Origin of the sequence: Brucella sp. RRSP16 (assembly GCF_052246815.1) — a bacterium.
GTDB classification, from domain to species: domain Bacteria; phylum Pseudomonadota; class Alphaproteobacteria; order Rhizobiales; family Rhizobiaceae; genus Brucella; species Brucella intermedia.
In genome coordinates, this window is the sequence record NZ_JBQQAM010000001.1 from 57,672 (window position 1) to 505,617 (window position 447,946).

Genomic DNA, 447,946 nt, shown 5'->3' on the forward strand with positions numbered 1-447,946 from the left:
CTTATGAGCGTGGCGTGAAGCTGATTGGCGCGACCGCGCATTATGTGACGGCTGATCTTGATGAAGGCCCGATCATCGAGCAGGATGTGGCGCGCATCACGCACGCACAGAGCGCCGCCGACTACGTGTCGATTGGCCGTGACGTGGAAGCGCAGGTTCTGGCGCGAGCCGTTCACGCCCATATCCATCACCGCTCATTCCTCAACGGCAACCGCACAGTTGTATTCCCTGCTTCTCCGGGCTCCTTCGCCTCCGAACGCATGGGGTGATCGACCAGTCGATATTTACGCACTGACGGTCTGCAAATGGTGCCTCTCTGCGCTTCCGGTGCTCATGTACCTTAAAGTACACTCCGCTCCGGTTCTCGAGAGGTCACCATTTTCGCCGCGTCATTGCAAAAACCTCAACCGGTCGATGCGTTGTGCCAATTCAAATATTAAGCCAATAAAAAACCCCGCCGAATGAACTGCCCCCATAAAGTTGGACGGTTGAAGGGCTGGGATGATTTAGGGGCTGGGTCCTGTATTGCACAGGGCTCAGCCCTTTGAGTTTCATGCGGATACGATCGTTGTTGTAGTAGTGGATGTAGTCCTCGACGCCCTGACGCAGGCTGTCAATGCTGTCGAAGCGGTTGGGATAGAAGAACTCGGACTTGAGCGTGGCGAAGAAGCTCTCCATTGCGGCGTTGTCGAAGCAGTTTCCCTTGCGCGACATGCTTGCTGCGATATTGCGGCTTTCGAGCATCCGGCTCCATTGCGGCATCTGATACTGCCAGCCCTGGTCGGAATGCAGGATCGGCCTGTCCTCGTCATTGAGGCGGCTCACTGCTTTGTCGAGCATGTCCTTGACCAGCTTGAAGATGGGTCGCCTCGCGGTCTCGAAGGCGATGATCTCGCCGTTGTGCAGGTCCATGACCGGCGACAGGAACAGCTTTTCGCCGGCGACATTGAACTCGGTGACATCGGTCGCCCACTTCTGGTTCATGCGCTTCGCCCAGAACTGACGTTGCAGCAGGTCGGGTGCCACACGGCCAGCCTGACCCTTGTAGGACCGGTACTTCTTGGGTCGGACCAGCGACTTCAGTCCCATCTCAACCATCAGCCGCTGGACGGTCTTGTGGTTGACCGCGCCTCCACGTCCACGGATCGCCGCCGTCACCCGGCGATAGCCGTAGCGGCCCTTGTGTTCGTCGAAGACCGAGCGGATCGTTGACTTCAAAGCCTTATGCCGGTCGCCCGACGACAGCACCTTGAGTTGATAATAGAACGTGCTGCGCGCCAGGCCGGAAAGCGCCAGCAGGCCGTCGAGTGGATGGAGCGGCCTTAACGCCTGGACTGCTTGCGTCCGCTCAGTGCGCGACGCGCCTGCGTTAAGGCCTCCAGTTTTTTTAGGTAGGCATTCTCCATGCGCAGATAGGCCAGTTCAGCCAGCAACTCCTCGCGGCTCCTGGCTTCATCACTTGGTGGTCCATCCCCGCCGGTGTTCGTAACCGGGGGTGGAGCGACAGGTGGTTTGGCCATGGATCGGGACCCGCCTCTTCGGCGCGGAACCAAGGCTTCAAGCCCGCCGCGCTCATATTGCCTCTCCCAGACCGAGAGGCAGCCAACGTTGCGAATGTCGAACAGCGCTGCCGCCTGCCGACGCGACAGGCCATCCTTCCACATCCGTTCGAGGACCGATAGCCTGAACTGAGCCCTGAACTGGGCATCGTAATGGCTGTGCTTCCGAGATAAGCCAGCCACGCCATGGGCCGCGTGACTGGCGACCCACCTGCGGACCATGGAATGGTCGAGCCCGAAACGCAAACCAACCTCTCGGTAGCTGTGCTTGCCGTCGCCGTGATACGACACGACCTCCTGCTTGAATGTGCTGCTGTATTTGGACATGCAAAACCCCCGAAGTTGGGTGTCCAACTTTCGGGGGTCAGTTCACGAAGCGGGGTTTTCTTTTGATCCTGAACCAGACCGATCAGTCGATGTCGAAGGAAACGCCCTGTGCCAGCGGCAGAGCCTTCGAGTAGTTGATGGTGTTGGTTGCGCGGCGCATATAAGCCTTCCACGCGTCCGAACCCGATTCACGACCGCCGCCGGTTTCCTTTTCGCCGCCGAATGCGCCGCCGATTTCAGCACCAGAAGTGCCGATGTTGACGTTGGCGATGCCGCAATCCGAACCTTCAGCCGAAAGGAAGCGCTCTGCTTCCTGCAGGTTGAGCGTAAAGATCGAGGACGACAGGCCTGCGCCGACAGCATTGTGGCTCGCCAGAACATCGTCAAAGTCGGAATACTTCATGACGTAGAGGATCGGGGCGAAGGTTTCTTCGAGAACCGGGCCTTCCTGCTTCGGCATTTCGACAATGGCCGGACGCACATAGTAAGCGTTTTCATGGCCAGCATCGACGCGTTCGCCGCCCTGTACCTTGCCGCCGTGAGCTGCTGCTTCCTTGAGCGCCTTCTGCATGTTGTCGAAAGCAACCTTGTCGATCAGCGGACCGACCAGAGCGCTGGTTTCAAGCGGGGAACCAACGGTGACGCTGGCATATGCCTTCTGGAGACGCGGGACGAGAGCGTCGTAAACGCTTTCATGCACGAAGAGACGGCGCAGCGTGGTGCAGCGCTGGCCAGCGGTGCCCATTGCGCCGAAAGCGATTGCGCGCAGCGCCATGTCGAGATCGGCCGACGGGCAGACGATGCCGGCATTGTTGCCGCCCAGTTCGAGAATTGCGCGAGCAAAACGCTTGGCAAGGCGCGGACCGACTTCGCGGCCCATGCGGGTCGAGCCGGTTGCCGAAACGACCGGGACCTTTGGGCTGTCGACGAGGACTTCACCGATTTCACGATCACCGAGCAGAAGCTGCGAGATACCTTCCGGCGCATCGCCGAAACGCTTCAGGGCACGCTTGAAGATCGCATCGCAGGCAAGAGCGGTCAGAAGGGTCTTTTCAGATGGCTTCCAGACGACCGAGTTGCCGCAGACGATTGCAAGAGCGGCGTTCCACGACCAGACGGCGACGGGGAAGTTGAAGGCAGAGATAACGCCGACGACGCCGAGCGGATGCCAGGTTTCCATCATGCGATGGCCAGCGCGTTCGGTTGCGATGGTGAGACCGTAGAGCTGGCGGGACAGGCCGACCGCGAAATCGCAGATGTCGATCATTTCCTGCACTTCGCCGAGGCCTTCCGAAGGAATCTTGCCAGCTTCGAGCGAAACGAGACGGCCAAGATCTTCCTTGGAAGCACGCAGCTCTTCACCGAGCAGGCGGATCAGCTCGCCGCGCTTTGGGGCTGGAACGTTGCGCCAGGCGCGGAAGGCTTCGTCGGCCTTGTCGATGATCTTGACGGCATCTTCCTTGCTGTGGGTCTTGACCGCAGCAATCTGTTCGCCCGAAACAGGGCTGAAACCGGCAAGGTTGCCACCGGTATAGGCGGATGCATCCACGCCGAGTTTGGAAAGCAGATCGGCGGCTTCCTTCTTCACGTCGATTTTTCTAACAGCGGTGTTCATGGCTTTCCTCTCTGTATGAGTTGTTTGCGCATAATCCTGTCCGAGAAGTTCGCAACTTTTCGGGGTTATGCGTTTATTCCGCCGCTTCGAGGCCCTTCAGGCCTGCTCGAACGGCTTCGATGGATTCGCGTTCGATGCGGGCATAGTGCTCGAATTCATTAAGCACTTTCGCGCCCAGATCATCCTCGAAACGCTTCTGGTTGGGGCTTTCAACAAAATCCTGCGTTTCGTCGTCGCCCAGATTGGACTGGAATATACCGGCAGCGCTGACCGGCAGGAAGTCTTCATAGATGATCGGGTCGAACTGAACTGCGCCTGCTTCAATCAGAGCCTCGATATCGGTATCCGGCTTGAAAGCTGCAAGACGTGCCGCATCCTTGACCGAATAGGCGAAGTAGCCGAGGCCTTCCTCACGCACGCCAGCCCATGTATCGGGGAAGGCCGCGAAAGTATCGCTCAGCGCCTTCACATATTCAGCCGCATTCGAGCCGTCCGGGGCAGGGCGGGCAATAGCGCGGGTGTCGTTGAGAAGCTTGTCGTAAAGCGCACGGCCCTTTGGCGTGAGCGCCACGCCGCGCTGTTCGATCTCGCCGAAACGGGCGGTATGCGAGCCCGGTGTCCAGGTTCCGTCCGGGTTGACGAAAGATACTTCTTCTTCCAGCGCCTTGAAAGAGGTCTGGCGCAGGAGGATCGGGCACTTGCGGGTTGGCGGGCCTTCAACAACGGCTTTCGGGTTGATGCCGCGTTCCGGCATCTGGGCCTGCACGGCGTCGATGTCGAGCGTGCGCGGCGTCAGATGGTTGATATGCGGACCCTTGAAGGAAACGACATCAGCGATCAGGCGATGTGCGTCATGCAGGCGATGATAAAGTTCGGCGCTGACATTGGCGTGATCGTGCCAGCGGAAGGTTTCCAGCACTTCAGCCACAAAGGCTTTAGCATCTTCATCGTTGAGGCCGCCTTCAGCTTCCGCCTTTTCGACGAGCGCGATGGCGCCAGCGGTGAAGATGTTGCGCTTGGAGAGAACTTCCTCCGATTCAGCGCGCAGCTTTTCATCGGCGATGAGGTCAAGGCGCAGAAGCGAGGTGAAGACGCGGAACGGGTTGTGTTTCAGCGCTGCATCGGCGACCGGGCGGAAGGCTGTCGAATGGACCGGAACGCCAGCGGCGCTCAGATCGTAATAGCCGACCGGGAACATGCCCATGACCGCGAACACACGGCGCATCATGGAAAGCTCGGCAGCAGTGCCGAGACGGATTGCGCCGTGGCGCTCTTCCGAGATGCGCTCAAGCGAATCTGTTTCCGTCAGGCGTTCATGCAGGTGGCTGTCATCCGCCAGCACCTTGGCGTTCACATCGGCAACGAGTTCCATCAATGTGCCATAAGCAGGCACTTCCTGCTTGTACATGGCAGACATCGCAGCCGAGAAGGCGGAACGAATGGCGTCCGGCGAAACGAATTTCTGGTCTTTCATGGCGAAAATTTCCGTCGAGTGGGGCATCTTCGGGTGGCGCATGTCTTGTTTGGGAGGATCATGCATGGATTATGATGAAAATGTATCATATAGACCGTTTTGCGGTTATGCTTGCGACGAAAGCAACTATGTTAATGCGAGAATGGAATGAAGCTGAGCAGAAGACTGATCCCGGACATCGCCACGCTGCAAGCCTTTGAATGTGCTGCCCGTCACGGAAGTTTCACCCAGGCTGCGCATGAGCTCAATCTCACCCAAAGCGCTGTCAGCCGTCAGATCAAGGATCTCGAAAGCCAGCTCGGCGTGCTGCTGTTCGAGCGTATTCGCCAGCGCATTCTGCTTTCCGATGCCGGTCGCAAGTTTCTGCCGGAGGTGCGGCGTCTTCTCAACCAGACAGAGGATACGATGTTGCGCGCCATGGCTTCGGCGCAGTCCACCTCTTCTTTCAGTGTGGCGACCCTGCCGACATTCGGCACGCGCTGGCTGATGCCGCGCATTCCCGATTTCGTCGAGAAGCATCCGGGGATCGCGTTGAATGTGGCGTCGCGTTCCGGCGTTTTCGATTTCGAGGAACAGCCCTTCGATCTGGCCATTCATTACGGACAGCCAGTCTGGGCTCACGCCACCTGCACTTTCCTGTGTAGTGAGGTTATTGTGCCGGTTGCTTGTCCAAGCCTGTTGAAGGCACGTCATCCGTCCGCGCCGGAAGAACTTGAAAACGAACCTTTGCTGCATCTTGCGACACGACCCAAAATGTGGGCGCAATGGTTTGAAAGCTGCGGCGTTGAAGGACAGACGGCCTATCGCGGCCACCGTTTCGACCAGTTCTCGATGGTTATAGGTGCCGCATTGGCTGGGCTGGGTTTCGCGCTTCTGCCGCTTTATCTGATCGAGCAGGAATTGCGCAGCGGTGAACTGGTCATGCTTTTCGAGAAGCCGATGCGGACCGAGAATGAATATTATCTCGTTGTCCCGGAAGGAAAACTGGAAAACCCGCTGACGCAGGTCTTCTGTCAGTGGATTGCCGGGCAGGTTGGAAATACGGATTATTCGATGCTGGTTCATTCCAAACCGGAATGAATTGTTGCGCAAATAACGCTGTCCAAGCGGCTTTCGCGGCGTGAAATAGAAACAACCGGGCAGTGCGCCCGTATTCCACGAGAGCGGTCGATCATGAAAAAGACCGGGAACCGCTCTAACTGTTTGTTTTTACGCATTTCCGAACGCAAAACCGCTTCACACTTTTGCTGGAAATGCTCGGTATGAATTGGTTGTCTCAATGCTGAACGATCCGCGCTCCCATGGTCTTTGGGAAAAGACCGCCCCTGCTGCTCCCAAGACGACTGCGCTGCAAGGTGATCTGACTGCGGACGTGGTGATCGTGGGCGGCGGCTTCACCGGCCTGTCGACGGCCTTGCATCTGGCCGAAAAAGGCACGCGGGCCATCGTGCTTGAAGGCATCGAGATCGGATATGGCGGTTCGGGACGCAATGTCGGTCTGGTGAACGCGGGCATGTGGGTCATGCCGGATGATCTGCCCGGCGTGCTTGGCCAGAAATATGGCGACCGTCTGCTCGATGTCCTCGGCAATGCGCCGAAGCTGGTTTTTGAGATTATCGAGAAACACAAGATTGCCTGTGAAGTCGAGAAGCAGGGCACGCTTCATTGCGCCGTCGGCAAGAAGGGTCTGAAAGAACTTGAAGATCGTTATGAGCAGTGGGCGCGCCGTGGCGCGAATGTAAAGCTGCTCGATGCGAGAGAAACCGAAGCCAAGGTCGGCACGAAAGCCTATGCCGGGTCGCTGCTCGATCTGCGCGCCGGTACGATCCAGCCGCTGGCCTATGTGCGCGGGCTTGCCCATGCCGCCGTTGCCGCTGGCGCGACCATCTTTACCGGAAGCCCCGTGACCGGCGCTGAGGAAAAGAACGGCAAGTGGGTGGTCAAGACCGCCAAGGGTTCCGTGACGGCCAACTGGGTCGTGGTGGCAACCAACGCCTATACCAATGCGCCGTGGGCGGAAGTTCGCGCCGAACTGGTTCATCTGCCATATTTCAACATGGCTACGAAGCCGCTGTCGGACAATCTCAAGAAGAGCATTCTGCCGGAGCGTCAGGGTGTATGGGATACGAAGGAAGTGCTTTCGTCCTTCCGTTTTGACAGCCAAGGCCGCCTGGTGTTCGGCAGCGTCGGTGCGCTGCGCAACACGGGTGCTGCCGTGCACAAGGCATGGGCCAAGAAGTCGTTGAAGCGACTGTTCCCGCAAATCGGCGAAGTCGAGTTCGAAGCCGAATGGTATGGCAAGATCGGCATGACCGATGACAGCCTGCCGAAATTCCATCGCCTGGCGCGCAATGTCGTCGGGTTCTCCGGTTATAATGGCCGCGGCATCGCGCCGGGTACTGTCTTCGGAAAACTGCTTTCGCAACTCGTTTCAGGCGAGATCAAGGAAGACGACCTGCCGCTGCCGGTCAGCGATCCGAAGGAACAGAATTTCCGTGGTCTGCGCGAAGCCTATTACGAGGCTGGCGCACAGATTGCGCATGTCGCCGAGATCGTTATCTGATCTGCCGACCGGTTCGCCGGGGATAGGTTTGCGGCTGTCATAAAACCGCAGTGCAATTCCTCTAATGCCATCCGCATCTCTCCAAATCAGGAGAAACGGATGGCTGTTCGGCAACTGCCTCAATGCCTTACAAGCCTTCCGATGGAATGATTCCGCCGGAAGGCTTTTGCTTTTCCGGTTTCACGTTGCAGGATGTTTGACAGGTGCACCATGAATGGAAATGATCGTGCCTATCGCCATGGCAGTATCTGCGCGTTATCACTTCGCACGCGTCAGGATCGCACCGGCATCGCTGGTCATGCTGGCGAACATTACACAGAAATTCGAGGAGCGAATCCCATGAACAAGATGCTGAAGCGGGCCGCTGTCGTACCTGCGCTTCTTGCTCTTTCCATCGCCGTGGCGCAGGCCGATACGCTGACGCTTTATACCTCGCAGCCGGAAGCGGATGCGACCAAAACGGTTGAAGCGTTCCGCAAGGCCAATCCCGATACGGATGTGCAGATTTTCCGCTCGGGCACGAGCGAACTCCTCACCAAGCTTGCTGCCGAATTTGCGGCTGGCGCACCGCAGCCCGACGTTCTTCTCATTGCGGATGCGGTGACGATGGAAGGCCTCAAGAAGGACAAGCGCTTGCTTGCTTATCCAGAGGCCAAGGTCGATGGTTTCGCCGCAGATAGCTACGATGCCGACAAGACTTATTTCGGTTCCAAACTGATCACCACGGGCATCGCCTACAATACGGGTGCCGCGCAGAAGCCTGAACATTGGGCCGATCTTGCCAAGGCCGACTACAAGGGTCAGGTTGTCATGCCGAGCCCGCTTTACTCCGGCGCTGCCGCCTATCTGCTGAGTGGCTTCGCGCTCAACAAGGATCTGGGCTGGGATTACTTCAAGAACCTCAAGGCCAATGAGCTGGCAAGCGTCAAAGGCAATGGCGCTGTGCTGAAGTCGGTTGCGAGTGGCGAAAAGCCATACGGTATCCTGGTGGACTTCATGGCGCTCAACGCCAAGGCCAAGGGTTCGCCGATCGAGTTCGTATTCCCGTCGGAAGGCGTGCCCGCGGTGACTGAACCGGTCGCGATCATGGCAACCGCCAAGAATGTCGATGGCGCCAAGAAGTTCGTGGATTTCATCCTGTCGGATGACGGCCAGAAGCTGGCGCTCGAGCAGGGTTATCTGCCTGCCAAGGACGGCGTTGGCCGTCCTGCCTGGCTGCCGGAAGGCACCAAGATCAACATCATGTCTATCGACACCCAGAAGGTTCTCGATCAGACTGATGCCGACAAGAAGCAGTTCTCCGAGCTGTTTGGCGGATAAGGCATCTCATGCGCATCATGAGAGACCTTCAGGGCCGCGATGCGGCCCTGATTGCTGGCATAACACTGATCGTGGCGGTTCTGTCGCTTCTGCCGATGGGCAGGCTGCTGGTCGAACTGGTCGCGCCGCAGGGGCAGCTTTCGACTTCGGCGCTGGTGGAGACACTCGGAAGCCAGTCGACCTGGGTTGCGACATGGCATTCGTTGCAGATCGGCATTGGCGGGACCCTGCTGGCGCTGGTGTTCGGCATTGTCGCGGCATTGCTCGTCGGGCTGACAAACATGCGCGGCCGCAATGTCTTCGTGCTTTTCTATGTCACTCCACTTTTGATCGCTCCGCAGGTAACGGCGCTGGCTTGGCTCCAGCTTTTCGGGCCATCAAGCCAGTTCCTCAAGATTGTGGGGATCGCGCCGCCGCTTGGCAGCCGCAACCCGCTCTATTCCGTCTGGGGCATCATCTTTTTGCTGGGCGTTCAATACGGCCCGCTGGTTTTCCTGATCGTGCGCGCAGGTTTGCGCAAACTGCCACGCGAACTGGTGGAAGCGGGACTTAGCGCCGGTGCCGGAAAATGGACCGTGTTACGCACCATCATCCTGCCGCTGATGACGCCGTCGATTATCGGTGCTGCCGCGCTGGCCTTCGTTTCCTGCGTGGGGAATTTCGGCATTCCGGCATTTCTCGGCATACCGTCGAATTATCTGGTTTTGCCGACGCTGATTTATCAGCGTCTTGCGGGCGGCGGACCGTCTGTGCTTTCGGGCGTCGCCGTGTTGTCCGTGCTGATCGGCCTCATTGCCATGGCTGGTATTGCTGCGCAGGAATATGCGTCCCGCAGACGTGATTTCCGCATTGTCTCGACGTCTCTGCCAGCCGCTCCCTTTGCGCTTGGCCGCTGGCGCGTGCCGGTGGAAGTCTCGGCCTGGCTGCTGATCGTGGTCGTACTCTTCCTGCCGCTGATCGGGCTCACGCTTTCCGCTCTGGTTCCGGCTTACGGCGTGCCGCTGACCTTTGCGACCGCGACAGTCGAAAATTTCCGCTTCGTCCTTATGGAACATGCCGGTGCCGCGCGCGCGTTTCGCAATAGCGTGGTCCTGTCACTCTCGGCAGCGTTCTTCGCTGTCCTGATCGCCGTTCCGCTCGCCTATATGCTGGCATGGCGCAAGCGTCGCTGGACGCCGATCCTCAATTTTGCAGCCGAAATGCCGTATGCCCTGCCAGGCGTGGTGCTGGCGATTGCCTGTCTGCTTCTGTTTTTGAAACCGCTGCCGGTGATTGGCGTCAGTCTTTACAACACGCTCTGGATCATCCTGTTTGCCTATCTTGCGCGCTTCTTCGTGCTGGCTCTGCGGCCGACTGTCGCCGGGTTGCATCAGATCGACCGTGCGATGGAGGAGGCCGCGCGTGTTGCAGGCGCGGGGCTTTTCTATCGCCTGCGCACCATTATATTTCCCCTCGTCGCACCGGCGACGCTTTCGGGCGGCGTGCTCATCTTCATGACCGCTTTCTGTGAGTTGACGGTTTCAGCGCTTCTCTGGGCGTCGGGATCGGAAACGCTGGGGGTGGTGATGTTTTCTTTCGAACAGGCGGGCGATTCCGCCTATGCAGCAGCCATCTCCATGCTGGCTGTTGCGGTGACATTCATGCTGATGCTTGCAACCAATCTGTTTGCGCGGCGTCTTCCAAACGGAGTGCTGCCATGGCGCGACTGAAAATCGCTTCTGTTTCCAAGGCCTTCAATGAGTTTCAGGCCTTGTCCGGCGTGTCTCTCGATGTGAAGGATGGCGAGTTTGTTGCCATCCTCGGACCATCGGGCTGCGGCAAGACCACGCTTCTTCGCATGATCGCGGGATTTGAAGATGTCGATGGCGGTGAAATCCACATTGGTGACAGCCGCGTTTCTCATATTGGTGGCAGCGTGCCGCCCGAAAAGCGGCAGGTCGGTATCGTATTTCAGAATTATGCGCTCTGGCCGCATATGACCGTGGCCGAGAATGTCGGTTACAGTCTGCGGGTGGCAAAGGTTGCCAGGGCCGAGCGCGAACGCCGCGTGAACGAGGCGCTGGCGCTCGTTGATCTCGCCGGTTTCGGTGATCGACGCCCAGGTAATCTTTCGGGCGGTCAGCGGCAACGTGTTGCGCTGGCTCGCTGTCTGGTGGCTGCACCGTCTCTCGTCCTTTTCGACGAACCCCTCGCCAATCTCGACGTGCATCTGCGTGCTTCGATGGAAGACGAGTTCGCGGCGTTTCACAAGCGCACGGGTACCACGATCATTTACATCACTCACGATCAGGCTGAGGCCATGGCGCTCGCCGACCGGATTGCGGTGCTGGACCATGGCAGGCTTCAGCAGTTCGACACGCCCCGCAAGCTCTATGAGGAGCCGGCGAGCGCAATGGTCGCGTCCTTCATCGCCCACGGCATGGTATTACCTGCGGAGGTGCTTTCTTTTGCCGAACGTGGCCATTGCGAAGCGCTGGTGTTGGGCAGCCGCGCACAGGTGCGTTGTTCAGGCACGGAAATGCCACGCGCCAATGCGCAGCTCTGCGTTCGGGCAGAGGACCTGACATTGACCGAAACCGGCGGCATTCCGGTGCGGGTCAAGCGCTCGGTTTATCGGGGCGGCGGTTCGCGCATTGAGGCATCGCCGGTCGCAAAGCCGGATATTCATCTGCATTTCGAGGTGCGCGATCTCGTGCGGCTGGAAGAGGGCGATGAGGTACGCGTCGCCATCCGCAACGGCTGGATCATTCCCACCGCTGACATGCCGGTGAGAAAAGCCTCAACCGGCTTTCCGATAGGTAACAAGATTTAGGATATTCAACTTGTAGTGTAAAATATACTGATATATGCCAGATACGATGTTTCGTGTGGGGGCTCTGGAGAAACATGGGGGCAGCGCGGTTTTCCAATATCGATGGCTTGCGTGCAATCGCGGCTATATCAGTTTTGTTTCATCACATTCTTGGCGACTTTCTCCGAGAGGCGTCAAATCTGAATACGACCCTGATTGGTTCTCTTAACTCAATAATTTCCAGTTTCGATTTTGGCCGTTTTGACGTTGTATTGTTTTTCCTGATCAGCGGTTTTGTGGTGCCTTTCAGTATCAAGAGCGACCAGCTCCAGCCGATCAGACGATTTGCAATCGGACGTTTTTTCCGTCTTTACCCGGCGTTCTGGCTGTCTTTGATTTTCATGTATGGTTATCTGGTGTTTACGGGCGGTGCCCCTGAACTGAAAACGCTGCTAGCCAATGCGACAATGGCGGCGAATGCATTCGGACAGCCTTGGCTTTCTGGCGTTTACTGGACGCTTTTTATCGAACTAATCTTCTATATCTTGATCGCCGTGGCCTTCATGGCTGGAATTTTGCGCCAACCGATGCTGATCTTGGCTGCCGGATTATTGTTGGCGCTTTCAACGGGTGGGCCGATTGTGCTACGTTCTCTCGGCATCAATCTGCCCGTTATCTATATCGGGCTTCATCTATCGTTCCTGTTTTGCGGATTGTTGCTTCGTCTTACCGTCATTGAGAAAGAAAGGGGCACCTTATCGGCGGCTCTGGTGCTGATTATTGTACAAATGGGCATCATTGTCTTGATTGGAGACTTTTCCCTTGCTCGAAACGACACGTTTTTCATCGTGGGAAAATTGCCTGTCATTGCATCTTATCTTGCTGCTTATTCCGTCTTTCTTCTGTCACTCTGGACGATGAGACCGCAATCCAAGCTTTTATCCTCAACCGGTGAGATAAGTTATTCGATCTATCTGTTTCACGTTCCGGTCTGCTGGACGATCTACCTGTTCCTGCCGCCGACAGGCGCTATAAGCGATCTCATAACAATGGCATTGTGCGTGATTGCATCCTTCGCGGTTTCGATCTTAACGTATCGCTATGTGGAAAAGCCGATGATTGCCGTTGGTCGAAGGATTTCAGGGCAAATCCATCGCCCCTTGCAACCAGCAGCAAGCTGACGGCTTTTACATAAGTTCGTAAAAGCCGTTCGCTGTCTCTATTTCTTCTTCATCGCTTCGAGCAATGCTGCGCCGAAGCCGCCGGTCGATGGCTGCTCCTGTTTGCGTTGCGGTGTGAAGTTCTTGGCGGGTCGCTGATCTCGGCCTGCATTCCCGCGTGGGGCAGGGGCTTCGCCGCCGTCCTTTCTCATCGTCAGGCCGATGCGCTTGCGAGGCACATCCACTTCAGTCACGCGCACCTTCACCACATCGCCAGCCTTGACTACTTCATGCGGGTCTTTGACGAAACGGTCCGCAAGCTGCGAAACATGGACAAGTCCGTCCTGATGCACGCCGATATCAACGAATGCACCGAAGGCCGCGACATTGGTCACCGTTCCTTCAAGCAGCATGCCGGGCTTCAGGTCCTTGATGTCATCAATGCCATCGGCAAAGGTCGCGGTCTTGAACTCCGGGCGCGGATCGCGACCCGGCTTGTCAAGTTCGGCAATGATGTCCCGCACGGTCGGCAGGCCGAAGCGCTCATCGACAAAAAGACGGGGGTCGAGCGCCTTGAGAGTTGCGCTGTCGCCCATCAGGCTGCGCACATCGCGACCGCAAGCGGCGACGATTTTCTTGGCGACGCCATAGGCTTCCGGGTGAACGGAGGAGGCATCGAGCGGCTCTGTGCCGTTGGAAATGCGCAGGAAGCCCGCGCATTGTTCGAAAGCGCGGTTGCCGAGCCGTGCGACTTTCAAAAGCTCCTTGCGGTTCTTGAAGGCTCCGGCTTCATCGCGGTGCGCCACGATTGCTTCGGCGAGCGACTTTCCTAGACCCGAAACACGCGCCAGCAATGAAGCGGAAGCCGTATTGAGATCGACGCCGACCGCGTTCACAGCATCTTCGACCACTGCATCGAGCGAACGCGCCAGGCGGGATTGATCGACATCGTGCTGATACTGGCCGACGCCGATGGATTTCGGCTCGATCTTCACCAGTTCGGCCAGCGGGTCCTGGAGACGCCGCGCAATGGAAACGGCGCCGCGCAACGACACGTCGAGCTGCGGGAATTCGGCGGCTGCGGTTTCGGATGCTGAATAGACCGATGCGCCTGCTTCCGACACGATGACTTTCAGCGGTTTTGGCGCTGGCATGTCGGAAAGCATGTCGATGACAAGCCGTTCGGTTTCGCGGCTGCCGGTGCCGTTGCCAATGGCGATCAATTCGACCTTATGCTTGCGGATCAGGCTTGCAAGTTCGGCTTGTGTGCCGCGCACGTCGTTCTTTGGCGGAAAAGGGTAGACCGTCGTCGTGTCGAGCAACTTGCCCGTACCATCGACCACCGCTACCTTGACCCCGGTGCGGATGCCCGGATCGAGCCCCATCGTGGCGCGCGAACCGGCAGGTGCTGCGAGCAGCAGATCCTTGAGGTTGCGGGCGAAGACGTTGATGGCTTCTTCTTCGGCACGCTCGCGCAGGTCGCGCATCAGGTCGAGAGACAGCGACAGCGAAAGTTTCACGCGCCATGCCCAGCCTGCAACTTCCATCAGCCAGCGGTCGCCGGGAAGCGTTCCGCCGATATTATAGGCGGCGGCGATCTTGCGTTCGACCGGCTTCACAGGCGAGGTATCGTCGGCGTCGATCTCGATGTCGAGCGACAGAAAGTCCTCGTTGCGCCCGCGCAGCATGGCGAGGGCCCGGTGGCCCGCAACATTTGCCCAACGTTCGGAATGGTCGAAATAGTCGGAGAACTTCGCGCCAGCGGCCTCTTTGCCATCGACAACCCGGGAGCGGAGAACTGCGCGCTCCTTGAGATAGTTGCGCAGATTGCCGATCAGCTCGGCGTTTTCCGCAAAGCCTTCGGCAATGATGTCGCGCGCGCCATCGAGCGCTGCCTTTACGTCGGGAACATCGGCGGTGATGTATTGCGCCGCGATTTCGACAGGCACAAGCTTGCGGTCCGTCAGAATGGCCTCGGCAAGCGGACCGAGGCCGCGCTCACGGGCGATTTCCGCCTTGGTGCGGCGCTTCGGCTTATAGGGCAGATAAAGATCTTCAAGCTCGGCCTTGGTTGCCACACCTGCGATCTTCAGCTCCAGCTCAGGCGTCAGTTTTCCCTGACCGCCAATCGATTCCAGGATCGAAGCGCGACGGGCTTCCAGTTCGCGCAGATAGGCGAGGCGTTCGGAAAGCTGGCGCAACTGCGTATCGTCAAGGCCGCCGGTGACTTCCTTACGGTAGCGGGCGACGAAAGGCACGGTCGCGCCTTCGTCCAGCAGGCCGATGGCGGCGAGCGCCTGATCCGGCTTTGCGTTGATTTCCGCCGCGATGATCCCGGCAATGCGCTTGGTAATATCGGCCATGTAACTTCCATTTCTTAATAGTCACGCCGAACATAGTCGGATGCCGGTTCGGCGCAATCAAGGCAGTATCGATGTTCCACAGGAAAGGCGTCAGCGTTCGTGTTCACGGCGATGTGAACTGCCTGCATCTTTTTAAATCGGATTTTAGCAATACTTATATCGGGTAATGACGATACGCATTGGAAGATCAGCGAGGTGACTGCGATGTCGGATGTTCAGCCTATACCTCTGGACGAGATATTAAAAGCGCTCGCCAATCCTGTGCGTCTCGACATTTTGAGCTGGCTCAAGGAGCCGGAGAATCATTTCTCCGGCCAGCACATGCCTCTGGAGATGGGCGTGTGCGCGGGCCAGTTCGAACGGTGCGGCCTCTCCCAGTCGTCCGTTTCCGCCCATTTGTCCGTATTGACCAAAGCGGGGCTAATCACGCCCCACCGCGTCGGGCAATGGACTTTCTACAAGCGAGACGAGGAGGCGATAGCCGCCTTCGTCAAAGCCCTTTCCGATCTTTAATCCATCCTGAACCCGACCTCTCCCACTTGCCCAATCTTTCCCACTTGAAGGAAATGTATCCATGGCTTCATTGTTCGATCCCGTTACCGTAGGCGATCTCAAGCTTGCAAACCGCATCGTCATGGCTCCCCTGACGCGCAATCGTTCGCCGCGCGCCGTGCCAAACGACCTCAACGTCACCTATTACGAACAGCGCGCGAGTGCCGGCCTCATCATCACCGAGGCAACGCCGATCAGCCATCAGGGACAGGGCTATGCCGATGTTCCGGGTCTCTATTCCGCTGAACAGCTCGCTGGCTGGAGGCGCGTGACCGACGCTGTGCACAGCGCAGGCGGCAAGATCGTCGTGCAGATGTGGCATGTGGGCCGTATTTCACACACCACATTGCAGCCGAATGGTGGCCAGCCGGTCGCGCCTTCCGCGATCACGGCCAAGTCGAAGACCTATCTTGTTCAGCCTGACGGCACGGGCGGCTTCGCGCCGACCTCCGAACCGCGCGCCCTGGACAAGAGCGAACTGCCGGAAATCGTCGCCACCTACGGCAAGGCTGCGAGGGATGCGATTGAAGTGGCGGGGTTCGATGGTGTGGAAATCCATGCGGCCAACGGTTACCTGATCGACCAGTTCCTCCGTTCGGGCAGCAATCACCGTACCGATGAATATGGCGGCTCGATCGAAAATCGCGCCCGTTTCCTGTTTGAAGTCGTCGACGCCGTGACGAAGGCGGCCGGTGCAGGCAAAGTCGGTATACGTCTTTCGCCGGTCACGCCAGCCAATGATGCCTCCGATCCCGATCCGCAGCCGCTGTTCGATTATGTGGTCGAGAAACTGGCGGGATACGGTCTGGCCTATATCCATATCATTGAAGGCGCGACGGGTGGTCCGCGCGATTTCCAGCAGGGACCGCAGCCCTTCGATTATGCGCGTCTCAAGCAGGTCTATCGCGATGCGGGGGGCAAGGCGGCGTGGATGGTCAATAATGGTTACGACCGCGCGCTTGCCGAAGAGGAAGTCGAAAGCGGTCGCGCTGACGTCGTGGCTTTCGGCAAGCCCTTCATTGCCAATCCGGACCTCGTGCGTCGCCTTAAGGACAATGCGCCGCTGAACGAACTCGACCAGCAGCATATGTATGGCGGTGGCGCCAAGGGTTATACGGATTATCCCGTGCTTGCCTGATCACGAGAATACAAAACCCGGCGAAAATGCCGGGTTTTTGTTATCAGAGCCTTGCACGTGTGGAGCGCGGTGTGGCCAGCAGCAGATTGGTTTCGCTGGCCTTGATGCCCGGCACCAGCCTGATGCGGCGCAGGACAGCGTCGAAATCGGTGAGCGTGGCAGCACCCAGTTCCACCACCAGATCGAAGCGGCCATTGGTGGTATGGATTGCCGATATTTCCGAAAAGCCGCCAAGCGCCTTGACCACACGGTCGGCCACATGGCCTTCGATTTCGATCATCATGATGCCGCGCACCGGCAGATCGACAGCATCCGAGCGCAGGATTACGGTATAGCCGATGATATCGCCGGAATTTTCCAGCCGCTCCATGCGAGCCCGCACGGTTGCCCGCGAAACACCGAGATCGATAGCAATATCCGAAATGCTGCGTCGCCCGTTATGGCGCAAAAGCGTAATCAGCTTTTCATCCAGATCGTCCATGCTTTCTCCATTTTGAAAAGCCAAACCGACATTCTGATAAACCAAACCGATAAAATTGCCAATCCGGTTGCTTCACATCGCCAAGCGTAAATGGTGAATCTTGATCTGGATATTCAGAAGGACCCCACTTTATGCATTGCAAGATTCTGGGACTGCCCGTTCAGGAAGGTACCGGCCGCGTGGGCTGCAATATGGGCCCCGATTCCTATCGTGCCGCGGGCATTGCTTCGGCTATCGAGGAACTCGGCCATGAGTTTACCGATCTCGGCAATCTCGCACCGGCCGTCCAGCGGCCGCTGGAGCATCCGAACCCAGCAATCAAGGCATTGCCCCATGCCGTTGCCTGGATCGAGGCAATCAGCGAAGCCGCCTATCGCGAAAGTGCGGATGGTTTCCCGATCTTCCTCGGTGGCGATCACCTTCTTGCCGCCGGTACCGTTCCGGGCATTGCGCGCCGTGCGGCTGAAAAGGGACGCAAGCAGTTCGTGCTCTGGCTCGATGCCCACACGGATTTTCACACGCTGGAAACGACAACCAGCGGCAATCTGCACGGAACGCCCGTTGCCTATTACACCGGCCAGAAAGGCTTCGAAGGCTATTTCCCGAAGCTCGCCGCACCGGTTGACCCTGCCAATGTCTGCATGCTCGGCATTCGCAGCGTCGATCCGGCGGAACGGGAAGCAATCAAGAAAACCGAAGTCGCCGTCTATGATATGCGCCTGATCGATGAGCACGGCGTTGCGGCCTTGCTGCGCCGCTTCCTTGAGCGCGTGAAAGCCGAAGACGGCCTTCTTCATGTCAGTCTCGACGTCGATTTCCTCGACCCGTCCATCGCGCCTGCCGTCGGCACCACGGTCCCGGGCGGCGCAACCTTCCGCGAAGCGCATCTCATCATGGAAATGCTGCACGACAGCGGGCTGGTGACGAGCCTCGATCTCGTCGAACTCAATCCCTTTCTCGATGAACGCGGACGTACCGCCACCGTCATGGTGGACCTGATGGCGAGCCTGCTTGGCCGCAGTGTCATGGACCGCCCGACGATTAGTTATTGAAACATGCTCAAGGAGCAATGATGACCCAACCGAACCTCAATATCGTCCCCTTCGTCAGCGTCGATCATATGATGAAGCTGGTGCTGTCCGTCGGCGTGGAAACCTTCCTCAAGGAACTTGCCGACTATGTCGAAGAAGATTTCCGTCGCTGGGAAAACTTCGACAAGACGCCGCGCGTGGCGTCGCACTCGAAGGAAGGCGTGATTGAGCTGATGCCGACGAGCGATGGTACGCTTTACGGCTTCAAATATGTGAACGGCCATCCGAAAAACACGCGTGAAGGTCTCCAGACCGTCACCGCCTTCGGCGTGCTGGCCGATGTGGGCAGCGGCTATCCGATGCTGCTGACCGAAATGACCATCCTGACCGCGCTGCGCACGGCTGCGACTTCGGCGGTCGCTGCAAAGCATCTGGCGCGTGAGAACTCGCGCACGATGGCCATTATCGGCAATGGCGCGCAGAGCGAATTCCAGGCTCTGGCATTCAAGGCGCTGCTCGGCGTCGACAAGCTTCGTCTTTACGATCTCGATCCGGAAGCCACCGCCAAGTGCATTCGCAACCTGCGGGGTGCCGGTTTCGACATCGTCGCCTGCAAGACGATCGAAGAGGTTGTCGAAGGCGCGGATATCATCACCACTGTCACCGCTGACAAGGCCAATGCGACGATCCTGACCGACAACATGGTCGGCGCTGGCGTACACATCAATGCGGTTGGCGGCGATTGTCCCGGCAAGACGGAACTGCACGGCGATATCCTGCGCCGTTCCGACATCTTTGTCGAATATCCGCCGCAGACCCGCATCGAAGGCGAAATCCAGCAATTGCCGGAAGATTATCCGGTCAATGAGCTTTGGGAAGTCATCACCGGCAAGATCACCGGTCGCAAGGATGCCCGACAGATCACGCTGTTCGACTCCGTTGGTTTCGCCACGGAAGATTTTTCGGCATTGCGCTATGTGCGCGACAAGCTGAAGGATACCGGCCTCTATGAGCAGCTGGACCTGCTTGCAGACCCCGACGAGCCGCGCGATCTCTACGGCATGCTGCTGCGCCACGAGAAACTGCTGGAAGGCGAAAAGACCAAGCCTGCGGCCTGATCTTTCTCATTTCTAGGAGCGATTTTACTCAGCTTCACCTGTTGCAACCCTGCCGCGCTCGACGTGCGGTGGGGTTATGTTTTTCAATCAGTGCGATAAATCCTTGTGCCGGGCACGATTTCCATTATTGCAGAGGGTACTTCTGAGATTGGGGATGCATCGGGCATGGATGACAGGGTGGAAAACGCAACATCCTTCAGGCAATCGGCAAATACCATCCGGTCTGCCGCCAGCCCTCTCGTCTTCAGCGATACGCTCGGGCTTTATCAGCGGCCCATTGGTGAAGCTCTGGATACGGTCGTCTTGTTTGCAAGCCCCTGGGGGCTGGAGGAACTCTGTACGACGCGGAAGTTCTGGCGCATCATCGCGGACAGACTTGCAGCGCAGGGCATAAGTTCCTTCCGTTTCGACTGGCCGGGCACCGGCGACGGGCGCGACGACATCGATTTTTCCAAAGGTTTGGGTCTCTGGCGCGATACGCTGGTCGAGGCCGCCCGGAAAGCGCGCGCCCTGTCGGGGGCAAGCCGTGTCGTTATCATCGGGCAAAGCCTCGGAGGAGCCGTTGCTGCCGAAACGGCATCGCAGATCGACGGTGTTGCGGCCCTGGCGCTTCTGGCACCGGTTATCTCCGGGCGGTTCTACACCCGTGAACTGGCAGTCTGGTCGAGCATGGTCGATGCCGATCTCGGACTGACGGACGAGCAAAGGATCAGGAACGGCGTTTCCATCGCCTCCCTGACGATGCAGCCGGAAGTAGCCGCCGATGTGAAGAAGATCAATCTCCTGTCGCTGGAAGCAAAACCTTCGCCCCGGTGTCTGTTATTGGCGCGCACGGATCGCCCCAACGATGCAGAACTGGCCGCCCATCTGGAAAAGCTTGGCAGCGACGTGACGGTTGAGGCCTTCGCCGATTACGACAAGCTGATCTCCAACCCCGTCATCTCGCGCCTGCCGCTGGAGGTTGCGAGCCGGCTTGTCGATTGGGTGGCCGGGCTGGCAGGTTCTACGCCCGCGCAAAATACGCCGGACGAAAGCGCTCTGGGCGGCACATTACGGGGCGACGGTTTTATCGAAACGCCTGTTTCTTTCGGTTCCGAAAACCGTCTTTCAGGTGTTCTCTGTGCCCCTTCTGGCGAACAGCAGGGCAGGACGGTCATGTTCCTTTCCTCATCCTACGACCGTCGCGTTGGATGGGGACGCACGACCGTCGATATGGCGCGCAAGCTCGCACGGGAAGGCGTCGCTTCGCTGCGCTTCGATATTGCAAATGCGGGCGACAGCCCACCGAACCCCGGCATGCCGGAACAGGTGCTTTACACCCACAGCCCCGAGGCCGATGTTGCAGAAGCTCTCGACTATCTCGACGCGCTCGGCTGGGGGCGTCCGGTTGTTGCCGGGCGATGCAGCGGCGCGTTCCTGGGATTTAACACGGCCCTTAAGGACGAGCGCATTTGCGGCGCGGTTCTGGTCAATCCCGTCACCTTCTACTGGGCGCCGGGACGCTCGATCGACGAGGCTCTTCGCGAAGGCAATCGTACGCTGGAGGATTACGGCAGCCGCGCCTTGCGCGCCGAAACGTTCCAGCGCCTGCTCCGTGGCGAACTGGATATCCGCGCCATACTGCGCAACCTCACACGCGGGGTGGCCGGGCGCATTCGCGGCCTGGCACGCAAGCTTTTGCGCAGCCGCACAGCGGAAGGGCGGGCGGTCTACTCGGCTTTTGACGAACTGAAACAGCGTGAGGTGCCGCTGGCGCTGGTCTATGCCGAAAAGGACCCCGGGCGCGAGCATTTCAATTTCTATTTCGATCAGGCAGGCAGCGGCGTGCAAGGCTTCGACAATGTGTCGGTCGCCATCATTCCCGATGCCGATCACAATCTGACACCGGAACATTCACGCAAGATCTATATCGACGCGATCCGTTCCCTGGCCCTGAAATAGTCAGAACCAGACGATCCGGGACGAACCAGCGATACGAATTTCGCCGGACGGTTTTTCCGGTGTTTCGTGGCGCGGGATAAGCGTGATGCGTTTCGTCTCGTTAGGGGCGAGGTGAAACCAGTTGTCGGCTGGGCGCCAGTCGCCCGCGTCGATGCTGACGGATTGGGCCAGAACCGGTGTTTTGAGATCAAGGAACCAGTTCCCGTTCTCTTCCACAATTAGGGCTTCGATGGCGGCGTCGTGAAAGGCCTTCGTCCGTCCGAGCGGAAAGTGAAACGCCTCGGCGATGGTAATATCATTACGTTTCAGTCGCGCCACCGTCACGTCATGCGCCGGAGGGCCGAAACGATAGGCGTAAGCGACATCGAAGAAGGCGCCGAACAGGTCAGTTGCCGGAATGGTGATCGCTGAACGACCTCCTATCGAAAGATCGCGGCGACCGGAAACCACCGGCTGCGAACCAGCGCGCAGGCAAGCTAATTCAAGCGAAAGATCAGCGGATTCTGCCTGTTCGTTCAGAATATGAATCGCAAGGCCGTTGACGCCTTCGTCGGTCAAGACAAGCTGTTGCGGACGAAAGGCACGCTTGAGGCCGTGCCAGGACGGCTTGGGTTCGCCGGTCGCATCGATCATGCCCCACCCGGCACCGGGCAGAAGGTCCTGAAACATCCAGACAAGCCCGCCGAAACAGGTGCTTCCCGGACGTCTCCATTCGGCAAAAGTCGCTTCCATCACTTCCGCCGTGACGGCGCGGGAAAGGTGGAGATATTGTTCAACATCCTCGCGTCGCAACCGCGCCGGATCGTAACCGTATAACATCTCCAGATAGCTATCCCGCACATCCTCGAAATCCCAGGATACGCCGCGATCGCGTGGCACGCGTGCCTTCCAGCGCGGATCGTGCACAGGCGGCACATCAAGATGGGTTTTCAGCGTGCGTGCTTCCGGCACGTTGGCGAAGGCCAGACATTCGGTTGCAAAGCGCACTTCCGCCCGGCGCGCATCGTCCAGCGGGCGGCAATAGGCGCTGACGCCGTAATAATGGCTGACGCCTTCATTGCTGATGAAGGGCAGGGCGCCATCGCAGGGCGAATTCGGCACATAGGGAATGTCGGGGCAAATCTTGCCTGCGATAGCCGGCAGGATTTCCTCGGTAAGCGGGCCTTTCCATGTCGTCTCCGGCAGGCCCATCATAGCGCCCTGCTGGTAGGTTTCGCTGCCGCCGCAAAGCACGGTCAGCGATGGCGCCGGTCCGATGGCAGCAAGAAGCTGCGACGCTTCTGCCTGCACCTTCGTGACAAATGCCTCGTCTTTCACCGGATAATCGAAATTGGCGAACATGAAGTCCTGCCACACCATGATGCCAAGCTCGTCGCAAAGCGCGTAGAAATCCGGCGTCTCATAGGCGGTGATGCCGCTTAACCGCAGCATGTTCATGCCGGCTTCCTGCGCGAGCATCAGCCACGATTGGTAATCGCTGCGTTTGCCGGGAAGGCGGATGATATCCGCAGAACTCCATACGGCACCGCGACAGAAAACCTTTTCGCCGTTGAGCTTGAGTGCAAATCCCTTGCCGTCCGGCCCGCGGTCGACCTCGATCCGGCGAAAGCCCGCGCGCCCCAGCAGGCGCATTTCGCCGTCGAGCGAAAGTTCAACATCGTAAAGCGCCGGATTACCATGCGTATGCGGCCACCATGGTTCAACATTGGGGAGCGTCAGCTTCGCAGTCCACTCGCCGCTGGTCTGGCGCTCGCAAAGGGCCTGTTGCCCTGCGCAATGGAGGGTTAGCGTTCCGGCGCCGCCGCTATAGGTAAAACTGGCTTCAAGTTCCCCATTGCCGCTTTCGGTCAAACTTGCCCGAATGGCGATGCCTGAAATGGCTTCGGTATGGGCGCGGCTGATTGTGACGGGACGCCATGGTCCCACCGCTTGGACTTCCGGGCACCAGCCCGGCATATAGCCAAGCGCGGTCGTGCGGATGAGGCGCAAACCTTGCGTGTTCATCAGCTGCGTGCGCCAGTGGGCACGCGGGCCTTTTTGATTGAGACGGGGTGCGAGCGCGCGAAAACACAGCGCAAGTTCCTCCTTGCCGGTCAGTGGGACGGGCAGATCATGTTTGAGAAACATGCTGTCGGTTTGCAGCAGCAGTTCGTCGTTGAGAAAGACATCGCAGATGGTGGCAAGCCCGCTCAAATGCAGCATGGCAGGGCCGGGTGTCTCGTCTAGGTCGAGGAAATACCAGGCATCCTGATTGTCGAGCGGAAGGGGATTGTTTCGGTCGAAGCGCCCCGCTTTTTCCAGAGCTTCCGCCACCGTGCCGGGTACCGGTGCGTCCTTGATCACCTCACCGGACCTGACGTCATGCGGCGTTTGCGCCGCATCCGGACCGGTGAGAACGAGCCGCCAGCCGGTCGAGAGCGGGCGGGTCGTCGGATTGAATTCAAGCGGCATCGCGACCCAGTTCCGTTGCAAGCGCTGCCATCAGCCGATCCCAGGCATCTGCTGCCGGTTGAAGCGTTCCGCCCAGTGCATCGAACTTCTTGCGCATGACGGCACGGGCAAGCTGGAACTGAACCGCCTTTGCCGTTTCCGCAATCTGCAAGGCATCGGCGGAGGCCGTTGCAAAGCTCTGGCCTTGTCCGAGCCACTCCAGATGGCTTGCCGCAAGTTCGAAATTGGCGCCGAGCTGGCGCAGCGTGTTGAACGCATATTTATGGAAGAAGCCGAACGGGCGTTCCGCGATTGTTTCCACCTGAGCGGGGAACACGCTTGCAAAGGCACGGATCGGGTTGTCCTTCGGCCTGCGCGCAAAATGGCGTGGCAGAAGGATCGCAGCCACGCGTCGCTGATGGGCTTCGTCCGGCGCGTGCTTCGGAAACTTGGCGAATTCCGTATAGGGCAGGAAGGGCAGGTCGGCATCCGTCAGATGACGCTGGAAAACGCCATCGAAATCCTCGCCTTCGAGATGGTAGAAACCGCCATTGTGGAAATAATCGAGCTGGCGGTTTTCAACATCCATGCGGTTGATGGCGATGGTGGTCTTGCCATGTTCAGTACGATAGCTGACACCATGCGTATCCGGCATGAAATAGCTGTCCATTTCGACCATGCAGAGGCGTCCGCGCGCGATCTGCTCGGCGACATGGCTTTCCACACGGTCGAAAATTGCAAGCTCCGTCGCCCGCACGCCGTAAAGGGCTTCGAGGTCTTCCAGAGGCACCTTGAAGAAGGTGAACTGGTCGCCCTCGAAATCCTGCGTGAGCGTGAAGCCGAGCATGGCTTCCGGGGCGACGCCCAATGTTGCCAGCACTTCGATCCAAAGATCGACATAGCAGTTGGTTTCCGGCCAGATACGCGTCTGGGCATGCAAGGCGTGCGGCGTGTAACGGTCGGGCGCGATGTTCGGAAAAACAGCCTGCATGAGTGCGATCAGCCCCACAATTCCTTGCGTATGTTTTCCGGCCAGATTTCGACATCCAGACCGTGGTGATGGAAGAGCGCCAGTGCGATGCGTTCCAGCCCGAAGCCGACACAGGCCGTGTGGGCCACCGAACCGTCGTCGAGCGAGAGACCCCACTTCACGCCAAACTGATCCTGATGATAATTGAAGCTCATGCAGGCGGTCGGCTTTTCCACGCTCGTGATCGGGATCAGCAGTTCGAATTTCAGGTTCTGGTCGCGCTGGTTGTTGACCAGCATCTTGCCTGCACGGCCAAAGAACGGGTCGTTGGCGACGTCGATTTCAACCGGCAGCCCGACCTTCTTCATCATTTCCGTGCCACGATCGATCCAGAGCTGGCGGAACGCCATCACATCGGCTTCAGTGCCCATGCGCACATATTCGCGCATGCGGAAAAGCTGCTGGCGGGCGGGGTCCACCGATGGCTCGTGACGGAAGCAATAGGATTGCAGGTCGTAAAGCCCGCCGCCCTGCGGCAGCGGCCCGCGCTTGGCGACGGTGGGATAAAGCGGATAGCAGGCTGCCGGCGTCAGAACGATATCCGTTGCCTTCTGCTCCAGCGTCCAGTCCTTGCCTTCATCCATGCATTTGATGAGGTTGACGTGGTCAAGCTCGCAGCCGCAGAAGCTGTGCACGGTGCCTGCCAGTTGCGGGAAGCTTTTCATGTAGCCGCTTTTTTCGAAGAAAGCGCGGTTCATGCCCGGCGGGAAGCGGATTGCCTCGGCACCGTCATCGCCTCCGGTACGGTCGATCAGGCGTTCAAATGCCTGGATGACATCTTCAAACTGGCCGGAGCGTCCGTAAAGACCTTCCACGCCGGTGTCGATCAGGAGACCGGAATCGAAAAGCCGGTCGAGAAATGATCTCTGAGCATCCATGGCGGTTATCCCAAAAGGCTTGTGTTCTGTTTGTGGATGAGCAGCATGGTGGCGGTATTGCCGAGGATGCGCTCGTTTGAAATCATCAGCTGCGCGGAATGCGCGTCACGCAGATGGCGTCCGAGGCTGAAGGGCGTATCGTTCTTGTAGCCCATGATGCCGCAGACCAGCATGGCGTGATTGATGATCTGCAAGATCATCTGCGAAGCGGCAATCTTGAGATTGTTCATCGCAATCGCAAAACCCATCGAGGCCAGCTTGTCGGGATGATGCCTGGCTTCGCGATAGGTCTTCAGGCAGGCAACGATTTCGGATTTGAGCATCTGCAGCATGTTGGACGCTTCGGCGACACGCAATGCACCCGGCTGCGGCGCGCCCGGATTGCGCTTTGCGGCGGCGCGCACGAATGCCTGCGCCCGGTTGACCGCGTCGACAGCGATCCCGTACCAGAGCGAGCTCCACAGCGTATGCGATTGCGCCAGCATGGACTGCGCTGCGATTTCCGCGAAAGGATGCGGCAGGATCTGCACCTTGTCGGCCTCTCCACGGAACACAAACCCTTCCGAGCAGGTGCCGCGCATGCCGAGCGTGTCCCAGTCATGCGTCTTTTCGAGCGTGTATTGGTCTTTCAGAAACACCGTCATCACCTGATCCGACGATGCGGCGTCCTTATGGGAGCGCGATGTGATCAGGATGGCATCAGCATAGGTGCCGTAGGAAATGACGGTGGCGTTCTTTTCCAGACGACACTTGTCTCCTTGGACTTCGATAGCGCAGATCGAATTGCGCAGATCGCCGCCAATGCCGCCTTCGGTGGTAGCCGATGCAAGCAGCAGCTGATCCTTTGCGATTTTGCGCATGAAGTCCCGGTGCCATTCGACCGTCTGGCCGTGTTCCACCAGGCTTGAAAGCTTGATGTGATGCATGGCGAAGATCATCGCGCTCGATGCGCAGGACTGACCGAGAATGCAGCACAATTCCGCAATCTGGTCGATTTCCGCGCTTTCGCCGCCCAGTTCGCTCGGCACCTGAATGCCAAGCAGACCCTCGGCCTTCATCGCATCGATTGCTTCACGCGGGAAGCGGCCTTCCTTATCGACGCTATCGGAAAATTTACCCGCTATGGCCGCTACGCGGCCTGCGCGCTCTGAAAGACTGTTTCCCGCCCCGGCATTCATTATGCGGCCTCTTTGTCCTTGAGAATCTGGGTGATCGTCTGTTCGATGGCCTTGATGCTCGCGAAAGACTTGCGGTTCAGATACTGGTCCGGAAATTCGATATCGAACTTGTCTTCCAGACCGAGCATGAGCTGAACCGAGGCAAAGGAGGACAGGCCTGCGCTGTAAAGATCGGCATCATCGGCAATGTCCGTCACCGGTCCCGGCAGACCGCCGACCTTGGCCAAAAGTTCGCGAATGGATTCATTCATAATCTAACTCCCTGCTTATTCGCTCGAGTCGAAGGTTCGCGTCTGGGTTGATGCGACGGCACGATCTCTCAAGCCTCTCGAAAAGCTGCGGCAACTGTTCGAAATTCTGTCTCTTTATGCAAGTGATATGTTGCGAATGTTAGCAACATCGCAAACACATCAGTATGCGTCCGGCTTTTTCTGCTCCCGCAAGCCTTTATTTTCTGTTGACGCAGAGGCATTGCGGCCCGCCTGTTCTGAAGACGTGCTTATATAGTTAAATATTCAATGACAAGATATGTGGCATTGCCCGCAAGAGTTGCGTGCTCTTTTGGTTAAAGGGGACGGCGCGAATGCCGCGGCGCGGCGATCTGTCCCGTATTTGTAGCGATTGCCATTTCAAAACTGTCGGCAATTCGGCGAGCCCTGTCGATGAAGATGATTGCAGCTTCCGGCGGAAAGATTTCGCGCGTAGTCTTCTCGAAAAGGTCGAGCCAGCGGTCGAAATGTTCGTTCTTCAGTCCCAGTTTCAGATGCGGGGCCATGGGGCGGCCTTCGTAATTGCCGGTCTTGAGAATGACCGACGACCAGAACGCGGCGATCTGCGCGATGTGGTGATCCCAATCATCGACCGCATCGGCAAAGATCGGCCCGATGACTGCATCTTCGCGCGCGCGTCCATAGAACGTCGTCACCAGTCTTTCGATTGAAGCCGGGTCGATGGATGGGTGAGGCTGATTGATGAGAACGGTCATGTCGCCTGTTGATATCTTTTCGCCGGGAAAACGGGCTCTGGCGCGGATATAGTCGCTGCACCGGCCACAATCCAGTGAAGTGTTGCCGCATGGGCATCAACTTCCCGTTGGCGAAGCAGTTGCGACGATCTAATAGTACGATGGTTGAACACGGTTGAAGGAGGAATGAATGCGGGTGTTTCTGTTTGCGGGTCTGTTGACCCTTGCCACCGGCGGAGTGGGCTTTGCGGCTTCGTGCGAACAGAATTTCAAATCCGATGGCGTTCCGCTGGTAACATCCGTGAGCTATCGCTCGACACAGAGCTTTACCGGCGTGAAGTCTTCGGCCGCCTTGCAGCGTCTGGCGCAAGCCATTGCCGCCGAAGGATTTTCGGGCATCAAGGTGAACAAGCAACTCGCTTCTATCGAGGCTTTTCAGGAAACGACCGGATCGGGCCGAATCCAGACCTTGCGCGTCACTGCCCGGGCGCAGGGCAAGAGCACGCGCGTCGATGCGATCTTCACCATTCAGGCGGGACAGGCGACCAGCAAGTCCGTCGTACGCGAAGGGCTGTGCCGCATCATTGCTTCTGCTGCCAATTGAGTTTGTCGTTCGATGGTCAGGGTTCGAACGATGTGTTCCAAGCGCAAAACCCACCGTTAACCGGGATGCCGCCAAACTCGGATTATCGCTGGAGAAAGAGAATGGTAGCGGAGGAGGGATTCGAACCCCCGACACAAGGATTATGATTCCTCTGCTCTAACCTACTGAGCTACTCCGCCACGCGTCGCTTTACAGAGACAACTTCATGATCGCCGTTTCCGGTGGGACAAATCGTTGTTCCTGCAAGGAATGGCGGCGGTATATGTGCGGAATGAAAAGCTGTCAAGCACTCTTCGCATAGCTTTCGTCTTGTTTTCTATCATTGCACCGATAAGGAACTTGGCATCAGCAAAGGCATGGTTTTATGGCACCTCGTATTGCGGTTTTGGGTTGCGGCTATTGGGGCGGCAATCACATTCGTACCCTGAAGAGCCTCGGTGCCCTTCAGGCAGTTTCCGACGCAAGAATAGAACAGGCAGAACGCTTCGCGGCGGAGTTCAATGTTCCCAACATTCCCGTCGATGAATTGTTCACGCGTCCAGACATTGACGGCATCGTTCTGGCATTGCCGGCACAGTTCCATTCACAATACGCCATTCAGGCAGTGAAGTGCGGCAAGGACGTACTGGTCGAAAAGCCGATCGCGCTCGACATTCCGGCTGCGGAAGCCGAAGTCGAGGCCGCCCGTGAAAACGGTCGCGTGTTCATGGTCGGCCATGTGCTGCGTTTCCACCCGGCTTTCGAGAAGCTGCTCGACATGGTGAAAAGCGGCGAGCTTGGCGATATTCGCTATGTGCATTCGCATCGCGTCGGTTTCGGCAAGTTCCACAATACGTTCGATGCATTGTGGGATCTTGCGCCGCACGATCTTTCGATGATCCTGGCTATTACCGGAGAAGAGCCGAGCGCGGTACGGGGAGAAGGCGTGGCGACGCTCGATCACCTTACCGATATAGCCCATCTTCATCTCGATTTTCCCAATGGCATCCGCGGCCATCTGTTTGCGTCGCGCCTGAATGCCTATCGCGAACGCCGCCTGACGGTCACCGGCACGAAAAGCATGGCGGTGTTCGACGATGGCGAGCCGTGGGATCGCAAGCTTGCGCTCTACAATCATGAAGTCTGGCGGGAAAACGACCAGTGGTCTTTCAAATCCGTCGAGCCGGTCTACATCCCGGTTGAAGAAGGCATGCCGCTGACACGCGAATTGCAGCATTTCATGCATTGCATCGAGACGCGCGAAAATCCGCGCACCGACGGCAAGGAAGCAATCAGCGTGCTGCGCATTCTCACGGAAGGTACTGTCAGGCACCCGCAATAAAAATGTGGGGTGTGCGGGCCCGGTAACCTGCGTCAAGCGGTGTTACAGGAATCGCAAAACTTTGAACGCTCTGGCCATAGCGGGGCAGGGCGCAAGCGAATAAACAGGTTGCCGAGGATTCGCATATCGACTTGTGCGGGCCAGATATATTGGAGCCAACATGCAGTTTATTGATCTTGGAGCGCAGCGCGCGCGTATCGAAGACCGTCTCAATGCCGCCATTTCCAAGGTTGTTGCGGAAGGCCGTTATATTCTTGGACCGGAAGTAGCCGAGTTTGAAAAGAAGCTTGGCGAATATCTGGGCGTGGAACACGTCATCGCCTGCGCCAATGGCACCGATGCCTTGCAGATGCCTTTGATGGCGCGCGGCATCGGACCGGGCGACGCCGTTTTCGTTCCGTCCTTCACCTTCGCTGCCACGGCGGAAGTTGTTGCACTGGTGGGCGCCGAGCCGGTCTTCATCGACGTGGATGCGCAAAGCTACAATCTGAATGTCGAGCAGCTCGAAGCTGCCATCGCCGCCATCCGCAAGGAAGGCCGCCTGCAGCCAAAGGCGATCATCCCGGTCGATCTGTTCGGCCTGGCTGCCGACTATAACCGCATCAGCGCCATCGCGGATCGCGAAGACCTGTTCGTCATCGAAGACGCTGCGCAGTCGATCGGCGGCAAGCGCGATAACGTCATGTGCGGTGCTTTCGGCCATGTCGGCGCGACGAGCTTCTATCCCGCCAAACCGCTCGGCTGCTATGGCGACGGCGGCGCGATGTTCACCAACGATGCCGAACTGGCCGACACGCTGCGTTCGGTCCTGTTCCACGGCAAGGGCGAAACCCAGTACGACAACGTTCGTATCGGGCTCAATTCGCGTCTGGACACCATTCAGGCCGCCGTTCTTCTGGAAAAGCTTGCAATCCTCGAAGACGAAATGGAAGCACGTGACCGCATCGCCAAGCGCTACAACGAAGCGCTGAAGGACGTCGTCAAGGTTCCGGCGCTCCCGGCTGGCAATCGCTCGGCATGGGCACAGTATTCCATCGAGAGCGATAACCGCGACGGCCTGAAGGCGCATCTTCAGACGGAAGGCGTTCCTTCGGTCATTTATTATGTGAAGCCGCTGCACCAGCAGACCGCATACAAGCACTATCCGGTTGCGCCGGGCGGTCTTCCAGTTTCGGAAAGCCTGCCGAACCGCATTCTGAGCCTGCCGATGCACCCCTATCTGTCGGAAGCTGATCAGGACAAGATCATTGGCGCCATCCGTGGGTTCCACGGCAAAAAGGCTTGATCGTTCTTGTCTGTCTAACGAAAAACCCGGCGAAAGCCGGGTTTTTTTTTATGTTTCAGGCCTGCAAGTTCAGTTGCCAGGAAACACCGTATTTATCCTTGATCCAGGCGAAAAGCTTGCTGAAACCATAATTGTCAAGCGGCATCAATGTCTCGCCGCCTTCCGAAAGCTTCTCGAAAACGCCGGTCAGGCTTTCCTCATCATGAAAGTCGACGAACAGCGATACGGACGGATTGAAATCGAACTGATGCGGGATGGGGCTGTCGATCACGATCAGCCGGTGTTCGGCAAAGGTCACGCGGGCAATCTGCACCTTGCCGGGGCTGCCGCTTGCTTCGTCATAGGTTTTGATCGACTCGATCAGGAAGTCCGGAAAGATCGAACGATATGTTTCCAGCGCCGCGCCTGCACTGCCCTGAAACATGAGATGGGTGCAAACCTGTGTCATGGCGGAAACGTAACACGGCCTCGCTATTTTCGGCAATCGGGCTGCCAGGGCATTTGCGTCGTGAAATGCCTGAAACCGGTAAGAGCGGTCCTGACCATACCGGGGGAAAACAGGAGCCGCTTTAAAGGTTCTTTTTCTTCAACCGCTTGTCGATGCGCGCGGCCACGAAGCGGGCGAGGGCCGGACCTGCCAGAAGCACGATGAAGAAGCGGCTTGTCTGCATCGCAATGATGAAAGGCAGGTCGACATTGCTCGATGCTGCGATGATTGCAACCGTATCCGCACCACCGGGACTGGTAGCGAGATAGGCTGTCAACGGATCGAGGCCCAGCACAAGGCCGAGCGCCATGCCGAACAGCCCGCAGACGGCGATGAGGAGCAACGTGGATGTCAGCACCGCCGGAAACGCGCGCGCCGCATGGGCGATGATGGCGCGCGAGAAGCCGAGGCCGATGCGCCAGCCGATAAGCAGATAGCTGACCGCGAGCAGCCATGGCGGCAGGTCGATGGTGATGAAGCCGGTGTCTTGAAGCAACGCGCCCAGTATGAGCGGCACGAGCATCGCACCGGTCGGAATGCGGAGGAGTTCGCCGAGGAACGCGCCGAAAACGATCAGCAGCAGTGTCGGGCCGAGGGTGGACCAATCGACAGGTGGAAACCATATGATTTCGGCAGGTGCAACGGTTTCCACGCCTGTGCTGAGACGCAGGACCAGCGAAGCGGCTGTGGCCACCAGCACCACGCGCAGATATTGCATGAAGGCGACGAGGCGGGCATCCGCGCCGTGGGATTCCGCCATCAGTGTCATTGCCGTGGCCGCCCCGGGGGAAGCCCCCCATACGGCGGTTGTTCCTGGCAGAATGCGAAACCGCGCCAGCAGATAGCCGATGAAGGTACTGGCAAAAAGCACGTAACCCACGGATAGAAGGATGACGGGCAGGTGCTGCCCCATGCTGGTGAAGAACTCGGCAGTGATCGAACGGGCGATGAGGCAGCCGACGACGCCCTGTGCTGCGAGCGACAGCCAGCGGTGGACCCGCAACGTGCTTTCGCCCGCAGCCATCAGGATTGCGCCAAGCATAGCGCCCAGAAGCATCGCGGCAGGCAGTTGCAGCTTTTCCCCTGCAAAGATCAGGATGGCGGAAAAAACGACCAGAAGACCCAACTGGGCTGGTATCGGCAAGGTCCTGACGCTGAATTTTCTGGAGGCCGAATTCGGCCCGGAGGGGGAGGATTTCTGCATTATGTCTTTTCACTACATCCGGCCCGGGAGCGATGCAAACCAAGATTTGCACGGCTTTGCCCAAATCTCCACGCTCCTTCCAGCTCACTGCAAAAGATTTTGGCAATTGTCGCATTTGATCGGAAGAAACGGATGGTTCGTCAGCTTCTCCATCGGCAGTTTGAGAGGCGGCGCGTGAAGCATGGGCGGCCCTGTCCATGCGGCGTTCACGCCAATTGCCAGTCAACGGAGAGAAGGGTGATGAAACTAAAGTATCTTCCAATGCCGAGCGACGCGGTGCGTGCTTTGCAAGCCGGTGGCAAGGATGCTTATGGCTGTGCGCCGGAGCGAACGGTTTCCGACGGAGACGGCAACCCCTGCCGCCATTGCCTTGACTTCGTACCAAAGGGAGCGGGCATGCTCATTCTCGCCTATCGCCCTTTTCCCGATGTTCAGCCCTATGCTGAAACCGGGCCGGTCTTTTTGTGTGCCGACCCCTGCGAGGTCTGGACTGGAGAAGGTGTTCCGCCCATTTTGGAATCGAGCAAGGATTATCTGCTGAAAGGCTATACCGAAAACCACCGCATCAAATATGGAACGGGGAAAGTCGTCGAGCGCGATGATCTGGCAGATTATGCCGCCGACCTGCTGGGTCGCCCGGAAATCAGTTTCGTCGACGTCCGATCTGCGCGCAACAACTGTTTCCAGTTGCGGATCAAGCGCGCAAGCTGATTTGACCGGAGGCCGGTTTGATCGGGAGAACACGAAAACACCGCCTGCGAGGCGGTGTTTTTCATCGTTGGGCAAGGTTGAGAAACGAAACGTTGATCAACCGATCATGGCGCGGCGCTGGTTGACCGGGCGCTCGATCACTTCCCTCGGAGCCTTGCCGCCGTCGCGTTCTTCAAGCGCTTCGGCTTTCGTCAGTTCGGTTTCCGCCGCCGACAATTCGGCTTCGGCCGCTTCCTTCTGGGACATCAGGTCGCGAATCGATACGAAGAGGTTATCGCGCCGCTGGCGAGCCGCCTTGGCGAAGGTCGGATAAGCGAAATGATTAATGTCAGTGATGCCAGCTTTTTTCTCTTCCGATAGAATCTGGGCGTCGAGTTCTCCGGCCATCCGTTCGAACTCGCCGATCATCAGGTCGAGCTGGCCCAGTTGACGGCGTTTTTCCTTCACCTGGAACAGTTTCAGCCTGACTAGGCTTTCACGTGGCTTCATACGCAATACTCCTTGAACACCAACCAGCTTTCATGTGTTGGGGCGTTCCCCCCGACTTTATTAACAGGTGTGAACGAGCAAAACGCACCCGGCCTGCACCCGAATCTCCTTGCGAATTCAAGCCCCTGAAGGGGAAATCATCGCAACCGTTCTTCCGAAATGGCTCAATAAGCGAAACAAAAAGTTAAGAATTCGCTCGTTTGGTAACCATTCCTTTACCGGCGAAGTTAATCATACGCGTTAGGACTTAAGGCTCGGTAAACCTCGTGTGGTTTTTCGGCAACAGGCGAAAGCTAGAGTCAGATGAATCGCTTAGCGAAGATTCTTAATGCGATGCTTTAGAGTCGTGAGGAAGAGAATGTCTTTATGATTCAGGCGCGTAAGAGAATTTTCTAAACAGGGCAGAAATATGCTTGCCAAGCAGAATCATATTTTGTTAACCATTTGCTGGCACCTTCATGCAAAGGCAACGATAGTTCCGTGTGCTGCCGTGAGGGACATCGGGTCGGCTGCGGAAAGGGGATAAGAGATGCGCGTCCTTTTGATTGAAGACGACAGTGCTATCGCACAGAGCATTGAGTTGATGCTCAAGTCCGAGAGTTTCAATGTCTACACGACCGATCTGGGCGAAGAAGGCATCGATCTCGGCAAGCTATATGATTACGACATCATCCTGCTGGACCTGAACCTGCCGGATATGTCTGGTTATGAAGTTCTTCGCACCTTGCGTCTGTCCAAGGTGAAGACGCCGATCCTTATCCTTTCCGGCATGGCCGGCATCGAGGACAAGGTTCGCGGTCTGGGCTTCGGTGCCGACGACTACATGACCAAGCCGTTCCACAAGGACGAGCTGATCGCACGTATTCATGCGATCGTGCGCCGTTCGAAGGGTCATGCGCAGTCGGTAATCACGACGGGCGACCTCGTGGTCAATCTGGATGCGAAGACGGTGGAAGTCGCCGGCCAGCGCGTTCACCTGACCGGCAAGGAATACCAGATGCTGGAGCTTCTTTCGCTCCGCAAGGGCACGACGCTCACCAAGGAAATGTTCCTCAACCATCTTTATGGTGGCATGGACGAGCCGGAACTGAAGATCATCGACGTCTTCATCTGCAAGCTGCGCAAGAAGCTCGATGCTGTTTCCGGTAGCCAGAGCTACATCGAGACGGTCTGGGGTCGCGGTTATGTGCTGCGTGAGCCGGATGCGGAAATGCGCGAAAGCGCCTGACCGCAACAGGCTTCGAAATGTAAAAAGCTCCGCTTCCGCGGAGCTTTTGCTTTTTGGAGTGACCGTTTGCCCCGGCTTTCAGGCGGACAGAACGCCTGCAAACTGTTCGGTGAGATAGGCGCGGTCGAATGGCTTGAGAATATAGCCGTTGGCGCCTGCGCGCTTCGCCCGCATGATGCGGGTGACGTCGAGTTCATAAAGACAGAGGATGATCCGCAGCTTGTCGCCGCCCGGCATGGCGCGCAGTTCGGTCACGACTTCCAATGCCGTCATGTCCGGCAGGTCGTAGTCGAGCAGCATGACGTCGGGCATGCGCGAAAAACAGGTTTCGAGCGCTTCCCGGCCGGTCGAGGCTTCAGCAAATTCGGCTATGGTTTCGGAAAGGATGCGGCGGGCGACCTTGCGAATGACCGATGAGTCATCCACCAGCAGGCAATAAGCTGCCATTGGTTCATTCGCCATTCAGACCCCCCTTGCAGATATGTGATGATCGCCGCGCCTTCGACGACATTTGAGGCAAATCCTCATCGGAAATGCATGTTTGTCTGATAGAGGGTTTTATGATGGTTTGCCAGTGCGAGCGCGGGCTGGTCCCGCGCTCGCAAACGCTTATTCAGCAGAAAATACGATGTCTTCCGCGGTTGCGTGGATTGAAATCTTCATGCCGGCCTCTTCGGCCAGCAGAAGGGTATAGTAAGGCTGGACGGAATGGGCGTCGATCGGCTCTTCCGGAGCTGCGCCGGAGTGAAGCTCAAGGAATTTGGGCGGAACGCGCAGCATGCGGCCCTTCACGGTGATGACGAAGCGCGGCTCGGTGTCGCCGCCTTCAAGGCGCGCGGCTAGCGAACCGCCGCGTGGAATGGCCGCGTTGCCGATCAGCAGCATGTTGAGGAGCAGCTTGACCTTGTTCTTGGGCAGAAGGACCCGGGTGCCTTCCCAGGTGAATTCCGGCTTTTCATTCTTGAAATATTCGGTGGCAACGTTCTGCGCGTCGCCGGTGTCGATCTGTACGCCAGCCGAGCCTGCCGCGCCGAAAGCGATGCGGGCAAACTGAAGCCGGGCGGAGGCGTTGCGGGCGCTCGACTTGATGAGCGCCATTGCGTCTTCTTCGGCTCCGCCTTCTTCCAGCAGTTCCAGACCATTGTTGATCGCGCCGACCGGCGAAATAATGTCATGACAGATCCTGCTGCACAGAAGCGCACCGAGGTCGAGTGCGGAAAGGGTAACGGGCATTGGCATGGCGTTTTCTCCGGAACGCGGATTGATCCCGGCCTCCGAGCGGGTCGGATAACAGGATCGTTATCGGTTAACGAGACAGCCCGCAAAGCCAGAGTTTGCGCGCTGCATGAAGATGGGCGAATCGCCCTGAATATCGATTTAACTGGATACACGCGCCATCGGACCGCCGCAACAAAGCTCTCTTTTTGATCCGTCGGGCTACCTCCACAGCTTCACACCATGGGAGAAATTCCGTGCCTTCGTAAAGTCAATTTCAGTGCTTAAAGGTTTGGACAATAAATTCGGGTCTAAAATAGGCGCGATTCGACCAAAATGTCCGTAAGAGACGTGGTCTGGCTTTTTAACAGGGCCGTCAGACAGAGGAGCGGAGAGCCAAAAGGAATTTTACATGGCCACACAATCCCTGTCGCAAATCAGGTTCCGCAATGCGGCGTGCTTCGTTGCGTTTTTTGCGGCGCTGTTTGTTTCTTTCATCGCCCTGCCAAATCAGGCCAGGGCACAGAACACATACACTGCCGAGGAAATCGTCGAATCTGGTCACAGGTTCTTCGGGTCGGCTTCGGGTGGAATCGCAAGCGCGGTCGAGAAGGCGTTCCAGAGTTTTGGTCTGCCCAACGGCTATATTCTTGGTGAGGAAGGTTCCGGCGCCTTCATCGGGGGCCTGACCTATGGCGAAGGCACGCTCTATACCAAGAATGCGGGCGACCATAAGACGTTCTGGCAGGGCCCCTCGCTTGGCTGGGATTTCGGCGGGCAGGGTTCTCGCGTGATGATGCTCGTCTATAACCTCGACGACATCCAGAACCTTTACGGTCGTTACGCCGGTGTTGCAGGCTCCGCCTATGTCGTTGCCGGTGTCGGCTTCAACGTCCTCAAGCGCGAGAACATCATGCTTGTGCCGATCCGTACCGGCGTGGGCGCGAGGCTGGGCGTGAATATCGGTTACCTGAAGCTGTCTGGTGCTCCCACCTGGAACCCGTTCTAGGGCCTGGTTGCCAATGAATGCCTTTTCAGCCGGTGATTGTTTTGCTGGCTGGAAAGACGGTCGGCTGCGCACTATGAATAGTAAATGCTTGTCTGAAACCGCTCGGGCCCATGTGAAACCGTGATCCAGTCCGCTCTCTTTTTCATATTCGGCGTTCTTGTGACGGTTTTCGTCGTGGTGCTGCTCGGCCCTTCGGTCTGGCGGCGTGCCTTCTTTCTGGCGCGGCGGCAGGTCCAGGCGGAACTGCCGATCACACTCGCCGAGATTCGCGCCGATCGTGACGGGTTGCGCGCAGAATATGCCGTTGCGGTCAGCAGGCAGGAACAATTGCTGAAGCTTGAACGCCAGAAGAATGCCGAGCAGAAGGTGTTGCTCGCCCGGCAATATGAAGAGATGAAACGCATTCCGTTGCTTGAGGCAAGTCAGGCTGATATCGAGAAGCAGCTTGCAGAACACGAGCGGATGGCGGAAGAAGCCGGGAGCGCGCGCGATACAGCGCTGGAAAAGGCGCAAATCCTCCAGGCTGAACTGGAACGGATGCAAAGCCATTACGCCGCGCTTGAGGGATTGGCCGATACATTGCGTATCGAGATAAGTGGAAGCGAGACGGAATACAGCCGTCTGACAAACGAGATGACCGAAATGCGTCGAGATCGCAAGGAAGCCGCAGCCCGTTACAACGAAGTTTCCACCCAGTTGACCTCGGCGCAGACGGAGCTGAAAAGCGAGAAGCGGCGCAACAGCGAGTTGCAGCAGAAGCTTGAGAAGCTGATTTCCGAGCTTTCCGATGCACAGGAAAAAATCGAGCGCTACAGCCGCCGGAAAGCTGGCGTGGATGACAGTCCCGATTTGGCGGAAATCGAGCGCGAGAATGCAGTCCTTCGCGAAGAAATGGCTGCACTTGCCGCCCGCATGGTAGCGGCGACCGCCGAAAAGGAAGGACCGGGCTCGCCGATCCATTCAATTCTCGAGGCAGCCGAAAAGGCGGATGCAGGAAAAGGCAGGAAGGCCGGCCCCAAGAGCCTGGCGCGCCGCATCCGCGACCTGCAATAGGCCATCGTTCAGCGACTATTCCTTGCCCAGAACATCCGACCAATCGGGATGGCGCATCGCCTGCGCATGCATGAAGCTGCAACGCGGGATGATCTTCCATCCGCTTCGCCGGGCGTCCAGAACAGCGTTCTTGGCAAGCGCCTGCGCGACGCCTTTACCGCGCATCGAGTCCGGCACGAAAGTATGGTCGATGGATATCAGCGAGGGGCCAAGCTTCGTATAGGTCATTTCGGCTTCACTGCCGTCGAGAACAGCCGCATAGCGCCCGCCGTCGGAACTGTCTTCCTTGCGAATCTCAATCGTCCCGCTCATGCCATCCTCCTGAACATTGTGTGTCTGGATCAACGCGCCAAGTTCACAACATAGGAACGGAATGTGCAAATAAAAACCGGCCACGAGGGCCGGTTTTCGATTTGTCGATCAATGCCCCTTTCACGGAAGACTTGTTCCGCCGGAGGCCCGATCCTCGCCCTTCCAAAACCGGTCCCGGTTTCGAAGGGCGGTTTTAGTGACGATACTGTTGAATTCTGGTGGTCCTGAGGCCGGCGAGACCATGCTCATCGATTGAGGATTGCCAGGAAAGGAATTCCTCCACCGTCAATGTGTAACGCTGGCATGCCTCCTCAAGGCTCAAAAGTCCGCCCCGCACCGCGGCGACGACTTCAGCCTTGCGGCGAATGACCCAGCGCCTTGTATTGGCGGGGGGGAGGTCCGCGATGGTCAGCGGGCTGCCATCAGGACCGATAACATATTTTATACGCGGTCTTACCAGATCGGTCATTGTACTCTCTACACAACACTCAAGGACCTAATCGAGTAGGAGACTAACGCGACAGCTTTAAAAATTACCTAAGCAGCTGGTAACTCTCTGGTAAGACTTGAAAAAATACTCGTTATGGCGCTTTTGCGGGCATTTTTGGGGCATAGGATGGGAAAACTTCACGGTGAAGTGTCCGCTGCCTGTCGCAATCCGGACAATGATTGTTCCCTGACCCTTGGCAAATTGCCGCAGTTTAGCCTATATAGGGCGCAGAAACCTAAATTTTGAGAAGCAGGGCAATTGCCCGGAAGCTGGAATCAATCATGAGCCTGAACAGCCTCGATCTGCCGGGAAAGCCGGAAGACACGCGCGTTGTCGTCGCCATGTCGGGCGGCGTCGATTCATCTGTTGTGGCCGGGATTCTCAAACGTGAAGGTTACGATGTCGTTGGCGTGACGCTGCAGCTTTATGATCATGGCGCAGCCGTTCATCGCGCCGGTTCCTGCTGCGCGGGACAGGACATCGAAGATGCCCGCCGCGTTTCGGAGAGTCTCGGCATTCCGCATTATGTCCTCGATTACGAAGCGCGCTTCCGCGAGGCCGTGATCGATCCTTTTGCGAATTCCTATGTCAGCGGCGAAACGCCCATTCCGTGCGTTTCGTGCAATCAGACGGTAAAGTTCGCCGATCTTCTGCAAACTGCGCGTGATCTCGGCGCCGATGCACTGGCGACAGGGCACTATATCCGCAGCCGCGCCAATGGTGCGCATCGCGCGCTCTATCGTCCGGTCGATACGGATCGCGACCAGAGCTATTTCCTCTTTGCCACCACGCAGGAGCAGATCGACTATCTGCGGTTCCCGCTCGGTCATCTGCCAAAGGCGCAGGTGCGCGAGATTGCTGAGGAAATGGGCCTGACTGTCGCCAAGAAACAGGACAGCCAGGACATCTGCTTCGTGCCGCAGGGCAAATATTCCGACATTATCTCCAAATTGAAGCCGGAAGCGGCCAATCCGGGCGATATTGTCCATATCGACGGGCGCACGCTCGGCCGCCATGACGGCATCGTGCATTACACGGTCGGCCAGCGGCGCGGTATCGGCGTCGCCACGGGCGAGCCGCTCTATGTCGTTCATCTCGATGCCGCCAATGCGCGGGTTATCGTCGGCCCGCGTGAAGCGCTGGAAACGCATAAAGTTTTCCTGCGCGACATCAACTGGCTGGGCGATGCCCCGATTGGCGATCTGCCTGAAGGTGGAATGGAAGTGTTCGCCAAGGTCCGCTCGACGCGCCCACCGCGCCCCGCCGTGTTGCGTCATGCCGATGGCCAGACCTGGGTCGAGCTGGTCGATGGCGAAAGCGGCATCGCTCCGGGGCAGGCCTGCGTGCTCTATTCGGATGAAAGCAATACGGCGCGCGTCTTTGGCGGCGGCTTTATTGGCCGTTCGGAGCGTGAACCGCAGGCGGAAGAAATGCTGCGCCGTCTTGTTGCCAATACGGCAAGCGCCTCGGCAGCCTGATAGTACTTTCCAGCTGCATCAAAAACCTCCGGTTCGAAGCCGGAGGTTTTTTGTTGAGAGCATTTCCAGCAAAAGTGCGAAGCGTCTACGCGGGGAAATCAGTTCACTGGACTGATTTCTTATCCCGCTTCGATGCGTTGGATAATGCGGCAATACGAATAGTTAGAGCGGTTCCGCCGTTTCCGTTTTAATCGGAAGCGCCGTGGAGCATGTCGCCCCGAAGCGGGAACCGGCCAGGGCAATTTCCGGTGATCCAATCAAAACAGGAATTGCTCGGAAGCCGCTCAAGTAAATTTGCTGAAACGCGAGAGGGCGATGCCCGATGCGGTTGCGACATTCAGGCTGTCGAACGTTGTGGACATGGGAATCCGCGCCGTCTGAAGCTTCTTCAGTAACCTTGGTGGCAATCCTTCCCCTTCGGTCCCGAGCAGGAGTGCGTGACGGTCTTGCTTCGTCGCATCATAGATGCTGAGGGCTGATGACGGGCTGAGCGCAAGCAGATTGAAGTTGGCATCGCCGAGCGCGGTGATGATTTCATCAATGTTGCCGCCGTGGAAATAGGGGACTTTCAGCGTCGCGCCGACCGATACACGGATGGCCTTGCGATAAAGCGGATCGCAGCAGGTTTCATCCATCAGCACGCAGTCTGCCTCGAAGGCTGCGGCATTGCGAAAAATCGAGCCGACATTGTCGTGATTGGAAATGCCGCACAATACCACGACGAGCGATCTGGCGGGGAGGGCTCCGAGCATTGCCTCCAGACCGGGCTGTGGTTTGCGACGGCCGACAGCGAGAATGCCCCGGTGAACATGAAATCCCGCAACTGCATCCATGACAGCCTGCGGCACGGAATAGACGGGAACATCGGGTGGGAGTTGCCCCAGTTGTTCTCCGAGACCTGCGAGCCGGTTTTCCAGAACGAGCAGCGATTCCGTTTCGAATCGTGCGGAAGAGGAAAACAGGACGTTCAGAACCACCTTGCCTTCAGCGATGAAACGCTGCTGGCGCCCCACGAGGTCTTTCTCGCGAATGCTGCGATAAGGGGAAAGGCGTATGTCGTCCGGATCGTCAATTGGATGGACGCAAGGATGGACGCAGCCGTGCGAATGAGAACTTTCTTTCATCGCACGGCTGTGACCTCATGATGTTATGCGTGAGCGACTGCCGCCAGATTATGTCTGCGCGGTGTTGGACTCATATACAGACTCGAGAGTGTCGACAACATCAACTCGATATGCGGCGAAGAGACCATGTAGTAGATGGTCTGCGCGTCGCGCCGGGTTGAAACGAGATCAAGAGCTCGTAGTTTTGCCAGGTGCTGAGACAAAGCGGATTGGCTAAGGTCAATCGCCTTGGCAAGCGCACCGACGGACATTTCGTTATGAAGCAACTTACACAAAATTAGTAATCGCTTATTGTTAGCAAGTGCCGAAAGGAAATCGGCGGCCTGGTCTACATTTTCAATCAAATCAAAGAAAGTATCTTGGTTGCTCATTTGCCGTCATACCCCCGTAAGACTGGACAAAGTTAAAAATATACATGCGAATTTCCATAAGCATGCATATTCAAAATAGTGCTATAAGCTGCTTTTGAAAAGCCCTTGCTTATATTCAATCCAGTATAAAGACGTGCAATTTCGTCCCAAAAAAAATGCGGTTTTGTTTCAGGGGGCTTTATTTTACCGTTTTGACAGTGTTGTAACAGCTTCCCCCAGAGAATCGGGCTGCGCCGAAAATACGTGACGAAGAACCAGATCGCCACTGGTAATATCGGCACCATCGGGGTCGATACCCACAATTTTGAACTGTTCCCGAAGGGCGTCTGATTTCGAAAGCCCGCGCGCAATATGTGCGATTTCCAACGCGTGATTTTCATTCAGATCGTCAAGCGCCTTCTGTTCGCCTTCGGCAAAGTTGGCGCTAACGGAAGCTGCGCATAGCAAATCGTCCCGCGTCAGATTGAATGCCTTGCCGAAGCCGCCGTTGAGGCTGGCGCTTTCCAGTTCGAGGCGGAAGAAGGCGAAATCTCCAAGATCCACATAGAGCGACCCCTTTGGATTATGATTGAGATAGCGCCTGCGGATGCGCGGATAGTCGGCGTCCGTTCTTTCGACTTTTCGCGCCTGGCAGTGGAGGGTGACGCGGGCATGGGCGAGGGGGTCTCCCTTGCCGACCTCGCCGAGCAGAAGCGAGCAGGCAGGGTTTGCCAGCAGGCCCGGCGTATGCGCCGCCAGTCCCGAGACCAGTATGAGCGGTGTGCCATCCACGTCTGTCGCAACGGCAACGCGGCTTGCCAGCGGCCTGCCGGTCGCCGCGTCGAAAACGGCAATTGCACCGTAGCGCGACGTGCGCAGCAACGTCTTGGCAAGCTGGATGGCTTCGGGCGTGGTCGGACGAATAGGATTGGCTTCGGGCATGATTTGCACGACTCAAATATGACTTTTATTGTCCACTTAATACGACGCCTTTTCCCAAAGCGCCAGTCAATTCGGCGGTGGCCTGACAGGGCTGATGCGGGAAACACTTTCAGTTGATCGATTTATGGATCCCGCGCCTCGAGTCGGTGATGCGCAGCTTGCATTACCCCATGCAAAATGCGTGCGAATAATATTATAATTCAGTGTGCTTTAGCGCAATTTTCCGAAATCACACCCTTTCATAGAATAAAAATCTAACGATTGGTCCCATAATCGGTTGAGAATATGAAGTGGTTCTAAAAATTGCGCTTGCAAAGTGACGATCCACACGTTTCGATAAGCGCAAGCTGCGGGCAATGGGGTGCGCGCGGCATGCTTTTTCGTGGAGGCGGACAATAATGAAATTCTACCAAAAACTCCTGGCAGCAACCGCGCTGGTGGCTCTGATGAGCGGTGCTGCATCGGCGAAGACCTTTGTGTATTGCTCGCCGGCTTCGCCGGAAGGCTTCGATCCGGCTGCCTATACCGGCGGCGATACGTTCGACGCCTCGGCCCATCCGGTTTACAACCGCCTTGCCGAATTCGAAAACGGAACGACGAAAGTCGTGCCCGGTCTCGCAGAAAGCTGGGACGTTACCGACGACGGTCTGGAATACACCTTCCACCTGCGCAAGGGCGTCAAGTTCCATTCGAACGACTATTTCACGCCGACCCGTGATTTCAACGCCGACGACGTGATCTTCTCCTATGATCGCATGCGCAACAAGGACAATCCTTGGCACCAGTACACCGCTGGCATCACCTACGAATATTTCGACAGCATGGAAATGGGTGCGCTGATCAAGGACATCGTCAAGGTTGACGATTACACCGTCAAGTTTGTGCTGAACCGTCCGGAAGCGCCGTTCCTCGCAAATATCTCGATGCCTTTCGCTTCGATCATTTCGAAGGAATACACGGACAAGCTCGCCGCTGATGGCAAGAAGGACGACCTGAACCAGGTTCCGGTCGGCACCGGCCCGTTCCAGTTCGTCGCCTACCAGAAGGACGCCGTCGTCCGCTTCAAGGCCAACGAAAACTATTGGGGCGGCAAGCCGAAGATCGACGATCTCGTCTTCGCGATCACGACCGATCCGGCTGTTCGCGCACAGAAGCTGAAGGCTGGCGAATGTCACCTGATGTCCTATCCTGCTCCGGCAGACATCAAGGGCCTCCAGGCCGATTCCAACCTCAAGGTCGACGAACAGGCTGGCCTCAACGTCGCCTACTTCGCGTACAACACGCTGAAGGCGCCTTATGACAAGCCGGAAGTCCGCAAGGCGCTGAACCAGGCCGTCAACAAGCAGGCCATCGTCGATGCCGTGTTCCAGGGTCAGGGCCAGGTTGCCAAGAACCCGATCCCGCCGACGATGTGGGGCTATAACGACAAGGTCGAGGACGACAAGTACGATCCGGAAGCCGCCAAGAAGGCTCTTGAAGCCGCTGGCGTGAAGGATCTGAAGATGAAGCTGTGGGCGATGCCTGTCAGCCGTCCTTACATGCCGAATGCCCGCCGTACCGCCGAACTCATGCAGTCCGATCTGGCCAAGGTCGGCGTCAACGCCGAAATCGTTTCGATGGAATGGGGTGAATACCTCAAGAAGTCGTCCGACAAGGACCGTGACGGCGCCGTGATCCTCGGCTGGACCGGTGACAATGGCGATCCGGACAACTTCCTCGGCACGCTTCTCGGCTGCGCCGGCGTCGGTTCCAACAACCGCGCCCAGTGGTGCTACAAGCCGTTCGAAGACCTGATCCAGAAGGCCAAGGTCTCGACCAGACAGGAAGAGCGCACCAAGCTTTACGAAGACGCACAGGTGATCTTCAAGGAACAGGCTCCTTGGAACACCATTGCTCACTCGACGGTCTTCGTGCCGATGTCGGCCAAGGTCACGGGCTTCAAGCAGAGCCCGCTCGGCGACTATCGCTTCGAAGACGTTGATATCTCCGAGTAAAATCTGACAACACGAGCGGCCGGGTGTAGGGTGATCCCCTGCACCCGGTCGGAGTTTTTGTATGTTCCGCTTCATATTGAACAAACTCGTCTATCTGGTTCCGACCTTCATAGGCATCACAATCGTGGCTTTTGCCTTCGTCCGGGTTCTTCCGGGCGATCCCGTGCTGTTGATGGCCGGCGAACGCGGCGTAAGCCCCGAGCGCCATGCCGAACTGATGGCGCAACTGGGCTTCGACCGCCCGATCTGGCAGCAATATCTCGACTATGTCTGGAACCTGCTGCACGGCGATTTCGGTCAGTCCCTGGTGACCAAAAAGCCTGTTCTCGTCGAATTCTTCGCGCTGTTTCCCGCAACTGTCGAGTTGTCCATCTGCGCGATCATCGTGGCTATTCTCCTCGGCATCCCTGCCGGCGTCATCGCGGCTGTCAAGCGCGGCTCATGGTTCGATCAGGGCCTGATGGGCATTTCGCTGGTCGGTTATTCGATGCCGATCTTCTGGTGGGCGCTCCTGCTCATCATCCTGTTCTCAGGCGTGCTGCAATGGACGCCGGTATCCGGTCGCATCTCGCTGCTCTATTTCTTCCCGCCCGTCACCGGTTTCATGCTGATCGACAGCCTGATGTCGGACCAGAAGGGCGCTTTCGCCTCCGCGGTCTCGCATCTCATCCTGCCGACCATCGTGCTTGCGACCATTCCGCTCGCCGTTATCGCCCGCCAGACGCGCTCTGCGATGCTGGAAGTCCTGGGTGAAGATTATGTGCGCACCGCGCGCGCCAAGGGCCTGCCGGTTCGTCGCGTCGTCGGTCTGCATGCGCTTCGCAATGCGATGATACCCGTTATCACGACGATCGGCCTGCAGGTCGGCGTTCTGATGGCCGGTGCGATCCTCACGGAGACGATCTTCTCATGGCCCGGTATTGGCAAATGGATGCTCGATTCCATTTTCCGTCGCGACTATCCGGTCGTGCAAAGCGGATTGCTGCTGATCGCATTCATCATCATGCTGGTGAATCTGGTCGTCGATCTGCTGTACGGCCTCATCAATCCGCGTATCCGGCACAAGTGAGGGTATCATGACACACTCAGCTATTCAGCCGGAAGCCGTGAACGACGTTGGCAAGATGCGCGCGTTGAGGGATTTCTGGTTCTATTTCAGCGTCAATCGCGGCGCTGTGATCGGTCTTTTCGTATTTCTCGCGATCATTCTGGTCGCAATCCTTGCTCCGCTTATTGCGCCGCATGGACCTACGGATCAGTTCCGTGAATTCCTAAAGACTCCGCCGTTCTGGGAAGATGGTGGCACGACGCAGTTTCTTCTCGGTACTGACGAAGTTGGGCGGGACATTCTTTCCCGCCTGATCTACGGTGCGCAATATTCGCTGCTTGTCGGCTTCGTCATCGTCATCATCTCGATGTGCCTCGGCATCACGATTGGCCTTATCACCGGCTATTTTGGTGGCGGCGTCGATACGGTGTTCATGCGCATCATGGACGTTATCCTGGCATTCCCGTCGCTGCTGCTGGCGCTGGTTCTGGTGGCGATCCTTGGGCCCGGCCTGATCAATGCCGTTCTGGCGATCACGCTGGTCCTGCTGCCGCACTTCTCGCGTCTTACCCGCGCTGCCGTGATGGCGGAAAAGGAACGCGAATATGTGACCGCGGCCAAGCTTGCCGGTGCAAGCAAGCTGCGCCTCATGTTCAAGACCATTTTGCCGAACTGTCTTGCCCCGCTCGTGGTGCAGGCGACGATGTCGTTCTCCAACGCCATTCTCGACGTTGCAGCTCTGGGCTTTCTGGGCATGGGCGCGCAGCCGCCCACACCCGAATGGGGCACGATGCTTGCATCCGCACGTGAGTTTATCACGAGCGCCTGGTGGATCGTCACGTTCCCCGGCCTTGCGATCCTGATTACTGTTCTCGCCATCAATCTGATCGGCGACGGTCTGCGCGATGCGCTTGACCCGAAGCTCAAGAGGAGCTGACCGATGGCGCTGTTAGAAATCAAGAATCTATCGGTTTCTTTCGACACCTCGACCGGTCCCTTCAAGGCGGTCGATGGGATCGACATTACGGTGGACAAGGGCGAAGTGCTGGCGATTGTCGGTGAATCAGGTTCGGGCAAGTCTGTCGGAATGCTCGCCGTCATGGGCCTCCTGCCCAAGTCAGCGACCGTTACCGCAGATGTCATGACCTTCGTCGGCCAAGACTTGCAGGCGATGTCCGACAAGGAACGCCGGAAGATCATCGGCCGCGACATTTCGATGATTTTCCAGGAACCTGTCGCAAGCCTCAATCCCTGCTTCACGGTCGGGTATCAGCTTGAGGAAGTGCTGAAGCAGCATATGGGCATGAACGGCTCGTCAAGCCGTGCCCGCGCCATCGAGCTTCTGGAACTCGTCGGCATTCGCGATGCGGCGGAACGCCTGAAAAGCTTCCCGCATCAGATGTCGGGCGGCCAGTGCCAGCGCGTCATGATCGCGATTGCGATTGCATGCAATCCCAAGCTCCTCATCGCAGACGAACCGACGACGGCTCTCGACGTGACGATCCAGAAGCAGATTCTCGATCTGCTGATGCGGCTTCAGGTGGAGCACGGCATGGGTCTGATCATGATCACCCACGACATGGGTGTGGTTGCCGAAACGGCGGACCGCGTGATCGTGCAGTACAAGGGCCACAAGATGGAGGATGCCGACGTGCTGTCGCTGTTCTCCGCGCCCAAGCATCCTTATACCCGTGCGCTGCTGTCGGCCCTGCCGGAGAATGCGACCGGCGACCGTCTTCCGACGGTGTCAGATTTCGTCTTTGAAAATAATGGTGCGGGAGAAGCGTGATGAGCGAGATTGTTCTCGAGGCGCGCGATATCAAGCGCGATTATCATGTCGGCGGCGGGCTGTTCGGTAAGCCAAAAGTGGTTCATGCCGTCAAGGGCGTGAGCTTCAAGGTGGAGAAGGGCAAGACGCTGGCGATCGTCGGTGAATCGGGTTGCGGCAAGTCCACGCTGGCCCGCATTCTCACCATGATCGATCCACAGACCTCCGGCGAACTGAAGATCGGCGGCAAGGATGTGAACATCGCTCGCGATGGCCTGACGCCCGAAATGCGCCAGAAGGTGCAGATCGTGTTCCAGAACCCCTATGGTTCGCTCAATCCGCGCCAGAAGATCGGCGACGTTCTGGCTGAACCGCTGTTGCTGAACACCAATATGTCTGCGGAAGAGCGCCGTTCCAAGGCCATGCAGATGCTGTTGAAGGTCGGCCTCGGTCGTGAGCACTTCAATCGCTATCCGCATATGTTCTCCGGTGGCCAGCGCCAGCGTATCGCCATTGCGCGCGCGCTGATGCTCAACCCGAAACTGCTCATTCTGGATGAGCCGGTTTCCGCACTCGATCTTTCGGTGCAGGCACAGGTCCTCAACCTGCTGGCCGATCTGCAGGAAGAGTTCGGCCTTACCTATGTCTTCATCAGCCATGACCTTTCGGTCGTGCGCTATATCGCCGATGAGGTGATGGTGATGTATTTCGGTGAGGTGGTTGAATACGGCTCGCGCGACGACGTGTTCAACAATCCGCAGCACGATTATACGAAGAAGCTCTTCGCCGCGACGCCGCGTGCGGATGTGGATGCTATCAAGGCGCGCGTGGAAGCGCGCGCTGCTGCAAGACAGGCCGCCCATAGCTGACGCGCATCCTGCGCAGCCTGAAATTCGAAAGCCGCACATGAGAATGTGCGGCTTTTTTGTTCACGAAGAGGTTCCGCGCTGCTGATGCCAGGCCAGCGCACGCACAATGTCGTCTGCCGCAATCTTGCCGACCACGGCGCCGTTCTCGACGATGCCGACATCGCCGCTGCTGTCCGCTACGGCATTCATCAGTTCGCGCACCAGCGTTTCGCGCCGTGCGGTAGCCGCAAAAGGACGCGGTGCCGCATTGCGATCGAAAGGCACCATGATGTCTCCGGCGCGAAGCACGCCGAGCGGGTTCATATGCGCAACGAAGTCGGCGACATATGCATCGGCAGGCTGCAGGAGAATTTCCTGCGGCGTGCCGCACTGGACGATACGCCCGCCTTCCATGATGGCGATGCGATTGCCGATTTTCATGGCTTCATCGAGATCGTGGCTGACGAAGACGATGGTCTTTTTCAGGCGCGACTGGAAAGCCAGCAATTCGTCCTGCAACCGCGTGCGGATCAGCGGATCGAGGGCCGAGAACGGCTCGTCCATCAGCAGGATCGGTGCGCCGGTCGCAAAGGCGCGGGCAAGCCCGACGCGCTGCTGCATGCCGCCGGAAAGCTCCCCGACCTTGCGCTTGGCCCAGTCCTGCAGGCCCACGAGCTCGAGCTGGTCGCGGGCCTTGGCGAGGCGCTCTTCCTTGCCCATCCCGGAAATTTCCAGTCCGAAGGCGACGTTTTCCTCGACCGTGCGCCATGGCAGCAGGCCGAACTGCTGGAACACCATGGAAACCAGCTCGGTGCGCAGATGGCGGAGTGTCGCCCGGTCAGCCTTGCCGACATCGATGGCACGGTCGCCTTCACGCACGAGAACGCGACCGCGCGAAATCGGATTAAGCCGGTTGATTGCGCGAAGAAGGGTCGATTTGCCCGAGCCGGATAGCCCCATGAGAACGAGGATTTCGCCTTCCTCGATGTTGAGCGTGCAATTGTGGACGCCCAGGACGAGATTGGTTTCCGCCTGGATCTGCGAGCGGGTTGCGCCGCGATCCGCCAGCGCCAGCGCGTCGCCGACATTGCTGCCGAAAATGATGCAGACGTCTTCGAGTGCGATGATGGTCATCCGCTTGTTCCTATTTCTCGTTCCCAGCGCGGAAGATGCGATCAAGTATGATTGCAACCACGACGATGATAAAACCTGCTTCGAAGCCGAGAGAAATGTTGACGGAGTTCAGCCCGCGCACCACCGGCACGCCGAGGCCGTCGGCGCCGACAAGCGCGGCGATGACCACCATCGAAAGCGAAAGCATGATCGTCTGGGTCAGGCCCGCGAGGATTTGCGGCATCGCATAGGGCAGCTCGACCTTCCAGAGAAGTTGCGAGCGTGACGCGCCAAAGGCTTCACCCGCTTCTATGAGCGAGGACGGTGTGGAGGAAATGCCGAGCTGCGTCAGGCGGATGGGGGCGGGGATCACAAAGATGACGGTCGCAAGCAGGCCCGGCACCATGCCGATGCCGAAGAAGACGATCGCCGGGATCAGGTAGACGAATGTCGGCAAGGTCTGCATCAGGTCGAGAACCGGACGCATCGCGGCGTAAAGCGCCGGACGATGGGCCGCAGCAATGCCGAGCGGCACGCCGATCGCCATGCAGACAAAACACGATGACAGGACGAGTGTCAGTGTCTTGAGGGTCGGTTCCCAGTAGCCCTGATTGATGATGAAGAGGAAACCCAGAACGGTGAGCAGGACGACTGAGATACGACGCTGGATCAGCCATGCAATGATTGCGAAGATGGCGATCAGAAGCAGTGGATGCGGCAGTTGCAAGAGATACAACAAGCCGTCAATCAGGCCCTGCATGATCGCCGCCAAAGTGTCGAAGAAAAGCCCCAGATGGGTCGTCAGCCAGTCCACCACAGATTTGGCGGTTGGTCCGACAGGAATCTTGTAGTCCGTCAGCCAGTTCAACGATCAAGTCTCCTGCTGCGTGCTTGTGATGAAGGTGCTGGAATGTGCCGGGCCGCGTTTGTCGCAGCCCGGCGGCATAGGAGAATCAAAGGCCGAGCGCCGCCTTGACGGCCGGCAGGCCTTCCTTGCCGTCGACGGTCGTCACGCCTGCGAGCCACTGGTCGAGAACGCCGGGATTGGCCTTGAGCCAGTCCTGTGCGGCTTTCGACGGTTCCTGGCCGTCATCGAGAATCTTGCCCATGATCTCGTTTTCGATATCGAGCTTGAATTCCAGATTGGTGAGGAACTTGCCGACGTTCGGGCATTCCTGCGTGTAGCCGGTGCGCACATTGGTTTCGACCTTGGCGCCGCCGAGATTGGGGCCGAAGAAATCGTCGCCGCCGGTGAGGTAGGCGATTTCGAAACGCTTGTTCATGGGATGCGGCTCCCATGCCAGGAACACGACCGGGTCCTTGCTCTTGATGCTGCGCGCGACCTGCGCCAGCATTCCCTGCTCGGAGGATTCCGCCAGTTCGAAGGACTTGAGACCGAAGGCGTCCTTGTTGATCATGTCGAGGATCAGGCGGTTGCCGTCATTGCCCGGTTCGATGCCGTAGATCTTGCCGCCCAGCTTGTCCTTGAACTTTGCGATGTCCTTGAAGTCCTTGAGGCCTTCGTCATAGGCGTATTTCGGCACCGCGAGGGTGTATTTCGCGCCCGTCAGATTGGTGCGCAGCGTCTCGACGGTCTTGTCGTCCAGATAGGGCTGGAGGTCGGCGCTCATGGACGGGTTCCAGTAGCCGAGGAAGACGTCGATGTCCTTCTTGCTCAGCGACGCATAGGTCACCGGCACGGAGAGAACCTTGATGTCGGTCTTGTAGCCGAGACCTTTGAGGATTTCCGTCGCCACCGCCGTCGTGGAGGTGATGTCGGTCCAGCCGACATCCGAGAAGCGGACGGTCGAGCAGCTTTCGGGTTCGGCGGCGACGGCGTTTGCAGGGGCGCTCAGCATTGCCGTTCCCGTGGCAAGCCCACCCAAGGCAAGCGTAAGCATAAGGGTCGATACGGACTTCATTGTTCTCTCCATTTACCGGGCCGTTTTTACGGATTGATTGTTTTTCCGGTTCCAGCTTTAGCAAACACCAAAGATTTCGCCATTCAAGTACCATAGCGGCGAAAATGTTCTTGATTGCGACGTTGACCGCAGTTTCCGGCGAAAAACCGTTTCGCACCTGATTTGAAACCGCCTTGAAGCTGTTGTCGCTCATCATTTCCGGAACCGTCGGCCAGGGGAGGCGGGCAGGATTGCCACGCACTTGGCCGAAGCGGGTTGGCGCCATGTTACGGATCGGCTCCCGGGATTCAACCCTGTCAGCGGAAAATGACGGATAAAATCAGTTGGATGAGCGTTCGAGTGGATTGAATTTGACGTTTGATATCCGTCCGATATAAATCTCGTTTCAAACGTCAAATTCGAAAATCCACGCGATTCATAAAGTTACCAGTGGTCTGATTCCGACATTTGCTCAGCGTTCATATCCGCGGGATGCAAATGTCGGAATCAGACCATTGGGTTGTCGAAAAGATGAGCACACTCTATTTGAGAACCAGTGGCTTTTTCAGGCCTGGCTGCTTGCGAACGGGACTTGCGATGCATAGGTCCGCGTGCGGTGCAGACGCGGTGCGAAGCCCCGGATTATGGGGCAAAAGGAAGGATATTTTACAGTGTGGAATGCAGTAAAGGGCGTTTTTTCCTTCCTCGGACGTTTCATCGCGGCGCTTGCCCGCCTGATTGCCATTCCGCTTGGCGGTTTGTGGCGGCTTTTCCTGCGGCTCGGAATTTTGTGGAAAGTTGTAAGCGCGGTCCTCGTGATCGGTCTTGGCGGGCTTAACCTCTATTTCATCTGGCAGACTCAAGCCTGGACGAATTTCGATCCCGACTATCCGGCCAAGTACAGCTATCAGAACGCGACGACGCCCGGCGAAGAGGTGAAAGCGGAGGCCGCGCCAGCCGAGGTTCCGTCCACTGCCGCACCGGCAGAACAGCCCGCTACCGCGCCATCAACCGGCCAGAACAGCGATGCCGCAACGGCGAATCAACCGGTTCAGGCGGCGCAATTGCCGTCGTCGGCGCGCAAATGTTCGCGTTCGGCCATTGCTGAAGTTGCTGCCGATCTCACCGATTTCAACGTCAACCAGAATGCATGGATTTCCTCCATGCTGCTCTACAAGCTCGGCTTTTTCGGGCTGGATTGGGACCGCACACCGTTCCTCGACAACAAGGCTTCGTTCCAGCGCGGCGTCAATGCAGCCGTGCGCCGCACGGCGATTGAACTCGTTGATAATATCGGACGCCTCAGAGGTACATCGCAGATCGATGGCGATCTGCAAAAGGCGCGCGGCAATCTGCAGTTTGCCGAAGATTCCTGGTATTTCGGCCTGAGCCCTTTCGGTCCGAAGACGCCGACGCCAAGCTATTACCGTTCGGCAATCAAGGATCTGCGCGCCTTCAACGGGCGGCTGGAAAACTGTCAGGCAACATTCGATGCCCGCGCCGACAATCTGATCCAGTTCGTGGACCGTATCGCGAGCGACCTCGGTTCGACTTCGGCCATCCTCAAGGACCGTGCCGAGAATTATCATGCCGGCTGGTTCGACACGCGCGCGGATGATCGTTTCTGGTTCGCCTATGGCCAGCTTTATGCCTATTACGGCCTGCTGCGTGCAGCACATTCCGATTTCCGCGGCGTTCTAGCGGAAAAGCACCTCGATGGTGTGTGGGACGAGATGGAAAAGCAGATGCGCGCCGCGCTCGACATGCAGCCTTTCATCGTTTCCAACGGCAGCCCCGATGCCTGGTTCACGCCGTCGCACCTGACCACGATGGGCTTCTACATCCTGCGTGTCCGTTCGAACCTCGTCGATGTGAAGCAGGTTCTGGAGCGCTGACGGGCAATGGAACTGCCAGCTTCCTTGCGACAGGCGGTGGATGCCGCGCTTGAGGGCGTGGCTCTGGCCGACCTGAAGCGCGCATCCGAAATGCTTTCGCGCCGTTACCGGGCCGAGACGCGCGACGGGCGCATGCATATTTCCGACGATCTTGCCGCGAAAGCCTATCTGGCGGCGCGCCTGCCTGCGACCTATGCGGCGGTTCGCGCCAGTATGGACAGTGCAGCCGAGGTCTGTCCCGATTTCGCGCCGCAATCCATGCTGGATGTGGGCGCAGGGCCGGGAACGGCGCTTTGGGCGGCAAAGCAGTGCTGGCCCATGCTCCAATCGGCAACGATGATCGAGGCAAGCCCTGCAATCCGTGCCGTGGGAAGCGGCCTTTCGCAAAATAGCGGATTGCCCGATCTCGATTGGCGGGCAGGGGATGTGGTGCGGGAAAAGCTCGATTTTCCGCAGGCCGATCTCGTGACCATTGCCTATGTGCTGGACGAGCTTGCGCCTGAAAAGCGGCAGACGCTGATCTCGCGCCTGTGGGCAGCGGCAACGCAGATGCTGGTGATCGTGGAGCCGGGTACACCGGCGGGCTGGCAGCGCATTCTCGATGCACGCCGCACGCTCATCGCCCAAGGCGCAATCATTGCGGCGCCCTGTCCGCACCAGCTCGATTGCCCGCTGGTCGCGCCCGACTGGTGCCATTTCTCGCGCCGGGTCGCGCGCTCACGCATTCATCGTCTGACCAAGGATGCGGAAGTGCCGTGGGAGGATGAGAAATTCATCTATCTTGCTGCGGTGCGCGAGACGGTCAATGATGTGAAGGCGCGGGTCATCGCGCCGACACGGGTTGGCGGCGGCAAGGTTTCGGTTAAACTGTGCAGGGACGACGGCAGGGCCGAAGAACGTCTCCTGACCAAGCGCGAGGGTGATCTGTTCCGTTGGGCGCGCCGCGCCGACTGGGGCGATGCTTTGATTGAAGAGTGAGCCGGAACCAAAACGATGAAGATCAGTCTGGTCCAGTTGCGTCTGCTTGAAGCTGTTGCGGAGACCGGCAGCGTCGGTGCCGCCGCGCGCCGCCTGCGCCTGACGCAATCGGGCGCAAGCCAGGCGATTGCGACACTGGAAAAGATACTCGGGGTCGAGGTGCTGGCGCGAAAGCGCGACGGGGCTGCCCTGACGGCGTTCGGACAATCGATCCTTGCCGACGCCAAGGCGGCGCTTCAGGCCATCGACCGGATAGAGGTGCAGGCACGGTGCCGTGCTTCGGGCGCGCCTGAACGGCTGCGCGTTGCGGCAATCCCGAGCCAGCTCCAATATGTCCTGCCCGGTCTGCGAAAGACGTTTCAGCGGCTTTATCCCGGCATCGAGTTCAGCGCTTTCGAGGGTGGGCACGATGATGTCAGCCTGTGGGTGCGGGACGGCATTGCTGATCTCGGCATCACCTCGCTGCCCACGCCTGAGCTTGAGGCTCGCGAGGTTGGCCGCGAAGAACTGGTCGTGGTGGGCAGGCGGGACGATCCCTTCATGCGCAACGACACCGTTGCCGCGGAGGAACTGCGCAACCGCCAGCTGATCGCGGCTGCGGGCTGCGAAATGATCATCGACCGGATTATCCATGGCGATGGCGAAACGCGCAGCGAGCAGGTGCGCACGCGGGACGTCGCCACGGTGCTGGAAATGGTGCGGCATGGCATCGGCACCACGCTTCTGTCGGAAATCAGCCTGCCGGACGCCGATCTGCATGGATTGCGCGCGCGCCGCCTCAACCCGCCGACGTTCCGCACGGTCTATATCGTCTTTCGGGCCGACAGCCCGGTCAGGCATCTGATCGATCGGTTCTGCGATGTGGCCCTGCAAGCCAGAACCCGGGCGGCATAAGAAATTCTAATATCTCATATCTCGCTTATCCGTGGCGCTCGTCGCGGCCAGGAATGCAATAGTCCGGCGCTATTCCTTTTTCCTGCTGCGAGTGAAAATGACGGCCATCACCGACACCCATCCGACGAGTTCGACTTCCAATACCATACGCGGTCTTGCCTGGGGGCTGTCCGGGGTGCTGGTGTGGTCCGGTTCCTTCGTCCTGACCCGGTTCGGTTTCAAGACCGCCTTGACGCCATTCGACATCATTGCCCTGCGCTTCGGCGTGGCAGGGCTGGTGCTGTTGCCGGTCGTTCTGATGAAAGGGTTTGGCCTTCGCCAGCTTGGTCCGCTCGGCTTCGTGCTTCTGGCTTCCGGCGCAGGCGTTCCCTATGCGCTGCTGACCACCTGCGGCCTGCAATATGCCCCGGCGTCCCATGCGGCGGCGCTCATTCCGGGGCTGATGACGGCGATGGTCGCCATTATGGGAATGGCGCTTCTGAAGGAACATCTTGCACCGTCGCGGTGGTCCGGGGTCGTTCTGATCGTGATCGGGGCCATGCTGATCGCCGGTCTGTCGCAATTGGGCGGGCCGGAAATGCTCGGGCACCTGTTCTTTTTCGTCGCGGCACTGGTTTGGGCGATCTATGTCATGGTGTTTCGCAAGAAGGGGATGGACGGGCTGCATGCGACCGCCATCGCCGCCGTCACCTCGGCAATCGTCTATCTGCCGATCTACATGATCTTCCTGCCCAAGGGGATGGACGCGACACCCTGGGGCGATATTGCCCTGCAGGGGTTTTATCAGGGCGTTCTGACCTCGGCTTTCGGCGTATTCGCCTTCAACCGTGCCGTTGTCCTGCTGGGAACGGCTGCGGGGGCAGCGCTGTCGGCGCTGATCCCCGTCATTACTCTGGTTCTGGCGCTTGTCCTGCTTGGCGAAGTGCCGGGCTGGACCGACACGCTCGCCGCCTTCCTGATCAGCCTCGGCGTGCTGGCCCTGAACAGGAAGGGCAAGAAACCTGCCGCCTCATGATGCCTGCAAGGCAGGTCTTGCGGCAGGGCGGTTGATGATGAAGACCATGGCAGCGGCGGCAAAGCACATGGCACCGGCAAGGATCAGGGCTGGAGTGTAGCTGTCATAGTCGGTGCGCACGAGCCCCGCGAAGGCGGCTGCGGCCGCTGCACCGATCTGGTGGCCGGTGAACACCCAGCCAAAGACCAGTCCGGCTTTTTCCGGGCCGAAACGTTCGGCGGCAAGCTTGACCGTCGGCGGCACGGTCGCCACCCAGTCCAGCCCGTAGAAAACGGCGAACAATGCCAGTTCGTAGACGGTGAAATCGGTAAAGGTCAGGTAGATCAGCGACAGGCCGCGCAGCGCATAGAACCAGAACAGAAGCCAGCGATTGTCGAACCGGTCGGAGAGCCAGCCGGACATGATCGTGCCGATGAGGTCGAAGGCGCCGATCACGGCAAGGATGCCCGCAGCCCCCACCGGAGCGATGCCGAAATCGCCGCAAAGCGTGATCCAGTGCGTCTGGATCAGGCCGTTGGTGGAAAAGCCGCAGACGAAGAAGGTCAGGAACAGGACCCAGAAGGTCGCGGTCGACGATGCTTCGCGCAAGGTGACGAGCGGGGAGGCCAGCATGGCGCCGAAGCTCTTGCGGGGTTCAGGCGCTGGCAGCGGCGCGGTGCGGCCGAACGGTTTCAGGCCGATATCCGCCGGATGATCGCGCATCAGGGCGAGAACCAGCACAAGGGCCGCAACAAGGAAATAGATGACGATGGTGAGCGATGTGCGCCAGCCGATCGTCTGGCTGACGCTGGCAAGGATCGGCATGAAGACCAGCTGGCCGGTGGCGTTGCTGGCGGTCATGAGGCCGACGACGAGGCCGCGCCGCTTTTCGAACCAGCGGGCCGCGACGGTTGCGCCAAGCACAAGCGCGGTCATGCCGGTGCCAAGGCCGATTACGATGCCCCAGAGCCCCACCATCTGCCATTCCTCGGTCATGAAAATCGAGCCGACAAGCCCCAGCGAAATCATGATGAGAGCAGCGGCAACCACCCGGCGCAGGCCGAACTGGTTCATGAAAGCAGCGGCGAATGGCCCCATGAGGCCGAAAAGAACGAGGCGAAGCGCCATTGCGAAGGAGATATTCGCGTTGGTCCAGCCGAATTCACGCTGGAGCGGTTCGATCAATATGCCCGCCGATCCCATGGCGGCAGCCGTTGCCAGCATGGTCAGGAAGGTGATGGCGGCGACGATCCATCCGTAATGGATGTTTCTCTGGGCGAGAAAGCTGGCAAGGCGGGCAGAAATCATCTTTGGCGCTTTCGGGTTCAAGCTGGCTCTCGACCAGCCTTGCGTTTGATGGCGAAGCCAATCGCCCTGATCTTTGGTTTCCACGCATCGTGCTTTGCGAAAATCGTCACCGATTTCGGGCCGATGCTGTAGCGGGCGCATGGCTTCAGGTCATTGTTTTCAGTCAAAGGCGTTTGGTTTTCAGTCAAAAGGCGTTTGGCTTAGCCGAGCGCGCGGAGCAGATGCTGCAATTGCTCCACGCCGTCCTCTCCCAGCCGGGTTTCGATTTCCTCCTGCGCCTGATCCCAGAGCGGGCCGCCGCGCTCAACCAGATCGCGGCCATCAGCCGTGAGCGTGACGCTGGTCTCGCGATGGTCGTCGCTGGCGGCGGGCTCGATCAGGCCCATTCGCTGCAGAACCTTCACATTGCGGCCCATGGTCGAACGGTCCAGCTCCGACAGATGGGCGAGTTCCGTCACCGAGATGGAGCCCGCGCGCCGGATTTTCCGCAGCGTGCTGAACTGGGCGACATTGATGCCAAGCGGAGCCAGCGCGTTGTCGTAGACGCTCGACGTCTTGCGGGCTGCCTGGCGCAGAAGAATGCAGAAACACGGATGTGACATGTTGCGGGTATATACCCGTAAATAATTGCGCGCAAGTTCGAAGTGCAGAACAGGGCATTCGTTGCTGCCATGCTGCTGACAGCAACGACGTGTTCAGGAAGGGCTTGTCGCCTGCTCAGACGGCGATATAGGCGGTTTCCTTCACTTCCTCCATCACGGCATAGGTGTGCGATTCCCGCACGCCGGGGAGGGAAAGAAGCGCTTCCGAAAGGAAACGCCGGTAGTGATCCATATCGGATACGCGGGCCTTGACGAGATAGTCGAAGCCACCCGCAACCATGTGGCATTCCAGAATGTCCGGATTGTTGCGGGTGAAGGTCGAGAAGGTTTCAAAGACTTCCGGCGTGGTGCGGTCGAGCTTGATCTCGATGAAGACCAGCATGGCCCGGTCGAGCATCTTGGGCGAAAGCCGCGCCGAATAGCCTAGAATATACCCTTCGCGGGTCAGTCGCTTGACGCGTTCGGCGGTGGCCGTCTGCGAGAGATTTATGCGATCAGCCAGTTCGGTATTGGTCAGGCGTCCATTCTCCTGAAGGGCGCGCAAAATACTCCTGTCCATCGCATCGAGATTCTTCATCAGTTGTCCCCAATGGCCGTTTATGTGTGACGGCTCTATTCTTGATTTTTGCATATGTGTTTGAGTTGCCACGGAAATGAATCCGAAATCGATCCCCGACGCAAGACGAAACTTGTTGGGTGGTCCTACAAATTTTCGAACTGTTTCGGTGAATTGGCCTCAAATGTAAGCATACGTGCAAATAACAATCACAGGTTGCATAATAATCGCGGCCTGTGATAAGGATAAATGTGCATACTGAAAGTCATATTGCACCTGGAAATTTTGGCATGGGGTAAGGGGGGGCCGGATTGGGGGAATCGTCGCTTTCCTTCCGTCCCGTTCATCCCCGGTTCTGAGGAAGTCCGGACAGCCCCAAACTGTCCGGATTTCTTTGTGGTGATTGCGGAACGTGCCGAAGGCCCTGTCGGCGGCGAGCTGGACGGCGCTTTGCGGCCCGGATTGCGCGCCCGAATTTTCCGGTTGCAAGGAAACGGATTGAACGCTAACAGTAGCTCCATGAACATTTCGCGCAATATCGTCATCAACGGTTGGTGGTGGGCCCGCTAAAAGCGGCCACGCAGGCGTTTGTGCATTTGCGTTCAGGAAACAGGCCGCTGGGATTATCCGGGCGGCCTTTTTGTTTGGCTGTTTGTATAAGACCGGCGGGAGAAACCGGTTTCCGGGAATGTTTGGGAACAGTTGGAGCATGTCCCCGGAAGCGGGAGTCGTTTTTTGGGATCGAGACATGCGTCAAAAACAAATAGATAGAGCATTTTAAACCGGAAATGCTCTCGTTTTGGGATAGCCGATCATGAATGCGAAGATTGCGGATAGCGAGATATTCCAGCACGAGACGGCAGGCGGCATCGTCGTCGAGCGCGTGCGCCACCTCACAGCCTATAAGGGCGCGATCGAGACCTATATCGATGCGCTGAACGAACGGCGCGGTGCGGTGTTCTCGTCCAACTACGAATATCCGGGCCGCTATACGCGATGGGATACGGCCATCGTCGATCCTCCGGTGGTCATCACCTCGCGCGCCCGCACCATGCGCATCGAAGCACTGAATGCCCGTGGCGTCATTCTGCTTCGTCCCATTCTGGACACGGTAAAGGCGCTGGCCGAAGTGACGGTCGACAGAGCGGAAGAAAGCCGGATCGAGCTGACGATTGCCGAACCGAGCGGCACCTTCACCGAGGAAGAGCGCTCGCGCATGCCTTCGGTCTTCACGGTCCTGCGCGCCATTGTCGGCCTGTTCTTTTCCGAGGAAGACGCCAATCTCGGTCTTTACGGCGCCTTCGGTTACGATCTGGCGTTCCAGTTCGATCCGATCCAGTACAAGCTGAAGCGCCCCGACGATCAGCGCGATCTGGTGCTGTTCATCCCGGACGAAATCTTCGTGGCCGATCATTATGCGGCACGCGCCTGGGTGGATCGTTACGAATTCACCTGCGGCGGTTCTTCCACGCACGGTCTCGCACGTGCGACGCCTGCACGCGCCTTCAAGCCATCGGACGCCAAGCTTGCGCGGGGCGACCACAATCCGGGCGAATATGCGAAGCTGGTCGAGCGCGCCAAGGAGAGCTTCAAGCGCGGCGACCTGTTTGAAGTGGTCCCGGGGCAGACCTTCTATGAGCGCTGCCACACTGCGCCATCGGAGATTTTCCGTCGGTTGAAGACGATCAACCCGTCGCCCTATTCCTTCTTCATCAATCTGGGCGAGAATGAATATCTGGTCGGCGCGTCGCCGGAAATGTTCGTGCGGGTGAACGGCAGGCGCATCGAAACCTGCCCGATTTCAGGCACGATCAAGCGCGGCGAAGATGCGATTTCGGATTCGGAACAGATCCTGAAACTGCTGAACTCCAAGAAGGACGAGTCCGAGCTGACCATGTGCTCGGATGTGGATCGCAACGACAAGAGCCGCGTCTGCGAGCCGGGATCGGTGCGCGTCATCGGCCGCCGCCAGATCGAGATGTATTCGCGCCTGATCCACACGGTCGATCACATCGAAGGACGGCTTCGCGACGGCATGGATGCCTTTGACGGTTTCCTCAGCCATGCATGGGCCGTGACCGTGACCGGCGCGCCGAAGCTGTGGGCGATGCGCTTTCTGGAGGAAAACGAACGCAGCCCGCGCGCATGGTATGGCGGCGCGATCGGCATGATGCACTTCAACGGCGACATGAATACCGGCCTGACGCTGCGCACCATCCGTGTGAAGGATGGCGTGGCGGAAATCCGCGCCGGTGCAACGCTTCTGTTCGATTCCAATCCGGAAGAGGAAGAGGCCGAAACCGAATTGAAGGCTTCGGCCATGATCGCTGCGGTGCGCGAGGCGCAGAAGAGCAATCATGTCGCCGAGGAGCGCGTAGCGGCGAAGGTGGGAGAGGGCATCTCCATCCTGCTCGTGGATCACGAGGATTCCTTCGTGCACACGCTCGCCAACTATTTCCGCCAGACGGGGGCGACGGTTTCCACCGTGCGCTCGCCAGTGGCGGAAGAGGTGTTCGACAGGATCAAGCCGGACCTCGTGGTCCTGTCGCCCGGACCGGGCACGCCGCAGGACTTCGATTGCAAGGCCACCATCACCAAGGCGCGCAAGCGCGAACTGCCGATCTTTGGTGTCTGCCTTGGTTTGCAGGCGCTCGCCGAAGCCTATGGCGGCACGCTGCGCCAGTTGCGCATTCCGATGCACGGCAAGCCGTCGCGCATCCGCGTGTCGAAGCCGGAGCGGATATTCTCTGGCCTGCCGAAGGAGGTGACGGTTGGGCGCTATCATTCGATCTTCGCCGATCCGGAGCGTCTGCCGGATGATTTTCTGGTGACGGCGGAAACGGAAGATGGTGTCATCATGGCTTTCGAGCACAAGCACGAGCCGGTTGCCGCCGTTCAGTTCCATCCGGAATCGATCATGACGCTTGGCCACAATGCCGGAATGCGCATGATCGAGAATGTGGTGACGCATCTGGCGGGCAAGAACAAGGCGCGCCGCACCAACTACTGACCGAACGCTTGGCGTCGTGATTTCAAGCCAGCCGCGGCCCGCACCGCGGCTGGTTTTTTATGACCTGCCGGCGCTTGCTCATTGCCTGCTCTGGCAACTCATTTGCAACTGTAATGCCTTGCATTTGCAGGAGAAAATTAAATGCCGGAACTGAAAAAACAGGGTACGAAGATTTGCTTTTCTGGGGTATAGAGCGGCGGTGAATTGCTGCCGCATATGCCAGAGGCGTTGTGGATGTGTCCCGGCGCTGGCGCGCATCCGAAAAGTGTGAAACGGTTTCGGATAAGATGTGCGGTTCATGACAAGCAGTTGGAGCGCCGGTCTGTTTCAACCGGATCGAACCGCGCTCCAAGAGTTTTATAGTCGCATTATCCTACGCAAAGCCGCTTCGCACTTTTGCTGGAAATGCTCTGGATCAAGATAATCAAAGGTTCATCATGGACGCGAGTGCAAAGGTTCGGCGGCTTGCCGCTTGGTCTATTCCCATTGCTTTCGGTGTGATGGGCCTGAAATATCTGGCCTATGCGCTGACCGGTTCCGTGGCGCTTTATTCGGATGCACTGGAATCCATCGTCAATGTGATTGCGGCCATCGGCGCATGGTGGGCAATCCGCATGAGCTACAAGCCCGCGGATGGCAATCACCCTTTCGGGCATCACAAGGCCGAATATATTTCGGCTGTCGTGGAAGGCGTCCTGATTACCGTCGCCGCACTCCTGATCTTCCGCGAGGCGTGGTTTGCGCTGGAAACCCCGCGCAAGCTCGATGAACCCTGGCTTGGCCTTGCTATCAACACCGCTGCGGCCGTCATAAACGGCCTGTGGGCGACCTTGCTGATTCGCACCGGCCGCAAGTTCCGCTCGCCCGCGCTGGAAGCCGACGGCAAGCACATCATGACCGATGTTTTCACCTCGGCTGGCGTTCTGGTCGGCCTTGTCGGCGCGGTGGTGACGGGCTGGGCCATACTCGATCCGCTGCTTGCCATACTGGTCGCCATCAACATTCTCTGGCAGGGCTGGCATGTCATCAATTCCTCGGTGCAGGGGCTGATGGATATCGCCGTCGAACCGACCGAGGAAATGCGCATCCGCGACGTGATTTCCGCCAATGCGGGGGGCGCCATCGAAGTTCACGACCTCAAGACGCGCATTGCCGGCCGGGTCACCTTCATCGAGTTTCACCTGGTCGTTGCCGCCGATATGAGCGTCGGCGATGCCCATGTGATTTGCGACCGTATCGAAGATGCCCTGAAGAAGGAGATCGACAGCGCGCGCGTGGTGATCCATGTGGAGCCGGAGGACGAGGCAAAGCTGCCGCCGGGAACCAGCGCTGTGCCATTTGCCTGACTGAAATACTGTCTTGCATGGCGGATAGTGCGCGTGTAAAAGCTTTCCCCATGACGATCAAAAACGCAACATCCATGGAACATTCCGCAGCCGCCTTCGGCGCGCGCGTTGATGTTTGCGTTCTAAACTCGCTTCTTACCCTCGGCCTTAGCGGCGATCGCCGGGCTCGCTGAAAGGAGCGTCCGGCGGTCGATCCCCGGTCGCAGGCCTGTGCTCCTTTCCAGAAAACCCTTATAATTGATCAGTATTATCCGTGCTTGACGGCTTGAATCCGTCGACAGCCGGGAGGAAACGAACATGAATCAATCCGTCACCACGCCGCAATCGAAGTCCGTCTCCGAGCGCAAAGGCATGCCGATTGCAGGCAGCAAATATTCACCTTTCCCGGTTCCGCAGCTCGATGACCGCACCTGGCCATCCAGGCGCATCGAAAAGGCGCCGATCTGGTGTTCGGTCGACCTGCGCGACGGCAATCAGGCCTTGATCGACCCGATGGGCCACGACCGCAAGGAGCGCATGTTCCGCCTGCTGGTCGATATGGGTTTTCCGGAAATCGAAATCGGCTTTCCGTCCGCTTCGCAGACTGATTTCGACTTCTGCCGCTGGGCCATCGAGCATGGCAATGTGCCGGACGAAGTGGACTTGCAGGTGCTGGTGCAGTGCCGTCCCGAACTGATCACGCGGACTTTCGAGGCGCTGGAAGGCGCGAAGTCGCCGATCATCCATTTCTACAATTCCACCAGTGAATTGCAGCGCCGCGTGGTCTTCGCCAAGGATGTAGGCGGTATCAAGCAGATCGCGACCGACGCCGCCAAGATGATCATGGACATGGCTGCCAAGGCAGCCAATTCTACAGATGGCGGTTATCGCTTCCAGTATTCACCGGAAAGCTTCACCGGCACCGAGCTGGATGTGGCGCTGGAAATCTGCAATGCCGTCATCGAGATCGTGAAGCCGACGGTGGACAACAAGCTGATCGTCAATCTGCCCTCGACCGTGGAGATGAACACGCCGAACGTCTATGCCGACCAGATCGAATGGATGTGTCGCAATCTCGACAATCGCGAGAACCTGATCGTCTCGCTGCACCCGCATAATGATCGCGGCACGGGCATCGCCGCCACGGAACTCGGCCTGATGGCGGGCGCCGACCGCGTTGAAGGCACGCTGTTCGGCAATGGCGAACGCACCGGCAATGTGGATGTGGTGACGCTGGCGCTGAACATGTACACGCAGGGCGTGGACCCGGAACTGGACTGCACCGACATCAACCGGATGAAGGAAGTCTATGAATATTCGAACCAGTTGAAGATCGCCGAGCGCCACCCTTATGTCGGCGAACTGGTCTATACGGCTTTCTCAGGCTCGCATCAGGATGCGATCAACAAGGGCATGAAGGCGCGCCGTTCGGCCAATTCGCCTATCTGGGAAGTGCCTTATCTGCCGATCGATCCGCAGGATGTGGGCCGCTCCTACGAAGCGATCATCCGCATCAATTCGCAGTCGGGCAAGGGCGGCATCGCCTATATCCTGCAAGCGGATTACGGCCTGAACCTGCCGCGCAACCTGCAGGTCGAATTCCGCGAGATCATCCAGAACATTACCGATGAAGAAGGCAAGGAACTGCCGTCGAAGCGCATTCACGACGAGTTCCAGAAGCTCTACGTCACGCAGCCCGGCGCACGCATCAAGTTCGTGGATCATCACACCATGCCCGATCCCGAGCAGAAGGGCCGTCGCATTCTCACCGCCGAAATCACCGATAACGGCGTGACCAGGAATATCGAGGGCAAGGGAACCGGCCCCATCGACGGTTTTGTCGATGCGCTGTCCAAATATCTCGGCGTAAAGATGTCGGTCGTCGACTATTCCGAACATTCGCTACAGCAGGGTTCGGACGCTTCGGCCATCTCCTACGTTGAAATGGCTCATCCGGGCGGCAAGCTGTTCGGCGCCGGTATCAACGACAATATCGTCAGTGCTTCACTGGAAGCAATCGTCTCGGCGGCCAACCGGGTGATTGGCCGTTAAGCGAAAACACATAGATTAGAGCGCCGGTCTGATTCAATCAGATGGGCGCTCTATCTCTTTGTTTCGACGCGCATCTTTTCCGATCGAAGCAGAATCAGAAATCAGTCCAGCGGACTGATTTCCCTGCGTAGGCGTTTCAGACTTTTCGGGATGTGCTCCAAACGGCGCCAAGGCGCCGTTTTGTTTTGAAATCAATAAAGAACGCGCTCGTTGAGCTTCGTTATTTTCTCGCTGGCATCGGAAACGCCGTGTTCTTCCATGAGGCAGGACCAGCCGCCCTCAGGCCGCCTGTCGATGCTGAATATGTTGTAGCGGGCGGCGGGTTTGTGACCGCCGAAGTTCTGGCTTGCAGACGGCACGCTGACGACGGGGACCTTGCCGTTCGGTCCGTCTATCTCGTAATGCGTGACAAGATGCGTGTGGCCGTGGAGAACCAGTTCCGCACCATACTTGCGTATGATCTTCTGGAAACGGCGGATGCCGTAAAGACGTTTGTGCGCGGGCGTCGCGCCATGGATCGGCGGGTGATGGATCATCACGATGCGAAAGAGCCCGCGTGCTCCGGCTTCGTCCAGCATCGCCGCCAGACGCTTGCCTTGCGCAGACCGGAAATCGCCGCTTGCCATGAAAGGGGCCGTCGCACGCGCCGAGGAAACACCGATCAGCGCCACCGGGCCGCGCACGCGCAGATAGGGAAATTGCGGGCGGTTGCCGCTGTTGTCGATGCCGTCGCCGCGCATCCACGGTTCCCATTTCCGGCATGACTTGTCGAGCGCGCCGGGAACATAGGCGTCATGATTGCCGGGGACGACCGAGACATCGTTCGGGTTGCCCAGCCTGGTGAGCCAGTCATGGGCAATATCGATTTCGAGATTGAGCGCCAGATTGACGAGATCGCCCGTCACCGCAATATGATCCGGGGATTGCGCCTGCATGTCGGCAATGAGACTGTCGAGTACGGTTCCGTGCATCGCATTTTTGCGATTGCGCAGCCAGTTTATGTAACCGGTAATGCGCTTCGATGCCAATTCGCGGTATCGCACGCGCGGCAGCGGTGAAAGGTGAATATCGGATATGTGGGCGAGACGGAACATAAGGCCCCGTTTACTGGATAATGTTTAAAATCAAAACCTGTTTAGCGACTTTTTGTTGATGACATTGATGCATTAATACGAAGTAGATTGCTTCGCGGAGAGACGGCATGCGCTTTCGACATTTTATATTTCATACATATTTTTTATTAAGACGCCCAATGACATTAGGAGTAAGGGCCATTGTTTTTGATGAAAAAAAGAATTCGGTTTTCCTGGTAAAACATACCTATGTGCCCGGATGGCAGTTGCCGGGCGGAGGCGTCGAGCGCGGCGAGACTTTTATCGAGACGCTGGAAAAGGAACTGCGCGAGGAATGCAATATCGTGCTGAAAGGCTCCCCCCGGCTTTTCGCGCTTTACAAGAACGCCCATGCATCGCCGCGCGATCATGTGGCACTCTATGTGTGCAGGCAATTCGAGCAGACAGCGCCGCGTTTGCCTGACCGCGAAATTGCCGAATGCGGGTTTTTTCCGCTCGACAATCTGCCGGAGGGAACCACGCCCTCGACGAAACGGCGCCTGCAGGAAGCACTTCACGACCTGGAGCCGCTGCCGATCTGGTGAAGGTGCATCCGCCGCACCCTCACCGTGGCGTGTGGAGTTTTAGAAGCGGTAGGTGATACCCGTGCCGATCAGCCATGGATTGAGCTTGGCCTTGCCGGTCACTTCCGTGCCGCCGATCAGGGTAGCGTCGAATTTCGGCTCCAGGAACAGCTTCTTGACGTCGAAGTTCACGCCCCAATGCTCGTTGAGCATGTAGTCGAAGCCGATCTGCAACGCGCCGCCGAATGCGTTCTTGACCTTCAGATATTCGACGCCGGTCGCATCCTGATTGTAGAACACGGTATAGTTCACGCCTGCACCGACATAAGGCTTGAAGGCGCCGAAATTGGTGAAGTGATATTGCAGCGTTAGCGTGGGCGGCAGAATCCAGGCCTTGCCGATCTTGCCCAGCCCGTCGATCGAACCGGCGCCGTTGATATTGGCATAGGTCGTGCCGAGAATGAGTTCGGCGGCGAAATTGTCGGTGAAGTAGTAGGTGATGTCGAGTTCGGGCGTGATCGACTTGGAATAGTCGAGATCCGAACCTGAAACGCCATTCACATAGCCGGAATTCTGCGGAACGACGCCGAGTGCGCGCACACGAATCTGCCATGGCGACAGGGCTTCCGGCACGGCCTGAATTTCGGACGCGGGCTGGGCTACGATGGCATCTGCGGCAAACGCCGCCGGTGCGGCCAGGGTAAGGGCGATAGCGGCCAGCAATCCTCTTGCGAAGCGGTTCATCTCTCTCTCCTTAAGTCGTGGTCAGTCTTTGAAGTCCTGGGGGAGGTAGTAGTGATGCGTGCAATCTGGACCGCGCAACGAAACGCCCCATTGATCGAAATCAATGGGGCGCGAGAGATTTAAGAGATTGCTGATGTTCTCCCCGGCACTGTTGCAGGAAAAGCGCAGTTGGTCCGGTCGGGCTTTAAAGCCGCTTCACGCTCTTGCTGGAAGTGCTGAGGGGAAGCGATCCCGGTCATGCGGGGCAGCGAAGTCGATTTCCGGTCCAAGCGGCACAACGCCGGTCGGATTGATCGTCTTGTGGCTGCGATAATAATGGCCCTTGATGTGTTCCATGTTCACGGTCGGGGCGACGCCCGGCACCTGATAAAGCTCGCGCGTGTAGTTCCAGAGGTTTGGATAATCGGCAAGGCGACGCAGATTGCACTTGAAATGGCCAACATAGACCGGATCGAAACGCAACAGCGTCGTGAACAGCCGCCAGTCGGCTTCCGTCAGGCGGTCGCCGGTCAGATAGCGCTGGCGGGAAAGTCGTTCCTCAAGCGCATCCAGTGCGGCGAAGAGCTGCCCGAACGCTTCCTCATAGGCTTCCTGCGTGGTGGCGAAACCGGCGCGATAAACCCCGTTGTTGATGTTGGGGTAGATGAAATCGTTGAGCGCATCGATCTCGCCGCGCAGCGCTTCCGGGTAGAAGTCGAGCGAGGCATCGCCGAATTCGTTGAAGGCGGTGTTCAGCATGCGGATGATTTCCGACGATTCGTTGGAGACGATCGTCTGGCGCTCTTTGTCCCACAGGACCGGCACGGTGACGCGGCCGGAATAGTTCGGATCGGCGCGGGTGTAGATCTCGTAAAGACGCTTCGCGCCATAGAGCGCGTCGCCGGTGCTGCCGGTGGCGCCGTGGAAGGTCCAGCCTTCTTCGGCCATCAGAAAATCCACCACGGAAACCGAAATCACGTCTTCCAGCCGTTTCAGCGCGCGGAAAATCAGTGTGCGATGCGCCCATGGGCAGGCATAGGAAACATAGAGGTGATAACGGCCCGGTTCGGCCTTGAAGCCGCCTTCGCCGGTCGGGCCGGCGCTGCCGTCAGCGATCACCCAGTTGCGGAATTGCGATTTTGAACGTTCAAAGCGGCCTTTCGTGCTCTCGGTGTCATACCAGACATCATGCCACTTGCCATCGACCAGAAGTCCCATGCGATTTCTCCTTTTGGCAAGAGAATAGGGCGACAGCCGCCATTTTGCAGCATTACAAGCCGTGAACAGTGCGTAACGGTTCCAAAAAGAACAGTCGAAGCCGCCATTTTGAAAAAAATGGTTTTACCTCTGTCCATTTTGGTGTAATGCAATTTCCAAATTGCGGTCATCCCAATTCCGGCCGCACAGGAGAACGATGTAATGGAAATGCTTTTCATCCGACGATGAAACTTGGACCGCGCCCAAGCGCGGAGTGCATTCCATTGACCTGACGGTCCCCGACTTCTCCTATTGCGATCTTAAGCCCATGCAGCAGCTTGAACTGACCTATGCGCAGGAATGCCCGGCGCACGACATTGAAATCGAAGCCATCAATGCCGAAGCTTTCGGACCGGGACGTTTCACACGTGCCGCGCATTTCATCCGCGAGGGTGGTCCGCACGCGCTCGATCTTTCCTTCGTGGCGCTGATGGGCGGCATCGTGGTCGGCTCGGTGCGGCAGACGCCGGTTGTCGTCGGCAAGACGCCCGCGCTCCTGCTCGGACCGCTTGCCGTCAGGCCTGAATGGAAGAAGCGGGGCATCGGCGGCAGGCTGATGCGCATGTCGCTGGAAGCCGCCGAAAAGGCAGGCCACAAGCTCGTCATTCTCGTCGGCGATGAGCCTTACTACGGTCCGTTCGGCTTCAAGATGGTCGCGCCGGGCTCCATGATCATGCCGGCACCGGTCGATCCGCGCCGGATGCTCGCCTGCGAACTCGCGCCGGGCGCCGTGAATGGCGTCGGCGGCATCGTGCGCCACGCCAACCGGGTGAAATAGAGCATTTCATTAGAAATGCTCTATCTGCTTGTTTTATCGCATGTCTTTAACCCGAAACCGGTTCCCACTTTCGGGAAACATGCTCTAGTTAAAAAGAGGGGAAAGCGAGGGGCGGTTTACCGCCCTTCGCGATACCACATGCTGCCGAAGACCAGAAGCAGGGCAGACAGCGCCAGGAAGCCGGAGAACAGCGGCAGGCGATTGACGCTTTTCAATTGCGTGTCCGAAGTCTCACGCAGGCCGATCCAGTCATTGCCGCTGGCGGCGCGGTTGCCGCTGATGGCCGTGATCGCGGGCACACGGACTGCACTGTCTCCGCTTGCATGGACGCGATGGACCGAGCCGCCCGTTGCCTCGGCAAGCGGTTTCAGGCGATCCGCCGTCGAAATGCTGTCGGCAAATTCCGGCGCATCGATGGGTCCCACATGGGCCAGCGCTTCCAGATCGCCATTCTTCACCCGGAAAATCCCGATCTCTTCCGTCTGCAACGAGCCTTCGAACAGGCCCGGCTTGCTTTGCGCAAGATTGACCTGCAATTCCTTGCCGGAAGGGGTTGTAACGGTTGCCGCACCCGGATTGTCGCCCATGGTCTGGCGACGGATGGAAAGGGCGCGCCCGTTGCCGGAAGCTGTCAGCGCTTCTTCTTCCAGTTCGGGCTCCTGCATCAGCCAGTGGGCGATGCGGCGGTAGAGCGAGGCATAGGGGCCGCCGCCCTCGAAACCGCGCGCCCAAAGCCAGCCCTGATCGGAGAGGAACATGCCGACGCGGCCCTTTCCGACGCGGCTCAACACCAGCAGTGGCTTGTTGTCCGCGCCGCTCATCACCGTTTCGCCCTGCGGCGCGGTAATGTCGATGGTGCGGAACCAGCGGCTCCAGTGCGGCGGCTCCTGATCGCTGCCGTCGAGGCCGCGCGTGACCGGGTGGCGTTTGCCGAGGTCGGTGAGGCGGGGATAGAAGGCCTTTTCCGTCACCGCGCCGGTCGGCATGGCGGGCAGGGCGCTATAGAGCGGCGTGCGGGCAATGGACATTTCGCCTGCATATTCCGGCCCGGCGGCCACCAGAAGCGCGCCGCCATTCTCCACATATTGCGCGATATAATCGTAATAGAGGAGCGGCAGCACATCGCGGTGCTGGTAGCGGTCGAGAATGATGAGATCGAACTCGTTGACCTTGTCCACGAAGAGTTCGCGCGTCGGGAAAGCGATCAGCGACAATTCGTTGATCGGCGTGCCGTCCTGCTTTTCAGGCGGGCGCAGAATGGTGAAGTGGACGAGATCGACGGCGGCATCGGATTTGAGCAGGTTGCGCCATGTGCGCTCGCCATTGTGCGGCTCGCCGGAGACGAGCAGCACGCGCAGGTTTTCGCGAACGCCGTCCACGGTTGCGACGGCGCGATTGTTGGCGTCGGTCACTTCACCGGGAAGGGCTGGCGTGGCGATTTCGACAATGTTCACACCGGCGCGCGGCAGGGTGATGGTCACGGGCGTTTCCTGCCCGACCCGCGCTTCCTCCTCGCTGACGGTTTCGCCATTGACGCGGACCTGAACCGGCGCGGGGCTGCCGAGGCTCTTGCCCTCATCGATCACCGTGAACGACATTTCCAGCGGCTTGCCGCTGATGCCATAGCGCGGCGCCTTGTTGAAGCGGATGCGGCGGTCGAACTCGTCCGGCTTGCCGGTCACAAGCCCATGCAGCGGCGCATCGAAGCCGAGCGCATTCTTGTTGGCGGGAATATCATGCACCTGACCGTCGGTAATCAGAACAGCGCCCGCGACGCGGGAAGGCGGCACGTCGAGAAGCGAACGCGCCAGCGGCCCGAAAAGCCGGGTGGCGTAACCGTCTTCATTCTCGCCGGGCTTGCCCGCCTCCACCACGCGGGTTTCAAACTGCGGCATGGCTGCAAGCTGGTCCTGCACCGCCTTCAAGGCCGCATCCGTGTCGGCACGGCGGCTGCCGAGTTCCTGGCTCTGGCTGCGATCCACCACCACCGAAACCACGCTTTTCAGCGGTTCGCGTTCTTCATTGATAATGACGGGATTGAAAAGAGCGAGTGCAAGCGCTGCCGCAGCCAGAAGGCGGATCAGCCCGCCACGCATCCGCAACGCAATCGTGGCCAGAACCAGCAACGCCAGCGGCACGAGAACGGCAATCAGCCAGGGCGTGGAGAGAAACGGTTCGAATTCGATGTTCATTCTCACCTCCTACCGCCGTTCGCGTTCACGATCAGGGGAAAAGAGAAGCGGGATTGGGCGATGACGTGGCTGCAAAGCATTATGCTAGTTTCCCAGCCGCTCAATGAGGTCCTTGGCGTGGACCTGATCGGACTTGTAGTTGCCGGTCAGCATATACATCACGATGTTCACACCGCCGCGAATGGCATAGATGCGCTGCATCGGGTCGTTCGGCACGGTCGGCAGAAGCGGATTGCCTTGCTCGTCCACGGCCCATGCACCTGCGAAATCATTGGCGGTGATCATGATCGGCGTCACGCCGTCGCCGGTGCGCACGGGGCGCTCGCGGGGCGAGGCATTCGGTGTCGAGGCCTCGACCCAGAGCGGGCTGCCTTCATAGCGACCGGGGAAATCCGGCATGATGAAGAAGGATTTGGTCAGCACATGATCGTCCGGCACGGGCTCCAGCGGCGGCACATTCATGCCGTCGAGAATGGCGCGCAAGCGCTGGTTGGCGGGTGAGGCGGACGCGTCGAGGCTGGCTCCGGCCTGCAACTGGTCGCGCGTGTCGAAAAGCACGGTGCCGCCCTGCTGCATATAGGCATCAACCTTGGCAATCGCTTCCGGGCTGGGCATCGGCGCTTGTGCGTCGATAGGCCAGTAGATCAGCGGATAAAAGGCCAGTTCATCCTTGGCCGGATCGACGCCGACAGGGTCGCCCGGTTCAAGCGCGGTCTTGTCCATCAGCGCGAAGCTTAAACCGCGCAGCCCGGCCTTGCTGATGTCGTCGGTCTGGGCGCTGCCGGTGATGACATAGGCAAGATGCGTCTGCGAGACCGAGTTGACGATCGCCTCGTCTCCCGGCTTGCTGTCGTCATGCACCTGTTGCTGTGTCTTGGACTGGGATTGAGATTGAGATGGGGTCTGGGCTTGTGCTTCCCCCATTCCGGACGGAAGAAGGTTGAAGGCAAGCGAACCAGCCAGCAGCACGGCGATGCCTGCTGCCTTGGCGCGCACTTTCATGCGGCGACGGAAGGCACCGCGCAGCCACAGCATCAAAAGCGTATCAAGCGCGAGAAGCATCGCGGCGACCGCAAAGAACGGTCCCGCCAGTGAAATCGACTGGTCGGAGGTGTAGGAAGCGGGCACTATTCCGACGGAAAATGCGGGTTGTGCTATCGGTTGCAGCTTGATGTCGGCACCTTCAAAGATGTTGAGCGCTTTCAATCCGTCCTCATTGCCATAGAAACCGGGCGGCGTGTTGATGCTGACGCTCGCCTGCCTGTTCTTCTCGACGATCAGCGGCTTGGCCTCGGATGTGGGCGGGGTCAGCGCGCCGGAAGCCGACAGGAGCTGGTATGGCGGAAGCGAGACCGAGGCCTGCGTGTCCTGCGCGCCGGTTCTCTGTGACAGCGAGACGATGCGGCGCAGCATTTCCACGAATGAACCCGAAATGGGCAGGCTCGACCAGCTTGCATCGGGCGAAATGTGGAACAGGACGATATTGCCGCGCCCGCGCTGTTCACCGGTTACAAGCGGCGTTCCATCCTGAAGAACGGCGTAAGCCTTGTCGTTGAGATCGAATGACGGTTCGGCAAGAACCTGCCTTGTGACGGTCACGTCATCGGGGACGGCAAGACCGGCAAAAGGCCCCTTGTCAGGGAAAGCGCGCAATTTCTGCGGCTCCGACCAGGACAGCGTGCCGCCCAGTGCGCGTTCGCCCTTGCGCAGTTTCACCGGCAGAAGCGGGTCGTTGTCGCTGGCGCCGGCAAGGCGCGGGCCTGCGAACCGCACCAGCGTGCCGCCATCCTCGATCCACTTGGAAAGCTGTTCGGTGACTGGCTGCGGCAGCGTGCCGATATCGGCCATGATGAGGATCGACGGCTTTGCATCCAGCACTTCCGGCACGGATTGCAGCAGGTCCGCCGAGCGTGGTTCGATCAGATTGACATAGGGCGAAAGCGCCCGGGAAATATAATGCAGCGGCGAGAGCAGCGGCTGCGCCAGATCGCCGTCGCCGCTGGCGATCAGGCCGACAGTGCGCCGTTCAGATCCCGCATCGATCAGCCTTGTCGCGCCTGCCTGTTCGATGCCATCGACACGGATCAGGCGGAAATCGTTGCGAAGCTCCACCGGCAGGTTGAACCGCGCCGTGCCTTCCGCGCTTCCAGGCGTGAAGGAAAGCGGCGCTTCGGCGATGCGGCGTCCCTTGTCGTCATAGGCGGCTGCGGTGAGCGTGCGCGGAGCCGAAACGCCTTGCGGGCGGATGGCGATCGCTTCCAGACTGTCAGCCTTGTTGTCGATGCCGGTCAGCGCGAAAATGCGGCTGAGGCCCGCACCATACCAGAGAACGGAAGCGAGATGGCCGGACTTGTCCAGTTCCGCGAAGGTTTGCACATCGTTCGGCGTAGCCAGCCCGTCGCTCATGAAGGCAAGGCGAAGTTTTGCACCGGCAGGCACGGTTGATGAGAGCCGCTCCAGCGCTGCCTTGCGGTCGACGGGAATAGGGCGCGGTTCCAGCGCCTGCAGGCGTTCTGCGGCGCGCTTGCCGTCATAGGGGCCGATTTCCGCATTGGCCGACTCCGCCGTGCCTGCGATATAGATCGGCGCGTCGTTGCCTTCCGCATCGGAAATGAGATTTTCGGCGGCATTGACGCGCTGCTGCCAGTCCTCGGCGGAAGCCCAGCCATTATCGATGACGATGGCGAGCGGCTCATTGCCCGCAAGCGCTACCGGACGCGGATTCCAGACCGGCGAGGCAAGCGCGAGAATGACGAGCGCGGCGATGAGCAGCCGCAGCAGCGTCATCCACCATGGGCTTTTCGACGGTACTTCCTCGCGCTTGAAGACCTGCGCCAGAATGCGCAGCGGCGGAAAGGTTTCTTCCTGCGGGCGCGGCGGCGTCATGCGCAAAAGCCACCAGATGACCGGCAGGGCGATCAATCCTGCGAGGATGAGCGGCGAACCGAAGGCGAGCGGCAGGAAATTCATGTGCTGCTCCCTGTAGCGCTGCTCCCCGTTGCGCTCAGCGCATCGTGAAGACGCGCCAGCGCCTCGGCTGTCGGCCTGTCGGTGCGGTGAACCGTATAGCTCCAGCCAAGCCGCTTGCAGTAATCGATGAGGGTTTCGCGCCGCGCGGTATAGAGGCGGCGATAGTCCTCCGCATAGGTTTCGGCCCGACCGGCGACGAGCGTCGCGCCGGTTTCGGGATCACGGAACTCGGTGCGGCCGGAATAGGGAAATGTCTCTTCCGCCGGATCGGCCACTTCCACCAGATGGGCGCGGACGCCGCGTCTGGCGAGGCGGTCGAGAAGGTCGCTCAGTTCATCGAATGGATGCAGGAAGTCTGAGACCAGCACGACTTCCGAAAAGCGGCGTATCTGGCCGATATCCGGCAGCGCCGAAGCGGGCGCGTCGTGCATCAGCGCCGCTGCAAGCCTCTCGGCCCCGTTGCGGGCCGAAAAGGGTTGGATCAGCTCCGGAAAGGCGATGCGTTCGCCCGAACGCGACAGAAGTTCGGCAAGCGCCAGCGTCAGCACCAGCGAACGCGCTTCCTTGGAAACCGGCGCCATCTGCGAGCGATAGAGCATCGAAGGCGAAAAATCGCACCACAGCCAGACAGTGTGAGCGGATTCCCATTCGCGGTCGCGGACATAGGTATGGTCGTCGCGGGCTGAGCGCCGCCAGTCGATGCGGGCGAGGGATTCGCCCTCGACATAGGGACGGAACTGCCAGAAATTTTCACCCGGGCCGCGTTTGCGCCGTCCGTGCCAGCCATTCATGACGGTATTGACCACGCGCTGCGCTTCCACCAGCAGATCGGGGATAGCAGCGGCCCGCGCGCGGGCGCGGGCAAGCGTCTCCTTGCGATCTGCGGTGGAAACTTCTGCGCCGATGACCATCAGACAGCAGCCTTTACCAGATTGGCGATGACGTCACGAATATGCATGCCATCGGCGCGCGCGGCGAAATTGAGCGCCATGCGGTGCTGAAGAACCGGCTCGGCCAGCGCCTTCACGTCGTCAACCGAGGGGGCGAGGCGGCCTTCATAAAGCGCGCGCGCCCTTGCACAGAGCATCAGCGCCTGGCTGGCGCGGGGGCCGGGACCCCAGGCGATATGCTTCTTCGCATGGTCGTTATCGGCGTCAGGTCTTGCGGAGCGCACCAGCTTGAGGATTGCTTCCACGACGCTTTCCGACACGGGCATGCGCCGCACCAGGGTCTGCATTTCGATCAGCCGCTCGGCATTGATGATTTCATAGGCCCTGGCCTCGGAAACGCCGGTCGTCTCCAGGAGAATGCGGCGTTCCGCATCCAGTTCGGGATAGAGAATGTCGACCTGCATCAGGAAGCGGTCGAGCTGGGCTTCCGGCAGCGGATAGGTGCCTTCCTGCTCCAGAGGGTTCTGCGTCGCCAGAACGTGGAATGGCGCTGGCAGGTCGTAGCGCTGGCCCGCGACCGTCACATGATATTCCTGCATGGCCTGCAAAAGGGCGGACTGCGTGCGGGGCGAGGCGCGGTTGATTTCATCGGCCATCAGAAGCTGTGCGAAGATCGGCCCCTTGAGATAGCGGAAGGAGCGGCGTCCGTCGGCATCCTGTTCCATGACTTCCGAACCGATGATGTCGGAAGGCATCAGGTCGGGCGTGAACTGGATGCGCTGGCCGGAAAGGCCAAGCACGGTTCCAAGCGTTTCGACCAGCTTGGTCTTGGCGAGGCCCGGCACGCCGACGAGGAGCGCATGGCCACCGGCAAGCACGGCGACGAGGGTGCGCTCGATCACGTTTTCCTGACCGAAGATCACGGTGCCGACACTTGCCTTGATGCGGGCGATATCTGCGAGCGCCCGTTCGGCCTCCGCGACGATTTGTTCGGGATTGGCGGTTTCAGGCGTAACGGCAACGCTCATATGGACCTCGCAATGCTCTGGCGGAACTGCTTCTTAAATCGCTATATAATACTGACAAGCCGCGAAAGGGTGACTATTTCATGGCTTTGGGTCTATTTGCGCAGGAATAACCGAGTCGGATGATAAAAAGCACCCCTGAAGGCAAAGACGCGCCGCAAGAATCCATGCGGAACACCGGGACCGCCGGCGGGCTGGAAGCCCTGATCGCGCGCGCCCATGCCGATGCGCAGAGCGGTCCTTCCACCAGGGAGCGCGGAATCCCGCCGGTCGAGCGGTGGAATCCGGAATTCTGCGGCGATCTCGACATGGAAATAAAGGCGGACGGCACATGGTTCTACATGGGCACGCCGATTGGCCGCAAACAGCTCGTCAGGCTGTTCTCGACCGTGCTGCGCAAGGATGAGGACGGAAAGACCTATCTGGTCACGCCGGTGGAAAAGGTCGGTATCCGCGTCGAGGACGCGCATTTCATTGCCGTCGAGATGGAGGTTTCCGGCGAAGGAGCGACGCAGGCGCTCACCTTCCGCACCAATGTCGGCGATGTGGTGACAGCCGATGCGCAGCATCCCTTACGCTTCGTGGTCGAGCCGGAAAGCGGCGGCCTCAAGCCTTATGTGCTGGTTCGCGGACGGCTGGAGGCGCTGATTGCCCGTTCGGTCATGTATGATCTGGTGGCGCTGGGCGAGGAAATCGAAATCGACGGGGTGCAGACATTTGCGGTCCGCTCCGGCGGCGTGGTCTTTCCGATCATGGCGGTGGATGCGCTGGAGGCAGCATTGCAATGAACGGCTTTCCTGACTTTTCAGCCGGTGATTTTGCCGAGCGGGTCCGGCAGTGGCACCCGGACCACGATGCGGTAACGGGCGATCATTCGCTCAATCCCGATTTCACGCAATCCATGGTGACGGCGAAGATGCGCGACGCGGCCGTGCTGGTGCCGGTGGTGGATCGCGGATCGGAAGCCACGCTGCTTTTGACGCAGCGCACCGACACATTGCGCAAGCATTCGGGCCAGATCGCCTTTCCGGGCGGGGCAATCGACCCGGAAGACGGCACGGCGGAACGGGCGGCACTGCGCGAGGCCAATGAAGAAATCGGGCTTGCGGCGGATCGCGCCGAGATCATCGGCAATCTGCCGCGTTATCTCACCGGCAGCGGCTTTTCGATCACGCCTATCCTGGCGGTGGTGAAAACGCCGTTCGACGTGCATCCCAATCCGGACGAAGTGGCCGATATTTTCGAGGTGCCGCTTTCCTTCCTGATGGATCCGCAGAACCACCGGCGGGAAAGCAGGATGTTCAACGGCAAGGAACGCTTTTATTACGCCATGCCCTATCACGAGCGATTCATCTGGGGGGCAACCGCCGGGATCATTCGCGGACTTTATGAAAGGCTCTACGTTTGAGTATCAATATTTCCGGCAAGGCGGACTGGCTTAAGACAAAGCCGTTGCAGGCCCTTTTCAAGGCGCTGAACCGTGATGGCGGCGAGGTGCGCGTCGTCGGCGGCGCAGTGCGCAACACGCTGCTTGGCACCGGGGTGAGCGATGTGGATCTGGCGACGACGCATGTGCCGGACGAGACTGTCAGGCTGGCGACCGAGGCCGGTTTCAAGCCGGTGCCGACCGGCATCGAGCACGGCACGATAACCGTTGTCGTGCAAGGGCATCCGTTCGAGGTGACGACGCTGCGGCAGGACATCGAAACCGATGGCCGTCACGCCAAGGTTGCGTTTGGAACCGACTGGAAGGCCGATGCCGAGCGGCGCGACTTCACCATCAACGCGCTCTATGCGACCGCTGACGGCACGATCATCGATGATGTCGGCGGCCTTGCCGACATAGAGAGCCGGACGCTGCGCTTCATCGGCGATGCGGAGCAGCGCATTCGCGAGGATTACCTGCGCATCCTGCGCTTCTTCCGCTTCTTCGCCTGGTACGGTTCAGGTCGGCCCGAGGCTGAAGGATTGCGCGCCAGCGCGCGGCTGAAGGACGGGCTTTCGCAGCTTTCCGCCGAACGGGTCTGGTCGGAACTGAAGAAGCTTCTGTCTGCTCCCGATCCCTCGCGCGCGCTGTTGTGGATGCGACAGGGCGGCGTGCTGAACCTCATTTTGCCGGAAAGCGAGAAATGGGGCATCGACGCCATTCACGGCCTGGTGCGCACCGAAGCCGATCTTGGCTGGCAGGCCGATCCGCTGCTGCGGCTTGAAAGCATCATCCCGCCCGACAGCGTGCGGATGGAAGAGATGGGCAAGCGGCTGAAAATGTCCAATGCCGAAAGGGCGCGGCTTGAAGCCTGGGCGCGCGCCGATGCAGTCAAGCCGGAACTTTCCGAACAGGCGTTGAAGAAGACCATCTATCGCGGCAGCAAGCAGGCCGTGCTCGACCGCATTCGTCTGGCCTATGCCGCGGCGCGGGCCGAGGCCGCAGGCAGCGACGAAGCGATGGTCCGCGCCGGTGGTTTCGCCCGTCTTCTCGAAACTGCCGAACGTTACGATGCGCCGGTCTTTCCCGTTACGGGGAGCGATCTTCTGGCCCTCGGCATCCAGAAAGGGCCGGGACTGGGCGAGGCCTTGCGGTCGCTTGAAACTTTCTGGATTGACTCCGGTTTTAGCCTTGACCGCACCGCGCTTCTGGACAAACTTGATCGTAGTTAGGGTGCTTCTGCCCTGACTATTCTTTCTGCGGCATTTCCGAACACAAAACCGTGTCTCACTTTTGTTGGAAATGCCGCGAAAATGAACAGCTGACCTCTTGTCGGCAAATTTTCGCTATAGTTTCATTCATTTATGGCTGGGAAGTTTTCAGCGTCATTCTGAAAGAGCGTGAGATGTCCAATCCCGATACATCGATACAAGACAAGGCAGCGGCCGATCCGAAGCAGAAGTTTGGCACCGAGGGCATCGCCGCCATGGACCGGCCGAGCCGCATCACCCGTTTCTTCATGGGGATCGTATCCTGGGCCGAAGGTCTCAACCTGAAATATGCCAGGCTTGGCAATCCGCCGGTCTATGACAACGCGACCTTTCCGTGGGCTGCGGAGATCGAGAAGGAATGGCCGGCCATCCGCAAGGAACTGGACACGATTCTCCTGCGCCAGAGCGAACTGCCTTCCTTTCAGGATATTTCGACCGACGTGAAGACGATCTCGACCGACAATCGCTGGAAGACGTTCTTCCTGCTCGGTTTCGGCGTGAAGTCGGAACAGAACATCAAGGCCTGCCCGGAAACCTGGCGCATCGTCAACAAGATCCCGGGTCTCACGACGGCGATGTTCTCCATCTTCGAGCCGGGCAAGCACCTGCCGCCGCATCGCGGCCCTTATAATGGCGTGCTGCGCCTGCATCTCGGCCTCATCGTGCCGGAGCCGAACGACAAGCTTGCCATCCGCGTGGACAAACAGGTCTGTCACTGGCAGGAAGGCAAGGTGCTGATTTTCGACGATGCCTATGAGCATGAGGCATGGAACCACACGGACAAGACGCGGGTCGTGCTGTTCGTCGATTTCGTGAAGCCGCTGAAGTTCCCGGCCCGCTTCGTCAACTGGTGCCTGATGAATCTCGCCATCTTCACACCCTTCATCAAGGAAGGGCTCGATAACCACAATGAGTGGGAAAAGAAGTTCTACGCGGAAGCCGAAAAGCTTCGCAACCAGCCCAATACCAAGTCTCGTTGAGTCTAACTCATCGGGAATTGGTTAAGTCCGTGGGGCGATTGAGCATTTTCACGGCGCGATGCGTCGGCATGCCGGTGCCTGCCAAGAAGCCCGAACGGTTTGACACCGGCGCGCGACGCTTATAAATGCGCAGGAGGGGCTATTGCCCTCCTGTCCTTTGGGCCTCTGGAAGAGGAATTGTTGATGCTGGAGATTGTCGGAAGCCTTTGAGCGTTCCGGACGAAACTGCAAGTGACGGGTGCTGAAAGCGCCTGACATGCAGGTCCAGGAGCGGAAACGGCATTGGCCGTGGATGGTTCACCATCCGCGAAGGCTGATGCTTGTCATGGTTTCCATCCAGGCATTAACGACAATGAATATCTCTCGCATGGAACAGCGCGTGTTGCACGTGCTGGCGCAGGGCGGCTATATCCGCCATCTGCGCGAAGACGGACGTATCTGCGATATCGAATGCTATACCCGGGAAGGCTATCTGCTTTCCGACTGCACGATGGCGATTTTTCAGCAATTGCGCCGCAAGCGGCTGATCGAATCGCGCATGGGCAGTCCTTATCGCATCTCCTTGAAGGGGCGCGAGAATGTCCGCGCCCAGGCAAACAACCGGTGAAGGAGAGGGACATGCATATTCGCAACGAAACGCCCCAAGACGCCGCGGAAATCCGTCGCCTGACGGATGAGGCATTCCGCAACGCTGCCCATAGCAGCGGGAAGGAAGGGGAAATCATCGATGCGCTGCGCGCCGCAGATGCGCTCACCCTGTCGCTGGTTGCGAAAGAGGACGGGCAGGTTCTGGGTCACGTCGCTTTCTCGCCGGTTCTGGTCGGCGGCGAGGACAAGGGCTGGCATGGGCTTGGTCCGGTTTCGGTCCGCCCGGACCGGCAGGGCGAGGGGATCGGCGGCAAGCTTATCCGCGAGGGCCTCGCGCAGTTGCGCAGCCTCGGCGCTGAAGGCTGCGTCCTTCTGGGTGATCCCGGCTATTACGGGCGCTTCGGCTTCAAGGCCGATGAGCGGCTGAAACTGCCGGGCGTGCCGGCGGAATATTTCCAGTGTCTGGCCTTCGGGCCGGATATTCCGGAGGGCGACGTCGCCTATCATTCCGCATTTGCAATATGATTGAAGGGGCCGGGAAACCGGCCCTTTTTCAATGCCTCACGGCCACTTCACCACGGGCGGCATGGAAGACAGGATGGAATTCACATTGCCGCCGGTCTTGAGGCCGAAGATCGTGCCGCGATCATAAAGCAGGTTGAACTCGACATAGCGGCCCCGGCGGATGAGCTGTTCGTTGCGGTCCGCGTCGGTCCAGTCCTTGTTGAAGTTCTGGCGGACCAGATGCGGATAGACGACCGAAAAGCCGCGTCCCACATCGCGCGTATAGGCAAAATCCGCATCCCAGCCGCCTTTTTCTTCCGGCGAATGCAGCCAGTCGTAGAATATGCCGCCAATGCCGCGCGCCTCGTTGCGATGCGGCAGGAAGAAATATTCGTCGCACCACTCCTTCACGCGCTGGTAGTCGACAATGTCCTTGTGCTTGTCGCAGATGAAGCGGAAGGCCTTGTGGAAGGCAAGCGTGTCCGGGTCGTCCTGCGTGCGGCGGCGGTCGAGCACCGGCGTCAGGTCGGCGCCGCCGCCGAACCACTGGCGCGTGGTCACCACCATGCGGGTGTTCATGTGGACGGCAGGCACATTCGGGTTTTGCGGATGCGCGATCAGCGAAATGCCGCTTGCCCAGTAACGCGGGTCTTCCTCGGCGCCCGGAATCTGCTTGCGGAATTCCGGCGAGAACTCGCCATAGACCGTGGAGACATGGACGCCGACCTTTTCGAAGACGCGGCCATGCATGATCGACATGACCCCGCCGCCGCCGCGGCCTTCATCCTTCTGCCATGGCGTGCGGACGAAGCGTCCGGGTTCGCGATCCGAAAGCGGGCCCTGCAATTCATCTTCAAGTTGTTCATAGCTTGCGCAGATACGGTCGCGCAGTTCCTCGAACCAGCGCTGTGCCGCCTGCTTCTTCTCTTCGATGTCTGCCGGGATGATGGCCGGAATCTCGTCGCGTTGCATTTTCGTGTCCTTCCGGCGCGGCCTGGTGGTGTTTGAAGACCTCGCGCAGCCAGGGTTGGAGCGCATCCCGAAAAGTGCGTGACGTTTTCGGACAAGATGCGCGGTTCAAAATGAATATCTAGAGCGCCGATCCGATTCAGTCAGATCGAAGCGCGCTCTAAATGGATGAACTATTATCGCTTGGCTTAGCAAAGTCCGCCTTCACCGCAAAGCGTGAAGCGCGTGATCGCAAGGCAGTACGGACCCTCTCCCCAAGAAAAGACTCGTCTTTGGGGTATCGCTAACCTATCTTTCTCTACTCAGGGTTTGAAAGGCATTCATTTCCGGGTTCGCCGGGAGGCAAACGCATGGCAGCAACACCGCCCCGTCCACCGCTTGAAGGCCTGCGCAAGCAGCTTGAGAAAAGCCGCGCCCAGAAAAGCGCCAAGCAAAGCACGAAAAGCCGGATGCCGCGCGATGGTTTCGTCCGCGAGACGTTTACCCTGCCGAGGCTGGCGGCGCGCGAAAAGGCGCGCGAGTGGTTCGAGACATTCCCGAAAGCCGCCTACTGGACCGAGATCGAAAGCTGGTGCGAGAGGCCGGACGATGTGATTGAGTTTACCATGCGCCGTCTGGCGACCGCGGATTGAGCAGCGCTTCAATCGCGGCGGTCAAGCCATTGAAACGCGATTCAGATTAGCAGGCAGAAAAGGCGCCCCGAAGGGCGCCTTCGCTTTTTGAATCGTTATTACGTTACGGCTTGGAGTTTCGATCCGATCGGATCGGATTGCGCTTCATCCGAAAGCCGTTTCACACCTTTCGCGATGCGTTCTACTTGCCTGCTGTCTGCGGGGCCTTTTCCCATGCGTTCCAGTTCCGGATGATGCTTTCGGCATAGGCCTTGCCGACGCGATAGGCGTTGGTCGTGGCAAGCGGGAAGCCGCCGGAATTGGCGGCAAGCGATTCCGCCGCAGTCTGGTCCTTGCCCTGGCGGTCGAAATTCGACGCGGTGCGCAGCAGCGCGATGCGGTCGAAATCGAGCTTGCCAGCTTCAGCGGCGCGTTTCAGCGCGGTCAGCGTGGCGTTGTCTTCCATCTGCGAGGTGCAATAATCGGCCTTGCCGTCGGTCAGAAGCTTCGACCATTCGGCCATGGCTTCGCCGAGCTTTGCGCCGTGCCAGTAGGTATCGCCCGAGGCCGTATCGCAGATCGTGACCTTTGGCGCGCCGGTCGCGGCCTCTTCCGTGTAATGCTTGCGATATTCCTTCGCCGCGTCGCTATCCAGAAGTTCGACGCCCCTGGTCGTTGCCAGAGCATAATCGGCAAGCTTGCCGTTCAGTTCGAAGACTTCCGTGCCTGCGGCCCATTTCGGCTTTTCGCCGGGCTTTGCCGCGCCGAGGCCGAAGAAGTCCGTGGGCGAGCCTTCCGGCGCTTCCCGAATGTCGATGCGGTGGTTCAGATTGGCGTCGACCGAGTATTTCGCCCAATGCGCCGATCCGAGCGTGCCGTGCTTCGGGTCGACACCGGCGATGCCCGCGATCACGAAATAGGTGTGGCTCAGATCGAACCTGTCGCTCAGCGCCATGGCTGCCGTCGCGCTTGCGGCATTGGCGAAGCCCATGGCTGTCGTCATGTGGCACAGGCCTTCGGCGGTGCAGTCGACTGTCGGATATTCCGGGTTGAGGCCCGGCAGCTTGATCTTCTGGGTGAACTTCTCGCCTTCAAGCCATGGCTTGGCTTCTTCGCCGAACATGGTGATGACCATCACCTTCGGCGCGATGGGGGTAGCTTCCTTGGCAAAGGCCGGGGCGCTTGCCAGCAGGGAGGCGGCGGAAGCGGCGAGAGCGAGGGTGGACAGGTTCATGGAAGAAGCGAGCCTTTCAGACCGGAGGGGGAGATGCTGCCTTGCGAATCCGGTCATTTCGCGAGGTTTTTCCTTTGCCGCAGAGCTTCGCCTGCGGTCATCGCAACCGAAATCGCAAGATTTAGCGAGCGCGCGCCCGGCATCATCGGGATCAGAAGCCGGGCATCGGCGGCATCGTGCACGGTGTCGGGAACGCCCGACGACTCACGCCCGAAGAGCAGGATGTCATTTTCCTGAAACTGGTAATCCGTATAGGGAACCGCCGCCCTGGTGGAGAGCAACACGATGCGGCGTCCAGCCTCGCGGCGCCAGTCCTCGAAGTGGCGCCAGTCCGCATGGCGGGTGAGGGCGGCCTGCTCCAGATAATCCATGCCTGCACGCTTCAGCGAGCGGTCCGAAACATCGAATCCGGCAGGCTCGATCAGGTCGACCGCGAAGCCGAGGCAGGCGGCCATTCGCAGGATGGTTCCCGTATTGCCGGGAATGTCGGGCTGGTAAAGTGCGACGCGCAGTTCCATATGATGCGGGTAGCCCACAAATCCGGTGGCTGCAAGGGTCGAGAACGGTTCCCGCCTCCCGCATCAACATATCCGTTGGCGAGGGAGTGTCCGCAGGATGGGGATCGTTCTGCATCACGAAAATATTCCTGTTTTGTTCCTATTCCGTCTTGGAAATTCTGCAAGGTGCCCGTAAAAGGATCGCCATGTTCAGATGGTTTGAAAAACGACTCGAAGCTTATCCCGAAGAACCGCCGCGCGAACCCCCGCGCGGACTGGTAGCCTTTTGCCTTTATTATACGCGCGGCGCATGGCCGTGGATCATCGGCATGGCGATCTTCACCACGCTCATCGCCGTGATCGAAGTGTCGCTCTTTGCCTTCATGGGCAACATTGTCGACTGGCTGTCGCACCAGTCGCGCGAGACTTTCCTCAGCAATGAAGGCTGGCGGCTTGCGCTGATTGCCGGTGTGGTCCTGATCGGCCTGCCGGGTGTGGTGCTGATCCATTCGCTGCTGATCCACCAGACATTGCTCGGCAATTATCCGATGCGCATTCGCTGGCTGATGCACCGTTACCTGATCCGCCAGTCGATGTCGTTCTTCCAGGACGAATTCGCCGGACGCATCTCCACCAAGCTGATGCAGACTGCTCTTGCCGTTCGCGAAACGGTGATGAAGCTTCTGGACGTGCTCAACTATGTCATCGTCTATTTCGCTGGCACGCTGTTCATTGCGGCGTCTGCGGATCTGGTTCTGATGATCCCGTTTGCCGTCTGGCTGGTCGCCTACATCCTGCTGCTGCGCTTCTTCATTCCGCGCCTGCGGGTGGTTTCGGAACAGCAGGCCGATGCGCGCTCGCTGATGACGGGCCGCATCGTCGACAGCTATACCAATATCGCGACCGTGAAGCTTTTCTCGCATTCGAGCCGCGAGGAATCCTATGTGCGTGAGAGCCTCGACGGCTTCCTCGGCACCGTGCATCGGCAGATGCGGCTCATCACGATGTTCCATTTCACCCTCTATATGGCGAACTGCATCCTGCTGTTTGCGGTGGGCGCAATCGGTATCCAGCTCTGGATGAACGAAGCGATTACCGTGGGCGCCGTTGCCGTCGGCATCGGTCTGGTGCTGCGCCTCAACGGCATGTCGCAGTGGATCATGTGGGAAATGTCGGCCCTGTTCGAGAATATCGGCACGGTGGAAGACGGCATCACCACGATTGCGCGTTCCCATGAAGTCGTGGACGTTCCCAATGCGCCGGCGCTGCAGGTGACCAGAGGCGAGCTCGACTTCGACCGGATCGGCTTCCACTACGGCAAGGGCAAGGGTGTCATCGACAACCTCACCCTCACCATTCAGCCGGGCCAGAAAGTGGGATTGGTCGGACGTTCCGGCGCTGGTAAATCCACGCTGGTCAATCTGCTGCTGCGCTTCTACGATCTGGAGAAGGGCCGCATCCTGATCGACGGGCAGGACATTTCCAGGGTCACGCAGGATTCGCTGCGCGCCAATATCGGCATGGTGACGCAGGATACCTCGCTTCTGCATCGCTCGGTCCGCGAGAACATCATGTATGGGCGGCCGGATGCCACGGAGGAGATGCTCCAGCAGGCGATCCGCCTCGCGCAGGCCGACCAGTTCATTCCGCTGCTGACCGATCCCAAGGGGCGGCAGGGGCTGGATGCGCATGTCGGCGAACGTGGCGTCAAGCTTTCCGGCGGGCAGCGCCAGCGCATCGCCATTGCGCGTGTGATGCTGAAGGACGCGCCGATCCTCATTCTGGACGAGGCCACCTCGGCACTCGATTCGGAGGTGGAGGCAGCCATTCAGGACAGCCTCAATACGCTGATGGAAGGCAAGACCGTGATCGCCATCGCGCACCGCCTTTCCACCATTGCGGCGCTGGACCGTCTCGTGGTGATGGACAAGGGGCGCATCGTGGAAGACGGCACGCATGAGGAACTTGTCGCGCTCGGCGGCATTTATGCAAGTCTGTGGGCCCGCCAGTCGGGCGGCTTCCTCGGCTTCGATGAAAATACCGAGGATACGCTGGTCAAATAAGGACACAAGCCATTGATGAAAGCGGTTTACAGCCTGTTCGAACGTTGGGTCGATCCCTTTCGTGAACCGGACAGGCTGAGACCGCCTTCAACGACCCTCGGCTTTCTGTGGCATTATGCGCGACAGGCGAAATGGCCGCTGGCGGCTTCCCTTGTCGTCGGCGGATTGCTGCCGCTGGTCGAGGCAGGTCTGTTCTATTTCACGGGCAGGCTGGTCGATATTCTCGATCAGGCGGGCAAGGGCGGGGTCGAGCGAAGCTGGTCGGCGCTTTTGCAGGTGGCAGGGCCCGACCTGCTTTTCATGGGGGTCACTGTCCTTGTGATCCGCCTCGTGGTGACGGCAATCAACACGCTGCTGGAAGAGCAGGTGATGGGCCCCAATTTCTATAACCTGATCCGGTGGCAGGCCAATTCATATGTGCTGCAGCAATCCTACGGGTTTTTCCAGAATGACTTTGCGGGGCGCATAGCGACAAAAGTCTGGCAGGCCGGGCAGGCGGCGGGCGACTTCATCCAGAGCCTGATCCAGGTGGTCTGGTTCATGCTCATATACAGCATCAGCACATTGTTCCTTATAGGGCGGCTGGATTGGACGCTCGCGGCGGTCGTGCTGGCATGGATTGCTGTTTTCGTGTTGATTGCACGTCATTATCTTCCGCAGATCCGCCGTCAGGCCGAGGCTTCCGCCGAAGCGGGGTCGCTGATAAACGGGCGGCTGGTCGACAGCTATTCCAATATCCAGACGATCAAGCTGAACACCGTCAATGATGATGTTCAGTATTTGCGGGAAGGTTTCAAAGGATACATTGCCGCGCTTCTCCCGTTCATGCGTTCGCTCACCGGCGTCCGCGTTTCGCTCACGGCGCTCTCCGGCCTGATGATCGTGACGGTTGCGGCGATAGCCATCGATCTGTGGACGCGCAATGCCATCACGGTCGGGCAGGTGTCGTTCACGCTCGGTCTGGTGCTGCGCCTCAACATGCTGCTTGGCCGTCTCATGATGCAGCTCAATGGCATGCTGCGTCAGCTCGGGCTGATCGAAAATTCCATGCGGCTGGTTTCCGCCCCACTCGGTCTGGAAGACCGGCCCGATGCCAGACCCTTGCAGGTGACGGAGGCGCGCATCGATGTCCGCAACGTCACCTTTCACTATGGCAAGGCCGCGGGCGTTCTCGACAATATCAACCTGACTGTTCGCGGCGGTGAAAGGGTCGGTCTCGTCGGCCATTCCGGCGCGGGCAAGTCCACGCTCGTGAACCTCATCCTGCGTCTCTACGATGTCGAGAAGGGTTCTATCCTTGTCGATGGGCAGGATGTTCGCGATGTCACACAGACCTCGCTGCGCCGGGCCGTTGCGGTCGTCAGTCAGGAAACCGCGTTGCTGCACAGGTCGCTGCGCGACAATATCATGCTGGCGCGAGACGATGCGACCGACGAGGAACTGCTGCAGGCGGCGCGTCAGGCCGAGGCCGACGGGTTCATCGCCAATCTGGAGGATTTTCAGGGGCGGCGCTCCTTCGATGCCTTCGTGGGGGAGCGCGGCGTCAAGCTTTCCGGCGGGCAGCGGCAGCGCATCGCCATCGCGCGCGCCATCCTCAAGGACGCGCCGATCCTGATCCTCGATGAAGCGACATCGGCACTCGATTCGGAGGTGGAAGCTTCCATTCAGGAGAATCTGAAGCGCCTGATGGAGGGGAAGACGGTTATCGCGATCGCCCACCGGCTTTCCACCATCGCGGCGCTGGACAGGCTGGTGGTGATGGACCAGGGCCGCATTGTGGAGGAGGGGACGCATGACGAACTTATCGCCCGCGGCGGCATCTATGCGGGACTTTGGGCCCGCCAGTCGGGCGGGTTCATAGGGCGGAACAGGGAAAGTTGAAAGCTTTCGGCTGCTGCGGCCTTGCCGTGCTTTCCCTGAATTCAGCAGGCAAATCCACCTGCGACATCGTGCCGTCATAAGGGGTTGGTGTCTGGACAAGCGTTTTTTACACGCATAAACCGGATAGTGAAATGGAGGGAATTTCGTCCTGTGAGCACTTGCGGGACTACTTTTGCGCAAGTGCAAAAGAGGACGAGGGGAGAGTTCAATTGAACATGCAGGTTGAAAAGGAATTGGCACGTGAGCGCACACGACACGGCTGAGCCGACACGGCGTGATTTTTTGTATATTGCGACGGGAATGGCCGGTGTCGTCGGAGTTGCCGGACTGGCCTGGCCGTTTATCGACCAGATGCGTCCGGACGCTTCGACACTCGCGGCTGCGTCCATCGAGGTTGATGTTTCGTCCCTGACGGAAGGAGCATCATTAACTGTTAAATGGCGTGGTAAGCCGGTTTTCATTCGTAACCGCTCCGCCAAGGAAGTCGAGGATGCCAAGACAACCGCTCTTGGTGATCTCAAGGATCCGATCGCGCGTAACGCCAACCTTGCTTCGGACGCGCAGGCGACCGATCTCGCCCGCTCGGCAGGCGAGGGTAAGGAAAACTGGCTGGTGATGATCGGCGTCTGCACCCATCTGGGTTGCGTGCCGCTCGGTGAATCCGGTTCTTTCGGTGGCTGGTTCTGCCCATGCCATGGCTCGACCTATGACACGGCCGGTCGTATCCGCAGCGGTCCGGCGCCGAAAACATGCACATCCCGCAATATGCGTTCACTTCCGATACGGTCATCAGGATCGGCTAACAGGTCTTGGGGAGAGAAGACATGAGTGGTGGACACTCCACATACACGCCGAAGACCGGCATCGAAAAATGGGTGGACGAACGGCTTCCCTTGCCGCGTCTCGTCTATGATTCTTTCGTGGCCTATCCGACGCCGCGTAACCTGAACTACATGTACACCTTCGGTGGCATTCTGAGCTTCATGCTCATTTCGCAGATCGTTACCGGCATCGTGCTGGCAATGCATTATGCTGCGGATACGGGCATTGCGTTCAATTCCGTCGAAAAGATCATGCGCGACGTCAACTCCGGTTGGCTGCTGCGCTACATGCACTCCAACGGCGCATCCTTCTTCTTCATCGCCGTTTATCTCCATATCGCTCGCGGCCTCTATTACGGTTCCTACAAGGCGCCGCGCGAGTTGCTGTGGATCCTGGGCGTGGTGATCTTCCTTCTCATGATGGCGACCGCCTTCATGGGCTACGTGCTGCCATGGGGCCAGATGTCCTTCTGGGGCGCAACCGTCATCACGGGCTTCTTCACGGCCTTCCCGATCATCGGCGAGCCGATCCAGCAGCTTCTGCTCGGCGGCTTTGCGGTCGACAATCCGACGCTCAACCGCTTCTTCTCGCTGCATTATCTGCTGCCGTTCATGATCGCCGGCGTCGTCATCCTGCACGTCTGGGCGCTGCATGTGACGGGCCAGACCAACCCGACCGGCATTGAAGTCAAGTCCAAGACCGATACGCTGCCGTTCACGCCATATGCGACCATCAAGGACGCTTTCGGCGCGCTCGTCTTCTTCGTGTTCTTCGCCTACTTCATCTTCTACATGCCGAACTTCCTCGGCCATCCGGATAACTACATCCCGGCCGATTCCCTGAAGACGCCTGCCCACATCGTTCCGGAATGGTACTTCCTGCCGTTCTACGCGATGCTGCGCGCCATCACCTTCAATATCGGCCCGATCGATTCGAAGCTCGGCGGCGTTCTGACCATGTTCGGTTCGATCGCAATCCTCTTCGTCGTGCCCTGGCTCGATACTTCGAAGGTTCGTTCGGCTGTCTATCGTCCCTGGTTCAAGCTGTTCTTCTGGCTGTTCGTGATCAACGCCATCTTCCTCGGCTGGCTCGGTTCGCGTCCTGCGGAAGGTTCCTACGTCTTCATGGCGCAGCTGGGTACGCTCTACTACTTTGCCTTCTTCATCATCATCATGCCGGTCATCGGCCTGATCGAAACGCCCAAGCGTTTGCCGAACTCGATCACCGAGGCGGTTCTGGAGAAGAGCGGCAAGGCCGAGATTACCCCAGTGGAAATCCCTGTAGAAACTCGGGGCTGAACCAGCGAGAGAGATGAAGGACGTAACAATGAAAAACATCCTCAAGAATTTCGCTGCCTTCGGTATTGTTCCGCTGGTCGCGCTTGGTATCGCCTTCGCCAGTACGGTGGGTGGTGCCTCGGCTGAGGAAGGCGGTAATGCCGCGGAGCCGGAACATTTTCCGATCCACCATCCCAAGCAGGAAAAGTGGAGCTTCGCCGGCCCGTTCGGAACCTATGACAAGGGCCAGCTGCAGCGCGGCCTGAAGGTCTACAAGGAAGTCTGCTCGGCCTGCCATTCGATGAACCTGGTCGCCTTCCGCACGCTGGAAGGCCTCGGTTACTCGCCTGAACAGGTCAAGGCGCTTGCCGCTGAATATGAAGTGCAGGACGGCCCGAACGCGGATGGCGAAATGTTCACCCGCAAGGCGCTTCCGACCGACCACTTCCCGTCGCCATACCCGAACGCGGCTGCGGCTGCGGCGGCAAACAACGGTGCGGCTCCGCCGGACTTTTCGCTGATCGCCAAGGCGCGCGCAGTGGAGCGTGGGTTCCCGCAGTTCATCTTCGATATATTCACGCAATATGCCGAAGGTGGCCCGGATTATATCCATTCCCTGTTGACCGGTTTCGACGAACAGCCGCCGGCAGGCATGCAGATCGCCGAAGGTACGCATTACAATCCGTACTTCATTTCGGCCAAGGCGCTCGCCATGGCGAAGCCGCTCAGCGATGACCAGGTCACCTATGACGATGGTTCGCCGCAGACGGTGGACCAGTATGCACGCGACGTTTCGGCTTTCCTGATGTGGGCTGCCGAGCCGCATCTGGAAGAACGCAAGCGGACCGGCTTCCGGGTCATGGTGTTCCTGATCCTCTTTGCGGGTCTGGTCTATGTCGCCAAGCGTTCGATCTGGTCGGATGTGAAGCACTGACAGGTCGGTCAAAGTTGAAAAATGGGCGCCACGGGCGCCCATTTTTTGCGCTGCAGCCAGCCGGAATTTGGCCGTGGATACGAGCACTGGCTGCTTTGCCACAATTAAGCCATGAAAATGTCCGTGCTTCGCCGCAATATTCCTGGCTAAAACAGGCGGTTTCTTTTGCATTTTGCTCGTTTGCGGGTGTAAAGGAGCTTTGCCCCGACTTTGCCTTGATTAGTTTTACCGGCCTGCAGGCCGCCTGAAAGGATGGAAAATGGAATCCGGATTTAAAGCCAGCCTGAAGGATGCGATCCGCACCATTCCGGACTATCCGAAGCCGGGCGTCCAGTTCCGCGACGTGACGACCCTCATGGGCGACGCGCAGGCATTCCGCCGCTCGGTCGATGAACTGGTCTATCCCTATGCAGGCAACAAGGTCGACAAGGTAGCCGGTATCGAGGCGCGAGGCTTCATTCTGGGCGGCGCAATCGCGCACCAGCTTTCCGCCGGTTTCGTGCCGATCCGCAAGAAGGGCAAGCTGCCGCGCGATACGGTGCGCATCGCCTACAGCCTCGAATACGGCATCGACGAAATGGAAATGCATCGCGACGCGATTGAAAAGGGCGAGCGGATCATTCTGGTGGACGACCTGATCGCCACGGGCGGAACCGCGGAAGCGGCGGCGAAGCTCCTGCTTCAGATGGGCGCGGAAATCGTCGCAGCCTGCTTCATCATCGATCTGCCGGATCTGGGTGGCCGCAAGAAGCTGGAAGCGCTCGGCGTTCCGGTGCGCACGCTCGTCGCCTTCGAGGGCGACTGAGAAAATGAAAAAGCCCGGATCGCTCCGGGCTTTGTTGTTTCAGAGGTCTGCTTTTGGTGGCAGTTTCACCATTGCCGCATTGTCGAACGACAGGACTTCCTCGCCATTCTGGTTATGGGCGTTCGTCGTCATCGTCAGCATCGACCAGCCCGGGCGGGAAGCGAGCGGCCTGATGGTGTGGACCACGCGCTTATAGGTGATCGTATCCCCGGCATAGACCGGCTTCGGCCATTTCAGGTTCTCAAAGCCGGGCGAGGGGCCGAATGTCGGCGGTGTCTCGCCGCGTTTCAGAGCGTCCTTCGTTGCCTTCACGATGGAGGCGACGTTGAGCTTCATGAACACTGCCGTCGTGTGCCAGCCGGAAGCGCACAGCCCGCCGAAGACGCTCTTCTTTGCCGCTTCGCTATCGAGATGAAACGGCTGCGGATCGTACTTCCGCGCGAAATCGATGATTTCCTCGGCCGTAAACGTATAGCTGCCAATAACGACGGCGTGTCCGAGATTGTCTTCCAGAAAACTCATGACGCATCTCCCGCAGCCGCATCGTAGTCACGGCGCAACATCATGCATGGATGCTGCATTTCACAGACGCTTTCGCCGCGCTGATTGAACAGTTCATGATGGAACGTCACGAGCCCGATTGCCGGGCGCGACCTGGAAATGCGCTTGTCCTTGATGGTCGTCACGCCGTTCAGCGTATCGCCTGCGAGCACGGGACGCTTCCACCGCGTAAATTCCACGCCGGGACCGCCTTGCGAGGTGGAATCAGTCAGATAGGCATCGCAGACCAGCCGCATGATGAGGGAAACGGTGTGCCATCCCGATGCGGCAAGCCCGCCCAGCACGCTGGCCTTGCCCGCTTCCTCGTCCAGATGGAAGGGCTGCGGATCGAACGCGCTGGCAAATTCGATGATTTCTTCCTTGCTGATCGTACGAGGACCGAAGGGAAGGGTCATTCCCGGTTCCATATCCTCGTAGGCATATTTCGGCAGAGGCTTGCTCACCCTCGATCTCCTCCATACTCATAAAGTGCGATGCACTCACACTGAATCGTACCACGATTTTCCCTCATCCTGACGAGGCTCGCGAGCTTGCAAGGGAGCCGTCTCGAAGGAAGAGGGCAGGCACTGTGCGTTTTCCCTCAGCCCTTCGAGACGCCGTTTTCAACGGCTCCTCAGGGTGAGGGAAAGAAAGGCGTCGAGAGTATAGGTGACACCTCCCGGAATCAAAAACTCTCCCACATCACTACACATTATCCAGACGCGAAATCAGTTCACACTTTTGGGAGGCGCGCTTCATAACAGAGCGGTTCCTGTTCTGACAGAAAAGCCGGAACCGCTCTAACTATTTGTTTTATCGCATTATCCAAGGCATCGAAGCGGGATAAGAAATCAGTCCGGTGAACTGATTTCCCCGCGTAGACGTTTCACACTTTTGCTGGAAATGCTCTAGATCTAGTTGAGCTTGACTCATCGAGATCTAGTTGAGCCCGTGCGGTGATTGAGCATTTTCAGGGCGTGATGCGCTAGCATTTCAGCGCCCTGCTATCAGGTATTGAAGCGGAACAGCATCACATCGCCGTCATGGACGATGTATTCCTTGCCTTCGTCCCTCGCTTTTCCAGCTTCCTTCGCGCCGACTTCGCCGTTGTATTTGACGTAGTCTTCATAGGCGATGGTCTGGGCGCGGATGAAGCCGCGCTCGAAATCGGTGTGGATGACACCGGCTGCGGCTGGAGCCTTGGTGCCGCGCTTGATGGTCCAGGCGCGGGTTTCCTTGGGGCCAGCGGTGAAATAGGTGATAAGGTCGAGCAGCTTGTAACCGGCGCGGATCAGGCGGTCGAGGCCCGGCTCCTCAAGGTCCATGCTTTCCAGATATTCCCTGGCTTCCTCATCGGGAAGCTGCGCGACTTCCGCCTCGATCGCAGCCGAAATGATGACCGTCTGGGCACCCTGTTCCTCGGCCATCTTGCCAACGGCGGCGCTGTATTCGTTGCCCTTCGCAGCATCGCCTTCCGCGACGTTGCAGACATAGAGCACAGGCTTCGAGGTCAGGAGGTTCAGGCCCTTCAGCGTCAGCAGGTCCTCGGGAGAAATGTCCTTCAGCATCAGGCGGACAGGCTGGCCGTTCTGGAGCAGTTCAAGAGCGGCTTCCATCACCGGCAGGACGGTGAGCGCTTCCTTGTCCTTGCCCGTCGCCCGCTTGCGGATCTGCACGATGCGGCGCTCGATGCTTTCGAGGTCCGACAGCATCAGCTCCGTTTCCACCGTCTGGGCATCCGATACGGGATCGATGCGGCCTTCGACGTGGGTAATGTCGTCATCTTCGAAGCAGCGCAGAACATGCACGATGGCATCGACTTCGCGAATATTGGCGAGGAACTGGTTGCCGAGGCCTTCGCCCTTCGATGCGCCACGCACGAGGCCCGCAATATCGACGAAGTTGATGCGGGTCGGGATGATTTCCTTCGAACCGGCGATCCTGGCGATTTCGTTCTGGCGCGGGTCCGGAACGGCCACTTCGCCGGTATTCGGCTCGATGGTGCAGAATGGATAGTTCGCGGCCTGTGCGGCGGCCGTTTTGGTCAGCGCGTTGAAAAGCGTCGACTTGCCAACGTTTGGCAGGCCAACGATGCCGCATTTGAAACCCATGATCGTACCTATCAGACTAGAATTTTCTTGGTGTGGCTATGCGTCATAGGACGGCACAGCGTCAATCCTTTTTCCCGAAAAGCCGCTTGAGCATGTCGGCCATCGGGCCGCTTTCGGGAATATTCGGCTTTTTCTGGTTTGGCCGCGCCTGACGGATATGGCTCTGCGCCTTTGCCTTTGCTTCAGGCGGGGCTTTTTCAAGCTGCGCGGGGTCGGCCTTGAAACCGTTTGGGCGCTGATTGCCGTCGCCCATGGCGAGCGCAACGCGGTTCATGAAACTGTTGTCCTCGCCGCGGGCGAGCATGGCGACATTATCGGCGACAGCGCCCAGAAGCGTATCCAGCCATTCATTGTCGGCCTTGGCGAAATCGCCGAGAACATAGTTATGCACGAGTTCCTTCGCGCCGGGATGGCCGATGCCAAGCCGCATGCGGCGATAATTCTGGCCGCCGGGGAAGGATTGCATATGGGAGTCGATGGACTTGATGCCGTTATGGCCACCGGAGCCGCCGCCGGTCTTGATGCGCAGCTTGCCGGGATTGAGATCGAGTTCGTCATAGATCACGACGAGATCGGCAGGCGTAAGCTTGTAGAAGCGCATGGCCTCGCCGACAGACTGGCCGGAAAGGTTCATGAAGGTCTGCGGCTTGATGAGCAGCACCTTTTCGCCATCGATCACGCCATCGGCGATCTCGGCCTGAAACTTCTTCTGCCAGTTGGAAAAGCGATGGCGGCGGAATATTTCATCCGCCGCCATGAAACCGATATTGTGCCGGTTATGCGCATATTTGGGGCCCGGATTGCCAAGACCTGCAATGAGCAGCATGGTTTGAGCCCCTAAATAATTACTCGGCGTCCTTGGCTTCTTCCGCAGCGCCTTCCGAGGCAGCTTCTTCCGACTTCAGGCCGGCAGGAGCAGCAATCGTGGCGATGGTGAAGTCGCGATCCTGGATGGCAGGCGTTACGCCCTTCGGCAGCTTGATTGCCGAAATGTGGACGGAGTCGCCGATTTCGAGGCCGGTCAGGTCGACATCGAGTGCTTCCGGAATTGCATTGGCCGGAACGATCAGTTCAACGTCGTGACGAACGATGTTGAGAACGCCGCCGCGCTTGATGCCCGGAGCTGCTTCTTCGTTCTTGAAGTGGACCGGAACATTCACATGGACGACCGACTTCGCGGAAACGCGCAGGAAGTCGACATGCTGCGGGAAGTCACGGACCGGATCCAGCTGGTAGTCCTTCGGGAGGACCTGAATCTTCTTGCCGTCCACTTCGATCGTGGCAACAGTGGTCTTAAAGCCACCGCCATGAATCTTGTAGAAGATCTCCTTGTAGGAGACGGCGATTGCGAGGGGTTCCTGCTTGTCGCCATAGATGACTGCAGGAATCTGGCCGTTGCGACGCAGTTCGCGGGAGGACCCCTTACCAACCCGGGTACGCAGATCGGCCTTGAGCACGTAAGTCTCGCTCATGGCATTTCCTTTCGATGTTACTGGAGTGTCGCCCGCTGTATAATTTGCGCATGATCTTGTCCGAAAACCGGTTTCCACTTTTCGGGACCATGCTTCAACAAACGACATGAAACAGCCCGTATCGTCTGTCACAAGGTGAAAGACCGGACCGCTCCATTCCGCGTTGCCTCCAAGGGTGTCTACGCGGATGGCGGTGCTATAGAGCATAGCGCGCGGCGGTGCAAGTTTTTTGGGTTTGCCTCCCACGGAGGCTGACGGGCGATAGTTGAAAAAGTGATCCCGATGGCCTATATTCGGATCGGTAGCTGAAGCGCTAACTCCAGCTACCGTGTTCTTAGATAAAGAATTGTGCCCGCACTGTGGCTTGCCAGCCAGTGCGGGTTTTCTTTATTCTAAGCGTGAATCTGATGGGTATTAACCACATTCAATTCACCTCCGAATAGAGAGCAAAGCCTTTGCCACGGTCGAGGTGGCTCATCCTCCCCGACGCGCCCGCTGGCTGGACGCTTGCTGCTTTTGCCCCCTGACAGGATTGCTATCAAAACTTCAGGTTGAAATCTACTGCCCGGCATCTGTGGGCATTTGTCTTAACGGGTGGCAATGACAGCCGCAAAAGTGTTAAGCGGGTGCCTGATCGACTGGCGGGTTTTCTGCGCGAGTCGTCTGTTCCCGCAATGTTGAAACAAGGAGGCGAGATGCAGGTCGGTATCGACATGGGTTCTGTTGCTGGAAGCGGTTCTGCCTCGGCAGCGGCGCTTGGCGGCGGCAAGCAGGCCATGCTTGATCTTGAAGAGCTTCTCGCCACGCGCCTGCTCGTGCAGGGCAATTCCGGTTCCGGCAAATCGCATCTCCTGCGCCGCCTGCTCGAACAGAGCGCGCAATGGGTGCAGCAATGCATCGTCGATCCGGAAGGCGATTTCGTCACGCTCGCCGATCTCTACGGTCATGTCGTCGTGGATGCGGCGCGCCCGGAAGCCGAACTGACCCGTATCGCCGGGCGCATCCGCCAGCATCGCGTGTCGGTGGTGCTCAATCTCGAAGGGCTGGACGTCGAGCAGCAGATGCGCGCGGCGGCGGCTTTTCTGGGCGGGCTTTTCGATGCCGAACGCGACTACTGGTATCCGATGCTGGTGGTGGTGGACGAGGCGCAGCTTTTCGCGCCCGCTGCCGCAGGCGAAGTGTCGGACGAAGCGCGCAAGCTGTCGCTCGGCGCGATGACCAATCTCATGTGCCGGGGCCGCAAGCGCGGGCTTGCGGGCGTCATCGCCACGCAGCGGCTGGCGAAGCTTGCCAAGAACGTGGCGGCGGAAGCCTCCAACTTCCTGATGGGCCGCACATTTCTCGATATCGACATGGCGCGCGCCGCCGATCTTCTCGGCATGGAGCGCAAGCAGGCCGAAATGTTCCGCGATCTGGAGCGCGGGCATTTCGTGGCGCTGGGGCCGGCCTTGTCGCGGCGTCCGCTGCCGATCCGCATCGGCAATGTGGAAACCTCGGCGCGCTCGTCCTCGCCGAAACTGATGCCATTGCCCGACGCGCCGGAAGACGCGCGCGACCTGATCTTCACGCCCGCGCCGGAGGAAATCCGCACCGTGATACGCCGGACGCCGCCTCCACCGCCGCCGCCGTCCACGGCGGAAATTCTGGCGCAGGTGGCGAAGCCGAAGGCGGAAGCCGAGCCGGTCGAAGCGCCTTTGTTTCCCGGCATCGCGGAAGCCGAACGCGAGGCGCTTCTGGAAAAGGTCATGCGCGAGATCGTGGACGACCCGGAAGCCTCGTTCCGCTCGGTCGCCGTGCTTTATCAGGATTTTCTGGTGCGCTGCCGCATCCATCGCGTTCCGGGCGAACCGCTGGCGCTGCCCGCGTTCCGCCGCAGGCTGGCGGTGGCGCAGGCCAGCATGGAAAGCGATGTCGCCAGCGGCGAAACGTGGCAGAAGGCGCTTGCCCTGTCGGAAAGCCTGACCGACGATGTGCAGGGCGTGTTCCTGATCGTGGCGCAGGCCGCCGTGACGGCTGCGCCTTGCCCGTCCGACGCGGCGCTGGCGCGGGCCTATGGCACGCATTCGTTCAGCCGTGCGCGGCGTCTCCTGACCTATTTCGAAGAGCGCGGGCTTCTGGTCGTGCGCAACGACTTCAAGGGTATGCGCATCGTCAATTTCCCCGATCTTGGCTGTGAGACCGCGCCGGGCGATCCGAATGCGCCGGATGATCTGGCCGAAGAAGGTGCCGCAGCCGAGTAAGCCTGTGAAAACCGTCATGAACCTGTAATGATTGTCAGCAAGAGCTTGGTCGGATCATTCAGGATGACAGCGTGACACAGCCAATAAAGCAGCCGGATTTCAAAGAACTTTTCGCGACATTCGGCAAGATCGGGCTTTTGTCCTTCGGCGGGCCGGCAGCGCAGATCGCCATGTTGCAGCGCGTTCTCGTGGATGAGAAGAAATGGATGGATCAGGAGCGGCTGATCCATGCGCTCAATTTCTGCATGTTGCTGCCCGGGCCGGAAGCCATGCAGCTTGCGACCTATTCCGGCTGGGCGGTGAAAGGCTGGCGCGGCGGCTTGCTGGCCGGGCTTTTGTTCGTGCTGCCCGGTGCTGTCGTCATGCTGGCATTGTCGGCGCTTTACGTCGCCTTCGGGCATGTCGATGTTGTGGCGGGATTGCTGTTCGGCCTCAAGGCTGCGGTGCTGGCCGTGGTCTTTGAGGCGCTCTATCGGATGGCCAGACGGACATTGGCGTCGGGTTTTTCCTATTGCGTAGCGGTCACTGCATTCATTGCGATAGCGCTTTTGAAACTGCCGTTTCCGCTCGTCGTGCTGCTGGCGGCTGTCGCCGGCGGCCTGCGCCATGCCATTCAGGGAAATAGTGCAGCAACAGTTCTGGGGCAGGCGACACCCGGTGCGCTGCGGGAATTCACGCAGCAGACATTCATCTGGGGCGGGCTATGGCTTTTGCCGCTGATCGGGCTCTTCCTCGCCTTTGGCGGCGGGCATGTCTTCGTGCAGGAAGCCGCCTTCTTCTCGAAGCTTGCGGCGGTAACGTTCGGTGGCGCTTATGCGGCCCTTTCCTATACGGCGCAGCAGGCGGTCGAGCATTTCGGCTGGATGAAGCCCGGCGAGATGCTGACCGGGCTCGGCCTTGCCGAAACCACGCCGGGACCGCTGATCCTCGTGCTGGTATTCGTTGGCTTCGTGGGGGCGGCGAACCTTTCGGGCCTGCCGCCGCTGCTCGGCGGCTTTTTCGGCGGATTGATCGCGCTGTGGTTTACCTTCGTGCCCTGCTTTCTATGGATACTGGCAGGCGCGCCATTCGTGGAGCGGCTGCGTCAGGTGCGCTGGCTGTCGGCGATGCTGGGCGGCATTACCGCTGCGGTCGTGGGCGTGATTGCCAATCTGGCGCTGTGGTTCTCGCTGCATGTCCTGTTTTCACAGGTCGTGGAGAAGGCGGTCGGTCCCTTCACGCTGCCGCTTCCGGTCTGGAGCACAACAGACAATGCCGCCGTCCTGATCGCAGGCGCGGCGGCATTGTTGCTTGTCGTCTTCAGGATGAACATGCCGCTCGTGCTGTTGCTGGCGGCATGTTTCGGGATCGCCCTCAGGCTGTTGTTTTAGTCGAACAGGCTCGAAACCGACTCTTCCGCTGCCGTGCGGGCAATGGCTTCGCCGATGAGGTCCGAGATCGACAGCACGCGGATGTTCGGCGCGTCGTTGATGGCGGTTGTCGGCTGGATGGAATCGGTGATGACCAGTTCCTTCAGCTTGGACGAGGCGATACGCGCAACCGCGCCGCCGGACAGAACGCCGTGCGTGATATAGGCGGTGACGCTGTTGGCGCCCTTGTTGAGCAGGGCTTCGGCTGCATTGCAGAGCGTGCCGCCGGAATCGACGATATCGTCGAACAGCAGGCAGTCCTTGCCGGAAACATCGCCGATGACGTTCATGACTTCCGATTCACCCGGGCGCTCACGACGCTTGTCGACGATGGCGAGCTGCGCGTCGATGCGCTTTGCGAGCGAACGGGCGCGCACCACGCCGCCGACGTCCGGCGATACGACCATGCAGTTGCCGGTGGCATAATGGGCCTTCACATCGCGGGCGATGACCGGAACGGCGTAGAGGTTGTCGGTCGGGATATCGAAGAAGCCCTGGATCTGACCGGCGTGAAGGTCAAGCGTCAGGACGCGGTTGGCGCCGGCTTCGGTGATGAGGTTGGCGACGAGCTTGGCCGAGATCGGCGTGCGCGGGCCGGGTTTGCGATCCTGGCGGGCATAGCCGAAATAGGGCAGGACTGCGGTGATGCGACGGGCCGAGGAACGGCGGAAGGCATCGATCATGATGAGCAGTTCCATCAGGTGATCGTTTGCCGGGTAGGAGGTCGATTGCAGAACGAATACGTCTTCGCCGCGCACGTTTTCCTGAATCTCTACGAAGATTTCCTGATCGGCGAAGCGACGGACGCTGGCCTTACCGAGCGGAATGTTGAGATATTGAGCAACGGATTCGGCAAGAACCCGGTTGGAGTTGCCTGCGAAAAGTTTCATTCTTTTGCCTCTGACGCCGATGCGGTCGCGGTTTGCAGTCTGGTTGTCGCAAAAGTCCGCCGTAACGGACAATCTCAAAAATTTTAAAGCTGCGTACTTATCTGACGGGATCAAGTACAGCAGCTTGCAAGGTTCTTTCGGATGCGGGGGCTATTGCAAAGAGTCACAGTTATTGCAAGGCCCGAAGGGACACAATTGCTGCAAAAAGGCCGGTATTGCGGCTTTCCCACAGTATGACAGACCGATTCAGCAAAAGATTTCAGTCTTTTGCTGCCGAAGCAAGTTTCTATGCGCGATTTGCCGCAAGCCAGGTCGAATATTCCTGCATGGTGCGGTCGGCGATTGCCTGCATTGCGGAAGCCGGAACGACGCTCCATGAGTCTGCCGCAGCGCCCGGAACTTTCTCCTGACCCTGTATGCGGTGAAGGCGGTTGCCGGACGCATCGAGAACATCCCAGACGTAGAGAACCGTGGTCTGGTTATCTTCCGAAAGAACGGAGAAATATCCCTTCATCACATAGGCCGCGCCCGTGTCATTATTGCCCGCAAGCTCGATGCCCTTTGCCTTGGCGTCATCGTTGATGCGATGGGTCAGCGGCGTCACCACATTGACCGGCGCGCCGACGATGGGGGCGATATGCAGCTTGCCCGGCTTGAGGCCTGCACTGCGCGGCGGCGTCGCTGGCGCGGTGGTTGCGGGCGCGGTGCCGGTTGCGGTTGTTCCGGCGGGTTGCGCGGCGCCCGTCGCCGGGGTGCCGGGCGTCGTGGCCGGTGCAACGGTTTGGCCCGAACTCTGACCAGAGCCTTGGCCCGGACCCTGATTGCTGCCTTGCACGTTCAGCGCGGATTCAGTGCTGTTGCAGGCAGCGAGGACGCTTGTCAGCATCCCGGCCAGAAACAGCATCGTTGAAAGATGTGCCTTGTTCATGTTCGGCTTCATGCTCCTGAAGGCGCAGGTTCCCTGCGATAGGGCATTTCAGTTCATTCCGTCGACTTTTCCCGACGTGCCGTTTTATCGCCGATTGCGCCTCATTTGACAATCATATCAAGAGAATGGCGGGATAATGGCTGAGCAGCCCCATTTGTTGTGAGATATGTCTGTCCCAGCGTCATGGCGGTCTGCGTATCGGAATCCATGATGATCATATGCGCGAAAAGCGTCATGTCCGGCTGGATGCTTTCCGGATTTCCCGCATAGAACATCTGCGGGTCCATCCATGACGGCGTGAAGCGCGCGCCCACCGAATAGCCGCAGGCATTGAGGCGGTGGCGGGTGAGGCCATGCGCCTCCATGGTCCGCGCATGGGCATCGAACACGTCGCCGAATGTCGAGGCGGGCGTCATCGCCGCTTCCACGGCTTCCAGCGCCTCGCGCGCGGCGGCGTAAAGCTCCTGATGATGCGTGGTCGGCTTGCCGACGATCAGCGTGCGCATCATCGGCGCATGGTAATGCCGGAAGACGCCCGACCATTCGAGCGTGAGCTGGTCGTTCTTGTTCAGCTTGCGCCGGCCGGATTTATAGCGGCAGAGCAGGGCGTCGTCGCCCGAGCCGATGATATATTCGTTCGCCGGATAATCGCCGTCGCCCGCGAAATTGGCGCTCATCATCGCAGCCAGAATATCGGCTTCGCTCGCGCCGCCTTTGGTCAGCTTGATCGCCGCATCAAGCGCATCGTCGCTCAGTTCCGCGGCGCGCTTGGCATAGGCGATTTCGGCAGGGCTTTTCAGCAGGCGCAGGCGATCCACCATGCCGGACGCATCGTAAAGCTTGGCAAAGCTCTGCAACTGTTCGTCCAGCTTGCGGGCATTGGCCCCGGTGAGGCCGTGCGTCTGGTATTCGATGCCGATCCGGGTGCCGAGAAGGTCCAGTTCCGTCAGGATATTGCGCAGGTCCGAGGCCGGATTGGCATTGTCGCGGTCGGTCCAGACCACGATATTCTCGATATTCGACGTATGACGCGCCTGCCGGAGATCGGCGGAGCGCGTCATCAGCACCATGGACCCGTCGGCTTTCACGACGAGGCACTGGAAGAAGCAGAAGCCGAACGTGTCATAGCCGGTCAGCCAGTACATGCTCTCCTGTGCGAACAGCAGAAGGGCATCCAGCTTCTCCTCCTCCATCTTCAAGGTCAGACGGTCGCGACGTGCGGCGAATTCTTCCGGCTCGAAGTGAAGGGCCATGCGGTTCTCCTAATCTTCCTGGGTGGCGGTGTCTTCTATGATGGCAATGGCTGCGATCTGACGCCCGTAATCGGGTTCATTGCGATGGGTGGTGCGCCGGTAGGAATAGAACTGGTCCTCATCGGCATAGGTGCACTGGCGCAGCGATTCCGCCTGCACACCTGCCTTCGTCAGGCGGTCGGTGATGAATGTCCACAGGTCGAACAGCTTGTGGTCCGCCTTGTCGGATGGGCGGAAATAGGCGGTATAGGCCGGGTCCCTGCCGATGAATTCGGCATAGAATTCCGGTCCGACCTCATAATTGTCGGGGCCGATGGTGGGGCCGAGAACAGCCACGATATTCTCGCGCTTCGCGCCGAGCCCGATCATGGCTTCGATGGTGTTTTCCAGCACGCCGCCAAAAGCGCCGCGCCATCCCGCATGAGCAGAGCCGATGATTCCCGCTTCGTGATCGGCAAACAGCACCGGCCCGCAATCGGCGGAAAGCGCACCGATGGCGATGCCGGGAACATTGGTCACCATGGCGTCGGCCTTCGGGCGCGGGCTGCCGAACGGTTCGGTGACGTGGAGGACATCGGGCGAATGAACCTGATGGACGGTCATGAGATGATCCGGCGCAACGCCGAGGCTTTCGGCTACGCGGCGACGATTCTCGGCGACCTTTTCCGGTACATCGTTCGATCCGCTTCCGACGTTGAGGCCCGTATAGATGCCATCGGAAACGCCGCCCTTGCGGGTGAAGAAGCCGTGCGCAATCCGCTTCCCGTTCTGTCCGACGGGCTTTTCAAGGAGAGGCGAACGGAGCGGTTGCGGCATGTCGGTCATGGCATTCTTTCGTTAAACGGCGGGATGGTGGGGGAGGTCGGTTGGCTTGTCAATCGAAGCTTTCGCTAACATGGGACTGCAAATGGAATGAGCTTTGTGTCGGAATCGCTGATGGCCAGCACCTTGAACAAGGTTCCCATCTGGTCGGGAGCGGCCAGTCTTTCGACATCCTGCCGGATTTTCTCCTGAAATGCCGCATCCTTGCCCGCGCCCAGCCGTCCGGCGCGATCAAGCAGGCCCATTGCGAGCAGAAACTCGCCCTGCGTCATCGTTCCGGTCTTGCAGTTGCTGGCCCGTGCCGCCTTCTCCAGCATGTCGAAATCGACATGGCTGGTAAGATCGGCTTCCCCCGGATGGGCGAACACATCGTCAAAGCTGTGTTTCAGCATGGCTTGCAGCGTATCGCCGAAACCGGATTCCAGATGGCCGTAATCGATGTTGAGCGCCGCGCCGCGCGTTGTGGCGATCCGGCTGGCGATTTCCTGCATCAGGGCCGTGCGCGCCGGGGCCGCTTCAAAGATGGCGCCTTCTTCCGCCGTGGCGTGATCTTGCGGAAGGAGAGCCGGATCTATGCCGCCCAGACCGCTGACGAAGTGAAATTCGTCCTTGTCGTTGAGCGCGATCATCCGTTCCACAAAACGGCCACCCACCTTGACGAACTGGCGGAAAGGAATGGCGTCGAAGAGTTCATTGGTGACGAGGATCAGCGGTCCGTCAGCTATGTCGGAAAAGCGCTCGAACCAGTCCATTTTTACGCCTGCACCGGCCAGCTTTTCCTTTTGCCTTTCGACAAGGCGCGGGCTGGTTTCGACCATGGCGATGCGGGCAGCGCCAAGCATTTGCGGGGCAAGCCTGCCGATGGTGCGCAGCATGTCGCTCATCAGCGTGCCGCGACCGGGGCCGATCTCGCACAGCACCACATTGTCCGGACGGCCCAGCGCATCCCATTCGCTGACGCACCAGATGCCGATCAGCTCGCCGAACATCTGGCTCACTTCCGGCGCGGTGATGAAATCGCCGTCACGTCCGAAAGGTTCTCGCGTGGTGTAATAGCCAGCCTCGCGGTCGCCGAGGCAGGCGGCCATGTAATCGGCGACGCTGATCGGCCCGGAGGCGGCGATCAGGTGTTTCAGCCGGTCTTTCAGCGATGACTCAGGCATCTTTGGCTGCTGCGCGGTTGGCGCGCCACATGGCCCAGAGCCCGATCAGCACCATCGGCACCGAAAGCACCATGCCCATGGTGAGCCAGCCGCCGAGGAGATAGCCGAGCTGGGCATCCGGCTCGCGGAAGAATTCCACCACGATGCGGCTGAGGCCGTAGCCGGTGACGAATGCGCCTGCGATGAAGCCGGGTTTCTTCAGCTTGCGTCCGACCCAGACGAGCAGGAACAGCACGAAGAAGAGCACGAGACCCTCAAGCAAGGCTTCGTAAAGCTGGCTTGGATGGCGCGGCAACGGGCCGCCATTGGGGAAATAGACCGCCCATGGCACATCGCTGACCCGGCCCCAGAGTTCCGAATTGATGAAATTGGCGACGCGCACGACGCCGAGGCCGACCGGCACGCCAGCGGCAATCGTGTCGAACATGCTCCACACCCTGATGCCGCGTGAGCGGGCAAACAGGATCATGGCGAGCGTGGTGCCCAGAATGCCGCCATGGAACGACATGCCGCCATCCCAGACCGCCGGAATGGCGAGCGGGTTGGAGATGTAGAAGGAGAAATTATAGAAGAGCACATAGCCGATGCGTCCGCCAAGCACGACGCCGAGCGCGGCCCAGATGACGAAGTCGTCGAGCGCTTCCGGGGCCATGGGCGGCTGGTTGTTCGCCCACAGGCGATGGCTTCGCAGGAGCTTCTTGCCATACCACCAGGCGAACATGATGCCGACCACATAGCCGAGGCCGTACCAGTGCACTGCCAGCGGCCCGATCCGGAAAATCACCGGATCGATATTGGGGAAGGCGAGCGCCGATACGGGCAGCAACGTCTCAATCATGAAATCACTCCGTTTTGTGAGGGAACATGCTGGACCAACCCTTGCCGGTCAAGCCGTTCCCGCCGTGCTGCAAATCGCGTTTTGCGGCGCCTGCGGTGCTCATTTACCCTTAAGGCAGCCTTAAGTACATTCGCCTCGGGTTTCCCAATCCCGCAGGAGCCCCTGATTTTGCTTTCGTCGCGGCGAAGCCGATCACTTTCCTTAGCCGAGCTTGCATCGGACCCGAGACGGCCCTATTTCAAATTTATGTTTTCAACAGGTCTCTCCTGGAAATAAGGAATGATTGCCATGACCAGCGGACAGAACCGGGTTCTCGATGAACTCGCCAAGCTTGTGACGGATGCGGCAGGCGCTGCGCAGGGCGTGCGCCGCGAAGTGGAAACGGCGTTGCGTTCACAGGGCGAACGGGTGCTGAACACGCTCGACGTGGTGCAGCGCGAAGACTTCGAAGCCGTTCGTGAAATGGCGATCAAGGCGCGCGCCGAAAACAGCGCCCTGCTGGCAAGAATCGAAGCTCTCGAAGCGCGTCTTGCGAAATTCGAAGTCGATTCCGATGCCAAATCGGCAAAATCGGCTTCAACTTCGGCTAAATCCAAAAATAATCCCTGAATATTTATTAACAGGCCGCAAGTGGCAAAAACCCTTGTCTTAGAGTCGGTTAAGGCAAGGGGTGCGGCCCGCCCTTCATATATTTCCACATGCTTTCATGTCTCTTTTTTGAAAAGGGGCTGGCGTTCAGATTCAGCATCAATAGACTGAAAACACTACATGATTCGTAATGTGGTCATGTAGGCGGCGGCGAGGGGCTGTGTGTCAGGTTTCGCGTCTTTCAGGCTGCTTTCCAGTATCAGTTGCGTATGTGCGTGTGCCATTGGGGCGCTTGCATGCCACCGTGCATGCCGGTTCCTCGACCGATCAATTCGTGCCTGTTTTCCTGCGCTTGTTCTTGCGCGGTGACCGGCGCGGGCGGGCAGTTATCTGCACGCCGGGAATTAGGAAACATCTGGGGGCAGATGGTTCCCAGAACAGGAAACGGACATGAGCCTTCTTGAGCTTGAATTCGCACGTGAGGCGCATCCGGTGGATGTGATCGAACAGGTCGCGCATTCAAACGACTGGACGTTCGAGCGGACTGGCGACGACGAAATCGCAATCTCGGTTGCGGGCAACTGGACTGACTATCACATCTCGTTTTCCTGGATGGAGGATTTCGAGGCACTGCATCTGGCCTGCGCATTCGACATCAAGGTGGCCGAGCCGCGCGTCAACGAAGTGATGCGCCTGCTTTCGCTCATCAACGAAAAACTGCTGATGGGCCATTTCGACCTCTGGCAGCAGGAAGGCGCGATCATGTATCGCCAGTCGCTGTTGCTGGCGGGCGGCGCGGAACCGACGAGCCGTCAGGTGGAAGTGCTGCTGTCGGCGGCGCTGGAAGCCTGCGAGGCCTATTTCCAAGCTTTCCAGTTCGTGGTCTGGTCGGGCGTCACGGCCCGCGAGGCGCTGGAAAGTGTGGTGTTCGAGACAGTCGGTCGCGCCTGACTATAAATCAGTTTAATTTTGGCCCGGCGCTCGCGCCGGGTTTTCTGCGAGGCCGGGAGCGCGGGCCGGGGAGTGAAAGAATGAGCGAAGCAACCACCATCAGCTGGGCAGATTTCGAAAAGGTCGATATCCGCAGCGGAACCATCGTGGAAGCCGTGCCATTTCCCGAAGCGCGCAAGCCCGCCTTCAAGCTGAAGATCGATTTCGGCGAAAAGATCGGCGTCAGGAAGTCGTCGGCCCAGATCACGAAGCACTACACGCCCGAGCAACTCATCGGCAAGCAGGTCATGGCTGTGGTGAATTTCCCGCCGCGGCAGATCGGCCCCTTCATGTCGGAAGTGCTGACGCTCGGCATGCCGGACGAGGACGGCGAAGTGGTTCTCGCGGCAATCGACAAGCCGGTGCCGAACGGCGGCAAGCTTTATTGAGAGCACGATGATTTCGCGTTGAGCAACCGCGTCGATCCCTCATCCTGAGGAGGCTTCTGAGCAAGCTCAGGAACCTTTTCAGAATGGAGGCAGAGAGGTAGTTATTGCGTTACGCTATCGATTGAGAAGATGCACTGATTCTGGAACGTGTCCTGCGGTTTCCAGATTTTATCTGCAAGAACAATATTATGAATATTGAGCTGTTTCATCGCTTTCAGCGAATAGGTCCAGCCCTTGCAGTCTTTATATTCGTGATCGAGGCGATCCAGGCCGTATAGGGGCATCATGGGCTCCACGCCCAATGACGAATAGAAACTGAATTCACGGGCTCGTTCTTCGGTTAATGCGCGGTACAGCTTGGCCTTATCAGCGGCTGGCGCTTTTTCAAGCACGTCCGACACTATTTGAAATGCACTGCCATGCCATCCGAGCTGGCTGTCCTTGTCCAGATATTTGATCTTTCCTGCCGGAAAGACATAATTGGCGCAAGAAGAGAAGCAGTGTCGCTTGATATGAACATCCATACCCTTTTTATGGATAAACTCCCCGAGATCCATGCCCGTGTCTACCGGTCCACCTCTGCTGTCGATAACCAGCGTCGTGATCGAAGGATCGTAGAGCTTTTTTAGTTTTTCAAATGAAGCTTGGTTTAGCCAGCCGGTATAATGAATTTCCTTCCCTTGTTTAATGACAGTGGCAGTCGATGAGGTGCCGGAATTGTCGGTCGTCATGGCAGCTGTCGAGAACGATGATGAAGTATAAATTACAAAAAACAAAATTATTTCTTTTTTCAACGGTGAATCCTTGCAGATTAATATTAAATGAAGTCGAATTTTATGAATTACATCAAATATAACGTCTATTCTTGTATAAGAATTACATTAAACTTAGGCCGGAATATGGATGATGGCGCGTAGGCCGCCCAGAGGCGAATCTTCCAGCGAAATGTCGCCGCCGTGGCTGCGCGCGATGTCGCGTGCAATGGCAAGCCCCAGCCCGCCCGTGCCGCCTGAATCCTGCGTTCGCGCTTCATCCAGCCGGACGAATGGCTTGAAGACATCTTCCCGCCGGTCTTCCGGAATGCCCGGTCCGTCATCGTCCACGACGACTTTCAGCCAGCCTTCGACATGCGAAATTGACAGCTCGACATTTTGCGCGTGACGGAAGGCGTTCGATACGAGATTGCTCACCAGACGCGAGAAGGCGTTCGGGCGCACATGAACCTCGCTGTCGCCCTCGACATGATATTTGAAGCCGCGTTCGCGCAGCCGCGCCTCGTTCTCCAGCTTCTCGCAGAGTTTGGTGACATCATAGCTTGCCGTTTCTTCCGAACCTTCGCCGCGCGCAAAGGCAAGATAGCCTTCGAGCATCGTCTGCATGTCGGCGATATCCTGATTGAGCGGCTCGGTGTCGATGGAATGGCCAGCCAGCGCCAGTTGCAGCTTGAAGCGGGTGAGGATGGTGCGCAGGTCGTGGCTGACGCCCGACAGCATGGCCGTGCGCTGCTCGATCTGGCGCTCGATGCGCGAGCGCATCTGGATGAAGGCAATGCCGGCGCGCCGTACTTCCTCGGCCCCGCGCGGATGGAAGCCCTCCGGCATGGGGCGCCCCTTGCCGAAACTTTCCGCCGCCTCGGCAAGCTGCTGGATCGGCTTGATCTGGTTGCGCAGGAAAGCGATGGCGATGATGAGCAGAACGAGCGCGGTGCCGACCATCCAGGTCAGGAAGATGCCCGTATTGGACGCATAGGCCTGGCTGCGCCTTGCAAAGACGCGCAACACCTTGTCCTCGAGCTTGATGCGGATTTCGATGAGATCGGAATCGCCCACCGTATCCACCCAGAAGGGCCGGTTGATCTGGCGGGTGATTTCCTCGCTCAGGAAGTAATCGAGAATGGCGAAGAACGGCTTCGGTCCGGGCGGCGGCAGCGGATCGGGCGGCAGGATCGAAATGTTCAGCGCCAACCGCTGCTGCGAGATGCGGATCAGATTATCGTAGCCCGGTTCCTGCGGATAGGTTTCCAGAATATCGATGATGCCTGCAATATCACGGACGACGGCGGTGGACAGACGTTCCGTCACCATCTGCCAGTGACGCTCCATGAACACATAGGCGATCACGGATTGCAGCAGCACCATCGGTGCGATGATGATGATGAGCGACCGCGCATAAAGCCCCTTGGGCATGGTGCGGGCCAACCAGCGGGAGAATTTTCTCAAGGGCGATTTCATCGTGTCAGGCCCACACTGGCTGCGGCACAAGGGGGGTATTCGGGTCGGTATTCGGGGCGGTGATCGCGCTTCGCGACGGCCTTCGCGGCGTCTGGCGCAGCCGAAAAGTTCTTTTCAGGCTGCGCTTCGCGTTTTGTGAGAATACCATTTCCGATCGCACTATCCCGGCTCTGCCGAATGCTACTCGATGCTCAGCTTGTAGCCGATGCCGCGCACGGTCTGGAGCCAGACCGGATTGGCCGGGTCCTGCTCGATCTTGCGGCGAAGGCGATTGATCTGGACGTCGATCGTGCGCTCGCCGACATCGCCGTCCTGACCGGTCAGCTCGTGACGGGGGATCGTTTCACCGGCGCGCTCCGCGAAGATCGCCATGATGTCCTGTTCGCGATCCGTCAGCTTGATCGTTTCGGAACCCTTCTTCAATTCGCGGCGCGGGATGAAGAAAGTGTAGGGGCCGAACACGATCTGTTCGATCTTCGGCTGCGCCGGAGGCGCGCCGCGCCGTAGGATATTGTTGATGCGAAGCGTCAGCTCGCGGGGATCGAAGGGCTTGGGCAGATAGTCATCGGCGCCAGCGGACAGCCCGTCGATGCGGCTGTCGGTTTCCGACAATGCCGTCAGCATGAGAATGGGAACATTCTTCTGCTCGCGCAGCGAGCGCGTCAGCGAAACGCCGGTTTCGCCCGGCATCATGACGTCGAGGATGAGCAGATCGAAGTCGATGCCTTCCAGCTTGCGGCGCGCTTCAGCGGCGCTGCCAGCCATGGTGACACGGAAACCGCTATTCGTCAGATATTGCGAAAGAAGGCTGCGGATGCGCGTATCGTCATCAACGACGAGGAGATGCGGCGCGTCATCCGAAAGCGTTTTTTCTTCTTCTGCTGCCATGGCGTGTTTCGATCCCGTTCCGATAATTTGACTTCAGCATCCCGGCATCATGCCCGATGCTTTGGCACGCATATTACCGACAGGAATGCGGCACGTCCATTCACTGCCTGCATGCGCCTGTTTTTATGCAATCATTCAGTGTCTGGTCCAAAGCCGCCATGCCCTGCTGCAAATAGCGGCTTTCTGCGCTGCCGAGGCGCATATACTTCAAGTATTGCTCAAGCTGAGCTTGTCGAAACCCGTCATTTTCGCGACGGCCTGACGCTTCTTATTCAGACACTTTCTGCAACGATGCGTAACACTTCGCCTCAGACCTGCCGGGACGACGGATCATCGGCAGAAAACTCGTCGATCTGCGCACGCCGTTCGGGATTGACCATATTATAGAGAAAGCGTTCGATCACCGCGCGGTCCTGCGGGGCGCAATCCTCCAGCGCGCGCGCAATGCGCCGCGACTGCGGAAGGGCCAGCGCCAGCGTCAGCTCGCGGCCGCTCCTTGTCGGATAGAGCTTGCGGTGGCGGCGGTCATGCAGGCCGGTGGCCTGAACGACATGGCCGGTATCGATGAGCTGCTTGAGCACCCGCGACAGGCTTTGCTTCGTTATGCGCAAAACCTCCAGCAGTTCCGCAACCGTCATGCCGGGCTTGCGGTTGATGAAATAGAGGACGCGGTGATGCGCCCGTCCGAATCCGATCTTTTCCAGAATGAGATCAGGGTCGGCGGTGAAATCGCGATAGGAAAAAAACAGAAGTTCGATCACGTTGAGATCGGCCGCCTCCTCAGCCGTCAACGGATTGCTTATATAATTCAGATCGTTCGTCGAATTCACATCTGTGCTCCGTTCTGCCGCGTTAAATATGTCAGCATTATTGACATAATTCAATCGCCCAGATAATTTTCGATAAGCGTGAGCTGGCTTTTTTGGAATAATGTTTGCGCTGACGCGTGCATGAAGGAGGAATAATTGCGCTGGCCTCTTTGCCGCCGTTCGTCTGAACGCGGACGGTGAGAAGAGTACCCGCAATATTCCATCCCGGTGGAGGATTTATTTTCTTTCCATGCATGCTCCGGCTGGATTTCGCGCAATATGTTTGCGTGACCTCAAAGCATTTTGAACAAAAAGGCCAGCAGTTACGCAGAAAAAGGTGGCCGTCTCACCATTTATATCGATTTAACTGGGGAAGACGGGTCGCGGAGAAGTTTGTCCGGTCTGAAATCGGCCTGTAACCGTGTCGAGACAGCGCCGCGAGGAAAGTCAAGGAGCAAGAAAATGGCTGCGATTCCATTCGATCAACGGGACGGATTCATCTGGCTGGACGGAAAATTCGTCGACTGGAAAGATGCGAAAGTCCATGTGCTGACCCATGGCCTGCATTATGCGAGCGCCGTGTTTGAGGGCGAGCGCGCCTATGGCGGCGAGATATTCAAGCTGAACGAGCATACCGAACGCCTGCATGAATCCGCGCGCATTCTCGGTTTCGAGATTCCTTTCAGCGTCGCGGAAATCAATGATGCCTGCCGCGAGCTTCTCGAGAAGCAGGGTTTCGAGGACGCCTATGTGCGCCCGATCGCCTGGCGCGGCTCGGATTCGCTGGGCGTGTCGGCGCAGAACAACCGCATTCATCTGGCCATCGCCATCTGGCAGTGGCCGAGCTATTTCTCGCCGGAAGAAAAGATGAAGGGCATTCGGCTCGACATCGCCGAATATTGCCGTCCGGACCCGCGCACCGCGCCGTCGCGCTCCAAGGCCGCCGGTCTTTACATGATCTGCACGATCTCCAAACATGCCGCCGAAGCCAAGGGCTATGCCGATGCCTTGATGCTCGACTGGCGCGGACAGGTCGCGGAAGCGACCGGCGCGAACGTCTTCTTCGTCAAGGACGGAGCGCTGCACACGCCGAAGCCCGACTGCTTCCTCGACGGCATCACGCGCCGCACGATCATCGATCTTGCCAAGCGTCGCGGCATCGAAGTCATCGAACGGGCAATCATGCCGGAAGAACTTGCCGGTTTCTCCGAATGCTTCCTGTGCGGAACGGCTGCGGAAGTGACGCCGGTTTCGGAAATCGGACAATACCGGTTCAAGCCTTCCGAAATTACAAATGTTCTAATGAATGACTATTCAGCGGAAGTTCAGCCGAAGCGCGCAGCGGCGGAGTAACTGGGTTTTAAACAGAAAAAGAGCGGCCTTCGGGCCGCTTTTTTGTTTTTCCGTCGGTTATTGTTTGACATTGGCAAGTTTCGGCACATGATTTTTTTGCCGGAGTCGCGCTATTCCGGTTTAAAACTCAGATGGGGTGACGATTATGGAAGCTCTACTACCTCTCATTCTTCAGCTGGTCGCTGGCGCGGTTGGCGGCAACATCGCAGGCGCAGTCAAGAATATCAGTCTGGGAACCACGGGTAACACGGTGGCGGGCGGCATCGGTGGTGTCATCCTCGGTCAGCTGCTTCCGATGCTATCCGGCGGCGGTCTCGATTCCGTTCTCAACGGCGTTGTCGGTCAGCTGGCTGGCGGCGGTGTCGGCGGTATCGTACTCACGGCCATTGTCGGCCTGATCAAGAACGCGATGGCCGCCAAGGCCTGATGCACCGCAGAACGTAAGGTTGTGGGGACAACCGGCAAGACGAACTGTCGGGGCGCGTCCCGAAAACCGTGAAGCGGCTTTCGGGGAAGCGTCCCGGTCAAATCCTGGAGAGGGAAAACGGGCGGCGACCAGCCGCCCGTATCTGTTTGGAGCGGTTCCGGTCGAGACGTTCTGTTTGAAGCACAATCTTATCGATCCCCGGGGCGAATTATGTTCTATAGCTTCACCGGACAGGCGGGGCTCTAAGTATTTGTTTTGTCGCATTATCCTACGCATCGAAGGGGGTTAAGAAATCAGTCCAGTGAACTGATTTCCCCGCGTAGACGCTTCGCACTTTTGCTGGAAATGTTCTAGTGTGGGACAGAAAGCGTTTTCCAGACCGTCATTTATGCGGGACGCGCCATAAAGTGGAGTAAGACCAATGGGGCAATTGCAGGCCATCATCGTTCCCGTCACGCCGTTCCAGCAGAACTGCACCATACTGTTCGACAGCGAGACCAAGAAGGGTGTGGTGATCGATCCGGGTGGCGACCTAGACCGCATCCTGGATGCGATTGGATCCCAGGGGGTCGAGGTCGAGGCCATCTGGATCACGCATGGCCATATCGATCACGCCGGGGCTGCGCTCGATCTCAAGGAAGCGCTGGATGTGGACATTATCGGCCCGCACAAGGATGACAAATTCCTGCTCGACAATCTGGCGACGACCGGCCTGAAATACGGCCTTACCGAAGGCGTGCGCAACGTGACGCCGGACCGCTGGCTGAACGAGGGCGACAAGGTTTCCGTTGCCGGACACGAGTTCGAGGTCTTCCACACGCCGGGCCACGCACCGGGGCATGTCGTGTTCTTCAACCCGGAGGCGCGATTCGCCATTGTGGGCGACGTGCTTTTCAACGGCTCGGTCGGGCGCACCGATTTGCCGGGCGGCGATCATGGGGCGCTGATTCGCTCCATCAAGGAAAAGCTGCTGCCGCTTGGCGACGATATCGGCTTCATCTGCGGGCATGGTCCGGGCGGGCGGTTCGGCGAGGAGCGGCGCTCCAATCCGTTCCTGAACGACATCGGCTACGCATAACAGAAAAACCGCAAACAAGAACGGCTACCCTGAGATCAGGGTAGCCGTTCTTCTTATTTTTAGTGGCATTATCTGCGCATCGAAGCGGGACAGGAGACCAGTCCGGTGGACTGGCCAGCTTCAATTCGCGGAGCAGAAGTGATCGCGCCCGTCGTAACCGCGATAGGTGCCGGTGTTCGGATTGAACGACCGGTAACGGTCGGAGCAATACTGATACCAGCCGCGGCTCCATGGCTCATAGCCCGCGCGGTAATAGGTTACCTGGCGCGCCGGGGCTGCCGGATAATAGGCAGGCGGCGGCGGAGGCGGCGCATAGACCGGGGCCGGCTGCACATAGGTCGGCTGCGGCTGGCTCAGCGCGCTGCCGATGAGGGCGCCGGCTGCAAGGCCGATCACGCCTGCGGCAACCGCGTCGCCATGGCCGCGATGCCGGTCGCGGTAGTAGGGACGATCCCAGCCACCACGATTCCAACCATGGCGACCCCAGGAATCTGCCGATGCCGTTGCAAGCGGCGCGGCAACTGCCGCGAGGGATGCCGCTGCCAGAATGGCTGTTTTCGCAAATCGGTTCATTGTTCGCTCCTTCAGAAGCTCGACTGCAATGTCTGCGATACGTTGGCCGAAGGGGCACGTATCGTTTGTGAATAAGTGATTAACTCTTTCGACATGAATGGAGGCTGAACAATGGTGAAGGGCTGCGGAAAACGCCCGTTTTCCGGTAAATTACGCGCAGTATCTGTAATATTTCGCGCTTGAACGAATACCTCTAAGAAACCAGACGGGGCGCCGCGCAGGCAATAAAAAACCCCGGCAGAAGCCGGGGCAAGTGGTAGGTTCTTTAATGAACGATCAACCGGTAACGGTGATGTTCACGGCCTTCGGGCCCTTGCCGCGACGATCCGGTTCCGTCTCGTAGGAAACCTTCTGATTGTCTGCGAGGCCTGTGAGGCCAGAAGCCTGTACCGCGGAGATGTGTACGAAGATATCTGCGCCACCGTCGTCCGGCTTGATGAAACCGAAACCTTTTTCGGTATTGAAGAATTTGACCTGTCCGGTCTGTGCCATGGGATCCGTTCCTTTTCCTTGGCGCCACCGCTCCTGTGGAGACGGTGGTATTACTATTTCTGCCAAGCGCACCACACACCCGGCAGAGGGTTATGCAGGCAGTTCTCGACATTGGGAAGGAACCGATCATTGCCGAAGGGGAGCCTTCGACCCGGAACTTATAGCGGCCCCGGCACGCCGTTCTTCCAGTCTTCCATTTGTTCGCTAAATGCCCGAACAGATGGAGACTGATCTATGAAGCGGTATTTGGCAAGCAAATTCTTTGGGGTCGACATGATTGGTTATCTTCGAACCGGTATCGTTTGATTTTTTTACGATTGTTTCAAGAAAATCCTCGGTTGAATCCCAAAACAGAACAGGGTTTCCCTAATATATCGCTGATTTAGCAGGTACTGACCGTGTTTTTCTCATCGGTTGCGTAAAACTATGCATGCGCCGCCGGCGGCGCGAAGTTTTGTGCAAATGCCATCGGCTTCCCCGCGGCTGTCGGCGCCGATGCGCACTGCATAGATGCCGCGACGTCCCATTGGCGTGCGTATGCGGCTGACGACCGGCTCGTGGCCTGAAAGCACGGCGCTGAACTGCCTGCGCAGGCGGGTCCATTGATTGACGGCGGCGCTGCGGCGGAAATTGCCCGCAACCTGTATGCCCCAGGGTTTTGGCTTGACGCGCGACATCGGAATGGTGGCGCTGCGGACGATCGGCAGGCGCTTGCAGGCGTCGTGAAAGGCGAGCTTGGGATCGAGCGGCCGGTTCATGATCTCCTTGCCGGCGGCGAAGTCGTCGGCAGGGGCGCCGGTAATGTCCAGCACGTAATTTTCGGTCTCGAGCGGCAGAAAGCCGCCGGACCGCATCCAGCTGGAAACGCGCCCCGCGCCTGCATTATAGGCGGCGGCTGCAAGGCCCCAATTGCCGAACGCGCCTTTCAGGTCGCGCAGGAAGCTCGCCGAGGCGGGAATGGCCTGCTCGATATCGAATGGATCGGCGAGCCCCCGCTCCCTGGCGGTATAGGGCATGAATTGCGCAATGCCTTCGGCGCCGACCGGGCTCACCGCTTTGTGGTCGAACCGGCTTTCCTTCCAGATCAGCCGCGCGAAGAAGTCACGCGGGATTCCGTGGGCGTCTGCATTGGCGCCGATGAGCTGGCAGATGCGGCCCACGGTCGGCGTCTTCTTCTCCGGGGGCAGGGGCGGCGCATAGACCGGCGGGGTCGGCTCACTGGCTGCATGGGAGGAAATGACGCCGAGAGGCAGGCTGAAAAGCTGCGAAACGAGGATAACCGCTATGCTGTGCCTGTAACGATTCATGCTGCCTGTTCCGCCCCTCAACTTCGGCCAAGGTAACCTATATGGGCGGGTTGTCGATATGGTCCGCAAGGTTTTGCACTTTCGCGAAAGGACTTGCCCTTATTGAAGGCTGCGCCATCTTAGGGGGCGGGACAAAGGGAGAGGAAAATGCAATTTCATCGTTTCAGAAAACTGTCCGTGCTCGCGGGCCTGCTGCTTCTTGCCGGTTGCGTTGCGGAAGGCGGGGTGGATCATCGTCCGCCGCTGCGCCCCGGACCGTCACAGCCGCCGCGAATCTGCCCGATGAACTATGCGCCGGTCTGCGCGCAGCGCGGATCGTCGCGTCAAACCTTCAGCAATTCGTGCCAGGCGCGTGCAGAGGGCTATCGCGTCATTTCGAACGGTCGCTGCTCATCGAGGCCGGGGCCGGGCTGGGGCGGCGCAGGCGGAATGCATCCGCCGCACCAGGGCAACAGGCCGGGCAGGCCGGGAGCAGGCGCATGCACGCGGGAGTTCATGCCGGTTTGCGCGCAACGCGGCAATGACAGGCGAACCTTCCCGAACCGTTGCGAAGCCGACCGCGCAGGCTATCGCATCATGAGCAGCGGGCAGTGTAGGTAACGACTGGCTCAATGGAAGGGGCGGCAGGTGCCGCCCTTTTTACGCCGCTTCCTGAACAGAGGACGCTGATTCCTTCACCGGCTTGCCAAACCGGTCGATATTGGCGTCGCCCCATTTCTTCAATGCGAGCAGGATCGGCTCGATGCTGCGGCCGAGCGGAGAAAGGCTGTATTCCACCTTCGGCGGCACCTGCGCATAGACCTTGCGCTCGATAAGCCCGTCTTCTTCCAGTTCGCGCAGCTGGTTGGTCAACATGCGCTGGGTGACGCTCGGTATCTGTCGCCTCAACTCGTTGAACCGAAGCGTGCCGCCCATGAGATGAAAGAGCACGACGCTCTTCCATTTTCCGTCGATCAGGCTGATGGCGGCTTCCACCGCACAGCCGGGACTGCAGTCGAAGCGGGAATGCCGGGCTTTGGCCATTCCGGTATCCTTTTTATACCAAGTGTAAATATCGACACTATAGGCGATATTTGTGCGTATTTCTAAATTGGGAACGTAGTCTAATATTTGGTCCATAGCAAATGGAGCAAAGACGATGAAAACTGTTGCCTATCAGAACGCCGGTGAACTGGATCGCACCGATTCGCTTGTCGACGTGACATTGGACAAGCCGGTTGCCGCCGGGCGCGATCTGCTGGTTCAGGTGGAGGCGATTTCCGTGAACCCGGTCGATTACAAGATCCGTAGCGGCGTTTCACCGGACGCCGGCCAATGGAAGGTGCTTGGCTGGGATGCTGTCGGCACCGTCGTCGAAACCGGCGATCAGGTTCGGGATTTCAAGCCCGGCGACAGGGTATGGTATGCAGGCTCCCTGACCCGTCCGGGGGCCAATAGCGAATTCCATCTGGTCGATGAACGCATCGCCGGGCGCAAACCGGCATCGCTGTCCAACGGCGAAGCCGCCGCCCTGCCGCTGACCTCCATTACCGCATGGGAAATGCTGTTCGACAGGCTGGACGTGCGCAGGCCGGTCGCCGGTGCGGCGAATGCAATCCTCATCATCGGCGGCGCGGGCGGCGTGGGCTCGATCGCGATCCAGCTGGCGCGCGCACTGACTGACCTGACGGTGATAGCGACCGCATCGCGGCCCGAAACGCAAGACTGGGTCAGGCAGCTTGGCGCGCATCACGTCATCGACCACCGCAAGCCGCTGGCCGAACAGGTTGAAGCTCTGGGGATTGGCGCACCGGCCTTCGTCTTTTCGACGACGCAGACGCTGGATCATCTTTCCGAAATCGTCAGGCTCATAGCTCCGCAGGGCCGTTTCGGGCTGATCGACGATCCGGACAAGCTCGACATCATGCCCTTCAAGCGCAAGTCCGTGTCGGTGCACTGGGAACTGATGTTCACGCGCCCGATCTATCAGACCGCAGATATGGCGGAGCAGGGCAGACTGCTGAACGAAGTCGCGAAACTGGTCGATGAAGGCAAGATCAGGACAACGCTGACGGAAGTCCTTTCCCCGATCAGTGCCGCCAATCTCAAGGCGGCGCATGGGGTGCTGGAAAGCGGCAAGGCAAAGGGCAAGATCGTGCTGGAAGGCTGGTGAGCCTTCCGGCACATTATCGATCCTCGTTCACTCGGGTCGGATTATGCTCTAACGCCCCGGTCGGCCTGTCTTGCCGGGGCGGCGCTTCTTGCGCGCTGTTTCTGCCGGGTCTTCGTAAGACCCGATGCCCGCGCGCTCACGGCGGATCGCCGCATCGTTGCCGCCAGATGGCACTTCCGTCCGCTTCACGGTCATCTCGTCGAGCGTGTTCTTGCGGAATAGCGGTTTTGCCATGTCCGTGCCCGGTCCCATATCGTCAAGCGACGGCTTCTGGAACAGGGACGGCTTGCCAAGCGGGCGCGTCGTATCGGCGCCCATTTCATCGAGCGTCGGCTTGCGGAAGCGCGAATTGCCGGTGGGCTTGCCCTTGTTGCGGCTCGCCCCCGCGTCGCCCGCCTCGAACTCGCGTGCCAGCGGATCGTCGGCGATGGCCAGTTCCGTCTCGCGCAGGCGCTTGATCTCGTCGCGCAGGCGCGCGGCCTTTTCGAAGTCGAGATCGGCGGCGGCGTCGCGCATCTGCTTTTCCAGATGCTCCAGATGGGCGGCAAGGTTGTTGCCCATCATCGCGCCTTCTTCCGCAAAGCCCGAAATATCCGCGCGGACATGATCGCGCTCGTAAACCGAGCCGAGGATATCCGAGATATTCTTCTTCACCGAAGCAGGCGTGATGCCGTGCTCTTCATTATAGGCGACCTGCTTTTCGCGGCGGCGGCTGGTTTCATCCATCGCGCGCTGCATGGAGCCGGTAATATTGTCGGCATAGAGAATGACCTTGCCGTCAACGTTACGCGCCGCACGGCCGATGGTCTGGATGAGCGAGGTTTCCGAACGCAGGAAACCTTCCTTGTCGGCGTCGAGGATGGCGACGAAGCCGCATTCGGGAATGTCGAGACCTTCGCGCAGCAGGTTGATGCCGACCAGCACGTCGAAGGCGCCAAGCCGCAGGTCGCGGATGATCTCGATGCGCTCCAGCGTGTCGATGTCGGAGTGCATGTAGCGCACGCGCACGCCCTGTTCATGCAGATATTCGGTCAGGTCTTCCGCCATGCGCTTGGTCAGCACGGTGACCAGCGTGCGATAGCCCTTCTGCGCGGTTTCGCGGATTTCGCCCAGCACGTCGTCGACCTGCGTCTTGGCAGGACGGATTTCGACCGGCGGATCGATCAGCCCGGTCGGGCGGATGACCTGTTCTGCGAACACGCCGCCCGCTTCTTCCATTTCCCAGTTGCCCGGCGTTGCCGAAACGGCAATGGTCTGCGGGCGCATGGCGTCCCACTCCTCGAAGCGGAGCGGGCGGTTGTCCATGCAGGAGGGCAGGCGAAAGCCATATTCGGCAAGCGTCGCCTTGCGGCGGAAGTCGCCGCGATACATGCCGCCGATTTGCGGAACCGTGACGTGGCTTTCATCGATGAAAACCAGCGCATTGTCGGGAATATATTCAAACAGCGTCGGCGGCGGCTCGCCGGGATTACGGCCCGTGAGATAGCGCGAATAGTTTTCGATGCCCGCGCAGGAGCCGGTCGCTTCCAGCATTTCGAGGTCGAATGTCGTGCGCTGGTCGAGGCGCTGCGCTTCCAGCAGGCGACCGGCGCGGGTCAGTTCGTCAAGGCGGTGCTTCAGCTCCTCCTTGATCGACTTGATCGCCTGATTGAGCGTCGGGCGCGGCGTCACATAGTGCGAGTTCGCGTAGATCTTCACCGATTTCAGGTCGCCGGTCTTCTGGCCGGTCAGCGGGTCGAACTCGGTGATGGACTCGATCTCGTCGCCGAAAAGGGAAATGCGCCAGGCGCGATCTTCCAGGTGGGCCGGGAATAGTTCGATCGTGTCGCCGCGCACGCGGAACGAGCCGCGCACGAAATTGATGTCCTGCCGCTTGTATTGCTGGGCCACGAGATCGGCGAGCAGCTGGCGCTGGTCGAGCCGGTCACCGATCTTCATCTCGAAGGTCATGGCCGTATAGGTTTCGACCGAACCGATACCGTAGATGCACGACACGGAGGCGACGATGATCACGTCGTCACGCTCAAGCAGCGCACGGGTGGCCGAGTGGCGCATCCGGTCGATCTGCTCGTTGATGGAGGATTCCTTCTCGATATAGGTATCCGAGCGCGGCACATAGGCTTCCGGCTGGTAATAATCGTAGTAGGAAACGAAATATTCGACGGCGTTGTTCGGGAAGAAGCTCTTGAACTCGCCGTAAAGCTGCGCGGCCAGGGTCTTGTTGGGCGCGAGGATCAGGGCAGGGCGCTGTGTCCGCTGGATGACCTGCGCCATGGTGAAGGTCTTGCCCGAGCCGGTGACGCCGAGCAGAACCTGCGTGCGGTCGTTGTTTTCCAGCCCTTCCACCAGATCGCGGATTGCAGTCGGCTGGTCGCCGGACGGCTCGAAGCTGGTTTCCATCTCGATGGCGATGCCGCCTTCGGATTTTTCCGGGCGGGCGGGGCGGTGCGGGGTCCACAGCTCGCCATTCTTGAACAGCGGATTGCCGGAGGCGATCAGGTCCGACAGGGCCTGAACCGTGGCGGTCGCGCCGGATGGGTTCAGACCGGCTGCGTCTTCAAGGCTGATGTCGAGACCGGCAACAGGGTTGAGGCCCGCCGCCGCGCGTTCCTTCGCCGAAGCCGCGCCGCCCATCGACGTGCCGCGGCCTGTGCGCGACGCTTCCTTGCTGCGCTCGGGAATCTTCTTGGGTTGTTTTGGATTTTTTGCGCGCGGCTTGGCCGCCTCGTCGCCGATCTCCTTCGCCCAATCAGCAATTGAACCGGATAGGGGCGCGTCGGAAAACCCGGCCTGTGGCGCTTCACCGAAGCCGCCAGCCTTGTCTTGCGAATCCTGGGAATGTTTGTCTTTTGAGGAAGCCATGACCCTATATTGTTACCGCATGTCTTAAGCGGAAAACCGGTTTCCACTTTTCTGCGACATGCTTCCAATATGGAATTTCAGCGTCCAAATGAAAAGGGCGCCGAGGCGAAATCCTCGGCGCCCTCAACATATCCGGCCAAGGCTCCTGACAGAAGGCTGTCAGGAGGCGACCATTTTGCGGATGGCTTTACAGCCTGCCGCCCATGCGTATGCGCGGGCCGGGACCGAAGCCGCGACCGAAACCGGGATGATAGCCCGGATGGTCGTTCCAGCCCGGACGATCCGTCCAGTGCGGACGCGGCGGACCCCAGTTCGACTGGCAATTGCGACCGATGCAGCCATTATAGATGTTGCCGCCGCCGCCCCAGCCGCGATAGGGGCCAGGACCCCAATAGCGGTCGTTGTTGGCCGACAGTGCCGACCCGATGGCGATGCCTGCGATGAGCGGTATGCCCACGGCTGCGGCGGTCGATCCGAAATTGTCGTTGGTCGTGTAGCCGTTGCCCGTCTGGATGGCGATATAGCTTGATGCCGCCCAGCCGGTCACGCCGCCGTAACTCACCTGACACCAGCCATAGCCGCTGGTGCAGCCCCCGACGGTAACTCCAACGCCGTTCGGGATCGTCCCGATGGTTCCATACTGGGTGCCGGGACCGGTGCGCAGATTAACTGTCGAGGTGACGATGGCCGATGATGCATAAGCATTTGCTGAAACAAGGAATGCTAGTGTAAATATGGAAGCTTTCACCGATAGGTTCATTTATCGTTCCTCTAATATACTTTCCATCATTACTTATAGCATGACCGATACTATTCCGGATCATCACGGATAATCAATTTCAATTCATGATTAATTATTGCCAACCTTTTAGGTTCATCCTGATTCTAACGGTTTAGAGCGTATTGCGCGGTACTTTTCTTCCGGGCGGCCTTGTCTCATATTAGCGGCCGACTCTCTCAAGCACTCAAGGAACGACATTGATGAATACTGACAATGAGCCGAACGGCACGCTGACCATCCGCGTTTCCGCCATGCCGAAGGACGCCAATTCGGCCTATGATATTTTCGGCGGCTGGGTGATGGCGCAGATGGACATGGCTGCGGGCATCCGTTCCGCCGAGCGCGCCAAGGGCCGCACGGTCACTGCGGCGGTGCGCGAAATGGCGTTCGCCCGGCCGGTAAAGATCGGCGACACGCTCTGTGTATATACGGATATAACGCGGGTAGGCCGCACGTCCATCACGCTCAGGGTCGAGGCGTGGGCGAAGCGCTATCTCAGCGACAGGCGCGATCTCGTCACCCATGCCGAGTTCGTGATGGTTTCGCTGGACGAGAACGGCAAGCCGACGCCAGTTCCGCCGGAAGAATGAACCGATGATGAAAGGAAGCCCGGCGCAGGCCATGCCTGTAAGGCCGGGCTTTTTCTATTTGCAGGCGCGATAGCCGCTGCGGCGCTGCATCAGGTCGAAATGGAAGTGATCGGCATGTTCCGGGTTGTAGCCGGGGCCGAGAACCGTCGTGAAATAGCCGCAGGCATCGGAGCGGACGCTGTTGAGCAGGCCTTTTTCGCGGAAGGCGAAGAAGCCGGGCTTGCGCACCATGATGTTCTTGCCGTTGTTCAGCACGATCTTGGTGACGTCGATAGCGTTGCCGCGTGAATGTTCCGACATTTTCGCGCCGCGACGATGGTTCATCGTGCGGCAGGAATAGCCTCCGGCATTGTAGATCGTGCTCACGCCTGACAGGTATCGCAGGCGCGAGGCGGGTTGCAGGTCGCCCTTGATCCAGCGGGCGAAGGCCTCCGTCACCTGGCAGTTCAGCGTCGCCGCCGGCTTGAACGCGATGGAGCCGCTGTTGAAACCCGATACTTCGATGGGGTTTTCGATATGGCAGGAGCTGCTGCGATAGATGGTAGGCTTTTCCCTGAAGACGACGCCCAGCCTTTTCAGGCGTGTGCGGCAGGCGGCTTCCGCATTGGACATCGTATAGATGTTTTCGGCAGCCGTGACCGGGTTTTGAACGGGGGCCGTGAAGCCGTAGTCGCCGGAATATTGCGGCCGGTTCTGCGGCGCGGATTGCGCGACGTGGTTTTCCTCCTCTTCGGCAAGCCCGACGACGCGCTCTTCCTGCGGTTGCTGCATGACAGGCGCAGCCATGACCGGGGCGGCACTCGCCACCGGGGCTTCGGGCACCATTACGTCGGAATTGCCGACGCTGGCCTGCGGACGCGGCGCGCTTTCGCCGGAGCAGCCTGCGACAAGGGCCAGCAGCATGATCGATAAAGAGGGGGCCAGACCTCGCAACCGGGAGCGCTGGCGGCTGACTGGAGCGGTGGCGGACAACGCAGAACTCATGTCCATACCTTTTCTTCAGGAGACCAGACCGATGGCGTTCCCTGAATATTAGCCTGCAAGCGTAAAGGAAGAGTCAGCGCCCGCGTTAAGGGCTGTGGCGTAAACGGGGCAGGCGCAAACGGCAGGATTGGCAAAATGCCGCCGTTGTTTTATCACCGTGCGGCGGTTTCGGGCCATGCCGCAGACAACATCCTCCCGGTCCCTGAAGTCATTTCCATGTCAGCACTGATTTCGCCAAGCGTCCTGCCGATCCTGCTTCTCATCGGCTCCAACGTTTTCATGACATTCGCCTGGTACGGGCATCTGAAATTCACCAGCACGCCGCTCATCACCGTCATCTTCATCAGCTGGGGTATCGCGCTGATCGAATATTGCATGGCGGTCCCGGCCAACCGCATCGGGCATGAGGTCTATTCGGCGGCACAGCTCAAGACCATACAGGAGGTCATCACGCTGGTGATCTTCAGCCTGTTCTCGGTGTTCTACCTCAAGGAAGCCTTTACCTGGCACCATCTGCTGGGCTTTGCGCTCATCGCAGGCGGGGCGGCTCTGATTTTCAAGGCCTGATGGAAATCACTCGGCGGCAGCAAGCGCGGGCTTGCGCTTCCAGAACATGGGAATGAGTTCGACGGCCATCATGGCGGAGAAGATCAGTCCGCAGCCGATAAGGCCGATGAAGGTCACTCGTTCGCCGAGGAAGAGGGCGCCGAACAGGGCCGCGAAGAGCGCTTCCGAGGCGAGGAAGATCGCTGCCTGCGCCGAGGTGGTATAGCGCTGCCCGATGGCCTGCAAGGTGAAGGCGACGCCGGACGAGAAAACGCCGGTGAAGAGGATTTCCTTCCAGGTGAGCGCGATGGCGGTCCAGTTGAGGTCTTCAACCATGGAAGCGATGGCAAGCCCTGCAACGGCGCTGGTTGCGAACTGGACGCAGCTCAGCGTTATCGGCCGCGCGGCGCGGTTTGCCTTGCCGATTAAAACCACCTGCAATGCCCAGAACACGGCGCCGCCGATGACCAGCAGGTCACCCTGCTTGAGCGCCGTCAGCGTGCCGCCGGAAAGCAGGAAGATGCCTGCAAGGCAGGCCGCCGCACTGGGCCAGACGACGGGATGCGGCCATGTGCGAAACAGGATGACGCCAAGTACCGGCACCATCACGACATAAAGCCCGGTCAGAAAACCGGCATTGGTGACGGATGTGGTGATGAGCCCGATCTGCTGGAGGACGAGCCCGATGAACAGGCTCAGGCCGATGACCATGAAGAAGAGATAATCCGACCGGCGGAGGGCGATCTTCGCGCGGCGTCCTTCCGCCACGGCCCAGGGCAGGACGGTGAGCGAGGCGATTGCCGAGCGGATGCCGATGAACAGAAACGGTCCGATGCTGGCCATTGCCGTCGATTGCGCGACGAAACCCATGCCCCAGATGGCGCCCGCCAGAAGCAGCAGCATGTTGGCCTGTACGCGCGTCATTCTTACCTCGGTTCGATCTTTTTCAGCCGACATGCTATAGGCAATATTGTGGGCAGGCGGCAAGGGAACTTCCGATTCTGCGACATTCATGCATGATCTGATTCTGCTCAGTGCGCTTTCCATCGGCGGAGGTCTTATGCTTTCCTTCTATCGTGAATCCTCTGTTGGTACCGCTGTCGTGGCGTCGGCTGCCGCAACGATGCTGTTTGTGGCAGGCGGGGAATCGCAGGCGGCTTTCAAGACGGTTCGGGACACGCAGGTTCTGTGTGATTTCGCGCAGAACTGCACATTGAGCCTGACGCCGGTCGCAAGCGAGGGAGCGCCGGGGCTTGGCATCTTTCGCAGCAGCCAGCCGGGGTCGAAACCGGTCTTGCGGCTTTCCTATGTCGATCCGTCCCGGAAAGCCGGCAAGCTGGAGATTTCCGTCGACGGCCAGCCGCTGCTCGGCGTCGATGTCTCGGCCCTGAAGGCAGAGGACGAACAGCTTGATTATGCGGGCGATATTGCCAAAGCGCTTGAAGGAATGAAGAACGGCCAGAAGTTGCAGCTGAAACTGGCCGGAAAGACGTTCACCTATTCGCTTTCCGGGCTTGTCGGCGGGCTGATCTATGTGGATGAGCAGCAATCGCGCGATGGCACGGTAGAGGCATTGCAGGTCAAGGGCAGCAAGCCCGCGCCCGTGCCGCCGGTGCTCAAGCTGATTGAAACGGTTGGCCAGATACCGGCTGAAATCCGCAAGGATTTTTCCGATGAAGCCGCGGTTTGCGGTGGCGCAAGCCCGGAGACGTTCCGCAGCGCGGGCGGTTTCGAGACGAAGATTGCCGATGGGCTCGATCTGATCGGCCTGCCATGCGGATCGTCGGGCGCCTATAATCAGCCCTACGCCTTCTACAGCCGCCATGAAAACAGGATCGTGCCGATTTCCCTGCCAACCATTTCCGACGACGGCCCGACAGTGACCGATACGGCATGGAACATCGACTGGAACCAGAAATCATTGACGCTGACGGCTTTCTTCAAAGGCCGGGGACTTGGTGATTGCGGCATTTACGATGTCTGGAAAGCCACCGACAGCGGCGAGGGCCGGGTGCGTTTCGTGCTGGTGCAGGAGCGCTCAAAAGGCGATTGCGATGGTAATTATGCGGGAGGCCCGGAGAAATGGCCGGCGAGCTGGCCAGTCAAGCCGAAATAGCGCACGCGAGAAAGCGTCGCTTTTGCAGAGAGTTGACAGGGACATATTTTTCCGCGTGAAATGATTGATGGAAATGCTATAGTTCTGTGAATGGTTATTCGAACGGTTCCGAGGCGGATGTTTCGGTGACCGTTTTCTTTTTGTGTCTCGGAGGTTGGAAGCCTCCGAAAAGCGCCTCGCACTATCCAAGCATTGCGCGAGGTGAGGCGGGCAAATCAAACTGCCGGTGCGTGCAGGGCCTCGGGGAGAGGCGAAGCGCCGGATGAAGGAAAGGACTGGGTATGGAAAAGTTCCCTATGACCCCTGGCGGTTTCGAAAAGCTCAAGGAAGAGCTGCGCTGGCGCCAGCAATCGGAGCGCCCTCGGATTATTGAGGCAATTGCCGAAGCGCGTGCGCATGGCGACCTGTCCGAAAACGCCGAATATCATGCTGCGAAAGAAGCCCAGAGCCTGAATGAAGGCCGTATCAACGAGCTGGAAGATCTGGTTGCGCGCGCGGAAGTCATCGACGTTTCCAAGCTGTCGGGCGACCGCATCAAGTTCGGCGCGACCGTCACCATGATCGACGAAGATACGGAAGAAGAGAAAATCTACCAGATCGTCGGCGATCAGGAAGCCGATGTGAAGGAAGGTCGCATTTCCATTTCATCGCCGATTGCGCGCGCGCTGATCGGCAAGGGCGAAGGCGATACCATCGAAGTCAACGCACCCGGCGGTTCGCGCTCCTACGAAATCGTCGGCCTGAAGTTCGTCTGATTTTCATGAAAGTCCCGGTTCAGGATGTCGAGGTGGTGGCGCCCAATTTCAAGCGCCGCCTATCCGGGGTCACATCGACGATCGTTCAGCTCATCCCCTTGCAGCGTGCAAAGGGCCTGAACATCGCGACGATGGGGCCGGGCCTGCCCGACACGCTCCCGCATCTTGGCTGGGGCGCGTTGTTATCCTTCTGGTCGAAGCCGCGAACGAAGCCGTTTCGCATCTGGCACGCGCGGCGCAATATCGAAATGCTCGCCGGGATTTTCATGCGCGATGTGCTGCGCATGAAACTGCGGCTGATCTTCACCTCGGCCGCACAGCGGGACCACAAGCCTTTCACCAAATGGCTCATCCGCCGCATGAATGCGGTGATTGCAACGAGTGGCCGCTCGGGAAGCTTTCTCCAGGTGCCGCACGATGTCATCATGCACGGCGTGGATTTGCAGCGGTTTCATCCGCCGGTTGGCGATGACGATAGTTTCGCGGCGTCCGGCCTGCCCGGAAAATATGCCGTCGGCTGCTTCGGTCGCGTGCGTTCCTCCAAGGGAACAGACCTTTTTGTCGATGCGATGGTTGCGCTCCTGCCGAAATATCCGGACTGGACGGCGATCATTACCGGGCGAACGACCGCTGAGCACCAGTCTTTCGAAGACGCACTGAAGGCGAAGATCGCGGCTGCGGGTTTGCAGGACCGTATCCTCATCCTGGGCGAAGTGCCCGACATTCGGGTCTGGTATCGCCGGTTGACGCTTTATGTTGCGCCTTCGCGCAATGAGGGTTTCGGGCTGACGCCGCTCGAAGCCATGGCCTCGCAAACGGCAGTGGTTGCCAGCGATGCAGGAGCCTATGCGGAAATGATCGTGGAAGGCACTGGAACATCGGTTGCAGCCGGCGACGGGGAAGCCCTGCGCAAGGCTATCGAGCCGTATCTGGCCGATCCGGCATTGGCCGAACGCGACGGCGAAAATGCTCTCAGGCATGTTCGCGCCACGTTTCCGCTCGAAAAGGAAGCCGCTGCAATCAGCGGTGTTTACGAGCGCGTATTCGCCGGGAAATAATCTCGAGCCTGTTCCAGAAGTCGTCCTGTGTGGCTGCAAATGGCGCTTTTCTGCGTTCCGGTGCTTATGTACGTTCAGTACATTGCGCTCCGGTACTCGAAAATCACCATTTTCGCACACACATGCCGCTTTTTGTTTCAGGCTCTTAGAGAATCATCAGCGGTTCGTCCTTGACCGGACGAATGGTCAGCGCGGTACGCACGGAATCCACGTTGGGAGCCGCGGTCAGTTCCTCGATCACGAAGGTCTGGAACGTGTTGAGATCACGCGCGACGCAATGGAGCAGAAAGTCAGATTCGCCCGAAACCATCCAGGCGCGGCGTACCAGCGGCCATTGCTTGGTTTTTTCGGCAAATGCCTTGAGGTCGGCATCGGCCTGGCGATGAAGGCCGACCGAGCAGAACGCAACGAGGTCCTGTCCTAGCGAATTGCCGTTGAGAATGGCGCGATAACCCCGGATGACGCCGCTTTCTTCAAGCTTGCGCACGCGGCGAAGGCAGGGCGGGGCCGAAATGCCGACGCGTTCGGCCAGCTCGACATTGGTGATGCGCCCGTTGTTCTGGAGCTCCCGAAGGATTTTCCAATCGATTTCATCCAGATCGGCCTTGATCGGCATGCGTAACTCCGCGCGCAAGGAAATTTCATTCCGGGGTAATTATAGAACATTCGTCGCCATCGTGGCGCAATCTAATCCTGCTCATATCAAATGAAACAGGCGGATGTAAACCGCTTAACGCTCGGTCAACGCACCCAGAAAGCGCGTGTGAACAGGATATACACCGTCACCAGCTCCAGACGTCCGACCAGCATCAGGAATGAAAGCACCCACAGCGCCGGATCGTGAATGGTGGAAAAGTTGCCGACGGGACCGATCGTGTCGCCGAAACCGGGTCCGACATTGGAAAGCGCCGTCAGCGCCCCGGTGAAGGCCGAGACGAAATCGAGGCCCAACGAGGCGAGCAGCACCGCGCCGATGACGAGCGACGCACAATAGAGGAACAGGTAGAGCAGCACGTTCTGCGCGATATCGCCGGAAATCTCCGAGGTGCCGTAGCGGATCTTGATGACCGCATGCGGCATGATGAGCCGGGCGAGATTGGCCTGTGTCAGGCTCCACAGGATGATGAGGCGGTTCATCTTGATGCCGCCGGAGGTGGAACCGGCACAACCGCCGAGGAACGAAGCGAGAAAGAAAATTCCGATCGCAGGCGGTCCCCAGAGCGAATAATCTTCGGTGGCATAGCCTGTCGTGGTCATGACGACACGAAGTGGAACGAAGCGGAAATCAGCGCATCGCCGAACGGCACATCGGAGCCGAGCCGCAGCACCACCGCAAGCGCAAAGCTGAAACCGATGGCGATTGCGAAGAACAGTTTTACCTGCGGATCGGCGAGCGATTCCATGCGGCGCGGCATGAAGGCCTTGATGTAAAGCACGAAGGGGAGGGCCGAGAGCGCCATGAAGATGGTGGAGACGACCAGCAGCAGCCGGTTTCCCTCATAGAAACCGATCGAGCTGTCATGCGTGGAAAAACCTGCTGTCGCCACGGTCGTCAGGCCATGATTGATGGCGTCGAAAACGGTCATGCCGACTGCGAAATAGGCGATGATGCAGGCCGCAGTCAGGCTGAGATAGGCGAGTATGATGCCGAGCGCTATCTGGTTCATGCGGGGGAGAATTTTTTCCGACTTGTCGGAATTCTCCATATGAAAGAGCGCAAGTCCGCCCGCCCGCAGCGAGGGCAGCAACAGAAGGGCGAGGCCGATAAAGCCGACGCCTCCGATCCAGCAGAGGATCGAGCGCCACAGGAGAATGCCGCGCTGCATGTTGTCGAGGCCGGTGAGCGCCGTCGCGCCCGTGGACGTGACGCCCGACATGGCCTCGAAGAAGGCGGTGGCGTAGCTGATCGGCAGGTGCGAAAAATAAAGGGGGATCGAGCCGAGGAAGCTTGCGGTGAGCCAGAGGCTGGCCGTCAGCAGAAAACCGAGGCGCGGCGTGAAGCGCATGGTCTGGTTCTGGGTGGCCAGCAGAAACAGCGCAGACAATGCGCCTGTAGCCGCAGCCGAGCGGACGAAGATCAGCCAGTCGTCGCTTCCGTCGCGCAGGTCGATCGCCGCAGGCAGAAGCATGGCCGCCGCCATGATGAGGCCGAAACGCGCGCAGATATTGGCGACTGTCTTGTAAATGGCGGCCGGCTCCGGGTTTGGGCGAATTATTCCTATATCAAGCTTGTTTAGCGTGAGATCGATCCACCCGCAACGTGCTGGCGTGAAAGGGTTTGCTCAAAAGGTCACAAGCTGTGGCTAAAGCTCGGCAAATCCCTGTGGAAGCTTGCAAACATCCGGGGGCAGACCTACCTTGGCCATAATATCGGGGCATTGGCCGGACAGGATTGCGGAAGCGATTCTGGTGGGCCGGAAACCCACCGCTTTAAATCGATTTTAAAGTGCGCCCAAAAATGTGGAACAGTTTGGGTGCGCGTGAAAACCAACATGAGGAGCGCCGGTCCCGCTTGAAGGCCGCAGCGCTCCGGGACCGGAGAGAACTTCATGTCACAGCGTCATGCGCCAGTCATTGTAATCGGCTCGGGTCCTGCTGGTTATACTGCGGCGATTTATGCCGCCCGCGCCATGCTGAAGCCAATCGTGATTGCCGGGCTGCAGCAGGGCGGTCAGCTGATGATCACCACCGACGTGGAAAACTATCCGGGCTATGCCGATCCGGTGCAGGGACCATGGATGATGGACCAGATGGCGACGCAGGCGCAGAATGTCGGCGCGGAGATCGTCCACGACATCATCACCGAGGTCGAAACGACGGTGCGTCCTTTCCGCCTGAAAGGTGATTCCGGCACGGTCTATACCTGCGACGCCCTGATTATTGCGACGGGCGCACAGGCCAAGTGGCTTGGCCTCGACAGCGAGCAGACCTTCATGGGCGGCGGTGTTTCGGCCTGCGCGACCTGCGACGGTTTCTTCTATCGCGGCAAGGATGTGGTCGTCGTCGGCGGCGGCAATACCGCGGTCGAGGAAGCGCTTTACCTTTCGCATATCGCCAAGAGCGTGACGGTCGTGCATCGCCGCGACGGGTTCCGGGCGGAGAAGATCATGCAGGACCGGCTGCTTTCGCGCCAGAACGTCTCGGTCGTCTGGAACAGCGTGATCGACGAAATCCTCGGCACGGAGGCAAAGCCGCCCATGGGCGCGACCGTGACCGGCGTGCGCCTCAAGAATGTCGTGACCGGCGAAACGCAGGAACTCGATACGCATGGCGTTTTTGTCGCCATCGGCCACGCACCGGCGGTTTCTTTGTTCGAGGGCAAACTCAAGCAGAAGCCGAACGGCTATCTATGGACCGCGCCCGATTCGATGGCTACCGACGTTCCGGGCATTTTCGCTGCGGGCGACGTCACCGACGATATCTATCGTCAGGCCGTGACAGCCGCCGGCATGGGTTGCATGGCAGCTCTTGAAGCCGAGCGCTGGCTCGCCGCACAGGAACCGCTGCACGAAGCGGCGGAATAGGGCTTTCCACGCCAAAAGCGGGAGGCGGTCTTGCCTAAGCTGAATGCGGTCAAAACAATGAGAGGGGATAATCGTGGTCGCTCCGCTCGACTGGGATAAACTGCGCATTTTTCATGCTGCGGCTGAAGCGGGGTCGTTCACCCACGCAGCCCAGACATTGCATCTGTCGCAATCGGCTATTTCGCGTCAGGTCAGCGCGCTTGAGCAGGATGTCGGCGTCCCGCTGTTTCATCGTCATGCGCGCGGTCTGATCCTGACCGAGCAGGGCGAAACGCTCTATCGCACGGCGCATGACGTGCTGATGAAGCTCGAAAACGTTCGCTCGAAGCTTGCCGAGAGCAAGGAAAAGCCGACAGGCCGCCTGCGCGTCACGACGACCGTTGGTCTTGGTTCCGGCTGGCTGATCGAGCGCATTCAGGAATTTGTCGAGCTTTACCCCGATATCCAGCTCCAGCTGATCCTCGACAATGAGGAACTGGACCTGACGATGCGTCATGCGGATTGCGCCATCCGGTTGCGGCAGCCGCAGCAGCCCGACCTGATCCAGCGTCGGCTGTTCACGGTGCATATGCATGTCTATGCGTCGGCGGGCTATGTCTCGAAATATGGCAAGCTCAACTCCATAGACGAGATCGACCAGCACCGCGTCGTGACCTTCGGTGAACCGGCGCCGAGCTATCTGACGGGCCTCAACTGGCTGGAGATCGCCGGACGCACTGACGGCAGCTCCCGCATCCCGGCATTGCAGGTCAACAATCTGCTGTCGATTCGCCGCGCCGTGCAGCGGGGCGTCGGCATCGCTGTCCTGCCCGACTATATGGCGGACAAGGAATCCGGCCTGGTGCAGCTTCTGCCCGAACTGGAAGAAATACCGTCCTTCGATACGTTCTTCTGCTATCCGGAAGCCTTGAAGAACTCCGCGAAACTGCACGCCTTCCGCGACTTCCTGTTCTCGAAGGCCCGCAACTGGACCTATTGATTGCAGCTTGTGATTCAAAAAAGGCCGCGCTGGCAATCAGCGCGGCCTTTTGTTTTTTGGTGATGGCCGATTACTTGCGCGGCAGCAGGCGCTGGACTTCCTTTGAGGCGTCGGCAAGGGCGTCTTCCGGGGGGGCGGACTGTTCGACGACGCGAGAAAGATTGTCCACGATGGTCTGCGTCACCTTCACGCCGTTGGAACCGGGGAATGCATACCACGGGATCATCAGCGACATCTGGCTCAGACCAGCCTTGAAGAGCGGATTTTCCTCATAGAACTTGCCGAGATATTCGTCGGACTTCGCGGCCAGCTCGTTGTTCGGCACGTAGCCGGTGCCGGGAACGACGACGGACGCGCCATAGGGCCCGGCGGCAAACTTGGCGAATTTCCACGCCGCATCCTGCTTGCCCTGATCTTCGGTCAGGATGACGACCGCATTGCCGCCGGTTGGCAGGCGACCCTTTTCGGCGTTGATGAGCGGGATCTTCGCCGTGCGAAGATCGAACTTGTCGCCGACATTCTTGATCGTGTTGCGCAGCGCGCCGGTGGTCTGGAACGAGAAGCCGACCTTGCCAGCCGCGAAAGCCTGCTCGCCCGCCGCCTTTGTCAGAACCGGCATGCCGCCTTCCTTCACCATGCGGTCGATGAGCTTGAAGGCTTCGAGCCCCTCCGGTCCGTTGAAGGCGACCTTCTTCTCGTCTTCGGTCAGCATGGTGCCGCCCGCGCCGAACAGCAGCGCGGAGAACATCCAGTCGTCGCCCTGCCAGCGGAAATCGATGCCCTCATTACCGTTGCCGAGCGCCTTGATCTTGCCGCCCAGTTCAATCACTTCGTCCCAGGTGGTGGGGGGATTGTCGGGATTGCCGCCTGCCGCCTTCAGAAGATCGGCATTGTAATACATGATCGGATTGGAGGTTGCGAAAGCAAGACCGACCTGACGGTCGCCGACGCGGGCGAGGCTCAGCAGGTGATCTGTGAAGCCCTGCGCTTCCATATCAGTTTCTTTTTCGACCAGCGGCTTCATGTCTACGCCGATATTGCGCTCCGCCAGCACGCGCAGGCGGTTCAGACCGGTGAAGGTGATATCCGGCATTTCCGACGTTCCGGCCTGACGCATGATCGTCTGGATGCCTTCTTCGTAGGTTGCCGACGGGCTGACGAAGTTGATCTTGATGTCCGGATTTTCTTCCATGAACTTCTTGGAGATGTCGGCCATGACATCCTTGAAGAAACCCGGCATCGGGTAGTGTACGTTCAGCGTCGTGTCGGCAAGGGCGGGCGAGCCGAAGGCCGTTGCCATGGCCAGAGCGGCGAGGGCGCCGGAAAAGCGTTTCATGTTTGAACTCCTGTGGAGGATTGTGGGAAGAATTCAGCCCTTGAGGCCGGTTAGGGTGATGCCTTCGATGAAGCGGCGCTGGGCGGCGAGAAATGCCAGCAGCAGCGGCAGGGTGATGATGAGGGTTGCCGCCATCAGCGCCCCGTAATCGTCGCCCGCTTCCGCAGCGCGGAAATAAAGGAGGCCGAGCGGCGGCGTGGCGCGTTCCATGCCGTTGACGACGATCAGCGGCCAGAACAGGTCGTTCCAGTGGGCGACAACGGAGAAGATCGAGAAGGCCGTAATCGCAGGCCATGCATTGGGCACGATCACCCGCATGACGATGCCGGCTTCCGACATGCCGTCGAGACGAGCGGCGCTGATGAGATCGTCCGGCATGGCGCGGAAGAACTGCAGAAACAGGAATATGCCGAAGACCGAGATGAAGAACGGTGCGCTGAGGGCAAAGTAGCTGTTGAGCACGCCGAGCTGATTGAAGCCGACATAGAAGGGCAGTGCCGTGGCATGGATCGGCACCAGCAGGCCGAGCATGACCATCATCATCATGATGCGCTGGCCGCGGAAGTTGAGCTTTGCCATGGCGTAGGCGCAGGGGATGGCGACCACGACCTGGATGACCAGCACGAGCGCGCAGACAACCACGCCGTTGAACAGCAGAAGCCCCATCGGCACGCGGCTCATCGCCTTGGCGAGATTGTCCCAGAGCGCCCAGTTGTGCGGTATCAGCGACAGCGAGGACGAGAATATGTCCTGCTGCGATTTTGCTGCCGTGGACAGCATGAAGATATAGGGCGCGAGGAAAAGCAGTGCACCCAGCGACAGAAGTCCAAGACGGAAAGAACGAGCCAATGTCATCCGGGTATCCTCAATAATGGGTGCGGCGGTCCAGCACGCGGAATTGCAGCATCATCAGGATCACGAGGACCGCGAGAAAGATCACCGTCATGGCGGAGGCATAGCCGACGCGCAGATAGACGAAACCTTCCTGATAGATGGTCCAGAGCAGGACTTCCGAAGCCTTGTTCGGGCCGCCTTCGGTCAGCGTCTTGACCGTCTCGAAGACCTTCACGGCGTTGATGATGCTGATCGTCGTGACGAAAAGCGTGGTGGGGCCGAGCAGGGGCCATGTGACCAGCCGGAAGCGCTCCCAGCCGTTTTTCACGCCGTCCACTTCGGCCGCCGAATAGAGTTCTCGCGGGATGGCGGTGAGACCGGCCAGAAACAGCACCATGTTGAAGCCGACGCTTTGCCAGATGCCGATAAGCGCGAGGCTGAACAGAACCGTATCGCTGGAACCGAGCCAGTTGGGACCGGCAATGCCGATCATGCCCAGCATGGCGTTGACGGGGCCGAGCGTCGGGTGCAGCAGATACTGCCAGACGGTTGCCATGGCGACGAGCAGCGAGGCGACCGGCAGGAAATAGACGGTGCGGAAGAAGGATTTGCCGCGAACTTCGCCTTCGATGAGGAGCGCCACGCCGAGGCCGAGGAAAACGGAAGCGGGTGCCACGATGGCGGTATAGATGGCAGTGTTCTTCAGCGAGATCAGAAATGTCCGGTCGCTGAACAGTTCGGCGTAGTTTTCCAGCCCGATGAATTCGAAACCGTCATAACCAAGCTCGAAATTGGTAAGGCTCCAGAAGATGACGGCGGCAGTCGGCAGGAGAATGAGCAGCACCGTCAAGATGATCGCCGGAGCCGCAAGTTTCCAGGCAAGCCGTTCTTCACGGCGGCGGGCTTCCTCAGCCGCCGTCCGTGCGCTGGTGGCCGCGGGAGCGGAGATCGCGACATCAGACATGGGCCGCAGCCTTTTCCGGCGATGCCGTCTTGACGATATTTCCGGCGGGTTGGCGCAGGCGCAGGCCATCTTCCCCGAAGAGATAGGCGTGGCTGGCATCGAAATGCAGGCCGACCGGGAGGCCAACGACGATATCGCGGGCTTCTTCGGGCGCAAGCTTCACGGTGAGGTCCTGCGGGGAGCCGGGAGCCTTGAGGTAGACGAGCACTTCCGAGCCGAGAAACTCGATCCGCGAGACCGTGCCGGCAATGCCCGTCTTGTCGTGCGGCTTGAGCTGGAAATGTTCGGGACGAATGCCGATGCGGATAGTGGTGCCGGAATGGGCGGCGACATCCTGCAGGATGGCGCGACCGGCAAAATGCACCATGCCGTTATCGCTGACCAAGGCTTCCAGAATATTGATGCGCGGCGTGCCGATGAATTGCGCGACCTCGATATGGCGGGGATCGTTATAGATCGCGGTCGGCGTGTCGATCTGCAGCAGCTTGCCGCCCATCATCACCGCAACGCGGTCGGCCATGCTGAGCGCTTCGGCCTGATCGTGGGTCACATAGATGGTGGGAACACCGGCGCGGCGATGCAGTTCGACGATTTCGGCCCGGGTGTGGACGCGCAGATTGGCGTCGAGGTTCGACAGCGGCTCATCCATCAGGAATGCGCCCGGCTGGCGCACGAGCGCCCGGGCAAGGGCGACGCGCTGGCGCTGGCCGCCCGACATCTGGCCCGGCTTGCGGTCGAGCAGATGGTCGATCCTGAGGCTGGTCGCGGTTGCCTTGACCTGTTTCTGGATGGCGGCGCGTTTGCGCCGCTGGCCGGGCAGGAAGCTGCCTACCATCGGCAGGCGTTCCACGGCGGTCAGGTCACGCATGGCAAGCGGCACCGCAATGTTCTGTGCCGCCGTCAGATGGGGATAGAGCGCATAGGACTGGAAAACCATGGCGATGTTCCGGTCGGCGGGATGCGCGCCGGTTATGTTGCGTCCCGCAAGCTCGACGCTTCCCTCATCCGCATGGTCGAGACCGGCGAGAATGCGCAAAAGCGTGCTCTTGCCGCAACCCGAAGGGCCGACAAGGGCGATGAATTCGCCTTCTGCCGCTTCGATGGAAATACCATCGACAATGCGATTGCCTCCGTAGGATTTGCCGATGTCGCGAAGGACGAGCGTGCTCACTGGCTTGCCTCCTCGGTGACCTTCTCGCCGTCGCCCGTGTGGTGCGGATAGACTTCGTGCACCACATCGTCGATGACATAGGGGGTCAGCTCGTCGATGCGGACAATGCTGCTCGTGGCGACTTCATCGAGGTCGTGAATTGCAGCGCCGAGTATGCGCTCGCCGGGCAGGTCGCGCTCCATCGGGCCGACGATGAAGGCGGCGGCAGGCGCCCAGACATAGTTCGTGCCGAAGGCGTCGCCCGACCAGGCGCGGTGCAGGTGGCCGCTGGCGTGAAGCTGCACATTGTACTGCGCGAAGAGATCATAGAGGCGCTGGCGCGGGGCAGGGCGGATGCCCCAATAACCGCTGTCGCCCTCATCCGGATCGTCTACAAAGAGCGGCTTGTGGGCGAAGACGGCGACCGGCTTGCCGTCGCTGTTCTTCAATTCGTCCTCGAGCCACTGGAACTGTTCGGCTTCTTCGGCTTCACCGGAACCGATGACGAGGCTGTTGAGGCCGATAATGCGCCAGTTTCCGAAATTTTCCGCCCAGCGGTCCGGGCCGATATGTCGGCGCCAGCGCATCAGGCGCTGCGCATTGACGGGCTGGTGGCTTTCGGGAAGATGACCGATGTCGTGATTGCCCGGAAGGGTGAGGACACGCGCGGGAAGTTCGTTGAGGCAGGCGCGGCAGAACAGAAGGTCGGCCTCCACGTCAGCACCATCGACCGTCAGGTCGCCGGTGTGGATGATGAGATCGGGCTTCTGCTGGTCGATCCAGGCAACGAGCGGTTCCCAGTTGCGGTTGAAGTGCGGCTTGATGGGGCTGAGGTGAGTGTCTGTAATCTGAACGATCCGCACGGGTACGCTCCTTCTGGGGTCTGTCTGTGGGGGCAGCGCTTTTTCACGCGCCGCACATGCGCCAGGCGCGTCATGCGCGGCGTCTTGCCGGGGCTTTTAGGCTCGTTATGTGACAGGCCCGCTGCATTGCAGTGACAGTTGCGTGACATCTGCTTCGGGCGACTCAAAAAGGGTGATTTGCCAAATTTGCGGGCATTGCCATGTCGCCGATGCCCATGCTTTAGGCGGTTGATTTGCCCATTATAATATTACGAAGTAATTCTGTTCGGATTAACCAGATGATTTCAAAGGATTTTCTTGCCTGGTCAAGACATGCGTAAAACGCATAGCTGCATTGCGCTAAAGTCTCATTGCAAAAACAATGGGCAACAGGCATATAAAGGTCATCTCAGCGCTGCGTTTCCTCCTCCCATTTGCGCGGGCTGAGTGTTCCCCTCTGGAGGTTTGCCTCGAAGGCACCTTCAAAACTCAAAGCCAGACATTTGTCTGGCTTTTTTTTTGGCTTTTCGCCGGGCCGGGTGACGCATTGCAACGATAGCCAGATGTTTTTCGCGCTCAACTGTCGCTTTCGACAGGTCCGGGAAGCCGGGCGCGCCGCCACGGCATGTCTCAAATTGCGGATATGAAAAAGGGGCCTTTCGGCCCCTTGGTATGCTTTGCTCTGACTGTTTGTTCTGTCGCATTATCCTACGCAAAACCGCTACGCACTTTTGCTGGAAATGCTCTAGCGCAGGCTGGCGCAGAAGCGCTGGATGCGGGTGCAGGCTTCTTCAAGCAGCGCATCCGACGTCGCATAGGAAATGCGGAAGTTCGGTCCGAGGCCGAATGCCGAACCGTGCACGACGGCGACGCCTTCGGCTTCCAGCAATTCGGTGACGAAATCTTCGTCGGTCTCGATGACCTTGCCAGCTTCCGTCTTCTTGCCGATCAGGTCAGCGCAGGACGGATAGACGTAGAACGCACCTTCAGGTGTAGGGCACTTGATGCCCTTGGCCTGGTTGAGCATCGAGACGACCAGATCGCGGCGGGCCTGGAAGATCTTCTTGTTTTCCGGGATGAAGTCCTGGGTGCCGTTGAGGGCCTCGACTGCGGCCCACTGTGCGATAGAGCAGGCGCCGGAGGTCTGCTGGCCCTGAACCATGTCCATGGCCTTGATGAGCTGCAGCGGTCCGGCTGCGTAGCCGATGCGCCAGCCGGTCATGGCATAGGCCTTCGACACGCCGTTCATGGTGAGCGTGCGGTCGTAGAGCGAAGGCTCGACCTGAGCAGGCGTGGTGAAGACGAAATCGCCATAGACCAGATGCTCATACATGTCGTCGGTCAGAATCCAGACATGCGGATGACGAACCAGAACCTCGGTCAGGGACTTCAGTTCTGCTTCCGTATAAGCCGCGCCGGTCGGGTTCGACGGCGAGTTGAAGATGAGCCACTTGGTCTTCGGCGTGATCGCCTTTTCCAGATCGGCTGCGGTCAGCTTGAAATTGTCTTCGATCTTCGTGTTGATGAAAACCGGGTTGCCGCCGTTGATCGCCACCATTTCAGGATAGCTGACCCAGTAGGGGGCAGGGATGATGACTTCATCGCCGGGGTTCAGCGTCGCCATGAAGGCGTTGAACAGGATCTGCTTGCCACCGGTGCCGACGATCGTCTGTTCCGGCTTGTAGTCGAGGCCGTTTTCGCGCTTGAACTTGGCAACGATGGCCTGACGCAGCTCGGGGATACCGGCTACAGGCGTGTACTTTGTTTCGCCGCGATTGATGGCGTCGATAGCCGCCTGCTTGATATTTTCCGGCGTGTCGAAGTCGGGCTCGCCCGCACCGAGACCAATCACGTCCTTGCCCTTGGCTTTCAGTTCACGTGCTTTCTGGCTGACCGCGATGGTCGCAGAAGGCTTAACACGGGAAAGGGCGTCGGCGAGAAATGCCATGATAGATCTCCATAAATGGCAGGCTCTGTTAACCGGCACCGGGCGCGGTCCGGTTTTGCGGATTTTCTATGTCCCATCGGCGCGGGAAGCGCAACAGATGGATTGAGAATTCGTCCGCAATTGCCGGATTTCGCGCAAATGTGTTGCCGAAACGAACAGATCCATCAGCAATGCTGACATATTAGCGCAAAGAAACTGATTGGACAGGAAGCTGGCGGGCAGGAATATTGCGGCAAAACAGGAGACGACCATGCTGACGCTTTATGAACACGCCGATTCCGGCAATTGCTACAAGCCTCGCCTGCTTCTGGCGAAGATCGGCAAGCCCTTTCGGCACGTCGCGGTTTCCTCGCTTGATGGATCGACGCGGACGCCGGAATATCTGGCCAGGAACCCGAACGGCAAGGTTCCGCTGCTGGAACTGGAAGACGGTCGTTTCCTCGCGGAATCGAACGCCATTCTCCTGCATCTGGCGGAGGGGACGCCCCTGTTGCCGCAAGACCCCTATGAGCGCGCTCTGGTCTATCAATGGCTGTTCTTCGAGCAATACAGCCATGAGCCTTATATCGCGGTGCGCCGTGCCTTGATGGTCTATCCGCAGCGGTCACGTGATGCGACGCCGGAGCGTCTCGCTTCCACGCTGGCTGGCGGCGAAAAGGCGCTGACCGTGATGGAAACCCAGTTGGAGAAAACGCCGTTCATCGCCGGTCACACTTATACGGTGGCCGATATCGCGCTCTATGCCTATACGCACGAAGCGCATCGGGGCGGTTTCGACATGCAGCGATATCCCGCCGTGCGCGCATGGTTGGAGCGTGTCGCCAGCGACAAGGGCCATGTGCCGCTCGAGTGGCTGCCTTAAGATCCTATCCTGCCATCAGGTCGCGCAGGCTGCGCGTGGCCATCAACTTGTAAGCCGCTATCAGCGCATCGCATTCGCTTTCCGAAACCTCGACGGCGATGCGCATGGTGGATTCGCCGAAATGCATCAGCAGGAACGCGGTTTCGTCCAGTTGAGGCGGCAGCTTGCCGGGGGCGATCCGGCGGATCGTATCGGCCAGCAGCTGGCCGTTCTGCCTGCTCTCAGCAATTTCCAGCTTTGACAGGGACTTGTCTGTCTGCGTGGCCGACCAGATGTCGCGCATTGCCGGTTCCAGCCGCATCAGGCCCAGATATTCATCGATCAATCCATTGAAGGCGACGATCAGCTCTTCTGCCGAATTGGCGGTCGCGAGCCCTTCGGCGATACACTGGCGCGATTGCGCATTGGAGCTTTCAAACAGGTAGCGGATCAGGGCGCTCTTGTCGGGGAAATACTGATAGAGCGCGCCAATGGAAATACCGGCCTGCTGAGCGATCTCACTCATCCTCAGACTGTCGCTGCCTTTGGCGGCGATCAGCGCCGTGGCGCATTCTGCGATGCGACGGATCTTTTCCTGCGCGCGGCTCTGGCTGGGCGTGCGGCGGAGGACAGGGGCGCTGGTGGCCTCTGCTTGCCCGGCGGAATTCTGCTTCATGACCGACTCACATATTTCGCTCTTGACAGAATATGAGGATTACTCACATATTGCAAATATGAGGGTTACTCATATTCTGAGGGCTGGAAGGTGAACAGGTATCGTGCGGATAAAGCTGCCGCCGAAGACAGAGGGAGGACAGTCATGACGACGGGTTTTCAGTTGCTGGTTCTGCTGGCGGCATGGGGCAGCGCCATTACAGGCGGCATTTTCTATGCGTTCTCAAGTTTTGTGATGGCCGCGCTGGCGCGCATTCCGGCGAGCGCGGGCATGATGGCGATGCAGTCAATCAACATCACCGTGCTCAACGGCACGTTCTTCGCCGCCTTTTTCGGCACCGCATTGCTGTGCCTCGCGATTATCGTACTGGGATTGATGGGCTTCGGGGGCCTGTCGACGTGGGCGATGACCGGCGCTGCCGTCTATCTCGTCGGCACTATCGGCGTCACGATGGTTCTCAACGTGCCGCTGAACAACCAGCTTGCCGTGATGGACGTCAATGCCGCTGCGTCCGCCGACGCCTGGCTCGCTTATGTGCGCGACTGGACCTTGTGGAATCACGTCCGCACCATTGCCGCGCTGGTCGCAGCGCTCATTCTTGGCGCAAGCGCGATGGGGCGGGGCTGAACGGAACGGCGGACAAACAAAAAAGGCGGGCCCGAGGACCCGCCTTTTTCGTTATATTCTGACGATCAGGCTGCGACGAGGTTGTCTGCAGACGAACGGCCGGAACGGCGGTCCTGAACGATTTCGTAAGAAACCTTCTGACCTTCGTCGAGCGTGGCAAGGCCAGCGCGCTGAACGGCGGAGATGTGAACGAATACGTCCGTGCCGCCCTGGTCAGGCTGGATGAAGCCGAAGCCCTTGGTCGTGTTGAACCACTTAACTGTTCCCGTAGCCATGGGAATGTCCTTTGTAACATAGTAATTTTTAAGTCCGTATGCTTCGCACACGTGCCCGTGAATCGAATTTATGGACAGGAGATCGTCAGGAAGCACGGCGGGCCGCACGGGTCGCAAAGTCACTCGACCGAAAAATCGATGCGCTAACTATATGCGACAAATTTGACCAATACAAGATAGATAGAATGCGAGCTAGAAACTGATTTTACTGATGCTTTCAGCCATTCCGAGGCCCAGCCGGTTTTGCGCGCTCCTGCGGTCGAGCCAGAACAGCCGAAACAGGATCGGGGCGCCGCCGTCACACGGCGACATTTCGTAGTGATCCCAGGTTTCAGGCATCGGGGTGTTCAATTTCAGGTGGAAGCAATGGCGGCGGTGCAACCCCCTGGAGCCCCTTTCCGGATAGTCGTAATCGACGGTTTCGAGGCGGATCATGCCATCGCTGTGGAGAAGCCCCGTTTCTTCGGCGAATTCGCGATAGGCGGCGGCGAGAATATCTTCTCCCGCGTCGACCGTGCCGCCCGGCACCTGTAGCGGCGTTTCGGGAAAATCCGGTTCTTCAAATACCAGAAGGCGGTCGTTCCAGGTCGCATAAATGAGCACTTTGTCGATGGGCTTGATCGTGACAGCCATGGATTGCTTTCCGGCAGGGGTCGGGGTCCGGCCATCATTGCAGCGAAAGCCTGCCGGTAAAACCCGCATATTGTTGTGAGATGTATCCGCTCTCCTGCGCAAAAAAATTTGCCGATCTCCAATCTTTGACTTCCGCGTGAAGCCGGAATCGCCAGAACCGCTCTATGTATTTGTGGTGACGCATTTCCCAACGCAAAACCGGTTCCCACTTTTGCTGGAAATGCTCTAATGAGTATCTGCAAATTCGAGCGGGCCACGGGTAGCGAGGCAGGAAATGACGTCTGAACCAGACAAGGACAAGACGAAGCAGAGCGCACCCGGGAAGGAGCGCCGCCGCAAGAAGCCCAGACGCAGCGTCACGGAACGCCTGCGCAAAAGTTCCGCCAAGCTGATCGGCGGCACGCCGTCGCGCGATGGGACCGATCTTTTTTCACAGATTTCGATGATGGTCGGGGCTTTTCTGGTCTCGCCGGTGCGCAACACGCTGATTGCGCTCGGGGCCGGGATTTTCGCTCTTGTCGTGCTGATCGCCATCGGACAGGTGGCCATCAATCGCTGGAACGAACCGTTCTACGATGCCCTTGCCCGTCGGGATTTACAGGCTTTCTTCCATCAATTGATGGTGTTCTTCGGGATTGCAGGCGCTCTTCTGCTTCTCAACGTATCGCAGACCTGGCTCAACCAGATGTTCAAGCTCAAGATGCGCGAGGGGCTGGCGCGCGATCTGGTAGGGCAATGGCTGGCGCCGGGCAGGGCCTTCCGCCTCGCCAATGCGGGCGAGATCGGCATCAACCCGGATCAGCGCCTGCATGAAGATGCGCGGCACTTTGCGGAAATGTCGTGCGATCTGGGGATTAACCTGCTCCAGTCGACCGTCATTCTGGTGAGTTTCGTCGGCGTTCTGTGGTCGCTGTCGAGCGGTTTCGTGTTTCATGTCGCGGGCTACAGTTTCTCCATCCCCGGCTACATGGTCTGGGCCGTCATCCTTTATGCGGCTTCCGCCTCCTGGCTCACGTGGATCGTGGGACGCAGCCTGGTGAACATCAACGCCAACCGCTATGCGCGCGAGGCGGATTTCCGTGCATCGCTGATGCGGGTCAATGAACATCTGGACGCCATCACCCTGTCCCGCGGCGAGGGGGATGAGAGACGCCGCCTCGATCTGGACATCGATGCGGTTCTGGGCGCGATCCGCAAGATCGTCTATGCAACCACGCGGCTGACTTGGGTGACGGCAGGTTATGGCTGGCTGACGATCGTGGCGCCGATCCTCGTTGCAGCACCGGTCTATTTCGGTGGCGGGCTCACGTTCGGCGGGCTGATGATGGCGGTCGGCGCATTCACGCAGGTGCATAATGCGCTGCGCTGGTTCGTCGACAATTTCGGTGCGATTGCCGACTGGCGGGCGACGCTGCTTCGCGTCGCGAGTTTTCGTCAGGCGGTGCTGCACATGGATGCGCTTGGCCATCTGGACCGGCAGATCGACCTTGCAACGAATGACGATGACAGGCTGACGCTGGACAATGTTTCCATCGCCGCGCCCGACCAGTGCCTGAAGCTTTCCCGCAAGGCCTTTTCGGTCAAGCCCGGCGAGCGGGTGCTGGTGACTGGCGGGACCGAGACACAGAGAACGCTCCTCTTCCGCGCATTGGGCGGGCTTTGGCCATGGGGCGAGGGGAGGATCGGCATGCCGGCTGGCGACGGCGTGGCCTTCATGCCGCGCGCGCCCTACTTCCCGCCGGGCAATCTCAAAGGCGTCATCGTCTATCCGCTCGATATCAAGAAGTTTTCCGAACAGGATCTGGAGAACGTTCTGCGGCGGGCCGGGCTTGAGCGTCTGGCCACCAGTCTTGACCACGCTGCACGCTGGGATCGCGTCCTGACGGACGATGAGCGCCAGTGTATAGCTTTCGCCCGCCTGATCCTGCAGAAACCGCAGTGGATTGTCATCGATGGCGCGCTCGATGGCCTCGATGCCGAAGCCTACGACCGGATTCGCGACATGCTGAATACCGAGCTGAAAGATGCAGCCGTCATTCATCTTGGCAAGCCGCATCTGCATGACGGGCTTTTTACCCAGCAGATCAGTCTGGAAGACGACCCTTCGGGAAAGCCTCTCGAGGTGCGGGCCGTGAAAACGGCATGAAAAGCCGCCGGTCGCCCGGCGGCTTTTCAACTTTCATGAGTTAGAACGGTTCCGGTTAAAACGGAGTCGTTGAAACTGCTCTAACTATTTGTTTTGTCGCATTTGCCTCACGCAAAACCGCTTCGCACTTTTGCTGGAAATGCTCTATGCGGTCAGCGGAAGTAATCCTGAAGCGGACGAACTTCCAGCGAGCCTGCCTTGAGGGCTGCGATGGCTTCGGCAGCGGCTTCCGCTCCGGCCATCGTCGTATAGTAAGGCAGCTTCTGCATCAGCGTTGCGCGGCGGATCGACTTGGAGTCGGAAACGGCACTTGCGCTGTCCGTCGTGTTGAAGACCAGATGAATCTGGCGATTGCGGATCGCGTCTTCCACATGCGGACGGCCTTCGATGACCTTGTTGATCTTGGTCGATTCGACGCCGTTTGCTTCGAGGAACTTTTGCGTTCCGCCGGTCGCCATGACCTTGAAGCCGATGCTTGCCAGCAGGCGAACGGGGCCGAGCACGCGTTCCTTGTCCTCATCGCGGACCGATACGAAGACCGTGCCTTCACGCGGCAGTTCCACGCCGGCACCAAGCTGTGCCTTTGCGAAGGCCAGAGCATAGTCGTAGTCGAGACCCATGACTTCGCCGGTCGAGCGCATTTCAGGTCCGAGCAGCGTGTCGACGCCGGGGAAGCGAGCAAACGGGAACACGGCTTCCTTGACCGCGATATGCGGACGGGAAGGCGTCTTCGGCTTGCCGCCATAGGCGCCGAGTGCTGCCTCGAGGCTTTCACCAGCCATGATGCGGGCTGCGACCTTGGCAATCGGCGTGCCGACCGTCTTGGCGACGAAGGGAACCGTGCGCGATGCACGCGGATTGACTTCGAGAATGAAGATTTCGCCGTCCTTGATGGCGAACTGCACATTCATCAGCCCGCCCACATGAAGCGCCTTGGCAAGCGCTGCCGTCTGGCGTTCCAGTTCGGCGACGATTTCAGCCGAAAGCGTGTGCACCGGCAGCGAGCAGGCGCTGTCGCCCGAGTGGATGCCGGCTTCCTCGATATGCTCCATGATGCCGGCGACAAAGCTGTCCTTGCCGTCGCAGAGGCAATCGACGTCTACTTCGATGGCTTCGGTCAGATAGGTGTCGAACAGGAGCGGGTTCTTGCCGAGCAACGTGTTGATCTGGCCGGTCTTGTCGTTCGGGTACTTGGCCTTGATGTCTTCGGGCACCAGTTCCGGCACAGTATCGAGCAGATAGTTCTGCAACGAACGCTCATCATGGATGATCTGCATGGCGCGGCCACCCAGAACATAGGACGGGCGCACGACAAGCGGGAAGCCGAGATCGGCGGCGACGAGGCGGGCCTGTTCGACCGAATAGGCGATGCCGTTCTTCGGCTGATTGAGATCGAGCTTGATCAGCAGCTTCTGGAAGCGGTCGCGGTCTTCGGCAAGGTCGATGGCGTCCGGCGAGGTGCCGAGGATCGGAATGCCTGCCTTTTCAAGCGCATTGGCGAGTTTCAGCGGGGTCTGACCGCCAAACTGAACGATGACGCCGTGGAGCGTGCCCTTTTCCTGCTCGACGCGCAGGATTTCCAGCACGTCTTCCGCGGTCAGCGGTTCGAAATAGAGACGGTCCGAGGTGTCGTAGTCGGTCGAAACCGTTTCCGGGTTGCAGTTGACCATGATGGCTTCGTAATCGGCATCGCCGAGCGCGAAGGCTGCATGGCAGCAGCAATAATCGAACTCGATGCCCTGACCGATACGGTTCGGACCGCCGCCGAGAATGACGACCTTCTTGCGATCCGACACTTCGGCTTCGCAGCGCGGCTGGCCGACGAAAGGCGTTTCGTAGGTCGAGTACATATAGGCGGTCGGCGAGGCGAATTCGGCGGCGCAGGTGTCGATGCGCTTGTAGACCGGATGCACGTCGAGATCGGCGCGCAGCTTGGCCACGTCTTCGGCGTCCTTGCCGGTCAGGCTTGCAAGGCGCGCATCGGAGAAGCCCATGGCCTTCAGCATGCGCAGGTTTTCAGCGTCCTGCGGCAGGCCATGCTCGCGAATGCGCTCTTCGGTCTTTACGATGGCTTCGATCTGTTCGAGGAACCATGGATCGATCTTCGATGCGTCATGCACCTGTTCGGTGGTGAGGCCAAGGCGCATTGCCTGCGCCACCATGCGCAGACGATCCGGCGTCGGCGTGCCGATAGCGGCGCGGATGGCGTTCTTTTCGTCGCCTTCCTCGATATTGGGAATGGCGATTTCATCGAGACCCGTCAGGCCGGTTTCGAGGCCGCGCAGTGCCTTCTGCAAGCTTTCCTGGAAGGTACGGCCAATGGCCATCACTTCACCGACCGACTTCATGGCGGTGGTCAGGATCGGCGAGGAACCGGGGAATTTCTCGAAGGCGAAACGCGGGATCTTGGTAACGACATAGTCGATCGACGGCTCGAAGGAGGCTGGCGTTGCACCGCCGGTAATGTCGTTGTCGAGTTCATCGAGCGTGTAGCCGACGGCAAGCTTGGCTGCGACCTTGGCGATCGGGAAGCCGGTTGCCTTGGAAGCCAGCGCCGAAGAACGCGACACGCGCGGGTTCATTTCGATGACGATCATGCGGCCATTGGCCGGATTGATCGCGAACTGGACGTTGGAGCCGCCGGTTTCGACGCCGATCTCGCGCAGCACCGCAATCGAGGCGTTGCGCATGATCTGGTATTCCTTGTCGGTCAAGGTCAGCGCAGGCGCAACCGTGATCGAGTCGCCCGTGTGGACGCCCATCGGATCGAGGTTTTCAATCGAGCAGATGATGATGCAGTTATCCGCCTTGTCGCGGACGACTTCCATTTCATATTCTTTCCAGCCCAGAACCGACTCTTCGATCAGAACTTCGGTCGTCGGCGAGGCATCCAGGCCGCGTTCGATGATTTCAAAGAATTCCTGGCGGTTATAGGCAATGCCGCCGCCGGTGCCGCCGAGCGTGAAGCTCGGGCGGATGATGGCGGGAAGGCCGACCACGTCGAGTGCCTGCGCTGCCTTTGCAAGCGCATGGCTCATATAGCGCTGCTTGCGTTCCACTTCGCCGAGCTGCCATTCGGTTTCCAGCTTGTCGAGCGCCTTGTCGAGATCGTCGCCGGAGAACTGCGCCTTCACTTCGGCGCGCTTGGCTTCGTGGCGCTTGCGGTCCTCGTCCTTGATTTCGGTCGCGTTGGCGAGCATCGAGCCCGGCGTGTCGAGGCCGATCTTCTGCATCGCCTCGCGGAAGAGCGCGCGATCTTCCGCCTTGTCGATGGCTTCCGCATTGGCGCCGATCATCTCAACGTTATAACGTTCAAGAACACCCATGCGGCGCAGCGACAATGCGGTGTTGAGCGCGGTCTGGCCGCCCATGGTGGGCAGGATCGCGTCCGGGCGTTCCTTGGCGATGATCTTGGCCACGACTTCCGGCGTGATCGGCTCGATATAGGTCGCATCGGCCAGATCGGGATCGGTCATGATCGTGGCGGGGTTGGAGTTGACGAGGATGATGCGGTAGCCTTCCTCTTTCAACGCCTTGCAGGCCTGCGTGCCGGAATAGTCGAACTCGCAAGCCTGGCCGATGACAATGGGGCCCGCGCCGATAATCAGGATCGATTTGATATCTGTACGTTTCGGCATGAGCTCATCCTATCTTCTTCGCGCGCATGATCTTGTCCCGAAACCGGTTCCCACTTTCGAGAGACATGCTTCTTAGCCTGCCAGAAAAGCCCGCACGGTTTTCCGGCGGGTTGGCAGCTTATGAATTCTGTGGGCTAAGCGGGCCTTATAGGCAATCATTTCGATAAGCGGAACCCCACAAATCGTTTTATTTCAAAGAAAGTGGGGGCATTCACGAAAATTCTGCTTTCTCCGTGGATGTTATAACTGAACCAAAGCGTTCGCGCGCTGATTTCCCGCTCGCGCGGCTGACCGGCAGCAGCGTGCCGTCCTTCGTCAGCAGGCTGAGACCGCCATTGGCCTTGCGCAATTCTGCAACGTGCCGGTCGGCAACCCAGTGCGAGCGATGAATCTGAAGCCCGCTCGTATTGCCGACCTCATTCACGGCATCGGAAAAGCGGAGAAGGAGAAGTTCTTCTCCCCGGCTGGTGACGATCCTTGTGTAGTGATCTTCCGCGGAAAGACGCAGAATCGCGCCGCGATTGCCGGGTTTCAGCCGGGCGAGCAATGGCGGCGGCGTGTCGGCAATATTTCTCGGGACGGATTCCAGCTCACGGCGCAGCGTCATGTAGGCGAGAATGCAGAAAAGGGCGCTGAGGGGCAAGGCGACCGAGGCGTTGGCGAGAACCGCACTCGCCGTGGGCGTTCTGCCCGAAAAGCCCCAGTCGATAAACCCGATCCAGAGTCCGATCGGGAGGGCTGCCACGACAGCGCCGGCCATCATGCGGGCAAAGGCATGCTTGAAAAATGGTTCAAGAAAAGCATCTGCCAGAACAGAAAAGGCGATTGCGGTTGACCAACCGATAAACTGCACCGAGAGCCAGTAAAAGAAGCGAACCGCAACCGGCATGGACTGGTCCGTCCCGAAGGGGCCGGTAACGGTGAAGATCAGCACGACGACGAAGAAGGTGCCCCACAGGCGCGGCGCACGAATGATGGTCGACAATTCGCGAAGCGCGAATTGCAACAAGCCTCCGGTCACGTAGTTTTCCTGCATTTGACGCCGTTTCGATTGAGGTGAGCGCAGTCTTGTTGAAAGCGACAGGAAATTCAACAGGAACGCTGCGATGAACTTCGAACCGCTTCTTCATGCACCGCTTGCCATTCAGATCCATGTCGCGACTGTCGTGCCCGCCGCCATCATCGGCCTTGTCATCTTCATGCGCCGCAAGGGTACGAGACTGCACAAGGCGCTGGGGCGCCTTTGGGTGACGCTGATGGTCGCAACAGCGATCTCCAGCTTTTTCATTCACCAGATCAATCTCATAGGCGGCTTCAGCCCGATACATCTTCTTTCGATACTGGTGCTGTCGGGGTGCGCACGCGCCGTCATTGCTGCCCGGACAGGACAGATAGAGGCACATCGCAGGATCATGAGAAGCGTCTATCTCGGCGGAATTCCCGGAGCAGGGTTCTTTGCGTTCATGCCCGGACGCATCATGAACGAGGTTGCGTTTCCTTATGGATGGAGGTCGCCATTTCTTTTGGCCTGCCTTCTGCTGGCTCTCCTTGCGGCGGGTTTCGCCTATCGAAGCCGAACGGGTTTTCTTGTGAGCAAACTATTGCGAAAGAGTCTTCGTTTGTGATTGACGCTGCCATTTACTTTTTATGTTGCCGTGCCAACTCTTTATGCGACAATTACAGGTATAGTTTGGTGCCGCTTCGTTAAGGGCGGCACGGTGCACGGGAGTTGGTCAATGCGCTGGCAAGGCCGTAGGCAAAGCGACAATGTTGAAGATCTGCGCGGAGAGCAGGGCGGTGGTGCAGGCGGCGGCTTCGGTCGCGGCGGGGGCCTCGGCGGTCCGGGATTTCGAATCGTCCGTGGCGGCGGGATTTCAGGCATCCTCATTCTGGTGGTGATGTTCTTCGTGCTGCGCGCAGTGGGCATCGATCCGCTGCCAATCCTGTTCGGTGACGGCAGCATGGGGCCGAGCGTGACGCAGCAGGCCGACCAGTCGGGACGGACGGTTGCCGAAGGCGGCAATGTTGCCAATGACGAGACGACGCAGTTTGCCCGCACCATCCTTGCCGAGACGGAAGACGTGTGGAGCGGCATTTTCCAATCGCGCGGCCAGACCTATACCAAGCCGACGATGGTGCTGTTTTCGGGACAGGTTCGTTCGGCCTGCGGTTTTGCATCTGCGGCTTCAGGGCCGTTTTACTGCCCCGGCGACCGCAAGCTCTACATCGATCTGAGCTTCTATAACGAATTGGCCAACCGCTTCGGGGCTTCCGGCGATTTTGCGCGTGCCTATGTTCTGGCGCATGAGGTCGGGCACCATGTGCAGAACCTGCTCGGCATCCTGCCGAAGTTCAACCAGATGCGCCAGCAGATGAGCGAAGCACAGGCAAACCAGATGTCGGTTCGCGTCGAGCTTCAGGCCGATTGCTTCGCCGGTGTGTGGGGCTACTACACGGAGCAGAAGGGCATTCTGGAGTCGGGCGACCTGGAAAGTGCGCTCAATGCGGCCCACCAGATCGGCGACGATACGCTGCAACGCCGCAGTCAGGGTTATGTCGTGCCTGAAAGCTTCAACCACGGCACCTCGGCCCAGCGTGCCAAATGGTTCCAGCGCGGTTTCGACAGCGGAAAGCTGGAATCATGCGATACGTTCAGCGGTGACGTTTAAGATCGTTTCGATATTGCGGAAAAGGCGGTTTCGGCCGCCTTTTTCTTTATCCGGCCGAATTCCATTTTCTTTTTGTCGAAACCGGGGAATATTCGCCTTGTCGTGAAATAATTTTCCAGATAAATGCTTTTCGACCGGCGCGGCCCTTTTCCCGATTTGCAAGCGTGACGCTCAGTTTTGAGCGGCGATGGCGCGCGAGTTCTCCAATCAACACAATTTATGACTGTTCCACCTCGTGCGTCGTGGAGCATATTTCAGGTGTCCCATGCATGATCCCCAGTTTGTACGGCGGGGCTTGTTACTCGTCTTTATGACATTGTTTCTCGACATTATCGGCATTGCGATCATCATGCCGGTTCTGCCGACTTTTCTCGAAGAGCTGACCGGCGCGGATATCAGCACCGCTGCCGTCGATGGCGGCTGGCTCCTGCTGGTCTATGCCGGAATGCAATTCCTGTTCGCCCCGATGATCGGGAATCTGAGCGACCGTTTCGGGCGGCGCCCGGTGCTGCTCGCCTCGATCTTCACCTTCGCGCTCGACAATCTGATCTGCGCGCTCGCAACCACCTACTGGATGCTGTTTGTCGGCCGTATTCTGGCGGGTATCAGCGGAGCGAGCTTCGCGACGGCTTCGGCCTACATCGCCGATGTGAGCGATGACAGCAATCGCGCGCGCAATTTCGGCCTGATCGGCATTGCCTTCGGTGTCGGCTTTGCGCTCGGTCCGGTTCTGGGCGGCCTGCTGGGCGAGTTCGGCCCGCGCGTTCCGTTCTACGGTGCGGCGTTCCTGTCGTTCATCAACTTCATTCTGGCTTATTTCCTTTTGCCGGAAACGTTGAAGCGTGAAAACCGGCGCTCGTTCCAATTCGCCCGCGCCAATCCGCTGGGAGCACTCAAGCAGATGCGGAACTATCCGGGCATCGGCTGGGTCGTGCTGGTGTTCTTCCTGTTCTGGCTGGCCCATGCCGTCTATCCGTCCGTCTGGGCGTTTGTCGGTGCTTATCGCTATAACTGGAGCGAAGCGCAGATCGGCTTTTCGCTCGGGCTTTTCGGCATTGGCGCGGCATTCGTCATGGCGCTGGTTCTGCCACGGGTCCTGCCGATACTGGGTGAAAAGCGCACGGCGATGACCGGTGTGCTGTTCTCCTGTCTGGGGCTGATCGGCTACGCCATCGCATGGGAGGGATGGATGGTTTATGCCGTCATCTTCCTGACGGCGCTGGAAGGTCTGGCCGATCCGCCGCTGCGCAGCATCGCGGCAGGCAAGGTTCCGCCTTCGGCGCAAGGCGAATTGCAGGGCGCACTGACAAGCGTGTCGAGCATTACGACCATCATCGGCCCGCTCATCTTCACGCAGTTGTTCGCGATTTTCACCGGCAAGAATGCGCCGTTCGTTTTCGCGGGCATGCCCTATGCCGTGGGCGCCGGGCTGGTCTTTCTGGCGCTGGTCATCGTGGTGGCGCGGGTGCGGCCTACCGCACCGGCCAGACTGTCGGAGGTCTGATTGATACAAAAAGAAAGGCCGGAGTTTTGCTCCGGCCTTTTCGTTTGATGGTTCATGCGCAGCGTTCAAGCCGCCTGTTCGCGTTCCGGAAGCGGCGCCTGGCCCTTCTTTTCGCGGATCAGATTGATGAAACGGCGGAACAGATAGTGCGAATCCTGCGGGCCGGGCGATGCTTCCGGATGGTGCTGCACCGAGAAGACCGGCTTGCCGACAACGCGCAGGCCGCAATTGGTGCCGTCGAAGAGCGAGACGTGCGTCTCCTCGACATTTTCCGGCAGCGAGTCGGAATCGACCGCGAAACCGTGGTTCATCGAGACGATCTCGACCTTGCCGGTCGTGTAGTCCTTCACCGGATGGTTGGCGCCGTGATGGCCCTGATGCATCTTTTCGGTGCGTCCGCCAAGCGCGAGCGCCAGCATCTGGTGACCGAGGCAGATGCCGAAGACTGGAAGTTCGGTTTCGACAAGCTTCTTGATGGTCGGCACGGCATATTCGCCGGTCGCTGCCGGGTCGCCGGGGCCGTTGGAGAGAAAGACGCCATCCGGATTGTGGGCCAGAACGTCCTCAGCCGTCGCGGTCGCAGGCAGAACGGTGACTTTTGCGCCGAGGCCGGTGAGCAGGCGCAGGATGTTGCGCTTCACGCCGAAATCGAGCGCCACCACGTGATATTCCGGGGCTTCCTGTTCGCCGTAGCCATCTGCGAGCGTCCATGGCGTTTCCTTCCATGTGAGGCTCTGGCCAACCGTGACGTCCTTGGCGAGATCGAGGTTTTCGAGGCCGCTCCACGCGGCAGCGCGCGCCTTGAGTGCATCAAGGTCGAAATTGCCGCTCGGGTCATGCGCGATGACCGCGTTCTGGGCACCGCGCTCGCGAATGAGCGAAGTCAGCGCGCGGGTGTCGATGCCGGCGAGCGCGATGATGCCGCGATGCTTCAGCCAGGCGTCGAGATCTTCTTTTGCGCGGAAATTTGACGGCGAGGTGATGTCGGCCTTGAAGATTGCGCCGACCGCGCCGTGCCGGTTGGCGGGCGTCAGGTCTTCGACGTCTTCGGCATTGGTGCCGACATTGCCGATATGCGGGAAGGTGAAGGTGACGATCTGTCCGGCATAGGATGGATCGGTCAGGATTTCCTCGTAACCGGTCAGCGCCGTGTTGAACACGACTTCGGCTTCGACCGCGCCAACTGCGCCGAGGCCCTTGCCTTCGATCACGGTTCCGTCCGCAAGAACCAGGATGGCGGTTCGCTTCTCGACAGTCCAGGGTGCTGTTTTCGGTGTCGTTTCTGTCATGGTCTGCACTCCTGTTTGTTAGCCGCACGCCAGCGTGTGCTGTTATTTCGTTACCAGTTAGTGCACCGGACTGATGGAATCAAATCGAGGCTCTAACTGTTTGTTTGCATGCATGTCTTTGCCCCAAAACCGGTTCCCGCCTTTGGGCGACATGCATTAGCGGCACGCGTTCGCGTTTCACCCCGCCACCGGTAAGGTAGCTTGAAAGATGAAGCGTCAAGGGTCATATATGCGCCAAAAGGCAGCGGGGATTTCAAACCTCCCGCCGCGAGCACGTGCCGATGTCCTGCTAAGCCTTGAGCAATAGAGAAACTTGAAGGCCGGGTCAATCGTCCGAAGCGGGGCTTTCCCGAAATAATGACGATAATCGTCGCATTATTTCTCGGGATGCCGGTTCGGACAGCTCGGCGTTTCTGCTCGCTTGCTGTATAGATGCACGAAACGAACAACACAGAACAAACACCGTCAGGAGAGACGTTATGCTTCGCCAGGAGATTTCCCAGGCCCTCACGACCGCGCTGAAAGCACAGGAAAAGCGCCGCATGTCGACGCTGCGGCTGATCCTGGCTGCGGTAAAGGACCGAGACATCGCCAATCGCACCGCTGGCAAGGACCCTGTCGGGGACGAAGAATTGCTGGGCATCCTCGGCAAGATGGTCAAGCAGCGTGAAGAATCCGCCCGCATCTACGAGGAAGGCAGCCGTATCGAGCTGGCCGAAGCAGAGCGTGAGGAAATCGCGATCATTTCCGAGTTCCTGCCGCAGCAGATGTCGGACGACGAGATCAAGCAGGCCTGTGCAGATGTAATTGCTGAAATCGGCGCGCAGGGCCTGCGCGACATGGGCAAGTGCATGGCGGTCCTGAAGGAGCGTTATGCCGGCAAGATGGATTTCACCAAGGCCAGCGCCATCGTGAAATCGCTTTTGCAGTGAAAGCGTAAGGCCTGAAGGCTTTCGGCTTTTGATTCAGCCCTCGCTCTGGCGAGGGCTTTTCTTTGTGCTATGCATGGCGAAGGCCAACCAATCACCGGATGCTGACTGATGAAAACAGCTTTGCTTGTCATAGATGTTCAAAACGACATTGTGGCCGGGATGGGCACGCCGGAACGGCAGCCCGCTATCGACCGGGCCCTTGATGAGATCGTCATGCGGCTGCGCGGCTTGCAGGAGAAGGCGCGGCAGGCCGGAATTCCGGTCGTCATGGTTCAGCATGACGGCGGCCCGGGGGACGAGCTGGAAGAAGGCACGGCGGGATGGGAAATCCGCAAGGAGCTTTCCTTGCAACCGGGCGACGTTCTCGTCGAAAAGCGGAGTTGCAATTCTTTCCACGAAACGGACCTTCAAACCGTTCTGGAACAGCGGAATATCTCGCATCTCGTCGTCGGCGGCTGCCAGACGCAATATTGCGTCGACACCACCGTCCGGCGCGCCGTTTCTCTCGGTTACGACGTCACGTTGATCGGGGATGCGCACACGACCGGCGACACCGCCAGCCTGCAATTCGCGGATATCGTTGCGCATCACAATGAAACATTGAGCGGTTTCAGGGCGGGAAATGCTCGCGTGCGGGTGCGTACGGCTGCGGATATTTCCTTTTGAGGCTTGACGCCATGCGGCAGCAGGCATGACCTGCCGCCGCTGGACCGGTGGTCAGCTCTGCTTGGCGGTCTTGAGGCGCGTATCGCTGAGCAGCCCCTGTTCCTCAAGCACGGGGTAGGCCATCGACGCCAGAAGCGAGTTGATCTGCTTGAGGTCGCGGATCGTGTCGAGATGGATGGAGCTCGTCTCGATGCTGCGGGTCGCGCCTTCGCGCAGGCGCGTGAAGTGCCGCATGCTCGTCTGCTTTTCCAGTTCGCGCAACTGGTCCTTTTCCTGCACAAGCTGGCGGGCGGTGCGGCCATCGCGTGAAACGATGACGTTGAATGCCATATGAGCATTGGCCAGAACCATGGCGTGGAAATGGCTGAGTTCCTTCCAGCCTTCCTCGGTGAATTCCAGCTGGTGGTCCATCTTCTTCTGGACATGCGCCAGCATGTTGCGGACGATGATGTCGCCCACCTGTTCGAGCTTTACGCAGGCTCCCAGCAGTTCCTGCATCCGCAGGGACTCGAAATCCGACAGTTCATGGGTTGCGAGCCTGGTCAGGTAGAGCTTGATCGCGGCGTGCTTCTTGTCCACCCGGTCGTCCAGCGCCGCGAGTTCGTTGATCCGCGCCTGATCGGGCTTTTCGTAAAGCTCGATAATGCGGCGCAGCATGACCTCGATCGTGTCGCAGACACCCACCACCTCGCGGGTTGCATTGGCGAGCGCCTGTGAAGGCCGGTCGAGCACGGCGGCGTCGAGCGCGCTGTATTCCTCGGTCGCCAGCGGCTGAGCAGGCGCATTGCTGTCGGCGTTGAGGTGCACAAGCGCTTCGGTCGCCCGCAGCACGAGGCCGGAAAGCGGGATGCCTGCAATCATTACGATGACGTTGAACAGGATATGCGCATTGACCACCTGCGACACCGGATCGGCGCCGAGGAAGGCGACCGATGGCTTGAAGGTCTGGTAGAGCACCAGCATGACGAGCGATCCGGCACCGCGCATCAGGAGATTGCCGAGCGGTACGACGCGGGTTTCAGGCGGGGCATGACGGGTCAGGATCGGCGCGATGATCGACGAACCCAGATTGACGCCGAGAACCATCACCACGGCAAGTTCTGGCTGGATCAGCCCGCGTGACGCGAACGTGGTGAGGAGGATGACGGCGGCAACGCTTGAATGAAACAGCCATGTCATCAGCGCTGCAAGCAGATAGGCGGTGATCGGATCGCCGGATAGATAATCGACGATGACCGGCAGCAATTCGCTTTGCCGCAGCGGTTCCGTGGCCTGTCCGGTCATTTCCAGCGACATGATGAGAAGGCCGATGCCGACCAGAATACGTCCGATCTGCCGCCAGTCGCGGCGCTCGGTCGTCATGAAGATGCCGGTGCCGATGACGAGGCAGAGGGGCACTAGGAGCGTGAGGTCGTAGCTCAGAATCTTGACGACGAGGGCGGAACCAAGCTCTCCGCCGCGCACGGCCATGAGGCCCGCGATGCCGCTGACAAAACCTGACCCGACAAAAGAACCGACGAGAAGCGTAACCGCAGTCGAGCTTTGCAGCGCGACAGCAAGGGCCAGGCCAAAGGCAACGGAAAGCAGCGGATTCTGCATCTGGTTGCGCAGGCGTCTGCGCAGCCGGTCGCCATAGGCGCGTTCCACCCCGGTCCGCACCATGCGTGTCGCCCATAGCAGGAGGGCAACTGCACCGGCCAGATGCAAAAGGACTACAGAACCATTCACGGCAAAATCCCTTCGGGTTGGAGGTGAATATCTGTGATTAAGCTAACGCAACAAATGAAGAAAAAATATGTTCCGGCTAATCAAATTTCCAAGAGATATGGGCTTGTTCGCAATAAAAAGCAATCCATTCCCACAGCGTCATGACGAATATATGACAGTTTTGTGACAATGCGCCTGCCCGCTGGCGGCATGTGATTAGCGGGGAGGGACGCGCCTGCGCGATGGACTGTGGAAGCGGGCGGGCCTATATACTCTTTAGAATGCACCGGTTGCCCGAATGGCCTGCCTGTATGAACCGAAAGTGAAATCTGTAATGCGTTTTCCGCCCTCCTTTCTCGATGAGATCAGAGACCGCGTCCCGATCTCGACGCTGATAGGGACGCGCGCTTCGTTCGACCGCAAGAAAAGCAATCCGCCAAAGGGCGATTTCTGGGCCTGCTGTCCGTTCCATGGCGAGAAGACGCCGAGCTTTCACTGTGAAGACCGCAAGGGCCGCTATCATTGTTTCGGTTGCGGCGTGACCGGCGATCACTTCAAGTTTCTGACCGATCTCGAGGGGCTGAGTTTCCCCGAAGCTGTCGAACGCGTCGCCGATATGGCAGGCGTGCCGATGCCGGCGCGCGATCCGGAAATGGAAAAGCGCGAGGCGCAGCGCGCCACGCTCTATGATGTCATGGAACTGGCTGCGCAGTTTTTTGAAAGCCAGTTGCAAAATGCGGTTGGCGCCAAGGCGCGCGCCTATCTGCGCGACCGCGGCCTTTCGACCGCGACACAGCAAGCATTCCGTATCGGCTACGCGCCGGAATCGCGCAACGCGTTGAAGGAATTTCTGGCAGGCAAGGGCGTGTCGCGCGAGCAGATCGAGGCGTGCGGCCTTGTCGTGCACGGCGAGGGAATTGCGGTTTCCTATGACCGTTTTCGCGATCGCGTCATGTTCCCGATCGAGGATCTGCGCGGGCGCATCATCGCCTTCGGTGGCCGTGCGCTTTCTGCCGATGCCCCGGCAAAATATCTGAACTCGCCGGAAACCGAACTGTTTCACAAGGGGCGGGTGCTCTATAACGGATTGCGGGCGCGCAAGGCCTGCCAGCCGCAAGGCGGCGAGCCTGCCAAATCCATCATTGCCGTCGAAGGCTATATGGATGTGATCGCGCTGGCGCAGGCCGGTATCCATCAGGTGGTGGCTCCGCTTGGCACGGCGCTGACCGAAGAGCAGCTCGACCTGCTCTGGCGCATCAGCCCCGAACCCGTATTGTGTTTCGACGGCGACGGGGCGGGCCTTCGCGCCGCCTATCGCGCCGTCGATCTGGGGCTGCCTGCCTTGCAGCCCGGTAAGTCGCTGCGTTTCGCGCTTCTGCCGGAGGGGCAGGACCCGGACGATCTCGTCAAGGCGGAAGGGTCGGCTGCGTTCCATGCGGTCCTGCGCGATGCCAGGCCGCTGGTCGATATGGTGTGGACGCGGGAAACGGCAGGCGGTGTGTTCGATACGCCAGAGCGCCGGGCCGAGCTTGAAGCGCGGCTGCGGGAGATTACCAGCCGCATCGCCAATGAAGATATTCGCCGCCACTATAGCCAGGATATGCGCGACCGGGCGCAGGCTTTCTTTGGTCAGGGACGACAGGGGTATCAGGGTGGAGGGCAGCGCAATTCATCTTTCAACCGCAGGAACGAAGGCGGGCGCGGGCGCGGCGGACCGGCTGGCGGCAGCGGGCGACTTGCGATTTCCGACAGCCTGGTGCGTTCCACCCTGGTAAAGGGCGGCAGGCCGGGCGCTGGTTCGCACGCCCCCTTGCGTGAAACGGCAATCGTGCTGACGCTTCTCAACCATCCGCGTCTGATCGAAGAGGATTTCGAGACGCTGGCCGCGCTCGATCTGGGACATGAAGCCTTGAGGTCGCTACATCTGGCCATGCTGGACGTGCTGGCTGCCGGTCACATGGAAGATGGCCATGCGATGCGGCGGGCGCTGGTCAATGCCGGGCATGGCGAACAGATCGAAATGCTCGAACTTGTGGTGAAGGGCGCGAAGCTCTGGACCGCGACGGCGCTGGCCGCAGAAGACGATGCGCGGGAAGCGCTTCGGCAGGCGCTTCACTTGCATCAGCGGGCGCGCACACTACATAAGGAGCTGCGAGCCGTTGAGGCCGCGCTTGAAACAGATGAAACGGGCGAGCTGTTCGCACGTCTCAGAGATATACAAAATCAGATTTTGAAAGCTGATGCGACAGAAGCGCTGATCGATGGTTTCGGCCTGTCTTCGGGGCGTCCGCCCGGCGGCTTCTGATTCGGATTTCACGAATCAGGCTTGCTACTACAGCCGGAAATGCGGGGTTGCGATCCCGCAAACGCGCTCTATCTGGCCGACGGAGAGGCCGCGACAACAAAATGATTCGCTTTTTAAGCGCGAATCAGGTGAGTCGCTCTTGACGTATGGCGTAAATGACGGAATCACGACAGTTCGAACAAGGAAAAGAACAGAAACCGGTGATATCCGAGGCTGCAAGGCGGCAAGCTGGGTACGGGCCGGAAAAGTGGCCCGGAAAGTGGCGTTGTCCGGTTGACCGCCCATCTGCCCACAAGAAATCGGAGATGAAGAAGCCCGATACCGATGGCAAGGTTAATCCGCCATTAACAGGAAATCGGCTACTCGCAGAATCAACTGACGGATTGCGACCTCGCAAAACTGTCCGAGAACTCTATATATCTTAGAAGCGACCGGGGTCGCCTGGAGAAGAACATATGGCAACGAAGGTTAAGGAAAACGAAGAAGCCGAAGTCGAGCGCGAAGGTGCTGCCGACGGTCCGCTTCTCGACCTTTCTGACGATGCTGTCAAGAAGATGATCAAACTCGCGAAGAAGCGCGGCTACGTCACGATGGACGAGCTGAACGCCGTGCTGCCTTCCGAGGAAGTGACATCCGAACAGATCGAAGACACGATGTCGATGCTTTCAGACATGGGCATCAACGTCGTTGAAGACGACGAGCAGGACAACGACCGCGAAGACAACAGCGACGACGACTCGGAAGAGGGCGGCGATCTGGTCGAATCCGGCGGCACGGCTGTTGCCACCACCACGACCAAGAAAGAGCCGACCGACCGTACCGACGATCCGGTGCGCATGTATCTGCGCGAAATGGGATCGGTCGAGCTTCTGTCGCGTGAAGGCGAAATCGCCATTGCAAAGCGCATCGAGGCCGGTCGCGAAACCATGATCGCCGGGCTGTGCGAAAGCCCGCTGACCTTTCAGGCGATCATCATCTGGCGCGACCAGCTGAACGATTCCAACATCCTGCTGCGCGAAATCATCGACCTCGAAACCACCTATGCCGGTCCGGAAGCCAAGCAGGCCCCGGTGATCGAGCGGGTGGAAGAGGAAAAGCCGCGCGATGACAAGCCTCAGCGCCGCTCGCGTGACGACGACGACATCACCAATGTCGGCGGCGACATGCCGGTTGAAGAGGAAGAAGAAGACGAGGACGAAGCCAACCTGTCGCTGGCGGCCATGGAAGCCGAATTGCGCCCGCAGGTCATGGAAACGCTCGATCTCATCGCCGACACCTACAAGAAGCTGCGCAAGCTGCAGGACCAGCAGGTCGAGGGCCGTCTGGCCGCGACGGGCGAACTGTCGTCCAGCCAGGAGCGTCGCTACAAGGAACTCAAGGATCAGCTCATCAAGGCAGTGAAGTCGCTGTCGCTGAACCAGAACCGTATCGAACAGCTTGTCGAACAGCTTTACGACATCAACAAGCGTCTGGTGCAGAATGAAGGCAAGCTCCTGCGTCTGGCCGAATCCTTCGGCGTGCGCCGCGAGGAGTTCCTGAAGGAATATCAGGGCCACGAACTGGACCCTAAATGGGTCGAGCGCGTGAGCACGCTTTCGGCGCGCGGCTGGAAGGAATTCGCCGCCAAGGAAGAACGCACCATCGACCGGCTGCGTTCGGAAATCCAGATGCTGGCAACCGAAACCGCGATTTCGATCGGCGAATTCCGCCGTATCGTCAATCAGGTGCAGAAGGGTGAACGCGAGGCGACCATCGCCAAGAAGGAAATGGTGGAAGCCAACCTTCGTCTCGTTATCTCGATTGCCAAGAAGTACACGAACCGTGGCTTGCAGTTCCTCGATCTCATTCAGGAAGGCAATATCGGCCTGATGAAGGCGGTCGACAAGTTCGAGTATCGCCGCGGTTACAAGTTCTCGACCTATGCGACCTGGTGGATTCGTCAGGCGATCACCCGTTCGATTGCCGATCAGGCGCGCACCATCCGCATTCCGGTGCATATGATCGAAACGATCAACAAGATCGTTCGCACGTCGCGCCAGATGCTGCATGAAATCGGCCGTGAACCAACGCCGGAAGAACTGGCCGAAAAGCTCGCCATGCCGCTGGAAAAAGTGCGCAAGGTGCTGAAGATCGCCAAGGAACCGATCTCGCTCGAAACCCCGGTCGGTGACGAGGAAGATTCACACTTAGGCGATTTCATCGAGGACAAGAACGCGCTTCTGCCAATCGATGCAGCCATTCAGGCCAATCTGCGCGATACGACGACCCGTGTCCTTGCTTCGCTGACTCCGCGTGAAGAACGTGTTCTGCGCATGCGTTTCGGCATCGGCATGAACACCGATCACACGCTGGAAGAAGTCGGCCAGCAGTTCTCGGTTACCCGCGAACGTATCCGCCAGATCGAAGCGAAGGCGCTGCGCAAGCTGAAGCACCCGAGCCGGTCGCGCAAGCTGCGTTCGTTCCTGGACAGCTAAACCGGCCTGGATAGCCAAGCAGAACAAAACATACGGGAAGGGGAGGCGATATGTCTTTTTTGAAGCGTCTTTTCGGTGGAGGCTCTGCCTCCGAAACACCGGCAGAGCCGAAAGAGGCTGGTCGCCTTGAGCACAAGGACTTTCTGATCATTGCCACGCCCTATAGCGAGGGCGGGCAGTATCAGGTCTGCGGCGTCATTTCCAAGTCGATAGGCGGCGAAGTGAAGGAATATCGCTTCGTTCGCGCCGACCGTTGCCCCGGCATCGAAGATGCCGCCAGCATTGCGCTGAACAAGGGCCGGCAGATCGTGGATGAACAGGGCGAAGCCATTTTCCGCTGAACCATCCGCAAGAAGATTGGAAAAGCCGCGCATCAAGGTGCGCGGCTTTTATTTTTAAAGCTAATGTGGCTCGCACAGCATGGCGACCATTCTGCGCACGATGGGCAGAATGGCGAGGAGCACCGGAAACGCGACCACCCATGAAAGAGCCCAGGCGCCCATCCAGCTCGATGCGAGTTCGGGATGGGTAAAGCCAAGGCTCTTGGCGGTTGCAATTAGCGACACGATGAATGTCATCATGATCGATAGGATGAAAGGCATGACGATAGATGCATAGCGGGCGGGCAGTTTCCTGCGGCGTGCGCATTCAAACCGAGACATGTGTATTCCTGAATATTATGCGGGAAAGGCGCAACGAAAACATCAATGCGAATTGCCGTTCCCGGCGGATTGATGCGTTGCCTGACGTAAGACGCTTACGGTCATCGTGATGACGCCGCTTGATTAACCTGTCCGGGAACCGATTTCAACTGTTCTGAGTGGCGGCGATTTGTCCATGCCATTCCGGACACAATTCCAGTATACGCTGCATCATGAACGACAAACCTTTCTGGCGCACCAAGACCCTGAACCAGCTTACCCGCAGCGAGTGGGAGAGCCTGTGTGACGGTTGCGGCCAATGTTGCCTGCACAAGTTGCAGGACGAGGACACCGACGAAATCTATTGGACGAGTGTCGCCTGCACGCTGCTCAATGCCGAAACCTGCCAATGCCGCGATTATCCCAACCGCAAGAAGACGGTGCCGGACTGTGTGTTCCTGACGCCGGAAATCGTCGATGAAGTGGACTGGCTGCCGGTGACATGCGCCTATCGTCTGGTTGCGGAAGGTTCGGACCTGTACTGGTGGCACCCGCTTGTTTCCGGTTCGCCCGAAACCGTGCATGAAGCAGGCATTTCCGTTCGTGGCAAGGTGACGGCCTTTGATCACGATATGGAAGACGACGACGATTATCTGGACCATATGGTGATGCCGGGCGACCGGTGACCGCTGACCAGCGGTTTTCAAACATTGCGTAAATTTAATCTGTGGCCGGAACAGAACGGTACAGAGTTTCATTCATCATAAGCATTTGAATTTATTCTATTTATGGTGGTGTGGCGCAGATATGCCTTGCGCTTCACGGAAAGCTGAACGGTACATGAATGATGGTTTTTCATTCTGTTCATCTATTGCGGGCTACTTCTCGGATGTCTCAGGCAAGACCTGGAAACAAATCGAAAGAGGTTCAAAGATGTCTGCTATTTCGCTCAAGTCGTTCGTCGTAACCGCCGCTCTTGGTGTTGCCGCCATCTTCACGACGGCTGCCACGGCCAGCGCTGCATCGCCAGTTGCCGTTCCGGCTGTCAGCACGTCGGCAGGTTCTGCCATCGTGAACGTAGACTATCGCGGTCATCGCCATGGCCGCCCGGTTTATCGCGGTCCTGCATGCTCGGTCGAAGGCGCCAAGATGAAGGCCAACCGCATGGGCATTCGCAATGCGCGTGTGGTCTATCGCGGCAAGTCGGTTCAGGTTCGCGGCTTCCGCCACGGTCGCCCTGCCGGTGTCGTATTTGCGAATGTACGCGGCTGCCCGATCATTCGCTAAACCCGGATTGAATTTCAAAAGCCCCGGCCTGCGCAATCAGGCCGGGGCTTTTCGTTGTCGGCAGGCAAAGAAAAGGGGCGCTGGTGCGCCCCCTTCCTGTTTGGTCCTCAACTGGACGTTATTCCTTGATCTCGAAAACGACGTTGACCGAGACATTATAGCTGTTCTCGCCGGCTTCAACCGGAACGGAGCCCTGCGGTGCCGCGTCAGCCATGGTCTTGAACTGCGCGCGGGCGATTGGCATCGGCATGGGTGGACGGCTCTGCTCGTTGATCTCGACGAGGCGGCCAATACCGACACCGGCTGCGTCGGCAAGCGTCTTGGCCTTGGCGATAGCGTCGGCAACGGCGCGCTTGCGCGCTTCGTTGATCGTTGCGGCGGGATTGTCGTTCACGAAGTTCAGGTCGCCGCCCTGATTGATGCCGAGGGTGACCGATTCGTCGAGCACGTTTCCGACCTTGGCCAGATCGCGCACACGCACCGTCAGGCTGTTTGAAACCGTGTAACCGGTGATGCTCGGTTCCTTCAGGCCATTCTTGTCGTCAGGATAGACGTAGCGCGGCTGGATGCTGATGCCGCCGGTCTGAAGATCACGGTCTTCAATACCCGCCTTCTTCATGGCTTCGAGCACCTTTGCCATGGCTTCATTGTTGGCCGTCATGGCTTCGCGAGCGGTCTTCGCCTCGCGCAATACGGAGAGATTGAGGATAGCCATATCGGGCGAGGCGGTCATGGTGCCTTCGCCGGTGACGGCGATACGCGCAGGCTGCTTCGTCATCTGATTCTCCTGTGCCAGAGCCGGCAGCGTCAGCGCGCCTGCGAGCATGATTGCAGAAAAGGAGGTTGCAAGAAGAGTGGTAGCGCGGTTGTTCATAAAATCTCCTGTAGAGAAAGTTGAGGTAGCTTTGGCAGGGCAGGCCGTGCCGGAATGGCTGGCCGCCTTGTCTTTGAAATCATTTATTTCTTAAGTTCCCTCTCGTGCATGGAGCAGACGATATCAGATTCGAATTGCGCGCCAAATGCAACCTCCGGTTAAAATGAGAAGCGGGTGTTTCCAGTTTAAGCGGAGCCGCTGGAAGCGCTCTAAGTATTTGTTTCGTCGCATTATCCCACAAAACAGCTGCGCACTTCTGCGGGAAGTGCTCCCGGTTGCATGCTTCGCAACTGAATATGTGCGCATTAGGGCAACTGATGCATTTGACAGCTTGTGTCCCGGCTTTCTTTAGGGTAGGGCAAGGATGCGTGGGGCCTGTAGCTCAATTGGTTAGAGCTGGCGGCTCATAACCGCTTGGTTGGGGGTTCGAGTCCCTCCGGGCCCACCATTTTTCCTTCAGACAGTTTTGTTGCCATAGCAAAATTCGGGCCGGAACCTCCGCTTGTCCGTGGGACGCCCCGTTTCAAAAACTCGATCTCCGATAGGCTGGTTTCGACAGGATTGGCGCTGCCGATATCGCGTGTTGAAGCCGCCGCCTGCTTCAACAGGTCGGTGGGGCCAGCCATCATCACAAAGTTTCAACAAATTTTAGCGGTTCGTTAAGAAAATAGTAACGCAATGAAACAATTTTTTAAGTGACGTGAACTGGCAACAAATTGGAGGTTTTGGGCGATGAGAAAAAATGCAACCACCGTTGCGCTGGCACTGGCGGGGTTGGTGGCGAGTTCTCTCGCGGCTTCAGCGAAGACGAGTTATCTGGGTGAATTCAGGGATTGGGGTGTTTATCAGAACACCGAACTTGCAGGAAACAAGTGCTATGCTTTGACCGTTCCGGTTAATTTCCATCCAGCCGGTGTGCGGCACGGCGATAATTTCGTGATTATTTCCAAAGCGGACGGACAATACAGCCCGCAACTGGTGATGGGATATCAATTGAAGGCCGATAGTTCGGTCAATGTGATGGTGGACGGCGCACGGTTCCCGTTTTTCAGCGAGGGTAATCGCGCCTGGGCGGAAAATGTCGCCGATGAAGCCAAGCTGATACGCGCGATGCGCGCAGGCAAGACGCTCAATGTCCAGGCCACATCGGCCCGTGGCACACAGACCCGCTATACATTTTCCTTGATGGGGCTCTCAGCCTCGTTGCAGCGGGTGGATAGCTGCCGGTAGCATAAGAAAAAGCCCTGCCGGATGGCAGGGCTTCGACTTGAAATTTCCGGCCTCAGGAAAGCCAGGTCTGACGATTGTACCAATCGTCCAGTTCGGAACGCACACGGTCCTTCTCGATGCCGTAGCGCTCCTGAATCTTGCCTTCCAACTGTTCGCGCCGGCCATTGATCTGGTCAAGGTCGTCATCGGTGAGTTTGCCCCACTGTTCCTTGATCTTGCCCTTGGCCTGTTTCCAGTTTCCTTCAACGCGATTCCAGTCCATTGGTAGTCCTCCGTTCTGGGTTGGTTATGGTTAACTAACGCGACGGAACAGGATTGGTTCAGCAAAAAATTCAGAATTTTTTGGAAAGCTTCACAGAGCCGCAGGTTAGCGGGCTCGGCGAAGAGTTCATGCCTCTGCGCGGCGGGGCGCGTTCCAGATTGCAGGGCTCGCAATCAGCGTTCTCCCATGTATCCGCGCCGTTTCCATTGCTGCAACGGCATGATGTCCGGCGGTCCTCCGCCCGCCTCGTACCAGGAATCGACGGCCCAACGCTGGCCCTGCCTGTCTTCGATAACCGCTGTCCAGTGCGGGTAGCGGCCGTCAAAGAAGGCCCCGCGGGAAGCGCGCCGCGCGACGGAGTGATGCTTCAACCAGCCTCGTGATTGCAGATAATGCAGGAAGGTGTCGGTATTGGTCGATTCATCGATGCAATCCATCTGGCCCCTGATGCGGGCCTTGCCGAACTGCATTTTCGGCTTGTCGCGGACGCCGATGGTCGCGGTGCTGCGCTGTTCGAAGATCGCAACTGCGGCCCGCAACGCCTTCCGTTCGCCATCCGCGCTTCGACCGCCCGCTTGCAGAAGGCCGCGGATACGCTGTTCTTCCTTCGAGGTCAGCGTAACCTTGGACCGGTAATAACATTCGTAACCGTGGCAGACACTGAAGGTCTGTGCCGAAGCCAGCCCGACCGGGAACACCAAACCCATGAGGACGCCTGTACCCAGCAGTTTTATCAAATGGCCGCTCCGCATTCGATTGAACGAATTTCCGTGCAATTTCAGTAAGATAAATAGACCGAATCTCCAGCTATTCTAGCGGTGCTTGTGGCTTGTGAAAAGCAGGGACGGCTCCAGACGCTCCAGCCCCTGATAGGGATTTGCGTGAATAGCCAGAATCCAGAGGCAGAACGAGGCTGTCAGGGAGTAGATGACGAGCGCTTTCACGCCAGCCCGGACGCGATCGGCGTGGGTAGCGGCGATGGTTATCGCGGTCAGGAATGTCAGGGAAAGCACGAGATACCATTTGTAATAGTCGATGGAGGTCGAACCGACGGCCAGGCGGGTATTGCGTGCGTCCTGCAATTCATCGAAGTCGTTGATGAGCTGCGAGATTACCGGCGAGGGGACGTCGGTGCGGGCCAGATTGATGATCTCGCGCCTTATGTTCTGTAGCGCGGTTTCGACGGAACCTGCCGGCTCGACATTGATCTTCTCGCGCCATTCATCATCGATGACGGCAAGGCGATAGCCGGTGAGGGCGGTTGAGAGCGCAGGCGCGGCCAATATCTCCGCATTGGAAGTTCCGATGAGGCGGGAAATCGCCGAGCGCTCTTCGCTGACGGCCTGATCGGCGCGGGAATTGACGCTCCATATATCCGCCGCGACGAAGCCGAGCGACAAAGCCCAGGCGGTTGCGATGGTGCCGATGAATGCGCCGATCGGAATCGAAAGAACATCGCTGGCTGCGTGTTTTGAAAGCATGTCCAGCGCAAAACGCCCGACCGCATAGAACACAATTCCGAGTATGATGAAGGCACCAAACGACAGATAGATCGGCAGCTCGAAGATAAAGGCCATTTATTCCCCCCTTGTAGCGCTTCCAGTCAATCGGAGCTGCTCCAGCGCATTGTTCTGGCGGATATATTTTCCGAGAGCCGCTTTCTGCTGCGCTTCGATATCCGGCATAGTATCCGCTAATATTAGGGAGAAGTGGTTGAATTTTACTTAGGCCGATGGCCTGTCAATCCGGAGCCTGTTCATTTCCCGTCTTGGGCAGGCATATTGCCAATCGAAACGGGGCGTATAGCAAAACCCGCCGGTCGGGCCGGCGGGTCGAACGAGTGAGATCAAATCTAACGCGATCAGAACGAGACGGAGAAGCCGACGACCGGCCCGTGCTGGGTCACGTCATACTTGAACTTCGCAATCGTATCGTTGTCCTTGTAATCCTGGTAGAGGGCCCGATAACCGACGCGGAACGTCGTGGGAACGTCGAAAACCATCGTGCGGTAACCCAGATAGATCTGGCCGTTGGCACTGAGCTTGGTGCCGGCGCCAAAACCGCCAATGTCGGCTTCCGCGAAAATGTTCCAGCGGTCGTTGATATCATAGAAGACGCGCGTTCCCACGAACGGGTCTGTCCATTCCACCTTGCTCGTTTCGCTGAAGCGGCCAACCTGCAATCCTGCTTCAAGCTTTGTCCAGCGAACGCCGACCGTCGGTTCGATCGCGAAGACGCGCTGGTTTCCGAATAGTGTCGTTCCTTCGAGCTGCTGCTCATAGACGCGATAGTAAGCGCCAGCCGACAGGCTCGCTGTCTTGATGTCGAGAGCAAGCTCATTGTCGCGGAGGCTTTCGTCCTGGCTGGTCTTGACGTACTGCCCGTCAATGAAAAAGCCGAACGTGCCGTTGGTGATATCGACATTGCCCATCACGCCCATATCGAGATTGTCGAAAATCTCGCTGAACGGCATATTCACGTCTGTGCTGCGGCCAAGCAATCCGGCGCTACCATTGAGTGACGCGCCCCAGAGATAAGGGCTGACAATCACCTGCCAGCGCTGCTGGTCCTGAATTTCTGGTTGTGCTGTTACGGCATCGGCCGCGAGCGATGCCGTTGATGTTCCAATTAAAACAGACGATGCTAATATAATACTTCTGTAAAATTTTAACAGTAAATTCCCGTTCTGGTTACGTAATTTTCCGTCTTTCACTGAAAAAACCCCCTCAATTATGTATTAGCATTCCTGATAATACATCGGAATCAAATCTTTCTCCATATATATGTTAATCGATTTTGGAAATAAAATGAAAATTCTTACTTGTACTGGTGTTTGTTCTGTGGATTTTAAACGGGCGTTGCAATTTATTGGTGGGCAGCGCTGCACGGCGCTCTTCTGCCGTTGCTGCCTGAGAGCCAGTCTATCAGCGCAAATGCGCATCTTTCTCGCCAATTGTCGCAAGCTAGTGATGACTGGAATTGCTGCCATTTTTTCCTGCGCTGTTGATAATGATTTCGAGCAGCCAGGGCCTGTGGTCGATGATTTCGGTCAGTTCCTGCAGACCGATCTGCGAACCGGCTTCCTTCAGCAGCGCGTTGGCGTCGGAGGCCGATCCGTTCTTGCCTTCGAGCGCCACGCGGTGTGCCCGGCGGATAAGCAGTTCGGGCTGTGTAAAACTGCTCTCGGCAAGTCTTTTCTCAATTCGGCGCTGCAGTTCTTCCGGAGCAATCATCTGCTGAGTTCCTTCATTCCTGTAAAAGTGCGCAGCCATTGCTGACCGTGATCCGCACCCGGAATCTATGTTGAGATTAAGTTTTTACCACGTGACAATTCGTACAAAGCGATCATGTGGAGAGGATTTTACTGCCGGGAGCGAGGCAGGAGACGGCGGGTGGGTTCGACTTTAGTATCACGGAATAGTAACGAAATATTTCAGCACATCAAATCCGCAAAATTGCCAATTTATTGCCACGCTTTCTCTTGTTTGCATCTCACATGCTACTTACATAGCCGATACGCCTTGGCGGGAAGAGCAGTGGTCAGGTAGAACGGATGCGGGAAGCGGGCTTCGCTTCGCGGGTTCGTTGCGCGGTGTCCATTGCCTGTTTCCGTTTGATAACAATAATAATCCGATGGTTTGCAATGGCCACTCTTCGCTATTTTATCTGGCCCATGGTTTTTACCGTATTGGGTCTCGCAGGTGCCGTCTGGCTCGGTTACGAAATGACCGGCACTTTTGGGGGAATGGTCTCCGTCTTCATCATCTGTGCGGTTCTCAGCGTTCTGGAAATATCGCTTTCCTTTGATAACGCCATCGTCAATGCGCGCATCCTGCGCGACATGACGCCGGAATGGCAGCACCGGTTTCTGACCTGGGGCATTATCATTGCCGTTTTCGGCATGCGCATCATCTTCCCGCTCGCCATCGTCGCGGTTGCCATGTGGACCGATCCGATCTCGGCGCTGAAACTCGCCATCTGGCAGCCCGATGAATATGCCCGCGTGATCTCGGAATCGCACACCGGCATCGCCGCCTTCGGCGGCACGTTCCTGCTGATGGTCGGCATGAAGTACTTCTTCGATGTCGAAAAGGATGTGCACTGGATCAAGGCCATCGAAAGCCGCATGTCGAAGTTCGCTTCCGTGCAGGGAGTGGAAATCGGGGTCGCAATCGCGCTGATCATCTTCTTCTCCTACCAGCTGGATGCCGAACATTCGCACACATTCCTGATTGCGGCGCTGTTCGGCCTTCTGACCTTTCTGGCTGTCGAAGGGCTGGGCGAGGTGCTGGATGCGACGCAGGAACAGATGGACATGGTCCATCGCGGCGGTCTTGGCGCCTTCATCTATCTGGAAGTTCTGGATGCCAGCTTCTCGTTCGACGGTGTTATCGGTGCCTTCGCGCTCACCACGAACCTGTTCATTATCGCCATCGGCCTCGGCATCGGCGCCTTCTATGTGCGTTCGCTCACCATCATGCTTGTCGAGCGCAAGACGCTTGGCCAGTACCGCTATCTCGAGCATGGCGCTTTCTATGCAATCCTGGTTCTGGCGGTCATCATGTATGTCCAGACACTGGTGCATATTCCGGAAGTCATCACCGGCCTTATCGGTGCGGCCCTGATCGGTCTCTCGTTCATGTCTTCGCTGCGCTACAACCGGCTCAATCCGAACTGGCAGGAAGAAGCCGAAGAGGTCACAGGGCATTAGAGCGGTTCCTGTTCTGAAGAATCGCCGGAACCGCTCTAACTATTTGTTTTATCGCATTATCCAACGCAAAACCGTTTCACACTTTTGCTGGAAATGCTCTAGCCTTGCCTCGTGCAGTCTGAACAAAGGGGCAGCTTACGCTGCCCTTTTTTGTTGGTCTTGACCGAATCGCCGGAGTTGAGGACCATTGATCATTGCGATGGGTTTCGCAATTTGCCGCGGGTCGTCTCGAATGCAGCGATGCGGCTTCACTGGGGAGGGCACGTTTCCATGGTCGTTACACGGTTGAGCAAGACCGCCTTCGTGGCGGCAATAGCCTTTTTCGCAACGCTGGTTTCGTTCGGCAATATCACCGATTACGATACCAATTTCGCCTTCGTGCAGCACGTTTTGATGATGGACACGATCTTTCCCGATGCCACGATCAAGTACCGTGCCATCGATAATCCGATGCTGCACAATGCCGCCTATATTCTGATCATCGCGGCGGAAACGCTGACGGCGATCCTGTGCTGGATCGGGGCTTTTGCCATGCTTGGCCGCCTGACCGACCGGGCGGCGAGCTTCAACCGCTCCAAGAAGTGGGCCATTGCCGGCCTGTCGCTCGGCTTTCTGGTCTGGCAGGTCGGCTTCATGTCGGTCGGCGGGGAATGGTTCGGCATGTGGATGTCGCAAACCTGGAACGGGATCGAATCCGCGTTCCGGTTCTTCATCACCATCATCGCCGTGCTGATCTTTATCGCCATGCCGGACGGCGAGCTAGAGTAAGTGGGATGCCGAAACAGGCTCGTCGATCAGTTCGACGCCAGCCTGTTTCATCCTTTCGAGCATGATGTCCATCGAGCCGTTGAGGTCGATGCCGCGGCAGGCATCGAGACGGACGCGCACCTGAAAGCCTTGGGCCACGGCATCCAGCGCCGAATAAGCGACGCAGAAATCGGTGGCGAGGCCCACAAGGGTGAGCGAGCCGATATTGCGTTCGCGCAAATATCCGCCAAGGCACGTCGGCGTTTTATGATCGTTCTCGAAGAATGCTGAATAGCTGTCTATGCCGATGCGAAAGCCCTTGCGGATGACGAGCTGCGCCCGCGTCCATTGCAGGTCCGGGTGGAAATCCGCTCCGTGGCTGCCTTGTACGCAATGGTCGGGCCAGAGCGTCTGCAGGCCATAGGCCATTTCGACCGTATCGAAAGGCCTGGCGCGAGGGTGGGTCGAAGCAAAGCTTGAATGGTTGGCGGGGTGCCAGTCCTGCGTGAGGATGACGTTTTCGCTTTCCTCAATCAGCCGGTTGACGGTCGGAATGATTTCATCGCCGCGATCGACCGCCAGCGAACCGCTGGGGCAGAAATCATTCTGGACGTCGATAACCACAAGTGCATGACCGATCATGAAACGCTCCCGCTTGGCTTGCTTTGCAACCAGATATAGAGCGCATCCTGAAAAGTGGGAACCGGTTTTCGGGCAAGATGCGTGCCACGGCAGGAGCCGGAGCGGTTTCGCGAGGCCTGCAATAAGCCGCGTTCTGGTATAACATCGGCAAGGGTGCTACGGACGAGCCAGATCAGACACCAGACAGGAAACCACCATGACAGATGTAATCGTCCGCGACAGCAATGGCACCCAATTGAATGACGGCGATTCCGTCACGCTCATCAAGGACCTGAAGGTGAAGGGAACCTCCACCACATTGAAGCGGGGAACGCTGGTCAAGGGCATTCGCCTTACCGGAAACCCGGCGGAAGTCGATTGCAGCACCAAGCAGGTCAAGGGATTGGTGTTGCGGACCGAGTTTCTGAAAAAAGCCTAGGCCTCTTCCAGAGCTCGTGCTGTGACTGCAAGGTCAGGCATCGATCTCCACGCGGCCGCGCGGGCGGCTGCAGCAGGCGAGGATATAGCCCTCCGCGATCTCGTCATCGCGGATGCCGCCATTGTGGTTCATTTCGGTCTCGCCGCCGAGGCACTTCACCTTGCAGGTGCCGCAGATGCCGAACTCGCAGGCGCTCGGAATCTTGAGCCCGCCATTGCGTGCCGCAAGCAGGATCGTGTCGTTTTCCGTGCATTCCACTTCCACGCCGGAAAGGCTGAAGACGACGCTGGCGGACGCTACCGCCGGGGCGGCGGGGGCTGCCGCAGCCGTCTCGGAAAGTGTTGAAGGCACCGGCACCGACGAAATCTCGCTCGCCGGATTAAAGCTTTCCTGATGGTAGTTGGCCATGTTGAAGCCGGCATCTTCCAGCAGGCCGCGCACACCGTTCATGAACGGCTCCGGCCCGCAGCAGAAAACCGTGCGGTGCAGGAAATCTGGCGCAAGCAGTTCGAGCCGGGCGCGGTCGATGCGCCCGTGCAGGCCCGGCCAGACATGGCGCGCCGAGGATTGCTCGACGATAAAGGCCAGCCGCATGGCTTCCATGCGGCCCGAAAGCAGTTCCAGCTCCCGGCGGAAAATGATGTCGTCCGGCGTGCGGGCGCAGTTGATGAAGGCGACGTCGGTGGCAGGCGCACAATCGAAGAGCCAGCGGGTCATGGAGACCATCGGCGTTATGCCTGAACCGGCGGAGACGAAGAGATATTTTTCGCCGGGATGGTTGGCGAGCGAGAAGTCGCCATTCGGCCCGTAAGCCTTGATCTTCATCGGCGGGCGCAGATTGTCGAGCATCCAGCGCGTGCCGATGCTGCCCTTCTGCGCCTTGACGGTGACGGAGATATGGTAGGGACGGGAAGGGGTCGAGGACAGCGTATAGGTCCGCAGCACCGGCCCCAGCCCGTCGGCCCGTTCAATCGGCAGTTCAAGGGTGACGAACTGGCCCGGCGTATAGCGGAACCAGTTGTCCTCGGCAGTCTTGAAGGAGAAGGTCATGACGTCTGGCGCTTCTTCGATGGCCGAAATGCATTCCAGCATCTGCAACCTGTCGTTCCACGGCAGCATCTCATCCAGATATTTCAGAGGCTGCATGGCCTTCTCACTTCTCGCTTCGTATTACGGTATCAGGCGACGCGGCTAAGCTTTGCCGCTTCGCCACGCAGGCGCGGCGTCATTGTGTTGGTGTACCATTCGAGGAACTGCATCACGCCGCCTTCATGTTCGACCGAGTAAGGGCCGGGCTGATAGGCGGGCGACCGGATGCCGACGGCGTTTTCTTCCACGATCTGCCGGTCCTGATCGTTTGTCTGTATCCAGACATGGGTCAGTTCGTCGAGATCGTAATCCACACCTTCAACAGCATCCTTGTGAACGAGCCATTTGGTGGTGACAAGCGTTTCCTCGGCGCTGATCGGCAGAACGCGGAAGGAAATCGCGTGGTCCGCCATCAGATGGTTCCAGGTCGACGGATAGTTGAACAGCAGCATGGCGCCGATATTCGTGCCGCCAGCCACCTGATCGCTCAGATGCTTCTTCACCGCCGCCTTGCCGGACATCGTGTAGCTCACCGCGTCGCGCAGGAGCGGGATGCGGGTGATGCGATAGCGGCCGTCTTCCGACATGTTGAATTGTGCTGGCAGGCCGACGCTGGCGCAGTTCTTCCAGAGCTGGTTGATCTCCGGATCTTCCATGACGCCCTGCACGCCGGTTGCCGACGGCGCTTCTGGATAGGTGCGGCAGAGTTCGGGATGGTTGGCGGCGCAGTGATAGCACTCGCGATTGTTTTCCCAGACGAGCTTCCAGTTGCCCTTCTCGATGATCGAGCTTTCGAAGGCGACCTTCGCGTCCTTGATGTTGTGCGGTGCGAGATAAGGCTCGACCAGATTGCGGAAGGAAGCAAAGTCGGGGGCTTCGTCGGCCACGCAGACATAGATATAGCCGGCGACGGTTTCACAATGAACCGGCTTCAGGCCGTATTCGGCTGGCTTGAAGTCCGGGCCGACCTGACGCGCGAAGAGCAGGCGTCCGTCCAGTTCGTAAGTCCACTGGTGGTAGGGACAGACGAGCTTCGCGGCAGTGCCCTTTTCGGCAGCGCAAATGCGCGAGCCGCGATGGCGGCAGGAATTGTGGAAAGCACGAATGCCGCCCTGCGCGTCGCGAACGATGACGACAGGGTAAGCGCCGATCTGCACGGTCATGTAGGAACCGGTCTTCGGCAGCTCGCAGTCGTGGCCGACAAACAGCCAGTCCTTGTAGAAAATGTTGTCCAGATCCTGCTTGTAATATTCAGGATCGGTGTAGAATTTCTGCTCCAGGCTGAAATTGGGGTCGCGCCCGGTCAACAGCCCCAGCATTTCGTTGCGAACGTCCATAGCCTCGAACCCTTGCTTTCCATCTTGATCGGCCCTTCTGCTGTTCTCGCAGCGACTATGGCTCGATCCGGTGTTCCCTTTGTCTTCCGGAAGCACGGCTTGTCCCGTTATCTCAATGGCTTGCCCACATCTCCCGAGGTCTGTGAACTGGCTTCCGTTATCCTGATTCAATCACTGAACTATTCTAAACGCGCATTGGGATGCGACATGGTTTTCGCGTAAAGACGACACGCCAAAATGTCGCTTTTGCGGCGCAGCCAGATCATCGCAAATGTGTGTTACATGCGCCTGCGGAGCGTTTCCGGGATTGCAAATTGGTTTAAAAGCCAGTTACCACGTCAACCATATCCCAATTGTTTCATTCCATGGGAGGCTCGGTGGCCATGAAACGTTCTGAAATCAACGAAATCATCCGCGAAAGCGACGCATTCATCCGTTCTTTCGGCTATGTCATGCCGCCCTTTGCCTATTGGTCGCCCGAGGAACTGAAGGCACGCACCTCGTCTGATGCGCGTGCAATCCGCGATGCGCGTCTCGGCTGGGATATTACGGACTACGGACAGGGAAAGTTCGCCGATCTCGGACTGTTCCTCTTCACCACGCGCAACGGCAATGCCGAGGACCTCAAGCGCGGCGGTGGCATGCTCTATGCCGAAAAGATCATGATCTCGCGCAAGAACCAGCTTTCCCCGATGCATCGCCATGTGGTGAAGGCGGAAGACATCATCAATCGTGGTGGCGGCACGCTGGTGCTCGAACTGTTCAATTCGCGGTCCGACGGCAGCGTGGACAAGGAAACCGACGTGACGGTTGCAACCGACGGACGCCTTGTGACGCAGAAGGCCGGCGCTCACTTGAAGCTTCAGCCGGGTGAAAGCGTGACACTGCTGCCCGGCAACTGGCATGCCTTCTGGGGCGAGGGCGGTGACGTGTTGATCGGTGAAGTTTCGACCGTCAATGACGACCTGACTGATAATATTTTCCGCGAGCCGATCGGCCGCTTTTCGAATATCGAAGAAAACGAGAAGCCGCTGCATCTGCTGGTGTCGGACTACGACAAATGGCTGTGATGCTACCGATATTTCGGTTCTGGCAGCCTGCAAATGGTGTTGTTTGACGCTTCCGGTCCGCATGTAACTTTAAGTGAACGATGCTCCGGTTCTCTAACGCCTCCATTTCCGGCAAACCGGAGCCGGAATCTCATCAGGCTCTCGCGAATGCAAACTGAAGGACTGAACATATGAAGCTGGCGATGATCGGAACGGGCTATGTGGGGCTGGTTTCGGGTGTGTGTTTTGCCGAATTCGCTTTCACGTCACCTGCGTGGACAAGAATCCGTCGATCATCGAACGGCTGAAGGCCGGTAAGGTCACCATCTTCGAGCCGGGTCTCGATGAATTGATGACCCGCAACATTCGCGATGGCAGGCTGGAGTTCAGCACTGACCTTCCGGCAAGTGTCGCGGATGCCGATGTCATCTTCATCGCGGTAGGCACGCCATCCCGTCGCGGCGACGGCGAGGCGGATCTGCAATATATCGAGGCTGCTGCGGACGAAATCGCTGCCGCCATGAAGCCCGGCGCCGTCGTCGTCATCAAGTCGACAGTCGTAGTCGGCACCAATGCGCGCATACGCGACCGCATCAAGGCCGCCAATCCGGGTGTACCGTTCTCGATGGTGTCCAATCCGGAGTTTCTGCGGGAAGGTTCGGCGATCGAGGATTTCATGCGACCCGACCGTGTTGTCGTCGGCGTGGAGGACGAGCGCGGCAAGGCCGCAATGCAGCGCCTCTATCGTCCGCTTTACCTGCGTGAAACACCGATGGTCGTCACCTCGCTGGAAAATGCCGAAATCATCAAATATGCGGCCAATGCCTTTCTGGCCATGAAGGTGACTTTCATCAACGAGGTCGCCGACCTTTGCGAGAAGACCGGCGGCAATGTGCAGGAAGTGGCTCGCGCCATCGGTATGGATAATCGTATTGGCTCCAAGTTCCTGCATGCCGGACCGGGTTTCGGCGGATCGTGCTTCCCGAAAGATACGCGCGCCTTTGCTGCAACCGGCAAGAAATACGAGGCGCGTCAGTCGCTGATCGAGCAGGTTATAGCGGTCAATGAAACCCGCAAGCAATCCATGGCGGAACGGATCGTGACCGCCGCCAAGGAGAGCGGTGCGGACAGGGTTGCTGTTCTAGGCGTCGCCTTCAAGCCGAACACCGACGATATTCGCGAGTCTCCCGCGCTCGACATTATCGCGGCCATTCAGAAGGCCGGAATCAGGGTTCAGGCGCACGATCCGGAAGCTATGGACGCGGCCCGGGCGGTGCTGCCCGATGTTGTCTGGTGCAATTCAGCCTACGAAGCTGTAGAGGGGGCGGGTGTCGTGGCTCTGCTGACGGAATGGAACGCCTATCGTGCGCTCGATCTGAAACGGGTGGCGGGTGTCATGGCCGGAAATGTGCTGATCGATCTGCGCAATGTCTACAAGGCCGAGGACATTGCCGGTACCGGGCTTGACTATCGCTCAGTGGGCCGGACGCTGAGGGCCTAAAAACAATAATTCTGAACCGGGGAGTTTACTCCCCGGCTGTCAGCCGCTTCTTTTCGTTGGCGATGAGCCAGAGATTGCGGATATAGACGATGAGGCCGAGGCCCTGACCGGCGATGAAGACCGGGTCCTTGCGCTGGATGGCATAGATCAGCAGCAAAGCGCCGCCGAACAGCGAGAAGAACCAGAAGGCCACCGGCATGACGCTGCGCCTTGCCTTTTCGGATGCGAGCCACTGCACCACGAAGCGCATGGTGAAACAGGCCTGGGCGACAAAGCCCAGCACGATCCAGCCATCCCATTGCGCCACGAAAACGTCGTGCAGCCACTGCGACAGGCTGTTGAAAATATCAGTCATGGGTGATCTCCCTCACGCGAGGAACGACCTTGCGGCGCTTGCGCAGCCACCAGACGCCATAAAGGTCCAGAATGCCGCGCATTCCACGGTCCAGAATGCCGTAATTGGATTTGCCGTGGCGGCGTTCGCGATCGACCACGTCGACATGCACCACATCGTAGCCTTCGCGCAGCGCCAGCGCAGGAAGGTAGCGATGCCAGCCATCGAAGAACGGCAGTTGCCGGAACAGGTCGGTATGCAGCGCTTTCAGGCCGCAGCCGGAATCGCGCGTCTTGTCCTTGAGGATCGCGCCGCGCAGATTATTGGCAAAGCGCGACGACAACTGCTTGAGTTTCGTATCCGTGCGCTTGAGGCGCTGTCCCGCTGCAATGCCGTAATCCGGTCCGGCTTTGATCAGCGCATCCGCCAGAACGGGGAGATAGGCGGGATTGTTCTGCCCGTCGCCATCCATGGTCACGACGATCTTGCCGCGCGCCGCGAAGACACCGGAGCGCACTGCGGCGCTCTGGCCCGATGAACGATCATGGCGCAGATGGCGAAGCGGCTTGCCTGCATGGATGCGGCCCGCGAGTACGTCGCTGGTCGAGTCCGTCGAACCGTCGTCTACGACGATGACTTCGTATGCGCGGCCCTGCATGGCGGCATCGACTTCATCCAGCAGAAAGGCAAGATTGTCGGCTTCGTTGCGGCAGGGGATAACCACAGAAATCGTCGGTGTGTCCAAGCGGAGTGTTCCTTCATTCCTCGCGCCATCTGCTTAAGCCCGGCTTACCTGCCCGGAAACCCGATAGCGCGCAAGGCGCGCTGCATAGCATTGATTGCATGGCAAAGCCAAGACGGTTCAAGTAATCGTGAGTTCTGGCCCGGATAATAACTCGATTGATCGGTTGACTGCCGTTTTCTAGCTGGTCAATGCCGGTGACGGAAGAGCCTCCGCCAGCCAATCCAGAAAATTCTGCATCACCTGATCCCGGTTGGTCTCGTTGAGGCTTTCGTGGCGGGTGCCGGGAAGGATCGTGCAATCGACACGCTTGAAGCCCATCTTCCGCATTCTCTCCCCCAACTTCTGCACAGCGGCGCCGTTCGCCGTTGCCGGGTCTTCGGCGCCGCCAACCAGATTGAACGGCATGTCCCGCGGAACCTTTGAGAAATTGCGGTCGTCGGCCCCGCGCCGGATCAACCGGAAAATGTCGATCCACAGCGCCACGCTGGCGTCGAAGCCGCAAAGCGGATCGGCGATATAGGCATCGACCTCCGCTGCATCGTGCGAAAGCCAGTCGAACAGCGTGCGGTGGCCCTTTATGGACCGGCCCCAGGCGCGGAAGGTCATTTTCGGCAGAATGCTGCTTGGAACGTCCGAGCCTTTCAGCATGCGCTCCATATAAAGAAGTGCGAGTGCCGCAGCGCTTTGCGCTCCACCGTCAAAATTTGCATTCCAGACCGCCGCCGCATTCACTGTGTCGGCATGGTCCAGCACATAGTTCAGCGCGATCAGCCCGCCCATAGAATGGCCGAAAAGTACCACGGGCAAGCCCGGATGCTTCTCGTGAATGTGACGGTTGAGCGCCCGCACGTCCTCGATGGCCACGATATGGCCCTGCTTTTGCGCGAACGTGCCTCTCGGTGCATGAGCACCGATATTGGTGCCGTGCCCGCGATGGTCGTGAATATAGACGTGGCAGCCAGCCGCCGCGAGGGCGAAGGCGAAGCGTTCATATCGCGCCGAATGTTCGGCGAGGCCGTGGCACAGCTGGACAACCGCTCGCGGCATGGCGGCGCGGACGGTGCGGAACGGAAGTTCTGATTTGTCTGCGACCGGCAGATGATGAATGGTTTTGAACGTCATTTCGCCATCTGATTTTATGCCGTGCAAATAGTCAATCTCCCCGATGCAGCGTCGCTAAAACAGGCATTGGATCGACGGGTGAACGAATTTTAGGCAATAGCGTTTTTTGTGCAGATTCTGCTTGAAAAGCGCAAAAGCTTGGGCAAATCTAGCTTTGCAGACGGGGTTTTGAAGGGCATCCAGGGGCGTCTAGAGACAGAATTCACGTCATAACTTGCAGGCCGTCCGATGAAAGGGAGGAAACTTTCGCGGACGGTGGCCAGAGGGGAAACCGGGTGACGGAAATATCCGCGCCCGGTTTCATTATATTTGTTTCTCGAGCAGATGCGGACTGGTGGTTCCGGCTGCTTCCATTTCGCGGGTTGGCGTTTGCTTCCGGGGCATATTTGGCCTACATACGCCTCAGCAATTTCCGCGCGGTTCGACCTGATCGGCGACCCGCGCTTCTCAACCTGCGGAGACGACGCGCTTTATGGCACGCCAGTTCATTTATCACATGTCCGGCCTCAACAAGGCCTATGGCAACAAGAAGATTCTGGAGAACATTCATCTCTCCTTCTACCCTGACGCCAAGATCGGCATTCTCGGTCCCAACGGCGCCGGTAAGTCGACCGTGCTCAAGATCATGGCCGGTCTCGACAAGGAATATACCGGCGAGGCGTGGCTCGCCGAAGGCGCGACCTGCGGTTATCTCCCGCAGGAACCGGAACTCGATCCGTCCAAGGATGTGCTCGGCAATGTGATGGAAGGCGTCGCTGAGAAGAAGGCGATCATCGACCGTTACAACGAACTGATGATGAACTATTCCGACGAAACGGCGGATGAAGGCGCAAAGCTGCAGGACATCATCGACAGCCAGAACCTCTGGGATCTGGACAGCCAGGTGGAAATGGCCATGGAAGCGCTGCGCTGCCCTCCGGGCGATGCGGACGTGTCCAAGCTTTCGGGTGGTGAAAAGCGTCGCGTGGCGCTTTGCAAGCTTCTGCTTTCCAAGCCCGACCTGCTGCTTCTCGACGAACCGACCAACCATTTGGATGCCGAAACGACCGCATGGCTGGAAAAGCACCTGCGCGAATATCCGGGTTCGGTGCTGATCATCACCCACGACCGTTACTTCCTCGACAATGTGACGGGCTGGATTCTCGAGCTCGACCGTGGTCGCGGCATTCCGTATGAAGGCAACTATTCCGCCTATCTGGAAGCCAAGGCCAAGCGCATGCAGCAGGAAGGCCGCGAGGAAGCAGCGCGTGAAAAGGCGCTGTCGCGTGAACGCGAGTGGATTTCAGCAAGCCCGAAGGCGCGTCAGGCCAAGTCCAAGGCGCGTATCAAGGCCTATGACGAACTGGTCAAGAGCGCGGAAGAACGCCGCCCCGGCGACGCGCAGATCATCATCCCGGTGGGCGAGCGTCTGGGTCAGGTGGTCATCGAGGTTGAGAACCTGTCGAAGGGCTTTGGCGACCGCCTGCTGATCGACGATCTGAGCTTCAAACTTCCGGCTGGCGGCATTGTCGGGGTGATCGGCCCGAACGGCGCCGGTAAATCGACGCTCTTCAAGATGCTGACGGGGCAGGATCAGCCGGACAAGGGTTCGGTTCGCATCGGCGACACGGTTCACCTTTCCTATGTGGACCAGAGCCGCGACGCACTCGACGCCAACAAGACCGTATGGGAAGAAATTTCCGGCGGCAATGACGTCATCAAGCTCGGCAAGTTTGAAATGAACTCCCGCGCTTATTGCGGTGCGTTCAATTTCAAGGGCGGTGACCAGCAGCAGAAGGTCGGCAATCTTTCGGGCGGTCAGCGCAATCGCGTTCACTTGGCCAAGATGCTGAAATCCGGCGGCAATGTCCTGCTCCTCGACGAACCGACCAACGATCTCGATACGGAAACGCTCGGCGCGCTTGAAGATGCGCTCGAAAATTTCGCGGGCTGCGCCGTTATCATCAGCCACGATCGCATGTTCCTCGACCGCCTGGCGACGCACATCCTCGCATTCGAAGGCGACAGCCACGTCGAATGGTTCGAAGGAAACTTCGAGGATTACGAAGCCGACAAGATCCGCCGTCTTGGACCGGATAGCGTCAATCCCAAGCGGGTTACCTATAAGCCGCTCACTCGTTAATTACTCTCAAAAGGCCGGTGCATAGCGCCGGCCTTTTCGTTTGATGAAGGGAGACAGGATGAAAGACTGGTCCGCAAAGCAATATCTGAAGTTTGAAGACGAACGCAGTCGCCCGGCGCGTGATCTTCTGGCCCGGATACCGCTCGACGCGCCGCGCAAGGTTGTCGATATCGGCTGCGGCCCGGGCAATTCGACGGAGCTTCTGGCCGAACGTTGGCCAGACGCCCATGTCTCCGGCTTCGACACATCACCCGACATGATCGAAAAGGCCAGGGCGCGCCTGCCGCATGTTGATTTCACCATCGGCGACGTGACGAGCTTTGAGCCGGATGCGCAGACCGATGTTCTTTTCTCCAATGCCGTGTTCCAGTGGCTTCCCGATCACATCGCGCAGATGAAGCGCCTCTTGTCGCTGCTTCGTCCCGGCGCAGTGCTGGCCGTCCAGATGCCGGATAATATGGGTGAGCCCACGCATGTCGGCATGCGCGACGTGGCCAGAACGGAAGCCTTTGCCGCCAAGATCGGCACCGAGGGCAGGGAGCCTTTGCCGCCGGTGGCGGAATATTACAACGCACTGGCCAGCCAGGCTGCACGGATCGATCTATGGCATACGATCTATAACCATCCGCTGGATGGCGTGGATGCCATTGTGGAATGGGTGAAGGGGACAGGTTTGCGGCCTTTTCTCGATCCGCTCGATGAGCAGGAACAGGCCGACTATCTGGAGGCCTACAAAGAGCAGATCGCGCCGCATTATCCAGCGACGGTCGACGGAAAAGTGCTGTTGCGTTTTCCGCGTATTTTTCTGGTCGCTCAAAAGAAATAACTGTCTCAAAGGTCGCTCCACACGGGGAATTGATCGATTGCCCGTGCGGGCGATCTCAATTATTTATTTGTTATTTCAAAGGGTTGCATCGTCTCTGGAACAGGCGGCGCTGCCAGCCGTTTCATTTAGCAATTTCTCATATTGTAATAGATTGCATGCAAACGATTTTGTTCCTATGGTCTGGCCGCATCCTGAAACCGCTCTAGATATGGAGCCTGTGATCGCAACGCCGTGATGCGTTTCATCCCGTCGCGATTTCGTTCAGGAGGCCGGTTTCGATGCTCTTGCTCCGTTTATATTCTTCGTTGGGAATGAACACCGAGACCGCCGGTTCAAGGACCGTCTGTCATCGCCAGCGATTCAGACGGCATGATTTTGACCGGGAGGACATTTCAAATGCGAGGCTGCCTTTCGACTGAAACGCGGATCGCTTTTTATGTTTGTGAAGTGAAACAATCGCCGATTTCGGTCATCCCGCATGGGACCGGCGGCTTGCGGGCTGTTCGACAACTGCCCGCTATCGGGAGTTTTCAGAATGAACAATGCAGAAATGCATGCTGACGCCAATGGCGAGATCGAAGCGGCACATGATGCCCATGACACGCGCCGCCGCGTCTTTGCCATCGTGGCCAGCGCATCGGGCAATCTGGTGGAGTGGTACGATTTTTACGTCTATTCCTTCGGCGCGCTTTACTTTGCGTCGCAGTTTTTTCCCGCCGAAGACCAGACCAGCCAGTTGTTGAACGCGGCTGCGATTTTTGCGGCTGGTTTCCTCATGCGCCCTATCGGCGGCTGGCTCTTTGGCCGCATTGCCGATAGGCTCGGCCGACGCACATCCATGCTGATTTCGGTCACGATGATGTGCCTCGGTTCTTTCGCGATCGCCATTCTGCCGACCTATCAGAGCATTGGCATTGCGGCACCATTCCTGTTGCTGATTGTGCGGCTTTTGCAGGGGCTTTCCGTCGGTGGCGAATACGGCACCACCGCTACCTATATGAGCGAGGTGGCGTTGGCCGGTCGTCGTGGCTTCTTTTCCTCGTTCCAGTATGTCACGCTGATCGGCGGGCAGTTGCTTGCCGTTCTGGTGATCGTGGTGCTGCAGTTCTTCCTGACATCGGATGAGCTTCACGCCTGGGGCTGGCGCATTCCTTTCGCCATTGGCGGTGTCGCGGCCATCGTGGCGCTTTTCCTGCGGCGGACCCTTCACGAGACCTCGACGGAAGAAACCCGCAGCAACAAGGCAGCGGGCAGCTTCGCCAATATCTGGAAGAACCACCGCAAGGCTTTCCTCGTTGTGGTCGGCTTCACGGCTGGCGGTTCGCTCGCCTTCTATACCTTCACCACCTATATGCAGAAATATCTGGTCAACACGGCTGGCATGAGCAAGGAAACGGCCAGCGAAACCATGACCGTCGTGCTGCTGGTCTATATGCTGATGCAGCCGCTCTTTGGCGCATTGTCCGACAAGATCGGGCGCAAGACGATGATGATCGGGTTTGGCGGCATTTCCATCCTGACGACGATTCCGCTCCTGACGCTGATCGGTTCGGTTCAGAGTCCGCTCTGGGCGTTCATCTATATCGTGATCGCGCTGGCGATCGTCAGCATGTACACCTCCATCAGCGGCATCGTGAAGGCAGAACTGTTTCCGGCGGAAGTGCGGGCGCTGGGCGTCGGCTTTTCCTATGCCATCGCCAACGCTATTTTTGGCGGCACGGCGGAATATGTGGCGCTGTGGTTCAAGCAGCAGGGCATGGAAAGCGGCTTCTTCTGGTATGTGACCGTGATCATGGTGGTAGTCTTCGTCGTCAGTATCGTGATGCCGAACCCGCGCACGCACGGCTATCTGCAAGGGCACGGTTCGGTCGATTGACATTCGCCAAGCTGGAATATTTTCAGGCCCGGATCGGTACGATTGCGGGCTGAATGCATTGTGTGGCCTTGCATTCCGCGATGCGCTATCATCCGGGAGTTTTTATGGGGCGTTTTCATGAAATATTTTCTGAGATCAGAGCATTTCAAGCAAAGGCATAATGCGTTCGCGGTCCCGTTTTTGGGGGCGGCCCTATTCATGGTGCTGCTTACTTTCCCTGCTCATGCGGTGCTCGCACCGAATGTCGAGGCAGGCCGGGAACTCGCCTCCGTGACCGAGGCGGTCGGAAAGCGCTTTCCGGGCCAGCCCATCCAGAGTATCACCCGACAGGATTCCGGTTCTTACGATGTCCGGGTCGGAACATGCAGGTTGAAGGCCAGGATCGTCACCCTGCCGACACCGCAAGGCATGGTTGGTCCACGGCAATATACCGTGCGGTTGACCCGGCCCAAATGTGCGGCGGCAAAACAGTAAATCCCGGCTGGTTTACATCTGTACGACTTCATCGTCCTCCGGCGAGACGAGCCGTGTGGAGCGCCACTCCGTGAGTTTCGCGTTGATCGCATCCAAAACGAAGAACCGTGCCGAATCCCTGTCATAGCCTTCGTCGCGCAGCGCGTCGTAATCGGTGTGGGAATGGCGCACATGCGCAACGGTCGCGAGCCACACGGCAGTGGAAGGCGGCAGCGTCTTCATATGCGGAGCAAGTGCTGCGGCGCGGATAGGTTCGGAGTCCGAATAGGGGACGGCCGGAAGCAGAAGCGTCAGGGACTTGGCGATTGCCTTCTGGCGATTGGTGCCTGCGCTCATTCTGCTCTCCTTCCATATCCGCATGCGCCTGAAAATCCGAACCGATTTCAGGAAGCACGACGCTTGGCTTCCTGTCTGGAACGTTTTTCGTGCATCCGTAAGGCGTGGGGCGCTCGTTTGCGAATCCCTTACGCCGCCATTCTGCATGAAAAGTCCTTGCGTCAAAATTGTTTTCCATATAAACATATCTTTATGTCTTTTAGTCAGCCCGAGGGCCAAGTGATGAGCAGTTTGCAGCTGCAACTCGATCAGATGGTGGATGTGTTGAAGGCGGTGGCGGAGCCAAGCCGCTTGCGCATTCTGGCGCTGTTGGCGCGGGGCGACCTGACCGTTTCGGACCTCACGACGATATTGGGGCAATCCCAGCCGCGTGTTTCGCGTCATCTGAAGCTGCTGGCCGAAGCTGATCTGATCGATCGCTATCAGGAAGGGGCGTGGGCCTATTTCCGTCTCGCTGACAATGTGATCAGCGGTGATCTGGCGCGCGGGCTTCTGGCGCGCCTCGACAGTGCCGATGCGCTGGTCGAGCGCGACATGGAGCGCCTGTCGCAGGTGAAGTCCAGCCGTCAGGAAAAGGCAGCCGCCTATTTCAGCGCCAATGCCGGCAGCTGGGATCAGATACGCAAGCTGCATGTGCCCGAAGACGCGGTCGAAGTGGCGCTCAAGAAAATAGTCGGCGACAAGCCGTTTCAGGCCATGCTGGATGTCGGCACGGGTACGGGCCGGTTGCTGGAGCTTTTTGCGCCGCTTTACCTTCGCGGCGTCGGTATCGACATCAATCGCGACATGCTTGCCGTGGCGCGGGCCAATCTCGATCTGGCGGCAATCGGCAATGCCCAGGTTCGTCAGGGCGATGTCTATGCGCTGCCTGTCGAGCGCGAGAGTTTCGATCTGGTGACCATTCATCAGGTTCTGCACTTTCTTGACGACCCGCTGGCTGCGATCAGGGAAGGCGCGCGGGCGCTGCGCCCCAACGGGCGGCTGCTGATCGTCGATTTTGCACCGCACAGGCTTGAGTTCCTGCGCGAGGAGCACGCGCATCTGCGGCTTGGCTTCAGCGACGAGCAGATGCTGGGCTGGATGAGGGATGCCGGTCTTGAACCGGAAAAGACACTGGAGCTGGAGCCGAAGGCTACCAACGGAGATCAGGGGCTGACAGTGAAGCTGTGGCTTGCCCGCGATCCGCGCCTTCTGATCGCCGACCCGGTGTCGAAAACGATAGAGCGCGTTTCGGCTTGATGAAGTCAGACGGAAGCACACTCTAAATATTTGTATTCACGGCATTATGCGACGCCCGATGTTTCCATCTGGCTGCAAAATGCTCCGAGCATGACGGAGACAGTTTGATGGGTTTTTACGGTCTTTCCCGCCGACCGGACGTTGGCCAGACCACCCGGGTATCGTTCGAATTCTTCCCTCCCAAGACGGAAGAAATGGAACAGCGTCTCTGGGATACGGTCACGCGGCTCGCCCCGTTGCAGCCTGAATTCGTTTCGGTGACCTATGGCGCCGGTGGTTCCACGCGGGAACGCACGGCGCGCACCGTTGCGCGCATTCTCAAGGAAACCGACGTCAAGCCCGCCGCGCATCTGACCTGCGTGGATGCGACGCGTGAGGAAGTCGACCGTGTGGTGCGTGAATTCGCAGCGTTTGGCGTTAATCGTTTCGTGGCGCTGCGCGGTGATCCGGCGGCGGGTATAGGCGAAAAATATGTGCCGACGCCGGGCGGCTACCAGAACGGTGCCGAACTGGTCTCCGGCCTGCGCAATATTGCGGATTTCGACATTTCAGTTTCCGCCTATCCTGAAAAGCATCCGGAAAGCCCGGATTTTGCAACTGATATCGATATGCTGAAACGCAAGGTCGATAATGGTGCGACGCGCGCCATCACCCAGTTCTTCTTCGAGAACGATCTTTACGAGCGTTATGTCGAGCGGGTTCGCCGCGCAGGCATCTACATCCCCATCGTTCCGGGCGTGCTGCCGGTACACAACTTCAAGCAGGTCAAGAATTTCTGCGCGCGGTCGGCGACGCATATTCCGGCCTGGCTGGCCGAGCGTTTCGACGGGCTGGACAACGATCCGCAGACGCACCAGCTGGTGGCAGCCGCAATTGCCGCCGAACAGGTGATGGATCTGATCGAACGCGGCGTGCAGGATTTCCATTTCTACACGATGAATCGCGCCGATCTGCCCTTTGCGATCTGCCATATGATCGGCATAAGGCCGAAGGCGGAAGCAGCGCTGGAAATGGCCTGAAACAAAAGAAAGTCCGGCGATTTCGCCGGGCTTTCTCGTTTTCGTGCGGGTCGACCTATCCTCAAAAACCGAAGCCGCCGTAATGGTTTAGGCCATTTCCCTTAGAGCATTTCCTGTTTAGGCTGGTGTCTTTATCCCGAAACCGGTTCCCACTTTCGGGAGACATACTCTAAGGGATGACCCCTGCTATCAACGCTGCAACAAATGCAAATGCCGCACAGATCATGAGGACATTCAAAGATCGCGTAAGTCCCATTGGTCTGTCTCCTTCATATGCGCCCGACTGGTCGGACGCGCGCTGGTAGGAAACCGGAATCTAAGCGCAAAACGCCCCGAACAAAAGAAGATTTCGTTCTGCAATCTGCCGTGATAGGGGAATAAACCTATTGTTTACCCTCTAAACTATTGAAATATTTGACTAGAAAAATTTGTTCACATTTCATGAAAAAGACATCGAACTGCCACGTTTGGTGCTGTTTTCGCCGCACTTGCCACAGCTTTTTTGACACGTTTTTAGCCCATTTCAGCGAATTAGCGCCAGATATGCCGACAAGGTGAGGACTGATATCACGGTCGAATAGAGGATGACGTTGGAGGTTATCGCCGCTTCGCGACGATAATGCTCGGCCAGCATGAACGGCCCGGTGCCGGTCGGCAGGGCTGCGAGAAGCGCGGCGCTCTGCGCCAGCAGGGGCGGTAGTCCGAACACATGGACCGCCAGCAGCCAGGTTGCGAGCGGTTGAACGATGAGCTTCACCGAGACCAGGAAGGCGATGGCATTCACGCTTTCACGTTCGATCTTGCGCGGTTGGGCGAGGAACAGGCCAAGGGCCACGAGCGCGCAAGGCGATGCGGCACCGCCGAGCATCTTGAGGAAGGTTTCCGCCGGGGGTGGGATCGCGAGCCCCAGAAAGGACACCACGGCACCAAGCGCTGGAGCGACAAGCAGCGGATTGCGGATCAGGGATAGCACCACCTTCCAGATGAGACGGAGCGGCTTCTTTTCGGTTTGCAGGCCGATTTCGATTAGCACGATGGCAAAAGCGAAGGTGACGCAGACGGTGATGATGATCGAAATGGTTGTCGCGGCCAGAACGCCCGAGCCGAAAGCGATCATCGAAAGCGGGATGCCCATATAACCGGTATTGGGATAGGCGGCGTTCAGGCCGTCCAGCGCGGTATCGGCAAGCGGCATTTTTCCGCGCAGCCGCACCAGAAATGGCAATGCGAAAGCAATGGCGCTTGAAAGCAGAAACACTGCGATGAAGCCTGGCTGCCACAGCTCGCTGCCATGGGTATTGGCCATGATGTCGAAGAGCAGGGCAGGCAGTGCAAGATAGACGACGAAACGGTTCAGCTCCGCTATTGCATGCGGCCCGAGAATTTTCAGCCTGAAGGCACCCCAGCCGGAGAAAATCAGCGCGAAAACGGGAAGGACGACGAACAGCGTTGTGAGCATGGGGCGCATTTCAGTTCGGGAAAGGAAAAGGCGCGGGCTTTGAACTCCGCGCCTTGTCGAATATCAGAGCTTGTCGAGAAGCTCCTGCGTTGGCCAGGAATCGGCGGGCATTCCGAGGCGCAACTGTTCGGCGCGCACGGCATCGCGGGTGGCGACACCGAAAACGCCGTCGATCTTGCCCATTTCATAGCCGCGCGCCTGCAGCTTGGTCTGGAGTTCCTTCAGCTGGTCCTGCGTCAGGCCGGGAACCGGGGTGCCGGGATCGAAGGCAGGCGCACCCGCCAGACGGGTCGCGAAATAGGCCGCCGTGGTCGCATAGACGATGGACTTGTTCCATTCCACGAACACGTCGAAGTTCGGATAGGACAGGAAAGCCGGTCCCTTGCGGCCAAGCGGCAGCAGAAGCGACGCATCACCGTCATCCGGACCGAGCGGACCATTGAGGCCGGTCACGCCCTGTTCAGCCCACCAGGAATGCGGCTTGCGATTGGTGCGGATCGCTTCTTCCCAAGGCAGGTCCTTGGTGAGGCGAACTTCCTCGAGCCATGGCTGGCCACGTTTCCAGCCGAGTTCCGAGATCATGCGACCGGCGGTCATCATGGCGTCGGGAACGCTGTTCTTCAGATCGACCTTGCCGTCGCCATCGCCGTCAACGCCACGTTCAAGATAGTCCTTCGGCAGAAGCTGCATCATGCCGATTTCGCCAGCCCATGCGCCAGTGGTCGCCGCATCGACGACCCCCTGATCGAAAAGCTTGAGAAGGGCGATCAGCTGCGGGCGGAACAGGTCCGGGCGGCGGCAGTCATAGGAAAGGGTGACAAGCGCATTGAGCGTGTCGAAATCTCCCTGAATGGCACCATAGTCGGTTTCCAGGCCCCAGAAGGCGGCAAGGACTGGTCCCGGTACGCCATAGGTATCTTCGACCTTCTTGAAGACATCGGCATATTTGACCAGATTGTCACGGCCCTTCTTCAGGCGCGCTTCCGAGATGAGGCGCTTGGAAAATTCGGTGAAGGTCAGGTTGAAGACAGTCTGCTTGCGGTCGCGGTCGAGCACCTTCTGCTCAAGCATGGCCTTGTGCAGTTCGGCGATGCCCTTCTCGCCGACACCGGCGTCACGGGCTTCCTTGGTCAGATTGTCCATCCACTGGCCGAAATCGATCTCGCATTCCGGCTTTGGAAGATTGACGGCGTTTTCAGCCGGGGCCGCAGCAGGCGCAGGGGACGCGGCGGCCTGTGCATTGGACATGGCTGTCGATGCCAGCAGGGCGGCTGCGATAACTGAAGCAAACAACTTCATTGGTAACTCACACTAATAAACCGGGAGCAGTCGGCTCCCTTCCGAGGATTGTTTTGCTATTGCCCCAACAAGCCCCGGAAATGAAGCAAAACTTGGTGTGAACTGCCAAACTGGGCCGTGTTAGCGGACCTTGTTGCTTTCCAGCCACTTTTTCCACGTATTGGCGTCACCTGCGAAGACGTTGATGTCGGCGTCGCCCTTGATGCCGGGAATGGAGCCGGTGCCGGTATATTGCCAGAACGTCCACGGATGCGGTCCGTATTTTTCGTCAGGATGACCGGCGACGGAGCGCAGCCAGAACGGATAATCCGCCATCTGCCGCAGATCGTTGTCATCGAAGAAATCGACCGTCGTGTAGACGATCGGGCGCTTGCCGTAATGTTTTTCCAGCGCTTGCAGGAAAATGCGCATTTCCTTGCGCACAACGGCTGCGTTGGGGCGCAGCTTGCAGGTTGGCGACTGCGGGTTCCATTCCATGTCGAGAACGGGCGGAAGCGCGCCGGGGTCACGCGGTACGTTTTGAATATACCAGCGCGCCTGCTCGATCGCCGGACGGCAGAAATAATAGAAATGATAGGCGCTCCGGGCGATGCCTGCCTGACGGGCGCCGTTCCAATGTTCCTGAAAGCCGTCATCGACCCGGTCGCCGCCTTCGGTCGCCTTGATGAAGGCAAAGGAAATGCCACTGGCGCGAACGGCGCTCCAGTCAATATTGGTCTGGTATTTGGAAACGTCCGTGCCGTGGATCGGATAGTGCCACGGCGTCTTGCCGGTCCAGTCGTGCGGGTCGCGATCCCCGAAACGGGGCGCCTTCACCGGGCCTGACGGCGGTGGAATGCGGGCTACCGAACCACCTGATTTCTTTACGTCGGAAAAGTCGTAGTCCACCGTCGTGCAGGCGGAAAGAAGTAAAGCGCCGAGGGCGAGAATGCTGCAGCTGGCCAGACGGTTCATATAGTGGTTCCGTGTCGCGAATCAGTCCTCTAACGGTTACGCGATCCGGAGGCAGACGTCACCAGTCTGCCGGTCAAGTTTGCTGCTAATCTGTTGAAGTGGCTGGCATCGCCGCACGAACGACCGCTATCCAGGCAAAGCCGCGATACAGAATGCGCTTTTCAACAGTGGCGTTCCGTTCCTGTGCGAGCTGATCGCAAATCGCAAAAAGGTCGCTGCGCGGTGTGACGTGGAACCATTCCAGCCATTTGAACAGAGCTTTTGCGAACCAGCGGGGCAGACGAGACTGATCGCCAAAATCGACGATATGCAGTTCGCCGCCCGCATTGAGGTGTCGGACGCTTTCCCGGATGACCGATTGCCATTGCGGGATCATCGACACCGCATAGGAAATGAAAATCCGGTCAAAGCCCGCTTGTCCGAACAATCGCTCCGGGTCGAATTGCGCTGCGTCGGCCCGGTCGAGGCGGACGCGGCTTTCGATGCCGGCGCGTTCCGCCGCATGGCGGGCGGTATCCAGCATTTCCGCGGAAATATCGATGCCGAAGAGCGTGACGTCAGGATAATGTTCCGCAGTCTTCACCAGATTGCGGCCCGTGCCGCAGCCGATTTCCAGAACCGTGCCGTTCCGGGGAACGTCCAGCCCCGCAATCATTGGGTCGCGACCCAGAAGATAGTATTTGCGGGTTGCATCGTAGAAATGCCGCTGACGACGGTAGACCCGATCCATGAGGTTGGCGTGGTCCATACCCTGAACACTCCATGGGCTGCGCAGCATGTCAGGCATCCTTCAAGATATAGAGGTGGAAGCCGCCATAGATCGACGAACGGTCGCGATCATGCAGGGCGCGGGACTCGTCTGCCTGATATTCCCAGCGATCCAGTATCTCGGGCGCTACCCGTCCCGGAAGCAGGCTCGGTTCAGCAGCAGTGCGGAAGATGACGCGGGCGTTCGGCGCGGCCGTGCGGGTGATTTCGATCCACAGCGCGTTGAGTTGCTCGTCATTCATCCAGTCCTGCGCATCCAGCAGGATATAGCGGTCGACGGAAGCGGCGGGCTTGGCGGCGAGAAAATCGGTATAGCTGGCGTTTTGCACTGTCATGCGGTCGGCACGCGCCCGCACCGTTTCGAAATTGCTGCGCGACAGATAGGGCGGCAGCGGACCGGTCTCCTCATTGCCGCTATAGCCGCGCCCGAAGGCCTGCCACGCGAAATAATTGTCGGTAAGGGGAAAGCCGCAGGCGAGTTTTTCAAGGCGGCTGCGCAGGACAAGCGCCATATCGCCATTCCCAGCGGTAGCAAGGGCATCATATTGCTGTGGCGGTATGCCGAGCCCAAACAGGGAGGATTTGCGGGCCGTCGCCCAGCGCACCATGCGTTTTTCAAAAAGCGGTGCCAGCGCGGTGTCGAAGAAACTGCGCTGCTCTTCCATGGTGCGCGCCTTCAAGATGTCGCGCGGATCGATCCCATAGAGCCGCGCCACGCGGTGGCCCATGCCGATGAAGACGCCAAGCAAACCGTGGCGATAGAGGTCGCGCCAGAAAATGGAAATGCGCTGGCGGCCGTTCCACTTGCGCTTTTCCCAATAGGTGCGGCTTTCGCTGTCGAGGTGCGGGCGGATGAAGCGCTTGTAGGCCGCCAGATTGGTCTTGTCATCGGCCTTGCCGTAGAAGCGGTAGAAAGCGTTGTAATCAGGGAGGTTTTTGACGGCGGCCAGTTTAAGCCGGTTGAACGCGACATGCGCCCGATTGAGATCGACCGCTTCCACGCATGCCGGATCGGCGGTTAGGTAGGACATGGCATTGCATCCGCCGGAAGCGATGGTGACGATGCGGTGGCCGGGCTCGATGGCAAGTGCCGCCATGTCGACTTCCGGGTCTTCCCAGATTTGCGGATAGACCAGCCCCTTGAACAGCCACGCGAACAATCTTTCGGAAAAGCCCGCGCGCGAAAGAGCGTTGTTTTGTGTCACAGCACGCTTGAGAATTGTGCCGCCTGTTGCCTGCTCTGTCATCAAAAGTTCCCCTGATCCTCGAATCCAGACTTCGATTTTGCAAAGTTAAACATCGTCCAATGACAGGGACGTGACGAAATAATTGCGGGCTTATAAACGGGAAAAAATGGGCTACTGCTCTGTAATACTGTCGCTTTATTACGTTCGGTAAGACTATTTGAGAGAACTTTTCCGCGCTGTTGCCGTTTTTCGGTGTGAAGGTCCAGTCGACAGGACTTCTGTGTCGATGAGCGACCGTAAAGGTGATTGGCCGGGTAAACCGGCCACGCACGGAGAAACAGCGAGGCGTTTGGCAAGCTTGCCATTGATGCCTGAAACCAGGCCAAGAGCCTAACCTAGGAAGGAGAGCCTAAGTGAAGAAGTTTCTGATTGCTTCTGTCGCCGCCGTATCGCTTCTCGGTCTTGCAGCTTGCAACGACAAGAAGGACGATACGAACAACGCACCGGCACCATCCACGCCGGCAGCGCCTTCGAACAATGACACGACGCCAGCGCCGACCACTCCGGCCACCCCGGCACCATCGACGCGGGGTACGGGGACTGCACCTTCCAACTAAGGGTGCGATGTCGTGACTGCTTTGCAGGCGGATGGCGATCCGGTGTCGGGTCGCCATTCGTGCTTGACGGCTTCGGCCGGTTTCGGATTTGACATGAACGCTAAGGCAACCACAGTGGGAAAAGACGGGCACTCTGCGTTTTCCGTGTTTCAACGCAGGCTCGGTTCGGTTATGGCTTTCGTCATGAACCGTAACTTTCTCTTTTTCATTTCTGCGATCGTTCTCGTTGCGCTTGCCGCATGCGGCAAGGGAGATGACGAGAGCGCTGCCACGACCAATGGCGGAGAGCAGGGCGCTGCCGCCATTTCGCAGCCTGCCAAGCCGGCAGAAAGCACGGGCACGGAAAAAGGTCCCGATCTGGTCAAGTCGCTTCGCGAGAGTTCAGGTGTGGTGACCCCGGAAGAAAAAGCCGCCGCCATCGAAAGGGCGCGCGCAAATGCGGTTGCCGCCGCTCAGTCGGTGGGCCAGACGGATGAGCAGGCACAGGCGGCTGGAGAGGCTGCGGCTGCTGTCGCACAGCGCTCCTTCAACGACCGCGAGCCGCAGCAATAATGTAAGAGCCTGTTCCAACAGTCGTCGTGCCGGTCTCCAAATGGCGCCTTTCTGTATTCCGCTGCTCACGTATCCTTAAGTACGCTCCGCTCCGGTACTCGAAAATTACCATTTTCGCCACGGCCCCACGCTTTTTGATTGAGGCTCTCAGCCTGCGGTTCGATATTCTTTCTAAATGTTTGTTTTTTCAACTTTCGCCTGCCTAGGCGGTTTTCAGTCCTTTCGGAATTCTATAGAAAAGTGCCATGTCGATTTGGGTCCGCATCGGTGAGTTTGTCACGTCCGTGGCGTCGAATGCCATTACTGGCGTTATCGAAGCCGTGCGCACCGTTTTTGAAGGCGATGCCGACACGCGCCGCCGGGTGGCTTTCTCCATCGCGATGATCGCGCTTTCCGCCAAGATGGCCAAGGCGGACGGGGTTGTCACCCAGGATGAAATCCGCGCCTTTCAGGACATATTCGCGGTGCCGAAGGAAGAGACGGCGCATGTCGCGCGGCTCTACGATCTCGCCAAACAGGATGTTGCGGGCTACGAATCCTATGCGCGTCAGCTTGCCGGATTGTGCAGCGAGGGGCAGACCGACTGTCATCTGCTGGAAGACATCCTTGACGGGCTTTTCCATATCGCCACCGCCGATGGCTATGTGCACGAAAAGGAAATGGCCTTTCTTGCAGGCGTGGCGGATATATTCGGCTATGACGAGGCGGCCTTCGACCGTATTGCGATCCGGCATGTCCAGCGCGGCGCTGACGATCCCTACGCCATTCTGGGGTTGGAGCGCGGCGTGTCCTTCGATATGGCCCGCAAGCGCTATCGCGCGCTGGTGAAGGAACACCACCCTGACCGGCTGGTGGCCGAAGGGTTGCCGCTCGAATTCATAACCATTGCCAACAGGCGTCTTGCGGCGATAAACGCAGCCTGGGCGAGTATCGAGAAGAATCTGGAGGCTGCATGAGCAGCGCACACGAAATCGAGAACGAATTGTTGGAGGAGCTGGTGCTTGTCCGGCCTGATTTCGTCGGTGCAATGCTTGACCCGTCGCCCAATTTCGGTCCGCGCCGCGACGGCAAGGTGCCAACCTTTCTCATTCTCCACTATACGGGTCTGGCAACCGCCGAAGAGGCGGTGCAGGTCCTGAAGTCGCCGGACATGGAAGTTTCCGCGCATTATCTCGTCCATGAAGACGGGCGGATCGTGCAGATGGTATCGGAAAAGGCGCGGGCCTGGCACGCAGGCCAGAGCTTCTGGAAGGGCGAAACGGACATCAATTCGGCTTCCATCGGCATAGAGATCGTCAACCCGGGCAACCTCCAGGATTATCCGCCGTTCAAGGATGCACAGATCGAGGCGGTTATCCGCCTTTGCCGCGACATATGCGAGCGCCAGGCCATCAGACCGGAGAATGTGCTGGCCCATTCGGACATCGCTCCGTCCCGCAAGACCGATCCCGGCCATAATTTTCCGTGGAAGCGGCTTCATGAGGCAGGTATCGCCCATTACATCGAGCCGACGCCGATCCGCGGCGGAAGGTTTCTCGCAAGGGGCGAAAACGGCCAGCCGGTCGAAGCCTTGCAGTCCATGCTGGCGCTTTACGGCTACGGAATTGCCATCACTGGCATCTTCGATGAGGATACGGAGACCGTGATTAAGGCCTTTCAGCGCCATTTTCGGCCACAGAATGTGGACGGCGTGGCCGATGTTTCTACCATAGATACCCTCTACAGGCTGATTTTTTCCCTGCAAAATGTTACCGCCTGAAGCGGCACGAGTGATCTGTTTGTCTAAGGGCAACATTTCAGATTTTCGTAATGTTTTCATAAAAATAGATCGATCCAGTCCCGTTGCAGCGGGGCTGTGACGGCGGTTCGCTGCGGCCGCGCATGAATCGCTAATGTTGCAACCTGTAAGACTATTTTACTTTTGCAACCAATCTTCAGCTGCATTTCCCCGCCAATTCATTGGTCAATCCCAGCGGTCACGGGCCCTTACAGGCCATATCGGGCGGGATCAAAAAACAGGATCGTCTCCCCCAAGACAGGCGGTCTGACAAAAGAAACGTTTCAAGACGGTAGGTTATGAAAGTAAAATTTGTTGTTGTTAGCGCCCTTGTCGGCGCGATGAGTTCGTTTGGCCTGAATCCGGCGCTGAGTGCCCCTTCAACTGAACCGACCAACCTCGCAGCTCTCCTCAAGGCACGCCAGCAGAACAAGTCTGCCGCGGCGGAAAAGCCAACCACAGCGCCCAAGAAGGCATCGGTCGTCAGCCGTCGTGCGGCCCCGGCCACAAAGGGTTCCACCGGTAAGCGTTCGCAGTCGAAAGACACGACGACCGCCCGTAACGCCAAGGGCGGCGCCTATTCCACCATCATCAACCGTTATGCGTCGACCTATGGCGTGCCCTCCGCACTGGCCCATGCGGTTGTGCGTCACGAGAGCAATTTCCAGCCGAATGTGCGCGGCAAGGCCGGTGAAATCGGCCTGATGCAGATCAAGCTCTCGACCGCTCGCAGCCTCGGCTACACCGGCTCCGCCAAGGGCCTCTACGAGCCGTCCACGAACATCCAGTTCGGCATGAAGTATCTCGCCATGGCGCAGAAGCTCGGCGGCGGAAGCACCTGTGGCACGATTCTGAAATACAATGCCGGTCACGGCGCAACGCGCATGAACCCGACCTCTGCGAAGTACTGCAGCTCGGTCAAGGCCTATATGCGCGCTCTCTAACAGATTTGCGTCAGCGGTCGCGTAGAGTACAGGCAGCCTGATGCGAACGGAAAGCCGACAGTGGCAACACTGTCGGCTTTTCTGTTGTGACGAGATTTTTTCGAAATCCGGTTTCACTGTCGCGCTATCGTTGCTATATGCGCCGTGTCAGTCGGTCGGGCAGCCGCGCCTGTCATATGCCGAAAGGCGGCAGGTGAGGAAAGTCCGGGCTCCATGGAAACACGATGCCGGGTAACGCCCGGCGGGGGTGACCCCAGGGACAGTGCCACAGAAAGCAGACCGCCCCGTCTTCCGTACCGTTGCAATGACGAAACGGCAGGGATGACGGGGTAAGGTGAAAGGGTGGGGTAAGAGCCCACCGCGTCGGCAGCAATGCAGACGGCACGGTAAACCCCATCGGGAGCAAAACCGAATAGGGACGGCGCGTCGGTTCGCAAGGGCCGGCAATCGGTTTCCGGATCAGCCGTCCGGGTGGGTTGCACGAGGCGGGTGGCGACATCCGTCCCAGATGAATGGCTGCCACGTCGGGCGCAAGCCTGGCCATACAGAACCCGGCTTACAGACCGGCTGACAATTTCCTCCAGGACGGTTTCGATCTTCCAACGCAAGAAACGGATAGTTGCGTTGCGGCCGAGGCTCTAATTGGGACCTCCACGAAATCATGGAGGTTCACTATGACCAGCTTGAAGGACAAGGTTGCAATCATTACCGGCGCGTCGTCCGGGATAGGACGTGCGGCCGCATTGCTCTTTGCAAGAGAGGGCGCGTCGCTGGTGCTGAACGCGCGCGGACTCGCGGGACTTGAGCGCGTTGCACAGGAGATCGCGGCGTTTGGCGGAAAGGCGCATTGTGTTGCCGGGGATGTGTCGGAAGCCCGGACCCATGCGGCGCTGGTGGCAGCGGCGAAAGATCAATTCGGCGGGCTCGATATTGCTTTCAACAATGCCGGAACCGTCGGTCCCATCGCGCCGCTTGCCGAAATCGCGCCCGGCGATTGGGAAGCGGTACTGGCGGGTAATCTCACTTCCGCATTTCTGGGAGCAAGATCGCAAATCCCCCTCATGCTCGAACGGGGCGGCGGCTCAATCATCTTCACCTCCACATTTGTCGGCACGAGCGTCGGCATACCCGGCATGTCGGTTTACGGAACCTCGAAGGCGGCTCTCATGGGGCTGGTGAAGGGCATAACCGCCGATTACGGCGTCCGTGGTATCCGGGCAAATGCGCTTCTGCCGGGCGGTGTGGACACGCCAATGGGCGGAGATGAAAAACACAAGGAGTGGGCCGCCGGTCTTCATGCGATGAAGCGGATCGCCCAGCCGGAAGAGATCGCGCAGGCTGCGCTTTTTCTAGCGGGTCCCATGTCCAGTTTCGTTGCGGGGACAGCGCTTTATGCCGATGGCGGCAATGCTGCGGTAAAATGAATGAAAGGGCGGCTCTGCAATGCAAAGTCGCCCTTCTGAAGCACTTCGGGCCTTAGATGGGCACGCCGGTCAGGAAGTCGTAAATCAGCTTCATGTTCAGGACGATGATGATTGCAGCGGTGATGGCGGCAAGCAGCGTGACCCAGCGCGGAGCGACAAGCGATCCCATCTTCTTTTTCTCCGCCGTGAACATGACAAGCGGAATGATCGCAAAGGGCAGTTGCAGGCTCAACACGACCTGAGACAGGATAAGAAGCTCGGTCGTTCCCTGAGAGCCATACATGATCGTCACCACGGCAGCCGGAACGATGGCCACGAAACGGGTGATCGCACGGCGCAGCCACGGCTTCAGGCGAATGTCGATGAAGCCTTCCATGACGATCTGCCCGGCCATGGTCGCGGTGATGGTGGAGTTCAGCCCGCAACACAGAAGCGCAATGGCAAAGAGTGTTGGCGCGAGGGCCGAGCCGAGCAGCGGGTTCAGGAGAGCATGTGCCTTGTCCAGATCTTCGACGGCGGTATTGCCGGTGGCGTTGAAGCTCGCAGCAGCCAGGATCAGGATCGACGCATTGACGAGCAGCGCGAATGTCAGAGCAATGGTGGAATCCCATGTCGCAAAGCGTATGGCCTCGCGCTTTTCAGCGCTCGTATGGCCGTAGTCGCGCGTCTGGATGATACCGGAATGCAGATAGAGGTTATGCGGCATCACCGTCGCGCCGATGATGCCAAGCGCAATATAGAGCATGTCCGGATTGCGGATGATCTCGGTCGTGGGTGCAAAGCCTTTGATGACTTCGCCCCATTGCGGCTGCGCCATCAAAATCTGAATGAGGAAACAGAGCGCGATCACGCCAAGCAGCGTGATGATAAGCGCCTCGACGCGGCGGAATCCCTTGTTCTGGAGATATAGCACCAGAAGCACGTCGGCTGCGGTGATGATGACGCCGATTTCCAGCGGAATGCCGAACAGGAGGTTGAGGCCGATGGCTGTGCCGATGACTTCGGCAAGGTCGGTGGCGCAGATTGCAAGTTCCGCCAGAAACCAGAGCGGCCAGGCGAGAAAACGCGGATAGGCATCCCGGCAGGCCTGCGCCAGATCGCGGCCCGTCGCGACTGCAAGGCGAGTGCAAAGCGCCTGCAGGAGCACGGCCATAAGGTTGGACAGCAGAACGACGGAAAGCAGCGTATAGCCGAAGCGGGAGCCGCCAGCCAGCGAGGTTGCCCAGTTGCCGGGGTCCATATAGCCAACAGCTACCAGATATCCCGGGCCGAAAAAGGACAGCGCGCGACGAAACTTCGAGCCGGAGCGATTGACCCTGATCGAACGGTGGACATCGGACATGGATGCTTCACCGCGATCGCGCCGCCAGCCTTCAAATGTAACTTCGCCAGCGCCGGACGAATTTTCTCCATATGGAGCCATTATAAACGCCTTGATGTCGTAATGCAGTTGCAAACTATTTGCATTAAATACGGCAAGGACGCGGAGACGTCAACAGGGGGCAGGGCATCACAAATCATAAGCTTGTGATGCATAGCGTGTGGGCCGGAGGTGATGCGTTGAGTGAAACGCGCTCCGGTTTTCGGTCGATGCCGCGAAACTGCTCTCCAAAAAATCTCTGTTGAAAGTTCCGAGGCTGAGCGGGTTCCGGCGCGAAGCCCATCCAAAGGATAACGCTTCATTAAGCTTAATATCCGATAACTGACGAACGAATCCGTCATGCCCTCAAGTCGACGGCAAATGGGCGGAATCCAAAGGCAACACTCAGGCATGTCTCCCGAAAGCGGGAAGATGCTCTCAAGCGCAATGCGCTTTAGCTAACGGGCTGCGTACCCGGGAAAGGATCGGAATGATGGCAAGCCTCGGCGGAGACAATTCTCAAGCCGGTGGGGCTGAAGTCCGTCACGTTCCGGTGCTGATTGCCGAAGTGATCGATGCCCTGAAGCCCGTAGCTGGCGCGGTGATCGTCGATGGGACATTCGGCGCGGGTGGTTACACGCGCCGCATACTCGAAGCGGGTGCGGACGTGATCGCGATTGACCGCGATCCGACCGCAATCGAAGCCGGGCGGGTGATGGAAAAACAGTTTCCGGGCAGGCTCAATCTGGTCGAGTCCCGGTTCTCTGCCCTGGATGACGCGGTCTCGACAGTGAAGGGAGCGGGCAGCAAGGTGGACGGCGTTGTGCTCGATATTGGCGTGTCGTCGATGCAGATCGATGAGGCCGAGCGCGGCTTCTCCTTCCAGAAGGACGGTCCGCTCGACATGCGCATGTCGAAAAAAGGGCCGAGCGCTGCCGATGTGGTCAACCGTCTCAAGACCGGCGATCTGGCTCGTATCTTCAATTTCCTGGGCGAGGAACGCCATGCGGGCCGCATTGCGCGCATGATCGACAAGCGCCGCACGGCGCAGCCTTTCACGCGCACGCTCGATCTTGCCAATGCCATCGAAACGCTGGTCGGTCGCAACCCGAAGGATCGCATTCATCCGGCCACGCGGGTGTTTCAGGCGCTGCGTGTCTATGTGAACGACGAGTTGGGCGAACTGGCGCGGGCGCTGCTTGCTGCCGAGCGCATCCTGAAACCGGGCGGACGGCTGGTTGTCGTGACCTTCCATTCGCTCGAAGACCGCATGGTGAAGCGTTACTTCGCGGACCGGGCGGGCGGTAGTGCCGGATCGCGCCATCTACCGGAAACGCATGTTCGTCTCGCGAGCTTTACGCCGGCGATCAAGGGTGCGGTCGGCCCGACGGCTGAGGAAGAAGAACGAAATCCGCGTGCGCGCTCGGCGAAGCTGCGCGCCGGAACAAGGACGGAAAATCCGCCACTGGAAGACGATCTATCGCTTTTCGGGTTGCCCAAACTGCCCGAGACGAACGAACTGGCCCGGAGTTAAACGAGTGCTGCGTACTTTCGACATCATCATGATAGCGGCGATGCTGGTGGCGGCGACCGTCACCTACACGATCAAATATGACGCGGAAAAACAGATCGCGGTAATCGCCAAGCTGAAGCGGCAGATCGACTCCGAGAAGGACACCATCACGCTCCTGCGCGCCGACTGGGCATTGATGAACCAGCCGGGCCGCTTGCAGAGCCTCGTGGGCGTCTATGAAAAGGAACTCAATCTCCAGCCGATCGAAGCCGAACAGCTTCTCCTTGGCGTCAACGAAATTCCGGAACGCCCGGTGGATGATATCCAGAAGATCATCTCCGGCAGCGACGAACTGTTGGCAAGCGGCGTGCTTGAAAAGGATGCCATCACGACCGGCAGCGTCAAGAATAGCGGGACGAGGCACTGATCATGCGGCTGAGACCTTTCAGAAAAAAGAACATGCAGGCAGGTAACGGTGTTGAGCCGGTTGGCGATGAAAAGCTGGCCGGCAACATGGCGTTTGTCGGCTCGCGCAAGAAACACGGCAACCGCGCGCGCAATCGCCTGTGGATGGCCATCGCCTGTTTTGTCGGCATCTATGGCGTGATGGGTGGAAAGCTCATCTATTTCGGCGTCATCGGCGGCGAAAACGAGGATAATGCTGGCCCGGCTGTCCAGCAGCTGGCATCGCGCCCGGATATCCTCGACCGGAACGGCGAAATTCTCGCTACCGATATCAAGACGGCGTCGCTCTATGCCGAACCGCGCAAGATCGTCGATCCTGACGAAACCATCGAAATGCTGTCCACCGTGCTGCCGGACCTCGACTGGGAAGCGACATACAAGCGCCTGAAAAGCGGCGCGGGCTTCGTCTGGGTCAAGCGCGGGCTGACGCCTCGCCAGCAGAGCCAGATCATGGCGCTCGGCGTACCGGGCATCGGTTTCCGGACGGAAAAGCGCCGTTTCTATCCGGGTGGCCCAACCGCGTCGCACATCCTCGGTCTCGTCAATGTCGACAATCAGGGCATTGCGGGCATGGAGAAATATATCGACAGCCAGGGCCTGACCGACCTGCGCTCCGTAGGTCTTGCGACCGGGCAGTCGCTGGAACCGGTGCGTCTCTCCATTGACATTCGCGTGCAGCACATCATGCGCGATGTGCTGGTCAAGGCCATGGAACGCTATCGGGCGATTGCCGCCGGTGCGGTTGTGCTGAACGTCAAGACCGGCGAAGTCATCGCCATGGCATCGGTGCCGGATTTCGACCCGAACAATCCGGTCCATGCGCTGGACAAGGATCGCCTGAACCGCATGTCGGCAGGCACCTATGAAATGGGCTCGACCATCAAGAGCTTTACCACGGCGATGGCGCTCGATTCCGGCAAGTTCAACCTGAACTCGCGTCTTGATGCGTCGCGTCCGCTGGTGTTCGGTCGCCAGACCATCCGTGACTTCCACGGCAAGGGCCGTGTGCTGACGCTGCCGGAAGTCTTCATCTTCTCGTCCAACATCGGTTCGGGCCGCGAGGCCGATGCCGTCGGCATCGAAGGCCACCGTGCGTTCCTGAAAAAGATCGGTCTTCTCGACCGCTTGCAGACGGAACTGCCGGAAGTGGCGCGCCCCGTCGAGCCGCGTGTGTGGAAGAAGGTTCATTCGATGACCATTTCGTTCGGCCACGGCATGATGACGACGCCGTTGCAGACGGCAGTTGGTGCTGCGGCGCTGATGAATGGCGGCAAGCTGATGCCGCCGACATTCCTGACGCGCACGCAGGCCGAGGCCGATCAGGTGGCCAAGCAGATCATCCATCCACAGGTTTCTGCCGACATGCGTTATCTCTACCGCCTCAACGCGACTGCGCAGGGCGGTTCCGGCAAGCGCGCGACGGTTCCGGGCTATCGCGTCGGCGGCAAGACCGGCACGGCGGAAAAGGTGGTGCATGGGCGCTATTCGAAGGATGTGCGCTTCAACGCATTTCTGGCGTCATTTCCGATGGATGACCCGACTTATGTCGTGCTGACCATCATCGACGAACCGAAGCCGGAGGAAGGCAAATTCAGCGCAACCGCAGGTCTCAACGCAGCGCCGATGGTTTCGGAAATCATCCGCCGGTCCGCTTCGTTCCTCGGCGTGAAGCCCGATTTCCAGCTCGAAGCCCAGCCAGCAATGGTTAGCAATTTAAGCGGCAAGCCTGATTTTCAACAGGATGTGCCGCCAGCAATGGTTTCCAACGAATACGACTGATTCGCATAAAACAGCCTTTGCAGCGTTACGCGCACAACTGAATCTGGATTTGGTATGACCATGAAACTGAAGGAAATCGCTCTTTTCAAGGAACTGGCCTCCGGCAATGCCGGCGAGGTGGAGATCACCGGTGTCACGTCGGACTCCCGCAAGGTCGAACGCGGTTTTCTTTTCGCAGCCTTGAAGGGTGTGAAAGCTGATGGCGCGGCTTTTGTCGCCGATGCCGTCAAGCGCGGCGCCAGCGCCATCGTTGCGGGCAAGGATACGGTCATTGCCGATGCGGGTGTGCCGGTCCTTCATGTCGACGATCCGCGTCTTGCCCTGGCAGTTGCGGCGGCACAGTTCTATGGCAAGCAGCCGCAGGTCATGGTTGCGGTCACCGGCACCAGCGGCAAGACGTCCGTTGCATCCTTTACCCGTCAGATATGGGCGTATGCCGGTTTCCCCGCCGCCAACATCGGCACGACCGGCGTCTTCTCACCGACCCGCAGCGACTATAACTCGCTGACCACGCCCGATCCGGTGGAGCTGCATCGCGTGCTGGCCGAACTTGCCGACGAAGGCGTCACCCATGCCGCCATGGAAGCTTCGTCTCATGGTCTCGACCAGCGCCGTCTCGATGGTGTCAAGCTTGCTGCCGGTGCCTTCACCAATCTCGGTCGCGATCATATGGATTATCACGCGACCATCGAGGAATATCTGGGCGCGAAGATGCGTCTCTTCAACACGCTTCTGCCGAAGGGCGCGCCAGCCATCATCTTCTCCGACGATCATTTTTCGGCGCAGGCCATCGAAGCGGCGACGCTAGCTGGATGCGACGTCAAGACGGTCGGACGCAAGGGCAATTTCATCGCTCTCAAGCGCGTGGAGCATGAGCGTTTCCGCCAGCATGTCGAAGTGCGCATCGGCGACGAGATCTTCGAGATCGAGCTGCCGCTCGCCGGAGATTTTCAGGTGGCTAATGCGCTGGTGGCGGCAGGACTTGCCGTGGTCACGGGCGTTCCGGCTGCGGCTGCAATGCGCGCACTGGCGCTCCTGAAAGGGGCGCCGGGACGGCTGGACCTCGTCGGCGCGACGGAAGATGGCGCACCGGCCTATGTCGATTACGCCCATAAGCCGGAAGCGCTGGAAAATGTGCTGACTTCGGTACGCCCGTTCACGACGGGCCGTGTGATCGTGGTTTTCGGTTGCGGCGGCGACCGCGACAAGGGCAAGCGCCCGATCATGGGCGAAATCGCGTCGCGTCTGGCCGATGTGGCCATCGTCACGGACGATAATCCGCGTTCGGAGGTTCCGGCACAGATACGCTCGGAAATCATGGCGGCAGCGCCCGGTGCGACGGAAATCGGTGATCGCCGCGAGGCGATCTTCACCGCCGTGTCGATGATGCAGCCGGGCGATACGCTGGTCGTTGCAGGCAAGGGTCATGAAGAAGGGCAGATCGTCGGCAACATCACCCTGCCGTTCTCGGATCATGCGGAAGTTGCGGCAGCACTGGCTGCCCGTCTTGAGGAGCGCTCGGAATGAGTGAGTGGCTCTGGAAATCCGACGATATGGTCGAAGCCATGGAAGGAAGGCCATTCGGCAACCTTCCCGGCGGCATAACCGGCATCTCTATCGACAGCCGCTCGCTGAAGCCAGGTGAGGCGTTCTTCGCCATCAAGGGCGAGCAATTCGACGGCCATGATTTCGTCACCGCTGCCATGGCTGCCGGTGCCGGTCTGATCGTGGTGGCGGAACACCGTCTGCCCGCTTTCGGCAATTCCAAGGTGCCGATGATCGTGGTGGAGGACGTGCTTGAAGCCCTGACCAAGCTTGGCATTGCTTCGCGCGCCCGCTCGAAGGCACAGATCATCGCGGTGACGGGTTCTGTCGGCAAGACCACGACCAAGGAAGCACTGCGCCATGTACTTTCGGAAGTCGGCAAGGTTCATGCTTCGGTGGCGTCGTTCAACAATCACTGGGGCGTGCCGCTGACGCTTGCGCGCATGCCTGCCGATACGGATTACGGCGTCTTTGAAATCGGCATGAACCATCATGACGAAATCCGCCCGCTGGTAAAGATGGTGCGCCCGCATGTGGCGCTGATTACGCTGATTGCGCCTGCCCATCTTGGTCATTTTGCCAATCTGGAGGAAATCGCCGTCGCCAAGGCGGAGATTTTTGAAGGCATTGTCCCGGGCGGTTATGCACTTCTCAACCGTGACGACAAGCGTTTCAAGCAACTGGAAGAACTGGCTGAAAAGGCAGGCGTCGAGCATATCGTCACCTTCGGCGAGAATGCACGCTCCGATTACCGCCTGCGCGAAGTGAAGCTGCATCCCACCTGTTCCTGCATGACGGTGAAGGCTGGTACGCATGAAGCTGCGGTCAAGGTCGGCATGCCGGGCCGCCATATCGTCCAAAATATGCTCGCCGTCCTCGGCGCAGCCGATCTGGTTGGTGCGGATATCGCCAAGGTGATGATGGCAATGGCGACGCTCACCGCGGAAGGCGGTCGCGGCGCGCGCCATGTGCTGCAGCACCCCGAAGGCACGTTCACGCTGATCGACGAAAGCTATAATGCCAATCCAACCTCGATGCGCGCAGCCCTGTCGCTCTTGCATTCAACGGCGCCGGAAGGTTCGCGCGGCCGTCGCATTGCGGTGCTGGGGGATATGCTGGAGCTTGGGCGTCAGTCGGGAAAACTCCACGCCGATCTCGCGCGTCCGATCGTGGATGCCGAGGTGAATGCGCTTTTTATCGGTGGACCGGACATGTCGGCGCTTAAAAATGCCTTGCCGGTTGAAATTCATACCGAGTACAGGCAGAGCACCGACGAATTGTTGCCGCTGGTGGTCAAGACTGTCCGTCCGGGCGATGTCATCATGGTGAAATCGTCGAAGGGAATCGGTTTTTCCAAAATCGTCAAGGCGCTGATCAGCCAGTTTCCGCCGGTGGAACCGGCGGAATAAGCGGTATTTGAGGGATTTTTCTCTAAATGTTGATGCTTCTCACCTTCTTCGCCGAACATATGACACCGCTCAATGTGTTCCGCTACATTACTTTCCGCACCGGCGGCGCGATGATCACTTCGGCGCTGATCGTGTTCCTGTTCGGCCCGTCGATCATCAACTCGCTCCGGGTGCGTCAGGGGAAAGGCCAGCCGATCCGCGCCGACGGCCCGCAGACCCACTTCAAGAAAGCCGGTACACCGACCATGGGCGGTCTGATGATCATGACCGGCATTCTTGTGTCGTGCATGCTCTGGGCCAATCTCTCCAGCGTCTATGTCTGGGTGGTGCTGCTGGTTACCGTGGGTTTCGGCGCAATCGGCTTTTATGACGATTATCTCAAGGTGACGAAGCAGTCCGACAAGGGCTTTTCCGGCAAGGCGCGTCTTGGCATCGAATTCCTGATCGCCGCCGCCGCCGCTTTCATCATCATGCGGGCAGGGCAGGAGCCGTTCTCGTCCTCGCTGACATTCCCGTTTGCCAAGCAGTTCGTCATCAATCTGAGCTGGTTCTTCATTCCGTTTGCTGCTTTCGTCATGGTTGGCGCAGGCAATGCCGTGAACCTGACCGACGGTCTCGACGGGCTTGCAATCGTGCCGGTCATGGTCGCCGCTGCCTCCTTCGGCTTCATCGCCTACCTGTCTGGCAATGCGATCTTTGCCGATTACCTGCAGATTCATTTCGTACCCGGCACGGGTGAGCTTGCAGTGGTTCTGGGCGCCGTCATCGGCGCGGGCCTCGGCTTCCTCTGGTTCAATGCGCCGCCTGCCGCAATTTTCATGGGCGATACGGGTTCGCTTGCGCTTGGTGGCATGCTGGGTACGGTTGCCGTTGCGACAAAGCACGAAATCGTTCTCGCCATCATCGGCGGCCTGTTTGTCGTGGAAGCGCTTTCCGTCATCATTCAGGTTGGGTCCTTCAAACTGACCGGCAAGCGCGTGTTCCTGATGGCGCCGATCCACCATCATTTCGAAAAGAAGGGCTGGACCGAGAGCCAGGTCGTGATCCGTTTCTGGATCGTCGCGATCATTCTCGCGATGATCGGCCTTTCCACCCTCAAGCTCCGGTAAAGTGCCATGATCCCGATCACCGCCCTCAAGGACAAGACGGTCGCCCTTTTCGGACTGGGCGGGTCGGGCATCGCGACCGCCAAGGCCATTCTTGGTGGAGGCGCAAAGGTCATTGCCTGGGACGACAATCCCGACAGCGTTGCCCGTGCACAGAGCGCGGGCATTGCCACGGGCGACCTGCGGCAGGCGGACTGGTCGCAGTTTGCGGCTTTCGTGCTTTCGCCGGGTGTCCCGCTGACCCATCCGAAGCCGCACTGGACCGTCGATCTGGCTCATGCTGCCGGGGTCGAGATTATCGGAGACGTGGAGCTGTTCGTTCGCGAGCGGAACCACATTGCTCCCGATTGCCCGTTCATTGCCATTACAGGCACCAATGGCAAGTCGACGACGACCGCCCTGATCGCCCATATCATCAAGGCTTCCGGTCGCGACATGCAGCTCGGCGGCAATATCGGCACAGCAATCCTCACGCTAGAGCCGCCGCAGGCGAACCGCTTTTACGTGGTTGAATGTTCATCCTACCAGATCGATCTGGCGCCTTCGCTGAACCCGACCGCAGGCATCCTGCTCAATCTGACACCGGACCATCTCGACCGTCATGGATCGATGGAAAACTATGCGGCGATCAAGGAACGGTTGGTCGCGGCAAGCGACACGGCCATTGTCGGGGTCGACGATCAATATTGCGAAGCCATTGCCGACCGGCTTTATCGTGACGGCGTGCATGTCGTGCGGATTTCCAAGGAAAAACAACTCGGCAAGGGCTATTTTGCTGACGGTGCGAAACTGCTCTGGGCACAGGATGGAGAAGTCGATGAAATCGCTTCTCTTGAAGGTATCGGCTCGCTGCGCGGCGCGCATAATGCGCAGAATGCACTTGCGGCGATTGCCGCCTGCCTGTCCGTGGGCCTGAGCCTTGAAGAAATCCACGCCGGTCTGAAAAGCTTTCCTGGCCTCGCTCACCGTATGGAACAGGTCGGACATCGCGGGAAAGTCCTGTTCGTCAACGATTCCAAGGCGACCAATGCGGAAGCGACGGCTCCGGCATTGTCTTCGTTCCCGCAGAACATCTACTGGATTGCAGGTGGCGTGCCGAAAGCTGGGGGAATTGCTTCGCTGGCCGGGTTCTTCCCACGGATTGCCAAGGCCTATCTGATCGGCGAAGCCGCCGCGCAGTTTGCGGCAACGCTTGGCGATGCGGCGCCGTTCGAAATTTCCGACACGCTTGCGGTCGCCGTTGAACACGCTGCCCGGGATGCCGGCAACGATGCGGCTCCCGAGCCGGTCGTGCTGCTGTCGCCTGCCTGCGCGAGCTTCGACCAGTTTCAGAACTTTGAAAAACGCGGCGATGCATTCCGCAGCGCTGTTCTCGCACTTCCGGGTGTCGAGCGGATAGGAGGGGAAAGCTGATGGTAAGCCGTGTCGATCGCGGTCCTGTCGCCAACTGGTGGTGGACAATAGACCGCTTCTTCCTCGCTGCATGTCTGGCCCTGATGGGGCTTGGCATTTTGTTGTCATTCGCCGCAAGTCCTGCCGTCGCGTCGCGCATCGGGCTGGACAGTTTTCATTTTGTCGAACGACAGATTTTCTTCATGCTTCCGGCGGTCGTCGTCATGATCGGCGTGTCGTTTTTCTCGCCGCGCCAGATCAGGCGCTTTGCCCTGATCCTGCTCGGCATTTCGCTCGTCCTGATGGTCGCGGCACTGTTCTTCGGCATCGAAGTGAAGGGTGCTCGGCGCTGGGTCAACCTGGCGGGCATATCCATCCAGCCATCGGAATTCATGAAGCCCGCCTTCGTGGTGGTTTGCGCCTGGCTGTTCTCGGAACGTGAGCGCGGCGGCGAAATGCCCGGCAATTTTCTCGCCATGCTGCTGTTCGGCACCGTTGCGGCCCTGCTCGTGCTTCAGCCAGATCTTGGTCAAACGATGCTGACCACCGGCACATGGGGCGCGATGTTCTTCCTTGCGGGCCTGCCGATGTTCTGGATTCTGGTTCTTGGCGGTCTTGCGGTTTGTGGCGGCATTTCGGCCTATTTCATGTTCGATCACGTCGCCGGACGTATCAATCGCTTCATGACGGGCGAGGGCGACACGTTCCAGGTCGATGCCGGTCGCGAGGCGATCCTGCGCGGTGGCTGGTTTGGACAGGGGCCGGGCGAAGGCACCGTGAAGCGCATCATTCCGGATAGCCACACCGACTTCATTTTCTCGGTCGCGGCGGAAGAATACGGCATCATCCTGTGCATGGTCATCATGCTGCTGTTCGCGTTCATCGTCGTGCGTGGCCTTTCCATCGCGCTGCGCGAACGCGATGCGTTTACGCGTCTGGCCGTCTCGGGGATTGTCATCCTGTTCGGCTTCCAGTCGATCATCAACATGGCGGTGAACCTGCATCTTATGCCTGCAAAGGGCATGACCCTGCCGTTCATTTCTTATGGCGGATCCTCGCTCATCGCCATCGCCATCACGATGGGCATTCTTCTGGCATTGACACGCCGCCGTCCGGAAGCCCGCATGACCCATACGGTCAGCATGGGCGCCGATGTGAACAGGCGCATTCCGGCTTTGTGAGGGGAATATGGGGAAAGGCGTAATCGTACTGGCCGCCGGGGGAACGGGCGGCCATCTGTTTCCGGCGGAAGCGCTGGCACATGAACTGAAGGCGCGCGGTTGGGACGTCCATCTGGCGACCGATGCGCGCGCGCAGCGTTTCGCTGGCGCCTTCGCGGAAGACCATGTTCATGTCATTCGTTCGGCGACGATCGCAGGACGCAACCCGATTGCGCTCCTGAAGACGTTCTGGTCGCTGTGGCAGGGCAATCTCGATTGCCGCAAATTGTTCCGTCGGCTGAAGCCAAAACTGGTTGCGGGCTTTGGCGGCTATCCGACGCTGCCGCCGCTTTATGCCGCCAGCAACATGAACATTCCGACCATGGTCCACGAGCAGAACGCTGTTATGGGCCGCGCCAATAAGGGCCTTGCGGGCCGGGTGAAAGCCATCGCCGGTGGCTTTTTGCCTGAAACAGGTGGCATCCATGCCGAGAAGACGGTCACGACCGGCAATCCGGTGCGTCCGCCTGTGCTGGTTGCAGCCGGAACGCCTTACAAGCCGGTCAAGGCGGAAGAACGTTTTCGCCTGCTGGTTTTTGGCGGCAGCCAGGGCGCGCAGTTCTTTTCGACCGCTATTCCCGCTGCCGTGGCCTTGCTGCCGGAAAAAGATCGCGCGCGGTTGCTGATCACCCAGCAGTCCCGCAAGGAAGACGAAGCCGCGGTGCGGGATGCTTACAAGAAGCTTGGCATTCCGGCGGACGTGGCGCCGTTCTTCAACGACATGCCGGCACGCATGGCCGATGCCCAATTCGTGATTTCACGTTCCGGGGCTTCCACCGTTTCCGAGATCACGGTCATCGGTCGCCCGGCCATGCTGGTGCCGTTTCCGCATGCGCTGGATCACGATCAGGCAGCGAATGCGGCAGCGCTCGCGGCAGTGGGCGGCGGCGAGGTCGTTCGCCAGTCGGAATTGTCGCCGGAACGCCTGGCGGGGATACTCCAGGCTGCGATGAATGAGCCACAGCGCCTCGAAGCACAAGCAAAAGCTGCGAAAAGCGTTGGCAAGCCGGATGCTGCGCGGTTGCTTGCCGATCTGGCAGAGGCTATTGCAGCGGGTAAATCTGTTCAGGAATTCAAAGAAGGAACTCGGCCATGAAAATGCCGCTGAATATCGGGCTCGTCCATTTCATCGGAATTGGCGGCATCGGCATGAGTGGTATTGCCGAAGTGCTGCATAATCTGGGCTACAAGGTACAGGGCTCGGACCAGTCCGACAGCGCCAATGTGCAGCGCCTGCGCGAAAAAGGCATTGAGGTCTTTGTCGGCCACAAGGCCGAAAACATTGGCGATGCTGAAGTCGTCGTCGTTTCGACCGCGATCAAGAAGAACAATCCCGAACTGATCGCCGCACGCGAAAAACTGCTCCCCATCGTGCGCCGCGCGGAAATGCTGGCCGAACTGATGCGCTTCCGGCATGCGGTTGCGATTGGCGGAACTCACGGCAAGACGACCACGACCTCGATGGTTGCGGCATTGCTAGATGCCGGGCACCTCGATCCGACCGTCATCAATGGCGGCATCATTAACGCCTATGGCACCAATGCCCGCATGGGCGATGGTGACTGGATGGTCGTGGAAGCGGACGAAAGCGACGGCACGTTTCTGAAGCTGCCAGCCGACATTGCGGTTGTCACCAATATCGATCCGGAGCATCTCGACCACTACGGCAATTTCGATGCCGTGCGCGCCGCTTTCCGCCAGTTCGTGGAAAATGTGCCATTCTATGGTTTCGGCGTGATGTGCCTCGATCATCCGGAAGTGCAGGCTCTGGTGAGCCGCATCGAGGATCGCCGCATCATCACCTACGGTCAGAACCCGCAGGCGGAAGTGCGTTTCGTCAATCACCGCATGGACGGTGCTGCGAGCCTGTTCGATGTCGTGATCCGCTCGCGCAAGGGCGAGGCGACCGAGATCAAGGATCTGCGCCTGCCTATGCCGGGCCAGCACAACGTATCTAACGCGACGGCGGCAATTGCGGTTGCGCATGAACTCGGTATCTCCGCCGACGATATTCGTCGTGGTCTCGGCTCTTTCGGCGGTGTGAAGCGCCGCTTCACCCATACCGGCACATGGAACGGCGTCGAGATATTCGATGATTATGGCCATCACCCGGTTGAAATCCGCGCGGTGCTGAAAGCAGCCCGTGAAGCCGCCAAAGGCCGTGTGATCGCCATCGTCCAGCCGCACCGTTTCACGCGTCTGGCAAGCCTGTTCGATGAATTTGCGGCATGTTTCAACGATGCCGATACGGTCATCGTGGCGCCGGTCTATACGGCAGGCGAAGACCCGATCGAAGGCGTCAATTCCGAGACACTGGTATCGCGCATCAAGACCGCAGGTCATCGCGATGCGCGTTATGCGAACGGCCCGGAGGCGCTGGCGCCATTGGTCGCGTCGATTGCGGAGCCGGGCGACTTCGTGGTGTGCCTCGGTGCAGGCAACATAACGCAGTGGGCCTACGCATTGCCGAAAGAACTGGCTGAACAGGGCAAGAAGTAAGATGGAAAGCGGCGAGACGCTTCTGAAAAAGCTCGACGGCAAGTTGTCGGGCCTGCGCGGCAGGCTGACAGCGGATGCCGGCATGGACAAGATTACCTGGTTTCGCGCTGGCGGACCGGCGCAAGTCCTTTTCCAGCCCGCTGACGAGGAAGACCTTTCCGCTTTTCTGAAGGCGGTGCCCGAAGAGATTCCGATCCTCGTTGTGGGCATCGGCTCCAACCTTTTGGTGCGCGATGGCGGCGTTCCCGGCTTTGTCGTGCGGCTCTCGGCCAAGGGTTTCGGCGAAGTCGAGCAGGTTTCCGACACGCAATTGCGGGCAGGGGCGGCAACGCCTGACAAGCGTGTGGCTGCGGCGGCGCTGGATGCAGGGCTTGCCGGATTTCATTTCTACCATGGCATCCCCGGCGGCATAGGTGGCGCGCTGCGCATGAATGCGGGCGCGAACGGCGTGGAAACGCGCGAGCGCGTCGTGGAAGTGCGCGCGCTTGACCGCAAGGGCGAGGTGCAGGTGCTTTCCAATACGGATATGGGCTACGCCTATCGGCATTCCTCGGCTTCGCCAGACTTGATTTTTACCTCCGTCCTGTTTGAGGGGATTGCGGGCGAGCGCGACGCAATCAGGCAGGCCATGGACGAGGTGCAGCATCACCGCGAGACGGTGCAGCCGGTGCGCGAAAAGACAGGCGGTTCGACCTTCAAGAATCCGGAAGGCACATCGGCCTGGAAGGAAATCGACAAGGCAGGCTGCCGCGGTTTGCGGGTCGGCGGCGCGCAAATGTCAGAGATGCACTGCAATTTCATGATCAATACAGGCACCGCAACGGGGCATGATCTGGAGACTTTGGGCGAAACGGTTCGCGCCCGAGTTTTTGAAAATTCGGGTATTCGCCTTCATTGGGAAATCAAACGTCTTGGTTTGTTCCGCGATGGCGAGCCGGTTGAAGAGTTTCTTGGAAAATTTTGATAAAAAAGTTGCCCGGATTTTCTACCTGATATTCCGGGCTTTTTTGCCTTCGCAAGCGACACGTAAGGTTCGTCCCTTCCTATAGGGTCTTGTCACGGAATCAATCCTCTGATTCTTTAGGGTTAACCACACAGTGATTTGATTCGGCAGGATTTTCCTGCCGCGGGTGCCTGCGGCCTGTGCTGCTGGGTTGCTCGGATTCTGTTTAATTGATGCGCAGGGGATTGCGCAGAGGGGATGCTAACATGACGGGAAAGCACGTTGCCGTTTTGATGGGCGGTTTCTCTTCGGAGCGTCCGGTAAGCTTGTCCTCCGGAGCGTCTTGTGCTGCGACCCTCGAAGAGTGCGGCTATCGCGTGACGCGTATTGACGTGGATCGCAATGTTGCCACCGTTCTTGCCGAGCTGAAGCCTGATGTTGTTTTCAACGCGCTGCATGGGCCGTTCGGTGAGGATGGCGCTATCCAGGGCGTTCTCGAATATCTCCAGATTCCCTACACGCATTCGGGCGTTCTCGCTTCGGCGCTGGCCATGGACAAGGATCGCGCCAAGAAGGTTGCCGCCGCCGCTGGCGTTGCCGTTGCTCCTTCGCTTCTGCTCAATCGTTTCGAGATCGGCGCCGAGCATCCGATGAAGCCGCCTTACGTGGTCAAGCCGGTGCGTGAAGGTTCCAGCTTTGGCGTTGTGATCGTCAAGGAGGATCAGGCCCATCCGCCGCAAATCATCAGCTCTGCCGAGTGGAATTACGGTGCTGAGGTTCTGGTCGAAAAATACATTCCCGGTCGCGAGTTGACCTGTTCCGTTATGGGTGATCGCGCCATGGACGTGTGCGAGATCATTCCCGTCGGGCATCAGTTCTACGATTATGATTCAAAATATGTTGCAGGCGCATCAACTCACGTGTGCCCGGCGAAAATTTTACCAAATATTTACCAAAAAATACAAACAATGGCCCTTACGGCGCATCGGGCAATCGGGTGTCGGGGCGTAAGCCGGTCAGACTTCCGTTTCGATGATCGTTTCTCCGAAGATGGCGAAGTTATCTGGCTGGAAATCAATACCCAGCCGGGGATGACTTCCACCTCGCTCGTGCCTGATATCGCCAGAGCGGCTGGTATCTCTTTCGGTGAATTGTTGAGTTGGATGGTGGAGGACGCGTCTTGTTTGCGTTGAACGGAAAATCGGACGGATACGGGCGCTCGGGCTCGATGCGGGATGCATCGGGTGCGATGGGTGCCGCTTTTGTCCTGCCCCGCTTCCTGCGCAAGCCGTTCCGCTTTGCCGTCCGCCTGTTTCAGGGCAATGTCAATATTCCGCGCCATGCTGGCACCGTCGGTATGCTGGGCTTCCTCGGTGCGACCGGTCTCTATGGCATGGCCGTCGGCGGTCATACGCCCGAGGTCGTCAAGGCAACAGCATCCACGCTTGGTTTTGCAATCGAGGATGTGAAGGTTGTCGGCAACAACGAGACCTCCGACATCGATATTCTTGGTCAGCTCGATCTCGACGGCGAGACGTCCCTTGTCGGCCTGAGCGCCGAAGAGGCACGCCAGTCCATCGACAAGCTGCCCTGGGTTGAAAGCGCGGAAGTCCGCAAGGTTTATCCCGGCACCGTTCTCGTGTCGCTGCGCGAGCGCAAGGCGTTTGCCATCTGGCAGAACGACAAGGATCTGTCCTTGATCGACGCTGCGGGCGACACCATCGTTCCGTTTCGTCCGGGCCGTTACAATTCGCTGCCTCTCGTGGTGGGTGAAGGCGCAGAAAAAAAGGTCAAGGGCTTCGTCGATGAGATTGCCGCCTATCCGGCGCTGGCCGGAAAGGTTCGCGCTTACGTCCGGGTCGGCGACCGTCGCTGGGACCTGCTTCTGGATAATGGCGTGCGCATCATGCTTCCGGAGACTGATCCGCTGAAGGCGCTGGCGCATGTCGAGAAGCTTGATCAGGAGCAGCATCTTCTGTCGCGCGATATCGCTGCGGTCGATCTTCGTCTCGAAGATCGCGTGACGGTGCAGCTGACGGCAAGCGGCATGGAGCAGCGCCAGAAATTTCTGGCAGAGCGTAAAAAAGAACTATCCCGCACGGGGAAACGCGTATGAGTATTCTGGGCGGCAAGGGGACATCACAAGGCGGGACTGCAGGGCGCAAGGTGCGCCTGTTAACGGTTCTGGATGTCGGGTCGAGCAAGGTTTCCTGCGTCATCGCGAGGTTGCGTCCGCATGAGGGCGGCGCACTGCTGCCAGGCCGCACGCACCGCATGGAAGTGCTGGGCATCGGCCATCAGCGTTCGCGCGGCGTCAAGTCGGGCGTCATCATCGATCTGGATGCGGCTGAACAGTCGATCCGTCTTGCGGTCGACGCCGCAGAGCGCATGGCCGGCCTGACCGTCGATAGCCTTATCGTCAATATTTCCGCTGGTCGCCTCAAGAGCGAAACCTTCACGGCAAGCGTCAATCTGGGCGGCCATGAAGTGGAGCAGACGGATATTCGCCGCGTTCTGGCGGCGGGCGCAAAGCAGGCGCTGGCCGCTGAACGTCACCTCGTCCATTCGCTGCCCGTCGGCTATACGCTCGACGGTGAGCGCGGCATTCGCGATCCGCTTGGAATGCTCGGCGACAGTCTCGGTGTCGACATGCATGTGCTGACAGCCGATGCTGCGCCGCTGCGCAATCTGGAGCTTTGCATCAATCGTTGCCATCTGTCGGTGGAAGCCATCGTTGCAACGCCTTATGCCAGCGGTCTTGCGGCTCTGGTCGGCGACGAGGCTGAAATGGGCGCGGCCTGCATCGATATGGGCGGCGGCACGACGACGATTTCCGTCTTCTCCGAAGGCAAGTTCATTCACGCCGATGCAGTGGCCATCGGCGGCACGCACGTTACGATGGATGTGGCGCGCGGCTTCTCCACCCGTATGGAAGACGCCGAACGCCTCAAGGTCATGTACGGCTCTGCGCTGCCAAGCGCTGCCGATGACCGCGACCTCATCTCGGTTCCGCCGATCGGTGACGATGAGCGTGATGTACCCAATCAATATCCGCGCTCGGTACTGACGCGGATTATCCGTGCGAGAGTGGAAGAGACGCTGGAACTGGTGCGCGACAGACTCAACCAGTCCGGCCTCGGACATATCGTCGGCAAGCGCGTGGTTCTGACGGGGGGCGCAAGCCAGCTGCCGGGAATGCCGGAGGCTGCCAGACGAATCCTTGCAAGAAATGTACGAATCGGGCGTCCTCTAGGAATAGCGGGATTGCCTGAGGCGGCTAAGGGGGCGGCTTTCGCCGCGACCGTTGGACTTCTGATTTACCCGCAGGTGGCCGGGATAGAAGAACGGTCGGTGAAAGCGGCTTCCTCCGGTCTCATGACCGGTACGGGTGGGCGCATTCAACGTGTCAGCCAATGGCTGAAAGAGAGTTTCTGAGTATCCAGTATTGTGTAAGCTGTTGAAATAGCGTGTTGAATTAGCGTGTCGACTTATTGGGGCGTGACCATCTGGGTAACAACCAATCCACACCGCGGCGGCGAAGCGGTGGTAAGGCTTAAGAGGAACAAGGACCTATGACTATCAATCTGCAAAAGCCGGATATCACCGAGCTGAAGCCCCGCATCACCGTATTCGGTGTCGGCGGCGGCGGTGGCAATGCGGTCAACAATATGATCAATGCCGGCTTGCGCGGCGTGGATTTTGTCGTGGCCAACACCGACGCTCAGGCTTTGACGATGTCGAAGTCCGAACGCATGATCCAGCTCGGCGCTGCCGTTACAGAGGGTCTTGGTGCTGGTTCCCAGCCAGAGGTTGGCCGTGCGGCTGCTGAAGAATGCATCGACGAAATCGTCGATCATCTGAACGGCACCCACATGTGCTTCGTGACGGCAGGCATGGGCGGCGGCACCGGTACCGGTGCTGCTCCGGTCGTGGCGCGTGCTGCTCGTGAACGCGGTATTCTCACCGTCGGCGTCGTGACCAAGCCTTTCCATTTCGAAGGCGCACGCCGCATGAAGACCGCCGATCTCGGCATCGAAGAACTGCAGAAGAATGTCGATACGCTCATCGTCATTCCGAACCAGAATCTTTTCCGCATCGCCAATGACAAGACTACCTTCGCCGATGCTTTCGCAATGGCTGACCAGGTGCTCTATTCGGGCGTTGCCTGCATCACCGACCTGATGGTCAAGGAAGGCCTGATCAATCTCGACTTCGCCGACGTTCGCTCGGTGATGCGCGAAATGGGCAAGGCAATGATGGGTACGGGCGAAGCGTCCGGCGAAGGCCGCGCGATGGCTGCTGCCGAAGCTGCAATCGCCAACCCGCTGCTCGACGAAACCTCGATGCGCGGTGCGAAGGGTCTCCTGATCTCGATCACCGGCGGTCGCGACATGACCCTGTTCGAAGTGGACGAAGCCGCGACGCGTATTCGCGAAGAAGTCGATCCGGATGCGAACATCATTCTTGGCGCGACCTTCGACGAAGGCCTCGAAGGCGTCATCCGCGTGTCTGTCGTCGCTACCGGTATTGATAAGCAGTTAGGAGACGCGGCGCCTGCGCCGCTGGAATTTCGCCAGCCGGTAAAGCAGACCGCACAGGCAAAGCCGATGGCTCCGCATGGCGCACTGCGTCCTCCGGTCGTTGAACAGCCGCGTCAGGTTGATCCGATTGCCCAGGCGATCCAGTCTGCTGAAGCTGAAATTCCCGCCGCACCGGCTGCACCTGCCGCTTCGGCAGAGCCGGAATTCCGCCCGCAGAGCCGCATCTTCCAGGCTCCGGCACCGGAATCCTTCGAACGCGCTCCGGTTGCCCGTGCGCCGATGCCGCAGGCTCCGGCTGCCCATCAGGCACAGGCCGTGCAGCAGCCGGCCTATCAGCAGCCGCAGATGCATGAACAGCCGGTTCGTGAACCGCGTCCTGCTCCGCGCATGCCAGCCGTTTCGGATTTCCCGCCGGTTGCACAGGCTGAAATCAATGCCCGTCGCGCTCCGCAGCAGCCTGTACAGGAAGAGCCGCGCGGTCCGATGAGCCTCTTGAAGCGTCTGACCCACGGTCTGTCGCGTCGTGAGGACGATCAGCCTGCGGCCCGTCTGGAACCGGCTCAGCACCGCGAACCCGGCATGCGCCCGGCTGAACGCCGCGCTCCACAGCAGGATTCGTCGATCTATGCACCGCGTCGCGGCCAGCTTGACGATCAGGGCCGCCCGCAGCCGCGCGCAGCTTCGGAAGAAGACCAGCTCGAAATCCCGGCCTTCCTGCGCCGCCAGTCGAACTGAGCCATTTCTGGCAATGAATATGAAAGCCGCGGGTAACTCCGCGGCTTTTCGTTTCTGTAAACAGAAACAGCACGTTCGTAAGAAAGCGTGATTTTGTTCAGGCCGCGCGAATTATTATCTTGATCGAAACGGGTATGGTTCGGGCGGCGGAGTTTTGTACACCCTTGCGTATTTCCTGTCGCAATTTTAGCTATATCTATCCATATAGACCCAAGAATTGCGAAATCGGTCGTTGAAATTCCTTTTGGGCGACCTGCACTCATTATATTCAGCAGATTGGAACTGTCTTGAGCGCTTATCAAAAGACAATTGGTCGTGCGGTTACGCTTTCAGGCGTCGGCGTTCATGGCGGAGCTCCTGCTTCGGCGACATTCTTCCCGGCGGATGCCGACACCGGCATCGTATTCCAGCGCTCCGACCTGAAGGGCAAGGCGCCCGAAGTGCGCGCCCATGTCTCGCAGATCGGTGCGACGGACCTTTGTACGTCTCTCGGGCCGAAAGAGTCCAAGATCGACACGGTGGAGCATCTCATGGCGGCAATCGCCGCTCTCGGGATTGACAACCTTGTCGTGGAAGTCGATGGCCCTGAAGTTCCCATTCTTGATGGTACCTCTGCGCGTTTTATCGAGGCTTTCGATGAAGCGGGTATCGTCACGCAGGAAGCGAAGCGCCGCTTTATCCGCATTTTGAAAACGGTCCGCGTCGAGGCTGGCGGCTCCTGGGGTGAGTTTCGCCCCTTCGCCGGCACGCGATTTGAGGTCGAGATCGACTTCGAGTGCCCGCTGATCGGCCGGCAGAAATTCGCGGACGATGTGGATGAGGCAACCTTTCGCAAGGAGCTTTCCACCGCACGCACTTTCGGTTTCATGAAGGACGTGGAGCGCCTCTGGGCTTCCGGCCATGCGCTTGGTTCGTCGCTCGACAATTCGCTCGTCATCGGTGACGATAATTCGGTCATCAATCCCGGTGGTTTGCGTTTCAAGGACGAGTTCGTCCGTCACAAGACGCTCGATGCCGTTGGCGATCTGGCCTTGGCAGGCCTGCCGTTCATCGGTTGCTTCCGCTCCTATCGCAGCGGCCACCGGCTGAATGCGGAAACCGTGAAGGCGTTGCTGTCGGACAAGTCGGCATTCGATATTGTCGAAGCTTCGGGTGTCCGCAAGAATTCAAGAGCCTCCGATTTCGTTGCCGTGAAGCCGAATATCGCTGCTCCCTGGGCGCTTTGATTTATAGCATGAAATGAGTGGGTATCGGCACATGGCCTTAATTGGGCCGTGTTCGCCGGTTCCCCTCGCAATTGAGTCGGTGCGCCGTTTCCGCGGTGGATTGATCGGGGAGTATCTACCCATGCGGGTGGTCAATACCGGGGACAATTCACACTGGTTACGGGTTTCGACGTGCCGTCCGGCGGATTCGGGCTACTAGACGATTGCCGATTTCGCCTGCATGTGGTTTATGGACGGCCAAAACAGCGTCAGCAATGTTCTTACATTGGCTGGAGCTGAATGTTTTGTATGGATGGAGCAGCCGTGCAGTGCTAGAAGCACGCAACTCCAAACAGGAATGACGCTGCCAGAAGGCCGGAGACCGCATGACGAGTTTCAAATTCAAGGGTGTGACGAAAACCGCGCTGCTTACTAGCGCTATCGCCGTTCTTATCCCGCTCGCCGGTTGTGCCAGCAAGGACGACGACATCGATCTCACCAAATATGTCGAGACGATCGATCCTGCCGACAAGCTCTACAATGAAGGTCTCGCCAATCTGGATGCAGGTCGCCTCGATGAAGCCGCGAAGAAATTCGCAGCCGTCGACCGCCAGCATCCCTACACGGAATGGGCGCGCAAGTCGCTCGTGATGGCTGCCTTCACCAACTACCGCAAGGGCAATTACGAAGAAGCGATCTCGATGGCGAAGCGTTACAACACGCTTTACCCGACTTCGCCGGAATCGGCCTATGCCTATTACATCATTGGTCTTTCCTACTTCCGCCAGATTCCGGACGTGACCCGCGACCAGGCCGCAAGCCGCCGCGCGATCGCCGCGATGCAGGAAGTGGTCGATCGCTTCCCGGATTCCGAATATACGGATGACGCCAAGGCCAAGATCCGCTTCGCCCGCGACCAGCTTGCAGGCAAGGAAATGCAGGTCGGCCGTTACTATCTGGAACGCAAGGAATATCTGGCAGCCATCAAGCGCTTCCGCGGCGTGGTGGAAGAATATTCCAACACCCGTCAGGTGGAAGAAGCACTCGCCCGTCTTGTCGAAGCCTATTATGCGCTTGGCCTGACCTCGGAAGCCCAGATGGCCGCGTCGGTTCTCGGCAAGAACTATCCGGACAGCCAGTGGTACAAGGACAGCTACAAGCTCCTGCAGAGCGGCGGTCTTCAGCCGCGCGAGAATGGCAATTCGTGGCTGGCCAAGGCTTCGGCGCTCATCACCGGCGGCGGCTCATAAGCTGAATCTCACATGCTGTCGCACCTGTCGATCCGCGATATTGTTCTGATTGAAAGGCTCGACATCGAGTTCAAGACGGGCTTGTCCGTGCTTACCGGTGAAACCGGGGCGGGCAAGTCCATCCTGCTTGATTCGCTTTCACTGGCTCTGGGCGCGCGCGGCGACGCCTCACTGGTGCGTCATGGCGCCGATCAGGGGCAGGTGACGGCGGTATTCGATGTGCCGGGCGGACATCCTGCCCGGAATTTTCTGCGCGAAAACGGTTTTGACGATGATGGCGACATCATCCTGCGCCGCCTGCAGATGGGCGATGGCCGCACGCGCGTCTTCATTAATGATCAGGCGGCGAGCGTCGCGCTCCTTCGCGACCTTGGGCGCAAGCTGGTGGAAATTCACGGCCAGCACGACGACCGCGCCCTGATCGATACCGATCTTCATCGTACATTGCTGGATGCCTTCGGTGGTCTCGAACAAGAGGCCGCGGTGGTTCGTGAGCGTCACAAGGCTTGGCGCGACGCAGAAACCGCACTTTCCAAACACCGCGCCCGCGTCGAACAGGCCGAGCGAGAAGGCGACTATCTGCGCTCTTCGGTCGAAGAACTGACGAAGCTCGATCCGCAACCCGGCGAAGAGGAAGAACTCGCTGAACGTCGCGCGATCATGATGAAATCCGAAAAAATCGCCGGTGACGTGAACGAAGCTGGCGAATTGCTGTCGGGACAGGGGTCTCCCGTGCCGTCGCTTGCAAGCCTTGTGCGTCGGCTGGAGCGCAAAATTCCGGAAGCGCCGCATCTGCTGGAACCGGTTTGCAAGGCAATCGACGAAGCGCTCAACAGCCTGGCTCTTGCGCAGGACGGCATCGATCATGCCATGCGCGAAATCGATTTCGATCCCCGCGTACTGGAACAGGTCGAGGAACGGCTTTTTGCGCTGCGTGCTGCCGCGCGCAAATATTCCGTTGCCGTGGAAGGCTTGCCCGCGCTGCGTGACAAGATGGATGCCGATCTTGCCGACCTCGATGCCGGGGCGGAAAAGCTCGTCCAGCTTGAAGGCCAGGCGAGCGAAATGCGTGCGGCCTATGATATGGCTGCCGCCAAGCTCTCCGCTTCGCGCAAGGAAACCGCAGAACATCTGAAGGCCGCTGTGATGGCCGAATTGCCTGCGCTCAAGCTCGAGCGCGCCGAGTTCATCGTCGAAATGACGACCGATCCGGAAGCCCGCGCGGCGGAAGGCATCGATACGGTGGAATATTGGGTGCGCACAAATCCGGGCACGCGGGCAGGGCCCATGATGAAGGTCGCTTCGGGTGGCGAGCTTTCGCGCTTCCTGCTGGCGCTGAAAGTGGCGCTTGCCGATCGCGGTTCTGCTCCGACGCTCGTATTCGATGAAATCGATACCGGCGTGGGCGGCGCTGTGGCGGATGCGATCGGCCAGCGCCTTGCACGGCTTTCGGGCCGTGTGCAGGTGCTTTCGGTTACGCATGCGCCGCAGGTGGCGGCGCGTGCCTCCACCCATTTCCTGATCGCCAAGTCGGCGACCAACGAAGACCGGATGGCGACTTCGATTCGATCCATCGGGGTGGACGAGCGGCAGGAAGAGATTGCCCGTATGCTCGCCGGCGCCAGCATCACCGATGAAGCGCGCGCGGCGGCGGAGCGTCTGCTTGCCGAAAATAGCGCGCTGGCCATTTAAAAGCCTGTCAGCAGTCATTGTGCACCTCGCTGTTTTCGTAGGCGTAATCATATTTCTTGTTTATGTTGGGCGAAACTGAATCAGCAGGTTTTGCTTCGCCTATGACCGATATTCCCGTCGAAAAACTGACCGAGCCTGAAGCCGTTTCCGAACTGGAGCGGCTGGCGCGTGAGATTGCGCATCATGATGAGCTTTATCATGCCAATGACCGGCCGGAAATTTCAGATGCGGAATATGACGCGCTGAAGCGGCGCAACGATGCAATCGAAGCGCGCTTTCCGCATCTGGTGCGGACAGATAGCCCGTCCTTGCGGGTCGGCACTGCGCCGGTTTCCAAATTCGCCCCGATTGTCCATGCGCGCCCGATGCTTTCGCTCGGCAACGCATTTTCGGATGAGGACGTGCGTGATTTTGTCGGCAGCGTCTACCGATTTCTGGGGCAGTTGCCGGATAATTCCATCGCTTTTACCGCCGAGCCGAAGATCGACGGCCTTTCCATGTCGATCCGTTACGAGAACGGAGTTCTGGTCAGCGGCGCAACACGCGGCGACGGCACGACCGGTGAGAATGTGACCGCGAATATCCGCACCATTGCCGAAATCCCGAACAGGCTACCGGCTGGAGCGCCGTCCGTGGTGGAAGTGCGCGGCGAGGTCTATATGGCCAAGAGCGATTTCCTCGCGCTCAATGAGCAGATGGCCGCTGAAGGCAAGCAGACCTATGTGAACCCGCGCAACACGGCAGCGGGTTCGTTACGCCAACTGGACGCCAAGGTGACGGCGAGCCGAAAGCTGAAGTTCTTCGCTTATGCCTGGGGTGAAATGTCGGACATGCCCGCCGACACGCAGATGGGCATGGTCGAGATGTTTCGCGAGTGGGGATTCCCGGTCAATCCGCTGACAAAGCGGCTTCACGGGGGGGACGAATTGCTTGCGCATTACCGTGCCATTGGGCTCGAACGACCGACGCTGGACTATGATATCGACGGCGTGGTCTACAAGGTCGACCGGCTCGATCTGCAGACGCGGCTTGGTTTCCGCTCGCGCAGCCCGCGATGGGCCATTGCGCACAAGTTTCCGGCAGAACAGGCGACGACGATCCTGCGCGATATCGACATTCAGGTCGGGCGAACCGGCGCGCTGACACCGGTGGCGCGACTGGAGCCGATCACGGTCGGCGGGGTGGTCGTCACCAATGCGACGCTGCACAACGAAGATTATATCAAGGGCATCGGTCTCAAGGGGGAGCGTATCCGCGCGGACGAGCATGACATTCGCCTTGGCGATACGGTCATTGTGCAGCGCGCAGGTGACGTTATCCCGCAGATTGTCGATGTTGTACTGGAGAAGCGTCCGGTCGATGCCGTGCCGTTCCATTTCCCGCATGAATGCCCGGTCTGCGGGAGCCACGCGGTGCGTGAGGAAGGCGAGGCGGTCTACCGCTGTACCGGTGGCCTGACCTGTGCGGCGCAGGCGGTCGAGCGCATTCGCCATTTCGTATCGCGCAATGCCTTCGATATCGAAGGTCTTGGCGAAAAGCAGGTTGAGTTCTTCTTCCACGCCGAGGACGACAGCCTGAAGATCAAATCGCCTGCGGATATCTTTACGCTGCAAAAGCGGCAGGCGGGTTCGCTCAAGAAGCTTGAGAACATCGAAGGCTTCGGCGCGACTTCCGTGAAGAAGCTTTACGATGCAATCAACGACCGGCGCGAGATTGCGCTCAACCGCTTTCTGTTCGGCCTCGGCATCCGTCATGTCGGCGAAGTCAATGCCAAACGCTTCGCCCGAGCCTATCTGTCTTATGCCGCGTTTGAAAAAGCTGCACTGGAAGCCGTCCCGCCGAAAGAAGGCGACCGTACAGACAAAGGTAATGAAGTCTGGCAGGACCTGATCGCGGTAGAGGGCATTGGTTCCATTGTTGCCGAGGCGGTCGTGGATTTTTATGCCGAGCCGCATAACCGCGAAGTGCTGACGGCTCTTCTGGCGGAAGTGACGCCGCTTGATGAGGCGGCGCGCGTTGCCACCGGTTCGCCGGTGGAAGGCAAGACGGTGGTGTTTACGGGCAGTCTGGAGCGTATGTCGCGCGATGAGGCCAAGGCCATGGCAGAACGCTATGGGGCAAAGACCGCCGGATCGGTATCGAAGAAGACCGATCTTGTGGTGGCTGGACCGGGTGCGGGCTCCAAGCTTGCGAAGGCATCGGAGCTTGGCATCGAAGTCATCAACGAAGATGCCTGGTTCAAGCTGGTCGGAGAAGAATAATGGCCCCGTTCAACGGTTTTGGCGAGAAAGCGATCCCGTTTCTGAAAGCTCTGGATTTTCACCAGAACCGCGAATGGTTCGTGGAGAACAAGGAACTTTTCGAGCAGCAATTGAAGGAGCCGCTTGGCGATCTTGTCGAGGAACTGACGAGCCGGTTCGAAAAGGCCGGTCTGCCGTTCAAGGGCGACCGGGTGAAATCGCAGTTCCGTATCAAGCGTGACACGCGGTTTTCAAAGGATAAGGCTCCCTATAATCGTCATCTGTCCGCATTGCTGTCGCAATCGGGCACGAAATGGGACGAGAGCGGATGCTTCTATGTCTGCATCGGCTTGCCGGGTGTGCGCGACAGCTACGCCTGTGTCGCGTGGTGGGGACCGAAGAAAGAACTGCTCCAAGCCATACGCAACTCTATCGTCGAGAAGCCGGAAGAATTCCGCGCCATGGTCGCGAAACTCAAGAAAAACGGTTTGAAGATCAGCGACTACGACCGGCTGAAACGAACGCCGCGAGGTTTTGAAGCCGTCACCGACGACGATCTGCTGGAAGCCATCCGCAATCGGCATTACTCGGTGCGGATGGAAATCGATCCTGAAACGATTACCCGTGCCGATCTGGCGGATCGTCTTGTCGATTTCACCGAACGGGCTCGTCCACTGGTGGACTGGATGCACAAAATCGAAAAGACTGTTCCACAACAATCATGATCATTCATGAATGCATCAGCGGGATTTATGAGTGATGCCCAAATGCGGCATCGCCGTTTAATAGTATGATTTTTTGGGAAATCATATTCCAACGGGCAGCAGAATTTCATAACTACTCTTCATTCGGAGGAGTAAGTATTCGTGAATCAGACTTTTCGGCCCGGAAGAGCTTCAGCGCGCGCCGATATTGTTGACGGTGTCCGGCGTGGACTTCCGCTTGTCGTCGCAGGAGCGCCATTTGGCTTGCTGTTCGGCGCGCTGGCTGTCGATAACGGCTTGTCGCTTTCCGAAGCGGTGTTCATGAGCGCGATCATCTATGCCGGTGCCAGTCAGATGGTGGGGCTCGATCTCTTCAGCCAGAATATTGCGCCGTGGATGATCGTCATGTCGATCTTCGCGGTCAATTTCCGGCACGTGCTCTATTCGGCGACGACAGGTCGCCGCATCCGTCACTTCAAGCTATGGCAAAAGGCGCTGGCTTTTTTCGTTCTGGTGGACATCCAGTATGCGGAAGTCGAACAGCGTGCGGAAGCCGGCAAGCCGGTCACCTTCGCCTGGTACATGGCCCTCGGGCTCACCTTCTATCTGACCTGGGTTCTGGAAGCGCTTATCGGTGGATTGTTTGGCAATCTGATTACCAACCCCTATGCCTTCGGCATCGACTTTCTTTTGCCAATCTATTTTCTCGGCATGGTCATGAGTTTCCGCCATCGCCAGAACTGGCTGCCTGTCGTTATAGCCAGTGCGATTTCTGCGGTCGCAGCCTACAAATTCGTGGGGTCTCCGTGGCATGTTTCGCTGGGCGCGCTTGGCGGAATTGCGCTGGCGGCGATTATCGCAAAACCACGCGAAGGGGAGGCATAAATGTCCACCACGATCTGGATCATTCTTGCAAGTGCGCTCTGTACCTATCTTACCCGCATCGGCGGGCATCTGGTCCTGTCACGCTTCAGCCATGTGCATTATCGGGTGGAAGCGGCGCTCAACGCTGTGCCTGCGGCTGTTCTGACGGCCATTGTGGCCGCACCCGCTTCAGATCACGGCTGGCGGGAACTGCTCGTGTTGGCGGTGTGTATCGTGCTCTCGCTGCGGCTCAGCATGATGACAATGTTCTTTGCGGGCGTAGCGCTCCTGATAGTGCTACGCCATTTTGCTGCGTGAAAGTGCTATTAAAGCGGCGCGGTGGCCGCTTCAAGCCATTTGCGTTCAGCGTCCTTGAGATGGCCGGAGAGCTTCTCGCGCACGCGGGCGTGATAGCTGTTCAGCCAGTCTATTTCCTCCTGCGTGAACAGCGACTTGTCGATCAAGCGCCGGTCGATGGGGCAGAAAGTCAGTGTCTCGAAGCCCATCATCGGAATGTCGCCCCCTTCGGGCACTTCCGGTTCGGTGACGATGATGAGGTTTTCGATGCGGATGCCGAATGAACCCGGTTTGTAATAACCCGGCTCATTGGAAAGGATCATGCCCGGCAGCAACTCCTGCGCGCCCTTCTTCGAAATGCTCTGCGGACCTTCATGGACCGACAGGTAGGAGCCGACGCCATGGCCGGTTCCGTGCGCGTAGTCGAAACCATGCTTCCACAGTGCGATGCGGGCCAGAACGTCGATATCCTGGCCGCGCGTGCCTTTCGGGAAACGGGCGGTGGTGATCGCGATCACCCCTTTCAGCACGAGCGTGAAGGCCTTGATCGTCTCCGGCGACACGCTGCCGATGGGCACGGTGCGGGTGATGTCGGTGGTGCCATCGCGATATTGCGCGCCGGAATCGACCAGATAAAGCTCACCGTCTTCGAGCGTCCTGTTGGTATCGGTGTTGACGCGGTAATGGATGATCGCACCATTTGGCCCCGCACCGGAGATCGTGTCGAAGGATATGTCTTCCAGCGGCATCTGGAAATCTCGCCCGGCATCGGCACGCGATTCTTCCAACTTTCGGGCCGCGCTGATTTCATCGACCGTACCGGGCTTCTGGGCGTCGATCCAGGAAAGGAAATTGACCATCGCCACACCGTCGCGCTCATGTGCTGCGCGCGAGCCATCAAGCTCAGCCTTGTTCTTGATGGCGCGAGGAATACGGGCTGGATCCTTCCCTTCGATCACGCTACCGCCTGAACTGTCGACGATAAGGCGGAGTTTTTCGGCAGCAAGAGCGGGATCGAGAAGGATGGCTTCGCCTTTGACCGCGCGAGCACTGAGATGCCCCTCCAGATCGGCAGGTGCTGCGAGCCTGGTAAGCTGCGTCAGATAGGCACGCGGTTCGATGGCAAGCTTGCGTTCATCAATAAAAAGCTCTGGCTCGCCTTGCGCGGGAATGATGGCAAAGCTGAGCGGAAGCGGCGTGTTGGAAACGTCCTTGCCGCGAATATTGAACACCCACGCGACCGAGGACGGATCGGTGAGGACAGTCGCGCTGGCGCCACTAGCGGCAACGGCCGTCTGCATTTCCCTGATTTTGTCCTCCGCCTCATGACCTGCGAAACGGGCTGGCTGGATCGTGACTTCCGCCGCAGGCACGCCGGGCTGGTCGTCCCAAATGGCGTTGACAAGGTTGATTTCGACTGGAACCAGTTGACCACCCTGGTTTTCGAGCGCCTCGCGCAAAGCGCGGGCTTCCGAAATGGTGTGAAGCCACGGGTCGAAGCCGATATTCAGACCCTTGCCGTTCTCCGCCAGCCAGGAAGCCGGTGGGTTGGTGACGAGGCTTTCATAGGAAAAGACCTTTGGGTCGGTCTGGGCGCGAACCTGCAATTCGTAGCGTCCATCCACGAACACATAGGCGCTGTTCTTGAGGATGAGCGCAGCACCTGCCGATCCGGTGAAGCCGGTCAGCCAGGCAAGACGCTGCGCATGGGGCGGGACATATTCGCCCTGATGCTCATCGGCGCGAGGAACCAGAAAACCGTCGAGGCCAAGCTCGGCCATCTTCGCGCGCAGCTTTGCAACGCGCGGGGCTCCATTGGCCGGATTTGTGGTGACGTCGAAATTCTGAATAGCCATTTTGTAACTCGCTCAAAACAGGAATACGCCGTGGTGCATGCGGCCAGTTAGAGCAGTCTGGTTAAACTGCTCTGACTCTTAGATGTTACGCATTATCCGGAGCAAAACCACTTCGCACTTTTGCTGGAAATGCTTTATTTCAAATGGATCGCCACCCAGCCTTCGCGATGCAGCGTCTTTTGATGGGTGAGACCCTGTGCCTGATAGGCAGCGAGCACCGCATCGTGCTGGCTGTCAAGTATTCCGGAAAGAATGATGGAACCGCCGGACGCGAGATGTTCTTTTAGGGAAGGCGCAAGCTCGATAAGCGGATTGGCCAGAATATTGGCGACGATCAGGTCGAACGGCGAATGGGAACGGAATATCGCGTGGCCGAAGCCTTCGGCCGTTGCCGTGACGATGTGCTCGGCAACGCCATTCTTGGCGGCATTTTCAGCAGCGACCGTAACGGCGACGGGGTCGATATCGGTAGCCAATACCGGAATGGGAGCGAGCTTGGCGATAGCGATGGCGAGAACGGCGCTGCCGGTACCGAGATCAAGCGCATTGGTCGGATGTTCGCTGGTGACGGTCTCCTCGATCAGTTCGAGGCATCCCGCCGTTGTTCCGTGATGGCCGGTGCCAAAAGCAAGACCCGCGTCGATTTCGATGGGAATATCGCCCACTTCGATCTTGTCGCGGTCGTGCGAGCCATGGACGAAGAAACGTCCGGCTCTCACCGGCTTCAGACCATCCAGCGAATGCGTGACCCAATCGATGTCCGGCAGTTCCTCGACGGCAAAAAGGCCCGTACCCACCAGTTCATCGATCCGCCCAGCAACTTCTTCGGCATTGTCCTCGACATAGACCGAAACCTCGAAAACCTGTCGATCTTCATCGATCTCGGTGATTGCTATGGGAAAGCCATCCTCCTCGAAAGCCTGTTCGAGAATGTTGTAGACGCGCTCGGCTTCCGCCTTATCTGCCGAAAAGAAAAGTCGTGACTGGGCCATGAAGTAAAAAGCTCTCTGCTGGAAATGTTCTAGAGCTTCTCCTTAGCTCTTTGCAGCGCCTTTGGCCAGATTCTTCAACTTTTCCAGAGCCGTATCCGGGTTTTCCTGATAGGCGATGGTGCTGCGGAAGCGGCCGCCCTTGTCGAGCAGAAATACCGATGCCGTATGATCCATGGTATATTCGCCGTCTTCACCGGGAACCTTCTTTGCGTAGACGTGGTAGGACTTCACCACATCCGCAATATTCTGCGGCGTACCGGTGACGCCGATGATGCGGTCGGAAACGTTGCCGACATAGGTTTTCATGACTTCCTGCGTGTCACGTTCCGGGTCGACGGTGATAAAATAAGCCTTGATGTCACTGCCCTCCGGTCCGAGCTGCTTCAGCCAGCCATCCATCTCATAGAGCGTGGTGGGGCAGACATCGGGGCAGTGAGTGAAGCCGAAGAAGATGGCCGCCGGCGCAGCGCGCAGGTCGTTCTCGGTGAACGGCTTTCCGTCCATGGTGACGAGGTTGAGTGGGCCGCCAAACGGTTCTTTAGCCGCCTGCTTGTCGCGGAAAAGGTTAAGCCCCGCAGCGCCGACAATGACGACGATAAAGGCGATGATGAAGATGGGCAGGAATTTTTTCATGTCCAGTCAGCCTTGAATTTCCGAACGCGCCTCGTTGCGCTGCTCAACAACCTATCTTTTCTTTATGCATTGCAGAACCGTCGTTAAAGCCGCATCCTGCCATCATGAAGAGCTGGCGGCAGTGTAGGGTCATTTGTTCAATTTTCAATAATTTCTGAAATTTTTGACTATTTGTCGCGTGGGAGATGAACGAGTTTAGGGGACACTTGCTTTGTCTTTCGCAAGGGGGCGAACTGATATATGCCTGAAATGGCAGCGGCATAGGCCGATCTTCGCGGATTTCGCTGTTTGTAGCGATGCTTCGGGTGAATATTCATGACGTCGTCAGATGACCTTCGTTTCCAAAACAGTGAACCTCGCATTCATTCCACTGCTCAGCTGAAATCAGTCAAGCTGGGGCGGTATGCGGATATCGGTGAGCGTGTGATTCTGCGTGAAGTCACGGTCGGCGATTTCACCTATTTCGAGCGGAACGGTGAGGGGATCTATGCCGAGATTGGCAAGTTCTGCTCCATTGCTGCGAATGTCCGCATCAATGCGCTTGAACACCCGATGGAGCGGCTGACGACGCATAAGGTCAGCTACCGGCCAAATGAATATTTTCGTTATCTGGGCGTTGATGGAGAGTTCCGCGCAAGGCGTCAGGCGCAGCGCGTGATCATCGGTAATGATGTGTGGATCGGCCACGGTGCGGTCATCACACCGGGCGTCCAGATCGGCCATGGCGCTGTGATTGGCGCGAACGCCGTGGTCACGAAGGATGTGCCGCCTTATCATGTGGTCGGTGGTGTTCCGGCCCATTTTATTCGCAAAAGGTTCGACAATGCCGTCATAGAACGGCTGCTTGAACTTGAATGGTGGAACTGGCCAGTGGAAAAACTCTACGAAGCGGTGCCGTACATTCAGACGCTCGAGATCGAGGCGTTTCTTGAAAAGTGGAGCGGCTGAATCCGGCTCTTGCAAAGCCGTAATTATTTTCCCACTTTCACGTCACGATAGTTCTGGAGACTGGAAAATATGGTCGGACTGAAGCGTTTTGCCGGTTTGTTGCTTGCTCCAATGATGGTTGTTGCAGCTTCGGCGGCTCCCGCCGAGGAAGTCGGCAAGGTCGGCGTCGACTGGCTTGGAAATGATATCGTCATCGACGCGGTACAGGACCCGAAGGTGCAGGGCGTAACCTGCCATCTGGCGTCGTTCTCACGTGGCATGATCGACCGGTTGCAAAAGGGTAACTGGTTTGAAGACCCATCCAATGCTTCGATTTCATGTGAGCAGACAGGGCCGATCACCATAGGCGACATTGATCTTGGCAAGGGTGGAGAGCGGGTTTTCTCCGAACGCACCAGTCTGATCTGGAAGAAGCTCGTCATCACGCGCATTTACGACAAGACGAACAATACGCTGCTTTATCTCGCCCATGCGACGCAGGTTCAGGACGGTTCCGCGAAGACCTCGCTTTCGACCGTGCCGCTCTATAAGGGCGATGTTACGTGGGCTAAAGGTAAGCCGGAATAACAAAGCTTTTGCTATTCCGGCTTCTTGACCAGATGTTATTCAGATCGGCTGGACGAAGCTGTCGAGAACGCGCTTCTGCCCGGCCTTGTCGAAATCGATGGTGAGTTTGTTGCCGTCGATAAGCGAGATCGTGCCATTGCCGAACTTGATATGAAACACGCGGTCGCCAAGCTTGAAGGCCGATGGCTTGTCTGCCACTGACTTGGCTACCAGTTCGCCGTCTATCGTGCGGCCCTTCACAGAACCACGTCCGGCGCCGAAGCCGGAATCGGTCTCGCCATAGCCGATACGCTCGACGCGGCTGCCGGAGCGCGAGCCCCAGTTATTGCGTGTCGCATCGGAACGGTTCTGCTGTGCGCGCTGCCAGCCGGGCGTCGAATAGGTGTTCTGGAACGGATCGGCCTTATCGAAACGGGACTGCCCATAGCCACCGCCATAACCGCCGTAATTGCCTTCCAGTTCAGCCACTTCCACATGCGCTTCCGGCAATTCTTCCAGAAAACGGGAGGGAATGGTGGATTGCCACATTCCATGAATGCGCCGGTTGGACACGAACCAGATATGCAGATTTTTCTTGGCGCGGGTCACGCCGACATAGGCGAGGCGACGTTCTTCCTCAAGGCCCGAACGGCCACCTTCATCAAGCGCGCGCTGGTGGGGAAACAGGCCTTCTTCCCAGCCAGGAAGGAAGACGGTTTCAAACTCCAGACCTTTGGCCGAATGCAACGTCATGATGTTGACGGCATCCAGATCCTCGTTCTGCTCGGCATCCATGACAAGGGCGACATGTTCAAGGAAACCACGCAGACTTTCATATTCCTCCATGGAACGGATGAGTTCCTTGAGGTTTTCAAGCCGACCCGGTGCTTCGGCAGACTTGTCATTCTGCCACATAGCCGTGTAGCCGGACTCATCGAGGATGGTTTCCGCCAGTTCCGTGTGCGGGGTATTGTCGATCATTGACTGCCAGCGCAGGAAATTCTCGACCACTTCGCGCAGCGCGGAGCGTGGCTTCGGCTTCAACTCTTCGGTTTCGATGAGGTCGCAAGCCGCAGCGAACATGGAAATGTCGCGTGCGCGGGCATAATCATGCACCTGCCGGATGGCGGCTTCGCCCAACCCGCGCTTCGGCGTATTGATGATGCGCTCCAACGCCAGATCGTCGGCCGGTTGCGCGACCACGCGCAGATAGGCCATCGCATCGCGGATTTCGAGGCGCTCATAGAAGCGCGGACCGCCAATGACACGGTAATTGAGGCCAAGCGTGACAAAGCGGTCTTCGAATTCACGCATCTGGAAAGAGGCGCGAACGAGGATCGCCATGTTGTTGAGGAGGTGCCCCTGACGCTGCGCTTGTTCGATCGCTTCGCCGACTGCGCGCGCTTCTTCTTCGGAGTCCCAGGCGGCATGAACTTTCACCCGTGGATCGTCCGGATTGGGCGCTTCCGTAAACAGCGTTTTGCCGAGGCGGCCCTCATTATGGGCGATCAGGTGTGCGGCGGCGCCGAGAATATGCGCCGTGGAGCGGTAGTTGCGCTCGAGCTTGATGACGACTGCGCCCGGGAAATCCTTCTCGAAACGAAGAATATTGTCCACTTCTGCCCCGCGCCAGCCATAGATCGACTGGTCGTCATCGCCGACACAGCACAGATTGACTTTGTTTTCGCTCACGCCGAGTTCGCGGCGCTCACCGGCTCCGCGGGGGCCTTCGGACGCCCTAGCGGGCTGTATGGGCGCATTTGTGTTTTGTGTTGTGGGAGAGGTATTTCTCGATTGAGGGCGTTGTGCAAGCAAGCGCAGCCAGAGATACTGCGCTGTATTTGTATCCTGATACTCGTCCACCAGAATGTAGCGGAACTTTGCGTGATATTCGCGCAGGATATCCGGATGATTGCGGAAGATGCGGATCGGATGCAGCAGAAGATCGCCGAAATCGCAGGCGTTCAATGTGCGCAGGCGTTCCTGATAGGCTTGATAAAGCTCGCGCCCGCGACCATTGCCGAATGAGCGTGCATCGCCTTCAGGAATATCGGATGGGCCGAATCCCTTGTTCTTCCATCCGTCGATCATGTTGGCGAAGGTGCGCGCCGGCCAGCGCTTGTCATCAAGGCCTTCAGCCTGAATGAGCTGCTTGATCAGCCGGATCACATCATCCGTATCGAGGATCGTGAAATCCGATGTCAGATTGGCAAGTTCCGCATGGCGGCGCAAAAGCTTGACGCCGATGGAGTGGAATGTGCCGAGCCATGGCATGCCTTCCACTGCGCCGCCGACCAGATGGCCGATACGCTCCTTCATTTCACGCGCAGCCTTGTTGGTGAAGGTCACGGCGAGAATCTGGCTTGGATAGGCACGGCCGGTGGTCAGAATATACGCGATACGGGTCGTCAGAACGCGTGTCTTGCCAGTGCCCGCACCGGCAAGCACCAGCACCGGACCCTCTGTCGTCAGCACGGCCTGACGCTGTTCGGGGTTCAGCCCTTTCAGGTAATCGGGTTCGCCGCGCTGCTGGTTGCGTGCTGCCATGGCACGTGCGGCAATGCTGCCGGGAGCAGGCGTGCGGCTTGCCGGAGCGTCGTCATCGCCGAAAAACGGCATATCGTCGGGAAAGTCAGACATTTGACCCGAATGTAATGATTCGTGGCTGAAAGACCAGCGAAAGGGTTAAAATATTCGACTACTCTAATTGAGTAACGCGCCGATCCGTAAAGTTCAGGCGATGAGAAGCCAGCGCTTCGACGAGCCCGCGCAGTTCGGGTTCACGCTGCAACAGATCGTCCAGTTCCGTCATCTGGTTCATGGCGATCAGCCGCAGAATGTCGTCGCGGACGGTCCCATCGGCGCGCCGTGGCAGATGGGCAACCGGCTGGATCAGTTCGACCTTCTGTCCTTTAAGCCTTGCGCGCAGACTTTTCTCGTCTGCGTTCAGCGTTTCCACGAAAGCGTAGATGCCGACGCCCTTGGCTGGAAGTGAATAGAGCGCAAGCGCCACATCGGTTACGCGCGGATCGGATTTCAGTGCCGCACGGATTGCAGGACCTTCGTTGTCGATCCGGTCGCCCGTACCTTCACCGTCCGACCAGCTGAAAATGCCACGGGTGATGAAGTTGTAGACCTTCTTGCCTGTCGCGAGCCAGATGCGGGAGGGCAGCGACCGGCGCGCCAGAATGCGTTTTTCCGTTGGCGTCATCCGGTCCTTGGCGAAGGCACGCTTCTGCTTGAGCAGATGGCGGAAATCCTCATATGCCATCAGGCGATAGAGGGCACCGCGACGGCGATGAACGCTTGCCAGCTGGAAGTCGATGACCGCTGCTTCGCCTTCAGGCGTCATCAGCCAATTCTGTGGCTTGGCGAGATCGTTATGGGTGACACCGAGCCGGCGCATGTCGCGCAGAATGCGATGCGCGGTGCGATACCATTTCGGATCGGAAGGGCGCGCAAGATGCAATGGCGTTCCTTCTGTCCAGGATCGATAAAGCCCGTCCTTGTCGGTGGCGAGGAGTTGTGGGACGCCTTCGATACCGCGCACTGTCTTGAGACCGCGAATTTCGCGCCGGGCCAATATCCAGGCCAGCGGCTTCGACCACCAGGGAGCGGCGCTCACCACGCGACGGATGATGCGGGTTTCGGGATCGTTCACGAAATAGCCGGCATGGGTTTCTGAAAACACGTCGCGCTTGAATACGGCGGTTTCCACAAATTCCGGTATTTGATCGCCTTTCAGAGGCACATCTATATTGGGGTTCTGAACCATAAGGCTCCACTAGTGGATTGCATCCGATCAATCAAGTTTGATGGCCGACAAGCCTTATTGCAATCACGTGATCGAAGGCGCACAAGGAACGCACAGATTTCGTGCAGCTCATCGGGGAAATGCAGAAAATGGCACAAGGCGACGACAGCAAGCAGGCGATTGCGCAGATCATCCGACAGGAACAGGCGCTTATTTTTCCCTCGTTTGACGAAAATGCAGCATTTGCGCTGGGTGCGAGCATCCGCGATATCGCCGTGAAGGAAAAGCTTGGAATCGCCATCGAAATATCCCTGTGGGACCGGCAATTGTTTTATGCAACGACAGCCGGAAGCACAGTGGACAATCAGGAATGGTTGCGCCGCAAGTTCAATGTGGTGCGCCGCTTTCACGCTTCGACCTATCGTCTTGTTCTGGAACAGAACCGCGAGGACCGCATGTTCGCTCCCCACAAGGCGCTGAATGTGGAGGATTACGCGCTGGCAGGGGGCGGGTTTCCGATTTGCGTTGCCGGGGCGGGCGTGATCGGTGCGGTGATCGTATCGGGGCTGCCGCAGCGCGAGGACCATAATCTGGTGATCCGGGCAGTGGCGAAACATCTTGGGCAAGACCCGGTTGCTCTGGCGCTGCCTGCCGTTTGAATATCGAGTTTCGGAGAATGAACGATGTCGCTTGAAAATGTTGTCGCGCTTGCCCGCAACGAGGACGGTATCGCCGCAGCAGTCGGTGTCCTCAAGCAGCGTTTCGGTGAGCGTGCGCAGACCGGTCAGGCTATCCGCGAACAGCACGGCCACACGACAACCTATGTGCCGACGCAGGCGCCCGACATCGTCATCTTTGCCGAGAACGCGCAGGAAGTGCAGGATGTTGTGCGTATATGTGCCGAGCACCGTGTGCCGGTTATCGCTTTCGGTGCCGGTTCGTCGCTCGAAGGGCAGGTGAACGCGCCCGCTGGCGGCGTGTCGCTTGACCTCACCCGCATGAACAAGGTCATTGCCGTTCATGCAGAGGATCTCGATTGCGTGGTGGAGCCGGGCGTTACGCGTCGGGAACTGAATGAATATCTGCGCGACACGGGACTGTTCTTCCCGATCGATCCGGGCGCCAATGCCACGCTGGGCGGCATGGCTTCAACCCGCGCTTCGGGCACGAATGCGGTCCGCTATGGGACCATGCGCGAAAATGTGCTGGCGCTTAAAGCCGTGATGCCCGATGGCCGCCTGATCGAGACCTCCAAGCGCGTGAAGAAGACGGCTGCGGGCTACGACCTCACGAGGCTGCTTGTCGGAGCGGAAGGAACTCTTGGCATCATCACCGAACTGACATTGAAACTACAGGGAATTCCACAGGCGATTTCCGGTGGCATCTGTCCTTTCCCGGATGTGGATTCGGCTTGCCGCACGGTGATCGAAACCATCCAGATGGGCATTCCCGTTGCGCGCATCGAGCTTGTGAACACGCTTCAGATGCAGGCGCTGATACTCCACTCCAAACTGCCTTATGAGGCGCAGCCCTATCTGTTCGTCGAGTTTCACGGCACGGAAAGCGGCGTTGCCGAGCAGGCGGAATTGTTTGGAGAGATTGCTGCGGGCAATGGCGGCGGCGATTTCCGGTGGACACACGATGGAGAGGAGCGCGACAGGCTCTGGCGTGCCCGGCACGATGCCTATCTGGCATCGTTCCTGCTGAGACCGGGTTGCAAAGGTGTTTCGACGGACGTTTGCGTGCCGATTTCGCGTCTGGCCGATTGCATTGGCGAGACGGAAAAGGACCTCGCCGAAACCGGCCTGATCGCTCCGATCGTTGGGCATGTGGGCGATGGAAATTTCCACCTGCTCCTGCTTCTGGACACGGATGATGCGAGCGAAATGGAACGTGCCGAAGCTTTCATGGACCGGCTCGCCAAACGCGCCATCGCCATGGAGGGCACCTGCACCGGTGAGCACGGTATCGGGCAGGGCAAGATGAAGTATCTTACCATGGAATTGGGTGAGGCCACGGATTACATGCGGGCCATCAAACAGGCGCTCGATCCCGACAACATCATGAATCCGGGTAAAATACTGATTTCGTGATTCAAATCAGGCCTTTGAACGATTTTGCCAAGAGTTTGATTCATGCAGGCGTGCATATCGGCGTGGCCGGGATGCAATTTGCCTTGTTGTCGCCGGATCGATGCCGTTATGTTGCGCAGATAAAGACAGCGTGATTCACCGTTTGTTTCACGCTAACTTGCAATCTGTTTGACCGGAGCTGGTTTTTGGGCCGCATATTCGTCATCGTCGGCGGGCTACTCGTGCTGCTGTTGACGGCAGCACTTGTCGTGCCGCCTTTTGTTGACTGGAGCGGCTATCGCGCCGATTTCGAGCGGGAGGCGAGCCGTATTTTGGGCCGCCCCGTCAAAGTCGCCGGTGATGTCAGCGCCCGGCTTTTGCCATTTCCCTCGGTGGCCTTCTCCGATGTGCGTGTGGGGGCCGACGCGGCTCAGCCGGTGATGACCGTCGACACGTTCTCGATGGATGCCGAACTGATGCCGTTCCTGCGCGGCCAGCTTCTGATCTTCGATATGCGTGTCGACCGACCGCGGGCGACGATTTCGCTCGACAGGGATGGCAAGGTCGATTGGGCAATCCGTCCGTCGACGCCGCTCGATCCGGCGAAAATCAAGCTGGAACGACTTTCCGTCAAAGATGGCACCATCACGCTTCGCGAAGAAGCGAGCGGTCGCAGTCATACGGCGACCGAACTCAATGCGGTGATTTCTGCAAACAGTCTGGCAGGTCCGTGGCAGGCCAATGGAAGCCTCGTCTTGCGGGGAGAAAGGCTTGCGATCGACCTGACAAGCGGCGAAGCGAAGCCTGATGGATCGCTGCGCGTGCGGGCTCGAATTTCACCGGATGCAATCCCGGCTACTTTCGAGACCGATGGCGATGTGACCGTAACCGATGGGCGGCTCGACTATGCGGGCGACTTTTCTCTCCGTTCGTCGGATATGGTTGCAAAGACGGGCAAAGACCAGAAGGCGCCGGCGGAAACGCCCTTTTTCAGTGGCGTGCGTGTAACCGGAAAGTTCAAGGCGGATGGCAGTCGCTTCGACGCGAGCGAATTCCGGATGGAACAGGGGCCAGCCGACAATCCTTATGTGGTGAATGGCAAGGCCTTCATCGATTACGGCGAAGAGCCACGTTTCGAAGTCAGCGCCGATGGCCAGCAGCTCTACTGGGGGCCGAACGAAGCCGCCAGCGAAGAACAGACTGGCTCAGACATGCCAATTGCAGACCGGATTGCGATTGCACGCCGTGTTCTTGAGCAATTGCCCATTCCGACCATACCCGGCAATGTGGATTTGCGCCTGCCTGCGGTGATCGCGGGTGGTACGACGATACGCTCGGTCACGGTGAGTGCGGAACCTGATGGAAACAACTGGAATATTCGTCAGTTCGCTGCCGATCTTCCTGGACGAACCAAGGTGGAAGCCAAGGGCACGCTTTCGGTCGGCAAGGATTTCGGCTTCAAGGGCGAATTGCTGGTTGCTTCGCGCCAGCCTTCGGGACTGGCAACATGGCTCAACGAGACAGTCGATGATTCCGTCCGCAAGCTGGACGGTGCAGGCTTCTCCGGTCAAGTCGAACTTCGCGACGGTATGCAGCGGATCGATAATCTTGAAATCGCCTTGGGAAAGACAACGCTCAAAGGCTCGTTTGTTCGCGAAGTAAAGGGGTTGGCGCAGCCTGCAATAACGCTCGCGCTCAATGGCGGTGTGGTGGAAAGCGAAGCACTGCAAGCCTTTACAGGATTTTTCTCGAGCGGTGACGGCCTCGGTCTCCTTGATGGTCAGTCGTTGGATCTGGCATTCAAGGCGGGACCAGTCCGGTATCAGGACATGGAGGCTGGCAATGTCGATATGGCGCTCCGGCTTCATGACGGACGCTTCGATTTCGACCGGCTGATGATCGGCGACGTGGCGGGCACGACACTGACTGCGACCGGCACTTACGAACCCTTTGCCAATACGCCGTCCGGCTCGCTCGACGCGACAATCCTGTCTGCCGACCTTTCGCGGTTCCTGTCGCTGATGGCCAATCGCTATCCCCAGTTGCCGCTGTTCCACGCGCTTTCGATACGGGCAGCCAATTTCCCTAGCCTGTTCGAGGACAGCGAAATCAATGTCATCGCCAACGCAGTTTCGCCTTCGGTACCAGCGGTGGCCCCGGTGCCTGCAAAAACTGCGGCATCAAAAGGCAAGAGCGACCGACCCGCCGAGGCGAAAGCCAAGAATCCTCCCGGTGTTGGCGAGTTTTCGTTCAGCGTTACCGGCAAGGCGGGTGGCATGAAGCTGGACCTGTCGGGGACCGCGAGCGGCGGCGAAGGGGAGAGCGAGCCGTTGCAGATGCAATTGAACGGTACCGCGGCATCGGAACAAGGCGAAGCGGTGCTTGCATTGATCGGATTGCCCACCCTGCCGCTGGGGCTTGCGGGTGAACTTACGGCCGATCTAAGTATGCAAGGTGCACCGAGCGCGGGTATGCGGACGCTCCTCAAGCTCACGGCACCTGACGGGGCAGCGACCGCCGACGGTGTGATTTCGCTGGTTGGCGGTGATATTGCCGCCAGTGGCAAGGCTCAGCTGAAGTCCGCCGATCTGCAACCCTTCATCGCGACGGCGGGTTTCGCCCTGCCTGGATTTGGGGAGGGACTTTCAGCAGACCTTGCCAGCGACTTCCAGTTTGCAAAAGGTATCTTGCGGTTCCCCAATCTGACGGGAAAGCTGGACGGGGAAGAGGTCTCGGCGAGGCTGGAGGCCAATTTTGCCGACAGCGGACTTCCGCAGCTGAAAGGTGAGGCAAAGCTTGCCACGCTTGAGGTCGACAGCCTCGCAGCGATCATGCTCGGGCAGGATGCGTTCGAGCCGGCAAAACCTGTTGCGAAGACGATCTGGCCGCGTGGCGCATTCGCTGTGCGATCATCGCTGCCGCTCCTGCTGGATGTGAAACTCAATGTAGCGCAGGCGCATATGGGCGGCTTCGGGACCGCCACGGAGTTTTCGGCACGGCTTCTGAAGACCATGGACGGCCTTCAGCTGAACGAACTGACTGGTAATTGGGCGGGCGGATATCTGGTCGGCAATGTCTCCTTGAGCAACAGCGACAAGAATGCTCTTCTCTCGACGGAACTCAAGTGGAGTGGCGCAAACCTCAAGGATTTCTACCAGCTGGAGACCGGTGCTGCGCCGATTGGCGGCGTAGTGAAAGCTGCCGTCAATCTGAACGGAAGTGGCGAGAGCGTGGCGGCGCTCGTCGGATCGCTAGCCGGAACTGCAAGTTTCGACGTGGAGAATTTTACCGTCAATGGTCTGGACGGGGCGGCATTGCCCGCGATGATCGCGGCAGCTGACGCGGCGGGCGATCAGTCGTCTGGCCCGGACAAGCTCGCTTCGAAGCAATTTGTCGGTATTGCCGACAAGGCTATGGGGCAAGGTATGTTCACGCCGGGTAATGCGCGGTTTGACTTTACCATTAGCGGCGGTGTCGCGCGTATGGCTGCGGCGAACCTGAATGACGGCAATGCAGTCCTTCTCGGTGATCTGCAATTCGATCTGTCCACGCTCGGTATTGGCGGAAACGGCAGTCTGACGTTCCAGAACGATGGCGGTTCCGATACCGGCATCTCACCGCAGGTAGCCTTTTCTCTGGGGGGCACCTATAGCGTACCGGAAGTGACTTTCGATAAGCAGCCCTTGATCCAGTTCCTCACCCAGCGTGCACTCGAGCGCGAGCAGGAGCGTGTTGAATCGATGCAGGCGAGCCTCATGGAGAAGCAGCGTCTTCGCCGCCAGCTTGGACTTTTTGAGGCGGATGAAGAGGAACGCAACCGCTTGCAGCGTGACGAAGAGGCAAGGCGCCGTTCTGAAGCAAAGGCGCGTGAAGTGGCCCGGCAAGCCGCAGAGGAAGCGCAACAGCTTGAGGCGCAGAAGCCGCAGGCCGCTCCGGCGGGAGGGACGAATGCTCCCCTCGCATCGCCGGACGGCGGGCAATCCCTCAACGAATTTCTGAAAAGCCTGGAGCAAGTGCCTGCTGCTCCGGCACCTCAGCCTTGAGGCAATCGGGATTTGAGCCAATCCAGAACGTGGAGCCTCAGCGCGGAAGACAGGTTGATTGACCTGTCACGCCTGCCATCGATTTCTGCGATCAAGCTTGCAACGGACATCTCGCGCGCACCTGCAATTTCTTCAATCAACTCAAAGAACGGGTCTTCGAGTGTATAGCTCGTCGCATGTCCGCGAATACTGACGGAATGTTTACGTAACCGTCCCGGCGCGTTCACTTTTCCGCGTCCGGTTTGTCGCTTTTCTCCAGGCGGTTCTGATCCAGAAAACGCTGCGCTTTTGTCATTTCCGCCTGCGTAAGAACCTTTTCGGATTTCGTTCGTCCGAAATGAACGCGGTTCTGGTCCGCGTGTTTCTCTTTCTCAGCGCGGGCTTTCTGTTTTCTGAACTGCCGTAGGTTGACAATATCGCTCATGGAACCACGCGGAAACGTTGAAGATTTTCGAAAATTTACCGCGTTTAGGTCCGAGCCTGCAAGTGCGTAATAGGTTGGCACTATTTCTGCGGGTTCTTCGGATTGGTGAACCACCAGATAGCCAGGGAAACCAGAATTAGAAGTATGAGCCCGACCGTCATTTGCAGAAGAGGGAAATTCGGTTCGTCCTTGGCCACAAAGAAGGCTGCGACAAGGCCGCTTATCCACAATACTGCCTGAGCAATTGCACGAATCATCGAACTCATCCTGAACCGGTTGCCGTCGAAACCGACTATAAAGCGGCCGTTTGCTTTTCACCATTGATTGCAATCAACGGTGAAAAGGGATCCATTCAATCAAACAAATAGAGCCAGCAGATTTTCAGATCGGGATGGCAATCGCGGTATTATTTCTTCCGGAATGCATCCAGCGAAACCACATCGGCCGAAGGCTTGGCTTCCTTGTCGGCCTCATCTGCATTGCTGTCTTTGGAAGCAGCAGCTTCTTTTTCGGCCGAAGTCTTGCGCGACTTCGATTTAGGCTTTTCCGCCTTCTCGACCGGGGCTTCCGTTGAAGCGATCTCAATGGGGGCAACATTGCCGCCTTCGTCATTGTCGCTTTCGGGCTGGCTGATCGCTACGTCGAATTCGAGTTCGAAATTGACCGAAGGGTCATAGAAACCGCGGACTGCCGAAAATGGAACGGTCAACTTTTCCGGAATATCTCCGAAGGAAAGACCAACTTCGAAAAGTTGGTCGGTCACATGCATGTCCCAGAACTGATGCTGTAAAACGATCGTCATCTGCTCGGGATATTTCTCCTTCAGGCGCGAGGAAATTCGCACACCAGGCGCTCCGGTCAGGAACGTGATGAAGAAGTGGTGGTTACCTGGCAAGCCAGCCTTGGCCACTTCCGCAAGAACCTTGCGAATGACGCCGCGGAGGGCTTCCTGAGCGAGAATATCGTAACGGATTAGGTCCTGTACCATGGTTTGCTTATCCCACGGATTCGGAGGTCGATGTCAAGTTCGTTCTCATCAGATACGATGATATATGACCTGAAAATGCAACAGCGCGATGCTTGTGGCCTGAAGATGTGCAATTTTTGAACGCCACTGGAGGCGCCGGGTCTATCGACGTCCGAATGCCCTCAGGAAGGTGCGCACTCCGTTGACGGCGCTCTTCTCGATGATCGCATCATCCAGACACTGGCCGGTCAGTATATGATAATGGGTGTCGGCGTTGATCAGCGCCATGAAATGGCGCGCCGCCAGATCGGGATCATCGACGTGCAGATGGCCATCCATCGCAAGGCGGGCCAGGCGCGCCGCGATCGCAGGTATGGCCTGTGCAGGGCCCTTCGTATTGCAAATGCTGGCGGCAAGCGGCAGGTTGGTCTCATTGGCCTGCAATATCTTGCGCAGAAACGCCCCGGACGAATCGTAGATGCAGTTCCGGCTCATGCGGATGGAGAACGCCACCAGATCATGCTCCAGATTGTCGCCGGTCTGGGGAAATGTGGCCAGAACCGCGAACATGCTCGCACTCATACGCGCCAGTGCATCCTCGACGACGGCAGCGAGCAGCGCTTCCTTGTCGCGGTAATGATTGTAGATGGTCTGGCGTGACACGCCCGCTTCGCTGGCAATGAGATCGATACTCGCCCCCTGAAACCCGTCGCGGTTGAAAACCCGCGCTGCGGAACACAAGATGAAGTCGCGCTTCATGCACTGTCCGGGCTTTATCGCCGCGGAATTCAAGCCCTTTTCGGATACGGCGCGCTTCTCGGGCAGGACGGCCATGTCGATTATGTCAGTAGGTTTCATAATCCCAACATAAGATAGCTTGACGTTTTGGACAATGGTGTCTAATTTGACATTAGTGTCAAATCTGTTTTGACCATCCGTATAGAATGCCTTTCGCTTCAGAGTTTTCAAATGTCAGCCACAACCAAAAATGGGCTGACTTCATCGAGTGAGAACGAAAACTCGAAGCGAATACAAAGATTTATCTGTCCTGTACCGATTTTGCGAGCCCGATGGCGCCATCCTCCCAAGCAAAACCGGAGATCCGAAATCGGTGCGGGAATCTCACGAAACATTGATGAAAGCGCGTCCCCCATGGCTTCCAGTCTTGTGCGCAATGCCATTGTTCTTGGCCTTCTTTCCGCCATTGGCCCATTTGCGATCGATATGTATCTGCCCGCTCTGCCCACCATTGCCGCCGATCTGCATGCGGAAACCGGTGCCGTGCAGATGAGCCTTCTGGCCTTTTTCATTGCGCTCGCGATAGCGCAGCTCTTCTGCGGACCGCTGTCCGACATGATCGGGCGCAAACTGCCGCTCTATGGCGGGCTGGTCCTGTTTGGCATAGGCAGCATCGGTTCGGCTGTCGCCACCGACATAGATGTGCTCGTGCTTTTCCGTTTTGTGCAGGGGCTGGGTGCTGCTGCGGGGATGGTTATTCCACGTGCTGTCGTGCGTGATCTTCATACGGGCATCGAGGCTGCGCGCCTCATGTCGCTTCTGATGCTGGTTTTCTCCATATCGCCGATTCTGGCTCCCTTGACGGGATCCGTCATTATCAGCTTCTTCGGCTGGCGGGGTGTCTTCTGGGCCGTTCTGGTTGCGGCTGCTATCGGTATCGTTCTCGTGGCGACTGCGCAGAAGGAGACGAGAACGGCGGAAGCCCGGCTAGAAAGCAATCTGGGCAGCGCCTTACGCGGCTATGGTCGTCTGTTGAAAGATCGTTACTTTCTCGGGCTGGTTTTTGTGGGGGGCTTCGGGATTGCGTCCTTCTTCGTCTATCTCGCCAATTCGTCTTTCGTGCTTATCGACCATTACGGCCTGACGCCCACGCAATATGCGATCGCCTTTTCAGCCAATGCAGTATCGTTCTTCGGTGTTTCGCAGTTGAACGGCTGGCTGGGATCGCGCTTCGGCCTTCGTCGGGTCATGCGATTCGCGGTCTCCGGATTTGCTGCGGCAATGCTCGCCATGTTCGCCGCCGCCCTGATGGGGCACCAGTCGCTCTGGCTGATCGCCGGTTTCCTGTTCGTGGGATATGGCTTCCTCGGCCTCGTCATCCCGACAACAGCAGTTCTGGCTCTTGAGGATCACGGTGAAATTGCCGGTACGGCTTCGGCGCTCATGGGCACGCTGCATTTCGTGATCGGCGGCGTGGCGATCGGCGTGACCGGTTCGTTCTTCGATGGAACGGCACTGCCAATGGTCGGCGGGATTGCCGGTTGTGCGCTGACCGCCTTCGTGCTGACGCAAGTCGTTCTGTCGCGCAAGGCGAGCGAACTCGATACAGAGGCTGCTGCGGCGTAATCCATGGAAAGGGAAGTGGAGGCTTCTGTTGCCAGGTGCCTCCGAACCCCGCCTTAAGGTGCTAACCCCAAGGGCTTTAGAGTGGGTTTCCCGCACCGCCATTAGGCAGCGAGAGCATAACCCTGAGCTTTGTTGTCATTTGCAACTACTCAATTGACCCGATAACGGTGGTATCATGCCGAGTAAAAGAGCGATCTTTACACCCTTGTCGATCCTGTTTCGCCCCCGCCACAATACAAACCACTAGCCGATCTGTATTCTGGTGGAGGCGCCGGGTACCGCCCCCGGGTCCAATGGGTTTATTACACCGTCCATTTATCACCATAGTCAACTTGCGCTGACACGCCGTATATAGGCGCGGTTGACCGCGATTGGAAGAGGGGACGCAGTTTTTAACGGGTTTTGCTGATATTCCGGGGCCTGCGGTTCCCGTTCATTTTTCATTGACAGTCTGCTTTCGCTGGTCAATCCTACCAATATATCGGGGGCGGCGAGCGAAATTTCGATGAAGCCGGTTTCCGTGAGCTGAAACGGGGTATTGAAACCCCAATCGAAGGAGAGTGGATATATGAGTGAATATCTCGCGGATGTCCGTCGTTACGATGCCGCTGCCGATGAAGCTGTCGTCGACAAGATCGTCAAGCATCTGGGTATTGCGCTGCGCAATCGCGATTCCTCCCTCGTTTCGGCAACGGACCCGGAAGAACTGAAGCGCGTCCGCACGAATTGGGTCGCCAAGAAGCTTGGCGTCGACGACGAAGCCAAGGGTGATGAGGTCGTTGCCCATGTTGCTGAAGTCATGAAGGGCGACCGCAACAAGCATCGCGTCACCTTCTATTATCTGGTTGCCAAGCAGCTCGGAAAACTCGGCAGCCTTTGATCCACAGCGATCTGGTGAAATCGAAGCCCCGGTGCCCGACGCCGGGGTTTTTCTTTATACTGGGCTCAACCGAATCGGATTCTGGATATCCCCCATGCGCACCTATCTCGATCTTCTTCAACATGTGCTCGATAACGGTGTTGACCGTGGCGACCGCACAGGCACGGGTACGCGGTCGGTTTTCGGATATCAGATGCGCTTCAATCTGGAAGAGGGCTTTCCCGTGCTCACCACCAAGAAGCTGCATCTCCGGTCGATCATCCATGAACTTCTCTGGTTTCTGAAAGGCGACACGAACATCGCCTATCTGAAGGAAAACGGCGTTTCGATCTGGGATGAATGGGCAGACGAAAACGGCGATCTGGGGCCGGTTTACGGTTATCAGTGGCGCTCATGGCCCGCGCCGGACGGCCGTCACATCGATCAGATCGCGAATCTTCTGAAGATGCTGCATGGGAATCCCAATTCGCGCCGCCTCATCGTATCGGCCTGGAATCCGGCGCTTGTCGATGAAATGGCGCTGCCGCCATGCCATTGTCTTTTCCAGTTTTATGTCGCCGACGGCAAGCTATCGTGCCAACTCTATCAGCGCTCGGCTGATATTTTCCTGGGCGTGCCGTTTAATATTGCGTCCTACGCATTGCTGACGATGATGATCGCGCAGGTCACGGGATTGAAGCCGGGAGAGTTCGTCCACACGCTGGGTGACGCACATATTTACGCCAATCATTTCGATCAGGCGCGCGAGCAACTCACGCGTACTCCAAAGAAATTGCCCCAGATGTGGATCAATCCGGATGTGAAAGACCTTTTTGCCTTCCGTTTCGAGGATTTCCGGCTTGAGGGCTATGAGGCCGATCCGACGATCAAAGCTCCGATTGCGGTCTGAGGTGCATCATGTCCGCAAAGAAGCCCATCGTTTCGATCATTGTCGCTGCCGCTGAAAACGGGGTTATCGGGCGCGATAATGATATGCCGTGGCGGCTTTCGACCGATCTCAAGCGCTTCAAGGCGCTGACGCTCGGAAAGCCTGTCATCATGGGGCGGCGGACCTGGGAATCCATCGGACGGCCCTTGCCGGGACGGCCCAACATCGTCGTGACAAGAGACAAGGGATTTCAGGCTGAGGGCGCGGCCACGGTCGGTTCTCTTGATGAAGCGATTGCGCTTGGGTGCAAACTCGCTGCCAAGGTGGGGGCCGAAGAGGTCTGTGTCATCGGCGGGGGAAAAATCTATGCGCAGGCTCTGCCTCTCGCCGACCGCGTTCACCTGACGCGCGTTCTGGCGGAGATCGACGGCGATACGCGTTTTCCGGAAATCGATCCGAACCTATGGCAAGCGGTTTCGCAGGAAGATGTGCCCGCCGGGGACAAGGACAGCCACCCAACGCGCTATGTCGTGTACGAAAAACGTGCTGTGTAAAGCATAGTTCACGAATTTTGTCGTCTTCGCGTTGAAAGCGGACCTCCCGATGCCTATAAAACGGAAACATTAGTTGATGACGGGAGTGGGCAACTCGCTTTCCCGTCGCCTGGACGAGAGGTGAGGATGCCCTGGAGTAACCAGAATGGTGGCGGCGGCCCGTGGGGTGGCGGCGGCGATAATAACAACAATAATGGTGGCCCGTGGGGACAAGGGCCGAAAGGTCCTCGTGGTGGCGGCCAGAACACGCCACCTGATCTCGAAGATATTTTGCGCAAGGGCCAAGACCGTCTGAAGCAGGTATTCCCCGGCGGTGGGGGCAAGGGCGGCAGCAATCGGGGCGTTCTGTTCCTGATCGGCGCAGCTGTTCTCGGCTTCTGGCTTTTCCAGTCGATCTATACCGTGCAGCCGGATGAACTTGCCGTCGAACTGCGCTTTGGAAAGCCGAAGGAAGAAGTGTCCGAACCGGGCCTGCATTTCCATTGGTGGCCGATCGAAACCTATGAGAAGGCGCAGATCGTCGAAAAGCAGATCAACATTGGCGGCCAGGGCAACCGGAGCGCGACCCAGGGCCTGATGCTGACGGGTGACCAGAACATCGTCAATGTTCAGTTCTCGGTTCTTTACCGTGTCTCCGACCCGCAGGCATATCTGTTCAACGTCGATAATCCCGATGCGATGGTGCAGCAGGTTTCTGAAAGCGCGATCCGCGAAATCGTTGGCCGTCGCCCGGCTCAGGATGTTTTCCGTGACAACCGTGCGGCTATCGCAACGAGCGTCCGCGATATCGTCCAGCAGACGCTCGACGCCTACAAGGCGGGTATTCAGATCAATGCCGTTTCCATCGAAGACGCAGCGCCGCCGCGTGAAGTGGCAGATGCCTTCGATGAGGTGCAGCGCGCCGAACAGGACGAAGATCGTTTCGTGGAAGAATCGAACCAGTATTCGAATCAGAAGCTCGGTCAGGCCCGCGGTGAAGCAGCGCAGCTTCGTGAAGAAGCAGCCGCCTACAAGAACCGCGTCGTTCAGGATGCGGAAGGTGAGGCGCAGCGTTTCAGCTCCGTTTTGGGTGAATACCAGAAGGCGCCTGAAGTCACGCGCAATCGTCTGTTCCTCGAAACCATGGAACAGGTGCTGAAGAGCACCAAGAAAGTTATTGTCGAACCTGGAAAGGATGTCGTGCCTTATCTGCCGCTGAACGAGCTCATGCGCCAGCCACGCCCCGGCGTGAATGCGACGACGACGACCCCGAGCGGAGGTAACCAGTAATGGCCCAGAACAGGCTTCCAATCATTGGCGGTATCGTTGCCGTCATCGCTTTCCTGATCTACTCCGCCACGTTCATCGTATCCGAGCGTCAACAGGCTATCGTGCTTCGCTTCGGCCAGATCGTCGATGTGAAGACGGACCCGGGCATCTATTTCAAGCTGCCTTTCGGCTTCCTGGATGCTGACACCGTGCAGTTGATCGATGACCGTCTGCTGCGCTTCGATCTGGACGATATCCGCGTTCAGGTTTCGGGCGGCAAGTTCTATGACGTCGATGCCTTCCTCGTCTACCGCATCACCGATGCGCGCAAGTTCCGTGAAACCGTTTCAGGCAGCACGCTTCTTGCCGAGCAGCGGCTGCGCACCCGTCTTGATGCTGCACTGCGCAGCGTTTACGGCCAGCGCGGTTTTGAAGCGGCGCTTTCGGAAGAGCGTGGCGACATGATGCGCGAAGTGCGTGACCAGCTTCGTCCCGACGCGACGTCGCTTGGCCTTACCATTGCCGATGTTCGCATTCGCCGTACGGATCTGACCGCCGAGGTCTCGCAGCAGACTTATGACCGCATGAAGGCCGAACGTCTGGCCGAGGCGGAGCGCCTGCGTGCCCGGGGCCGTGAGGCCGCCCAGCGCATCCGCGCTGTGGCCGACCGTCAGGTCGTCGAAACGATAGCTGAAGCGCGCAAGGAATCGGAAATCCTTCGCGGTGAGGGCGATGCCCAGCGCAGTGAGATCTTCGCCCGTTCCGCAGGCAAGGACCCCGGTTTCTTCGCCTTCTACCGGTCGATGTCCGCTTATCGTGAAGCACTTGAGACACCGGATACAACGCTGGTTCTCTCCCCGGACTCGGAGTTCTTCAAGTTCTTCCGGGACGCTGGCGGCAGACTTGCAACGCCTGCCCAGTAACAACCGGGGCAAACGCTCATGAGCGATTTTCTAGCCGCCGTAGGTCTTCTTTTCGTTCTCGAAGGGCTGCTCTACGGCGGCTTTCCTTCTTTGGCGAAGAAGCTGGCCCGTGAGGCTAGCGAGACGCCGGAGAATATGTTGCGCATCGCCGGGATTGCAGCGCTTGCAATTGGCGTCGGCATTGTCTGGCTTGTCAGGGGATAAGCCGTTTTCCTCCCGTTATTTATTGTCTGCGGTCTATGCGAGGCCGTAAACAGGTCGTATTTTGCAGCGATCAAGCCGTAGTACATCTATCGCTAATCAAACGACTGCAAGCAGACAGGAACGGAGCAGGGCTTCATGGTAATTGCACCAAAGGCGGGATTTGCTCGCACCCTTTTCGCAACCGTGGCGCTGGGGGCGATGACGGTTGGTGGCACTCTTTCGATGGGGACGCCTCCGGCAATCGCGGCTCAGGGGCCAGCTTCCGTTGCTGACCTGGCCGAGGGTCTGCTCGATGCGGTCGTGAACATCTCCACATCCCAGACCGTCAAGGGAGACGGGGAAGGTGACGGTGCCGTTCCCATGCCGCAGGTGCCGGAAGGCTCTCCGTTCCAGGAATATTTCAAGGACTTCTTCGGCGACAATGGCGGCGCGCAGGGTGACGAATCGCGCAAGGTCCAGTCGCTGGGTTCGGGCTTCGTCATCGATGCCGAGAAGGGGTTCATCGTCACAAACAATCACGTCATTGCCGATGCTGACGAAATCGAAGTCAATTTCAATGATGGTTCCAAGCTGAAAGCGGAGCTCGTCGGAAAGGACATCAAGACCGATCTGGCGATCCTTAAAGTGGACCCGTCCAAGCACAAACTGAAGGCCGTCCAGTTCGGCAATTCGGAAAAGGCGCGTATCGGCGACTGGGTCCTTGCAATCGGCAATCCGTTCGGTCTTGGCGGAACGGTTACCGCCGGCATTATTTCGGCCCGCAAGCGTGATATCAATTCCGGTCCCTATGATGATTTCATCCAGACCGACGCGGCGATCAACCGGGGCAATTCCGGTGGTCCCCTGTTCGATATGGAAGGAAAGGTGATCGGCATCAACACGGCGATCATTTCGCCGTCGGGAGGTTCCATCGGTATCGGCTTCGCCATTCCGGCAGAAATGGCTGTCGGTGTGATCGACCAGCTCAAGGAATTTGGTGAGGTTCGCCGCGGCTGGCTCGGTGTGCGCATCCAGCCGGTTACGGACGATATCGCCCAGAGCCTCGGGTTGAAGGAAGCCAAGGGCGCGCTGGTCGCCGGATTGATCGAAAACTCCGGCGTCGACAACAAGGCCATTGAAGCAGGCGATGTCGTGATCCGTTATGAAGGCAAGCCGGTTAACACTGCCCGCGATCTGCCTCGATTGGTTGCCGAAACGCCTGTCGGCAAGGAAGTTGAAATTGTCGTGGTCCGTCAGGGTGAGGAAAAGACCGTGAAGGTAAAGCTCGGTCGTCTCCTAGAGGACGACAAGAGCACCGAGGCTGCGACGGAAGACCAGGCTCCGCTTCCTGAAGGTGAAGGCGGAGACGAAGGCAAGCAAATGCCGGATACGCCGAAAAAGGACCAGAAGAGCGACGCTGCTCCAAGCGTACTTGGGATGAAGCTCAGCGAGCTGAGCGACGAGGTCCGCGGTGAGTTTGGTATTGCCGAAGATGTAGAAGGCGTTGCGGTTCTTTATGTCTCTCCCGGGTCCGCTGCCGGCGAAAAGCGTATCGAAACCGGCGATGTCATCGTCGATATTGGCCAGGTGACCGTAAAAACACCCGACGATGTGAAGAAGCGCATCGATGCGCTGCGCCGCGAGGGACGCAAGAATGCACTCCTGATGCTGGCATCCCGCTCGGGCGAACTGCGTTTTGTGACTGTCCGGATCAATTGATCCCTCCATGGTTATCCGCAATGGCAAAGCTTTCTGTTTCATAAGCTTCGGCTGTGCTATGGACCGGCGCCATTCGGAGTAAGATGAGTTGGAAACAGTCGATATTGTGGTCATAGGCGCCGGTGCGGCAGGCATGATGTGCGCCATCGAAGCGGCCAGACGCGGGCGTTCCGTGCTGGTCGTGGATCACGCCAAAACAGCCGGTGAGAAAATTCGCATATCGGGCGGTGGACGCTGCAATTTCACTAATCTTCATGCGAGCCCGAAGAATTATCTCTCGCAGAATCCGCACTTTTGTATCTCGGCCCTCAGCCGCTATACACAGCGCGATTTTATTGCACTGGTTGAGCGCTATCGCATCGCCTATCACGAGAAGACGCTGGGACAACTCTTCTGCGATGGTTCGGCATTGCAGATAATCGAAATGCTGCTGGCAGAAATGAAGTGCCATGGTGCGCGACGGAAGCTTGGTTGCAGCGTCAGCTCGGTTGAAAAATCTGTAGAAGGCTTTTCTCTTCAACTGTCGGACGGACCTGTTAGCTGTCGATCACTGGTCGTGGCCTGTGGCGGGAAATCGATTCCGAAGATGGGGGCGACAGGCTTCGGCTACGATGTCGCGACACAATTCGGATTGCGGATTGTAGAAACACGACCTGCGCTGGTTCCGCTGACGTTTGAACCCAACACGCTGGAAAGGCTGAAGCCGCTGGCCGGTGTTGCCGTCGACGCTGTTGTCTCCTGTGGTAAAACCAAATTCGCCGAGGCGATGCTTTTTACGCATCGCGGCATTAGTGGCCCTTCGATTTTGCAGATTTCTTCCTACTGGCGGGAAGGCGACGAAATCCGCATAGCCATGCTGCCCGAAACAGACATTTTCGAAGCACTGCGCGAGCAGCGCAAGCAGAACGGCAAGCAGGCATTGCAGACCGCACTGGCTGTTTATCTTCCAAGAAAGCTGGCGCAGACCTTAGCCGAGGATGTCGGCGCAACGGGTCATCTGGCGGATATGTCCGACAAGATGTTCCGTCGCGTCGAGGCAGCGATAAACGACTGGCGCATCAAGCCTGCGGGCTCGGAAGGTTACCGTACCGCAGAAGTTACGCTTGGAGGGGTCGATACGCGTGAGCTCGATTCCAAGACCATGGAAGCCAAATCCGTCCCCGGCCTCTTTTTCATCGGCGAGGTGGTGGATGTCACCGGCTGGCTCGGCGGCTATAACTTCCAGTGGGCCTGGTCGTCCGGCTGGGTTGCCGGTCAGGCTGCCTGAATGCTTATGCAACGTCAGGTGATCGATCTGATTGTAAAATGCGATAGACCGCATGACGCTTCAAATGCGGAGTTTCATCCGGCACGCGCGGGTGATCAAAATCACGCCCTGGATCACGGATCATGCCGATGCGCTGCATGACAGCTGTAGACCGATCGTTATTGTGAACGGCGAAAGAAACGACTTCCGAGAGGCCAAGGGTGTCGAAAGCATAGTCGATCAGCGCTTTGCCGGCCTCGGTTACGTAACCCTTGCCCCAATAGGGCGTGGCCAGCCGCCAGCCGATTTCAACAGTGCCGTCCGGTAGATGAGGTTCAAGATCGGTGCGGGCGAGACCGGCGAAGCCGATGCATTGACCGCCTGTTTTTTCTTCCAGCGCATAGAAACCGAGACCCGTTTCAGAAATGGTCTTCTGGAGGCGGTTGAACAATTCATCTGATTGCACGCGGTTTCTGCGAAAGGGAAAGAAACGCATCACCTCTTCATCGGAATTGATGACATGGAACAGACCGCGGTCGCGATCTTCCCAGTTTCGGACGACGAGGCGTGGGGTTTCCAGAATGATCATTGAACGAAGTCCGTTTTTCGGTAGCCTTGAATATAGAGCAGGGCAGTCAGGTCGCCATGGTCAACGCGCATCCGGGCTTGCGCTGCCACGGCTGGTTTTGCATGAAGCGCCACGCCTGTTCCCGCAAGCTGGATCATGCCGAGATCGTTCGCGCCGTCCCCCACCGCAATCGCATCATCCGGTGTAAGACCAAGACGATCAGCGATTTCCACGAGCTTCTCCACCTTGGCCTCACGGCCGAGAATGGGTTCCGTGACCAGGCCGGTCAGGTGCATGCCATCATCGATCAACCTGTTTGCGCGCTCTTCGTTGAAGCCGATCATTTCGGCAATGCGATGGGTGAACGATGTAAAGCCGCCGGACACAAGCGCGGTGTAAGCGCCATGCTTGCGCATGGTGCGTACAAGTTCGGGTCCGCCGGGCATCAGTGTGATGCGGGTTGAAATCACCTTGTCGATGACGGAGAGCGGCAGGCCTTTCAACAGGGCCACCCGCTCGCGCAAGGCCGGTTCGAATGCAATCTCACCGTTCATGGCGCGCGCGGTGATCGCTGCCACATGCTCGCGCAGGCCGGCTTCTTCCGCCAGTTCGTCGATGCATTCCTGCTGGATCATGGTGGAATCCATGTCGGCAATCAGAATCTTCTTGCGCCGACGCTCCTGTTCCTGCACCACGACATCGACTGGCGCGCCATCAAGCGCATCACGAAGCAGGGCTTCTGCTTCTTCGCTGCTGATCCCCGATGGTAGCGGAATGTCGCAGGCGATGTTGTCGGCCAGCCAGTAAAGCCCGGTTGCATTCACTGCCGAGGACGCTTTAATCCCAAGCGCTGATGCAAGCGAAGCCTTGGCCGGATTGGCGATCAAGGTGGCGACGAGAGAAAGCTGTTGGGACATGGAGAGCAATTCCGGCGATGAATGAGGATGCGATCACGAATGCAATCCTGATAGCTGGCCCGACAGCCAGCGGCAAGTCGGCACTTGCGGTTCGCATGGCTCGAGACACAGATGGCTTCATCGTGAATACCGACTCCATGCAGGTTTACGACGTACTCGATCTTCTGACTGCCCGGCCGGACAAAGCCGATCTTGCTGCCGCGCCGCATTATCTTTACGGCCATGTCGCGCCATCGATAAGCTATTCAACCGGACGATGGCTGGAGGACGTAGCTCGTCTGTTATCGCACCCCCGGATGAAGGACCGCACTCCGATCTTTGTCGGCGGGACGGGGCTTTATTTCAGGGCATTGCTGGGCGGACTGTCGCAAATGCCGGAGGTGCCGGGTGATGTTCGGGCCTATTGGCGAGGGCGAATGGAGACAGATGGACCGGAGTTGCTTCACCGGATCCTCGGTGAACGCGATCCAGATATGGCTGCAACACTTCAGCCTGCCGACAGTCAGCGCATCGTTCGGGCACTGGAAGTGCTGGAGGGCACCGGAAAGTCTCTTCTCGATTGGCAGCAGACAAAAGGTAGGGCCCTTGTAGATGAAAACAGCGCCCATAAAATTGTATTGGCGCCTGATCGGGCATGGCTTTCAGAGCGCATCGCGCAGCGATTTGCGTTGATGTGGGACAATGGCGCGATCGACGAGGTCAAGGCATTGCTGGCCCTTGATCTGGACCCCGGACTGCCAGCGATGAAAGCCATCGGTGTGCGTGAAATCACTGCGTACCTTGAAGGCACGATGTCCCGAGAAGAAGCTGTTGATCGTTCGGTTATCGCCACGCGGCAATATGCGAAGCGTCAATCGACATGGTTTCGAAATCAGCTCAATGCCAGCTGGTCCGTCCATGCAAATTCTAATGATGCTTTCGCTCAATTAACGACAACGAAATAACTCGCTGGCACTCTCTGAAACAGGAGGCGGGCGTGGATTATGCGGTTCAACAGATCGGAGCGGGCATTTTTTATTCTGATCGTTTTGATGGTCGGTATCGGGCTGCTGCTCTACCAGGCTCGCGTTGACATCGGACAATTGCTGACCTTACCGCTTGAGGGGCGCACCTTGGAACTGGTTTCGCGGCTGGACCAGTTGAACGACGTCACGATCTGGTTGCTGGCGGCGACGCTCGCTTGCGGGCTGTTCCTGATCTACCCCCAAATAAGAATCGATGCGCTGGATCGCGGCAAGTTGCAGGTCATCACGCAGGATCTTTCCGAGCGGTCGCAGACCCTCGAACATGCTGCGCTGACGGACAGCCTGACGGGCATGCAGAACCGGCGTTATTTCGACGAGGCGCTGAAGGAATATCTGGTCCAGTTCGACCGTATTCACCGGCCCGTCGGGCTGATGATTATCGACCTCGATCACTTCAAGACCGTGAATGATACTTACGGGCATGACGTTGGCGACATCGTATTGCAGGAGGTGGCGCGGTGCCTCAGGGATTACACACGCTATCATGACGTTGTCGCCCGGCTGGGTGGGGAGGAGTTCGCAGTCCTCGCACCGAACATGGATGCGGAATTGATGATCAAGCTTGCCAATCGCATTCGCAAGGCAATATCGGCGCTTGAAATCGATCTCGGTGACGAAAAGCTTGGTGTTACCGTCAGTATCGGTCTTGCGATATGGGACCGTCGCGAGACCTCGAAGGATCTCTATCGCCGCGCAGACAAGATGCTCTATGCAGCAAAGAACATGGGACGCAACCGCGTCTGCGCCTGAGCGTGTCTAGCGCTCGCGGTCCTTGCGAAAACTGCGCACCAATTCGCCCATCTTCTCAATGCTCTGTTTCGTGTCCAGGCTGAGTGGAGTTTGCGGCTTCAATGAAGGTGCCCGATGAAATTGCTCTCCGATCGATGCATGGTCGCGATGAGAGGTGGAAGCCGGGTTGCCCCAAAGATTGTCGTCGTCTGCGAGCCGGTCCGCTGGTTCCGCCTGGGAGCTGCTTTCGAATGCGCGCAGCTTTTCGACGATACGGTCCAGCGATATCTTGCCGTCGTTGCGCCAACCGGAAAGGGCGCTTTCGCTTTTGCTGCGTCCCGGAAGCTGATGGGATGGAATAGTCTCAAATGTAAGTCGCATGGGCGTCGAGAAGGCTTCGCCGAAGGCGATGGCCTCGCGATTGGCGATCGATGAAAGGAAACCCGCCATACTTTGCGCGCCGCCGCGAATGGCACCTTTGATGATTTCCTGGTCGCGTTCATTGCCGAGCCGCATCGCGAAAATGGAATTGCATTGCGACAGGATTGTCGCGTCAAGCTCGCCAGGGCGCTGGCTGATGACGCCAAGATAGGAACCGTATTTTCGGCCTTCCTTGGCAATCCGGGCTATAGCCTGCCGTGTCGGCCAGAAGCCGGCGTCGCGGTCGGCCGGAATATAGCGGTGAGCTTCTTCGCAGATCACCAGCGTCTGCAGGCTGCCTTCGCTTGATAGAGCGATATCGAACGCCAGTCGGCACAAAACCGACGCGACGGCGTTGACCACCTCGGAAGGCAATCCCGCAAGCTGGAATGTGCAGATGGGCTTTCCGTTTTGTGGGATGCGGAAAATGCGGCCAATGGCGTGCCGCATCGTCTCGGGTCCCCCAGTCACGGCAAACATGAAGCGGAAGCGAGGATCGGCAGAAATCGATTCCAGACGAGCCTTGAGGCTTCGCAGATAAGGACGTTCCGCTTTGCTGTCGAGAAGCCCCATGCGTTCATCGATGAGGGCGATCAGATCTGGGAGGCGATAGGCAACGGGCGTGTCGGCGCTGACGCTCTGCCGGTCCGCCAGCTGCCGCCGCAAGGTTTTCGCGGACAACGGCTCGGTGCCTTGCATTTTTTCCCGCGCAAGCTGGACAAGATCGCGCAGTATATCGAGTTCCATCGGATCGGGCGCGCGCCCGCGAAAGATCACGTCTGCGAATTCTTCAAGCCGCAGCATCCAGAACGGCAGCTCGATATTCGTCTGATCGACGGCTACTGCGAGGTCAGGAAATGCGCTCGCGAACTCGTTGTGTGGATCTAGGATGAGTACACGAAGATTGGGCTTTTCGGCGACGATGCGGCGCAGAAGCAGCATGACTGCGCTCGATTTACCGACGCCCGTTGTGCCAACGATGGCGAAATGCCGGGAAATAAGATCGTCGACCGAAATATGAGCCTGAACTGTTGCGTCCTGTGTCAACGTGCCGATCGAAACGCTGCTGTGCCCGGTCTGGGCATAAATGGCCGCCAGGTCGCTCGCGCGGATACGGTGGGCGATAGCGCCCGGATGGGGAAATTGAGAAATACCGCCGTTGAATGTGGTTTGCCCATTGGACTGCACGCGAACCTCGCCCAGAAACTCGACATGGACATGGAGCGTGTTGTCACCGCCGCGTATCCAGACATCACCCGGCACAAGCACATTGCGAATAAGACCGACGACGCGATTGTCGCCTGACCGAATGGATATCAGCTGTCCCACTGCCCAGTAATCGTCGGATGCGGCGGAGGAAGGGCCTGACAACGCCGAGACGATGGCGCCTGCGCCATCACACTGGATGACGTACCCTTCCGTGCGATTGCGCTGCACGTATTCGCCGTGTTCTCGTGCGCCGGAATTGTCGCCGATTTCGCTCATGCTGCCCGCTTGCCCCAACTTTCAACAGGAGGTTTCGCATCAGGATAAGAGTCTTCGGTTGAAATAAAGTTATCGTTTAGGGTGAGCGAGCCTAAGAAAATATCGCGGGCGATGTATTTATGCGTTGACGACGCCAAATCCGGCTATTAGTGTCCGCCACCATGAACACGATTATTATTCTTGTGGTACGGGCGCGCATGGGCAGGATGGTGTAACCATCCGGCGAAAGCTCCCATGCGCGAAAGACAGGCTCCCTCGGGGGCCTTTTTTATTATCCAAATCAGAAATGAAATGCAGACGGGAAGAGAACAATGACTGCAGGTAAACGTGAGGCGGACGCAAACGCCGCAGAAACGCAGGAAGCAAGCAATCCGCGCGAAATGACCGGCGCGGAAATGGTCATTCAGGCTTTGATCGATCAGGGCGTCGAGAGCATCTTCGGTTATCCCGGTGGCGCTGTGCTTCCGATCTATGACGAGCTCTTCCAGCAGGACAAGGTTCAGCACGTTCTGGTGCGTCACGAGCAGGGCGCCGGACATGCGGCGGAAGGCTACGCGCGTTCGACCGGCAAGGTTGGGGTGATGCTTGTCACATCCGGTCCGGGTGCGACCAATGCGGTCACGCCGCTTCAGGACGCTCTGATGGACTCCATTCCGCTGGTTTGCATTTCGGGCCAGGTGCCGACGACCCTGATCGGTTCCGATGCATTTCAGGAATGCGATACGATCGGCATTACACGCCCCTGCACGAAGCACAATTGGCTCGTAAAGGACGTCAACGATCTGGCGCGCATCCTGCACGAAGCCTTTCATGTCGCTTCCACCGGTCGTCCGGGTCCCGTTGTGGTCGACATTCCGAAGGATATCCAGTTCGCCAAGGGCATTTATACGCCGCCGGAAACTGCACCGCGCACCAGCTACCGTCCGGTTCTCGACGGCAATGCGCAGGCAATTTCGGATGCCGTTCGTCTGCTCGTCAATGCGAAGAAGCCCGTCATCTATTCCGGCGGCGGCGTGATCAATTCCGGCCCGGCAGCTTCCCGTCTGCTGCGCGAGCTGGTGGAGATCAGCAATTTCCCGATCACCTCCACGCTTATGGGACTGGGCGCTTATCCGGCTTCCGGCAAGAACTGGCTTGGAATGCTCGGCATGCACGGCACCTATGAAGCCAACATGAGCATGCATGACTGCGATGTCATGCTGTGTGTTGGTGCCCGTTTCGACGACCGTATCACCGGGCGCCTGAACGCATTTTCCCCGAACTCGAAGAAAATTCATATCGATATCGATCCATCTTCGATCAACAAGAATGTTCGCGTCGACGTGCCGATCATTGGCGACGTTGCCCACGTTCTGGAAGACATCGTTCGTCAGTTCCGCGCTTCTGAGAGGAAACCGGAAAAGCAGGCAATCGGCGCATGGTGGGAGCAGATCGACCGCTGGCGCTCCCGCAATTCGCTTGCCTATGCGCCGAACCGGGACGTCATCATGCCGCAATATGCAATTCAGCGGCTGTATGAACTGACAAAGGATCGCAAGACCTACATCACTACTGAGGTGGGACAGCACCAGATGTGGGCTGCGCAGTTCTATGGCTTCGAGGAGCCCAACCGCTGGCTGACCTCCGGGGGTCTCGGCACCATGGGTTATGGTCTGCCGGCGGCGCTCGGCGTGCAGATCGCGCACCCTGATGCTCTGGTTATCGATATTGCAGGCGATGCATCCATCCAGATGTGCATTCAGGAAATGTCGGCTGCGATCCAGCACAATGCACCGATCAAGATCTTCATCCTGAACAACCAGTATATGGGCATGGTGCGCCAGTGGCAGCAGCTTCTGCATGGCAACCGTCTGTCGCACTCCTACACGGAGGCGATGCCGGATTTCGTGAAGCTGGCCGAAGCCTATGGCGCGCACGGCATCCGCTGTGAAAAGCCGGGCGATCTCGATGCCGCCATTCAGGAAATGATCGATATCGACAAGCCGGTTATTTTCGATTGCCGCGTGGCAAATCTCGCCAACTGCTTCCCAATGATCCCGTCGGGCAAGGCGCATAACGAAATGCTGTTGCCGGATGAAGCAACAGATGAAGCCGTTGCCAATGCAATCGATGCCAAGGGCCGCGCGCTCGTCTGACCCGGAGGAAAGAAATCATGAACGCACAGAACCTAGCTTCCGGATCGGCCTATTTCATCGCTGCCGAAACGCAAATGCCGGAAACGCACACGCTTGCCGTCCTCGTTGACAACGAACCGGGCGTCCTTGCCCGCGTGATCGGTCTTTTCTCCGGCCGTGGCTACAATATCGAAAGCCTGACCGTTTCGGAAACCGAGCATGAAAAGCACCTCTCGCGCATCACAATCGTGACGCGCGGCACCCCGCATGTGCTCGACCAGATACGCCACCAGCTGGCCCGCATCGTGCCGGTTCACCGCGTTGTCGATCTCAGTCATCGCGCCTCGGAACTCGGCCATGATCGTCCGGTGGAACGGGAATTGGCATTGGTGAAGGTGGCCGGCAAAGGTGAGGCAAGGGCCGAGACGCTACGTCTGGCCGACGCATTCAAGGCCAAGGTGGTTGATGCGACGACAGATCATTTCATTCTGGAAATCACCGGAAAAACTGCCAAGATCGATCAGTTCATCTCGATCATGAAGCCGCTCGGTCTGGTTGAGACCTGCCGTACCGGCGTTGCGGCCATGAACCGGGGGCCGGAAGGCATGTAATAGCTTCCGAGGCGATCGATACAATATCGTTGAAAACCGGCACAATGTTTCGATTGTGCCGGTTTTTTATTGAGCTAATTTGTCCCTATAAATCGGGGCCATCCTATGTCTGTCGAAATTTTTCTGGCGCTTCTCGTCTTCGCCTTCGTCTCATCCGTTACACCGGGGCCGAACAATCTGATGCTGCTGGCATCGGGTGTAAATTTCGGTTTCCGCCGCACCATTCCGCATATGCTCGGGATTGGCGTCGGCTTCTTCGTATTGCTCCTGGCGGTCGGCTTCGGCCTCGGCGCCTTGATCGAAACGGTGCCGTCATTCTATACGGCGCTGAAGTTCGCCGGTGGCGCCTATATGCTTTATCTCGCCTGGAAAATCGCCATGTCGCGCTCCATCGGAGAAGCCAGACATCGCGATAAGAGCGTGCCGATGACTTTCCTTCAGGCGGCGGCGTTCCAGTGGGTCAATCCGAAAGCGTGGGTGATGGCAGTCACCGGCATTGCCACCTATGCCAACCATGACAATTATTATGTTGCTGTGCTTCTGGTGAGCACTGCCTTCGCGATCGTTAACTTGCCGAGCGTGTCGGTCTGGGCGGGGTTCGGAACCTTGCTGCGCAACTGGCTTTCCGATCCTATTCGGTTGAAATGGTTCAATCTTGTCATGGCTTTACTGCTCGTACTGAGCCTGTGGCCAATGCTGAAATAAAGATGAAGAGGCAGATGATGAACAAGCTTCCTACTTACGATGACGTGATCTCGGCCGCAAAGCAGATCGAAGGCCACGCGCACCACACGCCCGTATTCGCATCGTCCACAATCGACCGTGAAACCGGCGCGCAGTTCTTTTTCAAGTGTGAGAATTTTCAGCGCATCGGTGCATTCAAGTTTCGAGGCGCGTTCAACGCTTTGTCACGGTTTACAGATGAGCAAAAGGCGCGGGGTGTGCTGGCTTTTTCATCCGGCAATCATGCCCAGGCGATAGCGCTTGCAGCAAAATTGCTCGGCATCGGAGCGACTATCATCATACCCGAAGACGCGCCGCGCGCCAAGCTGGAAGCAACGCGAGGCTATGGTGCGAGGGTTGTAACCTATAACCGCTACGAAGAAGATCGCGATGCGATTTCAGGCCGGCTGGCGGAGGAGGGCGGGCTGACCCTCATTCCGCCGTTCAATCATCCCGATATCATCGCCGGCCAGGGGACTGCTGCCAAGGAACTGATCGAGGAAACCGGCCCGCTCGATGCATTGTTCGTCTGTCTCGGCGGCGGTGGCCTGCTTGCAGGTTCGGCGCTGGCCGCGAAAGCCTTGTCGCCCGCTTGCGATGTCTACGGGGTGGAACCGGAGGCTGGAAATGACGGCCAGCAATCATTTCGCTCCGGCAAGATAGTCCATATAGATGTTCCAAAGACGTTGGCGGACGGTGCGCAGACGCAGGCGCTGGGGGATATGACCTTTGCCATCATTCGCAACACCGTTCGCGATATTCTGGCGGTTGGCGACGATGAACTCGTGCAAGGCATGAAATTCTTTGCCAGCCGGATGAAGATGATCGTCGAGCCCACCGGCTGTCTTGCTTTTGCTGGAGCGCGACAGATAGCGTCGAAGCTGCACGGCAAGCGCGTAGGCGTCATCGTCAGCGGCGGTAACGTTGATCTCGACAGATTTGCAGCTTTGATGAGCAAAAACGTTTGATCACGGTTTGATCTTGTCTTCAGGCGGCGAATCCTGTCTGAAAGGGTCATGCAGTTTTCACCGGAACAGGATCAGGCGCTGAAAGCCGTGGGGTATTGGCTCAAGGACGGTCGCAGCCCCATTTTCAGATTGTTCGGCTATGCGGGTACGGGCAAGACGACGCTCGCCCGCTATTTCGCCGAGCATGTGGATGGCGATGTGCAGTTTGCTGCGTTTACCGGGAAGGCAGCTCAGGTGCTGCGTTCGAAGGGTGCCAGCAACGCTCGCACGCTTCATTCGCTCATCTATCGCCCGCGCGGTGAAGAAGCGATCGAGGACGAAACAACCGGCAAGACCTCCATTGCGCCGACCTTCTCGCTCAACCGGCAAAGCCCTGTCGCCAAAGCAGCGATGATCGTTGTGGACGAATGTTCCATGGTCGATGAAGCGCTGGGGCGGGATTTGATGAGTTTCGGCACGCCTATCCTTGTCCTTGGCGATCCGGGACAGTTGCCTCCGATTTCCGGTGGTGGGTTTTTCACGGAGCACGAGCCGGATTACCTGCTGACCGAAATTCATCGTCAGGCACAGGACAATCCGATCATCCGCATGGCGCTCGACGTGCGAGAGGGAAGGGAACTTCCCTATGGCGACCACGGCGCTGCGAAGGTTATCGGTAAAGGCGATGTCAATCAGGAGATGGTTCTGGCTGCCGATCAGGTGCTGGTCGGTACCAACCGAACGCGACGCCGCTACAATCAGCGCCTGCGGGAATTGAAGGGCTTCACTGCGGATTATCCGCAGGCCGGCGACAAGCTGGTTTGCCTTCGCAACGATCCTGCCAAGGGGCTTCTCAACGGATCATTATGGAAGGTGATGACCTCTTCCAAGGAAACCGTGAAGCCGGGCATCAACCTGCTTGTTACGCCCGAGGACGATGACCGCGGCGTTGCGAAGATCAAGCTGTTGAAGGCGCAGTTCGAAGATCCGGACAGTGAAATTCCGTGGCAGACCAAAAAGCGTTATGACGATTTCGATTATGGCTATGCCTTGACGGTTCATAAAGCGCAGGGCTCCCAATGGGACGAAGTGGTGCTTTTTGACGAAAGTTTTGCGTTCCGCGATACGCGTGAGCGCTGGCTTTACACGGCCATTACCCGCGCCGCCGAACGCCTGACTATCGTAAAATAATCATTCTTCCGTCGGTCTTGCGCCGAGCCATTCCCATGCCTCGTTTTCTTCATCCGCTTCAAATGCACGGAGTTCTATCGAGAGGAACGGCTGCATGAGGGTTATGCTGGCCTGTATCCACAGGGGACCGCCCACGATAGCATAGCGGCGAAGCTTTTTGAGCGATTTGGCGCGCATGGACAACATGCTCTCCGAAAATGCAGCGGTCCAGTCGAACCCCTCATAGCCGGTGAGACGGACCAGAAGATCGATTTCGTCGTGAGTTTCGTAAGCGGCATCGAGAAGTCCGTAGAGGTTCTCCAGCGATGCGTCGTCAAGATGTCCCTCGATTGCAAAGGCAAAAACGTCATCCCGGTTTGTTGGAATACGGCGAATGACGGGTATGTCCTCATTTCGCATCATAGACCTCCATCATTGATCAGATTCAAACGCCGAAGCGGGGTCAAAGGTTGCGTCCAGCGCCAAATTGATACGAACTGGAAAAGCTCTGCAAACCCAGTTTGTTACAACCAATTTGCGCGGTTGGGGATTGCGGGCGCGGTGCGACGGCAAAACACTCACATTTTTTCATGGCAGGCGTTATAAAGCGGAATATTCATCCGGGAGTCTCCAATGCCTGCGAAATTATCGGTCAATCTCAACGCTGTTGCGATGCTGCGAAACCGGCGCGATTTGCCATGGCCAAGCGTCACCGGTCTGGGCCGCGCCGCGCTCGCTGCAGGGGCCGCCGGATTGACGGTGCATCCGCGTCCAGACCAGCGTCACATCCGGTTTTCCGACCTCGGCGACATACGCGCTTTGATCGATGACGAGTTTCCGCAGGCGGAGTTCAATATCGAAGGTTTTCCAAGCGAGGCATTTCTGGATCTCGTGGAGAAGCATCAGCCTGAGCAGGTGACGCTTGTGCCTGATGATCCGACACAGGCGACCTCTGATCACGGCTGGGATTTCGTATCGAAGTCTGATTTCCTCGTGCCGATAGTAACTCGCCTGAAAGCAGGTGGAATGAGGGTGTCGTTGTTCGCCGACCCCGATCCGTTGGGATACGAACGCGCAAAGGCTATCGGGGCGGACCGGGTGGAACTCTATACCGGTCCCTACGGCGCTACCTACGACGATCCGGCTGCCGCGGTGCACGAACTGGATCGTCTGGAAAAGGCTGCAAATGTTGCCACGGCGTTGGGATTGGCCATCAATGCCGGGCATGATCTGACAGTAGATAATCTGCCCGCGCTCGTTAAACGTGTTCCTCAACTGAACGAAGTTTCCATCGGGCATGGATTGACCGCCGATGCCCTCATGTATGGGATGCCGACGACGGTAAGCCGCTATATCGCGGCCTTGCGATAGATGTTATTCAATGCGCTTGATGCATGGCTGGGATTGGAGCTCTGCAAAAAGCGCATTTGCATTCGGATGCGACAAGCTATAGGCGTCCGCCACTATTCAGATGCGTTTGGGGGCGCGCAGGATCGTATGAGGGAAGCATTGAAGCAGTTCTCCGACGTCTGCTTTGCGCGCTGCGGCATTTGCAATGTTGTTGCATTCGTGCAGATTGCTACGTTCAGTCGACGCCATGACCATGATTGAAACTGGTCGGAGGAAGGCTTGGCAGCGATGCCGCAATTCGCAACTTTTTGCGAATACGCTCATTATCTCAATTCGATCCCAGTAACTCCAGCCAGAACGTTTTCAGGAAGTTGCGAGGTGCCTGCATATGAGCGGCGAGCTAAATGGCAATGACACGCCGATGCAGGCTGGTGTGCCTGCAGTCGGTGTTCCTGAAAGCGTTGCGTTTGCTGAAGATGCCGGGCAACACAATGAGAGCATGAAGACGCTGGTGCTAGGAGCATTGGGTGTCGTCTATGGCGACATCGGCACCAGCCCTATCTACGCTTTTCGTGAAGCGCTTCATGCGGCGGCAAGTGACGGCATTCTCGCCCGCAGCGATATTCTGGGCGTCGTTTCGCTGATCTTCTGGGCGCTGACACTGGTTGTCACAATCAAATATGTGCTGTTTGTTCTGCGTGCAGACAATAATGGCGAAGGTGGCATTCTTTCGCTGATGGCCCTTGTCAGAAGTGCGTTGAAAGGCAGGCCGGACCTGATCCTGGGGGTAGGCATCTGCGGCGCGGCGCTGTTCTTCGGCGATGCGGTCATCACGCCCGCCATATCGGTCCTTTCGGCAATGGAAGGGCTGGAGATTGTCGCTCCCGATCTTACGCCTTTCGTGGTTCCCATAACCGTCGTTATTCTTGTGACGCTGTTCTCCGTACAAAAATTGGGAACGGGAAAGGTTGCCATCGTCTTCGGACCGATCATGGCATTGTGGTTTCTGGCGCTGGGCGCGTCGGGTCTATGGCATATTTTCGATGATCCTACCGTGATGGTGGCGCTCAATCCCTATTATGCGGTGCGCTTTCTGGTGGTCAGCCCCGGCATCGCATTCATTACGGTCGGCGCCGTGTTTCTCGCAATGACGGGCGCTGAAGCCCTTTACGCCGATCTCGGCCATTTTGGGCGCAAGCCGATTGTCCGTGCATGGCTCTGGATCGTTTTTCCATGCCTGCTGCTCAACTATTTCGGGCAGGCTGCGTTCATTCTTTCTCACGGTGAAGCGGCTGCGCTGCCGTTCTTCCAGATGATGCCAAGTTTCGCACTCCTGCCCATGGTGTTGCTTGCCACCGCTGCGACCGTGATAGCGAGTCAGGCGGTTATTACCGGCGCCTACTCGGTGGCGCGTCAGGCCGTTCAGCTCAACATTCTTCCGCGCCTGGAAATCCAGCACACCTCGGAAAAGCTGCACGGCCAGATTTATATCCCGCGCGTCAACCTGCTTCTGGGGCTGGCAGTGGTCATTCTGGTGCTCGGTTTCGAGAAATCCAGCAATCTTGCGGCGGCCTACGGCATTGCCGTTACCGGCAACATGCTCGTGACGACGGTTCTGCTTTATATCGTGATGACCCGTATCTGGAACTGGCGTGTAAGCCGCGCCCTGCCATTTATTCTCGGCTTCCTTGTCATCGACATCATGTTTTTCAGTGCGAACGTCATCAAGGTTCACGAAGGTGGGTGGGCGTCGATCGGTATCGCAGTGGTGCTGGTCCTCATCATGTGGACCTGGGTGCGGGGAACGCGGCACCTGTTTCACAAGACCCGCAAGGCTGAAGTTCCGCTGGACCTGATCGTCCAGCAAATGACCAAGCGTCCGCCTACCATCGTGCCGGGTACGGCTGTTTTTCTGACGGGCGACCCAAAAAGCGCTCCGACCGCGCTCATGCATAGCCTGAAACACTACAAGGTCCTGCACGAAAACAATGTCATATTGACGGTTGTGACCGCTTCGAAGCCATGGGTTTCGAGTGCCGACCGGGCACGGGTGTCCCAATATAACGAGCGCTTCATGCAGGTGACGCTCACTTTCGGCTATATGCAACAGCCTAACATTCCGCGGGCGCTCGGCATCTGTCGCAAACTCGGCTGGAAATTTGACATCATGACCACGTCTTTCTTCCTGTCGCGCCGGTCACTCAAGGCATCCGCTCATTCCGGCCTGCCGCTCTGGCAGGACAAGCTATTCATCCTGCTTGCGCGCACGGCATCAGACGCAACCGAATATTTCCAGATACCGACAGGGCGAGTGGTGGAAATTGGAACGCAGGTAAACCTCTAAACCTGCTTGAACCGACAATTTTACAGGGCGCCTTCCCGGCTTCGGGAGGGCGCTTTTTGCGTTCTATGCGCACCGAACTGAATTCTGCAGTAGCGAACTGTAATTTTCGAAAACACGCTTGACCGTGGCGGGAACAATAAGTATGAATTGGGGAACCGTACCGTACGGTACAAGGTGGAGGGAAAGACCCGTGACTGATACCAGCGACGAATTGCAGGCTCAAAAGCAGCAGGCTCTTTCGCCGCGTCAGAACGATGTTCTGGAGCAGGCGTTGCGCCTTCTAGTGGAAGGCGGGGACCGCGCTTTGACGACGGCAAGTATTGCACGTGCCGCCAACTGCTCGAAGGAAAGCCTCTACAAATGGTTTGGCGACCGCGATGGCCTGTTAACGGCGATGGTGCGCTGGCAGGCGTCGAAGGTTCGCGTTGTGCCGCTGACGCGTGAGAAGCTCGATGCGGAGTCCCTGTTTTCCAGTCTGGAGCATTTCGCGCGCGACTGGCTTCTGGTGCTGTCGGGGAAGACCTCGATTGCCCTGAACCGCCTTGCGGTGAGCCACGCAGCGTCCGCTAAATCCGCATTGGGCGATATCGTCCTGGCCAACGGCCCTGTTGCGATGGCCAAGCGCCTCAAGCCCATTCTGCATATGGGGCAGGAGGCCGGTTTGCTGACCTTCGACGATATCGATGAGGCATTTCGCACGTTTTTCGGGCTCGTCGTCCGGGACATGCAAATACGGTTGCTGCTTGGCGACCATCTGGAACTGACTGACGACGTGGTCATCCGGGACGCCCGGCGCGCCACCAAGCAGTTTTTTGCCCTCTACGGGGCCTAATCACATCGGCGGACGCGAGAAAGCCGAAGAACAATCTGAACGAAGGGAATAAGGAAATGCGCGTTTACTACGATCGGGATGCAGACGTTAACCTGATCAAGTCGAAGAAGGTGGTTATCGTCGGTTACGGCAGCCAGGGCCGTGCCCATGCGCTGAACCTCAAGGATTCCGGTGCCGCTAACGTGCGCGTGGCCCTTCGTGAAGGTTCTGCGACTGCGAAGAAGGCACAGGCTGACGGCTTTGAAGTGATGAATGTTGCCGATGCCGCCAAGTGGGCCGACCTCATGATGATGGCAACGCCTGATGAGTTGCAGGCCGACATCTACAAGGAGCACATTCACGACAATCTTCGTGATGGCGCTGCTATCGCCTTCGCCCATGGCCTCAATGTCCATTTCGGCCTCATCGAGCCGAAGAAGTCGGTTGACGTCGTCATGATCGCGCCGAAGGGTCCAGGCCATACGGTTCGCGGCGAATACCAGAAGGGCGGCGGCGTACCTTGCCTCATCGCCATTCACCAGGATGCCTCGGGCAACGCACACGATCTGGCGCTCTCCTACGCTTCGGGCGTCGGCGGCGGTCGTTCGGGCGTCATCGAAACCACCTTCAAGGAAGAGTGCGAAACCGATCTGTTCGGCGAACAGGCTGTTCTTTGCGGCGGCGTGGTCGAACTGATCCGTACCGGCTTTGAAGTTCTGGTCGAAGCTGGCTATGCGCCGGAAATGGCGTATTTCGAGTGCCTGCACGAAATGAAGCTGATCGTGGACCTGATCTACGAAGGCGGCATCGCCAACATGAACTACTCGATCTCGAATACGGCCGAGTGGGGCGAATACGTGACCGGCCCGCGCATCATCACTGCCGAAACCAAGGCTGAAATGAAGCGCGTCCTGAAAGACATCCAGACGGGCAAGTTCACGTCGGACTGGATGCAGGAGTGGAAGGCCGGCGCTGCCCGCTTCAAGGGTATCCGCCGCATGAACGATGCTCACCAGATCGAAGAAGTCGGCGACAAGTTGCGCGCAATGATGCCGTGGATTGAAAAGAACAAGCTCGTGGACAAGGCTCGCAACTAAGAGACTTCAGCTTCCATTGTTCGATCAAGGGGGCGTTTCATGCGCCCCCTTAATAGTTGGCGTCCCAGAAGGCTTATGCGTTCGTTGCGAACGAAAAGAACTCAAATTCTGCGCCAGTTTTTCGTTTCATGCACTTAAAGGCCCAAAACAATTCCGAATATCTTTATTCCATAGAAGCATGGGAAAAGCTGTTCTCGTCTGCCGAAAAGTGCGCTAGAGCTTCACATCCAATAGCCAAGTTCTGAGGAGACTTCGCTATTACAAGTTCCGTAAAATCTACGGATAGTCTAATTGAGGAGATTTCCCGTGTTGGACTGGGAAAATGTATTTGCAACGCGCTCGAAACGTATGCGCGCATCAGAAATCCGCGAACTGCTGAAGCTTCTGGAACGTCCCGATATTATTTCGTTTGCGGGCGGAATTCCTGATCCGGCGCTTTTCCCGCATGACGAATTCCAGGCGGCCTATAAGGATATTCTTACCGGCCCCGAAGCCAATGCAGCGCTGCAATATTCCATTTCGGAAGGCTACAAGCCGCTGCGCACCTGGCTCGTCGGTGAGCTTGCCAAGATCGGCATTCCCTGCACGGAAGACAATGTGTTCATCACATCGGGTTCCCAGCAGGCGCTCGACTATCTGGGCAAGCTGTTCCTGTCGCCTGCCGACACGGCGCTCGTGACCGCACCGACCTATCTCGGCGCGCTCCAGGCCTTCAACGCTTACGAGCCCAATTACGATATACTGGCGATCAAGGGCAATCGCACGCCGGAATCCTATGCGCAGGCAGCGGAAAAAGCTGGCGGTCAGGTGAAGTTCGCTTATCTGTCTGCCGATTTCAGCAATCCGACGGGCGAAACCGTCGATCTTGCTGGCCGCGAGAAACTGCTCGCACAGGCGGATGAACTTGACATTCCGGTGATCGAGGACGCGGCTTACCAGTATCTTCGCTACAATGGCGATGCGATTTCGCCGATCCTGGCACTCGACATTGCCCGTAACGGCGGCGATATCGAGAAGACCCGCACCATCTATTGCGGTTCCTTCTCCAAGACGCTGGCTCCGGGCCTGCGCGTCGGCTATGTGGTGGCGTCGAAGCCGGTTATTCGCAAGCTTGTTCTGATGAAGCAGGCAGCGGACCTTCACTCTTCCACGATCAACCAGATCGCCATTCAGCGCGTTGCCAGCAGTGGCTTCGATGCTCAGGTAGCGAAGCTGCACAGGGTTTATAAGCACCGTCGCGACAAGATGCTCGAAGCGCTGGCGAAATATATGCCGGAGACCACGAGTTGGACGAAGCCTGAGGGCGGCATGTTCGTCTGGGTCACGTTGCCGGAAGGCATGGATGGAGCTGCACTGCTTGCCGCGTCCATCGATAGCGAAAAAGTCGCGTTCGTTCCGGGCCGCGCTTTCTTTGCTGACGGCAGCGGAGCCAATACACTGCGCCTCAGCTATTCCTGCGCCAATGACGAGATGATCGATGAAGGCATCAAGCGGCTTGGTCGCCTGATACGCGCTCACACAAAATCTGCCGCTGCCTAAGCCGCAGATGTAAAAGCCGGGTTCTGACCCGGCTTTTTTCTTACTGGAAGGGTGAATTGCAGCCCGTTCTCGGACCGGCTATCGGCTGGTAGGTGTTGTCGGATGTTCGATAGCTGCGATAGCGGTTCGAACACCACTGGATATGGTTGCTGCTCGGGCGCGCGCCGGCGGTCGGCGGCTGCATCGTGCGCCGATATTGCAGGGCATCGCCGTTCTTGTAATTTAATACGCCGTGTTCGGTAATATAAGTTCCGCTTTCCCGGCAAAGTGTCGAACCGTAGCAATTGCGGGCGCTCGGGTCGGTGCGATTGGCTCCCGCCTGACCGCCGATAATCAAAGGGCCGCTCGGCTTCAACGAGGGAAGATACTGGCTGTTGCGAAGTTCGACGGCTGACCCCGCACTCGCAATACCGGCAACGAAAAGTCCGGTCAGTATCGTCAGGTGCAGTAGGTTTCGCATCGTCTCGGCTCGCTTCAATGACGTTTCTCCCGGTATATGGGTACTTTTGAAACCCAAGTCACGGTTTCAGCAGAAATTTATTGGTTTCGGAATTCATCCTCTTGCCAATCGCCCGGCAAGCGGAGAGATTGCGCATGCATGTTTACAATAGCTACCTTCAATGTCGAAAACCTGATGCGCCGGTTCGATTTTTCCGGCTTTCGCAATGAATTGCATCAGGATCGCACCTTGCAACTCTTTGAAATCAGCGATGAGGCGCAATATCGCCTTCTCGAGCAGGCACGGGCCATTGCGCATGCCGACGATACGCGCCAGATGACGGCCCTTGCTATCGCCGAAACACGCGCCGACATTCTTTGCCTGCAGGAAGTGGACAACCTCGCTGCGCTGAATGCATTCGAGTATGGCTATCTTTTCAAGATGATAGGCCATGGCTTCCGGCATAAATACCTGATTGACGGAAACGACAGCCGTGGCATCGATGTCGCCGTTATGATGCGCGACACCACACGGGACGGCCAGCCCATTGAGGTTGATGAGGTCACAAGCTACGCCTACGTAACCTATAATGATTTCGGCCTGTACGAGCCTGCCCTCGGCGAACTCGGACTTGAAGCCCATGACCGCATCTTCAAGCGGGATTGCCTTAATGTGGATATTCGTATTGCCGGAAAGCCGCTGTCGCTTTTCGTGACACATCTGAAATCGATGACGGGCGCGCGCAACGGCTTTGATGGACGAACTTCCTCTTTGCCGGTGCGTCGCGCGGAAGCGCGAGCGATACGCCGTATCATCGAAGACAAGTTCGGTCCTTCCAATGTTGCCAATCGCCGCTGGCTGATTTGCGGTGACTTCAATGACTATCGCGAGCGGATCATCATCGGAGGCGATGAATGGAACGGTTACGAATTCACGCCAATGGTCGAGGAAGAAAGTGCGCTGGACGTGCTTCTGGGAGACGGGTTTGCGGTCAACCTGGTCGAACGCCGTCCCGTGATGGACCGCTGGACGCTCTATCACACGCGCGGGCCGCAAGAGCGCCATCTCTGCCAGCTTGACTACATCATGGCGTCGCCTTCATTCGCGAAGAAGAATGAAAGAGCGGTTCCCAACATCATTCGGCGCGGGCAGCCGTGGCGCACGATTTTTCCGCCGGGTCAGCAGATCGACCGCTATCCCCGAACCGGGTGGGATCGTCCGAAGGCAAGCGATCATTGCCCGGTTGCAGTGACGCTGAATATGGTTTGAATGATGGAACAGGTCCGCGAAAACACCGTCCATATAATCGACCGTGCGGATGTGCGGGTGCTGCCCGGTTCTTTGCCATATACGGTGGAGAACAGCGAAGCGATTGCTTCGAACTGGACGAAAGAGCGGGCTGCGAACCCGACCTTGTTCGATGGTGAGTTTTATCTCGCCCCGCAAGCGGAATTGACGGGCGGTCTATTTAAAGCCGGTTTCAAGCGTACAAGTTTTGCGACATTGATGCACTGGCGACGTGACGTATCGCAGGAACGTCCTTGGCACATTTTCGGCGTCGGTGTGATTGTCTCCAGCGAGGGTCATCTGATCGCAGGCCGCATGGGGGTGCAGAATGCGGGAGCCGGAAGGGTTTATTTTCCGGCTGGCTCGATCGACGATAACGATATTGTCGACGGATATGTCGACTATGATGCCAATCGCAGGCGAGAGGTTCAGGAAGAAACCGGTCTCGATCTTCATGACGCCAGAGCGGAGCAGCAAATCAATCTCGTGACTGGCAATCGCAGCGTTGCGCTTTTCCGCCGTTATTATTTTGACGCGCCATCGACGGAGCTGGTGTCGCGGATCGAGCAGTACTTGGCTGATGAGGCCGAGCCCGAGCTGTCAGAGATCATTCCGGTGAAGGCAGCAGGGGCGATGGGCGAGGCCACGCCGAGTTATGTGCGAGCCTTCGCGGACTGGCATTTTAACAATCTCTAAAACTTGGTCAGACTTGCAGATGACAGCGCCACGAAATTGTCTATGCTCGCAGATAACGCGCAGCATGAAGCATCGGAGTGAAATCGCCTTTGCAATTTGTCTTGTGAGCATGTCGTGGGGAGAATGAGGGATGAGTGAAGCCGCTGTTTCCGGCAGATTTTACGAGGTTTTCGACGTTTTCGCCGACAAGGCTCTGGCTGGAAATCCGCTGGCTGTGGTTCATGACAGCGAAGGTTTGAACGATACGCGCATGCAGGCCATCGCACGCGAGTTCAATCTTTCTGAAACGGTGTTCATTTTCCCGCCGAGCAATCCGGCGCATGAGGCGGCGGTGCGTATCTTCACGCCTGATTATGAGCTTCCCTTTGCCGGGCACCCTACGGTGGGTGCGGCGGTTTCGCTCGCCCGACGCCGCAAGACGGGGGATGAGACGGACAGGCTCGTCGCTCTGGAAGAGAAGGTCGGCATTGTTCGGTGTGGCGTGATACTTGGCGAGAACAGCGCTTTCGCCGAGTTCGATCTCCCCCGCCTTCCGGAACGGCTCGAGGTCAAGATCGAAAAGGAAGAGGCCGCCGCCGCAATCGGTCTCGGCACACACGAGATCGGATTCGAGAACCATGTGCCCGCAGTCTGGAGTGCGGGTACACCCTATCTGCTGGTGCCGGTCCATAATCTGATAGCGGCAGCAAAAGTGTCCATTGATCCGGTCTATGTCAATGAAAGCCTGCCGCACGTCGATGGCCGTCCCTTGCCGATTTATGTCTATTGCCGCGAAACAATTCTGTTCGACAGCAATTTCCATGCACGCATGTTTGTAACGGGCGCCAATGTCTATGAAGATCCGGCTACCGGTTCTGCAGCGGCTGCCTTTGCAGGCATGATCCAGAAAAACGACAAGCCTGTTGATGGCAGTTCGCAGTGGTGGATCGAGCAAGGTATGGAGATGGGGCGGCCTTCGCGGATTCGCCTTGAACTGGACGTTGCCAAACAGCAGCTTACAGGTGCCCGGATCGGCGGAACCGCAGTCAAGATCGCGGAAGGACGTCTCTTCATCTGATAAAATTACCGCCCCTGCGCTTTGATTACGGTCAAAGCTGGAACGCCGCCCTATGTTAACCTGTCGGCAGACAAGCAAACGGCGGAGCTGAGCCATGATGATCAGGGAAATGTCGGATTACGATATCCGGAACATGATACAGCACACCCAGTTGGGGCGGCTGGCTTACGTTCTCGACAATCGCCCGTATATCCTACCACTGAGTTTCCGGTTTAGCGGCGGTTCACTCTATTGTTTTACGACCGAGGGCCATAAAACCGACGCCTTGCGCAAGAACGATGCGGTTTGCATCCTTTTCGATCAGATTGAATCCCGGACCAGCTGGCGCACCGTAGTGCTGAACGGCCGATATCGGGAGATCGAACGCGAAGACGAAAAAAACTCGATCGTCGCGCTCATGGCTTCGGAGCCAACCTGGTGGGAACCCGCCTACACAAAAACGGTTGCCAAAGACGGTCACGAACGCAAACTTGCGCCAGTCTTTTTTCGCGTTGATATCGAAAGCGCAACAGGTCATCAGGCCGGCTGAAATAAGGGCCGGCATTTCAGGCCGGGCTCGACTTCGTGTTACTTTACGACCAGAACCGGTGTGTTGCCGCGGGTCAGGACTTCATGGGTCTGACTGCCGAGAAGCATGCCCTTCAGTCCGCGACGACCATGGGAAGCCATGACGATGAGATCGTTGCGCAGTTCCTTGGCTGTCTCAATGATGGATGTCGCCGGATGCGGGGCAACCTCATGCAGCGTATGAACTTCGACTTCCGCTTCGTTCGCCAGCTCGCGCGCACGCGCGAGGGTTTTATCGGCATACTCGTTCCATTCCTGCTCGAAACGCTCGATGAAAGCAGGGCTATCGGTCCAGCCGCCCGGAAGCCCCGAAACCGAATAGGGCGCGGTCACCGTCAACACGGTCACCTTCGCACCAACGCTATGCGCCAGCTTAAATGCGTGGGCAAGGCCGCGCTCTGCAAACTCCGACCCATCGGTCGTGACGAGAATATTCTTGTACATGTTGCCCTCGCTGTCGGTTTTCAATCTTTAACCTAATGTTTTAAACAGCCATATCAAACCCCTTGCCTGACAAGTTGTTTAGACGGAACGAATTCATGCCCCTCGATTGCGATGCATTTCATGCCAGCTGGATAGCGACGGTCCTCAATCTCGATTGGCCGTCGCGCAGTTCCTCTCGGATCGAGGACGATGCCGAACGTGTAAAGCGCCAGAAAGAAGAACTTGTCAGGCTTTTTGACGAGGCGGCCGAGCACGGTATCAACGCCGTCATTTTTCAGGTTTCGCCCACTGCCGATGCGTTTTACCAGTCAGCCTATTTGCCGTGGTCGTCCTATCTGACGGGAACGCTAGGCAAAAATCCGGGCTTCGATCCGCTGAAATTTGCGGTTCAGGAAGCGCATAAGCGGGGCATAGAACTGCACGCTTGGTTGAACCCCTATCGCGTTTCGATGGATACAAAGCCGTCAACCCGCAAGGAGTTGCGAAATTCGTCGAAGGAGTCGCCAGCCAGCGTATATAAAACCCACCCGGCCTGGGTTGGCGTATCGGCGGATCGTTATGTTCTCGATCCCGGCATTCCGGCCGTTCGCGAATGGGTGACGAATGTTACCGCTGAGGTTGTTCAGAAATATGATGTCGATGGCATTCAGTTCGATGACTATTTCTACTATGAAACTGCATCGTCGAGACTCGATGACGATAAATCCTATGCACAGTTCGGGACGCGTTTTTCGAGCAAATATGAATGGCGTCGCTACAATACCCATACGCTGGTGCGGCAGATTTCCGACAAGATAGAATCAATCAAACCGAATGTTCGTTTCGGCATCAGTCCGAGCGGCGTCTGGCGCAATGCCGCTGACGATCCGCGCGGTTCTGCAACCCGCGCCGGGAAAACCAATTACGATGGAGATTTTGCCGACACCCGGCGCTGGGTGAAGGAGGGGATGATCGATTATATTGCGCCGCAGATTTACTGGTCCTTCGGAAGGAAGGAAGCGTCCTACGGGACGATTGCCAGATGGTGGGCAGAGACGGTTCGGGGGACGCAGACCGACCTTTATATCGGTCTGGCGCTTTATCGGGCCGGCGCCGGGACTACACTCGAGCCCGGATGGGAGGCTGGCGATGGCGTGACAGAAATCAAGCGCCAGCTCGAACTCAATGATGCATTACCGGAAGTGAAGGGAAGCATTCTATTCCGTCAGGGGTTTCTCTCCGATCCGAAGCTCGGAGCTGTCTCGAACTATCTGAAGAAGACATGGGGCAAATGCAGGCCACGAAAAAACTGACTGGGAAAACGATCATAGTTCGCGGAATTGTCTCCTGTTTGATTGAAATCAAAGAGCTTCCTATGAGCGGGTGCTAACTAGCCATCGTTGCCGGGTTCCACCAGAGCCGGTGACCCGGGGTGCCGAGGCCCTACTCGAAAGGCACCCCGGCTAAATCAATCTGTCGAGCGCATGAGCGCGATCTTTCTGCAACGTCGCCTGTCGGCAGCCAGCGGGTGCTGTCGGCGTTGCTCCCCTCTGTTTCATCAAATCAGCACCCGCGTCTCCAACGACATCGATGTTTTAGCTGTTCTTGATCCTAATCAAGGCGAACGGTTTCGGCGATGGCTAGAGCAGACCCAGCCGGGAGTTTGCGATTCTGGATCGCTTCCCCCAATTCACCGGTTGCTAAATGAGAAGGTAGTTCCATATCCCCCAAAGAAGGTTCCGGTCCATGCCGGAGGCGGGGCGGTGGGGATGACGAAAACCCTCGCAGACAGCGACCGCTTGCCGATGCTTCGTTTGAAGACGGTATCGTGACGACGATGGCAATGAGGGTGCTTCATTATGGCTTTCAACCGCAAGCAATGGATACTGGCTGGAGCGATTATCGTCCTTGCCGCAGGCGTGTATTACGCCTGGAAATCGCTGAACGGAGACGGGCTGCCGGAAGGCATCGCCCGGGGTAACGGCCGCATCGAGGCGGTTGAAATCGATATTTCAACGAAGAGTCCGGGGCGCATCCGCGAAATCCTCGTCGACGAAGGCGATTTCGTACAGGCAAATGACATCCTTGCACGCATGGATACGGACCAGCTTGAAAGCCAGCTCAAACAGGCCGAAGCGCAACTGCGCCGAGCCGAGATCGGTATCGAGACGGCACGGAGCCTGGTCACGCAACGCGAAGCTGAACACACGGCTGCGGAAGCGACGGTGGCGCAGCGGGAAGCGCAGCTCGATGCCGCGCAACGACGTTTGGCCCGCTCCCAGCAATTGACGCAAACACGCACGATTTCTCAGCAGGTTCTTGACGACGATCGCGCGACTGCGCAGGGAGCAGAGGCAGCGGTCGGTGCAGCCAGAGCACAGCTCGCCGCCACGGAAGCCGCCATAGGCGCCGCAAAGGCGCAGGTCATCGATGCCGAGGCATCCGTAGAGGCCGCCAGGGCGGCAATCGCCAGCATTCAGGCAGATATCAACGACGCCACCCTGAGGGCCCCGAAACCCGGGCGCGTCCAGTATCGCGTCGCCCAGCCGGGCGAGGTGCTTTCCGCCGGCGGACGGGTGCTCAATCTTGTCGATGTCAGCGATGTTTATATGACCTTTTTCCTGCCGACTGCTCAAGCAGGGCGGGTCGCCATTGGTGCCGAGGCCCGGATTGTTCTCGACGCCGCGCCGCAATATGTCATTCCTGCGAATATTAGCTTTGTGGCCGATGTTGCCCAGTTCACGCCCAAGACCGTGGAAACGGAGGAGGAGCGCCAGAAACTGATGTTCCGCGTCAAGGCGAAGATCTCGCAGGAACTGCTTCAAAAATATATTCAGCAGGTAAAAACGGGACTTCCGGGCATGGCCTATGTCAAGCTTGATCCCAATGCCGAGTGGCCGCAGCATCTTGCGGAAACCGTGAAATGAATGATGTTCCGGTCAAAGCTGGCGCTAGCGACGACAGCTTTGTCGTCCGGGCGCAAGACGTAGGATTGTCCTACGGAAAAACCCGCGCGCTGCGGGAGATCAACCTTGATGTTCCGGCAGGTTGCATGGTCGGGCTGATCGGGCCTGATGGGGTGGGCAAGTCGAGCCTGTTATCGCTGATCGCCGGGGCCCGGACGGTGCAGCAGGGCCATATCGAGGTCCTGAACGGCGATATTTCCGATAAGCGGCATCTTCAGTCCGCCTATCCGCGCATCGCCTATATGCCACAAGGGCTTGGGAAGAACCTTTATCCGACGCTTTCGGTGTTCGAAAATATCGATTTTTTCGGACGGTTGTTTGGACATAACCGGAAAGAACGCGAGCGGCGTATTACCGATCTTCTGGCACGAACCGGCATGTCGCCCTTCGCCGACCGTCCCGCGGGCAAACTTTCCGGCGGCATGAAGCAGAAGACAAGCCTCTGCTGCTCGCTGATCCATGATCCCGACCTGCTCATACTTGATGAGCCGACGACCGGTGTCGATCCACTATCCCGGCGTCAGTTCTGGGAGTTGATCGACGATATCCGCAAGGATCGTCCGGGAATGAGCGTCATCGTTGCCACGGCCTATATGGAAGAAGCCGAGCGTTTTGACTGGCTCGTCGCGATGAATGACGGTCAGATACTGGCGACGGGTACGTCGCAGGAATTGCTGCAGCGTACCAATACTCCCAATCTCGATGCTGCCTTTATCGCGCTTCTGCCGGAAGAATTGCGAAAAGGGCATCACGATATCGAAATCCCAAAGCGTGAATTCGGCGACGATGCCGAAATCGCAATCGAGGCGCAAAACGTCACTGTTCGCTTCGGCAATTTCACGGCAGTGAATGACGTGAGTTTTCGCATCCCGCGTGGCGAGATTTTCGGCTTTCTGGGCTCCAACGGTTGTGGCAAGACCACGACCATGAAAGTCCTGACGGGGCTGTTGCCCGCCAGTGAGGGTACAGCCCTGCTGTTCGGGCGTGAGGTCGACCCGAAGGATATCGATATACGCCGCCATGTCGGATATATGTCCCAGGCGTTTTCACTTTACTCGGAATTGACCGTTCGCCAGAATCTGGAGCTTCACGCCAAGCTGTTCGAGATGGCGGACGACCTGACCGAACGTCGGATCAAGGAATTGACCGAACGTTTTGATCTTACAGAGGTCATGGATTCCTTGCCCGACGCCTTGCCGCTTGGTATTCGCCAGCGGCTCTCACTGGCTGTGGCTTTGATCCATTCGCCCGATATCCTTATCCTCGATGAGCCGACATCTGGTGTCGACCCGGTCGCCCGTGACGCCTTCTGGCAAATCCTTGCCGATTTGTCGCGCAAGGACAACGTCACCATTTTTGTCTCCACCCATTTCATGAACGAAGCGGAACTCTGCGACCGTATTTCGCTGATGCATGCGGGCAAGGTGTTGATCAGCGATACCCCCAAGGCGATTACCGAAAGTCGCCATGCGGAAACTCTGGAGGAGGCCTTCGTCGCTTATCTTCAGGATGCTATCGGCGAAACAGGACAGCTCGCGCAATTGCCCGCAGTCTTGCCGGATCAAGCGGCAGAGGCAGATGAATCGCATCCAAAGCAGGCTTCAGGCTGGTTGCCGGACCTGAGGCGAATGCTGGCCTATACGCGGCGCGAGGCGCTGGAATTGAAGCGCGATCCGATCCGTGCAACGCTTGCTATCCTTGGCAGCGTTATCCTGATGTTTGTCATCGGTTACGGCATCAACATGGATGTCGAGAACCTGAAATTCGCTGTTCTCGACCGGGACGACACGACGATCAGCCGTAATTATGTCCAGCAGATTGCAGGTTCGCGTTATTTTTCCGAACAGGCTCCGATAACCGATTATGACGATCTCGACCGGCGAATGCGCGAGGGGGAAATCAGCCTCGCCATCGAAATACCGCCGAATTTCGGCGCAGATGTCATGCGCGGACGCCCAGTGGAAATCGCCGCATGGATTGACGGCGCGATGCCAACCCGCGCGGAGACAATCAAAGGCTATGTTCAGGGGATGCATGCCAATTGGCTGACGCAGAAAGCGCGTGAGCTTTATGGGCGCGCGGCGACTGTCGGCAGTTTCAACCTGGAAATCCGCTACCGTTATAATCCCGATGTGCAAAGCCTCGTGGCCATGGTGCCGGCGGTCATTCCGCTTCTGCTGCTGATGATCCCGGCGATGCTGGCGGTGCTAAGCGTAGTCCGTGAAAAAGAACTGGGTTCCATCATCAACTTCTACGTGACGCCAGTGACGAAATTCGAATTTCTGTTCGGCAAGCAATTGCCGTATATCGGGTTGGCGTTTCTCAATTTCCTGATGCTGACTGCCTTCGCAGTCTTCATTTTTCGGGTACCGTTTACGGGCAGCTTCCCAACCTATGCGCTGGCGGCATTGCTCTATGTCACGATCGCGACCGGCATGGGACTGGTGCTGTCGACTTTCATGAACAGCCAGATCGCTGCAATCTTCGGCACGGCGTTGCTGACACTCATTCCGGCGGTGCAATATTCTGGCATTATTGACCCTGTGTCGTCGCTGCAAGGCGCGGGCGCTTTCATCGGCAAAATCTATCCTGCAACGCATTTCGTAACCATTTCGCGTGGCGTTTTCTCCAAGGCACTGGGATTTGCCGATCTCGCAGGTTCGTTTCTGCCCTTGTTGATCGCGGTGCCGCTACTCATGGCGCTCGCCATCATTCTTCTCAAGAAACAGGCGGGCTGAGATGCGGATATCCAACATAGTCCAGCTTGGTGTGAAGGAACTGCGGGGTCTCGCACGCGATCCGATGCTGCTGATCCTCATCGTCTATGCCTTTACGCTTGCGATCTACACCGCTTCCAAGGCGATGCCCGAAACGCTCAACAATGCGGCCATAGCGATTGTCGATGAAGATCTGTCACCGGTTTCGGCCCGCATCACGACAGCGTTCTATCCGCCATATTTCGTACCTCCGAAACTCATTTCATCTTATGAAATGGATGCCCGGATGGATGAAGGGCTGGACACGTTCGCACTCAACATCCCGCCGAATTTTCAGCGGGATCTTCTGGCTGGGCGTTCCCCGACGATCCAGCTCAATGTCGACGCGACCCGGATGAGCCAGGCCTTTACCGGGGGTGGATATGTGCAGGCGATTGTGACGAGCGAGGTGAACGAATTTCTCAATCGCTATCGCGGCAGCGCACAAACACCCGTCGAACTCAATCTGAGGGCGAGATTCAATCAGGATTTGAACAAGGGTTGGTTCGGGGCGATCAACAATGTGATTTCGTCGGTGACGATGCTGTCTATCATTCTGACGGGCGCAGCCCTTATTCGAGAGCGCGAACACGGAACCATAGAGCATCTGCTGGTGATGCCGGTAACGCCCGTCGAAATCATGGTCAGCAAAATATGGTCTATGGGGCTGGTCGTGCTGATTGCTTCAGCTTTTGCCTTGGTCGTGGTGGTGCAGGGACTGCTCGCTGTTCCCATCTATGGATCGGTGTCGTTGTTCCTCGTCGGTGCGGCGCTGCAGCTTTTTGCGACGACCAGTCTTGGTATCTTTCTGGCGACTGCGGCTGGTTCCATGCCGCAATTCGGAATGCTGCTGATGCTGGTGCTACTGCCCTTGCAAGTGCTTTCAGGAGGCACAACCCCTCGTGAAAGCATGCCCGAGGTCATCCAGACGATCATGCTGGCGGCGCCGAACACGCATTTCGTCATATTGGCGCAGTCGATCCTGTTTCGTGGTGCAGGGCTAAGCGTCGTGTGGCCGCAGTTTCTGGCCCTTGTCGTCATCGGCTCGGTGCTTTTCTACTTCGCGCTCCAGCGCTTCCGTGCGTTCCTGCGATAAGAAAATTCTTTTGAAAACAGGAGGCTGAATCCATTCCTTGCCAATGTGATTCAGTTTTCTCTTCCGGATTGCGCTTCGTCGCAGTTGCGAATCCTTAACCATGTTGCTATCGCAATCACTAGGAAACGGTTCCGCTGTTCAGGCGGATGAAAAGGGAACACGGTGAAGCCATTCGGGCTGATGCCGCGACTGCCCCCGCAACTGTAACCGGAGAGCTATCCTCCACAGCCGTGCAAGCGGTGAAAGCCACTGAAAGCTATCGTGCGATCGGGAAGGCGGCGGAAAAGCGATGACCCGGAAGTCAGGAGACCTGCCGTATCCGGTCACCCATGCATGGATACGGGGTGTGTCCAGGCGCGGCTGTCCGTGGCGGTGACATTGTTGAAATGTTGCCGTCGGGAAGAAGGGCGTATCACGCCACTATCACTTCAACCTGCGGTGAGAGGAAAAGCCGGTTATCGGTCCTCCGATACGGCAGGTTGAGGAAAAAATGCATCTTTTGAAATCATCGGTTCTATTGGTATCGGCCAGTGTTCTTGCACTACCGTCTGTGACGCTTGCGCAAAACCTGCCGGAAAGCGAGGGCAGCGTCGTTCTCGATACAATCGTGGTCACGCCATTGCGCCGCGCGTCTTCGCTGCAGCGCTCGACCTCATCGGTGACTGTCATCGATTCCTCGGATATCGAGCGTTCGGCCGCTCCCGATCTGCAGTCACTGCTGAAATCCTATAACGGTATTTCCATCAAGACGAATGGCGGGCAGGGTTCTTCGGCTGGTATCTTCATTCGTGGGATGTCCGCCACGCAAACAGTCGTGCTGGTCAATGGCGTGCGCACCGCGTCCGCGACAAGCGGCGCAACTGGATTGGCGAATATTCCCCTGAGCTCAATAGACCGCATTGAGATCGCAAAAGGCCCTCATTCTGCTCAATATGGCGCCGACGCCATGGGTGGCGTGGTCAATATCATTACCAAGCAGGGTGGTGCCTGTGGCGAGCGCTCCTGGTGCGGCAGCCTTTCTACCGGGGTTAGCCATCCATGGGGCGGCTATGTTTCCGGTTCCGTTCAGGGGCGCAGTAAAGATGGGGTCGATTACACTTTCGGCGCGGCTATCACCGGCACGCAAGGATATGACTTCACCACATCGGATGCGTTTGGTCATGAGCCTGATCGCGATGGATTTCTACAGGGCTCCTTCAACTTTGCGCTGTCGAAAGATTTCGATTGGGGTAAAATTTATGCAGATGGTCTCTTCAGCCGGGGGCGTAACCAGTATGACGCCAAAGCGACTTCGCCGAACCAGGCTGACAGCACGGCATTTAACGGCAAGATCGGAACGCGGATCGATCATTCGGCGGACTGGTCGTCAACACTGGAATTCAGCACCGGTATCGACAATAGCCGTAACTTCCGCAAGGGCGTGAACGGATCTGACCGGTTTGAAACCAGGCGTTATGGGGTTTTTGGATCGACCGAGAAGAGCTTCGATACCCGCAACGTTGGTCATACGGTCACCGTTGGCGTGGAGGCCTACCGCGAGGAGATCAACACCACGGTTGCCTATGATGAAACCAGCCGCGACCTGGCTGCCGTGTTCGGTCAATATTCGCTGGAATATGAGGCGTTGCGCATTGACGGTGGCATTCGCTATGACCACAACAGTCAATTCGGCAACGTCGCCACTTATAACCTTGGCGCGAGCTATGAAATTTTGCCGGATTTGGTGCTGAGGTCTTCTTACGCAACCGGTTTCCGTGCGCCGACATTTAATGATCTTTACTATCCGCTGTCGGGAAATCCTGATTTGAACCCCGAGAAATCGGGTTCTTATGAACTCGGTTTGAATTGGCGGATCGGCGCTCGCACCAGTCTGGATATGGCTTTCTACGATACCAGACTAAAGCAGGGCATCAGCTGGAGAGAAAACGAGCAAACGCATCTCTGGTTGCCGGTGAACGTTGACCGAGCCCACATTACCGGTTTTGAAGCGACGCTCGACCACCGCTTCAACGACCAGTGGGGTGCCAAAGGCATGGTGGATTTCAAGCGGCCTATCGATGAAGACACTGGAAACGATCTTCCCTATCGTGAACGTTTCAAGGCAGCGGCTGAGGTCAATTTCACGCCGATTGAAAAGCTCGATCTGGCTGCAAGATTGATCTACGGCGGCTCCCGCTACGCGGACGCTGCGAACAACAAGAAACTCGGTGACTATGTGACCGCTGATTTTGTGGCGCTGTATTCCATCGACAAGCAATCGCAACTGAAGTTTTCGGTCGAGAATATTTTTGACAAGGACTATCAGGCCAGCTCTGGCTATATTGCGCCAGGACGTACGATCAATGTCGGATTGACCCGGAATTTCTGAGGCTGAACAGAGAATGAAAAGGGCATCCGCAAACTGGACCATCAGCTTCTGCCTCGCGGCGGGGCTGGCCCTTTTCGTTCGAAATCCGGCAGATGCAGCGGATAGTCCAAAGCGGGTTGTTTCCATCAATGTATGTACCGATCAGCTCGCAATTCTGTTGGCCAGGGAAGGGCAGCTACAATCGGTTTCCTATCTATCGCAGGACCCGGAATTGTCCGTCATGGCGGCGAAAGCCCGGCAGTTGCCGGCCAACCATGCGCAGGCAGAAGAAGTTTTCCTGATGAAGCCCGACCTTGTGCTGGCGGGAACATTCTCCTCGAGAGCGACGGTTGGACTATTGCGGAGGCTCGGCGTACGGGTGGAAGAGTTCGCGCCCGCCCGCTCGTTCAGCGATATAGAAGATCATCTGCGTCGCATGGGCGAGTTGCTCGGAAGACAGGCGGAAGCCAGCCGGGAAATCGATAAGATGAAAGCTGCTTTAGCGGCAATCCAGCAGCCTGTCCGTCGCAAGACGGTCGCGCTTTATTACGCCAACAGTTACACATCCGGTCGGGGCACGCTGGTCGATGAAGCAGTTCGCCTTGCCGGACTTGATAATCTGGCCGACCAGGCAGGCGTCAGTGGCTCTGCGCCGCTATCACTGGAAAAACTGGTGCTCGAAAAGCCGGATATTCTGGTGCGCAGTTCCAGAGAACGCGCGCCTGCGCTGGCTTTCGAGAATTTCGAACACCCGGCCTTGCGGGCGCTCGAGAGACAGGCGAGGGCGGTGACGATAGCAGACAATCTGACCGTGTGCGGTGGACCATTCAGCGTGGAAGCCGTGGCAGAACTCGCGGAGGCCGCGCGTGACTGAGTGTAACCGCTTCTATCTTCTGCTGGTCGGGCTGGCCCTGCTCGTGGCTTTGCTTTTCGTTGTTTCGCTGCTGACGGGACCTGCGGCAATCAGCATCCCCGACAGCCTCAAGGCACTTTTCGGCGATGACAGCGAAATGATCGTGCTAGTGATGCGCGAAATCCGTCTGCCCCGGGCATTGCTCGCGCTCCTTATCGGAGCTTCGCTTGGGCTGTCTGGCGCTGCCTTGCAGGGCTATCTGCGCAACCCGCTCGCGGAACCGGGTTTGCTGGGAGTGAGCGCATCGGCGTCGTTCGGAGCGGTTATTGCTATCTATAGCGGCCTGTCGCTTCTGTTTCCGCTGGCCTTGCCGCTGCTTGCGCTGGCGGGGGCTTTTGTGTCGGTGTTTCTCGTCAAGCTTCTGGCGGGGCGGAATGCCGGCACGCTCGCCGTCATTCTGGCAGGTGTCGCGGTGACGAGCCTTGCCGGAGCATTGACGGCGCTGGCGCTCAACCTGTCACCCAATCCATTTGCGGCAATGGAAATCGTGTTCTGGATGCTCGGATCGCTGGCAGACAGATCAATGACCCATGTCGGTCTTGCCGCACCATTTATTCTGGTTGGCTGGACGATGCTTCTGGCACTCGGGCGGTCTCTCGACAGCCTGACATTAGGGGTCGACGCTGCGGCCACGATGGGCGTCAATCTGGCTCGTGTGCAGCTGTTTGCCGTGCTGGGTACCGCGGCCTGCGTCGGTGCTTCCACTGCGGTTGCAGGGGCAATCGGTTTCGTAGGACTGGTGGTCCCTCATCTCTTGCGTCCCCTTGTGGGTTCGCGTCCATCGCGATTACTGGTCGCAAGCGGTTTCGGTGGCGCTGGCCTTTTGCTGGCGGCTGACATATTGGTGCGCATCGTCATGCCGGGGCGTGAGCTGAAACTGGGCGTCCTCACCGCAATCATCGGTGCGCCGTTCTTCCTGTGGCTGGTTTTCAAATATCGGAGGCGGCTCGTATGACATCGCTTTCGGCAAAAAATCTTTCCGTTACGCTCGGCGGAAAAGCTGCGCTCAACGATGCAAGTTTCGCTATTCGCGACGGTGAATTCATCGGGTTGATCGGACCCAATGGCGCCGGAAAGACGACGTTGTTGCGCGCTATCCTGGGGCTTGTTGCGTCCCGAGGAGAGATTTCGCTTGATGGGGACGACTTGCGCCGAATGACGGCTTCGGAAAAAGCGCAAAAGCTTGCCTATCTGCCCCAGGAGCGTGATGTGGCGTGGCCGATATCAGTGGAGATGCTTGTTTCCTTGGGCCGTTCTGCGTTGAAACCGGTCTTTGCGAGCATGAATGCGCAGGACAAGGCGCTTGTCGATAGTGCAATGCAGCGTATGGACGTTGCCCAATTCCGAGACAGGCCCGCAATGGAGCTTTCCGGCGGCGAGCGGGCGCGGGTACTGATTGCGCGTGTGCTGGCGCAGGATACGCCGATGATACTCGCTGACGAGCCGGTGGCAGGCCTCGACCCTTCTCATCAACTGGGGTTGATGGAGAGTTTTTCTGAACTTGCGCGGGAGGGGAGAACGGTTGTTGCCTCATTGCATGAGTTGAGCCTTGCGGCACAGCATTGCACGCGCCTGCTTGTGGTGGACAAGGGGGAAATCGTTGCGGACGGGGCGCCAACGGAGGTCCTCACGCCGCAACTATTGCAAGACGTCTATGGCATAGATGCGAAAATACTGACAGTCGACGGAGAGTTCATCGTTCATCCTGCTTCACGTACAGGCTAGACATTTTTCCATTGGCGGTCACGGGACGAGGCGTAGATCGTTTCTACAGCCTTCTGCACTTCATAACCCTCACGAAAATCGGCGTGACCGTTCCTCTGTCCAGCGGTGGCAAGCAGGAAGTCGCGGACCTCGATTGTCTTGAGATCATTGAAGCCGATCTGGTGACCGCCCGCGACGCAAAAGGCTCCATAGGGTTCGTGCTCAGGTCCTGCGAATATCTTGCGGAAGCCCTGTTGCCCTTTTTTGTCGGAAAAGAGAAACAGGTCGAGCTCGTTGAAGCGTTCCTGCGAAAAGCATAACGAACCTTTCGATCCGGAAATCTCGAAATCATGCTGCATCTTGCGACCGCTGGCGATCCAGCTTGCTTCGAGCGTTCCGGTCGCTCCGTTTTCAAAACGCAGGAAAGCACGCGAAACGTCGTCCACTTCCACGGGTTTCATCCGTGAAGGGTTCAAACTATCCGGACGCTCGCTGATGACTGTCACGGCGTCTCCCATGACGGCTGTGATCGGTCCAACGAGATAGCGCGCAGCAGCGATGATATGACTGCCGATGTCGGCCAGTGCTCCGCCTCCGCCCGCCGGATCAAGCCTCCAGGTCCAGGGGATACGGGCGTCGGCCATGAAGTCCTCAGCGTGAATGCCGCGAAAATTGCGGATTTCGCCCAGTTCTCCGCTTTCGATGATTTCCCTTGCCAGCTTTATCATCGGGTTTTTGAGGTAGTTGAATCCGACTGCGGTCTGAACACCTTTCCGTTCAGCGGCGAGCGCCATTTCGAGGCACTCGGCTGCGGTGGGGGCAAGCGGCTTTTCGCAATAGACGTGTTTGCCTGCTTCAATGGCGGCGAGCGCCATTTCCCTGTGAAAACGGTTTGGCGTAGTGATGTCGATGAGATCGACATCCGGGTTTGAGATCAGTGTACGCCAATCGCCGGTGGCATTTGCAAAGCCCAGTTGTTTTGCGGCTTTTGTCGCTATTTCCGCATTCACATCGGCCAATGTGTGAAGCCGCACTTCAATCGGCAAGTCGAACACCCGGTTGACGTTTGCGAGTGCAAGGGCGTGCGTCTTGCCCATGAAACCGGACCCGATCAAACCGACCGTCAGAAGCTCAGTTCTACCAGTCATGGCATTCCTCCCGAAACGATGGTCGAGGTGTTTGGCGCTGCGCAACTCCTTTGCGAAATAAGCATATCGTCGGCAGCTTATGCGATTGACATCAGCTACCAGAAATGGAATTATAATTCCACGATAATTTGTTATGAATGTTTCATTCTATTGAATAAACCCAACCTCTGCATGAGTTGCCGGACAAACGCTTGGAGGAGCGCCGGGATGCCGCAGACGAAGGTAAAGCGTTAACGCAAACCGGCGGGGAGCGCCGGACAAGGGAGGAGTGAACATGCAATCTCTATTGAAGTCGGCCGTAGCCGGGGTGGCCTTGTTGGCTGCTTCTGTCGCAGCCCAGGCAGCTGATATTAATATCGTCGTGGTCAGCCATGGTCAGGCATCCGACCCGTTCTGGTCTGTCGTGAAGAATGGCGTTGCGGAAGCGGCAAAGGATACGGGTGTGAAGGTCGATTACCGCGCACCGGAAACCTTTGACATGGTGCAGATGGCGCAGCTTATCGATGCTGCGATCAATCAGAAACCACAAGGTATCGTGGTTTCCATTCCAGATGCGGATGCGCTTGGACCGTCGATTCAACGTGCTGTCGCAGCCGGTATTCCCGTCATTTCCATGAATTCCGGGTCCGATGCTTCGAAGAAGCTCGGCGCTCTGCTGCATGTCGGTCAGGATGAATTCGATGCCGGTAAGGTTGCCGGTGAAGCATTGAAGAATGCTGGCGGAAAGAAAGGCATTTGCGTCAATCAGGAAGTCGGAAACGTCTCGCTCGATCAGCGTTGTGCAGGCTTCAAAGAGGGCTTTGGTGAGGTGACGGTTCTGCCTACGTCGACAGATCCTGCAGAAAACGAAGCCAAGGTTCGTGCGGCTTTGGCATCCGATGCTGCCGTCGACACGATCCTGACCCTCAATGCGACACTCGCGGGTGAACCAGCTGTGAAGGCTGCTGCAGAGAGCGGTCGCAGCGGTATCCACGTTGCGACGTTCGATATGTCGGCTGGCTTTCTGGAAGCCGTCGAAAAGGGACAGGCGGATTTCGCCATCGATCAGCAGCAGTTCCTGCAAGGCTATCTGCCGGTATCGTTTCTCGCGCTTAACGCGAAGTACGGCTTGATGCCGGGTGGTAATGTTCCATCGGGTCCGAACCTGATCACCAAGGACAAAGCCAAGCAGGTCGTTGAACTTTCGGCCAAGGGCATCCGTTAACCTCGTTTCGACGATCAAACATCAAGCCCGCCCATGACAATGGGCGGGAATGGGTTTCTGCGCCCGGAATGTATCAGGAGAAGATCATGAGTGAGCCACTTCCCCATCAAAAGGCCGGAACGGCACCGCTGTCGAAGGATGAGCGTTTGCAATCGGCCAGCCCGTTGCAGCGGCTCCTGAGCCGGCCGGAATTGGGGGCGGTGTCTGGTCTGATCCTTATAACGATCTTTTTCGTTTCTGTTGCCAACCCTGCGATGTTCACGGCAGCCGGTATCATGAACTTCATGGCGCCTGCTTCGCAGCTTGGCATTCTGGCCGTCGCCGCGGCGCTTCTTATGATCGGCGGCGAGTTCGATCTCTCCATCGGCTCGATGGTCGCCTTTGCTGGCCTGATCTTCGCCGCTGCCCTCGTCGTGTGGCAGGTACCACTCGCCGTCGCCATCATCGTCACCCTGCTTTTTGCGGCTTTCGTGGGCGTGGTGAATGCCCAGATAGTTATCCGGACGGGCCTGCCATCCTTTATCGTAACGCTCGCTTTCCTCTTCATTCTGCGTGGTTTGTCGTTGGTTGGGCTGAAATGGGCCACGGGCGGAGCCACCCAATTGCGGGGTGTGAAGGAAGCCGTTGCGGGCAGTTATCTTGCAGGACTCTTTTCCGGCGATGCCTTTCAGGGAGTTTTTGCCTGGATGGCTGAAAACGACCTGATCGCCAAATTCCCCAATGGGGAGCCGTCGGTAAGAGGCGTCCCTGTCGAAGTTCTCTGGTTCATCGCCATTGCGCTTATCGCGACCTATGTGCTGGTGCGCACCCGCTTCGGCAACTGGATTTTCGCGGCAGGCGGTGATGCACTTGCCGCCCGCAATTCCGGTGTTCCCGTGCGCCGTGTCAAGACGACACTCTTCATGTGCACGGCAATGGCTGCAGCACTGGTGGCTATCCTTACCGTTCTGGATGCTGGCTCAACCGACGCGCGCCGCGGCTTCCAGAAGGAATTCGAGGCGATTATTGCCGCGGTGATTGGGGGCTGTCTGCTGACCGGCGGTTATGGCTCTGCGATAGGCGCATTCTTCGGTGCGATCATATTCGGGATGGTGTTGATCGGGTTGACCTATACCCAGATCGATCAGGACTGGTATCTGGTCTTTCTCGGCGGAATGCTATTGATCGCGGTGCTCTTCAACAATTTCATTCGCAAGCGTGCGACCGGCGAGCGCTGAGGAGGTTTGCCATGACGACGCCCATCATCGAAGTCCGCAATCTCGTTAAACATTTCGGCCCAGTCATCGCATTGAACGGCGTCTCGTTAAGCGTCGAACCGGGGCAGGTGCACTGTCTGCTTGGTGACAATGGCGCTGGTAAATCGACCCTGATCAAAACGCTGTCCGGCGTGCATAAGCCGACGAGCGGCGACTTTCTGGTTGAGGGGAAGCCTGTCTTCTTCAACAGTCCGCGTGATGCGCTCGATCATGGCATCGCGACCGTCTATCAGGATCTAGCTATGATCCCGTTGATGTCCGTCATGCGCAATTTCTTTCTTGGGCGCGAACCGACAAAGGGCGTCGGACCTTTCCGCTGGTTCGATGCACAACAGGCCGAAGAGGTAACACGCGAGGAAATGCGCAAGATCGGGATTGACGTTCGTGATCCACAGCAGGCTGTGGGAACGCTTTCCGGCGGCGAGCGCCAGTGTGTGGCCATTGCCCGCGCCGTCTATTTCGGGGCGAAGGTGCTCATCCTTGATGAACCTACCTCGGCGCTGGGCGTGCGCCAGACAGCGATGGTTCTCAAATACATCAATCTGGTGCGCTCGCGGGGGCTGGGCGTCATCTTCATCACCCACAATGTTCGTCATGCCCATGCGGTCGGCGACAAGTTCACGGTTCTCAATCGCGGCGTAACGCTTGGAACGCGAACCAAGAACGATGTGGACATGGACGAACTGCAAAGCCTGATGGCGGGTGGGCAGGAGCTTGCCGATCTGACTGCCGAACTGGGCGGCAGGGTTTGATGGGTTTTCGGAGTGTAGAATGAACGGACAATTCAGCGGTAAAGTTGCTGTCATAACGGGAAGCACCCAAGGGCTGGGAGCAGCAACGGCCAAACTGTTTGCTGAAAGAGGCGCGAAAGGTCTCTTGATATGCGGGCGTTCGGCTGAGAAGGGGCGGGCACAGGTCGATCAGTTGAAAAAAGCGGGAACAGAAGCCGTTTTCGTTCAGGCCGATCTTGAGAAGGTGGAAGACTGCCGCAAGATCATCTCGGAAGCTGATCGTGTGTTTGGACGACTCGATGTCCTCGTAAACGCTGCTGGTCTCACGGATCGGGGCACCATTCTGGATACCGACCCCGAACTGTTCGACCGTTTGTTTGCGGTGAATATGCGAGCGCCGTTCTTCCTCATTCAGGAAGCGATAAAGCTGTTCCGACGCGACAAGGTTGAGGGAACCATCGTCAATATTTCTTCGATGTCCTCCATGGGCGGCCAGCCATTCATTGCGGCTTACTGTGCCTCCAAGGGGGCGCTCGACACGCTGACCCGCAACGTGGCCTATTCGGTGCTTCGCAACCGCATTCGCATCAATAGCCTGAATATTGGCTGGATGGCATCGGACGGCGAGGATCGCATCCAGCGCGAATTTCACAATGCGCCGGCGAACTGGCTCGATGAAGCGGCCCGGAGCCAGCCTTTCGGAAGGCTGATCGATCCGGCCGAAGTTGCCCGTGCGATAGCTTTCCTGGCCTCGGAAGAATCCGGATTGATGACCGGCGCCATCGTGAATTTCGATCAATCCGTCTGGGGCGCGTATGGTGCATCTCCGCATCCAGATCAGCCGCTTTAGCGGCTGACAGTATCCGTATGTTCGTATGAGGGGTTGGAGCCTGGTTCGGCAACTGAAGTGGTTTGATAGATATTTCCATCGAGATTGCGAATATTTGTATGTTGCTTTGTTCGAGTATTGCTTGAGCAAAGCATAAAATATTGTGAGAAAATTTTATATCCCTTCTTGCGCTTGCAATTTCAGGTAGTTAGAGCATCTGCCTGCCTGACCGATTCAGGCTGTGTGTTTCAAGCAGTTGTTTCAGCCGTATTAACGCAATGTCAAAGCCTCCCTTCGACTGCGAATTCGCTCTAGACAATAAGCTGGCACAGACACCGTTTTAATTTGCGCTGAAAGGACCAGCATCGTGGAGCAGGCAAAGAACGGAACCCGCAAGGGTGGGCGCAAGGCGCTGTGGGCGGCTGTTGCGATAATCGCTATCGCCGCCGCCGGTTTGACCGGATACAAATTCACACTTGAGAAGACCATTACATCGCAGCTTGAAAAGCGTGGCGGCAAGGCATCTTCCGTCGAAGCGGATTTTCTCGGACGTATCCACCTGCGCGACGTGACGTTGCCGCTGAAGGATGGCTCTGACGTTCGTATTGCTTCGGTCGATGGTCGCCCGAAGTTCCTGTTCCTCACGGGGATGCTGAATGCGTCGGGCATCGATACAGAGATCGGCAACTACAAGATTTCCATTCCAAGCGTGGCGATCGAAGACGCCAATTTCGATAGCGCCATGCTGAAGGACACTTTCGGCAATAGCGGTCTCACGCTGCCGGAGCGCGTTGGCCGTTTCTCGGCAAAGCGCCTCACCGCGCAGGAAATCAAGGTCGTCCAGACGGTTGCGAATAACGAACAGAACGTTGTCTACAAGGACGTTGCGCTGGAAGATATCAACCTCGGCAAGGTTGCTCACTATACCGCTGGCAGCACAGATTTCGACTTTACGGTCGAAGTTCCAGACGAAGACGGCGAAAAAGTCACGGAAAAAATGACCGGTACCATCGGTGCCGCAGAAGGCAAGGACATAGATGGTGTCTTCCTTGCTCGCCTTTATACCGAGAAGGCAGGTCCGGACGACAAGGAGGCCAAGCCGGTCTACGGTCCGTTCTCGGCGAAAAACATCGTCATGAAGACGAAGGATGTGACTTTCAGCTACGATGAAGTTCGCAGCAACGGCTTTTCAGCTCGTATGCCTGCCGTACCATTCACCGAAACTTTGCAAAAGCTGCAAGCTCTCGAAAAGATGGACGAACCTTCCCCGGCAGAAACGCGTGAGCTTATTCTCCAGCTGACTTCCCTATTCGAGACGATCGGCAAGGGTGATGTCGAGCTGATCGGCATGAAGATCGAGCCTACCGACGCCTCGAAGGGCAAGGGCGGCATCGAACGCATTGCGGTCGCTTTCGACAATCAGAAGATGGACGCGACCATCAAGGGTTTCGGGTTTGCGGAAGGCCCGAATTACATGAAGATGGAAGAAGCTTCCTTGCAGGGCTTCTCCTGGGCGACATCAATCGAAGCGTTGAAAAAGTTTGCGGCGCTAAGCGACGATCAGATTGAGAACTTCCCTTATACGACCATGCTCCCGGAATTCGGCACGCTTCGGATTGTGGGAATCGACGCAGACCTGCCATACGACGAATCTGAAGATGTAGATGCAGGCGAAGAAAACGCGGACGATGCGGATCAGGCTGCAACGGAAGAAACGTCGGTTCCTTCGCTGCCGGAACGCATTCAGTTTGCCATGAAGAGCTACGAAGTCTCTCTCAACAAGCCTTACAACGGCATTCCGACCGACGTGCGCGTGGCTTACGAAGATATGTCGCTCAAAGTCCCGGCACAGGGCGATGACGAATTCTACCAGCAGCTTCGCAAACTTGGTTATGACCGTCTCACCATGTCCTCAAATTTCGAGGCCAACTGGGATGAAGCAAACCAGAATTTGATCATCAAGGACATCTCGGTCAGCGGTAAGGATATGGGGTCCGTGTCCATGTCGGGCTTGATGGGGGGCTTCACCAAGGAGTTCTTCTCGGGTGACAAGGTGATGACACAGGTCGCTTTGCTTGGGCTCAAGGCCAAGCAGGTAAACCTCAAAATCCAGGAAAAGGGTATCATCGCGAAGGGCATCAAAATGTATGCCCAAGAAAATAATTTGACCGAAGACGAAGTGCGCAGCACTGTGTCTCTGATAGCTGCAGCCGCTCTACAGGAACTGGCAGCGGATCAGCCGCAGTTACAGGATGTTGCGGCGGCGTTTTCTACCTTCCTTGCTAAGCCGAATATTTTCGAGCTTGCCGTCAAGGCGAAAGCCGATAAGGGCATTGGCGCCCTTGAAATGGTAGCTGCATCGCAGGATCCGCTCACTTTGCTCGACAAGGTCGATATCGAAGCCAAGACGGAATAATCGGCTATTCAATCGACATAAGCGAAACGCCGGCCTTTGGCCGGCGTTCTTGTAATCAGAGCTTCACCAAAACATTACACAAGGGTCATGCCCTTGAAATACAAGGGTCCTAGTAAGCCTCGGAAATAACGAGGCCAACATGACCAGAAAAAATGTCCTGCTTATCGTCGTTGATCAATGGCGAGCAGATTTTATCCCTCACCTGATGCGGGCGGAGGGGCGCGAACCTTTCCTTAAAACTCCCAATCTTGATCGTCTTTGCCGGGAAGGCTTGACCTTCCGCAATCATGTCACGACGTGCGTGCCGTGTGGTCCGGCAAGGGCAAGCCTGCTGACGGGCCTCTACCTGATGAACCACCGGGCGGTGCAGAACACTGTTCCGCTTGACCAGCGCCATCTAAACCTTGGCAAGGCCCTGCGCGCCATTGGCTACGATCCCGCGCTCATTGGTTACACCACCACGACACCTGATCCGCGCACAACCTCTGCAAGGGATCCGCGTTTCACGGTCCTGGGCGACATCATGGACGGCTTTCGTTCGGTCGGCGCATTCGAGCCCAATATGGAGGGGTATTTTGGCTGGGTGGCGCAGAACGGCTTCGAACTGCCAGAGAACCGCGAAGATATCTGGCTGCCGGAAGGTGAACATTCCGTTCCCGGTGCTACCGACAAACCGTCGCGCATTCCGAAGGAATTTTCGGATTCGACATTCTTCACGGAGCGCGCCCTGACATATCTGAAGGGCAGGGACGGCAAGCCTTTCTTCCTGCATCTTGGCTATTATCGCCCGCATCCGCCTTTCGTAGCCTCCGCGCCCTACCATGCGATGTACAAAGCCGAAGATATGCCTGCGCCTATACGTGCGGAGAATCCGGATGCCGAAGCGGCACAGCATCCGCTCATGAAGCACTATATCGACCACATCAGACGCGGCTCGTTCTTCCATGGCGCGGAAGGCTCGGGAGCAACGCTTGATGAAGGCGAAATTCGCCAGATGCGCGCTACATATTGCGGACTGATCACCGAGATCGACGATTGTCTGGGGAGGGTCTTTGCCTATCTCGATGAAACCGGTCAGTGGGACGACACGCTGATTATCTTCACGAGCGATCATGGCGAACAACTGGGCGATCATCACCTGCTCGGCAAGATCGGTTACAATGCCGAAAGCTTCCGTATTCCCTTGGTCATAAAGGATGCGGGACAGAACCGGCACGCCGGCCAGATCGAAGAAGGCTTCTCCGAAAGCATCGACGTCATGCCGACCATCCTCGAATGGCTGGGCGGGGAAACGCCTCGCGCCTGCGACGGCCGTTCGCTGTTGCCGTTTCTGGCTGAGGGAAAGCCCTCCGACTGGCGCACGGAACTACATTACGAGTTCGATTTTCGCGATGTCTTCTACGATCAGCCGCAGAACTCGGTCCAGCTTTCCCAGGATGATTGCAGCCTCTGTGTGATCGAGGACGAAAACTACAAGTACGTGCATTTTGCCGCCCTGCCGCCGCTGTTCTTCGATCTGAAGGCAGACCCGCATGAATTCAGCAATCTGGCTGGCGATCCTGCTTATGCGGCCCTCGTTCGTGACTATGCCCAGAAGGCATTGTCGTGGCGACTGTCTCATGCCGACCGGACACTCACCCATTACAGATCCAGCCCGCAAGGGCTGACAACGCGCAACCATTGATCTCAGGAGCAACCAATGATCAATCTGACCCGACGCGGGATGCTTGGACTTTCAGCCGGTGCCGCGGGTTCGCTCATCCTGCCGCGCTTTGCCATCGCACAGGCCGACAATCGCCCATCGATCACCATAGCCGTGCAAAAGGTGGCGAACAGCAATACGCTCGATGTCCTTCGCGAACAATCGAACGTCGGCGAACGCGTCTTCTTCTCCAGCATCTGGGAAGCGCTAATCGACCGTGACTGGCTGGGCGGGCTTTCTGCCGTGCCGGGCCTTGCGACCGAATGGACCCGCATTGACGACAAGACCGTCGAATTGAAACTCCGTCAGGGCGTGAAGTTCCACAATGGCGACGAGATGACCGCCGAAGACGTTGCCTTTACCTTCGGCAAGGAACGCATGTTCGGCGACACGCAGCCAGCCGAAGGCAAGACGATTTACGTCACGGAAAAGAATCCGCTGGGTCGCGAAAGCAAGGAACTGCCGCTGGAAGTTCCCGCGACTGCTCGCCGTTCATGGCCGGCCCTGCTGGGTGTGGAAGTGGTCGACAAATATACGGTGCGTTTCAAGAACGGTACGCCGGACGTCACCATGGAAGGCCGCATCTCGCGTTACGGCAGCCAGATCATGAGCCGTCGCGGTTGGGAGGAATCCCCAAGCTATCTCGATTGGGCGCGCAAGCCGATCACCACCGGCCCCTACAAGGTTGTCGAGTTCAAGCCAGACAACATGCTGGTGCTCGAAGCTCATGACGAATATTGGGGCGGACGTCCGCCGCTGAAGCAGATCCGTTTCATCGAAGTGCCGGAAGTAGCCTCCCGCATCAATGGTCTGCTCTCGGGTGAGTATCAGTTTGCTTGCGACATTCCGCCGGACCAGATCGAGGGCATCGAAAAGAACGACGCTTTCGAGGTCCAAGGCGGTACGATCCTTAACCATCGTCTGACCGTTTTCGACAAGTTCCATCCGCAGCTTGAAAATCCGCTGGTGCGTCGCGCATTCACCCACGCGATCGATCGTCAGGCGATCGTGGATTCGCTGTGGGCTGGCCGCACGGTCGTTCCGGCAGGGCTTCAGTGGGATTATTATGGCGATATGTTCGTCCAAGGCTGGAATGTTCCGGAATATAACCCTGATCTCGCCAAGCAGCTTCTGAAAGAGGCCGGTTACAAGGGTGATGCAATCCCTTACCGCCTGCTAAACAATTACTACACCAACCAGACCCCGACCGCGCAGATCCTTGTGGAGATGTGGAATCAGGTGGGCCTGAACGTCGAAATCCAGATGAAGGAAAACTGGCAGCAAATCCTGGAAAAAAGCCCGGGACGCGCAGTGCGAGACTGGTCCAATTCTGCGCCGTTCAACGATCCTGTTTCTTCCATCGTCAGCCAGCACGGCCCGAACGGCCAGCAGCAGCAGGTCGGCGAATGGACGAATGAGGAAGCAAACAAGCTTTCCGTCATTCTGGAAACAAGCACGGATCACGCGAAGCGCAAGGAAGCGTTCAAGCGGATGCTGGAAATCTGCGAACGTGAAGACCCAGCCTACACGGTCCTCCATCAGAACGCGACGTTCACGGCCAAGCCGAAGTCATTGAAGTGGAAGGCGGCACCTGCTTTCGCGATGGACTTCCGCAAGAACAATTGGGCTTGAACCATTTGTAGTAGCGAGCCCGGTCTGACCGGGCTCGCTTGTCCTTCGGGGCTTCCCGCCCCGCGAATGTGAATGAACCAGAAGGATTGCATGATGCCGCTGGTCGAAATTTCCAATCTCCACGTAGCCTTTGACGGCGTGCCGGTTCTGCATGGTATCGACCTCTCGATTGAGCGTGGCGAAGCTGTGGGGCTTGTCGGGGAATCCGGCTGCGGCAAGTCTGTAACCTGGCTGGCAGCGCTCGGTCTCCTTCCGAAGAAGGCGTCAATCTCCGGCAGTGTTCTCCTCGAAGGAACGGAATTGCTGACCGCTTCCCACAGCACGCTCGAAAATGTTCGCGGCGGCCGCGTCGCAATGATCTTTCAGGACCCCTCGAGTTCCTTGAACCCGGTTATCCGGGTGGGGCGACAGATAGAGGAAGCCGTGCGGCTGCATCGCGGCCTGAGAGGAACTGCGGCCCGGGCAGAGGCGTTGCGATTGATGGAGCTTGTTGGAATTCCCGATGCTCGCCGACGTATTGATAATTATCCGCACGAATTTTCGGGTGGCCAGAACCAGCGTTTGATGATCGCCATGGCGCTCGCGGGCAACCCCGACATCCTTATCGCTGATGAGCCGACGACCGCCCTCGATGCGACGATCCAGGCTCAAATTCTCGATCTGCTGGCTGCCCTGCGCGCGGAAACCGGCATGGCTCTTGTGTTTATCAGCCACGATCTTGGCGCTGTTTCGCAAATCTGCGAACGGGTTTCCGTCATGTATGCGGGACGTATTGTCGAGCAGGCCCGGACCGAAGCGCTCTTCGCTACGCCCCGTCATCCTTATACGCATGGCCTGTTTGATTCCATTCCGAGCCTTGACGGCGGGCGTAATCGTCTGATCCCCATCGAAGGCACGGTTCCCGAACCCGGCAAGCTTCCGCAAGGTTGTGCATTCTCGCCACGCTGCCTGAGCGCGAGCGACCTCTGCGCGCGAAGTCTTCCAAGGCTTGGAGTTCCGCAGGACGACGCCGGTGAGGGGCGCATGGTCGCCTGTTTTCATCCCTATCCGGCAGTGTCGTCTTCACTGCCATCAATGCGCGGTCGTGTTTCAACGCAAGCGAGTACAAAGGCGATAGCACAATGACAGCCGCTCTCATCGAAGCCCGCGACCTTGTCAAAACCTATACGTCACGCAAAGGGCTGTTCGCGCAACCAGTTGCAGTTCGCGCTGTAGATGGGCTTTCCCTGTCGGTAGCTCCCGCGACGACACTCGGAATAGTTGGCGAATCCGGCTCGGGCAAATCCACAACTGGACGCCTGCTTCTCGGTCTGGAAGATCCCAGCGAAGGGGAAGTCACCTTTGAGGGCTCAGCTCTGCCGCGGCAAAAGACGGCGAGCTGGCGCGCTTTACGCGCGCGTATGCAACTCATTTATCAGGACCCTCTTGCTGCTCTGGACCGGCGGTTGCCTGTTGGCCGTCAGATAGCCGAGCCGCTGGAAATCCACGCCATTGGGACTCCGGATGAGCAGAAAGCCTGTGTCGCCGAATTGATGCGAGCGGTGGGGCTTCGTCCCGATCAGGCTTCACGCTACCCGCACGAGCTTTCCGGCGGGCAGCGTCAGCGTGTCGTCATCGCGCGGGCCATCGCGTCCAGACCGCAACTCATTGTCTGCGATGAACCAGTATCAGCGCTGGATGTTTCTATTCAGGCGCAGGTCGTAAACCTTCTGCGGGATTTGCAGGAACGCGAGGGCATTGCGATGGTTTTCATCAGCCATGATCTGAAAGTGGTGCGCAATATATCGGATCGTGTCGCGGTCATGTATCTGGGCCGTATCGTCGAAGAAGCTTCCTCTGACGAAGTTTTTGCCAAGCCGCTTCACCCCTATACGCAGGCACTCGTGTCGAGTGTTCCTGTCGCGGGAACGCCGCTCAGCGATCGCATCATTCTGCAGGGTGAGCCGCCTAATCCTGCGGCGCGGCCCAGTGGCTGTGCCTTTCATCCCCGCTGCCGTTTTGCCGCTCCACGCTGCAGCAGCGAGGTACCTGAACTCCTCGACATGCCAGCGGGACGTAAAGTGGCTTGCCATTTTGCCGGAACCCCGCAGACGGACAATATTCATGCTTAGATTTCTGATGGTTCGCGGATTCCGTGCATTTGTGACCATTCTTCTGGTGGTGACATTTGCCTTTGTGGTGTTGCGCATGTCTGGTGATCCAGCCCAGATCATCATGGGACCGGACGCTCCGCCGGAAGCCATAGCTGCATTCCGGAAGAACTGGGGTCTCGACGATCCCCTCTGGCAGCAATATTTGCGCTATTTCGGAGCCATCGCGCGTGGCGACCTTGGAATATCGATGCGCGACGGTCAGTCTGCGATCACGCTTGTGGCGGAGCGCATCCCTGCCACCCTTCAGCTTACGATACCGGCGTTGCTGATCAAGCTTGGGCTTGGCATTCCCGCGGGAATTTATGCGGCGCTGCACCGCAACAGCTTCATTGACCGGGCCGTGATGGCAACGGCTGTCATTGGCTTCACGTTACCGAGTTTCGTACTCGGCCTGCTGCTCGTGCTCGTGTTCTCGGTATCGCTTGGATGGTTGCCTTCGGGCGGACAGGATAGCTGGATGCACGCCATTCTCCCTATCATCACGATGGGACTTGGCGGTGCGGCTATTCTGGCGCGTTTTTCCCGCAGCGCGATGATCGGGATTCTCGGGCAGCCATATATTCGCACGGCGAGCGCCAAAGGTGTGTCCTGGCGCAATGTCGTCTGGCGGCACGCGCTGCCTAATGCGGCTATTCCGATTGTCACGATCGTGGGGTTTATGGTCGGATCACTGATTGCAGGCGCTGTGGTGGTAGAGTCGCTCTTTTCCTGGCCAGGAGTGGGCAGATTGCTGGTGGTTTCGGTAGCTAATCGCGACCTCGCAATCGTGCAATGCATCCTGCTTCTCGTGGCCGCGACGATGGTGATCTCCAATTTCGTGGTCGATCTTCTCTATGGTTATCTCGATCCGCGTCTGCGTCAGGCGCAGGGCAAGGCGTGAGGCTGAACCGATGACGGATATGATTGCCAATGCCGCCGCTGTTTCCACGCAACTGAAAAAGAACCGCAGGCGCATTCCACTGATGGTCATCATCGGATTTGTCTGGATTGCGGCGATGATCCTGATTGCGGTCACCGCAGATTGGATAAGACCGTACAACATCACAGCCTTCGACCTGAAAAATCGCCTCGCGCTGCCCGGGAACGCACAGCACTGGCTGGGAACCGATGAGCTCGGTCGCGACGTGCTTTCGCGCCTTATCGAGTCCATCCGCATTTCGCTGCTCATCGCGTTTGGCGCGACGATCATTTCCGCAGTGTTCGGGACAACGCTCGGTTTCCTTGCGGCCTATTTTCGGGGGGCGGTCGAACAGGTTGTGGTCATGCTGGCTGATTTTCAGGCAGCGCTGCCATTCCTCATTCTGTCGCTGGCCGTGCTTGCATTCTTCGGAAGCTCGCTCCTGCTGCTGACCTGCCTGATGGGCTTCTACGGTTGGGAGCGTTATGCCCGTATAGCACGTGGACTGGCCGTTTCTGCCAATGCGCAAGGCTACGCTGCGGCGGTTACGCAGCTTGGCGCTACGCCGTCACGCGTTTATCTCAAGCATATTCTCCCGAATATCGCTTCGACGCTGATCGTCTCGATGACGCTGACCTTCCCGGAGATCATTCTGCTTGAAAGCAGTCTGTCATTCCTTGGTCTCGGCGTGCAGCCGCCAATGACCAGCCTCGGCAATATGGTCGGTTATGGTCGCGAGTATCTTACCCGCGCGCCGTGGATCATGCTCGCGCCGTCATTTGTGATCATGTTCACTACGCTGTCGATCAGTTTTGTGGGCGATTGGCTGCGTGACAAGCTGGACCCGACAACCCGATAGGGCCGCACCTCCGCCAGCACTTGGACCTTGCGATTCTGAAAGCGAGTTGTTTAGTGTGACCTGTTCGAATTTTTATGGGAACTGACTCCTTATGTTGAAGAATATCAATCCATTGCTGACGGGCTCGCTGCTGGAAGTCCTCGCAGATATGGGGCATGGCGACGATCTAGTGATTGTGGATGCCAATTATCCGGCGCAGTCTTCCGGCGTGCACGTGCTCGATTTTCCGGGAATCACGGCGACGGATATGGCTGAGGCCGTGCTGTCGCTGCTGCCTCTAGACGATTTTGTCGACAAGCCAGCGGCTGTCATGCAGGCACCCAATGAAACGCCGGCGATTTTCAAGGAGTTTGAAACCGTCATTGAAAAGGCCGAAGGGCGTAAAATTACCGTCGATCCAATGGAGAGATTTGCTTTCTATCACCGTGCCCGTGACGCTTTCGCGATCATTCGGACGGGCGAAAAGAGGCTCTACGGAAATATCATCTTCAAGAAGGGCGTCATCCGCTCGTGAACCTGTCGCTGATATCTGTCGAAAAAAGCCCGGGCATTGAGCCCGGGCTTTTGTTTGGATTTATTCCTGCGGCTTTTCTGCCTGGCCCTTCATCGGGCCTTTGTGCTCTCCGCCCTTATGGTGCTCCATGCGATGGGGACCCTTATGATGAGAACCTCTGGCGTGGTGCATCTTCGCTGCGCGCATTTCGCTGCGATCAATCTTGCCGTCCTCGTTCCGATCCAGTGCAGCGAATTCCTTCTTGCGCTGGTTCTCAATTTCCGCAAGCGTGACCTTGCCGTCGCCGTTGATATCGAGACGACGCTCCATGCGGTCAGCCGCACGGCTCACAATGCGCTTTTGTGCCAGCGCTTCGATTTCGGTTCGCGAGAGTACGCCGTCGCCATCCGTGTCGGCTGCCTGGAGATCGTCCAGGCGTGAGAATTTGTCGAGATCAACGGGGCCGTGTCTGCCCTTCATGTCACTGTTTTGTGCAGCGGTCGTCTCTGTCGCCGGTTTATCAGTATTTGAATTGCTTTTTTCTTGTGCCAATGCGGGTAGGGAAAGCAAAGACGTTGCAATTACAGCGATAAGTGCGGTCTTGGATTTCATGGCTATTTAACTCCATTACTCTTTTACAGGGGCGCCGCTAAATGGCGTGCGAGTAATGTCTGTCATTTTAGATGAACCCCATATGAATGGGCGAATTAATTATCGGTAATGTATCAGGGGAGCAATAGAGCGGCCCACGAGAACATTCTTAAAGGTGCGGGGAATCCCGAAGCATCGAAGCGTATGCTCCATAGGAAGAGTCTGGGTTTGTCCAGTCACTCAAGACAATTTATCAGCGGAAGCGTTTGTTTTCTGAAGAGAAAATGGTGGGTGATGTAGGGATCGAACCTACGACCCGCTGATTAAGAGTCAGCTGCTCTACCAACTGAGCTAATCACCCACTCGCTTTGCCGAGGCAGCGGCCCCGGTGAAGTGAGCGGTTCTATAACGGCCTCTTTTCCACCTGTCCAGCCTCCAACTGCAAATTTTCTGAAAAAAATGACAGCTGGCGCAAAAAGCCCGGAAATGCGGGATTTTTAAATACCCGATTTTGCACGTTACCAGTGTCTCTTTGAAATATGCTTACTATGGTTGTGGATTTTCAGCGCGTGTTTGAGAATCAAAAAAGAGAAATTCTTGATTTGATTCATTTTTTCCATTGTGGCGTTGTATGGAGAGCTGGCCGACTCCATATTCGGCGTTGCCGGTACAATATGTGCGGCGGGAGGTTGATCGGGGAGTAGGGCTACGCTGCAAATGTCGCAGCCATGTCATCAATTATTGATGCTTGTCTGAGAAGCTACGGCATATAAAAGACTTGATCGGTTGGTAGTCGTCCTGGACAGGAGGCACCCGTACCGCCCAAAGTTATGAGAGCAAGGCGATTCATGCACCGGAGTTGCCCTTGCCGAATAAAGGAACGGTTCATATCGTTTCGGAATCCGGTTCGCGGTATTTGAGGACGGAATGGAAAGCATAATAGGCGATCTCGGACAGTTTATTTCCGATCATCGGGCATGGGCTGGGCCTATCGTGGGCATCATCGCCTTTGGCGAATCTCTCGCCATCATAGGAATGTTCATTCCGGCCACACCGATCATGATCGCTATCGGCGGCCTTGTGGGCGCCGGAATCATCGAACCCATTCCCGTCATCATCGGCGCGATCATCGGTGCGGTGATTGGCGATATCATCTCCTATTTCCTTGGCTGGTGGCTGGGCCGTAACATCATCCACAAGTGGCCCCTCAACAAGCACCGGAGCGGCGTGGCGCGTGCGCGCCTTCTTTTCCGCCGTTATGGTTTTTTGGCAGTGTTTCTGGGGCGCTTCTTCGGCCCCATCCGCTGCACCGTGCCAATGGTGGCAGGTATGATGTCGATGGACCAGACGCGCTTTCAGACCGCCAATATCCTCTCAGCGCTGGTGTGGGCTCCGGTGATGTTCCTTCCGGGCTGGCTGGCTGGCCGCGGCGCCGGCGTTTTCGCCAGGATGGACGGGGATCACATGTTCTGGTTCGTAATCGGGATCACCATCGCCACGATTATCGTGACCGTCATTGGTGTCCGGTTTTTCAAGGCGCGTCCGCGCCGCGAACGCAAGCGTCGCGTTCATGTGTCACCGGCCGAATAGTAATCTCTTGTGCGGCTGGTTTCCGTCTGCATAATCACGAACGATATCTTCCATATGACAACCGGTATTCGCTGAGGCGCCGAGCTTCACATTGCCCGATATAAGGTTCATCGCGCTTTATGCCCGACGACAGTTCTGACGATTCGTCTTCCCGAAGTCCGGATTCCCTAGAGGGACGTTCCGGGCTTCCTGCGCGTTGCACAACTCCCGACAATCTCGCCTGCATGGGGCTGGTCCGCTCAAAGTGGTCCGGCCAGCACCTGTTTGCAGCGTTAGTTCTATTCACTGTTTCTGCTGAACTTTAAAGGAGCCGACATATCATGGACTGGTCCATGGACTGGATTGCCGACCCCAATGCCTGGATAGGTTTGGTGACATTGGTTGTACTCGAGATTGTTCTCGGTATCGACAATCTCGTTTTCATCGCCATTCTCGCCGACAAACTGCCGCCGCATCAACGCAATCGTGCACGGTTGATCGGCCTCAGTCTGGCGCTTTTGATGCGCCTTGTACTGCTTGCCTCCATTTCATGGATCGTTGCCCTGCGTGAGCCTTTGGTCACGTTGATGGAAATATCCTTCTCGGGACGCGATATCATCATGCTGATTGGCGGTCTCTTCCTGCTTGCAAAAGGCACGATGGAGCTTCACGAGCGTCTGGAAGGGGCACATGGACCCAAAAATTCCAAGGTCGTGCATGCCGTGTTCTGGCAGGTGATCGTTCAGATTGTCGTGCTGGATGCTGTGTTCTCGCTGGATAGCGTCATTACCGCAGTGGGCATGGTTCAGCACCTGCCGGTCATGATGATTGCCGTCGTAGTCGCCATCGGCGTCATGATGCTTGCTTCCAAGCCGCTGATGGACTTTGTCAACAAGCATCCCACGGTTGTCATCCTCTGTCTTGGCTTCCTGATGATGATCGGTTTCAGCCTGATCGTGGAAGGTTTCGGCTACCATATTCCAAAGGGCTATCTCTATGCAGCGATCGGCTTCTCCGTACTGATCGAAGCAGCCAACCAGATGGCGCGACACAATCGCGAGAAGCTGGTCACCACCAATGATCTGCGAGAACGCACGGCAGGCGCGGTCTTGCGTCTGCTCGGGGGCGGGCGCGGTGAAAACCCGCTCTCCGATACGGTTGACGTAATTGCTCAGCAGACGGCGGCCAGCGATGTCTTCTTGAGAAAGGAGATGATCCGCGGTGTGCTGGATCTGGCTGATCGGCCTGTACGCTCCATCATGTCGCCGCGCAATGAGATCGAATGGCTCGACCTTGATGAAGACGAGGCGGAACTTGACGCAGCTATTCGCAAGTTGACGCATTCGCGCGTCGTCGTTGCGCGCCGTCAGGTGGATGAATTCGTCGGTGTGGCTCTGGTCAGGGACCTTCTGCTGGATATAGGTGACAAGAAACCCATAGACTGGGATAAAACCGTGAAGCAGCCGCTGGTCGTGCATGAGAATGCTAACGTGCTCCGCGTCATGGAGCAATTGCGCAACTCTCCTGTTCAGATCGCGGTGGTGGTGGACGAGCATGGCTCATTCGAAGGCGTTGTGACGCCGACCGATGTTCTTGAGGCTATCGCTGGCGAGTTTCCGGATGAAGACGAAGAAGCGGCTGTCGCTCAGTCGGACGGAAAGGGCGGCTATCTCGTTGACGGTTTCACCGATATTCGTCGCTTGAGCGGGCTCTTGGAACGCGATCTGGTGGACGAGGTTGATCGCTATACGACGCTCGCGGGCTATGTCCTCTGGCATCTGGGACACTTGCCCCTGGGAGGAGAGAGCTTCGCCGCTGACGGGCTGGAGTTCAAGATCGAGTCGATGAATGGCCGTCATATCGGCAAGGTCCGCATTACCGCGCCCGTCGATTACGAGGTGTGATTGGAACAGATTTGCGGGCCAAACGGTTTGGCTCGCAAATTATTTCACGATGTTAACTCCCATAAAATAAGTAGGTTATTGACAAATTCCCGGAAGCCTACAAAATTAACCTGTCGTTCATTGTTGCGGCGAAAGCGCGACAATATCTGAGCGTGAGGTGATGAGGAGGCTTGGCATGAAGCGAATAGTTCAACTGGTCGCTACTAAAATGAAGAATGCGTTCTTGCGTATTCCGACCTTTCTTGAGCAGCCATGGCGCGAAATGAAGCTGAATGCCGAGGAAATTGCAGCCCGCCGCCGCAGTCGGGTCGAGCGTGGCGAGCATAATTTTCTCTGGTGCTGGCAGCATCGCGGTTTCTGGTAAATCCGCGCAAGCGCGTAAAGTTTTGAAGGCAGGAGAGGGAAGGCTCCTGCCTTTTGCATTGCATTTTATGGTTTTGCCCCAGGTGAGAATTATTTTCTCATGCCAGCAAATGGATTGGGTGCAGGTTCCATGAATGACTATGAAAGTAGTTTATATATTTAAATCAATGATTTAGATTGATTTTGTCTCTTCTCTCGTTAGATTTGTTTTCCGAAAACAATCCAGTTTATAGCGCTTCTCGCAAACGGCGCGGTGGGGATGGGTCTAATGAGAAAAATTATTCTATATGCGGCGGTCGCCCTCGGTTTGGGCTCCGCCCCGCTTCATGCGCAGGAGCCAAAGGAAATCCTCAACGTTTCCTATGACATCGCGCGGGAACTCTACGAACAAGTCAACAAGGCCTTCATCGCCGACTGGAAGACCAAGACCGGTGAAGATCTGACCGTCAACCAGTCCCATGCCGGCTCGTCGAAGCAGGCGCGTTCGATTCTGGAAGGGCTCGAAGCTGACGTCGTGACCTTCAATCAGGTAACCGACGTGCAGGTCCTCCATGACAAGGGCAATCTGATCCCGGCGGACTGGCAGAAGCGGTTGCCCAACAACTCGTCGCCCTATTATTCCTTCCCTGCGTTCCTTGTACGTGAGGGGAATCCGAAAAACATCAAGAATTGGGATGATCTGGCGCGCGACGATGTCAAGGTGATCTTCCCGAACCCCAAAACGTCGGGCAATGCGCGTTATACCTATCTTGCTGCGACCGCTTACGCGAACGAGGCGTTCAAGGGTGATCAGGCAAAGGTGCACGACTTCATTGGGAAGATTTTCAAAAACGTTCCGGTTTTCGACACGGGCGGTCGCGGGGCAACGACAACATTTGCCGAGCGTGGTATTGGCGACGTGCTGGTGACTTTCGAGGCGGAAACGCGCGGCACCGAAAAGGTGCTGGGGCCGGACAAGTACGATGTTGTCGTACCGGAAGTCAGCCTGCTGGCAGAGTTCCCGGTTACGGTCGTGGATAAGGTGGTGGACAAGCGGGGATCGCGCAAGATCGCCGAAGCTTATCTCGATTACCTCTATTCCCCGGAGGGGCAGGAAATCCTGGCCCAGAACTTCAACCGCGTGCATGACAAGGACGTCATCGCAAAGCACAAGGATATCTACCCTGATGTGCGCCTTGTAACGGTTGAGGATGCTTTCGGTGGCTGGGAGAAGGTGCAGAAGGAACATTTCGCCGAAGGCGGAGTGCTTGATCAGCTTTTCAAAGGCAAATAATAAAGCCAACTGGCGATCCCGGGCGGGGTCGCCTCGCATTTTGGAAAAATCCAGTGGCGCTTCTAAGCATGAAACGTAATTCGGTGTTGCCGGGGTTCGGGCTGACCCTCGGCTGCACCTTGCTTTATCTGGCCGTGATCGTAGCCTTGCCGCTATTAGCAATGATCCTGAAAACGGCGAGTCTCGGCTGGAGCGACTTCTGGAATATTGTGACTTCAGAGCGGGCGCTGGCAACTTACAAGATCACCTTGAGCGCCGCTGCAGTGGCGACCGTGTTCAACGGTCTGTTCGGTCTTCTGCTGGCCTGGGTACTGACGCGGTATGAATTCCCAGGCAAACGTTTGATCGACGCCGCTGTCGATCTTCCTTTCGCGCTGCCAACTGCCATTGCGGGTCTGGCGCTGGTAACACTGTTTGCCCAGAACGGCTGGTTCGGACGGTTTCTTGAACCGATCGGCATAAAGGTCGCTTACGCACCGCTTGGCATCATGATCGCGATGTTCTTCACCAGCATCCCGTTCGTCATCCGCACGGTTCAGCCGGTTCTGGAGGATATGAGTGCCGATGTGGAAGAGGCCGCACGCAGCCTTGGTGCCAGTTCGTGGCAGACATTCTCCCACATTATCTGGCCGACGATCTTTCCCGCTTTCCTTGCAGGCTCGTCGCTTTCCTTTGCGCGCAGCCTTGGCGAATTTGGCTCAATTGTCTTCATCTCCGGCAATCTGCCCTTCGAAACCGAAGTCACATCACTCCTCGTTTTCATCCGGTTGGATGAGTATGATTATCCAGCCGCGGCTGCGCTTGCATTCGTGATGCTTGTCACGGCTTTTGTCATGCTTCTCGTGACCAATCTCATTCAGGCAAGGCAGCTTCGTTATGCAGAACGCTAGCGCAAGCATGCACGCGCGAAATTCAGGGCCAATGCGCAGCCTGTTGATCTGGCTCGCGGCCCTGTTGTCGGTCATCTGTATCGGGGCGCCGCTCGCCGTCATCTTCTCCTATGCCTTCAGCAAGGGAGTCGATGTCTTTTTCAGCGAGATATTGATGCCGGATACATTGCATGCGGTGTGGTTGACCATTCTGACGGCAATTGTGGTCGTGCCGATCAATATGGCTTTTGGCGTCTGTGTTGCATGGCTGGTAACCAAGTTTCGGTTCCCGGGGCGGCGGTTGCTCATTACTTTCGTCGAAATACCGTTTTCCGTGTCACCTATCGTGGCCGGTGTGACATATCTCTTCCTCTATGGATCGCAGGGTTTGCTGGGGCCGTTGCTGGAGTCCTATGACATCAAGATCATGTTCACGGTCCCGGCGATTTTTCTTGTCAGCCTCTTCGTGACTTCGCCTTTTGTGGCACGTGAGCTGATCCCGCTTATGGAAGTGCAGGGGAGCGATGAAGAAGAAGCGGCCCTGACACTGGGGGCCAACGCCTGGCAGACCTTTTTCTATGTCACCTTGCCCAATATCAAATGGGCGTTGCTTTATGGCGCGGTGCTTTGCAATGCACGTGTGATGGGGGAGTTTGGGGCAACGTCGGTTGTTTCGGGCGCAATTCGCGGCAAAACCAATACGCTGCCCCTGCAGGTAGAGCTGCTGTTCAATGACTATAATGTCGCCGGTGCTTTCGCCGCAGCCTCGACGCTGGCATTGATCGCACTTGTGACGCTTGTCTTGAAGATACTGCTTGAGCGAAGGCAAGGTGCCTGAAATGAAGAGCCGCCCATTCGAAAAATGGGCGGCTGGGCGGTCACGCTGCTTGGGAAAGCGTATTGTTTACAGGTTCTCTGTGAAGAGAGGACGCGAGGATAATCCCCTCAGGCCAGCGGCTGAATCCGCTTGCCACGTTGATGTGACCGGCATGACCAAGATCGACAAACCCCGATCCCCACACATGCGAAAGCGCTTCAGCCTTGGCAAAGCTCATATATTCATCGTTACGACTTGCCACGACGATGGAAGGAAAACCCAGTTCATGGCGGGGCAGCGGGGCAAAGCTCTGGAAGCGGCTATCCTTGCGGGCCATGGTCTCGGCGTCGGCCGGTGCAACGAGAAGTGCACCCGCCACATGAGCGGCCGATGGGCGGCTCGCCAGATGTGCGACGAGCGCACAGCCCAAACTATGGGCAACCAGAACTGCGCCGGGATTTTCAGCCAGCTTGGCTTCGAGCGCGTGCATCCAGTCGGATAGAACGGGATAGTGCCAGTCGTCCTGTTCGACGAGCAATGCTGACGGATCGTCATGCAACCATTGGCGCTGCCAGTGGCCTGCTTCCGATCCCTTGTAACCGGGGATGATCAATGTCGCAGGCATGCGTTTTTTCCTCTTGGATAAAGCCTTGGGAGGGCGTTCAATTTCGCAATGTCGATGCTTCGCGAAACTGGTTCCAAGATAGGCGGCGTCAGCCGCTATTTTAAGGAAGATAAATTCAAATAAGGGCGGAGTTTGTGAAAAATATACTCCACCCTTGGTCCGCTCCTATTTCTGCTGTTTTTCGTTCCAGCGCAGCAGAAATTGGGACTTTTCGAAAACCAGCACCACCACGAGCGACATTGCGAACGGAATAAGCAGGTAGAGCAGGCGGAAGACGATCAGGGCGGCGAGGACATCGGCCTGATCCATGTCCGGCAGACCTGTGAGGAAAACGAGCTCCAGGACACCGAGACCACCGGGAGCGTGCGATATCAGGGCTGCCGAAAACGAGACCAGAAAAATGCCGAGAATAATGAGAAATCCGGGATTGCCGGCTTCGGGCAGGGCAAAATAGATGATGCCGGCGGCGCCGATCAGTTCCAGAGGAGCGACGATGAGCTGCTGCACAACCACCGACATGCGCGGATATTCCAGACGGAAGCTGCCGATCTTCAGCGGGCGCAGGCCCAACCAGCTGCCGAAGACATAAACCAGCACGAATGCCAGCATCAAAAGCGCAATAACGATAGAGACTGTCGGTGTCAGCTCCTCGTTGAAACGCATCAGAATGTGCGGTTCGAGTAGAAGAACGACGCTGGAAGTTATGATGACGCCAAGAATGAACGTGAAGGAGCAGAAAGCGATGAGAACGGCGATTTCACTGCCGGGCATGCCTTGCGAGGAGTACGCTCGATAGCGCACCACGGCGCCGGAGACGACGGAGGCCCCGATATTGTGCGACAAGGCGTAGGTGGTGAAAGAGCAGAGCGCGATGAACAGCCAGGAGATTTTGCGCTTGAGATGCATGAGCGCGATACGATCATAGCCTGCAAGCGAACTATAGGCGAGAAGCGCGGAGCCAGCCGCAAGAATCCAATGATGGGTGCGGATGGCATAAAAACTGTCCAGAACATCATCCAGCGAGATGCTGCGAAGCTCTCGATAAAGGAGCCAGACCGAAATTCCAACTGCGCAAATGCCTACGACCGGCCAGATGTAATCCTTTGCTTTCATCAACCGGTCACCACGCCTTCATGCTTCATATCGTCCCCTTTTTTGCCCATAATATCGGTTGTTCCGTCCGATATTATCCCCATTATGCCTGTCTGAGGGGCGCCTTCCGAAACGGTGTCGGCGTTTTTCCTCTTGATCTCGGTGCCGATTGCCTTCGCCATGGCGGCTGCAATTTCTTCTTCTCCCAGAATGACAGAATTGGCGCCAAGATCATGCAGATATTGTGCTTCTGCCTTCGAGCAGGCGCGCACGACGATGTTGATTTCCGGGTTGGCAGCTCGAGCCAGCGCTGTCACCCGACCAGCCTCAAAGGCGTTGGGTATCGCGATGACCAGATTTCGAGCAGCTGACGGATTGGCGGCCTCCAATATTTCCGAATCGGAGGCATTGCCGGTAATCGCCTCAATGGCTTTATCCTTCAAAGATGCGCTGACTTTCGGCGAATCTTCAATCACGAGGAAAGGCGAAGTTTGCGCCTGCAATCCTTCTGCGATCCCCGCACCGATTTGGCCATAGCCAACGACAATCGTGTGTCCGGCCAGTAATGTTTGCGGTAAAGGCTCGGGCTCGGAAATGCTGGGTTCGACATCGCTGTTGTCACCAGCTGTAATTTCGCCCTTGCTCCGCTTCTCGATCCATGGCCGCATCCGCTCTGCCACGATGAACATGACCGGATTGAGGAAAATCGAGAGGATTGCGCCAGCGAGAATGAGGTCGCGCCCCGCCGGAGGGAGTAGATTGAGGCTGACGCCCAACCCAGCAAGAATGAAGGAGAACTCACCGATTTGCGCAAGGCTTGCGGAAATGGTGAGCGCCGTGCTGACCGGGCGACGGAAAGCGCGCACGATGAAGAACGCCGCAACCGATTTTCCGACGAGAATGATGGCGAGTGTTCCCAGTAGCGGGAGCGGATCGCGAACAAGGCTCATGGGATCGAACAGCATCCCGACGGAAATGAAGAACAGCACCGCGAAAGCGTCGCGCAAGGGGAGGGATTCTTCCGCTGCCCGATGGCTGAGCTCGGATTCGCTCATCACCATTCCGGCGAAGAACGCGCCCAACGCGAAGGAAACGCCAAACAGATGGGCCGCGCCGAAGGCAACGCCCAGTGCTATGGCGAGCACACCGAGACGAAACAATTCACGTGAGCCGGTCTGGGCCACGACGTTGAGAAGCCACGGTATGACCTTGCGCCCGACTATGAGCATCAGCGCAACGAAGACAATGACCTTGGCAATGGTGAGAAGAATGATGCCGCCTATGCCGAGGCCAAGCCATGAAACAATGGGATCGCTTGCTGCCGTGCCTTCAGCGCGGCCGGTGACGCTGGCAATGGCCGGAAGCAATACCAGGGCCATGACCATGGCGAGATCTTCAACGATCAGCCAGCCGACGGCAATGCGCCCACGCTCGGTATCGATCAGGCGGCGCTCCTGCATGGCGCGGAGCAGGACGACTGTACTGGCGGTTGAAAGGGCCAGGCCGAAAACCAGACCCGCCTGAACATCCCAGCCGAGGGCCAGGCCGAGGCCCGTGCCAAGTGCGGCAGCGGCGGCAATCTGCGCAAGCGCGCCGGGCACCGCGATGGCTTTGACGGAAAGAAGATCCTTAAGCGAAAAATGCAAGCCCACACCGAACATCAGCAGGATGACACCGATTTCGGCGAGCTGAAGGATGAGGTCCTGATCTGCGACGAAGCCGGGAGTATGGGGACCGGCAATAACACCGGCAAGGAGATAGCCAACGAGGGGCGAGATTTTCAAACGGGTGGCTATCGCACCGAAGATGAAGGCCAGGCATAACCCGATGACGATTGTCGCAATCAAAGGCGTGTCATGGGGCATCAGGTGCCTTCCCCCTCTGGCTTCTCGGCTTTTTGCATGTGGATGCCGGGCAAGGACTGAGCCCTGCCCGGCGAATGATTTTATTTCTGCGCTGCAGCGCTGTCTTCGATAGCCTGATGGGCTTCCTTCCGGTGCTGCCACCAGTTGCCCAGCAGAAGCAGAATCGGAGCGGCGATGAAGATCGACGACGACGTTGCGATCACGATACCGAACAGCATCGGCACGGCAAAATTATGAACCGCGCTGCCACCCCAGATGGCCATCGGAACCATACACAGGAATGTCGTCACCGATGTATAAATACAGCGCACGAGCACCTGATTGATACTCATGTCGACGATTTCGCGCAGAGGTTTCGATTTATAAAGGCGCATGTTTTCGCGCATGCGGTCATAAACCACGACCTTGTCGTTTACCGAGTAGCCGATGGCGGTCAGAAGCGCTGCGATGGCGGTCAGGTTGAAGTCGAGCTGGAACAGCGCGAAAAAGCCGACCATCTTCGTGGTGTCGAGGACGAGGGTGATGATCGCTCCCATCGCGAAGAACCACTCGAAACGCCACCACAGATAGATGAGCATACCGAGTGCCGAAAGGACAACGGCGATGAAGCCGGAACGAGCCAATTCGCCCGAAACCTTCGGACCGACGACTTCCGTCCGTTCGATCTTCACGCCCGGATCAAGCTCGGTTACGGCCTGGCGCATCTTGTTGACGGCGGCCGTCTGCGCTTCTTCGCCACCATCCTGACGCTGCACACGGATCAGTACATCATTCGGACTGCCTGCAGACTGCAGTGCTACTTCACCAAGGCCAAGCGCCCCAAGCTTTTCGCGCAATTGTGCCAGATCGGCAGGTTGTGACGTGACGATTTCCGCCTGGATACCGCCCTTGAAATCGATGCCGTAATTCAGACCCGGCTTGAAGAACAGACCAATCGAAAGGATGGACAGGACGATCGAGACGCCGATGCCGACGAAACGGGCGTTCATGAAGCTGATGTTCGTCTTTTCGGGAACGAATTTCAGGAATGGCTCGATGACGAGCACCTTCAGCTTACGCTTGCGCACGTACCAGGCCATGACCATGCGCACCAGCGTCACATCCGTAAACATGGAGATCGCGATACCGAGCATCATAGTGATGGCAAAGCCGCGAACCGGACCTGTGCCGAACGTGAAGAGCAGCAAGGTCGAGATCAGGGACGTAACGTTCGCATCCACGATGGTGGAGAAAGCGCTGTGGAAGCCCTTGTCCAGCGCCGCCATGGCTCCGAGGCCCCGGCGCGTTTCTTCACGAATACGTTCGTTGATGAGAATATTGGCGTCGACCGCGATCCCAATACCGAGAATGATACCGGCAATACCGGGCAATGTCAGAGTTGCCCCGATAAGGCTCAGTGCAGAGAAGGTGAGCAAGGTGTGGAGCAGCAGCGCCACGTTCGCAATGGTACCCCAGACGCCATAAAGCAGCTGGATGAAGACCGCGACAAGCACAAAGCCGACGATACCGGTGATCAGGCCCATCTTGATAGCGTCGCCGCCAAGATCCGGACCAACGGTACGTTCTTCGATAACGGTAAGCGGAGCGGGCAGGGCGCCGGCGCGAAGGAGCGCGGAAAGGACGACCGTGTCCTGGACTGTGAAGCTGCCGGAAATCTGGCCCGAACCGCCGGTGATCGGTTCGCGGATGACCGGTGCGCTCAGCACCTTGCCATCGAGCACGATTGCGAACGGACGATTGACGTTCTTGGTCGTAATGTCCGCGAACTGGCGGGCCCCAAGGCTGTCGAAACGGAAGGAGACGATCGGTTCATTGGTGCGCTGGTCGAACCCTGCACGCGCGTCAGTGAGACGCTCGCCGGAAAGGGCGATCTGATCCTCGATCGGGAACTTGATGTTCGGGTTCTTGGAATCCGGCATGATCGTTACGCCCGGAGGCGGCGGATCGTTCGGATTGGCATCGGCAACCATGTGGAAGCTCATTTTCGCCGTGCTTCCGAGAAGCTGGCGAAGCTGTGCCGGGTCCTGAAGACCTGGAAGCTGAACGACGATGCGATCCGAACCCACACGCTGGATGGAAGGCTCGGCAACGCCGACCTGGTCAACGCGCTGACGGATGATTTCGAGGCTCTGCTGGAGAGCGGCGTCGAGACGGTAGTTGAAGCCCGCCTCGGTCAGGGTCAGGCGCACCTGGTTGTCGGTCGAGGCGACATCGATGTCGTTGATCGCAGTGCCGAAACCGCTGGTGTTGACCTGCGAGATCAAGGTGCGCAGTGCAGTTTCCGCCCTGGAACGCTGATCGGCATCAGGAATGGTGACGACAACGGCGTCGCCAACTGCGCGGATAGACTGCGGCTGGATACGCTCGGCGCGCAGCTTGCTGCGGGCATCGTCGAGCAGGGTCCGCAGACGGTCCTTTTTCAGACCAGCGGCATCGACTTCAAGCACGAGATAGGAGCCGCCGCGCAGGTCGAGACCGAGCGTGACCTGACGCTTCGGGAACCAGGACGGCATCGCGTCAAGGTGCTTCTGGGTAAAAAAGTTGGGCAAGGCGATGATAACGCCGATCACAACGATCAGGCTATACAGCGCAACCACCCATTTCGAAGTACGCATGGATTAAGGTTCCGGTTGGTGCGCCCCAATTGCCACTTACTGAGTGGCGGTGCGGGCTTTGTTTATTACGGGCGTTAGGATTGGTAAGGGCCAATCATCAAGAATGGCGTATTATGCGCTTTTCGGAGGCGCACGGGCAGAGCCAAAATGTCTCTGCAAGACCGCGAGACGCGGGAAATTCTGCGCCGCTTCGGCTGATTTCGTCTCTGGCAGTATCACGCCTGCCGAAGCAACGAGCAGGGCCGCCCCGGTACCATCGAGATAAGCTGTCTTGATTTTGGCCGCTATGGCTTCGATCAGGATTGCCCGCATGGGCTGGGGTGAAGGAGTGGACTGCTGGCGAACAGGTGTCGCCGGACTGCCTTCGACCTGTCTTGCTACAATCCCCCCGGCATGGCTGCGGGCTGCATCCTCATCAATGGACGAAAAATCGACGGCAAAGAGAAAAGCGGTAAAAGACAGAACGCAGGTCACGAACAGCATGAAGCCATGCCGTTTGTGCTGTTCCGTGTTTGTTATGCCCTTCATCAATTCGCCAAGACTTTCTCTAGAGTCTATCCGTGGAGTCGAGCCAGCTTTTCACACTCATTGCGAATCCTCATTAATCATTTGTGTTCGCGGGAACAAGGAAATACTGGCATCACGGCTTGTCTTATACGGTATCTGTCCGCTTCCTACGCGCGATGAAATCTTGTAAACAGCCACGCCTTGCATCCGTTTTAGGGCGCTTTATGTTGAAACCATGTCTTGTTTAACGGCAGAATTGAATTGGCATATTCATCGACGTTTCGTGTTCTTGCATTTTCTCTTCTGATCGGCGTCCTGTCGCCGGGGAGCCTTGCGCCCGCCATCGCGCAGGACAATAAGCAGCCGACACCGGCCGCGACGCAAGCCTCACCAGTTGCGGCTCCCCAGAGCAATACAGCCCAGCAAGCGCCTGCTGCCACTGATCAGCCCACGCCGGTTTCCAATATCGTTAAGCAGCAAAGGCCCGTTATCGACGATCTGCAGCAGCAGACGAAACGGATCAGCGATCAGCTTCCGAAAGCGGCTTCAAACGATGAAACGCTCGCCAACCTCAAGCTCCAGTTGGATTCTCTTTCAAAGAAGCTTCTTGATGCCGGTGTTTCATTCCGTCCGCGTCTAAGCGAAATCAACACGCGGCTGGAACAGCTGGGGCCAGCGCCGTCGAGCGATCAGCCGCCTGAACCGGCCATCGTCAGCGAAGAACGTGCCCGGCTGACCTCCGAAAAGGCGGAAATCAATGCGATTGTCGGCGAGACGGAGGATACGTCGCTTTCCGTCAACCAGATGTCCGCAAAAATCGGGGATATGCGCCGAGATCTTTTTGCAAGGACGCTTTCCCAGCGCGTGAACATCGACACGACGCTGGGGACTGAGGTTGCATCGGCGGCGAGCTCTCAAATGGTATCGCTCTGGCGCATCGTCCAGTCATGGTGGCGCTTTGTAAGCACGTTCAAGCTCAATTCGTTTCTCGCCGCCGCCTTTTTTGCGTTCGTAGCCGCGTTGGTCATCCAGCTGGGTGCGCGACGCGTTCTGGGAACGCTGTACCAGCGTGATCCAACGGTGGAGTCGCCCTCCTATCTGAGCCGACTGTCGGTGGCCTTCTGGTCCACGGTAATACCATCGGCGGCTGTCGGTGTATTCTTGGCGACCACGTACTTTTTTCTGAATTACTTCAACGTCTTGAGAACGGACATTGCGTCTCTTCTCCAGTCGCTTTTTCTGGTGCTCGGGCTGGTTTTCTTCATCCACAGGCTGGCATCCGCCTGCATCAGCTCTGATATGCCGCAATGGCGGCTGGTTCCGGTCGCGCCGCGTCCGGGACGAGTTCTGGGCTGGCTGATAACGGGAACGGCGCTGACAAGCGGGCTCGATTCCTTCTTCGGAACGGTCAATCAGATACTTTCATCACCGCTGTCGCTGACGATGGCGAAAAGCCTGCTCGCTACCGTAATGGTCGGTGTTCTTATTCTGGCGATTGCTTTCCTGAAGCCCGTTGAGCGCGAAAAGGATGGCATTGTCCGGTCGTGGCCGCGTGCCTTCAGAACGTTCCTCATCATATTGGGGCTTTTGCCTATTCTGACTGCGGTCTTCGGCTATATAGGCATGGCGCGCTTCATATCGCAGCAGATCGTGGTGACCGGCGCATTCCTTGTGACCATGTATATGGGTTTCCTGACCGGGCGTGCGATTTCCGAGGAGCAGGCTTTTGCATCCAGCCAGATCGGCAGGGCAATGCGGGAGCGCTTTCATTTCGATGACGCGACGCTGGATCAGCTTGGCCTCGCAGCAGGCATCCTGATCAATCTCGTCGTGGCGCTGATCGGTATTCCGCTTGTTCTGATGCAGCTGGGCTTCCAGTGGGCGGAACTGAAAAGCACATTCTATCAGCTGATGACCGGCTTCCAGATCGGCAATATGTCAATCTCGCTGATGGGGCTGCTGTCAGGCGTGCTGCTGTTTGTGATCGGTTATCTGCTGACGCGATGGTTCCAGAACTGGCTCGACAACAGTGTCATGGCGCGCGGGCGCGTCGATTCCGGCGTACGCAATTCGATCCGCACGGTCATAGGGTATGTCGGTCTCTGTCTGGCGGCCTTGATGGGGATATCGGCAGCCGGGTTCAACATGTCGAATCTCGCTCTTATTGCCGGTGGTCTTTCACTCGGTATCGGTTTTGGCCTGCAGAATATCGTTCAGAACTTTGTTTCAGGTCTCATCCTGCTCGCCGAGCGTCCCTTCAAGGTAGGCGACTGGGTGGAGGCCGGCACGGTCAGTGGTATCGTCAAGAAGATCAGCGTGCGCGCGACGGAAGTCGAAACTTTCCAGAAGCAGTCGATCATCGTGCCCAATTCGACGCTTATCAATGGTAACGTTGGCAACTGGACTCATCGCAACAAGCTTGGACGCATCGATATCAACGTGCAGGCCTCCTATACTGCGGAACCGCGCCGGGTTCATGCATTGCTGCTGGAAATCGTTCGTGGCCATCCATCAATCTTGAAGAATCCGGAGCCTTTCGTCGCTTTTCAAAGCATGAACGATTCACTGATGGTTTTTGATATCTATGCTCATGTAGCCGATATTACATCGACCGGCGGCATCAAGAATGAGCTGCGTTTCCAGATCGTCGAGCGTTTCCATGAAGAAGGACTGCATCTGTCCTCATCCTCGACCGATCTCATCCTCAGCGTGCCGGAAATCGAAAAACTTTCCGGGTTAATGCAGCAGGAAAGAGAGAATTCGTCTGCGGTCAGGACAAAAAAGGCAAGTGCGGAAAAGCCGGAAGCCAAGGACAAGGACGATGATCGCGCTTGATGAACATTACGTTCAGTTGCAGTTCAGTTTTGTCCGCTTATAAAGGGCTGTCTCAGGGCAATAGGGCTCACGCGACACAGGATATATCGCAGCGGGAGCGATAGAAAGGTCGGGACGATATGAACACAAATCAGCTCAACAGTTTGGGCAAACTTGTTCTTGGTGCAGCAATTGGTTTTGCGGTCTCGACTGGCGGCGCCTACGCTGCCCAGATATCCAATAATGATAGCGGCCCTCAGACGGTTGTGGTTACGGAAGGCGCTTCCAAGCGCGAAATGATCGTCGCGCCGGGTGAGACGGTGGATTTCTGCGCTTCAGGTTGTTTTGTGACCTTTCCCAATGGGGATCGTGAAGCATTGACCGGTGATGAAAAGATCACGATCAGCGGTGGCAAGGCAACATTGAAATAACACTTCCTCCGGTAATAAAAAAGCCGAGGCGACACCCTCGGCTTTTTTTATAAAAAGTGTTCAGCTTCGAGGCTTCAAGTTTTCCGGATCGTAGAGCGGTTTATAACCGATAGAGCGTACTTCGACCGGATAAGTCTCACCGAAATATTCCACGCTCAGTTTGCGGCCTTCCTGGCAATAAGCCCAGGGCAGATAAGCAAGAGCAATATTCTTGCCGATGGTCGGGCCATAAGCGACGGATGTGGTGAAAGACCGGCGGCCCAATTCGTCGACAAGCGTTTCTCCCGTTTCAGGGTCCTGTACTGGCATGATGCCGACCGGATAACGGGCCACGCCGTTCTTATCGAGATTGTCAGTCATTACCAGCGTGCAAAGCATGGCCGGTTGGTGCTCGCGGGCGCGATATTCCAGATACTTTGCCTTGCCACGGAAGTCAGCTTCCTTGACCTTAGGACGGGCAAGATCTGCTTCCAGAAGATTGTATTCGGTCAGCAGATCGGCATTTTGCAGGCGCAGGCTCTTTTCCATGCGCCGCGTGTTGGCGTAGGTCTCGACACCGACCGCAATCACGCCGGTGGAGCGAAGCGCATCCCAGACGGCGAGGCCGTCTTCATAACGCATATGCAGTTCCCAACCCTGCTCGCCGACATAGGAGATACGGAAGGCGGTAACGTCTTTGCCTGCAATCCTGATAGGCTTGATGGCAGCGAACGGGAAGTTTTCCGCATCAAGGCCTTCCGGGTTCTCAACCACCTTTTTCAGGTTTTCACGTGCATTCGGACCCCAGATGCCGATGGTGACGTATTTTTCGGTCACATCGGTGATGGTGACGTCAAAGCCCTTATCTTCGGCTACGCGGCGCATATAGTGGAAGTCACGAGGCCCGGCATCGGCGCCATTGATCATGCGGATACGATCAGCCATGCGGATTGCTGTGAAGTCGGCGCGCACCATGCCTTCGTCATCGAGGAAGTGGGTATAGATACCCTTGCCGATATTGGCGTCGCCGCCAATCTTGGCAGCACACAGCCACTCCATCAGTTCGACTTGGTCGGGGCCTTCGATATCGTACATGGCGAAGTGGGAGAGATTGATGATGCCGCAGTTTTCGGTGAGTTCGAGATGTTCGGCATTGGAAACGCGCCAGAAATGGCGGTTGTCCCATTCGTTCTCGCGCACGGGAACGCGGTCGCCGTATTTCTCCAGCAGGTGCTCATTGGCGGCGTAGCCATGCGCACGCTCCCATCCGCCCAGTTCCATGAAATAGCCGCCGAGTTCGACCTCACGTTCGTAGAACGGCGAACGGCGGATGTTGCGGCCCTTTGAAAAGGGTTCGCGCGGGTGAACTGCCGGATTATAAACCTTCATCGCGGTTTCCGTGCAGCGGTCCCAGATGAACTTTTCTGTCATCTGATGCGGATAAAAGCGCGAATAGTCGATAGCGTGATGGTCGATGGATGTGCGGCCGTCGGTCATCCAGTCAGCAATGAGCTTACCCATGCCGGGGCCGTCCTTGACCCAGATGGCGACGGCATACCACAGGCCGCGCACCTTCTGGCTTTCGCCCATGGATGGACCGCCATCGGTCGTGACTTGCAGGAAGCCGTTGAAGGAGTGGCTTTCATTATAGCCAAGTTCGCCCAGAATGGGCGTCAGTTCGATTGCACGCTCCAGCGGTTCCAGAATCTGGTCCATTTCAAGGTCGCGCTGCGATGGCGAGAGACGCGCTTCATGCTTTTCCAGAAGGTCACGAGGATGGCACAAGCGCGGGTTCTTTTCTTCGTAATAGCCCCATTCGATCTGTCCGCCTTCGGCGGTCTTTGGATCGCCCGTATCGCGCATATAGGCCGAGTTGCCCTGATCGCGCATGAGCGGCCAGCCGATTTCCTTGCCCGTTCCTTCGAACTCGGTATAGGGACCGAAAAATGTCAGCGGATGATCGATCGGCATGACAGGCAGGTCTTCGCCAACCATTTCGGCAATCAGGCGGCCCCAAAGTCCCGCACAGATGATGACATAATCGGCCTCGATGCTGCCACGATGCGTGACGACGCCCTTGATGCGACCGTTTTCCACGATCAGCGACTGTGCAGGCGTGTTGGCGAAACTCTGCAGCTTGCCTGCGGCCTCCGCCTGATCGATCAGCTTGCCGGCAACGGTCTGCGAGCGCGGGATAACCAGGCCGGCATCCGGGTCCCACAGGCCGCCTTGAACGAGGCTCTCCTCGATGAGAGGGAACTTTTCCTTTATCTCCGCCGGTTCCATCAACCGCGCGCGGGTGCCGAAGGCCTTGCCCGATGCAACCTTGCGCTTGATTTCGTCCATGCGGGCATCGTCGCCCACGCGCGCCACTTCGATACCGCCGACGCGGGCGTAATGCCCCATCTTTTCGTAGAAATCGATGGAATAGAGCGTCGTCCAGCAGGAAAGGAAGTCGTGGCTCGTCGCATAGCAGAAGTCTGACGCATGGGCTGTCGAGCCGATGTCGGTCGGAATGCCGGATTTATCGATGCCGACGATATCATCCCAGCCGCGCTCGATCAGATGATGTGCAACCGAGGCCCCGACGATACCGCCCAGCCCGACAATCACAACTTTCGCCTTCTTAGGAAACTCTGCCATTTTATGCGACCCTAGTTGGTATTTTTACAAAACCATAGTCGTTGGCTGGCCGCGACATTTGCCTTTATACGACATATTCGCAGCGCCAGACGACTGCATGGCAGCTTCTGGAAATCGCCGAATGGCCGAAAGATGCTGTTCTGTTCGCGACGTGCTAGCCCATCCGAGGGGGCACACAGCACGCCTTACGTAAGTGATTCCGAAAAGAACTGTATGGTTTTGATTTTCTTTCGAAAGCCGGAAGGGCCGAGCCCTCCCGTTCAAGAGCCCGCACCGTTCCCGTTCGATATCGTGCTCAGGCAGCGATGAGCATTTTGCGCTCAGCACGTTCCTGTTGGGGCGAGCGCCCATATAGTTCCCGGTAGCATTTGGAAAAATGCGACGCGGATACGAAACCGCAGGCAACTGCAACCTCAACGACCGGCATGGACGACTGCAGCAACAGGTGCCGTGCCCGATCTAGCCGGATTTCGAGGTAATAGCGCGCCGGAGATCGGCCCATTTCCTGGCGGAAAAGTCGTTCAACCTGCCGGCGGGACAGGCCTATCGTATGGGCGACATTGATCAGCGCCTGCGGTTCCGAAAGGTTGGCTTCCATCATCTCGATAATGGTCAGTACCTTCGAATTTTGAATGCCGAGGCGGGCGCGCAGTGGCAGGCGCTGGCGATCCTGTGGGCTGCGAACACGATCGGTCAGGGCCTGCTCGCAAATCTTGTTGACCAGGTTCGCGTCGAAATCGTCGCCAATCAGTTTCAGCATCATATCGAGAGAAGCTGTTCCGCCGGCGCAGGTGTAGAGGTTGCTATCCACCTCAAAAAGATCGGCATATACCTCGGCCTTGGGGAAAGCCTCCGAAAAACCCGGAAGATTTTCCCAGTGAATTGCGCAGCGTTTTCCGGATAGAAGTCCGGCTGCCGCCAGTATGTGGGCGCCAGTACAAAGCCCGCCGACGGCAACACCGCGATTATACTCCTCGCGCAGCCACGCAAAGACTGATTTGTTCCTGAATTCTTCTACGTAGACGCCTGAACAGACGAACACCATCGATGGACGCTGTTCGCGCTGTAAAAAGCGCCGCTCGTCTTCCAGCGATGCGTTGACAGCGCATTCCACGCCATTGGAGGCCGTCACCGGCTTTCCGTCGACAGATGTCAGCCGCCAACGATAGGCGTCATAGCCCAGCATTCGATTTGCAATGCGCAATGGCTCGATGGCCGTTGCGAAAGCAATCATCGAAAAATTTGGAACAAGAAAAAAGACAATAGACCGCTTAACCGATGAAGCCTGGATCATGCCCGATCGTTCCCATTCTCGAAGGCTTTGGCCGCGGTTCCCGACGCAGCTGAGGCCTTGTGTCTCCGTCACGACTCCGGGTCATTTTGGGCCCGGTTTCTATCCGGTCGCTTTCAGACCGGCGATCCTGTCGCGCATACCCGGATTCACAGGGGGCAGGTGATGACGCAAACAAGATAGTGTTCTATTGAGACACAGAACGGGTAGGTTGCAAAGTGCGGCTAAATGCCTGCCGCGAAAAGGTATTTCAATGTCGGGAAATTGAGGGCGGGCCGCATGGTCGCCCTCAATCGATTTCAGTTTTTGCGCCGGATTTCGGCCGGATTTCGCGGGGTGCCGGCCAGCCGATCATCCACGTTGGGCCAGCCAATATCGTGCAGTATGTGTTCAGGCAATGATTCCAGTACCCGGCGGCTGCGCTTCACGCGTCCCTCATAAGCCCAGATTTGCAGCTGCTGCCGCATTCTGGAGTGAAGTTCCAGAAGCCATGACGGCGCATTTGTGACGGTCCAAGTTGGCAGGAAGCGAACTGTCGCCGCCTTGCCATGGGAAGCGGTTTGGCATTGAACGGTCATTTTCTCTCTCCTCGTTCAGAAAGTCCGGTTGATGCGTTCGCTGCAGCTCGCCTTGTTGATGCTCTGAATATGTATTCCGCTTGACGTTCAATCAAACGAAATATAGAAAGGCTTAAGATCAGAAAATTTGAACAAAGTGCTAGAAACGGAGTCCGTCATGACAGCGCCCGTTCAACATCCTCTTCCGATGCTCGATATTGATGTGTTGCGCACATTTGTGGCGATTGCCGATACCGGAAGCTTTTCTTCAGCGGCGAACGCGGTGTTCCGCACGCCGTCTGCTGTTTCGATGCAGATCAAGAAACTGGAAGAACAGCTGGAGGTAGCGGTTTTCGACCGTGACGCGCGTTCGGTCACGTTGACCAGCGATGGTGAGATTCTGCTCGGCTATGCGCGGCGTCTTCTGGCTCTCAATCGCGAAGCGGTGTCGAAATTCGTTGCGCCCACGGTGACCGGCGTGGTCCGGCTGGGCTCGCCGGACGATATTGGCGAATGTGTCCTGCCTCTCGTGTTGAAGCGTTTTTCTGAAAGCCATCCGGGGGTAACGGTCGATGTGGTGATCGACCAAAGCAGCAACCTGCGCAAGCGGCTGGATGAGCGCCGACTGGATGTGACGCTGATCAATATTTCCCACACGGTGCCCAACAAAGGCGATGTGGAAGTTTTGCTGGACGAGGAACTGGTGTGGGCTGGCGCCAAGTGTGGTACGGCTTATCGCCGGGACCCTTTGCCGCTCTCCATATGGGAAGAGGGCTGCGCCTGGCGGGGCAATGCGCTCGAAGCGCTTGAAAGCAGCGGGCGTCCTTATCGGATCGCTTATATGAGTTCACACTCGACCGGGCAGCGGGCCGCAATCATGGCTGATCTTGCCATCGCGCCTTTCGGTAAAACGCTGTTGAGTGAAGGAATCGTTGCTTTGGGGCCGGAGCACGGCTTGCCTGCTCTCGGTCGCTATCAGCTTGGCATGGTTGTGAAACCGGAAGCCGGTCCGCATATTCAGGTTGTCGCCGACCATTTGCGAAGTGTTTTCGAAGGTTATCGTCGCTCCGGGCGGTTCGAGACCTTCCGTGCTTGCTGATGAAGATCACAGTTTATTGGGATAGGACTAAAGCATTCTCTTGCCAGTGAAAAACGCTGCGCTAGATTTCTTGTGTGACAGCCGAGTGAATCGGCTTCACCGCCAGCTGCCGAGCAGGGGCTTGTATGCGGCGGGAGGCATAACTGGTTTGAATAGGCTTGGAACTTTAGGCGTCTGCTCCTTCAAAAGGGCAGAAACGCGCATCCCATTGGAGAGACTGTCATGAAGCTGACCCGACTTGTCCCATTAGCTATCGTTCTCTGCGCATTTACGCTCGCCTCCTGCGCAAACACGGTTCGAGGCGTTGGCCGCGATGTAAAGAGTACCGCACATGCGGTCCAGGATACCGTAGAATAAAGAACAAATGGCCCGGGAAGACCCGGGCCATTTCGCTACGGCACCAGAAAATAGCTGACCGTCATATGCTTGTCGGGCCGGGTTTTGTATACAACTTCCGTGGTTACGATGCTTTCATGAGGCACGGCTATATTTGCGTTCTGCAACAAGGCGGCAATGCGCTCATTTGGTTCAGCCCCACCAAACCACATCACGAGGACAGGTGGCGTCAAATGCGCTCTGGTATCCGGTGTTTCTGGGTGCACTACTCGTAAGGCAGAATCAAATAATCTGAAATTGCCCGGTATCTGGGCATTGTCCGTCAGGATCGTCTTGAACGGGCCTTTCGCCTGCACTTCCTCATAAAGATGTCGATAGTCGAGTTGGCCGTAAGGCGGCGAGCCGGAGCCGTAGGTCAGATTGTAGCTCAACACCGGCGGAACAATCAGCGCGGCAACAGCGCTGACGACGGCATAGTCGAACAAAGGCCGATCTCCGATCCGATAACGCCCCATAAGGCTCGCCATCAGTGCCGGAGTCAGAAACAGCACTGGCTGCAGCCAGCGGTCTTTCACGTTATTGGCACCGGTCGCCACAACACCCACAAGCACAATAACCAGCCCGACCAAGATGAGGAGACGGAGAAATTTTTCGCCGGTGGTCAGCGGGGTTGCGGGTGCGTTACGTTTCCTCCAGTGAATAAGCGCGATGATGCCAGCAATCGCGATCGCAAGGATTGAGAACAGAAATGCCGCTTCAATGAGGCTTTCGACGCCCATCAGCCTGTCGAAGAGCAGATTGCCGGACGCGCCGATCTCAAACTTGCTCGCACGCGCCATGACACTCGATTTGTGCGCCAGCATCCAGGTCGCGGTTGGTCCGAAGCAGATCGCGAATGTCAGAACCGTTACGAGACTGAGCCTGGAGAGCAGTATCCGGCGATATTCGGGCATGAGAAGGCCCGTCACAATCAGCATGATCAGGAAAAACGACGCGTTGAACTTGCCGAGAAGTGCCGCAGCCATCGTGACGCCAAGAGCGGCAGCAGATCCCGCGTGACGCGCCCGCATATGCCAGGCAAAAGCCAGAAATGCCCAGCCACAACCGGCGGTACCTGCAACTGAATGCGTCAATGCGCGCTGCGATTCCCATCCAATTTGCGGAATGAGGAACAATCCGAGCATGCTGGCCGACGCAATAATGCGCGAAAAACCAAGCAATTTCATCGCGCCGTAAACGCTCAGGAACAGGCTTGCGAGAAGGCTGAACTTGACGATCTGCAGCGTGAGCATCGAGGTGCCGAGCAATGACGCCGCCAGGTTGGTAATCCATGTATAGAGAGGGGGTTGCGATCCGCCATAGCCCCAGTCCAGATAGCCGATATTCGCCAATTGTTCAGCGTCATCGAGACCGGCACCGTTCGAAACAACAGTGACAAGAACGGCCTGGAACGCAAAATAGCACAGCACGAAAATGACAGCCACGGGCAGGCCGAAGAGCTTCCTGTCTGCGCTGGAAATAGCGGTGGCTGATCGTTGTGCGGTCAAACTCATTGCCCCGAATAAAATATGGCCTGTGCAGGCGCGCCATTGGAGGCACACTGCATTTCACAGGATTATGTCCGGATTTCAATCGGACGGCTCAAAAAGCTTTGTAACAAAGGCGTGTAATTGGGCAATAACGTGGGGGCAAGAGGTCTGGGCTCGAGACCCAACAATTTAATGGAGACCAGCAATGGAAATGATAAAAGCTGCGAGCCTCACACCATGTCCGTCAGATTAACAGTTCCTGAGCCTAGTGCTGATACGGCAGTATTTTCAGGCCAGGAACGGCAAAAACCGCGCTGCCAAAGGTGCACGGTTTTGCCAATTACGCATGGCATCTCCGCCGAACAATACACTGGCGGGATATACTTAGCTCCGGTACGCAGTACCAGATCCGGAGCGTCGAGCCGGTGTGAACCGCCTCTTGCTCCTTTCTAGCTCAACATCGTTACCGTACGGTTATCAGACACTTAAGCAAATCTAAACAATGCAAGTTTTTTGCATGGGGATTTGTTTACCTTGCTCCAGATTTAGCGCGCAGATAATTGATGATGCCTGAAAAGTCTTCGCCGCCGTGGCCCTCGCTGTCGAAGAGACGGTAGAGTTCCTGCGCATGCGCTCCGAGCGGCGTTTCAGCGCCAGCGCTTTGAGCGGCTTCCTGAGAGAGCTTGAGGTCTTTCAGCATCAGGGCTGCGGCAAAGCCGGGTTTATAGTCCCGATTGGCAGGCGACGTAGGAACGGGGCCGGGAACAGGACAATAGGTCGTCAGCGACCAGCATTGCCCCGATGAAGTCGAAGCCACGTCGAAGAGGGCCTGATGTGAAAGTCCCAGCTTTTCCGCAAGAACAAAGGCTTCGCTGACACCGATCATCGATATGCCGAGGATCATATTGTTGCATATCTTCGCGGCCTGTCCCGCGCCATTGCCGCCACAATGCACGATCTTTCCGGCCATGGGCTGGAGGATCGGCTCGCCGCGCTTGAACGCTTCGTCGCTTCCGCCAGCCATGAAAGTCAATGTGCCTGCGGAAGCGCCCCCGGTGCCGCCGGAAACCGGCGCATCGATTGAAAGATGTCCGTGGCTCGCGGCCAGTTCATGTGCCTTGCGCGCCGAATCCACATCGATTGTGGAACAGTCGATGAAAAGTGAATCTCTGCGTGCCGTTGGTGCAATGTCTTCATAGACCGCGAGAACATGCTTTCCCGCCGGCAGCATGGTGATCACCACGTCCACGTCAGCAACTGCGTCCTGGGCGCTCGAAGCGACCGAGAGACCGTTTGTCCTTGCTTCATCAAGATGTTGCGGCAAAAGGTCGAAACCGCGCACGGTGTGACCGGCTTTCACGAGGTTTGCGGCCATTGGCCCGCCCATATTGCCAAGGCCGATAAATGCTATTTTGGCCATAATGAACTCCTCCCTTGGCGATTATTAATTCAGTCAGCGCCCGATCATCTGGCGTGCAATGATGACGCGCATGATTTCGTTCGTGCCTTCGAGAATCTGGTGCACGCGCAAATCACGGACAAGCTTTTCGATCCCGTATTCATGAAGATAGCCGTAGCCGCCGAAAAGCTGGAGCGCTTCGTTTGCTACATCAAACCCCGTGTCCGTGACGAAGCGTTTGGCCATCGCGGACCATTTTCCTGCGTCATAGGTTTTACGATCAAGCTTGCTGGCTGCGGTATATAGAAGAAGACGCGAGGCGGAGAGTTCGGTTTCCATGTCGGCCAGACGGAATTGCAGCGCCTGAAACCGGTCAATCGTCTGGCCGAAAGCCTTGCGCTGGCTGCAATATTCCAACGACTTGTCGAGCGCTGACTGTGCTCCACCGAGCGAGCAGGCAGCGATGTTGAGCCGCCCCCCATCAAGCCCTGCCATTGCTATGCGGAAGCCGGTTCCTTCCTCCCCTAGAAGATTTTCAACCGGAACGCGGCAATTATCGAAAATGACGGTTCTCGTCGGCTGCGCATTCCAACCCATCTTGAATTCATTGGCGCCGAAAGAAAGGCCGGGTGCATCTTTTGGCACAACGATGGTGGAAATTCCCTTGGGACCGTCCTCGCCGGTACGCACCATTGTCACATAGATATCTGTTGCGCCAGCACCAGAAATGAACTGCTTGGAGCCGTTGAGAATATAATGGTCACCATCGCGCGTGGCGCGTGTTCTGAGCGCTGCAGCATCCGAACCTGATCCGGGCTCTGTCAGGCAATAGCTCGCAAGCGATTCCATCGACGTGAGCTTCGGCAGAAAGCGTTGCCGCGGTTCTTCGTTTCCGAAAGTGTCGATCATCCATGCGGCCATGTTGTGGATGGAGACGAAGGCCGAGAATGAAGGACATGCGGTTGCCAGCGCTTCGAAAATGAGCACCGCGTCGAGCCGTTTCAACGCCGAGCCACCTACATCTTCACGCACATAAATGCCGCCCATGCCGAGCGGTCCCGTCTCTTGCAATACATCGACGGGGAAATGCTTGTCACGATCCCACTGCAATGCATGCGGCGCGACACGATCACTGGCGAAGGCTCGCGCCATATCCTGAATGGCAAGCTGATCTTCGTTCAGTTCGAACTGATTCTGGTCGGCAGCATCCATGGTTTCCTCCCTGTAGCACCGTACCCCTCCGCCGAACTAGATCATAACCGGGTGAGGCTGCCAACGCTCCATTGGAATAATGTTGCTCACATTTGTAATAAACTGATGCGCATTTTTGCATAGAAGGTGGCCGAACGGCATGCCGTTGCCAGCGCCTCGAGTTTAAGCTACGCACCTTCCATGGCACGCGCAATCATGTTTCAAGGGACGGGTTCGGACGTCGGCAAAAGTGTTCTTGTTGCCGGATTATGCCGCGTTGCACGCAATCGGGGGCTCAAAGTCAGACCGTTCAAGCCGCAGAACATGTCCAACAATGCTGCAGTCAGCGATGATGGCGGAGAAATCGGCAGGGCGCAATGGCTGCAGGCTCTGGCTTGCGGAGTACCGTCGTCCGTCCATATGAACCCGGTGCTCCTGAAGCCGCAGACCGACATGGGCAGTCAGGTCGTCGTGCAGGGGCAGGTGCGAGGCGAGGCGCGCGGGCGCTATTATCAGGAATTGAAACCGCAGCTCATGGCAGCGGTCATGGAATCATTCGCCCATGTCAGCGAAGGTGCAGACCTTGTGCTGGTGGAGGGGGCAGGATCGCCCGCCGAGATCAATCTGCGTGCTGGTGATATCGCCAATATGGGATTCGCTACGCAGGCCGATGTGCCGGTGGTTCTCGTCGGCGATATAGACAGGGGCGGAGTGATCGCTTCCCTTGTCGGGACGCACACAATTCTTTCCGTACAGGATCGCGCGATGGTTCGCGGGTTCCTGATAAACAAGTTCCGGGGCGATATTTCGCTTTTTGATGACGGGCTGGCCGCGATTACCCGGTTTACCGGCTGGCGTTCATTTGGGGTGGTGCCGTGGCTGAAAGCAGTGTCGCGATTGCCAGCGGAGGACTCAGTCGTTCTTGAACGTGCTGTGGCTGGGCACAAGAAGGCGCTTGTGGTCGCGGTGCCGATGTTGCCGCGCATCGCGAATTTTGATGACCTCGATCCGCTGAAAGCTGAGCCGGATGTGGAAGTGGTCATGGTGCCGCCCGGTTCGAGCATTCCCGGCGAGGCGGGTCTCGTCATTCTGCCCGGAACCAAGTCTACGATAGCTGATCTGATGGCGCTTCGGGACAATGGCTGGGACCGGCAGTTGTCCGCCCATGTGAGACGGGGCGGTCATGTGCTTGGTATCTGTGGTGGATTTCAGATGCTTGGTCGCCACATCAGCGATCCTGCTGGTATCGAAGGGCATGTGCGCGACATCGATGGCCTCGGATTTCTCTATATAGAAACGGTGATGGCGCCTGAAAAAGTGGTCCGCAACGTGCAGGCGACTTCTTGTCTGCACAATGCACCGCTGGAGGGCTACGAAATCCATATCGGTCGCACGACCGGACCGGATATGGCGCGGCCTTTCGCCCGGTTAGCTGAGCATCACGATGGCGCGATATCGCCGGATGGCCGGATCATGGGAACCTATCTCCATGGTGTTTTCAATGCGGACGAATTTCGGCGAAAATTTCTGAAGAGTCTTGGTGTGCGAAGCAGCTCGGTAAATTATCGCGCCGGCGTCGAAGATGCATTGAATGAGCTGGCCGAAGGACTGGAAGAATGTCTCAATATCGACGCTTTGTTTAATTTGAAATGAGATTGCAGATATTCTGCCGCGATTGACGCCGGTGGGGCGAAAGCCTAATGTCAAACCATGCAACAGGTTTTTGTCGGGACGAATCCCGGCGATACCAAAAAGGGAATGCGACGGACGGACCCAATCCGGGCGTCTTTATCGCAGCCGACCCCGCGACTGTAGAGCGGAGAGGGATGAGGCAAGCCGGGCAACCGGTAACCACTGGAGGCAGAAGGACCTCTGGGAAGGTAGCCTTAATCCCCGCGACCCGTGAGCCAGGAGACCTGCCTGTTGCGTGAGGGCATTGAGCCCGCACCCCATGGGAGGTTTTTCCCTGCTGCCTGCACGGAGGTTGTCATGGCTGCACATACTCAGAATTCTGTTTCCAGCACACTCGCAATGCCGCTCGCTGCCCGTCTGGGCACGGCTGTTGTTTCGCTGCTTCTTGGCGCGTTCCTGATTTACGGCGTAGGGCTTGCCCATTCCGATACGCTGCACGATTCGGCACACGATACGCGCCATTCCTATGGTTTTCCCTGCCACTGAGCAGTCGAATAGCTGTCAGAATTGAAGTTGAGCAAAGCTTGATGGTGGATGGCCATCGGCGCGGAATTGCTATGGGGGACAGAAATGTTGATCCGCTATTTGTTGGCGTCGCTCGCCGCCGGTCTTCTGGCCGGGTTGCTGGTTACGCCTGCCATGTATCTGAGAACAGTGCCTTTGATCCTGCAGGCTGAAACTTTCGAAGAAGCTGGTGGTGGCCATAGCCACGGCGAGGTGGAAGCTGCACCGCATGATCATGGCGCTGTTACTGCAGACGCCGAAGAGGAAGGTGCCGAACTGCCGTTCGGACGATTGGGTAACACGATCCTTGCCAATCTTGTTGCGGGGGCTGGCTTTGCCCTGCTGCTTGGCGGCGTGGCGTTGCTGCTCGGACGTCGTATTACCGTGCAGAATGGCATTTATTGGGGCGTTGCAGGCTTCTTCGCGGTGGCATTTCTGCCTGCGTTGGGGCTCTCGCCGGAGTTGCCGGCAATGCCGGCGGCCGATCTGGCAGAGCGGCAGCTATGGTGGATTGCTGCCGTGGTGCTGAGCGGTCTCGGTATATATCTCGTCGTGTTGCGTCAGGAAATTTGGGCGAAAATCCTGGGGCTGGTTCTGATCGTTGCGCCACAGCTCTATGGAGCACCGCATCCGGAAGATATCTCGTCTCCCGTTCCCGCGCTGCTTGCGTCGCAATATGCGGTCGCATCGCTGGCGACCAACTTGTTCATGTGGGCGGTGATTGGCTCGCGCTCGGCTGGTTCATCCAGCATTATGCATCGTCCGAGATTGAGGGCTGACGAAAATGGCTTCGCCGGGAAAATCGGTTCTGGTCCTTGGCGGAGCCCGTTCGGGCAAGTCGTCCTATGCCGAGAAAATGGCGCAGTCCTCGGGGTTGCAGCCGCTCTATCTTGCAACTGGGCGCGCCTTCGACGACGAAATGGAAAACCGCATTGCCATTCATCGGGACCGACGTGGATCCGACTGGCAGACAGTAGAAGAGCCGCTCGATCTCGTCAGTGCACTCACGCTGCATGTTACCGTTAATCGGTTCGTGCTGGTTGACTGCCTGACCCTGTGGCTGACTAATCTGATGTTGGCCGAGCGCGACATAGCGGCGGAGACGGCAGGACTCGTCGCCATGCTGCCGGACCTCGCGGGACCTGTGGTTTTTGTTTCGAACGAAGTTGGGTTTGGAATCGTGCCTGAAAATCGCATGGCACGGGAATTTCGCGACCACGCAGGCTTTCTGCATCAGGCAGTAGCTGCGGTTGCGGATGAAGTTTATTTGATAGCGGCAGGGTTGCCGCTGAAGATGAAGGGATAAATCAATGCAGGGACAGAAAATTCCCGCAACCGTTATCACGGGTTTTCTTGGATCGGGCAAAACGACGATGATCCGCAACCTGCTGGAAAACGCCAACGGAAAACGCATTGCATTGATCATCAATGAGTTCGGGGATCTCGGGGTCGATGGCGGTATTCTGAAAGGCTGCGGTATCGAGACCTGTCGCGAGGAAGATGTAATCGAGCTCAACAATGGCTGCATCTGCTGCACTGTTGCCGATGATTTCATCCCGACCATGACCAAGCTTCTGGATCGCGCTGATCGCCCCGATCATATCGTGATCGAAACCTCCGGCCTTGCCTTGCCGCAGCCGCTGGTCGCGGCTTTCAACTGGCCGGAGATCAAGACGCAGGTGACGGTCGATGGCGTGGTGACGGTGATCGATGCCGCAGCTGTTGCCGAAGGTCGTTTCGCTGATGACCACGACAAGGTTGATGCGCAGCGGGCAGCGGACGAATCCCTTGATCATGAAAGCCCCTTGGAGGAACTGTTTGAGGATCAGATTCATGCAGCCGACCTTATCGTTCTCAACAAGGCCGATCTGATCGATTCATCAAGACTGGAAAGCGTCAAGGCCGACGTCGCCGAGCGTTCGGCGCGCCGCGTGAATATGGTTCCTGCGAGCTTCGGCAAGCTTGGCGCCGATGTTCTGCTCGGTCTTGGTGTCGGCACTGAAGACGATATCGCCAACCGCAAGTCTCACCATGAAATCCATCATGCAGATGGACACGAGCACGATCACGACGAATTCGAGAGTTTTGTGGTTGAAGCGGGTTCTGTCGCCAATCCCAAGCTATTTGCGGATAAGCTGAAAGCGGTTATCGCGGAACATGACATTCTTCGTCTGAAGGGCTTTGTCGATGTTCCTGGCAAACCGATGCGTCTGGTTGTGCAGGCAGTCGGCCCGCGCATCGAGCATTATTTCGACCGTCCATGGGGCAAGGATGAAGCGCGCTCCACGCGACTGGTCGTGATCGGGCTGCATGACATTGATGAGGCGGCCATCGCCAAGGCAGTGAAAGACGCCGTCTGACCGATGCATCTTCTCCTTGCCCAGAAAGGAACAATCAGCGACGGCAATGAGGCCGTCGATCTCGCCCAGACGCCGGGAGAGATATTGTTCCTTTCCGCCGCCGATACGGAACTGGCCAGTCTGGCGCAGGCGCACAGGCTCGCGCCGGATTTGCTGAGTTTGCGGCTGGCCAATTTCCTGACCCTCACTCATCCCATGTCGGTGGATGCTTATGTGGAGCGTACGGCCAGATATGCGAGCCTTATTGTGGTGCGCATCATTGGCGGTGAGACCTATTGGCCTTACGGGCTGGAAGCGCTGCATGCCTGCGCCGTCAATCATGGCATCAAGATTGCCGTATTGCCGGGAGACGACAAACCGGACCACGGGCTGGACCGGTTTTCGACCGTCTCTGCCCATGATCGAAATGAACTCTGGCAGTATCTGGTCGAAGGCGGGGCAGCGAATACGGGCGCATTTCTTCAATATTGCGCCGCACTGATTTCAGGTTCCGAGAAGCCGGAGAGTGCCGCACCTCTGCTCAAGGCTGGTCTGTGGTGGCCGGGAGACCATGTCTCGTCGCTGGACAGCATCGGCCAGCACTGGAGCGATGCAAAAGCACCTGTCGCTGCCATCATTTTTTACCGGGCGCTGGTGCAAAGCGGACAGACGCAGCCCGTCGATGCGCTGATCGCTTCGTTGCAGGCAAGGGGCCTTAACCCGCTTCCGATATTCGTCTCGAGCCTCAAGGACCGGTTGTCCGCAGCCGTTGTCGATGGTCTGTTTGAGGATTGTCCGCCGGATATCGTATTGAATGCCACGGGATTTGCGATTTCTTCGCCGGGTGCCGAGCGCCAGCCGACCGTGCTCGACAGGCGCGGCAACATGGTGCTGCAAGTCATCTTTTCCGGTACGCCGAAGTCCGTCTGGGAATCGTCGCAGCAAGGGCTGCTGGCGCGCGATCTGGCGATGAATGTCGCCTTGCCGGAAGTGGACGGGCGCGTGCTTTCACGTGCGGTTTCCTTCAAGTCGGCCAAACAGTTCGACGCGGCAGTGGAGGCGAATATCGTTACCCACGAGCCGCATGAAAACCGCGTGGATTTTGTGGCGCAACTTGCGGCAAACTGGGTGCGGTTGAAACGGAAATCACCCGAAGAAAGACGTGTTGCGCTTATTCTTGCGAATTATCCGAACCGTGACGGGCGGCTTGGAAACGGGGTAGGGCTCGATACGCCAGCCGGGACGATCGAAGTCCTGCACGCGATGGCGGATGGCGGCTATTCCCTCTCTGACCTGCCGGTGGACGGGAATGCTCTGATGCGCGCCCTGACAGCTGGTCCGACCAATGCCGCGCGTGACGGGCGAGAGATACGCGAGACGATTTCACTGAATCAATACAAGGCTTTCTTCAAAAGACTTCCCACTGCGATTCAGAAGGAAATTGAAGTCCGCTGGGGTGCGCCAGAAAACGATCCTTACTTTGCGGAGGAACTTGTCGCTTTTGCATTGCCGTTGATGCGGCTGGGTGAAACCTTTGTCGGTATTCAGCCCGCGCGCGGTTACAATATCGATCCGAAAGAGACATACCACTCGCCCGATCTGGTGCCTCCACACGGATATATTGCCTTCTACGCGTTTCTGCGCGAGGTCGCAGGTATCGATGCCATTGTGCATATGGGTAAGCATGGAAATCTGGAATGGCTGCCGGGAAAGGCGCTTGCGCTGTCCGAAAACTGTTATCCGGAAGCCGTGTTTGGTCCCACCCCGCATATCTATCCTTTCATCGTGAATGACCCCGGGGAAGGCACGCAGGCCAAGCGTCGCGCCAGCGCGGTCATTATCGACCACCTGACGCCGCCGCTGACACGCGCCGAAAGCTATGGTCCGCTCAAAGATCTGGAAGCGCTGGTGGACGAATACTACGAGGCCTCCGGTGTCGATCCTCGCCGCCTGCTGAGGCTGAAAGGACAGATACTCGATCTCGTGCGCGACATCGGGCTCGATCGGGATGCGGGCATTCACGATCATGACGATGAAGACATGGCTTTGCAAAAGCTGGATGCCTATCTTTGCGATCTGAAGGAAATGCAGATACGCGACGGGCTGCATATTTTCGGACTTGCACCTCAAGGCAGGCTGCTGACCGATCTTTTGGTCGCGCTGGCCCGCGTGCCGCGCGGTGTTCCGGTTGCGCTCGGTGGTGCGCCGGGCGATCAAAGTCTCCAGCGGGCAATCGCTGCGGATTGTGGACTTGGCGAAACATTCGATCCGCTCGGTTGCAATATGGCCGAAGCCTGGACCGGGTCCAAACCGGAACTCCTTTGCGCCGCAAGCCCTGCAACGTGGCGCATAGCAGGCGATACGGTGGAACGTATCGAACTGCTGGCGGCGAGTTTTATTGCGGGCGAAACGGACTGCCCGGAAGACTGGCTGCAGACGCGGGCGGTGCTGCAATCCATAGAGGAGCATCTGCGCCCCATGGTCGTTTCATGCGGGCCTTCGGAGATAGACGGGTTTCTTGCCGCACTCGACGGGCGATTTGTGCCGCCGGGACCGTCCGGCGCACCGACGCGGGGCCGCCCCGATGTGCTGCCGACCGGTCGCAATTTCTTCTCTACCGACAGTCGGGCCGTTCCCACTCCGGCGGCATGGGAACTTGGTCGCAAATCGGCCGAACTCCTGATTACTCGCTACACACAGGATCATGGTGAATGGCCGACGTCTTTCGGCCTGACCGCCTGGGGAACGTCGAATATGCGTACCGGCGGCGATGATATAGCGCAGGCTTTGGCACTGATCGGCGTCAAGCCGCTGTGGGATATGGCATCACGCCGGGTGACTGGATATGAAATCATTCCGATTGCAAAGCTTGGCCGTCCCCGGGTCGATGTGACGCTGCGCATTTCCGGTTTCTTCCGCGATGCGTTCCCGGAACAGATTGCGCTCTTCGACAAGGCCGTGCGTGCAGTTGGCGCTCTCGACGAAGATGCCGAGGACAATCCAGTCGCAGTTCGTATGCGGATTGAGCAGGCGCGTCTTGTTGTCGAAGGGGCGGATGAAAAGACAGCGCAACGCCGCGCGGGCTATCGTGTCTTCGGTTCCAAACCCGGCGCTTATGGAGCAGGCTTGCAGGCCCTGATCGACGAGAATGGCTGGGCCGGGCGCAACGATCTGGCCGAAGCCTGGCTTGTCTGGGGCGGCTACGCCTATGGTGCAGGCGAGGAAGGGCAGGCCGAGCGCGGTCTTCTTGAAGAAAGGCTTCGCTCTGTTCAGGCCGTGGTTCAGAATCAGGACAATCGCGAGCACGACCTTCTCGACAGCGATGATTACTACCAGTTCGAAGGTGGAATGGCCGCGACCGTGGAAAGCCTGAACGGGGCAATGCCTGCGGTTTATCACAATGACCATTCCCGCCCGGAAAAGCCAGCGATCCGGGCGCTGGAAGAAGAGCTGTCACGCGTCGTGCGCGGGCGGGCGGCTAATCCGAAATGGATCACAGGTGTGATGCGTCACGGCTATAAAGGCGCGGCAGAGATTGCGGCAACCGTCGACTATCTGTTCGCCTTTGCGGCGACCACCGGCAAGGTCGGAAATCATCACTTCGAGGCGGTCTATCAGGCTTATATTGCCGACAGGACAGTGCATGATTTCATGGCCGAGAAAAATCCCGCGGCGCTTGCCGAGACAGCGGCGAAGCTGAACAATGCCATCGAGCGGGGCTTCTGGACACCACGCTCCAATTCGGCGCGGTTTGAACTGGAACAACTTGCGACTTTGAATCCGGGAATGAGGACAAATGGCTGAAAAATCTGCAAAACTTCTGTCCATGACGGAAGAGGAACTGAACGCCCGCCATGCGGACAAGATGCGCAAGAAGAAAGCTGCCCGCGACAAGATCCAGGCGACAAAGACCGAGGAAAAAGGTCTGGTGATTGTCCATACCGGCAAGGGCAAGGGCAAATCGACCGCCGGTTTCGGGATGGTTTTCCGCGCGTTGGGCCACGGAATGAAGATCGGGGTCGTGCAGTTCGTCAAGGGATCGTGGGACACAGGCGAGCGCTGGGTTCTCGAAAAATTTCCCGATCAGGTCACGATTTCAGCGCTGGGAGAGGGCTTTACCTGGGAGACGCAGGATCGCACGCGAGATATCGCCATGGCGCGCGGTGCTTGGGAACAAGCCAAGGCGCTGATAATGGATGAAAGCTACGATATGGTGCTCTGCGACGAGTTGAATATCGTGCTTCGCTACGATTACCTGCCGGTCGAGGAAGTGATAGAGGTTCTCAAGGCCAAGCCGGAGATGAAGCATGTCATCATCACTGGCCGCAATGCCAAGGACGAGCTGATTGAAGCCGCAGACCTGGTGACCGAGATGGAGATGATCAAGCATCCATTCCGCGCCGGGGTGAAGGCACAGAAGGGCATCGAGTTCTAGTTGCGCATTATCCTGCGCAAAACCGTTTCACACTTTTGCTGGAAATGCTTCAATGTTGGACAGCTGGCAGTTCTGGGCACTGATGTCGGCGGTGTTTGCCGCGTTGACGGCGATCTTTGCCAAGATCGGTATTCAAGGCATCAATTCGGATTTCGCCACGCTCGTGCGCACGCTGGTTATCATCGGTGCATTGTGCCTGTTCCTGACCGTTACCGGCCAGTGGCAGAAACCGGGCGAAATTTCCGGGCGGTCGTGGCTGTTTCTGGTGCTTTCTGGGCTGGCGACCGGCGCTTCGTGGCTTGCTTATTTCCGGGCCTTGCAGATAGGTGACGCATCGCGCGTCGCGCCGATCGATAAATTGTCGGTGGTGCTGGTGGCCCTGTTCGGCGCGGCATTCCTCGGCGAGCGCATGTCCACCATCAACTGGTTCGGCATTCTGCTGATTGGTTGTGGTGTCGTTTTGGTGGCGCTTAGAATTTAAAATCCCATCCACTGGCGCAGCGGATTGGTTCCATCCATCAGGAGGCGAACTGCCAGCGCCAGGCTGACGACGACCAGAAGCGGCTTGATGATGCGTGAGCCGACCTTCATGGCGAGGCTTGCGCCGATCTGCGCGCCGATGAACTGGGCAATACCCATGCAGATGCCGATTTTCCAGTTGATGGTGCCGACGAGGGCAAAGGTTACAAAACTGCCGACATTGGAAGCGCAGTTGAGAAGCTTCGTATGCGCGGTAGCTTTCAACACACCGAAACCGGCAAGCGCCACAAAAGCGAGCATGAAGAACGATCCGGTTCCGGGGCCGAAAAGCCCATCGTAAAAACCGATCAGCGGAACGAGGGTTACGCCGAAAAGAAACGGTCCGAGACGTCGTGCCCGATCAACATCGCCAAGGCTCGGCTTGACGGCAAAATAGACTGCGATGGCGATCAGGAGGATCGGCAGGGCCGCGCGCATGATATCCACGGGCAGAACGGTTGCCAGCAATGCGCCGAATACCGAGCCGATGAGCGAAGCGAGCGCTTCGGGCCACTGTTCCCTGATATTGACATGCCCTTTGCGCGCATACGCAATGGTTGCTGACGATGAGCCGAACAATCCTTGCAGCTTGTTCGTGCCCAATGCTTCAACGGGCGGTATTCCGGCCAGCAACAGGGCGGGAATCGTAATCATTCCGCCGCCTCCGGCTATGGAATCGATGATTCCGGCAATGAATGCCGCAGCCGTGAGGAGCAGGGTAAGCGTGTCAAAAAATTCAAGCATCGGGGGAGCCTAAAGGAGAGGTTGGGGCAACATAGAGCAGCTGCTTGGCGAACGCCAGTCAAACAAAGGCGCACTCGGAAGAAAGCTGGGTCTCGGAGCGAGATTGTTTTCCTGCTCGTCCGGCGCTATTCATTATAAGCAGACTGAAAGTTTAGAGGGGTTCCATGAGCGAAAGCATCTTTGAGCGGATTACTGCTTTTCTGAGCAGGAAGAGCGCCGTGCAGCGTGTCGCCGATGATCCGGCGCTCGCTTCTGAACTGCTTTTGCTGTTGCATGTGGTGTTTGCCGATGGCGATCAGCACCCAGCCGAAATAGCCGCATTCAAGGAAATTGCCGAAAAGAATTTCGGCATTCCACCGGAAGAGCTTCCGGAAGTCGCGGAATATCTCAAGGATTTTGCTTACGAGACGACAACCAAGCAAGCCGCCAACATGCTGGCGGAAATGGCGCCGGAGCGTCGGCTGGCACTGCTTGGTGACCTCGTGACGATTGCCTGCTCCGATAATCGCCTTGATCGTAGCGAAGCAACAATGATCCAGCGCATTGCCGATACGCTTGGGGTCAAGCCGGAAGAACTGCACAAAGCGCGCCAGTCATCTCCCTGTGGGTTCTAGAAATTTCAATAGGGTTCTTGGCATGGGCGGTTCGTCGGGCGTGACGCTTGATGAACTTTTGGCCTTGGCCGAGCAGGTGTTGGCTCGGGGTGGGGGCGCACGGCCCGATGCTATTGCAACCTTGAGCGCGAAGCGCGCCGAGCCGGTGTGGGCGGAGCTTGCGTCGCATTATGATTGTGCGCTCTGTTTTTTCGATGCCGCGCGACTGGAGCAGGAAACACCGCGTCTCAAAAACCCGTCGGACGCTGTTTTCCGGGCAGTCGGTTGTCATGGCGTTGCCGAAGCGGCAGCGCTTGCTGCTGCCGGTCCGCACGGTATTCTCGCGGTCGAGAAAACCGCGTCCGTCCGGACAACTGCCGCCTTGGCGATTGCTGGTTCCGACGCCGCTCCGCAGTTCAGGAAGGTAAAATTGTGACTGTTCATTTCATTGGCGCCGGTCCTGGCGCGGCGGATCTTATCACCGTTCGTGGCCTGCGCCTGATCGAGCGATGCCCCGTCTGCATCTATGCGGGATCACTGGTGCCGATTGAACTTGTTGCCGGAGCACCAAAGGATGCACGTCTGGTCGACAGTTCATCCCTAACTTTGGATGAGATCATCGCCGAAATGGAAGTCGCCCACGCTAACGGCCTCGATGTCGCGCGGGTGCATTCCGGTGATCCATCGATCTACGGCGCGATGGCCGAACAGATGCGCCGGCTGGACAGTCTCGGCATTCCCTATGATGTGACGCCGGGCGTGCCAGCCTTTGCGGCCGCTGCCGCCGCCATGAAGCAGGAATTGACCATTCCAGAGGTCAACCAGACCATCATTCTGACCCGCACCTCGATGAAATCGTCCGCCATGCCCGAAGGCGAAGACCTCGCCACGCTTGGCCGGTCAGGCGCGACGCTGGTGATTCACCTCTCCATTCGCAACCTCACGAAGATCAAGGCCGAGCTGATGCCCCTTTATGGCGCTGATTGCCCTGTTGTCGTTGCCTATCGCATAGGATGGCCGGACGAGCAGATATTGCGCGGTACTTTGGCGGATATAGCGGAGAAGGTGGCGGCATCCGGGTTGATACGCACGGCGATGATTTTTGTCGGGCGCGGGCTGGACCCAAAGAGCTTTCGCGATTCAGCGCTCTATCATGAGGCGCATAACCACGCGGCACGTTCAAAAGCCTAAGCTTGTGCGGGCAAATGCGATTGCATCTTCCGGCGAGGTGACGATGTTCCTGGCCGCAACCGGCGGGCGGGAAATTATCATGACCGGAAGCCTGAGCGCGCGAGCGGCTTCGATCTTGGCATAGGAAATGGTGCCACCCGAATTGCGGCTGACGATCAGTCCGATCTTGTGTTTCTCCAGAAATTGCTTTTCCGCAGCGAAATCGCCGGGCCTTGCGAGGATAAGCTCGCAATCCGGCGGCAGCGCCGCGTCCGGCGGGTCGATCATGCGCATGACGAAATGAACATCAGCGCGCTTGGCAAAAGGGGCGATGTGCTGGCGACCGAGCGCCAGAAAGACGCGCGCGTGGGGAGGAATGGCGTTCGCAGCTTCGGCTTCGCCGGAAATATCGATCCAGTTGTCATCTGGCTGCTTTTCCCAGGCGGTGCGCTCCAGCCGAACGAGTGGGGTTTTCGTCGCCTCTGTGGCGATGACGGCATTTTGCGATATACGCGCCGCGTAAGGATGGGTGGCGTCGATCACGAGGTGGATTTTTTCGGCCCTGATATAGTCTGCAAGGCCCTCCGGTCCACCGAAGCCACCGATGCGAACCGTTCCAGTGAGTCTGGCTGGATTGCTGGTGCGTCCGGCAAGCGAGGTGATGGCTTTGACAGGGAGTTCCGCAAAAGCCGTTGCGAGCGCTGCCGCCTCGGCGGTTCCGCCCAGAATGAGTATCTTCGGCTCAGACCCGCGCAAGGATATTTCCACTGCGGTCAGTCACGATAATCTCAACCTCCACAGGTGCGCCGCGAAGGGTTTCCAGCGCAGTTTCCTTCGCTTTGAGCGCAATCGGTGTGGCCATGTCGATGCCGATTGATTGAGTCAGTTCAAGTACTTCCAGCGCAGTGTTCGCAAAGAGAATCTGATCCTTCATACTTGTCGGGGCGCCCGCCTTATCGGCAATGGCCCAGAGGAAGCCCTTGTCCACTTGCGAGCGCGACGAATGAAGATCGAGCGCGCCTTGCGCAAGCTTGGTCAGCTTGGCGAAGCCACCTGCGATCGTCAACTTGTCGATGGGATGGTCTCGCAGATATTTAAGCACGCCGCCTGCGAAATCGCCCATGTCGAGAATGGCAAAATCCGGCAGATCATAGAGCGCCTGCGCTGCGTCTTCGGACGTGGAACCGGTTGCGCCGAGCACATGTTTTTGCCCGGCAGCACGCGCAACGTCGATGCCGCGATGGATCGAGTGAATCCAGGCCGAGCAGGAAAACGGGTGAACCACACCAGTGGTGCCGAGAATGGAAATGCCGCCGATAATGCCGAGGCGCGGGTTCCATGTTTTCGTGGCAATCTCTTCCCCGCCTGGCACTGATATCGTGATCACGAGGTCGGCGGGCAGGCCATATTCGGCGCAAATCTGCTCGCAGATTTCCGTCATCATGCGGCGTGGAACCGGGTTGATCGCTGCTTCGCCGGGGGGAATTTGCAAGCCGGGACGCGTGACCGTGCCAACCCCTTCACCGGCGCGAAAGACGACGCCGGTCCCCGGCGGGGCCGGGTATACCGTCGAGATGATGGTTGCGCCGTGGGTTACGTCGGGATCGTCGCCCGCATCCTTGACGATGCCCGCCATCGCATAGCCGTCGCCCAGTCCTTCATAGGCAAGCTGGAAGTACGGCACTTCGCCCTTGGGTAGAATTATGCCGACAGGATCGGGAAATTCCCCGGTGATGAGCGCCGTCAAAGCCGCTTTGGTGGCAGCCGTCGCGCAGGCGCCAGTCGTCCAGCCGCGGCGAAGCTCGACCTTTTCCTGACTTTTATTCGTTGGAGCAGTTTCGTCATTCATGGACGCCTTATAATGTATCTGCTAGCTGTGTCGCCAGATAGAATAATGGTTGACGAGAATGAACAAGGCTGAAGAAACAGCGGCATGTGTCATTGCTAAAAGCAAAATGACGTTGCCCGTCATGGAGCCCGGCCACGTCTGGCTCGTGGGGGCTGGGCCGGGGGATCCCGGCCTTTTGACGCTTCATGCCGTCAACGCCCTGCAACAGGCGGATGTTATCGTTTATGACGCACTGGTGGATGATGCCTGCCTCTCTCTGAAACATGCAGATGCTGTTCTGGAATATGCAGGCAAGCGCGGCGGCAAGCCTTCGCCGAAACAGCGCGATATTTCTCTGCGGCTTGTCGAACTTGCGAAACAAGGCAATAAGGTGCTGCGGTTGAAAGGTGGCGATCCGTTTGTTTTCGGACGCGGAGCAGAAGAGGCGCTGACGCTAGTGGAACACGGGGTTCCGTTTCGCGTCGTTCCCGGAGTGACTGCCGGAATTGGCGGCCTCGCCTATGCAGGCATCGCCGCTACGCATCGCGACATCAATCAGTCCGTGACGTTTCTGACTGGCCACGACGCCAGCGGTCTGGTGCCCGACGGAGTAGACTGGACCGGTATCGCCAGAACCTCTCCGGTGATCGTCATGTATATGGCGATGAAACATATTGATCTTATTGCCAGGCGGCTGATCGATGCCGGACGCTCGCCCGACGAGCCTGTCGCCTTTGTGTGCAATGCGAGCCTGCCTAGCCAGACCGTGCTCGAAACGACATTGGCGCAGGCTGCAAAAGACGTGGAAGCGGCGGGGCTGAACCCGCCTGCGATCGTGGTTGTGGGGCAAGTGGTTCGCCTGCGGGATGGATTGGACTGGATGGGCGCTTTGAGCGGCAAGATCCTGTTCAGCGACCCGCTTGGCAGAAAGAACCAAAATGAGGGAGCGCAAACCGCATGAAGGGTTTCATGATCGCTGCACCGGCTTCCGGGTCGGGCAAGACAACGGTAACGCTGGGTTTGTTGAGGGTTTTGAAACGCAGGGGCGTAGCGCTTGCACCGGCGAAAGCCGGGCCGGATTATATCGACCCTGCCTATCACAAGGCTGCGAGCGGCGCGGATTGCTTCAATCTCGACCCTTGGGCGATGCGTCCTGAACTTATCAGCGCGCTTTCCTCGCGCATGACCGAAAGCAGCGCCAAGCTGCTGGTCGCCGAGGGCATGATGGGGCTCTTTGACGGAGCGATGGACGGGAAGGGTTCTTCCGCCGATCTGGCCCGGGTTCTCGAGCTGCCGGTGGTGCTGGTGGTGGATTGTGCACGGCAATCACACTCGGTCGCGGCGCTTGTGTGGGGCTTCAGCCAGTTTCGCAAGGATGTGCTGATTGCCGGAATTATCCTCAACCGGGTTGGCAGCCCGCGGCACGAAGCGATGCTGCGTGGCGCGTTGGAGCCACTCGGCATTCCGGTTCTCGGCGCCTTGCCTCGCGATACCGATCTTTCGCTGCCAGAAAGGCATCTGGGACTGGTGCAGGCGGGCGAGCATTCCGACCTCGAAACTTTTCTGGATCATGCCGCTGATGTGATTGAAGCGCATATCGATCTGGATACGTTGCAGTCGATCTGGTCGCGGCCGAAGCGTTACGATGCGATGGCCAATGTTCCACGCCTGAAACCGCTTGGGAACCACATTGCGGTTGCCCGCGACGATGCATTCGCCTTTGCCTATGCGCATCTGTTTGAAGGCTGGCGCAGGCGAGGTGTGGAGATTTCGTTCTTCTCGCCGCTTGCAGATGAGGCTCCGAGACAGGATGCAGACGCAATCTATCTGCCCGGCGGTTATCCGGAACTTTACGCAGGCCGTCTGGCACAAGCCGCACGTTTTCAAACGGCAATACGCGATGCCGCAACGCGTGGTGCGACTGTTTATGGCGAATGCGGCGGCTACATGGTTCTTGGCGAGAGCTTGCAGGATGCGGAGGGTGTTGCGCATCCGATGCTGGGTCTTCTGCCGCTTGAAACGAGCTTCGCGAAAAGAAAGCTGCATCTTGGCTATCGCCTGCTGGAACCGCTTGAGGGCTCACCCTGGAAGGAGCCATTGAAGGCGCACGAGTTTCATTATGCAAGCATCCTGCGCGAAGGAGAGGCGGATCGGCTTTTCCGTGTGCGGGATGCCGCACGAGACGAGCTTGGCGAGGCAGGTCTCAGGGTCGGGTCCGTTTCAGGCTCTTTCATGCATGTGATCGATTTTTGCGGAGACAAAGCTTGAGTGCAGAAATCGAGCATGGCGGCGCGCTGGACAAGGCCGTCGCGCGCTTTGGCGGAAAGCCGGGAGGCTGGCTTGATCTTTCAACGGGCATCAACCCGGAGCCTTTTTCACTTCCCGAACTGACACCGGAAATCTGGAACCGCTTGCCGGATGAACGGCTGATGCTGGAAACGCTGCGGCTGGCCCGCAGCTATTATGGGCTGCGTGAGAATGCGTCCATTGTCGCAGCTCCCGGCACACAGGCTTTGATCCAGCTCGTCCCGACATTAGTTGCTCCGTCGACGGTTGCGGTTCTCGGGCCGACCTATCAGGAACATGCCGCTTCGTTCGTTGCCTGCGGCTGGAAGGTCGTGTCGTGTGCGGCAATCGGTGAAATTCCGGACGAGGCGACGGCGGCAGTTATCGTCAATCCCAATAATCCCGATGGTCGTGTGGTTTCAAAAGACGATCTTCAGCATCTGGCGCGAAAACTTGGTGCGCTGGGCGGCTTTCTGATCGTGGACGAGGCTTTTGCGGACGCGCATGAGGATGTCAGCGTTGCAGCGGATGCGGAAGACATGCCGATGATCGTGCTGAAATCTTTCGGCAAGTTTTTCGGGCTGGCTGGCGTTCGTCTGGGCTTTGCCGTTGCCGGTCAGCCGTTTGTCGAGGCATTGCAGCAGCGGCTTGGGCCATGGGCGGTATCCGGCCCGGCGCTTGCCATTGCCAGCCATGCCTTCCGCGGTGCCGAGGCGCTTTCCAACTATCGCGCGCGTATTGATCTGAGGCGCCTGGAACTCTCTGCTGTTCTCGAGAAATCCGGTCTGAAGGAAATCGGCGGCACGGCGCTGTTTTCTCTTGTTGAACACCCGGATGCGCACGAACTCTATGTCAGACTGTGCCAGAGACATATTCTGGTCCGGAAATTCAATTACGCCTCGCGCTGGTTGCGCATTGGTCTGCCGTTGGATGACGTGGCGCTTGCGCGCTTGGAAAAGGCGTTGAAACTTTGATTCAGTTTTTCTGGTCAAGCTCATGGAAATAAAGCTGATTATTCTTTCGCTTGCGCTGCTTCTCGATCGCTTTGTCGGCGATCCGCCGCAGCTATGGCAAAGGATGCCGCATCCCGTCGTCCTGTTCGGGAAAGCAATTTCATGGGGTGAAAAGCGCTGGAACAACCGAAATCTCGCTGCTGCGGTGCTTCGCCGAAATGGCATGTGGCTGACGGTTGGGCTGGTGGCTGTCTCTGTCGTTCTGGGGCTTGTCCTTGAGTTCCTACTGCCCTTTGCCGGAACAGCAGGCGCTGTTGCCGAAATTCTGATCGTGACGGTGCTGCTTGCGCAGAAAAGCCTTGCCGATCATGTGCAGGCGGTTGCGCTGGCGCTGCGGGAGGACGGCCTCGAGGGCGGACGGCGGGCCGTGTCGATGATTGTTGGACGCAATCCCGAGCATCTTGATGAGGGCGGCATCAGCAGGGCAGCGATAGAAAGTCTGGCCGAAAACGCATCCGACGGCATTGTCGCGCCTGCATTCTGGTTTCTGGTGGGCGGATTGCCGGGGCTGTTTGCCTACAAAATGATCAATACCGCCGACTCGATGATTGGTCATCTCAATGATCGCTATCGCGATTTCGGCCGTTTCGCGGCGAAGCTGGACGATGTTGCAAACTACATTCCTGCCCGGTTGACGGGGCTGCTGGCTTCACTGGCCACCGCGATCACGAAAGACAGGCTTTCAGGAAGGGAAGCTTTCTCGGTCATGCGCCGTGACGCGCGCCTGCATCGCTCGCCCAACGCAGGCTGGCCGGAATCGGCATTTGCAGGCGGGCTGGGGCTGGCATTGGCCGGTCCGCGCCAATATGGGACGGAAAAAGTTGAAGGTCCCATGCTCAATGCATCCGGCAAACGCGATGCCAATGCCGATGATATAGATGCCGCGCTTCACCTTTTCTGGTCAACCATGAGCCTGATGACCGGGCTGGTGATCGCCGCCAGTCTCATTGGGCTACTTGTCGGCTAGCACGAACCGTTTGCCGTCGAACCGCTGGAGGCGGTTGGGGTTGTCCGTTCGGATGCCGTTGTCGTCGAACTTGATCGTGCCAAGCACGGTTTCGAAGGAACCAGTGCGAAGCGTATCAAGCACCGGCTGCTTCTTCTCGTCGGCGCGCAGGATCGCATCCGCAGCAATCTCCGCGCTGGCATAGCCGATGATGGCATAAGCATCGGCCAGTTTTCCGGCCTGATGCAGTGCGTCGATTGCGGGTTTTGCTGTTGAAAGGTCCTGCGGCCGGACCGGAGCGATCATCAAAGTGCCCTCGCTTAAGGGCTGTGCGCCGGGCGCGGCATCAAGCAGGCTCCCGCCTGCAATCGTCAACGGATGATTGAGGACGGCAGCGCTTGTACCGATGGCGGCGATATCGTCACGTTCGCCGCCGACATAGACATGGGTTGCGCCTGCGCGCCGCAGGCGGGCGACTAGCGCATTCTGATTGTCGAGGCCGGGCCGATAGGTATCGGTAAAAACCGGTTGCAGCTGCTGCTCCTTGAGGCTGGCCAGAACACGTGCGGCACGTTCGCGTCCCTCAATCGTCCCGTCATCGATGACGGCAAAAGCCTGGGCACGCCAGAGACTGCCGAGAAAACTGCCTGTTGCTTCCGTTTCCTTGTCGAGTCCGGTTGCGAGTCGGAATACTGCCATCGGTGCGGGTGCGCGCCTTTCGGTCAGCGTGGGTTCACTGACGCCCGAGGCCACGATAACTATGTTGCCAGCTGCGAGAACCGGGAGCGCCGCCTCAAGGGCGTCGGGACACAGAAAGCCGGTTACGATCCGGACGTTTTCCCTCACGAAACGTTCCGCCGCTTCCCTGCCGCCTTCGGCATCGCAGCGGTCATCGGAAATGACGAGTTCAGCGCCTTTCGTCGCGGCCGCGATGCGCGCCCCTTCGGCCAGCTGATTACCCAACGGAGCGAAGGTTCCCGACAGGGGCGCTGCAAGTCCGATGCGCATATCTGCTGCCTGTGCCAGTACGGAACTGGCCAGCAGTGAGAGGATGATGCTTGTCAGCGCTGCGGCAGGACGTTTCCCTAGCTCGATCACGTGATCCGTCTTCAATAAACAATTCGTGGCATTTTCAACGAAAAGTGGGTAGCTGTTTCCTCGCCTTTGTGCAATGCCCGTTTCTGGGGGCCGATATCGCGGGCTTCTGAACATGGTAGCTGGCTTCAGGTAACATACCCATAGGGCGAGATGGATTCTGTTGGACGTGCAAACGATTAAGAACATCATTTCAAGTGCAGCTTCGGTGGAATCCAAGTCCTACCGCGATGCCATGAGCCATTATGCCGGCGCAGTGCAGATCGTCACGACCGCGGGCAGTGCGGGACGGCGCGGTCTAACCCTGACGGCGGCCTGCTCAGTGTCCGATAATCCGCCGACCATCCTCATCTGCCTGCAGAAGATCCACGAGGAAAACCGGCTGTTCATCGACAATGGGGTTTTTGCCGTCAACACGCTTGCCGGCTCGCATCAGCAGCTGGCGGACGCATTTTCCGGCCGCATTGGTCTGACGCAGGACGAGCGGTTCGAACTGGCGCGGTGGGAAGTTCAGGTTACCGGAGCGCCCATATTGGAGGGAGCGCTTGCCTCTTTCGATTGCCGAGTGGTGAGCGTTCAGGATCATTCCACCCATCACGTGCTTTTCGGCGAAGTGGTAGGCCTGCGGTCGAGGGCCGAAGAGGAAGCGCTGGTTTATCTCAACAGGCGCTACCATACGCTGGAGCTGTGATGTCGAGACGTGCAACACGCAGCCTCCTCGGAGTGTTGTTTCTGCTTTCGGCGGCGACGGCATCCGGGGCTTCGTCGCTGCCGCCTTACAAGGACGACTATTTCGCCTATCCCGGCGTCATCAGCAGCGCCGACAATGGCGATTACAAGGTCGTCGGTTACAATGAAATGCGCGATATAAACGGGCGCGATGCGGTGCCCGAAAAGCGGGTGAAAGACGCCTATGTCTCGCTAAAGGCGCGCGCCTACCAGAAGGACGTCACGTTTCAGACCAAAGCTGGGCCAGTCAAGGCCATGACGGCGGGCAAGCGCGAAGGTGCATCCTTCATCGTCATCTATCTGCATGGCCGGGGCGGCAATCGCCTGCAAGGCATGAATGATTTTACCTTCGGCGGTAATTTCAACCGGGTGAAGAATCTCGCTGCATTGAACGGCGGCTTGTATGTCACACCGGACTTCAAGGATTTCGCCGATGCGGGCGAGGCGCAGATTGCCGGGCTGATTGAAGCTGTCAAAGCTTCGTCGCCAAGCGCTCCCTTGATCCTGTCCTGCGGCTCGCAGGGCGGAACGCTGTGCTGGCGCATAGCGGGCAACGAAAACGCCGGTAGTCAGCTTTCAGGTCTCATCCTGCTCGGCTCGCTTTGGGATGAGGGATTTTTCAAGTCTCCCGCATTCAGGAAGCGCGTGCCCGTTTTCTTCGGTCATGGAAGCCGCGACCCGGTTTTCGCCATCGACAAGCAGGAATCCTTCTATCGCGAGATACGCAAGCGCGCGCCGGGTTATCCGGTTCAGTTTCGCCGTTTCGAGAGCGGCAATCACGGCACGCCCATCCGCATGTCGGATTGGCGGGAAATGCTGAACTGGATTTTGGCAAAGCAGTGACGTCAGCCTGTGGATGCGAATCGAAATTCTGGCAATGTGACCTTCCTGCCACTCGACAATCGAGCAAAACCGAATAGTTATCGAACTTAAATTTTACCTACTCAGCAGATCCTATGAGGTTGATCATGTACGGACGCGCCCGCACCGGAGCCCGTTTCCTAGCCATTGCCATGTTGGCCCCGCTTGCCGCTGCCTGCACGACGACTGTACCGACCACGACGGCGACGCCGGGCAAAACCGAGGCCCCGGTTAGCGCGCCGACGATTTCGATGCCGCGCTTCACTCCGACTGCTTATGTCGACCCTGCGCTGGCGCAGCCGTGCATCACCGCTGCTGCCAACAAATACTTCCTGCCGGAACGCGTTATCTCCGCCGTCAATTCCCGTCCGGGTGCAGCAGGCGGAACGGATGTCGATCTCAAGGTGGACCTGCGCACGGCTGTTTGCCAGCTCACTGCAAAGGGCGGTGTGCGTGCCGTCATCGACACGTCGCCGAAAAGCGCGGATCAGATTGCAGCCGAAGCAGCTGCCGCCAAGGCGGACGCCGCCGCCGCTGCCCAGCCGAAGAAGGCCAAGGCGAAGAAGAACTGATTCAACTGTCACGGCTAACATGCGAAAAAGGCAGGGTTTTCCCTGCCTTTTTGTTTGTCACTTCTCAGGCTTTTCGCCGTACCAACGCGGTGTATAAACCCATTCGCGGCCATCGGACTTCGCAAACCGTTGTGTATGCGAGGAGCCGATGATGACCACGGTGCGCATGTCGACATCCTCTGGCGTCAATGCACCCAGCGTAGTTGTCCGTGTCGTCTCGGCAGGTCTGCCTATGTCTCGTCCAAGGACGACGGGCGTTCCAGGCGATCGATATTGGCGCAGGATTTCCAGCGCGCGGCCAAGCTGATGCGGGCGCGCCCTGGAGATCGGATTGTAGAACGCCATGGCGAGATCGGCTTCGGCGGCAAGCGCCAGGCGCTTTTCGATGACCTCCCAGGGCTTCAGGTTGTCCGATAGCGAAATGATGCAGAAGTCATGTCCCAGCGGCGCACCAATGCGCGATGCGGCAGCCATTGCCGCTGAAATTCCAGGCTGGATGACAAGCTCCACGCCGTGCCACGCGGGATTGTCCGTTTCGTGCAGCGCCTCGACAACCGCCGCAGCCATCGCAAAGACACCGGGATCTCCCGACGAAACCATGACGACATGCCGCCCGGAAGCCGCGAGTTCGAATGCATGACGGGCGCGCTGCATTTCCTCACGATTGTCGGTCATGTGAATGGTTTGGTCCGGGCGGAAAGGGCGAAGATTCTCCTCAGCCATTCGCACATAGGTCTCATAGCCGAGAATGTCTTCAGCCTGTTCCAGTTCATGCTGGACGGCAGGCGTCATCAGGCTGCGCGATCCGGGCCCAAGTCCGATAACGACCAGCTTGCCGCGCTTTCGACCGACAAACAGCACATCTGCCGGGGTTGACGCAACGGCGATGGCGAGTCCGTCGTCTTCTATCAGCTCAATCGGCTGCTCGACCGAACGAAGGACGAGTTCGCGGACATGGGGTGCATCCGCCACAAAACGGAGTGGAATACCAAGCATCTGTGCCGCTCCGTGAAGTTCCGACGCAGCGCAGTCTTTTTCATCGGCGAGGAGCAAGGCCAGTGACTGCCGGGCTTTCCCCGCCCGGGCAAGCGCATGCTCAACATTGGCCTGAAGGTTTTCGCGGACCATATCAACGGCAATCGCCACGCTGCGCGGATGATAAATCAACTCGTCGGGACGCGGCACGCGATTGTGGGGCGTTATGCTGATCGTCAACGCGCCGTCGTCGGCGAAAGGCAATTTCGATTGCGCAAGCCAGCGCGATCGTCCTTCAATCCGCAGCTTCTGTCCCGCGAGCAGGTTCGACATGAAACTTTTCGCGCTGTCTGGATTGGCAAGCGTGAGTTCGGCAGGCGGATGCAGCAGATTGATTCCGAAGCGCAGTTCGCCGGACGTGGTTATTGCAGGCGCGACCTCAAGCGCCGCTGCAATCTGCCGCGCCATGTCGTTGACACCCGAGAGCCCACCCAACAGTGGCACGACCGCACTTCCATCCTCAGCCACGGCGAGAACTGGCGGTTCGATACGCTTGTTCTCAAGTAGCGGGGCGAGCGCCCGGATGACGATACCGGCGGCGCAAAGCGCGATGATCGGACGGCCTTCCTCATAGAGCGACCTTATTGCATCGCCGAAATGCATGAAGGTGTTGTCAACCGATGCAACGCGGCTCTGAAGGCCGCGTATTTCGGCGCGCTCCAACGCCATTGCGATCCGTTGCGCGGTGGGAACAGCTGCTTCTCCAAGCACCAGAATCGCAGGGGTCATGCGCCGTTCCATTTTTGCCCCGGAACGAGAATGATCGAGAAATAAGGGCAGTCGTCACCATCGACTTCGGCAAGGGGCACGATGCGCTGGTTGGACATGGTGGCGCGCTCGACATAGAGCGCACGGTCCATGAGACCGAGATCACCCAGCACTGCGCGGACCTTGTCGAGGTTCTTGCCGAGCTTCATGATCGCCGCAGCTCCCGTATCCGCGAGCCGCTGCTTCAGTTCCTCCGCGCCCATGACGCCGGAAAGAACGGAGAGCGTCTGGTTGCGATAGACAAGCGGCGCACCGAGGACGGCAGAGGCACCGAGAACGGAACAGACACCGGGCACGACTTGCGTTTCATACCGCCCTGCGAGCCGGTCGTGGATATACATGAACGAGCCGTAGAAGAAGGGATCGCCTTCCGCGATCACGGCCACATCCTGTCCCCGATCAAGATGGCTCGCGATCGTGTCCGTTATCTCACCATAGAAATCGCTGACGATCTGCTCGTAATCCATATGCGCCGGGAGCTTTTCCGTCGTCACCGGATAGATCAGCGGCACGAGAACCTGTTCGGGCGAAAGATATTCCTCGACGATGGTAAGGGCGTTGCCCTTCTTTCCCTTGGCGGCGTGATAGGCAACGACCGGCGCGCTCTTGAGAAGGCGGAGGGCTTTCAGCGTGATCAGTTCAGGATCGCCGGGGCCGACACCGAGGCCAAACAATCTGCCTTTTGCTGCCATTATTCGCGCTCCGACGCGAGCGCGTTGACCGCCGCTGCCGTCATGGCGCTGCCGCCGCGTCTTCCGCGAACGATCACGTAAGGCACGCCACGGCTGTTGGCGGCGAGTTCGTCCTTGGATTCCGCCGCACCCACGAAGCCAACCGGCATTCCGATGATGAGCGCCGGTTTCGGCGCACCGGCATCCAGCAATTCGAAGAGGCGGAAGAGGGCGGTTGGTGCATTGCCGATTGCAACCACGCTGTTGGCGAGATGGGGAAGCCAGAGGTCGAGTGCTGCGGCCGAGCGGGTGTTGCCGACCTTCGCGGCTAGCTCGGGAACCGACGGATCGCCAAGCGTGCAGATGACTTCATTATTTGCAGGCAGACGGGAACGGGTAATGCCTTCGGCCACCATGCGCGCATCACAAAGAATGGGCGCACCGGCGAGCAGGGCGTCGCGCCCGGCTTTACCTGCGCCTTCCGAGAAGGCGAGGTCATTGACTACATCCACCATGCCGCAGGCGTGAATGACCCGGACTGCAAGCTTTTCCAGATCGGCGGGTATGCGGCTCAGATCGGCCTCGGCACGAATGATGGCGAAAGACCGGTCGTAAATGGCCTGTCCGTCGCGGATGTAGTCTGTCATGGTGGACCACTCTAATCAGTGTCGGGCGTTCAGAAGGTGCGCCGCTTGGTCAATGGTAATATCAGTCGCCAATAACCGTCCGAAGCGCGATGGTCCAGCCCCGTCTTGCGGAAACGGCTCCTGCGTATAGAGATCGTAGCGGCCTGCCGAGCGCGCCAGCAGGGTATGCGGCAATGGCGCAAGCGCGGCGCATGATTTGGCGCATCCTGTAATGTGCACGGATGACGTTCCGGGACTTAAACGTGTCGCCAGCTTCCCGCCGTCGGTTTGAGTGTCGGCGAGCGCAGAGGCACATCCACTCGAGCCCGAACAGGCACGAAGCCGCGCGTGCGGGACTCCGGCTGTCGTTTCGAGACCAAGCGAACGGAGTTTTTGGGTGAGGTCGATCACCCGGGTTTCGTTTACATAAGGCAGGATGACACCTTGCCAGGGCGTAAGGCGCAGCTCGCTTTTTCCGCTCTCGGAGAGGTCCGCCAGCGCGCTGAGTTGGCGCGGCGTCAGCCGTCCCATCAGCGGTGTCGCGCCGATATAAATCGACCCATCGCGCTGCCGGTTCGGTCCGAGATGCGAAAACGCCATCGGTACCTTGCGTTTCCAGCCATTTGCCGAATGGATGGGAAAAGGGAGTTCCCTTTCCAAATTGGCCAGAAACTGCGATGGCGAAATGATCTCGAAGAGATGCTTCATCCGCGCAAAGCTGCCCTGCTGTAAAAAGCAATGCAGCAACGCTTCGATGAACAGCAGGGCGTGTCCCGCATCTATGGTTCCCAGCGCGGGTTTTTCGGGAGACGAGGCGAGGCCAAAAGCGTAGGTTTTCCGGTCCATGGATGAAAGCCAGATATCGCCCGGATGCGAAACCATTGCGCAATCCTCACCGCCGTCAATCTGCAAGGAGAATTTCGGCGATAGCGCATAGAAAGTCTCATTCGCCTGCAGCGTATCGAGCGCGGATGAGGCCAGTTCCGTGACATCGGCTATCTGGCTCCGATCAATGCCGGCCGTGGGGCTGACCATCACGTTGCGAATATCATCAGCACCGGGGTTTTCTGCTCCAAGGCCGGCGTCGTGCAGCGCAGCGACAACATTATCCCAATGTTCGGGCGCAATACCGCGCAACTGGATATTGGAGCGAATCGACAGCTCTATTGCGCCTGCATCGAAACGTTCAGCTATTGCTGCAATTGAACGTGCCTGATCGGCTGACAAGCGGCCCAGCTTCAGTTTTATGCGGGCAATCGCACCGTCTTTCGCCATCACCATGCGCGAGAGGCCGGGGCAGGCGTTGCGCCTGTCAGGATAGGTATGCAGCGAATTGGTGATCGGATTGCTCGGCATTTCAGTCTTATACGCCTCGCCGCATGCACTTGCTACTGTCCGCGACAGAGCGAAATGCCTCACATTCGTTCGCGCTTCCGCTCTATCCGTTTGTTTTGCCGCATTTATGCGAAGTCAGGTGATTTCACCTGACTGCAAAATGCTCTACGAACTCGGGAAAAGGAGCATCGCGCATGGCACGCTGGCTGACAGTGATCGGGATCGGTGAAGACGGGTTTGATGGGCTTGGAAAAACCGCGCTTGCTGCTATCGCCTCGGCCAAGGCCATTTTCGGCGGCAGACGCCATCTGGATTTTCTGAACGATGGCATCAAAGCCGAACGCGTGGCCTGGCCGTCTCCATTCGACGAAGCTATCGGGATGATCGAGGCCTATCGCGGCCAGCCGGTCATCGCGCTGGCAAGTGGCGATCCGATGTTTTTTGGCGTGGGTGCAACTTTGGCCCGGCATTTTTCGCCGGAAGAATTGCTGGTTCTACCGCATCCGTCTTCGCTTTCACTGGCCGCGGCGCGGATGGGCTGGCCGCTCCAGGATGTCCGCACAGTCAGCGTGCACGGTCGTCCGTTTGAATTGCTGCAGCCGCATATCCTGCCCGGCGAGAAGCTCCTGGTGCTCAGCAATGACGGTACGACGCCAGCAAAAGCGGCGGCACTGCTCAAGGGCAAGGGGTTTGGCCAAAGCCGCATGACTGTTCTTGAGCATATTGGTGGCTCCAAGGAGCAACGTGTACAGGATATCGCCGAAAACTGGTCGCACGGGCGATGCGCCGATCTGAATGTTCTGGCAATCGAATGCATCGTCGCACCGGAAGCGAACGTGTTTTCGCCTGTCGTAGGTCTTCCCGATGAAGCGTTCGAGAATGATGGCCAATTGACCAAGCGCGACATTCGTGCCGTCACGCTGTCACGATTGCAGCCATTGCCGCGTCAACTGCTATGGGATGTGGGTGCCGGTTGTGGTTCGATTGGCATCGAATGGATGCGTGTTCATCCCTCGTGTCGTGCGATTGCCATTGAGGCCAGCGAACAGCGACAGGCAATGATCGAGCGAAATCGCGCCGCACTGGGCGTTCCCGGATTGCAGCTTGTCAGGGGGGAGGCGCCCCTGGCGTTGGCGGGCTTGGAAGCGCCAGACGCGATCTTCATCGGCGGCGGGGTGACGGATGATGGTGTGCTGGAAGCTTGCTGGAACGCCTTGAATCCGGGGGGTAGGCTGGTTGCCAACGCCGTGACCCTGCAAAGCGAAATGCTGCTTTTCAACTGGCGTGAAAAGTACGGCGGAGAACTGACGCGATTGTCGGTTGCGCAGGCTGGGGCGCTCGGTTCTTTCGATGTCTGGCGGCAGGCACTACCCGTCACGATTTATTGCGGGTTCAAGCCAAAATGATGACTTGAATAGTCATGTTATATTCGGGTAAGGCTGGGGAAATTGTTTCCCAAAGGAGGACGGGGCATGTCCGAACTCAACGCCAATACCCGCTTTGCGCTTACCAATGCCGGTCATGTGGTCAATCAGCTTCTCGATCATTTCGTCGAGCATGCCGACGTGCACCGTCAGGGCAGCACGGCAAAGCTGGTGCTGAGCTTCGGTCAGGCGGATGTGCAGTGGGACGATGAAACGGTCAGCGTCGATGTCTCCAGCGAGGACGAAACTGGCCTTGCCTATATGAAATATTCCATTGCCGAACATGTGCTGGAGTTTCTCGACAAGGGCAGCGCCAAACCGAAAATCATCTGGGAAGGCGATGGGGCTGCCGGACTGCCGCTGCCCTATTTCCGCGAGATGCAGGTCGTCTCGGTGTCGAATGTAACACCGCACATGCGGCGCGTTCGCCTGAAAGGCGAAAACCTGTTCCGCTTCTCGCAGCTGGGGCTCCATATCCGCCTTCTGTTTCCGCCCGAAGGCCTGGCAAAGCCGCAATGGCCCACAACCGGTGAAGATGGCCGTCCGGTCTGGCCCGAAGGCGCAGCCAAGCTTGCGACACGTGTCTATACGATCCGCAACATCGATACCGTCGCCGGATGGGTGGATATCGATATGGTCGTTCACGGCGATGATTGCGACGCACCGGGTTCCGGTTGGGCCCTCAGCGCCAAGCCGGGCGATATTGTCGGCATGACAGGTCCCGGCGGCGGCGATGCAGGTGAGGCGAAGTGGTATCTGCTCGCCGGAGACGAAACCGCTCTGCCTGCCATCGGACGCATTCTGGAACGGTTGCCGGAAGGAACCAAGGCGGTCGTCCGGGTCGAGATCGGCAGCGCAGAGGAAGAGCAGGAACTTTTTTCGCGCGCCGATATCGATCTGCAGTGGCTGAACCGCAATGGCGCGGAAGCCGGAACGACGACCTTGTTGCAGGATGCCGTGCGGGCGGTCGAATTGCCGGAAGGCCAAGACGATATTTACGTCTGGGTCGGTTGTGAGTTCAACGCGTTCCGGTCGATCCGCACTTATATGCGCAAGGAACGCAATATTGCGAAGGATCGGCAGTTGATCGTCGCCTATTGGCGGCGCGGGCAGGATGGCGACACGCCGCGCAAGTCCGACGATTGATGCAATGAAAAAGGGGACCCCAAGGTCCCCTTTGCTTTTAGCGTATCCTGAGACGGACCGCTTCTGCTTTACCTGCGGAAGCCTTCGCTCGCCCGCATCAGGTTCTTCGTATAGTCGGCATGGATATTGCCGCTGACAAGATCGTTTGCCTGCAACTGTTCCACGACCTCACCATTGCGCATGACGGCAAGCCGGTCGCACATATGGGTGACGACGCCAAGGTCGTGGCTGACCATGACGAAGGTTAGGTTGCGGTCGCGCCGAACCTGTTCGAGCAGGTTTAGCACTTCCGCCTGAACCGAAGCATCGAGCGCGGAGGTCGGCTCGTCGAGCAGCAATATGCTGGGCTCGACGATTAGGGCGCGAGCAATGGCGATGCGCTGGCGCTGGCCACCCGAAAGCTGGTGCGGATAGCGAAAGCGGAAGCCGGAACCGAGTCCGACTTCATCGAGCGCCTTCACGATGCGCTGTTCCGTATCGTCGACCCCATGGATGGCGAGCGGTTCCAGCAACAGCCGGTCCACCGTCTGGCGCGGATGCAGCGAGCCGTAAGGGTCCTGAAACACCATCTGAACGTTGCGATAGAACGCCTTGTCACGCGGCGTTTTCAGCAATTGCCCGTCGATACGGATTTCGCCGTCCTCGACGGGCGCCAGTCCCGCAACAGCGCGCAGCAGGGTGGATTTGCCCGACCCGGATTCGCCTACGAGGCCGTAGGATTCGCCTCGGGCCACTTCGATGCTGACCGATTTCAGTGCATGGAAGTGGTCGAAATAGACGTCGATATTGTCGACGCTCAGTGCAGATGCCGTGCTCATAGCTTTCCCGGTCATAGCTTCCATGCCTCCTCACGCTGCAAGGTTGGCAGGGGATGGCGATCGGCTCCGATTTTCGGCATGCAGTTCAGCAATCCTTGCGTATAGGGGTGTTTCGCATTGGCGAGATCCTTGGCCGCAATTTCCTCCACGATCTTGCCCGCATACATCACGATGACGCGGTCGCAGAAGGAGGAAACGAGGCGCAGGTCGTGGCTGACGAAGATCAGACCCATGCCGCGTTCGGCAACCAGTTTGTCGAGGATGCCGAGCACTTCAAGCTGGACCGTAACGTCAAGCGCCGAAGTCGGCTCATCGGCGATCAGCATTTCTGGTTCGGCAACCAGCATCATGGCGATCATGACGCGCTGGCCCATGCCGCCCGAAACTTCGTGCGGATAGAGGTTCATGACGCGTTCAGCATCGCGGATCTGCACGGCTTCCAGCATGGCGATGGAGCGCCTGCGGATTTCCTCACTGCTGAACTTGCCGTGGGCCTTCAGCGTTTCGGCAATCTGCTTGCCGATGGTCATCACAGGGTTGAGCGAGTATTTCGGGTCCTGCAAAACCATGGCGATGCGTCCGCCGCGTAAAGCGCGGCGTTCGCGTGCCGGTGCGTTCAGAAGATCGATGCCGTCAAACTCGAGTTTTTTGGCGGTGATCTTCGCATGCGGCGGGGTCAGCCCCATGATGGCGCGGCCGGTCTGCGACTTGCCGGAACCGGATTCGCCCACGATGCCGAGGCGTTCACGACCCAGTTCGAAGCTGACGCCGCGCACGGCCTCGATTGCACCCGTGCGGGTCGGGAAGGTGACGCGCAGGTCTTCGACAGTCAGAAGAGGCTTCATTGGTTGTTACCCCGCGGATCGAGCGCATCGCGCAGGCCATCGCCCAGAAGATTGAAGCCGAGGCTGACAATAAGGATCGCGAGACCCGGCATGGCGGCAACCCACCACTGGTCGAGAATGAAGCGGCGACCGGAAGCGATCATCGCACCCCATTCAGGCAGAGGCGGCTGTGCGCCGAGGCCCAGGAAGCCGAGACCGGCGGCGGTAAGGATGATGCCTGCCATGTCGAGCGTTACACGCACGATCAGTGACGATGTGCAGAGCGGCATGATGTGGCGCACGACGATGCGGATAGGCGAAGCGCCCATCAAACGGACGGCGGAGATATAATCCGAATTGCGCACGGTCAACGTTTCCGCACGCGCAATGCGCGCATATGGCGGCCACGAAGTGATGGCGATGGCGATGATGGCATTTTCGATGCCCGGTCCGAGAGCGGCAACGAATGCCAGTGCCAGGATGAGCTTCGGGAAGGCGAGGAAGATGTCGGTGATGCGCATCAGCACGGCATCCACCCAACCACCTGCATAGCCTGCAACGGTGCCGACCAGAAGGCCGATGGGCGCTGCGATGATGGCGACCAGCAGTACCACATAAAGGGTAAGGCGGGAGCCATAGATCAGACGCGAAAGAATATCGCGGCCCTGATCGTCAGTGCCGAGCAAATAGCCCGGTGATCCCGGCGGCAAGAGACGTGCATTGGCCAGATCGCCGGCGACCGGCGAATGCGGCGCCAGCACATCGGCCAGGGCTGCAACGACAAGAAGGCCGATGATGATGAGGAGGCCAAGGACGGCCAGCTTGTTGGCGGTGAAGCGTCGCCAGACCATATAGGCACGGCCGAGGCGGGCTTGTGTGCGTGACTGTGGCCGCTCCGTAAGCAGCCATTCACGCCATGAGAGGTTGGAAGTATCTGTCATTTGGCTCATCGTGCGCGCGTCCTTGGATCGAGAAGCCGATAGAGAAGATCGGACACGAGGTTGAGCGCGATAAAGACCGACCCGATGACGATGGTGCCACCCAGAACGGCATTCATATCAGCGTTTTGCAGTGAATTGGTGATGTAGAGTCCGAGGCCCGGCCAGGAGAAGATGGTTTCGGTCAGCACCGAACCTTCCAGAAGTCCGGCATAGGACAGCGCGATCACGGTCACCAGCGGCACGGCGGCGTTGCGCAGTGCGTGGCCCCAGATGATGCGGGTTTCCGAAATGCCCTTGGCGCGCGCTGCAATGATATATTCCTGTTCCAGCTCGTTGAGCATGAAGGAGCGGGTCATGCGGCTGATATAGGCAAGCGAGAAATAGCCGAGCAGCACGGATGGCAGGATAAGGTGGGAGACAATATCCTTGAGGGCTGGCCAATCGCGCTGGAGGATCGCGTCGATCAGGTAGAAACCGGTGATCGGGGTGAAGGTATATTCGAATGTGATGTCGATGCGTCCGGGACCAGAGGTCCAGCCTAGCCGTGCATAGAAGATCAGAAGCGCAAGCATGCCGAGCCAGAAGATCGGCACCGAATAGCCGACAAGGCCGATCACGCGCACGATCTGGTCGACAATGCTGCCGCGCTTGACCGCAGCGAGAACGCCGAGCGGAATGCCGAACAGGGCGCCGATGATCGTGCCGACGGTGGCGAGTTCCATCGTAGCCGGGAAAACGCGGCGAATATCGGTCATGACGGGGTTGGTGGTCAGTACCGAGGTGCCGAAATCGCCCTGCAGCACGCCCTTCACGTAGAGAAAGAACTGCTGGTAATAGGGCAGGTTGAAGCCCATTTCTTCCCGCACGCGGGCGACGACATGCGCTGGAGCGCGGTCGCCAACGATGGCAAGCACGGGATCAATCGGCACAACGCGGCCGATGAAAAAAGTTACGGCCAGAAGGCCCAGATAGGTCGTGACGACGATACCCAGAAAACTGGCTATCGATGCGGCAAGGGCCGTTGAGCGCCGCGGCGCTCGCCTTACCTTTTTGGTAGTGACAGTGTTACTCAATGTTTTGACCGCTTCCGACAGTGAGAGCCTGTTCCAAAAGTCGCGCCTTGAGTGGCTGCAAATGGCAATTTTTTGCGTTCCGGTGCACATGTACTTTCAAGTACACTCCGTCGCGGAACTCAAAAATCATCATTCTCGCACACTCATGCCGCCTTTTGTTTCAGGCTCAGAGAGCGTTTCAGGACATCTGTCGCTCCGGAAAGCCGGATCGGCAGCGCTGAAAATTTCGTGGAGCGGCTTTCCTTATTGATTCAGAAAACCGCTCCATCCCGTTGATTTAAAGCCGTTTCAGCACGTGGTTGTTTCCACACGCCGAAGCATGGCCGACTATTCCTTGCTGACGTTCGCCAGGAAGTTGGAGTCGAATGTCGGGCCGAGCTTGTAGCCCTTCACATTGCCGCCAATGCCGGCGACTTCAACCTGCTGGAACAGCATGACGAACGGGCTCTGGTCGAGCGCTTCCTGCTGCAGCTTCTTGTACTGTTCGGCGCGCTTGTCGTTGTCCCGTTCCAGAAGAGCAGCCTGCGTCTGCTTGGTCAGCTCCGGAATGTCCCAGGCGTTGCGCCATGCAAGCGTCTTGGTCGAGGCGTCGTCGCTGTTGTCCGGGTTGCTGGTGAAAGCTTCAGCGTTGGAATTGGGGTCCCAATAGTCCATGCCCCACTGGCCGATATACATATCGTGGTTGCGGGCGCGATACTTGGTCAGCGTCTGCTTGCCGTCGCCGGGGATGATTTCGATCTTCACGCCGGCCTGTGCAGCGGTCTGCTGGAAGGATTCGGCAATGCCGGTGACCGGCTGACCGTTACGCACGTCGAACGTAACCGAAAGACCGTCCTTCAGACCGGCCTTGGCAAGCAGTTCCTTCGCCTTGGCGACGTCGAGCTTGTACGGCGCAGCATCGAGAGCGCCAAGAACGCCCTTGGCCTGATAGGTCTGGCGGATTTCGCCGATGCCCTTGATGAGCGTCGAACCGATTGCATCGTAATCGACCAGATATTTGAAAGCTTCGCGAACTTCAGGCTTGGCCAGGTTCGGGTTCTTTTGGTTGAGGCTGATGTAATAGACTGTGCCCTTGGCGGCGCTGGTCGTGGAAAGCTTGTCGTTCTTCAGGACAGCTTCGTAGTCGCCCGGTTCCAGATTGCGCGCCACATCGACATCGCCGGATTCGAGCATCAGGCGCTGCGTCGCGCTTTCCTTGACGTGACGATAGAAGACGCGCTTAAGGTTGGCCTTTTCGCCATAGAAATTGTCGTTGCGTTCCAGAATGACGACTTCATTGGCGCGCCATTCGCGGATCACGAACGGGCCGGAGCCTGCCGATTTGGTTTTCAGCCATGCATTGGCGTAATCGGTTTCGTACTTGTACTCGTCGGTCGGCGTCACCTTCTCGGCATGTTCTTCGAGAAGCTTCTTGTCGACGACTGCGGCGACGGTCGCGGTCAGGCAGTTCAGCACGAAGCTTGGTGCATAAGGCTTGTCGACGGTGAAAACGAAGGTGCTGTCGTCAACGGCTTTCGCCTTTTCGTTGACGTTATCCTTCGTCAGGCCGAACTGGGTCAGGATGAAGGCCGGGCTCTTGTCGAGACGCACGGCACGCTCAAAGGAGTAGGCAACGTCGGCAGAAGTGATCGGGTTGCCGGAAGCGAACTTGATGTCCTTCTTCAGCTTGAACGTATAGGTGAGGCCGTCGTCGGAAACGGTCCAGCTTTCGGCGACGCCCGGAACGACCTTCGACGTGTCGTTGATGTCGAGACGGACGAGCATGTCATAGGCGTTACCGATGAATTCAGCCGGGCTCAGTTCGAAAGACTCGGCCGGGTCCAGCGTGATCGTGTCGTCGATGGCCCATGCCTGGACCAGCGTATCGGCCGGCGTGGCGGACCAGGCCGGATTTGCAGCCAGCACGGCCGCAAGTGCCGCACCGGCAGCCAGAATACGAAAACGTCCGAAATGCATCATGTTAGAGTTCCCTTCCTGTGATTTTGTTTGGGATTTTGTCTTTGTTCCTGCGCGTCCTGTTCCGATAACCGTTCACAGGATGCGCTCCAGATCACGCTGCTTCGTGCCAGGCCTGTTTCAAAACGCGTATCCAATTGCCCCGGCAAATTTTTGCCAGCTCTTCTTCACCATATCCCGCTTTCCGCAAAGCTGCGACAAGGTTTTGCGTGCCGGCCGCATCGCCGATTTCCGCTGGAATTGTTGCACCGTCATAGTCCGAACCAAGCGCCACACAGTCGATGCCCATCCGTTCGACCATGTAATCCACGTGGCGCACCACATCGGAAAGCGGCGTGTTGGAGTCTTCCTTGGCATCGGCGCGCAGCATCGTCGTGGCGTAGTTCAGTCCGGCAAGGCCTTTGCTCTCGCGAATGGCATCAAGCTGACGGTCGGTCAGGTTGCGTGCGACGGGAGTAAGGGCGTGTGCATTGGAATGGCTGGCAACCAGCGGCTGATCGCTCAGTTTCGCCACGTCCCAGAAGCCTTTTTCGGTGATATGCGCCAGATCGATCAGAATGCCCTTGGCATTGCATGCCTTGACGAGGCGCTTGCCCGTATCCGTCAGGCCAGGGCCGGTGTCGGGGCTCATCGGGTAGGCGAACGGAACGCCGTGAGCGAAGATATTGTTGCGGCTCCAGACAGGTCCGAGCGAACGCAGGCCCGCGGCGTAAAAGACTTCAAGCGCGGCCAGATCTTCATCGATGGCTTCGCAGCCTTCCATGTGCAGCACGGCGGTGAATGTGTCGCTGTCCAGCGTCTCGTCGAGATCGCGGCCATTGCGGCAGAGCTTCCAGCCGCCAGCGGCTTCCAGCTTGAGAGCAATGGCAGCGATATCGAGAGCGATATCGAGGGAGGGGCTGCGTTCCAGCGGTGGCGAAAGGGGCGTTTCATAATGGCCATTCGCGTCCGGCTTGCCCAGTTCGATATGCTCGCCCGAGGGAACATAAATGGCGCATATGCCGCCAGCGAGACCGCCTTTAAGAGAGCGGGGGAGATCGATATGGCCGCTATCCGTTCCGTCGATAAATTCCCTGATCGGGTCTTCGCCCTTGCGGGCATTTTCCCAAAGCCGCAGAAGGACATCATTATGTCCGTCAAAAACGCGCTGCATTCTTTCATTCCTGACTGCATGGCCTGCGGAAGCAGAACCACATATCCAAGTGTTCAGGCGCGGGAGAATTAAACGGCAAGGTAAGACAACCTCCCGATATGATGGTTGAACTTTTCGCTCTTATTGTTCCCCGCAATCCACTCGCAATTTATAAGCGGTGAGTGCCTGTCGGAGTCAAGCCATCCGATGACGTAGTCAGACTGCGAAATGAAGATAAATTTATGCAAAACGAAAGGGCTGCGCCGTGAAACGCAGCCCTTTGTGCAAAAGGCGAATTGCTTGATGCGAAAACAGAATGAAGTTTCGCATCGATCAAGAGGTCTAGAACTTGTAGTTCAGGCCAGCCTTGATCGAATGGTTCTTCAGATTGTTGCGCTGCTCCACGCCGTTGACGCGGGACTTCACATCGCTGAAGCGCTGGAAGTCATACTCGGCCTTGACGGAAAGCGGGCCGGTCAGTGCCTGCTCGACACCGGCGCCGATCAGTGCGCCGCCTTCCCAGCCGGGGGCCGAGGTGGTGTTGTCCTTGGCCTTGAAGCGGGTCACACCGTAGCCGGCGGTGCCATAAACCAGCGTCTTGTCGAAAGCATAGCCGACCTTGCCCTTGGCATTGCCGTTCCACGATTGCTGGAGGCTGCCGCCATGGCCGATGCGATGCTCCGCTTCGGCGAAGTTGCCTTCGAGTTCCGCACCGAACACGACATTGCCGCTCTGCATGTTCTTGCCGACAACAACGCCGCCCAAAGCGCCGGTGCGGTTGGTGAAGGGGCCGGGAACCTTGGACGAGGAAGCGCCGATCTGTGCGCCGATATAATTGCCGGACCAGTCATGCGGACCGCTGGCAACCGGATCGTTATAGGAATAGTCCGTTGCTCCCATCATGTCGGCAGCGAAAGCCGACCCTGCAAAAGCAACGATTGCGGCGCCAAGCGCCACTGCTGTGATAGAACGCTTCAACATTTTTTACTCCGATTTTCCCGTCGAAGAACGCTGGCGGGAAACATGCCTGAATTCATTATTGCCATCGAAAGGCCTTGCCTTCGCTCTGGCTTCCGTCTCACCTCTGATTGTGTCCAAATTTAAGAAAATTCGAGCGATTTCCATGCATTGCGCAGCCATTCCTTGCGCTATGCTTAACAATTGGTAACGGCTCGAGGTGGATGCGCTGTCAGATCAATCCCAACCCGCGAAAGCTGGCATGACCGTGCTTTCCGACGATGACGTGGTCGTGCACCGTGATGTTGAGCGCCTTGGCGGCATTGACGAGTTGCCTGGTCATGTCGATATCGGCGCGCGATGGGGTCGGGTCGCCGGACGGGTGGTTGTGGACCAGGATGATGGCGGTCGCGGATAGTTCCAGCGCCCGTTTGACGACCTCGCGCGGATAGACGGGCGTATGATCGACCGTGCCGGTCTGCTGCACTTCATCGGCAATCATCTTGTTCTTCTTGTCGAGGAACAGGATGCGGAACTGCTCACGGGTCTCGTAGGCCATGGCGGTGGTGCAATATTCGATCACCTGATTCCATGAGCCCAGAACCTCGCGCTCCATGACCGTGCTGCGGGCGCTTCGCTTGGCGACGGCTTCCACAAGCTTGAGTTCATGCGCGACGGTGGGCCCGGCACCGGGAACTTCGGCGATCAGTTTTTCGGGGGCGGCCAGCACTTCGGCAATCGAGCCGAACCGGGTCAAAAGCGCCTTGGCGAGCGGCTTGGTGTCCGCGCGCCGAATGGCGCGAAACAGCAGCATTTCGAGCAATTCATAATCCGCGAGCGCGTCGGGAGTTTCCCTGAAACGCTGTTTGAGACGATCGCGATGCCCGGCGTAATGCGGCTTTTCGATTTTTGGCGTCAGTTGCAGCGTATCGCTGAAGCCGGGCATCTGCGCATTACCCGTCTCGGTCTTGCTCTTTGCCATACTGTTTAAACCCCCGCAAAAACAGACCAGACAATTATCGAGATGATATCACTTCGACGTCATCTCATGGAAGGCGGTCCGAAGACGTTGGCTGGGGAGAGAGTGAATATCTCGCAGCCGTCTTTCGTGACGCCGACCGTATGTTCATATTGCGCCGTCAGCGACCGGTCCCGTGTAACGGCCGTCCAGCCATCGGCTAGAACCTTCACATGCGATTTGCCGAGATTGATCATCGGCTCGATGGTGAAGATCATGCCTTCCTTGATTTCCACCCCTTCATTAGGCGTGCCGTAGTGAAGGATATTTGGTGCGTCATGGAACAGTTGTCCGACGCCGTGGCCGCAGAAATCGCGCACGACAGAACAGCGCTCGCCTTCGGCATAGGTTTGGATCGCCGCACCGATTGCACCGGTCTTGGCGCCCGGCTTGACGGCTGCGATCCCGCGCAAAAGGCTTTCATAGGTGACTTCCAGCAGCCGCTCGGCGGCGCGCTTGATTTCGCCTACCGCATACATGCGGCTGGAATCGCCGTGCCAGCCATCAAGGAGATAGGTGACGTCGATATTGACGATATCGCCCTCGCGCAGCGGCTTGTCGTTCGGAATACCGTGGCAGACGACGTGATTGATCGACGTGCAGGTCGATTTCGTATAGCCGCGATAGTTCAACGTTGCCGGAAACGCGCCGTGATCCATGCCGAACTCGAACACGAAGCGGTCGATCTCGTTGGTGGTCACACCTGGCTTGACGATATCGTTGAGGGCATCGAGACAGCGTGCCGTCAGATTGCAGACCGTGCGCATACCCTCGAAAGCCTCGGGGCCATAGAGCCTGATCTGGCCCGTATATTTCATGGGTGCACTTGTCGCTTCGATATAGGTTACCATCACTCGATCCGTCTTAGACCTTAATCATTCAATTGGCACCAGTTCAGTGGCGTCAATGCTGTTATCCGTTATGTGGCACCGAACGGCCCAGGCCTCAACCCCGTTTGCACGCGCATGTTCAAAAGCGCGTGCGTAAGTGGGATCGAGATCGCCGGAAATGCTGAATCTGCTGCAATCGTTTCGCTGGATAATAAACAGCATCACGCCCCGATGACTAGCGGCAACCACGTCGATCAGTTCCTCAAGGTGCTTCGCTCCGCGCGCCGTCACCGTGTCGGGGAACTCCGCCAGTCCGAGCGTGCGAATGAAATGTACATTTTTGACCTCGACATCGGCCCGCTGGCGGGGGCCGTCATCCAGCAGAAGATCAATGCGCGAATTCCGGCCATATTTCTGCTCGCGCTTGAGGCTGGCATATCCTGAAAGGTGCGGAATGAGACCTTTCACGATCGCTTCTTCGGCGATTCTGTTGGGCAAGCCGGTGTTCACGCCAACCAGCGTATTATCCGCTTCGACAATCTGCAGCGTATGGGCATATTTGCGGTGAGGGGCATCCGAAACACTCAGCCAGACGCGGGAACCTGGAGCGCTCAGTCCGAGCATCGAACCGGTGTTGGGCACGGACGCTGTGATGAACCGCCCGTCATCCAGCGTGACGTCGGCGAGAAATCTTTTGTAGCGGCGTTCCAGCCTGCCGGTGACCAGAGGCGTTTGAAAAATCATGCGCCGATGTAGAGCAGTTCGGCGCGTATGCGAAAGGCTTTTCTGACAGCTTCGCGGAAATAGCCAATATAGGCGGTGGCGGTCAGAAAAGGGCCTTGATGACGTCGGCCCAGCTCATATCCGCACCGAGAGCCATTGCCGCAGCAACCAGGCCGGCGCCGAGAAAGGTGAGAGTGGTTCTTGTTTCGCTTGTCATTATTCTTCCCCATTAAATCAGTCATTTGAAACTGGGAGGAATTTCGCGGGAAAATTTGCCCGGATTGTGATGCGATAATGGCTATTCCGGGCAATTTGCGGGCATTTTACGGATAGGGTAAACGCTGCCGCCTTTGCTATTGCCTTATCCACTCGAAGACGAGTTCCTCGCGAAAAGCGAAGCGGACAACATGGCTCGCCACGACTTCTTCGAGGCGGGCAAGGTTTTCTTCCGATGTTTCGACAGTCGTGGTCAGTTTTTCAGCATCGGCATCGAGAATCACGAGACGATTCTCGCCAAGATCGATCGTGCCATGTTCAGGAGAGAATTCGACCGCGAATTTGTGCGCCCAATGCTTGCAGAGCTGCTGCAGGTAACGGCTGGCATGGGTGGTGGGAACGATTGCTGTTGCTTTCGGCATCATGCTGTCCTTTCAAAAAGGTTGCAGTCCGGCGCGTAGCAACATCCTGGCAGTTCAGCCAGTAATATTTGCGTCAATTTCGAGGGAAAAGAAAAACCAGCAATGGTACGCCCAAGGGGAATCGAACCCCTGTTTCCGCCGTGAAAGGGCGGCGTCCTAACCGCTAGACGATGGGCGCCCGTTGCTGGTGTGGGGCGCTTATAGTCAGGAAATTTCCGACATGCAAGCCCCTTTTTCACTTGTCTGTGAATAAGTTTTGACAGCGCAAAACAGAGCACATCGAGTGCTAACAGATTGAATTGTAAGGGGAAAAGAAAAAACCAGCAATGGTACGCCCAAGGGGAATCGAACCCCTGTTTCCGCCGTGAAAGGGCGGCGTCCTAACCGCTAGACGATGGGCGCCCGTTGCTGGTGTGAGTGGGCTTATATTGAGGAAGGTTCTGACTCGCAAGCCCAAAAAACACTTTTCTGAAAAAAATCGAATGTACTGCAAAAATGGGGAAAATCCCTGCGGCCGATTTTGTTACTCGGTTGAAAAATAAAGACAAAAGAAAAAGCCGGATCGGGTGATCCGGCTTTAAGTGTTCAGTGAGGGCGCTTCGTCAACCCTTGCAGCGCCAGTTCCAGTCGCGCTCCGGCCCGACATCGACGTGAACCGAAGTCGTGTGGCAGTAGGTGCCGACGCCGCCACGTCCCGGCATGGAGCGGGCGAAGCGCGCGATTTCCCACTTGGACACGCCATCGATCTGGATGTCGGCGGCGGCGCAGATCATATGGAGCGATTTCCGTGCGCCGTTGACCTTGCGGTTATAGGAAGGGCTGCGGTAACCCGAAGTCACCATCACCGGGCGGCGGAAATGACGCTCCATGGTTTTCAGCATGGAAACGAGCTGGGGCTTGAGGCAGGCGACATCCACGGTCTGTCGTTGCACTTTCAGCCCGTTGGGCGCAAGGCGCGCAAGGCCGGGAGCCGAAGCAAGCGTCAGATTTGCCGATTCATCGTCTTCGTTCGCATCAATATCGCTATCGTCATAGAGACTGTTGCGATGTTTGATTTCGATGCCGCCATTCGGGCGCACGCCCGGTAGCGAATAATTGTAATCATGCTTCGCGGAAGGCGAAACAGGCTTCACCACGGCAACCTTCCTGCTTTCGGTTCGGTCGGATCGCGTGCCGGTCGATTCGTCGGAGAAAAGCCGGGCAATGCTTCCTTGCGAGGCCGTTGGGCGCTGTGGCGAGGCGTAAGCGCTTTTCGTGGAGCCAAAGAGCGAAGCGACCTGAACAGGCTTTTCAGCCTCGGCAGGCTTTGCCGCTGCGGTCTGTTCCGGCGCTGCTGCTTCGGCGGGCTTTTCTTCCTTTGCCGGTTCCTGCGGCTTCTTCGCGGTTTCGGCAGGAGCCGCTTCCGCTGGCTGCTCTACGACCGGAGCCGCTTCAGGTGCAGCGGGCTTGCTGCCGCCGAACATGCCAAAAAGCGATGTGCTCTTCGGCTGCTGGGGGGCGAGGGCTGCTACCTGGGTCTGCTGCTGCTCGGCGGGTGCGGCAGTTGGGGCTGGCTTCGCCTGCTCCTTGTTATTGGTGTTTGCCGCCTCTGCCACGACGGCGGGCTTTGTTTCACCGGGGTTGGCTTCCGCCTTTTTCTCCTCCGCAGGCGACGCCTTCGCCGCCTCGGCTACGGCTGTCTGATCGGCTGCGCTTTGCAATGTATCCGCAATCACGGAGCCATCGGAGGCGGAGGTCATCTGTAGCGGCTTGCCGTCAAGGCCTGTGCCGGTCGACGTGCAGGACGTGACAAGAAGCGCAAGCAAAGCCACGCTGCCTGATAGAAACCTGCCCGAGGTCCGGTGTGTAGAATGTGCAAATTTCAACAGTCTGCTCCAGCTCGATTTCCCTGACCAGTTTGGCGACCCGGATTCGCCGGGCCTACCTGGTTTCGGGAGATCGGCTCTCCCGTGCGAGGCTGACGTCACGTCCAGTGGCTGATCGTCCCCACAGCTCCCGACTGTTCGTGCCGGGAAAGAAATTCAGAAATATCAGCGAGTTATGATAGTCACCTCAGAGCAATGACGGTCATTCCGCTGTAATGGACAAATCACCTGTTCGGCAATTCGTTACCAATTTTTAAGTTTTTTAATCGCCGAGTGCAACTATTGATGCGCATCTGGCGTTAAATGACTTCGCGCCTATGGCGGAATATTCGCTTATAACGAAATATTACTTTGTGTAACCTTTGGTTACATTTTCCTTTTCTGCTGGGGTCTCGGATGGTTTGGAGCAGCCTCCGGCCTTCAACGCAAGCCGAATTTCCGATTTGCATCACTCACTTGTTGACAGGATGCCTCGACTTGGTGCTATCCCTTGCCAATTGCTTTATCTTTGTGTGGCGCTGTGACCAACGGCGCCTTATGCGGCATCAACCGGGAACAGAAACATGACCAAGCGCACGCGGCAGATCGCCAACCTATTGCTGGCAGCAACAGCGGCGGCGATGCTCACGGCATGCGCGGGCGGAAAAGAGTTTCAGGGTACGCCGCAGGAAGGCGCTTCCCGCACCGGTGTTTTCCCGACATTCGGCCATATGCCGAAGGCTGCGACCACGCAGATCACCGCAGAAGAAAAGCAGCAGCTTACTACCAAGCTTGATGCCGACCGCACGCGTCTGGCGGCATCCAGAACCGGCGGTGCGGGGTTCACGCCCGCCGAGGCTGCTGCCCTGCGCAAGCAGGCGCAGCAGGATACGGACGCTACCCTGAAACAGATCGAAAGCGGGGAAGAGTAACTTCTTCCTTGGTTTTTGGCGCGCATCTTATCCGAAACCGTTAAACTTTTCGGGATGTGCTCTAGAGACGAAATCCGCATCCTTTGACGCGGCAACACGTCTCGACCCGATTCGAGAACAGGTGTATAGCTCCTTTGCGGCGCATGCGCGCCATTACGTCAACCCTCCACTGGAACAGGATCATGTCGGAAGAATTCCATAAAGTCCGTCGTCTGCCCCCTTATGTCTTTGAACAGGTCAACCGTCTGAAGGCATCGGCGCGAGCGGCGGGCGCCGACATTATCGATCTTGGTATGGGTAACCCCGATCTTCCGACCCCGCAGAACATCGTCGACAAGCTCTGCGAGGCCGTTCAGGACCCGCGCGCACATCGTTATTCGGCTTCCAAGGGCATTCCCGGCCTGCGTCGTGCGCAGGCGCAATATTATGCGCGGCGCTTTGGGGTGAAGCTCAATCCGGATACGCAGGTCGTGGCCACGCTCGGCTCCAAGGAAGGCTTCGCCAATATGGCGCAGGCCATCACCGCGCCGGGCGATGTGGTTCTGTGCCCGGACCCTACCTATCCGATCCACTCCTTCGGCTTCATCATGTCCGGCGGCGTGATCCGCTCGGTCCAGGCAAAGCCGGACGAGAACTTCATCCCGACGCTGGAGCGCGGCGTGAAGCACTCGATCCCGAAGCCGATCGCGCTGATCCTGAATTTCCCGTCCAACCCGACGGCCTATGTGGCGACGCTCGATTTCTACAAGGACGTCGTCGCGTTCGCCCGCAAGCATGACATCGTCATCCTGTCGGATCTTGCCTATTCGGAAATCTATTTCGACGACAATCCGCCGCCATCGGTGCTGGAAGTGCCGGGCGCCATGGATGTGACTGTAGAGTTCACCTCCATGTCGAAGACATTCTCCATGCCAGGCTGGCGCATGGGCTTTGCGGTCGGTAATGAACGCCTGATCGCAGCGCTCACCCGCGTGAAGTCCTATCTCGATTATGGTGCTTTCACGCCTATTCAGGTTGCGGCGACAGCGGCGCTGAATGGAGACGGATCGGACATCGCCTATGTGCGCAATGTCTACAAGCAGCGCCGGGATGTGCTGGTCGAGAGCTTTGGCCGTGCGGGCTGGGATGTTCCGCCGCCTGCTGCGACCATGTTCGCCTGGGTTCCGATTCCGGAACGCTTCCGTTCGCTGGGTTCGCTCGAATTCTCCAAGCTTCTGGTCGAACAGGCCGATGTGGCCGTCGCGCCCGGTATCGGCTTTGGCGAGCACGGCGACGATTACGTGCGTATTGCGCTGGTCGAGAACGAGCACCGCATCCGTCAGGCCGCGCGTAACATCAAGCGTTTTCTCTCCGCCAAGCATGAGAACCTGCAAAATGTAATTCCGCTCGACGGTCGTCGCGGATAGTCTTTAGAAATCGCCACGGACGGCAACTCGCCGCCCGTGGCATCCCACCTGATAGCCACTCCATACAGAAGGTCGAAATAATGAGTGATGCATTACGGATCGGCGTTGCCGGCCTCGGCACCGTTGGTGCTTCGGTGTTGCGTATCCTGCGTGACAAGTCCGAAATGCTCACGCGCCAGTGCGGCAAGCCTGTTACGGTCACGGCGGTCAGCGCCCGCGACCGCAACCGGGATCGCGGCATTGATCTTTCTGGTATCAATTGGTTCGACGATCCGGTCGAGCTGGCCAAATCTGCCGATATCGATGTTTTCGTAGAACTCATCGGCGGCGAGGATGGACCGGCCCGGGCTTCTGTCGAAGCGGCTTTGCGCGCCGGTCGCCATGTGGTCACGGCCAACAAGGCGCTGCTGGCGCGGCACGGCGTTGCGCTTGCCAAGATCGCCGAGGATAAGGGCGTCCTTCTCAACTTCGAAGCGGCGGTGGCCGGGGGTATTCCGGTCATCAAGGCAATGCGTGAATCGCTGACCGGCAATACGGTTTCCCGCGTCTATGGCATCATGAACGGCACCTGCAACTACATCCTGACCCGGATGTGGGAAGAGGGCATTTCGTTCGAAGCCTGTCTCAAGGATGCCCAGCGCCTCGGTTATGCAGAGGCCGATCCGACTTTCGACATTGAAGGCAATGACACGGCGCACAAGCTGGCGCTGCTGACCAGTCTTGCCTTCGGCACGCAGATCGCTGCCGATGACATTTATCTCGAAGGCATCAGCAATATTTCGCTCGCCGATATTCGCGCCGCCGATGAACTCGGCTATCGCATCAAGCTTCTGGGTGTCGCGCAGAAGACCGATACAGGCATCGAACAGCGCGTGCATCCCACCATGGTGCCGACCTCGTCGGTTATTGCGCAGGTGCATGGCGTGACCAACGCCGTGGCAATCGAAACCGATCTTCTGGGCGAGCTTCTGCTTTCCGGCCCCGGCGCGGGTGGCAATGCGACGGCATCCGCCGTGATCGGTGATGTTGCCGATATCGCCAAGAGCCGTCCGGGCTTCCAGCATGGGCCGGTGTTCGGCACGCCTGCCAAGGCGTTGCAGCCTTACAGGCGCGCCAAGATGCGCAAGCATGCGGGCGGCTACTTCATCCGCCTGACCGTGCTTGACCGTATCGGCGCTTTCGCGGCCATTGCCAAGCGCATGGCTGAAAATGACATCTCGCTGGAATCGATCGTGCAGCGCCCGCCGATGGATGATGCAGCAAGGGAAGGCGTCAAGACGGTCATTCTCGTCACGCATGAGACGACCGAATCGGCTGTCAAAAAAGCGCTGGAAGCGATCCTCAAGGACGATCATCTGGTCGACACACCACAGATGATCCGCATCGAACGCGCCGGATAAAGCATGCCTTCCCAAAGCGGATACCGGTTTGGGAACAAAGACATGCGTTAGACAAAAAACCAGAACGCGCTGCACTTTTGGCGCGTTTTCTGGAAGGCCTGCCACTCTTGCAGGTTCAATTCCCCTTTGTTATGAAAGCCGGGTCGGAATCGATCCGGCTTTGATTCATTTGAAGAGACAAGCACAGGAAAAGGAGGGCTGTATGATGTATGTGACGCGTCATGATCATCACCGTCAGCACGGCCCCGGTTTTGCCCTGCATAAATAACTTGTGCAGGGCGGAAAAAGACGAGCACACTGTCTTATTCTGCCTTTTCCTGAAGGCGCGGTCATTGATCGCTGCCGGACATTCGCCAGCACATTGATGCATATCGCGGTATGGAAACCGGGCATTGGTGCGTGGCAGAATTGAGCAGATTGCCATGTCTCTTGTTTCTATCCAGAATCTTTCGCTTACCCTTCATGAGCCACTTTTTGCCAATCTCGATCTCGTCATAGGCGAGGGCGAGCGCCTTGGTCTCGTTGCTGCCAACGGGCGCGGCAAGACCAGCCTCCTGCGTCTCCTTGTCGGGGAGGGAGAGCCGACGCTCGGCACGATCACGCGGTCGCGTGGATTGAAGATCGGCTATGTCAGCCAGTATGTGCCGGAACAGCTGTTTGACCGGACATTCTATGATCTCGTGCTGGATGGTCTCGACGAAGAAGCCCGCGATTATGAAAGCTGGCGGGCCGATATCGTTCTGGACGACCTGCGCGTTGCCGAGGAATTGCGACAACTCCCCGTGCGCCAACTCAGCGGCGGCTGGCAGCGGCTCGCGCTTCTCGCCCGCGCATGGGTGTCGGAGCCCGACGTTCTCCTGCTCGACGAGCCGACCAACCATCTGGATCTCGAAAAAGTGCGGCTGCTGGAAGACTGGCTGAATGCGCTGCCGCGTTCAGTCGCGGTCGTGGTCAGCAGTCACGACCGCGCCTTTCTGGATGCGGTGACGAAGCGGACGCTGTTCCTGCGGGCGGAAAAATCACCGATCTTCGCCTTGCCATACAGTCAGGCGCGGGTTGCTCTCGATGAAATCGACGCGGCGGATGCCCGGCAGTTCGAAAAGGACATGAAGACAGTCCAGCAACTGCGCAGGCAGGCCGCGAAGCTCAACAATATCGGCATCAATTCCGGCAGCGATCTGCTGGTGATCAAGACCAAGCAGTTGAAAGCACGGGCCGACAAGATCGAGGAAAGCGCCAAGGCAGCGCATGTGGAACGCTCTGCCGGCAAGATCATACTGAACAGCCGCGGCAGCCACGCCAAAGCGCTGGTTGTTCTCGATCGGGCCGAAATCGCAACACCGGACGGCAGGCTGCTCTTGAAGACGGGGCAGCTCTGGATCAATCCGGGCGACCGTATCGTCCTGCTGGGCGCCAATGGCATGGGCAAGACCCGTTTGCTGACGCTGGTGCGGGAGGCCATCCTTGCGCCGGACCGCGCACAGGCCGGTATCAAGGCGACACCGTCGCTGGTGCTCGGATATAGCGATCAGGCCTTGTCGGAACTTCGTCCGGAATGGACCCCATTCGAGACGATTGCGAAACGTTTCGATATTGGCGACCAGCGGACGCGGTCCCTTCTGGCTGGTGCCGGCATGACGCTCGAGATGCAGGCAAAGCCGCTTGAACGCCTGTCCGGCGGGCAGAAGGCACGGCTGGCCATGCTGGTTCTGCGGCTGACCAATCCAAACTTCTATATCCTCGATGAACCGACGAACCATCTTGATATCGAAGGTCAGGAAGCGCTGGAGGTGGAACTGCTGCGCAATGAGGCAGCAAGCCTGATCGTCTCGCACGACCGCAGTTTTGTTCGCAATGTCGGCAACCGGTTCTGGATGATCGAAAGAAAAAAGCTGGTCGAGCTGGAAAGTCCGGAGTTTTTCTTTGATGCTATCGGAAGCTGAATAGTTCAACATCTTTCGGTTGTTTAATAACTTCTGGCCGGGTGTGAGTGTTCACATCCGGCCGGGAGGTGAAACGAACCGTGTATTGCTTAAATCGATTAAGAGTTTGAGCGTACAATGTTTTTAGCTTTCCCGCCCTTGCAGGGGGCGGGGGACTTTGACAAAAGGTTTGCACAGTGTCGCTATAAGAGGCGGCAGTAGCGGGCGTGATGCGCCCCATCCACGCAATTCGAATTCAGGACTTTGTTCAAATGGCCAAGACCGCAGAGCAGCAACCCCACGGACTCGATCGCATTCTCACACTCGAACTGGTCCGCGTGGCCGAGCGTGCAGCAGTGGCGGCGGCGAGGCTGCGTGGCCGCGGCGACGAAATGGCTGCCGATCAGGCGGCCGTCGATGCCATGCGCCAGGAACTGAACCGCCTTCCGATTGCCGGAACGGTGGTTATCGGTGAGGGCGAGCGCGACGAAGCGCCGATGCTCTACATCGGCGAAGAAGTTGGCACCAAGCAGGGGCCGGACGTCGATATCGCGCTCGATCCGCTGGAAGGCACGACGATCTGCGCCAAGAACCTGCCGAACTCGCTTGCCGTGATCGCGATTGCCGAGAAGGGCAACCTGCTTTACGCGCCTGACGTCTACATGGAAAAGATCGCCGTCGGTCCGGGTTACTCGAAGGGCGTCGTCGACCTCGATGCCAGCCCGACGGACAACATCATGTCGGTCGCCAAGGCGAAGGGCGTGAAGCCGAATGAAATCACCGCCTGCATCATGGATCGCCCTCGCCATGCGCGTCTGATTGAGGAAGTGCGCGCGACGGGTGCCGCAATCCGCCTTATCGGCGACGGTGACGTGGCCGGTGTGATGCACACAACCAATCCCGACGAGACGGGCATCGACATCTATATCGGCATTGGCGGCGCGCCGGAAGGCGTTCTGGCAGCGGCAGCCCTGCGCTGCATCGGCGGCCAGATGCAGGGCCGTCTCCAGCTCAATACCGACGAAAAGATCGCCCGCGCCGCCAAGATGGGCATCGCAGACCCAAAGAAGGTCTATACGATGGAAGAAATGGCCAAGGGCGACGTGCTCTTCGCCGCGACCGGCGTGACGGACGGCAACATGCTCTCGGGCGTCAAGTTTGCCCGCGATTATATCCAGACGCATACTATCGTAATGCGTTCTTCGTCGCAGACTGTCCGTGAGATCAAGGCGCGCCATCAGGATCTGTCGAAGTTCTAGGACCTGTCGGTCCTTCGTTTAGTTCAGCTGGATCAGCGTAAGTTTCTCAAAGGCGGCATTGCAGAATGCCGCCTTTGTCTGTTCTGGTTCAGGTTTTTGGCTGAGGCTGCAACGCCTTCAATACAAGTCGTGCGACATCAGCATGAATGTCGGCACGCGGACGAGTGGCACCATCACTGCAAATGGGGTCTATTTCTCCGGCGGCTTTCAGATGTTCTGCGGCGCCTTCCTTGCATTCGGGCAGAAAACTGAAATGGGTGGCGCCAGCGACAACCGCATAAGTTCCTTTGGGCGTGATCGATGCCAGCTTGTCGGCCACCACTCCCGGAGGAACGGTCTGGGTTTCGCCGAGATTGATGAAGGTCATCGGAATTGAAATCGATGCAAGGCTCTGTTCATCGTAGGCTTGCGCAAGACCGGGATCAACGATGACAGCTGATGTAATGCGGCGGTCGAGATTGGATTGCTCGAAGCGGTTCCTGTCGATTGAGCGCAAATCAACCTTGTCGACCTTGATCTGCCCGCCATTTCGATAGCCAACGCCACCGGCGTACCATGCGCAATCCCATTTGCTGTAAGCATCGCAATAGCGGGCATAAGCTTCGAGATTGGCTCTTGCGCCTGCAATTTCCATGGCGGCAGCACCGCCGAGCGAGAAGCCGAGAACGCTGATCCTGTCCTTGTCGATTATTGCGCGCCACGTCGGGTCCGTTGTCATCGTATCGATCACCGCCGACAGGTCCCCGGTGCGCTCCCAGATTTTCGGCGTGTCCTGCGGTGTGGAATCGCCACTGGTTGTACCGGGGTGGTTGGGGGCTGCGACGATAAATCCGGCTTTGGCCAATTCAGTTGCCAGCCAGGTCATGCTCTCAGAACGACCGCCGGAACCGTGAGACATGACAAGCAACGGGAAGTTGTCTTTTTCCGGTGTGGCATTGATCACAGCCGGAGCACCTTTGAAAATAATATTGTCGCCGATCAAAGTAGCTTTGCCACCGGCCGCGGCTGGATACCATATACCGACTTCAAGCGTGCGGCCTGTTTCCGCATTGGTGAAGTTGATCTCCCGCTGGCCGACCTCATGAGCCTGACTGGGGGCGGCGACGAAAAGGGCAAGAAGGAATATGACGGTATGATAGGGGAACATGACGGTCTCCGCTGATTGATGGAACAGGGAGACCGTCACCTGTTTTCACACGAACGGCGTCCTTGATCATGATTCAGGTCGTTTCGGATCACGATTTGGGCCATGATCGGCTGTCTGCGTTTCACTCGTGTGTGTTTTATGATTTTCATTCCCTTGCCTTTCGTTTCCTCCCTTTTGATGCTTCTGCTGATGGCCGTTCTTCTGCATCGGTTCGGCTGGCGCGGAGCGAACCGGCCCTTCCTGCTCGTGTTGGGATTGTGCGCGTTGCAGTCGCTCATTGTCGGTTTGCGCTGGGGCTACGGGATTACAGAACTGCGCTTTGTTCTGCCTGTTGTAGCCAGTTGCCTGCCGGGACTGACGCTGATGAGTTTCAGAAGCCTCATCCATCAGTCGAAAGCAGACGATACCGTTCTGGTCTGGTTTCACGCGTTGCCGCCATTCGTCATTGCCGCAATGGTCTACTTCGCGCCGGGTTTGATCGATGCGGCGCTGATTGGGCTTTACGTTGGCTATGCGCTTGCCCTGCTGTTGCTAGGGCGCTCCGGTCCCGATGCCTTGGATGCGGCGCGCCTCGATAGTGCGGTGGCAGCTCATCGGGCTCTTGTCATTGCCGCTGCATCCTTGTGTTTTTCCGCCCTGTTCGATCTGATGGTGGTGCTGGATTTCGAATGGCGGAAAGGCGATTACACGGCTGCGATCATCGGCAATGCCAATCTGCTCGGCCTGTTCCTTATCGGCTTGACCGCGCTGACGGCAGCTCGCGCCAAAGCTGCGCCAGAAGCGGATTTTGAAACGACGCCATCGGCGCCGGATGCCGAAATAGATCGCAATGTTCTGGATAAGGTCGAAGCGCTTTTGACTGAGCAAAAGCTCTTTCTCGATGAAAATCTGACGCTGTCGCGGCTGGCTCGACGAGCCTCCATTCCGGCGCGCCAGATATCGGGCGCCGTCAACCGGCTGACAGGCCAGAATGTTTCCCGTTTTATCAATGATTATCGAATTGCCGAAGCTTGCCGTCGGCTTGAGAAGGACGACATTTCGATAACAACCGTCATGTTTGAATCCGGGTTTCAGACCAAATCGAACTTCAATCGCGAGTTCCGGCGGGTGACGTCGCTCAGTCCTGCCGACTGGCGCGATAAAAATCGTCCGGCTTGACCGTCTGCCGCCTTTTGTGTCTTTAGAATCTCATGACGACAGAGCGCTTTTTCCTCGGAATAAAACAATCCGCAACCGGGCAGAAATGGGTGGACCGGCTTGGCCTGCGTGAGGCCAACACGGCCCTTGCCATTGCGCAGCATCACGGCATTACCGATCTCGTCGCGCGCGTGCTGGCCGGGCGGGGTGTGTCGGTGGAAGGCGCGCCTGAGTTTGTCGACCCGACGTTGCGCAATCTCATGCCCGATCCGGCGACGCTCACCGATATGGACAAGGCGGCAGGGCGCATTGCCGATGCCATTCTGCGCCGCGAGACCGTGGCCATTTTCGGCGACTACGATGTGGATGGGGCCTGTTCCTCCGCCCTGATGTCGCGTTTTCTCAAACATTACGGCATTCAGCATTCCATCTATATTCCCGACCGGATTTTCGAAGGTTACGGCCCAAATCCCGATGCCATGCGCGATCTGGTCGCCAAGGGCGCAACTCTGATCGTCACAGTCGATTGCGGCACCAACAGCGCGCCATCCATTACAGCCGCGAAGCAGGCAGGCGCCGATGTCGTCGTGCTCGATCACCATCAGTTGGGTGGTGATCTGCCGGAAGATGCCGTGGCTATCGTCAACCCGAACCGAGAAGACGATATTTCGCTGCAAGGGCATCTCTGCGCTGCAGGCGTGGTCTTTCTGACGCTGGTGCAGGTGACCAAGATATTGCGGGAGCGTGGCAAGGGGGCGGGCCCGGACCTGCTTTCCCTGCTCGATCTCGTGGCGCTCGCCACGGTCTGCGACGTGGTGCCGCTGACTGGCGTCAATCGCGCTTTCGTCGTGAAGGGACTGCTCGTTGCGCGATCACAGAGCAATGTCGGCCTTGCGGCGCTTGCCCGCGTCTCGCGGATTGGAGAGCCTCTCAATGTCTTCCATCTGGGTTACCTGATCGGGCCGCGCATCAATGCGGGCGGGCGCATCGGCGACGCCGGGCTTGGCGCGCGACTGCTGACGCTGGATGATCCCGCAACGGCAGATCGCATCGCTGTGGAGCTTGACCGGCTCAACCAGGAGCGGCAGGCCATGGAAGCGGAAATGCTCATGGAGGCGGAAGCGGAAGCCTCGCTGGAAATCTCCGGTGGTGCGGGCGCCTCGGTGATCGTGACGGCAAGCGACCGCTGGCATCCCGGCATTGTGGGGCTGCTCGCCTCGCGGCTGAAGGAAAAGGCGCGGCGGCCGGCCTTTGCCATCGCCTTCAACGCCAATGGCGTTGGGTCGGGCTCCGGTCGCTCCATCATGGGGCTTGATCTTGGCAAACTGGTTCGCGGGGCGATGGATCGTGGGCTGCTCGTCAAGGGCGGCGGCCACGCCATGGCCGCCGGTATCACCATCGAGCGCGGCAATCTTGGCGCGTTGCGTGCCTATCTTGAAGAAGAGTCGGCGCATATCGTCTCGCGTCTGCGAGAAAATCAGAGCCTTTCCATCGATGGCGCGCTGGCCGCATCGGGCGCCACCGTATCGCTTTATGAAGCCTTGCAGAAGGCGGGGCCCTATGGTTCGGCGCATCCGCAGCCCATATTGGCGCTGCCGCATCACATACTGGCCGATGTGCGGGGCGTCGGGCGCGATCATGTGCGCGTTACACTGCGCGGCGCGGATGGAAAGCGCGTCAACGCCATAGCCTTCCGGGCGGCGGAAGGCGATCTCGGACGCTTCCTGTTCAACAATATCGGCCAGAGTGTCCATGTCGCAGGCAATCTGTCGCTAAACCATTGGAATGGCTCGGTCACTCCCCAGATCCAGATTCTGGACGCGGCTTTGCCAATCTAGAGCGTTTCCGGGCCATTTGAAATTCTTCAGTTTTTTGTCTTCACGCTCTTGTGAGGGGCGGGGGCGAATTCCCATATGAGCACTTAAACATTCAGACATGACTCTAAGTGGGAGAAACCGATGCCGGGTTCCGGAAACCGCCTGACCAAACTGACAGCTGCAATGGTGCTGGGGCTGATTGCCTCCTTTGCTGCGGTCGATTTCGCCGAGGCTCGCCGCGCGGGCGGTGGCGGTTTCGGCAGCCGTGGTGCGCGCACCTATTCGGCACCCGCGCCAACCCGCACCGCGCCTAACAACGCAGCTCCCATCGAACGTTCCATGACGCCCAATACCGGCGCTACACAAACCAGCCGCCCGGCGGCGGGCGCAACGCAGAATGCTGCTCAGGCGCAGCGTTCCGGCGGCATGTTCGGCAATTTCGGTCGTTCCATGCTCGGCGGTCTTCTCGTCGGCGGCCTTATCGGCATGCTGCTCGGCAACGGCCTTGGCGGTCTTGCCGGCATGTTCGGCCTGATCCTGCAGGTTGCCGTGATCGCGCTCATTGCCATGTTCGTCATGCGCATGTTCGCGAACCGCCGCCAGCCGGCAGCGGCAGGTGCCGGTAATGCAGGCGCCCAGCCCTTTGGCGCGGCAAAATCCGCCGCTGCCCAGGCCGGGCCGTTGGCGGGTTTTGGTGGTCGCACCCCATCGGTAAACCCGTTTGAGACAAAGCAGGACGCTGCTCCGGCTGCTCCGGCCGTTGAAGACGAGCCGATGGATGTCGGTCAGGAAGATTTGGACCGGTTCGAGCAGATGCTTTCTGAAGTCCAGACAGCCTATGGCCGTGAGGACTACGCGGCGTTGCGCAAGCTCGCGACCCCGGAAGCCATGTCCTATCTGGCTGAAGAACTGGGCGAGATCGCTTCCAGCGGCATGCGCAACGAAGTGAAGGATGTCAAGCTTTTGCAGGGCGATGTTTCCGAAGCCTGGCGCGAAGGCAACGCCGAATACGCAACCGTCGCGATCCGCTATTCAGCAATCGACGTCATGCTGGATCGCAATACCGGCGCCGTCGTCGAAGGGAATCCGAATGAGCCGGTGGAAAGCGTCGAGCTTTGGACATTCACCCGCCAGGATGGCGGCGAATGGCAGCTTGCTGCCATTCAGGGAACGGAATAGCCGTTCAGGATCGAAAAAAGCCCGGTCTCGCGACCGGGCTTTTTGTTTTATGCATGTCTTTGTTACCAGCTGCCGATATTTTCGGCGGAAGCCCAAGGCTCCTGTGGCGCCAGACGTTCGCCCTTCTGGATCAGTTCGATGGAAATGCCGTCGGGTGACTTGATGAAGGCCATATGACCGTCACGCGGCGGACGGTTGATGGTGACACCTGCATCCTGCAGCTTCTGGCAGGTGGCGTAGATGTCGTCGACCATATAGGCCAGATGGCCGAAATTGCGGCCTCCCATATAGGTTTCCGGGTCCCAGTTGTAGGTCAGTTCCAGTTCCGGCGCGCGTTCCGCCTTTGCCCGGTCCGTATCGGAAGGCGCGGCGAGAAAGATCAGCGTGAAGCGGCCCTTCTCATTTTCAGTGCGGCGGATTTCTTCAAGGCCGAGTTTGTTTACATAAAAATCGAGAGATTCATCGATGTCGCGAATTCGGACCATCGTGTGCAGATAGCGCATAGTCTTTTCCTCGGCTGTTGTAATTCATGGGCTGACGCTCGTGAAACGCATGGAACGCCGATTGGTTCGGCGGGGATATCGAATCCGATGTCGGAGACCGAACGTCAAGCTATCACCCACAGAACAGGGTTCAAGAATTTTGAGCCGCAGATGTGACCGGAAATGTCCCCGGACCCTCATTGCCAAATCGGCGACCGGCCATATTTGAAGTGGTTGGCGGGTTGCGAGGGCTGCCGCGCGGGAAAAGTAACCATGAAGTTGTGAAGTGTGTGGTCTTCATGGGGACTGACACAAGTTTGGACTTGCCGCCTCCGGTTAAGGAAGTGTTATTCTTTGGACAAGAATCAGGTCGGAATCGCAATGGAAGAACAGAGGAGGGGCGAACGCATGGCGGACAAGTCTGTGTCAAATGACCAGTTTCGCAGCCAGCACGCCTCGGAAGAGCTGGGCGATATCATCGAAATTTCGGGCCATATCAAATGGTTCGACGTAGCCAAGGGCTACGGCTTCATTGTTCCGGACCAGCCGGGCCTTAATGACATTCTTCTTCATGTGACTTCACTGCGTCGCGATGGTTTCCAGACCGCTCTGGAAGGTGCTCGCATCGTCTGTGAGGTCCGGCAGGGCGAGCGCGGCCTGCAATGTTTCCGCGTGCTGTCGATGGATACCTCGACCGCCGTTCATCCCGCGCAGATGCCGCCGCAGCGCACCCATGTCACCGTCACGCCGTCGAGCGGACTTGAGCGCGTGATTGTGAAGTGGTTCAACCGCACCAAGGGGTTCGGTTTCCTGACGCGCGGCGAAGGCACGGAAGATATTTTCATCCATATGGAAACGCTGCGTCGTTTCGGCATGATGGAACTGCGTCCCGGTCAGGTGGTGCTGATCCGCTTCGGTGAGGGCGACAAGGGCCTGATGGCTGCTGAGATCCATCCGGATATCGGAACGGCAATTCCTGTTTCTCACTAGAGCATAATCCGGCCAGAGTGAAACGAAGGCGTTCAAGTTTATGCTTGATATAGAAGAAGGCGGAGCGTCCATCTGATCCCGTCAGATCGAAGCGCGTTCTGGAGTGCGGCTGTTCAAAGTGCGCCGGCTTTACCCGATCGCTGTAACAAGCAGGTGAGGGCGCGGCGTGGCTGTTCGCGCGGTCTTGTGGTCATCACCTCCCGTTGATAGGTTCCGGCTTGGTTTCTTTCTTTGAATAGGCAGGTCATGGGCCGCATTTTTCTTGCTTTTGCATTTGTTTTTCTCGCATTCACCGCTCAGGCTGATGAAGCACAACCGATGAGGCTGCCGGTCGACAAGGAGCCGCTGACATTCGTCGCCGCCAACGGCAACAAGGTGAATTTTGCGCTTGAAGTGGCGGATACTGACGACGCTCGCGTTCGAGGCCTGATGTGGCGCACGGACTTTCCCCGGGACCGGGCGATGATCTTCGTGTTTGGCGAGATGCGCCGCGTCATGATGTGGATGCAGAATACACCGTCGCCGCTCGATATGGTCTTCCTTGACGACAAGGGACGCGTATCGGCCATTCACGAAAATGCAGTGCCATTCTCCGAAAATATCATTTCATCCGAGGTTCCGGCGGCGTATGTCGTGGAACTTCTGGCCGGCACGGTCAAGCAAACCGGCATAAAGCTTGGCGACAGGGCCACCCACCGCGTGATTTGCGGTGTTTGTCGGTCCTGATCGCAGTCAGGTGTTCCAGCTAAAGCGGAACCGCTCTGTCTATCTGTTTTACGCATTTTCCTGATGCAAAGGCTTCGCACCTTGGCTCGGAAATGTCCCAAGAGGAATAAGGAATTGAGTGCCCTCGATATCGAATATTTCGAACATGACGGCCTGCGCCTGGCCTATCGTCAGGACGGTGAAGGCGATCCGATCCTGCTCATTCACGGCTTTGCTTCGTCAAGTCTGGTCAACTGGGTTTCGCCCGGCTGGTTCCGAACGCTGACCGAAGCCGGATATCGCGTGATTGCCATCGATAATCGCGGGCACGGGCTTTCAGCGAAGCCCCATGATGCGGACGAATACACGCCGACGAAAATGGCGGCGGATGCGGCAGCGCTTCTCGATCATCTCGGCATCGAAAATGCGCATGTCATGGGCTATTCCATGGGCGCGCGTATCTCGGCATTTCTGGCGCTGGAACATCCCGAGCGCGTTCACAGTGCCGTTTTCGGTGGCCTTGGCATCGGCATGGTAACGGGCGCGGGCGACTGGGAGCCGATTGGAGAGGCGCTGCTTGCCGAAGACCCGACGACGATCACGCATCCGCGTGGCCAGATGTTCCGCAAATTCGCCGACCAGACCAGGAGCGACCGTATCGCCCTTGCAGCCTGCGTGATCACCTCCAAGGAACTTGTTCCGGCTGCCGCGATAGCGCGCATCATGCAGCCTGTTCTCGTTGCAGTCGGCACGACCGACGATATTGCCGGCAGCGCACAGGAACTCGCCGATCTTCTGCCGAATGGACAGGCGGTCGACATTCCGGGCCGCGACCATATGCTGGCCGTGGGCGACAAGGTCTACAAGCAGGCAGTGCTTGGGTTTTTGAAAGAAAACCCGCTTTGACGGGAGTTTGATCCTCAGCAAAGCACGCACCTTGGATGCTGCGCCAAACTCGGCGGTGGCAGGCAAGGCATTTTAAGCCAATCCCCCGGACAACCGAGGATTGCTATTTGCAGGTGCGCATTTCCGAACGCAAAACCGTTTCACACTTTTGCTGGAAATGCTGTATGCTGCGCGCCGAACTCGTATTGCGGTGCGGGGACAGAGCGAAAGCACGGCTGTCTCTTCCCTCGCGCGGTGCAAAACTGGAGTATGCATATGTCCGTTCGCACATCAGCGAAAGCGACCCCCGGTCTGGGTCAGGTTGATCCTATCTGGCATTCCATCCGTGCCGAAGCGGAGGAAGCGGCCAAGAATGATCCCGTTCTGGGCACGTTCCTCTATGCCACGATCCTCAACCAGCCTAGTCTGGAAGACGCGGTCATGCGTCGCATTTCCGAGCGTCTCGGCCATGCCGACCTGAGCGCCGATATTCTACGCCAGACCTTTGATGCCATGCTGGATGCCAATCCAGATTGGTCGCAGATTGTCCGCGTCGATATTCAGGCGGTTTATGATCGCGATCCGGCCTATAGCCGCTTCATGGACCCGATCCTTTATCTGAAGGGTTTCCATGCGATACAGACCCACCGCCTAGCGCACTGGCTTTACCATGAAGGCCGCAAGGATTTCGCCTATTACCTGCAAAGCCGTTCCTCATCGATCTTCCAGACCGATATTCATCCGGCGGCGCGGCTCGGCAGCGGACTCTTCCTCGATCATGCGACCGGTCTTGTCGTGGGCGAGACGGCCCTGATTGAAGACAATGTGTCGATCCTCCACGGGGTTACGCTGGGCGGTACGGGCAAATCGAGCGGGGACCGTCATCCGAAAATCCGCCATGGCGTGCTGATCGGCGCGGGGGCGAAAATTCTCGGCAATATCGAAGTCGGCCATTGCTCCAAGATCGCAGCCGGTTCGGTGGTTCTGAAACCCGTTCCCAACAATGTCACCGTCGCTGGTGTGCCCGCCCGGATCATGGGCGACACGGGCTGCGCGGAACCTTCCCGTGTCATGGACCAGATGCTGGGTGACGGAATCTAGATCCATTTTCCATCACTGAGGCCAACCGATGTCAGGAAATCGGGCCGCTTGCTGGTTTTCTCCCGCAGGCGGCCTATATTGTGATGCAAGCGGCGATTAGCTGGCCACGCCCCTTGGGATAGTCGATGTCAGGGGTTTACATAAGAAAATGCCGGGTGCAATAAACCGGCTCAATTCAATATCAGGAGAAGCCGGTTGAAACCCGAAGAACTCAAAAAACTGGACGCCTATTTCAAACGGACCTTCAACAATCCCGGCCTGCAGGTCAAGGCACGCCCGCGCAAGAACGACTCCGCCGAGCTTTATCTCGAGGACGAATTCCTGGGTCTGATCTACAAGGATGAGGACGAAGGCGAACTCTCCTACAATTTCTCGATGGCAATTCTCGACGTCGATCTTTGATCGGCAGCGGCGAGTGCGTCGTAGGCGACGCCCATGCCCATGCAGGAATGCTCTTGACGCCCTTTCCCATGGAGAGGGCGTTTTGTTGTTGAAACACGCTTGCGAGGATGCATGAAGATCATTGCTGCCGCTCTGACCTTGTCCGGCATGCTGAACTGAGCAGTTATGAAATCTGCGACTGATTTCGGTGCGACTTCATGAAATTCCGCTTTTCACTCACCGTCCTCCTGATCGGCCTGTCGTTTCCGGCGCGGGCAGAAGTTCTAGGCACCATCTAAACCGAGCAGGACGACGGCTCCCTGTCGGTGATCGAGATTCTGGATGAACCTCCAAGTGTCGCTAAATGCGATGGCGCTCACGCCGTCGCAGTCTATGTCAAGGAAAGCAACTTTTCCCTGCCCGTTGGAAAAGGATGCTGGAAGCTGCTCGGATCGGCAGAAATGCTGAAGCTGGAAATCGTTCTAAGCGCCACTGAGGAGCATGTCATGAGCGGGGTTCCGTTGAACAAGATCAAGTTCGACGGAGAGGGACAACGAGCATTTCAGGAATTGATGCGTGAACGGGAACGATCGGGACAGCCGATACCGCTCCAATCCATCGATTGACACCAGCAAGCCAGGATCGAACAGGCCCTCCGGGCCTTCGGTACCCGGCACTCAATCACGCTCGTCCGGAATCAGTTGGCGCGTTTGCCATCAAGAAGATGAGTATTGGCGAAATCGACGACCGCCTTGTCCAGTGACTTCCAGTCGCCCAACATGGATCGGGGGAATCGATAGAGTATCTGCAAGTCGCGCCCGAACTGGACGTCGCGTTCGCACGAATTGAAGCTTTCTGCCGCGCTGTCGGCAAGGCATCGTGCGACAAATTCCGGCTTGCCGCTGCTGGTGTCGGAGAGCACCAGTTCCTCGCCCTTGTAGCCGCTGTTTTCCAGAAACCGGTGTACCGTCAGGTTTCCGGGAGCGGTTTCTCCGCCGGGTTCTATCAGCTCGGCGTAGATCGGCAGGTAACGCCCGCTCATGTCGCGGGACATGGTGCGTTGCTCTATGGACATGAAAATGAGGTGCCGTTTCGGGGTAAGAAGGTTGAAGATGGCGCGGTCGCGTTCCGTATAGCCGGTAAGCCCCGGCCAGCGGGCGTAAAGATCGAGGCGGCCCGTCACTCCGTCGCGCCGCTGATTCGAAAAGCGGATCATATTGGCGGGAATCGAGAGGACGTTGTTGCCGATGATGATCTCATAAGCCTGCGTGCTGTCGGAATGGCCGCCCCGGGCAATCAGCGGACCGAGCAGACGCCCCCCGATATTCACGGCGATCGAAAGGAGGACCAGCGCGACAACGGCCAACAGCAGCCAGCCGAAGAGGCGGTTGCCCATTTTCGAGGCGGTGTAATCGGGTGCTGTTTCCATTTGGCTCGAATATCTGTCTTCTATGGTTAACAGAGCGTGAAACCGTGCTTGTCTGGCGACCTGAAACAGCTTAGCGATTCAATATCGAGTTTGCTGATGGAGGAAAGCACATGCCGATCTATGCTTATAACGGGCACAAGCCGCAATTCGTGGATCGCAGCAGCAACTGGATCGCGCCCGATTCGACCCTGATCGGCAAGATCGTCGTGGGTGAAAATGCCGGTTTCTGGTTCGGCGCCGTTTTGCGGGGCGATAATGAGCCTATCACCATCGGCGACGATACCAATGTTCAGGAACACACCATCATGCATACCGATATCGGCTTTCCGCTGACGGTCGGGGCGGGGTGCACCATCGGGCATCGAGCCATACTCCATGGCTGCACGGTGGGTGAAAACACACTGATCGGCATGGGCGCCATCGTTCTCAATGGTGCGAGAATCGGAAAGAACTGCCTGATCGGGGCAGGGGCACTAGTCACCGAGGGCAAGGTAATACCGGATAACTCGCTGGTCGTCGGTTCTCCTGCAAGGGTTCTTCGGGAACTGGACGAGGCGGCGGTTGAAAAGCTGAAGGCTTCGGCAGCGCATTATGTCGAGAAGGCACGGTCCTTCATGCGCGGCTTGGAACTTGCGTGAAATGAATAAGGACGGGGCCAGAGGGAGACTGGCGCCCGTCCTTCTTCAGTTTTTCTTTTTGATCAGTTCTTGATGCTGCCGACGAGCAGTTCTCGGTCGCCCTTGATCGAGACCCAGCTGCCGGTGTTCGTGGTCGACTGGCGCTTCAGGTAAGTGTAGTCGGTCTTGTTCCAGGCGAGAACGCGGGTATCGAGATTGTCGAGAATGAAGTCGCCGCGGTCGGTGCGGACGGTCAGAACCGCGTGGCCTTCGCCATTCGGCTGTCGAACCACCGTGAAAAGCAGGGTGTTCGCCGGAATGCCGAGCGTCATCAGTTCGCGGCGCTTCGAAAGCATATAGTCGTCGCAGTCGCCCACCGTTGTCGGATATTCCCAATACTCTTCGCGGCCCCAGGCTTCCATGTCGGTCATCGGCGCGATCTTTTCGTTGACGCTCGCATTGACCGTGATGATCTGCTTCCAGATTTCCGGGGTCAGCTTCAGCATGTTGCTGTTGCGGCTGGTGATATTGCATTCGGACTTGTACCGGTCGCAGAATTCATAATGGCCGATCGGCTGTGACGTGCGCTCGCCCGTCGTCATCCACGGGGAATTGGCGGCGGGGCTTGCAGCCTCGGCCAGTCCGATTCCGAGCAGCATCAGGATGGCTGCAATGATGGTCTGCTTCGTCATTCTTTTGTCTCCCTGTTGGAGACCAAGATGACTTAGACAATTTGAAGGCACGCAAATTTAAGCGCGAAAATGCGAGTTAAATTCGATTAAAAGTGCAAATAACGCCGAAACTTTTTGTCAACGGACGGACAAATTCAGGGCAAATCGGGCTATTTTTATGGCTTTTTTGTGATTTCGGTCGTTTCGCGGTTTGCCATTCCGTAACCTTGACGCGCGTTTATCTTTTGGGCCGATGCTTTCAGCCGAAAAGATTGTCCAGTGTCGCGCTGGTCTGGATGGTGGCGAATTCGATTGCGAAACCATCCTGGAAATGACGTACGACAGTTCCCCGGATCGGCCCGAGCATGACACTGCTTTTGATCGCGGGCTTGAACTCGCTTTCGATTGCCGCACCTGAAAGCGAAAGGTCGGCGATACGACACAGCCTTTGTGTGCCGTCGGCAAAAGTGATGTTCTGCCGGTTCTTGTGCGGCACGACGCGTTCGTGACGGCGGTCTTCGGGCAGGGCAAGCTCGTGCTTGTTGGCAAGCCAGGTCAGCTGTGCCGAAAGCTTGTCCTTCTTCTGCTCGGACGTCGCCAGAAGAATATGGAAGCCCTCGGATGTAACCTCATGGGCAATTCCTTCGATCCGCCCCACATGGTCGATATAGGCGATGATCCGTTCGCCGTTGCGCGGTGTCGCTATGCCGCTCATCAGGGCCGTGCCGGGCGACATGCGCTTGATAACGCACGGAAATTCGCTGCGATTTTCCAGCATGTAGCGACCGTTGAGATCGACATTCACGGCGTTGAAGTTTTCCTGCCGCACATTGCTGGCAGTGGGGGCCGCAGCAAATCTGTTCATCAAAGCCGATCCATTTCGAATTTTGTCCGCTCCACGTCAGCACATTACAGCACGGACTGATAAAGAGAAATCGCGATTGCGACCTGTTTCAGGCTTTGCCGCCCTTGATGACGCGCAATTTCGGCGCTGCATGCGGTTCCGTCAGGCGAATATTCGTCCACTGTCGGCCTGTCCGGGGTGCGTTTACGGTTACGGCTGCCGATTGCCGCACGTCGTCCGCGAGAATCAGATCGGGCGCCACCGGCTCGATGGAATTCAAATGGCCGAGCACGATTGGGTCGGCGCCTACCCACGTGACGGAATCAAGCACTGCAATGCTGCCGAGTATGCTGATCTGGCCGTCCGCCGCTTCGAGCGGGGCGAGGAACATTTCCAGCCCCAGGCTGCGTCCCGACATGCTGATTCCAACATGCGAGACGAGGGCAGGGATCTCGAGCCCACTGACGTTTTGCGAGGTTTCCCGAAGTGCGGCGCGGTCGCGTTCGGACCAGAGCGAGAGGAACCGCGTGTTCTTCAGTTCGCGTCCAAAAAGGGTGCAGATGCGCGTTCCAGCCAGACGGAACGACAGGTCCCCATGCTCTCCAGCCTCGAGGAAGAAGAGGTCGGACAGATGACGCCCCAGCTTGCGCGGCTCGATCCGCTCGCGCATCGGCGCGCGAAAGGTGCCGCGTTCCGTGCGGGCCAGTCGCTGCCATTCGCTGAAAATCGCGATCGTACTGCGGTGTTTCATCATGCGCCGTTGGTTTTTCCGTTGCACGCGGAGACAGGCTCCGCTGGTGGACGCATTAAAATAGTATTAACGGGGAGGATGCCAGTTTAACCCTTTGTTCATCCACCGGGCTCGTCCGTTAAGGTTAACAATAAGTAATGGTTGCACTGCTTTAAAAGACGCGCTTTGATAAGGCATCAGACGAAGCCTTTGACTTGGTTGGCGTTTTTCTGAGCTCCAGATTTAATTTCGCGAAATATTCTGTTCGCGGACAGGCCGACCGGGTATCTCCGTCGGCCTTTATTTTTAACAGATTTTGCCCTATCTAGATGCTTCCACCCGATGTAAGGGGCCGACCTGGCCCGGTTGTCGGCGTGCAAGGATGAGAAAGCAGCAGTTCATGAGCGTTCCCCAGCCGGAAACGGACGGCAGTAACCGCCGGTCAGGCGGTAGCGAGCCGATCTTCAATATACCCGGCGTCGTTCTTGCGCTTATCGGCCTGTGCGCGGCGGTGTATGTCTATCAGAACTATCTCATCAGCGAGCAGCAGAACTACAGCTTCATGCTGAACTTCGCGCTCATTCCGGCGCGATTCTCACTTGCGGGCGGCTTTACTGATCCGACCGCGCTTTTCACGCTCATCAGCTATTCCTTCATGCATGGCGGAATTGCGCACCTGGTCGTCAACATGATTTGGCTCGCCGCCTTTGGTTCTCCGCTTGCGGGCCGCATCGGCACCGGGCGGATGATAGTTTTCTGGGTCTTCACGTCGGTTATCGCCGGTCTGACCCATTATGCGATCTATCCGGACAGTATTTCACCGCTGGTGGGTGCTTCGGGAGCGATTTCGGGCATGATGGGTGCTGCGGCGCGCTACGGCTTCCGGCGCATCGGCCACGGACGCAAATCAGAATTTGCAGGGCCAGTACTTCCGGTGGGGCTCACCCTGACGCTGAAGCCTGTTCTGACCTTTGTCGGGGTCTGGTTCCTGATCAACATCATTACCGGTCTCTACTCGACTGGCGGTGCAGACCTTTCCAGCATCGCCTGGGAAGCGCATATAGGCGGCTTCATCGCCGGTTTTTTCGGCATTTCACTGATGGACCGCCCGCGCAGTTACGATGCGGTTCTGAGGCGCTAGGAATCTGGCTCAGAAAGGCCTTCTTCCCCATTTGATGCCACTTGCTAATCCGACGTTCAGAGCGCACCATCATGGAACGTGGTGGGAGGAGCTGCGTTCTGCTTCATATGGCGCTGAAACGCCCGAAGCAGCGAGTGCTAGAGCTGTTCCCTCATTAGAGAACAGTCGAACCGCTCTAGCTCTTTGTTTTAAGCATTATCCGACGCAAAACCGCTTCACGCGTTTGCCGGAAATGCTTTAATCTTGGAGGGACTTTGGCATGACCGTAAGATCGATTCTCGAGACAAAGGGCAGGGATGTGGTGGTTATCGCGCCTGCCGATACGCTGTCCCACGCTGTCGCCATGCTGAACAAACACAAGATCGGCGCGTTGGTGGTGTGCGACGAGGCCGGTCGAATCAAGGGAATCCTGTCTGAACGCGATGTCGTCCGCGCCGTTGCTGCGCAGGAGACCAAGGCCATGAGCATGCCCGTCGCCGAAGTAATGACGGCAAAGGTGCAGGTCTGCCGCGAACATCATACGATCAATCAGGTGATGGAAATCATGACGAGGAGCCGATTCCGCCATATGCCGGTGGAAGAAGGCGGCAAGCTCGTGGGAATCGTTTCAATCGGTGACGTGGTGAAACGGCGCATCGAAGATGTCGAACGCGAGGCGGAAGATATCCGCACCTATATCGCTACGGCCTGAGCGACTCGACTTTTGGCCATTCTCCCGGATGGAAAGGCCAGCCGGGAGAATTTTTACAGGCGAATCAACTCAACGTGCGCGGAGATATCTCTCGGCAGCGTAAAGCGAGATTGCAGCCGCATTCGATACGTTGAGCGACTTTATTTCGCCCGGCATGTCGAGGCGGGCAAGCGCGGTGACCGTTTCGCGTGTCTTTTGACGCAGGCCTTTGCCTTCCGCACCAAGCACGAGAGCGATTCGTCCGCCGGACAAGGTGGCTTCCATTTCCAGCGGCCCCTCCGAATCAAGCCCGATGGTCTGGAATCCGAGGCTATGAAGTTCCTCAATCGCTTCGGCCAGATTGCGCACTTCGATATGAGAGATCAGTTCGAGGGCTCCGGAGGCTGCTTTGGCGAGGACGCCAGTTTCCTGCGGGCTGTGGCGGCTTGTCGTAATCAGCGCACCGGCACCGAAGGCTACCGCTGAACGCATGATGGCGCCGACATTATGCGGATCGGTCACCTGATCGAGCACGAGCAGCAGCGGACTGTCCTTCAGTTCGGACAGCTTTCTGGCGCGCAGCGGCTCGGCCTCGATCATGACGCCCTGATGGACGGCTTCCGAACCGGTTTCCTTGTCTATATCGCGCGGATCGACGATTTCGACAGGGAAGGGGAGAGATTCGGCCTCTCCGATTTCCAGACGTGCGAATCCGTTTCGTGTCGCCAGCATGCGCAGTATCCTGCGTTCCGGGTTTTCCACGGCGGCGCGGACCGTATGCAATCCATAAAGGCGTACCGTTCCTTCGGTCACGGCACTTGCCGATATGGAAGGACGCTGCGGCTTGCGCGGTGATTTGCCTTCCGTTCCGGCCTTCTGGTCGCGATGCTGGCGGCGCAGGCGCGCATAATGAGAATCTTTTGGTGTGCGGGGTGAATTTTGATCGGTCATGGCGTGCTTATAGCTCTTTAGCAGTGCGGAAGATAGCGGCCAGCCCTGCAAATGCTATCAGGCTGTTCTGATTGCAGAATAATTTGCAAAGCCCGCCAAACCGGGCCTTTCTTCCCGCATGAACGGGCCGGAGAAGGCAATGTTTCCACGCCGTTGTGAACAGACATGCATTCTTTTCGCTTTTACCCTGTTGACAGGGGATAAGCTTATCGTCATAAGGCCCCTCGCGGATCGACGGCTGGCCCAACAGTCAGCCAGAAGCCCCGCGGAAATGCCTAGTCGCTCGACTCTGCTGATAGTGATATCTGGAGGGATGCCCGAGTGGTTAAAGGGGACGGACTGTAAATCCGTTGGCTATGCCTACGTTGGTTCAAATCCAACTCCCTCCACCACTGTCGGATCAGAGTTAAGAGTGCGCGGGTATAGCTCAATGGTAGAGCAGCAGCCTTCCAAGCTGAATACGCGGGTTCGATTCCCGCTACCCGCTCCAAATTTTTCCGAGCGGTTTGGCGTGTAAGGAATCATCGACGGGCGGTTCGCCGTTCCGTTTTGGCATAAATGCTGGCCCGGAAGCCAATAGGCTTTTGTGCTGGCGCTTGAGCGGTTCTAGAACAAAGAGAACAACGGCGATGGCAAAGAGCAAATTCGAACGTACGAAGCCCCACGTTAACATCGGCACGATTGGTCACGTTGACCATGGCAAGACGTCGCTGACTGCAGCGATCACCAAGTTCTTTGGTGAGTTCAAGGCGTATGACCAGATCGACGCCGCTCCTGAAGAGCGCGCCCGCGGCATCACGATCTCGACGGCTCACGTCGAGTACGAAACCGCAAACCGTCACTACGCACACGTCGACTGCCCCGGCCACGCCGACTATGTGAAGAACATGATCACCGGCGCTGCCCAGATGGACGGCGCGATCCTGGTGGTTTCGGCTGCTGACGGCCCGATGCCGCAGACCCGCGAGCACATCCTGCTCGCCCGTCAGGTTGGCGTTCCGGCAATCGTAGTGTTCCTCAACAAGTGCGACCAGGTTGACGACGCAGAACTGCTCGAACTGGTTGAACTGGAAGTTCGCGAACTTCTGTCGAAGTACGAATTCCCTGGCGACGAAATCCCGATCATCAAGGGTTCGGCTCTTGCTGCTCTTGAAGATTCCTCGAAGGAACTGGGCGAAGACGCCGTTCGTTCGCTGATGGCTGCTGTTGACGACTACATTCCGACCCCGGAGCGTCCGATCGACCAGCCGTTCCTCATGCCGATCGAAGACGTGTTCTCGATCTCGGGTCGTGGCACGGTTGTGACGGGTCGCGTTGAGCGCGGTATCGTCAAGGTTGGTGAAGAAGTTGAAATCGTCGGCATCAAGGCGACGGCGAAGACGACGGTTACCGGCGTTGAAATGTTCCGCAAACTGCTCGATCAGGGCCAGGCTGGCGACAACATCGGCGCGCTGATCCGCGGCGTTGGCCGTGAAGACGTTGAACGCGGCCAGGTTCTCTGCAAGCCGGGTTCTGTGAAGCCGCACACCAAGTTCAAGGCAGAAGCCTACATTCTGACCAAGGACGAAGGTGGCCGTCATACGCCGTTCTTCACGAACTACCGTCCGCAGTTCTACTTCCGCACGACGGACGTGACGGGCGTTGTCACGCTGCCGGCTGGCACGGAAATGGTCATGCCTGGCGATAACGTCGCCATGGACGTGCAGCTGATCGTGCCGATCGCCATGGAAGAGAAGCTCCGCTTCGCTATCCGTGAAGGCGGCCGCACCGTCGGTGCAGGCATCGTCTCCTCGATCATCGAGTAATGAATTTGACTGGCGGTTACGCCGCCAGTCTGGCATTCTAAATGCCGCATAGGGGTATAGCTCAGTTGGTAGAGCGACGGTCTCCAAAACCGTAGGTCGCGGGTTCGAACCCTGCTGCCCCTGCCATTTCAGAACGGGTGCTCATGGCTTGACTATGGGTGCCCGTTTTCTATATGATAGTTCAGGCGGCCATCTATGCCGCCTTACCTTTTCGATGATGGCGCAGGCTTCGGCAGGGCGACGTCGTGGAAAATGATAATTCCCTGCGGGATTTGTTGGCCGGGCAGGGGAGGATCGCCGCCGCACGATTGGATGGTGCGCCGGGTGATATTCGCAAGGATCGGATCTCCGATAAGCCTGTATGGTATTCTTTTAACCTTTGGGCTTGTTTTTTTCGGGAATCGATTCTATGTAGCGTCAACAGACACGCGGCGCGTGGGGCTGAATTTTCAGCTTTGCGTGCCGTATACGCGTGACTTCAGGCTTTTGATTCGTTTTTGCGAGCTAGAGTTTGGGGGTAGCGCCGGATCAATGACAGAGCGGCAGATGGCATCCAAGACGAATCCGATCACCTTTTTTCAGCAAGTTCGCGCCGAAACGGCGAAGGTGACCTGGCCTACACGGCGTGAAACGGTCATCTCCACCATTATGGTGGTGATCATGGCGTTTCTGGCTGCCGCGTTCTTTTTTCTTGCCGACCAGCTTATGGCCTATGGCGTAGAATTTATTCTCGGCCTTGGTCGATAAGTTAGGATTGGGGAGTTTTTAGATGACGGCGCGCTGGTACATCGTTCACGCCTATTCCAATTTCGAAAAGAAGGTCGCCGAGGACATCGAGGCCAAGGCAAAGCAGAAGGGTCTGTCCGAGCTTATCGAGCAGATCGTCGTGCCGACCGAGAAGATCGTTGAAGTGCGCCGCGGCCGCAAGGTTGACGCAGAGCGCAAGTTCTTCCCGGGTTACGTGCTGGTGCGTGCAACCCTTACGGATGCCGTCTTCTCGCTGATCAAGAATACTCCGAAAGTCACTGGCTTCCTTGGCGATTCCAAGCCGGTGCCGGTTTCCCAGAAGGAAGTCGACCAGATTCTGAACCAGGTTCAGGATGGCGTCGAGCGCCCGAAGACTTCGGTATCCTTCGAGATTGGCGAAAACGTTCGCGTTTCCGACGGTCCGTTCGCTTCCTTCAACGGGATCGTTCAGGAAGTCGACGAAGAACGCGCGCGTCTCAAGGTTGAGGTTTCCATCTTCGGGCGCGCAACGCCCGTGGATCTGGAATACGGTCAGGTTGACAAGCTCTGATCGTTTGCCCGTGAAGGGCTCCACTCCCGGCGAATTTCGGCTGGAGTGGAAATGGTGGAAGGGAAGGCGGCTTAGCCGGTCGCCGATCTCCGGACCACCGAACTGCCCGCCAGTCGAACTGGCGTCAGTCGAGAGCCGGATTTTCCGGCATTAATCGAGAAAGCCGGATTTCCGGCAAAGTAAAAAAGGCAGAAAGCAATGGCTAAGAAAATTGCAGGCCAGCTGAAGCTCCAGGTAGCGGCAGGTGCGGCCAATCCGTCGCCCCCGATCGGTCCGGCCCTGGGTCAGCGCGGCATCAACATCATGGAATTCTGCAAGGCGTTCAATGCTGCCTCGCAGGAAATGGAAAAGGGTTCGCCGATTCCAGTCGTGATCACCTATTACCAGGACAAGTCTTTCACTTTTGTGATGAAGACGCCTCCGGTAACCTACTTCCTCAAGAAGGCCGCTAACCTCAAGTCCGGTTCGAAGACCCCGGGTAAGGCAAGCGCCGGCACGATCACCCGCGACAAGGTTCGCACGATCGCTGAAGCGAAGATGAAGGATCTGAACGCCGCTGACATTGAAGCAGCGATGCGCATGATCGAAGGTTCTGCCCGTTCGATGGGCCTGGAAGTGGTGGGCTGAGACGATGGCGAAGATTTCCAAGCGCATTAACAAGATCCGTGAAGGCGTCGATCGCAACAAGCTGTACGATCTGTCGGCTGCTATCGGTCTCGTCAAGGAACGTGCTGTCGCCAAGTTCGATGAAACCATCGAAATCGCGATGAACCTCGGCGTCGATCCGCGCCACGCCGACCAGATGGTCCGCGGTGTCGTCAACCTGCCGAATGGCACGGGCCGTACGGTTCGCGTTGCTGTTTTCGCTCGCGGCGACAAGGCTGAAGAAGCCAAGAAGGCTGGCGCCGACATCGTCGGTGCGGAAGAACTGTTCGAAATCGTCAATGGCGGCAAGATCGAATTCGATCGCTGCATTGCAACCCCGGACATGATGCCGCTCGTTGGCCGTCTTGGTAAGGTTCTCGGCCCTCGCGGCATGATGCCAAACCCGAAGGTTGGCACCGTCACCACCGACGTTGCAGCTGCTGTTGCTGCTTCCAAGGGCGGCGCAGTCGAGTTCCGCGTCGAGAAGGCCGGTATCATCCATGCCGGTATCGGCAAGGTTTCCTTCGACAATGCCAAGCTCGAAGAAAACATCAAGGCTTTCGCTGACGCCGTCATCAAGGCAAAGCCATCGGCTGCCAAGGGTGAATACGTCAAGCGCGTGTCGATTTCCTCGACCATGGGCGTTGGCGTCAAGGTCGACCCGGCAACCGTCAAGGTCGTCGCCTAAGTTTCAGGGCTCCGGTTCGCCGGGGCCCAAGCCTTTCCGATTGGAGAGGCATGGCTGCCAGCCAGTTCTGGAACAACAGGACGAACGGCAAGAATTCCGGGTCGCAAGACCCGGATAGCCGGATGAAAATCCGGTTATCCTGTCCGAGATTGCAGGCGGATCATCATCTTCGGGTGGTTTTCCTTAAACGCAAAGCCTGCATGAGACGTGGAATAACCCTGTTTCGCACGAATGTGCATGCAAGGTTTGAACCGTAGTTGCCTTTGGGTGAAGCCTGCTTGCAGGTGGAACTGAAGGGGACAGGATCCTCGAACGTCGGACTGACTGTGAAGTTCGTCCGGCAAAGGCAACCCGGCAGGGCCATGTGGTCCTGTCAACTGGAGAGAGACAGTGGATAGAGCGGAAAAGCGCGAATTTGTCGCGTGGCTGAACGGCGCTTTCAAAGAGTCCGGTTCGGTCGTCGTGGCCCACTATACCGGTCTCACCGTTTCGCAGATGAGCGATCTTCGCTCGAAGATGCGTGATGCAGGTGGGTCCGTTAAAGTCGCGAAAAACCGCCTTGCCAAAATCGCTCTTCAGGGCACGGAATCGGAAGGTATTGCTGACCTGTTTACGGGTCAGACGGTCGTTGCTTACGCAAACGATCCGATCGCCGCTCCGAAAGTAGCCGTCGAATTCGCCAAGACTAACGACAAGCTCGTTATCCTCGGCGGTGCAATGGGTGCAACGACGCTTAACGCCGATGGCGTCAAGTCGCTTGCTTCGCTCCCGTCGCTCGACGAACTGCGCGCAAAGCTGGTTGGAATGATCCAGACCCCGGCTCAGCGTCTTGCAGTACTTACCAGCGCTCCGGCGGGCCAGATCGCCCGCGTTATCGGCGCGCACGCCCGGAAGAACGAGGCGGCTTAAGGCCGTTTCTCGCTGTCAAGTTCAAACCTTTATAATAGGAAGTACAAAAATGGCTGATCTCGCAAAGATCGTTGAAGACCTTTCGGCCCTGACCGTTCTGGAAGCCGCTGAGCTGTCCAAGCTTCTCGAAGAGAAGTGGGGCGTTTCGGCTGCTGCTCCGGTCGCTGTTGCTGCTGCTGGTGGCGCTGCCCCTGCTGCTGCTGCAGAAGAAAAGACCGAATTCGACGTCGTTCTCGCTGACGGCGGCGCTAACAAGATCAACGTGATCAAGGAAGTGCGCGCAATCACCGGTCTCGGCCTCAAGGAAGCCAAGGACCTGGTCGAAGGCGCTCCGAAGGCTGTCAAGGAAGGCGCTTCGAAGGACGAAGCTGAGAAGATCAAGGCACAGCTCGAAGCTGCTGGCGCCAAGGTCGAACTCAAGTAAGTTCGGACTATTCTGGCGGATGGTTTTCCATCCGCCAGTTCCCGCCGGACTTTCCCGGTGGGTCGGATGACTGGAACCCTTTTCCTGAGTGCCGGAACGGCTTTCAGGAAACGGGTTTTAGCCCGTTAAGAGCGCCGCGTGTCGGCAACGATGCTGAAGGCCGCTCTGGAAAGTTTGCATATGATCCTTTCGATCCATCCGATCTGAAGGGGCCGATCTGAAGGTTCATGTGCTCGAAGGACCGCCGAAGGGCGGCGCATGATAAAGGCCGCAAGGCGTGAGCAAGCCGCAAGGCTATAGAACGAGGAGCGACGATGGCTCAGACCCATTCTTTCAATGGTCGCAAGCGCGTACGCAAATTTTTCGGCAAGATCCCAGAGGTCGCCGAGATGCCGAACCTTATCGAGGTTCAAAAGGCATCTTACGACCAGTTCCTTATGGTTGAAGAACCATCCGGTGGGCGTCCTGACGAGGGTTTGCAGGCGGTTTTCAAGTCTGTTTTCCCAATTCAGGATTTCTCCGGCGCTTCAATGCTCGAATTCGTTCGCTACGAGTTCGACGCACCAAAATTCGACGTTGACGAATGCCGTCAGCGCGATCTGACGTATTCGGCGCCACTCAAGGTGACGCTGCGTCTCATCGTGTTCGATATTGACGAAGATACCGGCGCGAAGTCGATCAAGGACATCAAGGAACAGGATGTCTACATGGGCGATATGCCGCTCATGACCGACAACGGCACCTTCATCGTCAATGGTACCGAGCGCGTGATCGTTTCACAGATGCACCGTTCGCCGGGCGTCTTCTTCGATCATGACAAGGGCAAGACCCATTCGTCGGGCAAGCTCCTGTTCGCGGCTCGCGTCATTCCTTATCGCGGTTCCTGGCTCGATATCGAATTCGATTCCAAGGACATCGTCTACGCACGTATCGACCGTCGTCGCAAGCTGCCGGCCACCACGCTGCTGATGGCGCTCGGCATGGACGGCGAAGAAATTCTGTCGACGTTCTACAAGACTGTCACCTATACGCGTGATGGCGACAATTGGCGCATTCCGTATTCGGCTGACCGCTTCAAGGGCATGAAGATCATTTCCGATCTCATCGACGCGGACACCGGCGAAGTCGTTCTGGAAGCCGGCAAGAAGCTGACCGCCCGTTCGGCCAAGCAGCTTGCCGAAAAGGGCCTCCAGGCCATCAAGGCGACGGAAGACGACCTGTTCGGTTCTTATCTTGCGGAAGACGTCGTCAATTACGCAACCGGTGAGATTTATCTCGAAGCCGGTGACGAAATCGACGAGAAGGTCCTCAAGACCCTGCTCGACACCGGTGAGACGGAAATCAACGTTCTCGATATCGACCATGTCAATATCGGCGCGTACATCCGCAACACGCTGGCTGTCGACAAGAACGAAAGCCGTCAGGAAGCCCTGTTCGACATCTATCGCGTCATGCGTCCGGGCGAGCCGCCTACGATGGATTCGGCCGAAGCGATGTTCAACTCGCTGTTCTTCGATGCCGAGCGTTACGACCTTTCGGCCGTCGGCCGCGTGAAGATGAACATGCGTCTGGACCTCGATGCGGAAGACACCGTGCGCGTTCTGCGCAAGGAAGACATCCTGGCCGTGGTCAAGATGCTTGTGGAATTGCGCGATGGTCGCGGCGAAATCGACGACATCGACAATCTCGGCAACCGCCGTGTGCGTTCGGTCGGTGAACTGATGGAAAATCAGTACCGCGTCGGTCTGCTCCGCATGGAGCGCGCGATCAAGGAACGTATGTCCTCGATCGAAATCGACACGGTCATGCCGCAGGACCTGATCAACGCGAAGCCGGCTGCTGCAGCCGTGCGCGAGTTCTTCGGTTCCTCGCAGCTGTCGCAGTTCATGGACCAGACCAACCCGCTTTCGGAAATCACCCACAAGCGCCGTCTGTCGGCACTTGGACCGGGCGGTCTGACCCGCGAGCGCGCTGGCTTCGAAGTCCGCGACGTGCATCCGACCCACTATGGCCGTATCTGCCCGATCGAGACGCCGGAAGGCCCGAATATCGGTCTGATCAACTCGCTCGCAACCTTTGCTCGCGTCAACAAGTACGGCTTCATCGAAAGCCCGTACCGCAAGGTTGTCGACGGCAAGGTGACGAACGACGTTGTCTATCTGTCGGCGATGGAAGAAGCCAAGCACTCGGTTGCCCAGGCTAACGTCGAACTGGACGAGCAGGGCGGTTTCGTTGACGAGTTCGTCATCTGCCGTCATGCAGGCGAAGTGATGATGGCTCCGCGTGAAAACGTGGACCTGATGGACGTTTCGCCGAAGCAGCTTGTTTCGGTTGCTGCGGCTCTGATCCCGTTCCTTGAAAACGACGACGCCAACCGCGCTCTCATGGGCTCGAACATGCAGCGTCAGGCCGTTCCGCTCGTTCGCGCTGAAGCGCCGTTCGTCGGCACCGGCATGGAACCGATCGTCGCTCGCGACTCCGGTGCAGCTATTGCAGCGCGTCGCGGCGGTATCGTCGACCAGGTGGATGCGACCCGTATCGTTATCCGTGCAACGGAAGATCTCGATCCCTCCAAGTCGGGCGTCGATATCTATCGTCTGCAGAAGTTCCAGCGCTCGAACCAGTCGACCTGCATCAACCAGCGTCCGCTCGTTCGCGTCGGTGACCCGATCGGCAAGGGCGACATCATCGCTGACGGTCCGTCCACGGATCTGGGCGATCTGGCTCTCGGCCGCAACGTGCTCGTCGCGTTCATGCCGTGGAACGGCTACAACTACGAAGACTCGATCCTGCTTTCCGAGAAGATCGTTTCGGAAGACGTGTTCACCTCGATTCATATCGAGGAATTCGAAGTTGCTGCCCGCGACACCAAGCTTGGACCTGAGGAAATCACCCGCGATATTCCGAACGTTTCGGAAGAAGCGCTGAAGAACCTCGACGAAGCCGGTATCGTATACATCGGTGCCGAAGTGCATCCTGGCGACATTCTTGTCGGCAAGATCACGCCGAAGGGCGAAAGCCCGATGACGCCGGAAGAAAAGCTTCTGCGCGCCATCTTCGGTGAAAAGGCATCGGACGTCCGTGACACCTCCATGCGCATGCCGCCCGGAACCTACGGTACGGTTGTGGAAGTTCGCGTTTTCAATCGCCACGGCGTTGAAAAGGACGAACGCGCCATGGCTATCGAGCGCGAGGAAATCGAGCGTCTCGCCAAGGACCGTGACGACGAACAGGCGATCCTGGACCGCAACGTCTATGGCCGTCTCGCCGACATGATCGATGGCAAGGTTGCCGCTGCCGGCCCGAAGGGCTTCAAGAAGGGCACAACGATCAGCCGCGATCTCATGACGGAGTATCCGCGGTCGCAGTGGTGGCAGTTTGCCGTTGAAGACGAAAAGCTTCAGGGCGAGCTGGAAGCTCTGCGCAGCCAGTACGACGACTCCAAGAAGCTGCTCGAAGCACGCTTCATGGACAAGGTCGAAAAGGTACAGCGCGGCGACGAGATGCCTCCGGGCGTCATGAAGATGGTCAAGGTCTTCGTCGCTGTGAAGCGCAAGATTCAGCCAGGCGACAAGATGGCTGGCCGTCACGGCAACAAGGGTGTGGTTTCGCGCATTCTGCCGGTCGAGGACATGCCGTTCCTGGAAGATGGTACGCATGCCGACATCGTGTTGAACCCGCTTGGCGTTCCGAGCCGAATGAACGTGGGCCAGATTCTGGAAACCCACCTCGGCTGGGCTTGCGCAGGCATGGGCAAGAAGATCGGTGAGCTCATCGACGTTTATCGCAAGACGGCCAATATCGAGCCTCTGCGCCAGACGCTGGAGCACATCTATCCGGACAACGACCGCAATGAACCGGTCCGGTCTTATGATGACGATTCCGTCCTCATGCTGGCCAACCAGGTGAAGCGCGGCGTGTCGATCGCAACGCCGGTCTTCGACGGTGCGGTTGAAGCCGACATCAACGCGATGCTGACGGATGCCGGACTTGCAACGTCTGGTCAGTCGACGCTTTACGATGGCCGTACGGGTGAGCCGTTCGACCGTCAGGTGACCATGGGCTACATCTATATGCTGAAGCTCCACCACCTGGTCGACGACAAAATCCACGCTCGTTCGATCGGACCTTACTCGCTCGTTACGCAGCAGCCTCTGGGCGGCAAGGCCCAGTTCGGCGGCCAGCGCTTCGGCGAAATGGAGGTCTGGGCTCTGGAAGCATACGGTGCGGCCTACACGCTGCAGGAAATGCTTACCGTCAAGTCGGACGACGTGGCAGGCCGTACCAAGGTCTACGAAGCGATCGTGCGCGGCGACGACACGTTCGAAGCGGGCATTCCGGAGAGCTTCAACGTTCTCGTCAAGGAAATGCGCTCGCTCGGCCTCAATGTCGAACTCGACGACACGCGTGACGCTGAACAGCCGGCCCTGCCGGACGCGGCGGAATAAACTTCGAGGCGCGCCATGGTATCGCCGTGGCGCGCCGGTAAACTCGTTTTCGATGACGGCGGTTTTTCCCCGCAAGAGGAAGCGAGACTACGGCAAGCCAGTTCATAACTGCGTAGCACCGCGATTTCTTTTCAGGATGGCAAGGATTTTCAGCTTGTCATCGACGACACAGGGCGACGGATCGCCCTCAAGGAGAACGGCATGAACCAAGAGGTCATGAATCTTTTCAATCCTCAGGCTCCGGCACAGACGTTCGATTCCATCAGAATCTCGATTGCCAGCCCTGAGAAGATTCTGTCCTGGTCATACGGCGAGATCAAGAAGCCGGAGACGATCAACTACCGTACGTTCAAGCCTGAACGCGATGGTCTCTTCTGCGCGCGCATCTTCGGCCCGATCAAGGACTATGAATGCTTGTGCGGCAAGTACAAGCGTATGAAATACAAGGGCATCATCTGCGAAAAGTGCGGCGTGGAAGTCACGCTCTCGCGCGTTCGTCGCGAGCGCATGGGCCACATCGAACTCGCGGCCCCGGTTGCCCATATCTGGTTCCTGAAGTCGCTGCCGAGCCGTATCGGCACGCTGCTGGACATGACGCTCAAGGATATCGAGCGCGTCCTGTACTTTGAGAACTACATCGTTACCGAACCGGGCCTGACCTCGCTGAAGGAGCACCAGCTTCTTTCGGAAGAGGAATATATGATTGCCGTCGATGAATTCGGCGAAGATCAGTTCACTGCCCTCATCGGTGCTGAAGCTATCTACGAGCTTCTGGCTTCGATGGAACTCGAAAAGATCGCCGCCGATCTGCGCGTCGAGCTTGCCGAGACCACTTCGGACCTGAAGCAGAAGAAGCTGATGAAGCGTCTGAAGATCGTCGAAAACTTCCTGGAGTCGGGAAACCGCCCGGAATGGATGATCATGAAGATCGTTCCGGTCATTCCGCCGGACCTGCGTCCGCTCGTGCCGCTGGACGGCGGTCGTTTCGCGACGTCGGATCTGAACGATCTCTATCGCCGCGTCATCAACCGTAACAACCGTCTGAAGCGCCTGATCGAACTGCGCGCACCGGGCATCATCATCCGCAACGAAAAGCGTATGCTGCAGGAAGCTGTGGACGCGCTGTTCGACAACGGCCGTCGTGGCCGTGTCATCACCGGAGCCAACAAGCGCCCGCTGAAGTCGCTCTCCGACATGCTCAAGGGCAAGCAGGGCCGTTTCCGTCAGAACCTGCTCGGCAAGCGCGTCGACTATTCCGGCCGCTCGGTCATCGTGACCGGTCCGGAACTGAAGCTGCACCAGTGCGGCCTGCCGAAGAAGATGGCGCTCGAACTGTTCAAACCATTCATCTACGCACGTCTCGACGCCAAGGGTTATTCCTCGACCGTCAAGCAGGCGAAGAAACTGGTTGAAAAGGAACGTCCGGAAGTCTGGGATATCCTTGACGAAGTGATCCGTGAGCATCCGGTTCTCCTGAACCGCGCTCCGACGCTGCACCGTCTCGGTATTCAGGCATTCGAGCCTACCCTGATCGAAGGCAAGGCGATCCAGCTGCATCCGCTCGTCTGTACGGCGTTCAACGCCGACTTCGACGGTGACCAGATGGCTGTTCACGTTCCGCTGTCGCTTGAAGCTCAGCTTGAAGCCCGCGTGCTGATGATGTCGACCAACAACATCCTGCATCCGGCTAACGGCGCACCGATCATCGTTCCTTCGCAGGACATGGTTCTCGGCCTTTATTATCTGTCCATCGTGGCGGAGAAGGAGCCGGGCGAGGGCATGATGTTCGCGGATATGGGCGAGCTGCAGCATGCGCTTGAAAACAAGGTCGTTACGCTGCACACCAAGATCAAGGGCCGCTTCAAGACGGTCGACGCCGAAGGCAAGCCAGTGTCGAAGATCTACGATACGACGCCTGGCCGCATGATCATTGGCGAGCTTCTGCCGAAGAACGTCATGGTGCCGTTCGACATCTGCAATCAGGAGATGACCAAGAAGAACATCTCCAAGATGATCGACCACGTCTACCGCCATTGCGGTCAGAAAGAGACGGTCATCTTCTGCGATCGCATCATGCAGCTCGGTTTCGCTCATGCCTGCCGTGCAGGCATCTCCTTCGGCAAGGATGACATGGTTATCCCGGACACGAAGGCGAAGATTGTTGCCGACACCGAAGCGCTCACGACCGAATACGAACAGCAGTACAATGACGGCCTGATCACTCAGGGCGAAAAGTACAACAAGGTCGTTGACGCCTGGGGCAAGGCTACCGACAAGATCACCGAAGAGATGATGGCGCGGCTGAAGGCCGTCGAATTCGATCCGGTGACCGGTCGCCAGAAGCAGATGAACTCGGTCTACATGATGTCGCATTCGGGTGCCCGTGGTTCGGTCAACCAGATGCGTCAGCTTGGCGGCATGCGTGGCCTGATGGCCAAGCCGTCGGGTGAAATCATCGAAACCCCGATCATCTCGAACTTCAAGGAAGGCCTGACCGTTAACGAGTACTTCAACTCGACCCACGGTGCCCGTAAGGGTCTGGCAGACACCGCCTTGAAGACGGCTAACTCGGGCTACCTGACCCGCCGTCTCGTTGACGTTGCACAGGATGCAATCATTTCGGAAGTCGATTGCGGCGCCGAAATCGGTCTCACCATGCAGCCGATCGTCGATGCCGGTCAGATCGTTGCCTCGATCGGCCAGCGCGTTCTGGGCCGTACGGCTCTCGATCCGATCCTGCATCCGGCAACCGGCGAAGTCATCGTCGAAGCTGGCCGCATGATCGAGGAAAAGGACGTCGAGATCATCGAGAAGGCTGGTATCCAGTCGATCCGCATCCGTTCGGCCCTGACCTGCGAAACCCGCAACGGCGTCTGCGCCAAGTGCTATGGTCGCGACCTTGCACGCGGTACTCCGGTCAACCAGGGCGAAGCGGTCGGCGTTATCGCTGCTCAGTCGATCGGCGAGCCGGGCACCCAGCTCACCATGCGTACCTTCCACTTGGGCGGTACTGCACAGGTGGTTGACAGCTCGTATCTCGAAGCTTCGTACGAAGGCACCGTCAAGCTGCGTAACCGCAACGTGGTTCGCAACTCCGATGGCAACCTCGTGGTGATGGGCCGTAACATGGCTGTCCTGATCCTCGACGCAACGGGCAAGGAACGTGCGGTCCACCGCGTGACCTACGGTTCGCGTCTGTTCGTGGACGAGGGCGATACGGTCAAGCGCGGCCAGCGTATTGCTGAGTGGGACCCGTATACCCGTCCGATCATGACCGAAGTTGAAGGCTATGTTGAGTTCGAAGATCTCGTCGATGGTCTCTCGGTTTCGGAAACGGCTGACGAGTCGACCGGTATCACGAAGCGCGTCGTCATCGACTGGCGTTCGACGCCTCGCGGTTCGGACCTCAAGCCTGCCATGGTCATCAAGGACAAGGCCGGCAAGATCCTGAAGCTGTCGAAGGGTGGCGATGCCCGCTTCCTGCTCTCCGTGGAATCGATCCTTTCGGTCGAGCCTGGCGCGCATGTGAAGGCTGGTGACGTTATCGCCCGTCTGCCGATGGAAAGCGCCAAGACCAAGGACATCACCGGCGGTCTGCCGCGTGTGGCCGAACTGTTCGAAGCACGTCGTCCGAAGGACCATGCCATCATCGCCGAGATCGATGGTACCGTTCGCTTCGGTCGCGACTACAAGAACAAGCGTCGCATCATCATCGAGCCGAACGACGACACGATCGAGCCGGTCGAGTACCTCATTCCGAAGGGCAAGCCGTTCCATCTTCAGGACGGCGACGTCATCGAAAAGGGTGAGTACATCCTCGACGGCAACCCGGCACCGCATGACATTCTGGCGATCAAGGGCGTCGAAGCTCTGGCTTCGTACCTCGTGAACGAAATCCAGGAAGTCTATCGTCTGCAGGGCGTTTTGATCAACGACAAGCACATCGAAGTGATTGTCCGTCAGATGCTGCAGAAGGTGGAAATCACGGAATCCGGCGATACCGGCTACATTCCGGGCGACCACGTCGACCGCATCGAGTTGGAAGAGATCAACGAGCGTCTTATCGAAGAGGGCAAGAAGCCGGGCTCCGGCAATCCTGTTCTGCTCGGTATCACCAAGGCTTCGCTGCAGACGCCTTCGTTCATCTCTGCTGCGTCGTTCCAGGAAACGACCCGCGTCCTCACCGAGGCTGCGGTGGCCGGCAAGATGGACACGCTGCAGGGTCTCAAGGAAAACGTCATCGTTGGCCGTCTCATTCCGGCCGGTACTGGCGGCATGACCAACCAGATCCGTCGCATCGCAACCGCTCGCGACGATCTGATCATCGACGAGCGCCGCAAGTCTTCCGGTTCCGCGGAAGCCAATGCGATGCTGGTGGACATGACCAACAACGCTGCCGAATAAGATCGGCGGATACGAAACTGAAAAAGGCCGCCCTTCGGGGCGGCCTTTTTGCATTTCGGGATAACGGGAGAGCCCGCATCAGCAGAAGAAAAAAAACGCCGGTTGAAACCGGCGCTCTCTATGATGCTTATTCTTCTTCCTCGTCGTCGCCGTCGAATTCGATCAGCGCGACTTCACCGCTAAGGGCGGTGGCCCAGGCGCTCTTGTGCGGTTCTTCTTCCGGCTCTTCGGTCAGTGTGCCCATCTCCAGAAGTTCGGCTTCATGGTAGCCTTCTTCGGCAAGAATGCTGAGGACGGTCTGAACGAGATCTTCGTTCTCGTCCGATTTCAAAAGCAGGTGTACTTCGACTGGGGATTCTTCGCCTTCGTTCCAGACATCAGCGATGACGAGATGGACGGTTGGCGAATCGTCGCCCGCAGGTGTGGAATCATTTGTGGATGTGGAAGACATTGAGAAACCCTTAATATTCGGTTGCGTTTCGACTCGGATGTGCTTCAATAGCCTGACCTGAGTGGCTGCGCCATGCTTGCATAGGAAAATGACGGTTTTGATCGCGTAATATTAGCGAATAGTCGTCAAATGCGGCGCAATAACCTGTCCGGGCGGGATCAAAACGCCGGTTTCAGGGCTTTCATTAAAGAAACTTGAGCCGCTGCCCTTGACGAAACGTCGCTAAAGACGTATCAGCAGCCCATCTGAGCCGATGTGAGACAGGCTTTTTCGGGACGACGCGTCCTGAAGTTCGTCTCAAACAGGGTTCGTTTTACGATCGAAATGCAACTTGCCGTTCGCATGAAGCGTCAGCTTCCTCTGCTTTTGTTCGGGGTGGCCACCGGTTGACGAGGGCTGACTCCGAATTTGTGCATGAGCATGCCGGTGAAACGGCCCCTTGGGGCGTGGATACGAGATTTTTTAAAGAGGAAGGTTGTATGCCAACCGTAAACCAGCTTATCCGCAAGCCGCGCATTGCGCCGGTAAAGCGTAATAAGGTTCCTGCACTGCAGGCAAACCCTCAGAAGCGCGGCGTTTGCACCCGCGTTTACACGACGACCCCGAAGAAGCCGAACTCGGCTCTGCGTAAGGTTGCCAAGGTTCGTCTGACGAACGGCTTCGAAGTTATCGGTTATATCCCTGGTGAAGGGCATAACCTGCAGGAGCACTCCGTCGTCATGATCCGCGGCGGTCGTGTAAAGGACTTGCCAGGTGTGCGTTACCACATCATCCGCGGCGTTCTCGACACCCAGGGCGTCAAGAACCGCAAGCAGCGCCGTTCGAAGTACGGTGCAAAGCGTCCGAAGTAAAATTTTCCGGGGATACCGGCCGCCAGAAGGTGAGCTGAGCCCGATGTAATTGAAAGAAGAGACGAAATGTCCAGACGCCATAAGGCTGAGAAGCGTGAGATCAATCCGGATCCGAAGTTCGGCGATCTCGTTATCACGAAGTTCATGAATGCAGTCATGCTTCATGGCAAGAAGTCGGTTGCTGAAAGCATCGTTTACGGTGCGCTCGATGCAATCGAAGCCAAGGCAAAGTCCGAGCCGGTCGCGCTGTTCCATCAGGCGCTCGACAACGTAGCTCCGCACATCGAAGTCCGTTCGCGCCGCGTTGGTGGTGCAACCTATCAGGTTCCGGTTGATGTGCGTCCAGAACGCCGCCAGGCACTTGCCATCCGTTGGCTCATCAATGCTGCTCGTGGCCGTAACGAGACGACGATGATCGATCGTCTTTCCGGTGAGCTGCTTGACGCTGCCAACAACCGTGGTTCTGCTGTGAAGAAGCGTGAAGACACGCACCGCATGGCTGAAGCCAACCGCGCCTTCTCGCATTACCGCTGGTAATCGTCGAAACCTATTCAAAGAGCGACTATCATGGCCCGCGAATATAAAATCGAAGACTACCGCAATTTCGGTATCATGGCTCACATCGACGCCGGTAAGACGACGATGACCGAGCGCATTCTGTTCTATACCGGTAAGAACCACAAGATCGGCGAAACCCACGATGGTGCGTCGACCATGGACTGGATGGAGCAGGAACAGGAACGCGGTATCACGATCACTTCCGCTGCTACGACCACGTTCTGGCAGGGCCGTGATGGTAAGAAGCGCCGTTTCAACATCATCGACACGCCTGGTCACGTTGACTTCACGATTGAAGTTGAGCGCAGCCTGCGCGTTCTCGACGGCGCAATCGCGCTGCTCGACGCCAACGCTGGCGTTGAGCCCCAGACCGAAACCGTGTGGCGTCAGGCTGAAAAGTACCACGTCCCGCGTATGGTCTTCGTCAACAAGATGGACAAGATCGGTGCCGATTTCTACCGTTGCGTAGAAATGGTCGGTTCGCGTCTTGGCGCAGTAGCACTTCCGGTTCAGCTGCCGATCGGCGCTGAAAACGAGTTCGAAGGCGTCATCGACCTGATCGAAATGAAGGCCCTGACCTGGGATGGCACCATCGGCGCAGCTGCGACGGTTGGTGAAATTCCTGCCCATCTGAAGGACAAGGCTGAAGAATATCGCGAAAAGCTCATCGAGCTGGCCGTGGAAATCGACGAAGCTGCAATGGAAGCCTATCTCGAAGGCACCATGCCTACGAATGACGAGCTGCGCGCTCTGATCCGTAAGGGCACCATCGACGTCAAGTTCCATCCGGTTCTTTGCGGCACCGCGTTCAAGAACCGTGGCATTCAGCCGCTTCTCGACGCTGTTGTGGAATTCCTTCCGGCTCCGACCGATGTTCCTGCCATCAAGGGCATCGACGTCAAGACGGAAAGCGAAACCACCCGTGAATCTTCGGATGAAGCACCGCTTTCGATGCTCGCATTCAAGATCATGAACGACCCGTTCGTTGGTTCGCTGACCTTCGCTCGTATTTACTCGGGCAAGCTGACCAAGGGCATTTCGCTCGAAAACACCGTCAAGGGCAAGCGTGAGCGTATCGGCCGTATGCTGCAGATGCACTCCAACAGCCGTGAAGACATCGAAGAAGCTTTTGCTGGCGACATCGTTGCTCTGGCTGGCCTCAAGGAAACCACCACTGGCGATACGCTCTGCGATCCGCTGAAGCCGGTTATCCTCGAGCGCATGGAATTCCCGGATCCGGTTATCGAAATCGCTATCGAACCGAAGACCAAGGCCGACCAGGAAAAGATGGGCATCGCGCTCAATCGTCTAGCTGCCGAAGATCCTTCTTTCCGCGTCAAGTCGGACGAAGAATCCGGTCAGACCATCATCGCCGGCATGGGCGAACTTCACCTCGACATTCTCGTCGATCGCATGAAGCGCGAATTCAAGGTTGAAGCCAACGTCGGGGCTCCGCAGGTTGCTTACCGTGAATCGATCACCCGTCAGGCTGAAATCGATTACACCCACAAGAAGCAGTCGGGTGGTTCGGGTCAGTTCGCTCGCGTCAAGATCATCTTCGAACCGCATGATGGCGACGATTTCATCTTCGAATCGAAGATCGTCGGCGGCTCGGTTCCGAAGGAATACATTCCGGGTGTCCAGAAGGGTATCGAAAGCGTCATGGGTGCAGGCCCGCTGGCTGGCTTCCCGATGCTCGGCGTGAAGGCCACCCTGATCGACGGTGCGTACCATGACGTTGACTCGTCTGTTCTCGCCTTCGAAATCGCGTCCCGTGCAGCGTTCCGTGAAGGTGCGCAGAAGGCTGGCGCACAGCTCCTCGAACCGATCATGAAGGTCGAGGTTGTCACGCCGGAAGATTACGTTGGTGACGTCATCGGCGATCTGAACTCGCGTCGCGGTCAGATTTCCGGCACCGAAGCCCGCGGCATCGCCACGGTCGTCAATGCAATGGTTCCGCTGGCTAACATGTTTGGTTACGTGAACTCGCTGCGTTCGATGTCCCAGGGCCGTGCACAGTACACGATGCAGTTCGACCATTATGAGCCGGTTCCGACGGCGGTCGCACAGGAAATCCAGAAGAAGTTTGCGTGATCTAAGGGTCACGCTCCCAATTAAAAGAATGCCTGAGCAGGCTAAATTTACGGAGAGCTCAAATGGCAAAGAGTAAGTTTGAACGTACGAAGCCCCACGTTAACATCGGCACGATTGGTCACGTTGACCATGGCAAGACGTCGCTGACTGCAGCGATCACCAAGTTCTTTGGTGAGTTCAAGGCGTATGACCAGATCGACGCCGCTCCTGAAGAGCGCGCCCGCGGCATCACGATCTCGACGGCTCACGTCGAGTACGAAACCGCAAACCGTCACTACGCACACGTCGACTGCCCCGGCCACGCCGACTATGTGAAGAACATGATCACCGGCGCTGCCCAGATGGACGGCGCGATCCTGGTGGTTTCGGCTGCTGACGGCCCGATGCCGCAGACCCGCGAGCACATCCTGCTCGCCCGTCAGGTTGGCGTTCCGGCAATCGTAGTGTTCCTCAACAAGTGCGACCAGGTTGACGACGCAGAACTGCTCGAACTGGTTGAACTGGAAGTTCGCGAACTTCTGTCGAAGTACGAATTCCCTGGCGACGAAATCCCGATCATCAAGGGTTCGGCTCTTGCTGCTCTTGAAGATTCCTCGAAGGAACTGGGCGAAGACGCCGTTCGTTCGCTGATGGCTGCTGTTGACGACTACATTCCGACCCCGGAGCGTCCGATCGACCAGCCGTTCCTCATGCCGATCGAAGACGTGTTCTCGATCTCGGGTCGTGGCACGGTTGTGACGGGTCGCGTTGAGCGCGGTATCGTCAAGGTTGGTGAAGAAGTTGAAATCGTCGGCATCAAGGCGACGGCGAAGACGACGGTTACCGGCGTTGAAATGTTCCGCAAACTGCTCGATCAGGGCCAGGCTGGCGACAACATCGGCGCGCTGATCCGCGGCGTTGGCCGTGAAGACGTTGAACGCGGCCAGGTTCTCTGCAAGCCGGGTTCTGTGAAGCCGCACACCAAGTTCAAGGCAGAAGCCTACATTCTGACCAAGGACGAAGGTGGCCGTCATACGCCGTTCTTCACGAACTACCGTCCGCAGTTCTACTTCCGCACGACGGACGTGACGGGCGTTGTCACGCTGCCGGCTGGCACGGAAATGGTCATGCCTGGCGATAACGTCGCCATGGACGTGCAGCTGATCGTGCCGATCGCCATGGAAGAGAAGCTCCGCTTCGCTATCCGTGAAGGCGGCCGCACCGTCGGTGCAGGCATCGTCTCCTCGATCATCGAGTAATGAAGGTTTGTGCAGGAACGCTCGCTCAAGAGCGGGCGTTTCCGCGTAACAAGGAACAGATGAAATGAACGGTCAAAACATCCGCATTCGCCTGAAGGCGTTTGATCATCGGATCCTTGACGCTTCGACGCGGGAAATCGTGTCGACTGCCAAGCGTACCGGTGCAAATGTGCGCGGACCGATCCCGCTTCCAACACGGATCGAGAAGTTCACGGTTAACCGGTCGCCGCACATCGACAAGAAGAGCCGCGAGCAGTTCGAGATGCGCACGCACAAGCGTCTTCTCGATATCGTTGACCCGACCCCGCAGACGGTGGACGCGCTGATGAAGCTCGATCTGTCCGCCGGTGTCGATGTCGAGATCAAGCTTTAATCGGCTTGAGGACGGAAGGAACGAACCCGATGCGTTCAGGTGTTATTGCACAGAAGCTGGGCATGACCCGCGTCTATAACGACGCCGGCGAGCATGTGCCGGTGACGGTTCTCCGCATGGAGAATTGCCACGTGGTAGCTCAGCGTACAGTTGAAAAGAACGGTTACACGGCTGTTCAGCTTGGCGTTGGTATCGCCAAAGTAAAGAACACGTCCAAGGCTATGCGCGGTCATTTCGCGAAGGCCGAGGTCGAGCCTAAGGCGAAGGTCGCGGAATTCCGCGTTTCGCCGGATAACCTCCTCGAAGTCGGCGCTGAAATCACCGCCGAACACTTCGTCGCCGGCCAGAAGGTCGATGTGACGGGTACTTCGATCGGTAAGGGCTTTGCCGGTGTTATGAAGCGTCATAACTTCGGTGGCCATCGTGCTTCGCACGGTAACTCCATTACCCACCGCGCTCACGGCTCGACCGGTCAGCGTCAGGACCCGGGTAAGGTGTTCAAGGGCAAGAAGATGGCTGGTCACATGGGCCAGACCCGCGTAACCACGCAGAATATTGAAGTTGTCTCGACGGACAGCGATCGCGGCCTGATCCTGGTTCGCGGTGCGGTTCCGGGCTCCAAGGGTGCCTGGATCATCGTACGCGACGCGGTAAAGGTTTCGCTGCCTGAGAACGCGCCGAAGCCGGCCGCTCTGCGTGCAGGTGCCGCGAAGGCTGAAGCTGTCGCGACTGAGGGAGCCGAATAATGGATCTCACGATTACCACTCTTGAAGGCAAGGATGCCGGCAAGGTCAAGCTGAACGAAGAAATCTTCGGCCTGGACCCGCGTGACGACATTCTTCAGCGCGTCGTGCGCTGGCAGCTGGCTCGCCGCCAGCAGGGCTCCCATAAGGCTCAGGGCCGTGGCGACGTAAGCCGCACCGGCGCCAAGATGTACAAGCAGAAGGGTACGGGCCGCGCTCGTCACCATTCGGCTCGCGCACCGCAGTTCCGCGGCGGTGGTCAGGCTCACGGACCGGTTGTCCGTTCGCACGATCACGATCTGCCGAAGAAGGTTCGCGCTCTTGGCCTGCGTCATGCCCTGTCTGCAAAGGCAAAGGCATCTGACCTGATCATTATCGATGATCTGGCTGCCACGGAAGCCAAGACGAAGCAGCTTGTTTCACAGTTCGCCAAGCTCGGTCTCGAAAACGCACTCCTCATCGGCGGTGCAGAGATCGATGCGAACTTCCAGCGCGCGGCTTCGAACATCCCGAACATCGACGTTCTGCCAGTGCAGGGCATCAATGTTTACGACATCCTTCGCCGTGGCAAGCTCGTTCTTTCCAAGGCGGCTGTCGAAGCCCTCGAGGAGCGTTTCAAATGACTGATCTTCGCCATTACGACGTGATCGTCAGCCCGGTTATCACTGAGAAGTCCACCATGGTTTCCGAACACAACCAGGTTGTCTTCAACGTAGCCCGCAAGGCAACGAAGCCGGAAATCAAGGCTGCAGTCGAAGCGCTGTTCGGCGTCAAGGTTACCGCAGTCAACACTGCAGTGCGCAAGGGTAAGGTCAAGCGTTTCCGCGGCCTTATCGGGCGCCAGAGCGACGTCAAGAAAGCGATCGTTACTTTGGCCGAAGGCCAGAGCATCGACGTTTCGACCGGTCTCTGAGAGGCCATGGAGTAAGAGACAATGGCACTCAAGCATTTTAATCCGATCACGCCAGGCCAGCGTCAGCTGGTCATCGTGGACCGTTCGGAACTCTACAAGGGCAAGCCGGTCAAGTCCCTGACCGAAGGTCTGTCCAAGAAGGGTGGCCGTAACAACACCGGTCGTATCACTGTCCGCTTTCAGGGCGGCGGTCACAAGCGTTCGTACCGTTTCATCGACTTCAAGCGCCGCAAGCTTGACGTTGTCGGCACCGTAGAACGCCTGGAATACGATCCGAACCGCACCGCGTTCATCGCGCTGATCCGTTATGAAGACGGTGAACTGGCATACATCCTGGCTCCGCAGCGTCTTGCTGTTGGCGACAAGGTTATTGCCGGCAACTCCGTCGACGTGAAGCCGGGCAACGCAATGCCGCTCGCTTCCATGCCGGTTGGCACGATCATCCACAACGTCGAGCTGAAGCCGGGCAAGGGCGGTCAGATCGCTCGTTCGGCTGGCACCTACGCACAGCTCGTCGGTCGCGATCAGGGCATGGCCATTCTGCGCCTCAATTCCGGTGAACAGCGTCTGGTTCCAGGTGCCTGCTTTGCTTCGGTCGGTGCAGTATCCAACCCGGACCACGGCAACATCAACGACGGTAAGGCCGGTCGTTCGGTATGGCGTGGCAAGCGTCCGCACGTTCGCGGCGTTGCAATGAACCCGGTCGATCACCCGCATGGTGGTGGTGAAGGTCGTACCTCGGGTGGTCGTCACCCTGTCACTCCGTGGGGCAAGCCTACGAAGGGCAAGAAGACGCGCTCGAACAAGGCGACCGACAAGTTCATCATGCGTTCGCGCCATCAGCGCAAGAAGTAAGAGAGGTAGTCTGAAGTGGCTCGTTCAGTTTGGAAAGGTCCGTTTGTCGACGGCTATCTTCTCAAGAAGGCTGAGAAGGTACGCGAAGGCGGTCGTAATGAAGTTATCAAGATGTGGAGCCGCCGCTCCACCATCCTGCCGCAGTTTGTCGGCCTGACTTTCGGCGTTTACAACGGCAACAAGCATGTGCCGGTGTCGGTTTCGGAAGAAATGGTCGGACACAAGTTCGGTGAATTCGCGCCTACGCGTACCTATTACGGTCACGGCGCGGACAAGAAGTCGAAGAGGAAGTAACGATGGGCAAGGCTAAAGCTCCCCGTCAGCTCAAGGACAACGAAGCGCAAGCTGTTGCCCGCACGCTGCGCGTCAGCCCGCAGAAGCTGAACCTTGTTGCGAGCATGATCCGCGGCAAGAAGGTGAATGCGGCACTTGCCGATCTGACGTTCTCGCGCAAGCGGATCGCCGATACGGTCAAGAAGACGCTTCAGTCCGCAATTGCGAACGCTGAAAACAACCATGACCTCGACGTCGATGCTCTGATCGTCGCCGAAGCTTATGTCGGCAAGTCGATCGTCATGAAGCGCTTCCATGTCCGCGGACGTGGCCGTGCAAGCCGGATCGAGAAGCCGTTTTCGCATCTCACCATTGTTGTCCGCGAAGTCGCGGAAAAAGGGGAGGCCGCATAATGGGTCAGAAGATTAATCCGATCGGTCTTCGTCTCGGCATTAACCGCACCTGGGATTCGCGTTGGTACGCGAATACCGGTGAGTACGGCAAGCTGCTGCATGAAGATGTCAAGATCCGCGAATTCCTCACCGAGGAACTCAAGCAGGCCGCGATCTCCAAGATCGTTATCGAGCGTCCGCACAAGAAGTGCCGCGTGACGATCCATTCGGCTCGTCCGGGCATCATCATCGGCAAGAAGGGTGCAGACATCGAGAAGCTCCGCAAGAAGCTTTCCGAGATGACCAATGCCGATACGTCGCTCAATATCGTTGAAGTTCGCAAGCCGGAAATCGACGCTACGCTGATCGCCCAGTCGATCGCTCAGCAGCTCGAACGCCGTGTGGCATTCCGTCGCGCCATGAAGCGTGCCGTTCAGTCGGCAATGCGTCTTGGAGCCGAAGGTATCCGTATCAACTGCTCGGGTCGTCTGGGTGGCGCGGAAATCGCTCGCATGGAATGGTACCGTGAAGGTCGCGTTCCGCTTCATACGCTGCGCGCCGATATTGACTACGGCACGGCAGAAGCGAAGACCGCTTATGGTATCTGCGGCGTGAAGGTCTGGGTCTTCAAGGGCGAAATCCTTGAACACGATCCGATGGCTTCCGAGCGTCGTGCGGTCGAGGGTGACAATCAGGGTTCCTCGTCGAACCGCCGCCGCGAAAACGCTTAAAAAGCGGGCCGCGGGCGAGAAATTTGGAGTAGAGAACAATGATGCAGCCTAAGCGCACCAAGTTCCGCAAGCAGTTCAAGGGCCGTATTCACGGCAACTCGAAAGGCGGCACGGATCTGAATTTCGGTGCATTCGGTTTGAAGGCCGTTGAGCCGGAACGCGTCACTGCACGTCAGATCGAAGCGGCCCGCCGCGCGATCACCCGTCACATGAAGCGTGCCGGTCGCGTGTGGATCCGCATCTTCCCGGACCTGCCGGTAACTTCGAAGCCTACTGAAGTCCGTATGGGTAAAGGTAAGGGTTCGGTTGACTACTGGGCATGCCGTGTGGCACCAGGTCGCGTGATGTTTGAGCTTGACGGCGTACCCGAAGATGTGGCACGCGAAGCCCTCAGACTCGGCGCCGCAAAGTTGCCGATCAAGACGCGCTTTATCCAGCGCATTGCTGAATAAGAGAGAGGCAACTATGAAAGCCGCAGACGTTCGGGCGAAGAGCCTCGATCAACTGAATGACGAGCTGGGCACCCTGAAGAAAGAGCAGTTCAACCTGCGCTTTCAGAAGGCCACCGGCCAGCTCGAAAAAACCGCGCGCGTGAAGCAGGTTCGCCGCGACATCGCGCGTATCAAGACTATTGCCCGCCAGAAGGCGGCCGCAAGCAAGGCATAAGGAAGAATATGATGCCTAAACGCGTTCTGCAGGGCGTTGTCGTCAGCGACAAGAATGACAAGACTGTTGTGGTCAAGGTTGAGCGCCGCTATTCGCATCCGCTCCTCCAGAAGACCGTGCGTCAGTCTAAGAAATACAAGGCGCATGACGAAAACAACCAGTTCAAGGTCGGCGATTTCGTTTCCATCCAGGAATCGGCTCCGATCTCGAAGGACAAACGCTGGGTCGTTCTGACGAACGAAGCAGCAGGCTAAATTATAAACACGCAGCTTAGGTAGGGCAGGAGCCCTTAACCAGCTGAGAGGAAAGAAGGCGGCCAGTCATGATTCAGATGCAAACAAACCTCGACGTGGCGGATAATTCCGGCGCACGTCGTGTCATGTGCATCAAGGTGCTGGGCGGCTCGAAGCGGCGTTACGCTTCCGTTGGCGACATCATTGTGGTGTCGATCAAGGAAGCTATTCCGCGCGGCCGCGTCAAAAAGGGTGACGTGATGAAGGCGGTTGTTGTACGCACCGCCAAGGACATCCGTCGTCCGGACGGCAGCGTTATTCGTTTCGATAACAATGCAGCCGTTCTCATCGATAACAAGAAAGAGCCAATCGGCACGCGTATCTTCGGACCGGTTCCGCGCGAACTCCGCGCAAAGAACCACATGAAGATCATCTCGCTGGCTCCGGAAGTTCTGTAAGGAAGCAAGACGATGCAGAAGATTCGCAAAGGCGACAGCGTTGTCGTGCTGTCCGGTAAGGACAAGGGCCGTAAGGGCGAAGTTCTCAAGGTTATGCCGAAGGATGAGCAGGCGCTCGTTCGCGGTATCAACATTGTAAAGCGCCATCAGCGTCAGACCCAGACCCAGGAAGCCGGCATTATCTCCAAGGAAGCGCCGATCCACCTTTCCAACCTGGCAATTGCTGACCCCAAGGACGGCAAGCCGACTCGCGTCGGTTTCCGCGTCGAGGACGGCAAGAAGGTTCGTGTCGCAAAACGTTCTGGAGCGCTGATCGATGGCTGAAGCTAAGGCACTTCCCCGCTTCAAGAAGCTTTACAATGAAAACATTCGTAAGGCTCTGCTTGAAGAATTCAAATACGACAACGAGATGCAGATTCCGCGCATCACCAAGGTTGTCCTCAACATGGGCGTTGGCGAAGCCACTGGCGATTCCAAGAAGCCTGCGGTTGCTGCTGAAGACCTCAGCCAGATCGCCGGCCAGAAGGCCGTCGTGACCCGCGCCCGTAACTCGATCGCAACGTTCAAGTTGCGTGAGGGCATGCCGATCGGCACGAAGGTTACCCTTCGCCAGGACCGCATGTACGAATTCCTTGATCGTCTTGTCACGATCGCTCTTCCTCGCGTCCGCGACTTCCGCGGCCTGAACCCGAAGAGCTTTGACGGCCGCGGCAACTATGCCATGGGCATCAAGGAGCACATCGTGTTTCCGGAAATCAACTACGATAAGGTTGATCAGATCTGGGGCATGGACATCATCGTTTGCACGACCGCCAAGACGGATGATGAAGCGCGCGCTCTTCTGCGTGCATTCAACTTCCCCTTCCGGCAGTAACGGCAAGCGTAGCGAGGTATATTAATATGGCCAAGACTAGCGCAGTCGAAAAAAACAAGCGCCGCGAAAAGTTGGTTAAGCGTCACGCTGGCAAGCGTGCACGTCTGAAGGCGATCGTAATGGATCAGGGCCTTCCGCTGGAAGAGCGCTTCCGCGCCACCATCCGGCTTGCCGAACTGCCGCGCAATTCATCGAAGGTTCGTATTCGCAATCGTTGCGAAGTTTCGGGCCGTCCGCGTGGTTACTACCGTAAACTGAAGATGTCGCGTATCGCGCTCCGTCAGTTGGGTTCGCTCGGTCAGGTACCGGGCATCGTCAAGTCGAGCTGGTAAGGAGTAGCATATGTCTGTGTCAGATCCTATCGGCGATATGCTGACCCGTATTCGCAACGCAGTAGGCCGCAAGAAGACCAAGGTTACGACCCCGGCTTCCAAGCTGCGCGCTCGCGTTCTGGATGTCCTTCAGTCTGAAGGCTACATCCGCGGATACACGCAGAGTGAATTCGTGAACGGCAAGGCCGAGATCGAAATTGAACTGAAGTACTACGAAGGTGTTCCGGTTATCCGTGAGATCAGCCGCGTATCGAAGCCTGGCCGTCGCGTTTACGTGTCGGTCAAGTCGATCCCGCAGGTCGCGAACGGCCTCGGCATCTCGATCCTCTCCACGCCGAAGGGCGTGATGGCGGATCATGAAGCCCGTGAACAAAACGTTGGTGGTGAGCTGCTCTGCCGCATCTTCTGATGCGGTTGACAGCGAACAGATAAAAGACAGGTATCAAAATGTCTCGTATCGGTAAAAAACCCGTGCCGGTCCCGGCAGGCGTGACCGCCAGTGTTGATGGGCAGATCGTCAAGGCAAAGGGCGCGAAGGGTGAACTCTCCTTCGTCGTGCACGATGAAGTTCTGGTCAAGATGGAAGACGGCGCTGTAAGTGTCGATCCACGCGACCAGTCGAAGGAAGCTCGTTCGAAGTGGGGCATGTCCCGCACTATGATCTCCAACATTTTTGTTGGCGTGAAGGACGGCTTTGAAAAGAAGCTCGAAATCAGCGGCGTCGGTTACCGCGCTGCCATGCAGGGCAAGAACCTGCAGCTTTCGCTCGGCTTCAGCCACGAAGTGGTCTACGACGTGCCTGCTGGCATTACTGTTGCTGTTCCGAAGCCGACGGAAATCGTCGTTTCGGGTATCGACAAGCAGCAGGTCGGTCAGGTCGCGGCTGAGATCCGCGAATATCGCGGCCCCGAGCCTTACAAGGGCAAGGGCGTCAAGTATGCTGGCGAGAAGATCGTCCGCAAAGAAGGCAAGAAGAAGTAAGGGAAGCGCGTCATGGCATCGCCAAAAGAAACTTTGCAGCGTCGCGCTGCTCGTGTACGCCGCCAGGTCAAGGCTGTCGCCAATGGCCGTCCGCGTCTCAGCGTGCACCGTTCTTCCAAGAACATCTACGCCCAGATCATCGACGACGTCCGCGGCGTTACGCTTGCGGCCGCTTCGACCCTCGATGGCGACCTCAAGGGCAAGCTCAAGACCGGTGCCGACTCCGCAGCAGCCGCTGCCGTTGGCAAGCTGGTTGCTGAGCGTGCCGTCAAGGCTGGCGTCAAGGACGTAGTGTTCGACCGTGGTGCATTCATTTACCACGGCCGTGTGAAGGCTCTCGCCGAAGCTGCTCGCGAAAGCGGCCTCAGCTTCTAATTAGCATTTGTGCTTCCGGAAAAGAAAAAGGAAATCAGGATATGGCACAGAGAGAACGTAACCGCGAAGATCGCGGCCGTGAGGAGCGCGACAGCGAATTCGTCGATAAGCTCGTTCACATCAACCGTGTTGCCAAGGTCGTCAAGGGCGGCCGTCGCTTCGGTTTTGCTGCGCTCGTCGTTGTTGGCGATCAGAAGGGCCGCGTAGGCTTCGGTCATGGCAAGGCACGTGAAGTGCCGGAAGCTATCCGCAAGGCTACCGAAGCCGCTAAGCGCGACATGATCTTCGTACCGCTGCGTTCGGGCCGTACGCTGCATCACGATGTTGAAGGCCGTCACGGCGCCGGTAAGGTTCTGCTTCGCGCAGCTCCTGCTGGTAAGGGTATCATCGCCGGTGGTCCGATGCGTGCAGTGTTCGAAACGCTCGGCGTTCAGGACGTTGTCGCCAAGTCGCTCGGTTCGTCGAACCCTTACAACATGGTTCGTGCGACGTTCGATGCTCTGAAGCATCAGATGCATCCGAAGGACATCGCTGCACAGCGCGGCATCAAGTACTCGACCCTTCAGGCTCGCCGCCATGATGTGGTCGGTTCGGAAGAATAGCCGATAGTTTGTGTTCGTCCGGGGCCGCTCAGGCCACCGGATACGCCATAGACAAGGGATTTGAGTGATGGCTGAGAAGAAGGGCAAGACGGTTACGGTCGAGCAGATCGGAAGCCCAATCCGTCGTCCAGCCGAGCAGCGCGCAACGCTGATCGGTCTGGGTCTTAATAAAATGCACCGCCGCAGCACGCTGGAAGATACTCCGGCAGTCCGTGGCATGATCGCCAAGCTTCCACACCTCGTTCGCGTTGTGGACGAGGCGTGATAGCGCAGGGAGATAGAGATATGAAACTCAACGATCTGCGTGACAAGCCAGGTTCGGTCAAGGCGCGCAAGCGCGTTGGTCGCGGTATCGGTTCGGGCACCGGCAAGACCGGTGGTCGCGGCGTCAAGGGTCAGAAGTCCCGTTCGGGCGTTTCGATCAATGGCTTCGAAGGCGGCCAGATGCCAATCTACCGCCGTCTGCCGAAGCGCGGCTTCACCAACATCTTTGCAAAGAGCTTCAACGTTGTGTCGCTCGGCCGTATTCAGGCCGCTATCGATGCAGGCAAGCTCGACGCCAAGGCTGTTGTGAACCTCGATTCGCTGAAGGCTGCCGGCGTGATTCGTCGCGCCAAGGACGGCGTTCGCATCCTTTCGGACGGCGAACTGAAGGCAAAGGTTGCCTTCGAGGTCGCCGGTGCTTCCAAGGCTGCGGTTGAAAAGATCGAAAAAGCCGGCGGTAGCATCAAGCTTCCTGAAGCCGCTGCCGAATAAGGCTTCGATACAAAAATAAAAAGCGGCGGCCTTAGTGCCGCCGCTTGCACATTTATGCCAATGCGCATATCTGGGTAGGGTCTTTTTAGTCTCGAGGCGCGACCGCTATAGATTGCGCTGACGGGGGCGGAGGACCGGAGACTTTTCACCGGAGAAATTTAATGGCATCGGCTGCTGAACAGCTAGTTTCCAATCTCAATTTTTCGGCTTTCTCGAAGGCAGAAGAACTCAAGAAGCGCATCTGGTTCACGCTGGGTGCTTTGCTCGTATACCGGTTCGGCACCTATATTCCGCTTCCCGGCATCAATCCTGACGCGCTTGCGCAGGCTTTCCAGCAGCATAGCCAAGGTGTGCTCGGGCTCTTCAACATGTTTGCCGGTGGCGCCGTGGGCCGTATGGCCATTTTCGCGCTCGGCATCATGCCTTATATCTCTGCCTCCATTATCGTGCAGCTCATGACGTCCGTTGTGCCGTCGCTTGAAGCGCTGAAGAAGGAAGGCGAGGCGGGTCGCAAGATCATCAATCAGTACACGCGTTACGGCACGGTGCTTCTGGCGCTTGTTCAGGCCTACGCGATTTCGGTCGGTTTGCAGTCCGGTAACGGCATCGTTACCAGCCCCGGACCTTTCTTCATGGTCTCGTCGGTGATTACCCTTGTGGGTGGCACGATGTTCCTGATGTGGCTCGGCGAGCAGATCACTGCGCGCGGTATCGGCAACGGTATTTCGCTGATCATCTTCTCTGGTATCGTCGCAAATCTGCCGCACGCAATTTCCGGTACACTGGAACTCGGCCGTACCGGCGCGCTGTCGACGGGCCTTATTCTGGGCGTCATCATTCTTGCTATCGTGCTGATTGCGGTCATCGTTTTCGTCGAACGTGCGCAGCGTCGTCTTCTGATCCAGTATCCGAAGCGTCAGGTCGGCAATCGCATGTTCCAGGGCGACACTTCGCATCTGCCGCTGAAGCTCAATACTGCAGGCGTTATTCCTCCGATTTTCGCTTCGTCGCTGCTGCTTCTGCCTGCGACTGTTGCCGGCTTCGCCAACACGACGGAAATGCCTGCCTGGGCGACGACCATTCTCAATGCGCTTGGTCACGGACAGCCGCTCTACATGCTGTTCTATGCTGCATTGATGGCATTCTTCTGCTTCTTCTATACGGCCATTGTGTTCAATCCCAAGGACACCGCTGACCAGCTCAAGAAGCATTCCGGCTTTATTCCGGGCATTCGTCCGGGTGAGCGCACCGCCGAATACATAGACTATGTGCTGACACGTATCACTGTTGTCGGCGCCATCTATATCGTGCTTGTCTGTCTCCTGCCGGAATTCCTGATTTCCGCAACCGGTGTGCCCTTCTATCTTGGTGGCACCTCGCTGCTGATCGTTGTGAGCGTGACGCTCGACACGGTTGCGCAAATTCAGGGGCATCTGATCGCCCATCAGTATGAAGGGTTGATCAAGAAGTCCAAACTCAGAGGTGGGAAACGCAATAAATGAGACTGATACTTCTTGGGCCGCCCGGAGCAGGTAAGGGGACGCAGGCTGGACTTCTTACCAAGAAGCATGGAATTCCTCAGCTCTCGACCGGCGACATGCTGCGTGCAGCAGTCGCCCAGCAGAGCGAGATCGGGAAGCGCGCCAAGGCCGTGATGGACGCCGGGCAACTGGTTTCCGACGAGATCGTGAACCAGATCGTATCGGAGCGCATCGATGCTCCGGATTGCGCGAACGGGTTCATCCTTGACGGTTACCCTCGCACGGTGCCGCAAGCCCAGGCTCTGGGAACCATGTTGGCAGGCAAGGGCCTCAAGCTCGATGCAGTGATCGAGCTGAAGGTTGACGAGAATGCCCTGGTCAAGCGGATGGAGAGCCGCGTGAACGAGACGATCGCCAAGGGTGGTCAGGTCCGTTCGGACGACAATCCCGAAGCTTTCCGCAAGCGTCTCGTGGAATACCGCGAAAAGACAGCGCCGCTTTCTAGCTATTATGCGGGAACCGGTGAACTGCGCGTCATCAATGGCATGGCGCCGGTTGAAGAAGTTACCGCCGAAATCGAGAGAATTCTCGTTCCGGCGTAAAAATTGATGAGGCTTGAAGAAGCCTTGTTCCAATACGGGCAGGGAATGCGTGAAGCGTTTTCTGCCCGTTTATTGCTTCCAGAAGTTGCTTGAATTGCCTGTCAGGCCGGTTTGATGGCTTTACGGACAGTTAAGAGTTGACTTTTTCGGGCGATTCCGTCAAAGACTGCGCCACTTCAACTGGTTTTGAATGGCGGGTATCGGCGGAAATCGAAAGAGGCCGGTACCGGTCATTTAATGCTGTCTGGTTGATCGCATCTGCCAGATGGAAATTTTTATAACTCAAGGAGAACAGACGTGGCACGTATCGCTGGCGTCAACATCCCGACGAACAAGCGCGTTGTTATTGCGCTTCAGTACATCCACGGGATCGGACCGAAATTTGCTCGGGAAATCGTAACGAAGGTCGGCATTGCTGACGATCGTCGCGTTAACCAGCTGTCGGATGCTGAAGTCCTTCAGATCCGCGAAGCAATCGATGCCGACTACCAGGTCGAAGGTGACCTGCGTCGTGAAGTTTCGATGAATATCAAGCGCCTGATGGATCTGGGCTGCTACCGCGGTCTGCGTCATCGTCGTTCGCTGCCGGTTCGCGGCCAGCGCACGCACACCAACGCACGCACCCGCAAGGGTCCGGCGAAGGCAATCGCAGGCAAGAAGAAGTAATTTCGACGGGACGCATGTTCCGTCGAGCCCTTCCGGTGCGCCGGTTGGGTTTGATGCTGGTCCTTTCTTGAGGACCGGTGTAGCCGCTGGAATTACGGCGGTGTAGAGATCGATTGAAAGGACTGTCATGGCCAAGGAAGCCACGCGCGTTCGCCGTCGCGAGCGTAAAAACATCTCGTCGGGCGTTGCCCACGTAAATTCGACGTTCAACAACACCATGATCACCATTACGGATGCTCAGGGCAATGCGATTGCCTGGTCGTCTGCCGGTGCTCAGGGTTTCAAGGGTTCGCGCAAGTCGACCCCGTTTGCCGCTCAGATCGCTGCCGAAGACTGCGCCAAGAAGGCACAGGAACATGGCATGCGCTCCCTCGAAGTCGAGGTTTGCGGACCGGGCTCTGGCCGTGAATCCGCGCTGCGCGCCCTTCAGGCTGCCGGCTTTGTGATCACGTCGATCCGCGATGTTACGCCGATCCCGCACAACGGTTGCCGTCCGCGCAAGAAGCGCCGGGTCTAATCCTCGTTCACATGCCGTATGAGCCTCGGGCTTTTGAAGTTCGGGGCTCCTCTGCGGTTTCTTCACTTGATCGCTACGATAGGATAGTAGCGACGATTGATAGAGGGATACTCACATGATCCAGAAGAACTGGCAGGAACTTATCAAGCCGAACAAGGTCGATTTCATCACCAACGGCTCCCGCACGCATGCAACCGTCGTTGCTGAACCGCTGGAACGCGGCTTCGGTCTGACGCTCGGCAATGCCCTGCGTCGCGTGCTTCTGTCGTCGCTTCGCGGCGCTGCCGTGACCGCCATTCAGATCGATGGCGTTCTGCATGAATTCTCTTCGATCCCGGGCGTCCGCGAAGACGTTACGGATATCGTTCTGAACGTCAAGGAAATCGCCATCCGCATGGAAGGCGAGGGCCCGAAGCGCATGGTCGTCCGCAAGGAAGGCCCAGGCGTTGTTACGGCTGGCGACATTCAGACTGTCGGCGATGTCGAGATCCTGAACCCGGATCACGTCATCTGCACGCTGGACGAAGGCGCTGAAATCCGCATGGAATTCACCGTCAACACCGGCAAGGGCTATGTGCCTGCCGACCGCAACCGCGCGGAAGACGCTCCGATCGGGCTTATCCCGGTCGACAGCCTGTATTCCCCGGTTCGCAAGGTGTCGTACAAGATCGAGAACACCCGTGAAGGTCAGGTTCTTGATTATGACAAGCTGACGCTGAACATCGAGACAAACGGCTCGGTCAGCGGTGAAGACGCAGTGGCATACGCTGCTCGTATTCTCCAGGACCAGCTGGCGATCTTCGTCAACTTCGAAGAGCCGCAGAAGGAAGCTCCGCAGGAACAGGTTGCGGAACTGGCTTTCAACCCGGCTCTGCTCAAGAAGGTGGACGAACTCGAACTGTCCGTCCGTTCGGCAAACTGCCTGAAGAACGACAACATCGTCTACATCGGTGATCTGATCCAGAAGACGGAAGCCGAGATGCTGCGGACTCCGAATTTCGGCCGCAAGTCGCTCAACGAGATCAAGGAAGTTCTGGCATCGATGGGTCTCCATCTCGGTATGGAAATCCCGTCCTGGCCGCCGGAAAATATCGAAGATCTCGCAAAGCGCTACGAAGACCAATATTAAGACCGGCTATCCGGCTAGAACTAATTAAGGAGAAGGCTCATGCGTCACGGTAACGGATACCGTAAGCTGAACCGCACTGCCTCGCACCGCAAGGCGATGTTCGCCAACATGGCTGCTTCGCTTATCGAACACGAGCAGATTGTGACGACGCTTCCAAAAGCTAAGGAAATTCGCCCGATCGTTGAAAAGCTTGTCACGCTCGGCAAGCGCGGCGATCTGCATGCCCGCCGTCAGGCTATCTCGGCTATTCGCGACGTCAAGCTCGTCGCAAAGCTGTTCGATACGCTGGCTGCTCGCTATGCGACCCGCAACGGTGGCTACATCCGCATCATGAAGGCTGGCTTCCGCGCTGGCGACAATGCGCCTCTGGCAGTTGTCGAATTCGTGGAACGCGACGTCGATGCAAAGGGCAAGGCTGACCGCGCCCGCGTCGAAGCCGAACAGGCTGCGGAAGCAGACGCAGCATAATCTGCGCTGATTTCTGATCAATCAAAGGGCCGCCTTGTGCGGCCCTTTTTGTTTGTGTTCTTGACCGTTCATGTTTTTTTGCGGGGCAGCATGCGCCAAAAACCGACGGTTTATGGCTCCAGGTCACAATGTGGCCCTTTATCCTTGCGTTCAGTTGACTACATTCAACACCCGAGTCTTGCTTCCTTCGTGGAAGCGGCAGACCTTGATAAGTGCGGAGTATGTGCATGAATTGGCGACGTTTAAGCATATTGGGTCTCGTGCTGGCATCGGTCGGTCTGGCTGTTCCTTCTGCCATGGCGCAGGATGCGCCCGCGGCGCCACAGAAACAGATACCGCTCAACCGGGCCGACATGCAGTTGTCCTTCGCTCCGCTTGTGAAGGAAACGACGCCGGCTGTTGTGAACGTCTATGCCGCTCGTCAGGTGCAGGCGCGTTCGCCCTTTGCGGGCGATCCTTTCTTCGAGCAGTTTTTTGGACGGCAGTTTGGCGAAAGCAAGCCGCGCATCCAGCAATCGCTCGGTTCCGGGGTGATCGTCGAGAGTTCGGGCATCGTGGTGACGAACAACCACGTCATCAAGGATGCGGATGAAATCAAGGTCGCCCTGTCGGATGGGCGCGAGTTTGAAAGCAAGCTGCTTCTGCGTGACGAAACCACTGATCTTGCCGTTCTGAAAATCGAAGCCAAGGACAAGTTTCCAGTTCTCGGCCTCGGTAACTCTGATGACGTGGAAGTCGGCGATCTGGTGCTTGCGATTGGCAATCCCTTCGGCGTGGGCCAGACGGTGACGAGCGGTATAGTTTCCGCGCAATCGCGCACTCAGGTTGGGATTTCCGATTTCGATTTCTTCATCCAGACCGATGCTGCCATCAATCCCGGCAATTCGGGCGGTGCGCTGATCGACATGCGCGGGCGCCTGATCGGGATCAACACCGCGATCTATTCGCGTTCCGGCGGCTCGGTTGGGATCGGCTTCGCGATTCCGTCGAACATGGTTCGCGCCGTTGTCGAGGCTGCGCAGAATGGCAGCACGAGTTTCGAGCGCCCCTATATCGGCGCGACTTTCCAGGGCGTGACCGCCGATCTGGCCGAAGGCCTCGGTATGGAGAAGCCATACGGGGCCTTGATCACGGCAGTCGCAAAAGGCGGACCGGCTGAGACCGCCGGGCTGAAAATCGGCGATGTGGTTTTGTCCGTCCAGGGCGTCCGCGTCGATAACCAGGACGTTCTTGGTTATCGTCTTTCGACGGCCGGTATTGGTAACACCGTGTCGATCGAAATCATGAGGAACGGAAAAAATCAGACCATCCCGGTGAAGCTCTCCAAAGCGCCAGCGGTCAAGGAAACCGCGCCGCAGGTTATCGAAGGCGACAATCCCTTTGCTGGTGCATCGGTGCTTGAACTCACGCCTTCGACCGCTGCAAAATTGCGCCTCAAGCGCGACAGTCAGGGTGTGGCGGTCGTTGAGGTCTATTCCGGGTCTCCGGCGGCAAGGCTCGGCTTGCGTCCCGGTGATATCGTTCGCAGCATCAACGGAAACTCCATCCGGACCGTGGGAGATCTGACCGCGATTCTGGAAGCGGGGCGCGGTCTCGCCTGGCGGCTTGAGGTGGAGCGTAACGGAATGCTGTTGCGCCAGTTTGTGCGTTAAACCGATACCGACAGATCGCTAAAAGTTGCATGCCGCTTCGGGCCGCATTATGCCTGAAGCGGTATGGTCTTTTGATAGAGCAATTGAATGAGCGATCTTTTCTCAGCAGCGGCAGACCCGAACGCGGACCGGAACCGTCCGCTTGCTGACCGTCTGCGTCCTAGACATCTGTCGGAAGTGACCGGGCAGGAACATCTGACAGGGCCTGAAGGTGTGCTGACGCGCATGATCGCATCCGGGTCGCTCGGCTCCATGATCTTCTGGGGGCCACCGGGAACCGGCAAGACGACGGTTGCTCGGTTGCTAGCCGGAGAGACCGATCTGGCGTTCGAACAGATTTCGGCAATCTTTTCCGGCGTTGCCGATCTCAAGAAGGTTTTTGAAGCTGCGCGCGCACGTCGTATGTCCGGGCGTCAAACGTTGCTTTTCGTGGACGAAATTCATCGCTTCAATCGCGCACAGCAGGATAGTTTTCTGCCGGTCATGGAAGACGGCACCGTAATCCTGATCGGCGCCACGACAGAGAACCCGTCTTTCGAACTCAATGCCGCTCTTTTATCCCGGGCGAGGGTGCTGACCTTCCATCCGCATGACGGCGAGAGCATCGCGACACTTCTAACCCGCGCCGAGGAGCAGGAAGAACGCCCGCTGCCACTGGACGAAGAAGCACGGGCCAGTCTCATCCGCATGGCTGATGGAGACGGACGCGCAGCGCTGACGCTTGCCGAGGAAGTCTGGCGCGCTGCCCGTCCGGATGAAGTGTTTACGGCAGAAAAATTACAGGATGTCGTGCAGCGCCGTGCTCCAGTTTACGACAAGGGGCAGGACGGGCATTACAATCTGATTTCGGCGCTGCATAAATCCGTTCGCGGATCGGACCCCGACGCGGCGCTCTATTATCTTTCGCGTATGTTCGATGCGGGCGAGGATCCGCTCTATCTCGGCCGACGGCTTGTGCGTATGGCGGTGGAAGATATCGGCCTTGCCGATCCGCAAGCCCTGGTCATCTGCAATGCCGCCAAGGATGCCTATGATTATCTGGGGTCACCGGAAGGCGAACTCGCGCTGGCGCAGGCCTGCGTTTACCTTGCGACCGCCCCGAAGTCGAATGCGGTTTATATGGCCTATAAAGCCTCTATGCGTGCAGCCAAGGAAAATGGTTCGCTTCTGCCCCCGAAGCATATCCTCAACGCGCCAACCAAGCTGATGAAGAATGAGGGCTATGGCGAGGGCTACGCCTATGACCATGATCAGCCCGATGCTTTTTCGGGGCAGGATTATTTTCCGGAAAGCATGGGAAGGCAGAAATTCTACGATCCGCCGGAGCGCGGCTTCGAACGGGATATTCGCAAGCGCCTGGAATATTGGGCACGGTTACGGCAGGAGCGTCAGGGGCGCAGGTGAAGACCGGTTTCAGCGGAACCGTCTTATTCATTTGAAAATGAACTATCCCCATAGTTATCCACACTTGTCCACAGCTCGAGCCGCGTCCGCATTCGATGCGGCTCTTGTTTGTTTCTCACAGGGGTTTGAAGCGGCGGGTAGGGGGCAACCTCTCGTTAGAAAGGTCTTCTTAATTTTTACGCTTTATCAATCTTTGCAAAGAGACGAGGTTTTCCATGATGCGCGTTTTGTTTCTCGTCGCGCTCGTGATCCTTGGAGGCTGCGCGACCGCCCCACGGCAGGTCAACAATGTATGCGCGGTCTTCGATCAACGCGACGGTTGGTTCAATAACTGGCAGACGGCCGCTACGCGGGTTTCACGCGAGTTCGGCGTTCCGGTTCCTGTTCTGATGGCGACGATCTATACGGAATCCGGCTTCCAGCCCTATGCGCGGCCGCCGCGCACCAAGATTCTCTGGATCATCCCGTGGAAGCGGGCTTCCAGCGCCTACGGCTATTCGCAGGCGCTGAATGGCACCTGGGACCGCTACAAGCGCGAAACCGGTCGCTGGACGGCATCGCGCACCAATTTTGCGGACGCGGTCCACTTCATCGGATGGTATCACTACCAGAGCTATCTGAAGAACGGGATCAATCGTGGGGATGCCTATAGCCTGTATCTCGCCTACTATTCCGGCCATGGCGGTTATGCACGCGGCGCCTGGCGGGGGAATGCAACGGCGCTCAATGGCGCAAAACGCGCCCAATCAATGGCCAATCGTTACGCCGCGCAGTTGCGCAATTGCGGAGGCTTCAGTTAAAAAGCGACTGGCTGGATTCAATCTCGTATCCAAAACACCATCCGGCCTTAATCGCTACTATCATGCGAGCGGATTCGCTAATCGAGGATGACCATTTCATGCTGAAAAAGACCGGTATTGCCCTTTTCGCCGCCACATTTCTCGCAGGCTGCACCACTGATCCTTATACCGGGGAACAGAAGATGTCGAACACTGCCGGTGGTGCTGCGATCGGCGCGGCTGTGGGTGCTCTCGGCGGCCTGATGGTCGGCGGTTCGAGCCGTGCGCAGCGCAATGCCGTGCTGATCGGCGCCGGTATCGGTGCGCTCGGTGGTGGTGCAATCGGCAATTACATGGATCGCCAAGAAAACGAGCTCCGCGCGCAGTTGCAGGGCACGGGCGTTTCCGTAACCCGTAATGGCGACCAGATCATCCTGAACATGCCTTCGAGCATCACCTTCGATACGGATCAAGATCAGGTGAAAAGCCAGTTCTATCCGACGCTTAATTCGGTCGCGATCGTGCTGCGCAAGTTCAATCAGACGCTCGTGGACGTCTACGGCCACACCGATTCGACGGGCAGCGTCAGCCATAATCAGGCTTTGTCGCAGCGCCGCGCCGCCTCGGTTGCAAGCTATCTCGGTTCGCAGGGCATCGACCCACGTCGTTTTGCCGTCATCGGCTATGGAGCCAGCCAGCCGGTTGCCACCAATGCGACACCGGAAGGACGCGCGCAGAACCGCCGCGTGGAAATCCAGATTTCGCCGCTCCGCGCTGCCAGCTGATTCCGTTTCGCAAAACCAGTCACTGCAATCACGCAGTCCTTCGCAAGAAGGGCTGCGTTTTTGTTTGTTCTCGCGAATCGTCGGGGCCGCGGTTTGGTTTGAAACAAGTTAATTGGTGGATGGCTTGATTATTTTCGTAATTACTGATGTTAGAGAACGATTAAAGAACAAAATTTCGGAATTGTTTATAATCAATGGGTTAACGGCATTGCAAAATGAGAACAAAACAGATACAAATAGATCGTGGCAACGAGCCTGCCGGGCTTCTAGCGAGACAAGAGGATGGTGTAAGATGTCTCAGAATTCATTGCGACTTGTTGAGGAAAATTCAGTGGACAAGACTAAGGCTCTCGATGCGGCGTTGTCGCAGATTGAAAGGGCGTTCGGCAAGGGCTCGATCATGCGCCTTGGCCAGAACGATCAGGTCGTAGAGATCGAAACAGTATCGACCGGATCGCTCTCGCTGGACATCGCGCTCGGCGTTGGTGGCTTGCCTAAAGGACGTATTGTCGAGATTTATGGCCCGGAAAGCTCCGGTAAGACGACACTGGCGCTGCACACGATCGCGGAGGCACAGAAGAAGGGCGGTATCTGTGCATTCGTCGATGCGGAACATGCGCTCGATCCGGTCTATGCCCGCAAGCTGGGCGTTGATCTTGAAAACCTGCTGATTTCGCAGCCGGATACCGGCGAGCAGGCGCTTGAGATCACCGATACGCTCGTGCGTTCGGGCGCTATCGACGTTCTCGTCGTCGACTCGGTGGCTGCCTTGACGCCTCGCGCCGAAATCGAAGGTGAAATGGGTGACTCCCTGCCTGGTCTTCAGGCACGTCTCATGAGCCAGGCGCTCCGCAAGCTTACCGCGTCTATCTCTCGTTCCAACTGCATGGTGATCTTCATCAACCAGATCCGCATGAAGATCGGTGTGATGTTCGGTTCGCCAGAAACGACGACTGGCGGTAACGCTCTCAAGTTTTATGCTTCGGTTCGTCTCGATATTCGCCGTATCGGCTCGATCAAGGAACGTGATGAAGTCGTAGGCAACCAGACCCGTGTCAAGGTCGTCAAGAACAAGCTTGCTCCGCCCTTCAAGCAGGTCGAATTCGACATCATGTATGGGGCTGGTGTTTCCAAGACCGGTGAGTTGGTCGATCTTGGAGTGAAGGCTGGTGTTGTCGAAAAGTCGGGTGCGTGGTTCTCCTATAATTCCCAGCGGCTCGGGCAGGGCCGTGAAAACGCCAAGCAATATCTCAAGGACAACCCGGAAGTGGCCCGCGAGATCGAAACTACACTCCGTCAGAATGCCGGACTGATTGCCGAGCAGTTTCTCGAAGATGGCGGACCCGAAGAAGACGCTGGCGACGCCGCAGAAATGTAGGATCGCCAGTCCGGGTTGAATTACCAAGGCCCCGTGTATGCGCACGGGGCCTTGTTTTTGGGCGATAGAATCTTGCGGCATGAAAGGCGCCTGCTTTAACGTCTTTCAGCAGAAATTGCTTTTATGGCGCAGCGTACTTATCTGGACAGAAAAGCAACGCACCGTTAAAAGCGGTCAACCGAAAACTCCACTTCACGTCCTAGCAGTGCGAGAGAGCCTCGGGCCTTCGATGACGGTTGGCGGCTGTGCGAGTTTGAACAGGATAATCGATGCAGCTTTCTGCAAAGCTGTATCCGTGCAGGGCAGTAAAGCCCAAAGGTGACTTATGGCTGGCGTCAACGAGATTAGGTCCACATTCCTCGATTATTTCCGCAAGAACGGACATGAGGTCGTTCCATCGAGCCCGCTCGTTCCGCGTAACGATCCGACGCTCATGTTCACTAATGCGGGGATGGTGCAGTTCAAGAATGTCTTTACCGGCCTCGAACATCGCTCCTATAATCGCGCCACGACGTCACAGAAATGCGTTCGCGCCGGCGGGAAGCACAACGATCTGGACAATGTCGGCTATACGGCGCGTCACCATACTTTCTTTGAAATGCTGGGCAATTTCTCGTTCGGCGACTATTTCAAAGACGAAGCCATCAGCTTCGCCTGGAACCTGATCACCAAGGAATTCGGTCTTCCGAAGGACAAACTCCTTGTCACCGTTTATCATACGGACGACGACGCAGCGAATTACTGGAAGAAGATCGCCGGTCTTTCCGACGACCGTATTATCCGCATCGCCACCAGCGATAATTTCTGGGCCATGGGCGACACCGGGCCCTGCGGTCCATGTTCGGAAATCTTCTTCGACCATGGCGACCATATCTGGGGTGGACCTCCCGGATCGGCTGACGAAGACGGCGATCGTTTCATTGAGATCTGGAACCTCGTTTTCATGCAGTTCGAGCAGATCACGCCTGAACAGCGTATTGATCTGCCGCGTCCGTCCATCGATACCGGCATGGGGCTTGAGCGTGTTGCAGCCGTTCTGCAGGGTGTGCATGACAATTACGATATCGATCTCTTCAAGGCATTGATCCGCGCTTCGGAAGAGGCTACCGGCGTGAAGGCTGACGGCGAATTCCGTGCCAGCCACCGCGTGATCGCCGACCATCTGCGCGCGTCGAGCTTCCTGATCGCCGATGGCGTTCTGCCATCCAATGAAGGCCGTGGTTATGTGCTGCGTCGCATCATGCGCCGCGCGATGCGCCATGCCCAGCTTCTGGGCGCGAAAGAGCCGCTCATGTGGCGTCTGCTGCCCGCCCTGATCCGCGAAATGGGACAGGCTTATCCGGAATTGATCCGCGCTGAGGCTCTTATTTCGGAAACGCTCAAGCTCGAAGAAACCCGCTTCCGCAAGACGCTGGATCGCGGGCTTGGCCTTTTGTCGGACGCAACTGAAAATCTAGTTGAAGGTGATCGCCTCGACGGTGAAACTGCTTTCAAGCTTTACGACACCTATGGTTTCCCGCTTGATCTGACGCAGGATGCGCTGCGCCAGCGTGGCATTGCCGTGGATACGGACGGTTTCAGCGCGGCCATGGAACGCCAGAAGGCCGAGGCACGGGCCAATTGGGCTGGTTCCGGTGAAGCTGCAACCGAAACGATCTGGTTCGGTATCAAGGATAAGGTCGGTGCGACTGAATTCCTCGGTTATGAAACTGAAAGCGCGGAAGGTGTCGTGGCTGCCCTGGTGCGCGACGGTGCTGAAGTGCAGTCGGCTTCTGAAGGCGAGGTTGTTTCGGTGGTGGTCAACCAGACACCGTTCTACGGAGAATCCGGTGGCCAGCAGGGCGATACCGGCACGATTTCCGGTGAGGGTTTTGTCATCACCATCAAGGATACGCAGAAGAAGGGCGAGGGCGTCTTCGTTCACATCGGCGAAGTTGCCACGGGCACGGTCAAGACCGGCGATGCGGTTGAATTGAAAGTGGATTCGGCGCGCCGCACGCGTATCCGTTCCAACCATTCGGCAACGCATCTTCTGCATGAGGCCCTGCGTGAAACGCTCGGCAGCCATGTCGCCCAAAAGGGTTCCCTCGTCGCGCCGGATCGCCTGCGCTTCGATTTCTCGCATCCCAAACCGATTTCTGCCGAAGAACTGGCGAAGGTTGAAAGCCTTGCCAACGAGATCATTTTGCAGAACGCTCCTGTCAGTACGCGTCTGATGGCCGTTGACGATGCCATTGCCGAAGGCGCCATGGCGCTGTTCGGTGAGAAATATGGCGACGAAGTGCGCGTTGTTTCCATGGGCACCGCCAAACACGGCTCGAAGGAAGGCAAAGCCTATTCGGTTGAGCTTTGTGGCGGCACGCATGTGCGCCAGACCGGCGATATAGGCCTCGTGCGTATCGTTTCCGAAGGCGCGGTCGCCGCTGGCGTTCGCCGCATGGAAGCGCTGACGGGTGAGGCTGCACGCCTCTATCTCGAAGAGCAGGACGAACGCGTAAAGGCCATCGCCGGTGCATTGAAGACGACACCGTCTGAAGTGCTGGAACGGGTCAACGCACTGCTCGATGAACGCAAGAAGCTGGAGCGTGAACTTGCTGATGCCCGCAAGAAGCTTGCACTTGGCGGCGGCTCGGCGGACGGGGGCAGTGCAGTTGAAGCCGTGAATGGCGTCAATTTCCTCGGCAAGATTGTTACCGGCGTTTCTCCGCGTGATCTGAAGCCGCTTGCTGATGAAGGCAAGAAGCAGGTCGGTTCCGGCGTCGTGCTGTTTATTGGTGTCGGCGAAGACGACAAAGCCAGCGCAGTAGCGGCGGTCACGGAAGATCTGCTTGGTCGGTTCAGCGCGGTCGATCTGGTTCGGGCCGCTTCCGCAGCCCTTGGCGGTGCAGGCGGCGGCGGTCGCCCGGATATGGCCCAGGCCGGTGGCCCGGATGGTGCAAAAGCGGCTGATGCAATCGCTGCGGTCAAGGCGCTGATCGGTTAGGGCCGAAAACAGAAATAGAGAAGCCGGGCAGTGCCCGGCTTTTCCTTATGCAGCATGCGCTGAACGGCTGTCTTCGGGGACCTCGATACGATCATCGAGGCCATAATCGCGCATGACGTTGGCCACACGTAAGCGATAGTTCTCGAAAACGACCTTGCGGCCCTGTCCCTGTGCCAGTCGGTGGGACGGCAAGTTGCGCCATTCGCGCACGGCTTCTTCGTCGCGCCAGAACGAAAGCGAGAGCAACTTGTCCGGATCGGCAAGGCTTTGAAAACGCTCTATCGACAGGAAGCCGTCGATTCTGGAAAGATCGTCGCGCAGGCTTGCTGCAATATCGAGATATTGGCCGCGCTTGGCCTCATCAGCCGGCCAGACTTCGAATATGACTGCAATCATGGCTTGATAAACTCCCCATGCGGTGCGGATTGAAGTTTCAGGAAGATGCGATCCTCTGACCGGATGAATTGCTCCCGGCGCGCAAATTCATAATTCTCGCGTCCCAGTGGATCGGAAGCAAGCCGAGCTCGGTAGGCTTCGTAAGCGGCAAGATTTTCGATTGAATAGACGCCATATGCTGTCGTTGACGAACCCTCATGTGGTCCGAAATACCCAATGAGATTGGCGCCGCATCGCGGAATCGCCTGTCCCCAGTTGCGTGCATATTCAGCAAAGGCATCCGCCTTGAACGGGTCGATCTGATAGCGGATGAAACAGGTAATCATGCGTGTCTCCTTCAAATGCCTGTCTTCGATGCTGACAATGTAGCAATTGAATTATCTCTATAGTTCGGCTAGCATCGAAGTATGAAGGATGGTCCGATCATAGCTTCCGTTGCCGCACTGCTTGGTGACCCTGCGCGTGCAAACATGCTCACGGCGCTGATGGACGGCCGCGCACTGACAGTCAGTGAGCTTGCGTCTGCGGCAGGTGTGACATTGCAAACGGCCAGCGGGCACCTTGCAAAACTTGATGCTGCTAATCTGCTGGTTGCGGAGAAGCAGGGACGGCATCGCTATTTCCGCCTTTCAGGAACGGATGTTGCGCAGGTTCTGGAAGGACTAATGGGACTCGCGCAACGCACCGGCGCCGTGCGGGTGCGGACCGGCCCGAAAGATCAGGCGTTACGCAAGGCGCGCATCTGCTACGATCATCTGGCGGGTGAACGTGGCGTCGAGATGCTCGATGCGTCGCATAGACTTGGTCTCATTGCCGACGATGGCGAGCCGATGCTGACCGAGAAGGGCAAATCGTTTTTCAACTGTCTTGGTGTGAATGTCACCACCCTGGAGCAGGGCAAGCGTCCGGTCTGCCGCCATTGCCTCGACTGGAGCGAACGCCGCAACCATCTTGGCGGAGCACTGGGCGCGGCGCTCCTGAACCATTTTATTTCGCAAGGGTGGGCACGTCGCGAAGCGGGGCGGGTCATTGCTTTCTCGCCCAAAGGATCGCAGGCATTTTCGCGGACATTTGAACTGGCTGGCCAGATCACGTGACCTGAACAGCCAGCGATTCAGTATTAATGTTGTGTGGCGGCAGCGGCAGCTTCGTCCAGTTCAGTGGCTCGTTTCATCGCTGGGCGATCCTTCAACCGGTCCCAATAGGCCACAAATGCTCCCCGGGCGGGCAGCGTGCCGAAGCGCAAGCCCCATCCTACGTGTGAACCGACGTAAACGTCAGCTGCGGTGAAACGGTCGCCGGTGATATATGGATGCTGTGAGACGGCTTTCTCCAAAGTGTTGACCACTGTGTCGTAATTGCCGTAGCCGACCATTCCCTGCTTGTCGACGGGGATTTCAACGCCGAGCGCATGGTTGGAAAGTGCAGCTTCGACGGGGCCGGACGTAAAGAACAGCCAGCGGAAGAAATTTGCACGCTCATTCGGATGCGGCGCCAGACCGGCTTCGGGAAATGTCGTTGCGAGATAAGCGCAGATCGCCGCCACTTCCGTTACCACCGCATCGCCGTGACGCAGGGCCGGCACTTTTCCCATGGGGTTGATCGTGCAGTAGTCAGGGCCTTTCATCGGCGGGCCGAAATCCAGTATTTCCACATCGTAGGGTTTGCCGATCTCTTCCAGCATCCAGCGCGCGATACGTCCGCGCGACATCGGGTTGGTATAGAGCTTCAACTCAGCCATTTCATCCTCCCTGTAAAAGGTGGCAGGATGCGCTTTTTCCCTTGAAAAGGAAATGAAAAAACCCGGCAGCGACGCTGCCAGGTTCTGCATATCGAGAATTGGTCGAATACCCGATCAGGCGGCCATTGCCTTCTTGAGGTTTTCATCGATCTTGTCGAGGAAACCCGTGGTGGAAAGCCAAGGCTGATCCGGACCGATGAGCAGCGCCAGATCCTTGGTCATGAAGCCGCTTTCAACGGTGTCCACGCAGACCTTTTCCAACGTGTCGGCAAAACGCTTCAGCTCGGCATTGTCGTCAAGCTTGGCACGGTGGGCAAGACCGCGGGTCCATGCGAAGATCGAAGCGATCGAGTTGGTCGAGGTTTCCTCGCCCTTCTGATGCTGGCGGTAGTGACGGGTGACGGTGCCGTGGGCAGCTTCAGCTTCAACGGTCTTGCCATCCGGCGTCATCAGAACGGAGGTCATCAGGCCGAGCGAGCCGAAGCCCTGTGCCACGATGTCCGACTGAACGTCGCCATCATAGTTCTTACATGCCCAGACGTAGCCGCCCGACCACTTGAGTGCCGAAGCGACCATGTCGTCGATGAGGCGGTGTTCGTACCAGATCTTCTTTTCTTCGAACTTCGACTTGAATTCTGCGTCGAAGACTTCCTGGAAGATATCCTTGAAGCGGCCGTCATAGGCTTTCAGGATGGTGTTCTTCGTGGAGAGATAGACCGGATAGCCGCGCTGCAGGCCATAGTTGAACGAAGCGCGGGCGAACTCGCGGATCGATTCGTCGAGGTTGTACATGGCAAGAGCCACGCCAGCCGAAGGAGCCTGATAGACTTCGTGTTCGATGGTTTCACCATCTTCACCAACGAACTTGATCGTCAGCGTGCCTTTGCCGGGGAACTTGAAATCCGTCGCGCGGTACTGGTCGCCGAATGCGTGGCGGCCAACGATGATCGGCTGGGTCCAACCCGGCACCAGACGCGGTACGTTCTTGCAGATGATCGGCTCGCGGAAGATCACGCCGCCCAGAATGTTGCGGATGGTGCCGTTTGGCGACTTCCACATTTTCTTGAGCTTGAATTCTTCAACGCGCGCTTCGTCAGGCGTGATGGTTGCGCACTTCACGCCGACGCCATGTTCCTTGATGGCATTGGCTGCATCGATGGTGACCTGATCGTTGGTCGCATCGCGGTTCTCAACCGACAGATCGTAATATTTCAGATCGATGTCGAGGTAAGGATGGATAAGCTTGTCCTTGATGAACTGCCAGATAATGCGGGTCATCTCGTCGCCGTCGAGTTCGACGACCGGGTTCGCAACCTTGATTTTTGCCATGGATGAAGCCTCTTTTTCAATGCGTCGCGCCCGTATAGCACTCACGGCGAATAAGGCAAAGCGTAAGAGGCTTATTCTTTGGCCTATAGACCATCTGAATGGTCAAAAATTCGGGAGAGATTTTGCGAAATGCGCGAAACGTCTTTCAGGCAAACCCGATCATGCAGCGCGGTGAGCCGACCTGTCGTTATCGCGAGACTTCTCCCAAGATGATTGCTGCTGGCGATAGTTTTTCTCTTCACTTGCCAGAATGGCGTCCGCATCCAGCGTGGAGATGGCAGTTGCCCTGTCTGTGGGTACGAGACCATTCAGCTGCAGCGAAAGATATCGACCGCTACAGACCCGCAGGAATGAGGCGAAATTATCGAGGTCGTGGCCTTCATTCCGGGATTCATCATAAAGTTTGCCAATGAGGCGACTGACAGTGAGATCATCGCGCGCCGCAATATCTTCCAAGGCCCACCAAAAGAAATTTTCAAGGCGAACGCTTGTTACAACGCCGTCTATGCGCAGCGATCGCGTCACGCTCAGCCAGAGTTCAGGATTGGCGCCGATGAACAGCCTGCACATGGTTTCCTCCGGATCATTCTCCCAGACTTACTGTCGCGCAGTTTTACCCCGCCTGCAACCGTGTCGGGTACGGGCGGGGCAGCGCGATCAGCTGTGGGTGATCCTGGTGCCGAGGACTGTGAGGAACTGTGCCAGCCAGGCCGGATGGGCAGGCCACGCAGGCGAGGTGACGAGATTGCCATCCGTAACGGCCTGATCGACCGGAATATCGGCATAGGTGCCGCCGGCGAGTTCGACTTCCGGCCGGCAAGCCGGATAGGCCGAACAGGTGCGGCCTTCCAGAACGCGCGCTGCGGCGAGCAGTTGTGCGCCGTGGCAGACCGCTGCAACGGGCTTGTTCGCCTCGAAGAAATGTCTCACCACGGCGATAACCTTGTCGTCGAGACGCAGATATTCCGGCGCCCGGCCACCGGGAATGACAAGCGCGTCATAGCTATCCGGTTTCACTTCGGAGAAGGTTGCATTGAGGGTGAAGTTATGGCCCGGCTTTTCCGTATAGGTCTGGTGGCCCTCAAAATCATGAATGGCTGTCGCGATATGGTCCCCGGCTTTCTTGCCAGGGCAGACCGCATGAACCGTATGGCCAACAGTCAGCAACGTCTGGAACGGGACCATAGTTTCATAGTCCTCACCGAAGTCGCCGCAAAGCATCAGTATTTTCTTACCCGACATAGTTTCCTCCCTTGATCCTGTATCTGGTGGCGACAGTCTGGCACAAATGGGCGGAAGATAGGTGTTATCGGGCTACTACACAGGCTTTTCACCCGGACATGTAAGGGGAATCTTTGCGATTCAGCGTCAATTATGTCAGGGAAGCGCCACGATTTTATAGCACAGCGGAAAACATCATGGCAGGAACAGATAAACAGCGCCCCATACTCGCGGAAGGACCAGCAATCGTTCTGGTAGAACCGCAATTGCCGGAGAATATCGGCATGGTGGCGCGCGCCATGGCCAATTTCGGACTGGCAGAACTGCGTCTGGTCAATCCCCGCGAGGAATTCCCGAGCGAGAAGGCGAGGGCCGCAGCGAGCAAGGCCGATCATGTGATCGACAATGCTGTGGTTTATGACGACCTGCCTTCCGCTATCGCTGATCTCAATTTCGTCTATGCAACGACGGCTCGCGAACGCGACGGTTTCAAGCAGGTTCGCAGCGCCGTGGAAGCCGGTGGTGAGTTGCGCCGTCGTTTTAGAACTGGCGAAAAAACAGGTATCCTGTTCGGCCGTGAGCGCTTCGGCCTCAGCAACGAGGAAGTGGGACTTGCGGACGAACTGGTGACATTCCCGGTCAATCCAGCCTTTGCATCGCTGAATATCGCGCAAGCTGTCCTGCTCATGTCCTATGAGTGGATGAAATCGGGTCTTGAGAACGAAACGGAGACGGTATTCCGTGGGCCGGAACTTGAGCTGGCGCCGAAGCAGGAATTGCAGGGACTCTTCAACCATCTCGAAGAAGCCCTTGATGTGCGTGGCTATTTCCGTCCGGAAGCCCGCAAGGAAATCATGGTCAATAATCTGCGGGCAGTGCTGACCCGCGCCGGTTTCGCATCAGCAGAGCTGAAACTTCTGCGCGGCGTCATCACGTCGCTCGATGTGTTCTCGCCGAAAAAGCCGCGTGGTTCGGGTGCTCCGGATGGGCGTGCGCGCAAGCCCGCGACCGAGGCTCCGGCAACAAAGGTCAAGGACGAATGAAAAACGCACCCGCTGTGAGCTTCTCTGCCGCGCCTTCCGCCGACGCCGAAAGACCGATTCTGGTTTTCGACAGCGGCATTGGAGGGCTGACGGTCTTGCGGGAAGCGCGGGTGCTGATGCCGGATCGCCGTTTCGTCTATGTCGCGGACGATGCCGGATTTCCCTATGGCGGATGGGAAGAGGATGCGTTGAGGGCGAGAATAGTCCAACTGTTTGGCAAGCTCATTGCCGACTATGATCCTGAAATTGCGGTCATCGCCTGCAATACCGCCTCCACGCTGGTGTTGGACGACTTACGGAACGCCTATCCTGCGGTGCCATTCGTGGGAACCGTACCGGCGATCAAGCCAGCCGCCGAAAGAACCTCGTCAGGCCTTGTTTCCGTGCTGGCCACCCCCGGCACCGTCAGGCGGGCCTATACGCGCGATCTCATTCAATCCTTTGCTTCCCAGTGCCATGTTCGTCTCGTCGGTGCTGACCAGCTTGCGGCAGTAGCGGAAGCGCATATTCGTGGTGAGACGATCGACGAAGCGCTGGTCGTGGAACAGATTGCCCCCTGTTTCATTGAACAGGATGGCAACCGGACCGACATTGTTGTTCTGGCTTGTACGCATTATCCGTTTCTTGCCAATGTGTTTCGGCGCCTGGCGCCATGGCCGGTTGATTGGCTCGATCCGGCCGAAGCGATTGCCCGGCGTACCGTTTCTTTGCTGAAACCGCGTCGAGTCGACGAGGAACTGCATCATCACAACGATCTGGCGGTGGTGACCTCGGAGAATCCGGATTACGCCATTCGCAGGCTCATGCAGGGCTTCGGTCTGCATTTCGCCTGATCTCTCCCAAGGTCTTGAATTTTGCGGCCAGGTGACGATCATGGCCATGATCGTCTCACAGGGGAAATGCCATGACCGGAACCATACCACGGATTACTCTTCCATCGGGACAGGCGGTTCCGGCGCTCGGGCAGGGCACCTGGTATATGGGCGAGGACAGCGCACAACGCCGCCATGAAATCGAAGCGCTGAGGAGTGGTATCGATCTGGGAATGACGCTGATCGATACGGCGGAAATGTATGCAGACGGCGAGGCGGAGGACGTGGTCGGGGAAGCGGTCTCAGGTCGGCGGGACGATGTATTCCTCGTCAGCAAGGTGCTGCCGTTCAACGCGTCACGGAAGGGTACCATCAAGGCCTGTGAAAGAAGCCTGAAGCGGCTCCGTACCGGGCGTATCGATCTCTACCTTCTGCACTGGCGTGGGCGCTATCCACTGGAAGAGACTGTCGCGGCTTTCGAACACCTGAAACATGCAGGCAAGATCGCGAGCTGGGGCGTGAGCAATTTCGACATGGACGACATGAAAGAACTCGCCAGTATCGCGAGCGGCATGGAGGTCGCCACGAACCAGATACTCTATAATTTGACGCGGCGCGGACCCGAATTCGACCTGATGCCGTGGTGTGTAGAGCGAAAAATTCCGCTGATGGCTTATTCGCCAATTGAACAGGGACGATTGCTGGATGATCCAGTCTTGGCCGAAATTGCAGGCGAGACAGGCGGAACCCCGGCTTCGGTCGCGCTTGCCTGGACGATGCGCAGCGGCAATGTCATTGCAATTCCAAAGTCGTCCAACCCGCATCATGTCCGGGATAACAGAAAAGCCGCTGAGTTGCGGCTTTCCGACGATCATTTGAAACGTCTGGACCAGACTTTCTCGCCGCCGTCCCGAAAGACGGCGCTGGAAATGCTGTAACGAGAAACGTGCTTAATCCGCTTCCTTCTGGCGGGCATCCTTCTTGGCCTGCGCTACGCTTGCAGCCTTCCGTAACCGCCCACGTTCCGCCGGACGGACGAGGCTGTCGTATTTTTCGTTCGGAATGTTACGCATGCCTTGCAGTGCGTGGCGCGTGTTGAAGTCCTTGCCCTTCTTTTCGTTTGCTTCCTTGGCCGCGAGCGCTTTACGGGCATTGGCAATCAATTGGGCACTGGCCGCCATGCGGCGCCGACGTTCAACTTCCGTGTTGATACGACGCACTGCCATGGCCAAAACGGAAACTTTGAGATGCGAGCCTTCG

At 58.0% G+C, this 447,946-nt stretch carries 421 protein-coding genes, 8 tRNA genes, 2 other RNA genes, 7 pseudogenes and 2 riboswitches (2 of these 440 only partly in view); of the genes and pseudogenes, 274 read left to right on the plus strand and 164 right to left on the minus strand.

Annotation, left to right across the window (positions count from 1 at the left end):
* Positions 1 to 269, plus strand: partial view of a formyltetrahydrofolate deformylase gene (gene purU, locus ACS5UA_RS00240; protein WP_006467477.1) — the end only. 616 nt of this gene lie to the left of the window's left edge; 269 of the gene's 885 nt are visible here — the last part of the coding sequence; its start codon lies beyond the left edge, outside the window; its stop codon occupies positions 267 to 269.
* Positions 270 to 507: 238 nt separating this feature from the next.
* On the opposite strand, the pseudogene ACS5UA_RS00245 reads toward purU, so the two are convergent.
* The 3 genes and pseudogenes from ACS5UA_RS00245 to hglS form a co-directional block, all read right to left on the minus strand.
* A pseudogene (locus tag ACS5UA_RS00245) lies at positions 508 to 1,886 on the minus strand (IS3 family transposase); the annotation flags it as partial.
* An 82-nt stretch (positions 1,887 to 1,968) separates the two neighbouring features.
* Complete coding sequence (gene amaB / locus ACS5UA_RS00250; RefSeq protein WP_443101064.1) at positions 1,969 to 3,501, minus strand: L-piperidine-6-carboxylate dehydrogenase; 1,533 nt, start codon at positions 3,499 to 3,501, stop codon at positions 1,969 to 1,971.
* A 73-nt stretch (positions 3,502 to 3,574) separates the two neighbouring features.
* The gene (gene hglS / locus ACS5UA_RS00255) at positions 3,575 to 4,975 is read right to left on the minus strand and encodes a 2-oxoadipate dioxygenase/decarboxylase HglS (RefSeq protein WP_443101065.1); all 1,401 of its coding nucleotides are present in this window, start codon (positions 4,973 to 4,975) and stop codon (positions 3,575 to 3,577) included.
* A gap of 147 nt (positions 4,976 to 5,122) precedes the next feature.
* Between hglS and ACS5UA_RS00260 the strand changes: the two genes are divergently transcribed.
* From ACS5UA_RS00260 to ACS5UA_RS00290, 7 genes are all read left to right on the plus strand, one after another.
* On the plus strand, positions 5,123 to 6,055 hold the full coding sequence (locus ACS5UA_RS00260; RefSeq protein ID WP_443101066.1) for a LysR family transcriptional regulator: 933 nt from the start codon (positions 5,123 to 5,125) through the stop codon (positions 6,053 to 6,055).
* 199 nt (positions 6,056 to 6,254) lie between these two features.
* Positions 6,255 to 7,538 carry an NAD(P)/FAD-dependent oxidoreductase gene (locus tag ACS5UA_RS00265; RefSeq protein ID WP_253176950.1) on the plus strand — a complete coding sequence of 428 codons (1,284 nt, stop codon included), beginning with the start codon at positions 6,255 to 6,257 and terminating at the stop codon, positions 7,536 to 7,538.
* A 214-nt stretch (positions 7,539 to 7,752) separates the two neighbouring features.
* On the plus strand, positions 7,753 to 7,881 hold the full coding sequence (locus tag ACS5UA_RS00270; protein WP_021587031.1) for a hypothetical protein: 129 nt from the start codon (positions 7,753 to 7,755) through the stop codon (positions 7,879 to 7,881).
* Positions 7,878 to 8,858 carry an ABC transporter substrate-binding protein gene (locus ACS5UA_RS00275; RefSeq protein WP_443101067.1) on the plus strand — a complete coding sequence of 327 codons (981 nt, stop codon included), beginning with the start codon at positions 7,878 to 7,880 and terminating at the stop codon, positions 8,856 to 8,858. The genes ACS5UA_RS00270 and ACS5UA_RS00275 overlap by 4 nt, the downstream gene beginning before the upstream one ends.
* A gap of 8 nt (positions 8,859 to 8,866) precedes the next feature.
* Positions 8,867 to 10,567, plus strand: coding sequence for an ABC transporter permease (locus tag ACS5UA_RS00280; RefSeq protein WP_443101068.1), 1,701 nt, complete (start codon positions 8,867 to 8,869; stop codon positions 10,565 to 10,567).
* Positions 10,555 to 11,670, plus strand: a complete 1,116-nt coding sequence (locus ACS5UA_RS00285; RefSeq protein ID WP_443101069.1) for an ABC transporter ATP-binding protein — start codon at positions 10,555 to 10,557, stop codon at positions 11,668 to 11,670. Before ACS5UA_RS00280 ends, ACS5UA_RS00285 begins: the two co-directional genes overlap by 13 nt.
* 74 nt (positions 11,671 to 11,744) lie before the next feature.
* Positions 11,745 to 12,830 carry an acyltransferase family protein gene (locus tag ACS5UA_RS00290; protein WP_443101070.1) on the plus strand — a complete coding sequence of 362 codons (1,086 nt, stop codon included), beginning with the start codon at positions 11,745 to 11,747 and terminating at the stop codon, positions 12,828 to 12,830.
* A 38-nt stretch (positions 12,831 to 12,868) separates the two neighbouring features.
* Here the strand turns inward: ACS5UA_RS00290 and ACS5UA_RS00295 are convergent, their stop codons facing one another.
* Positions 12,869 to 15,172: a Tex family protein gene (locus ACS5UA_RS00295; RefSeq protein ID WP_443101071.1), complete on the minus strand. Its 2,304-nt coding sequence runs from the start codon at positions 15,170 to 15,172 to the stop codon at positions 12,869 to 12,871.
* A gap of 204 nt (positions 15,173 to 15,376) precedes the next feature.
* Between ACS5UA_RS00295 and ACS5UA_RS00300 the strand changes: the two genes are divergently transcribed.
* Positions 15,377 to 15,685 (plus strand): ArsR/SmtB family transcription factor, encoded by a 309-nt coding sequence (locus ACS5UA_RS00300; protein ID WP_006471599.1) that lies wholly within the window; start codon positions 15,377 to 15,379, stop codon positions 15,683 to 15,685.
* 61 nt (positions 15,686 to 15,746) lie between these two features.
* Positions 15,747 to 16,862 (plus strand): alkene reductase, encoded by a 1,116-nt coding sequence (locus ACS5UA_RS00305; RefSeq protein WP_443101072.1) that lies wholly within the window; start codon positions 15,747 to 15,749, stop codon positions 16,860 to 16,862.
* A 43-nt stretch (positions 16,863 to 16,905) separates the two neighbouring features.
* On the opposite strand, the gene ACS5UA_RS00310 is transcribed toward ACS5UA_RS00305, so the two are convergent.
* Entirely contained in the window at positions 16,906 to 17,343 is a 438-nt protein-coding gene (locus ACS5UA_RS00310; protein WP_006471598.1) for an Lrp/AsnC family transcriptional regulator, read from the minus strand.
* 131 nt (positions 17,344 to 17,474) lie between these two features.
* Between ACS5UA_RS00310 and rocF the strand changes: the two genes are divergently transcribed.
* The 3 genes from rocF to ACS5UA_RS00325 all read left to right on the plus strand — a co-directional run bounded on the left by rocF (position 17,475) and on the right by ACS5UA_RS00325 (position 21,433).
* On the plus strand, positions 17,475 to 18,395 hold the full coding sequence (gene rocF, locus ACS5UA_RS00315) for an arginase (protein ID WP_063620680.1): 921 nt from the start codon (positions 17,475 to 17,477) through the stop codon (positions 18,393 to 18,395).
* Between the two features lie 20 nt (positions 18,396 to 18,415).
* A complete protein-coding gene (locus tag ACS5UA_RS00320; protein ID WP_006471597.1) occupies positions 18,416 to 19,492 on the plus strand; it encodes an ornithine cyclodeaminase in 1,077 nt (358 codons plus the stop codon).
* 165 nt (positions 19,493 to 19,657) lie between these two features.
* Positions 19,658 to 21,433 carry an alpha/beta fold hydrolase gene (locus ACS5UA_RS00325; RefSeq protein ID WP_443101073.1) on the plus strand — a complete coding sequence of 592 codons (1,776 nt, stop codon included), beginning with the start codon at positions 19,658 to 19,660 and terminating at the stop codon, positions 21,431 to 21,433.
* Here ACS5UA_RS00325 and ACS5UA_RS00330 read toward each other — a convergent pair whose 3' ends face one another.
* The 6 genes from ACS5UA_RS00330 to ACS5UA_RS00355 all read right to left on the minus strand — a co-directional run bounded on the left by ACS5UA_RS00330 (position 21,434) and on the right by ACS5UA_RS00355 (position 27,934).
* On the minus strand, positions 21,434 to 23,884 hold the full coding sequence (locus ACS5UA_RS00330; RefSeq protein ID WP_443101074.1) for a glycoside hydrolase family 2 protein: 2,451 nt from the start codon (positions 23,882 to 23,884) through the stop codon (positions 21,434 to 21,436).
* The gene (locus tag ACS5UA_RS00335; RefSeq protein WP_443101075.1) at positions 23,874 to 24,854 is read right to left on the minus strand and encodes a DUF1839 family protein; all 981 of its coding nucleotides are present in this window, start codon (positions 24,852 to 24,854) and stop codon (positions 23,874 to 23,876) included. The genes ACS5UA_RS00330 and ACS5UA_RS00335 overlap by 11 nt, the downstream gene beginning before the upstream one ends.
* Positions 24,855 to 24,862: 8 nt before the next feature.
* Entirely contained in the window at positions 24,863 to 25,771 is a 909-nt protein-coding gene (locus ACS5UA_RS00340) for an amino acid--[acyl-carrier-protein] ligase (RefSeq protein WP_443101076.1), read from the minus strand.
* 5 nt (positions 25,772 to 25,776) lie between these two features.
* Positions 25,777 to 26,949: an acyl-CoA dehydrogenase family protein gene (locus ACS5UA_RS00345; RefSeq protein WP_443101077.1), complete on the minus strand. Its 1,173-nt coding sequence runs from the start codon at positions 26,947 to 26,949 to the stop codon at positions 25,777 to 25,779.
* The gene (locus ACS5UA_RS00350) at positions 26,949 to 27,200 is read right to left on the minus strand and encodes an acyl carrier protein (protein ID WP_006467457.1); all 252 of its coding nucleotides are present in this window, start codon (positions 27,198 to 27,200) and stop codon (positions 26,949 to 26,951) included. Before ACS5UA_RS00350 ends, ACS5UA_RS00345 begins: the two co-directional genes overlap by 1 nt.
* Before the next feature lie 314 nt (positions 27,201 to 27,514).
* Positions 27,515 to 27,934 (minus strand): group III truncated hemoglobin, encoded by a 420-nt coding sequence (locus ACS5UA_RS00355; RefSeq protein ID WP_113463309.1) that lies wholly within the window; start codon positions 27,932 to 27,934, stop codon positions 27,515 to 27,517.
* A 169-nt stretch (positions 27,935 to 28,103) separates the two neighbouring features.
* On the opposite strand from ACS5UA_RS00355, the gene ACS5UA_RS00360 reads away from it, so the two are divergent.
* Positions 28,104 to 28,517, plus strand: coding sequence for a hypothetical protein (locus ACS5UA_RS00360; RefSeq protein ID WP_063620691.1), 414 nt, complete (start codon positions 28,104 to 28,106; stop codon positions 28,515 to 28,517).
* Between the two features lie 102 nt (positions 28,518 to 28,619).
* Here the strand turns inward: ACS5UA_RS00360 and ACS5UA_RS00365 are convergent.
* Positions 28,620 to 28,696, minus strand: a tRNA-Met gene (locus tag ACS5UA_RS00365).
* A gap of 185 nt (positions 28,697 to 28,881) precedes the next feature.
* Here ACS5UA_RS00365 and ACS5UA_RS00370 point away from each other — a divergent pair.
* Positions 28,882 to 29,838, plus strand: coding sequence for a Gfo/Idh/MocA family protein (locus ACS5UA_RS00370; protein ID WP_443101078.1), 957 nt, complete (start codon positions 28,882 to 28,884; stop codon positions 29,836 to 29,838).
* Positions 29,839 to 29,998: 160 nt separating this feature from the next.
* On the plus strand, positions 29,999 to 31,123 hold the full coding sequence (locus ACS5UA_RS00375) for a DegT/DnrJ/EryC1/StrS family aminotransferase (RefSeq protein ID WP_063620695.1): 1,125 nt from the start codon (positions 29,999 to 30,001) through the stop codon (positions 31,121 to 31,123).
* A gap of 55 nt (positions 31,124 to 31,178) precedes the next feature.
* On the opposite strand, the gene ACS5UA_RS00380 is transcribed toward ACS5UA_RS00375, so the two are convergent.
* Entirely contained in the window at positions 31,179 to 31,571 is a 393-nt protein-coding gene (locus ACS5UA_RS00380; RefSeq protein ID WP_006472630.1) for a VOC family protein, read from the minus strand.
* Between the two features lie 121 nt (positions 31,572 to 31,692).
* The gene (locus tag ACS5UA_RS00385) at positions 31,693 to 32,814 is read right to left on the minus strand and encodes an AbrB family transcriptional regulator (protein ID WP_443101079.1); all 1,122 of its coding nucleotides are present in this window, start codon (positions 32,812 to 32,814) and stop codon (positions 31,693 to 31,695) included.
* 240 nt (positions 32,815 to 33,054) lie between these two features.
* Here ACS5UA_RS00385 and ACS5UA_RS00390 point away from each other — a divergent pair, with 240 nt between their 5' ends.
* Positions 33,055 to 33,525 carry a DUF1203 domain-containing protein gene (locus ACS5UA_RS00390; protein ID WP_443101135.1) on the plus strand — a complete coding sequence of 157 codons (471 nt, stop codon included), beginning with the start codon at positions 33,055 to 33,057 and terminating at the stop codon, positions 33,523 to 33,525.
* Between the two features lie 96 nt (positions 33,526 to 33,621).
* On the opposite strand, the gene ACS5UA_RS00395 is transcribed toward ACS5UA_RS00390, so the two are convergent.
* Positions 33,622 to 34,014 carry a hypothetical protein gene (locus tag ACS5UA_RS00395; protein ID WP_006472627.1) on the minus strand — a complete coding sequence of 131 codons (393 nt, stop codon included), beginning with the start codon at positions 34,012 to 34,014 and terminating at the stop codon, positions 33,622 to 33,624.
* 529 nt (positions 34,015 to 34,543) lie between these two features.
* Between ACS5UA_RS00395 and ctrA the strand changes: the two genes are divergently transcribed.
* Complete coding sequence (gene ctrA, locus ACS5UA_RS00400; protein WP_006467396.1) at positions 34,544 to 35,242, plus strand: response regulator transcription factor CtrA; 699 nt, start codon at positions 34,544 to 34,546, stop codon at positions 35,240 to 35,242.
* A 78-nt stretch (positions 35,243 to 35,320) separates the two neighbouring features.
* Here ctrA and ACS5UA_RS00405 read toward each other — a convergent pair whose 3' ends face one another.
* On the minus strand, positions 35,321 to 35,704 hold the full coding sequence (locus tag ACS5UA_RS00405; protein WP_031346816.1) for a response regulator: 384 nt from the start codon (positions 35,702 to 35,704) through the stop codon (positions 35,321 to 35,323).
* 147 nt (positions 35,705 to 35,851) lie between these two features.
* Positions 35,852 to 36,481: a histidine phosphotransferase ChpT gene (chpT, locus tag ACS5UA_RS00410; protein WP_443101080.1), complete on the minus strand. Its 630-nt coding sequence runs from the start codon at positions 36,479 to 36,481 to the stop codon at positions 35,852 to 35,854.
* A gap of 388 nt (positions 36,482 to 36,869) precedes the next feature.
* Between chpT and ACS5UA_RS00415 the strand changes: the two genes are divergently transcribed.
* Together ACS5UA_RS00415 and ACS5UA_RS00420 are read left to right on the plus strand one after the other, a co-directional pair.
* The gene (locus tag ACS5UA_RS00415) at positions 36,870 to 37,466 is read left to right on the plus strand and encodes a DUF1134 domain-containing protein (protein ID WP_006467392.1); all 597 of its coding nucleotides are present in this window, start codon (positions 36,870 to 36,872) and stop codon (positions 37,464 to 37,466) included.
* A gap of 144 nt (positions 37,467 to 37,610) precedes the next feature.
* Positions 37,611 to 38,519, plus strand: coding sequence for a hypothetical protein (locus ACS5UA_RS00420; protein ID WP_192798820.1), 909 nt, complete (start codon positions 37,611 to 37,613; stop codon positions 38,517 to 38,519).
* Positions 38,520 to 38,534: 15 nt separating this feature from the next.
* Here the strand turns inward: ACS5UA_RS00420 and ACS5UA_RS00425 are convergent, their stop codons facing one another.
* Both ACS5UA_RS00425 and sciP read right to left on the minus strand, forming a co-directional pair.
* Positions 38,535 to 38,831, minus strand: a complete 297-nt coding sequence (locus ACS5UA_RS00425) for a GNAT family N-acetyltransferase (protein ID WP_151568544.1) — start codon at positions 38,829 to 38,831, stop codon at positions 38,535 to 38,537.
* A gap of 193 nt (positions 38,832 to 39,024) precedes the next feature.
* The gene (gene sciP / locus ACS5UA_RS00430) at positions 39,025 to 39,300 is read right to left on the minus strand and encodes a CtrA inhibitor SciP (RefSeq protein WP_002964694.1); all 276 of its coding nucleotides are present in this window, start codon (positions 39,298 to 39,300) and stop codon (positions 39,025 to 39,027) included.
* Positions 39,301 to 39,602: 302 nt separating this feature from the next.
* On the opposite strand from sciP, the gene mnmA reads away from it, so the two are divergent.
* Positions 39,603 to 40,799, plus strand: a complete 1,197-nt coding sequence (gene mnmA / locus ACS5UA_RS00435; protein WP_025090540.1) for a tRNA 2-thiouridine(34) synthase MnmA — start codon at positions 39,603 to 39,605, stop codon at positions 40,797 to 40,799.
* Positions 40,800 to 41,083: 284 nt separating this feature from the next.
* On the opposite strand, the gene ACS5UA_RS00440 is transcribed toward mnmA, so the two are convergent.
* The 3 genes from ACS5UA_RS00440 to ACS5UA_RS00450 all read right to left on the minus strand — a co-directional run bounded on the left by ACS5UA_RS00440 (position 41,084) and on the right by ACS5UA_RS00450 (position 43,215).
* On the minus strand, positions 41,084 to 41,923 hold the full coding sequence (locus ACS5UA_RS00440; protein WP_443101081.1) for a TrmH family RNA methyltransferase: 840 nt from the start codon (positions 41,921 to 41,923) through the stop codon (positions 41,084 to 41,086).
* A 23-nt stretch (positions 41,924 to 41,946) separates the two neighbouring features.
* Positions 41,947 to 42,294, minus strand: coding sequence for an ArsR/SmtB family transcription factor (locus ACS5UA_RS00445; RefSeq protein WP_006467382.1), 348 nt, complete (start codon positions 42,292 to 42,294; stop codon positions 41,947 to 41,949).
* Between the two features lie 183 nt (positions 42,295 to 42,477).
* Complete coding sequence (locus ACS5UA_RS00450; protein WP_443101082.1) at positions 42,478 to 43,215, minus strand: HugZ family pyridoxamine 5'-phosphate oxidase; 738 nt, start codon at positions 43,213 to 43,215, stop codon at positions 42,478 to 42,480.
* A gap of 398 nt (positions 43,216 to 43,613) precedes the next feature.
* Here ACS5UA_RS00450 and ACS5UA_RS00455 point away from each other — a divergent pair, with 398 nt between their 5' ends.
* The 5 genes from ACS5UA_RS00455 to ACS5UA_RS00475 all read left to right on the plus strand — a co-directional run bounded on the left by ACS5UA_RS00455 (position 43,614) and on the right by ACS5UA_RS00475 (position 48,894).
* Positions 43,614 to 45,209: an ABC transporter substrate-binding protein gene (locus ACS5UA_RS00455; protein WP_443101083.1), complete on the plus strand. Its 1,596-nt coding sequence runs from the start codon at positions 43,614 to 43,616 to the stop codon at positions 45,207 to 45,209.
* Positions 45,210 to 45,270: 61 nt separating this feature from the next.
* A complete protein-coding gene (locus ACS5UA_RS00460) occupies positions 45,271 to 46,278 on the plus strand; it encodes an ABC transporter permease subunit (RefSeq protein ID WP_006467377.1) in 1,008 nt (335 codons plus the stop codon).
* 7 nt (positions 46,279 to 46,285) lie between these two features.
* Complete coding sequence (locus ACS5UA_RS00465; protein ID WP_006467376.1) at positions 46,286 to 47,194, plus strand: ABC transporter permease subunit; 909 nt, start codon at positions 46,286 to 46,288, stop codon at positions 47,192 to 47,194.
* Positions 47,195 to 47,197: 3 nt separating this feature from the next.
* Positions 47,198 to 48,046 (plus strand): ABC transporter ATP-binding protein, encoded by an 849-nt coding sequence (locus tag ACS5UA_RS00470; RefSeq protein WP_443101084.1) that lies wholly within the window; start codon positions 47,198 to 47,200, stop codon positions 48,044 to 48,046.
* A complete protein-coding gene (locus ACS5UA_RS00475; protein WP_006472712.1) occupies positions 48,046 to 48,894 on the plus strand; it encodes a dipeptide ABC transporter ATP-binding protein in 849 nt (282 codons plus the stop codon). The genes ACS5UA_RS00470 and ACS5UA_RS00475 overlap by 1 nt, the downstream gene beginning before the upstream one ends.
* A 60-nt stretch (positions 48,895 to 48,954) precedes the next feature.
* Here ACS5UA_RS00475 and choV read toward each other — a convergent pair whose 3' ends face one another.
* The 3 genes from choV to ACS5UA_RS00490 form a co-directional block, all read right to left on the minus strand.
* Positions 48,955 to 50,007, minus strand: coding sequence for a choline ABC transporter ATP-binding protein (choV, locus tag ACS5UA_RS00480; RefSeq protein WP_006472713.1), 1,053 nt, complete (start codon positions 50,005 to 50,007; stop codon positions 48,955 to 48,957).
* A 10-nt stretch (positions 50,008 to 50,017) separates the two neighbouring features.
* Positions 50,018 to 50,854 (minus strand): choline ABC transporter permease subunit, encoded by an 837-nt coding sequence (choW, locus tag ACS5UA_RS00485; protein ID WP_006467372.1) that lies wholly within the window; start codon positions 50,852 to 50,854, stop codon positions 50,018 to 50,020.
* Positions 50,855 to 50,939: 85 nt separating this feature from the next.
* On the minus strand, positions 50,940 to 51,908 hold the full coding sequence (locus ACS5UA_RS00490; protein WP_006472714.1) for a choline ABC transporter substrate-binding protein: 969 nt from the start codon (positions 51,906 to 51,908) through the stop codon (positions 50,940 to 50,942).
* Positions 51,909 to 52,531: 623 nt separating this feature from the next.
* On the opposite strand from ACS5UA_RS00490, the gene ACS5UA_RS00495 reads away from it, so the two are divergent.
* The 4 genes from ACS5UA_RS00495 (at position 52,532) to ACS5UA_RS00510 (ending at position 56,669) form a co-directional block, all read left to right on the plus strand.
* The gene (locus ACS5UA_RS00495; RefSeq protein WP_443101085.1) at positions 52,532 to 53,782 is read left to right on the plus strand and encodes a DUF2333 family protein; all 1,251 of its coding nucleotides are present in this window, start codon (positions 52,532 to 52,534) and stop codon (positions 53,780 to 53,782) included.
* A gap of 6 nt (positions 53,783 to 53,788) precedes the next feature.
* Positions 53,789 to 54,760 (plus strand): small ribosomal subunit Rsm22 family protein, encoded by a 972-nt coding sequence (locus tag ACS5UA_RS00500; protein WP_443101086.1) that lies wholly within the window; start codon positions 53,789 to 53,791, stop codon positions 54,758 to 54,760.
* 15 nt (positions 54,761 to 54,775) lie between these two features.
* The gene (locus tag ACS5UA_RS00505; RefSeq protein WP_075042002.1) at positions 54,776 to 55,654 is read left to right on the plus strand and encodes a LysR family transcriptional regulator; all 879 of its coding nucleotides are present in this window, start codon (positions 54,776 to 54,778) and stop codon (positions 55,652 to 55,654) included.
* A gap of 97 nt (positions 55,655 to 55,751) precedes the next feature.
* Positions 55,752 to 56,669 (plus strand): DMT family transporter, encoded by a 918-nt coding sequence (locus ACS5UA_RS00510; protein WP_183515379.1) that lies wholly within the window; start codon positions 55,752 to 55,754, stop codon positions 56,667 to 56,669.
* Here the strand turns inward: ACS5UA_RS00510 and ACS5UA_RS00515 are convergent.
* The 3 genes from ACS5UA_RS00515 to ACS5UA_RS00525 all read right to left on the minus strand — a co-directional run bounded on the left by ACS5UA_RS00515 (position 56,664) and on the right by ACS5UA_RS00525 (position 59,135).
* Complete coding sequence (locus ACS5UA_RS00515; protein ID WP_443101087.1) at positions 56,664 to 57,956, minus strand: MFS transporter; 1,293 nt, start codon at positions 57,954 to 57,956, stop codon at positions 56,664 to 56,666. The genes ACS5UA_RS00510 and ACS5UA_RS00515 overlap by 6 nt on opposite strands.
* Before the next feature lie 200 nt (positions 57,957 to 58,156).
* A complete protein-coding gene (locus tag ACS5UA_RS00520; protein WP_006472718.1) occupies positions 58,157 to 58,558 on the minus strand; it encodes a MarR family winged helix-turn-helix transcriptional regulator in 402 nt (133 codons plus the stop codon).
* A gap of 115 nt (positions 58,559 to 58,673) precedes the next feature.
* Positions 58,674 to 59,135, minus strand: a complete 462-nt coding sequence (locus tag ACS5UA_RS00525) for an Lrp/AsnC ligand binding domain-containing protein (protein ID WP_006472719.1) — start codon at positions 59,133 to 59,135, stop codon at positions 58,674 to 58,676.
* A gap of 228 nt (positions 59,136 to 59,363) precedes the next feature.
* On the opposite strand from ACS5UA_RS00525, the gene ACS5UA_RS00530 reads away from it, so the two are divergent.
* A complete protein-coding gene (locus tag ACS5UA_RS00530) occupies positions 59,364 to 59,684 on the plus strand; it encodes a hypothetical protein (RefSeq protein ID WP_021586995.1) in 321 nt (106 codons plus the stop codon).
* On the opposite strand, the pseudogene ACS5UA_RS00535 reads toward ACS5UA_RS00530, so the two are convergent.
* Positions 59,659 to 59,930: pseudogene (locus ACS5UA_RS00535) on the minus strand (hypothetical protein). The gene ACS5UA_RS00530 and the pseudogene ACS5UA_RS00535 overlap by 26 nt on opposite strands.
* On the opposite strand from ACS5UA_RS00535, the gene ACS5UA_RS00540 reads away from it, so the two are divergent.
* The 3 genes from ACS5UA_RS00540 to leuA all read left to right on the plus strand — a co-directional run bounded on the left by ACS5UA_RS00540 (position 59,929) and on the right by leuA (position 65,501).
* Entirely contained in the window at positions 59,929 to 62,124 is a 2,196-nt protein-coding gene (locus ACS5UA_RS00540) for an anthranilate synthase component I (RefSeq protein ID WP_021586994.1), read from the plus strand. The pseudogene ACS5UA_RS00535 and the gene ACS5UA_RS00540 sit on opposite strands and share 2 nt — an antisense overlap.
* Before the next feature lie 437 nt (positions 62,125 to 62,561).
* On the plus strand, positions 62,562 to 63,470 hold the full coding sequence (locus tag ACS5UA_RS00545) for a cation diffusion facilitator family transporter (protein ID WP_021586993.1): 909 nt from the start codon (positions 62,562 to 62,564) through the stop codon (positions 63,468 to 63,470).
* Positions 63,471 to 63,767: 297 nt separating this feature from the next.
* Entirely contained in the window at positions 63,768 to 65,501 is a 1,734-nt protein-coding gene (gene leuA, locus ACS5UA_RS00550; RefSeq protein ID WP_021586991.1) for a 2-isopropylmalate synthase, read from the plus strand.
* A 191-nt stretch (positions 65,502 to 65,692) separates the two neighbouring features.
* Here the strand turns inward: leuA and ACS5UA_RS00555 are convergent, their stop codons facing one another.
* Positions 65,693 to 66,595 carry a metallophosphoesterase family protein gene (locus tag ACS5UA_RS00555; protein WP_443101088.1) on the minus strand — a complete coding sequence of 301 codons (903 nt, stop codon included), beginning with the start codon at positions 66,593 to 66,595 and terminating at the stop codon, positions 65,693 to 65,695.
* 107 nt (positions 66,596 to 66,702) lie between these two features.
* Between ACS5UA_RS00555 and ACS5UA_RS00560 the strand changes: the two genes are divergently transcribed.
* Entirely contained in the window at positions 66,703 to 67,158 is a 456-nt protein-coding gene (locus tag ACS5UA_RS00560) for an NUDIX domain-containing protein (RefSeq protein ID WP_006467358.1), read from the plus strand.
* Between the two features lie 39 nt (positions 67,159 to 67,197).
* Here the strand turns inward: ACS5UA_RS00560 and ACS5UA_RS00565 are convergent, their stop codons facing one another.
* Both ACS5UA_RS00565 and ACS5UA_RS00570 read right to left on the minus strand, forming a co-directional pair.
* Positions 67,198 to 67,881, minus strand: coding sequence for an OmpW/AlkL family protein (locus ACS5UA_RS00565; RefSeq protein WP_021586988.1), 684 nt, complete (start codon positions 67,879 to 67,881; stop codon positions 67,198 to 67,200).
* Between the two features lie 195 nt (positions 67,882 to 68,076).
* On the minus strand, positions 68,077 to 69,078 hold the full coding sequence (locus ACS5UA_RS00570; protein ID WP_021586987.1) for a glutathione S-transferase family protein: 1,002 nt from the start codon (positions 69,076 to 69,078) through the stop codon (positions 68,077 to 68,079).
* 307 nt (positions 69,079 to 69,385) lie between these two features.
* Between ACS5UA_RS00570 and ACS5UA_RS00575 the strand changes: the two genes are divergently transcribed.
* A complete protein-coding gene (locus ACS5UA_RS00575) occupies positions 69,386 to 69,895 on the plus strand; it encodes a GNAT family N-acetyltransferase (RefSeq protein WP_025090528.1) in 510 nt (169 codons plus the stop codon).
* Positions 69,896 to 70,011: 116 nt separating this feature from the next.
* On the opposite strand, the gene ACS5UA_RS00580 is transcribed toward ACS5UA_RS00575, so the two are convergent.
* The 4 genes from ACS5UA_RS00580 to ACS5UA_RS00595 form a co-directional block, all read right to left on the minus strand.
* The gene (locus ACS5UA_RS00580) at positions 70,012 to 72,087 is read right to left on the minus strand and encodes a membrane protein (protein ID WP_021586985.1); all 2,076 of its coding nucleotides are present in this window, start codon (positions 72,085 to 72,087) and stop codon (positions 70,012 to 70,014) included.
* A gap of 84 nt (positions 72,088 to 72,171) precedes the next feature.
* Positions 72,172 to 75,057: a DUF4159 domain-containing protein gene (locus ACS5UA_RS00585; protein ID WP_443101089.1), complete on the minus strand. Its 2,886-nt coding sequence runs from the start codon at positions 75,055 to 75,057 to the stop codon at positions 72,172 to 72,174.
* Positions 75,054 to 75,968, minus strand: coding sequence for a DUF58 domain-containing protein (locus tag ACS5UA_RS00590; protein ID WP_112702036.1), 915 nt, complete (start codon positions 75,966 to 75,968; stop codon positions 75,054 to 75,056). The genes ACS5UA_RS00585 and ACS5UA_RS00590 overlap by 4 nt, the downstream gene beginning before the upstream one ends.
* Positions 75,968 to 76,975: an AAA family ATPase gene (locus ACS5UA_RS00595; protein ID WP_006467351.1), complete on the minus strand. Its 1,008-nt coding sequence runs from the start codon at positions 76,973 to 76,975 to the stop codon at positions 75,968 to 75,970. Before ACS5UA_RS00595 ends, ACS5UA_RS00590 begins: the two co-directional genes overlap by 1 nt.
* Before the next feature lie 119 nt (positions 76,976 to 77,094).
* On the opposite strand from ACS5UA_RS00595, the gene ACS5UA_RS00600 reads away from it, so the two are divergent.
* From ACS5UA_RS00600 to ACS5UA_RS00625, 6 genes are all read left to right on the plus strand, one after another.
* Positions 77,095 to 77,760 carry a DUF1285 domain-containing protein gene (locus ACS5UA_RS00600; protein WP_443101090.1) on the plus strand — a complete coding sequence of 222 codons (666 nt, stop codon included), beginning with the start codon at positions 77,095 to 77,097 and terminating at the stop codon, positions 77,758 to 77,760.
* Positions 77,757 to 78,380 (plus strand): CoA pyrophosphatase, encoded by a 624-nt coding sequence (locus tag ACS5UA_RS00605; RefSeq protein ID WP_253176885.1) that lies wholly within the window; start codon positions 77,757 to 77,759, stop codon positions 78,378 to 78,380. Before ACS5UA_RS00600 ends, ACS5UA_RS00605 begins: the two co-directional genes overlap by 4 nt.
* Positions 78,377 to 79,630, plus strand: coding sequence for a CCA tRNA nucleotidyltransferase (locus ACS5UA_RS00610; RefSeq protein ID WP_443101091.1), 1,254 nt, complete (start codon positions 78,377 to 78,379; stop codon positions 79,628 to 79,630). Before ACS5UA_RS00605 ends, ACS5UA_RS00610 begins: the two co-directional genes overlap by 4 nt.
* Positions 79,631 to 79,803: 173 nt before the next feature.
* The gene (locus tag ACS5UA_RS00615; RefSeq protein WP_006472723.1) at positions 79,804 to 80,649 is read left to right on the plus strand and encodes an aspartyl/asparaginyl beta-hydroxylase domain-containing protein; all 846 of its coding nucleotides are present in this window, start codon (positions 79,804 to 79,806) and stop codon (positions 80,647 to 80,649) included.
* Positions 80,650 to 81,001: 352 nt separating this feature from the next.
* Entirely contained in the window at positions 81,002 to 81,256 is a 255-nt protein-coding gene (locus ACS5UA_RS00620; protein ID WP_006472724.1) for a YjhX family toxin, read from the plus strand.
* A gap of 11 nt (positions 81,257 to 81,267) precedes the next feature.
* On the plus strand, positions 81,268 to 81,762 hold the full coding sequence (locus ACS5UA_RS00625; protein ID WP_443101092.1) for a GNAT family N-acetyltransferase: 495 nt from the start codon (positions 81,268 to 81,270) through the stop codon (positions 81,760 to 81,762).
* A 36-nt stretch (positions 81,763 to 81,798) separates the two neighbouring features.
* On the opposite strand, the gene hemF is transcribed toward ACS5UA_RS00625, so the two are convergent.
* A complete protein-coding gene (gene hemF, locus ACS5UA_RS00630; protein ID WP_063620742.1) occupies positions 81,799 to 82,713 on the minus strand; it encodes an oxygen-dependent coproporphyrinogen oxidase in 915 nt (304 codons plus the stop codon).
* A 347-nt stretch (positions 82,714 to 83,060) separates the two neighbouring features.
* Between hemF and ACS5UA_RS00635 the strand changes: the two genes are divergently transcribed.
* Positions 83,061 to 83,342 (plus strand): hypothetical protein, encoded by a 282-nt coding sequence (locus tag ACS5UA_RS00635; RefSeq protein ID WP_151657893.1) that lies wholly within the window; start codon positions 83,061 to 83,063, stop codon positions 83,340 to 83,342.
* A 181-nt stretch (positions 83,343 to 83,523) separates the two neighbouring features.
* Here ACS5UA_RS00635 and ACS5UA_RS00640 read toward each other — a convergent pair whose 3' ends face one another.
* Complete coding sequence (locus ACS5UA_RS00640) at positions 83,524 to 84,555, minus strand: purine-nucleoside phosphorylase (RefSeq protein WP_443101136.1); 1,032 nt, start codon at positions 84,553 to 84,555, stop codon at positions 83,524 to 83,526.
* 53 nt (positions 84,556 to 84,608) lie between these two features.
* Entirely contained in the window at positions 84,609 to 85,073 is a 465-nt protein-coding gene (locus ACS5UA_RS00645) for a tRNA (cytidine(34)-2'-O)-methyltransferase (protein ID WP_443101093.1), read from the minus strand.
* Positions 85,074 to 85,258: 185 nt separating this feature from the next.
* On the opposite strand from ACS5UA_RS00645, the gene ACS5UA_RS00650 reads away from it, so the two are divergent.
* The 7 genes and pseudogenes from ACS5UA_RS00650 to ACS5UA_RS00680 all read left to right on the plus strand — a co-directional run bounded on the left by ACS5UA_RS00650 (position 85,259) and on the right by ACS5UA_RS00680 (position 92,834).
* On the plus strand, positions 85,259 to 87,115 hold the full coding sequence (locus tag ACS5UA_RS00650) for an ABC transporter ATP-binding protein (protein WP_443101095.1): 1,857 nt from the start codon (positions 85,259 to 85,261) through the stop codon (positions 87,113 to 87,115).
* 15 nt (positions 87,116 to 87,130) lie between these two features.
* Positions 87,131 to 88,996: an ABC transporter ATP-binding protein gene (locus tag ACS5UA_RS00655; protein ID WP_036565712.1), complete on the plus strand. Its 1,866-nt coding sequence runs from the start codon at positions 87,131 to 87,133 to the stop codon at positions 88,994 to 88,996.
* Positions 88,997 to 89,236: 240 nt separating this feature from the next.
* A pseudogene (petA, locus tag ACS5UA_RS00660) lies at positions 89,237 to 89,799 on the plus strand (ubiquinol-cytochrome c reductase iron-sulfur subunit).
* Positions 89,800 to 89,820: 21 nt separating this feature from the next.
* On the plus strand, positions 89,821 to 91,116 hold the full coding sequence (locus tag ACS5UA_RS00665) for a cytochrome b (RefSeq protein WP_006472729.1): 1,296 nt from the start codon (positions 89,821 to 89,823) through the stop codon (positions 91,114 to 91,116).
* Between the two features lie 28 nt (positions 91,117 to 91,144).
* Positions 91,145 to 92,029, plus strand: coding sequence for a cytochrome c1 (locus ACS5UA_RS00670; RefSeq protein ID WP_171053459.1), 885 nt, complete (start codon positions 91,145 to 91,147; stop codon positions 92,027 to 92,029).
* Positions 92,030 to 92,043: 14 nt separating this feature from the next.
* Positions 92,044 to 92,277, plus strand: coding sequence for a hypothetical protein (locus ACS5UA_RS00675; RefSeq protein ID WP_443101096.1), 234 nt, complete (start codon positions 92,044 to 92,046; stop codon positions 92,275 to 92,277).
* Between the two features lie 11 nt (positions 92,278 to 92,288).
* Positions 92,289 to 92,834 (plus strand): adenine phosphoribosyltransferase, encoded by a 546-nt coding sequence (locus tag ACS5UA_RS00680; RefSeq protein WP_010659612.1) that lies wholly within the window; start codon positions 92,289 to 92,291, stop codon positions 92,832 to 92,834.
* A 39-nt stretch (positions 92,835 to 92,873) separates the two neighbouring features.
* Here the strand turns inward: ACS5UA_RS00680 and ACS5UA_RS00685 are convergent, their stop codons facing one another.
* The 5 genes from ACS5UA_RS00685 to ACS5UA_RS00705 all read right to left on the minus strand — a co-directional run bounded on the left by ACS5UA_RS00685 (position 92,874) and on the right by ACS5UA_RS00705 (position 96,957).
* Positions 92,874 to 93,356 (minus strand): MaoC family dehydratase, encoded by a 483-nt coding sequence (locus ACS5UA_RS00685; RefSeq protein WP_443101097.1) that lies wholly within the window; start codon positions 93,354 to 93,356, stop codon positions 92,874 to 92,876.
* Positions 93,353 to 93,838 (minus strand): MaoC family dehydratase, encoded by a 486-nt coding sequence (locus ACS5UA_RS00690; RefSeq protein ID WP_006467333.1) that lies wholly within the window; start codon positions 93,836 to 93,838, stop codon positions 93,353 to 93,355. Before ACS5UA_RS00690 ends, ACS5UA_RS00685 begins: the two co-directional genes overlap by 4 nt.
* A gap of 543 nt (positions 93,839 to 94,381) precedes the next feature.
* The gene (ychF, locus tag ACS5UA_RS00695) at positions 94,382 to 95,485 is read right to left on the minus strand and encodes a redox-regulated ATPase YchF (RefSeq protein WP_021586969.1); all 1,104 of its coding nucleotides are present in this window, start codon (positions 95,483 to 95,485) and stop codon (positions 94,382 to 94,384) included.
* Between the two features lie 61 nt (positions 95,486 to 95,546).
* Positions 95,547 to 96,311 (minus strand): aminoacyl-tRNA hydrolase, encoded by a 765-nt coding sequence (gene pth, locus ACS5UA_RS00700; protein WP_006467331.1) that lies wholly within the window; start codon positions 96,309 to 96,311, stop codon positions 95,547 to 95,549.
* Between the two features lie 19 nt (positions 96,312 to 96,330).
* A complete protein-coding gene (locus ACS5UA_RS00705; RefSeq protein ID WP_006472730.1) occupies positions 96,331 to 96,957 on the minus strand; it encodes a 50S ribosomal protein L25/general stress protein Ctc in 627 nt (208 codons plus the stop codon).
* Between the two features lie 695 nt (positions 96,958 to 97,652).
* Between ACS5UA_RS00705 and ACS5UA_RS00710 the strand changes: the two genes are divergently transcribed.
* Both ACS5UA_RS00710 and chrA read left to right on the plus strand, forming a co-directional pair.
* Positions 97,653 to 99,197 carry a helicase HerA domain-containing protein gene (locus tag ACS5UA_RS00710; RefSeq protein WP_443101098.1) on the plus strand — a complete coding sequence of 515 codons (1,545 nt, stop codon included), beginning with the start codon at positions 97,653 to 97,655 and terminating at the stop codon, positions 99,195 to 99,197.
* A gap of 71 nt (positions 99,198 to 99,268) precedes the next feature.
* Entirely contained in the window at positions 99,269 to 100,567 is a 1,299-nt protein-coding gene (gene chrA / locus ACS5UA_RS00715) for a chromate efflux transporter (protein ID WP_443101099.1), read from the plus strand.
* On the opposite strand, the gene ACS5UA_RS00720 is transcribed toward chrA, so the two are convergent.
* The 6 genes from ACS5UA_RS00720 to lgt form a co-directional block, all read right to left on the minus strand.
* A complete protein-coding gene (locus ACS5UA_RS00720) occupies positions 100,564 to 101,496 on the minus strand; it encodes a ribose-phosphate pyrophosphokinase (protein WP_021586965.1) in 933 nt (310 codons plus the stop codon). The genes chrA and ACS5UA_RS00720 overlap by 4 nt on opposite strands.
* A gap of 286 nt (positions 101,497 to 101,782) precedes the next feature.
* Complete coding sequence (locus ACS5UA_RS00725) at positions 101,783 to 102,436, minus strand: hypothetical protein (RefSeq protein WP_113475081.1); 654 nt, start codon at positions 102,434 to 102,436, stop codon at positions 101,783 to 101,785.
* Between the two features lie 89 nt (positions 102,437 to 102,525).
* Positions 102,526 to 103,677 (minus strand): M24 family metallopeptidase, encoded by a 1,152-nt coding sequence (locus tag ACS5UA_RS00730; RefSeq protein ID WP_006467324.1) that lies wholly within the window; start codon positions 103,675 to 103,677, stop codon positions 102,526 to 102,528.
* Positions 103,678 to 103,686: 9 nt separating this feature from the next.
* The gene (gene pgeF / locus ACS5UA_RS00735) at positions 103,687 to 104,502 is read right to left on the minus strand and encodes a peptidoglycan editing factor PgeF (RefSeq protein ID WP_063620762.1); all 816 of its coding nucleotides are present in this window, start codon (positions 104,500 to 104,502) and stop codon (positions 103,687 to 103,689) included.
* A gap of 65 nt (positions 104,503 to 104,567) precedes the next feature.
* Complete coding sequence (locus ACS5UA_RS00740) at positions 104,568 to 105,662, minus strand: class I SAM-dependent methyltransferase (RefSeq protein ID WP_443101100.1); 1,095 nt, start codon at positions 105,660 to 105,662, stop codon at positions 104,568 to 104,570.
* A complete protein-coding gene (lgt, locus tag ACS5UA_RS00745) occupies positions 105,655 to 106,500 on the minus strand; it encodes a prolipoprotein diacylglyceryl transferase (protein ID WP_021586959.1) in 846 nt (281 codons plus the stop codon). The genes ACS5UA_RS00740 and lgt overlap by 8 nt, the downstream gene beginning before the upstream one ends.
* Before the next feature lie 288 nt (positions 106,501 to 106,788).
* Here lgt and ACS5UA_RS00750 point away from each other — a divergent pair, with 288 nt between their 5' ends.
* The 3 genes from ACS5UA_RS00750 to ACS5UA_RS00760 all read left to right on the plus strand — a co-directional run bounded on the left by ACS5UA_RS00750 (position 106,789) and on the right by ACS5UA_RS00760 (position 108,467).
* Entirely contained in the window at positions 106,789 to 107,109 is a 321-nt protein-coding gene (locus ACS5UA_RS00750) for an accessory factor UbiK family protein (RefSeq protein ID WP_006471915.1), read from the plus strand.
* Between the two features lie 429 nt (positions 107,110 to 107,538).
* Complete coding sequence (locus ACS5UA_RS00755; RefSeq protein ID WP_006467319.1) at positions 107,539 to 108,039, plus strand: YbjN domain-containing protein; 501 nt, start codon at positions 107,539 to 107,541, stop codon at positions 108,037 to 108,039.
* 80 nt (positions 108,040 to 108,119) lie between these two features.
* On the plus strand, positions 108,120 to 108,467 hold the full coding sequence (locus tag ACS5UA_RS00760) for a tRNA-binding protein (RefSeq protein WP_021586958.1): 348 nt from the start codon (positions 108,120 to 108,122) through the stop codon (positions 108,465 to 108,467).
* A gap of 101 nt (positions 108,468 to 108,568) precedes the next feature.
* Here the strand turns inward: ACS5UA_RS00760 and ACS5UA_RS00765 are convergent, their stop codons facing one another.
* From ACS5UA_RS00765 to ACS5UA_RS00780, 4 genes are all read right to left on the minus strand, one after another.
* Complete coding sequence (locus tag ACS5UA_RS00765; RefSeq protein WP_128005737.1) at positions 108,569 to 109,261, minus strand: hypothetical protein; 693 nt, start codon at positions 109,259 to 109,261, stop codon at positions 108,569 to 108,571.
* Between the two features lie 93 nt (positions 109,262 to 109,354).
* A complete protein-coding gene (locus tag ACS5UA_RS00770) occupies positions 109,355 to 110,698 on the minus strand; it encodes an ATP-binding protein (RefSeq protein ID WP_006471914.1) in 1,344 nt (447 codons plus the stop codon).
* Between the two features lie 180 nt (positions 110,699 to 110,878).
* Positions 110,879 to 111,586, minus strand: a complete 708-nt coding sequence (locus ACS5UA_RS00775) for a response regulator (RefSeq protein ID WP_021586954.1) — start codon at positions 111,584 to 111,586, stop codon at positions 110,879 to 110,881.
* Positions 111,587 to 111,894: 308 nt separating this feature from the next.
* Positions 111,895 to 112,416 (minus strand): MarR family winged helix-turn-helix transcriptional regulator, encoded by a 522-nt coding sequence (locus ACS5UA_RS00780; RefSeq protein ID WP_006471913.1) that lies wholly within the window; start codon positions 112,414 to 112,416, stop codon positions 111,895 to 111,897.
* A gap of 441 nt (positions 112,417 to 112,857) precedes the next feature.
* Between ACS5UA_RS00780 and ACS5UA_RS00785 the strand changes: the two genes are divergently transcribed.
* The 3 genes from ACS5UA_RS00785 to ACS5UA_RS00795 all read left to right on the plus strand — a co-directional run bounded on the left by ACS5UA_RS00785 (position 112,858) and on the right by ACS5UA_RS00795 (position 115,253).
* Positions 112,858 to 113,748: a branched-chain amino acid aminotransferase gene (locus ACS5UA_RS00785; RefSeq protein ID WP_021586952.1), complete on the plus strand. Its 891-nt coding sequence runs from the start codon at positions 112,858 to 112,860 to the stop codon at positions 113,746 to 113,748.
* 145 nt (positions 113,749 to 113,893) lie between these two features.
* A complete protein-coding gene (locus tag ACS5UA_RS00790) occupies positions 113,894 to 114,175 on the plus strand; it encodes a hypothetical protein (RefSeq protein ID WP_006471911.1) in 282 nt (93 codons plus the stop codon).
* 421 nt (positions 114,176 to 114,596) lie between these two features.
* Positions 114,597 to 115,253 carry an MBL fold metallo-hydrolase gene (locus ACS5UA_RS00795; RefSeq protein ID WP_025090524.1) on the plus strand — a complete coding sequence of 219 codons (657 nt, stop codon included), beginning with the start codon at positions 114,597 to 114,599 and terminating at the stop codon, positions 115,251 to 115,253.
* A gap of 120 nt (positions 115,254 to 115,373) precedes the next feature.
* Here the strand turns inward: ACS5UA_RS00795 and ACS5UA_RS00800 are convergent, their stop codons facing one another.
* From ACS5UA_RS00800 to ACS5UA_RS00810, 3 genes are all read right to left on the minus strand, one after another.
* Complete coding sequence (locus tag ACS5UA_RS00800) at positions 115,374 to 115,826, minus strand: BA14K family protein (protein WP_006467309.1); 453 nt, start codon at positions 115,824 to 115,826, stop codon at positions 115,374 to 115,376.
* Between the two features lie 276 nt (positions 115,827 to 116,102).
* On the minus strand, positions 116,103 to 116,318 hold the full coding sequence (locus tag ACS5UA_RS00805) for a cold-shock protein (protein WP_006471910.1): 216 nt from the start codon (positions 116,316 to 116,318) through the stop codon (positions 116,103 to 116,105).
* Between the two features lie 407 nt (positions 116,319 to 116,725).
* Positions 116,726 to 117,625, minus strand: coding sequence for an SPOR domain-containing protein (locus ACS5UA_RS00810; protein WP_021586950.1), 900 nt, complete (start codon positions 117,623 to 117,625; stop codon positions 116,726 to 116,728).
* 147 nt (positions 117,626 to 117,772) lie between these two features.
* On the opposite strand from ACS5UA_RS00810, the gene ACS5UA_RS00815 reads away from it, so the two are divergent.
* Positions 117,773 to 118,225, plus strand: a complete 453-nt coding sequence (locus ACS5UA_RS00815; RefSeq protein WP_006467306.1) for a Kazal-type serine protease inhibitor family protein — start codon at positions 117,773 to 117,775, stop codon at positions 118,223 to 118,225.
* Positions 118,226 to 118,264: 39 nt separating this feature from the next.
* On the opposite strand, the gene ACS5UA_RS00820 is transcribed toward ACS5UA_RS00815, so the two are convergent.
* Positions 118,265 to 118,648, minus strand: coding sequence for a winged helix-turn-helix transcriptional regulator (locus tag ACS5UA_RS00820; protein WP_006471908.1), 384 nt, complete (start codon positions 118,646 to 118,648; stop codon positions 118,265 to 118,267).
* A 115-nt stretch (positions 118,649 to 118,763) separates the two neighbouring features.
* Between ACS5UA_RS00820 and ACS5UA_RS00825 the strand changes: the two genes are divergently transcribed.
* On the plus strand, positions 118,764 to 119,777 hold the full coding sequence (locus ACS5UA_RS00825; RefSeq protein WP_443101101.1) for a zinc-binding alcohol dehydrogenase family protein: 1,014 nt from the start codon (positions 118,764 to 118,766) through the stop codon (positions 119,775 to 119,777).
* A gap of 48 nt (positions 119,778 to 119,825) precedes the next feature.
* On the opposite strand, the gene uvrB is transcribed toward ACS5UA_RS00825, so the two are convergent.
* Both uvrB and ACS5UA_RS00835 read right to left on the minus strand, forming a co-directional pair.
* Positions 119,826 to 122,639 carry an excinuclease ABC subunit UvrB gene (gene uvrB, locus ACS5UA_RS00830; protein ID WP_025090523.1) on the minus strand — a complete coding sequence of 938 codons (2,814 nt, stop codon included), beginning with the start codon at positions 122,637 to 122,639 and terminating at the stop codon, positions 119,826 to 119,828.
* A 187-nt stretch (positions 122,640 to 122,826) separates the two neighbouring features.
* Entirely contained in the window at positions 122,827 to 123,399 is a 573-nt protein-coding gene (locus ACS5UA_RS00835) for an SH3 domain-containing protein (protein WP_021586947.1), read from the minus strand.
* Between the two features lie 221 nt (positions 123,400 to 123,620).
* Here ACS5UA_RS00835 and ACS5UA_RS00840 point away from each other — a divergent pair, with 221 nt between their 5' ends.
* Positions 123,621 to 124,010: an acyl-CoA thioesterase gene (locus ACS5UA_RS00840; RefSeq protein WP_006471907.1), complete on the plus strand. Its 390-nt coding sequence runs from the start codon at positions 123,621 to 123,623 to the stop codon at positions 124,008 to 124,010.
* A 54-nt stretch (positions 124,011 to 124,064) separates the two neighbouring features.
* Here ACS5UA_RS00840 and ACS5UA_RS00845 read toward each other — a convergent pair whose 3' ends face one another.
* A complete protein-coding gene (locus ACS5UA_RS00845) occupies positions 124,065 to 124,994 on the minus strand; it encodes an extensin-like domain-containing protein (RefSeq protein ID WP_025090522.1) in 930 nt (309 codons plus the stop codon).
* A 216-nt stretch (positions 124,995 to 125,210) separates the two neighbouring features.
* Here ACS5UA_RS00845 and ACS5UA_RS00850 point away from each other — a divergent pair, with 216 nt between their 5' ends.
* The gene (locus ACS5UA_RS00850) at positions 125,211 to 125,561 is read left to right on the plus strand and encodes a DMT family protein (RefSeq protein ID WP_006471905.1); all 351 of its coding nucleotides are present in this window, start codon (positions 125,211 to 125,213) and stop codon (positions 125,559 to 125,561) included.
* A gap of 6 nt (positions 125,562 to 125,567) precedes the next feature.
* Here ACS5UA_RS00850 and ACS5UA_RS00855 read toward each other — a convergent pair whose 3' ends face one another.
* On the minus strand, positions 125,568 to 126,464 hold the full coding sequence (locus ACS5UA_RS00855) for a DMT family transporter (RefSeq protein ID WP_025090521.1): 897 nt from the start codon (positions 126,462 to 126,464) through the stop codon (positions 125,568 to 125,570).
* 136 nt (positions 126,465 to 126,600) lie between these two features.
* Between ACS5UA_RS00855 and ACS5UA_RS00860 the strand changes: the two genes are divergently transcribed.
* From ACS5UA_RS00860 to ACS5UA_RS00875, 4 genes and pseudogenes are all read left to right on the plus strand, one after another.
* Positions 126,601 to 127,656, plus strand: coding sequence for a DUF1176 domain-containing protein (locus tag ACS5UA_RS00860; protein WP_176026556.1), 1,056 nt, complete (start codon positions 126,601 to 126,603; stop codon positions 127,654 to 127,656).
* Positions 127,657 to 127,937: 281 nt separating this feature from the next.
* The gene (gene greA / locus ACS5UA_RS00865; protein ID WP_006467294.1) at positions 127,938 to 128,411 is read left to right on the plus strand and encodes a transcription elongation factor GreA; all 474 of its coding nucleotides are present in this window, start codon (positions 127,938 to 127,940) and stop codon (positions 128,409 to 128,411) included.
* 5 nt (positions 128,412 to 128,416) lie between these two features.
* The gene (locus ACS5UA_RS00870; protein ID WP_021586940.1) at positions 128,417 to 129,469 is read left to right on the plus strand and encodes a glycosyltransferase family 4 protein; all 1,053 of its coding nucleotides are present in this window, start codon (positions 128,417 to 128,419) and stop codon (positions 129,467 to 129,469) included.
* A gap of 39 nt (positions 129,470 to 129,508) precedes the next feature.
* Positions 129,509 to 129,631: pseudogene (locus tag ACS5UA_RS00875) on the plus strand (flagellar basal body P-ring protein FlgI); the annotation flags it as partial.
* On the opposite strand, the gene ACS5UA_RS00880 reads toward ACS5UA_RS00875, so the two are convergent.
* Positions 129,615 to 130,085 carry an Lrp/AsnC family transcriptional regulator gene (locus tag ACS5UA_RS00880; protein WP_006471903.1) on the minus strand — a complete coding sequence of 157 codons (471 nt, stop codon included), beginning with the start codon at positions 130,083 to 130,085 and terminating at the stop codon, positions 129,615 to 129,617. The pseudogene ACS5UA_RS00875 and the gene ACS5UA_RS00880 sit on opposite strands and share 17 nt — an antisense overlap.
* Positions 130,086 to 130,210: 125 nt before the next feature.
* Positions 130,211 to 131,610, minus strand: a pseudogene (locus ACS5UA_RS00885) (TrkH family potassium uptake protein).
* Between the two features lie 408 nt (positions 131,611 to 132,018).
* Between ACS5UA_RS00885 and trxB the strand changes: the two are divergent.
* The gene (gene trxB, locus ACS5UA_RS00890) at positions 132,019 to 132,993 is read left to right on the plus strand and encodes a thioredoxin-disulfide reductase (protein WP_443101102.1); all 975 of its coding nucleotides are present in this window, start codon (positions 132,019 to 132,021) and stop codon (positions 132,991 to 132,993) included.
* Between the two features lie 73 nt (positions 132,994 to 133,066).
* A complete protein-coding gene (locus ACS5UA_RS00895; RefSeq protein WP_006467289.1) occupies positions 133,067 to 133,972 on the plus strand; it encodes a LysR family transcriptional regulator in 906 nt (301 codons plus the stop codon).
* A 70-nt stretch (positions 133,973 to 134,042) separates the two neighbouring features.
* Here ACS5UA_RS00895 and ACS5UA_RS00900 read toward each other — a convergent pair whose 3' ends face one another.
* The 6 genes from ACS5UA_RS00900 to ACS5UA_RS00925 form a co-directional block, all read right to left on the minus strand.
* Positions 134,043 to 135,308, minus strand: coding sequence for an ABC transporter substrate-binding protein (locus tag ACS5UA_RS00900; RefSeq protein ID WP_021586937.1), 1,266 nt, complete (start codon positions 135,306 to 135,308; stop codon positions 134,043 to 134,045).
* 33 nt (positions 135,309 to 135,341) lie between these two features.
* Entirely contained in the window at positions 135,342 to 136,163 is an 822-nt protein-coding gene (locus ACS5UA_RS00905; RefSeq protein ID WP_021586936.1) for a carbohydrate ABC transporter permease, read from the minus strand.
* Between the two features lie 10 nt (positions 136,164 to 136,173).
* Positions 136,174 to 137,106: a carbohydrate ABC transporter permease gene (locus tag ACS5UA_RS00910; RefSeq protein WP_021586935.1), complete on the minus strand. Its 933-nt coding sequence runs from the start codon at positions 137,104 to 137,106 to the stop codon at positions 136,174 to 136,176.
* Entirely contained in the window at positions 137,099 to 138,277 is a 1,179-nt protein-coding gene (locus ACS5UA_RS00915; protein ID WP_443101103.1) for an ABC transporter ATP-binding protein, read from the minus strand. Before ACS5UA_RS00915 ends, ACS5UA_RS00910 begins: the two co-directional genes overlap by 8 nt.
* On the minus strand, positions 138,274 to 139,119 hold the full coding sequence (locus ACS5UA_RS00920; RefSeq protein WP_006467284.1) for a metallophosphoesterase family protein: 846 nt from the start codon (positions 139,117 to 139,119) through the stop codon (positions 138,274 to 138,276). The genes ACS5UA_RS00915 and ACS5UA_RS00920 overlap by 4 nt, the downstream gene beginning before the upstream one ends.
* Before the next feature lie 724 nt (positions 139,120 to 139,843).
* On the minus strand, positions 139,844 to 141,046 hold the full coding sequence (locus ACS5UA_RS00925) for a pyridoxal phosphate-dependent aminotransferase (RefSeq protein ID WP_021586932.1): 1,203 nt from the start codon (positions 141,044 to 141,046) through the stop codon (positions 139,844 to 139,846).
* A 250-nt stretch (positions 141,047 to 141,296) separates the two neighbouring features.
* On the opposite strand from ACS5UA_RS00925, the gene ACS5UA_RS00930 reads away from it, so the two are divergent.
* A complete protein-coding gene (locus tag ACS5UA_RS00930; RefSeq protein WP_021586931.1) occupies positions 141,297 to 141,908 on the plus strand; it encodes a glutathione S-transferase family protein in 612 nt (203 codons plus the stop codon).
* Between the two features lie 4 nt (positions 141,909 to 141,912).
* Here the strand turns inward: ACS5UA_RS00930 and ACS5UA_RS00935 are convergent, their stop codons facing one another.
* On the minus strand, positions 141,913 to 142,563 hold the full coding sequence (locus ACS5UA_RS00935; RefSeq protein WP_021586930.1) for a TetR/AcrR family transcriptional regulator: 651 nt from the start codon (positions 142,561 to 142,563) through the stop codon (positions 141,913 to 141,915).
* A gap of 144 nt (positions 142,564 to 142,707) precedes the next feature.
* Between ACS5UA_RS00935 and ACS5UA_RS00940 the strand changes: the two genes are divergently transcribed.
* Positions 142,708 to 143,190, plus strand: coding sequence for an anthrone oxygenase family protein (locus tag ACS5UA_RS00940; protein ID WP_021586929.1), 483 nt, complete (start codon positions 142,708 to 142,710; stop codon positions 143,188 to 143,190).
* Between the two features lie 65 nt (positions 143,191 to 143,255).
* Here ACS5UA_RS00940 and ACS5UA_RS00945 read toward each other — a convergent pair whose 3' ends face one another.
* Entirely contained in the window at positions 143,256 to 143,465 is a 210-nt protein-coding gene (locus ACS5UA_RS00945; protein ID WP_006471898.1) for a cold-shock protein, read from the minus strand.
* 192 nt (positions 143,466 to 143,657) lie between these two features.
* Complete coding sequence (locus ACS5UA_RS00950; RefSeq protein WP_021586928.1) at positions 143,658 to 144,098, minus strand: NUDIX hydrolase; 441 nt, start codon at positions 144,096 to 144,098, stop codon at positions 143,658 to 143,660.
* Between the two features lie 274 nt (positions 144,099 to 144,372).
* Between ACS5UA_RS00950 and ACS5UA_RS00955 the strand changes: the two genes are divergently transcribed.
* Positions 144,373 to 146,244 carry an ABC transporter ATP-binding protein/permease gene (locus tag ACS5UA_RS00955; protein ID WP_021586927.1) on the plus strand — a complete coding sequence of 624 codons (1,872 nt, stop codon included), beginning with the start codon at positions 144,373 to 144,375 and terminating at the stop codon, positions 146,242 to 146,244.
* Positions 146,245 to 146,396: 152 nt separating this feature from the next.
* On the opposite strand, the gene carB is transcribed toward ACS5UA_RS00955, so the two are convergent.
* Together carB and ACS5UA_RS00965 are read right to left on the minus strand one after the other, a co-directional pair.
* Complete coding sequence (gene carB, locus ACS5UA_RS00960) at positions 146,397 to 149,882, minus strand: carbamoyl-phosphate synthase large subunit (protein WP_021586926.1); 3,486 nt, start codon at positions 149,880 to 149,882, stop codon at positions 146,397 to 146,399.
* A gap of 211 nt (positions 149,883 to 150,093) precedes the next feature.
* Complete coding sequence (locus tag ACS5UA_RS00965) at positions 150,094 to 150,918, minus strand: LytTR family DNA-binding domain-containing protein (protein ID WP_021586925.1); 825 nt, start codon at positions 150,916 to 150,918, stop codon at positions 150,094 to 150,096.
* 70 nt (positions 150,919 to 150,988) lie between these two features.
* Here ACS5UA_RS00965 and ACS5UA_RS00970 point away from each other — a divergent pair, with 70 nt between their 5' ends.
* The 3 genes from ACS5UA_RS00970 to ACS5UA_RS00980 all read left to right on the plus strand — a co-directional run bounded on the left by ACS5UA_RS00970 (position 150,989) and on the right by ACS5UA_RS00980 (position 154,055).
* On the plus strand, positions 150,989 to 151,507 hold the full coding sequence (locus ACS5UA_RS00970; protein ID WP_021586924.1) for a DUF2306 domain-containing protein: 519 nt from the start codon (positions 150,989 to 150,991) through the stop codon (positions 151,505 to 151,507).
* A gap of 111 nt (positions 151,508 to 151,618) precedes the next feature.
* Positions 151,619 to 152,551 (plus strand): KPN_02809 family neutral zinc metallopeptidase, encoded by a 933-nt coding sequence (gene ypfJ / locus ACS5UA_RS00975; RefSeq protein ID WP_006471647.1) that lies wholly within the window; start codon positions 151,619 to 151,621, stop codon positions 152,549 to 152,551.
* A gap of 265 nt (positions 152,552 to 152,816) precedes the next feature.
* Positions 152,817 to 154,055 carry a TCR/Tet family MFS transporter gene (locus ACS5UA_RS00980; RefSeq protein WP_025090515.1) on the plus strand — a complete coding sequence of 413 codons (1,239 nt, stop codon included), beginning with the start codon at positions 152,817 to 152,819 and terminating at the stop codon, positions 154,053 to 154,055.
* A 65-nt stretch (positions 154,056 to 154,120) separates the two neighbouring features.
* Here ACS5UA_RS00980 and carA read toward each other — a convergent pair whose 3' ends face one another.
* Positions 154,121 to 155,344 (minus strand): glutamine-hydrolyzing carbamoyl-phosphate synthase small subunit, encoded by a 1,224-nt coding sequence (carA, locus tag ACS5UA_RS00985; RefSeq protein WP_021586922.1) that lies wholly within the window; start codon positions 155,342 to 155,344, stop codon positions 154,121 to 154,123.
* Positions 155,345 to 155,823: 479 nt separating this feature from the next.
* On the opposite strand from carA, the gene ACS5UA_RS00990 reads away from it, so the two are divergent.
* Positions 155,824 to 156,276 (plus strand): GatB/YqeY domain-containing protein, encoded by a 453-nt coding sequence (locus ACS5UA_RS00990; RefSeq protein ID WP_021586921.1) that lies wholly within the window; start codon positions 155,824 to 155,826, stop codon positions 156,274 to 156,276.
* A 108-nt stretch (positions 156,277 to 156,384) separates the two neighbouring features.
* On the plus strand, positions 156,385 to 156,942 hold the full coding sequence (locus ACS5UA_RS00995; RefSeq protein ID WP_443101104.1) for a cysteine hydrolase family protein: 558 nt from the start codon (positions 156,385 to 156,387) through the stop codon (positions 156,940 to 156,942).
* A gap of 51 nt (positions 156,943 to 156,993) precedes the next feature.
* On the opposite strand, the gene ACS5UA_RS01000 is transcribed toward ACS5UA_RS00995, so the two are convergent.
* Positions 156,994 to 158,670, minus strand: coding sequence for a Na/Pi cotransporter family protein (locus ACS5UA_RS01000; protein ID WP_006467268.1), 1,677 nt, complete (start codon positions 158,668 to 158,670; stop codon positions 156,994 to 156,996).
* Between the two features lie 313 nt (positions 158,671 to 158,983).
* Here ACS5UA_RS01000 and dnaG point away from each other — a divergent pair, with 313 nt between their 5' ends.
* The 3 genes from dnaG to ACS5UA_RS01015 all read left to right on the plus strand — a co-directional run bounded on the left by dnaG (position 158,984) and on the right by ACS5UA_RS01015 (position 163,769).
* Positions 158,984 to 160,954: a DNA primase gene (gene dnaG, locus ACS5UA_RS01005; protein ID WP_006471650.1), complete on the plus strand. Its 1,971-nt coding sequence runs from the start codon at positions 158,984 to 158,986 to the stop codon at positions 160,952 to 160,954.
* A 455-nt stretch (positions 160,955 to 161,409) separates the two neighbouring features.
* Positions 161,410 to 163,428: an RNA polymerase sigma factor RpoD gene (gene rpoD / locus ACS5UA_RS01010; protein WP_006467266.1), complete on the plus strand. Its 2,019-nt coding sequence runs from the start codon at positions 161,410 to 161,412 to the stop codon at positions 163,426 to 163,428.
* A gap of 50 nt (positions 163,429 to 163,478) precedes the next feature.
* Positions 163,479 to 163,769: an HlyU family transcriptional regulator gene (locus tag ACS5UA_RS01015; RefSeq protein ID WP_021586918.1), complete on the plus strand. Its 291-nt coding sequence runs from the start codon at positions 163,479 to 163,481 to the stop codon at positions 163,767 to 163,769.
* Positions 163,770 to 163,829: 60 nt separating this feature from the next.
* On the opposite strand, the gene ACS5UA_RS01020 is transcribed toward ACS5UA_RS01015, so the two are convergent.
* On the minus strand, positions 163,830 to 164,090 hold the full coding sequence (locus ACS5UA_RS01020; protein WP_006471652.1) for a DUF2798 domain-containing protein: 261 nt from the start codon (positions 164,088 to 164,090) through the stop codon (positions 163,830 to 163,832).
* Positions 164,091 to 164,302: 212 nt separating this feature from the next.
* Between ACS5UA_RS01020 and ACS5UA_RS01025 the strand changes: the two genes are divergently transcribed.
* Both ACS5UA_RS01025 and ACS5UA_RS01030 read left to right on the plus strand, forming a co-directional pair.
* Positions 164,303 to 164,755, plus strand: coding sequence for a YcgN family cysteine cluster protein (locus tag ACS5UA_RS01025; RefSeq protein ID WP_006471653.1), 453 nt, complete (start codon positions 164,303 to 164,305; stop codon positions 164,753 to 164,755).
* Positions 164,756 to 165,002: 247 nt separating this feature from the next.
* The gene (locus tag ACS5UA_RS01030; RefSeq protein WP_025090513.1) at positions 165,003 to 165,356 is read left to right on the plus strand and encodes a hypothetical protein; all 354 of its coding nucleotides are present in this window, start codon (positions 165,003 to 165,005) and stop codon (positions 165,354 to 165,356) included.
* A gap of 118 nt (positions 165,357 to 165,474) precedes the next feature.
* On the opposite strand, the gene ACS5UA_RS01035 is transcribed toward ACS5UA_RS01030, so the two are convergent.
* Positions 165,475 to 166,230 carry an SIMPL domain-containing protein gene (locus tag ACS5UA_RS01035; protein ID WP_021586916.1) on the minus strand — a complete coding sequence of 252 codons (756 nt, stop codon included), beginning with the start codon at positions 166,228 to 166,230 and terminating at the stop codon, positions 165,475 to 165,477.
* A 371-nt stretch (positions 166,231 to 166,601) separates the two neighbouring features.
* Between ACS5UA_RS01035 and ACS5UA_RS01040 the strand changes: the two genes are divergently transcribed.
* Positions 166,602 to 166,678 (plus strand) — tRNA-Ile (locus tag ACS5UA_RS01040).
* Positions 166,679 to 166,962: 284 nt separating this feature from the next.
* On the plus strand, positions 166,963 to 167,460 hold the full coding sequence (locus tag ACS5UA_RS01045) for an invasion associated locus B family protein (RefSeq protein ID WP_021586915.1): 498 nt from the start codon (positions 166,963 to 166,965) through the stop codon (positions 167,458 to 167,460).
* A 52-nt stretch (positions 167,461 to 167,512) separates the two neighbouring features.
* On the opposite strand, the gene ACS5UA_RS01050 is transcribed toward ACS5UA_RS01045, so the two are convergent.
* From ACS5UA_RS01050 to ACS5UA_RS01065, 4 genes are all read right to left on the minus strand, one after another.
* On the minus strand, positions 167,513 to 167,722 hold the full coding sequence (locus ACS5UA_RS01050; RefSeq protein WP_006467262.1) for a CsbD family protein: 210 nt from the start codon (positions 167,720 to 167,722) through the stop codon (positions 167,513 to 167,515).
* Positions 167,723 to 167,895: 173 nt separating this feature from the next.
* Entirely contained in the window at positions 167,896 to 168,429 is a 534-nt protein-coding gene (locus tag ACS5UA_RS01055) for a hypothetical protein (RefSeq protein WP_241084431.1), read from the minus strand.
* A 105-nt stretch (positions 168,430 to 168,534) separates the two neighbouring features.
* Positions 168,535 to 169,299, minus strand: a complete 765-nt coding sequence (locus tag ACS5UA_RS01060; protein ID WP_021586913.1) for a bestrophin-like domain — start codon at positions 169,297 to 169,299, stop codon at positions 168,535 to 168,537.
* Positions 169,300 to 169,583: 284 nt separating this feature from the next.
* Complete coding sequence (locus ACS5UA_RS01065) at positions 169,584 to 170,375, minus strand: hypothetical protein (RefSeq protein WP_376780803.1); 792 nt, start codon at positions 170,373 to 170,375, stop codon at positions 169,584 to 169,586.
* 154 nt (positions 170,376 to 170,529) lie between these two features.
* Between ACS5UA_RS01065 and ACS5UA_RS01070 the strand changes: the two genes are divergently transcribed.
* The 3 genes from ACS5UA_RS01070 (at position 170,530) to ACS5UA_RS01080 (ending at position 173,201) form a co-directional block, all read left to right on the plus strand.
* Complete coding sequence (locus ACS5UA_RS01070) at positions 170,530 to 171,000, plus strand: hypothetical protein (protein ID WP_155268892.1); 471 nt, start codon at positions 170,530 to 170,532, stop codon at positions 170,998 to 171,000.
* A 365-nt stretch (positions 171,001 to 171,365) separates the two neighbouring features.
* Positions 171,366 to 172,433 (plus strand): DUF475 domain-containing protein, encoded by a 1,068-nt coding sequence (locus ACS5UA_RS01075; protein ID WP_021586909.1) that lies wholly within the window; start codon positions 171,366 to 171,368, stop codon positions 172,431 to 172,433.
* A 270-nt stretch (positions 172,434 to 172,703) separates the two neighbouring features.
* Positions 172,704 to 173,201, plus strand: a complete 498-nt coding sequence (locus ACS5UA_RS01080; protein ID WP_021586908.1) for a DUF2165 family protein — start codon at positions 172,704 to 172,706, stop codon at positions 173,199 to 173,201.
* Here the strand turns inward: ACS5UA_RS01080 and pncA are convergent.
* Positions 173,193 to 173,822 carry a bifunctional nicotinamidase/pyrazinamidase gene (pncA, locus tag ACS5UA_RS01085; RefSeq protein ID WP_443101105.1) on the minus strand — a complete coding sequence of 210 codons (630 nt, stop codon included), beginning with the start codon at positions 173,820 to 173,822 and terminating at the stop codon, positions 173,193 to 173,195. The two genes, ACS5UA_RS01080 and pncA, sit on opposite strands and share 9 nt — an antisense overlap.
* Before the next feature lie 196 nt (positions 173,823 to 174,018).
* Between pncA and ACS5UA_RS01090 the strand changes: the two genes are divergently transcribed.
* Positions 174,019 to 174,240 (plus strand): alkylphosphonate utilization protein, encoded by a 222-nt coding sequence (locus tag ACS5UA_RS01090; protein ID WP_006467255.1) that lies wholly within the window; start codon positions 174,019 to 174,021, stop codon positions 174,238 to 174,240.
* A gap of 33 nt (positions 174,241 to 174,273) precedes the next feature.
* Here the strand turns inward: ACS5UA_RS01090 and ACS5UA_RS01095 are convergent, their stop codons facing one another.
* Positions 174,274 to 175,386: a hybrid-cluster NAD(P)-dependent oxidoreductase gene (locus ACS5UA_RS01095; protein ID WP_006467254.1), complete on the minus strand. Its 1,113-nt coding sequence runs from the start codon at positions 175,384 to 175,386 to the stop codon at positions 174,274 to 174,276.
* A gap of 32 nt (positions 175,387 to 175,418) precedes the next feature.
* Positions 175,419 to 176,666, minus strand: coding sequence for an aromatic ring-hydroxylating oxygenase subunit alpha (locus ACS5UA_RS01100; RefSeq protein WP_021586906.1), 1,248 nt, complete (start codon positions 176,664 to 176,666; stop codon positions 175,419 to 175,421).
* A 383-nt stretch (positions 176,667 to 177,049) separates the two neighbouring features.
* Between ACS5UA_RS01100 and ACS5UA_RS01105 the strand changes: the two genes are divergently transcribed.
* The gene (locus ACS5UA_RS01105) at positions 177,050 to 177,736 is read left to right on the plus strand and encodes a D-lyxose/D-mannose family sugar isomerase (protein ID WP_021586905.1); all 687 of its coding nucleotides are present in this window, start codon (positions 177,050 to 177,052) and stop codon (positions 177,734 to 177,736) included.
* A gap of 170 nt (positions 177,737 to 177,906) precedes the next feature.
* Positions 177,907 to 179,216, plus strand: a pseudogene (locus ACS5UA_RS01110) (UDP-glucose dehydrogenase family protein).
* Between the two features lie 25 nt (positions 179,217 to 179,241).
* Here ACS5UA_RS01110 and ACS5UA_RS01115 read toward each other — a convergent pair.
* The 3 genes from ACS5UA_RS01115 to ACS5UA_RS01125 all read right to left on the minus strand — a co-directional run bounded on the left by ACS5UA_RS01115 (position 179,242) and on the right by ACS5UA_RS01125 (position 181,417).
* Complete coding sequence (locus ACS5UA_RS01115; RefSeq protein WP_006467250.1) at positions 179,242 to 179,571, minus strand: lipid-A-disaccharide synthase N-terminal domain-containing protein; 330 nt, start codon at positions 179,569 to 179,571, stop codon at positions 179,242 to 179,244.
* Entirely contained in the window at positions 179,564 to 180,295 is a 732-nt protein-coding gene (locus ACS5UA_RS01120) for a glycosyltransferase family 2 protein (RefSeq protein ID WP_006467249.1), read from the minus strand. Before ACS5UA_RS01120 ends, ACS5UA_RS01115 begins: the two co-directional genes overlap by 8 nt.
* 177 nt (positions 180,296 to 180,472) lie before the next feature.
* Positions 180,473 to 181,417 carry an alpha/beta fold hydrolase gene (locus tag ACS5UA_RS01125; protein ID WP_021586903.1) on the minus strand — a complete coding sequence of 315 codons (945 nt, stop codon included), beginning with the start codon at positions 181,415 to 181,417 and terminating at the stop codon, positions 180,473 to 180,475.
* A 472-nt stretch (positions 181,418 to 181,889) separates the two neighbouring features.
* On the opposite strand from ACS5UA_RS01125, the gene ettA reads away from it, so the two are divergent.
* The 4 genes from ettA (at position 181,890) to ACS5UA_RS01145 (ending at position 186,715) form a co-directional block, all read left to right on the plus strand.
* Positions 181,890 to 183,539 (plus strand): energy-dependent translational throttle protein EttA, encoded by a 1,650-nt coding sequence (gene ettA, locus ACS5UA_RS01130; protein ID WP_021586902.1) that lies wholly within the window; start codon positions 181,890 to 181,892, stop codon positions 183,537 to 183,539.
* A 58-nt stretch (positions 183,540 to 183,597) separates the two neighbouring features.
* Positions 183,598 to 184,365 carry a trans-aconitate 2-methyltransferase gene (gene tam, locus ACS5UA_RS01135; protein ID WP_021586901.1) on the plus strand — a complete coding sequence of 256 codons (768 nt, stop codon included), beginning with the start codon at positions 183,598 to 183,600 and terminating at the stop codon, positions 184,363 to 184,365.
* Between the two features lie 535 nt (positions 184,366 to 184,900).
* Positions 184,901 to 186,241: an MFS family transporter gene (locus tag ACS5UA_RS01140; protein WP_021586900.1), complete on the plus strand. Its 1,341-nt coding sequence runs from the start codon at positions 184,901 to 184,903 to the stop codon at positions 186,239 to 186,241.
* A 198-nt stretch (positions 186,242 to 186,439) separates the two neighbouring features.
* On the plus strand, positions 186,440 to 186,715 hold the full coding sequence (locus ACS5UA_RS01145; protein WP_235694383.1) for a hypothetical protein: 276 nt from the start codon (positions 186,440 to 186,442) through the stop codon (positions 186,713 to 186,715).
* 12 nt (positions 186,716 to 186,727) lie between these two features.
* Here ACS5UA_RS01145 and ACS5UA_RS01150 read toward each other — a convergent pair whose 3' ends face one another.
* Entirely contained in the window at positions 186,728 to 187,051 is a 324-nt protein-coding gene (locus ACS5UA_RS01150; RefSeq protein WP_021586898.1) for a DUF2293 domain-containing protein, read from the minus strand.
* A 222-nt stretch (positions 187,052 to 187,273) separates the two neighbouring features.
* Between ACS5UA_RS01150 and ACS5UA_RS01155 the strand changes: the two genes are divergently transcribed.
* Together ACS5UA_RS01155 and metF are read left to right on the plus strand one after the other, a co-directional pair.
* Positions 187,274 to 188,290, plus strand: a complete 1,017-nt coding sequence (locus ACS5UA_RS01155) for an ArsR/SmtB family transcription factor (protein ID WP_021586897.1) — start codon at positions 187,274 to 187,276, stop codon at positions 188,288 to 188,290.
* A 107-nt stretch (positions 188,291 to 188,397) separates the two neighbouring features.
* On the plus strand, positions 188,398 to 189,309 hold the full coding sequence (metF, locus tag ACS5UA_RS01160; RefSeq protein ID WP_021586896.1) for a methylenetetrahydrofolate reductase [NAD(P)H]: 912 nt from the start codon (positions 188,398 to 188,400) through the stop codon (positions 189,307 to 189,309).
* Positions 189,310 to 189,832: 523 nt separating this feature from the next.
* Here the strand turns inward: metF and ACS5UA_RS01165 are convergent.
* The 5 genes from ACS5UA_RS01165 to ACS5UA_RS01185 all read right to left on the minus strand — a co-directional run bounded on the left by ACS5UA_RS01165 (position 189,833) and on the right by ACS5UA_RS01185 (position 195,036).
* Complete coding sequence (locus ACS5UA_RS01165; protein ID WP_021586895.1) at positions 189,833 to 190,768, minus strand: AEC family transporter; 936 nt, start codon at positions 190,766 to 190,768, stop codon at positions 189,833 to 189,835.
* 63 nt (positions 190,769 to 190,831) lie between these two features.
* Positions 190,832 to 192,067 (minus strand): lytic murein transglycosylase, encoded by a 1,236-nt coding sequence (locus ACS5UA_RS01170; RefSeq protein ID WP_021586894.1) that lies wholly within the window; start codon positions 192,065 to 192,067, stop codon positions 190,832 to 190,834.
* A gap of 120 nt (positions 192,068 to 192,187) precedes the next feature.
* Complete coding sequence (locus ACS5UA_RS01175) at positions 192,188 to 193,021, minus strand: glycoside hydrolase family 25 protein (protein WP_443101106.1); 834 nt, start codon at positions 193,019 to 193,021, stop codon at positions 192,188 to 192,190.
* Between the two features lie 85 nt (positions 193,022 to 193,106).
* Positions 193,107 to 193,799 (minus strand): class I SAM-dependent methyltransferase, encoded by a 693-nt coding sequence (locus ACS5UA_RS01180; RefSeq protein ID WP_025090510.1) that lies wholly within the window; start codon positions 193,797 to 193,799, stop codon positions 193,107 to 193,109.
* Between the two features lies 1 nt (position 193,800).
* Positions 193,801 to 195,036: a DUF3419 family protein gene (locus ACS5UA_RS01185; RefSeq protein ID WP_021586892.1), complete on the minus strand. Its 1,236-nt coding sequence runs from the start codon at positions 195,034 to 195,036 to the stop codon at positions 193,801 to 193,803.
* 353 nt (positions 195,037 to 195,389) lie between these two features.
* Between ACS5UA_RS01185 and ACS5UA_RS01190 the strand changes: the two genes are divergently transcribed.
* The 7 genes from ACS5UA_RS01190 (at position 195,390) to ACS5UA_RS01220 (ending at position 200,290) form a co-directional block, all read left to right on the plus strand.
* A complete protein-coding gene (locus ACS5UA_RS01190) occupies positions 195,390 to 195,593 on the plus strand; it encodes a hypothetical protein (RefSeq protein ID WP_443101107.1) in 204 nt (67 codons plus the stop codon).
* Positions 195,594 to 195,686: 93 nt separating this feature from the next.
* A complete protein-coding gene (locus ACS5UA_RS01195; RefSeq protein WP_025090509.1) occupies positions 195,687 to 196,145 on the plus strand; it encodes a hypothetical protein in 459 nt (152 codons plus the stop codon).
* Positions 196,146 to 196,390: 245 nt separating this feature from the next.
* A complete protein-coding gene (locus ACS5UA_RS01200; RefSeq protein WP_021586890.1) occupies positions 196,391 to 197,101 on the plus strand; it encodes a J domain-containing protein in 711 nt (236 codons plus the stop codon).
* Complete coding sequence (locus ACS5UA_RS01205) at positions 197,098 to 197,904, plus strand: N-acetylmuramoyl-L-alanine amidase (RefSeq protein WP_021586889.1); 807 nt, start codon at positions 197,098 to 197,100, stop codon at positions 197,902 to 197,904. The genes ACS5UA_RS01200 and ACS5UA_RS01205 overlap by 4 nt, the downstream gene beginning before the upstream one ends.
* Positions 197,905 to 198,221: 317 nt before the next feature.
* The gene (locus ACS5UA_RS01210; protein ID WP_025090508.1) at positions 198,222 to 198,866 is read left to right on the plus strand and encodes a lytic transglycosylase domain-containing protein; all 645 of its coding nucleotides are present in this window, start codon (positions 198,222 to 198,224) and stop codon (positions 198,864 to 198,866) included.
* 147 nt (positions 198,867 to 199,013) lie between these two features.
* Positions 199,014 to 199,441: RNase P RNA component class A (gene rnpB, locus ACS5UA_RS01215), an RNA gene on the plus strand.
* A gap of 99 nt (positions 199,442 to 199,540) precedes the next feature.
* Positions 199,541 to 200,290 (plus strand): SDR family oxidoreductase, encoded by a 750-nt coding sequence (locus ACS5UA_RS01220; RefSeq protein WP_021586887.1) that lies wholly within the window; start codon positions 199,541 to 199,543, stop codon positions 200,288 to 200,290.
* Positions 200,291 to 200,342: 52 nt separating this feature from the next.
* On the opposite strand, the gene ACS5UA_RS01225 is transcribed toward ACS5UA_RS01220, so the two are convergent.
* Positions 200,343 to 201,713 carry an Nramp family divalent metal transporter gene (locus tag ACS5UA_RS01225; protein WP_036592933.1) on the minus strand — a complete coding sequence of 457 codons (1,371 nt, stop codon included), beginning with the start codon at positions 201,711 to 201,713 and terminating at the stop codon, positions 200,343 to 200,345.
* Positions 201,714 to 202,140: 427 nt separating this feature from the next.
* Here ACS5UA_RS01225 and rsmH point away from each other — a divergent pair, with 427 nt between their 5' ends.
* The 22 genes from rsmH (at position 202,141) to ACS5UA_RS01335 (ending at position 229,070) form a co-directional block, all read left to right on the plus strand.
* Positions 202,141 to 203,184 (plus strand): 16S rRNA (cytosine(1402)-N(4))-methyltransferase RsmH, encoded by a 1,044-nt coding sequence (gene rsmH / locus ACS5UA_RS01230; protein WP_006467229.1) that lies wholly within the window; start codon positions 202,141 to 202,143, stop codon positions 203,182 to 203,184.
* 4 nt (positions 203,185 to 203,188) lie between these two features.
* The gene (gene ftsL, locus ACS5UA_RS01235; RefSeq protein ID WP_021586885.1) at positions 203,189 to 203,590 is read left to right on the plus strand and encodes a cell division protein FtsL; all 402 of its coding nucleotides are present in this window, start codon (positions 203,189 to 203,191) and stop codon (positions 203,588 to 203,590) included.
* 2 nt (positions 203,591 to 203,592) lie between these two features.
* On the plus strand, positions 203,593 to 205,407 hold the full coding sequence (locus ACS5UA_RS01240) for a peptidoglycan D,D-transpeptidase FtsI family protein (RefSeq protein WP_006467227.1): 1,815 nt from the start codon (positions 203,593 to 203,595) through the stop codon (positions 205,405 to 205,407).
* Positions 205,408 to 205,461: 54 nt separating this feature from the next.
* The gene (locus ACS5UA_RS01245) at positions 205,462 to 206,934 is read left to right on the plus strand and encodes a UDP-N-acetylmuramoyl-L-alanyl-D-glutamate--2,6-diaminopimelate ligase (protein WP_021586884.1); all 1,473 of its coding nucleotides are present in this window, start codon (positions 205,462 to 205,464) and stop codon (positions 206,932 to 206,934) included.
* On the plus strand, positions 206,931 to 208,361 hold the full coding sequence (locus ACS5UA_RS01250; RefSeq protein ID WP_006467225.1) for a UDP-N-acetylmuramoylalanyl-D-glutamyl-2,6-diaminopimelate--D-alanyl-D-alanine ligase: 1,431 nt from the start codon (positions 206,931 to 206,933) through the stop codon (positions 208,359 to 208,361). Before ACS5UA_RS01245 ends, ACS5UA_RS01250 begins: the two co-directional genes overlap by 4 nt.
* Positions 208,362 to 208,387: 26 nt before the next feature.
* On the plus strand, positions 208,388 to 209,470 hold the full coding sequence (mraY, locus tag ACS5UA_RS01255) for a phospho-N-acetylmuramoyl-pentapeptide-transferase (RefSeq protein ID WP_006467224.1): 1,083 nt from the start codon (positions 208,388 to 208,390) through the stop codon (positions 209,468 to 209,470).
* 6 nt (positions 209,471 to 209,476) lie between these two features.
* Entirely contained in the window at positions 209,477 to 210,880 is a 1,404-nt protein-coding gene (gene murD / locus ACS5UA_RS01260) for a UDP-N-acetylmuramoyl-L-alanine--D-glutamate ligase (RefSeq protein ID WP_021586882.1), read from the plus strand.
* A complete protein-coding gene (gene ftsW, locus ACS5UA_RS01265) occupies positions 210,880 to 212,040 on the plus strand; it encodes a putative lipid II flippase FtsW (protein WP_006467222.1) in 1,161 nt (386 codons plus the stop codon). The genes murD and ftsW overlap by 1 nt, the downstream gene beginning before the upstream one ends.
* A 7-nt stretch (positions 212,041 to 212,047) precedes the next feature.
* Positions 212,048 to 213,175 (plus strand): undecaprenyldiphospho-muramoylpentapeptide beta-N-acetylglucosaminyltransferase, encoded by a 1,128-nt coding sequence (gene murG / locus ACS5UA_RS01270; protein ID WP_021586881.1) that lies wholly within the window; start codon positions 212,048 to 212,050, stop codon positions 213,173 to 213,175.
* On the plus strand, positions 213,172 to 214,578 hold the full coding sequence (gene murC, locus ACS5UA_RS01275) for a UDP-N-acetylmuramate--L-alanine ligase (protein WP_006467220.1): 1,407 nt from the start codon (positions 213,172 to 213,174) through the stop codon (positions 214,576 to 214,578). The genes murG and murC overlap by 4 nt, the downstream gene beginning before the upstream one ends.
* 1 nt (position 214,579) lies before the next feature.
* Positions 214,580 to 215,542, plus strand: a complete 963-nt coding sequence (murB, locus tag ACS5UA_RS01280) for a UDP-N-acetylmuramate dehydrogenase (RefSeq protein WP_021586880.1) — start codon at positions 214,580 to 214,582, stop codon at positions 215,540 to 215,542.
* A 245-nt stretch (positions 215,543 to 215,787) separates the two neighbouring features.
* Positions 215,788 to 216,714 (plus strand): D-alanine--D-alanine ligase, encoded by a 927-nt coding sequence (locus tag ACS5UA_RS01285; RefSeq protein ID WP_025090506.1) that lies wholly within the window; start codon positions 215,788 to 215,790, stop codon positions 216,712 to 216,714.
* Positions 216,702 to 217,637 carry a cell division protein FtsQ/DivIB gene (locus ACS5UA_RS01290; protein ID WP_025090505.1) on the plus strand — a complete coding sequence of 312 codons (936 nt, stop codon included), beginning with the start codon at positions 216,702 to 216,704 and terminating at the stop codon, positions 217,635 to 217,637. The genes ACS5UA_RS01285 and ACS5UA_RS01290 overlap by 13 nt, the downstream gene beginning before the upstream one ends.
* On the plus strand, positions 217,634 to 218,956 hold the full coding sequence (ftsA, locus tag ACS5UA_RS01295; RefSeq protein WP_006467216.1) for a cell division protein FtsA: 1,323 nt from the start codon (positions 217,634 to 217,636) through the stop codon (positions 218,954 to 218,956). Before ACS5UA_RS01290 ends, ftsA begins: the two co-directional genes overlap by 4 nt.
* Before the next feature lie 137 nt (positions 218,957 to 219,093).
* On the plus strand, positions 219,094 to 220,797 hold the full coding sequence (ftsZ, locus tag ACS5UA_RS01300; protein ID WP_006467215.1) for a cell division protein FtsZ: 1,704 nt from the start codon (positions 219,094 to 219,096) through the stop codon (positions 220,795 to 220,797).
* A 287-nt stretch (positions 220,798 to 221,084) separates the two neighbouring features.
* Positions 221,085 to 222,023 (plus strand): UDP-3-O-acyl-N-acetylglucosamine deacetylase, encoded by a 939-nt coding sequence (gene lpxC, locus ACS5UA_RS01305; protein WP_021586877.1) that lies wholly within the window; start codon positions 221,085 to 221,087, stop codon positions 222,021 to 222,023.
* A 365-nt stretch (positions 222,024 to 222,388) separates the two neighbouring features.
* Positions 222,389 to 223,252 carry an outer membrane protein assembly factor BamD gene (locus ACS5UA_RS01310; RefSeq protein WP_021586876.1) on the plus strand — a complete coding sequence of 288 codons (864 nt, stop codon included), beginning with the start codon at positions 222,389 to 222,391 and terminating at the stop codon, positions 223,250 to 223,252.
* Between the two features lie 12 nt (positions 223,253 to 223,264).
* Entirely contained in the window at positions 223,265 to 224,944 is a 1,680-nt protein-coding gene (gene recN, locus ACS5UA_RS01315) for a DNA repair protein RecN (protein ID WP_021586875.1), read from the plus strand.
* 101 nt (positions 224,945 to 225,045) lie between these two features.
* A complete protein-coding gene (ligA, locus tag ACS5UA_RS01320) occupies positions 225,046 to 227,205 on the plus strand; it encodes an NAD-dependent DNA ligase LigA (protein WP_025090504.1) in 2,160 nt (719 codons plus the stop codon).
* Positions 227,205 to 227,909: a DUF2461 domain-containing protein gene (locus ACS5UA_RS01325; protein ID WP_021586873.1), complete on the plus strand. Its 705-nt coding sequence runs from the start codon at positions 227,205 to 227,207 to the stop codon at positions 227,907 to 227,909. Before ligA ends, ACS5UA_RS01325 begins: the two co-directional genes overlap by 1 nt.
* A gap of 141 nt (positions 227,910 to 228,050) precedes the next feature.
* Positions 228,051 to 228,773 (plus strand): AzlC family ABC transporter permease, encoded by a 723-nt coding sequence (locus tag ACS5UA_RS01330; RefSeq protein WP_021586872.1) that lies wholly within the window; start codon positions 228,051 to 228,053, stop codon positions 228,771 to 228,773.
* Positions 228,774 to 229,070, plus strand: coding sequence for an AzlD family protein (locus ACS5UA_RS01335; protein ID WP_021586871.1), 297 nt, complete (start codon positions 228,774 to 228,776; stop codon positions 229,068 to 229,070).
* An 8-nt stretch (positions 229,071 to 229,078) separates the two neighbouring features.
* Here ACS5UA_RS01335 and ACS5UA_RS01340 read toward each other — a convergent pair whose 3' ends face one another.
* The 3 genes from ACS5UA_RS01340 to ACS5UA_RS01350 all read right to left on the minus strand — a co-directional run bounded on the left by ACS5UA_RS01340 (position 229,079) and on the right by ACS5UA_RS01350 (position 232,530).
* A complete protein-coding gene (locus tag ACS5UA_RS01340) occupies positions 229,079 to 230,905 on the minus strand; it encodes an aminopeptidase P family protein (protein WP_021586870.1) in 1,827 nt (608 codons plus the stop codon).
* 134 nt (positions 230,906 to 231,039) lie between these two features.
* Entirely contained in the window at positions 231,040 to 231,897 is an 858-nt protein-coding gene (locus tag ACS5UA_RS01345) for a 50S ribosomal protein L11 methyltransferase (RefSeq protein WP_021586869.1), read from the minus strand.
* A 42-nt stretch (positions 231,898 to 231,939) separates the two neighbouring features.
* The gene (locus ACS5UA_RS01350; protein ID WP_006467205.1) at positions 231,940 to 232,530 is read right to left on the minus strand and encodes an SCO family protein; all 591 of its coding nucleotides are present in this window, start codon (positions 232,528 to 232,530) and stop codon (positions 231,940 to 231,942) included.
* A gap of 315 nt (positions 232,531 to 232,845) precedes the next feature.
* On the opposite strand from ACS5UA_RS01350, the gene ACS5UA_RS01355 reads away from it, so the two are divergent.
* Together ACS5UA_RS01355 and ACS5UA_RS01360 are read left to right on the plus strand one after the other, a co-directional pair.
* Positions 232,846 to 233,478 (plus strand): DapH/DapD/GlmU-related protein, encoded by a 633-nt coding sequence (locus ACS5UA_RS01355; protein WP_021586868.1) that lies wholly within the window; start codon positions 232,846 to 232,848, stop codon positions 233,476 to 233,478.
* A gap of 69 nt (positions 233,479 to 233,547) precedes the next feature.
* Positions 233,548 to 234,045, plus strand: coding sequence for a CreA family protein (locus ACS5UA_RS01360; protein WP_021586867.1), 498 nt, complete (start codon positions 233,548 to 233,550; stop codon positions 234,043 to 234,045).
* A 39-nt stretch (positions 234,046 to 234,084) separates the two neighbouring features.
* Here ACS5UA_RS01360 and ACS5UA_RS01365 read toward each other — a convergent pair whose 3' ends face one another.
* Together ACS5UA_RS01365 and ACS5UA_RS01370 are read right to left on the minus strand one after the other, a co-directional pair.
* Positions 234,085 to 236,664, minus strand: coding sequence for an ATP-dependent helicase (locus tag ACS5UA_RS01365; protein WP_021586866.1), 2,580 nt, complete (start codon positions 236,662 to 236,664; stop codon positions 234,085 to 234,087).
* Positions 236,665 to 236,722: 58 nt separating this feature from the next.
* Positions 236,723 to 237,799, minus strand: coding sequence for a serine/threonine protein kinase (locus tag ACS5UA_RS01370; protein ID WP_006467201.1), 1,077 nt, complete (start codon positions 237,797 to 237,799; stop codon positions 236,723 to 236,725).
* A 128-nt stretch (positions 237,800 to 237,927) separates the two neighbouring features.
* Between ACS5UA_RS01370 and ACS5UA_RS01375 the strand changes: the two genes are divergently transcribed.
* The 3 genes from ACS5UA_RS01375 to ACS5UA_RS01385 all read left to right on the plus strand — a co-directional run bounded on the left by ACS5UA_RS01375 (position 237,928) and on the right by ACS5UA_RS01385 (position 243,893).
* A complete protein-coding gene (locus ACS5UA_RS01375; RefSeq protein WP_021586865.1) occupies positions 237,928 to 238,437 on the plus strand; it encodes a heme-degrading domain-containing protein in 510 nt (169 codons plus the stop codon).
* Between the two features lie 24 nt (positions 238,438 to 238,461).
* Positions 238,462 to 239,871 carry an FAD-binding oxidoreductase gene (locus tag ACS5UA_RS01380; protein ID WP_021586864.1) on the plus strand — a complete coding sequence of 470 codons (1,410 nt, stop codon included), beginning with the start codon at positions 238,462 to 238,464 and terminating at the stop codon, positions 239,869 to 239,871.
* 185 nt (positions 239,872 to 240,056) lie between these two features.
* Entirely contained in the window at positions 240,057 to 243,893 is a 3,837-nt protein-coding gene (locus tag ACS5UA_RS01385) for an AsmA family protein (RefSeq protein ID WP_443101108.1), read from the plus strand.
* Here ACS5UA_RS01385 and ACS5UA_RS01390 read toward each other — a convergent pair.
* The 5 genes from ACS5UA_RS01390 to ACS5UA_RS01410 form a co-directional block, all read right to left on the minus strand.
* Complete coding sequence (locus ACS5UA_RS01390; RefSeq protein WP_021586862.1) at positions 243,884 to 244,120, minus strand: ribbon-helix-helix domain-containing protein; 237 nt, start codon at positions 244,118 to 244,120, stop codon at positions 243,884 to 243,886. The genes ACS5UA_RS01385 and ACS5UA_RS01390 overlap by 10 nt on opposite strands.
* Positions 244,117 to 244,317 carry a DUF4169 family protein gene (locus tag ACS5UA_RS01395; protein ID WP_021586861.1) on the minus strand — a complete coding sequence of 67 codons (201 nt, stop codon included), beginning with the start codon at positions 244,315 to 244,317 and terminating at the stop codon, positions 244,117 to 244,119. The genes ACS5UA_RS01390 and ACS5UA_RS01395 overlap by 4 nt, the downstream gene beginning before the upstream one ends.
* Positions 244,318 to 244,397: 80 nt before the next feature.
* Positions 244,398 to 244,574 carry a hypothetical protein gene (locus ACS5UA_RS01400; protein ID WP_006471686.1) on the minus strand — a complete coding sequence of 59 codons (177 nt, stop codon included), beginning with the start codon at positions 244,572 to 244,574 and terminating at the stop codon, positions 244,398 to 244,400.
* Positions 244,575 to 244,723: 149 nt separating this feature from the next.
* Positions 244,724 to 245,305 carry an SspB family protein gene (locus ACS5UA_RS01405; RefSeq protein WP_021586860.1) on the minus strand — a complete coding sequence of 194 codons (582 nt, stop codon included), beginning with the start codon at positions 245,303 to 245,305 and terminating at the stop codon, positions 244,724 to 244,726.
* 141 nt (positions 245,306 to 245,446) lie between these two features.
* Entirely contained in the window at positions 245,447 to 246,142 is a 696-nt protein-coding gene (locus ACS5UA_RS01410) for a TetR/AcrR family transcriptional regulator (protein ID WP_025090503.1), read from the minus strand.
* A gap of 294 nt (positions 246,143 to 246,436) precedes the next feature.
* Between ACS5UA_RS01410 and ACS5UA_RS01415 the strand changes: the two genes are divergently transcribed.
* On the plus strand, positions 246,437 to 247,648 hold the full coding sequence (locus tag ACS5UA_RS01415; protein WP_021586858.1) for a multidrug effflux MFS transporter: 1,212 nt from the start codon (positions 246,437 to 246,439) through the stop codon (positions 247,646 to 247,648).
* 14 nt (positions 247,649 to 247,662) lie between these two features.
* On the opposite strand, the gene ssrA is transcribed toward ACS5UA_RS01415, so the two are convergent.
* Positions 247,663 to 248,029: a transfer-messenger RNA gene (gene ssrA / locus ACS5UA_RS01420) on the minus strand.
* A gap of 187 nt (positions 248,030 to 248,216) precedes the next feature.
* On the opposite strand from ssrA, the gene ACS5UA_RS01425 reads away from it, so the two are divergent.
* The 8 genes from ACS5UA_RS01425 (at position 248,217) to ACS5UA_RS01460 (ending at position 255,290) form a co-directional block, all read left to right on the plus strand.
* A complete protein-coding gene (locus tag ACS5UA_RS01425; protein ID WP_021586857.1) occupies positions 248,217 to 248,528 on the plus strand; it encodes a DUF2853 family protein in 312 nt (103 codons plus the stop codon).
* A 94-nt stretch (positions 248,529 to 248,622) separates the two neighbouring features.
* Positions 248,623 to 249,417: a thymidylate synthase gene (locus tag ACS5UA_RS01430; RefSeq protein ID WP_021586856.1), complete on the plus strand. Its 795-nt coding sequence runs from the start codon at positions 248,623 to 248,625 to the stop codon at positions 249,415 to 249,417.
* 8 nt (positions 249,418 to 249,425) lie between these two features.
* Positions 249,426 to 249,950 (plus strand): dihydrofolate reductase, encoded by a 525-nt coding sequence (locus ACS5UA_RS01435; RefSeq protein WP_021586855.1) that lies wholly within the window; start codon positions 249,426 to 249,428, stop codon positions 249,948 to 249,950.
* A gap of 126 nt (positions 249,951 to 250,076) precedes the next feature.
* Positions 250,077 to 251,219 (plus strand): FtsH protease activity modulator HflK, encoded by a 1,143-nt coding sequence (gene hflK / locus ACS5UA_RS01440; protein WP_036565177.1) that lies wholly within the window; start codon positions 250,077 to 250,079, stop codon positions 251,217 to 251,219.
* The gene (gene hflC, locus ACS5UA_RS01445) at positions 251,219 to 252,121 is read left to right on the plus strand and encodes a protease modulator HflC (protein WP_006467186.1); all 903 of its coding nucleotides are present in this window, start codon (positions 251,219 to 251,221) and stop codon (positions 252,119 to 252,121) included. Before hflK ends, hflC begins: the two co-directional genes overlap by 1 nt.
* 18 nt (positions 252,122 to 252,139) lie before the next feature.
* The gene (locus ACS5UA_RS01450) at positions 252,140 to 252,325 is read left to right on the plus strand and encodes a DUF2065 domain-containing protein (protein ID WP_006467185.1); all 186 of its coding nucleotides are present in this window, start codon (positions 252,140 to 252,142) and stop codon (positions 252,323 to 252,325) included.
* Positions 252,326 to 252,460: 135 nt separating this feature from the next.
* Positions 252,461 to 254,023 (plus strand): Do family serine endopeptidase, encoded by a 1,563-nt coding sequence (locus ACS5UA_RS01455; protein WP_021586852.1) that lies wholly within the window; start codon positions 252,461 to 252,463, stop codon positions 254,021 to 254,023.
* An 88-nt stretch (positions 254,024 to 254,111) separates the two neighbouring features.
* A complete protein-coding gene (locus ACS5UA_RS01460) occupies positions 254,112 to 255,290 on the plus strand; it encodes an NAD(P)/FAD-dependent oxidoreductase (protein ID WP_021586851.1) in 1,179 nt (392 codons plus the stop codon).
* Positions 255,291 to 255,294: 4 nt separating this feature from the next.
* On the opposite strand, the gene ACS5UA_RS01465 is transcribed toward ACS5UA_RS01460, so the two are convergent.
* A complete protein-coding gene (locus tag ACS5UA_RS01465; RefSeq protein ID WP_021586850.1) occupies positions 255,295 to 255,858 on the minus strand; it encodes a GNAT family N-acetyltransferase in 564 nt (187 codons plus the stop codon).
* Complete coding sequence (serB, locus tag ACS5UA_RS01470) at positions 255,855 to 256,754, minus strand: phosphoserine phosphatase SerB (RefSeq protein ID WP_021586849.1); 900 nt, start codon at positions 256,752 to 256,754, stop codon at positions 255,855 to 255,857. The genes ACS5UA_RS01465 and serB overlap by 4 nt, the downstream gene beginning before the upstream one ends.
* Positions 256,755 to 256,771: 17 nt before the next feature.
* On the opposite strand from serB, the gene miaA reads away from it, so the two are divergent.
* Together miaA and ACS5UA_RS01480 are read left to right on the plus strand one after the other, a co-directional pair.
* On the plus strand, positions 256,772 to 257,698 hold the full coding sequence (gene miaA / locus ACS5UA_RS01475; RefSeq protein WP_025090501.1) for a tRNA (adenosine(37)-N6)-dimethylallyltransferase MiaA: 927 nt from the start codon (positions 256,772 to 256,774) through the stop codon (positions 257,696 to 257,698).
* A gap of 39 nt (positions 257,699 to 257,737) precedes the next feature.
* Complete coding sequence (locus ACS5UA_RS01480; protein WP_021586847.1) at positions 257,738 to 258,529, plus strand: GGDEF domain-containing protein; 792 nt, start codon at positions 257,738 to 257,740, stop codon at positions 258,527 to 258,529.
* A 6-nt stretch (positions 258,530 to 258,535) separates the two neighbouring features.
* On the opposite strand, the gene ACS5UA_RS01485 is transcribed toward ACS5UA_RS01480, so the two are convergent.
* Positions 258,536 to 260,413: an ATP-binding protein gene (locus ACS5UA_RS01485; protein ID WP_021586846.1), complete on the minus strand. Its 1,878-nt coding sequence runs from the start codon at positions 260,411 to 260,413 to the stop codon at positions 258,536 to 258,538.
* Positions 260,414 to 260,724: 311 nt separating this feature from the next.
* Between ACS5UA_RS01485 and ACS5UA_RS01490 the strand changes: the two genes are divergently transcribed.
* The 5 genes from ACS5UA_RS01490 to ACS5UA_RS01510 all read left to right on the plus strand — a co-directional run bounded on the left by ACS5UA_RS01490 (position 260,725) and on the right by ACS5UA_RS01510 (position 265,999).
* Positions 260,725 to 262,548 (plus strand): acetolactate synthase 3 large subunit, encoded by a 1,824-nt coding sequence (locus ACS5UA_RS01490; RefSeq protein ID WP_021586845.1) that lies wholly within the window; start codon positions 260,725 to 260,727, stop codon positions 262,546 to 262,548.
* Positions 262,549 to 262,565: 17 nt separating this feature from the next.
* On the plus strand, positions 262,566 to 263,138 hold the full coding sequence (gene ilvN / locus ACS5UA_RS01495) for an acetolactate synthase small subunit (RefSeq protein ID WP_006467176.1): 573 nt from the start codon (positions 262,566 to 262,568) through the stop codon (positions 263,136 to 263,138).
* 105 nt (positions 263,139 to 263,243) lie between these two features.
* Positions 263,244 to 263,843: a LysE family translocator gene (locus ACS5UA_RS01500; RefSeq protein WP_112701630.1), complete on the plus strand. Its 600-nt coding sequence runs from the start codon at positions 263,244 to 263,246 to the stop codon at positions 263,841 to 263,843.
* A gap of 17 nt (positions 263,844 to 263,860) precedes the next feature.
* On the plus strand, positions 263,861 to 264,829 hold the full coding sequence (locus ACS5UA_RS01505; RefSeq protein WP_443101109.1) for a threo-3-hydroxy-L-aspartate ammonia-lyase: 969 nt from the start codon (positions 263,861 to 263,863) through the stop codon (positions 264,827 to 264,829).
* Between the two features lie 48 nt (positions 264,830 to 264,877).
* Positions 264,878 to 265,999 carry an ATP-dependent DNA helicase gene (locus ACS5UA_RS01510; protein WP_112701631.1) on the plus strand — a complete coding sequence of 374 codons (1,122 nt, stop codon included), beginning with the start codon at positions 264,878 to 264,880 and terminating at the stop codon, positions 265,997 to 265,999.
* Here ACS5UA_RS01510 and ACS5UA_RS01515 read toward each other — a convergent pair whose 3' ends face one another.
* Positions 266,000 to 266,398 carry a SpoIIAA family protein gene (locus ACS5UA_RS01515; RefSeq protein WP_031352391.1) on the minus strand — a complete coding sequence of 133 codons (399 nt, stop codon included), beginning with the start codon at positions 266,396 to 266,398 and terminating at the stop codon, positions 266,000 to 266,002.
* Positions 266,399 to 266,611: 213 nt separating this feature from the next.
* Between ACS5UA_RS01515 and ACS5UA_RS01520 the strand changes: the two genes are divergently transcribed.
* The 5 genes from ACS5UA_RS01520 (at position 266,612) to ACS5UA_RS01540 (ending at position 273,119) form a co-directional block, all read left to right on the plus strand.
* Positions 266,612 to 267,349 (plus strand): pyridoxine 5'-phosphate synthase, encoded by a 738-nt coding sequence (locus ACS5UA_RS01520; RefSeq protein ID WP_112701632.1) that lies wholly within the window; start codon positions 266,612 to 266,614, stop codon positions 267,347 to 267,349.
* 367 nt (positions 267,350 to 267,716) lie between these two features.
* Positions 267,717 to 269,672: a potassium transporter Kup gene (locus ACS5UA_RS01525; RefSeq protein ID WP_112701633.1), complete on the plus strand. Its 1,956-nt coding sequence runs from the start codon at positions 267,717 to 267,719 to the stop codon at positions 269,670 to 269,672.
* Positions 269,673 to 269,862: 190 nt separating this feature from the next.
* Positions 269,863 to 270,504: a TetR/AcrR family transcriptional regulator gene (locus ACS5UA_RS01530; protein ID WP_021586838.1), complete on the plus strand. Its 642-nt coding sequence runs from the start codon at positions 269,863 to 269,865 to the stop codon at positions 270,502 to 270,504.
* 56 nt (positions 270,505 to 270,560) lie between these two features.
* Positions 270,561 to 271,580, plus strand: a complete 1,020-nt coding sequence (gene ilvC, locus ACS5UA_RS01535) for a ketol-acid reductoisomerase (protein WP_443101110.1) — start codon at positions 270,561 to 270,563, stop codon at positions 271,578 to 271,580.
* Between the two features lie 306 nt (positions 271,581 to 271,886).
* Positions 271,887 to 273,119, plus strand: coding sequence for an aminotransferase-like domain-containing protein (locus tag ACS5UA_RS01540; RefSeq protein ID WP_031346792.1), 1,233 nt, complete (start codon positions 271,887 to 271,889; stop codon positions 273,117 to 273,119).
* A gap of 40 nt (positions 273,120 to 273,159) precedes the next feature.
* On the opposite strand, the gene ACS5UA_RS01545 is transcribed toward ACS5UA_RS01540, so the two are convergent.
* Positions 273,160 to 273,579, minus strand: coding sequence for a BA14K family protein (locus tag ACS5UA_RS01545; RefSeq protein ID WP_021586659.1), 420 nt, complete (start codon positions 273,577 to 273,579; stop codon positions 273,160 to 273,162).
* 138 nt (positions 273,580 to 273,717) lie between these two features.
* Here ACS5UA_RS01545 and ACS5UA_RS01550 point away from each other — a divergent pair, with 138 nt between their 5' ends.
* From ACS5UA_RS01550 to ACS5UA_RS01565, 4 genes are all read left to right on the plus strand, one after another.
* Complete coding sequence (locus ACS5UA_RS01550; protein ID WP_021586660.1) at positions 273,718 to 274,827, plus strand: endonuclease/exonuclease/phosphatase family protein; 1,110 nt, start codon at positions 273,718 to 273,720, stop codon at positions 274,825 to 274,827.
* 3 nt (positions 274,828 to 274,830) lie between these two features.
* Complete coding sequence (locus ACS5UA_RS01555) at positions 274,831 to 275,541, plus strand: NUDIX hydrolase (protein WP_031346687.1); 711 nt, start codon at positions 274,831 to 274,833, stop codon at positions 275,539 to 275,541.
* Positions 275,542 to 275,671: 130 nt separating this feature from the next.
* Positions 275,672 to 276,598: a PhzF family phenazine biosynthesis protein gene (locus ACS5UA_RS01560; protein ID WP_021586662.1), complete on the plus strand. Its 927-nt coding sequence runs from the start codon at positions 275,672 to 275,674 to the stop codon at positions 276,596 to 276,598.
* Between the two features lie 94 nt (positions 276,599 to 276,692).
* A complete protein-coding gene (locus tag ACS5UA_RS01565; protein WP_021586663.1) occupies positions 276,693 to 277,127 on the plus strand; it encodes a pyridoxamine 5'-phosphate oxidase family protein in 435 nt (144 codons plus the stop codon).
* A gap of 38 nt (positions 277,128 to 277,165) precedes the next feature.
* On the opposite strand, the gene ACS5UA_RS01570 is transcribed toward ACS5UA_RS01565, so the two are convergent.
* Positions 277,166 to 277,609, minus strand: a complete 444-nt coding sequence (locus ACS5UA_RS01570; protein WP_021586664.1) for a universal stress protein — start codon at positions 277,607 to 277,609, stop codon at positions 277,166 to 277,168.
* 95 nt (positions 277,610 to 277,704) lie between these two features.
* Between ACS5UA_RS01570 and ACS5UA_RS01575 the strand changes: the two genes are divergently transcribed.
* The 8 genes from ACS5UA_RS01575 (at position 277,705) to ACS5UA_RS01610 (ending at position 289,391) form a co-directional block, all read left to right on the plus strand.
* Positions 277,705 to 278,901, plus strand: a complete 1,197-nt coding sequence (locus ACS5UA_RS01575; RefSeq protein ID WP_443101111.1) for a glycoside hydrolase family 10 protein — start codon at positions 277,705 to 277,707, stop codon at positions 278,899 to 278,901.
* A 546-nt stretch (positions 278,902 to 279,447) separates the two neighbouring features.
* A complete protein-coding gene (locus ACS5UA_RS01580) occupies positions 279,448 to 280,515 on the plus strand; it encodes an HlyD family secretion protein (protein WP_021586666.1) in 1,068 nt (355 codons plus the stop codon).
* Positions 280,512 to 283,292 carry a ribosome-associated ATPase/putative transporter RbbA gene (gene rbbA, locus ACS5UA_RS01585; RefSeq protein WP_021586667.1) on the plus strand — a complete coding sequence of 927 codons (2,781 nt, stop codon included), beginning with the start codon at positions 280,512 to 280,514 and terminating at the stop codon, positions 283,290 to 283,292. The genes ACS5UA_RS01580 and rbbA overlap by 4 nt, the downstream gene beginning before the upstream one ends.
* A 1-nt stretch (position 283,293) precedes the next feature.
* Positions 283,294 to 284,406, plus strand: coding sequence for an ABC transporter permease (locus ACS5UA_RS01590; RefSeq protein ID WP_021586668.1), 1,113 nt, complete (start codon positions 283,294 to 283,296; stop codon positions 284,404 to 284,406).
* Between the two features lie 109 nt (positions 284,407 to 284,515).
* Positions 284,516 to 284,738: riboswitch (cobalamin riboswitch) on the plus strand.
* 158 nt (positions 284,739 to 284,896) lie between these two features.
* Positions 284,897 to 286,774: a TonB-dependent receptor domain-containing protein gene (locus ACS5UA_RS01595; RefSeq protein WP_443101112.1), complete on the plus strand. Its 1,878-nt coding sequence runs from the start codon at positions 284,897 to 284,899 to the stop codon at positions 286,772 to 286,774.
* A 13-nt stretch (positions 286,775 to 286,787) separates the two neighbouring features.
* Positions 286,788 to 287,627 carry an ABC transporter substrate-binding protein gene (locus ACS5UA_RS01600; RefSeq protein WP_021586670.1) on the plus strand — a complete coding sequence of 280 codons (840 nt, stop codon included), beginning with the start codon at positions 286,788 to 286,790 and terminating at the stop codon, positions 287,625 to 287,627.
* Positions 287,620 to 288,621 (plus strand): FecCD family ABC transporter permease, encoded by a 1,002-nt coding sequence (locus ACS5UA_RS01605; RefSeq protein ID WP_021586671.1) that lies wholly within the window; start codon positions 287,620 to 287,622, stop codon positions 288,619 to 288,621. The genes ACS5UA_RS01600 and ACS5UA_RS01605 overlap by 8 nt, the downstream gene beginning before the upstream one ends.
* On the plus strand, positions 288,618 to 289,391 hold the full coding sequence (locus ACS5UA_RS01610) for an ABC transporter ATP-binding protein (RefSeq protein ID WP_021586672.1): 774 nt from the start codon (positions 288,618 to 288,620) through the stop codon (positions 289,389 to 289,391). Before ACS5UA_RS01605 ends, ACS5UA_RS01610 begins: the two co-directional genes overlap by 4 nt.
* On the opposite strand, the gene ACS5UA_RS01615 is transcribed toward ACS5UA_RS01610, so the two are convergent.
* Complete coding sequence (locus tag ACS5UA_RS01615; RefSeq protein WP_021586673.1) at positions 289,388 to 290,518, minus strand: Gfo/Idh/MocA family protein; 1,131 nt, start codon at positions 290,516 to 290,518, stop codon at positions 289,388 to 289,390. The two genes, ACS5UA_RS01610 and ACS5UA_RS01615, sit on opposite strands and share 4 nt — an antisense overlap.
* A gap of 274 nt (positions 290,519 to 290,792) precedes the next feature.
* Between ACS5UA_RS01615 and ACS5UA_RS01620 the strand changes: the two genes are divergently transcribed.
* The 12 genes from ACS5UA_RS01620 (at position 290,793) to ACS5UA_RS01675 (ending at position 304,712) form a co-directional block, all read left to right on the plus strand.
* Positions 290,793 to 291,722, plus strand: coding sequence for a sugar ABC transporter substrate-binding protein (locus ACS5UA_RS01620; protein WP_006471710.1), 930 nt, complete (start codon positions 290,793 to 290,795; stop codon positions 291,720 to 291,722).
* Positions 291,723 to 291,808: 86 nt separating this feature from the next.
* Positions 291,809 to 292,939 (plus strand): ABC transporter permease, encoded by a 1,131-nt coding sequence (locus ACS5UA_RS01625; protein WP_036592843.1) that lies wholly within the window; start codon positions 291,809 to 291,811, stop codon positions 292,937 to 292,939.
* A gap of 11 nt (positions 292,940 to 292,950) precedes the next feature.
* A complete protein-coding gene (locus ACS5UA_RS01630) occupies positions 292,951 to 293,730 on the plus strand; it encodes an ATP-binding cassette domain-containing protein (protein ID WP_006467147.1) in 780 nt (259 codons plus the stop codon).
* 19 nt (positions 293,731 to 293,749) lie between these two features.
* Positions 293,750 to 294,559, plus strand: coding sequence for an SDR family oxidoreductase (locus ACS5UA_RS01635; RefSeq protein ID WP_021586676.1), 810 nt, complete (start codon positions 293,750 to 293,752; stop codon positions 294,557 to 294,559).
* Positions 294,560 to 294,905: 346 nt separating this feature from the next.
* On the plus strand, positions 294,906 to 296,954 hold the full coding sequence (locus ACS5UA_RS01640) for a hypothetical protein (RefSeq protein ID WP_021586677.1): 2,049 nt from the start codon (positions 294,906 to 294,908) through the stop codon (positions 296,952 to 296,954).
* Positions 296,955 to 297,093: 139 nt separating this feature from the next.
* Positions 297,094 to 298,638: a phosphoric/sulfuric ester hydrolase PehA gene (gene pehA / locus ACS5UA_RS01645; protein WP_075041968.1), complete on the plus strand. Its 1,545-nt coding sequence runs from the start codon at positions 297,094 to 297,096 to the stop codon at positions 298,636 to 298,638.
* 15 nt (positions 298,639 to 298,653) lie between these two features.
* Positions 298,654 to 300,288: an ABC transporter substrate-binding protein gene (locus ACS5UA_RS01650; RefSeq protein ID WP_021586680.1), complete on the plus strand. Its 1,635-nt coding sequence runs from the start codon at positions 298,654 to 298,656 to the stop codon at positions 300,286 to 300,288.
* 90 nt (positions 300,289 to 300,378) lie between these two features.
* A complete protein-coding gene (locus tag ACS5UA_RS01655; protein ID WP_031346694.1) occupies positions 300,379 to 301,413 on the plus strand; it encodes an ABC transporter ATP-binding protein in 1,035 nt (344 codons plus the stop codon).
* Entirely contained in the window at positions 301,410 to 302,399 is a 990-nt protein-coding gene (locus ACS5UA_RS01660) for an ABC transporter ATP-binding protein (protein WP_021586682.1), read from the plus strand. Before ACS5UA_RS01655 ends, ACS5UA_RS01660 begins: the two co-directional genes overlap by 4 nt.
* Positions 302,392 to 303,321 carry an ABC transporter permease gene (locus ACS5UA_RS01665; RefSeq protein ID WP_443101113.1) on the plus strand — a complete coding sequence of 310 codons (930 nt, stop codon included), beginning with the start codon at positions 302,392 to 302,394 and terminating at the stop codon, positions 303,319 to 303,321. The genes ACS5UA_RS01660 and ACS5UA_RS01665 overlap by 8 nt, the downstream gene beginning before the upstream one ends.
* A gap of 10 nt (positions 303,322 to 303,331) precedes the next feature.
* The gene (locus ACS5UA_RS01670) at positions 303,332 to 304,198 is read left to right on the plus strand and encodes an ABC transporter permease (protein ID WP_021586684.1); all 867 of its coding nucleotides are present in this window, start codon (positions 303,332 to 303,334) and stop codon (positions 304,196 to 304,198) included.
* Between the two features lie 91 nt (positions 304,199 to 304,289).
* The gene (locus ACS5UA_RS01675) at positions 304,290 to 304,712 is read left to right on the plus strand and encodes an RbsD/FucU family protein (RefSeq protein WP_021586685.1); all 423 of its coding nucleotides are present in this window, start codon (positions 304,290 to 304,292) and stop codon (positions 304,710 to 304,712) included.
* 60 nt (positions 304,713 to 304,772) lie between these two features.
* Here the strand turns inward: ACS5UA_RS01675 and ACS5UA_RS01680 are convergent, their stop codons facing one another.
* Complete coding sequence (locus ACS5UA_RS01680; RefSeq protein ID WP_021586686.1) at positions 304,773 to 305,303, minus strand: EF-hand domain-containing protein; 531 nt, start codon at positions 305,301 to 305,303, stop codon at positions 304,773 to 304,775.
* Between the two features lie 264 nt (positions 305,304 to 305,567).
* Positions 305,568 to 305,643: transfer RNA gene (locus ACS5UA_RS01685), tRNA-Lys, on the minus strand.
* A 566-nt stretch (positions 305,644 to 306,209) separates the two neighbouring features.
* On the opposite strand from ACS5UA_RS01685, the gene ACS5UA_RS01690 reads away from it, so the two are divergent.
* The 6 genes from ACS5UA_RS01690 to cysW all read left to right on the plus strand — a co-directional run bounded on the left by ACS5UA_RS01690 (position 306,210) and on the right by cysW (position 312,098).
* Entirely contained in the window at positions 306,210 to 306,872 is a 663-nt protein-coding gene (locus tag ACS5UA_RS01690) for a DedA family protein (RefSeq protein ID WP_021586687.1), read from the plus strand.
* Positions 306,873 to 307,192: 320 nt separating this feature from the next.
* Positions 307,193 to 308,755, plus strand: coding sequence for a TerC family protein (locus ACS5UA_RS01695; protein WP_443101114.1), 1,563 nt, complete (start codon positions 307,193 to 307,195; stop codon positions 308,753 to 308,755).
* 175 nt (positions 308,756 to 308,930) lie between these two features.
* Complete coding sequence (locus tag ACS5UA_RS01700) at positions 308,931 to 309,119, plus strand: hypothetical protein (protein ID WP_022568359.1); 189 nt, start codon at positions 308,931 to 308,933, stop codon at positions 309,117 to 309,119.
* A gap of 267 nt (positions 309,120 to 309,386) precedes the next feature.
* A complete protein-coding gene (locus ACS5UA_RS01705; protein WP_021586689.1) occupies positions 309,387 to 310,391 on the plus strand; it encodes a sulfate ABC transporter substrate-binding protein in 1,005 nt (334 codons plus the stop codon).
* A 68-nt stretch (positions 310,392 to 310,459) separates the two neighbouring features.
* A complete protein-coding gene (cysT, locus tag ACS5UA_RS01710; protein WP_006471719.1) occupies positions 310,460 to 311,281 on the plus strand; it encodes a sulfate ABC transporter permease subunit CysT in 822 nt (273 codons plus the stop codon).
* Positions 311,268 to 312,098: a sulfate ABC transporter permease subunit CysW gene (gene cysW, locus ACS5UA_RS01715; RefSeq protein WP_031346698.1), complete on the plus strand. Its 831-nt coding sequence runs from the start codon at positions 311,268 to 311,270 to the stop codon at positions 312,096 to 312,098. Before cysT ends, cysW begins: the two co-directional genes overlap by 14 nt.
* Positions 312,099 to 312,138: 40 nt before the next feature.
* Here cysW and ACS5UA_RS01720 read toward each other — a convergent pair whose 3' ends face one another.
* The 5 genes from ACS5UA_RS01720 to ACS5UA_RS01740 all read right to left on the minus strand — a co-directional run bounded on the left by ACS5UA_RS01720 (position 312,139) and on the right by ACS5UA_RS01740 (position 318,802).
* On the minus strand, positions 312,139 to 312,702 hold the full coding sequence (locus ACS5UA_RS01720) for an alpha/beta hydrolase (RefSeq protein WP_021586691.1): 564 nt from the start codon (positions 312,700 to 312,702) through the stop codon (positions 312,139 to 312,141).
* Positions 312,703 to 312,867: 165 nt separating this feature from the next.
* Positions 312,868 to 313,815: a lysylphosphatidylglycerol synthase domain-containing protein gene (locus tag ACS5UA_RS01725; RefSeq protein WP_021586692.1), complete on the minus strand. Its 948-nt coding sequence runs from the start codon at positions 313,813 to 313,815 to the stop codon at positions 312,868 to 312,870.
* Entirely contained in the window at positions 313,815 to 315,659 is a 1,845-nt protein-coding gene (ybaL, locus tag ACS5UA_RS01730; RefSeq protein WP_021586693.1) for a YbaL family putative K(+) efflux transporter, read from the minus strand. The genes ACS5UA_RS01725 and ybaL overlap by 1 nt, the downstream gene beginning before the upstream one ends.
* 80 nt (positions 315,660 to 315,739) lie before the next feature.
* Positions 315,740 to 318,274, minus strand: a complete 2,535-nt coding sequence (gene secD / locus ACS5UA_RS01735; protein WP_021586694.1) for a protein translocase subunit SecD — start codon at positions 318,272 to 318,274, stop codon at positions 315,740 to 315,742.
* A 111-nt stretch (positions 318,275 to 318,385) separates the two neighbouring features.
* Positions 318,386 to 318,802 (minus strand): hypothetical protein, encoded by a 417-nt coding sequence (locus tag ACS5UA_RS01740; RefSeq protein WP_021586695.1) that lies wholly within the window; start codon positions 318,800 to 318,802, stop codon positions 318,386 to 318,388.
* A gap of 240 nt (positions 318,803 to 319,042) precedes the next feature.
* Between ACS5UA_RS01740 and ACS5UA_RS01745 the strand changes: the two genes are divergently transcribed.
* On the plus strand, positions 319,043 to 321,616 hold the full coding sequence (locus ACS5UA_RS01745) for a mechanosensitive ion channel family protein (protein ID WP_021586696.1): 2,574 nt from the start codon (positions 319,043 to 319,045) through the stop codon (positions 321,614 to 321,616).
* 119 nt (positions 321,617 to 321,735) lie between these two features.
* Positions 321,736 to 322,026 carry a hypothetical protein gene (locus tag ACS5UA_RS01750; RefSeq protein WP_006467123.1) on the plus strand — a complete coding sequence of 97 codons (291 nt, stop codon included), beginning with the start codon at positions 321,736 to 321,738 and terminating at the stop codon, positions 322,024 to 322,026.
* Between the two features lie 60 nt (positions 322,027 to 322,086).
* On the opposite strand, the gene ACS5UA_RS01755 is transcribed toward ACS5UA_RS01750, so the two are convergent.
* The 3 genes from ACS5UA_RS01755 to ACS5UA_RS01765 all read right to left on the minus strand — a co-directional run bounded on the left by ACS5UA_RS01755 (position 322,087) and on the right by ACS5UA_RS01765 (position 326,517).
* Positions 322,087 to 324,648, minus strand: a complete 2,562-nt coding sequence (locus tag ACS5UA_RS01755; protein WP_031346354.1) for a GcvT family protein — start codon at positions 324,646 to 324,648, stop codon at positions 322,087 to 322,089.
* Between the two features lie 295 nt (positions 324,649 to 324,943).
* Positions 324,944 to 325,942 carry a GlxA family transcriptional regulator gene (locus tag ACS5UA_RS01760; protein ID WP_021586008.1) on the minus strand — a complete coding sequence of 333 codons (999 nt, stop codon included), beginning with the start codon at positions 325,940 to 325,942 and terminating at the stop codon, positions 324,944 to 324,946.
* A gap of 296 nt (positions 325,943 to 326,238) precedes the next feature.
* Positions 326,239 to 326,517 carry a hypothetical protein gene (locus tag ACS5UA_RS01765; protein ID WP_021586007.1) on the minus strand — a complete coding sequence of 93 codons (279 nt, stop codon included), beginning with the start codon at positions 326,515 to 326,517 and terminating at the stop codon, positions 326,239 to 326,241.
* A 157-nt stretch (positions 326,518 to 326,674) separates the two neighbouring features.
* On the opposite strand from ACS5UA_RS01765, the gene ACS5UA_RS01770 reads away from it, so the two are divergent.
* The gene (locus tag ACS5UA_RS01770; protein WP_021586006.1) at positions 326,675 to 327,595 is read left to right on the plus strand and encodes a LysR family transcriptional regulator; all 921 of its coding nucleotides are present in this window, start codon (positions 326,675 to 326,677) and stop codon (positions 327,593 to 327,595) included.
* A gap of 222 nt (positions 327,596 to 327,817) precedes the next feature.
* The gene (locus ACS5UA_RS01775) at positions 327,818 to 327,952 is read left to right on the plus strand and encodes an entericidin A/B family lipoprotein (protein WP_006470280.1); all 135 of its coding nucleotides are present in this window, start codon (positions 327,818 to 327,820) and stop codon (positions 327,950 to 327,952) included.
* Positions 327,953 to 327,987: 35 nt separating this feature from the next.
* On the opposite strand, the gene ACS5UA_RS01780 is transcribed toward ACS5UA_RS01775, so the two are convergent.
* From ACS5UA_RS01780 to ACS5UA_RS01790, 3 genes are all read right to left on the minus strand, one after another.
* On the minus strand, positions 327,988 to 329,484 hold the full coding sequence (locus ACS5UA_RS01780) for an ArnT family glycosyltransferase (protein ID WP_443101115.1): 1,497 nt from the start codon (positions 329,482 to 329,484) through the stop codon (positions 327,988 to 327,990).
* Positions 329,485 to 329,989: 505 nt separating this feature from the next.
* Positions 329,990 to 330,880, minus strand: coding sequence for a 3-hydroxyisobutyrate dehydrogenase (gene mmsB, locus ACS5UA_RS01785; RefSeq protein ID WP_021586004.1), 891 nt, complete (start codon positions 330,878 to 330,880; stop codon positions 329,990 to 329,992).
* 33 nt (positions 330,881 to 330,913) lie between these two features.
* Positions 330,914 to 332,071, minus strand: a complete 1,158-nt coding sequence (locus ACS5UA_RS01790; protein WP_021586003.1) for an isobutyryl-CoA dehydrogenase — start codon at positions 332,069 to 332,071, stop codon at positions 330,914 to 330,916.
* Between the two features lie 180 nt (positions 332,072 to 332,251).
* Between ACS5UA_RS01790 and ACS5UA_RS01795 the strand changes: the two genes are divergently transcribed.
* The 8 genes and pseudogenes from ACS5UA_RS01795 to ACS5UA_RS01830 all read left to right on the plus strand — a co-directional run bounded on the left by ACS5UA_RS01795 (position 332,252) and on the right by ACS5UA_RS01830 (position 341,501).
* Positions 332,252 to 333,703: a cobyric acid synthase gene (locus tag ACS5UA_RS01795; RefSeq protein WP_443101116.1), complete on the plus strand. Its 1,452-nt coding sequence runs from the start codon at positions 332,252 to 332,254 to the stop codon at positions 333,701 to 333,703.
* A 47-nt stretch (positions 333,704 to 333,750) separates the two neighbouring features.
* A riboswitch (cobalamin riboswitch) is annotated at positions 333,751 to 333,988 on the plus strand.
* Between the two features lie 51 nt (positions 333,989 to 334,039).
* Positions 334,040 to 334,228 (plus strand): CbtB domain-containing protein, encoded by a 189-nt coding sequence (locus ACS5UA_RS01800; RefSeq protein ID WP_021586001.1) that lies wholly within the window; start codon positions 334,040 to 334,042, stop codon positions 334,226 to 334,228.
* 84 nt (positions 334,229 to 334,312) lie between these two features.
* Positions 334,313 to 335,025 (plus strand): annotated as a pseudogene (locus tag ACS5UA_RS01805) (CbtA family protein).
* Between the two features lie 5 nt (positions 335,026 to 335,030).
* The gene (gene cobU, locus ACS5UA_RS01810) at positions 335,031 to 335,552 is read left to right on the plus strand and encodes a bifunctional adenosylcobinamide kinase/adenosylcobinamide-phosphate guanylyltransferase (protein ID WP_021585999.1); all 522 of its coding nucleotides are present in this window, start codon (positions 335,031 to 335,033) and stop codon (positions 335,550 to 335,552) included.
* Between the two features lie 4 nt (positions 335,553 to 335,556).
* The gene (gene cobW, locus ACS5UA_RS01815) at positions 335,557 to 336,606 is read left to right on the plus strand and encodes a cobalamin biosynthesis protein CobW (protein ID WP_021585998.1); all 1,050 of its coding nucleotides are present in this window, start codon (positions 335,557 to 335,559) and stop codon (positions 336,604 to 336,606) included.
* Positions 336,607 to 336,609: 3 nt separating this feature from the next.
* Entirely contained in the window at positions 336,610 to 340,389 is a 3,780-nt protein-coding gene (gene cobN / locus ACS5UA_RS01820) for a cobaltochelatase subunit CobN (protein WP_021585997.1), read from the plus strand.
* Positions 340,382 to 341,020, plus strand: coding sequence for a cob(I)yrinic acid a,c-diamide adenosyltransferase (gene cobO / locus ACS5UA_RS01825; RefSeq protein WP_021585996.1), 639 nt, complete (start codon positions 340,382 to 340,384; stop codon positions 341,018 to 341,020). Before cobN ends, cobO begins: the two co-directional genes overlap by 8 nt.
* A 52-nt stretch (positions 341,021 to 341,072) precedes the next feature.
* Positions 341,073 to 341,501 (plus strand): EamA family transporter, encoded by a 429-nt coding sequence (locus ACS5UA_RS01830; RefSeq protein ID WP_006467107.1) that lies wholly within the window; start codon positions 341,073 to 341,075, stop codon positions 341,499 to 341,501.
* Here ACS5UA_RS01830 and ACS5UA_RS01835 read toward each other — a convergent pair.
* Positions 341,498 to 342,283, minus strand: coding sequence for a TSUP family transporter (locus tag ACS5UA_RS01835; protein WP_021585995.1), 786 nt, complete (start codon positions 342,281 to 342,283; stop codon positions 341,498 to 341,500). The genes ACS5UA_RS01830 and ACS5UA_RS01835 overlap by 4 nt on opposite strands.
* 164 nt (positions 342,284 to 342,447) lie before the next feature.
* Between ACS5UA_RS01835 and ACS5UA_RS01840 the strand changes: the two genes are divergently transcribed.
* Genes ACS5UA_RS01840 through cobM form a run of 3 tightly spaced genes read left to right on the plus strand, consistent with a single transcriptional unit; the run spans position 342,448 to position 344,067 of the window.
* Positions 342,448 to 342,897, plus strand: a complete 450-nt coding sequence (locus tag ACS5UA_RS01840) for a tellurite resistance TerB family protein (protein ID WP_006467101.1) — start codon at positions 342,448 to 342,450, stop codon at positions 342,895 to 342,897.
* Between the two features lie 22 nt (positions 342,898 to 342,919).
* Entirely contained in the window at positions 342,920 to 343,312 is a 393-nt protein-coding gene (locus ACS5UA_RS01845) for a cobalamin biosynthesis protein (protein WP_021585994.1), read from the plus strand.
* Positions 343,309 to 344,067, plus strand: coding sequence for a precorrin-4 C(11)-methyltransferase (cobM, locus tag ACS5UA_RS01850; RefSeq protein ID WP_021585993.1), 759 nt, complete (start codon positions 343,309 to 343,311; stop codon positions 344,065 to 344,067). Before ACS5UA_RS01845 ends, cobM begins: the two co-directional genes overlap by 4 nt.
* On the opposite strand, the gene ACS5UA_RS01855 is transcribed toward cobM, so the two are convergent.
* Together ACS5UA_RS01855 and ACS5UA_RS01860 are read right to left on the minus strand one after the other, a co-directional pair.
* Positions 344,056 to 344,802, minus strand: a complete 747-nt coding sequence (locus tag ACS5UA_RS01855; RefSeq protein WP_021585992.1) for a cobalt-precorrin-6A reductase — start codon at positions 344,800 to 344,802, stop codon at positions 344,056 to 344,058. The two genes, cobM and ACS5UA_RS01855, sit on opposite strands and share 12 nt — an antisense overlap.
* On the minus strand, positions 344,789 to 345,895 hold the full coding sequence (locus ACS5UA_RS01860; protein ID WP_021585991.1) for a cobalt-precorrin-5B (C(1))-methyltransferase: 1,107 nt from the start codon (positions 345,893 to 345,895) through the stop codon (positions 344,789 to 344,791). The genes ACS5UA_RS01855 and ACS5UA_RS01860 overlap by 14 nt, the downstream gene beginning before the upstream one ends.
* 58 nt (positions 345,896 to 345,953) lie before the next feature.
* Here ACS5UA_RS01860 and cobA point away from each other — a divergent pair, with 58 nt between their 5' ends.
* Genes cobA through cbiB form a run of 4 tightly spaced genes read left to right on the plus strand, consistent with a single transcriptional unit; the run spans position 345,954 to position 350,140 of the window.
* A complete protein-coding gene (gene cobA / locus ACS5UA_RS01865; RefSeq protein WP_031346345.1) occupies positions 345,954 to 346,835 on the plus strand; it encodes a uroporphyrinogen-III C-methyltransferase in 882 nt (293 codons plus the stop codon).
* Positions 346,832 to 348,142, plus strand: a complete 1,311-nt coding sequence (locus ACS5UA_RS01870) for a cobyrinate a,c-diamide synthase (protein WP_021585989.1) — start codon at positions 346,832 to 346,834, stop codon at positions 348,140 to 348,142. The genes cobA and ACS5UA_RS01870 overlap by 4 nt, the downstream gene beginning before the upstream one ends.
* Positions 348,139 to 349,134, plus strand: a complete 996-nt coding sequence (gene cobD / locus ACS5UA_RS01875) for a threonine-phosphate decarboxylase CobD (RefSeq protein WP_112670221.1) — start codon at positions 348,139 to 348,141, stop codon at positions 349,132 to 349,134. Before ACS5UA_RS01870 ends, cobD begins: the two co-directional genes overlap by 4 nt.
* A 22-nt stretch (positions 349,135 to 349,156) precedes the next feature.
* Complete coding sequence (gene cbiB, locus ACS5UA_RS01880; RefSeq protein WP_021585987.1) at positions 349,157 to 350,140, plus strand: adenosylcobinamide-phosphate synthase CbiB; 984 nt, start codon at positions 349,157 to 349,159, stop codon at positions 350,138 to 350,140.
* Here the strand turns inward: cbiB and ACS5UA_RS01885 are convergent.
* Positions 350,126 to 351,217 carry a branched-chain amino acid ABC transporter substrate-binding protein gene (locus ACS5UA_RS01885; protein ID WP_031346344.1) on the minus strand — a complete coding sequence of 364 codons (1,092 nt, stop codon included), beginning with the start codon at positions 351,215 to 351,217 and terminating at the stop codon, positions 350,126 to 350,128. The genes cbiB and ACS5UA_RS01885 overlap by 15 nt on opposite strands.
* Positions 351,218 to 351,383: 166 nt before the next feature.
* Here ACS5UA_RS01885 and ACS5UA_RS01890 point away from each other — a divergent pair, with 166 nt between their 5' ends.
* The 3 genes from ACS5UA_RS01890 (at position 351,384) to ACS5UA_RS01900 (ending at position 353,376) form a co-directional block, all read left to right on the plus strand.
* Positions 351,384 to 351,905, plus strand: coding sequence for a flavin reductase (locus ACS5UA_RS01890; protein WP_031346343.1), 522 nt, complete (start codon positions 351,384 to 351,386; stop codon positions 351,903 to 351,905).
* Positions 351,905 to 352,786 carry a phospholipase gene (locus tag ACS5UA_RS01895; protein WP_021585984.1) on the plus strand — a complete coding sequence of 294 codons (882 nt, stop codon included), beginning with the start codon at positions 351,905 to 351,907 and terminating at the stop codon, positions 352,784 to 352,786. The genes ACS5UA_RS01890 and ACS5UA_RS01895 overlap by 1 nt, the downstream gene beginning before the upstream one ends.
* A 125-nt stretch (positions 352,787 to 352,911) precedes the next feature.
* Positions 352,912 to 353,376 (plus strand): hypothetical protein, encoded by a 465-nt coding sequence (locus tag ACS5UA_RS01900; protein ID WP_021585983.1) that lies wholly within the window; start codon positions 352,912 to 352,914, stop codon positions 353,374 to 353,376.
* A 57-nt stretch (positions 353,377 to 353,433) separates the two neighbouring features.
* On the opposite strand, the gene cobJ is transcribed toward ACS5UA_RS01900, so the two are convergent.
* Genes cobJ through cobG form a run of 4 tightly spaced genes read right to left on the minus strand, consistent with a single transcriptional unit; the run spans position 353,434 to position 357,832 of the window.
* Entirely contained in the window at positions 353,434 to 355,140 is a 1,707-nt protein-coding gene (gene cobJ / locus ACS5UA_RS01905; protein WP_170873265.1) for a precorrin-3B C(17)-methyltransferase, read from the minus strand.
* Positions 355,137 to 355,871, minus strand: coding sequence for a precorrin-2 C(20)-methyltransferase (locus ACS5UA_RS01910; protein WP_021585981.1), 735 nt, complete (start codon positions 355,869 to 355,871; stop codon positions 355,137 to 355,139). The genes cobJ and ACS5UA_RS01910 overlap by 4 nt, the downstream gene beginning before the upstream one ends.
* Entirely contained in the window at positions 355,871 to 356,497 is a 627-nt protein-coding gene (locus ACS5UA_RS01915) for a precorrin-8X methylmutase (RefSeq protein ID WP_021585980.1), read from the minus strand. The genes ACS5UA_RS01910 and ACS5UA_RS01915 overlap by 1 nt, the downstream gene beginning before the upstream one ends.
* A gap of 15 nt (positions 356,498 to 356,512) precedes the next feature.
* Positions 356,513 to 357,832 carry a precorrin-3B synthase gene (gene cobG, locus ACS5UA_RS01920; protein WP_443101117.1) on the minus strand — a complete coding sequence of 440 codons (1,320 nt, stop codon included), beginning with the start codon at positions 357,830 to 357,832 and terminating at the stop codon, positions 356,513 to 356,515.
* A gap of 173 nt (positions 357,833 to 358,005) precedes the next feature.
* On the opposite strand from cobG, the gene ACS5UA_RS01925 reads away from it, so the two are divergent.
* Together ACS5UA_RS01925 and ACS5UA_RS01930 are read left to right on the plus strand one after the other, a co-directional pair.
* Positions 358,006 to 359,217, plus strand: coding sequence for a bifunctional cobalt-precorrin-7 (C(5))-methyltransferase/cobalt-precorrin-6B (C(15))-methyltransferase (locus tag ACS5UA_RS01925; protein ID WP_021585978.1), 1,212 nt, complete (start codon positions 358,006 to 358,008; stop codon positions 359,215 to 359,217).
* Positions 359,218 to 359,283: 66 nt separating this feature from the next.
* Positions 359,284 to 360,381, plus strand: coding sequence for a siderophore-interacting protein (locus ACS5UA_RS01930; protein ID WP_151686027.1), 1,098 nt, complete (start codon positions 359,284 to 359,286; stop codon positions 360,379 to 360,381).
* A gap of 68 nt (positions 360,382 to 360,449) precedes the next feature.
* Here the strand turns inward: ACS5UA_RS01930 and ACS5UA_RS01935 are convergent, their stop codons facing one another.
* The 14 genes from ACS5UA_RS01935 to ACS5UA_RS02000 all read right to left on the minus strand — a co-directional run bounded on the left by ACS5UA_RS01935 (position 360,450) and on the right by ACS5UA_RS02000 (position 373,156).
* Positions 360,450 to 361,199 carry an ABC transporter ATP-binding protein gene (locus ACS5UA_RS01935; protein ID WP_443101118.1) on the minus strand — a complete coding sequence of 250 codons (750 nt, stop codon included), beginning with the start codon at positions 361,197 to 361,199 and terminating at the stop codon, positions 360,450 to 360,452.
* 11 nt (positions 361,200 to 361,210) lie between these two features.
* On the minus strand, positions 361,211 to 362,044 hold the full coding sequence (locus ACS5UA_RS01940) for an ABC transporter ATP-binding protein (protein ID WP_443101119.1): 834 nt from the start codon (positions 362,042 to 362,044) through the stop codon (positions 361,211 to 361,213).
* On the minus strand, positions 362,041 to 362,973 hold the full coding sequence (gene nikC / locus ACS5UA_RS01945; protein WP_443101120.1) for a nickel transporter permease: 933 nt from the start codon (positions 362,971 to 362,973) through the stop codon (positions 362,041 to 362,043). The genes ACS5UA_RS01940 and nikC overlap by 4 nt, the downstream gene beginning before the upstream one ends.
* Positions 362,970 to 364,037 (minus strand): ABC transporter permease, encoded by a 1,068-nt coding sequence (locus ACS5UA_RS01950; protein WP_025090427.1) that lies wholly within the window; start codon positions 364,035 to 364,037, stop codon positions 362,970 to 362,972. The genes nikC and ACS5UA_RS01950 overlap by 4 nt, the downstream gene beginning before the upstream one ends.
* Before the next feature lie 327 nt (positions 364,038 to 364,364).
* A complete protein-coding gene (locus ACS5UA_RS01955) occupies positions 364,365 to 365,996 on the minus strand; it encodes an ABC transporter substrate-binding protein (protein ID WP_006467078.1) in 1,632 nt (543 codons plus the stop codon).
* 91 nt (positions 365,997 to 366,087) lie between these two features.
* Positions 366,088 to 367,146, minus strand: a complete 1,059-nt coding sequence (locus ACS5UA_RS01960) for a dipeptidase (RefSeq protein ID WP_021585973.1) — start codon at positions 367,144 to 367,146, stop codon at positions 366,088 to 366,090.
* 321 nt (positions 367,147 to 367,467) lie between these two features.
* Complete coding sequence (locus tag ACS5UA_RS01965; RefSeq protein ID WP_006467076.1) at positions 367,468 to 368,106, minus strand: outer membrane protein; 639 nt, start codon at positions 368,104 to 368,106, stop codon at positions 367,468 to 367,470.
* 208 nt (positions 368,107 to 368,314) lie between these two features.
* Entirely contained in the window at positions 368,315 to 369,064 is a 750-nt protein-coding gene (gene radC / locus ACS5UA_RS01970) for a RadC family protein (RefSeq protein WP_021585972.1), read from the minus strand.
* 59 nt (positions 369,065 to 369,123) lie between these two features.
* Positions 369,124 to 369,951: a type I methionyl aminopeptidase gene (map, locus tag ACS5UA_RS01975; protein ID WP_021585971.1), complete on the minus strand. Its 828-nt coding sequence runs from the start codon at positions 369,949 to 369,951 to the stop codon at positions 369,124 to 369,126.
* 24 nt (positions 369,952 to 369,975) lie between these two features.
* Entirely contained in the window at positions 369,976 to 370,674 is a 699-nt protein-coding gene (sfsA, locus tag ACS5UA_RS01980) for a DNA/RNA nuclease SfsA (protein ID WP_443101121.1), read from the minus strand.
* Positions 370,675 to 371,006: 332 nt separating this feature from the next.
* Positions 371,007 to 371,291, minus strand: a complete 285-nt coding sequence (locus ACS5UA_RS01985) for a DUF2218 domain-containing protein (RefSeq protein WP_031346339.1) — start codon at positions 371,289 to 371,291, stop codon at positions 371,007 to 371,009.
* Between the two features lie 103 nt (positions 371,292 to 371,394).
* Positions 371,395 to 371,469: transfer RNA gene (locus ACS5UA_RS01990), tRNA-Glu, on the minus strand.
* 149 nt (positions 371,470 to 371,618) lie between these two features.
* Positions 371,619 to 371,693: transfer RNA gene (locus tag ACS5UA_RS01995), tRNA-Glu, on the minus strand.
* A gap of 200 nt (positions 371,694 to 371,893) precedes the next feature.
* A complete protein-coding gene (locus ACS5UA_RS02000) occupies positions 371,894 to 373,156 on the minus strand; it encodes a YcbK family protein (protein ID WP_031346338.1) in 1,263 nt (420 codons plus the stop codon).
* A gap of 563 nt (positions 373,157 to 373,719) precedes the next feature.
* Here ACS5UA_RS02000 and ACS5UA_RS02005 point away from each other — a divergent pair.
* From ACS5UA_RS02005 to glpX, 5 genes are all read left to right on the plus strand, one after another.
* Positions 373,720 to 374,067 (plus strand): hypothetical protein, encoded by a 348-nt coding sequence (locus tag ACS5UA_RS02005; protein WP_006467069.1) that lies wholly within the window; start codon positions 373,720 to 373,722, stop codon positions 374,065 to 374,067.
* Positions 374,068 to 374,249: 182 nt separating this feature from the next.
* Positions 374,250 to 375,473, plus strand: coding sequence for an LL-diaminopimelate aminotransferase (locus ACS5UA_RS02010; RefSeq protein ID WP_021585967.1), 1,224 nt, complete (start codon positions 374,250 to 374,252; stop codon positions 375,471 to 375,473).
* 80 nt (positions 375,474 to 375,553) lie between these two features.
* The gene (locus ACS5UA_RS02015) at positions 375,554 to 376,873 is read left to right on the plus strand and encodes a homoserine dehydrogenase (RefSeq protein WP_443101122.1); all 1,320 of its coding nucleotides are present in this window, start codon (positions 375,554 to 375,556) and stop codon (positions 376,871 to 376,873) included.
* A 422-nt stretch (positions 376,874 to 377,295) separates the two neighbouring features.
* Positions 377,296 to 378,816, plus strand: a complete 1,521-nt coding sequence (locus tag ACS5UA_RS02020) for an ABC-F family ATP-binding cassette domain-containing protein (RefSeq protein WP_443101124.1) — start codon at positions 377,296 to 377,298, stop codon at positions 378,814 to 378,816.
* A 251-nt stretch (positions 378,817 to 379,067) separates the two neighbouring features.
* Positions 379,068 to 380,054, plus strand: a complete 987-nt coding sequence (gene glpX / locus ACS5UA_RS02025) for a class II fructose-bisphosphatase (RefSeq protein WP_006470299.1) — start codon at positions 379,068 to 379,070, stop codon at positions 380,052 to 380,054.
* Positions 380,055 to 380,142: 88 nt separating this feature from the next.
* Here the strand turns inward: glpX and ACS5UA_RS02030 are convergent, their stop codons facing one another.
* Positions 380,143 to 381,201, minus strand: a complete 1,059-nt coding sequence (locus tag ACS5UA_RS02030; RefSeq protein ID WP_021585963.1) for an alpha/beta hydrolase family protein — start codon at positions 381,199 to 381,201, stop codon at positions 380,143 to 380,145.
* A gap of 138 nt (positions 381,202 to 381,339) precedes the next feature.
* On the opposite strand from ACS5UA_RS02030, the gene ACS5UA_RS02035 reads away from it, so the two are divergent.
* The 3 genes from ACS5UA_RS02035 (at position 381,340) to ACS5UA_RS02045 (ending at position 385,334) form a co-directional block, all read left to right on the plus strand.
* Positions 381,340 to 382,359: a helix-turn-helix domain-containing protein gene (locus ACS5UA_RS02035; RefSeq protein ID WP_025090420.1), complete on the plus strand. Its 1,020-nt coding sequence runs from the start codon at positions 381,340 to 381,342 to the stop codon at positions 382,357 to 382,359.
* Positions 382,360 to 382,391: 32 nt separating this feature from the next.
* Positions 382,392 to 384,176, plus strand: coding sequence for a single-stranded-DNA-specific exonuclease RecJ (gene recJ / locus ACS5UA_RS02040; protein WP_025090419.1), 1,785 nt, complete (start codon positions 382,392 to 382,394; stop codon positions 384,174 to 384,176).
* 120 nt (positions 384,177 to 384,296) lie between these two features.
* Entirely contained in the window at positions 384,297 to 385,334 is a 1,038-nt protein-coding gene (locus tag ACS5UA_RS02045; protein ID WP_021585960.1) for a Tim44 domain-containing protein, read from the plus strand.
* A gap of 62 nt (positions 385,335 to 385,396) precedes the next feature.
* On the opposite strand, the gene gloA is transcribed toward ACS5UA_RS02045, so the two are convergent.
* Positions 385,397 to 385,837, minus strand: coding sequence for a lactoylglutathione lyase (gene gloA / locus ACS5UA_RS02050; RefSeq protein ID WP_021585959.1), 441 nt, complete (start codon positions 385,835 to 385,837; stop codon positions 385,397 to 385,399).
* Between the two features lie 387 nt (positions 385,838 to 386,224).
* Here gloA and ACS5UA_RS02055 point away from each other — a divergent pair, with 387 nt between their 5' ends.
* From ACS5UA_RS02055 to ACS5UA_RS02080, 6 genes are all read left to right on the plus strand, one after another.
* Positions 386,225 to 386,806, plus strand: coding sequence for a cold-shock protein (locus ACS5UA_RS02055; RefSeq protein ID WP_006470303.1), 582 nt, complete (start codon positions 386,225 to 386,227; stop codon positions 386,804 to 386,806).
* A 246-nt stretch (positions 386,807 to 387,052) separates the two neighbouring features.
* The gene (locus tag ACS5UA_RS02060) at positions 387,053 to 387,532 is read left to right on the plus strand and encodes a DUF192 domain-containing protein (RefSeq protein ID WP_021585957.1); all 480 of its coding nucleotides are present in this window, start codon (positions 387,053 to 387,055) and stop codon (positions 387,530 to 387,532) included.
* A 114-nt stretch (positions 387,533 to 387,646) separates the two neighbouring features.
* Complete coding sequence (locus ACS5UA_RS02065) at positions 387,647 to 388,417, plus strand: alpha/beta fold hydrolase (RefSeq protein ID WP_021585956.1); 771 nt, start codon at positions 387,647 to 387,649, stop codon at positions 388,415 to 388,417.
* Positions 388,418 to 388,672: 255 nt separating this feature from the next.
* The gene (cysE, locus tag ACS5UA_RS02070) at positions 388,673 to 389,497 is read left to right on the plus strand and encodes a serine O-acetyltransferase (RefSeq protein ID WP_443101125.1); all 825 of its coding nucleotides are present in this window, start codon (positions 388,673 to 388,675) and stop codon (positions 389,495 to 389,497) included.
* Between the two features lie 195 nt (positions 389,498 to 389,692).
* Complete coding sequence (locus ACS5UA_RS02075; RefSeq protein WP_006467055.1) at positions 389,693 to 389,899, plus strand: DUF3126 family protein; 207 nt, start codon at positions 389,693 to 389,695, stop codon at positions 389,897 to 389,899.
* Between the two features lie 305 nt (positions 389,900 to 390,204).
* Positions 390,205 to 390,504 carry a hypothetical protein gene (locus ACS5UA_RS02080; RefSeq protein WP_021585955.1) on the plus strand — a complete coding sequence of 100 codons (300 nt, stop codon included), beginning with the start codon at positions 390,205 to 390,207 and terminating at the stop codon, positions 390,502 to 390,504.
* Positions 390,505 to 390,575: 71 nt separating this feature from the next.
* Here ACS5UA_RS02080 and ACS5UA_RS02085 read toward each other — a convergent pair whose 3' ends face one another.
* Positions 390,576 to 391,307 (minus strand): hypothetical protein, encoded by a 732-nt coding sequence (locus ACS5UA_RS02085; RefSeq protein WP_031346337.1) that lies wholly within the window; start codon positions 391,305 to 391,307, stop codon positions 390,576 to 390,578.
* 110 nt (positions 391,308 to 391,417) lie between these two features.
* On the opposite strand from ACS5UA_RS02085, the gene ACS5UA_RS02090 reads away from it, so the two are divergent.
* Complete coding sequence (locus ACS5UA_RS02090; RefSeq protein WP_021585953.1) at positions 391,418 to 391,945, plus strand: gamma carbonic anhydrase family protein; 528 nt, start codon at positions 391,418 to 391,420, stop codon at positions 391,943 to 391,945.
* A 62-nt stretch (positions 391,946 to 392,007) separates the two neighbouring features.
* Here ACS5UA_RS02090 and ACS5UA_RS02095 read toward each other — a convergent pair whose 3' ends face one another.
* From ACS5UA_RS02095 to ACS5UA_RS02105, 3 genes are all read right to left on the minus strand, one after another.
* Positions 392,008 to 392,616, minus strand: coding sequence for a transglutaminase-like cysteine peptidase (locus ACS5UA_RS02095; RefSeq protein ID WP_021585952.1), 609 nt, complete (start codon positions 392,614 to 392,616; stop codon positions 392,008 to 392,010).
* A gap of 238 nt (positions 392,617 to 392,854) precedes the next feature.
* Positions 392,855 to 393,460 (minus strand): PilZ domain-containing protein, encoded by a 606-nt coding sequence (locus ACS5UA_RS02100; protein WP_006470308.1) that lies wholly within the window; start codon positions 393,458 to 393,460, stop codon positions 392,855 to 392,857.
* 88 nt (positions 393,461 to 393,548) lie between these two features.
* Positions 393,549 to 394,190, minus strand: coding sequence for a PAS domain-containing protein (locus ACS5UA_RS02105; RefSeq protein WP_025090596.1), 642 nt, complete (start codon positions 394,188 to 394,190; stop codon positions 393,549 to 393,551).
* Between the two features lie 379 nt (positions 394,191 to 394,569).
* On the opposite strand from ACS5UA_RS02105, the gene ACS5UA_RS02110 reads away from it, so the two are divergent.
* Both ACS5UA_RS02110 and ACS5UA_RS02115 read left to right on the plus strand, forming a co-directional pair.
* Positions 394,570 to 395,310, plus strand: a complete 741-nt coding sequence (locus ACS5UA_RS02110; protein WP_021585949.1) for a rhomboid family intramembrane serine protease — start codon at positions 394,570 to 394,572, stop codon at positions 395,308 to 395,310.
* A 259-nt stretch (positions 395,311 to 395,569) separates the two neighbouring features.
* Positions 395,570 to 396,001 (plus strand): CBS domain-containing protein, encoded by a 432-nt coding sequence (locus tag ACS5UA_RS02115; protein WP_006467047.1) that lies wholly within the window; start codon positions 395,570 to 395,572, stop codon positions 395,999 to 396,001.
* Positions 396,002 to 396,070: 69 nt separating this feature from the next.
* Here the strand turns inward: ACS5UA_RS02115 and rlmB are convergent, their stop codons facing one another.
* Complete coding sequence (gene rlmB / locus ACS5UA_RS02120) at positions 396,071 to 396,931, minus strand: 23S rRNA (guanosine(2251)-2'-O)-methyltransferase RlmB (RefSeq protein WP_025090595.1); 861 nt, start codon at positions 396,929 to 396,931, stop codon at positions 396,071 to 396,073.
* 307 nt (positions 396,932 to 397,238) lie between these two features.
* Between rlmB and ACS5UA_RS02125 the strand changes: the two genes are divergently transcribed.
* From ACS5UA_RS02125 to rpoC, 12 genes are all read left to right on the plus strand, one after another.
* A tRNA-Tyr gene (locus tag ACS5UA_RS02125) sits at positions 397,239 to 397,323 on the plus strand.
* Between the two features lie 24 nt (positions 397,324 to 397,347).
* A tRNA-Gly gene (locus tag ACS5UA_RS02130) sits at positions 397,348 to 397,421 on the plus strand.
* 139 nt (positions 397,422 to 397,560) lie between these two features.
* A complete protein-coding gene (tuf, locus tag ACS5UA_RS02135; protein ID WP_006467031.1) occupies positions 397,561 to 398,736 on the plus strand; it encodes an elongation factor Tu in 1,176 nt (391 codons plus the stop codon).
* A gap of 50 nt (positions 398,737 to 398,786) precedes the next feature.
* A tRNA-Trp gene (locus ACS5UA_RS02140) sits at positions 398,787 to 398,862 on the plus strand.
* A gap of 420 nt (positions 398,863 to 399,282) precedes the next feature.
* Entirely contained in the window at positions 399,283 to 399,483 is a 201-nt protein-coding gene (gene secE, locus ACS5UA_RS02145) for a preprotein translocase subunit SecE (RefSeq protein ID WP_002964376.1), read from the plus strand.
* Positions 399,484 to 399,505: 22 nt separating this feature from the next.
* On the plus strand, positions 399,506 to 400,033 hold the full coding sequence (nusG, locus tag ACS5UA_RS02150; protein WP_006467043.1) for a transcription termination/antitermination protein NusG: 528 nt from the start codon (positions 399,506 to 399,508) through the stop codon (positions 400,031 to 400,033).
* A 198-nt stretch (positions 400,034 to 400,231) separates the two neighbouring features.
* Positions 400,232 to 400,660 (plus strand): 50S ribosomal protein L11, encoded by a 429-nt coding sequence (rplK, locus tag ACS5UA_RS02155; RefSeq protein WP_006467042.1) that lies wholly within the window; start codon positions 400,232 to 400,234, stop codon positions 400,658 to 400,660.
* Between the two features lie 4 nt (positions 400,661 to 400,664).
* Positions 400,665 to 401,366, plus strand: coding sequence for a 50S ribosomal protein L1 (rplA, locus tag ACS5UA_RS02160; protein WP_006467041.1), 702 nt, complete (start codon positions 400,665 to 400,667; stop codon positions 401,364 to 401,366).
* 390 nt (positions 401,367 to 401,756) lie between these two features.
* Positions 401,757 to 402,275, plus strand: coding sequence for a 50S ribosomal protein L10 (gene rplJ, locus ACS5UA_RS02165; protein WP_006467039.1), 519 nt, complete (start codon positions 401,757 to 401,759; stop codon positions 402,273 to 402,275).
* Between the two features lie 49 nt (positions 402,276 to 402,324).
* Positions 402,325 to 402,699, plus strand: a complete 375-nt coding sequence (gene rplL / locus ACS5UA_RS02170) for a 50S ribosomal protein L7/L12 (protein ID WP_006467038.1) — start codon at positions 402,325 to 402,327, stop codon at positions 402,697 to 402,699.
* A 314-nt stretch (positions 402,700 to 403,013) separates the two neighbouring features.
* Complete coding sequence (gene rpoB, locus ACS5UA_RS02175; RefSeq protein ID WP_021587206.1) at positions 403,014 to 407,147, plus strand: DNA-directed RNA polymerase subunit beta; 4,134 nt, start codon at positions 403,014 to 403,016, stop codon at positions 407,145 to 407,147.
* 201 nt (positions 407,148 to 407,348) lie between these two features.
* Positions 407,349 to 411,551, plus strand: coding sequence for a DNA-directed RNA polymerase subunit beta' (gene rpoC, locus ACS5UA_RS02180; protein ID WP_006467037.1), 4,203 nt, complete (start codon positions 407,349 to 407,351; stop codon positions 411,549 to 411,551).
* Positions 411,552 to 411,678: 127 nt separating this feature from the next.
* Here the strand turns inward: rpoC and ACS5UA_RS02185 are convergent, their stop codons facing one another.
* Positions 411,679 to 412,002: a hypothetical protein gene (locus ACS5UA_RS02185; RefSeq protein WP_021587208.1), complete on the minus strand. Its 324-nt coding sequence runs from the start codon at positions 412,000 to 412,002 to the stop codon at positions 411,679 to 411,681.
* 479 nt (positions 412,003 to 412,481) lie between these two features.
* Between ACS5UA_RS02185 and rpsL the strand changes: the two genes are divergently transcribed.
* The 37 genes from rpsL to alaS all read left to right on the plus strand — a co-directional run bounded on the left by rpsL (position 412,482) and on the right by alaS (position 440,144).
* Positions 412,482 to 412,853: a 30S ribosomal protein S12 gene (rpsL, locus tag ACS5UA_RS02190; protein ID WP_006471111.1), complete on the plus strand. Its 372-nt coding sequence runs from the start codon at positions 412,482 to 412,484 to the stop codon at positions 412,851 to 412,853.
* A 66-nt stretch (positions 412,854 to 412,919) separates the two neighbouring features.
* Positions 412,920 to 413,390: a 30S ribosomal protein S7 gene (gene rpsG / locus ACS5UA_RS02195; protein WP_006467033.1), complete on the plus strand. Its 471-nt coding sequence runs from the start codon at positions 412,920 to 412,922 to the stop codon at positions 413,388 to 413,390.
* A gap of 30 nt (positions 413,391 to 413,420) precedes the next feature.
* Positions 413,421 to 415,505 (plus strand): elongation factor G, encoded by a 2,085-nt coding sequence (gene fusA, locus ACS5UA_RS02200; protein ID WP_021587209.1) that lies wholly within the window; start codon positions 413,421 to 413,423, stop codon positions 415,503 to 415,505.
* A gap of 62 nt (positions 415,506 to 415,567) precedes the next feature.
* Positions 415,568 to 416,743, plus strand: coding sequence for an elongation factor Tu (gene tuf / locus ACS5UA_RS02205; protein WP_006467031.1), 1,176 nt, complete (start codon positions 415,568 to 415,570; stop codon positions 416,741 to 416,743).
* Between the two features lie 64 nt (positions 416,744 to 416,807).
* A complete protein-coding gene (rpsJ, locus tag ACS5UA_RS02210; RefSeq protein ID WP_002964363.1) occupies positions 416,808 to 417,116 on the plus strand; it encodes a 30S ribosomal protein S10 in 309 nt (102 codons plus the stop codon).
* A gap of 29 nt (positions 417,117 to 417,145) precedes the next feature.
* The gene (gene rplC / locus ACS5UA_RS02215) at positions 417,146 to 417,862 is read left to right on the plus strand and encodes a 50S ribosomal protein L3 (protein ID WP_006471643.1); all 717 of its coding nucleotides are present in this window, start codon (positions 417,146 to 417,148) and stop codon (positions 417,860 to 417,862) included.
* Positions 417,862 to 418,482, plus strand: coding sequence for a 50S ribosomal protein L4 (gene rplD / locus ACS5UA_RS02220; protein WP_006467029.1), 621 nt, complete (start codon positions 417,862 to 417,864; stop codon positions 418,480 to 418,482). Before rplC ends, rplD begins: the two co-directional genes overlap by 1 nt.
* Complete coding sequence (locus tag ACS5UA_RS02225) at positions 418,479 to 418,772, plus strand: 50S ribosomal protein L23 (RefSeq protein ID WP_006467028.1); 294 nt, start codon at positions 418,479 to 418,481, stop codon at positions 418,770 to 418,772. Before rplD ends, ACS5UA_RS02225 begins: the two co-directional genes overlap by 4 nt.
* Before the next feature lie 21 nt (positions 418,773 to 418,793).
* Entirely contained in the window at positions 418,794 to 419,627 is an 834-nt protein-coding gene (gene rplB, locus ACS5UA_RS02230; protein ID WP_006467027.1) for a 50S ribosomal protein L2, read from the plus strand.
* A 15-nt stretch (positions 419,628 to 419,642) separates the two neighbouring features.
* Positions 419,643 to 419,921, plus strand: a complete 279-nt coding sequence (rpsS, locus tag ACS5UA_RS02235; RefSeq protein WP_006467026.1) for a 30S ribosomal protein S19 — start codon at positions 419,643 to 419,645, stop codon at positions 419,919 to 419,921.
* 2 nt (positions 419,922 to 419,923) lie between these two features.
* On the plus strand, positions 419,924 to 420,313 hold the full coding sequence (gene rplV / locus ACS5UA_RS02240; RefSeq protein ID WP_006467025.1) for a 50S ribosomal protein L22: 390 nt from the start codon (positions 419,924 to 419,926) through the stop codon (positions 420,311 to 420,313).
* Positions 420,313 to 421,023, plus strand: a complete 711-nt coding sequence (rpsC, locus tag ACS5UA_RS02245; RefSeq protein WP_006467024.1) for a 30S ribosomal protein S3 — start codon at positions 420,313 to 420,315, stop codon at positions 421,021 to 421,023. The genes rplV and rpsC overlap by 1 nt, the downstream gene beginning before the upstream one ends.
* A gap of 38 nt (positions 421,024 to 421,061) precedes the next feature.
* Positions 421,062 to 421,475, plus strand: coding sequence for a 50S ribosomal protein L16 (rplP, locus tag ACS5UA_RS02250; RefSeq protein WP_006467023.1), 414 nt, complete (start codon positions 421,062 to 421,064; stop codon positions 421,473 to 421,475).
* A gap of 13 nt (positions 421,476 to 421,488) precedes the next feature.
* Positions 421,489 to 421,689: a 50S ribosomal protein L29 gene (rpmC, locus tag ACS5UA_RS02255; RefSeq protein WP_006467022.1), complete on the plus strand. Its 201-nt coding sequence runs from the start codon at positions 421,489 to 421,491 to the stop codon at positions 421,687 to 421,689.
* 11 nt (positions 421,690 to 421,700) lie between these two features.
* On the plus strand, positions 421,701 to 421,943 hold the full coding sequence (gene rpsQ, locus ACS5UA_RS02260; protein WP_006467021.1) for a 30S ribosomal protein S17: 243 nt from the start codon (positions 421,701 to 421,703) through the stop codon (positions 421,941 to 421,943).
* A 68-nt stretch (positions 421,944 to 422,011) separates the two neighbouring features.
* The gene (gene rplN, locus ACS5UA_RS02265) at positions 422,012 to 422,380 is read left to right on the plus strand and encodes a 50S ribosomal protein L14 (protein ID WP_004683923.1); all 369 of its coding nucleotides are present in this window, start codon (positions 422,012 to 422,014) and stop codon (positions 422,378 to 422,380) included.
* A 12-nt stretch (positions 422,381 to 422,392) separates the two neighbouring features.
* Positions 422,393 to 422,704, plus strand: coding sequence for a 50S ribosomal protein L24 (gene rplX, locus ACS5UA_RS02270; protein ID WP_006467020.1), 312 nt, complete (start codon positions 422,393 to 422,395; stop codon positions 422,702 to 422,704).
* Positions 422,697 to 423,254 (plus strand): 50S ribosomal protein L5, encoded by a 558-nt coding sequence (gene rplE / locus ACS5UA_RS02275; protein WP_006467019.1) that lies wholly within the window; start codon positions 422,697 to 422,699, stop codon positions 423,252 to 423,254. The genes rplX and rplE overlap by 8 nt, the downstream gene beginning before the upstream one ends.
* Before the next feature lie 26 nt (positions 423,255 to 423,280).
* The gene (gene rpsN, locus ACS5UA_RS02280; RefSeq protein ID WP_006467018.1) at positions 423,281 to 423,586 is read left to right on the plus strand and encodes a 30S ribosomal protein S14; all 306 of its coding nucleotides are present in this window, start codon (positions 423,281 to 423,283) and stop codon (positions 423,584 to 423,586) included.
* 10 nt (positions 423,587 to 423,596) lie between these two features.
* On the plus strand, positions 423,597 to 423,995 hold the full coding sequence (rpsH, locus tag ACS5UA_RS02285; protein ID WP_006467014.1) for a 30S ribosomal protein S8: 399 nt from the start codon (positions 423,597 to 423,599) through the stop codon (positions 423,993 to 423,995).
* Between the two features lie 38 nt (positions 423,996 to 424,033).
* On the plus strand, positions 424,034 to 424,567 hold the full coding sequence (gene rplF / locus ACS5UA_RS02290; RefSeq protein WP_006467012.1) for a 50S ribosomal protein L6: 534 nt from the start codon (positions 424,034 to 424,036) through the stop codon (positions 424,565 to 424,567).
* A 12-nt stretch (positions 424,568 to 424,579) separates the two neighbouring features.
* Positions 424,580 to 424,942 (plus strand): 50S ribosomal protein L18, encoded by a 363-nt coding sequence (gene rplR, locus ACS5UA_RS02295; protein WP_006467011.1) that lies wholly within the window; start codon positions 424,580 to 424,582, stop codon positions 424,940 to 424,942.
* A gap of 41 nt (positions 424,943 to 424,983) precedes the next feature.
* Positions 424,984 to 425,544: a 30S ribosomal protein S5 gene (rpsE, locus tag ACS5UA_RS02300; protein ID WP_006467009.1), complete on the plus strand. Its 561-nt coding sequence runs from the start codon at positions 424,984 to 424,986 to the stop codon at positions 425,542 to 425,544.
* A 67-nt stretch (positions 425,545 to 425,611) separates the two neighbouring features.
* On the plus strand, positions 425,612 to 425,809 hold the full coding sequence (gene rpmD, locus ACS5UA_RS02305; RefSeq protein ID WP_002967737.1) for a 50S ribosomal protein L30: 198 nt from the start codon (positions 425,612 to 425,614) through the stop codon (positions 425,807 to 425,809).
* A gap of 20 nt (positions 425,810 to 425,829) precedes the next feature.
* Positions 425,830 to 426,300, plus strand: a complete 471-nt coding sequence (rplO, locus tag ACS5UA_RS02310) for a 50S ribosomal protein L15 (protein ID WP_002964343.1) — start codon at positions 425,830 to 425,832, stop codon at positions 426,298 to 426,300.
* A gap of 161 nt (positions 426,301 to 426,461) precedes the next feature.
* Complete coding sequence (gene secY / locus ACS5UA_RS02315; protein WP_006467005.1) at positions 426,462 to 427,802, plus strand: preprotein translocase subunit SecY; 1,341 nt, start codon at positions 426,462 to 426,464, stop codon at positions 427,800 to 427,802.
* Positions 427,799 to 428,383 (plus strand): adenylate kinase, encoded by a 585-nt coding sequence (locus ACS5UA_RS02320; protein WP_006467003.1) that lies wholly within the window; start codon positions 427,799 to 427,801, stop codon positions 428,381 to 428,383. Before secY ends, ACS5UA_RS02320 begins: the two co-directional genes overlap by 4 nt.
* A gap of 297 nt (positions 428,384 to 428,680) precedes the next feature.
* Positions 428,681 to 429,049, plus strand: coding sequence for a 30S ribosomal protein S13 (rpsM, locus tag ACS5UA_RS02325; RefSeq protein ID WP_006467002.1), 369 nt, complete (start codon positions 428,681 to 428,683; stop codon positions 429,047 to 429,049).
* Between the two features lie 127 nt (positions 429,050 to 429,176).
* The gene (rpsK, locus tag ACS5UA_RS02330) at positions 429,177 to 429,566 is read left to right on the plus strand and encodes a 30S ribosomal protein S11 (protein WP_002964339.1); all 390 of its coding nucleotides are present in this window, start codon (positions 429,177 to 429,179) and stop codon (positions 429,564 to 429,566) included.
* 115 nt (positions 429,567 to 429,681) lie between these two features.
* A complete protein-coding gene (locus ACS5UA_RS02335; RefSeq protein ID WP_006467001.1) occupies positions 429,682 to 430,695 on the plus strand; it encodes a DNA-directed RNA polymerase subunit alpha in 1,014 nt (337 codons plus the stop codon).
* 39 nt (positions 430,696 to 430,734) lie between these two features.
* Positions 430,735 to 431,163, plus strand: coding sequence for a 50S ribosomal protein L17 (gene rplQ, locus ACS5UA_RS02340; RefSeq protein ID WP_006467000.1), 429 nt, complete (start codon positions 430,735 to 430,737; stop codon positions 431,161 to 431,163).
* Positions 431,164 to 431,390: 227 nt separating this feature from the next.
* Positions 431,391 to 432,815, plus strand: coding sequence for a DegQ family serine endoprotease (locus tag ACS5UA_RS02345; RefSeq protein ID WP_025089486.1), 1,425 nt, complete (start codon positions 431,391 to 431,393; stop codon positions 432,813 to 432,815).
* Positions 432,816 to 432,902: 87 nt separating this feature from the next.
* Complete coding sequence (locus ACS5UA_RS02350) at positions 432,903 to 434,219, plus strand: replication-associated recombination protein A (RefSeq protein WP_021585279.1); 1,317 nt, start codon at positions 432,903 to 432,905, stop codon at positions 434,217 to 434,219.
* A gap of 215 nt (positions 434,220 to 434,434) precedes the next feature.
* Positions 434,435 to 435,019 carry a transglycosylase SLT domain-containing protein gene (locus ACS5UA_RS02355; RefSeq protein WP_006466997.1) on the plus strand — a complete coding sequence of 195 codons (585 nt, stop codon included), beginning with the start codon at positions 434,435 to 434,437 and terminating at the stop codon, positions 435,017 to 435,019.
* Between the two features lie 98 nt (positions 435,020 to 435,117).
* On the plus strand, positions 435,118 to 435,783 hold the full coding sequence (locus ACS5UA_RS02360) for an OmpA family protein (RefSeq protein ID WP_006471639.1): 666 nt from the start codon (positions 435,118 to 435,120) through the stop codon (positions 435,781 to 435,783).
* A 292-nt stretch (positions 435,784 to 436,075) separates the two neighbouring features.
* Positions 436,076 to 437,161 (plus strand): recombinase RecA, encoded by a 1,086-nt coding sequence (gene recA, locus ACS5UA_RS02365; RefSeq protein ID WP_006471638.1) that lies wholly within the window; start codon positions 436,076 to 436,078, stop codon positions 437,159 to 437,161.
* 325 nt (positions 437,162 to 437,486) lie between these two features.
* Positions 437,487 to 440,144 carry an alanine--tRNA ligase gene (gene alaS, locus ACS5UA_RS02370; protein WP_021585277.1) on the plus strand — a complete coding sequence of 886 codons (2,658 nt, stop codon included), beginning with the start codon at positions 437,487 to 437,489 and terminating at the stop codon, positions 440,142 to 440,144.
* A 45-nt stretch (positions 440,145 to 440,189) separates the two neighbouring features.
* On the opposite strand, the gene ACS5UA_RS02375 is transcribed toward alaS, so the two are convergent.
* Together ACS5UA_RS02375 and ACS5UA_RS02380 are read right to left on the minus strand one after the other, a co-directional pair.
* Positions 440,190 to 440,540, minus strand: a complete 351-nt coding sequence (locus tag ACS5UA_RS02375; RefSeq protein WP_443101126.1) for an antibiotic biosynthesis monooxygenase family protein — start codon at positions 440,538 to 440,540, stop codon at positions 440,190 to 440,192.
* The gene (locus tag ACS5UA_RS02380) at positions 440,537 to 440,866 is read right to left on the minus strand and encodes an NIPSNAP family protein (protein WP_021585275.1); all 330 of its coding nucleotides are present in this window, start codon (positions 440,864 to 440,866) and stop codon (positions 440,537 to 440,539) included. Before ACS5UA_RS02380 ends, ACS5UA_RS02375 begins: the two co-directional genes overlap by 4 nt.
* Before the next feature lie 81 nt (positions 440,867 to 440,947).
* Here ACS5UA_RS02380 and ACS5UA_RS02385 point away from each other — a divergent pair, with 81 nt between their 5' ends.
* A complete protein-coding gene (locus ACS5UA_RS02385; RefSeq protein WP_021585274.1) occupies positions 440,948 to 441,637 on the plus strand; it encodes an ArsR/SmtB family transcription factor in 690 nt (229 codons plus the stop codon).
* Positions 441,638 to 441,660: 23 nt separating this feature from the next.
* On the opposite strand, the gene ACS5UA_RS02390 is transcribed toward ACS5UA_RS02385, so the two are convergent.
* From ACS5UA_RS02390 to ACS5UA_RS02405, 4 genes are all read right to left on the minus strand, one after another.
* Positions 441,661 to 442,281, minus strand: a complete 621-nt coding sequence (locus tag ACS5UA_RS02390) for a glutathione S-transferase family protein (protein ID WP_025089489.1) — start codon at positions 442,279 to 442,281, stop codon at positions 441,661 to 441,663.
* A gap of 114 nt (positions 442,282 to 442,395) precedes the next feature.
* Positions 442,396 to 443,610, minus strand: a complete 1,215-nt coding sequence (locus tag ACS5UA_RS02395) for an NADP-dependent isocitrate dehydrogenase (RefSeq protein WP_006471635.1) — start codon at positions 443,608 to 443,610, stop codon at positions 442,396 to 442,398.
* A 159-nt stretch (positions 443,611 to 443,769) separates the two neighbouring features.
* Positions 443,770 to 444,180, minus strand: coding sequence for a ribbon-helix-helix domain-containing protein (locus tag ACS5UA_RS02400; protein ID WP_021585272.1), 411 nt, complete (start codon positions 444,178 to 444,180; stop codon positions 443,770 to 443,772).
* Positions 444,181 to 444,267: 87 nt separating this feature from the next.
* On the minus strand, positions 444,268 to 444,852 hold the full coding sequence (locus ACS5UA_RS02405; RefSeq protein WP_021585271.1) for a DJ-1/PfpI family protein: 585 nt from the start codon (positions 444,850 to 444,852) through the stop codon (positions 444,268 to 444,270).
* A 176-nt stretch (positions 444,853 to 445,028) separates the two neighbouring features.
* Here ACS5UA_RS02405 and ACS5UA_RS02410 point away from each other — a divergent pair, with 176 nt between their 5' ends.
* From ACS5UA_RS02410 to ACS5UA_RS02420, 3 genes are all read left to right on the plus strand, one after another.
* Positions 445,029 to 445,874 carry an RNA methyltransferase gene (locus tag ACS5UA_RS02410; protein ID WP_021585270.1) on the plus strand — a complete coding sequence of 282 codons (846 nt, stop codon included), beginning with the start codon at positions 445,029 to 445,031 and terminating at the stop codon, positions 445,872 to 445,874.
* Positions 445,871 to 446,707 carry a glutamate racemase gene (murI, locus tag ACS5UA_RS02415; RefSeq protein WP_021585269.1) on the plus strand — a complete coding sequence of 279 codons (837 nt, stop codon included), beginning with the start codon at positions 445,871 to 445,873 and terminating at the stop codon, positions 446,705 to 446,707. The genes ACS5UA_RS02410 and murI overlap by 4 nt, the downstream gene beginning before the upstream one ends.
* A 71-nt stretch (positions 446,708 to 446,778) precedes the next feature.
* Positions 446,779 to 447,624, plus strand: coding sequence for an aldo/keto reductase (locus ACS5UA_RS02420; protein WP_021585268.1), 846 nt, complete (start codon positions 446,779 to 446,781; stop codon positions 447,622 to 447,624).
* Positions 447,625 to 447,636: 12 nt separating this feature from the next.
* Here the strand turns inward: ACS5UA_RS02420 and ACS5UA_RS02425 are convergent, their stop codons facing one another.
* Positions 447,637 to 447,946 carry the 3' portion of a hypothetical protein gene (locus ACS5UA_RS02425; RefSeq protein WP_021585267.1) on the minus strand. 227 nt of this gene lie beyond the right edge of the window, so only the last 310 of its 537 coding nucleotides appear in the window; its start codon lies off the right edge, out of view; the stop codon is at positions 447,637 to 447,639.

What these genes read in the sequence shown, in the direction of transcription:
- amaB (WP_443101064.1), bottom strand. Translation starts at nt 3,501, where the DNA reads ATGAACACCGCTGTTAGAAAAATCGACGTGAAGAAGGAAGCCGCCGAT.
- hglS (WP_443101065.1), bottom strand. Translation starts at nt 4,975, where the DNA reads ATGAAAGACCAGAAATTCGTTTCGCCGGACGCCATTCGTTCCGCCTTC.
- ACS5UA_RS00260 (WP_443101066.1), top strand. Translation starts at nt 5,123, where the DNA reads ATGAAGCTGAGCAGAAGACTGATCCCGGACATCGCCACGCTGCAAGCC.
- ACS5UA_RS00265 (WP_253176950.1), top strand. Translation starts at nt 6,255, where the DNA reads ATGCTGAACGATCCGCGCTCCCATGGTCTTTGGGAAAAGACCGCCCCT.
- ACS5UA_RS00270 (WP_021587031.1), top strand. Translation starts at nt 7,753, where the DNA reads ATGGAAATGATCGTGCCTATCGCCATGGCAGTATCTGCGCGTTATCAC.
- ACS5UA_RS00275 (WP_443101067.1), top strand. Translation starts at nt 7,878, where the DNA reads ATGAACAAGATGCTGAAGCGGGCCGCTGTCGTACCTGCGCTTCTTGCT.
- ACS5UA_RS00280 (WP_443101068.1), top strand. Translation starts at nt 8,867, where the DNA reads ATGCGCATCATGAGAGACCTTCAGGGCCGCGATGCGGCCCTGATTGCT.
- ACS5UA_RS00285 (WP_443101069.1), top strand. Translation starts at nt 10,555, where the DNA reads ATGGCGCGACTGAAAATCGCTTCTGTTTCCAAGGCCTTCAATGAGTTT.
- ACS5UA_RS00290 (WP_443101070.1), top strand. Translation starts at nt 11,745, where the DNA reads ATGGGGGCAGCGCGGTTTTCCAATATCGATGGCTTGCGTGCAATCGCG.
- ACS5UA_RS00295 (WP_443101071.1), bottom strand. Translation starts at nt 15,172, where the DNA reads ATGGCCGATATTACCAAGCGCATTGCCGGGATCATCGCGGCGGAAATC.
- ACS5UA_RS00300 (WP_006471599.1), top strand. Translation starts at nt 15,377, where the DNA reads ATGTCGGATGTTCAGCCTATACCTCTGGACGAGATATTAAAAGCGCTC.
- ACS5UA_RS00305 (WP_443101072.1), top strand. Translation starts at nt 15,747, where the DNA reads ATGGCTTCATTGTTCGATCCCGTTACCGTAGGCGATCTCAAGCTTGCA.
- ACS5UA_RS00310 (WP_006471598.1), bottom strand. Translation starts at nt 17,343, where the DNA reads ATGGACGATCTGGATGAAAAGCTGATTACGCTTTTGCGCCATAACGGG.
- rocF (WP_063620680.1), top strand. Translation starts at nt 17,475, where the DNA reads ATGCATTGCAAGATTCTGGGACTGCCCGTTCAGGAAGGTACCGGCCGC.
- ACS5UA_RS00320 (WP_006471597.1), top strand. Translation starts at nt 18,416, where the DNA reads ATGACCCAACCGAACCTCAATATCGTCCCCTTCGTCAGCGTCGATCAT.
- ACS5UA_RS00325 (WP_443101073.1), top strand. Translation starts at nt 19,658, where the DNA reads ATGGATGACAGGGTGGAAAACGCAACATCCTTCAGGCAATCGGCAAAT.
- ACS5UA_RS00330 (WP_443101074.1), bottom strand. Translation starts at nt 23,884, where the DNA reads ATGCCGCTTGAATTCAATCCGACGACCCGCCCGCTCTCGACCGGCTGG.
- ACS5UA_RS00335 (WP_443101075.1), bottom strand. Translation starts at nt 24,854, where the DNA reads ATGCAGGCTGTTTTTCCGAACATCGCGCCCGACCGTTACACGCCGCAC.
- ACS5UA_RS00340 (WP_443101076.1), bottom strand. Translation starts at nt 25,771, where the DNA reads ATGGATGCTCAGAGATCATTTCTCGACCGGCTTTTCGATTCCGGTCTC.
- ACS5UA_RS00345 (WP_443101077.1), bottom strand. Translation starts at nt 26,949, where the DNA reads ATGAATGCCGGGGCGGGAAACAGTCTTTCAGAGCGCGCAGGCCGCGTA.
- ACS5UA_RS00350 (WP_006467457.1), bottom strand. Translation starts at nt 27,200, where the DNA reads ATGAATGAATCCATTCGCGAACTTTTGGCCAAGGTCGGCGGTCTGCCG.
- ACS5UA_RS00355 (WP_113463309.1), bottom strand. Translation starts at nt 27,934, where the DNA reads ATGACCGTTCTCATCAATCAGCCTCACCCATCCATCGACCCGGCTTCA.
- ACS5UA_RS00360 (WP_063620691.1), top strand. Translation starts at nt 28,104, where the DNA reads ATGCGGGTGTTTCTGTTTGCGGGTCTGTTGACCCTTGCCACCGGCGGA.
- ACS5UA_RS00370 (WP_443101078.1), top strand. Translation starts at nt 28,882, where the DNA reads ATGGCACCTCGTATTGCGGTTTTGGGTTGCGGCTATTGGGGCGGCAAT.
- ACS5UA_RS00375 (WP_063620695.1), top strand. Translation starts at nt 29,999, where the DNA reads ATGCAGTTTATTGATCTTGGAGCGCAGCGCGCGCGTATCGAAGACCGT.
- ACS5UA_RS00380 (WP_006472630.1), bottom strand. Translation starts at nt 31,571, where the DNA reads ATGACACAGGTTTGCACCCATCTCATGTTTCAGGGCAGTGCAGGCGCG.
- ACS5UA_RS00385 (WP_443101079.1), bottom strand. Translation starts at nt 32,814, where the DNA reads ATGCAGAAATCCTCCCCCTCCGGGCCGAATTCGGCCTCCAGAAAATTC.
- ACS5UA_RS00390 (WP_443101135.1), top strand. Translation starts at nt 33,055, where the DNA reads ATGAAACTAAAGTATCTTCCAATGCCGAGCGACGCGGTGCGTGCTTTG.
- ACS5UA_RS00395 (WP_006472627.1), bottom strand. Translation starts at nt 34,014, where the DNA reads ATGAAGCCACGTGAAAGCCTAGTCAGGCTGAAACTGTTCCAGGTGAAG.
- ctrA (WP_006467396.1), top strand. Translation starts at nt 34,544, where the DNA reads ATGCGCGTCCTTTTGATTGAAGACGACAGTGCTATCGCACAGAGCATT.
- ACS5UA_RS00405 (WP_031346816.1), bottom strand. Translation starts at nt 35,704, where the DNA reads ATGGCGAATGAACCAATGGCAGCTTATTGCCTGCTGGTGGATGACTCA.
- chpT (WP_443101080.1), bottom strand. Translation starts at nt 36,481, where the DNA reads ATGCCAATGCCCGTTACCCTTTCCGCACTCGACCTCGGTGCGCTTCTG.
- ACS5UA_RS00415 (WP_006467392.1), top strand. Translation starts at nt 36,870, where the DNA reads ATGGCCACACAATCCCTGTCGCAAATCAGGTTCCGCAATGCGGCGTGC.
- ACS5UA_RS00425 (WP_151568544.1), bottom strand. Translation starts at nt 38,831, where the DNA reads ATGAGCGGGACGATTGAGATTCGCAAGGAAGACAGTTCCGACGGCGGG.
- sciP (WP_002964694.1), bottom strand. Translation starts at nt 39,300, where the DNA reads ATGACCGATCTGGTAAGACCGCGTATAAAATATGTTATCGGTCCTGAT.
- mnmA (WP_025090540.1), top strand. Translation starts at nt 39,603, where the DNA reads ATGAGCCTGAACAGCCTCGATCTGCCGGGAAAGCCGGAAGACACGCGC.
- ACS5UA_RS00440 (WP_443101081.1), bottom strand. Translation starts at nt 41,923, where the DNA reads ATGAAAGAAAGTTCTCATTCGCACGGCTGCGTCCATCCTTGCGTCCAT.
- ACS5UA_RS00445 (WP_006467382.1), bottom strand. Translation starts at nt 42,294, where the DNA reads ATGAGCAACCAAGATACTTTCTTTGATTTGATTGAAAATGTAGACCAG.
- ACS5UA_RS00450 (WP_443101082.1), bottom strand. Translation starts at nt 43,215, where the DNA reads ATGCCCGAAGCCAATCCTATTCGTCCGACCACGCCCGAAGCCATCCAG.
- ACS5UA_RS00455 (WP_443101083.1), top strand. Translation starts at nt 43,614, where the DNA reads ATGAAATTCTACCAAAAACTCCTGGCAGCAACCGCGCTGGTGGCTCTG.
- ACS5UA_RS00460 (WP_006467377.1), top strand. Translation starts at nt 45,271, where the DNA reads ATGTTCCGCTTCATATTGAACAAACTCGTCTATCTGGTTCCGACCTTC.
- ACS5UA_RS00465 (WP_006467376.1), top strand. Translation starts at nt 46,286, where the DNA reads ATGACACACTCAGCTATTCAGCCGGAAGCCGTGAACGACGTTGGCAAG.
- ACS5UA_RS00470 (WP_443101084.1), top strand. Translation starts at nt 47,198, where the DNA reads ATGGCGCTGTTAGAAATCAAGAATCTATCGGTTTCTTTCGACACCTCG.
- ACS5UA_RS00475 (WP_006472712.1), top strand. Translation starts at nt 48,046, where the DNA reads ATGAGCGAGATTGTTCTCGAGGCGCGCGATATCAAGCGCGATTATCAT.
- choV (WP_006472713.1), bottom strand. Translation starts at nt 50,007, where the DNA reads ATGACCATCATCGCACTCGAAGACGTCTGCATCATTTTCGGCAGCAAT.
- ACS5UA_RS00490 (WP_006472714.1), bottom strand. Translation starts at nt 51,908, where the DNA reads ATGAAGTCCGTATCGACCCTTATGCTTACGCTTGCCTTGGGTGGGCTT.
- ACS5UA_RS00495 (WP_443101085.1), top strand. Translation starts at nt 52,532, where the DNA reads ATGGGGCAAAAGGAAGGATATTTTACAGTGTGGAATGCAGTAAAGGGC.
- ACS5UA_RS00500 (WP_443101086.1), top strand. Translation starts at nt 53,789, where the DNA reads ATGGAACTGCCAGCTTCCTTGCGACAGGCGGTGGATGCCGCGCTTGAG.
- ACS5UA_RS00505 (WP_075042002.1), top strand. Translation starts at nt 54,776, where the DNA reads ATGAAGATCAGTCTGGTCCAGTTGCGTCTGCTTGAAGCTGTTGCGGAG.
- ACS5UA_RS00510 (WP_183515379.1), top strand. Translation starts at nt 55,752, where the DNA reads ATGACGGCCATCACCGACACCCATCCGACGAGTTCGACTTCCAATACC.
- ACS5UA_RS00515 (WP_443101087.1), bottom strand. Translation starts at nt 57,956, where the DNA reads ATGATTTCTGCCCGCCTTGCCAGCTTTCTCGCCCAGAGAAACATCCAT.
- ACS5UA_RS00520 (WP_006472718.1), bottom strand. Translation starts at nt 58,558, where the DNA reads ATGTCACATCCGTGTTTCTGCATTCTTCTGCGCCAGGCAGCCCGCAAG.
- ACS5UA_RS00525 (WP_006472719.1), bottom strand. Translation starts at nt 59,135, where the DNA reads ATGAAGAATCTCGATGCGATGGACAGGAGTATTTTGCGCGCCCTTCAG.
- ACS5UA_RS00530 (WP_021586995.1), top strand. Translation starts at nt 59,364, where the DNA reads ATGTGCATACTGAAAGTCATATTGCACCTGGAAATTTTGGCATGGGGT.
- ACS5UA_RS00540 (WP_021586994.1), top strand. Translation starts at nt 59,929, where the DNA reads ATGAATGCGAAGATTGCGGATAGCGAGATATTCCAGCACGAGACGGCA.
- ACS5UA_RS00545 (WP_021586993.1), top strand. Translation starts at nt 62,562, where the DNA reads ATGGACGCGAGTGCAAAGGTTCGGCGGCTTGCCGCTTGGTCTATTCCC.
- leuA (WP_021586991.1), top strand. Translation starts at nt 63,768, where the DNA reads ATGAATCAATCCGTCACCACGCCGCAATCGAAGTCCGTCTCCGAGCGC.
- ACS5UA_RS00555 (WP_443101088.1), bottom strand. Translation starts at nt 66,595, where the DNA reads ATGTTCCGTCTCGCCCACATATCCGATATTCACCTTTCACCGCTGCCG.
- ACS5UA_RS00560 (WP_006467358.1), top strand. Translation starts at nt 66,703, where the DNA reads ATGCGCTTTCGACATTTTATATTTCATACATATTTTTTATTAAGACGC.
- ACS5UA_RS00565 (WP_021586988.1), bottom strand. Translation starts at nt 67,881, where the DNA reads ATGAACCGCTTCGCAAGAGGATTGCTGGCCGCTATCGCCCTTACCCTG.
- ACS5UA_RS00570 (WP_021586987.1), bottom strand. Translation starts at nt 69,078, where the DNA reads ATGGGACTTCTGGTCGATGGCAAGTGGCATGATGTCTGGTATGACACC.
- ACS5UA_RS00575 (WP_025090528.1), top strand. Translation starts at nt 69,386, where the DNA reads ATGCAGCAGCTTGAACTGACCTATGCGCAGGAATGCCCGGCGCACGAC.
- ACS5UA_RS00580 (WP_021586985.1), bottom strand. Translation starts at nt 72,087, where the DNA reads ATGAACATCGAATTCGAACCGTTTCTCTCCACGCCCTGGCTGATTGCC.
- ACS5UA_RS00585 (WP_443101089.1), bottom strand. Translation starts at nt 75,057, where the DNA reads ATGAATTTCCTGCCGCTCGCCTTCGGTTCGCCGCTCATCCTCGCAGGA.
- ACS5UA_RS00590 (WP_112702036.1), bottom strand. Translation starts at nt 75,968, where the DNA reads ATGGTCATCGGCGCAGAAGTTTCCACCGCAGATCGCAAGGAGACGCTT.
- ACS5UA_RS00595 (WP_006467351.1), bottom strand. Translation starts at nt 76,975, where the DNA reads ATGAGCGTTGCCGTTACGCCTGAAACCGCCAATCCCGAACAAATCGTC.
- ACS5UA_RS00600 (WP_443101090.1), top strand. Translation starts at nt 77,095, where the DNA reads ATGATAAAAAGCACCCCTGAAGGCAAAGACGCGCCGCAAGAATCCATG.
- ACS5UA_RS00605 (WP_253176885.1), top strand. Translation starts at nt 77,757, where the DNA reads ATGAACGGCTTTCCTGACTTTTCAGCCGGTGATTTTGCCGAGCGGGTC.
- ACS5UA_RS00615 (WP_006472723.1), top strand. Translation starts at nt 79,804, where the DNA reads ATGTCCAATCCCGATACATCGATACAAGACAAGGCAGCGGCCGATCCG.
- ACS5UA_RS00620 (WP_006472724.1), top strand. Translation starts at nt 81,002, where the DNA reads ATGAATATCTCTCGCATGGAACAGCGCGTGTTGCACGTGCTGGCGCAG.
- ACS5UA_RS00625 (WP_443101092.1), top strand. Translation starts at nt 81,268, where the DNA reads ATGCATATTCGCAACGAAACGCCCCAAGACGCCGCGGAAATCCGTCGC.
- hemF (WP_063620742.1), bottom strand. Translation starts at nt 82,713, where the DNA reads ATGCAACGCGACGAGATTCCGGCCATCATCCCGGCAGACATCGAAGAG.
- ACS5UA_RS00635 (WP_151657893.1), top strand. Translation starts at nt 83,061, where the DNA reads ATGGCAGCAACACCGCCCCGTCCACCGCTTGAAGGCCTGCGCAAGCAG.
- ACS5UA_RS00640 (WP_443101136.1), bottom strand. Translation starts at nt 84,555, where the DNA reads ATGAACCTGTCCACCCTCGCTCTCGCCGCTTCCGCCGCCTCCCTGCTG.
- ACS5UA_RS00645 (WP_443101093.1), bottom strand. Translation starts at nt 85,073, where the DNA reads ATGGAACTGCGCGTCGCACTTTACCAGCCCGACATTCCCGGCAATACG.
- ACS5UA_RS00650 (WP_443101095.1), top strand. Translation starts at nt 85,259, where the DNA reads ATGTTCAGATGGTTTGAAAAACGACTCGAAGCTTATCCCGAAGAACCG.
- ACS5UA_RS00655 (WP_036565712.1), top strand. Translation starts at nt 87,131, where the DNA reads ATGAAAGCGGTTTACAGCCTGTTCGAACGTTGGGTCGATCCCTTTCGT.
- ACS5UA_RS00665 (WP_006472729.1), top strand. Translation starts at nt 89,821, where the DNA reads ATGAGTGGTGGACACTCCACATACACGCCGAAGACCGGCATCGAAAAA.
- ACS5UA_RS00670 (WP_171053459.1), top strand. Translation starts at nt 91,145, where the DNA reads ATGAAAAACATCCTCAAGAATTTCGCTGCCTTCGGTATTGTTCCGCTG.
- ACS5UA_RS00680 (WP_010659612.1), top strand. Translation starts at nt 92,289, where the DNA reads ATGGAATCCGGATTTAAAGCCAGCCTGAAGGATGCGATCCGCACCATT.
- ACS5UA_RS00685 (WP_443101097.1), bottom strand. Translation starts at nt 93,356, where the DNA reads ATGAGTTTTCTGGAAGACAATCTCGGACACGCCGTCGTTATTGGCAGC.
- ychF (WP_021586969.1), bottom strand. Translation starts at nt 95,485, where the DNA reads ATGGGTTTCAAATGCGGCATCGTTGGCCTGCCAAACGTTGGCAAGTCG.
- pth (WP_006467331.1), bottom strand. Translation starts at nt 96,311, where the DNA reads ATGCTGCTCATTGCAGGTCTTGGCAATCCGGGCCCCAAATATGCGCAT.
- ACS5UA_RS00705 (WP_006472730.1), bottom strand. Translation starts at nt 96,957, where the DNA reads ATGAGCGAGACTTACGTGCTCAAGGCCGATCTGCGTACCCGGGTTGGT.
- ACS5UA_RS00710 (WP_443101098.1), top strand. Translation starts at nt 97,653, where the DNA reads ATGCAGGTCGGTATCGACATGGGTTCTGTTGCTGGAAGCGGTTCTGCC.
- ACS5UA_RS00720 (WP_021586965.1), bottom strand. Translation starts at nt 101,496, where the DNA reads ATGAAACTTTTCGCAGGCAACTCCAACCGGGTTCTTGCCGAATCCGTT.
- ACS5UA_RS00725 (WP_113475081.1), bottom strand. Translation starts at nt 102,436, where the DNA reads ATGAAGCCGAACATGAACAAGGCACATCTTTCAACGATGCTGTTTCTG.
- ACS5UA_RS00730 (WP_006467324.1), bottom strand. Translation starts at nt 103,677, where the DNA reads ATGGCCCTTCACTTCGAGCCGGAAGAATTCGCCGCACGTCGCGACCGT.
- pgeF (WP_063620762.1), bottom strand. Translation starts at nt 104,502, where the DNA reads ATGACCGACATGCCGCAACCGCTCCGTTCGCCTCTCCTTGAAAAGCCC.
- ACS5UA_RS00740 (WP_443101100.1), bottom strand. Translation starts at nt 105,662, where the DNA reads ATGCCTGAGTCATCGCTGAAAGACCGGCTGAAACACCTGATCGCCGCC.
- lgt (WP_021586959.1), bottom strand. Translation starts at nt 106,500, where the DNA reads ATGATTGAGACGTTGCTGCCCGTATCGGCGCTCGCCTTCCCCAATATC.
- ACS5UA_RS00750 (WP_006471915.1), top strand. Translation starts at nt 106,789, where the DNA reads ATGACCAGCGGACAGAACCGGGTTCTCGATGAACTCGCCAAGCTTGTG.
- ACS5UA_RS00755 (WP_006467319.1), top strand. Translation starts at nt 107,539, where the DNA reads ATGAGCCTTCTTGAGCTTGAATTCGCACGTGAGGCGCATCCGGTGGAT.
- ACS5UA_RS00760 (WP_021586958.1), top strand. Translation starts at nt 108,120, where the DNA reads ATGAGCGAAGCAACCACCATCAGCTGGGCAGATTTCGAAAAGGTCGAT.
- ACS5UA_RS00770 (WP_006471914.1), bottom strand. Translation starts at nt 110,698, where the DNA reads ATGAAATCGCCCTTGAGAAAATTCTCCCGCTGGTTGGCCCGCACCATG.
- ACS5UA_RS00775 (WP_021586954.1), bottom strand. Translation starts at nt 111,586, where the DNA reads ATGGCAGCAGAAGAAGAAAAAACGCTTTCGGATGACGCGCCGCATCTC.
- ACS5UA_RS00785 (WP_021586952.1), top strand. Translation starts at nt 112,858, where the DNA reads ATGGCTGCGATTCCATTCGATCAACGGGACGGATTCATCTGGCTGGAC.
- ACS5UA_RS00790 (WP_006471911.1), top strand. Translation starts at nt 113,894, where the DNA reads ATGGAAGCTCTACTACCTCTCATTCTTCAGCTGGTCGCTGGCGCGGTT.
- ACS5UA_RS00795 (WP_025090524.1), top strand. Translation starts at nt 114,597, where the DNA reads ATGGGGCAATTGCAGGCCATCATCGTTCCCGTCACGCCGTTCCAGCAG.
- ACS5UA_RS00800 (WP_006467309.1), bottom strand. Translation starts at nt 115,826, where the DNA reads ATGAACCGATTTGCGAAAACAGCCATTCTGGCAGCGGCATCCCTCGCG.
- ACS5UA_RS00805 (WP_006471910.1), bottom strand. Translation starts at nt 116,318, where the DNA reads ATGGCACAGACCGGACAGGTCAAATTCTTCAATACCGAAAAAGGTTTC.
- ACS5UA_RS00810 (WP_021586950.1), bottom strand. Translation starts at nt 117,625, where the DNA reads ATGAATCGTTACAGGCACAGCATAGCGGTTATCCTCGTTTCGCAGCTT.
- ACS5UA_RS00815 (WP_006467306.1), top strand. Translation starts at nt 117,773, where the DNA reads ATGCAATTTCATCGTTTCAGAAAACTGTCCGTGCTCGCGGGCCTGCTG.
- ACS5UA_RS00820 (WP_006471908.1), bottom strand. Translation starts at nt 118,648, where the DNA reads ATGGCCAAAGCCCGGCATTCCCGCTTCGACTGCAGTCCCGGCTGTGCG.
- ACS5UA_RS00825 (WP_443101101.1), top strand. Translation starts at nt 118,764, where the DNA reads ATGAAAACTGTTGCCTATCAGAACGCCGGTGAACTGGATCGCACCGAT.
- uvrB (WP_025090523.1), bottom strand. Translation starts at nt 122,639, where the DNA reads ATGGCTTCCTCAAAAGACAAACATTCCCAGGATTCGCAAGACAAGGCT.
- ACS5UA_RS00835 (WP_021586947.1), bottom strand. Translation starts at nt 123,399, where the DNA reads ATGAACCTATCGGTGAAAGCTTCCATATTTACACTAGCATTCCTTGTT.
- ACS5UA_RS00840 (WP_006471907.1), top strand. Translation starts at nt 123,621, where the DNA reads ATGAATACTGACAATGAGCCGAACGGCACGCTGACCATCCGCGTTTCC.
- ACS5UA_RS00845 (WP_025090522.1), bottom strand. Translation starts at nt 124,994, where the DNA reads ATGAGTTCTGCGTTGTCCGCCACCGCTCCAGTCAGCCGCCAGCGCTCC.
- ACS5UA_RS00850 (WP_006471905.1), top strand. Translation starts at nt 125,211, where the DNA reads ATGTCAGCACTGATTTCGCCAAGCGTCCTGCCGATCCTGCTTCTCATC.
- ACS5UA_RS00855 (WP_025090521.1), bottom strand. Translation starts at nt 126,464, where the DNA reads ATGACGCGCGTACAGGCCAACATGCTGCTGCTTCTGGCGGGCGCCATC.
- ACS5UA_RS00860 (WP_176026556.1), top strand. Translation starts at nt 126,601, where the DNA reads ATGCTTTCCTTCTATCGTGAATCCTCTGTTGGTACCGCTGTCGTGGCG.
- greA (WP_006467294.1), top strand. Translation starts at nt 127,938, where the DNA reads ATGGAAAAGTTCCCTATGACCCCTGGCGGTTTCGAAAAGCTCAAGGAA.
- ACS5UA_RS00870 (WP_021586940.1), top strand. Translation starts at nt 128,417, where the DNA reads ATGAAAGTCCCGGTTCAGGATGTCGAGGTGGTGGCGCCCAATTTCAAG.
- ACS5UA_RS00880 (WP_006471903.1), bottom strand. Translation starts at nt 130,085, where the DNA reads ATGCCGATCAAGGCCGATCTGGATGAAATCGATTGGAAAATCCTTCGG.
- trxB (WP_443101102.1), top strand. Translation starts at nt 132,019, where the DNA reads ATGTCACAGCGTCATGCGCCAGTCATTGTAATCGGCTCGGGTCCTGCT.
- ACS5UA_RS00900 (WP_021586937.1), bottom strand. Translation starts at nt 135,308, where the DNA reads ATGAAACGCTTTTCCGGCGCCCTCGCCGCTCTGGCCATGGCAACGGCC.
- ACS5UA_RS00905 (WP_021586936.1), bottom strand. Translation starts at nt 136,163, where the DNA reads ATGACATTGGCTCGTTCTTTCCGTCTTGGACTTCTGTCGCTGGGTGCA.
- ACS5UA_RS00910 (WP_021586935.1), bottom strand. Translation starts at nt 137,106, where the DNA reads ATGTCTGATGTCGCGATCTCCGCTCCCGCGGCCACCAGCGCACGGACG.
- ACS5UA_RS00925 (WP_021586932.1), bottom strand. Translation starts at nt 141,046, where the DNA reads ATGGCATTTCTCGCCGACGCCCTTTCCCGTGTTAAGCCTTCTGCGACC.
- ACS5UA_RS00930 (WP_021586931.1), top strand. Translation starts at nt 141,297, where the DNA reads ATGCTGACGCTTTATGAACACGCCGATTCCGGCAATTGCTACAAGCCT.
- ACS5UA_RS00935 (WP_021586930.1), bottom strand. Translation starts at nt 142,563, where the DNA reads ATGAAGCAGAATTCCGCCGGGCAAGCAGAGGCCACCAGCGCCCCTGTC.
- ACS5UA_RS00940 (WP_021586929.1), top strand. Translation starts at nt 142,708, where the DNA reads ATGACGACGGGTTTTCAGTTGCTGGTTCTGCTGGCGGCATGGGGCAGC.
- ACS5UA_RS00945 (WP_006471898.1), bottom strand. Translation starts at nt 143,465, where the DNA reads ATGGCTACGGGAACAGTTAAGTGGTTCAACACGACCAAGGGCTTCGGC.
- ACS5UA_RS00950 (WP_021586928.1), bottom strand. Translation starts at nt 144,098, where the DNA reads ATGGCTGTCACGATCAAGCCCATCGACAAAGTGCTCATTTATGCGACC.
- ACS5UA_RS00955 (WP_021586927.1), top strand. Translation starts at nt 144,373, where the DNA reads ATGACGTCTGAACCAGACAAGGACAAGACGAAGCAGAGCGCACCCGGG.
- carB (WP_021586926.1), bottom strand. Translation starts at nt 149,882, where the DNA reads ATGCCGAAACGTACAGATATCAAATCGATCCTGATTATCGGCGCGGGC.
- ACS5UA_RS00965 (WP_021586925.1), bottom strand. Translation starts at nt 150,918, where the DNA reads ATGCAGGAAAACTACGTGACCGGAGGCTTGTTGCAATTCGCGCTTCGC.
- ACS5UA_RS00970 (WP_021586924.1), top strand. Translation starts at nt 150,989, where the DNA reads ATGAACTTCGAACCGCTTCTTCATGCACCGCTTGCCATTCAGATCCAT.
- ypfJ (WP_006471647.1), top strand. Translation starts at nt 151,619, where the DNA reads ATGCGCTGGCAAGGCCGTAGGCAAAGCGACAATGTTGAAGATCTGCGC.
- ACS5UA_RS00980 (WP_025090515.1), top strand. Translation starts at nt 152,817, where the DNA reads ATGCATGATCCCCAGTTTGTACGGCGGGGCTTGTTACTCGTCTTTATG.
- carA (WP_021586922.1), bottom strand. Translation starts at nt 155,344, where the DNA reads ATGACAGAAACGACACCGAAAACAGCACCCTGGACTGTCGAGAAGCGA.
- ACS5UA_RS00990 (WP_021586921.1), top strand. Translation starts at nt 155,824, where the DNA reads ATGCTTCGCCAGGAGATTTCCCAGGCCCTCACGACCGCGCTGAAAGCA.
- ACS5UA_RS00995 (WP_443101104.1), top strand. Translation starts at nt 156,385, where the DNA reads ATGAAAACAGCTTTGCTTGTCATAGATGTTCAAAACGACATTGTGGCC.
- dnaG (WP_006471650.1), top strand. Translation starts at nt 158,984, where the DNA reads ATGCGTTTTCCGCCCTCCTTTCTCGATGAGATCAGAGACCGCGTCCCG.
- rpoD (WP_006467266.1), top strand. Translation starts at nt 161,410, where the DNA reads ATGGCAACGAAGGTTAAGGAAAACGAAGAAGCCGAAGTCGAGCGCGAA.
- ACS5UA_RS01015 (WP_021586918.1), top strand. Translation starts at nt 163,479, where the DNA reads ATGTCTTTTTTGAAGCGTCTTTTCGGTGGAGGCTCTGCCTCCGAAACA.
- ACS5UA_RS01020 (WP_006471652.1), bottom strand. Translation starts at nt 164,090, where the DNA reads ATGTCTCGGTTTGAATGCGCACGCCGCAGGAAACTGCCCGCCCGCTAT.
- ACS5UA_RS01025 (WP_006471653.1), top strand. Translation starts at nt 164,303, where the DNA reads ATGAACGACAAACCTTTCTGGCGCACCAAGACCCTGAACCAGCTTACC.
- ACS5UA_RS01030 (WP_025090513.1), top strand. Translation starts at nt 165,003, where the DNA reads ATGTCTGCTATTTCGCTCAAGTCGTTCGTCGTAACCGCCGCTCTTGGT.
- ACS5UA_RS01035 (WP_021586916.1), bottom strand. Translation starts at nt 166,230, where the DNA reads ATGAACAACCGCGCTACCACTCTTCTTGCAACCTCCTTTTCTGCAATC.
- ACS5UA_RS01045 (WP_021586915.1), top strand. Translation starts at nt 166,963, where the DNA reads ATGAGAAAAAATGCAACCACCGTTGCGCTGGCACTGGCGGGGTTGGTG.
- ACS5UA_RS01050 (WP_006467262.1), bottom strand. Translation starts at nt 167,722, where the DNA reads ATGGACTGGAATCGCGTTGAAGGAAACTGGAAACAGGCCAAGGGCAAG.
- ACS5UA_RS01055 (WP_241084431.1), bottom strand. Translation starts at nt 168,429, where the DNA reads ATGGGTTTGGTGTTCCCGGTCGGGCTGGCTTCGGCACAGACCTTCAGT.
- ACS5UA_RS01060 (WP_021586913.1), bottom strand. Translation starts at nt 169,299, where the DNA reads ATGGCCTTTATCTTCGAGCTGCCGATCTATCTGTCGTTTGGTGCCTTC.
- ACS5UA_RS01070 (WP_155268892.1), top strand. Translation starts at nt 170,530, where the DNA reads ATGAAAATTCTTACTTGTACTGGTGTTTGTTCTGTGGATTTTAAACGG.
- ACS5UA_RS01075 (WP_021586909.1), top strand. Translation starts at nt 171,366, where the DNA reads ATGGCCACTCTTCGCTATTTTATCTGGCCCATGGTTTTTACCGTATTG.
- ACS5UA_RS01080 (WP_021586908.1), top strand. Translation starts at nt 172,704, where the DNA reads ATGGTCGTTACACGGTTGAGCAAGACCGCCTTCGTGGCGGCAATAGCC.
- pncA (WP_443101105.1), bottom strand. Translation starts at nt 173,822, where the DNA reads ATGATCGGTCATGCACTTGTGGTTATCGACGTCCAGAATGATTTCTGC.
- ACS5UA_RS01090 (WP_006467255.1), top strand. Translation starts at nt 174,019, where the DNA reads ATGACAGATGTAATCGTCCGCGACAGCAATGGCACCCAATTGAATGAC.
- ACS5UA_RS01095 (WP_006467254.1), bottom strand. Translation starts at nt 175,386, where the DNA reads ATGCAGCCTCTGAAATATCTGGATGAGATGCTGCCGTGGAACGACAGG.
- ACS5UA_RS01100 (WP_021586906.1), bottom strand. Translation starts at nt 176,666, where the DNA reads ATGGACGTTCGCAACGAAATGCTGGGGCTGTTGACCGGGCGCGACCCC.
- ACS5UA_RS01105 (WP_021586905.1), top strand. Translation starts at nt 177,050, where the DNA reads ATGAAACGTTCTGAAATCAACGAAATCATCCGCGAAAGCGACGCATTC.
- ACS5UA_RS01115 (WP_006467250.1), bottom strand. Translation starts at nt 179,571, where the DNA reads ATGACTGATATTTTCAACAGCCTGTCGCAGTGGCTGCACGACGTTTTC.
- ACS5UA_RS01125 (WP_021586903.1), bottom strand. Translation starts at nt 181,417, where the DNA reads ATGACGTTCAAAACCATTCATCATCTGCCGGTCGCAGACAAATCAGAA.
- ettA (WP_021586902.1), top strand. Translation starts at nt 181,890, where the DNA reads ATGGCACGCCAGTTCATTTATCACATGTCCGGCCTCAACAAGGCCTAT.
- tam (WP_021586901.1), top strand. Translation starts at nt 183,598, where the DNA reads ATGAAAGACTGGTCCGCAAAGCAATATCTGAAGTTTGAAGACGAACGC.
- ACS5UA_RS01140 (WP_021586900.1), top strand. Translation starts at nt 184,901, where the DNA reads ATGAACAATGCAGAAATGCATGCTGACGCCAATGGCGAGATCGAAGCG.
- ACS5UA_RS01145 (WP_235694383.1), top strand. Translation starts at nt 186,440, where the DNA reads ATGGTGCTGCTTACTTTCCCTGCTCATGCGGTGCTCGCACCGAATGTC.
- ACS5UA_RS01150 (WP_021586898.1), bottom strand. Translation starts at nt 187,051, where the DNA reads ATGAGCGCAGGCACCAATCGCCAGAAGGCAATCGCCAAGTCCCTGACG.
- ACS5UA_RS01155 (WP_021586897.1), top strand. Translation starts at nt 187,274, where the DNA reads ATGAGCAGTTTGCAGCTGCAACTCGATCAGATGGTGGATGTGTTGAAG.
- metF (WP_021586896.1), top strand. Translation starts at nt 188,398, where the DNA reads ATGGGTTTTTACGGTCTTTCCCGCCGACCGGACGTTGGCCAGACCACC.
- ACS5UA_RS01165 (WP_021586895.1), bottom strand. Translation starts at nt 190,768, where the DNA reads ATGCTCACAACGCTGTTCGTCGTCCTTCCCGTTTTCGCGCTGATTTTC.
- ACS5UA_RS01170 (WP_021586894.1), bottom strand. Translation starts at nt 192,067, where the DNA reads ATGAAGTTGTTTGCTTCAGTTATCGCAGCCGCCCTGCTGGCATCGACA.
- ACS5UA_RS01175 (WP_443101106.1), bottom strand. Translation starts at nt 193,021, where the DNA reads ATGAACCGTCTGGCCAGCTGCAGCATTCTCGCCCTCGGCGCTTTACTT.
- ACS5UA_RS01180 (WP_025090510.1), bottom strand. Translation starts at nt 193,799, where the DNA reads ATGCTGCGCAGCCCATGGAGTGTTCAGGGTATGGACCACGCCAACCTC.
- ACS5UA_RS01185 (WP_021586892.1), bottom strand. Translation starts at nt 195,036, where the DNA reads ATGACAGAGCAGGCAACAGGCGGCACAATTCTCAAGCGTGCTGTGACA.
- ACS5UA_RS01195 (WP_025090509.1), top strand. Translation starts at nt 195,687, where the DNA reads ATGAACGCTAAGGCAACCACAGTGGGAAAAGACGGGCACTCTGCGTTT.
- ACS5UA_RS01200 (WP_021586890.1), top strand. Translation starts at nt 196,391, where the DNA reads ATGTCGATTTGGGTCCGCATCGGTGAGTTTGTCACGTCCGTGGCGTCG.
- ACS5UA_RS01205 (WP_021586889.1), top strand. Translation starts at nt 197,098, where the DNA reads ATGAGCAGCGCACACGAAATCGAGAACGAATTGTTGGAGGAGCTGGTG.
- ACS5UA_RS01210 (WP_025090508.1), top strand. Translation starts at nt 198,222, where the DNA reads ATGAAAGTAAAATTTGTTGTTGTTAGCGCCCTTGTCGGCGCGATGAGT.
- ACS5UA_RS01220 (WP_021586887.1), top strand. Translation starts at nt 199,541, where the DNA reads ATGACCAGCTTGAAGGACAAGGTTGCAATCATTACCGGCGCGTCGTCC.
- ACS5UA_RS01225 (WP_036592933.1), bottom strand. Translation starts at nt 201,713, where the DNA reads ATGGCTCCATATGGAGAAAATTCGTCCGGCGCTGGCGAAGTTACATTT.
- rsmH (WP_006467229.1), top strand. Translation starts at nt 202,141, where the DNA reads ATGATGGCAAGCCTCGGCGGAGACAATTCTCAAGCCGGTGGGGCTGAA.
- ACS5UA_RS01240 (WP_006467227.1), top strand. Translation starts at nt 203,593, where the DNA reads ATGCGGCTGAGACCTTTCAGAAAAAAGAACATGCAGGCAGGTAACGGT.
- ACS5UA_RS01245 (WP_021586884.1), top strand. Translation starts at nt 205,462, where the DNA reads ATGACCATGAAACTGAAGGAAATCGCTCTTTTCAAGGAACTGGCCTCC.
- ACS5UA_RS01250 (WP_006467225.1), top strand. Translation starts at nt 206,931, where the DNA reads ATGAGTGAGTGGCTCTGGAAATCCGACGATATGGTCGAAGCCATGGAA.
- mraY (WP_006467224.1), top strand. Translation starts at nt 208,388, where the DNA reads ATGTTGATGCTTCTCACCTTCTTCGCCGAACATATGACACCGCTCAAT.
- murD (WP_021586882.1), top strand. Translation starts at nt 209,477, where the DNA reads ATGATCCCGATCACCGCCCTCAAGGACAAGACGGTCGCCCTTTTCGGA.
- ftsW (WP_006467222.1), top strand. Translation starts at nt 210,880, where the DNA reads ATGGTAAGCCGTGTCGATCGCGGTCCTGTCGCCAACTGGTGGTGGACA.
- murG (WP_021586881.1), top strand. Translation starts at nt 212,048, where the DNA reads ATGGGGAAAGGCGTAATCGTACTGGCCGCCGGGGGAACGGGCGGCCAT.
- murC (WP_006467220.1), top strand. Translation starts at nt 213,172, where the DNA reads ATGAAAATGCCGCTGAATATCGGGCTCGTCCATTTCATCGGAATTGGC.
- murB (WP_021586880.1), top strand. Translation starts at nt 214,580, where the DNA reads ATGGAAAGCGGCGAGACGCTTCTGAAAAAGCTCGACGGCAAGTTGTCG.
- ACS5UA_RS01285 (WP_025090506.1), top strand. Translation starts at nt 215,788, where the DNA reads ATGACGGGAAAGCACGTTGCCGTTTTGATGGGCGGTTTCTCTTCGGAG.
- ftsA (WP_006467216.1), top strand. Translation starts at nt 217,634, where the DNA reads ATGAGTATTCTGGGCGGCAAGGGGACATCACAAGGCGGGACTGCAGGG.
- ftsZ (WP_006467215.1), top strand. Translation starts at nt 219,094, where the DNA reads ATGACTATCAATCTGCAAAAGCCGGATATCACCGAGCTGAAGCCCCGC.
- ACS5UA_RS01310 (WP_021586876.1), top strand. Translation starts at nt 222,389, where the DNA reads ATGACGAGTTTCAAATTCAAGGGTGTGACGAAAACCGCGCTGCTTACT.
- recN (WP_021586875.1), top strand. Translation starts at nt 223,265, where the DNA reads ATGCTGTCGCACCTGTCGATCCGCGATATTGTTCTGATTGAAAGGCTC.
- ligA (WP_025090504.1), top strand. Translation starts at nt 225,046, where the DNA reads ATGACCGATATTCCCGTCGAAAAACTGACCGAGCCTGAAGCCGTTTCC.
- ACS5UA_RS01325 (WP_021586873.1), top strand. Translation starts at nt 227,205, where the DNA reads ATGGCCCCGTTCAACGGTTTTGGCGAGAAAGCGATCCCGTTTCTGAAA.
- ACS5UA_RS01335 (WP_021586871.1), top strand. Translation starts at nt 228,774, where the DNA reads ATGTCCACCACGATCTGGATCATTCTTGCAAGTGCGCTCTGTACCTAT.
- ACS5UA_RS01340 (WP_021586870.1), bottom strand. Translation starts at nt 230,905, where the DNA reads ATGGCTATTCAGAATTTCGACGTCACCACAAATCCGGCCAATGGAGCC.
- ACS5UA_RS01345 (WP_021586869.1), bottom strand. Translation starts at nt 231,897, where the DNA reads ATGGCCCAGTCACGACTTTTCTTTTCGGCAGATAAGGCGGAAGCCGAG.
- ACS5UA_RS01350 (WP_006467205.1), bottom strand. Translation starts at nt 232,530, where the DNA reads ATGAAAAAATTCCTGCCCATCTTCATCATCGCCTTTATCGTCGTCATT.
- ACS5UA_RS01355 (WP_021586868.1), top strand. Translation starts at nt 232,846, where the DNA reads ATGACGTCGTCAGATGACCTTCGTTTCCAAAACAGTGAACCTCGCATT.
- ACS5UA_RS01360 (WP_021586867.1), top strand. Translation starts at nt 233,548, where the DNA reads ATGGTCGGACTGAAGCGTTTTGCCGGTTTGTTGCTTGCTCCAATGATG.
- ACS5UA_RS01365 (WP_021586866.1), bottom strand. Translation starts at nt 236,664, where the DNA reads ATGTCTGACTTTCCCGACGATATGCCGTTTTTCGGCGATGACGACGCT.
- ACS5UA_RS01370 (WP_006467201.1), bottom strand. Translation starts at nt 237,799, where the DNA reads ATGGTTCAGAACCCCAATATAGATGTGCCTCTGAAAGGCGATCAAATA.
- ACS5UA_RS01375 (WP_021586865.1), top strand. Translation starts at nt 237,928, where the DNA reads ATGGCACAAGGCGACGACAGCAAGCAGGCGATTGCGCAGATCATCCGA.
- ACS5UA_RS01380 (WP_021586864.1), top strand. Translation starts at nt 238,462, where the DNA reads ATGTCGCTTGAAAATGTTGTCGCGCTTGCCCGCAACGAGGACGGTATC.
- ACS5UA_RS01395 (WP_021586861.1), bottom strand. Translation starts at nt 244,317, where the DNA reads ATGAGCGATATTGTCAACCTACGGCAGTTCAGAAAACAGAAAGCCCGC.
- ACS5UA_RS01400 (WP_006471686.1), bottom strand. Translation starts at nt 244,574, where the DNA reads ATGATTCGTGCAATTGCTCAGGCAGTATTGTGGATAAGCGGCCTTGTC.
- ACS5UA_RS01405 (WP_021586860.1), bottom strand. Translation starts at nt 245,305, where the DNA reads ATGGTACAGGACCTAATCCGTTACGATATTCTCGCTCAGGAAGCCCTC.
- ACS5UA_RS01410 (WP_025090503.1), bottom strand. Translation starts at nt 246,142, where the DNA reads ATGAAACCTACTGACATAATCGACATGGCCGTCCTGCCCGAGAAGCGC.
- ACS5UA_RS01415 (WP_021586858.1), top strand. Translation starts at nt 246,437, where the DNA reads ATGGCTTCCAGTCTTGTGCGCAATGCCATTGTTCTTGGCCTTCTTTCC.
- ACS5UA_RS01425 (WP_021586857.1), top strand. Translation starts at nt 248,217, where the DNA reads ATGAGTGAATATCTCGCGGATGTCCGTCGTTACGATGCCGCTGCCGAT.
- ACS5UA_RS01430 (WP_021586856.1), top strand. Translation starts at nt 248,623, where the DNA reads ATGCGCACCTATCTCGATCTTCTTCAACATGTGCTCGATAACGGTGTT.
- ACS5UA_RS01435 (WP_021586855.1), top strand. Translation starts at nt 249,426, where the DNA reads ATGTCCGCAAAGAAGCCCATCGTTTCGATCATTGTCGCTGCCGCTGAA.
- hflK (WP_036565177.1), top strand. Translation starts at nt 250,077, where the DNA reads ATGCCCTGGAGTAACCAGAATGGTGGCGGCGGCCCGTGGGGTGGCGGC.
- hflC (WP_006467186.1), top strand. Translation starts at nt 251,219, where the DNA reads ATGGCCCAGAACAGGCTTCCAATCATTGGCGGTATCGTTGCCGTCATC.
- ACS5UA_RS01450 (WP_006467185.1), top strand. Translation starts at nt 252,140, where the DNA reads ATGAGCGATTTTCTAGCCGCCGTAGGTCTTCTTTTCGTTCTCGAAGGG.
- ACS5UA_RS01455 (WP_021586852.1), top strand. Translation starts at nt 252,461, where the DNA reads ATGGTAATTGCACCAAAGGCGGGATTTGCTCGCACCCTTTTCGCAACC.
- ACS5UA_RS01465 (WP_021586850.1), bottom strand. Translation starts at nt 255,858, where the DNA reads ATGATCATTCTGGAAACCCCACGCCTCGTCGTCCGAAACTGGGAAGAT.
- serB (WP_021586849.1), bottom strand. Translation starts at nt 256,754, where the DNA reads ATGTCCCAACAGCTTTCTCTCGTCGCCACCTTGATCGCCAATCCGGCC.
- miaA (WP_025090501.1), top strand. Translation starts at nt 256,772, where the DNA reads ATGAATGAGGATGCGATCACGAATGCAATCCTGATAGCTGGCCCGACA.
- ACS5UA_RS01480 (WP_021586847.1), top strand. Translation starts at nt 257,738, where the DNA reads ATGCGGTTCAACAGATCGGAGCGGGCATTTTTTATTCTGATCGTTTTG.
- ACS5UA_RS01485 (WP_021586846.1), bottom strand. Translation starts at nt 260,413, where the DNA reads ATGAGCGAAATCGGCGACAATTCCGGCGCACGAGAACACGGCGAATAC.
- ACS5UA_RS01490 (WP_021586845.1), top strand. Translation starts at nt 260,725, where the DNA reads ATGACTGCAGGTAAACGTGAGGCGGACGCAAACGCCGCAGAAACGCAG.
- ilvN (WP_006467176.1), top strand. Translation starts at nt 262,566, where the DNA reads ATGAACGCACAGAACCTAGCTTCCGGATCGGCCTATTTCATCGCTGCC.
- ACS5UA_RS01500 (WP_112701630.1), top strand. Translation starts at nt 263,244, where the DNA reads ATGTCTGTCGAAATTTTTCTGGCGCTTCTCGTCTTCGCCTTCGTCTCA.
- ACS5UA_RS01505 (WP_443101109.1), top strand. Translation starts at nt 263,861, where the DNA reads ATGAACAAGCTTCCTACTTACGATGACGTGATCTCGGCCGCAAAGCAG.
- ACS5UA_RS01510 (WP_112701631.1), top strand. Translation starts at nt 264,878, where the DNA reads ATGCAGTTTTCACCGGAACAGGATCAGGCGCTGAAAGCCGTGGGGTAT.
- ACS5UA_RS01515 (WP_031352391.1), bottom strand. Translation starts at nt 266,398, where the DNA reads ATGCGAAATGAGGACATACCCGTCATTCGCCGTATTCCAACAAACCGG.
- ACS5UA_RS01520 (WP_112701632.1), top strand. Translation starts at nt 266,612, where the DNA reads ATGCCTGCGAAATTATCGGTCAATCTCAACGCTGTTGCGATGCTGCGA.
- ACS5UA_RS01525 (WP_112701633.1), top strand. Translation starts at nt 267,717, where the DNA reads ATGAGCGGCGAGCTAAATGGCAATGACACGCCGATGCAGGCTGGTGTG.
- ilvC (WP_443101110.1), top strand. Translation starts at nt 270,561, where the DNA reads ATGCGCGTTTACTACGATCGGGATGCAGACGTTAACCTGATCAAGTCG.
- ACS5UA_RS01545 (WP_021586659.1), bottom strand. Translation starts at nt 273,579, where the DNA reads ATGCGAAACCTACTGCACCTGACGATACTGACCGGACTTTTCGTTGCC.
- ACS5UA_RS01550 (WP_021586660.1), top strand. Translation starts at nt 273,718, where the DNA reads ATGTTTACAATAGCTACCTTCAATGTCGAAAACCTGATGCGCCGGTTC.
- ACS5UA_RS01555 (WP_031346687.1), top strand. Translation starts at nt 274,831, where the DNA reads ATGGAACAGGTCCGCGAAAACACCGTCCATATAATCGACCGTGCGGAT.
- ACS5UA_RS01560 (WP_021586662.1), top strand. Translation starts at nt 275,672, where the DNA reads ATGAGTGAAGCCGCTGTTTCCGGCAGATTTTACGAGGTTTTCGACGTT.
- ACS5UA_RS01565 (WP_021586663.1), top strand. Translation starts at nt 276,693, where the DNA reads ATGATGATCAGGGAAATGTCGGATTACGATATCCGGAACATGATACAG.
- ACS5UA_RS01570 (WP_021586664.1), bottom strand. Translation starts at nt 277,609, where the DNA reads ATGTACAAGAATATTCTCGTCACGACCGATGGGTCGGAGTTTGCAGAG.
- ACS5UA_RS01575 (WP_443101111.1), top strand. Translation starts at nt 277,705, where the DNA reads ATGCCCCTCGATTGCGATGCATTTCATGCCAGCTGGATAGCGACGGTC.
- ACS5UA_RS01580 (WP_021586666.1), top strand. Translation starts at nt 279,448, where the DNA reads ATGGCTTTCAACCGCAAGCAATGGATACTGGCTGGAGCGATTATCGTC.
- rbbA (WP_021586667.1), top strand. Translation starts at nt 280,512, where the DNA reads ATGAATGATGTTCCGGTCAAAGCTGGCGCTAGCGACGACAGCTTTGTC.
- ACS5UA_RS01590 (WP_021586668.1), top strand. Translation starts at nt 283,294, where the DNA reads ATGCGGATATCCAACATAGTCCAGCTTGGTGTGAAGGAACTGCGGGGT.
- ACS5UA_RS01595 (WP_443101112.1), top strand. Translation starts at nt 284,897, where the DNA reads ATGCATCTTTTGAAATCATCGGTTCTATTGGTATCGGCCAGTGTTCTT.
- ACS5UA_RS01600 (WP_021586670.1), top strand. Translation starts at nt 286,788, where the DNA reads ATGAAAAGGGCATCCGCAAACTGGACCATCAGCTTCTGCCTCGCGGCG.
- ACS5UA_RS01610 (WP_021586672.1), top strand. Translation starts at nt 288,618, where the DNA reads ATGACATCGCTTTCGGCAAAAAATCTTTCCGTTACGCTCGGCGGAAAA.
- ACS5UA_RS01615 (WP_021586673.1), bottom strand. Translation starts at nt 290,518, where the DNA reads ATGACTGGTAGAACTGAGCTTCTGACGGTCGGTTTGATCGGGTCCGGT.
- ACS5UA_RS01620 (WP_006471710.1), top strand. Translation starts at nt 290,793, where the DNA reads ATGCAATCTCTATTGAAGTCGGCCGTAGCCGGGGTGGCCTTGTTGGCT.
- ACS5UA_RS01625 (WP_036592843.1), top strand. Translation starts at nt 291,809, where the DNA reads ATGAGTGAGCCACTTCCCCATCAAAAGGCCGGAACGGCACCGCTGTCG.
- ACS5UA_RS01630 (WP_006467147.1), top strand. Translation starts at nt 292,951, where the DNA reads ATGACGACGCCCATCATCGAAGTCCGCAATCTCGTTAAACATTTCGGC.
- ACS5UA_RS01635 (WP_021586676.1), top strand. Translation starts at nt 293,750, where the DNA reads ATGAACGGACAATTCAGCGGTAAAGTTGCTGTCATAACGGGAAGCACC.
- pehA (WP_075041968.1), top strand. Translation starts at nt 297,094, where the DNA reads ATGACCAGAAAAAATGTCCTGCTTATCGTCGTTGATCAATGGCGAGCA.
- ACS5UA_RS01650 (WP_021586680.1), top strand. Translation starts at nt 298,654, where the DNA reads ATGATCAATCTGACCCGACGCGGGATGCTTGGACTTTCAGCCGGTGCC.
- ACS5UA_RS01655 (WP_031346694.1), top strand. Translation starts at nt 300,379, where the DNA reads ATGATGCCGCTGGTCGAAATTTCCAATCTCCACGTAGCCTTTGACGGC.
- ACS5UA_RS01660 (WP_021586682.1), top strand. Translation starts at nt 301,410, where the DNA reads ATGACAGCCGCTCTCATCGAAGCCCGCGACCTTGTCAAAACCTATACG.
- ACS5UA_RS01665 (WP_443101113.1), top strand. Translation starts at nt 302,392, where the DNA reads ATGCTTAGATTTCTGATGGTTCGCGGATTCCGTGCATTTGTGACCATT.
- ACS5UA_RS01670 (WP_021586684.1), top strand. Translation starts at nt 303,332, where the DNA reads ATGACGGATATGATTGCCAATGCCGCCGCTGTTTCCACGCAACTGAAA.
- ACS5UA_RS01675 (WP_021586685.1), top strand. Translation starts at nt 304,290, where the DNA reads ATGTTGAAGAATATCAATCCATTGCTGACGGGCTCGCTGCTGGAAGTC.
- ACS5UA_RS01680 (WP_021586686.1), bottom strand. Translation starts at nt 305,303, where the DNA reads ATGAAATCCAAGACCGCACTTATCGCTGTAATTGCAACGTCTTTGCTT.
- ACS5UA_RS01690 (WP_021586687.1), top strand. Translation starts at nt 306,210, where the DNA reads ATGGAAAGCATAATAGGCGATCTCGGACAGTTTATTTCCGATCATCGG.
- ACS5UA_RS01695 (WP_443101114.1), top strand. Translation starts at nt 307,193, where the DNA reads ATGGACTGGTCCATGGACTGGATTGCCGACCCCAATGCCTGGATAGGT.
- ACS5UA_RS01700 (WP_022568359.1), top strand. Translation starts at nt 308,931, where the DNA reads ATGAAGCGAATAGTTCAACTGGTCGCTACTAAAATGAAGAATGCGTTC.
- ACS5UA_RS01705 (WP_021586689.1), top strand. Translation starts at nt 309,387, where the DNA reads ATGAGAAAAATTATTCTATATGCGGCGGTCGCCCTCGGTTTGGGCTCC.
- cysT (WP_006471719.1), top strand. Translation starts at nt 310,460, where the DNA reads ATGAAACGTAATTCGGTGTTGCCGGGGTTCGGGCTGACCCTCGGCTGC.
- cysW (WP_031346698.1), top strand. Translation starts at nt 311,268, where the DNA reads ATGCAGAACGCTAGCGCAAGCATGCACGCGCGAAATTCAGGGCCAATG.
- ACS5UA_RS01720 (WP_021586691.1), bottom strand. Translation starts at nt 312,702, where the DNA reads ATGCCTGCGACATTGATCATCCCCGGTTACAAGGGATCGGAAGCAGGC.
- ACS5UA_RS01725 (WP_021586692.1), bottom strand. Translation starts at nt 313,815, where the DNA reads ATGAAAGCAAAGGATTACATCTGGCCGGTCGTAGGCATTTGCGCAGTT.
- ybaL (WP_021586693.1), bottom strand. Translation starts at nt 315,659, where the DNA reads ATGCCCCATGACACGCCTTTGATTGCGACAATCGTCATCGGGTTATGC.
- secD (WP_021586694.1), bottom strand. Translation starts at nt 318,274, where the DNA reads ATGCGTACTTCGAAATGGGTGGTTGCGCTGTATAGCCTGATCGTTGTG.
- ACS5UA_RS01740 (WP_021586695.1), bottom strand. Translation starts at nt 318,802, where the DNA reads ATGAAGGGCATAACAAACACGGAACAGCACAAACGGCATGGCTTCATG.
- ACS5UA_RS01750 (WP_006467123.1), top strand. Translation starts at nt 321,736, where the DNA reads ATGAACACAAATCAGCTCAACAGTTTGGGCAAACTTGTTCTTGGTGCA.
- ACS5UA_RS01755 (WP_031346354.1), bottom strand. Translation starts at nt 324,648, where the DNA reads ATGGCAGAGTTTCCTAAGAAGGCGAAAGTTGTGATTGTCGGGCTGGGC.
- ACS5UA_RS01760 (WP_021586008.1), bottom strand. Translation starts at nt 325,942, where the DNA reads ATGATCCAGGCTTCATCGGTTAAGCGGTCTATTGTCTTTTTTCTTGTT.
- ACS5UA_RS01765 (WP_021586007.1), bottom strand. Translation starts at nt 326,517, where the DNA reads ATGACCGTTCAATGCCAAACCGCTTCCCATGGCAAGGCGGCGACAGTT.
- ACS5UA_RS01770 (WP_021586006.1), top strand. Translation starts at nt 326,675, where the DNA reads ATGACAGCGCCCGTTCAACATCCTCTTCCGATGCTCGATATTGATGTG.
- ACS5UA_RS01775 (WP_006470280.1), top strand. Translation starts at nt 327,818, where the DNA reads ATGAAGCTGACCCGACTTGTCCCATTAGCTATCGTTCTCTGCGCATTT.
- ACS5UA_RS01780 (WP_443101115.1), bottom strand. Translation starts at nt 329,484, where the DNA reads ATGAGTTTGACCGCACAACGATCAGCCACCGCTATTTCCAGCGCAGAC.
- mmsB (WP_021586004.1), bottom strand. Translation starts at nt 330,880, where the DNA reads ATGGCCAAAATAGCATTTATCGGCCTTGGCAATATGGGCGGGCCAATG.
- ACS5UA_RS01790 (WP_021586003.1), bottom strand. Translation starts at nt 332,071, where the DNA reads ATGGATGCTGCCGACCAGAATCAGTTCGAACTGAACGAAGATCAGCTT.
- ACS5UA_RS01795 (WP_443101116.1), top strand. Translation starts at nt 332,252, where the DNA reads ATGGCACGCGCAATCATGTTTCAAGGGACGGGTTCGGACGTCGGCAAA.
- ACS5UA_RS01800 (WP_021586001.1), top strand. Translation starts at nt 334,040, where the DNA reads ATGGCTGCACATACTCAGAATTCTGTTTCCAGCACACTCGCAATGCCG.
- cobU (WP_021585999.1), top strand. Translation starts at nt 335,031, where the DNA reads ATGGCTTCGCCGGGAAAATCGGTTCTGGTCCTTGGCGGAGCCCGTTCG.
- cobW (WP_021585998.1), top strand. Translation starts at nt 335,557, where the DNA reads ATGCAGGGACAGAAAATTCCCGCAACCGTTATCACGGGTTTTCTTGGA.
- cobN (WP_021585997.1), top strand. Translation starts at nt 336,610, where the DNA reads ATGCATCTTCTCCTTGCCCAGAAAGGAACAATCAGCGACGGCAATGAG.
- cobO (WP_021585996.1), top strand. Translation starts at nt 340,382, where the DNA reads ATGGCTGAAAAATCTGCAAAACTTCTGTCCATGACGGAAGAGGAACTG.
- ACS5UA_RS01830 (WP_006467107.1), top strand. Translation starts at nt 341,073, where the DNA reads ATGTTGGACAGCTGGCAGTTCTGGGCACTGATGTCGGCGGTGTTTGCC.
- ACS5UA_RS01835 (WP_021585995.1), bottom strand. Translation starts at nt 342,283, where the DNA reads ATGCTTGAATTTTTTGACACGCTTACCCTGCTCCTCACGGCTGCGGCA.
- ACS5UA_RS01840 (WP_006467101.1), top strand. Translation starts at nt 342,448, where the DNA reads ATGAGCGAAAGCATCTTTGAGCGGATTACTGCTTTTCTGAGCAGGAAG.
- ACS5UA_RS01845 (WP_021585994.1), top strand. Translation starts at nt 342,920, where the DNA reads ATGGGCGGTTCGTCGGGCGTGACGCTTGATGAACTTTTGGCCTTGGCC.
- ACS5UA_RS01860 (WP_021585991.1), bottom strand. Translation starts at nt 345,895, where the DNA reads ATGAATGACGAAACTGCTCCAACGAATAAAAGTCAGGAAAAGGTCGAG.
- cobA (WP_031346345.1), top strand. Translation starts at nt 345,954, where the DNA reads ATGAACAAGGCTGAAGAAACAGCGGCATGTGTCATTGCTAAAAGCAAA.
- ACS5UA_RS01870 (WP_021585989.1), top strand. Translation starts at nt 346,832, where the DNA reads ATGAAGGGTTTCATGATCGCTGCACCGGCTTCCGGGTCGGGCAAGACA.
- cbiB (WP_021585987.1), top strand. Translation starts at nt 349,157, where the DNA reads ATGGAAATAAAGCTGATTATTCTTTCGCTTGCGCTGCTTCTCGATCGC.
- ACS5UA_RS01895 (WP_021585984.1), top strand. Translation starts at nt 351,905, where the DNA reads ATGTCGAGACGTGCAACACGCAGCCTCCTCGGAGTGTTGTTTCTGCTT.
- ACS5UA_RS01900 (WP_021585983.1), top strand. Translation starts at nt 352,912, where the DNA reads ATGTACGGACGCGCCCGCACCGGAGCCCGTTTCCTAGCCATTGCCATG.
- cobJ (WP_170873265.1), bottom strand. Translation starts at nt 355,140, where the DNA reads ATGACCCCTGCGATTCTGGTGCTTGGAGAAGCAGCTGTTCCCACCGCG.
- ACS5UA_RS01910 (WP_021585981.1), bottom strand. Translation starts at nt 355,871, where the DNA reads ATGGCAGCAAAAGGCAGATTGTTTGGCCTCGGTGTCGGCCCCGGCGAT.
- ACS5UA_RS01915 (WP_021585980.1), bottom strand. Translation starts at nt 356,497, where the DNA reads ATGACAGACTACATCCGCGACGGACAGGCCATTTACGACCGGTCTTTC.
- cobG (WP_443101117.1), bottom strand. Translation starts at nt 357,832, where the DNA reads ATGCCGAGCAATCCGATCACCAATTCGCTGCATACCTATCCTGACAGG.
- ACS5UA_RS01925 (WP_021585978.1), top strand. Translation starts at nt 358,006, where the DNA reads ATGGCACGCTGGCTGACAGTGATCGGGATCGGTGAAGACGGGTTTGAT.
- ACS5UA_RS01930 (WP_151686027.1), top strand. Translation starts at nt 359,284, where the DNA reads ATGTCCGAACTCAACGCCAATACCCGCTTTGCGCTTACCAATGCCGGT.
- ACS5UA_RS01935 (WP_443101118.1), bottom strand. Translation starts at nt 361,199, where the DNA reads ATGAGCACGGCATCTGCACTGAGCGTCGACAATATCGACGTCTATTTC.
- ACS5UA_RS01940 (WP_443101119.1), bottom strand. Translation starts at nt 362,044, where the DNA reads ATGAAGCCTCTTCTGACTGTCGAAGACCTGCGCGTCACCTTCCCGACC.
- nikC (WP_443101120.1), bottom strand. Translation starts at nt 362,973, where the DNA reads ATGAGCCAAATGACAGATACTTCCAACCTCTCATGGCGTGAATGGCTG.
- ACS5UA_RS01955 (WP_006467078.1), bottom strand. Translation starts at nt 365,996, where the DNA reads ATGATGCATTTCGGACGTTTTCGTATTCTGGCTGCCGGTGCGGCACTT.
- ACS5UA_RS01960 (WP_021585973.1), bottom strand. Translation starts at nt 367,146, where the DNA reads ATGCAGCGCGTTTTTGACGGACATAATGATGTCCTTCTGCGGCTTTGG.
- ACS5UA_RS01965 (WP_006467076.1), bottom strand. Translation starts at nt 368,106, where the DNA reads ATGTTGAAGCGTTCTATCACAGCAGTGGCGCTTGGCGCCGCAATCGTT.
- radC (WP_021585972.1), bottom strand. Translation starts at nt 369,064, where the DNA reads ATGGCAAAGAGCAAGACCGAGACGGGTAATGCGCAGATGCCCGGCTTC.
- map (WP_021585971.1), bottom strand. Translation starts at nt 369,951, where the DNA reads ATGGTAACCTATATCGAAGCGACAAGTGCACCCATGAAATATACGGGC.
- sfsA (WP_443101121.1), bottom strand. Translation starts at nt 370,674, where the DNA reads ATGATTTTTCAAACGCCTCTGGTCACCGGCAGGCTGGAACGCCGCTAC.
- ACS5UA_RS01985 (WP_031346339.1), bottom strand. Translation starts at nt 371,291, where the DNA reads ATGCCGAAAGCAACAGCAATCGTTCCCACCACCCATGCCAGCCGTTAC.
- ACS5UA_RS02005 (WP_006467069.1), top strand. Translation starts at nt 373,720, where the DNA reads ATGACCAAGCGCACGCGGCAGATCGCCAACCTATTGCTGGCAGCAACA.
- ACS5UA_RS02010 (WP_021585967.1), top strand. Translation starts at nt 374,250, where the DNA reads ATGTCGGAAGAATTCCATAAAGTCCGTCGTCTGCCCCCTTATGTCTTT.
- ACS5UA_RS02015 (WP_443101122.1), top strand. Translation starts at nt 375,554, where the DNA reads ATGAGTGATGCATTACGGATCGGCGTTGCCGGCCTCGGCACCGTTGGT.
- ACS5UA_RS02020 (WP_443101124.1), top strand. Translation starts at nt 377,296, where the DNA reads ATGTCTCTTGTTTCTATCCAGAATCTTTCGCTTACCCTTCATGAGCCA.
- glpX (WP_006470299.1), top strand. Translation starts at nt 379,068, where the DNA reads ATGGCCAAGACCGCAGAGCAGCAACCCCACGGACTCGATCGCATTCTC.
- ACS5UA_RS02030 (WP_021585963.1), bottom strand. Translation starts at nt 381,201, where the DNA reads ATGTTCCCCTATCATACCGTCATATTCCTTCTTGCCCTTTTCGTCGCC.
- ACS5UA_RS02035 (WP_025090420.1), top strand. Translation starts at nt 381,340, where the DNA reads ATGATTTTCATTCCCTTGCCTTTCGTTTCCTCCCTTTTGATGCTTCTG.
- recJ (WP_025090419.1), top strand. Translation starts at nt 382,392, where the DNA reads ATGACGACAGAGCGCTTTTTCCTCGGAATAAAACAATCCGCAACCGGG.
- ACS5UA_RS02045 (WP_021585960.1), top strand. Translation starts at nt 384,297, where the DNA reads ATGCCGGGTTCCGGAAACCGCCTGACCAAACTGACAGCTGCAATGGTG.
- gloA (WP_021585959.1), bottom strand. Translation starts at nt 385,837, where the DNA reads ATGCGCTATCTGCACACGATGGTCCGAATTCGCGACATCGATGAATCT.
- ACS5UA_RS02055 (WP_006470303.1), top strand. Translation starts at nt 386,225, where the DNA reads ATGGCGGACAAGTCTGTGTCAAATGACCAGTTTCGCAGCCAGCACGCC.
- ACS5UA_RS02060 (WP_021585957.1), top strand. Translation starts at nt 387,053, where the DNA reads ATGGGCCGCATTTTTCTTGCTTTTGCATTTGTTTTTCTCGCATTCACC.
- cysE (WP_443101125.1), top strand. Translation starts at nt 388,673, where the DNA reads ATGTCCGTTCGCACATCAGCGAAAGCGACCCCCGGTCTGGGTCAGGTT.
- ACS5UA_RS02085 (WP_031346337.1), bottom strand. Translation starts at nt 391,307, where the DNA reads ATGGAAACAGCACCCGATTACACCGCCTCGAAAATGGGCAACCGCCTC.
- ACS5UA_RS02090 (WP_021585953.1), top strand. Translation starts at nt 391,418, where the DNA reads ATGCCGATCTATGCTTATAACGGGCACAAGCCGCAATTCGTGGATCGC.
- ACS5UA_RS02095 (WP_021585952.1), bottom strand. Translation starts at nt 392,616, where the DNA reads ATGACGAAGCAGACCATCATTGCAGCCATCCTGATGCTGCTCGGAATC.
- ACS5UA_RS02100 (WP_006470308.1), bottom strand. Translation starts at nt 393,460, where the DNA reads ATGAACAGATTTGCTGCGGCCCCCACTGCCAGCAATGTGCGGCAGGAA.
- ACS5UA_RS02105 (WP_025090596.1), bottom strand. Translation starts at nt 394,190, where the DNA reads ATGAAACACCGCAGTACGATCGCGATTTTCAGCGAATGGCAGCGACTG.
- ACS5UA_RS02110 (WP_021585949.1), top strand. Translation starts at nt 394,570, where the DNA reads ATGAGCGTTCCCCAGCCGGAAACGGACGGCAGTAACCGCCGGTCAGGC.
- ACS5UA_RS02115 (WP_006467047.1), top strand. Translation starts at nt 395,570, where the DNA reads ATGACCGTAAGATCGATTCTCGAGACAAAGGGCAGGGATGTGGTGGTT.
- rlmB (WP_025090595.1), bottom strand. Translation starts at nt 396,931, where the DNA reads ATGACCGATCAAAATTCACCCCGCACACCAAAAGATTCTCATTATGCG.
- tuf (WP_006467031.1), top strand. Translation starts at nt 397,561, where the DNA reads ATGGCAAAGAGCAAATTCGAACGTACGAAGCCCCACGTTAACATCGGC.
- secE (WP_002964376.1), top strand. Translation starts at nt 399,283, where the DNA reads ATGGCATCCAAGACGAATCCGATCACCTTTTTTCAGCAAGTTCGCGCC.
- nusG (WP_006467043.1), top strand. Translation starts at nt 399,506, where the DNA reads ATGACGGCGCGCTGGTACATCGTTCACGCCTATTCCAATTTCGAAAAG.
- rplK (WP_006467042.1), top strand. Translation starts at nt 400,232, where the DNA reads ATGGCTAAGAAAATTGCAGGCCAGCTGAAGCTCCAGGTAGCGGCAGGT.
- rplA (WP_006467041.1), top strand. Translation starts at nt 400,665, where the DNA reads ATGGCGAAGATTTCCAAGCGCATTAACAAGATCCGTGAAGGCGTCGAT.
- rplL (WP_006467038.1), top strand. Translation starts at nt 402,325, where the DNA reads ATGGCTGATCTCGCAAAGATCGTTGAAGACCTTTCGGCCCTGACCGTT.
- rpoB (WP_021587206.1), top strand. Translation starts at nt 403,014, where the DNA reads ATGGCTCAGACCCATTCTTTCAATGGTCGCAAGCGCGTACGCAAATTT.
- rpoC (WP_006467037.1), top strand. Translation starts at nt 407,349, where the DNA reads ATGAACCAAGAGGTCATGAATCTTTTCAATCCTCAGGCTCCGGCACAG.
- ACS5UA_RS02185 (WP_021587208.1), bottom strand. Translation starts at nt 412,002, where the DNA reads ATGTCTTCCACATCCACAAATGATTCCACACCTGCGGGCGACGATTCG.
- rpsL (WP_006471111.1), top strand. Translation starts at nt 412,482, where the DNA reads ATGCCAACCGTAAACCAGCTTATCCGCAAGCCGCGCATTGCGCCGGTA.
- rpsG (WP_006467033.1), top strand. Translation starts at nt 412,920, where the DNA reads ATGTCCAGACGCCATAAGGCTGAGAAGCGTGAGATCAATCCGGATCCG.
- fusA (WP_021587209.1), top strand. Translation starts at nt 413,421, where the DNA reads ATGGCCCGCGAATATAAAATCGAAGACTACCGCAATTTCGGTATCATG.
- tuf (WP_006467031.1), top strand. Translation starts at nt 415,568, where the DNA reads ATGGCAAAGAGTAAGTTTGAACGTACGAAGCCCCACGTTAACATCGGC.
- rpsJ (WP_002964363.1), top strand. Translation starts at nt 416,808, where the DNA reads ATGAACGGTCAAAACATCCGCATTCGCCTGAAGGCGTTTGATCATCGG.
- rplC (WP_006471643.1), top strand. Translation starts at nt 417,146, where the DNA reads ATGCGTTCAGGTGTTATTGCACAGAAGCTGGGCATGACCCGCGTCTAT.
- rplD (WP_006467029.1), top strand. Translation starts at nt 417,862, where the DNA reads ATGGATCTCACGATTACCACTCTTGAAGGCAAGGATGCCGGCAAGGTC.
- ACS5UA_RS02225 (WP_006467028.1), top strand. Translation starts at nt 418,479, where the DNA reads ATGACTGATCTTCGCCATTACGACGTGATCGTCAGCCCGGTTATCACT.
- rplB (WP_006467027.1), top strand. Translation starts at nt 418,794, where the DNA reads ATGGCACTCAAGCATTTTAATCCGATCACGCCAGGCCAGCGTCAGCTG.
- rplV (WP_006467025.1), top strand. Translation starts at nt 419,924, where the DNA reads ATGGGCAAGGCTAAAGCTCCCCGTCAGCTCAAGGACAACGAAGCGCAA.
- rpsC (WP_006467024.1), top strand. Translation starts at nt 420,313, where the DNA reads ATGGGTCAGAAGATTAATCCGATCGGTCTTCGTCTCGGCATTAACCGC.
- rplP (WP_006467023.1), top strand. Translation starts at nt 421,062, where the DNA reads ATGATGCAGCCTAAGCGCACCAAGTTCCGCAAGCAGTTCAAGGGCCGT.
- rpmC (WP_006467022.1), top strand. Translation starts at nt 421,489, where the DNA reads ATGAAAGCCGCAGACGTTCGGGCGAAGAGCCTCGATCAACTGAATGAC.
- rpsQ (WP_006467021.1), top strand. Translation starts at nt 421,701, where the DNA reads ATGCCTAAACGCGTTCTGCAGGGCGTTGTCGTCAGCGACAAGAATGAC.
- rplN (WP_004683923.1), top strand. Translation starts at nt 422,012, where the DNA reads ATGATTCAGATGCAAACAAACCTCGACGTGGCGGATAATTCCGGCGCA.
- rplX (WP_006467020.1), top strand. Translation starts at nt 422,393, where the DNA reads ATGCAGAAGATTCGCAAAGGCGACAGCGTTGTCGTGCTGTCCGGTAAG.
- rplE (WP_006467019.1), top strand. Translation starts at nt 422,697, where the DNA reads ATGGCTGAAGCTAAGGCACTTCCCCGCTTCAAGAAGCTTTACAATGAA.
- rpsN (WP_006467018.1), top strand. Translation starts at nt 423,281, where the DNA reads ATGGCCAAGACTAGCGCAGTCGAAAAAAACAAGCGCCGCGAAAAGTTG.
- rpsH (WP_006467014.1), top strand. Translation starts at nt 423,597, where the DNA reads ATGTCTGTGTCAGATCCTATCGGCGATATGCTGACCCGTATTCGCAAC.
- rplF (WP_006467012.1), top strand. Translation starts at nt 424,034, where the DNA reads ATGTCTCGTATCGGTAAAAAACCCGTGCCGGTCCCGGCAGGCGTGACC.
- rplR (WP_006467011.1), top strand. Translation starts at nt 424,580, where the DNA reads ATGGCATCGCCAAAAGAAACTTTGCAGCGTCGCGCTGCTCGTGTACGC.
- rpsE (WP_006467009.1), top strand. Translation starts at nt 424,984, where the DNA reads ATGGCACAGAGAGAACGTAACCGCGAAGATCGCGGCCGTGAGGAGCGC.
- rpmD (WP_002967737.1), top strand. Translation starts at nt 425,612, where the DNA reads ATGGCTGAGAAGAAGGGCAAGACGGTTACGGTCGAGCAGATCGGAAGC.
- rplO (WP_002964343.1), top strand. Translation starts at nt 425,830, where the DNA reads ATGAAACTCAACGATCTGCGTGACAAGCCAGGTTCGGTCAAGGCGCGC.
- secY (WP_006467005.1), top strand. Translation starts at nt 426,462, where the DNA reads ATGGCATCGGCTGCTGAACAGCTAGTTTCCAATCTCAATTTTTCGGCT.
- ACS5UA_RS02320 (WP_006467003.1), top strand. Translation starts at nt 427,799, where the DNA reads ATGAGACTGATACTTCTTGGGCCGCCCGGAGCAGGTAAGGGGACGCAG.
- rpsK (WP_002964339.1), top strand. Translation starts at nt 429,177, where the DNA reads ATGGCCAAGGAAGCCACGCGCGTTCGCCGTCGCGAGCGTAAAAACATC.
- ACS5UA_RS02335 (WP_006467001.1), top strand. Translation starts at nt 429,682, where the DNA reads ATGATCCAGAAGAACTGGCAGGAACTTATCAAGCCGAACAAGGTCGAT.
- rplQ (WP_006467000.1), top strand. Translation starts at nt 430,735, where the DNA reads ATGCGTCACGGTAACGGATACCGTAAGCTGAACCGCACTGCCTCGCAC.
- ACS5UA_RS02345 (WP_025089486.1), top strand. Translation starts at nt 431,391, where the DNA reads ATGAATTGGCGACGTTTAAGCATATTGGGTCTCGTGCTGGCATCGGTC.
- ACS5UA_RS02350 (WP_021585279.1), top strand. Translation starts at nt 432,903, where the DNA reads ATGAGCGATCTTTTCTCAGCAGCGGCAGACCCGAACGCGGACCGGAAC.
- ACS5UA_RS02355 (WP_006466997.1), top strand. Translation starts at nt 434,435, where the DNA reads ATGATGCGCGTTTTGTTTCTCGTCGCGCTCGTGATCCTTGGAGGCTGC.
- ACS5UA_RS02360 (WP_006471639.1), top strand. Translation starts at nt 435,118, where the DNA reads ATGCTGAAAAAGACCGGTATTGCCCTTTTCGCCGCCACATTTCTCGCA.
- recA (WP_006471638.1), top strand. Translation starts at nt 436,076, where the DNA reads ATGTCTCAGAATTCATTGCGACTTGTTGAGGAAAATTCAGTGGACAAG.
- alaS (WP_021585277.1), top strand. Translation starts at nt 437,487, where the DNA reads ATGGCTGGCGTCAACGAGATTAGGTCCACATTCCTCGATTATTTCCGC.
- ACS5UA_RS02375 (WP_443101126.1), bottom strand. Translation starts at nt 440,540, where the DNA reads ATGATTGCAGTCATATTCGAAGTCTGGCCGGCTGATGAGGCCAAGCGC.
- ACS5UA_RS02380 (WP_021585275.1), bottom strand. Translation starts at nt 440,866, where the DNA reads ATGATTACCTGTTTCATCCGCTATCAGATCGACCCGTTCAAGGCGGAT.
- ACS5UA_RS02385 (WP_021585274.1), top strand. Translation starts at nt 440,948, where the DNA reads ATGAAGGATGGTCCGATCATAGCTTCCGTTGCCGCACTGCTTGGTGAC.
- ACS5UA_RS02390 (WP_025089489.1), bottom strand. Translation starts at nt 442,281, where the DNA reads ATGGCTGAGTTGAAGCTCTATACCAACCCGATGTCGCGCGGACGTATC.
- ACS5UA_RS02395 (WP_006471635.1), bottom strand. Translation starts at nt 443,610, where the DNA reads ATGGCAAAAATCAAGGTTGCGAACCCGGTCGTCGAACTCGACGGCGAC.
- ACS5UA_RS02400 (WP_021585272.1), bottom strand. Translation starts at nt 444,180, where the DNA reads ATGTGCAGGCTGTTCATCGGCGCCAATCCTGAACTCTGGCTGAGCGTG.
- ACS5UA_RS02405 (WP_021585271.1), bottom strand. Translation starts at nt 444,852, where the DNA reads ATGTCGGGTAAGAAAATACTGATGCTTTGCGGCGACTTCGGTGAGGAC.
- ACS5UA_RS02410 (WP_021585270.1), top strand. Translation starts at nt 445,029, where the DNA reads ATGGCAGGAACAGATAAACAGCGCCCCATACTCGCGGAAGGACCAGCA.
- murI (WP_021585269.1), top strand. Translation starts at nt 445,871, where the DNA reads ATGAAAAACGCACCCGCTGTGAGCTTCTCTGCCGCGCCTTCCGCCGAC.
- ACS5UA_RS02420 (WP_021585268.1), top strand. Translation starts at nt 446,779, where the DNA reads ATGACCGGAACCATACCACGGATTACTCTTCCATCGGGACAGGCGGTT.